The following is a 348,762-nucleotide window of genomic DNA, read 5'->3' as shown; positions in this document are numbered from 1 at the left end:
GCCCCTGAAGGCCTTCGGTCGGTGTCCGTGTCGCTCTGACTCGAAGAAAGTTACGCCTGCGGACCGCTCCATGCAAATCGGCAGGTGTTCCGCGGTCCACGCGGCGTCTGCCCAGGTCAACGCGTATGTCGGGGCCCGCGCCCGCTCACCCTGGAGCGACAGTCCGACTATGACGCCGCTCACATCGGTGGGGATGCCGCGCCGATCTCGTCCAGATCGGGCACCGGGACGGGTTCGCCGACCTGCGTCGTCAACGGGAGGACGCCGGCCCACACTCCCCCGGCGGCGATGTCCCCCTCGTCGTCGTTCGGTCCGCCCGACCGTGCCTTCACCGACGCCTCGTACAGCGGTAGTGCCACCACGCGAGTCGCGGCCAGCTCCTTGCGAGTGTTGGCCCTGACCACATCGGTTCGGCCGGGGACCAGCTTGTTCACGATGAGATCGAGTGCGACGGCGCGCTCGCCCTCGTCGTCCACGACACGGGGCGTCCCCCGCACCACGGCACTCCGGTAGTTCATCGAGTGATGGAACGCGGAGCGCGCCAGCACCAGGCCGTCCAGCACCGTGATGCTCACGCAGACGTCACCGGGAGCGCCCAGGGTCGTCGCGGCCACCGAGCCGTGGAGGTACAACGTCCCTTCGGCATCGGGACCGTCCAGGTCGTAGGCGAACGCAGTCGGGACGACGAGGGGACTTCCCTGCACCACCACTCCGAGGTGACAGAGCTGTGCGGCGTCGAGCACGTCCGTCAGAGCAGCGCGATCCGCCTGGGCGCGAGCTCGGTTGCGTCGCAACGTCGTTCGGGGTGTCGGAGAGAGAGCTGTCGCCGTCGACGAGGTGTCGGGCCGCCGGCCATGGGCATCGTGCATCGTCATGCGAATCAGTGTGCTGAACGAAGTGGTCCGCCGTCACGGTCCACTTCGATACTGTTCGGCTGGACCACTTCGACCAGCGGGAAGGCATCGACGTCATGGCCTCACACGCGCTACCACTTTCCGTGGACCGATCCTCGACGCGTCCACTCCCGTTGCAGATCGCCGACGCACTACGCACCGCCATCGTCGACGGACTTCTGGTCGCCGGCGATCGTCTCCCGTCGACCCGATCGCTGGCCGCAGAGCTGTCGGTCTCCCGCGGCGTCGCCGATCAGGCCTTCGACCAGCTCGCAGCAGAGGGGTGGATCGAGGGCCGCGCCGGATCCGGCACGTTCGTCTCCCCCGACCTCAGGTCGGTCTCGACGTCCACCACCGCCGTGACCGACGCGCGTCCACGCGCAGAGGCGGACAGCGTGCCCCCCACACTCGCGCTCCGACCGGGCATCCCCTGGACACCGCCCTCGGCGACCGCGGCATGGCGGCGGGCGTGGCGCATCGCCGGCGCGGAGCCCGCTCCCCCCGGTTACCCCGATCCGGCGGGGCCCGTCCATCTCCGCCGCAGCGTGTGTTCGCTGCTCGGCCGCGCGCGCGGAATGAGCGTCGATCCCGATCGCGTGGTCGTGACGACGGGTGCCACCCATGGGCTGACTCTGGCACTCGCGGCGATGCACGCGGACCGTCCGGAACCGAGACCTGTTCTGGCGATGGAGGATCCGGGATATCGGACTGCGGCGTCGGCGGCGATCGCGATGGGCTGGGACCTGTACGACGTCCCCGTGGATGCCGGCGGCATGAGGGTCGACACGCTCGTGTCCACGCCCGAGACGACACGCGCCGTGTACGTGACACCGTCTCACCAGTACCCCACCGGCGGAACCCTCGACGTGGGACGTCGTGCCGCTCTCATCGCCCATGCGCAGAGCACCGACACCGTCGTCGTCGAGGACGACTACGACTCCGAGTACCGCTACGACGTCGCGCCGCTCCCCGCCTTGGCGCACCTTGATCCGGATCGCGTCGTCTACCTCGGCACCATCGCCAAGACCCTGGGCGCAGGCGTGCGACTCGGGTGGATGGTGCTGCCGTCGTACCTCGTCCGGCCGGTGCTCGACCACCGCCTGGCCACGGGCGACTTCCCGTCGACACCCCTGTGCTCGGCGATGACGTCACTGCTCGACGATGGCGAGTGGGATCGCACGGTGCGAGCGGCGCGGCGGCGCTACCGCGATCACGATGCAGCAGTACGGGATTCGCTGTCGCCGTTCGGTGAACTCCGTGGCCTGGGCGCGGGTATGCACACGACACTCGTCCTGTCGCCGGGACGAGCGGAGGCGGTCGCCCGCGGCGCAGCACACCGCGGAATCGAGGTACCGACCGTGGCGCTGTCCACTCGATCGCACACCGACGTCGGCGGGTTGGTGATCGGCTACGGCCGACTGACCGACACGGAGCTCCGAACGGCACTCACCGTTCTGGTCGACGAACTCCGACGCCACGGCGACTGACGTGCAGCGACGCGAGCGTCACTGCACGCGTTCGATGTCTCCGCCGAGATCCTGCAGCTGCTCGACGAACCGCGGGTAACCGCGGTCGATGTGATAGACGTCGTGCACCTCGGTGGTGCCGTCGGCCACGAGGCCGGCAAGCACGAGACCAGCGCCGGCGCGGATGTCCGAGGACCAGACCGGTGCACTCGACAGCCGCGACACTCCGCGGACCACCGCGTGGTGGCCGTCCGTTCGCGCGTCGGCACCGAGCCGGATCATCTCCTCGACGAAGCGGAAGCGGGCCTCGAAGACGTTCTCGGTGATCATCGACGTGCCGTTGGCCACCGAGGCGAGGCCGATCGCCATGGGCTGCAGGTCCGTCGGGAACCCGGGGAACGGGAGCGTGGCGAAGTTGACGGCCACCGGTCGTTCCTCCTGCACGACGCGGAATCCGTCCGGGCGCAGGGTGACGGTGCTGCCGGCCGCCTTCAGCTTGTTGAGCACGAGGGTGAGGTGTTTGGGATTGACCCCCGACACCGTGACATCGCCACAGGTCATCGCCGCGGCGATGCCCCACGTCGCGGCCACGATGCGATCACCGATGACGCGGTGTTCGGTGGGCTTCAGGCTGGGGACACCGATGATGGTCAGCGTCGGAGTTCCGGCACCCTCGACGCGAGCACCCATCTTGTTCAGCATCGCGCACAGATCGGCGATGTCCGGCTCGCGGGCAGCGTTGTCGATCACGGTCTCGCCGTCGGCCAGCACCGCCGCCATCAGGATGTTCTCGGTCGCGCCCACGGACGGGAAGGCCAGCCGGATCGTCGCGCCGTGCAGCTTCTCCGCTGTCGCGACCACACACCCGTGCTCGATCTCGCTGTGCGCGCCGAGCAGGCGGAGACCCGACTGGTGCATGTCGAGCGGACGCGAGCCGATGGCGTCGCCGCCGGGCAGTGCCACCACGGCCTTGCGACACCGCGCGACCAGCGGTCCCAGGACGCACACCGACGCACGGAACTGGCGTACCGCCGCGAAGTCGGCGTGATACTTCGGCTCTGCGGGGGTGGTGATGCGCACGGCATCCCCCTCGAGTTCGACGTCGCACCCCAGCCCACGGAGAACGTCGGCCATGAGGGGGACATCGAGAATGTCGGGGCAGTTGGTGAGGGTGGTCGTGCCCTCGGCGAGCAGCGCCGCGGCCATCAACTTCAGCACGCTGTTCTTCGCCCCACCGACCGACACGTCGCCGGAGAGACGACTACCGCCGGTGACCAGGAAACGTTCACTCACGACGTCAACAGTAGAGGCATCGGTCGTCGATCAGAGCATCGGCCGACTGCCAGTAGGGTTGATCCATGGCGGTTCACCTGACCTCGATCTACACCCGTACCGGCGACGACGGGACGACGGGTCTGAGCGACTTCTCCCGCGTCTCGAAGAACGACCCGAGGGTCGTGGCCTACGCGGAGTGCGACGAACTGAACGCTGCTCTCGGACTGGTGTTGGCGGTCGGATCACCGCCCGAGGGCGTGGCGACGGTGTTGCGCCGGATCCAGAACGATCTGTTCGATGCCGGAGCCGACCTGTCGACTCCGATCCAGGAGAACCCGAAGTACCCACCGCTGCGCGTCACGCCGGAGTACGTCACGCGGCTCGAGACGTGGTGCGACGAGTTCAACGACACTCTCGCGCCGCTGACCTCCTTCGTCCTTCCGGGCGGGACGGCTGCTTCCGCGTTTCTGCACCAGGCGCGCACCGTCGCGCGACGGGCGGAGCGGGCAGCGTGGGCCGCTGTCGAGGCACATCCCGAGACGACGGGGCCGCTGCCGGCGACCTATCTCAACCGACTGTCGGATCTGCTGTTCATTCTCGGGCGGGTCACCAACCCGGACGGCGACGTCCTGTGGAAGCCGGGCGGCGAGCGTTCGCGCGACTGACCACGGGCCCGAGCGAGCGACGTGTCAGGCCGGGCCGCTGCCCGGCATGTTGCGCTGCGACCGGTCGGACGGCCTCGACTCGAGCCACGATGTGAATGCAGTGAACGGGCCACGCTCCATGGCGATCTCGTAGCGGCGGTCCCCCGCGTCGAGTTCGACGATCGCGGTCTCGTCACTCATGATGTCGAACTCGGAGCTCTGCGGACTGCGCCGCTCGCCCTGGATCAGAGTCTGGCGGATCATGCGGCGGTCCGGACCCGGACGCAGACTCGACAGCTTGTAGAACACGAGCACGTTCTCGCCGTAACGGACGATGCCGTGACGCCACCCACTTCCCGCTGCGGCGGGAAGACTGCGCAGGATCACGGCAGTGCCCCCGCGGCGGAGAAGCACCAACCGATACAGAAAAGCCGCGGCGAGCCCTCCGAGCAGCACGACCAGAACGACAAGCACTGTCATCCAGGACGTCATCTCTTCGGAACCCGCCGCGGCTTCTTCTCGTGTACCTAGGCCCGCTCGACCGCGCGGACACGCCCGCGTGCGATCGCGAGCGCCTCCTCGTCGTCGGAGCCCTCGGACAGCACGGACCGCGCAGCCTCGACGTCGATGTCCTCCGCGAACTCGGCGGACTCGGCGAGGATGGTGACGGTCCGGCCGGTGACCGACAGGAAACCACCGTGCACGGCGGCGACGCGCCGTTCACCGTCGCCCGTCGTGATGGCTACGGTGCCGCCCTCGATCAACTGACCGAGAACCGGCTCGTGTCCGGCCATGATGCCGATCTCGCCCTCGGTGGTCTGAGCGCTGACCAGCGTGGCCGTTCCCGACCACAGGCGTTCCTCGACTGCGACCAGTTCGACGTCCATCTCAGCCATCTCGGACTACTTTCCGGAGATCTTCTTGGCTGCGGCCTCGACGTCGTCGAGTCCACCGCAGCTGTTGAAGGCCTGCTCGGGAAGGTGGTCGTACTCGCCCTTGGTGACCTTGTCGAACGCCTCGATGGTGTCGGCCAGCGACACGACCGAACCCTCTTCACCGGTGAACTTCTCGGCGACGATGAAGTTCTGGCCGAGGAACTTCTCCAGACGACGGGCACGGGAGACCGTGACCTTGTCCTCCTCGGACAGCTCGTCCATACCGAGGATGGCGATGATGTCCTGCAGCTCCTTGTACTTCTGCAGGATGCGCTTGACCTCGTTGGCGACGCGGAAGTGCTCGTCTCCGACGATCGACGCCTCCAGGATGCGCGAGGTGGACGTCAGCGGATCGACAGCGGGGTAGATGCCCTTCTGCGAGATCGGACGCGACAGCTCGGTGGTGGCATCGAGGTGGGCGAAGGTCGTCGCCGGTGCGGGGTCGGTGTAGTCGTCGGCGGGCACGTAGATCGCCTGCAGAGACGTGATGGAACGACCACGCGTCGAGGTGATGCGCTCCTGGAGCTCACCCATCTCGTCGGCGAGGGTGGGCTGGTAGCCCACGGCGGACGGCATGCGGCCGAGGAGAGTGGAGACCTCGGAGCCTGCCTGCGTGAACCGGAAGATGTTGTCGATGAAGAGCAACACGTCCTGGTTCTGCACGTCGCGGAAGTACTCGGCCATGGTGAGAGCCGAGAGGGCGACGCGCATACGCGTGCCCGGCGGCTCGTCCATCTGACCGAACACCAGGGCGGTGTCCTGCAGAACGCCCATCTCCTCCATCTCGAGGTGGAGGTCGGTGCCCTCACGCGTGCGCTCACCGACGCCGGCGAACACCGACGTGCCGGAGAACTCACGTGCGATACGGGTGATCATCTCCTGGATGAGCACGGTCTTGCCGACGCCTGCGCCGCCGAACAGACCGATCTTTCCGCCCTTGACGTACGGGGTCAGGAGGTCGATGACCTTGATGCCGGTCTCGAGGATCTCGGTCTTGCCCTCGAGCTGATCGAAGGCCGGGGGCTTGCGGTGGATGCCCCACTGCTCGCCGTCACGGCCGAGTCCGGGGCTGTCCAGGCAGTCGCCGAGGGCGTTGAACACGTGGCCCTTGACGACGTCACCGACGGGAACCGAGATCGGCTTGCCGGAGTCGACGACGGGGGTGCCGCGGACGAGGCCGTCGGTGGGCTGCATCGACACGGTGCGCACGAGGTTGTCGCCGAGGTGCTGTGCGACCTCGAGCGTCAGCGTCTTGGCGACGGCCTTCAGCTCGATCTCTGCGTTCAGCGCGTTGAACAGCGCGGGGATGGATCCACGGGGGAACTCGATGTCGACGACGGGACCGATGACGCGCACGACGCGCCCGTTCTCGGACGACTTGGCGCCGGAACCCGTGCTATCGGTTACTGCTGCGGTCATGTTCAGTCTCTTCCTGAGCTCGCGGCAAGCGCGTCGACGCCGCCGACGATCTCGCTGATTTCCTGGGTGATCTGAGCCTGGCGTGCCTGGTTGGCCTGGCGTGACAGGGCATTGACCAGATCGTTGGCATTGTCCGTGGCGGCCTTCATCGCGGTGCGACGAGCGGCCGACTCGGATGCCGCCGCGTCGAGCAGTGCGGCGTAGATGCGGGTGCTCACGTACTTCGGGAGCAGCGCGGACAACAGCGTGTCCGCCTCCGGCTCGAAGTCGTACTGCGCGGTGACCTCCTTCGACGACGGCGAGTCGCTGAGCATGTCTGCACCCAGCTCGATCTCCTCGTCGTCGTAGTCGATCTCCAGAGGAGCCATGCGGCGCACCGTCGGCTTGAGCGACAGCATCGACACGAAGGTGGTGTAGACGATGTGGAGTTCGTCCACACCCTCGACCGTGCCCTCGCCGTTCGGTGCCTCGATCTCCTCGCCGGACCCCGCCATGAACAGCTGGACGAGGTGCTTGGCGGCCTTCGCGGCATCGGTGTACGCCGGCTGCTGCGAGAAGCCCGTCCACGCGCCCTTGACGTCGCGATCACGGAACGTGTAGTACGTCAGGCCCTTTCGGCCCAGAACGTAGATGACCGGCTCCTTGCCCTCGGACTTGAGGAGCTGCTGGAGCTCCTCGGCCTCACGAAGGATGTTGGAGTTGTAGCCACCACACTGACCCGAGTCGCTGGTCACGACGAGCACGGCGGCCCGCTTGGGCTCCGCACGCTCGGTGAGCAGCGGATGGTCCAGCGAACCCGAGGCACTGGCCAACGCCGAGAGCACCTTGGTGATCTCGGTGGCGTACGGCTTCGACGCCTCGACGCGGGCCTGCGCCTTGGTGATGCGCGAGGTCGCGATCAGTTCTTGCGCCTTGGTGATCTTCTTGATCGAGTTGGTCGACCTGATCCGGGAGCGCAGCTCACGAATGCTGGGCATCTGTCACCTCACTCCCTGTTCGACGTGCCACGGGTCCGCTCATCACTTGCTGACAGTCTTGCGAGTGACGGTGACCTTCTCCTGGTCGACGTCGCCCTTGTCGAGCGCGTCGGCCTCTGCCTCGTTGACGATCCGCTCGCCCGAGGACGTCAGGAAGCCCTGCTTGAACTCGTCGGTCGCCTTCGTGATCGCGTCGGCGGCCTCGTCCTTGAGAACCTTGCCGCCGGCGATCGCCTCGTAGGCGCTCGACGCGTTGCGGTGCAGATCCTCGAGGAGCTCGCGGTTGAAGCGACGAACGTCCTCGACCGGGACCGTGTCGTAGTAGCCGGCGTCGACGAGGTAGATCGAGACGATCTGGTCCTCGACGGACACCGGGGTGTACTGGTCCTGCTTGAGCAGCTCGACCCAGCGGGCACCGCGCTCGAGCTGCGCCTTGGACGCGGCGTCGAGGTCGGACGCGAAGGCGGAGAACGCCTCCAGCTCGCGGAACTGAGCCATCTCCAGACGGAGCGAACCGGCAACCTTCTTCAGACCCTTGGTCTGCGCCGCGCCACCGACTCGGGACACCGAGGTACCGACGTTGATGGCGGGACGGACACCCTTGTTGAAGAGGTCCGACTCGAGGAAGACCTGGCCGTCGGTGATGGAGATGACGTTGGTCGGGATGAAGGCCGAGATGTCGTTGGCCTTGGTCTCGATCAGCGGCAGACCCGTCATCGAACCGCCACCGAGCTCGTCGGACAGCTTCGCGCACCGCTCGAGCAGACGGGAGTGCAGGTAGAAGACGTCACCGGGGTACGCCTCGCGGCCCGGCGGGCGACGCAGCAGCAGCGAGATGGTGCGGTATGCCTCGGCCTGCTTGGTCAGGTCGTCGAACACGATGAGGACGTGCTTGCCCTGGTACATCCAGTGCTGGCCGAGGGCCGAACCGGTGTACGGGGCGAGCCACTTGAAGCCGGCCGAGTCGGACGCGGGAGCGGCGACGATGGTCGTGTACTCCATGGCGCCGTGCTCGTCCAGAGCGGACTTGACGCCCGCGATGGTCGAACCCTTCTGGCCGATGGCGACGTAGATGCAGCGCACCTGCTTGTCGGCGTCGCCGGTCTCCCAGTTGGCCTTCTGGTTGATGATGGCGTCGACGCAGACGGCGGTCTTGCCCGTCTTGCGGTCGCCGATGATCAGCTGACGCTGGCCGCGGCCGATGGCCGTCAGGGCATCGATGGCGGTGATGCCGGTCGCGAGGGGCTCCTCGACGGGCTGGCGCTCGAGCACCGATGCCGCCTGGAGCTCCAGGACACGCTGTTCGTTCGACTCGATGTCACCGAGACCGTCGATGGGCTTGCCCAGCGGGTCGATGACGCGTCCGAGGAAGTTGTCGCCGACGGGGACCGAGAGGACCTCGCCGGTGCGCTTGACTTCCTGGCCTTCCTCGATGTGCTCGTAGTCACCGAGGATGACGGCACCGATCTCACGGTCGTCGAGGTTCAGTGCCACGCCGAGGATGCCGCCGGGGAACTCCAGCAGCTCGTTCGACATCGCGGACGGGAGGCCCGTCACGTGAGCGATTCCATCGCTCGTGTCGGACACCAGACCGACCTCTTCACGAGAGGACTCCGGTGCGTAGTTCGCTGTGTAGCTCTCGATCGCGCTACGGATCTCGTCGGAGGAGATCGTCAACTCCGCCATGTTTTCCTGCTCTCACTGTCTGGTGTTTCGTGGCCGGACCGGCTGTGCGGTCGACGTCCGAAACGCGGGGTGGGGCTTGTTACCGAACTGGGCTTGCTACAGAACTCGGGTGCTGCGATGCGTACCGCTCACCGGAGCGACTTCCTCAGGGAGGCGAGACGACCCGCACCACTGCCGTCGATGACCTCGTCGCCGACACGGACCACCAGTCCGCTCAGCAGTTCCCGGTCCACCTCCACGTGGACGGTCACGGACTTGCCGTAGATACCTTCCAGCCTGGACGTGAGCCGAGAGATCTGATCGTCGCTCAGCTCGGTGCTGCTGCGGACGTGAGCGACCTCCTTGTCACGACGAGTGGCCGCGAGTGCGGACAGTTCGCCGAACACGGATGCCGGTGCAGCACCCTTCAGTCGGCCGACGGCCTGGATCGCCAGGGCCTCGGTGATCGCGGTGACCTTGCCGTAGAGCAACGTCGACAGGAGCGATCCCGACGCCTCGGCGGGCTTGCTTCGATCGGACAGCGCCTGCTCGAGGGCAGGATCGCCGGCGATGATGCGGCCGAGACGGAACAGCTCGTCCTCCACGGTGCCCAACTGATCCTGGTCCTGCGCCGCGCGCAGAAGTGCCTCACGGCCCAGGAGTACGAGCGAGTCGGTGAGGTCACGGGCCGACGACCAGTTCTGTGCGACGGCGGCCTGCAGTGCGGCGGTGGCCGCTGCACCGATCTTGCCGTCGAACAGGCGGCCCGCGAGCGCGCGTCGCGCGTCCGGAGCAGCCGACGCGTCCGCGAGTGCGGCGCGCAGTGGACGCTGTCCGTCGAGCACCGACACGACCCCGAAGAGGTCGGATCCGGCGCCGGCGGCAGCCGACGTCGCATCCGACGCCGCATCGAGCTCGGCCGTCAGGACGGTGCGGGCCTCGGCGAGGGCTTCACGACTCGCTGCGTACATGGTGCTCACTTCCCGCTAGCGGAATCTGCGCCGACAGAATCGAGTTCGTCGAGGAAACGATCGATCGTGCCGGCACGCTTGACGTCGTCGGACAGCTGCTCGCCGATGACCTTCTCGGCCAGCTCGACAGCCGTACGGCCCAGATCGGCACGCAGTTCGGTGACGATCTGCTGACGCTGAGCCGCGAGCTGCTGGTGACCGGAGGCCACGATGCGGTCGCTCTCCGCCTGTGCACTGGTCTTCATCTCCGCGAGGATCTGCTGACCCTGGGTGCGTGCGTCTTCACGGATCTTGGCGGCTTCCTGGCGTGCGTCGGCCAACTGGGCGCGGTACTGCTCGAGCGCCTCCTTGGCTTCGGCCTGTGCCTCTTCGGCGCGCTTGATCCCGCCTTCGATCTTCTCGGACCGCTCGGAGAGCACCGTCTGGAATCGCGGGAGCACGAACTTCCAGAAGAAGAACCCGATGACGGCGATGCAGACCGCAGACCAGACGATGTCGTAGGTCGCGGGGAGGAGAGGATTGATGTCCTCTTCCCCCTCCGCTGCTGCGAGGACTGCGAATGTCGACATGGCGATCAGAAAATGAAGCCGGCGACGAGGCCGATCAGCGCGAGGGCCTCGGTGAATGCGATACCGAGGAACATGTTGGTGCGGATCTGGCCGGCGAGCTCGGGCTGACGCGCGATGCCCTCGATGGCCTTACCGACCACGATGCCCACGCCGATGCCGGGGCCGATGGCCGCGAGGCCGTAGCCGATGGCTCCGTAGCCTGCGCCGGTGACTTCCTGTGCTTCCTGCGCGAGGTAGGTGAGGCTCATTGTGATGTGTTCCCTTTCTGTTGCCCACGACCGGTCGGCAGCGGGTCAGGTCTGTCTGGTGGCTGGAGAGTCGGTGGGTGGGTCAGTGCGAGTCGGCGTGCAGGGCGAGGTCGATGTAGACCGCCGTCAGCAGCGCGAACACGTAGGCCTGCAGGAAGATGACCAGCAGCTCGAACAGCGTGAAGCCGAATCCCGCGACGAGCGAGAACAGGCCGAACACCTTCATGCCGGTCGCCGCCTCGAAGAAGAAGAACTGCGTCGCGCTGAAGAACAGCACCAGCATGATGTGGCCGGCGAGCATGTTGGCCATGAGTCGCACGGTCAGCGTGAAGGGCCGCAGGATGAACGTCGAGATGAACTCGATGGGGATCAGCAGCAGGTGCAGCGCGATCGGCACGTTCGGAACAACGATGCTGCTCTTCACGTACTTGAAGAACCCGTACTTCTTGATACCGACGTAGTTGAAGACGACGTACGCGAGGGCTGCCAACACGATCGGCATGCCCACTCGGGCATTCGACGAGATGTTGATGAAGGGGATGACACCCGAGAAGTTGAGGAACAGCACCGCGAAGAAGATGGTCGCGATGACGGGCAGGAAGCGCTTGCCCTGCTCCTTGCCGAGAACCTCGTCTGCGATCTGATCCTTGACGAAGCCCAGTGCGAGCTCACCGAGGTTCTGGATACCGCGGGGCACGATCTTCGGGCTGCGCATCGCGAGGCTGAAGAACGCGAGAAGAACGACCGTCATGATGATGCGGACCAGCATCAGCCGGTCGAGCTCGAACGGGGTGCCCTCGAACAGGATGGCCGGTGGGAAAAAGTCGGACAGTGACGGCGGATGGAACTCCGCGGCCAAGTTGGTGACGCTCAGCGGTCTCTCCCGTGTTCGGCCGCAGGCGAAGGACACCCGCGGTTCGATCGGACATATGGCATTCGGGCACGATCGAGCTAGGACGATCTACAAGTCGACTCGGGTCGGCTCGAGTAGTCGTCAGCCGCGTCGGACCGTGCTCACGGTCCCGCGTCTGTCGGGTGTCGGCGACTTCGTCGACTCGGTGACGCGACGTCTCGAAACGGACGCTTCGTCGCGGTACACACTCTCACATGGCGTGGACTACGAGAAACAGCTTCGGTGACGTCGATCACCTGCAAAGACGGTTCCGGGCGGCGCGATGTGTCCGTTACGCCCGGTAAGCCCTCGCTCGAAAGGAACTTTATCAACACAACACGCTGAGTTGTGTCGGGGGTCGCTCCGCGGACGACACTACTACAAAATGTCGTACTACTGAACGTCCGAGTCGGGGTCGCCCGCGGGAGAATCGACGTACGGAACACGCTGCCGGAAGATGCCGTACATCTCGGCGCCCAGGACGATGACCAGGGATGCGAGCACCACGATGCCCAGTGTCGGGCGGTTGTAGAAGTCCATCCCCCGCAGCAGTCCCAGCACGATCACCGCGATCAGCATCTTCACGATCCACCCGCCCAGCAGGACGGCCCCGACCGCGGTCGGCGGCAACTTGGCCGAGAACAGGACGGATGCGGCGGTGGCGAGGATGAACAGACCACCGACCGCGGACCCGAGCAGCGCGCCCCACAGACCCTCGAGGCCGGCGACGAGCACCGCGATGATCGCGGCGACCACGGCGAGGCCGAGCAGGGCGATGACGCCGTACCGGACGGCGGCGCGGAGCGGTGCGGTGGAGGACGGGATCGGTGCGGGCGAGAAGGTCACGACACGCAGGTTACCGGCGGCCCGGATCCCGGAACGACGGCACCGCGGTGACCACCAGGGCGAAGACGAGTCCGCCGGCGAGCAGCAGCACCACGAGGCGGCGATCGAACAGGGACGCGCCGACCGCCCCGAACGCGAGCACACCGACCCACAAGTAGATGAGCAGCACCACGCGGCGATGCGAGTGACCGATCTGGAGCAGACGGTGATGCAGGTGCATCTTGTCCGGGCTGAAGGGGCTGCGGCCTGCACGCGTGCGACGCACGATCGCGAGCAGCAGGTCGAGGATCGGGATGAACATGATCGCGCCCACCAGCAGCAACGGGGTCAGCAGACCCAGGAGGTCCCGCGTGCCGTAGGCACTGAGCCCGATACGTCCGGATGCACTGGTCGCGACGGTGGCGAGCATGAGGCCGATGACCATGGAACCCGAGTCGCCCATGAAGATGCGCGCCGGCTGGAAGTTGTGCGGCAGGAACCCCAGGCACGCACCGGCGAGGGCCGCGGCGATCATCGCGGGCGGGTAGGCGCTGACGTCACCGCCCTGCTCGTGGAGCAGTCCGACGGAGAACAGACAGATGGCCACCGCGGCGATCAGGCCGACGCCCGCGGCGAGGCCGTCGAGACCGTCGATGAAGTTCATCGCGTTGATCATGACCACGGCGATGAGCACGGTGACGAGACCCGCCTGCAGCTGGTCCAGGATCAGCGTCGACCCCTCGCCCCACGGCAGATACAGCAGGTACCAGCTGACGCCCATCAGCACCAGGACACCGGCCGCGGTGACCTGACCGGCGAACTTGGTCAGCGCGTCCAGGCCCCACCGGTCGTCGACCACACCCACGGCCATGATGATGAACCCGGAGACCAGGGCCGCCTGGACGTCCGTGGTGAATTCGAACCCTCGGGTGAGGGCCGGCAACTTCTGCGCGAAGAGCAGCGCGACGAGCAGCCCCAGGTAGATGCCGATACCCCCGAGCCGGGGAGTGGGGGTGACGTGGACGTCGCGCTCACGCGGTACGGCCACCGCGCCGAAACGCAGAGCGCCGAGCCGGACGGCTCCGGTGACCAGGAACGTCACCACCGCTGCCGTGAGCATGACGAGAAGAAGCTCGCGGATGGGGACACCGGCGCCTCCGTCCGACTGCGCCAGGAGCGCACTCGCGTGCGCGGGCACGGCCGTCACCACGGTGACTCCCGCGGCGGAGCCGAGTGCGGCATTCGTCAGGCGCTTCCGGCGACGAGCGACTCGGCGGTCACGCCGAGGACCTCGGCGATCTCGCTCGTCGAGACTGCGCCGACGCGGAGAATGCGCGGGGTGTCCCCCGTCAGGTCGACGATCGTCGACGCGAGCGCATGCTCGGCCGGACCGCCGTCGAGATACACGGCCGCGGACCCGCCGAGCTGTACGCGGGCGTCCTCCGCCGTGACGGCGGGCGGGCGGCCGGAGATGTTCGCACTCGAGACGGCCAGGGGGCCCACCTCGCGCAGCAGTTCGAGAGCCACCGGATGCAGCGGCATGCGGAGCATGACGGTGCCGCGGGCGTCGCCGAGGTCCCACGCGAGCGACGGCGCCTGGTGCACGACGAGACTCAGCGCTCCGGGCCAGAACGCGCGGATGAGATCGCGCGCCGCCTGCCGCACTCCCAGCACGAGGCCGTCGATCGTGTGCCAGGACCCGACGAGCACCGGCACCGGCATGTCGCGGCCGCGCCCCTTCGCGCGGAGCAGATCCGTGACGGCGCTGCTGTCGAAGGCGTCCGCGGCCAGCCCGTACACGGTGTCGGTGGGCATCACGACCAGTCGGCCGGACGACAGCGCACGCTTGGCGGCATCGAGACCTGCCGCGCGAGAGGCGGAATCGGAGCAGTCGTAGACGGTGGACACCCGGCCCATCTTGCCACTGCGTGCACGGCACGCCTGCGCAGCGGTGGCGCGATCTCGCGTCCTAGGTGATCCGGCGCTGCCGACGAGCGACGACGAAGCGTGGGCGGTCCGCGAGATCCCGATGCTGGGACACGTCTCCGAACACCGCTCGCCCCTCCAGGAGGGCGACCACCCGGTCTCCGTGGGAGTCGTCGTGCTCGATGCCCACTCCCCCGTCGATCCGCAACCACCGCGCGATGTTCGCGATCATCGGCTCGATGACGGACAGCCCGTCCGGGCCACCGAACAGCGCGACGTGCGGATCGTGGTCGATCACCTCGGGATCGAGCCGCGCACTCGTCGGCACGTAGGGCGGGTTCGCCACGACCAGGTCGACGGTGCCGTCGAGCTCCGTGAGCACCGTCCTCTCGGTCACGTCACCGTGATGCAGATGCACGGGAGTGTCGCCGTCCGACGCCCGCAGGTCGGCGTTGCGCCGCGCCCACGCCAACGCGTGCGGATCCTTCTCCACCGCGTGCACCACGGCGTCCGGGCGCGCGTGGGCGATCGCGAGGGCTAGTGCGCCGCTTCCGGTGCACAGGTCGAGGACGACGGGCGGATGCCGCCCGGCGGACTCGAGGAACGCGAGTGCCCAGGCGAGCAACAGTTCCGTCTCCGGGCGGGGGACGAACACCCCGGGGCCCACCTCGACGTCGATCTCCCCCAGTGACGACGTTCCGATGATGTGCTGCAACGGAATTCGCTTCGCACGCTGCGCGACGGTCGCACGGTAGGCCTCGGCTACCTCGGGCTCCACCAACGGGGTCAGGCCGAGCCGCCCGCGGGGAACCGACAGCAGATGCGCGGCGAGCAACTCGGCGTCGACCCGCGGGCTGGGGACGCCGGCCTCGGTCAGGACGCGGGTTGCCTCGACGATGGCCAGACGTAGCGGGACGCGACTCACCGACACAGCTTCGCACTGCCGGTCGGCCCGGCGATCACGCGGAGGTCATTCCGCCTGGAGCCGCGCCTGTCGGTCGGCCGCGGCGAGCGCGTCGAGGAGCGCGTCCATGTCACCGTCGAGAACGGCGTCCAGGTTGTGCGACTTGAAGCCGATGCGGTGGTCGGTGATGCGGTTCTCAGGGAAGTTGTACGTGCGGATGCGCTCGGACCGGTCGACGGTCCGCACCTGGCTCGCACGCCCGGCCGCCGCCTCCTTGTCGGCCGCTTCCTCGGCCGCCGCCTGCAGCCGCGAGGCGAGCACCTGCATCGCCCTCGCCTTGTTCTGCAGCTGGGAGCGTTCGTTCTGACAGGTGACGACGATGCCCGTGGGCAGATGCGTGATGCGCACCGCGGAGTCCGTGGTGTTGACGCCCTGGCCACCCTTGCCGGACGAGCGGTAGACGTCGATGCGCAGATCGGTCTCGTCGATCTGGACGGCTTCGACCTCGTCCTGCTCCGGGTAGATCAGGACGCCGGCCGCCGACGTGTGCACTCGTCCCTGCGATTCGGTGACGGGAACACGCTGCACCCGATGCACGCCGCCCTCGAACTTGAACCGCGACCACACACCGTCGGCGGTGTCGGTGCGCGCCTTGATGGACAGCGTCGCGTCCTTGTACCCACCCAGATCGGAGACGTTCGCGTCGAGGATCTCGACCCGCCAGCCGTGGCGCTCGGCGTACCGGACGTACATCCGAGCGAGATCGGACGCGAACAGGGCGGACTCCTCGCCGCCCTCACCCGACTTGACCTCCAGCACGACGTCGTCGGCGTCGTGAGGATCACGGGGCGCGAGCAGGTCGGTGAGGGTGGTGTCGAGCTCGGCCACGGTCGCCTCGAGCGCCGGGATCTCCGCGGCGAAGCCGGCGTCGTCGGCAGCGAGCTCGCGGGCCGCCTCGAGATCGTCGCGGGCGGCACTGAGCTTGGAGTACACACTCATGATCGGGGCCAGCTGCGCGAACCGCTTCCCGGCGCGGCGAGCCGCCGCCGGATCGTCGTGCAGCGAGGGATCGGACAGGTCGCGCTCGAGTCCGGCGTGCTCGGCGAGGATGTCGTCGATCGCGGACGGTGTCGCGGAGGCGGCCACGGTGTTCTCCCTGTCGAACCGAAGAATGTCAACGAACAATGGTGCAGAAACGACCGACGCCCGCCCCGAGACGAATCTCGGAACGGGCGTCGGCGGAAGAGCTAGCTGTCGGCGTCGGCCTTCTTGCCTGCGCGCTTGCCGTAGCGAGCCTCGAAGCGAGCCACGCGGCCGCCGGTGTCGAGGATCTTCTGCTTGCCCGTGTAGAACGGGTGGCACTGCGAGCAGACCTCGACGTTGATGCGCTCCGCCGAGTTGGTGCTGCGGGTCTCGAAAGTATGTCCGCAACCACACACGACTGTCGTCGCTGTGTAATCGGGGTGGATTCCTGCCTTCATGGTGTCCCTTTCATGGTCGCCGGGTCGCCTCGACTGTCGAGTGCGTGAACCGGAACCGGACTCGGCCGATCAGTATGCCAGAGCAGCTGTCCGCGCTGGTAATCGTCTCAACATCGGTGCCGAGACGTTTGTTCCGTCGATCCTCGGGGGTCAGTCCTCCGGCGAACCGGGCGCCGTCTTGGAGACCGACATGAGGAACTCGATGTTGTTCTTGCTCTTCTTCAGTCGGTCGATCAGCAGATCGATCGCCTGGTGCGAGTCGAGCCCGGAGAGCACCCGACGCAGCTTGTGCAGCACGGCCGCCTCATCGGGACTGAGCAGGAGCTCGTCCTTGCGGGTGCCCGACGGATTGACGTCCACCGCCGGGAACACGCGCCGCTCGGCGATCTTGCGATCGAGCTTGAGCTCGGCGTTGCCCGTGCCCTTGAACTCCTCGAAGATCACCGTGTCACCTGTCGAGCCGGTCTCCACCATCGCCGTGGCGATGATGGTGAGCGATCCACCGTTCTCGATGTTGCGCGCGGCACCGAGGAAGCGCTTGGGCGGGTAGAGCGCCGTGGAGTCGACACCACCGGACAGGATGCGACCCGAGGCCGGCGAGCTGTTGTTGTACGCACGGCCCAGACGCGTGATCGAGTCGAGCAGCACCACCACGTCGCGGCCGTCCTCGACCAGCCGCTTGGCGCGCTCGATCGCCAGCTCGGCGACCGAGGTGTGGTCGCCCGGCGGGCGATCGAAGGTGGAGGCGATGACCTCACCCTTCACGCTGCGCTGCATGTCGGTCACTTCTTCGGGACGCTCGTCCACGAGCACGACCATCAGGTAGCACTCGGGGTTGTTCGTCGCGATGGCGTTCGCGATCGCCTGCAACACGCTGGTCTTACCCGCCTTGGGCGGGCTCACGATGAGCGCACGCTGCCCCTTGCCGATCGGCATGACCAGATCGATCACGCGCGTCGTCAGGATGTTCTGCGTGGTCTCGAGGCGCAGCCGCTGATTCGGGTACAGCGGCGTCAGCTTGTTGAACTCCGGCCGCTTGCGGTTGCCGTCCGGCGGCGCACCGTTGACCGTGTCGAGACGGACCAGCGGGTTGAACTTCTGCCGGGAGTTGTTCTGCTCCCCCTCGCGGGCCACTCGCACGGCACCGGTCAGTGCGTCACCGCGACGGAGGCCGTTGCGGCGCACCATGTTCATGGAGACGTACACGTCGTTCGGTCCCGCGAGGTATCCCGAGGTCCGGACGAACGCGTAGTTGTCGAGCACGTCGAGAATGCCGGCGACGGGCTGCACGACGTCGTCGTCGCGCAGTTCGGGCTCGCGCTCACGATCACGCTGGTTGCCGCCGCCCTCGGGAGCACCGTCACGATCGCGCCCACGGCGACGCTCGCGGAAACGACGTCCCCGCCTGCCGCGGCCCTCGCCGTCCTCGTCGTCGCGGGGACCGTTGTCACGAGGCCCGTTGTTGCGGTCACCCTGGTTGCGGTCGCCCTGGTTGCGATCGTTTCGGTCGCCCTGGTTGCGATCGTTCCGGTCGCCCTGGTTGCGGTCGCCCTGGTTGCGATCGTTGCGGTCGCCCTGGTTGCGATCGTTCCGGTCGCCCTGGTTGCGATCGTTCCGGTCGCCCTGATTGCGCTCGCCCTGGTTGCGATCGTTGCGGTCGCCCTGATTGCGATCGCCCTGGCTGCGGCCCTGGCGCTCGCGGCGCGGCCGGTCCCCGTTCTGACGATCACCCTCGCCCTGGTCGCGGTCGTCGCCACCGTCGGTGCGGGTGGTCTCGGCCGGAGCCGTCGTGGTGGACGCTGCCGCGTCGGTCGACTGGTGCGCGCGGCCGTCCTGCGCAGGCGCAGCGTCGTTCTGCGACTCGGCGGCGGTGTCGGTCGACTCCGCGGCGCCGGCACGGCGGGTCGCTCCGCGACGGTTCCGCGTGCGACGCGGGCCGTCGGGGTTCGCGCCGTCGGACGCTGCACCGGCGGAACCCGAGGTGTCGGCGCTGGGGGTACCGGCGTCGGAGCTGGAGGCGCCGGCGCTCGCACCGTCGGCTCCGGAATCCCGAGGGGCCACGGCGTCGGACACACCGGCGGACGGTGCGTCCGACGTGGCGGCGGGCGCGGACCGGCTCACGCGGGGTGCGCGCGACGGTGCCTCGGTGGCAGCCGCGGACGCGGGCACCTGCTTGGCCTCGATCGCGGACACGAGGTCGCCCTTACGCATCCCGGAGACACCCTTGATGCCGAGTTCGGACGCGAGTCCGCGCAGCTCGGTGAGCACCATCCCGGAGAGTCCGGCACCGCGGCGCGACGTGCGCGGGCGCGTGTCGGACTGGGTCGCCGGAGCAGCGATAGATTCCGTATCGGTCACGGAGGTCCTTTCCTTCCCTCGCGCGCCTGGTGCGCAGATCGAGGGTTCGTTCCGCCGTTCGACTCTCGTGTCGAACTCGGATGCCGCGTACGTTCGCGTCGTGCAGAAGAGCGAAGGCTGTTCCAGGATGCGACTTCCCTGGCGGCCGTGGCGCGCCGATCGACGACGGCGGCACCGCTGGAGCTCGAGGCCGGGAAGTAATGCCCTGGAGAAATCGGCGCGCTGACTGCGCACGATGTACGGACGCGTACCACAATAGCCGTGATGCGAGGTACGGGCAAGAATGTCCGCGTCAGCGCGTCGTGACGCCGTCCGCGATCTCCAGCTCCAGCACCGTCATCCCGTCGTCCCCGGCGCGGTCGGCCAACTCGCGCGCGATGCTCGCCGTTCCGAGCACGAGCACGGTGGGTCCGGCGCCCGAGACCGTCGCGGCGTGCCCGTGTGCGCGCAGGGTCTCGACCCATCGCGACGTCACCGGCAGGGCGGAGGCCCGGTAGGGCTGGTGCAGGCGATCCTCGGTGGACACCATCAACAGATCGGGTCGCGTCGTCAGGGCCACGACCGCGAGCGCGGATCGACTCGCGTTGAACGCGGCGTCGCGGTGCGGAACGAGGTCGGGCAACAGTCCGCGCGTGTGCGCCGTGGACGACCGTTCGGTCGGGATGAGCACCGTCGCACCGATGTCCGGGTGCACGTCGAGACGGGCGGCCGCATAGGCCCGCGGCCCCTCCGGCGGGCCGGACTCGCGGCTCCAGGACACCACGGCGCCGCCGAGCACGCTGGCCGACGCGTTGTCCGGATGACCCTCGAACTCGGCGGCCAGCTGCACCATCTGCTCGGGCGACAACGCGAGAGCCGGATCCAGGGACGCCGCGAGGCAGTTGGCCGCGGCGAGCCCACCGACCACCGCCGACGCCGACGAGCCGAGGCCGCGAGAGTGAGGAATCCTGTTGTGGCAGCGTACTTTCAAGCCGTCCGCCCACACGCCGGCCGACTCGAGACCACGCTCGATCGCTCGCACGACGAGATGCGACGGACCCCACGGAACCTCGCGCGCACCCTCACCGTCGACCTCGATGTCGAGCCCGGACTCCGCCACGGTGACGACGACGTCGTCGAACAGACCCAGGGCGAGCCCCAGTGTGTCGAACCCTGGTCCGAGGTTGGCACTGGAGGCAGGCACGCGGGCGTGCGCCACCGTCCCGGTGGTGAGTGTCCTCGTCACGTCGGCCGGCCCGGCCACTATGCCGACTCGGGAGCAGCCGGGTTCACCGACGACCCTGGCGCCACAGTCGATCCCGCGATCGAGATCCCGATCATTCGGACGTTCCCTCGAGTCGGAGAACACTGGTGACGGCGGTGACGATGTCGAGTTCCTTCAGCGCGTCCACGGTGGCCGCCAGAGCCGAGTCCTTGGCGCGGTGCGTGACGACGACGAGACGGGCATGCTTGCTCGCGCCCTCCTGGCGCACCGTGGAGATGCTGACGTCGTTCTTGGCGAACTCGGCCGCGACGGCGGAGAGCACTCCGGCGCGATCCGCGACCTGCATGTTGACGTGGTACCGCGTGGGGGTGTCCCCCATGGGTGCGACGGGGAGCTTGGCGTACGTCGACTCGCCGGGTCCACGGCCGCCGTAGAACTTGTTGCGCGCCGCCATCACCAGGTCGCCCATGACGGCGGACGCGGTGGGAGCGCCGCCCGCACCCTGGCCGTAGAACATGAGCCGTCCCGCGGCCTCGGCTTCGACCACGACGGCGTTGAAGGCACCCGACACCGAGGCGAGCGGGTGCGACAGCGGTACGAGCGACGGGTAGACGCGGACGGAGATGCGGTCGTTGCCGTCGTCGTCACTCACACGCTCGCACAGCGCGAGAAGCTTGACGGTGCAGTCGAACGCACGCGCGGTGGCGATGTCCGCCGCGGTGATCGAGGAGATCCCTTCGCGGTGTACGTCGGCCGAGGTGACCCGCGTGTGGAACGCGAGCGAGGCCAGGATGGCGGCCTTCGCCGCAGCATCGAAGCCCTCGACGTCGGCCGTCGGATCCGCCTCCGCGTATCCCAGCCGTCCCGCCTCCGCGAGCGTGTCCGCGTAGTCCGCACCCGTCTCGTCCATGGCCGAGAGGATGAAGTTCGTCGTGCCGTTGACGATGCCGATGACACGGTTCACCCGGTCGCCGGCGAGAGACTGCATCAGCGGCCGGACCACCGGAATGGCCCCTGCCACAGCGGCTTCGAAGTACAGGTCGGCGCGGTGGCTCTCGGCGGCGTCGGCCAACTCACCGGTGTACTCGGCGAGGAGTGCCTTGTTGGCCGTGACGACCGACTTGCCGGCGTTGAGCGCGGCGAGGATCAGTTCGCGGGCCGGCTCGATGCCGCCGAGCACCTCGACCACCAGGTCGACGTCGTCGCGCGCGACGAGTGCGCGCACGTCGGTGGTCAGCAGGTCGGGGTCGATGCCGCGGTCCTTGCCGATGTCGCGCACCGCGACTCCCCGCAGCACGAGCGGCGCACCGACGCGGGCGGTGAGATCGGTGGCGTGATCGAGCAGGATGCGCACGACCTCGCTGCCGACGTTCCCCATACCGAGGACGGCGACGCCGATCGGCTTGTCCACGGGACTGACGAAGGCCGCGGCCTCCGACGACACTGACGATTCTGGAGCGGTCACCGGTCTACCTCCAAGCTGAGCAGGTCGTCGAACGTTTCGCGGCGGAGTACCAGCCGCGCTTGCCCGTCCCGCACGGCGACGACGGCCGGACGGGGCAGAAGGTTGTACCGCGACGACATCGAATAGCAGTACGCACCCGTCGCGCCCACGGTGAACAGGTCACCGGGACCGAGATCCTCGGGCTGCCACGTGTCGCGGATGACGATGTCGCCACTCTCGCAGTGCTTTCCGACGATCCGGGCCAGAACGGCCGGAGCCTCCGACGTACGCGACGCGAGGCGGCCGACGTACTCGGCCTGATAGAGCGAGGTCCGGATGTTGTCGCTCATGCCCCCGTCGACGCTGATGTAGCGGCGCGTGTGGGTGCTGTCGACGGTGACGTCCTTGACGGTGCCCACCTCGTACAGCGTCACGGTGCCCGGTCCCGCGATCGCGCGTCCGGGCTCCACTGCCAGTGTCGGAGTAGGGATCCCGGCGGCCGCCGACTCGGACTCGACGATGTGGGCGAGCTTGGCGGCCAGATCCTGCACGGGAGGCGGGTTGTCCCCCGGCACGTAGTGGATGCCCATGCCGCCGCCGAGATCGACCACGGTGATCTGCGAGGTCTTCTCGGTGCCGAACTCGGCCTTGATGTCGCGCAGCAACCCGATCACGCGGTGAGCCGCGAGCTCGAACCCGTCGACCTCGAAGATCTGGGATCCGATGTGCGAGTGCAGGCCGACGAGGCGCAGATTGTCGGTCTCGAACACCCGACTGACGGCCCGGAGCGCGCTGCCGTCGGACAGGCTGAAGCCGAACTTCTGGTCCTCGTGGGCGGTGGCGATGAACTCGTGCGTGTGTGCCTCGACCCCGACGGTGATGCGGATCAGGACGTCCTGCACCGTTTCCGCCGCGGCAGCGACCTCGTCGAGCCGGTCGATCTCGATCATCGAGTCCAGCACGACGTGCTCGACACCGGCGCGCACTCCCGCCTCCAGTTCGGCCCGTGACTTGTTGTTGCCGTGCATCGCGATCCGGTTCGCCGGGAAGCCCGCGTTCAGTGCGATCGCCAGCTCGCCGCCCGAGCACACGTCGAGGGACAGCCCCTCGTCCGCGACCCAGCGAGCGATCTCCCCACACAGGAAGGCCTTGGACGCGTAGTGCACCCGCTCGGGGGCACCGAACGCCTCCGCCATCTCGCGGCAGCGCGACCGAAAATCGTCCTCGTCGATGACGAACAGCGGCGTGCCGTACGTGGCGGCGAGTTCCGTCACCGGAACACCGGCCAGCGTCACGACACCGTCGTCACCACGAGCTGCGTTGCGGGGAAACACCTTCGGATGAAGGTCCGTGAGTGCCGCGCTGTCCGCCGGACGCTCCGGCGTGCCGGGGCCCGACTGCTCGGCGTGCCGCGGCCCGGCGGGATGCGCGCTCACATCTTCTCCGGTGCACTGACACCGAGCATGGCCAGGCCGTTGGCCAGGACCTGCCGGGTGGCGTCGCCCAGGGCGAGCCGCGCTGTGTGGACGGGCATCGGATCCTCGTCTCCTCGGGGAAGTACTCGACACGCTCCGTAGAACCGGTGATAGGCACCCGCCAACTCCTCGAGGTACCGGGCGATCCGGTGGGGTTCGCGCAGCCCCGCCGCACTGACGACGACGCGGGGGAACTCCCCGACGGTACGGACGAGGTCACCTTCCGCGGCATGGGTCAGCAGAGCGAAGTCGGGATCCGCGGCGGAGACGCCCAGCTCCTCGGCACCGCGGGCGAGAGAACACAACCGGGCGTGGGCGTACTGCACGTAGTACACCGGGTTGTCGTTGCTCCGGCTCGCCCACAGCGCGAGATCGATGTCGATCGACGAGTCGACCGACGACCGCACCATCACGTACCGCGCGGCGTCGATCCCGATGGCCTCCACGAGGTCGTCGAGAGAGATCACCGTGCCCGCACGCTTGCTCATCTTCACGGCGACACCGTCGCGGACGAGGTTGACCATCTGACCGATGAGCACCTCGACGGTCGCCGGATCGTCGCCGAAGGCTGCGGCAGCGGCCTTGAGCCGACCGATGTAGCCGTGGTGGTCCGCGCCGAGCATGTAGATGCACAGGTCGAACCCGCGAGATCGCTTGTCCTGGAAGTACGCGATGTCGCCGGCGATGTACGCGGCGTTGCCGTCGCTCTTGACCACGACACGATCCTTGTCGTCGCCGTACTCGGTGCTGCGGAGCCACCAGGCCCCGTCCTTCTCGTACAGGTTGCCCGAGGTTTTCAGCGTCTCCACAGCGCGCTCGACCGCGCCGGACTCGAAGAGCGAGTTCTCGTGAAAGTACACGTCGAAGTCGGTGCCGAACTCGTGCAGGTCCGACTTGATCTTCGTGAACATCGCGTCGACGCCGAGGGCTCGGAACACCTCCTGCCGCTCGTCGTCGGGCAGACCCATCACGTCCGGTCGCTGCGTGACGACGGCCGCGGCGATCTCGGCGATGTACTCGCCCGCGTAGCCGTCCTCCGGAGCGGGCAGACCCAGCGCCGAGGCGACCAGCGAGCGTGCGAACCGATCGATCTGCGCGCCGTGATCGTTGAAGTAGTACTCGCGGGTGACCGCGGCACCCCGCGAGGTGAGGATGCGCCCCAGGGCGTCGCCCACCGCGGCCCAGCGGGCGCCGCCCAGGTGCACGGGACCCGTGGGGTTCGCCGAGACGAACTCCAGGTTGATCGAGGTCCCGGTGAGCTCGTCGGACCAGCCGTAGCGATCGTTCTCGCGCTGCACGCGCTCCACGATGGCGCCCTGAGCGGACTTCGCGAGCCGGATGTTGAGGAATCCGGGACCGGCCACGTCGACGGCCTCGACAGCGTCGGCACCGGCCAGAGCGTCCGCGAGCCAGGTCGCCAGGTCGCGGGGGCTGACGCCCGCCTTCTTGGCCACCTGCATCGCGACGTTGGTCGCGTAGTCGCCGTGCTCGGGGTTGCGCGGGCGGTCCACCGTCACCGTCGCGGGCAACACGGCAGGATCGAGTCCGTGCTCGGTGAGCACGGCCGCTGCGGTGGCATGCAGCAGTTCGGCGAGGTCGGCGGGAGTCACGGGGCCTTATCCTATGGTCTCGCTGCACAGCACCCCGACCGCGGTCACCGGTGGGTCCGACGGGAGCGCTTCAGCGAGGGCTCAGACTCCCTCCGTACAGTGGGGCTGCCTCGAGTAGGCGGCCACTCATCTCCTCGATCGAAAGAGCGCTCCGACCATGCCAAGCGGTTCCGACAAGAAGTCAGCCAAGGCCATCAAGGCTGCCAGCAAGACCGGCACCCGGAACAAGGGTGGTGTCCCCTCCAGCGTGGGATCGGGCAAGCGGCGCCAGATCCCGTGGCTGACGGTGGCGGCATCCGTCGTGGTCATCGCGCTGATCGGCGCCCTGGCCTGGAACCTGGTGCCCAAGTACCAGGACCGCGCCGAGGCGCAGCGCTTCGCTCCCACCGAGGAGAACCAGGACCCGTCGACCGGCATCGACGGCGTGGTCACGCAGGACTATCCCGCTGCGCTGCACGTCACCGGCTCGCAGCGTGTCGCCTACGACCAGTCGCCGCCGTTCGGTGGCCCGCACGACCAGGTGTGGGCCAACTGCATGGGCACGGTCTACCCGGACGGTCTGCGCACCGAGAATGCCGTGCACTCGCTCGAGCACGGCGCCGTCTGGATCGCCTACAACCCGGACGACCTGAGCGAGGACCAGATCTCGACGCTGGCCGCCAAGGTCGAGAACCAGCAGTACATGCTCATGTCCGCCTACCCCGGACTCGACTCCCCGATCTCGCTGCAGTCGTGGGGCCACCAGCTCAAGCTCGACAGTGTCGACGACCCCCGGATCGACCACTTCATCGCCGCACTCCGCCTGAACCGCTACGCCTACCCCGAGGTCGGCGCGAGCTGCTCCACGACGCCGGAGACCTTCGACCAGGACAACCCGCCGCCGTTCGACGGCAGTGCACCGGGCCCCGACGCGGTGCCGATGAGCGGCGAGGGCCTGACCCCCGACGCCTCCGAGACGGGTGCGGGTCAGCTCCCGGGCGGGCTGGGCCTGCCCACCGACGGCCTGCCCACCGACGGCGCGGCAGTGCCCACACCGTGAGCGTGACGACGGAGGAGCGGCCCACGGCGCAGCGGAGTCAGCGGTCGGCGCTGCTGGTCCTGGGCGCGGTGGCCCTGCTCGTCATCGGGTTCGCCGTCGGCTTCCTCGCGCAGACCCCGTTGCGGGACGATCCGGCACCCACACCGGGCGCCGATTCGGCCGACGTCGGGTTCTCGCAGGACATGACCGTGCACCACAACCAGGCGATCGAGATGGCGACCATCGCGCTCAGTGGCGCCTCCGATCCGCTGGTCAAGAATCTCGCGTACGACATCCTCACGACACAGCAGAACCAGGCCGGGCAGATGCAGGGCTGGCTGGCGCTCTGGGACGCCGCTCCGTTGCCGACGGGCGGCTACATGGGCTGGATGACGGAGGACGGCGGACACTCCATGTCCGGCTCGTCGATGTCGTCCATGTCCGGGTCCGGCTCGTCCACCGGTCCCGTGCAGACCATGCCGGGTATGGCGAGCACGCAGGACATGACGGCGCTGCGCGCCGCCACCGGTCCGGCACTGGACGTGCTGTTCCTCCAGTTGATGCTGCGCCACCACGAGGGTGGTCTGCCGATGATGGAGTACGGCGCGGTGCATGCGGAGACGCCCGCGGTGCGCAATCTCGCGCAGACGATGGTGAACACCCAGACCTCGGAGGCTCAGCTGATGACGCAGATGCTCACCGAGAAGGGTGCTGCTCCGCTCTGATCGCGTGATGCGCTACTGTTGGCACCGCCCGAAACGGCACATCGGAGTTCGCTCCGGTGCGCCCCCGTAGCTCAGGGGATAGAGCGTCCGCCTCCGGAGCGGAAGGCCGCAGGTTCGAATCCTGCCGGGGGCACCCCTCACTCGCCCGGTGCGAGCACCGTCAGTCGTTCGCCAGGAGCGCCGTCATCACGGCGTCGGCCGTCAGCCGGGCCGTCGGTTTCCTCGCAGGCGCCAGGTCGTGTCCCGCTGCCTCGATAGTCACGATGGTCACCGCTCCCCCGATCCGCGCCGTGTGCTCGCGCAGTTCGTCGCCGGTGGCGAACGGGTCCCGCGAGCCGTGCACGATCACGGTCGGAGCGGCGATGCCCGGGAAGTGCTCGGTCCGCAGGGTGTCCGGCTTCGTCGGCGGGTGCAGCGGATAGGACAGTGCGAGAAGAGCGTCCGCGATGTCGGGGTCCTCGGCGAGGAGCATCGAGGCCTGACGGCCGCCGTACGAGTGACCCCCGACGATCACCGGTCCCCGCGCATCCAGCGCCCGCACCGCGGCGGCGATACCGGCACGATCCGCGGCGGCGCCCGCTCGGTTCGGAGGGCCCTTGGGCCGAGCCTGACGAAACGGGAGATCGATCCGCGCCGTCAGTACCCCACGGTCCGCGAGCTCGTTGGCGACGGCCACCAGAATCGCTGCGTCGCAGTTGCTTCCCGCACCGTGGGCGAGCACGGCCGTCGCGACGGGTGCGCCGGCAGGTTCGTGGACGACGCCGTGGATCCCGTCGGCTCGCCACTCCCGCGCCGTTCCCTCCGTCATGCCGCGACCGTAACGCAGAACGGGCACCGACCACAGCGGTCGATGCCCGTTCTTCTCGTGCGTCCGGTGTCAGGGAACCTGCGTGAGCCCCACCGTCGGGAAGAACGCGCAGGTCTTGCCGTCGTGCGAGACCTGGCCGAAGATCGCCGACAACACGGTGCCCGAGCCCGTGGCGACGGGTGCCAGGCGCACACCGGCGTTGGGGAACTTCGAGAGGTTGTTCGTCAGCAGGTCGCGTCCGATGGAACGGAACGGCTCACCCAGTGGCTCGATGATCTCCGCGAGGACGACGTCGGTGAGACCACCCATGTCGGCGAAGCCACCCTTCAGCGTGTTGACGTTGAACCACGCCACCTGCATGCCGGACTTGTTCGCACCGTCGTTCACGATGCCGCCGGGCGCCGGAACGAAGGCGTACAGCGTCTCGCCCGGATCGGCGATCGTGGTGTCGATCCCGGGCAGTGTCGGAATGGTGACACCCGGCACCTTCGGCGTGTACGGGCCGGGAGCCGAACCGGCGACCGCGGGCACGATGCCGAGCGGCGCACCCGGGAGCGCGGAGCAGTTGATCGCGGCCGTCGGGTAGAAGAACGGCGTGAGACCGAAGCCGCCGAGCAGTCCGTTCGCAGCGTCCAGCAGCGCCAGCGGGTTCGTACCGGCGGGCTCCGCGACATCGACCGACGGTGCAGCACCCAGCACGGCGCGCGCCGCCTCGAGGGCGACGTCCCCCGGCTCAGCGGATCCCTCGAGAGTGGCCAGCGCCTGCTGGAACGGGTCCGGAGCGGGTGCCGGATCGGCAGAGGCGACGGCCGGCAGCGCGAGCGCTCCGGCGCAGGCGATGGCCAGGGCGGCCACCGTTCGACGAGGCCGACGGAATGTACGCATGCATGCTCCTGAATGGCTCGGGGTCGACGATCTCGGGATCGAGATGCGCGTGCGGTCCCGTGGGAACCGTGTGGTCCGATTCGATCACGGGTTTCGTCAGGTCACGGTCGTCGAGACTGCATTGATACCAAAGTGTCGCATGATGCAGATGTGACGGATGTGGCGATCGACTCGGTCGTGCGCCGAGTCGATCCACCGTGCGAACGTGGGAAGATCGACCCATGTCGTCAGCGCCGAAGCTTCCGCTGGACCCCATCGCGGAAGCTCACCGTCAGTGGATCCGCCACGGATGGTCGGACGCCGCCGACGGCATGGCCGCGGTCACGTCCATCATGCGCGTCCAACAGATCATGATGGCGCGCGTCGAAGAGGTCCTCAAACCCACGGGGCTGACCTTCGCTCGCTACGAGTTGCTCACCCTGCTCACCTTCACGAAGACCGGCGCCCTGCCGATGGCGAAAGCCAGCGCACGCCTGCAGGTCCATCCCACCTCGGTGACCAACGCCGTCGACAGGTTGGAGAAGGCGGACCTGGTCACGCGGGTACCGCACCCCACGGATCGCCGCACCACACTCGTCGAGATCACCGAGGCAGGACGGCAATTGGCGGTCAAGGCGACGGAAGATCTCAACGACCGCGTGTTCGGGCTCCCCGGAGTCGCGGGTGCGGATCTGGACAGACTGGTGTCCATCCTCGCAGGGGTCCGGCGGCGCGCCGGGGACTTCGACGACGAGGACACGTCCGGCTGGTGACAGCAGAGATCCGGTGCCACTCCCCTCGCTCGGGCGAGGAGTGTCGCACCGGATCTCGGTACGGCCGGATCAGCGGTGGCGGAACACCGGCTGACGCTTCTCGGTGAAGGCGGTCATGCCCTCGGTCTGATCGTCGGTGGCGAACGTCGAGTGGAACAAGCGACGTTCGAACCGAACACCCTCCGCCAGAGTCGATTCGAACGCCCGATTCACGGCTTCCTTCGCCATGACAGCGATGGGCAGCGACTTCGCGGCGATCGTCTCGGCCGTCTCCAGCGCATCGGCGAGCAGATCGGCCGCCGGCACGATCCGCGACACGAGCCCTGCTCGCTCCGCCTCCTCGGCGCCCATCTTGCGGCCGGTCAGACACATCTCCATGGCCTTGGCCTTGCCGACGGCACGGGTCAACCGTTGGGAGCCACCGATTCCGGGGATCACCCCCAGAGCGATCTCCGGTTGGCCGAACTGAGCCGTGTCCGCTGCGATCAAGATGTCGCACATCATGGCCAGCTCGCAACCCCCACCGAGGGCGTAACCCGCCACGGCGGCGATGGTCGGTGTGCGCACTGCGGCGAACGCGTCCCACTCGGAGAAGAAGTCCTGCGTGTAGACCTCCATGTAGGTCTTGGACTGCATCTCCTTGATGTCGGCACCGGCCGCGAACGCCTTCTCGGAACCGGTCACCACGATCGCCCCGATCGCCGGATCACGATCGAACGCCACGGCAGCCTCGACCACCTCGGTCATCAGCTGAGAGTTCAACGCGTTCAGCGCCTTCGGCCGGTTCAGCGTGATGACGCCGACGCGGCCCCTGGTCTCGACCGTGATCGTCTCGAATTGCTGCGTCTCCACTTTCGGCGTCCCGACGTCGCTCACGCGGTACCGCCCGAACGCTCACGGATGTCCTGCACGATGCCGGAGAAGTCCCTGTCCCCGTGCTCGGCGGCGTACGCCTCGTACATCGCCGAGGCCAGCATGCCCAGCTGCGCCTCGACACCGTTGGCGCGCACGGCCTCCGACACGAGACCCAGATCCTTGCGCATCAACGCGGCGGCGAATCCCGGCGTGTAGTCGTTGTTCGCGGGACTCGTCGGCACCGGTCCCGGAACGGGACAGTTGGTGGTCAACGCCCAGCACTGTCCCGATGCCGTGCTGGCGACGTCGAACAGTGCCTGATTGGTCAGCCCCAGCTTCTCCCCGAGCACGAAGGCCTCGCTGACGGCGATCATGGAGACCCCGAGAATCATGTTGTTGCACAGCTTGGCCGCCTGGCCGTTGCCGCTCTGTCCGCAGTGCACGATCTTGCGACCCATGATCTCGAGCAGCGGATTCGCCTCGGCGACGGCAGCGTCGTCGCCCCCGACCATGAACGTCAGCGTGCCCGCGGTGGCTCCACCGACGCCGCCCGAGACGGGAGCGTCGACGGCGCGGTGGCCCGCGGCCCGCGCGACGTCGGCCGCCGTACGGGCATCGGCCACGTCGATGGTCGAGGAGTCGATGAACAGCGTGCCGGCGCCGGCAGCGGGGACGACGTCGGCATAGCAGTCGAGGACGTGCTTGCCACTGGGCAACATCGTCACCACCACCGAGGCACCCGCCACGGCATCGGCGGCCGACTCGGCGACCGTGATGCCCTTCTCCCGCGCCTGGTCGAGCGAGGCGGGAACGAGGTCGAAGCCTCGGACGTCGTGGCCGGCCGCGGCCAGGTTGGCCGCCATCGGCCCGCCCATGTGCCCCAGCCCCAGGAAGGCGATCACGGTGCTCACTATTGTGGTCCTTTCGAGACGGAGTCCGCCGCAGCGGACGTCAGACCCAACTCGGCGTCGCCGAGCGGTGCGAAGAAACGATCGACGTCGGAGGTGGTGACGTCGTCGAGATGGGCAGGCCGCCAGCGCGGTCGACGATCCTTGTCCACCACCTGCGCGCGGATGCCCTCGACGAGGTCGGGGCTGTCCAGGCAGGCGATGGACACGCGGTACTCGTCGTCGAGGACCTCGTCCAGCGACGAGGCCGCGGCCGCGCGGCGCAGTGAGCGGAGCGTGACCGCCACCGACGTGGGGGACTTCGCCTCGATCGCGTCGGCCGCAGCGACGGCCTCGTCACGGCCGTCGGCACGTAACCGCGCGACGATGCTCGCCGCGTCGTCGCCCGTGTAGGCCGCGTCGATCCACTCACGCTGCGCCGCCAGAGCCGACTCGGGAACGGGCGAGACGAGCGACAGCGCGGTGTCGACGGTGCCCGTGTGCAGGGCCTCGACGAACGCCGGCAGATCCTCGGTGGGCACGAAGTGGTCGGCGAATCCGGCAGCGACGGCGTCGCCCGCCGTCATGCGCGCGGTGGTCAACGCGAGGTGAGTGCCGATCTCGCCGGGCGTCCGGGCGAGGAGATACGTCCCGCCCACGTCCGGAACGAAGCCGATGCCGACCTCGGGCATCGCGACCTTCGACTTCTCCGTCACTATGCGGACCGTCGCGTGAGCGGAGATTCCCACTCCGCCGCCCATCACCGCACCGTCCATCAGAGCGACGATCGGCTTGCCGTACCGGTTGATCCGCGAGTTCATGACGTACTCGTCCCGCCAGAACTGCGCGGTGGCGGACCCCGTCGGCCAGTTCTCGCCCGCCTTCGCCTTCGCGTCGTCGTGGATCGCGACGATGTCGCCGCCGGCGCACAGTCCGCGCTCCCCGTTGCCGGTGATCAGCACGGCGCGCACCGACGGGTCGTCCTCCCACCGCACGAGAGCCGCGTCGATGTCGCGCACCATCGCGTGGCTGAGCGCGTTGATCGCGCGCGGCCGGTTCAGGGTGACCGTGGCGACCCCGCGGTCGACCGTCAGCAGGACGTCGGAGTTCTCCGCGGCGGTGTCGCTCACGCGGCACCCACCACCGATCGGGCGATGACGATTCGCATGACCTCGTTCGTTCCTTCCAGGATCTGGTGCACTCGGAGATCGCGGACGATCTTCTCCAGACCGTACTCACTGAGATAGCCGTAGCCACCGAGCAACTGGAGCGCGTCGTTGGCCACGGTGAACCCCACGTCGGTGGTGAACTTCTTCGCCATCGCACACAGCTGCACCTTGTCGGGAGCATCGGCGTCGAGAGCACTCGCGGCCCGCAGGAGCAGGACCCGGGCCGCCTCGAGATCTGTCCGCATGTCGGCCAGGCGGAACTGCAGTGCCTGCGCGTCGAGCAGCCGTGATCCGAACGCACGACGGTCGGCGAGGTAGGACACCGCGGCGTCGAACGCCGCCGTCGCGCCGCCCAGCGAGCAGGCCGCGATGTTGATGCGACCGCCGTTGAGACCGTTCATCGCGATGCGGAACCCGTTGCCCTCGCCGCCGAGCAGATTCTCGGCCGGCACCGTGACGTCCTCCAGGATCACCTGGCGGGTGGGCTGCGCGTTCCAGCCCATCTTGGCCTCGTTGGCGCCGAACGACAGTCCCGGCGTGTCCTTCTCGACGACGAACGCGGAGATGCCGGACGGGCCGGGCCCGCCGGTGCGTGCCATGACGACGTAGACGGCGGACTCGCCGGCACCCGAGATGAACTGCTTCACGCCGTTCAGGACGTAGGTGTCCCCGTCGCGCACCGCCTTGGTCGACAGCGCGGCCGCGTCGGATCCGGCGCCCGGTTCTGTGAGGCAGTAGCTGCCCAGGGTCTCCATCGAGCACAGAGCCGGAAGCCACTGTCGCCGTTGATCGTCGGAGCCGTAGGTGTCGATCATCCACGCCACCATGTTGTGAATCGACAGGTACGCGGCGATCGACGGATCACCTGCGGCGAGCTTCTCGAAGATCCGCACGGCGTCGACGCGGCGCAGACCGGAGCCGCCGACGTCCTCGGCGATGTAGATCCCGCCCATACCGAGAGCGGCGGCCTTGCGCAGGACGTCGACCGGGAAGTGCTTGGTCCGGTCCCACTCCACGGCGTTCGGAGCGAGGAACTCCGCGGCGAAATCCGCTGCCGTCTCGCTGATCGCGCGCTCGTCCTCGTCGAGCGCGAAGATGTCCGCCACCGTCAGTCCATCGTCGGGATGACGAAGTGGTTCTGCGCCACAGCTTCCTTGCGGCCGCTGGGCCACCGCTGGGTGACCGTCTTGGTCTTGGTGTAGAACCGCACCGAATCCGGTCCGTGCTGATTGAGGTCGCCGAATCCGGACCGCTTCCAGCCACCGAAGGTGTGGTACGCGATCGGCACCGGAATGGGAACGTTGACGCCGACCATGCCGACATTGACCCGCGCGGTGAAGTCGCGCGCCGTGTCACCGTCGCGCGTGAAGATCGCGACACCGTTGCCGTACTCGTGAGCCGACGGCAGGCGCAGGGCCTCCTCGTAGTCGGCCGCACGCACGATCTGCAGCACCGGTCCGAAGATCTCCTCCTTGTAGATGCGCATGTCCGTCGTCACCTTGTCGAACAGCGTTGCGCCGGTGAAGAACCCGTTCTCGTGGCCGGCGAGGGAGAAGCCTCGGCCGTCGACCACCAGGTCCGCACCCTCGTCGACACCGATCTGCACGTAGTCCGTGACGCGCTGGACGGCCTCGGCCGTGATGAGCGGTCCGAAGTCGCTGCCCGCATCGTCGCTGCGTCCGACGCTGAGCTTCTCGACGCGCTCGACCAGCTTGGCGCGCAGGGCCTCCGCGGTCTCCTCGCCGACGGGCACGGCCACGGAGATGGCCATGCAGCGCTCACCCGCACTGCCGTAGCCGGCACCGATCAGCGCATCGGCCACCTCGTCGAGGTCGGCGTCGGGCATGACGATGGCGTGGTTCTTCGCTCCGCCGAAGCACTGGGCGCGCTTGCCGTGCGCCGCCGCCGTCTCGTAGATGTACTGGGCGATGGGCGTGGAGCCGACGAAGCCCACCGCACTGACGCGCGGGTCGGTCAGGATCGCGTCGACTGCTTCCTTGTCACCGTTGACGACGTTGAAGATTCCGGGAGGGCCACCGGCTTCGAGGAAGAGTTCGGCCAACCGCAGCGGCACGGAGGGGTCCCGCTCGGACGGCTTGAGGATGAACGCGTTGCCGCAGGCGATGGCGGGCGCGGCCTTCCACAGCGGGATCATCGCGGGGAAGTTGAACGGGGTGATGCCGGAGACGACACCGAGAGGCTGACGCATCGAGTACACGTCGATACCCGTTCCGGCACTCGCCGTGAACTCACCCTTGAGCAGATGCGGGATGCCGGTGGCGAACTCGACGACCTCGAGTCCGCGTTGGATGTCGCCCTTGGCATCGGCCACGGTCTTGCCGTGCTCGGACGAGAGCAACTGTGCGAGCGGCTCCATGTTCTCGTTGATCAGGGCCAGGAAGCGCATCAGGACGCGGGCACGCTTCTGCGGATTCTGCAGCGCCCACTCGACCTGCGCCTCCTCGGCGTTCGCCACGGCCGCCTCGACCTCCGCCGTACTGGCGAGCGGAACGCGGGCCTGCACCTCGCCGGTGTTCGGGTCGAAGACGTCGGCGAAACGGCCCGACTCCCCCGCCACGTGCTGTCCACCGATGTAGTGCGTCAGTTCTCGGGTCACGGATCCACCTTCGTCGTCGTTGAGTGAGGTGATCCTATAGTCGGACGTCCACGTATGTCCAGGATCACGCCCCGCCCATCCGCCGATAGAGCGCATCGAGCTCCGCCATCGCGGACCGCACCCCGCGCTCGTCGACGTCCGCAGTCCGCAACGCGATGCGCAGCAACGACGCCTCGAGATCGTCCGACGCCGGCGAGAACAGCGGGTCCGGCAGCGCCGGCAGCGTCGTCGCGTCACCGAAGTGATCGTCCGGATCGACCGTCGCCTCCGCGTCCTCGACGAACCCGACCAGGGCATCGAGGTCGACTCCGCGCAGCGCCAGCAGGCGGGTCGGGTCCTCGTCGATCCGCTCCGCGGCGAGATACGTCAGCGCCGCGGCGTGCTTGCAGGGCCACCCGCTGTCGGGGCAGGTGCAGTCGAAATCGAGCTGCGACGCACTCGACAGCAGCAGCCGCGGCCCCAGCGCCCGCGGAACAGAGCCGGAGGCGAGCTCGGTCAGCATGCCGGGCGACTCCTGCACGTCGGACATCAGCGCGTCCATGTCGAACGGGTCCAGGACAGCGATGCTCACGGACGCCGAGAACGGCTCCACCTGACTGCCCTGGACGTCGCCGTCGATCCGCCCCGGTCGGAGTTCGAGGGAGATCACCTGCCCGCCGCGGGCGTACGTCCGTCCGCGTGAGAGCCGCCCGGCGTCGGCGATCGACTCGATGGTCTCGACGAACTGCTTGCCCCACCACGTGCGACCGAAGGCACCCCGAGAGGTCTTCGCCGCGATGCCGTCCGGGATCCGCCGCCGGGGGCCGAACTGGTCGAACTGCGCCATCAGTCGCCCACCGCGTCCTCGGAGAGCGTGAGCAGATCGCGCAACTCCCCCGTCGACAACTCGGTGATCCAACTCTCGCCGGAGCCCACCGCGAGATCGGCCAGATCCTTCTTCGTGGTGAGCATGGTGTCGATGCGCTCCTCCACGGTGCCGACGCACAACAACTTGCGCACCTGGACGTCCTTGCGCTGGCCGATGCGGAACGCGCGATCCGTCGCCTGGTTCTCCACCGCCGGATTCCACCACCGGTCCAGGTGCACCACGTGATTGGCGGCCGTCAGGTTGAGGCCGGTGCCACCCGCCTTGAGCGAGAGCACCATGATCGGAGGACCGCCGGCGGACTGGAACTCCTCGACCATCGCGTCCCGTCGGCCCTTGCTCACACCACCGTGCAGGAACGGGACGGGAACGCCGAACCGGCGTTCGAGGTACGGCGCCACCATCGAGCCGAACGCCGTGAACTGGGTGAACAACAACGCCTTCTCGCCGTCGCCGAGGACCGAGTCGAGGATGTCGTCCACGAGTGCGAGCTTGCCGGAGCGGTGCTTGCCACGACGTAACACCGTCGACCCGTCGTCGAGGAAGTGCGCCGGGTGGTTGCACACCTGCTTGAGCCGGGTCAGCGCGCCGAGCACCGCACCCTTGCGCGCCATGCCCTCGCTCTCGGCGATCTGTCGCATCATCTCGTCGACGACGGCCTGGTACAGGCTCGCCTGCTCGGCGGTGAGGTTCGAGCGCACGGTCATCTCGAACTTGTCGGGCAGATCCGCGATGACCGTCTTGTCGGTCTTCACCCGTCGCAGTACGAACGGTGACGTGAGGGAGCGCAACCGGGCCACGGCGGTCTCCTCCTTCTCGCGTTCGATCGGGATCGCGAAGCGCGCCCGGAACGTGGCGGGGGTGCCCAGGATTCCGGGGTTGCAGAAGTCGAAGATGGACCGCAGCTCGTCCAGCCGGTTCTCCACGGGCGTGCCCGTCAGCGCGATCCGGTGTGCCGCGGGAATCGCCCGCGCCGCGCGGGCCTGCGCCGTGCTGCTGTTCTTGACGTGCTGGGCCTCGTCGAGCACCACCCGTCGCCACGTCTGCGCAGACAGTTCGCCCACGTCGCGGGCCAGCAGCGCGTACGTCGTGACCACCAGATCGTGCGAGCGCACCGCAGCCGTCAGGTCGTCCCCCGTCGCGCGATCCGGCCCGTGGTGCACCAGCACGCGCAGGGTCGGCACGAACCTCGCCGCCTCGCGCTGCCAGTTGCCCACCACCGACATGGGCGCGACGAGCAACGTCGGTGTCACCGATCGCTCGTGCGCCAGGAGAACCAGCAGCTGCAGCGTCTTTCCCAACCCCATGTCGTCGGCCAGTACCGCCCCGAGGCCGGCCGAACTCATGAAGGCGAGCCACTCCACACCTCGCTGCTGATACGGCCGCAGCGTCGCGTGCACCGAGTCGGGCACCTCCACCGGTTCCGGCCGGCGGTCCGGGTCGAGCAACTTCTGCGCCCAGCCGGTGGCCTCGATCCGCTCGACGGGAACCGGCGGCGGTTTCTCGGCGGACAACTGCCCCAGCACGTCGGCGAGCGGCAGGGCGCGGTCCCGGTTCTGCTTCTTCACGTACTCGATCGCGCGGCTCAGGGCGGTTCCGTCGGCCTGCACCCAGGTGCCGCGCAGGCGCACCAGGTCGCCCTTCGTCGACGCGAGCCGGGCCATCTCCTCCGGCGTCAGTTCCATGTCGCCGATGGCCAGTTGCCAGTCGTACGAGACGATCTCGTCCAACCCCACCGCCCGGTTCTCCGCGGTGGGCGACGGCGGCGAGTCGACCTTCAGCCGCAACGACGCGTCGAGGCGACTCCACGCCCGCGGAAGCAGCACCCCGACCGACACGGCACGCAGCTTCTCGACCCCGTGCAGCACGAAGTCGGTCACCGCCGCCGTGGGCAGCAGCATGTCGAGCGAGCCGGTGTCCGTCGCCATCGAGCGCAGCGGCTCGTACGCGGCCATCGCCTCGCCGAGCTTCGCCACCGCGACCCGGAACAGTTCCGCGTCCCGCACACCCGGCGCTCCGCCACCGTGTGCACCGGGCGCGCCCCCGCGGTGCACCACCACCGGCGTCGGCGCCTCACCGTCCGGACGCAGCAACACCTCGAGCGGCCACAACGGCTCCCGGTCTCCTCGTCGTCGTCCGGTTCGGTGAGCCGCAGGACCAGCTCGGGCTCGTCGCCGCGCAGGCTCGCCCGCCACTGCTCCAGTGCCGCCTCGGAGCGAGCCGATCCCTCCTCGTACGGCTCCTCCTCGACGAGGGACCACAGGAGCGGATGCTCGACCCCGGGGCGTCCGATGACGCGGCGCACGATCGGATCCGTCACCTCGGCGAGCAGGTCGTCGAGGACGGCGCGCGCACCGCCCTCCGCACTCTGCACCGGCGGCATCGCGGCCGCCAGTTCCGCGCGCCACGCGCGCTGTGGCTCCCCTCCGACCAGTCGCCACCGCAGCCACCACTGCGACTCGAACCGCACCTGCACCGGGACCACCCGCGCGGCACGGACCCACCGCTCCACCCCGGCCACCACGAGGGCGAGATAGCGCAGATCCCCGGAGATCGCGGGATGGCGGGGCGGAACGCGCAACAGCAGTTCCGCTGCGTCCGCCGGCGCCAGCGCGATCGACGGCATCGACACCGCCACGTGTCCGCGCGGCGTCGGCAGGGTGACGTCGGCACGGTGCCGCATCCGTCGGGACATCACCTTGGCCAGGTGAGGAGGGAGCTCCGGCGTGTCGGCCGAGTGACGGTCGCCGCTCGGGGCGTCGTCGTCCTCCCACAACATCAGGCCTCGGCCGGGGGTCCAGAGGCCGTGGAGCATGGTGCCATCCAATCACTGCGAGGCCTGTGCAGAACGTCCCGCGTCCTGTCGGACCCACCCGGCATACTCGCTCCTCGTGACCTTCTCCTCGACCCGGCCGACGCGGCGTCTCGCGTTCGCGCTCGTCGCCGCGATGGTCCTGGCCGTCCTCACCGGCTGCTCGACGCTGCTGGGCGCGCCCACTCCCGCACCGGGCAGTCCCCCCGCGACGACGATCGAGTCACTGCTCGCGCAGGTCGCCGTCGTGGACTCCCGGCCCGACGTGCCGGGGTACGAGCGCAGTTGCAAGGCCGGGGACGGATGCGTGTTCGGTCCCGCCTGGACCGACGACTACGACGGTCCGGGCGGACACGACGGCTGCGGCACCCGCGACAACGTGCTGCAGCTCGCGCTCACCGACGTGCAGTTCCGGCCGGGAACCAACGACTGCGTCGTCGTGGCGGGATCGTTGAACGATCCGTTCACGGGATCGGTGCTGCCGTTCAGCAAGCAGAGCGCGGGCGACGTGCAGATCGACCACACCTACCCGCTGGCGGCGGCGTGGGACATGGGCGCCTGGCAGTGGCCGCTCGATCAGCGCATCCGTTTCGCCAACGACATCACGTACAACCTCATGGCCGTCTCGGGTGCGGAGAACCAGTCGAAGAGCGACAAGACCCCCTCGGACTGGATGCCTCCCAACGGCGCGTACCACTGCTACTACGCGGGGCGGTTCCTCACGGTGGCCGTCCGGTACGGGCTTCCCGTCACGGTGGCCGACCGGGACGTGCTGACCACGGTGTCGAACTCCTGCCCCTGACTCCGTCCGAACCCGAGCCGACGCCGGAACCGTTACGCTGCCCGTCATGTCGCGTGTGTTCACCAAAGACACCCAGCTCTGCATGTCGTTGTCGGGGCGGCCCAGCAACATCGGGACCCGGTTCCACAACTACCTCTACGACGAGCTGGATCTGAACTTCGTCTACAAGGCGTTCACCACCACCGACCTCCCCGCGGCCGTCGCCGGAATCCGTGCGCTCGGAATCCGCGGCTGCGGAGTGTCCATGCCGTTCAAGGAGGCCTGCATCGAGCACGTCGACGTCATGCACGACTCGGCGGCCGCGATCGACTCGGTGAACACCATCGTCAACGAGGACGGCGTGCTGCACGCCTACAACACGGACTACCAGGCCGTCGCGGACCTCGTCCGGGAGGCCGGTCTCGACCCGTCGTGGTCGGTCGCGGTCACGGGCAGTGGCGGCATGGCCAAGGCCGTCGTCGCCGCGCTGCGGGACACGGGCTTCACCACGGGAACTGTCGTGGCGCGCAACGAGAGAACCGGACCGGCTCTCGCCGAGAAGTACGGCTACGGTTGGTCGGCCACCGCCGACGACGTCTCGGCCGACGTCCTCGTCAACGTGACACCCGTCGGGATGGCCGGCGGTCCGGACTCCGACGCGCTGCCGTTCGCCACCGAGCAGATCGCCGCCGCTCGCGCCGTCGTCGACGTGGTCGCGGTGCCGTCAGAGACACCGCTGATCGTCGCGGCGCGCGCCGCCGGAAAGCCCGTGATCACCGGTGCGCAGGTGGTGGCACTGCAGGCCGCGGAGCAATTCGCGCTGTACACCGGCGTGCGCCTGCGTACCGAGCAGATCCAGCGGGCCTCCGAGTTCAGTCGGCGCTGAGGTCGTTCGACCAGCCGACTACTCACGGAACATTCTGGCGGTGACCTCGAGGGCGGCGCGCCGTGGGAGCAACCGCACACCGGCCGACTGCAGCTTGTTGTTCACTCCGGACACCACCGAGGCCGGGGGCCGCTTGGCCGCGAGCGCCGCGAACGTCGTGTCCATGACCTGTTCCGACGTCTGCATCTTCCCGAACGCGGCGTCCTTGCTGCCGAGCACCTCGAAGAACTCGGTCTCGGTGGGACCCGGCGAGACCGCCATGACGGTGACACCGGTCCCGCGAGTCTCGACGGCCAGCGCCTCGGTGAAGCTGAGCACGAACGCCTTGCTCGCCGCGTAGACGGCCATTCCCGGGAGCGGTTGGTACGCCGCCGTGCTCGCGAGCGTGACCAGCACACCCGCGCCGTGCTCGATCATGCCCGGCAGGAACGCACGCGAGAGATCGACGACAGCAGCGATGTTCACGGCGATCTCGTTGCCGAGCGTCACCGGATCCTCCTCGACGAACGGCTGGTGCGTCCCGAATCCCGCATTGTTGATCAGCGAGTGCACCGTGATGCCGCGGTGACCGAGAGTCGCCTTCAGCGCCGATCCCGCACCGGGCACGGCGAGGTCCGCGGCGATCGGGGTGGCGGTGACACCGTGCCGGGAGGAGATCTCCGCAGCCAGCTCCTCGAGGCGATCGAGTCGCCGCGCGACGAGCACGACGTCGCACCCGAGGGACGCGAAGCGTCGTGCGAAATCGGCACCCAGGCCCGAGCTCGCGCCGGTGACGAGGACGGTGGATCCGGTGAGACGCGTACGCAGCGTCGACATGGTCATCCGCTCACTGTAGGGACCGGACGTCCGACGATCAGAAGTGCTGCCATGTGGGTTTCTCCGACAACGCGTACCGGTAGTAGTCACTCGACCCCAGCGCCGACGCCGCGCCCTCGTCGACGACCACGGTCACGTGCGGATGCATCTGGATCACCGACGCCGGACAGGACGCGGCCAGCGGCCCCTCCACCGACGCGGCGAGAGCGTCCGCCTTCCCTTCGCCGAGTGCGACGAGGACCAGATGGCGGGCCTCGAGAATCGTGCCCAGACCCTGGGTCACCACGTGATGCGGTACCTCGTCGGCGGAGTGGAAGAAGCGTGCGTTGTCCTCCCGCGTGCGGCGCGTGAGGGTCTTGACCCGCGTGCGGGAGACGAGCGACGACCCCGGTTCGTTGAAGCCGATGTGGCCGTCGGACCCGATGCCCAACAGTTGCACGTCCACACCGCCCGACGCGGCGATCGCGGCGTCGTAGCGAGCGCACTCGGCCGCGACGTCCGCCGCCTCGCCGTTCGGACCGTCGATGGCATCCGGGTCGATGTCGATCTCCGCAGCGAACTCCGTGGCGATCACCGAACGGTACGACTGCGGATGGGCGGCCGGCAGACCCACGTACTCGTCGAGGAGGAACGCCCGGCAGGACGCGAACGACAACGCCTCCTCGCGATGCCGCCGACCGAGCTCCCGGTACGTCCCCAACGGGGTGGACCCCGTCGCCACGCCCAGCACCGCGGCACCCTGCCGAACCCTGCGTTCGACGATGTCCGCCACGGTGCGGTGCACCGCCGCTGCGTCGTCACGGATGACGATCTCCATCCGGCACACCCACTTCCACTCGTCCGCGCCTCACGACGCTCGTCACGGTCAGATCGGCATCGGTGATCACGATGTCCGCGCGCATCCCGGCCGCCAGGCGCCCCACCGTGTCCTGCAGGCCGAGGAACCGAGCCGGTGTGGTCGCCCCCATGCGCACCGCCGACACCAGGTCGACTCCCGACTCGGCCACCGCCCGTCGCACGATGTCGAGGACTGTCGACGTTCCGCCCGCGATGGCTCCCGGCTCGTCGCCGTCCTGCGTCAGGCGCGCCACCCCGTCCGCGACCGTCACGTCGAGCGAGCCCAATCGGTAAGGGCCGTCGCTCATCCCGGCCGCGGCCATGGCGTCGGAGACGAACACGATGCCGTCGGGTCCGACGAGGTCGACCACCATGGCGACCGTCCAGGAATCGAGATGCACTCCGTCACCGATGAGTTCGAGCACCATCTCGCCGCGTCCCGCCGCCGCGAGACACGCGGCCACCGGTCCGGGCGACCGATGGTGCAGCGGCGGCATCCCGTTGAACAGATGGGTGGCGCTCACCGGCCCGGTCAGCCGCGCCAGCGCTGCCGTGACCGTGGCCGCATCGGCGTCGGTGTGGCCCACGCTCGGACGGATGTCGTTCTCGGCCATCACCCGAGCGAGGGCGTCCAGGTTCGCGGTCTCCGGTGCCAGCGTCATCGACCGCACGGCTCCCCCGCCGGCCGTCACCACGGCCTCGAGGAGACGCGGATCACCCGGAACGATCGCCGCCGGATCCTGTGCACCGCAACGGCTACGGGCGAGGAACGGCCCCTCGAGATGAACGCCCGCGATGTCGCCGCGGCGCCACAGATCCGCCAGCAGTGTCGTCCTGTCGACGAGCACCTCGCGCGGGGCGGACACGAGGGAGGCGAGCATGGTCGTCGTCCCGCTGCGCACGTGATGCGCGACAGCGGCATCGACGGCGTCGGCCGTGGCATCGGGAAAGCCTGCTCCCCCGCCGCCGTGGCAGTGCACGTCCACCATGCCCGGCAGAATCGTCGAGGACGACGGCGGGACGGCGATGTCCGTCCGCCCGCGGGCCGGGCCCACCCGGACGATCCGATCGTCCTCGAACTCCACCACCCCGTCCTCGAGCACGCCGTCCACCAGGACGACGCGCCCGCGGAGGAGGGTCACGCCGAGCCGCCGCCGGCCGGCTTGTCCGTCGGCGCGGTCGTGGCGTCCGTCGATGCGGTGGTGGCCGCCGGTGCGCCGGTGGTCACCGCCGCGTCGTCGAGGGTCACGTCGTCCTCACGTCCGGGCGTGCGCAGGTTCCACTTCTTGATGACGAAGCTGAACAGCACGTAGTAGATGACGGCGTAGACCAGGCCGATCGGGATGAGAAGCCATGCCTTGGTGGCGATGCCGTAGTTCAGCAGGTAGTCGATACCGCCCGCGGAGAAGAAGAAGCCGTCGTGGATGCCCAGTGCGTTGGTCAACGCCATCGAGGTACCGGTCAGCACCGCGTGCACGATGTAGAGCGGCCAGGCGACGAACATGAACGAGTACTCGAGCGGCTCGGTGATACCGGTGACGAAGGCCGTGAGACCGGTCGAGAGCATGATGCCGCCGACGAGCTTCTTCTGCGACGGCTTCGCGTTGCGGTAGATCGCGTAGGCAGCGGCGGGCAGCGCGAACATCATGATCGGGAAGAAGCCGGTCATGAACACTCCGGCGCTCGGGTCCCCGGCGAAGAAGCGGTTGAGGTCGCCTCGGACGATCTGGCCGCTCGCGTCCGTGTAGTCACCGACGAGGAACCACACGACGGAGTTGAGGATGTGGTGCAGGCCGGTCGGGATGAGCATGCGATTGGCGAAACCGTAGATACCGCTGCCCACGACGGAGTGATCGGCGACGGTGGTGCCCACCCAGTTCAGGGCGCTGTAGAACAGCGGGTACACGAAGGACATCAGGACGCCGACCACGAGACCGGTGATCGCCGTCAGGATCGGGACGAGGCGTCGGCCGCTGAAGAAGCCCAGGTAGTCGGGCAGCTTCTGACGGTAGAAGCGTTGCCAGAGAACGGCGGAGAGCAGACCGATGATGATGCCGGCCAGCACGCCGTAGTCGATGACGGCAGGGTCGCCGTTCGCGTCGACCTCGCCGTCGAGCACCACCGGCGACATGGCCGTGAAGACGCCGTCGACCACCATGTAACCGACCACCGCGGCCAACGCGGTGGAGCCGTCCGACTTCTTCGCCCAGCCGATCGCGATGCCGACTGCGAAGATGAGGGGAAGCCACGTGAAGACCGACTGCCCCGCGGCCGAGATCACCGATGCGGTGGTCTCGAGCGGGGTGAAGCGTCCGAGCAGATCGGGCTGGCCGATGCGGAGCAGGATGCCTGCGGCGGGGAGCACTGCGATGGGCAGCATGAGACTGCGCCCGAATCGCTGCAACCCGGCGAGTGCGCGGGAGTCCTTCTTCTCGGTGGGCGTCTGTGGTGCGGTGTTCCCGGTGGCAGTCGTGCCGGCCATGGCGACCTTCTTCTCGTGTGTGTTGTGGACCGGTTCCATCACGGGTACTGTCCGGTCATAACCAGTTGTAGTTTGACCAGGTGGCAGCCTGATGTCAAACAGAAAGTGTGAGCACGCCCACCTGCATCGCATCGCGCCGGGGGCGGGTCACCGAGCGGAAGGAGCACCGCATGTCCAAGGCGGACGCCATCGTCGCCGGGCTCGGAGGAGCCGGGAACATCGTCGAGATCGAAGCCTGCATCACGCGGCTCCGCACCGAGGTGCGAGACGGAGCACTCGTGAACGAGGCCGCTCTCAAGGCCGCCGGAGCACACGGGGTCTTCCACAAGGGGACGGCCGTGCAGGTCATCGTCGGGCCCGAGGCGGACACCCTCGCCGAGGACATCGACGACATCCTGTGACCGACACCGCCGTGGGCAGCCCGCTCGCGGGCACCGTCATCGCACTGGCCGACGTCCCCGACCCGGTGTTCTCCTCGCAGATGGTCGGCGCCGGCGTGGCTGTCAGACCCGCTTCGACGACCGGAATGGTGGACGTCCACTCGCCCGTGTCCGGGCGCATCCTCAAGCTGCACCCTCATGCCTTCGTGGTTCTGACGGAGGACAGGAAGGGAGTGCTGGTGCACGTCGGTATCGACACCGTGACGATGAAGGGCGAGGGTTTCGAACTCGTCGCAGCAGAGAAGGACTCGGTGTCGGCTGGAGACGTCGTCGTGCGCTACGACCCGGCCGCCGTCGCCGCCGCCGGATTCGACGACGTGTGCCCCGTCGTCGTGATGGACTCCGCCGCGGACTCCTTCGCGACGCCGTCGGTCGGGTCGTCCGTCACTGCCGGCGAGCCGCTCTTCGTCCTCTGACGGGCCGGGGTCAGGCCAGCCCGACCAGCTTCTCCGACTCTCTCCACAGCCCGTCGACCACGGCGGGATCGTCGACCTGCCCGTTCGTGCGACCGCGAGCCTTGTGGCGGCTGTAGTAGATCCCGGCGACCTCGGCGTCCGGCTTGTCGACGGCCACCGACACCAACGGCTCGGCGCCCGACTCGGCACTGATCGAGGCCACGTACTTCAGCGGAGTCCGGTAGATCACCCGGAACAGGACGTTGGCGTTGCCGAAGTTGCTGCGCACCGCTCCGGGATGGACGGCCACCGACGTGATGCCGCGGTCGGACCACCGCTCCGTGGCGCCGCGGGTGAAGCCGATGTTCATCAGCTTGCTGGTGCAGTAGGCGCGGAACTCGGCCGGCGAGGAACGGTCGTAGGCGATGTCCTGCAGATCGATTCGTCCACCGAGGTTGCCCACGGACGACGTGTTGACGATGCGACTGCCCGCCGTACCGCCGAGTCGGTCGAGCAACAGATGGGTGAGCAGGAACGGCGACAGGTGATTGATCTGGACGTTCGGCTCGCGCCCGTCGGCGGTGCGCTTCGACGGATCGAACGTTCCACCCGCGTTGTTCAACAGGACGTCGATGTGATCGACGGAATCCCGCAGCTCGTCCGCGACCCGTCGTACGTCGTCGAACGAGGCGAAATCGGCCACGAACGCGCGACCACCGATCTCCGAGGCCGCGGCGGCGGTCTTCTCCGGTGAGCGGCCCACGACGAGCACCTCCGCACCGCGTTCCGCCAGGGTGCGCGCCGCGATGCGCCCGATCCCGTCGCTCGCTCCCGTCACGACGATGGTGCGACCGGTGAGCGAACGGGGAGTGGGCACGAAGGAGCCTTTCGATCTGCGGATGGAACGCCTCGACCGAAGTGTACGAGCGGACGGCGTCAGCGACGCTGTCGGCTGTGGACGTCAGCGACGCTGTGGCCGCCGCCCGCCCTGGACCTCCATCGTGAGCTGGTACCGATCGCAGCGGTACCAGCTCTCCGTGTGTTCGATCGGCCGGTCACCGCTGAACGACACCCGGTCGAAGTACAGCACCGGCGCCCCACGCTTCGTCCCCAGCAGCGTCGCGGTGTCGTTGTCGGCCGCCGTCGCGCTGACCGTCTGCTCGGCGCGATCGATGGTCTGCCCGTAGTGGGAGGACACCGCGTCGTAGATGGACTTGCTCAGATCGAGATCGACCAGGCCCGGCAGCACGGCGGCGTCGTACCACCCGTCGTCGACGCTGACGGGCTCTCCGTCCGCCAGTCGCAGCCGCTTGATGTGGTACGCCTTGCCGCCCGCGGCGATGTCCAGCGCACGGATGGTGGCCACCGACGGATCCTCGAGCCGCGCGAAGAGAACGACCGTGGTGGGTTCGAGACCCTGCGCGCGCATCTCCTCCGAGAACGACGCCAGGTGGAGCCTCGACTGGACGGGCCGACTGGCGACGAACGTGCCCTTGCCGCGCACCCGCACCAGGTGGCCCTCGTTGACGAGCTGACCGATGGCCTCGCGCACGGTGATCCGACTGACCCCGTAGTCCTCCATGAGGCGCCGTTCGCTCGGCATCAGATCGCCGGGCTGGAGTTCCTTGGTGCACCGGTGCAGCAGGATCGCGCGGAGCTGCTCGTGCTTGGGTACGGCACTGTCGCGAAGGTGGACGGGCATCACCACGGCGTGTACTCCCGAGAATCGGCGCGACCGGAGCGATCTGTGGCGCGAGCGGTACGGACTGGTCCCGTCCAACTTACTACCGTGGCTTCGCCCCGTGCGCCTTTTGCGCACCCTGGGATACGCGAAAGGCGCACGGGGATGGAATCCTCACCCGCATGACCGAGAGCACCGTCCCGTCCGCAGCCGACTGCCCCGTCCTGTGGCCCGTCGCCACCCGCTGGGAGGACAACGACCACTACGGGCACGTCAACAACGTCACGTACTACTCGTACTTCGACACCGCGGTGAACGGGTGGCTCATGCAGAGCACCGGCCTCGACATCCGCACACTCCCGGCCATCGGCGTGGTGGCCGAGACGTCCTGCAGGTTCCTCAGCCAACTGAGCTTTCCCGACGACCTGCAGGTGGGTATCGCCGTCGAGAGGCTCGGCAACACCTCGATCGTGTACGCGCTGAGCATCTTCCGGGTGGACGGCGAAAACTTGACCCCGGCGGCGGCGGGACGGTTCGTGCACGTCTACGTCGACGCCGAGACCCGCCGCCCGACACCGGTCCCCGACGAGATCCGCGCGGTCGTCGAGGCACTCGGACAGTGACAGCCCCCGGCCGGGTGTCCCTCGCCGTGCCGATCGGCGCGGGGGTGGTCACCGCGCTCGTCGGGTTCACCAGCTCGTTCGCGGTGGTCCTCACCGGCCTCCGATCCGTGGGTGCCAGCGAGGCGCAGGCCGCCTCCGGGCTCTTCGCCATGTCTCTGGTGATGGCGCTGGGGATCACGGGTCTCGCACTGCGCTACCGCATTCCGATCACACTGGCCTGGTCCACACCCGGTGCCGCGTTGCTCGCGGGTACCGGAGCGGTGGTCGGCGGATGGCCGGCGGCCGTGGGGGCGTTCGTGACCGTGGGCATCGCAATCGTGCTCACCGGAGTGTGGTCCGGCCTCGGCCGCGTCATCGCGGCGATCCCGGTGTCGTTGGCACAGGCGATGCTCGCCGGCGTCATCCTGCCACTGTGTCTCGAACCCGTGCGGGCCCTCGCGGACAATCCCGCGGCGGTCGCCCCCGTCGTCGTCACATGGGTCGTGCTGCTGCGCTTCTCCCCGCGCTGGGCGGTACCGGCGGCCTTCGCCGTCGCCGCAGTGGTCATCGGCATCTCGCTCACGACGGGCGACACCGAGATCGGCGCCCGATCGCTGCTCCCGAGCCTCGACCTCGTCGCACCCACCTGGACGTGGCAGGCGCTGATCGGCATCGCACTGCCGCTCTACATCGTGACGATGGCGTCGCAGAACATCCCGGGAACGGCCGTCATGGCCTCCTTCGGCTACGCGGTACCGTGGCGAGCCTCGATGACCGTCACCGGTGTCGGCACAGCGATCACCGCACCCGCCGGCGTTCACGCCGTCAACCTCGCTGCCATCAGCGCAGCGCTCGCGGCCGCCCCGGACGCGCACCCGGACAGGGATCGTCGGTGGATCGCGGCGGTGGCTGCCGGGGCGTCCTACCTGGCCCTCGCGCTCGCCTCGGCGGCGCTGGCGACCCTCGTCGCCCTCGCGCCGGCCGGCATCGTGGAAACCGTTGCCGGACTGGCGTTGCTGGCCACCCTCGCGGCATCGCTGGCCGCCGCGTTGAGCACCGAGGCGGACCGGGTGCCGGCAGCCATCACGTTCGTGGTCGCCGCCTCGGGTGTGGCGATCGCGGGGATCGGCTCGGCCTTCTGGGCGCTCGTGCTCGGTCTCGTCGTCCGACTGGGCCTCACCCGACGCGCCTGAGGACCGGCGCTCCTCGTGCGCCTTTCGCGTATCCAGGGGTACGCGAAAGGCGCACGGGGGCGGAGCCCACTCAGAGGATCCCGGCCTCCTCCGCCGTGGCGACGGCGCGGCCGATGATGCCGTCCACCAGATCCGTCGTCGGCGAACCGTCGCGTGCCCGGTTGCGCTCGTCGTCGATGGCCCGGCGCATGACGCCCTCGGCGATGACGGACAGCTTCCACAGCGCGAGTGCGTGCCAGTACCCCACCGCGGAGACGTCGCGGCCGGTGGCGGCGGCATAGAGCTCGACCAGCTCGTTCCTCGTCGGGAAGCCCGGCAACGTGGAGGACATGAACATGCCCGCGTTGTCGTCGTCGGCCTCCGACCAATAGGCCAGCAACGCACCGACGTCCGCCAGTGGATCGCCGAGCGTGCACAGCTCCCAGTCGACCACCGCGACGATCGCATCGTCGACACTTCCCTCACCGGCTCCGCTGGTGATGATGTTGCTCAGATGGAAGTCGCCGTGCACCAACGAGACCTCGGCCTGCTCCGGAGCCGACGCCGCCAGCGCGGTGGCAAGGCGCTCGATGTCCGGAACGTCCCGCGTCTTCGACTGCGCCCACTGCGACGACCATCGCTTCAGTTGCCTTGCGGCATAGGGCTTGTGGCTGGCGAGATCCACCAGGCCGGTGCTCTCCAGATCCACGGCGTGGATCTTGCCGAGCGTGGCGGGCATGGCCTCACCGATCGTCCGACGACGTGCCTGCGACAGTGTCTCCGCGACAGTCGGGCTGTCGACCACCAACCCGTCGACATGACTCATCAGGACGAGGGGCGCATCGGTGACCGACGGATCGTCCGTCAGTGCGATCGTCGTCGGCACCGGAACGGCGGTGTGCTGCAACGCCGACAGGATGCGGTACTCGCGAGCGACGTCGTGTGCCGACGCCAGCAACGTGCCCAGCGGCGGACGCCGCAGGACCCAGTTGCTGCCCGCGGCGTCGGTCACCGCGAAAGTCAGATTCGACTGCCCGTTACCGATGCGCTCGAAGGTCAGTGGCCCCGAGACCCCGATGTCGAGGCTCTCCATCCACGTCGTGACCGCACCGTCGTCGAGGCCCGGTGTCGTTCCCGTCGTCACTTGTCGATCTTCCGGTAGGGCGCCAGCTCGGTGCGTGCGATGGTCCGCTTGTGCACCTCGTCCGGACCGTCGGCGAGACGCAGGGTCCGCAGGTGGGCGTACATGCTGGCGAGCGGGAAGTCGTCGGAGACACCGCCGCCGCCGTGAACCTGGATGGCGCGGTCGACGATCTTGAGGGCCATCGCGGGCGCGGCGACCTTGATGGCCGCGATCTCCACGCGCGCTTCCTTGTTGCTGAACTCGTCCATCATCCAGGCGGCCTTCAGCGTGAGCAGGCGCGCCATCTCGATGTCGATGCGGGCTTCGGCGATCCAGTCCTGGATGTTGGCCTGCGCCGCGATCGGCTTGCCGAACGCCACGCGGGACGACGCACGGTCACACATGAGTTCCAGTGCGCGCTCGGCCATGCCGATCGCCCGCATGCAGTGGTGGATTCGGCCGGGGCCGAGACGTGCCTGGCCGATCATGAAGCCGGCACCCGGTCCGGCGAGCACGTCCTTGCCGGGGACGCGGACGTTCTCGAACAGGACCTCGGCGTGACCCTCGCGGTCCTGGTACCCGAACACGGGCAGTCCGCGCAGGACGGTGACGCCCGGCGCGTCGATCGGCACGACCATCATCGACTGCTGCTCGTACGTCGACGCCTCGGGCGCGGTCTTGCCCATGACGATCAAGACCTTGCAGTTCTGGTGCAAAGCGTTGGAAGTCCACCACTTCCGACCATTCAGGATCCAGTCCTCGCCGTCGGCCACCATGGACATCGCGATGTTCGTCGCGTCGGAGCTGGCGACATCGGGCTCCGTCATGGCGAAAGCGGAGCGGATGGTGCCCTCGAGCAACGGTGCGAGCCACTTCTCCTTGTGCTCGTCCGTGCCGAAGCGGGTGAACACCTCCATGTTGCCGGTGTCGGGTGCGGCGCAGTTGCAGGCCTCGGGCGCGATCGCGGGGCTGCGGCCCATGATCTCCGCGAGCGGCGCGTACTCGGCGTTGGTCAGACCGGGGCCGTAGGCGGGATCCGGATGGAAGAGGTTCCAGAGGCCGCGCGACTTCGCGTCGGCCTTGAGCTCCTCGAGGATCGGCGGCTGGAAGTGCGGATCACCGGACTCCAGGATCTGCTGGGCGTAGACCGCCTCCGCCGGATAGACCTTCTCGTCCATGAACGCCAGCAGGCGCTGCTGGTAGTCCTTGCACCGATCCGAGTACGCGAAATCCATGTCAGCGATCCTGTCCTGGCCGTGCGGCCGTCTCGAGAGATGTTCGGTACCGACGCATCCCGGCGATCCACCGGTCGTAGTCGGCACTCTTGTGCGAGTAGAACGTGAGCACCTCGGGGTGCGGGAGAACGAGGAACTTCTCGGTCTCCATCGCCTCGAGGACGATGCGAGCGACGTCCTCCGGTTCGAGGACGGTGCCGGCGCCGGTCACGGCGGAGGCCGCCACCGAGGCACCCTCGGCGTCACTGTCGAAGCCCGAGTTCAGGAGCGCCGTGTTGACGCCCATCGGGCACAGGCAGCTCACCGCGATGCCCTTGTCGCCGTAGGTGACCGACAACCATTCGGCGAAGCCGACGGCGGCGTGCTTGGACACCGAGTAGGTGGCCGATCCGATCTGGGTGAGCAGGCCCGCCGCGGACGCGGTGGACAGGAAGTAGCCGTGCGTTCCGCGCTCGATCCATCGCGGGATCACCACGCGCGCAGCGCGCACATGGGCGAGGACGTTGACCGACAGCGCGGTGTCCCAGGCGGCGTCGGTGCTGTCGAGCCCCATCCCTGCCGTCGTCCCGGCATTGGCGATGTAGATGTCGAGTGGCCCGAACGCCTCCTCGACCCGCTCGATCATCTGGGCGATCATCGCGTCGTCGGCGACGTCGCCGCCGACGGCGATGCACCGCTCCCCCAGTCGCGCGGCGACCGCATCGGCGGCCGCCCCGTCGAGATCGGCGACCAGGACCGAGTTCCCGGCCTCGACCAGTGCAGTGGCGAGGGCGGCGCCGATACCGGCGCCACCTCCCGTGACGATGGCGACCTTGTCTGTGACCCGCATCATTCAGATAGTAGGCATGCGCAGTGGGTGACGGGCTTTCAGGGTCAACGAACTCGAGGTCGACCTCGAGTTCAGAAAGTGGTCCGGTGCCGCTCCTGCTCGACGATCTCGTCGATGTCGCCGAGCCGCTCCATCGAACTGACTGCTCGGCGCGTGCGCATGTTCTTAGCCAGCCGCTCGCGGTGCTTGTGCGTGAACGCCCAGTACCCCGCCGTGAACGGACACGCGTCCTCCCCGACCCGCGTCTTGGGGTCGAACGCGCAGCCCTTGCAGTGGTCGGTCATGCGGTCGATGTACGCGCCGCCGGACGTGTAGGGCTTGGTCGCGATCACTCCCCCGTCGGCGTGCTGACTCATGCCGAAGACGTTGACGGGCATGACCCACTCGTACCCGTCGACGAAGTGCTCGGTGAACCACCGGGTGAGCGCCCGCGGGTCGTACCCCCGTTGCAGCGCATGGTTTCCGAGGATCATCAGGCGCGGGATGTGGTGCACCCACCCGCGATCGCGCACGCCGGCGAGGGCGTCGGACAGGCACGCCGCGGTGACCTCCTCCGCGTCGAGGGTCTGGAACCATCCGGGCAGCGGGGTGTCGGCATCGAGGGCATTGGTGCGCATGTAGTCCTCGCCCAGATGCCAGTAGAGGTGCCACACGTACTCGCGCCACCCGAGGATCTGGCGTACGAACCCCTCGACGCTCGCCAGCGGTGCCGTCCCGTCCCGGTAGGCCTGCTCGGCGGCGCGCGCCGCGTCCAACGGGTGCAGCACACCGAGGTTGAACGGCACCGACAGCAGCGAGTGCGACATGGTCCAGTCCGCCGCCATCACGGCGTCCTCGTAGGGACCGAACGTGGCGAGACGGGTGGCCACGAAGGTCTCCAGCGCCGACGCCGCCTCGGCTGCGGTGACGGCGAAGAGACGCGGTCCGTCCTCGCCGGACCAGTCGACGTCCATGGCGTCGAGATCCGCGCGCACACCGGCGTCGATGTCGTCCTCCTCCGGCCACCACGGTTCGGGAACACCGAGTGTCGTCCGCTTCTTGGGCGGCTTCTCCCTGTTCTCCGCGTCGAGGTTCCAGGTGCCGCTCACCGGGTTCTCGCCGTCCATCAGGATGTCGAACCGGCGGCGCTGCTCTCGGTAGAAGTTCTCCATCAGGAACGACTTCTTGCCGCCCGCCCACTCGGCGAAGTCCGCACGGGACAGGGCGAACGTCGGAGTCGGCACGATCTCCTCGACCAGACCCTCGTCGGCCAGCCGACGGACGAAGGCCTCCGCACGCCGCGACGTCGGTTCGTGCACGACGACCGGGCGCCCGACGCGGGCGAGGCCCTCGCGGTAGGTGTCGGCTCGGATGTACGTGGCACGGTCGCCGAGTTCGTCCGCGAGGTGCCGCATGCCGCTGAGCAACAGATGCGCCTTCTGCCGATGACCCCGTCGACGGCCCAACGCACGCGCCGACTCGATGATGACGACGTCGCGGTCCACCATCTCCTCGGACGAGTGGACATGGGGGCCGAGCTGATCGGCGAACACCCAGAGCGGAGCGGGAGAGGACATGCTCTGCTGTTCCCCGTCCTCCGCGGAGCCAACCGGCCGGGCACCGCTACGCGTGACCGTCCGCCACCGCCATCCGATGCCCATCCTGCTCGTTCTGTGCGTGTCGGTGAGGCAATCGCCGAGCGAGTTGCTCACTCTCGTACACATCACTTGCGCAATGCGGTCAGGCGAGCATGCTGTGAGGTGAGCCACACCCGGTTCGTCCACACTGTGCGCCCTCCTCTCACGACGAGGTCCGCGCACCGGCGGAGAGGAAGCCATGACCCGATCGGACACATCACCGCGGGGCGATCGCATCGCGCATCCCGTGCAGCTCGTCCAGCCCGACGGCCGGCGAGTGCACGACCCCGAGCACTGGCGACTCGTCGCCGACGTCGACGCCGCTCACATGCTCGACATGTACCGCGACATGGTGGTCGCTCGCCGCATCGACACCGAGGCGACCGCGCTGCAGCGCCAAGGTGAGCTGGGACTGTGGGCACCGCTGCTGGGTCAGGAAGCAGCCCAGGTGGGCTCGGCTCACGCCGTCACCGCGGACGACTACATCTTCACGAGTTACCGCGAGCACGCGGTGGCGTACTGCCGAGGCGTGCCGGTGGAGAAGCTCACCGCACTGTGGCGCGGCACCGCACACTCCGGCTGGGATCCGGACGAGTACAACATCACCAACCCGGCGATCATCGTCGGAGCGCAGGGTCTGCATGCCACCGGCTACGCCATGGCGGCGCGACTCGACGGTGCCGAGATCGCCACGGTCGCTTACTTCGGTGACGGCGCCACGAGCGAGGGCGACATCTCGGAGGCGTTGTCGTTCTCGGTCTCATTCGGGGCCGGCGTCGTCTTCTTCTGCCAGAACAACCACTGGGCCATCAGCGAGCCCGTCGCGCTGCAGAGTCCGCTGCCGCTCGCCTCCCGTGCCGCCGGCTTCGGCATGCCCGCCCTGCGGGTCGACGGCAACGACGCCCTCGCCGTCCTCGCCGTCACCCGTGCCGCCGCGCATCGAGCCCGCACCGGCGGAGGCCCCACGTTCATCGAGGCCATGACCTACCGCATGGGCCCGCACACCACCTCGGACGATCCGACGCGGTACCGCGCCGACGCCGAGCGCGACGTGTGGGCGGCGCGCGATCCGTTGGACCGCCTCGACAGACTGCTCACCCGCGAGGGCGCCCTGACACCGTCCGTGCGCGAGGGCATTGCCGCGACCGCCGACGACGTCGCCGCCCGGCTCCGCTCCGCCACGATCTCCGCCGTCGATCCGGAGTCGTCCACCCTGCTCGACCACGTCTACGCCGAACCCCACGCTGTGGTGGACCGCCAGAAGGAGACACTGCGATGACCACCGGAACCCTCTCCCGCGCCGGCGCGACCACCGCGTCGTCCGATCTCCACGTCAAGGGCACCCTCGGTGGTGCGATCAACGCAGGTCTCCGCGCCTCCCTCGAGGCCGACGACAAGGTCGTGCTGATGGGCCTCGACATCGGCAAGCTCGGCGGTGTGTTCCGCGTGACCGACAGACTGCAGAAGGACTTCGGCGATCAGCGCGTGCTCGACATGCCCCTCGCCGAGTCCGGCATGGTGGGTACCGCGTTCGGCATGGCGCTGCGCGGCTACCGCCCCGTCGTCGAGATCCAGTTCGACGGGTTCGTCTATCCGGCCTTCGACCAGATCGTGTCCCAGGTGGCCAAGATCCGGTACCGCACCGCCGGTCGCATCGGCGCCCCGATGGTCATCCGCATCCCGTTCGGTGGTGGCATCGGAGCCGTCGAACACCATTCGGAATCTCCCGAGGCGTACTTCGCCCATACGGCCGGCTTGCGGGTGGTCAGCCCGAGCACGCCTCACGACGCCTACTGGATGATCCAGCAGGCCGTGCACTCGGAGGACCCCGTCGTCTTCCTCGAGCCCAAGCGTCGGTACTGGGACAAGGGCGAATGGGCCACCGATGCGCCCGATCTGCCGCTGGACGCCGCTCGCGTGTGCCGCACCGGTACCGACGCGACAGTGGTGGCCTACGGGTCGATGGTGCAGACCGCACTGAAGGCAGCCGAGGTGGCGGAGTCCGAGGGCCACAGCCTCGAGGTCATCGATCTCCGGTCCCTCTCACCGCTGGACACCGACACGGTCTGTCGGTCCGTGCGTCGGACCGGGCGCCTCGTCGTCGTGCACGAGGACACGGGCTACCTCGGCATCGCGGCGGAGGTGGCGGCCCAGGTGTCGCAGGAGTGCTTCTACTCGCTGGAGGCACCCGTCCAGCGGGTCACGGGCTTCCACGTTCCGTACCCGCCGGCACGCCTCGAGCGGCACCACCTCCCGGACGTCGATCGAATTCTCACGGGAGTCGACACGGTTCTCGCAGGCTGACGCGCCGCACGGGAATCACTGCGCCGGGTCACAGGATTCTGCCAGCCTCGTGCGCCATCATGGGGACCCGTGAGTACCACGACGACGCAACAGATCGCGCTTCGCGCCCGACGCACCACCCCTCGGTGGTGGGCACTGACAGGAGTGTCCGCGGCAACACTGTTCGTGCTCTACGCCGTCCTGCCGCTGCTGGGCGTGCGCTACCCACCGGCGTCGGTCGCGCTCGAGGCCCTGTACGCCCCGGCCGACACGGTGCTCGACGTCATCGACGTGACGACCGTGCTGGTGGTGGTCGCCGCGCTGACGGTGGTCGCAGTGGTGCGCAAGTTGCCGTACGGCATCGGCGCGATCCTCATGCTGTGCCTCGGGTCGACCCTGACCGCGGCAGCCGGGTCGGCATGGCTGTCCGATCACATCGCGACGTCGGCACTTCCCGACGGCCGCGTGGTCGCAGCATCCTCGGTGATCGCGTCGGGTGCGCTGGTCGTGCCCGGTCGGCTGCGTCCCGTCGTCCTGGGGCTGGGCTCGGCCCTGGTCGCCGGCGTGGCCCTCGCCGCCGTGGTCACCGCGGGTGCGACAGGCATCGGCATCGTCGGGGCGCTGCTGGTGACCGGGATGTGGTGGGGCGCCGCCGGTGTCGTCATGGCGCACTCCCCCGTCGCCGCTGCCCGCGAGGCGAAGAACCCTCTCGACACCGCGGCCCTGATGCTCCGCCGCCGGTGAGCGGGCGGGGCATCAGGGCCGGGTACACCTAGAGGGCTTTGAGTTCCTCGATGACGGCGTTGACGGATTTCTTCGCGTCGCCGAAGAGCATCGACGTGCGGTCCGCCGTGAACAGCGGATTGTCGATACCTGCGTACCCGGAGCTCATCGACCGCTTGAGCACGATCACCGACCGCGACTCGTCCACGTTCAGGATCGGCATCCCGTGGATCGGCGAACTCGGATCGTTGCGCGCCGCCGGGTTGGTGACGTCGTTCGCGCCGATGACGAGGGTGACATCGGTGCGGGAGAACTCCCCGTTGATGTCGTCCATCTCCTTCATCGCCTCGTACTCCACGTCCGCCTCGGCGAGCAACACGTTCATGTGACCCGGCATGCGCCCGGCCACCGGATGGATCGCGTACTTCACCTCCACGCCCTTGGACTCGAGGATCGACGCCATGTCCTTGACCGCGTGCTGGGCCTGGGCGACCGCGAGACCGTAGCCGGGCACCACGATGACCTGCGAGGCGTACGCCATCTGGATCGCCGCGTCGGCCGCCGAGGTGGACTTCACCGTGCCGCCGGCATCGTCCGGGCCACCGACCGCGGACGCGCCGCCGCCACCGAAGGACCCGAACACGATCGCCGGAATCGACCGGTTCATTGCCGTCGCCATCAGATTCGTGAGGATGGTGCCGGACGCGCCGACGATCATGCCCGCCACGATCATCGCGGTGTTGTTCAGCGCCAACCCCGCCGCCGCAGCCGACAGACCCGTCAACGCGTTCAGCAGCGAGATCACCACCGGCATGTCCGCGCCGCCGATGGGGAACACCACGAACAGGCCCATCAGTGCCGCCGCGACGAGCACCAGCACGATCCACCACTGCGAGGTGCCCTCACCCGGGGTGGCGCGCAGACCGATGTAGACCGACACCGCCACCGCGATGAGCAGCAACACGATGTTGGTGAGCTGGAAGATGCGGGCGTTCTTCACGAACGCCTTCTCGACCTTCTTGTTCAGCAGCTCCTGCAGCTTCAGGAACGCCACCAGCGAACCCCAGAACGACACCGACCCGATGACTGCCGCGAACAGTGACCCGATGACGATGTGCACCGTCGGCTCTTCACCGTGCTGGAACGCGGAGAAACCGTCGGTCTCGATGAACTCCGACCAGGCGATCAATGCGACCGTGCCGCCGCCCACGCCGTTGAACAGCGCCACCAGCTGCGGCATCGCCGTCATCTTCGTGCGCTTGGCCGGCGGGACACCCAGCAGGACACCGATGGCCAGACCGGCGGCGATGAGGATCCAGTTGATCGCCGCCGTGTCGCGGACCTCGATCAGAGTCGCCACCACGGCGATGCCCATACCGACAGCGGCGATCCAGTTGCCGCGCACCGCCGTCTTCGGGCCGGTCAGACCCATCAGGCCGTAGATGAACATCGCGAACGCGACGATGTAGAGGATGTTGACGAGATTGTTCATCAGGAATCAGCACCCTTCTCGCCGGTTGCCGTCGACACAGCAGCGGGCGCCTTCTTGCCCTTGAACATGCCGAGCATGCGGTCGGTGACCAGGAACCCACCGACGACGTTGAGCGTGCCGAAGATCAACGCGACGAACGCGATGATCCGCACACCCCACGGCGCGTCCTCCGGCAACCGGCCCAACACGATGAGGGCGCCGAGCACGACGATGCCGTGGATGGCGTTCGTACCCGACATCAGCGGCGTGTGCAGCGTGTTGGGCACCTTGGAGATGACAGCGAAACCGACGAACCCGGCCAGGACCAGGATCGCGATGTTCGCGAGCAACGGTGTGTACATCAAGCGTCCGCCTTCACGGTGGTGTCGGCCGTGCGCGTCACGCACGACTTCGCGAGGACCTCGTCGGTGAAATCGGGGGCGAGGGCACCGGCATCGTCGAGCATCAGTTCGATCAGTGCCGAGATGTTCTTCGAGTACAGCTCACTCGCGTGCTCGGGCATCGTCGCCGGCAGATTCAGCGGCGAGGCGATGATGACGTCGTTCTTCACCACCGTGCGACCCGGCTCGGTGAGCTCGCAGTTGCCACCGGTCTCCCCCGCGAGGTCCACCACGACACTGCCCGGTCGCATCCCCGCGGCAGCCGCCGCGGTGACCAACTTCGGCGCCGGACGACCCGGCACCAGAGCGGTGGTGATGACGACGTCGAACGTCGAGATCGCCTTCTCCAGCGCCGCCTGCTGCTGGGCACGCTCGTCCTCGGTGAGCTCACGGGCGTAGCCGCCCTCACCGGCGGCGTCGATCCCCAGATCCAGCCACTGCGCGCCGACCGACCGCACCTGATCGGCGACCTCGGGACGCACGTCGTACCCGGTGGCGCGGCCACCGAGACGCTTCGCCGTCGCCAACGCCTGCAGCCCCGCCACACCCACACCGAGTACCAGCACCGTCGCCGGCTTCACGGTGCCCGCCGCGGTGGTGAGCATCGGGAAGAACCGCGTCGACTCCGACGCCGCGAGCAGCACCGCCTTGTAGCCGGCGACGTTGGCCTGCGAGGACAACGCGTCCATGACCTGCGCGCGAGAAATCCGCGGGATTGCTTCCACCGCGAAGGCCTGCACGCCCGCAGCGGTCAACTCCGGAATGATCGTGTCCGCGTTGCGCGGCGCGAGGAAGCCGATGAGCGTCGATCCGCGGCGCAGCTTGCGCACCTCGGCCGACGACGGCGGCGCCACCTTGACCACCACGTCGGCGCTGTACGGATCGCCGATGCTCGCACCGGCGTCGACGTACAGCTGATCGGGGATCAGAGCGCCCAGACCGGCACCCGCCTCCACCACCACGCGCACACCCTTGCCCGTCAGCGCGGCGACCACCTTGGGGACCAGCGCCACCCGGCGCTCCCCCTCGTTCGTCTCACGCACGACGCCGACCAGCGTCCCTGCTTCTCGAGAATCTTCCACCAGCTGTACTTCCTGTGAATGGCGGCACGTCCGCGTCCCGCGGAGCTGCACTGCCGCCGACTGTCGTCGGTTCCGAGAACGACCTCGTCGACGGTGGCTCATGTTCGCCCGCGTGAGAGGTCCTGGAGTCGGCCGGGTGGGCCCACCGCAAGGTAACGCACGACACAGACATACCGAGCGTCGAGGTCGAATGTGAGGCGGAGGTCATAACGGACCGAGTGTGTCGGTGCGACTTGGCACACTCGCTTCATGACCACCGACAGTGCCGACCCCGCATCCGACGTTCCGCAGCCCGTGCTGGAGGCCGTCCGGTCCGCGTCCCGCGTCGCCGTGCTCACCGGGGCCGGGATGTCCGCGCAGTCGGGCGTGCCGACGTTCCGCGACGCGCAGACCGGGCTGTGGGAGCGGTACTCCCCGGAGGAGCTGGCCAGCCCCGACGCGTTCGTCCGCGATCCGGATCTGGTGTGGGCCTGGTACCGCCGACGAGCGCAGCTCGTGGCCGCCTCGAGCCCGAACGCCGGTCATGTGGCCCTCGCGCAGTGGCAGAGGTCCGCACCGCAGCAGACCGTCGAGATCGCCACGCAGAACGTCGACGACCTGCACGAGCGCGCCGGGTCCACCGTGCTGGCCCACGTCCACGGCACTCTGGCCGCGGTGCGGTGCTCGATCTGCGAGGAGCCTTTCGAGGGACCGGTCGACGACGTCGAGGACGGCGCGGAACGCATCGCGCCGCCTGCGTGCGGTCTCTGCGGGAGTCCGGTCCGCCCCGGTGTCGTGTGGTTCGGCGAGCCGCTTCCGGAAGCGGAGTGGGCAGCGGTTGCGGCGTCCGTCGAGGCCGCCGACGCCGTCCTGGTCGTGGGAACGTCCGGCGTGGTCTACCCCTTCGCGGGGCTTCCCGCTCAGGCTCGCAGCGCGGGCGCCGTCGTCATCGAGATCAACCCGGACGAGACCGCGGTCTCCGACATGGCCCACCACGTCTGGCGGGCGACCGCGGCCGACTCCCTGCCTGCACTCGTCGCCGCCGTCACGGAGCAGCAGCGATGACCGAGTGCGTGTTCTGCGACATCGTCGCCCGCCGCGCCCCCGCGACGATCGTCCACGAGACCGACTCGGTGCTCGCGTTCCTCGACATCCGGCCCGTCACCCGCGGGCACACCCTGGTGGTTCCCAAGGTGCACTCCTCGGGGCTCGAGACACTCGACCCGGTCGTGGGTGGGCAGGTCTTCGCCGCCGGCCAGGCCCTGGCCGGCGCGATGCGCCGCAGCACCCTGGCGGCGGACGGGGTCAACCTCGCCATGAACGACGGACGCGCCGCCTTCCAGACCGTGTTCCACTCGCACCTGCATGTCGTACCTCGCCACCACGGCGATCGCATCCGCTTCGTCGCCGGCATGATCACGCGGCGTCAGAGCGAGCCCGAGGCGACCGCCCGGGCAATTCGGGCCGCACTCGCCTCCTGAGGTCCGATGCAGCCGCTCAGGCGGCGGCGAAGAACCAGGAGACCACGAGAGCACCGGGGTCGATGACGCCGCGTGCCGCGTCGCCGATGTAGCTGGCGCGGCCACGCTGGGCGACGGTGTCCGTCGTGGACTCGGCACCGCGCGTCGCAGCCTCGGCAGCCGCGGCGAGGGCCGCCGAGAGCTCGACCGATCCGGCGTCCCCCAGAGCTCGTGACGCCGGGTCCAGCGCGTCCACCATGGTCTTGTCCCCCGGCTGCGCACCGCCGAGATCGGTGATGGCGGCCAGTCCGTCGGCCACTCCCGCGGCGATGCTCGCGGTGCTCGCCCCGGGACCGTCGAGGGCGACCGAGACCCGGTGGAAGAACGCACCGAAGAGAGCGCCGGACGTTCCGCCCGCATTGCCGAGGAATCCACGAGCCAGGATCTCGAACACCGCTGCGGGCGAGGCACTCTCGTCCACCGCGAAGTCGGCCAGACCGATCTCCATGTTGACTCCGAAGTCGCCGTCACCGGCTCGGCGATCGAGGTCGGTGAGCTCGTCGATCGACGACCGGACACGCTCGACGAACGACGAGACCCAGGTGGTGACGAACGGGTCGGCCGCGCCGCCGGGAAGCTCCGACGCCGCTGCCGCGTCCGTGTCGTCCACGGCGTCGTCGTGCAGGTCCTGCGCCGGCGAGCGGGGCCACGCGGGCGCCTCGGTCGGGGCGTCCCACAAGCCGAGGATCTCGTCGTCGCAGCGGACGGCGGTCAACGACACCCCCGCCATGTCGAACGCCGTCACGAGGCTCCCGACGAGCGTGCGTCGGACGGTGATGCCGCGCCCCTCGAGATACCGCAGCGCGGCACCGAAGACGATGTCGAGTTCGAGCGGATGGGTCGCGCCGAGTCCGTTGACGATGAGCACGACGTCCTCGCCGCCGGACAGTCCCAGCGAATCGGCCACGGGTCCGAGCAGCGCCTCGGCGATCTCGGTGGCGGTGAGCGTCGCGACGCGCGCGGTGCCGCGCTCGCCGTGGATACCGACACCGAGTTCGACCTCGTCGTCGCCGAGCTCGAAGGACGGGGACGACGCGCCCGGAACCGTGCACGGACGGAAGGCCACCGCCATGCTGCGAGCGCCCTCGGCGACCCGCCGCCCCAGCGCGGCGACGGAGGCGAGGTCGTCGCCGCGAGCAGCGGCGGCGCCGCAGATCTTCTCGACGGCCACCGTCGCGGCGGTTCCGCGTCGGCCGGGCCCGTCCTCGCTCTCGGACGCGACGTCGTCGGCCACGAGCACCGTCTCGACCGTGATGCCGTCGGCAGCACACAGATCGGCCGCGATGCGGAAGTTGATGACGTCGCCGGTGTAGTTCTTGACCACGTGGATCACGCCGGCGCCGGCCTCGACGGCCCGCGTCGCCGCCTCGATCTGCAGCGCGTTCGGGCTCGTGAACACAGACCCCGGCACCGCCGCGTCCAACATCCCGGCGCCGACGAAGCCGGAGTGGAGCGGTTCGTGGCCGGAACCACCGCCCGACATCACGGCCACGCGCCCGTCCGTCGTGCGGCCGCGGCGCGTGAAGTATCCGGGCCGTTCGACGAAGCGGAGGTCGGCGCTGCGCCGGGCGGCGGCGCGGCAGGCGTCGACGATGACGCGGGACGGATCATCGATCATCTTGTGCAGCGACATGCACCCGACACTAACCACGTCTGCACACCCGACGCGTGCGTACTGACCTACGCTCCCGCCATGCGCCTGTTCCTCGCGTCCTACCGATTCGGGCTCGCCCGTGACCGGTTCCTCGAACTGACCGGACCACCCGGCCGCATCGCCGTCATCGCCAACGCGGCGGACTCCTGGCCCGACGCCGCGCGCGCGTCCGCGGTCACCAGTGAGTTCACCCTCCTGCGCTCGGCGGGTTTCCTCCCTGTCGAGGTCGACCTGCGCGAGTTGATGCCGAGCACGGCGCACGACGTCCTGGCCGCCTTCCCCGCCGTGTGGGTCCGCGGTGGGAACACCTTCGTGCTCCGGCGCAGGATGGCCTCGTCCGGTGCCGACGAGGCGATCGCTCGACTGCTCGCGGAGGATTCCGTCGTGTACGGCGGGTACAGCGCCGGAGCCTGCGTCCTGGGTCCGACACTGCGGGGCGTGGAGTACGCCGACCCGCCTGGCGAGGTGGAGCCGACCACGGGCGAGGACGTGCTGTGGACCGGCCTGGGAATCATCGACCACGTGCTCGTGCCGCACTGGGCGTCGGACACTCTGGATCCCGACGGAGCGTCGGCCGCGATGGCCGCGGCGTGCGACGCGGCGGGAACGCCGTACCGCACGCTCACCGACGACCAGGTCTACGTCGTCGACGGCGGCGATGCCGCGGTGATCTGACTGTCAGCCGCTGTGCGCGATGGGCATCTGAAACGGCGCGAGCCGGTCCATCGCCGACCACGCGAGCCGGCAACGCCGCACGGTCATCTCGTCGGCGTCACGGAGCAACGCATCGAGCAGCAAGCCCGGACGTTCGGACCACTGGGCGGCGAGGGCGTCCATCTCGGCATCGGTGAACAGTCCCGAGCGTCGTAGCGCCGACGTCCACTCGGTCACCTCGCCACGATGGAGCGACTCGAGGGTGTCGTAGTCGACGCCGCCGGAGACGAAGTCGTAGGAGAACAGCGCCGCCGCGCACTCGAACGGGGTGTTCTTTGTCGGTCTGCGCGACGCTGTAGTCGATGGTGCAGATGCCGACCGTGTGATGTCGTGTGACGGTGCCATGAGTGCCTCCTTCTCGCCCCCTCGGTCTCGGCCCACGTGCCGATCTCCGTCATCCGGACGCTAATCCTCCGACGTGCTCTTGTCGGCACCCATCGGGGCACGATCTGGTAACAGAGTTGCTCGTGTGACTGATGTGAACATAGGCCGGATGTCGACCCGGCCACCGTTCGACGCGGTCTCCCACTGTCCCGCACCGTGTCTCGTCATTCCGGCGAGGTCACGGGCGGGGCTGGGGGTAGCGTCGAGACGTAGGACCCGCCGGTCGAGGAAGGTGAGCATCATCGACGATCTCGTGACGTCCCTGACAGACGCGGTCGGAGCCGCCATCGTGGTGACCGATCCGGACATCACCGCCGGCTATCGCCAGGACTGGGCCCGTGATCCGAACGCCGGCACTCCCCTCGCCGTCGTGCGCGCCACCAGCACGGCCGACGTCCGCGCCGTCATGCTGTGGGCCACCGAGCATTCCGTCCCGGTGGTGCCGCGCGGCGCGGGATCCGGTCTGTCCGGTGGTGCGACCGCCGTCGACGGCGGCATCGTGCTGACGACCGAGGCGATGCGCGCCGTCACCGTCGACCCGGTGACGCGGACGGCCGTGGTCCAACCCGGTCTGCTCAACGTCGAGGTCAAGGCCGCTGCGGCCGAACACGGCCTGTGGTACCCACCGGATCCGTCGTCGTTCGAGATGTGTTCGATCGGCGGCAACGCCGCCACCAACGCCGGCGGCCTGTGCTGCGTCAAGTACGGGGTGACCACGGACTACATCCTCGGTCTCGAGGTGGTCCTCGCCGACGGCACCGTCGTGAACCTGGGCGGCCCGCGTCTGAAGGACTCGGCCGGCCTGTCGCTGACCAAACTCTTCGTCGGCAGCGAGGGTGTCCTCGGCATCATCACCGAAGTGACGCTGCGACTGATCCCGGCTCAACCACCCGCGAGCACGGTCGTGGCCACCTTCACCCGCCTGTCCGACGCGACCGACGCCATTCTGGCGATCACCCGCTCGCTGCGGCCCGCCATGCTCGAGTTCATGGACTCCACGTCGATCAACGCCGTGGAGGACGCCATGAAGATGGGCCTCGACCGCACGGCGGCAGCGATGCTCATCGCCCGCTCCGACTCACCCGGCGCGCACCGCACCGAGGAGACCGAGACCATGGCCGCGGCGTGCACGGCCGCCGGCGCCGACGAGGTGTTCGTGACCGACGATCCCGACGAGGGCGAAGCGTTCGCCGCAGCCCGGCGCTTCGCCATCCCCGCCGTCGAACGCACCGGATCCCTCCTGCTCGAGGACGTCGGAGTTCCGCTGCCCGCACTCGCGGACCTGGTGCAGGGAATCGCGAAGATCGCCGATGCCCGCGGCGTCGTCGTCGCCGTCATCGCCCATGCGGGCGACGGGAACACGCACCCGCTGATCGTGTTCGACCCCGAGGACGCGGACATGGAGGAGCGTGCGCACCAGGCATTCGGCGAGATCATGACGCTCGCGATCTCGTTGGGCGGCACCATCACCGGGGAACACGGTGTCGGCCGGCTCAAGAAGGCGTGGTTGCCGGATCAGGTGGGCGAGGACGTCATGGAGCTGACCCGGCGCATCAAGCACGCCCTCGATCCCGCGGGCATCCTGAATCCCGGTGCCGTGCTCTAGTTCCGGGTGTACCCGTCGGCGACCTGGAGCACCTCGTCGAGGATCTCGAGTCCCCGACGGATGTCCTCCTCCGTCGTGACGAGCGGCGGCGCGATCTGCAGCCGATTGCCCGCCACGAACGGCCACAGCCCGCGCTCCTTGGCCGCCTTCGTGACGGCCGCCATGGGAGCTGCGGCGGCGCCGGTGGCGTTGAACGGTGTCAGCGGCTCGCGGGTGCCCTTGTCCGTCACCAGTTCGACGGCCCAGAAGAACCCCATGCCCCGCACGTCACCCACGCTCGGATGCGCCTCACCCAGCTTGGTGAGCCCCGGCCCGAGGACGTCCTCCCCCACGGCGCGGACGTGGCCCAGGATGTCGTCGCGCTCGAACACCCGGATCGACGCGATACCGGCGGCGCAGCCGAGCACGTGGCCCGAGTAGGTCAGACCTCCCGGATACGGCGTGTGGTCGTACCGCTGCGCGATCTCCTCGGAGATCACCACTCCGCCGAGCGGGACGTAGCCGGAGTTCACACCCTTCGCGAACGTGATCAGATCGGGCTCGACGCCCCACGCCTGGCACGCGAACCAGTGCCCGGTCCGGCCGAAGCCCACCATCACCTCGTCGGCGATGTACACGATGCCGTAGCGAGTGCAGAGTTCGCGGACACCGGCCAGATATCCCGGCGGCGGGACCAGTACGCCGTTGGTGCCGACCACCGACTCGAGAATGAGCCCCGCGATGTTCTGCGGTCCCTCCAGCGTGATGACCATCTCGAGGTGGGCCAGCGCCGCGGCCGTCTCCTCCTCGGGGCCGGTCGAATTCCAGGGTGACCGATAGGGATACGGCCCGAAGAACCGGACGACGTCGACGTTGGTCGGCTCGGTTCCCCACCGGCGCGGCTCTCCCGTCAGACCGATGGCCACACCGGTGCCGCCGTGGTACGACCGGTACGCGGCCAGCATCTTGGTCCTCCCGGTGTGCTGGCGAGCAAACCGCACGGCGTGCTCGACGGCCTCGGCCCCGCCCGTGGTGAAGAAGACCCGGTTCAGGTCACCGGGAGCGCGCTCGGCGATCAGTCGAGCGAGTTCGCTGCGCTTGTCGTTCGCGACCGTCGGGGAGATGGTGGTGAGCACACCGGCCTGCTCGACGATCGCCGCCACGATGTCGGGGTGCTGGTGTCCGATGTTGACGTTGACCAGCTGCGAGGAGAAGTCGAGGTACTTCCTGCCCTGGTCGTCCCAGAAGTAGGACCCGGACGCCCCGGTGATGGTGACCGGGTTCAGCTCCGCCTGGGCGGACCAGGAATAGAAGACATGGTCGGTCATGTACCACCTCCGTTATCGGGCGATTCCGGATTCCGTCGCCACCTCTGACGTCATCATGGCAGGAAGAACCGACTCGCCGTAGGCATCCAGCGTCGCGGTCTTCGCATCGTGTTGGAGGTAGACCGCGAACTGGTCCACACCGAGCGACTCGAGCTGCCGGAGTCGCTGCACGTGCTGCTCGGGCGAGCCCAGGATGCAGAACCGGTCGACGATCTCGTCGGGCACGAAGTCGGCGTGCGTGTTGCCGGCTCTGCCGTGTTGGTTGTAGTCGTACCCCTGGCGGCCGGCGATGTAGTCCGTGAGAGCGGCCGGGGCACCGGAGGTCGCTCCGTAGCGGGACACGATGTCCGCCACGTGGTTTCCCACCATGCCGCCGAACCACCGGCACTGATCACGGGCATGCGCGGCGGCGGCCGCGGAACCGTCGGTGACATAGGCGGGGGCGGCGACGCAGATGGTCACGGCATCGGGGTCGCGCCCCGCCTTCTCGGCGGCGTCGCGGACGGTGGCCACGGTCCACTCGACTATGTCGGGATCAGCGAGTTGCAGGATAAACCCGTCGGCGACCTGCCCGGTGAGTTCCAGTGCCCGCGGGCCGTATCCGGCGATCCACACCTCGAGCTCGGACCGCGACGCCCACGGCAGCCGCACGGTGGTCTCGCCGATGCGGGCGGACCGCCCGTTGCCGAGTTCGCGGATGATCTCCACCGACTCGGCGAGCCGCGCGATCGTGGTGGGCTTCCCACCCAGAGTGCGCACCGCGGAGTCGCCGCGGCCGATCCCGCACACGGTGCGGTTGCCGTACATCTCGTTGAGTGTGGCGAACGTCGATGCCGTCACCGTGACGTCCCGCGTCGACGGGTTGGTCACCATCGGTCCGACGACCACCGTGCGGGTGCTCGCGAGGATCTGACTGTGGATGACGTAGGGCTCCTGCCACAGCAGGTGTGAATCGAAGGTCCACACATGGGAGAAGCCGTGCGTCTCGGCGATGCGAGCGAGTTCGACCACCCGCGAACTGGGTGGGGTGCACTGCAGCACCACTCCGAAGTCCATCCCTCACACCAGATTCTGGGACAGGTCGCGGCGCACGAAACGGCCGTGCCCGGCGCGGCCCAGGTACTCGCCGCGGTCGACGACGACGGTTCCGCGGGAGATCACCGTGTCGACATGGCCGTCCACGGTCATGCCCTCGTAGGCGGAATAGTCCATTCTCATGTGGTGTGTCTCGACTCCGATGGTGGTGCGGCCGTTCGGGTCGTAGACCACCAGATCCGCGTCGGCACCGGGCGACACGATGCCCTTGCGCGGGTACATCCCGAACATGCGTGCCGGCGTCGTGCAGCACACCTCGACCCACTTCTCGAGCGTGATCTTCCCCGACACCACACCCTGGTACATCAGGTCCATCCGATGTTCGACCGACCCGATTCCGTTGGGGATCTTGGAGAAGTCGCCGATACCCATCTCCTTCTGATCCTTCATGCAGAAGGGACAGTGATCGGTGCCGACCGTCGAGACGTCCCCTGTGCGGAGGTACCGCCACAACTCGTCCTGGTGCCCCTCGGCACGGGACCGGAGCGGGGTCGAGCACACCCACTTCGCGCCCTCGAAGCCCGGCGCACCGAGTTGCTCCTCGAGCGAGAGGTACAGATACTGCGGACACGTCTCGGCGAAGACGTTCTGCCCCGTGCCTCGTGCCGTCGCGATCTGCTCGAGCGCCTGTTTCGCCGACACGTGGACCACGTACAGCGGCGCTCCCGTCACGTCGGCCAGCATGATCGCGCGATGCGTCGCTTCCTCCTCGAGCTGCCACGGCCGGGACGTGCCGTGGAAGTACGGCGCCGTGTCACCGCGTGCGATCGACTGCTCGACCAGGACGTCGATGGCGATGCCGTTCTCCGCGTGCATCATCAGCAGCGCGCCGGTCGCCGCGGCAGTCTGCATCGCCCGCAGGATCTTCCCGTCGTCCGAGTAGAAGACGCCGGGATAGGCCATGAACAGCTTGAAGCTGGTGACTCCTTCGGAGACCAACTCGCTCATGGCCTTCAACGAGTCGCTGTCGACGTCTCCGATGATCTGGTGGAATCCGTAGTCGACGGCGCACGAACCGGCAGCCTTGTCGTGCCACGTGGCGAGGGTGTCCTGCACGCGCATCCCGGGGTTCTGGATGGCGAAGTCGACGATCGTGGTGGTTCCGCCCCACGCGGCAGCGCGCGTCCCCGTCTCGAACGAGTCGGAGGCGAAGGTGCCGCCGAACGGCATCTCCATGTGGGTGTGGCCGTCGACCCCTCCGGGGATCACGTACTTCCCGGTCGCGTCGACGACGACGTCGCTCGACGAGGCGAGGTCGGCGCCCAGCAGCGTCGAACCCGGTTGCAGCACTGCGACGATCGTCTCACCGTCGATCAGGACGTCCAGGGGCTGCGACCCCGTCGGCGAGACGACGATGCCCCCGTGGACGAACGTGGTCGTCACGGTGTCACCAGGGGACCGTAGGCGTCGGGTCTGCGATCGCGGTAGAAAGCCCACCGATCGCGGACGGTCGCGATGAGCGACAGGTCCAGATCGCGGACGATCACTTCGGCCGCGCTGTCCGAGGCGACCTCGCCGACGAACTTCCCCTCGGGATCGACGAAGTAGCTCGTACCGTAGAAGTCGTTGTCGCCCAACTCCTCGACTCCCACTCGGTTGATCGCGCCGATGTAGTACTCGTTGGCCACGGCCGACGCCGGTTGCTCGAGCTTCCACAGGTAGTTCGACAGGCCTCGCGAGGTGGCGGACGGATTGAACACGATCTCCGCACCGGCCAGTCCGAGTGCGCGCCAGCCCTCCGGGAAATGGCGGTCGTAACAGATGTAGACCCCCACCTTGCCGACGGCGGTGTCGAACACGGGCCAGCCCAGGTTGCCGGGGCGGAAGTAGAACTTCTCCCAGAAGCCGTTCAGGTGCGGAATGTGGTGCTTGCGGTACTTGCCCAGGTACGTGCCGTCCGCGTCCACCACGGCAGCGGTGTTGTACAGAATGCCTGGCTGTTCCTTCTCGTAGACCGGCAGCACCATCACCATGCCGAGTTCCTTCGCGAGAGACTGGAAACGCTCGACGGTGGGTCCGGGAACCGATTCGGCGTAGTCGTAGAAGGACGCGTCCTGCACCTGGCAGAAATAGGGGCCGTAGAACAGTTCCTGAAAACAGATCACCTGCGCGCCCTGCTCGGCTGCCTGGCGGGCGTACTCCTCGTGGGCCTGGATCATCGATTCCTTGTCGCCGGTCCAGGTGGTCTGAACCAGTGCTGCTCGAACGACAGTCATGACATGACACCTCCGCGTCGGCCCCGTACCGGTGATCCTGCACCCGATCGGCCGGGTCGTCCACCGGTGGAAATCAGCCGTTCGCCACTTCGGGAGGCAGCGGATCGAGCATGTCCACCGAGGATCCGTTCCACCGGTAGCGAACGAGTGCCGGACCGCCGGAGGCTTCCGCGGTGGCCTCGTCGCCGACGAGCCACCGGTACGAGATCGTCACGGTGTCGTCGGTCTGCGCATACGGGTCGAGATCCGTGAACGCGTACGGACGGGCGGTCGCCGTTCCGAGATACGCGCCGTCGTGGAAGAACAGCACCGTCGTGGGGCTCGAACCGGTCGCACCGTCGGGCACGGCCATCGCCCAGGCCAGCGTGGCGCACGGATCGCCCTGGCTGTACAGGCTCCAGGCGCTGTCGGAGAAGGTGGGCAGAGAGTCGATCGCGGAGGCGACCACCGAGTCGTCCAGGCACGGATCGGCAGGAGTCTGCCTGTTGCCGTCCACCACCTCCTGCGGCAGGTCGTCCAGCATCACCACGGACGATCCGTTCCAGGTGTAGCGGACTAACCCGGGTCCCCCGGACTGCTGCGAGGTGGACTCACCCTCCCGGAGCCACCCGTACGACACCGTGACCGTGTCGTCGGTCTGCGAGGCGACGTCGGTGAACGAGTACGGCAACGCGGTGGCGGTACCGAGATAGGTGTCGTCGTGGAAGAACAAGACGGTCCACGGACTCGACCCCGTGCCCCCGTCGAGCGCCGCGAGCGCCCACGACAGCGTCGCGCAGGGATCGCCCTGGCGGACGAGCCGCCAACCACTGCCGAAGAACTGGGGCAGCGATTCGATGCCCGCCGCCACGACGGAGTCCTCCACACACGCGGTCGACGGTTCCGGCGCGGCCGACGACGCGGGTTCCGTACCCGGTGCCGGACCCACCGCGGTCGAGGTCGTGGTGGTGGTCGGAGGAGGTGGCGCCGCGGAGCCCTGGCCGGAGTCGGAGCACCCGCTCGCGAACAGCACGGTGACGGCCAGGGTCGCGAGAAGTGTTCGTCTCATGATCGGTCCATCCGAGCGAACAGACCGATCGTTACGTCGTCGACGAATTCGTCATCGATCCGTGACCCGAAAGAATAGGAAACATCATTGTTGTAGAAAGGGTGACCATATCTAGGTCAGCCTGACCTTGCTGGTGGAGACGCTTTTCGCGTATTACCGTCATCGTCATGACTTCCCTCGAAATGCCCCGCGTCAGTGAGTGCAGTGTCAGCGCCTGTTCGTACAACCACGACGGATGCCACGCCTTCGCCATCAATGTCGGAGGCTCGAACGGAACGGCCGATTGCGGCACGTTCATTCCCTTGAGCACCAAGGGCGGTCTCGACACCGTCTCCACCCAGGTCGGTGCGTGCCAGCGCGTCGACTGCTCGTTCAACGACAACCTCGAGTGCAGCGCGGCAGCGGTCCGCATCGGCGCCGGCGAGTCCTCGGACACCGCGAACTGCCTCACCTACAGCAAGGCCTGACGAACCTCAGCTGAAGCCGAGCACCTTCTCGCCCCAGATCTCGCGCAGCTCACGGTCCGGATCCTCGACCAGAGCATCACGCCCGTCGATGACGAGAGTGCGACGACGCTCGTCGTAGGGCGCCCAGTGCTTCGACCCGTCCAGCGCAGCAGGAACCCCGTGCCACGCGAACGCCACCCAGCGTCGCTGAATTCGCCGGGAGACCTGCTGCGCTGCCTTGCGCCCACCCAGCCAGAAGGTCGGGTCCCGGTCGAAGGTCCCGAAATTGCCGAAGACGTACGGCAACTCGGTGGCGTGACCGGCGCCGATACGCGCCGCGCGCAGCACGGGTGTCGCGTGATCGAAGCGGTAGACGAACGTCGGCGCTCGTCGGCAATGGGCCTCCGCGATCCACAGGCTCGGCATCCGGAACCCTGCGTCGCGCGAGAGGGCCAGCGCGCCCGCACTCTTCGGCAGATCCGGGTACGCGGAGAGGATGTCGGCGATACGAGCCGGTGAGAGATCGGGATGATCGACGGCGATCGCCTCGAACATCGTGCTCACCGTGTCCGAGGTGACGGGCATCAACGGTGACTTCATCAGGCGGAACACCGATGCCTCGTCGTGATTCGACCCGATGATGAGCGGGACGTCGTGCGAGAAGCCCTTCTGGAACGCGGCCACCGGATACCGGGGCACCACGTCACCGTCGACGACGGGTGCGAATCCCAATGTGCCGGGCACCTTCTCGGGAACCTCGTAGACCAGCTTCTCGGCTGCGTCGACCAACCTCTCCACCGGCATCGTCCGCAGCTCCTCCGCACGCTCCGCGGGCAGATCGACGAGTTCGAGGAATCGCTGCGCGACGGTGCGCGCGCGTTCCGGGCCGTACACCGAGGTGGCCGGGGAACTCTGGGCGATCGCCTTGTGGAACAGACCTTCCGCGTGCGGTGACGTCATGAGAGTGGTCACCGACGCGCCACCGGACGACTCACCGAAGACGGTGACGTTGGTCGGGTCGCCGCCGAACGCGGCGATGCAGTCGCGCACCCACGTGAGCGCCGCGATCTGGTCGCGGAGCCCGAGATTGGTCTCGAAGACGCTGCCGTCGGTGTCGAACGACGACAGGTCCAACCACCCCAGCGCTCCCACCCGGTAGTTGACGGTCACCACCACCACCTCACCGAGGCGGGACAGGTTGCGCCCGTTGTAGATCCGTTGCGCAGATGATCCCAGGACGTAGGCGCCGCCGTGGATCCACACCATCACCGGACGGGAGATGCCGTCCGGTGTCGGGGCCCAGACGTTGAGAGTCAGGCAGTCCTCGTCCATCGGGATGGACGAGTCCATGGGAATCGGGCCGTCGCGGCCCTGCGGTGCCATCGCACCGAAGGTCCTGCCGTCGCGGACCCCGTCCCACGGCTCCGGTGGGCGTGGTGCGCGGAATCGGTGCTCCGCCAAGGGTGGCGCCGCGAACGGGATGCCCTTCCAACTGACCACGTCGCCGTGCCCGTAGCCGCGGATCTCACCGTCGCGCGACGAGACGACATGGCTGCTCTCGGTTGCCCCCACGAGGACCGACGTTACAGGGAGTGCGGGGATCGGACCCCGATGGTCGTCACGCTGTCACCAGTCGACCGAGCGCGAACAGGGCCGCTGGAGAGTAGCCGAGGACGAGCGGTGCCAGACCGTCCACGACCAACCACGTCGACGAGCCCGACCCCGCGCTGTCGACACCGTGTTCCAGGGTGAGCCCGGCACTCGGAGCGCCGATCCACGCGCGCCACGACCACACCCGTGCGGCCTCGTCCACGGAGTGGACCTCGAAGGACACCCGCACGCCGAGGGGCCCGCGCACCGTGCCGGTCGTGCCGGCGGCGAGACGGTCGGTGGACGCGTCGACCCCCATGATCTGCGGTGCCCACGTCGACCAGAGCGACAGGTCCATGTACCGCTCCCACGCGACGTCGGCGGAGGCGTCGCCGGTGCGTCGCAGAGTCTTCTTCATGACCGGCGGGATTCACCGTTCCGACGCTGCTCAAACTGCCGTCAGGTCGCCGCTCCACAGCGGTCGCGCCGGGCGTAGGGTCCGAACCAAGCGAAACTCCTCCGCCATCGACCGGCGCGGCCGGTGGCCGACATGTAGGTGGACAAGGATGACCACACAGGCATCGGCCAATCACACGGCCAAAGTCATCGGCGTGACCATTGCGGCCGCCGTCGGCGGCTTTCTCTTCGGTTTCGACAGTTCCGTCATCAACGGCGCCGTCGACTCCATCCAGGGCAGATTCGCCCTCGGCGAGTTCCTCACCGGCTTCACCGTCGCGATCGCCCTGCTCGGGTGCGCGGCGGGCGCCTGGTTCGCCGGCGGACTGGCCGACCGGTGGGGACGCAAGAAGGTGATGCTGCTCGGGTCCGCGCTCTTCATCATCTCGTCGGTCGGCTCGGGTCTGGCCTTCAGCGTTCCCGACCTGATGCTGTGGCGTGTGCTCGGCGGTCTCGGCATCGGCATCGCGTCGGTGATCGCCCCCGCGTACATCGCGGAGATCTCGCCGGCCCGGATGCGCGGCAGCCTCGCGTCGCTGCAGCAGCTGGCCATCACCATCGGCATCTTCGCCGCACTGCTCTCGGACGCCGTGCTGGCGGATCGTGCGGACGGTGCGTCCAACGACCTGTGGCTCGGCCTCGAGGCCTGGCGGTGGATGTTCATCGTCGGCGTGATCCCCGCCGTCGTCTACGGCGTCCTCGCGTTGCTCATCCCCGAGTCGCCGCGTTACCTCGTGGGCAAGCACCTCGACGAGGAGGCCGCGCAGATTCTCGCGAACATCACCGGCGAGAAGCACCCCAACGAGCGCATCCACGAGATCCGCCTGACCCTGCGCAAGGAGCAGCGCTCGTCGTTCGCCGACATCCGCGGTCCGCGCTTCGGTCTGCAGCCGCTGGTGTGGGTCGGCATCATCATGGCCGTCCTGCAGCAGTTCGTCGGTATCAACGCGATCTTCTACTACTCCACCACACTGTGGAAGTCGGTGGGCTTCACCGAGAGTCAGTCCTTCACCACGTCGGTCATCACCTCCGTGATCAACGTGGCCATGACGTTCGTGGCCATTCTCTTCGTCGACCGGGTGGGTCGGCGCAACCTGCTCATGGCCGGTTCCATCGGTATGTTCGTCGGTCTCCTCATGGCGGCGATCGCGTTCTCCCAGCAGATCGGCACCGGCGACGAGGTCTCCCTGCCCGATCCCTGGGGCGTCGTGGCGCTGATCGGCGCAAACCTGTTCGTGATCTTCTTCGCGTCGACGTGGGGACCGATCATGTGGGTCCTGCTCGGCGAGATGTTCCCGAACCGTATGCGCGCCATGGCTCTCGGCATCGGTACGGCCGCGAACTGGGTGGCCAACTTCGTCATCTCGCTGCTGTTCCCGTCGCTCACCGAGATGGTCGGACTCTCCATCGTCTACGGCGGCTTCGCACTCTTCGCCGCCCTGTCGTTCTTCTTCGTGAAGTCCAAGATCCCCGAGACCAAGGGCATGGAACTGGAGGACATGAAGTAGCCGCACGACCGCCGGTGCTATGGTCGGCGAGTTCTGACACGGGGTGCTTCGCGTCGCGAGGCTGAGACCACACCCGAGAACCTGATGCAGGTAATTCTGACGAAGGGATGTCACGGCCATGACGCCGTACGACCATGCGGTCGACGCTGCCTCCACCACGGATGCAGCCGACCTCACACGCTTCACCGACCTCCTCTGGGACCGCACGGCAGGCCTGCGGGCCCGGATCGACGACCTCGAGTTCCTCACCCGACTCGGCGACGGCACCCTGCCGACCACGTCGTTCCGGACGTACATCGAGCAGGACGGCCTCTACCTCGAGGGATACGCGAAGGCCTTGGCCCTCCTGTCCTCGCGCGCCGTCGATGCGGAGGCCGGAGCGTTCTGGGCCACGTCGGCGGCCACGGCCGCGACGGTCGAGAAGTCGTTGCACACCAGCCTTCTCGCCGACGTCGCACTCGGCGGTCCGTCGGAGACGCCGGTCGAGCACAGCCAGGCGTGCCTCGGGTACGTCTCGTTCCTCACGGCGACGGCGGCGACCGACTCCTACGCCGTCGGCGCCGCGGCCGCGCTCCCCTGTTTCTGGATCTACGCCGAGGTCGGCCGCGGACTCGCGGCCTCGGCCCGCGCCGTGCTCGACGCCGATCCGGACCACCCGTACGCCCGGTGGGTGACGACGTACGACGCCGAGGACTTCCAGACCTCCGCCGCGCGCGCCCGCGAGCTCGTCGACGCGGCTGCCGAGGTGGCCGGCCCGGCCGAACGACAGCGGATGAGTGACGCGTTCGTCGTGGCGATGCGCTACGAACTGCTGTTCTGGGACACCGCCCTGAACACCGCGCCCTGGCCTGCTTCGGGGTCGGACGCATGAGGGCGCGGCACACGAGGGTCGGGCGCGTCGCGGCTCTGCTCACCGTGTCGCTCGTCGCCGCCGCGGGTCTCGCGGGCTGCGCCACGTCCGATGCCTCCGACGCGAACACGATCCGCTTCGCGCTCGACTGGACACCCAACACGAACCACACGGGCCTGTTCGTCGCCCAGCAGGAGGGCTACTTCGCGGACGCCGGGCTGAACGTCGAGATCCTGCCGTACAACTCGACGTCCCCCGACACGCTGATCGACTCCGGTAACGCCGAGTTCGGGATCAGCTTCCACAGCTCCGCCACCTACGCCCGCGCCGCCGGTGCGAAGGTGACCTCGGTGATGGCGCCGCTGCAGCACTGGGCCACCGGCATCGGCGTCCGCGCCGACCGGCAGGACATCCGGAGCCCTCGCGACCTGGACGGGCGGACCTACGCCGGGTTCGGCGATGCGGGCGAGGAGGCCACCCTCCGCAAGGTGATCGAGAACGACGGTGGCACCGGCGATTTCGAGACCGTGGTGCTCGGGACGTCCGCGTACGAGGCGGTCTACTCCGGTACCGCGGACTTCACCGTCTCCTACTTCGCGTGGGAGGGTCTCGAGGCCGAGCGGGCCGGAACCCCGATGACGTACTTCGACTACACCGACTTCGGCTTCCCCGACTCGTACGCGATCGTCGTCGACGGCGGTGACGAGTGGATGGCCGAGCACCCCGAACAGGCGCGACAGTTCGTGCAGGCCTTGCAGAAGGGTTACCAGAAGGCCGCCGACGATCCCGACGCGGGCGCGCGCGATCTGATCGACGCCAACCCGGGAGCATTTCCCGACGAGGACCTGGTCGTCGAGAGTCAGCGCATGCTGGCGGAGGACTACATGCTCGACGAGAACGGCCGCGTCGGGACGCAGACCCTGGAGCGATGGTCCGGGTACTCGAAGTTCCTGTTCGACGCCGGTGTCCTGGCCGGGCCCGACGGCGCACCGCTGACCACCGAGCCCGACTGGTCGACCTACTTCACCGATGAGTACCTCGATCAGGGCTGAGCGCGGCGGACGGGTGGGGCGGTACGCGCCGGCGCTGCTGCTCGCGGCGGGCCTCGTGGCGGCCTGGCAGGTGTACGTGGTCGTCAGCGGCATCTCGCCGCGCGTACTCCCCTCCCCCGCCCGCGTCGTCGATCAGGGCTGGACGAACCGTGCCGTCATCGCGGGTCACGCATCGTCCACCGTTCAGGTCACTCTGCTCGGTTTCGCCGTCTCCCTGACGATCTCGTGGATCATCGCCACGGCCGTGGACTTCTCGCCGTGGCTGCGCCGCGCCATCGTTCCCCTGCTCGTGGTGTCGCAGACACTGCCGGTCATCGCCGTCGCTCCCCTGATGATCATCTGGTTCGGATTCGGCATCCTCCCCAAGCTCCTGGTGATCGCGCTGGTGACGTTCTTCCCGATGACCCTCGGCCTGATCGAGGGATTCGCCTCCGCGGACAAGGAGTCCGACGCACTGCTGCGCAGCATGGGAGCGTCACGGCGACAACAGTTCCGGTACGTCCGGCTCCCGTCCGCGCTGCCGCGCTTCTTCACCGCGCTCCGCATCGGGATCACCTACGCCGTCGTCGGTGCCGTCTTCTCCGAGTACGTCGGCGCCACGTCGGGTCTGGGCATCTACATGGCGCAGCAGAAGAACGCGTTCCGCACGGATCTCGTCCTGGCCGCGGTCGTGGTCACGGCGGTGTGCAGCATCGCACTCTTCCTCCTCACGTTCGTGGCCGAGCGGCTTCTCGCGCCGTGGGCGCTCGCGGCGAAGGAGGGAACGCGATGACGGATCCTGTTCTGGAGCTGACCTCGGTGCGCAAGTCCTACCCGGGGACACCGGCACTGGACGGGATCGACCTCGCCGTCGAGGGGGGACAGTTCGTGTCGATCGTCGGCCCGAGCGGCTGCGGCAAGAGCACGCTGTTGACCCTCCTCGCCGGTCTCGACACCGCGGACAGCGGCACCGTGGTGACACCGCGCTGCGCGTACATGCCGCAGAAGGATCTGTTGTTCCCGTGGCGTTCGGTTCTCGCGAACACCGCACTCGGGCTGGAGGTGCAGGGGGTTCCGAAGGCGCAGGCGCGGCGCCGGGCCCGCGACCTGTTCCCGATCTTCGGCCTCGACGGCTTCGAGAACGCACGCCCCTCGTCGCTGTCCGGCGGGATGCGGCAGCGGGCCGCACTGCTCCGGACCGTCGTGCAGGGACGCGACGTCCTGCTGCTGGACGAGCCGTTCGGCGCTCTCGACTCGCTGACCAGGACGGCCATGCAGGACTGGTTGCAGGAGGTGTGGCAGCGGTACCGCTGGACGGTCCTGATGATCACCCACGACATCCGGGAGGCGGTGCAGGTGTCGGACCGGGTCGTCGTGCTGTCGCCGCGGCCCGCGCGGGTGGTCGCCGACGTGAGCATCGATCTGCCGCGGCCGCGACGCGCCGAGACCGCCACCACGCGGGAGTTCGCGACCTACGAACGCGCACTACTGGACGCTCTGGGAAGCACAGGCCCTCGTCCCGGCGCGGGCGAGTAGGTTCGGTCCATGGCAGACACAGACGACACCCGCGTGGAGCACCATCCCGATCGTCAGCGTTTCGAGATCCTCGTCGGTGAGGAGGTCGCCGGCTACGCCGAGTATCGGCAGACCGATCCGACTGTCCGGGACTTCGACCACACCGTGACGCTTCCCGAGTTCCGCGGCCGCGGACTCGCGGCCGTCCTGGTGCGTCACGCACTCGACGACACACGCGCCGCGGGGCTGAAGATCGTCCCGTCGTGCTCCTACGTGCACCACTTCGTCGAGACGCACGAGGAGTACGCCGATCTGACCGTGTGAGCCGGGACTCGCGACACCGTGTCGGTGGGCCGCGTTACGGTCGCCCCATGAACGACCTGAACAGTGTCGACCTCTCGCCCGAGGCCGCCTGGAGCCGGTTCCGCACCCTGCTCGCCGATCACCTCGACGGGATGCCGGCGGGACACTCACTGGTGCTCGCGTGCCCGCACGCCGGCTCCGATCCGGTTCCGCCCTGCCTGCAGTTCTACGGATGGGACGACGAGACGGTCCGGTGCGAGGTGCTCGCGGACGAGTACCTCGCCGAGCACCGCCGGTGGACGTCCGAAGGGCGCGCACTGCTGGAGCAGTTCGGGTTCGCCCCGCCGCCGTCGCTCCCTCACACCACGCGCCGCGACGACGAGCCGGTGAACTGGTTCGTCGATCGCCCGCGGCGCTACGCCGACCAACTCGCCGACGCCGCTGTCCGCGTCCTGCACTCGGTGTGGGGTGTCCCGCACCCGTCGTTCCTCGAGCTGGACGGCGACCTGTGCGGCCCCGTGATCGAGGACCGGTTCGGCGCGTCGTCCACGGACCCCGAGGACGCGCCGCCGTCCGACCCTGTCCCGTTCGACCCGCTGCGGCCGGTCCGCACGTCCGGTCCCGAGGCCCGTCTCGAGATCATCGAGCAGACGCTCCTGCACATCCTCGGGTTCGTGCCGCACCCCGACGAGGACGGCGACTACCCGTTCCGTCTCGGGCCGGCCTGGCTCTACCTGTGCCCCACCCCGGAGGCGCCGTTCGTACAGATCCTCGCGCCGCTCGCGGCCGGCGTCACCGACGAGGCGCGAGCACTGTCGGTCGTCAACGACGTCAACCGCCGGTGGCCGCACGTCAAGGTGCTGCTGGACGAGGATCGCATCGTCGCCACCATCGACGTCACGGTGGTGCCGTTCGTCCCGCAGCACGTGGCCGACATGCTGGCCGTCATGGAGAAGTTCGCCGGCGAGGCCGCCGAGCATCTCCGGGCCGGGCTCGGGGCGCGGCCCTACCTCGACGCGTTCGGTGAACCGACCCCCGAGTACGACGCGGGTGACGGGACGGACGAGCACGGCGGTCCGGTGATTCCCGAGGCACTGCGCACGATCGCCGAGGCGGTGTGGGAGCGCGGCGCCGACATCGACGTCGAGGAGGTGCTGAACGCGTGCGGACACGATCGCACGCGCGTCGTCCGCTTCCTGGACGTGGCACGCGAGTGCGAGCTCTCCGCCCTCGATCGCACGCTCGACGACACCGATCCGCGAGTCGCCGCGTCGGCCGGTCTCGATGCGCGGGTCTGGCGCACCACCTCCGCGCTCCTCACCTCCGCGCACCGGCGTCTGGCCGCCGACCGCGTCGACGGACCGACGCGGTCGTCCGGCTCCCAGCTCGACCTGTTCGGGACCGACCTCGCCGGCGGAACCGGTGACAGCCTCTTCGACTGACGAGAAGGGTGCTGCCGATAGCCTTCGATGTGTGGTGACCACTCCGCGCTACGGCGGCGACAGCCTGTCCGATCTTCTGCCGTCGGTGCTCGGCGCACTCGGCGTCCCCGGTGAGTCCGACACCGTCGGGCTGGGGTTGTCCGGGGTCCGGCGGGTCTGCGTACTGCTGATCGACGGCCTCGGAGCTCGACAGTTGGCGGCGCACGCCTCGGCAGCGCCGACACTCTCCTCGCTCACCGAGCGGGTCGTCACCGCCACGTTCCCGTCCACCACCGCGACGTCGTTGGCGTCACTGGGCACCGGACGCACGCCCGGTGAGCACGGCATCGTCGGCTACCTCACCGCCGTGCCCGGCTTCGACCGTCCGATGAATCCGCTGCACTGGCGTCTGCACGGTCAGGGACCCCGCGTCGATCTGCTCGCCGAGCTCGTTCCTGAACAGTTCCAACCTCGCGACACCGTGTTCGAGCGCGCCGCGGCGGACGGGGTGTCCGTCACTCGCATCGCGCCGTCCTACCAGCGCGAGTCCGGGCTCACCCGCGCCGTGCTGCGCGGCGGGGACTTCTCCGCGTCGGTGTCCGCGGGCGACCTCGTCGCCGAGACCTCGCGCGCGCTGCGGCGCGGCCGGCGGTCCCTCGTCTACTCGTACTGGTCCGAACTCGACCTCACCGGCCACGTGCGCGGGCCGGACTCCGACGCGTGGCGCCACGAGCTGACTCAGGTCGACACCATCGTCGCCGGCATCCTCGGCGAGTTGCCCTCCGACGCAGCGCTGATCGTCACCGCCGATCACGGGATGGTGCAGATCGGCACCCGCGTGGACATCGACGCGACGCCCGCGCTCACCGCCGACGTCCGGATGATCTGCGGCGAACCCCGCGCGCGCCACGTCTTCGCCGACGCCGGCGCCGCTGCCACGGTGCTCGATGCCTGGCGGGAGACCCTGGGTCCGGACCACCTGGTGGTGGGCCGCGACGATGCGGTCTCCCGGGGCTGGTTCGGGCCGTCGGTGCGCCCCGACGTCGCGGCGTGCATCGGTGACGTCCTGGCTCTGGCTCTCGGCGACGGCGCCCTGATCCGCCGCGGGGCCGAACCGAACCAGTCGGCGCTGCCCGGCCATCACGGCTCCCTGACCGACGTCGAGATGACCGTTCCTCTCCTCGTGGCACGGGGCTGACACGCCAAGAATCGCCCTGATTCCAACGCTTCGCGGGGCGCCGCGACGGTCCTACGGTGGGACGAGTGACCCTCGACAACTCTTCTCTCGCCCTGCACTGGTTCCTTCCCACCTACGGCGACAGCAGGGCGATCGTCGGCGGCGGACACGGCACGCGAGTCGGCGCCGCAGGCGGAGATCGTCGCGCGAGCATCGGGTACCTGTCGTCCATCGGCCGCGCGGCCGAGGAGTTCGGCTTCACCGGTGCACTCACCCCGGCCGGCGCGTGGTGCGAGGACGCGTGGCTCACCACGGCGATGCTCGCCCGCGAGACCGAGAAGCTCGCATTCCTCATCGCCTTCCGACCGGGTCTGATCAGCCCGACCCTCGCGGCGCAGATGTCGGCGACGTTCAGCAACCATGCGCCCGGCCGACTCCTGCTCAACGTCGTCACCGGGGGCGAGGCTCACGAGCAGCGTCAGTACGGCGATCACCTGTCCAAGGACGAGCGGTACGCCCGCACGGACGAGTTCCTCACCATCGTCCGCGGCCTCTGGCGCGGCGAGTCGGTGACGCACCAGGGCACGCACATCCAGGTCGAGGACGCGTCGCTGCCGTTCCTCCCCGACCCCACGCCTCCGCTGTACTTCGGCGGCTCCTCTCCCGCTGCGGGCCCGGTGGCGGCGGACCACTCCGACGTCTATCTCACGTGGGGTGAGCCGACCACGGCCGTGGCGAAGAAGATCGAGTGGATCCGCGGACTCGCGGCCGAGCGCGGACGCACCGTGCGCTTCGGCATCCGCCTGCACGTGATCACCCGCGACACGTCCGAGGAGGCATGGAAACAGGCTGGCGCGCTCGTCGAGGCGCTCGGCGAGGACGCCGTCGCGACGGCGCAGTCCAACCTGGCGCGGAGCGAGTCGGTGGGCCAGCGCGCGATGCTCGCCCTGCACGAGGAGAGCCGCAGGACCGGGTCCTGGAAGGACCCGCGCGCACTCGAGATCTCCCCCAACCTGTGGGCCGGTGTCGGCCTGGTGCGCGGCGGAGCCGGAACGGCCCTCGTCGGGAGCCACACCGAGGTGGCCGATCGCATCGCGGAGTACGCGGCCGTCGGCATCGACGAGTTCGTTCTCTCCGGTTATCCACACCTCGAGGAGCTGTACTGGTTCGGCGAGGGTGTCATCCCCCAGCTGCGCAGCCGCGGATTGTTCTCCGGCGGCGCCGCGGCACGCGCCACCGGCCACACCCCGTTCCTCCCCGCCCGATGACCACCGAACCCGGCCCGAAGACCCTGCCGCCAGTGCTCGACGACGACGCTGCGCTGGCCGTCGCCACCGCGCTCGGGGCGAAGATCGCCCCGTCCGCGATCGAACGTGACCGCGATCGACGGCTGCCCGGCCCGGAACTGGACCTGCTGTCCGCGTCGGGCCTGCTGGGCATCACCGTGCCCGCGGAGTTCGGCGGCAGGCCGGTCTCGGCGCGCACCCTCGCCTCGGTGTTCCTCTCGCTCGCTCGCGGGGACGCCAGCATCGCGCAGATACCGCAGAGCCACATGACCTTCCTCGACGCGCTGCGGCGACAGGGATCGACGGAGCAACAGCGACGCTTCTTCGCCGAGGCCCTCGCCGGTCGCCGCTTCGCCAACGCCCAGAGCGAGCGCGGCACACCCTCCATCGCGGTCGACCGGACCACGGTGACGTCCCGTCCGGACGGCACCTCGTCGCTGAACGGCACCAAGTACTACTCGACGGGCGCGCTCTTCGCACACTGGTTGGTGGTCCGCGGCGTGCAGGCGGGCCCCGGCGAGCAGGGTGATCAGAGCCGAAAGGTGCTGGCCTACATCCCGGCGGACGCGCCCGGAGTGCTCGTCGAGGACGACTGGGACGGGCTCGGGCAGCGCACGACGGCCAGCGGCACCGTGACCCTGACGGACGTCGTGGTGCCCGCCGACTCCCTCGTGCCGTACTCCGCCCTCTTCGACGACGCGACCACCTACGGGGCGCGCGCTCAGCTGCTGCACGCCGCCATCGATGCCGGCATCGCCCGCGCCGCCGTCGACACCGCTCGCGACGTCGTGGTCGTCGCTCGCCCTCCGGTGGACGCCGACGTGGCGACGGCCGACCGGGATCCGTTGCTGCTGCAGCAGTTCGGCGAGGTGGAGATCGGGGTGCGCGGGGCCGAGGCGCTCGTGCGCGAGGCCGGCGAGGCGATCGACGTGGCCGAGCGCGAGCTCACACCGGACAGCGCCGCGGCGGCCTCCATCGCGACAGCAGCGGCCAAGGTAGCCTCGGCGCGTGCGTCCCTCGACGCCACCACGGCACTGTTCGACGCGGGCGGAACTCGCAGTGCCGCAGCCTCTCTACGGCTGGACAGGCTGTGGCGCGACGCGAGGACCCACACGCTCCACGACCCTGTGCGATGGAAGACTCAACACGTCGGCCGGTACGCGCTCACCGGGGCGCACCCGCCGCGCCACGGACTGATCTAGTCGCGTACCGGTGTCGCGGCGTAGGGACGCCCGAACTGCGTTCGCACACCGTCGGAATACAGCACGGAGTCCGGCGGGCGGGCGGCCAGGTCCCCCACGCCCGCCGCGGCCATGAGCTGGTCGTCGCAGCGCACCAGGGTCGCCGCGCGCAGCGGCCACCGGCGGTGGGTGTTGGGGACGTAGACGGGTCGGCCCGCGACGGACGTGTGCATCCCCCACCGAGCGGTGAGGAACACCGACAGCGGATCGTCGGACATGTCGGTGTCGCCGGGGGACACGGTGAAGTCGGTCGTCGCACCACGGTGCGGCGGTGCCAGTCGCCGAGAGCGGTAGCCGACGACCCGGTTCCGAGGATCACCGTCGTCGACGATGTCGATGTGCGACCAGCGATACGGCACCCCCGCCGCGTTCGTGGCCAGCACCACTGCGGCACGGGTGGCGTCGAGAGAACGGAACACGACCCCTCGGCGATCGTCACCGTCGCGGCTGTAGAGCCGCACGTTGATCTCGCCGAAGGTTCCGAGTCGCGGTACCGGTCGGCCGTACCCCAACCCGGCCCCCACCATCTCGAAGCCGATCAGTCCGACATAGGTGTACCCGTCCATCGTGTCGGGGACGATGCCGCGAGGCAGCAACGGCGCGACGACGTCCGGGGCGACACGCCAGTGCAGGAACACGAGGCGTTCCCACCGCTGGTCCATGATCACGGGGCGCGGCAGCACAGGCGGGCGAGGCCAGAGATCTACGCTCCGATCACGCACCGAAGAGGTTCTTGGCCTTGAGGATCAGCTCGTAGACACCCCAGGCGAAGGGAACCCCGACCCACAGCCAGGACACCACCACGACGGGCACACGCGCGCCCTGCTTCGTCTCGCTCATACCGTCGCCTCGTTCTTGTCGTTCGTACCCTCGTCGGTCGCAGTGCCCGGCGTCGTCGCCTCCGGGTCCGGCTCCGAGTACTTCGGATCCACGGGCTTGATCAGTTCGTTCGCGACGAAGCCGATGGACAGCAGGACGATCATCGTCACGAACGCGGGAACGTACCGTCCGGTGGTTCCCTCCTCGCCGAGGTCGGCGATCGCGTTGACGATCAGTGGTCCGAGCACGCCCGCGACCGACCAGGCCGTCAACAGTCGTCCGTGGATGGCACCGACCTGATAGGTGCCGAACAGGTCACGCAGGTAGGCGGGCGCCGTGGCGAAGCCTGCACCGTAGAACGACAGGATCACCATCGCGCTGACGAGGAACAAGACCTTGTTCGTGTTCGTGAAGAGCGAGATGTACAGGTAGAGAAGCGCGCCCACACCGAGGTAGAGACGATAGATGTTCTTGCGACCCACCAGGTCGGACACCGACGACCACACGAACCGGCCGAGCATGTTCGTCAGCGAGAGGAACGCGACGAAGCCAGCGGCCGCTGCCACCACGGATTCCGGGGCGGTGGGGTCGGGAAAGAAGTCGGTGTAGATGCCCGCGGCGCGCTCGAGGATGCCGATGCCGGCGGTGACGTTGAAGCACAACACGATCCACAGCAACCAGAACTGCGGGGTCTTGACGGCGTTCGCCGCGGACACGCGTGCGGTGTGCTGACCCGCCGGGGTCTGCGGTGGCGTCCACCCGGCCGGCTTCCAGTCGTCGGCGGGAACCCGGATCAGCACGACGCCGAGCGCCATGAAGACGGCGTAGCCGAGGCCGAGCGTGAGGAACGTCGTGGCGATCGAGGCATCGGTGTTGCCGCCGTACGCGGACAGGAGTTTGGTGGTCAGGGGCGAGGCCACCAGGGCGCCGCCGCCGAATCCCATGATCGCGATACCCGTCGCCATGCCCGGGCGATCGGGGAACCACTTGATCAGCGTGGAGACCGGGGAGATGTACCCGATGCCGAGGCCGATGCCGCCGACGAGTCCGTATCCGACGATCACCAACCAGAACTGGTCGAGGCTCATGCCGAGGGCGGAGATGAGCAGCCCGGAGCAGAAGAAGAGGAGCGACATCGTCATGGCCCACCGCGGACCGTGCGTCTCCACCTTCGTCCCGAGCACGGCTGCGGAGAGGCCGAGCATGACGATGGCCAGCTGGAACGGGATCGCGGTCATCGTCCCGCTCAGTCCCATGGCGGTGTCGGAGGAGATGGCGGCCTTGAACACGCTCCACGCGTAGGCCTGGCCGATCGCGAGATGAATCGCGAGGGCGGCCGGCGGAATGAGCCAGCGGCTCCATCCCGGTGGCGCGACGATACGGGCGCGTTCGAGTACTGCTGGCATGGAGGTCGTCCTTCCGGCGCGGGTCACGCGCTCAGAGGTCGACCGCGTACTACCGTGCTTTCACCGATCCGACTCGTTCCAAACAGGACGAAGGCACGGGCGCACGTCAGAGCGTGTCCCGCGAGATCTGATCGGACACCGAATGGGTGTTGTCGGCCGAGATCTCCCGCGTACCGGACCGGGAGATGAGATCGTCGATGCGCTGGTCGAGGCCCACGGTGCGCTGCACGGCGTCCAGGCTCCGGTGCTCGATCTCCGCCACCGCGATCTCGTCGACCACGCGTGACAACGCTGCGACCCGGTCGATCACCTGATCCCACACCGGGATGAGATCGGCTCGGCGCACGAGCACCTCGCGTCGACCCTCCTCGTCCACCGTGTCCCCCTGCGCCTCGAAGGCCGCGGTGAGTTCCGCGTCCAACTGGGCGAGTGCGACCACGTCCACCGCGATCTGCACCAGTTCGGTTCCCGGGTCGAGCTGCGCCCGGGCCACCGCGAACAGGTCCGAGCGCCAGATCCGCGAGGAGAGGATCCGGTCGTGGTACATCCCGGCGAGGAACAGCAGGGTGTCGTAGCGATCGGCGAACCGATCCGCGTCCGTGCCCGCCAGGGTGCGGACGACGTCGGCGCCCCGCGCGTGCAGCGTGTCGAGGCGCTCCGCCGCGGCGCCGCCGAGGATCCCTCGGGCTCGCGAGAGTGGACCCGGTCCGACACCGAGCGGAGTCGGCGTGTGCCGCAACGCCTCGAAGAGGGCGGTGCGCTGGTCGACGTCGAGGTGGATGCCCTCGCGCCGCTCCCGGCGGATCGCGCGGACCCCCGACGCGTAGTGACCGGAACTCATCACGAACCGCGTGCGGTACGACCCCAGTCGACGTTCGAGCAGCACGTGCCGTTGCAGCAGAGCCAGGCGCGTGGGCCCGGTGCGCAGTACGGCCGTGCGACCGTCGATCCAGTGCAGCTCCTCCGTGATCAGCCGCAGGGTGCCGAATCCGCCCAGTGCGGGGAACTTCCGGCCGGCGCGCAGGCGCGCGAGCGCGATGCCGCGCGTCTCCTCGTCGAGACGACCCAGCGCGACGAGCAGCGCGGCGCGGTCGGACAGCGGCTCGTGAGCGCGTCCGGACCGGTCCGACTCGATGCGCGTCGACTCGGCGATGGTCCGCACGGTGTCCGCTCGACGGGCACGCACGTCCGCGGGGTCACTCGTCACCGTTCTCCACCTCCCCCACCGATTCTGCAGGTGCCACCAGTGTTCCAGATCGAGTCGGGACACGGTTCTCACGTCCGCGGCCACCCCCGCGCGGCACTACCATCGAAGCGTGACGAACATCGAACGACTACGCCACCTCGCCGGGCTCCACGGCGTCGCCACGTCGTACGAGGGGTGGGACAAGGCCCGCCGCGACGTCGGTGAATCCACCCTCCGCTCGGTCCTGACGGCGCTCGACGTGCCCGTCGACAGCGACGACGACATCGAGACCGCGATCGTCGATCACGACGAGGCACCCTGGCGGCGCACCGTGCCGGCGGTCGTCGTGGTCACGTCCGGCAAGGACCACCACGTTCCCGTCCACGTGCCGCACGGGACGTCCGTGACGGTCACCGTCGAGCTCGAGGACGGCGGCACGCGCGAGGCGGCTCAGCAGGACGTCTGGGTCGATCCCCGCGCGATCGACGGCGCCCTCGTCGGCCGAGCCACGTTCGCCGTCCCGGTCGATCTCCCGCTCGGATGGCACATGCTGCGCGCGGAGGGGGACGACGGTCTCGAGGCGTCGTGCACGCTGGTCGTCACGCCGGCCCGTCTGTCCACCGCCGAGGCACTGTCCGATCGTCAACGATGGGGCGTGCTGGCGCAGCTCTACTCCATCCGGTCCGCACAGTCGTGGGGCATCGGCGATCTGGCCGATCTGGCCGACATGGCGGCGATCCTGGGCGGCGAGCACGGAGCGGACTACGTCCTGGTCAATCCGTTGCACGCCGCGGCGCCGCGGCCACCGATCGAGGCCTCGCCCTATCTGCCGACCACCCGTCGATTCTTCAATCCGCTCTACATCCGCGTCGAGAACATCCGCGAGACAGCGATGCTGCCGCGCGACAGGTATGCCCGCATCCGCGACACCGCGCGCCGACTGCACCGCGCCGACGGTCGCACGGACGATCTGGACAGGGACAAGTCTCTGCGCGCGAAACTCCGTGCGCTCGAAGCGATCTTCCTCGTTCCGCGGAGCGCGTCCCGCCAGGCCGCGTTCGACGAGTTCCGCGCCGCGGAGGGCGTGGGCCTGCACAACTTCGCCACGTGGTGCGCACTGACGGAGAAGCTGTCGCCGGACGACACGCGATGGCAGACGAAGGCCGCCGCCCCCGGCACGCCGTGGGTCCAGCGGCAGCAGGCGAAACTCGCGCATCGCATCGAGTTCCACAGCTGGCTCCAGTGGATCTGCGACGAGCAACTGGCCGAGGCCCAGGCCACCGCGCACCGGGCCGGAATGGCCATCGGTGTCGTGCACGATCTGGCTGTGGGAGTGCAGCTCTCGGGTGCCGACGCCTGGTCCCTGGGTTCCGCACTGGCCGAGGGCGTGACCGTCGGCGCTCCCCCGGACGACTTCAATCAGTTAGGGCAGCAGTGGAACCAGCCACCCTGGCGGCCCGACCGGCTGGCCGAACTCGGGTACGCACCGTATCGCGACATGCTGCGCACCGTGCTCAAGCACGCGGGCGGGCTGCGGGTCGACCACATCCTCGGACTGTTCCGGCTCTGGTGGATCCCCACCGATGCCGAGACTCCCGCGGGCGGCACCTATGTCACGTACGACCACGAGGCGCTCATCGGCATCCTCGCGCTCGAGGCGGAACTGGCCGGCGCCGTGGTCATCGGTGAGGACCTCGGCGTCTTCGAACCCGTCGTTCAGGACTACCTGGCCGAGCGGGGCGTGCTGGGCACGTCCATCCTGTGGTTCGAGCGGGACGACGACGGCCCCATCGCCCCGGAGAAGTACCGCGAGCTGTGCCTGACCTCGGTGACCACCCACGACCTGCCGCCCACCGCCGGGTACCTGGCGGGTGAGCACATCGATCTGCGATCGCGGCTCGGCCTCCTCGAGAGAGCCGTCGACGAGGAGCGTGCGCAGGACGAGAAACAGCGTGAGTCCGTACTGGACCTCGCGCGCGAGCGTGGCCTGCTCGCGGACGGTGCGTCCACCGGGGAGACGGTCGCGGCGCTGTACCGGCTGATCCAGCGCAGCCCGTCCCTGCTGATCGGAGTGGCACTGGTGGACATGGTCGGCGAGCACCGCATCCAGAACCAGCCGGGAACCGACGAGACCCAGTATCGGAACTGGCGCGTTCCCCTCGCCGACGCCGCGGGCCGCGCGGTCTCGGTGGAGGACCTGCGGCGCGCGGACCCGTTGGTGCAGTACTGAGACGCCCTCACCCCGCCGACGCGGCGGGGTGAGGGGTGGTCGTCAGATCGCGCCGAGCAGGGACTCGTCGTCGCGCTTCTCGCCGCTCTTCAGCATCTCGCGCGCGGTGTCGAGTCCTTCCCACACGTTCCACATCAGCACACCGCGCAGCACGGAATCGTCGTCGAGGTAGTACACGACGCCCTCCTTGCCCGGCGTCTTCCAGTCCTCGACCGTCCTGAGGTCGGTGCTCATCGTGCCCACCGCCTGGTAACCGTTGTCGAACACGTCGGAGTAGAAGTACGGCGTGTACGTGTACGGCTCGGTGGAGCCGGCCATGATCTTGCCGACCGTCTTTCCCATGCTGTTGGCGTTGTCCACGTGCTCGATGCGACGACGGCCCAGGATCGCGTCGGGGTAGTTGGCGACGTCGCCCGCGGCGTAGACGTGCTCGTCCGCCGTGCGCAGGAACTCGTCGACCACGATGCCGTTGTCGACGTCGAGCCCCGACTTCTCCGCGAGGTCGGTGTTCGGCGTCACGCCGAGCCCGAAGACCACCGCGTCGGCATCGATCGTGGAACCGTCGCTGAGGGTCAGCGACACCGCATTGCCCTGCTGCGCACCGGAGTCGACCTTCACACCCGTGCGGACCGTGACGCCGTGATCCTCGAAGTCCTGCTGGAACACCGACGCGAGGTCCGCGGGGAACATGTGGCCGCCCACCACGTCGTCACTGCTCACCAGGGTGACGGTGACTTTGTTCTGCGCGAGCGCCGCGGCGATCTCGGTGCCGATGTAACCACCGCCCACCACGACGATGTGGGTGCCCTCCGTCGCCAGCGCCCGCAGGCGCCGGTAGTCCGCGAAGGTGCGGAAGTAGACGACCCGCTCGGACGGACGCAGGTCCAGCGTCGTCGGGGTCGCCCCGGTCGCCAGCAACAGCGATCCGTAGTGGTGGGTGTCCCCCTTGTCGGTGGTCACCGTGCGGGCGTCGCGATCGATCGACGTGACCGTCGTCGACAGCACCAGCGTCGCACCCGTCTCCTCGGTGCCCAACGGCACCTCGTCGGTGGTGAACTCCGCGTCGGTCCACAGCTTCTTGCTCAGCGCGGGGCGGGTGTAGGGACCGTCGACGTCGGAGCCGACGACGAGGATGCTGCCGTTCTCGTCGTGCTCGCGGATCCCCTTGGCGGCGTTGTCGGCCACCATTCCTCCACCGACGATGACGTAGTCGTACTCGGACACGTTGTACCCCTCTTCATGAGCCGTGCGCGCCGACCGAGTCGGGCCGCGCGTCACCTGCACAGGGAGTAGCCGATGCGGACTCCGCGGAAACCCGACCGTGTCGTACCTGCGTGCTGTGATGAGTTCCGACGCTCGGCCGAGTCACATCCGACGGGCGCATCGTCGTGTCACGTCCGGAAGGGAAGTCTCATGGCCTCACGCAGTTCGGGTGCCACCGCCATCAGCGCGGTCGGCCTCGTCAAACGGTACGGGGGCGTCGACGCACTCGACGGTCTCGATCTCGAGGTGCCCGAGGGCACGGTCATGGCACTGCTCGGGCCCAACGGAGCCGGGAAGACCACCACCATCCGCGTGCTCACCACACTGCTGCGGGCCGACGCCGGCACCGCACGGGTGGCGGGCCTCGACGTCGTCGCCGACGCGGCGGAACTCCGCTCACGCATCGGCGTCTCGGGGCAGTACTCCGCGGTGGACGAGTATCTGACGGGCTTCGAGAACCTCGACATGGTCGGTCGGCTGTACCACCTCGGGAAGAAGCGCAGCCGTGATCGGGCACGTGAACTGCTCGAACGGTTCGACCTCGTCGAGGCGGCCGACCGGCCGGTCAAGGGCTACTCGGGTGGGATGCGCCGACGCCTGGACCTGGCGGGCGCCCTCGTCGCCGATCCACCGGTCCTCTTCCTCGACGAGCCCACCACCGGGCTCGATCCTCGTGCCCGCCTCGAGCTGTGGTCGGTGATCGAGGAACTGGTGCAGGGCGGGACGACCCTGCTCCTCACCACCCAGTACCTCGAGGAAGCGGATCAGCTGGCCGACGAGATCGCGGTGATCGATCGTGGTCGCGTCATCGAGCGCGGCACCGCCGACGAACTGAAGTCGCGAGTGGGCGGAGCCAGGCTGGAGTTCGCCTTCGACACGGACGGCGATCTGACGACGGCGCAGGGCGTCATGGAGCGTTTCGCACCGGGTCAGGTCACCTCCGATGCCGCGTCCCGGCGGCTCACGGTCGGTGCGGACGACGGGACCACCACGTTCGTCGACGCGCTGGTCCTGCTCCGCGAGAACGGCGTCACCCCTGCCGACGCCTCGCTGGGCAAGCCCAGCCTCGACGACGTCTTCCTCACTCTCACCGGCCAGACGTCGACCCGGCCCGACGCGGCCGATCAGCAGCCCAGCGGACAGGAGACGGCCCGATGAACTCACCCACCACGGCGCTGAGCGACGGCGCGACCATCGCCCGACGCAACCTCATCAAGATCAAGCGCGTCCCCGACCTCATCGTCTTCACGCTGCTGTCGCCGATCATGTTCGTCCTGGTCTTCGCGTACATCTTCGGGTCGGCCATCGAGATCCCCGGCATGTCCTACCGCGAGTTCCTCATCGCCGGCATCTTCGCGCAGACCGTCATCTTCGGGTCCACGTGGACCGGCCTCGGGCTCGCGGAGGACATGCAGAAGGGCATCATCGACCGCTTCCGCTCCCTGCCCATGGCTCCGTCCGCGGTGCTCGTCGGACGGACCAGCAGCGACATCGTCATCAACGTCATCAGCCTGGTCGTGATGTCCCTGACCGGTCTGCTGGTCGGCTGGCGCATCCGGTCGTCGTTCTGGGAGGCCGCGGCAGGATTCGGTCTGCTGCTGCTCTTCGCCTACGCACTGTCCTGGGTGATGGCGGTGATCGGGCTGTGGATCCGGACGCCCGAGGTGTTCAACAACGCCAGCTTCATCGTCATCTTCCCGCTGACGTTCATCGCCAACACGTTCGTGCAGAGTCAGGATCTGCCCGGGATCCTGCAACCCATCGCCGAGTGGAATCCTGTCTCCGCCATCACGCAGGCGAGCCGGGTGCTGTTCGGGAACACGAACCCGACGATGCCGCCTCCGGACGCGTGGCCACTCCAGCACCCGGTGCTCGCGACGGTGGGATGGTCGATCCTCATCCTGATCGTCTTCGTACCGTTCGCCATCCACCGCTACACCAAGGCGGTGAGCCGCTGACGTGCTGAGCCGGGGCGGCCGCACCTCGCGTTCACAGCCTGATCACACGAAGTTCGTGTAGAAATTATCTCCTGTGACGGCAACCAGACCTTCTGCGGAGACTGCAGCGGCCGCCCCGTCCGGCGGGGCGCGCCGACCGCAGGAGATGCTGCGTCGCGCCCGCCGCGCGGACATCGCGGTCCCGGCGATCGCCTTCCTCCTTCTCGCCCCGCTCTACAGCGCACTGTCCGTGGTCGGTCAGCACCAGCTGCGCACCTCCGGTTTCGACCTCGGCATCTTCGTGCAACAGATCGCCTCGTACGCACGCCTCGACGCGCCGACGTCGGATCTGCTGGGCACGGGCTACAACACGCTCGGTGATCACTTCTCTCCGATCACCGCACTGCTCGCGCCCTTCTACCGACTCGCCCCTGTCCCCGAGACCCTGCTGATCGCCCAGGGCGTCCTGTTCGCCGTGGGTGTCGTGCCCCTCTCCCGGTGGGCGTGCCGCAGCCTCGGCACCGTCGCGGGCATCGTGGTGGCCCTCGGCTACGGACTGTCGTGGGGCCTGCAGTCGGCACTGAACTTCGACTTCCACGAGATCGCCTTCGGCGTCCCGATGCTGGCCTTCGCCATGGCAGCGCTCGGCCAGGGGCACTGGCGTGCCGCGGTGGCGTGGACGCTCCCGCTCGTCTTCGTCAAGGAGGACATGGGGCTGACCGTCATCGTGATCGGCGCCCTGATCGCCTGGTGGACCACGGGTCGCACACGGATTCTGGGCCTGGCGACGGCCGCGTGGGGCGCGGCGTGGATCGTGCTGGCCATCACGGTGGTCATACCGCTGCTGAGCGCCGACGACGCCTACGGTCAGGGCTCGAAACTTCCGCCCCTCGGTGAGGGCATCGCCGACACCACACACGGTCTCGTCAGCGGGGACTCGCGCGCCGCGACCGTGCTGCTGCTGTTGGCCGTCACCGGCTTCGCAGCACTGCGGTCACCGTTGACGCTGGTGGCAGTACCCACCGTCGCATGGCGGTTCCTCAGCGACAACACCAATTTCTGGAAGCCGATCTTCCATTACAACGCGATCCTGATGCCGATCCTGTTCGCCGCGTTGATCGATGCACTCATCCGCGGTCGGCGTGACATGCACCTGTCACCGCGTGCCCAGAGAGTGGTGCTCGCCGCCGTCGCCGCCGTCGCTCTGGTCGCGCTGCCCTTCCAGCCGCTGGCTCGGCTCGCCGACGCCGACGGGTGGCGCGTCGACCCGCAGGTGACCACCGCGAGAGCCGTGTCGGCATCCATACCGCCAGGGGACCGCGTGTCGGCCTCCAACAACCTGGTCCCGCAGTTCGTGTCCGACCACCCCGTCTCGGTGTTCCCGCAGCGGGAGACCGATTCCACGACACCGGACTGGATCGTCGTGAACATCGGCCGGCCCGCCGGGTGGCCCAAGGACGAGTCGGGCGACAACACGGCGATCAGTGCAGCTCTCGCGGACGGTTACTCGGTCGTCTCCGACGTGAACGGCATTCTCGTACTTCGTCGGTGACGGGTCAGCGTCCGGGAACGGGATTCGTCCAGCCCGGGTCGGGTGCCGCGTGCCGACCTTCTCCGGACGGCTGCACCGACTGCGGCGCGGTGTCGCTCGCCGACGGCGGAGCCGGGTTGCTCACCGACGGCGGAGCCGGGTTGCTCATCGTCGCAGCTCTCGGCGACGGCTGACGGGGCTCGTCGTCGTCACCGGGAGGCGGCGACGGAGGATCGATCGGGTCGCGATCCGGATCGGGGCCGGTGTGCGGCCCATGACCACCGGACTGCACCTGGGGAGTGGCGGGGAGCGGCGCGGGGCCGGGACCCGGTGTCGGGTCGGGGCGCGACGGTGCGGGGTCCGGCTCGGGAACCGGTGCCGGCGCGGCAGGTGCCGTGACGGCCGGCGTCGGCGCGGGAGCCTCCTCGACCTCGACGACGTCGGCGACGTCGTCCACCACCGGAGCCGGGGCCGTCCCGGGGGGCGGCGGTGCCGTGTCGACCGGCGGCGCGACCGGCTCGGGTGCCGTGACCGCCGGGGCGGGCGGCGTGACGCCGGGGATCTCGAACGGAAGCGGCGGAAGCTGGAAGACGAACGGCGCCGGCGCCGGCGCGGTGCCGTTCTGCACGGCTGCGGCCTGGTCCTCTCGCCGCTCCCTCCGCTCGTCGGCTTCCTGCGCCGCGAGGTCGTCGGCTGCCTGCTTCGCTTCCTTCTCCTGGCGTTCGCGTTCCGCGTCCTCTGCCGCACGCTCCTTCTGCGACAACTCGTCGCGACGCCTGCTCTCGGCGACCTTCTCCGCCGCCGTGTTCGGTTCGTCGTTCACCGATGTCGGGGCAGCGGACGCCGCGGGAGCGACGAGGACGGACGCGCAGGTCACCAGCCCCCAGGCACCCACGGCCATCGCACTCGCGGCGAGACCGGATCCCACTGTGCGTCGGCGGCGTACGGGCGCGCGGTGCGTCATCGTGTGTCTCTCTCGAGTCGTGGCGGGAGGAGGGCCGGAAGACGGATCACGGAGCGGGACAGACGCCGGTGCAGTCGATCTTGCGGACGATGGCGAAGCCGTCGTCGTCCTCCCGCACCGTGAACTGCTGGTCGTACCGGAACTCCCGGCCGTCCGGAACCGTGAGTGTCAGGACGGCGTCGAAGACGAGCGGGTCGGAGGTGGACGCCACGTCGATGCGGTGCCGTATCGCCGGGTCCACCGCGTCGATGGATCGCTGCAGATCGGCCACCGTGGCGTCCACACCGGCCGTGTCGGACAGATCCCAGAGCGCTGCGGCCGCTGCGGCGTCGCGATCTCGGTAGTACAGATCGTCGTAGCGCACGATCACTGCGGGACCACTCGCGCGGGCCGCATCGATCGGCGGCGCCGCCGACGCGGTCTGATCGGCCGCGTCCGCACCGACACCCGCGGTGGCGACCGGCACCGGTGCGGAATCCGCGGGGGCGCGCTGCATCATGACGGCGGTGCCGAGTCCTCCCGCGACGAGAAGGGCACCGAGGGCGGCGAGGGCGGGAAGTCGCCCGCTGCGACGACTCGGCCGGGTGTCGGCAGAGCGCGCGCGCAGTGTCGCCGTCGTGCTGTCGAAGGAGGGTGTGTGGTCGTCGGCGTGCAGACCCGGGTGCGCGTCGGGAACGATCGGGCGTACCGGCCCGCGCGTCCGCATCACGACGGCGGCGACGTGCGACCAGGCGCGGCGAACGTCCGCATCGGAGTCCGACGTGGACGGCACGTCCAGCACGGTGCGGACGCCCGCATCCCCGAGCACGCGTCGCAGATCCGTGGAGCCGGACCGCGAACCGGCATGTACCGCATCGTGTTTGACGACGACGATGCGATCCGACCAGGAGTCGCGGCCGCTGCCGCGGAGCGAGTCCATCAGTGCCACGACGCTCAGTGCGGCGGCCTCGGAATGGGGAATCGGGACGACGATCGAGTCCGCGTCGTCGATCATCGCGACGAAGTACGGCTCGTCGCTGCGGGCGTGCACGACGACGGTCTGCCGGTGGTGCGTCAGGACGGTCAGAACGGCCTCGATGGCGTGCGGGTCCTGCAGCGACGCATCCGCTCCGAGAGCATCGTGCCCTTCGGGCCGGGTGTCGACGTAGTGGGACAGTGCTCGCGGATCGCACTCGGGTGCCACCAGGGCCTCGACGTCCTCGGCGATCTGCGCGGCGGCACCGTGCCCGGTGGCCTCACCGGCCAGATCCCAGGCGATCACGCCCCCCGGCCGACGCTCGCCGACCGCTGCGGACATCCCGGCCAACGCATCGGTGCCGAGATCCTCGCCGAGACCGATGTCGGCGATCACGATGCGGTGTCGGACGGGGAGAGCGCCGGACAGGACCCGCCGATCCTCGCTCTCGGTGGTCCCGGGGTGCGAGCCGAACAACCCGCGGCGGTGCGGTCGCGGTTCGTGTTCGACGCCCGGGGTGAGGAATGTGGACACTAGGCGAGCTCGTCGCGGCTCGGTGCCGAGGTGGACCGGACGACGGGCAGGTGGTGACGACTCCTCATACCCTGTCCCCCGTCCTGTTTTCACCGCCTGTAACGGTCCCCCCGACCGCAGTCGAGGAGAATATAGCGCACACGCACGACGTGCGGGCAGTGCTCGGACAACCGACTGCCACGAGACGCCGCGCGCGCGGTGGATCAGGAGTGACCGAAGGGCACCGGCGAGTCGCGACGTAGTCCGCTGGCCCGCAGCACCCGGCGACGGACACCGGCGCGCACCGACTCCTCGCTGCCGATGATGCGCACGGTGCGGCGGGCGCGCGTGATGGCCGTGTACAGCAGTTCCCTCGTCAACAGCGACGACGTCTCGTCCGGGATGACCACCGAGACGGTGTCGTACTGACTTCCCTGACTGCGGTGAATCGTCATGGCGTACACCGTCTGCACGGCCGACAGCCTGCTGGGATGAACGAGGAACGGAGTCGACCCGCGCGCGAACGCGGCGACCACGCCGCCGTGTCCGTCGTCGACGACCACGCCGGTGTCGCCGTTGTAGATACGGTTGTCGTGGTCGTTCGTCGTCACCAGGAGCGGTTGCCCGAGATACCACTGTGCGGAGTCGAGGAAGGTCGAGGTGTCGGCGCCCACGCGGTCCATCGCCCACCGTGCCCAGTGATCCACGCCGGAGGGGCCCTCACGGTGCGCGCACAACAGGCGGTGCCGCTCGAGAGCGGCGAGGGCCGCGGCCGCATCACCGGACGCGGCGGCCGCGGTCACGGCCCGGGCAGTGGAGACCACATCGCGTTCGAGCGACGACACGTCGGACCGCGCACCGAACTCGAGGGCGGGATCGCCCGAGTTCAGCAGGCGCACCACCTCGTCCTCGTCGCCGTCACGCACAGCGACGGCGAGATCGGCGATGACACCGCCGAACCGACGCCCGCGGCTCAGTCGCACGGTTCCCGCGGCGAGTCGGCGCACCTCGCCCGTCGAGAGACTCTTCTCCGACGAGTCCCCCGCCGCCGGGACGGACCCGAGGTCGGCGCCCACCAGGGCGGTGACCACCTCCGGCAACGCCGCCGTCACCGGCCGCGCGACCAGATCGGCCAACACCGCGCCCGCGTCCACCGAGGTCAGCTGGTCGGGATCGCCGACCAGTACGAGCCTGGTGTCGGCGCGGACCGCCTCCATGAGTCGGCTCATCAGCGTGGACGACACCATGGACGTCTCGTCGACGACGACCACGTCGTATGGGAGCCTGTTGTGTGCGTCGTGGCGGAACCGACTGCGGCTGCCGGGCTGCCAGCCCAGCAGCCGATGCACCGTCATCGCCGGGATGTCGTCTCGCAGTCCGAGTTCCGGTGCCTGCTCGGCCACCGACTCCTGCAGTCGCGCAGCCGCTTTCCCGGTCGGCGCGGCGAGCCCGATCCGTAGACCGGGGCCGTGCACGGCGGTGAGCAGAGCGAGAATGCGCGCGACCGTGTGCGTCTTGCCCGTTCCGGGGCCGCCCGCGATGACGGTGGTCCACCCGGTCACCGCGAGTGCCGCCGCGATGCGCTGCCTGTCGGGCACCTCGGTGCTCGGGAAGTAGGTGGCCAGTCCCTGCCGCACCGCCTCCACGTCGACGGCCGGCGCGTCGAGTGCGCGCGCCGCCAGCACGTCCCGGATCACTTTCTCCTGCAGGTAGTACCGCTGCAGGTAGAGCAACGGGCCGTCCGCGGTGTCCACCACGAGCACCGGTCGCAGCGGACCGCTCTCCCCGCCCAGGACGAGTGGGCTCGCCCGGAGGGCGGCCACGACCGCCGCGTCGTCCGGCCACGGCAGAGCGTCCGTGTCGACCCCGTCGTCGGCCGTGACGTCGCGCAGGCGGGTCAGGTCCAGGCACACCGAGCCGACGCGCACCGCGCGCACGGCGAGTGCCACGGCGAACAGCGCCAGTTCGTCCCGTTCCCCGCCGAGCGCGCCGAGTCGGAGGGCGACGTGCACGTCGGCCGCGGTGAGGACGCCGACGTCGTTGAACGCGCGCAGCACTCCCTTGCCGCGCTGCGCGACAGCGCCCGGGTACACCGCGGTCACGACCGGACTCCTGCGAGCAGATCGGACAGCGCCGTCACGAGATCGGGGGACGGCGCCCAGGAGAAGACCCCGCGCCCGGGCGGAGTGTCCGGGCCGATCATGCCTCGGACGAAGTGGTACTGCACTCCTCCGAGGTGTACCCGGGGGTCGTATCCCGGTCGACGCCACCGCAGATAGCGATGCAGCGCAACGGAATAGAGCAGTGCCTGCAGCGGATAGTGCGACTCCATCATCTCGCCGGCCATGTCCTCGACCGTGAAGTCGTCGACGGTGAGGTCGCCACTTCTGATGCGATTGGTCTTGTAGTCCACCACCACGTAGCGGGAATCGTCGGACGACCCGACACGCAGGACCGTGTCGACACTGCCGGTGAGGTAGCCCCGGAGCGTCCGGTCGTCGAGTCGGCGCATCCGCTGCGGATAGGCCGCGAGCACGTCGTCCGAAGCGAGGTGGTGCGCCACGAGATCGGCGACGGCGTGCACGGTCACGTGCGCCGTCGCGGCGTGGTCACCGCCCGACAACGGGATCTCGAAGTCCATCTCGGCGAGCCTGTTCGACGGGTGGACCTCGGCGAGCGTGCCGGTGCCCGCCGCGCCGAAGTCCAGGGGCGTGCGCAGGACGGCCGTCAGCGCCCGAGAGAGATGATCCGCGTCGATGTCGGCACCGTGTGCCGAGACGGCCTCGACACACCGGCGCTGCACCTCTGCAGGCAGATCGTCGACGGAGGTGTCGACGTACTCGAGAATCTCGTGCACCAGGGTGCCGAACGCGGCTCCCGCGGGCAGACCGTTCATGAGCGAGGGGGCCCCCGCGCCCACACCTGCCGCGAACGGGTCCTCCACCGGTTCGTCGCCGAGTATCGGGTCCTCGGATTCGACGACCTCGACCGGCTGATCGTGCGCGCCCGCGGTCAGCGCGGAGTAGGACGTTCGCCGCCACGCGGTGTCCAGCCTCCGGTCGAAGTGCGCGACGGCCAGTGCGCCACCGCTTCTCTCGGACGTCCGCGCGGGCCGGGCCACCACCGTCACGTCCTGCACCGCCTCGACGCCGATCGCGCTGCCGCAGCGCGACTGCAGGGTCGTCGCCGCGGAGGCATCGTCCTGCAGGCGCACCGTCGACTCCGGTTCCGCGATGCCGGGCACTCTGCCGAAGAGCAGTCGATGCAACGGGGACGCCGCCGTGATCGCCGTCGGTGCCCACCACAGCACCAGACGGCACTGCGCGCGGGTCAGAGCGACGTAGAGGAGGCGCATCTCCTCGCCCGCCGCCTCCTCGTCGTGGCGCTGCTTGCGTTCGCGGTACCCCGGAGTGGAGGACCCACCGACGTCGCGCACACGCGCACCCTCGTCGTCGTGGAAGAGCAGGGTGTCCGGATCGAACGATCCGGCGGCACCCCACGCGAACGGGACGTACACGATCGGGAACTCCAACCCCTTCATCGCGTGCACCGTGGCCACCTGCACGGCCTCGGCATCGCTGTCGAGCCGTCGGCTGCGGTCGGCCACAGCGCCGCTCGTGGGGTCCTGGATCCGGTCGGCCAGCCAGCGGGTCAACGAGGTCACCCCGTGTCCGCCCTCGAGCGACTCGCGCTGGACGAGTTGCGCGACGTGCCGCAGGTCCGTCAGATCGCGTTCACCGGATTCGGTTGCCAGCAGACGTTTCTGGAGCTCGGTGGATCCGGTGAGATTCTCGACCATTGCCGCGAAGCCCACCCCCGTGACGAGCGCGGACCACTCGCGGCAGCGCGCACTCAGTGCGGAGGTCGCGGCGTCGCCACCCTCGTCGAGGCTGCGAGCAGACCATCCGAGCAACGGTGTGAGCGCGGCGCGCCGCACGACGTCGGCACGGTGCGGTTGCTCCAGTGCCTGCAGGAGCAGCAGCCAGTGCACCGCGGACTCGGTGGCGAACACCGACGAGCCGCCGTACAGCACGGACGGCACGCCGGCGCGCTCGAGAGCGGACCGCACCTGCTCGGCCTGTCTGCCCGACCGGACGAGCACGGCGATGTCTCCGGGAGCGACAGGCCTCGGCGACGCGCCGTCGACCGTCAGCGTCGCGTCGCCGTCGAGAAGCGCGACGATGTCCTGCGCGACGTCGTCGGCGATACGCAGTCGAACCTTCTCGGTGGCCGGGAGGCCCTTGTTGTTCAGCGGACCGGAGCCCGTTCGACCGAACACGCGCAGGCGCACTGGAAGCAGCGGGTCCCGCGTCGTGGCGGCCAGCAGACGAGGTTCCCGGTGCGATGCCGTCACCGGAGTGACGACGATGTCGGGATGTCCCAGTGCGGCACCCTCGTACAGGTGCGCGAGCGAGCCGATCACGGCCGCGTCGCTCCGCCAGTTGGTGGTGAGTGCCAGATGCCGGTCCGCCACCGCGACCGCGTCGAGGTAGCTGAGCACCTCGGCGCCGCGGAACGCATAGATGGCCTGCTTGGGATCACCGACGAGAACCAGGGTGCAGTGCCCGTGGAACGCCCTCCGCAGGATGGACCACTGCAGCGGGTCGGTGTCCTGGAACTCGTCGACGAGCACCACCGTGAACTTCTCGCGGACACGCGCGCACGCGGCCGGGCCGTGCGTCTCGTCCGACAGCACGCCGTGCAGGAGTTCGAGGAGGTCGTCGAAGTCACGGACCCCGAGCCGCCGCTTCCGGCGCTCGGTCTCCTCCCGCGCCTCGCGGGCCACCGCGACCCGCTGACCGGCCGCCGTGTCGCCGGGAGCGTCGGGACTGAGCACGGCCCGCCGGTCCGAGACCGCGGCCCGGGCCACCGTGCGCGCCTGCGCGACGGTCAGTGGCGGCGAACCGACCTCTGCGCTGTACCGACGCAGATACAGGTCGTCGACCACGTCGTCGACGAGATCGTCCACGGACTCGACGAAGGTCGCGTCCGGTTCCCGCTCACCCGCGATCCCGAGTCCGTCGAGCATGCGTTGGCAGAAGCTGTGCGTCGTGGCGATCGTCCCGGCGTCGAACTCCGACAGCGCCGTCAGCAGCCGAGTGCGCCGCAGCGCCACCTCGTCGTCGCCGACGTCGGCGAGCAGTGCGATCAGCTCGTCACCGCCCGTACGGGCCGCCGACGGATCCGCCAGGGCGGCCGCGACCTCGGCGAAGCGTGCACGCGTGCGTTCGCGAAGCTCGCGCGTCGCGCCCTTGCTGAACGTCACCAGCAGTACGCCCGCGATGTCGGTGACGCCCTCGGCGACGTAGCGGGCGGCGAGGCCCACGATGGCGTAGGTCTTGCCCGTGCCGGCGCTCGCCTCGAGCACGGTGGTGCCCAGCGGGAGCGGCCCGGTCAGATCGAACGTGCTCATCGCTGCTCCATACCTTCGAGAGCGCTCATCGCTGCTCCATACCTTCGGGAGCGCTCATCGCTGCTCCACACCTTCGGGAGCGCTCATCGCTGCTCCATGCTCTCGTGGGTGAGCAACGGCTGCCACACTCGTCGCGCGAGCACACCGAAGCGCGTGCCGTCGGCCGACCACTTCGCCTCGTCGGCGGCCGGAGGAATCGCTGTCCACTGCCCGAAGTCGACTCCGCTTCCGTGCACCAGAAGTACCGCCGGCTCCGTGACGTCGCCGAACCGATCCGAGAACTGCTGAGCTGCCGCCGCGAGGGCCATCTCCTCGCTGCTTCCCCGAACGACTCTGGCGGCGTACGCCTCCCCGGACTTCAGCGCCAGGGGCAGTGGCTCGCGCAGACCGCGGTCGCGCAGGTCCGCCAGCTCTGCCAGAACCGCGCGGGCGTCCTCGGGTGTCGTGAGGGTCGACCGCGACACGGGCCGTGAGGACCGACCCCGCGCGGTGGTGACCGCCGTCCACCCGTCCGAGCCGCTCTGCGCCGCGACCGCCAGCAGGTGGATCCAGGCCTCCAGTCGCCGCTTCGGGGCCATCCTCGAATAGGACGTACGCGCCACGGTGGTGCCGTGCACCCCGGGAACGGTGCCCGTGAGCCGCCGCCCCCCGTCCAGATCCACGACGACGTCCACACTCTCCGGAGGCCCGACGTGAATCTCGGCCGCCGCGTCGGCGATGGGCACCACGTCGTTCTCGATCTGCTCGAGCAGGCGCGCACCCTGCGCGAAGGGCGGCAGCGTTCCGCGGCGCCACTCCGCGGCCCGGAAGTCGGCCAGTTCCACACCGGTCAGGAGCGCCGACAGCATGCGCTCTCCGATGTCCCAGGCCGACAGCGCGTCCAGCTCCACGGCGAGGGCGTCGACGACGTCGTCGTCCCGCCCCGACAGACCCACCTTCAGTCGCTGCCGCACGAACGCGGTGACGGGGCTCTGCACGAACGCCACCAGCTCCGCCAACGCCACGTCCGCGGAGTCTCGCGCTGGAAGCGGACCATCGAGGAACGGCTGCCGCGGAACGAAGGGAGCGCTCGCCGCCACCGCGCCCGCGAGCGCGGCACTGTCGAACCCGGCGGGAGCGCTGCCGTCGAAGATCGACGGATCGAACGGCTGCAGCGGGTGCCGCGTGACCGCGCGGTTGTTCTCGACCCCCGCCGTGGCCGCCACGACCTCGATGACCTCGGACAACGGGATGGCGGGAGGTTCGTGGGCACCCGACACCGGATTCGCCCCGGTGTGGAAGAGAACCAATTTCTCGCCGGCCGACATGAGGGCGTCGAGCAGCAGCTGACGGTCCTCGCTGCGGATGTCACGCTCGCCGATCAGCGCACCGCGTGCGAGGACGTCGTCGCCGTCGAGGTGGCCGGCGCGTGGGAAGACGTCGTCGTCGAGCCCGAGCAACACCACCACCCTGTGCGGCACCGACCGCATCGGGACCATGGTGCACACCGTCAGTTCTCCGGTGCGGAAGTTCGATCGCGTCGGGCGCCCGGCCAGGCGATCGCGCAACATCGACCGGATGTCGGCGAGCTGCAGGGAGATGTCGTCACCGTGTTCCAGCGCGGCGGACAGTTCCCGCAGCGCGTCGACCCGATGTCGGACGTCGGCCGGCCCGACCTCGGTGAGCAGGTCGATCGCTCGGATCAGGCTCGCGCGCCACGTCCGGACCGGATGCTCGCCCCGCATACCGCGCAACACGACAGAGACCCGGTCGACCAGTTCTGCGTACCGACCGGCGAGATCGATGTCGTTCCCGTCGACGTCGTCCACGGGAAGGGCCAGGCCCAGCCAGTCCCCCGTGGTCTCGTCGGCAGCGGCGCCCAGCAGCAGTCGGTCCATGGCCGCGGTGAATGTGTTCTGACGAAAGTCGCCCAGACCGAACAACTCTCGCTGCACAGAGTCGATGCCCCATCGCGCACCGGACACCCGTGTCCACTCGGCGAGCCGTTCGAGATCGTCGTCGGAGAAGCGGAACCGGGTCCGCACAGCCTCGGACGCAGCGAGATCGAGCATCTGCGACGCGGTGACGCGGTCCCCTGCCATCTCGATCATCGCCGCGATCACGTCGAGCACGGGATTGGTGCGCCGGAGCCCCCGATCCGCCAGCCGCACGCGGAGTCCGTGCGCCGGGTGCGCCGAGGGATCGCCCACCGCGCCCTCGTTCCCGAAGGCCGCTCGCACGAGCGGAGCGAAGGTGTCCACGTCCGGGCACATGATCAGGACGTCGCGCGGTTCGAGCGTCGGATCGTCCTGGAAGAGATGCAGCAAGGTGTCGCGCAGCACGTCGACCTGCCGGGCGGGGCCGTGGCAGGCGTGGATCTGCACGCTGTCGTCCATCCCCGGGACGTCGGGCGCGGCCGGGGCGCGGTCGACCACGATGTCGTTCTGCATCCGCCTCAGGACCGTCGTCGACGCCTCGACACGCCGCGCGTCGGACCGCTCCGGATCGGGGAGATGGCGGTCCGCATCGGCCGTCGGTTCGAGAAGCGGTTGCAACTCGCGCACGTCGCGGCCGAGGCTCACCAGCAGGGGATGACCCGCCGTCGACACCGGCGGCGCGTCGACACGCCGCACCGACCCGGCGCCCGCACGCCGGGACGTCGCAGCCCACGAGACCGGGCTGGGGTGTGGCAGCCACAGATGGACGTCGCGGTGATCGGCCACCGCCCGCAGCACGCGTCGCTGCAGGGTGGTGAGACGGGTCGCCCCGAACAGGGACAGGCGCGACGGAAGATCGAGCATCGACCCGTCCTCGGCGAGGGCGTCGCAGACCGGGTCCAGTCTCTCCGCGGGGCCGGGCACCCCGATGCGCTCCCGCACCCGGCGCCACAGCTCCGCCTGCCACAGGAGATCCGGCGCGAGCGGGGCACCGGCGCCGTCCGTTTCGGCACCGGCCGCCCAGTCGACGATCATCGAGGGCCGTTGTGCGGCATACGAACGGAAGAGCCCGGACACGTGGGACGCGGTGGACCAGCGTCGACCACGGCGGTGATCGTCGGGCGCCGCCGCCGCACCGCCGATGCTCCGGGAGAGAACTGAGCACCAGGGTTCGGTCGAACACTCGTCGATCACGCGTAGGACAGTCCACAGCAACGGGCCCGCGGCCCACGGATCCGAGTCGGCGTCCACGCCCGTCACCACGGCCAGGACGTCGTCGACCAGGCGGCCGGGCGACGGGAAGTCGATGTTCGCCGCGATGCCGTCCGACACTCCTGCCGCCCCCAACGAGAGGGAGAGCCGTTGTCGGAGCCACCGCTCCACGCCCTTCGCCGGGACCGCGACGACGTCTGCGGCGAAGGCGTCCGCGAGGGGCTCGGCGAGCAGCGTCGCGAGACCGGTGGCCAACGTGCTCGCGCGTTCGGCGCGGTGGAGCTCGAGCACGTGGCCCTCCTGGAACGTCGTGGTGTCCCACCGACCGTGAGGTCCGGTGTCGACCCGACCGTAGCGCCCGGCTCCGACAGATCACCGTTGACATCCACTGTGCCGTGGTTCACACTCAACCTGTCAGACAGCCTGACAGCAAGCGAAGGAGAACGCCGTGGCCGCCACCCGTACCGAGCACGACCTGCTGGGAGAGCGCGAGGTGCCCGCCGACGTGCTGTGGGGCATCCACACTCTGCGCGCCACCGAGAACTTCCCCATCACCGGACGACCGATCTCGTCGAACACCAAGCTGATCCGCGCGCTCGCCGCCGTGAAGTACGCGGCCGCGGCGGCCAACATCGAACTGGGTCTTCTCGACGAGGTGCGCGGCGACGCGATCCTGCAGGCCGCCCGCGAGATCCTGGACGGCCGGTGGCACGACCAGTTCGTCGTCGACGTGATCCAGGGCGGCGCCGGCACGTCGACCAACATGAACGCCAACGAGGTCATCGCCAACCGCGCGCTGGTGCTGCTCGGCCACCGTCCCGGCGAGTACGCGCACCTGCACCCCAACGAGCACGTCAACCTCGGCCAGTCGACCAACGACGTCTACCCCACCGCCTGCAACATCGCGACGATCCTCGCGGTGGCCGACCTGTCCGAGTCGATGCGCATCCTGCAGGACGCCTTCCGCGCGAAGGCAGAGGAGTTCCGCGCCATCGTCAAGATGGGCAGGACCCAGTTGCAGGACGCCGTGCCGATGACACTGGGCCAGGAGTTCGGCACGTTCGCCGTCATGATCGACGAGGACCGCGCCCGCCTCGAGGAGGCGTCACTGTTGGTGCACGAGATCAACATCGGCGCCACCGCGATCGGTACCGGACTCAACGCCGCCCCCGGCTACCGCGAGGCAGCGGTCCGGCACCTCCGCGAGATCACCGCACTCCCCCTCGTCAGCGCGACGGATCTCGTCGAGGCCACGCAGGACGTCGGTCAGTTCGTGCATCTCTCGGGAGTACTCAAGCGGTGCGCCGTGAAGCTGTCGAAGGTGTGCAACGACCTCCGCCTCCTCTCCTCGGGACCGCGTGCAGGGTTCGGCGAGATCGACCTGCCCGCAGTACAGGCGGGCTCGTCGATCATGCCCGGCAAGGTCAACCCCGTCATCCCCGAGGTGCTCAACCAGGTGGCCTTCCAGGTCATCGGCCAGGACGTCACCATCACGATGGCGGCCGAGGCAGGTCAGCTGCAGCTCAACGCCTTCGAGCCCATCATCATGGAGTCGCTCACCTCCGGCATGACGCACCTGGGTGCGGCCTGCCGGACGCTCGCGGACAAGTGCGTCGTGGGGATCACCGCGCACGAGGCCCACCTGCGAGACAGCGTCGAACACTCCATCGGACTGGTCACGGCACTCAACCCGCACATCGGATACCAGGCCGCCACCGAGATCGCCAAGGAGGCACTCGAGAGCGGACGAGGAGTCGCGGAGCTGGTGCTCGAACGCGGCCTCCTGACAGCGACACGTCTCGAAGAACTGCTCCGCCCCGAACATCTCGCGAACCTCCAGAACTGAGGACCCGATGACCACGACCACCGATCAGCACGGCGCCGACGACGCCCTCCACGCCGCCGAGAACGACGGCTATCACAAAGGCCTGAAAACGCGGCAGGTCCAGATGATCGCCATCGGCGGCGCCATCGGAACCGGCCTCTTCATGGGTGCAGGCGGACGTCTGGCGCAGGCCGGCCCGGCACTCGTCATCGCGTACGCGGTATGCGGGTTCTTCGCTTTCCTCATCCTTCGGGCGCTCGGCGAACTGGTGCTGCACCGGCCCACGTCCGGGTCCTTCGTGTCCTACGCTCGCGAGTTCTTCGGGGAGAAGGCCGCCTTCGTCTCCGGGTGGCTGTACTGGCTCAACTGGTCGATGACCGCCGTCGTCGACGTGACCGCCGTGGCGCTCTACATGAACTTCTTCGGCCGCTACTGGGACCCGATCGCGTCGGTACCGCAGTGGGTCTTCGCCCTCGCCGCACTGCTGCTGGTTCTGTCGCTGAACCTGGTGTCGGTCAAGGTCTTCGGCGAGCTGGAGTTCTGGTTCGCCCTGATCAAGGTGCTCGCCCTGGTGGCGTTCCTGTGCATCGGCCTCTACCTCCTCGTCAGGGGGACACCGAACCAGGAGCAGGGCCTGTCGATGATCGCCGACAACGGCGGGCTGATCCCCAACGGTCTGCTGCCCGCCGTCGTCATCATCCAGGGCGTCGTGTTCGCCTACGCCTCCATCGAGCTGGTCGGTACCGCCGCGGGCGAGACGCCGAACCCCGAGAAGGTCATCCCGAAGGCGATCAACACCGTCATCATCCGCATCGCGGTCTTCTACGTCGGGTCCGTGCTGCTGCTGTCGCTCCTGCTGCCCTACTCCGCCTACCGCGCGGGTGAGAGCCCGTTCGTCACGTTCTTCGGCTCGATCGGAGTCGAGGGCGCGGACACCGCCATGAACCTCATCGTCCTGACGGCGGCGCTGTCCTCGCTCAATGCCGGGCTCTACTCGACCGGTCGCATCCTCCGATCGATGGCCGCGGCGGGCAGCGCGCCGCGCTTCGCGATGAAGATGAGCAAGGCCGGCGTGCCCTACGGCGGGATCCTGCTCACGGCAGCGGTTACCCTGCTCGGAGTGGTGCTGAACGCGGTGGTGCCCGAGCAGGCGTTCGAGATCGTGCTCAATCTCGCCGCGCTCGGCATCGTCAGCGCCTGGGCCATGATCGTGTTGTGCCAGCTCAAGCTCTGGCACCTGTCGAAGGAGGGCGTGGTGACGCGGCCGTCCTTCCGGTTGTTCGGCGCCCCGTACACCGGCATCGCCACCCTCGTCTTCCTGGTGGTCGTCCTGGTCCTGATGGGCTTCGACTACCCGATCGGCACCTGGACGCTCGCCTCCCTCCTGGTCATCGTTCCCGCGCTGGTCATCGGCTGGCGCGCAGCGCGCCCGGGCATCGAGCGGCTCGCCCGCGAGCGCGCCCGTGCGGGAGGGGGAACGGTCGCCCGATGAGTTCACCCGCACTGCCGACGGTCGTCGTCCTGACCACCGGCGGAACCATCGCCAGCCGCGTCGGCCCCGACGGTGTCAGCACCACGGGCCGTCACGCCCACGACGTCCTGGTGGATGCCGGACTCCGCGTGGGAGTCCGGGTCCGAGTCACCGACGTCCTGTGCGTCGACAGTGCCGCGATGTCGCTCCTCGACATGGACACCGTCCGCGGCGCCGTCACCGCGGCGCTGCGTGACGACGCGGTGAGCGGTGTCGTCGTCCTGCACGGCACCGACTCCCTCGAGGAGACGGCGATGCTGATCGATCTCTCCCACACCGACGTTCGCCCCGTCGTGATCACCGGCGCCCAACGCACCGCGGACCACGTCGAGAGCGACGGCCCGCACAACGTCGAGTCGGCGCTCCGCGTGGCCGCCGATCCCGAGCGACGGGGCCACGGTGTACTCGTCGCCTTCGGCCCGCGAATTCTCCGGGCCCGCGGGGTACGGAAATCGCACACGACCGCGCTCGATGCCTACTCCGGAACGCCGGCGGTGGACCCGGTTCCGCGGGAGACGCTGCCGGACAGTTCGATCGACGGGATCCGGGTCGACGTGGTCGCGCTCTACCCGGGTGTCGACGGACTCGTCATCGACGCCCTGCGGTCCGCCCGCACCGACGGGATCGTGCTGCAGGCGATGGGCGCGGGCAATGCGAACGCCGCCGTCGTCGACGCTGTGCACCGGTGTACCGATGCCGGTGTCCCGGTGATGTTGTCGACGCGGGTGCCGTCCGGCGGTGTCGTCACCACCTACGGCGGCGGCGGAGGGGGCGCCGACCTGGTACGTGCCGGCGCGGTGTCCGCGGGCGACCTCAGTCCCGCCCAGGCGCGAATCCTGCTGTGCGCGTTGCTGAGCAACCGCCTGCCGGTCACAGCGGATCTGGCCTCGATCAGTACTGCTCGGTGACCATCACCGCAGTCGTCCCGTTCTCGAGTGCCTCGAACACGTGGGGCACGTCGCCGGGGTACGACAGGTAGTCCCCCGGCCCCAGCTCCTCGGTCGCGTCCACCGGCCCGCACACCGCCCGGCCGGACGACACCACCACGTGTTCGATCACCCCGTGCATGTGCGGATCGGACAGCCGGGGCGTCCCCACCTCGGCGGCGAGCAGGTACAGGTCGCGGCGGGCGGTCGGTGGGCAGGACGACAGCAGTGTCGCGGTGTAGTCCGACGACTCCGCGGCGATCGACGGACCCTCACCGCGTCGTACCAGGCGGACCTCCTGCCGCGGCGGTTCCACCAGGCGCGCGAAGGGCACGTTCAGCGTCACGCTCAGAGCCCACAGCGTCTCGACGCTGGGATTGCCCGTTCCCGACTCGAGCTGGGAGAGGGTCGACTTCGCGATACCCGCGCGCCGGGCCACCTCGGCGAGAGACAGGCCCGTACGTCGACGCTCCCGGACGAGCGACGCGGCGATCGCGGCGATGGGTGCGCTGTCGGACATGACTGCATGATGCCACAGTGTTCTTCTCACACTCCCCTCGTTCGCCTTGACGAACGGCACCGCGACCGTTCACCATGAGCACCATGCGTTCGATATGGCGAACACCCCTGTGGCTCACGCTCCGGGACGACCCCGACGTGGCGGTGCGGGACATTGCCGTGGTGTGCCTGGCCGACACCCTGGTCGGTGCCTCGCTCGGTGCGATCGCCGTCGCCTCCGATCTGCCGTGGTGGCTCCCCTGCCTCCTGTCGATCGCGGTCTTCGCGGGCGCCTCGCAGTTCGTCTTCGTCGGAGTACTCACCGGCGGCGGCAGCGTTGTGGCCGCGGTGTCCAGCGCGCTCCTCATCAACGGCAGACTGCTTCCGCTCAGCTTCTCGGTGGCACCGCTGCTCGGTGACCGACTTGCCGCACGACTGCTCGGGGCCCATCTGGTCACCGACGAGTCGGTCGCCTTCTCGATGGCCTCGACCACCAGGCGGGGCAGGACCCTCTCGTTCTGGTTCTGCGGCGCGTTCCTCTTCCTCGCGTGGAATCTGGGCGTGCTGGCCGGTGTGGGCCTCGGCGCCGGCGTGGAGAGCGCGGAGTCGCTCGGACTCGACGCCGCCTTTCCTGCCGTCCTGCTCGCACTCGTGATGCCCTCCCTGCGCGATCGCGTGACACGCATCGCCGCGGGTGTCGGCGCCGTGGTCGCCGTCGCCGCTGGGGTCGTGGTGCCCGCCGGCGTCTCCGTGGTGCTCGCCCTGATCGCCGTCATGCCGTTCGTGCTCCGACACGGGCGTAGGAACGACGCCTCGTGAGCACCGGGGCCATTCTCGCGGGTGTCGCCGCACTCGCCGTCGGCACGTTCGCGTTCCGCCTGATCGGGATCACGCTGCGCGGGCGCCGGGAACTGTCCGCGCCGGCCGAGAAGTCGATGACCACGGCGGTCGCCGTCGTGTTCGTCGCCCTCGTCGCGACCTCGACGTTTCCCCGTGACGCGGGCCTCGCACTCCCCGCCGGGGTCCTCGTCGCCGCTGTTCTCGCCTGGCGCAGAGCGCCTTTCGTGCTCGTGGTCGTCGCCGCAGCGGCAGTCACCGCGGGCCTGCGCTGGCTCGGCGTCAGCTGACCCGGGCACGGGCGTAGCATCGTCCGAGTGCCCTTGCTCCTGACCTCGCGTCGCTACGTCGACCTTCGCCTGCAGGCCAGCGCCATCTGTCGATAGACCGTGTTCCTCCCCGGTCCACTCGTCCACCGCGCACCCTTTTTCTCGGCCGTTGTTCTCGGCCGCCCCAGCATTCTCGGAAGGCACCACCATGTCCGCGCCCAGCGCTGCCCCCACCCGTCGACTGCCGCACTGGCTCACGTCGTTCGGGCCCCAGATCGTCGCCGGGTTGATCCTCGGCGTCATCGTCGGACTGATCGCCCGATCCATGCCCGACGCCGCCGACGGCAACCCCAACTGGCTCGTCGAGACGGTGTCGACCATCGGATCGAGCTACGTCAAACTGCTCACCGTCGCCGTGGTGCCCCTCGTGTTCACGGCCATCGTCAGCTCCATCGCCAACCTGCGCGCCGTCACCAACGCGGCACGCCTGGCGGGCCAGACCCTGCTCTGGTTCGCGATCACCGCGTTCATCGCCGTGATCGTCGGCATCATCATCGGGCTTGTCGCGCAACCGGGTTCGCGCACCGGCGTCTCGCCAGATCTCGGGAAGGAACCGTCGAGCACAGGGTCGTGGTGGTCGTTCCTCACCGGCCTCGTCCCCAACAACTTCCTGGCGCTCGGCGCCCGCACCAGCGAGACCGAGGGTGCGCTGAGCACCACACTGAACTTCAACATCCTGCAGCTGCTCGTCGTCGCCGCGGCGATCGGTATCGCCGCGCTGAAGGTGGGCAAGGCGGCCGAGCCGTTCCTGACGTTCAACGCCTCTCTGCTCGCGATCGTGCAGAAGGTGCTGTGGTGGATCATCCGGTTGGCCCCCATCGGTACGGCGGCGCTCATCGCCAACGCCGTCGCCACGTACGGCTGGGACGCGATCGGCTCACTGGGCGTCTTCACGGTCTCGGTGTACGTCGGACTCGCCATCGTGTTCTTCGTCGTCTACCCGATCATCGTTCGGGCGCACGGTCTCTCGATCCGCAACTTCTACTCGGGCGTGTGGCCCGCGACGCAGCTCGGCTTCGTCTCCCGCTCGTCCATCGGCACCCTGCCGCTGACCCAGCGCGTCACCGAGCGCAATCTCGGTGTGCCCCGCGAGTACGCGTCGTTCGCGGTTCCGCTCGGCGCCACCACCAAGATGGACGGTTGCGCGGCCATCTACCCGGCCATCGCCGCGATCTTCGTCGCCCAGTTCTACGGCGTCGACCTCACGATCACCGACTACCTGCTCATCGTGGTCGTCTCCGTGATCGGCTCCGCGGCGACGGCGGGCACCACCGGTGCCACGGTCATGCTGACCCTGACGCTGTCCACGCTCGGCCTGCCGCTCGCCGGTGTCGGCCTGCTGCTCGCCGTCGAGCCGATCGTCGACATGGGTCGCACCGCCGTCAACGTCACCGGCCAGGCGCTGATCCCGGCCATCGTCGCCAAGCGCGAAGGCATCCTGGACCAGGAGCGGTTCGACGCCCCGCGCAACGGCGACCCGTTCGTCGACGACGTGGAGCTCGCGCGCTAACTCACGAACAGCGGCCCGCGCACGAAACCCACGATCAACACCAGTAGTCCGCCGATCTCGGTGGCCGCGAGCGCATACATGAACGCATGCGTTCCCGGCACCGGGCGGACGAACTGGTTGTCGGTGTCGCGCAGGAATCCGTGCACCACGTAGCTGACGATCGCAGCGACGAAGAAGAAGACGACAGCCCCCGACGCGACCAGATTCACCCACGTCGGCCACGCGCCGAAGTGCACCAGCGGCACCAGGACCAGAGTCGCGAACGAGTACATCAGCGCCGCCCGGTGAGCGATGTCCACGTACGGATGCGCCTGCCCGTTCTCGGACGTCGCCATCTGGCGGAATTTCCAGACGCCGAGGATCAACGCGGCCAACAGGATCAGTGCGGACGCCAGGATCAGGAGCGTCGCGTCCCAGTCGACCACGCGTGCGGGAAGGCCGGAGGCCGGTCGGGTCGGGCCGCTACGGAGCGTCACGCGAGCATTGGACCATGGTGGGGCAGAATCTCCACCATGCGCCCCACGTCGTCCCCACCCTCACCGTCAGGGCTGCACAGCTCCGTCGAGGAGTACCGCGCGCGGTGGGATCACTTCGCCGCGGCCACGGCAGCGCTGTCGGCCGCCGTCGAGACGTTCGTCTCCGAGGCGGACATCGACATCGACGCCGTCGAGGCACGTACCAAGTCCGTGGAGTCCGCTGCCGGCAAGTTCGCCCGCCTCCGTGAGGACGGGTCGCTCGAGTTCACCGATCCGCTCGCCGAGGTCACCGATCTCGTCGGAATCCGCGTCATCACATATCTGACGTCGGACATCGACCGCGTCGCGGACGCCATCTCGAAGCACTTCGTGCTGCTCAAAACCATCGACAAGTCGTCCCTCGCCCAGGAGTCCGGCGTGTTCGGCTATGCCGGACGGCACCTCATCCTCAGTGCGGACGGCGACCGCGTCCCGGCGGGATGCGAGCAGTTCACCGGCCTCGGCTTCGAGGTGCAGATCCGTACCGTGCTGCAGCACGCCTGGGCGGAGATCGAACACGACATCCGGTTCAAGAACTCCCGCACGCAGGGTTCGCCCACCATCGACCGGGCGTTCACGCTCGCGGCGGGGCTGATCGAACTCGCGGACGCCCAGTTCGAACTCGCCGATCGGCACCACAAGGAGAAGATCACGGAACTGCGCGCGGCAGATGCCGCACGCGGGATGGATCTCCAGCTCACCGCCGATCAGCTGCGCACCATCGTCACCGACCTCCTTCCCGACTACACCCCCAGTCGGAGCGGTCACTACGAGTGGCTGCTGACTCTCGTCAACGCGAACGGGATCACGACGGGCGCGGAACTCGAGGAGGCCCTCGACCCCGCACGAGTCGAGTACGTGACGGCGGCCATGGACTACCAGTACCGCCCAGGTCAGGTGCGGATGGTGGACGACCTCCTGCTGGACCGCTTCGGCGAGGCCCACATCGCGCGCACCTCCTCGCTCACCACCGAGCGTGACCGTCCGGGCAAGTTGCGCTACCGACTGAGCAAGTTGCAGGGCCAGTCCGGCTGACGGGTGTCCGCTCGGTCTGGTATCCCTACGGCGTGACGACGCCACCGAACGACGCTCTGTCCACCATCACCGTGCGCGGCGCGCGGGAGAACAATCTGCGTGACATCGACATCGATCTCCCCAAACGGTCGCTGATCGTGTTCGCCGGGGTGTCGGGGTCCGGCAAGAGCTCGCTCGTGTTCGACACGATAGCCGCGGAGGCGCAGCGGCAGATCAACTCCACGTTCAGCGCATTCGCCCAGACCTTCCTGCCGTCCTACGGTCGGCCGGACGCCGATCTCATCGCCAACCTGTCGGCCGTCGTCATCGTCGACCAGAAGCGCCTCTTCGGCAGCCCTCGCTCCACCGTCGGCACCATCACCGACATCGGCGACTGGCTCCGCATGCTGTGGTCGCGCGGAGTCACCCCGTCCATCGGCTATGCCAACGCGTTCTCGTTCAACGATCCTGCCGGCATGTGTCCCGAGTGCGAGGGGTTGGGCGAGGCGAAGGTCATCGACATCGACGAGTTGGTGGATCAGTCGAAGTCGTTGCGTGAGGGCCCCGTGAAGCACCCGGACTTCCTGCCCGGCAAGTGGCCCTACCGGCTGTACGCGGACTCGGGACTGTTCGATCTCGACGTTCCCCTCGAGCAGTACTCCCCGCGCGAGCGGCACCTGTTCTTCGACGCGTCGCCCGGCGAGGTCGAGATGGTCAACCCGGACGCCGTGTTCAAGACGTACGAGGGGCTGCTCTCCCGGTTCCGTCGAAGCTATCTCTCCAAGGATGCCGACGCGTTGAAGGGCAAGTCGAAGGAGGCGTACGACCGTATCGTCACGCGGGGAGTGTGCCCGTCCTGCAGGGGAACTCGACTCAACGAGACGGTGCACGCCGCGACGCTCGAGGGACTCTCGATCCCCGACGCGTTCGCGATGCAGGTCTCCGACCTCGCCGACGTCATGGACACGTGGGCGCTCGGCGACCTGGACGGCCCACGCCGCGAGGTGGTGACACAGCTCCGTCGACTGGTCGATCTCGGACTCGGGTACCTGAGCCTCGATCGTGCGACGTCCTCGCTGTCGGGCGGCGAGTCCCAGCGCATCAAGATGGTGCGCCACCTCGGCGCCACCCTCAACGACATGCTGTACGTCTTCGACGAGCCCACCACCGGGCTGCACCCGCGCGACGTGCACCGGCTGAACGACATGCTGCTCGCGTTGCGCGACAAGGGGAACACCGTGCTCGTCGTCGAACACGACGCGGAGGTGATGGCCATCGCCGACCGCATCGTCGAGATCGGCCCAGGCGCCGGAAAGCACGGCGGCACGGTGGTCTTCGAGGGCACCTGGCCCGAACTGCGGCAGTCCGAGACGCGTACCGGGACGGCGCTGCGTCGAGACGGTCGATCGCGGCGCACCCCGCGCACTCCGAACGGGTGGATGCGCATAGAGAACGCCGACAGCCACAATCTGAAGAACGTGTCGGTGGACATCCCGCTCGGCGTTCTCGTGGCGGTCACCGGTGTCGCGGGCTCGGGCAAGTCGAGTCTGATCCACGGCCACCTCCGCGACGTCCGGCCCGACGCGGTGGTCAACGACCAGGCACCCATCCGCGGTTCGCGCCGCTCCTCCCCCGCCACCTACACCGGACTGCTCTATCCGATCCGTGCACACTTCGCCAAGCGAACGGGACAACCCGCAGCGCTGTTCTCGCCGAACTCGGACGGAGCCTGCCCCGACTGTCAGGGCACCGGCATGATCTTCACCGACCTCGGCTTCACCGACCCGGTGTCGAGTACGTGCGAGACCTGCCAGGGTCGACGCTTCCGCTCCGGCGCGATCAAGCACACCGTCGACGGCGTCTCGATCGCCGACGTCTTCGACATGTCCGTCGACGAGGCCCGCGAATTCTTCACCGTGAAGAAGGTGCGCGACGTACTCCGGCGGTGCAGTGATGTCGGTCTCGGTTATCTGTCCCTGGGCCAGAACCTGACGTCCCTGTCCGGCGGCGAGCGTCAGCGCCTCAAGCTCGCGACGGAACTCGTGGGCAACTCCCCGGTCCTGGTGCTCGACGAGCCCACCACCGGACTGCACTCGTCCGACGTGGACAACCTGGTCGGACTGCTGTCCGGCATGGTCGACGAGGGTCGATCGGTCATCGTGATCGAGCACAACATGGACGTCGTCGCGGCCGCCGACTGGGTCGTGGACCTCGGTCCCGACGGGGGTCACGACGGCGGCGAGGTGGTGTTCACGGGCACCGTCGACGAGCTCGTTCTGACCCGGACGCACACCGGCACCCACCTCGCGCGGGCTCTCGCGGAGTAAACCCCCGGTAAAGTGCGGGCATGAGCGACACCGTCACCGCTGCCGCCAGTACGGAACTGGGTGGAATCGCAGGCTGGGCCGTCAGCCTGATGGAGAGCATCGGCGGGCCGGGCGCCGGCATCGCCGTGGCCGCCGAGAACTTCTTCCCACCGCTGCCCAGCGAGATCATCCTCCCGCTGGCCGGGTTCACCGCGTCGCAGGGTGGCTTCTCCCTCGCGAGCGCACTGTTCTGGACCACGCTCGGATCGGTGCTCGGCGCTCTCGGCCTCTACTGGCTGGGCAAGAAGCTGGGCCGCGACCGGATGTACGCCGCCGTGGACAGGATGCCGTTCGTCAGCACGGACGATCTGACCAAGGCCGACGAATGGTTCGTGCGCCACGGCCGCTCCGCCGTGTTCTTCGGTCGGATGATTCCGCTCGTGCGATCCGGCATCTCGGTGCCCGCAGGCGTGTCCGAGATGCCGGTCCTGCAGTTCCTGCTCTACACGACGCTCGGCAGCCTCCTGTGGAACACGATCTTCGTGCTCGCGGGCTACTTCCTCGGGGAGAACTGGCACTACGTCGAGGATTACGCCTCGGTGTTCCAGTACGTCGTCATCGGGCTCATCGCGGTGGCGGTGGTGGTGCTGGTGACCAAGCGAGTCCGACGGCGCCGACGGTCGGACGCCTGACCGCACCCGTCACCGGCCCCCGCACCGCCGCCTCGCCCGACCCCCCCGCGAGTACGCCGATATTGTCGTTGTGCGGCCCGCAATCACGACAGTTCGGACGTACTCGCGAGGGTGTGACTGCCCTACTGCGCGAGCGTCGCCGCAGCCTGGGCCCACAGAAAATACTTGTTGGTGCCGAGATCGCGCACCGTGGTGATGTTGAAGGCGGCCTTCAACTTCTCCGCGTCGCCGTCGCTGACGCCCTTCAGAGCCGCGACCGGCGCGTCGGCCAGTTCCTCGATGGACTTGTCCGCGTATGCCTTGTCGAACTTGTCGGCGATGCCTGCCATGACGTCCTCCTGTCGACCGATGCGCGCTCTGCGCACCCCGGTCGACAGTACGTTTCTCGACGGCTCGTGACCTGAGAGTGCGCTGAAAACACCGGCCGCACCATCATTTACGACGAATCGGACGTTCCGCGGAATCAGCGAGACCCGGTAGCGTCTGCGTCATGACCCTCCACACGGCGGTGTTGCCGGGCGAACGTCGTCGAGCCACCGTGTTCCTTCACGGTCTCGGGTCGGCGGGTGTCGCTGCCTTCGGGACCGTGGCCGCGGGACTGGACGACCGCCTGCGGTTGCTCCCGGATCTGCTCGGTTTCGGCGACAGCGCCGACGTGCCGACCGACGGCTACACCCTGGTCGATCACGCGCTCGCCGTCGCCCGGATGCTGGATCAGCACGGACTCGTCGGCCTCGACGTCGTCGGACACAGTATGGGTGGATCCATGGCCATCGTCCTGTCGCGGGCACGACCCGACCTCGTACGACGACTGACCGTGCTCGAGCCGAACCTTCTCCCCTTCGACGGCGACGCGAGTGTCGAGATCGCGGGACAGTCGGAAGAGGACTTCGCGACACAGGGGGTGACGTCACTCATCGGTCGGGCCGACGCCGAGTGGGCCGAGACGCTGCGGCGGGCCGATCCGGTCGCACTTCACCGCAGCGCTGTCGGCCTCTGCGTGGGGCCACCGGACACCACCGTTCTCGACATCCTGCTGGCGTCCTACCTGCCGCGAACACTGGTGTACGGATCGAGGACAGGAGAACCCGCCCAGTCCTGCCGGCTTCGTCGGGCCGGTGTCGAGGTCGTCGAGATACCGAACGCCGGGCACATGATGATGGCGGACGATCCCGCTGCTGTCATCGAGGTGCTCAGGTGATCTATGTGCCGGAGCGAGGTCAGGCGAAGGCCGCGCGCACGGATTCCAGGTCGGCAGCGACGGCGGCGCAGTCCCGCTCGAACTCCTCGTCGGTCATCCCCAGTTGCCGGACCGTGAACACCACCTCGGCGCCGTCCGGGTGAGCGAGCACGCGCAGCGGGTTGTTGACGACGGTGCCGTCGGGCAGCGTCACGTCGTGGTCCAGCACCCCGAAGTCGTTACGCGGGACGAACCGCACCCGGACGGTACCCATCGGTGACTCGGCCAGCAGGTCGTCACCGTCGCGAGTGAAGCCCGATGCGAGCCCGGCAGCCCAGGCGGTCAGGTTGTCCACATCGGCCAGGTAGTCGTACACCGCCTCGGGCGGCGCCGCGATCACTGCACTCACGTGTCGACTGATCATCGTGCGAGCGTAGCCACGCCACCGGCTGTCCGCGAGTACGTCCAGAGTGTCGTGATCAGCGGCGATGCGACGACACTATCGACGTACTCGCGGCGGTGGGAAGGCCATGGCCGCTGGGAAAGCCCGGAGTGGTTGGTCAGGCCAGGTCGGCGCGCGTCCACGTGTTCACGAAGCCCACACCGCTGCGCACGAACAGCTGCGTCACGGGGCAGCGACGCTCGACCTCCGCGACGAAGTGATCGAACGCATCACCGGTCGCGTCGGTCTCCACCGTCGCCTCGACGGTGACGGTGTCGAAGTTCGAGTTGCCGTCGGCGCCCTTGACCAGAACGTTGGTGTCCAGATCACCCTGCACACGGAAGCTGAACTTTCCCAGCATGATGCCGAGGTCCTTGGCGACGAGGGTGGCGGTGACCTGGTTGCACGAGGTCAGCGCACCGAGTGCGTAGAACAACGGACTCGGCGCCTCGTCCTTGCCGCCGAAGGCCGGGTACGCGTCGGCGTCGAACTCGTGCCCCGCCGTGCCCTCGACGACGAGGTGCTGGGCGACGCCGGTACCGGACGCCTCCACGACGAAGGGAACGACGGAGGTGCGAATGGTGGAAGTCATGCACCCCACGGTCGAGCACCGCCCGCGCTCTCACCAGTGTTGCGATCACGCAGATTCTCAGACCATCCGGTCATGACACCACGCCGACGTGTCCAGGGCGCGCAGCCCGTATGCGACGTTTCGGCGTTGCGCGTGCCTGCACCGGACCGGGCAGACTGGGATGACCACAACCCCACCTGAACAGGAGCCACACCGTGCCCTCAGTCGACCGGGACGTCGCCATCGTCGGAGCCGGGCCCTCGGGTCTCGCCGCCGCCACCGCGCTGCGGAAGGCCGGCCTCACCGTGGCCGTCCTGGAGGCACGCGACCGGGTGGGTGGCCGGACCTGGACCAAGGAGATCGACGGCGCCGTGCTCGAGCTCGGCGGCCAGTGGGTCTCGCCCGACCAGACGGCCTTGATCGACCTGCTCGGCGAGTTGGGGCTCGAGACGTTCGACCGGTACCGCGAGGGCGAGTCCGTCTACGTCGACACCGCGGGTGTCGCCACGCGCTACACCGGCGAGGACTTCCCCGTCGCCGAGTCGACGGTGAAGGAGATCGACCGTCTCATCGCGATGCTCGACAAACTCGCCGCGGAGATCGGGCCCGAGGAGCCCTGGGCGCACCCGCTGGCACGCGAGCTCGACACGGTGTCCTTCGAGGGATGGCTCGCGCAGCAGTCCGACGACGCCGAAGCCACCGCGAACATCGGCATGTTCATCGCGGGCGGGATGCTCACCAAGCCCGCCCATGCATTCTCTGCGCTGCAGGCCGTGCTCATGGCCGCGTCGGCAGGCTCGTTCTCGAACCTCGTCGACGACAGCTTCATTCTCGACAAGCGCGTCGTGCAGGGCATGCAGCAGGTGTCGGTCGCCATGGCCGAGCGCCTCGGTGACGACGTGCACCTGAACGCGCCGGTGCGGACGATCCGCTGGACCGACGACGGCGTCACCGTTCTCGCGGACGGGGAGCTCGAGGTGACGGCGCGCCGGGTGATCGTCGCCGTGCCGCCGAATCTGTACACGCGGATCTCGTACGACCCGCCCCTCCCTCGCCGTCAGCACCAGATGCATCAGCACCAGTCCCTCGGTCTCGTCATCAAGGTGCATGCGGTGTACGACAGTCCGTTCTGGCGGGAGGAAGGGTTGTCGGGCACAGGTTTCGGCGCCACCCAGATCGCCCAGGAGGTGTACGACAACACCAACCACGAGGACTCCCGTGGCACCCTCGTCGCCTTCGTCTCCGACGAGAAGGCGGACGCGATGTTCGAACTCGGCGCCGCGGAGCGCAAGCGCACGATCCTCGAGTCGATCGCCACGTATCTCGGACCGAAGGCGCTCGATCCGGTCGTCTACTACGAGTCCGACTGGGGCACCGAGGAATGGACGCGCGGCGCGTACGCGGCCAGCTTCGATCTCGGCGGTCTTCACCGCTACGGACGCGACGTCCGCACCCCGGTCGGCCCGATCCACTTCTCCTGCTCCGACATCGCGGCCGAGGGGTATCAGCACGTCGACGGAGCCGTGCGCATGGGCCACCGCACCGCCGAGGTGATCGTGAGCGCGCTTCGAGGCTGACCGTCAGGTCCCGCGTGCGATGAGGGCGAGCAGCAGCTCGGCGCGCACGCGGGCATCGTCGAGGGAGCACGGCACCGTCGCCTCGATGCGCGAGACCCTGCTGCGCAACGTGTGTCGATGCACCCCGAGGGCCGAGGCCGCCGACTCCCAGTGGCCGTTCGCCTCGAGGAACGCACGCAGGGACGCCACCAGGTCGGTCCCGTTGGCGGCGTCGTACTTCTCGAGGGGCGCGATGGTCGCGTCACCGACGGTCGCGAGGGCCTGACGCGTCGAGGCGTGCGCCAACAGCACACCGCCGACCAACGAGCCGAACTCCACGGGATCGGCGCCCGCCGCGGCGGACGACGCCGCCAGCCGACTCTCCTCCACCGCCTGCGCGAGCTGCGGAACAGGATGCGACGCACTGATTCCCACCCGGAGCCGCCGACGTTCCGAGATCTCCAGACCGGCGATCGTCGATGCCGCGAACGTCGAATCGTCCGTTCCGCGCACCACCAGGGTCACCCGCGACGACCATCGTCGAGCGAACAGCTGACGGCCCGCCGCTGCGCTGTGGGTCGCCATCGCGGCCTCGACACGCTGGGCTCGCGAGGGCGTGTCGGCATCGACGGTCACGGCGCGCACGGTGCCGTCGGCCCCCGCGGCCAGGTCGATCTGCGCCCACACGGGTGCCAGGCCGTCGAGATCGGACAGCACGAGGCTCAGTGCCACGGAGTTGAGCTTGTCCTGCGCCGACTGCACCCGCGCCGGCTTCTCGAAGTCGAGCGCCAGGAGTGACGCCGCGTGACCCACGAGAATGTGGTCGACGTTCCCCAGCACCGGCCCCACCACCGCCACGTGGCCGTGCGTCGCCGAGCCGATGGCGATGCGCTGCACACTGATCGAGACGCCCGCCGGGGTCACCGAGACCCGGCTGGACACGGTTCCGCGTTCGGCTGCGAGGGTGCGGATCTCGTCCAGCACACCGGAACCGCCACCGCGCGGATGCTGTTCGAGCACCCGTCCGGTGTCGTCGAGGAGCACCACCGCGGACGACGTGGCCGTCGCCAGCTCCCGGACGATCGCGGCGGCGCCCCCGGCGACCACGGCGCGGGTCATCCGCGGCTGCGCACGGGACGCACGCACGACGGCGTCGTACTGCTGCTCCGCCAATCGGTTCATCACGAGAGTCACCACCGCCGCGAACGGCGTGGGCAGGGGGACCTCGAGGACGGGCAGACCCAGCCGATCAGCGGCCTCGACGAGGTCGGACGGCACCTCCGCGAAGGAGAGGCCCGTGCCGAACCCCACCGCCGCCACACCGGCGTCGTGCAGTCCCTCGAGGTACGCCACCCGCTCCGGTGTCGTCACCGGCAGCCTCAACCCCGTGGTGAGCAGCAGTTCTCCGCCGGAGAGCCACCGGAACGGTTCCGACAGTTCCGTGGTGTGCACGAATGACACCTCGCGGTCCAGCCCGCCCGCGCCGGCTCGCAGTTCGAGGGCGAGCGCCTTCTGCGCCAGAACCCAGCGCACCGACACCGTCACGACGTACCCCTCTCCGGTCGGGAAGCTCCCGACGCAAGGGAACACCCCCGCTACCGCACTGGACAAGTCGGAGTGACCCACCCCCGGACGATCATCGTTTTGTCCGCTGCCGTTTCGCAGCGTCAAGCGCACACTGATCGAACCACCCAGCCGCCCCGACGGAGAGGTACCTCGTGTCGCACGACGTGCTCCGCAACTACATCGACGGCGAGTTCGTCGCCAGTTCGTCCACCCTGACTCTCGACCTGATCAGTCCGGTCACCGAGGAGATCGTGGGCGTCTCCCCCATCTCCACCGAGGCCGACGTGAACGACGCCGTGGCCGCCGCGGAGCGCGCCTTCGCCACGTGGGGCAAGACGACTCCGAAGACCCGGCAGACCGCCCTGCTGAAGCTCGCCGACGCCCTCGAGGCCCACTCGGACGAGCTCGTCGAGGCGCAGAGCCGCAACACCGGCCAGCTGAAGCAGGTCATCGCCGACGAGGAGGTGACCGTCGGAGCCGACCAGCTGCGGTTCTTCGCGGGTGCAGCCCGCATGCTCGAGGGGAAGTCCGCTGGCGAGTACATGGAGGGTTTCACCTCCTACGTCCGCCGCGAGCCCATCGGTGTCGTCGGCCAGGTGACGCCCTGGAACTACCCACTCATGATGGCCATCTGGAAGATCGGGCCGGCGCTCGCGGCCGGCAACACGATCGTTCTCAAGCCGAGCGACACCACGCCCGAGAGCACTCTGGTGCTCGCGAAGCTGTCCAAGGGAATCCTTCCCGACGGAGTGCTCAACGTGGTGCTCGGTGACGGCGGGACCGGCGCGACACTCGTCGGGCATCGGTCGCTGGGCCTGGTGTCCATCACCGGGTCCGTTCGTGCGGGCATCGAGGTCGCCGTGGCCGCCGCCCGCCAGCTCAAGCGCGCCCATCTCGAGCTCGGCGGCAAGGCTCCGGCCATCGTCTTCGGCGACGTCGACATCGCCTCGGCCGCGAGCGGTATCGCCGAGGCGGCCTTCTTCAACGCCGGTCAGGACTGCACCGCGGCGACCCGCGTGCTGGTGCACGAGTCGATTCACGATCAACTCGTCGACGCGCTCGCGGCCAAGGCCCGCGAGCTGACACCGGGCAGCCCGGACGACGCGGACGCGTTCTACGGACCGCTGAACAACAGTCGTCACTACGCGACCGTCACCGACAAGCTCGCGAACCTCCCGGCCTCCGCGACCATCGTCACGGGTGGCAACCGAGTGGGAGACAAGGGCTTCTACCTCGAGCCCACCGTGATCACCGGAGTCGACCAGCGGGACGACATCGTCCAGGAGGAGACGTTCGGACCGGTGCTGACGGTGCAACCGTTCGCCGACGAGGCCGAGGCGATCGAGAAGGCCAACGACGTACGGTTCGGGCTGGCCTCGAGCATCTGGACCAAGGACCACGGCGTCACCCAACGCGTCAGTGCGGCGCTGGACTTCGGCGCCGTCTGGATCAACTGCCACATCCCACTCGTCGCCGAGATGCCGCACGGCGGCTTCAAGTACTCCGGCTACGGCAAGGACCTCTCGGCCTACGGCGTCGAGGACTACACCCGCCTCAAGCACGTCATGAGCTCCCACGACTGACATTCCCTGCTCTGCGAAGGACTTCACCATGGACATCAGCTACCGCCTTCCTCAGAAGCGCGCTCTCCTCACCGAACTTCCCGGACCGCGTTCACAGGAACTGACGGCCCGACGACGCGCCACCGTCGCCGCCGGCGTCGGTTCCAGCGTTCCCGTCTACGCGGCCGATGCCGATGGCGGCGTGATCGTCGACGTCGACGGCAACTCGATGATCGACCTCGGCGCCGGCATCGCCGTCACGAGTGTCGGCGCCTCCGATCCCGCTGTCGCGGAGGCCGTCCGGGAGCAGGTCGGCCACTTCACGCACACCTGTTTCATGGTGACGCCGTACGAGGGCTACATCGCCGTCGCGGAGAAGCTCGCCGAGCTGACCCCGGGTGACCACGAGAAGCGCAGCGTCCTGTTCAACTCGGGCGCAGAAGCTGTCGAGAACGCGATCAAGGTCGCGCGACTGGCGACCGGCCGCGACGCCGTCGTGGCCTTCGACCACGCGTACCACGGCCGGACGAACCTCACGATGGCACTGACGGCGAAGACCATGCCGTACAAGACGAACTTCGGGCCCTTCGCACCGGAGATCTACCGGATGCCGATGTCGTACCCCTACCGCGACCAGCCGGGGCTGACCGGTGAGCAGGCCGCGCTGGCGTCGATCGACCGCATGGAGAAGCAGATCGGCGCCGACGCGGTGGCCGCCGTCATCATCGAGCCCATTCAAGGCGAGGGCGGGTTCATCGTTCCCGCACCCGGATTCCTGCCGACTCTGCAAGCCTGGGCGCGGGAGAACGGCGTCGTGTTCATCGCCGACGAGGTACAGACCGGGTTCTGTCGAACCGGGTCGTGGTTCGCGAGCGACGACGAGGGAATCGTCCCCGACATCATCACGATGGCGAAGGGAATGGCAGGCGGAATGCCGTTGTCGGCCATCACCGGTCGCGCGGATCTCCTCGACCTCGTCCACGCGGGCGGGCTCGGCGGAACGTACGGAGGCAACCCGGTGGCCTGCGCGGCTGCCCTCGCCGCCATCGAGACCATGACCGCACTCGACCTGTCCGGACGCGCCCGCCACATCGAGTCCCTCGCCATGCCGCGCCTGCGCGCCCTCGCCGAGGAGACCTCGGTGATCGGCGACGTCCGCGGACGCGGTGCGATGCTCGCCATCGAGCTCGTCCAGCCGGGCACCGACATCCCGGATCCCGTCATCACCAAGGCCATCGCGGCGCATGCTCTCGCGGAGGGTGTCGTACTGCTCACCTGCGGGACGTACGGCAACGTCATCCGGTTGCTGCCTCCCCTCGTGATCAGTGACGAGCTTCTCGACGACGCGATGACGGTGCTGGAGAACACGGTTCGAACGCTGGCGGCACAGTGACCGACTCTGCTTCCCTGCTCGCCTCCGTCCCCACCGGTCTGTGGATCGACGGCGCGTTCGTCGACGCCGCGGACGGCGGCACGTTCGCGGTGCACGATCCCGCCACCGGTGACGTGCTGGCCCGCGTCGCCGATGCCGGTGAGAAGGACGCACTGCGGGCGCTCGACAGCGCCGTCGCCGTGCAGGACGAGTGGGCGGCGACCGCACCTCGGACACGGTCGACGATCCTGCGCGCAGCGTGGGAAGCGGTGATCGAGCGCACGGAGGATCTCGCGCTCCTCATGACTCTCGAGATGGGCAAGGCCCTCCCGGAGAGCCGCGGCGAGGTGACGTACGGCGCCGAGTTCCTCCGCTGGTTCAGCGAGGAGGCGGTGCGCATCCAGGGCCGCTACACGCAATCTCCGTCCGGCGCGGGCCGCATCCTCGTCACGAAGGTTCCGGTGGGTCCCGTTCTCGCGGTGACTCCGTGGAACTTCCCGCTGGCCATGGGAACCCGCAAGATCGGCCCCGCCCTGGCGGCCGGGTGCACGGTACTGGTGAAGCCGGCCGAGGACACGCCGCTGACGATGCTGCTGCTCGCCGAGATCATGGCGGGCGCCGGGTTGCCGGCCGGGGTCCTGTCGGTACTTCCCGCGTCGAACGCTCCCGCGGTCACCGAGCCCCTGCTCGCCGACGGGCGACTCCGCAAGGTCACCTTCACCGGTTCCACGCGGGTGGGCAAGATCCTCATCGAGCAGTCGGCGCGCAACGTTCTGCGTACGTCGATGGAACTCGGTGGTAACGCACCGTTCGTAGTCTTCGACGATGCCGACATCGATGCCGCCGTCGACGGCGCCATGGCGGCGAAGATGCGCAACGGCGGAGAGGCCTGCACGGCTGCCAACCGCCTCATCGTCGCCGAGAGCGTCCGCGAGGAGTTCACGGAGAAGCTCACCGCACGGATCGCGGCGCTCACCGTCGGGCCCGGCTCGAGCGACGGGACGAACGTGGGGCCGCTGGTGAACGAGAAGCAGCGCACCAACGTCCGATCCCTCGTCGACGATGCGGTCGCCGCCGGCGCCCGCGTGCGCACGGGTGGTCACGTCATCGACGGCCCGGGCTGGTTCTTCGAACCCACCGTGCTCGACGAGGTTCCGCCGTCCGCACGCATCGTGCGCGAGGAGATCTTCGGACCCGTCGCGGCCATCACGAGTTTCGTGGACGAGCAGGACGCCGTCGATGCCGCCAACGACACAGAGTTCGGACTCGCCGCATACATCTACACCCGCGATCTCGATCGGGCACTGCGTGTCTCGGACAGGATCGCGAGCGGCATGGTCGGTGTGAACCGGGGCGTCGTGTCCGATGTCGCAGCCCCGTTCGGCGGAGTCAAGCAGTCCGGTCTCGGCAGTGAGGGTGGCACCGAGGGCATCGACGAGTACCTCGACACGAAGTACGTGGCTTTCCAGTAGGTCCGGTTCCACCGAAGCTTCCCGAAGGGACGCACCATGCGGTTGATCGTCGGTTATCTCGCCACTCCCACAGGAGAGGACGGGCTCGTCCTGGGTGTGCAGCTGGCCCGCAGTCTGGGTGCGGCGTTGGACATCTGCATGGTGGTGCCGCCCGACCGCGCCGTCCCGGCCGAGGCCAGGTTCGCCGAACTGCTCGCCCAGCGCGGCCGGGCGTGGCTCGACCAGGCAGCCGCGTCGGTGCCCGACGACATCGAGACCGCGGTGCATCTGAGCTTCTCGGAGTCGTTCTCGTCCGGCCTCATGGACGAGGCGGCGCGGCTCGGGTCGGACGCCATCGTCGTCGGTGGCGCCAAGGACGGCCTGCTCGGACGCCACACTCTGGGCACCGTGTCGACCGAGCTGCTGCACTCCGCCCCGATCCCGTTGGCCCTGGCGCCGTTCGGGTATCGCACGTCGACAGCCGACCGGATCCGCGAGGTGACGTGTGCCATGGGCACCCGCACGGGCGCCGACCTCGTGCTGCGCACCGCGGTCCGGTCGTGCGAGCGGATGCACACGTCGCTGCGACTGCTCTCGCTCGTTCCGCTCGACGACACCTCCGACGTCGAGTCCCTGCGCGACCCGGACCGAGAGGCGCGCGCCATCGACCACGCACAGCAGATGCTCGACGCCGCCCGGTCCGGTCTGCCCGAGAGTCTGACGGTGACGTCCTCGGTTGCCGACGGCTCGACGGTCGAGGCCGCGGTGTCCGGTCTGACGTGGGAGGACGGCGACGTGGTCGTCGTCGGGTCCAGCCGACTGGCACAACCGCGCCGCCTGTTCCTCGGCTCGACCGCGTCGAAGATGTTGCGGGCACTGCCCGTTCCCATGGTGGTGGTGCCCAGCACCGAGTTCCGTTCCGACATGCCCAGCAGCACCGATCCGACGGAGGCTTCCCGATGAGCAGTGAACTCACGTCGTCCAAGGGACTGGCCGTCGGACGGATCGGCACGTTGTCCGGCGCCGTTCTCGGCATCTCCTCCGTCGCACCCGGATACACGCTCACCGCCAGCATCGGGTTGATCGTCGCCGCGGTGGGCCTGAAGATGCCGGCCATCTTCATCGCCGGGTTCATCCCCATGTTCCTCACCGCCTACGCGTACCGGGAGTTGAACTCCGACTCCCCCGACTGCGGCGCCTCGTTCACCTGGTCCACCAAGGCCTTCGGGCCCTACGTGGGCTGGATGTGCGGCTGGGGCATGGTCATCGCGACCATCATCGTGCTCTCCAACCTCGCGGCCATCGCCGTGCAGTTCTTCTATCTGTTCATCGCGAAGCTGTTCGACACTCCCTCCATCGCCGACCTGCCGGGCAACAAACTGGTCAACGTCGGTACGACGGTCGTGTTCATCGCTCTCGCCACGTGGGTGGCCAGCCGGGGGATCACGACGAGCGAGAAGCTCCAGTTCGCGCTCGTCGGCTTCCAGATGGTGCTGTTGATCGCGTTCGCCGTCGTCGCGCTGGTCCACGTCGGCGCGGGGGACGCACCGGCCGGGTTGTCGTTCGACGTCGGCTGGTTCGATCCGTTCAGCGGACTCACCATGGGCGCCTTCGTCATCGGCGTCACCGGCTCGATCTTCGCGTTCTGGGGATGGGACACGTGCCTGACGCTGGGCGAGGAGTCCAAGAACCCCACGAAGACACCGGGGCGCGCGGGGCTGCTGTGCGTCGCGACCATCCTGCTGACCTACCTGCTCGTCGCGGTCGCGGCGATGATGTACGCCGGTGTCGGCGAGGAGGGCCTGGGGCTCGGCAATCCCGACAACGCGGAGAACGTCTTCGGTGCCCTGGCCGATCCGGTACTCGGCAGCTGGGGCGGCATGCTGCTCTACCTCGCGGTCTTCGTCTCCTCGATCGCCAGCCTGCAGACCACGTTCCTGCCGGCGGCGCGGACGTCGCTCGCGATGGCGGCCTATGGCGCCTTCCCCAAGAAGCTCGCCGAGGTGAGCCCGCGGTTCCTCGTCCCCTCCGCCGCCACCGTCGCGGCCGGTGTGATCACCGCGGTCTTCTACACGGCGGTGACCTTCCTGTCGGAGAACACCCTGATCGACACCATCGCGGCACTGGGCATCATGATCTGCTGGTACTACGGCATCACCGCATTCGCCTGCGTGTGGCACTTCCGTCGAACTCTTTTCGCCAGCGTTCGGAACACGGTGTTCCGGTTGATCTTCCCGTTGCTCGGTGGCCTGGTCCTGTTGGCGGTGTTCGTCGTCTCGGTCGAGGAGAGCATGGACCCGGAGAACGGCAGCGGCGCCGAGATCGGCGGCATCGGACTGGTGTTCTTCCTGGGCTTCGGCATCCTCATCGTGGGTGCGGTTCTCATGATGGTCATGCGCTTCGTGACGCCGGCGTTCTTCCGCGGCGAGACGCTCACCGTCGACACCGAGGCTCTGAAGGACGAAGCCGACCTGGTGGGGTGAGAGGCTCGTCAGCTGAGAGGCTCGTCAGCTGCGGGGCGAGCGTGCCTGCAGCCCCGCGATGAGCACTGCGAGCCCAAACTCGAACGCCGCGTCCGCGCGGTCGGCGCCCGAGGTTTTCAGCGCCGCGCGCATGGCGTCGTTCGCTTCGTCGGCCGAGGCCCAGACCTGTTCGGGCGCTGCGAGATCGAGCGCTGACCCCAGGACGAAACTGTCGACGGCGGTGATCGCGTGCAGCACCTCGGCGGGCGCGAAGCCGCCGTCGGACAGGGCCGTCGCCAACGCGTTGTACATGTCGAACGCCACGGCGGAGCGCACCGTGTGCGCCGTGAACAGCGGGATGGCGCGCGGATGTCGGGCGTAGTGGCGGCGGTACTCCTGCGCGATGCGGGAGACCGCCTCACTCCAGTCGCGGGAGTCGGCCGGGATCTCGATGCCCGCCATCATGCGCGTACGCATCAACTCCACGATCTCGGCCCGCCCCGCCACGTGGTTGTACAACGACGACGGCCGCACCGCCAGCCGCTCGGCGAGTCCCGGCATCGTGAAGTCGCCGTGCCGATCGACCAGCGCGAGTGCGGTATCGGTGATCAGGTCGGTGGACAGCAACCGTGTCGACGGACGCGGCATCGCCGGCTCCTTCCTCTTGCGTTCGGGCCGTAGTCACACCATACTTAACGAATCACATTCGTTTTACGGACGAGGACACCCGATGCTGACCATCACCGCCACCACCCCTCCGCCGTCGCCCGCCCGCACGCGCGAGACCGGCCGCCCACCGGTACGAGTGGCGCTGGTGCAGCATCGGTGGCACGAGGATCCGAGCGTGGTGCGCGCCGAACTGGAGGACGGGATCGCCACTGCGGCAGGGGAAGGCGCTCGCATCGTCTTCCTCCCGGAGCTGACCCTCAGCCGCTATCCGGCGTTCGTGCCGGGCGGCGAGAACCCCGCCCGCAGCGCGGAGGACCTGGCCACCGGGCCGACGGTCACCTTCGCCGCCGAGGTCGCCGCGCGTCACGGCATCGTCGTGCACGCGTCGCTGTACGAACGCGACGACACCGTCGGCGACGGCCTCGGGTACAACACCGCCGTCCTGGTCTCGCCCGACGGCGAGGTGACGGCCCGGACTCGGAAACTGCACATTCCCGTCACCGCCGGCTACCACGAGGACACGTACTTCCGCCCCGGACCTGCCGACGACCCGTACCCCGTGCACCGTGCGGCGGACCTCGCACTGGGAATGCCGACGTGCTGGGACGAGTGGTTCCCCGAGGTCGCGCGGGCCTACTCGGTGGCCGGCGCGGAGGTCCTGGTCTATCCGACGGCCATCGGCTCGGAGCCGGATCATCCCGACTTCGACACCCAACCTCTCTGGCAGCAGGTCATCGTCGGCAACGGCATCGCGAACGGCACGTTCATGGTGGTACCCAACCGCCACGGTGACGAGGGCGCCATCACGTTCTACGGTTCCTCGTTCATCTCCGACCCGTACGGCCGCGTTCTCGTGTCGGCTCCCCGCGACCGCTCGGCCGTCCTGGTCGCCGATCTCGACCTCGACCAGCGTGGCGACTGGCTGACGCTGTTCCCGTTCCTCGACACCCGACGTCCGGACACGTACGGCACCCTCACCCAGCCCGTGGCGGGTACCCGGTGACGTGGCGCATGCCCGCCGAGGGCGAACCGCACGAGCGCACCTGGATGGCGTTCCCCAGCCCTGGTTACTCGCTCGGCGACACCGAGGAGGAGCGCCACGAGGCTCGCACGACGTGGGCCGCCGTCGCCCGCGCAGTGGCCGAGTTCGAGCCGGTGACCGTCGTGGTGGATCCCCGTGAGGCCCGCATCGCCGCGGAGTACCTGGGATCGGGCATCACGATCCTCGAGGCACCTCTCGACGACGCGTGGATGCGCGACATCGGGCCGACCTTCGTGGTCTCGGACGACGGAACCGTCGGCGCGGTGGACTGGGTCTTCAACGGGTGGGGCGCGCAGGAGTGGGCGACGTGGGAGAACGACGCCCGGATCGGTGCACTGGTGGCGCGGGCGGCCGGCGTTCCGGTCGTCGCGTCCGACATGGTCAACGAGGGCGGCGGCATCCAGGTCGACGGCGCCGGAACCGTCCTCCTCACCGACACGGTGCAGCTCGACAGCGGACGCAACCCCACCTGGTCGAAGCAGGACGTCGAGGCGGAGCTGTCCCGCACTCTCGGTGTCGACCGCACGATCTGGCTGCCGCGCGGCCTGACTCGGGACTCCGAGACCTACGGCACCCGCGGCCACGTGGACATCGTCGCCGCGATGCCGACGCCGGGCGTCGCCCTCGTGCACGATCAGCGCGACCCCGCGCATCCGGACCGCGAGATCAGCCGCGACGTCATGGATCTCCTCACCCGGGAGGGACTCCGTGTCGTTCCGGTTCCCGCACCGACCGTGCTGCGGGACGACGAGGGCGTCGTCGACTACAGCTACATCAACCATTACGTGGTCAACGGCGGGGTCATCGCCTGCAGCTTCGACGATCCGAACGACGACGAGGCGGTGCACATCCTGTCCGAGGCCTATCCCGGCCGACGCGTCGTGAGCGTCGACGCCCGGCCGCTGTTCGCCCGGGGCGGCGGCATCCACTGCATCACTCAACATCAGCCGGCGCCTGTCGTACCCCTCCCCTAGCGTGACGCCACCGACAACGGGGGGACGGACATGGGCGGACATCGCCGGGGGCAGCGCAGACGCAGCGAGCAGAGGACGGTGCGCGAGGTCGCCGCACTCGTCGCGGAGCCGGGGTCGCAGTACGGCAGCCGCTGGAACGCGGAGCCGTACAGGTTCTGCGACTGCGACGACGAGGAGTGCGTCGGCGGCGCCGTCTACTGCGAGAACAGGGTCTACGCGCACGAGGAGCTGGGCCGCGTTCTCGGCCGACCGGACCGGCAGCGCGGCGCCTCGTAGGGTGGCAGGCATGACCACGCGCCCCGCCCCTGCGACCGTGCCTCGTATCGTCGGGCGTCTCGTCCTCGGCGCGTTCCTGGTGTTCGCCGGACTGAGCCACCTGTTCTGGGCCCGGCAGGAGTTCGCCGCGCAGGTACCGACGTGGATGCCGCTCGACACCGATCTCGTGGTGGTCGCATCGGGTGTCGTCGAGGTGGTGCTGGGCCTGGCTCTCGTCGCCCTGACGCGGTACCGGGTGGCGGTGGGGTGGGTCACGGCACTGTTCTTCGTCGCCGTGTTCCCGGGCAACATCTCTCAGTTCGTGACGCACACAGACGCTTTCGGGCTGGACACCGATCGGGCACGAGGTATCCGCCTGCTGTTCCAGCCATTGCTGGTGATCTGGGCTCTGTGGGCCACCGGCGCCTGGTCGGTGTGGCGAGCACGTCGGCGATGACCGGTCAGCCGACGGCCCGCGTCGTCATGCGGTGCACCTCGGCCGAGTAGGCCACCAGGGTCACGAGATCCACGGACACGGGCGCCGACGTCACCGCGCGCACCTGTTCGGCGACCGCAAGCTCCACCGGCCATCCGTACGCACCGCCCGAGATGAGCGGGAACGCGATCGAGGATGCTCCGAGCGAGTGAGCCAGGAGAAGGGAGCGCTCGTACGCTGCGCGCAGGATCGGCGAGCGGTCCTCGCGCGCCGAGTACCGCGGCCCCACGGTGTGGACGACCCACCTCGCCGGCAGGCGGCCTGCGGGCGTCGCGACGGCGGCACCCGTGTCGAGTCCGTTCGGAAGGGTCGTCGCCCGCAGAATCTTGCAGGCGTCGAGGATCTCTCGTCCGCCTGCGCGGTGGATGGCGCCGTCCACCCCGCCTCCACCGAGGAGGGTCGAGTTGGCGGCATTGACGATCACGTCCGCGCGCACGGTGGTGATGTCTCCGGTGACCACATCGATGACACTCATGCTGCTGCTCCTTCTGCGAGGCGACGTCCCAGATCCGCGAGGTCCGCGGCTCGTCGTCCGGGGTACCCGTGCAGGATCGTTGTCCACGCCTCGGGGATCACCGAGGCGCCCCAGCGTGCGCCGAGGAGCCCACCGGCTATGGCTGCGGTGGTGTCGGTGTCGCCGCCCGCGCGGACACACGCCTCCAGCGCCGCTGTCAGCTGGTCCCCGTTCTCCTCGGTGGTCGTGATGGCCGACCAGGCCGTCTGGAGCGCGTGCACCACCCACCCGTTCCTGTCGAAGTCCGACGGGCGCCCCTTCTCCGCGGCGTCGAGCAACGGCGCCCAGGTGTCGCGCACCGACGGCTCCGCCGCGTCGAGGTACAGCGAGATGCCGTCGTAGGTGCCGTGCAGGACGGCGTGCCGGATGCCGGCACTCCAGATCTGGCATGCCTCCCCCGCCTGCGGATCACTGTGCGTCAGGGCGCTGATCTGCGCAGCGGCCACCGAGAGCTGATCCGGGTCGTCGAGATACGCCAGCGCCACCGGGGCAGTTCTCATCAGCGAACCGTTGCCACCTGTCCTGCCGGACAGTCCTGCGGCGACGGCGGTCATCTCGGTAGCCGACCTGCTGCGCCGGGACAACACCGTGCGCGTCTGGATACCGACGTCCGCCGGGTTCGTGTCGATCCAGGCCACGAAGTTCGCCGCGACGCCGTCGAGTCCCCGGCCCTCCACCAGCGCCTCGGCGATACAGAGAGCCATCGACGTGTCGTCCGTCCACTCGCCGGGCGCCCAGTCGAAGGTGCCGCCGCCGATCATGTCGATCACCGTCTCGGGCGTCGGGTAGCCGAACTCGTATCCGGCACCCAGTGCGTCACCGGCTGCGGTGCCGAGCACGACGCCCTCGGCGCGGTTCTTCTGTTCGTCGGTCAGCTTCATGTCGTCCCCTTTGCTCGTTTGTGCGCTAACCATAACGCACCACTGCGCTAAGCTGCAACCCATGCCCTCCGATCTGACGTCGTACCCACGACCGTCCGTCGCTGTCGACGTCGCCGTTCTCACCGTCCACGGCGGAACGCTGAACGTGGTGACGGTGGAATCACCCTGGGGAGCTGCACTTCCCGGCACATTCCTGCATCCGGGCGAGACGCTCGCCGATGCGGCGAGGCGCGCGTTGAGCACCAAGGCCGGCATCGACGGCGTCGAGTTCCATCAGATCCGGATGTTCGACGCTCCCGACCGCGACGATCGAGGATGGGTCCTGTCGATGGCGCACTGCGCGGAGGCGCCCACCGACTCCCTGCCTTCCGGCACCGATCTCCTGGCCGTCGAGGCGGATCGGCCTGTGGAACCGATGGCCTTCGACCATGCCGACATGGTGTCGGCCGCCGTGGGCGACCTGCGGTCTCGCTACCTCACCCGTCCTGATCCGTCGCACCTGCTGGGGACCACCTTCACACTGCTCGACCTGCGCACCCTGTACGAGACCGTGTTCGACCGCCCGCTGCGCAAGGACACCTTCCGCCGTCATGTGATCGGGGCGCTGGTCGGTACGGGCGCCACCACGTCGGCTGCGGGCGGACGCCCCGCCGAGCTCTACGAACGCAGGCCCGACGAGACGTTTCCCGGGTCCATCGCCGCGCTGCTCGTGTGAGTCAGTTGGGGGTCGGGCGCCGTGACGCCGGGATCCACCACGCCAGCGCAGAACCCGCCTGCACCACCACCAACGGCCACACCATCGGAGAGTGCACCAGCGCCACCGCCCACACGAGGGCCACTGCCGTCACGACGACGCGTGCCGAACGTCGGCGTTGCACGATCATCGTCGCGAGCACCCCGTGCCCCACCGCAGCGACGACGAGAACGAACGCCCACGCATCGGCGAGTGAGCCCACGAACATCGCGCCGGGCGACTCGTCCGCACTCGCGAAGGCAGCGAGGGCACTGACGACGACGGCGCCGAATCCCGCGATCGCGCCGACACACGCCACCGCACACTGGGTCGCGAACGCGACGAGCACCGCCAATGATGTTGCGTTGGTCAGACTTCCGAGACCGCTGGAAGGAACGGGCAGAGTGGTCGAGTGCATGGTGAAGGCCTTCCGATCGTCCGCCGTGGCGCGGTACAGCCTTCGACGCCGCAACCACCCGCTCGGTTCCCGGCGCGCACTTCTGCACACAGAACGGTTCCGGATGGTCGGATGTGCCCGTGGGGACACCGTTGTGTGCAGTGGGAGCACGGAACCGCAGGAGCGGAGCGTGCGTCCAACGACGTGTGCGCAGGAACTGTGGGGTACTCGCTGTCGCGGCAGTCGTCGCGTCACTCACCGGGTGCGGTGGGGTGAGCGGCACCGCCGAGCCGGTCGCGATGGAACTCTTCGACCCCTGCACCGTGGTACCCGACGAGGCCATCCGGGCGGCGGGGGCAGATCCGGCGAGCCTTGAGCAGGGACCCTCTACAGAGTCGGGCAAGTGGAAACACTGCACATGGACGGCGCCTGACTACTACCTCAACATTTCTGTCACGACGCGGAGGATCGGCGAATTGGAAAGCAATCCGAACTACGTGGACGTGGTCGGGACGGAAGTACCCGGCAGGCGTGGGTCGCTGGAGTACAGCATCGCGCCGGATTCGCGTGAGCAGATGTGCGTAGTCGCGTCACCGTGGTCGGGCGGCTCCATCACCGTGATGATCAATAGAAAACAGTCTGCAGCCGCTACCCGACAACCGTGTCTGCTGGCTGGGCAAGCTGCGCGCATCGTCTCACCGACGCTGCCGAACTGAGGAGGCAGATATGTCGGATGATCGTTCAACGCAGAGTCCGCTGCGCGTCGACCACGAGCACGCGAGAGCGTGCGCCGATGCATGTCAGATCTTTATCGATGGGATCCAGTCGACGAAGAACATGGTGGCGGCGATCAGAATGGAATCCGGCTTCGGAACACTGCCCTCCGGACTTGCGTTGGAGCGCAAGTACTCCGACCTCACCCACGGCCCGGAGGGTTCACTGAGCTCCGTGCTCGCGGCCCACATCACCGCCGTCACCAACCTCCGCGAGGCCTTCCTCGAAGCGGGTCGCGGGTATCGGGAAACGGAGGACGACTCGACGTCCCGCATCGCCAACACCGGCCCTCGCTGACCGACCCGCACTACTTCCAGCCGCCCACACCCCGCTCCGCCGGCTGGAAGGGGTGTGCGCACCACGCAACCCGTGCACACCACCGCCACGAGCCGCCAACCACCGGCAAACACCACCCGGCCGACCGACCCGCACTACTTCCAGCCACCTTCACCCCGCTCCGCCGGCGGAAAGGGGTGTGCGCGCCACGCAACCCGCGCACACCACCGCCACGAGCCGCCAACCACCGGCAAGCACCACCCAGCCGACCGACCCGCACTACTTCCAGCCACCCACACCCAACTCAGCCGGCGGAAAGGGGTGTGCGCACCACGCAACCCGCGCACACCACCGCCACGAGCCGCCAACCACCGACCGCACCTCACGCAACCAGCGCACACCCCAAGCCCAACCCCTACCGCTCAGGCACACCGACCACGGTGAAGGGCTCCACCGGAGTGCCCCCACGCTTGTCGAACTGGCTGTTGACCACCAGCAGCTGATCGTCGACGTCGGCGACGGTGGTGGGGTAGGCGAAGCTGGGGTCGGTGATCTCACCGGTCACCCGCCCACGGTTGCCGTCGTCGTCGAGATCGACTGTGGCGATGAGGCTGTCGCGGTTGCGAACCACGTAGAGCGTGTCGTCCTCCATCTCCATGCCATCGCCGTTCTGAAGTGTCGCGCCGCCGAGGTCCACCTGCGTGACGGCCTTGGAGTCGCGGGCCACGCGGTACAGGTTGCCGGTGCTGGACTGCACGATCACCAATGCGTTGTCGTCGTCCGCCTCGACGATGCCGTTGGCGTTGAAGCCCTCGCCGTACGCGAACGGGGATCCGGTGAAGTCGACGAACGGCTCCAACTGGCCCTCACCGGTGGCGTTCGCCGGGATGCGCCACAGCGTGGGGTTGCGCGAGTCGGTGATGAAGGCGTCGCCGTTGTCGGCGATGACGACGTCGTTGAGGAAGGTGGCGTCCTGCCCGAGCCCGTTGGTGAACTTACCGCGCAGTGCGCCGGACTCGGCGTCGTAGATCCAGACGGTGCCGGTCGCACCGCCCGCCACGACGAGGGTGTTCTCGTCGTCGTCCCCGTCGACGTCCAGTCCCGCCGCGCCGGTGCGACCGTCCTGTCCACCGGGCAGGAACGGTTCGACGGTGGTGTTGCCGACCGTGCCGCGGAAGATGGCGCCGTCGGAGGTCGACGAGACGTAGAAGGTGTCATCGTCGGCGGTGATGCCCTCGGGGAACACGCCGGTTCCCGGCAACGTGTAGACGGTGGCGTTCGAGGCGGCGCCCGAGGACGTACTCGCCGCCGACGACGACGGAGCAGTGCTGGAGGACGCCGGAGCAGCGCTGGAGGACGCCGGCGTCGCCTGCCCCTCCTCGCTCGACGACGAGCAACTGGTCAGAACGAGGGCGGTGGCGCCGGCGAGGGCGACAGCGGCGGACAGTCTGGTGCGGTTCATGACTCCACCATGCCCCATTGGTCCGAAAAGCGAGGTCAGGCTGTGTGACGGTCCGAACGAGAGGTGTTGTCGATGGCGACCTCGAGGTACTCGCCGAGCTGCTCCTGCAGGTTGCGGTCGAGTGTGCGGCCGAGCAACGAATGCACGGAATCGACTGCGAGAGTGCGCATGATCTGCAACATCTCGGTGGCCCGGAGGACGTCGTCACCCTCGGGAATCCAACCCTCGCCGTAGCGGTCGACGATGTGACTCTTCACAGTCGAGATCATGTCCTTGGACATTCCGTCGACGGCCGCATGGAGCCGTTCGTGGATGTCCATGACCTCGCGGATTCCGAAGCCGTAGGTCGCGAGGGAGGTGAAGCCCTGCAACAGCTTCGGATCGGTGAACGTACATCGGTCGCCGTCGATGCGGGCGAGTCCGTACTCCACGAGCCTGGACAGCTGGACGCCGTCGGGGTCGCCGAGCATCTCCCGCGCCTCGTCGACGGAGACCGACTGCACCTCGCCGGTCGTCGACCACGGCTCGGTGAGGGCGCGCTGCAGACCGAGAACCTCGGTGAGGTCCTTGCCGCTCTCCCAGCCGTCGATGAAGTCGCTGATGTGTGTGGTCGTGTAGCCGCGCTGGAGCAGGATGTCGATCAGTCGCAGCCGGGCGAGGTGCGAGTCGTCGTAGATGCCGACCCGCCCCCGCTTGCGCGGGGGCGGGAGCAGTCCACGTTCACGGTAGGCCCGGACGTTGCGCGAGGTCGTGCCCGCGGCATGAGCCAGTTCGTCGATGCGGTACTCGGTCATCGACTCACTCCTCCACTCGGCCGGACCTCCAGACTAACGCTCGGTCACACCGCGGCGACGACCTCGTCGACCGGTGCCGTCGCTGCCGCCGTCACCGAGTAGTCCGGCAACAGCACCGTCTCGAGCTGCTTGACGTACTGCGTGGCGAAGCCCGGGAACATCGTGGCGTTGAAACCGTCCTCGGTCAGGTACCAGCTCGAGCACCCCGAGTTCCACGTCGTCTTGGTCAGCCGCTGCTGCAGGTCCGCGTTGTACTCGGCCTGCACCGAGGCGCGGACGTCGAGCACGAAGTTCTGGTTCACGGCGGTGGCGATGGCATCGACCAGGTAGTCGATCTGCGCCTCCATGTAGACCAGGGCGGAGCTGTGGCCGGGTCCGGAGTTGGGCCCGAACGTGAAGTACATGTTCGGGTACCCGGACACCGCGATCGACTTGTAGGCGTGCGCTCCGCGGCTCCACTCGTCGGCGAGGACGCGCCCGTCGCGCCCGGTGATGGGGATCGGCGACCCGGTCTTGGAGACGTCGAACCCGGTGGCGAAGACGATTGCGTCGAACTGATGCTCGACTCCCTCGACCGTGCGGATTCCCTTCTCGGAGATCTGTGCGATGGGCCAGGTGACGAGCGTGCAGTTGTCCTTCTGCAGCGCCGGGTAGTACTTGCTGGTCATCAGCAGGCGCTTGCACCCGGCACGGAACTCCGGCGTGAGCTGGCGCCGCAGCCACGGATCCGGAACCTGACTGCGTAGGTGCAGCTTCGACACTCCCTCCACCACGCGGGTGAGCGGCGAGTTCCAGACGACCCCGAGTGCGACCGACTCGTGGCCCCAGAACCAGGCCTTGCGCGCGACGCTCTGGCTGAAGGGCACGCGGCGGTAGATCTCGCGAGTCAGTCCGCGGGTGCGGAAGTTGGTGCGGGGCAGCACCCATCCCGGCGTGCGCTGGAAGACCTTGACCGACTCGGCGACCTTCACCAGCTCGGGAACGATCTGCACGCCGCTGGCTCCGGTGCCGACGACGGCGACCTTCTTGCCTGCGAAGTCGTAGTCGTGGTCCCACCGGGCGCTGTGGATCTTCGCTCCCGCGAAGGTCTCGACGCCGCGGATCTTGGGCAGGCTGACGTTCGCCAGCGGTCCCGACGCCATCACGACGGTGCGGGCGAGGACGGGTTCCCGGTCCTGGACCGAGATCTCCCAGAGCGACCGGGACTCGTGCCAGGTGACGTCCACGACGGTGTGACCGAACCGCAGGTAGCGGCTCAGCTCGAACTTCTCGACCATCGAGTCGATGTAGCCCAGGATCTCCGCACTCCCGGAGTAGGTGTGCGACCAGTCCGGATTGGGGGCGAAGCTGTACGAGTACAGGCGGGACGGAATGTCGCAGGCTGCACCGGGATACGTGTTGTCACGCCAGGTCCCACCGGCACGTGTGCCGCGTTCGAGGATGGCGATGTCGCGAATCCCCCGTTGCTGAAGCCGGATCGCGGCACCGATGCCGGCAAATCCGCCTCCGATGACGGCGGTGGAGAGAATCTCGGTCATGCGACGGGCTCGTACGTGAGTTCCTTGGACCACGTGGGCTGCGGGCGCAGCAGCCGCTTCGGGTACTTGGCCGTCAGCGTCACCATCGAGTCGGCGAACTTGTGGTACGGGTGGTCGCGGTTGATGACGACGCTCCCGTGCCAGCTGATGAAGCGGTACATCGGCAGACGCTTCGGAAACTCGCTGCGTTCGCCCACCTTCTTGAAGCGCTTCATCGCGGTGTAGAGGCGCTCCTCGTCGACACCCATCTCGACGATGTTGTCCCGCATCTTGTTCAGCAGTGGGATGTACCGCAGGGTGCCGATGATGAGCGACGGATGCATCCAGGCGCCGATCGTCTCGACGAGAATGCGGCGCATCTTCGCGTGCCCCAGCAGATCGATGACCTCGAAGTCGACGGCGAGGTGCCGCGACTCGTCGGCGTTGATGCGCTTGAACACTTCCTGGCAGACCGGGTCGTCGATCTCGTCGACGATGAACTTGACCAGCGCACCGTCGAGCGCGACCTCGAGCATCGGGATGACGGTGCCCAGCACGGCGAGCGGCGTCTGATCCGAGTACTTGTCGAGCCAGTCGATGATCAGCTTGACGTTGACGTTCGGCTGCGGGATCTCGTCGTTCTCGAGCATGCCCCACCGACGCATCAGTGCCAGTTCGGCATTCGCGTGCTTCTGCTCCTCCGCGTGGAAGTAACGGTAGATCTCGCGCAGCGTCTCGGTGGGCGCCTTGCGTGCCATCGCGGCGAATCCGCGCGCACCGACGTTCTCGATCCACATGAGGTCGGACAGGAACGGCTTGAGCTTGGCATGCTGCTCGGGCGGGATCATCTCGGCGCCGGGGGCGTCCCAGTCGATGTCCGCGAGGGACCACTGGCGGTCCTTGATCTTGTCCAGCATGGCGTCGAAGTCGAAGGCCATCGTCATACTCCTGTCGAGGCGGAAACAGCGGGAAGGGACTGTGGGGCGGGCTCGCCGGGGAGCAGGCGGTCGAGCAGCCCTGCTCCGCGGGTGTAGAGGGTGGGGAGGAGCCGTTTCGTCAGCCAGATGGCTTTCGCGTCGAGCTGGGGCACGACGTAGAGGCGGTTCCTGTCGTGCGCGTCGAGCGTGGTGACGGCGATCCGCTCGGGTGAGAAGCCGGTCCACCGCATCAACTTCTGCGCGAGTTCCGTGGAGCGCTCGGTGATGCGACCGTCGACCGCGACGTTGGTCTTGACGAAGGTCGGGCACAGCACGGTCACGTGGACACCCGACCCGGACAGTTCCGCCGCGAGAGTCTCGGACAGTGACATGACGCCCGCCTTGCCGACGTTGTAGGGCCCCATCGTCGGTGCCGCCGCGAATCCCGCGGCGGAAGCCACGTTGATGATGCCGCCGCGACCCGCGGTACGGAGCAGCGGAACGAACGTCTCGCAGCCGTGGACCACTCCCCACAGGTTGATGCCGAGCGCCCAGTTCCAGTCCTCGAACCCGATGTCGCCCACCGGCTTGCCACCGATGCCGACGCCGGCGTTGTTGATCACGAGCGTCGGCGCGCCACCGAACTCGAGCTCGGCGAACAGCGCGAGATCCTCGACCTGCGACTGCACGGCGACGTCGCACTGGACGGCAAAGCCGGGGCCGTCGAGCATCCGCACCGTCTCCTCGGCGCGTTCGAGTGAGATGTCCGCGCAGACGACGCGGCCACCGCGGCGGGCGATCTCGAGTGCGAAGGCGCGGCCGATGCCACTGCCGGCGCCGGTGACCACGGCGTCCGCCCCGTGGGTGAGGCGTGGTCTGGGTCGAGAGAACATCAGTGTCTCGTCTCTGTTCGATGGAGAGCTGTCAGGGCGTGCGCGGCGCGGGCGAGTGCCCGGTCCGCTTCCGGGCTGATGCGCGGCAGAGCCTGGAACACGTGCATCTGGTCGGGCCAGATCTCGAGCGAGCAGGTGCCACCGGCATCGACCACCAGATCGCGCAGGTGCTCGGCGTCGGCGACGAGCATCTCCGCACCGCCGGCCTGAACCACGAAGTGCGGCAGTGCCGTTCCCGCCTCGACCGCCAGTCGTAGGCGCCGCCCGTCGGGATCCTCGCCGCGTGTGTAGAGCGCGGTGAGTGCCCGCGCCGCCGCTGCGGAGATCATCGGGTCGCGACGGATGCGCTCCCGGTTCTGCGCGAGGGTGAAGGTCAGATCGATCAACGGCGAGAACAGGAGGACCGCACCAGGCTGCGGAACCGATCGTCGGGCGTTGTCCAGCACCAGGTCCAGCGCGAGGTGACCGCCCGCCGAGTCACCGGCCACGACGACCGACTCGGGTGCGTGGCCGCTCGACAGCAGCCAGCGGTACGCCCGCTCGACGTCGTCGGCTGCGGCGGGGAAAGGGAACTCGGGGGCGAGTCGGTAGTCGACCACGAAGACCGGACGCTGCGTCGCGCGGGAGAGACGCGACGCCAAGCCGCGGTGCGTCCGTGCGGAACAGATCGCGTACGCGCTGCCGTGCAGATAGAGGATCGGGTCGGCGGTGTCCACGGAACCGTCCCCACCCTCGACCGGCCTCCGGCCTGCCCCATCTTCGACCGGCCTCCGGCCTGCCCCATCTTCGACCGGCCTCCGGCCTGCCCGCGCGTCGACCCACTCCCCGACCACACCGTCCTCGCGCACGGTGCGGACGACCGTGCCGGGTGCGATTCCGCCGCAGGCACGCATGGCCACCTCGACGAGGACGCGGGCGACGCGTTCGCCGCCGCGTCCGAACGGCAGTCGGGACGCGATGGGTCGCAACGTCGACTGCGTGGCTCGGGCCGCGGCGCGGGACCGCAGGGACCCCCGCTCGGGGATCGGACGCGTCGATGTCATGCCGGAAGCGTCACGGATGACTGTGCCATTTGTCAATGGCCTATAGTTCAATGAAACAATCTTCGGTGTAGTCCGGAGTGCCGGACACACCCGGCCGACGAGGGGAAGACATCGTGGCGATCGACTCCGCGGACACCGCCGTCCGCACACTCCGACTTCAGGTCGACGAGGTGATCCGCGAGACGGCGGACGCGGTGACGTTGGTCCTGTCCACCGCCGACGGCGAGGCCCTGCGCTACCGCCCGGGCCAGTTCCTCACGGTCGAGATTCCTCTGAGCGACGGCGGTTCCGCCGCTCGGTGCTACTCGTTGTCGAGCAGTCCCGACACCGGCGAGCGCCCCGCGATCTCCGTCAAGCGCACCGCGGGCGGCCTCGGGTCGAACTGGCTGTGCGACACCGCGGCGACAGGATCCGCACTGACGACGCTGGCTCCCGCGGGCACCTTCGTTCCCGCGCGATGGGATCGCCCGCTCGTCCTGGTCGCCGCCGGCAGCGGCATCACGCCCGTGCTGTCCATCCTCAAGACCGCGTTGGCGTCGCACGACTTGCAGGTCGTGTTGTTCTACGCGAACAGAGACCCGGACTCGGTCATGTTCGCCGCCACCCTCGACGATCTGCAGCAGCGGCATCCGGACCGCCTCACGGTGCGGCACTGGCACGAGTCGGCGTCGGGCCTGCCCACTGCCACCGGTCTCACCGACGCCGTCTCCGGCATCGCCGACGCCGACGCGTACCTCTGCGGGCCGGGGCCGTTCATGGACGTGGCGCAGCAGGGGCTCCTCGCGGCGGGGGTGTCGCCCGAGAACATCCACCGTGAGGTGTTCACGTCGATCACCAGCGACCCGTTCCACACCACCCTCGTCGAGACGTCCTCGGCCACGGGCGTTCCCGTGTCCGCGGAGGTCGAGGGCGACGATCACTCGTTCCACTGCGCACCCGACACCGTGCTGCTCGACGCCATGCTCGCCGAGGGAATCGACGCCCCGTTCGTGTGCCGCGAGGGCAACTGCGGCGCCTGCGCGTTCACTCTCGTCAGCGGTGACGTGCACATGCGCGTCAACGACACACTGGATCAGTACGAGCTCGACCGGGGAGTGCGCCTGGCCTGCCAGTCGGTGCCCGTGTCCGACGCTCTCACCATCCGCATCGACTGACCGACCGAATCCCTGACACCACAGCCGCACCAGGAGACCTCATGCCCGTCATCACCAAGCACGTCGAGATCGCCGCACCGGCGTCGGCGACCTTCGACTACCTGTCCTCGTACGAGAACGTGCCGGACTGGATGTTCGGCGTCACCTCGTTCGTCCCCGTCGGACCGGTGTCGCGCGGCACCGGCGATCGCTTCGACGCCGAGATGAAGCTCGGACCCAAGGCTCTGCACTCCACGGTGGACATCGTCGAGTGGGTCGACGGTTCCGTCATCGCGTTGTCGTCGGTGAAGGGTTTCGAGACCAGTTCTCGCTGGGTGGTCACCCCCGTGGACGACGGACACTGCGTCGCCGACGTCGAGTTCCGCTACGAGTTCCCCGGCGGGTTCACGGGCAAGGCACTCGCGAAGGTGGTCGAACCCTTCATCAACCAGGGGATCTCCGTCACCGATCGGACCCTGCGCTCCCGGTTGGAGTCGCCGCGCAGCACCTAGACTCACCCGGTGACCACGAAGGACCAGCGAGGACGCATCGCCACCGCACTGTGGCGGTGGTGTTCCCGCTTCGAGCCGATCGGCCTCGTCGTCGGACTGGTCTTCTACTGCTGGTCGATGTCCCCGTCGCTTCTCCCCCGACCGTGGTACCTGCAGGCCGTCGCCACGGGCCTCTCGGTCGCATGCGGTTACGGCGTCGGCGTCCTGGTGGTGTGGGGTGTCCGCCGGATGGAGCTCACGCGTGAGTGGCCGGATCGCCTGAAGCGCTGGGGGTGGTACGCGATCGCCCTCGCCGCCGTGATCGTGCTGCCCCTGTTCCTCGTGCTGGGAGCGTGGTGGCAGAACATCTCCCGCGAACTCGTGGGCATCGAACCGAGCCAGTCGTGGGACTACGCCGGAGTCTTCGTCGTCGCCGCGTTCGTCGTCGTCCTGGTTATCACGCTGGCGCGCGGAATCCGCCGCGTCACAGACGTTCTCATCGCACTGATCGGTCGCGTTCTCCCGCCGCCCGTCTCGCGCGGTCTCGCCGTCGTCGCCGTCGGTGTGGTGCTGGTGTTCGCCGTCGAGGGGCTCCTTGCCACCGGGATCTCACGCATCTCCAACGGGTCCGCCGCTGCGGCCGACACCGGGAGCGCCGAGGGCGTGGAACGGCCGTCGGCGCCCGAACGGTCGGGCTCGCCCGAGTCGAACGAGGAGTGGGACACCCTGGGCCGCGAGGGGCGCACCTTCGTCGCGGGCGGCCCGACGTCGGACGAGATCGCATCCGTGACGGGACGGCCCGCCCTCACCCCGATCCGGGTCTATGCGGGACGCAAGTCCGTCGACGCCGACGGGCTCGGCCTCGGCCGGGACACCGTCGACTCGCTCGCCGACCGACTCGTCGCCGAACTGGACCGAACCGGCGCCTTCGATCGCGAGTACCTGGCGATCGCGACGACCACCGGTCGAGGGTGGGTCAACGCGTCCGTCGCGTCCTCACTCGAGTACCTCGCCGGCGGCGACACGGCGATCGCGGCGGTCCAGTACTCGTACCTGCCCAGTCCGTTGGCGTTCCTCGCTGATCGGGACACCCCGCTCATCGCGGGCCGCGCCGTCTTCGAGGCCGTCTACCAGCGCGTGCAGGACCGTCCCGAGAGCGATCGCCCGAAGCTCCTCACCTTCGGCGAATCGCTCGGGTCGTACGGCGGCCAGGACGCCTTCTCCGGGATACAGGACATGCTGGCTCGCACCGACGGCGCGCTGTGGGTGGGGACGCCCAACTTCTCCGAGCAGTGGTCCCGTGTCACCGACTCACGAGACCCGGGCAGCCCCGAGATCCTGCCCGTGATCTACGGCGGGCAGAACGTCCGCTTCGCCGCGGAGCCGTCCGATCTCGACGCACCCGGTCTGGTGGACTGGGAGAGCCCGCGCATCGTGTACTGGCAGCACCCCAGCGATCCGATCGTCTGGTGGTCGTTCGACCTGCTGTTCGGCAAGCCGGACTGGCTCCGGGAGCCTCGCGGCGTCGACGTCGACAAGGGCATGACCTGGATTCCCCTGGTCACGTTCTGGCAGGTGACGCTCGACATGGCGCTCGCCGCCGAGGTGCCGGAAGGCCACGGTCACGCCTACGGTCCCGATGCCGCCTCGATGTGGGCGTCCGTCCTCGGCGTCGCGGATTCTGCGCTGGTGGAGCGGGTCACCGACGAACTCCGATAGGCACTCGCCCGCACCCACCACGCCACCGAGATCAGGGCGATCACCTCGACGACCACCAGTAGTCGTTCGACGTACCCGAGCGTGACGACGCGGTACCACGGCGTGGTCGTCGTCATGCCGATCAGCAGCGCGTACGCGATGGGCAGGACAGCCGCCACGGACAGCAGGCCGAGCGTCATCGTCCGACGTGCGTGGCGTCGCCACTGCGGTGATCGGATCCACGGAGCGGCGAAGGCGATCACTGCCACCGGAATGCTGACGAACGCGACCGCGGCGCCCGCGCGGTGCACCGCGCCGCCGAGTCCGAGCGTCGCGTCGTTGCTCCAGTCCTGCTTGGGAACCGCGACCACGGCGACGAGTCCCACCGTCCACAGTGTCATCGCCACCGCGGCGACCGACGACGCGCGCAGCAACGACTGCCGGACGGCCGCGATCAGAACGGCGCCGGATCCGACGGCGAGGAGCAGCACCCCGGCCGTGAACACCCACTGCTGCGCGCCCAACCCGTACTCGCTGATGGTGCGGCGCAGATGCGACGGCGACCCGAGCGCGGTGACGACATCGAGGACGACGACCGTCGCGGCGCCGAGCAGGATGGAGAGAAGCCCGAGAGAGGCGAGGCGGGTCTGCACAGGGTCCTTTCGGCAGCGGATCTACGACTCCACTGTGCCTGACGGTGAGCCGGACACGGCGACCGTACGGAGACGCCCACGCGCGCGGTCGATCTGGTCGAGGCAGGAATCCCGCCCAGCCGGATCCGTCATCTCCCGTCGGCACGCCTCGTCGAGGAGGTCGAGGTGGTACCGGACGCGGTCGATCGACGCGGTGTCGGTCGCTGCCGCACCGAGCCGCTCCGCCATCCGGATACCGGCAGCGACCACCATGGGGCTCGCCATCGCGTAGATCCGTACCGCGCCGAGTGCGTGGTCGATCAGGTCGACCACGGGCACCCGACGCAGAACGATCCGTACCGTCCGGGCATCGTCGGTCCGGGCACCGCACGGCGGCGGACGACCGACGAGAGTGGCCATCCCGACCGACAGATCGTCCAAGGCGTTGCGAGCGGTGTACGGATCGTTCGTACCCGAGGACAGAGCCCGCACCGCCATCTCGGCCAGCTGCTCGACGGCGAACTCGATGTCGTGCTGCGGAGTCCGTTCGTCGCCGATCTCGACCGCGGACTCGATCTCGCGCAGGTGTGACGCGGAGGCGGATCCGCTCCACCGTCGTGACTCCGCGATGGCGTCTCCCTCGATCACGTGCTCGCCCGGTCTGCAGAGCAGCACCACGACGGCATCGGCGTCGACGGCCGAGGACAACGCCGCGTCCTCATCCACGTCGACGACGACTCCGGAGCGCGGAGCACGCACCGTGTCGACGTGGTCGGGCAGCGTCACCTCGGAATCCGACGCCGCGTCGGCCGGCGGCTCCGTCGGGTAGAGCTCGTCGACGGCTGCGGAGAGTTCGTCCCGCACGCGCGAGGACAGCGTCGCCACCTGGATCGACTGGGCGATGTGGTGGATGAAGTACACCAGGACGCCCACGTCGAGCACCGCGAGGAGCACGGCGACGTTCACCGCGATGTCGGGTACGAAGACGTCGCCGTCCGCGTCGAGCGACCGGATCGAGCGCAGCACCATCAGTGCGTAGAGGAAGGTCGCCCCGAAGATGCCGAGCACCACCTGGTTCCCGCGGTCCGCCATGAAGTTGCGCACCAGTCGTGGGCCGTAGGTCGAACTGGCCGTCGCGAGAACGGAGATGGTGATGGAGAAGGACGTCGCCGCCACGCCGAGCATCGACCCGCCGATGGCGCCGAGGATGTCCCGGCTGCCACTCGCGCCCACGTGATAGAGCAGCGACCCGCCGATCCCGATGCCCCGATCGAGGAGCCACCGGTCCAGAGCGACCAGGAGTTGAGCCAGGACGACGGCGACGACGCCCAGGACCGCAGGAACGAACCAGAACGTGCCCTGCAGCCGTACCCACCGTCGTCTCATGGGTTCATGGTGCCCTGACGGTGGGTCGACGTGTCAGACCACCGCGATCGCGTCGATCTCGACGAGCATCTCCTCGCGCGGCAGTCCGGTGAACACCGTTGTGCGAGAGGGCAGGACGTCACCCTTCGTGTGTTCGAGGACGAAGGCGCCGTACGCCTCGTTCATGACGGCGAAGTCCTCACGCTTCGTCAGGTACACCCGCAGCATCACGACGTCGTCGAACGTTGCACCGCTCGCCTCGACGATGGCCTTGACGTTGGTCAGCGTTCGCGTGGTCTGCGCCGCGACGTCGCCGGGGTACAGGTACTCGTTGGTCGCCGGGTCGACGGGTCCCTGCCCGGACACCTGAACGAACGGGCCCTTGCGCACGCCCTGCGAGAAGGTGTGGGCGGGTGCAGGCGCATCGGTCGTGAGGACGGCGATCTTGTCGGTCATGCGGGTTCCTTCGTCGGGGTCGGACTCCAGCCGAGTTCGGCGGAGATGGTCTCGGCCACCGCGCGCACCTGCGGCAGGGTGCCGAGGACGCGGGCGTGGTCGAGCAGCATGTCGGGCACGGACATCGACACCGCGGCCACGATCGAGCCGGTCCCGTCGCGCACCGGCACGCCGATGCAGTTGACGAACGACTCGTGTTCCTCGTGGTCCTCGGCGTATCCCTGACGGGTCACGAGGGCCAGTTCCTCGAGGTAGCGCTCGGGCGTGTCGATGGTGCGGTCGGTGAAGCGGGTGTACTCGATGCGATGGGCGACGCGGACCTGCTCGTCCGCAGGCAGTCCCGAGATCAGGATCTTGCCGACGGCGGTGCAGTGCAACGGTGCCGGGCGTCCGACACGCGAGTACATCCGCACGCTCTGGGTGGCGTCGAACTTGTCGATGTAGACGGCTTCCCCGGACTCGTAGGTGGCGAGATGGATCGTCTGCTTGGTCTCTGCGTTCAGTGTCGCGAGGTACGGCCGCGCCAACGTCCGGATGTCGCGCTGCTCCAACGAGCGATTGGACAGTTCGAACAGTGTCGATCCCAGGCGATACCGGTGTTCGTGGTCGTGCTGGACGAACCGCTCCGCCTCCATCGCGCGCAGCAGTCGCAGAACAGTGGTCTTGTGCACGTCGAGGTGGGCGGCCAACTCGTCCAACGATCGCGGACCGTCGGCCAGCACCCGGAGCAGGCTGAGCGCGCGGGACACACTCTGACTCATACGGCGATTCCCCTCTCGGCGTCGTAGTCGATGCTCGACCACTCCTCGTCCGAGGATGTCACCAGTGCATCGAGACGGTGCAGCGGAAGCAGATGGGCGGCGTCGCCGTGCGCGGTGAGGGCGCCGGCGGCGCACAGGTGCCCCAGCCTGATCGCACGCTGCTGGTCGTCGCCGCGGAGGACACCGGCCAGGTAGCCACCGGCGAACGCGTCTCCCGCACCGATCTTCTCGACCACCGACAACCGCAGGGCCGGGACGTCGACACGCTCGGCGCCGTCGAATCCCACGACCACGTGGGCGTCGTTCTTGATCACCAGGCGGCGCGGCTCGGGGAACAGGCCACGCAGCGCGTCGGGGTCTCCGGTGCCGAACACCGCGTGTGCTTCGTCGGCGCCCATCAGCACGATGTCACTGTGTCGGACCTGCTCTGCAAGAACCACATCGGCGCTCTCGGCGGTCCACAGTCGGGGACGGTGGTTGAGGTCGAAACTCAGCAGACCGGGCGACGACGCCAGCGCGGCCGCAGCGTCGCGCGCGGTGTCCGACAGGGCGAGCGTGATGCCGCTGACGTGCACGAGGTCGGCCGCTGCGAGCATCTGCGTCGCACCGACGACATCGTCGACACACAGCGCACTGGCGGCGGAACCGCTGCGGAAGTAGGTCATTCGGCTCTCCCCGGCGGGTAGGTCGGACGCGTGACCGCTGCCCGAACCACGCTCCTTGACGTACATCCCGGTGGTGCGGGTCTGGTCGACGATCACCGCCGACGTGTCCACCCCACTCGCGCGCAGCGTTTCCGTCAGGTAGCGGCCGAAGCCGTCGTCACCGACGCGCGAGAGCCAGGACGCCTCGACGTCCAACTGGGCGAGGACTCGCGCGACGTTGGCCTCGGCTCCTCCGGCCGACCGCTCGAACGTGTCCGAGTGTTCGAGCGGGCCGGGCTGAGCGACCATGACCACGAGCCCCTCGCCGACACACACCACCCGTGGAGTCGCCGCGCCGGGTGATCTCACATCAATTCCCTTCGATGTCTTGCGAGTTGTCCCTGTTCGTTGCAGACTAACGACACCGAACACAGTTTGCAATCAGCGTTGCAACATACGCAACGCTACAGCGCCGCATCCGGCGCAGGAGGATTCGATGATCGACAAGGCCGCCGTCGAGGCGCTGCACGACCGCACTCTCGGCCCCGAGTACAAGTCCGTCCCACCCGCCGCGTGGGGCCTCACCGTGCGCGACTATCTGGCGACGGCGCCCACTCTCGCCGAGTTCGCGACCCCGGTCGTCACGCTGGACCGCCGACACCTCACGTCGAACATCGATGTGATGGCGCGGTGGGCCGATGCGGCCGGCATGCGTCTGGCACCGCACGGCAAGACCACGATGGCGCCGCAGCTCTGGGCCGAGCAGCTCGAGGCGGGCAGCTGGGGAATCACCCTCGCCACCGGGTGGCAGGTGCAGCTGGCGCGCGCGTTCGGAGTGCAGCGCATCCTTCTCGCCAATGCACTGATCGACCCCGTGACGCTCCGCTGGATCTCGGCGGACCTCGACGCCCACGACGACGTCGAGTTCGTCTGCTGGGCAGACAGTGTCGACACCGTGGCGCGCATGACGGAGATCCTGGGCGCCGTGACACGACCGATCCCGGTGATCGTCGAACTCGGTGGGCCGCACGGCCGCACCGGGGCACGCAGCGTGGACGAGGCACGACGCGTCGCGGCCGCGATCTCCTCGTCGCCGTCGGTGACCCTCGCCGGCGTGGGCGGATACGAAGGCGCGCTGGCCCACGACCGCACACCCGCAGGACTGGACGCCGTGCGCGCCTACCTCGACGAGGTCGCCGCCCTGCACGCCGGTCTCGCCGCCGACGGCCTGTACGAGGGACGGGCGATCGTCACCGCGGGTGGGAGCGCGTACCAGGACCTGGTGGTCGAGCGGCTCTCGTCGGTCGTCGACGAGGACACGGCCGTCGTGCTGCGCTCGGGCGCCTACGTGGTGCACGACGACGGCTTCTACGCCGACATCTCCCCGCTCATCGCCTCCCGCGTCGGCGAGCAGCACCTGTCCTCCGCGATGCACGGCTGGGCGCGGGTGGTGTCGCGTCCGGAACCCGAACTCGCACTGCTCGATGCGGGCAAGCGTGACTTCCCGTTCGACGAGGGGCTGCCGACACCGCAGCGCATCGGCGACCGGGACGCGGAGGCGGGGCACCACATCTCGGCGCTCAACGATCAGCACGCCTTCCTCCGGACGCCGGGCACGGCCCGCGACGACGTTCCCGTCGGGACGGTCGCACGGCTCGGCCTGTCGCATCCCTGCACGGCGTTCGACAAATGGCGCCTGCTTCCGGTCGTCGACGACGCCGACGCGGCGAACCCGCGCATCGTCGACCTGATCCACACCTTCTTCTGATCATGGCGGACATCCTCTTTCGCGGCGGTGACGTCGTCGACGGCACCGGATCCGACCGAGTCCGCGCCGACGTTCTCGTCGACGACGGACGCATCACGCGGGTCGCGGCACCGGGCACTGTCGCCGACGCGCAGACCGTCGTCGACGTGCCACGGGGCCACGTCGTCGCACCGGGTTTCATCGACATGCACGCCCACTCCGACCTCGGCCTGCTGACCGCACCTGGACACGTTCCGAAGATCACCCAGGGCGTCACCACCGAGGTGCTCGGTCAGGACGGCCTCTCCTACGCACCCGTCTCCGACGAGACGCTCGCGGTGATCCGCCGTCAGATCTCCGGGTGGAACGGCAATCCCACCGATCTCGACATCACGTGGCGCTCGGTCGCCGAGTATCTGGACCGGCTCGACCGGGGCATCACCCCGAACGCCGCGTACCTGGTGCCGCAGGGAACGTTGCGCTATCTGGCCGTCGGAGCGGATCAGCGTCCTGCCACCGCCGCCGAGATCGAGCACATGCGAGAGCTGGTGGGACAAGGCATGTCCGAGGGCGCCGTCGGCATGTCCAGCGGACTGACCTACACGCCCGGGATGTACGCCGAAACGGGCGAACTGCGCGCGCTGTGCGAGGTCGTCGCCGAGTTCGGCGGCTTCTACGCTCCGCACACTCGCTCCTACGGCAAGAACGCTCTCGGCGCGTACCGGGAGATGATCGACCTCTCGCGTGAGACCGGCTGCGCCCTGCACCTGACCCACGCCACCATGAACTTCGGCGAGAACAAGGGCCGCGCCGGCGAGTTCCTCGACATGGTCGACGCCGCGATCGCCGACGGGTGCGACATCACGCTCGACACCTATCCGTACCTGCCCGGCGCCACCACCCTGTCCGCGCTGCTGCCCAGCTGGGCGATGTCCGGCGGACCCGATGCAGCACTGGGCCGTCTCGACGATCCCGACGTGCGGCGCCGCATCACCGACGACGTGAATCGCTACGGCTCGGACGGCTGCCACGGCGTCACGGTGGAATGGGAGACGATCCAGCTCAGCGGCGTCGCGAACGCGGATCTCGACCGCTACGTCGGGAAGACCGTCCTCGACATCGCGACCGAGGAGGACCGCGCTCCCGTCGACGTGTTCTTCGACGTGCTCCAGCGAGATGCGTTGAGCACCACCATCCTGCAGCACGTCGGGCACGAGGAGAACGTGCGCGCCATCATGGTGCATCCCCACCACATGGGCGGCAGCGACGCCATCCTGGTGGGCGAGCGTCCGCATCCGCGGGCCTGGGGGACGTTCCCCCGCTACCTCGGCCACTACGTGCGGGACGAGGGCCTGATGTCCTTGGAGGACTGCGTCCATCACCTCACGGGTCGGCCCAGTGCACGACTCGGTCTCACCGATCGTGGTCTCGTCCGCGAGGGCCACGCTGCGGATCTCGTGGTCTTCGATCCGGCCACCGTCCGGGACACCGCCACTTTCGACCACCCCAAGCAGCAGGCCGTCGGCATCGCGCACGTTCTCGTCAACGGCTCCTTCGCCGTGCGCGACGGCGTCCCCACCGGGACACTCGCCGGCCGTTCCCTCCGCCGCACCTCTCACGGAAGAACCTCATGACGACCCGTTTCGATGACGCACTTGCGACGATTCTCGAGGACCGCGCGCTGGTGGTGGTCCGCGCCCCGTCCATTCCCGACCCCGCCGCATTGGCCGACGCCCTCGTCGCCGGCGGACTGCGCGCAGTCGAACTGACCTTCACCACACCGAACGTGCTGGACTGCCTGCGCGCCGCGTCGTCGTCCGGTGCCGTGATGGGTGCGGGCACCGTGATGACGGGCGATCAGGCACGCGCCGCGATCGACGCGGGTGCACGCTTCCTCGTCACTCCCGGCCTGCGTCCCGACGTCGCCGCGGTGGCGCACGAACGGGGCGTGCCCGTCATGATGGGCGCGCTCACGCCCACCGAGATCATGGCAGCGCTCGATCTGGGTGCCGCCGCGGTGAAGGTGTTCCCCGCGAAGCTGTTCGGCCCCAGCTACTTCGGCGATCTCCGCGGACCGTTTCCCGACGTCCCCCTCGTTCCGTCCGGCGGCGTCAATGCCGACAATGCCGCCGACTACCTCGCCCGCGGCGCCGTCGCCGTCACCGCGGGCACCGACGTCGTTCCACCGGCCGCGGTCGCGGCCGGGCTCTGGGACGACATCACCGCTCGCGCCACCTCGTTCGTCCACTCACTCTCCCGCTGACTCTCCACATACTTCGAAAGGCAACCTCATGGGTTCCGTCGTCGACTGGTTGAGGACGTCCACTCCCGGACTCCTCGTTCTGTGCGGTATCGCGATCGCGGTCCTGCTCGTCGTCATCATCAAGGTCAAGCTCGAACCGTTCATCGCCCTCCTCATCGTCGGCCTGGGACTCGCTGTCGCAGCAGGACTCCCGGTGTCGCAGATCGTGGGTACCGCCATCAAGAGCGGCGACTCGATTCTCGAGACGGGCTTCGGCGGCATCCTCGGCCACATCGCCGTCATCATCGGACTGGGCACCGTTCTCGGTGCCATCCTCGAGAGGTCCGGTGGTGCGCAGGCACTCACCGCCAAGCTTCTCGGCGTCTTCGGTGATCGCGGCGCACCCATCGCGATGGGTCTGCTCGGCCTCATCTTCGGCATCCCCGTCTTCTTCGACATCGGCATCTTCGTTCTCGCTCCGCTCGTCTACGTCGCGGCGCGACAGGGCGGGAAGTCACTGGTGCTGTATGCACTTCCCATGCTCGCGGGCCTGTCGATGACGCACGCGTTCCTCCCGCCGCACCCCGGCCCCGTCGCACTGGGCGGCCTGCTCGAGGTCAACCTGGGCTGGCTCATCCTCATGGGCTTCATCTGCGGAATCCCCGGCTTCATCGCGGCCGGCCTCGTGTGGGGCAGCTACATCGGCAAGCGCATCATCGTCGAGGTGCCCGAGGACTTCGTCAACGATGCCGACGACGACGGCCCGCACACGTCGGGTGGCACCGCCGTCGAGACGAAGCGTCCCGTGGTCACCACTCCCCCGTCCGTCGCGACCATCGGCGCCATCATCGCGGTGCCCCTGGTGCTCATCCTCGGCGCCACGTTCGGCACCATTCTGCTCGACGAGGGCAACCTGCTCCAGGTCCTCACGTTCTTCGGCACCCCCGCGGTCGCTCTGCTCATCGCGGTGCTCATCGCGTTCTACGTCCTGGGCATCCGCCGCGGTTCGACGGTGCAGGAGTTGTCCACTCTCACCGGCGAATCGCTCCGCCCGGTCGGCATGCTGCTCCTCGTCGTCGGGGCCGGCGCGTTCTTCGGCAAGGTCATCTCGGCCACCGGCATCGGCACCGCACTCGCGGACACCATGTCCGCGGCGGGACTGCCGATCATCGTGCTCGCCTACATCATCAGTTGCGCTTTGCGCATCGCGCAGGGGTCGGCCACGGTCGCCATCGTCACGACCGGTGGCATCGTCGGACCGCTCGTCGCGGCGCAGGACTACTCGCAGATGTCGGTCGCGCTCATCGCCATGGCCATCGCTGCCGGCTCCATCATCCTGAGCCACGTCAACGACGGCGGGTTCTGGATCATCGCCAAGTTCTTCAACCTCACCGTCAAGCAGACGCTGCAGACGTGGACCGTGTTGGAGACCGTGCTGTCGGTGGTCAGCTTCGCCGTGGCAGGGGTGTTGTTCGCGATCGTAAGCTGACGATCATGCCCACTTTCGTGACGGACGACGACGTGACCCTGAGCTACCTCGACGAGGGCAGCGGTCCCGTCGTCGTCCTGGTCGCCGGGTTCGGCGCTTCGGCGACCACGTGGGTGTTCCAACAGGATGCGTTCGTGCGGGCCGGGTATCGCGTGCTCGCGCTCGACCGGCGCGGCCACGGCGACTCCGAGGCACCCGATCACGGCGCCACCATGGCGCGGCACGGCCGGGACCTCGACAACTTCCTCACCGCGGTGGGCGTCGAGACTGCCGTGCTGATGGGTGGCTCCATGGGCGCGAGCACCGTCTGGTCCTACATCCGTACGACCGGGACGTCGAGGGTCCGCGGTGTCGTCTCCGTCGATCAGACGCCGAAGATGATCAACGACGCGTCGTGGCCGCACGGCTTCTACGGTCTGACCGACGACACCGTCGACGGGTTCTTCGCGAAGGGCATTCCCGCCACGGGACACGGACCCTCGACATTCGCCTCACTCCTCCCCGTCGCGAAACTGATTCTGCGCCTGCGGTCGATGCCCAGAATGGTGTCGTCCGAGACACCGCCCATGAGAGCACTTCTCGACGATCACGCCCGCCAGGACTGGCGCGCGGACATCCGGGCCGCGGACGTACCGATCCTCATGATCGCGGGACGGAACAGTCAGTTCTGGCCCTCGGATCACGCAGTGGTCACCGCGCGCGACACCGCGCAGGGTCAGGTCGCGCTGATCGACAGCGGCCACGCCGCGAACATGGACCGTCCACGTGAGGTGAACGAGGCCGTGCTGACCTTCCTGCGCGGCATCGGGTACTGACTGTCGTCTGCGCGACGGACAGTGGAGATGCCCGTCGTCTGATTGCATGGACCGGTCACAGTCCGCAGATGGTGAGCTCTGCGAAGCATGCCCCCGACGTCGGGGTCCCCCGAAGTCGTGGCTACCGAGCTGCCCGGAACAAAACGTACGGTCCTCCCAGAACAGCAGCGCAGCGCTGCTGCGTCGAGCAGGGGGACCGATACAGATGCAGGCAATGATGACCGACGACGACATCGTGAGACCGGCCCTCAGCGTGCGGGAGGTGGAGGTCCTGCGGGCGTGGATCATCAGCGACTCGAAGGGCACCGTCGCACGGTCGCTCTTCATCTCCCCCGCCACGGTCAACACCCACATCGCGCGCATTCGCGAGAAGTACGAGGCGGTAGGCCGCTCGGCCGGGTCCAAGGCCTCGCTGGTCGCCCGAGCACTGCAGGACGGTCACGTGGGGTTGGACGAGCTGTAATCCGCTGGTGCTTTCGCTCCGCTCACGCCACCTATCGGCGGGATCCCGCGCGACAGGGCGCCGAGAGGAGCAGAAACTCCACCGGTCACACCACGACGACGATGAACCCGGCATCGCGGAAGGGTTGCACCTGCTCCTCGGTCGCGCCGGCATCCGTGACCAGGGTGACGCCCTCGGGGAGGGGCGCCCAGGCGTGGAACGGACGCTGACCCAGCTTCGCCGCGTGCGCGAGCACGTAGACCGTGCCGGCGCGTTCGATCATCAACTCCTTGAGCCGCGTCTGCTCCAGCTCGGCCTCGCAGATGCCGCGGTCGGCGGTGACCGCGTCCGCACCGAGGAAGGCGCGGTCGAAGGACACGCGAGCCAACGACGCCTCCGCGAGCGGTCCTACGAAGCCCTGCGACAGGTGACGCAACGTACCGCCCAGGCACTCGACGCGCACGTCGTCGGCATCCGCCAGCGCCTCGAGCGCGGTGAGACCCGCGGCGATGACCGTGAGGCCCGTCGAGTCACGGAGGTACTCCCCCATGGCACCGACGGTGGTGCCGGCGTCGAGAAGCACCGTCTCCCCCGGGCGCACCTCTCCCGCAGCCCACTTCGCGATCGAACGCTTGGCGTCGAAGCCCTCGACGGCACGCTGGCGCAGCGACGACTCGGGGTGTGGGTCGAGCGCGATCGCGCCGCCGTACGTGCGCGCGAGAAGTCCCTCGGCGGTCAGCTGCGACAGATCCCGACGAATGGTCGAGGCCGTCACGCCGAACTGCACGGACAGGTCCTCCACACTCGCCAGACCACTGGTCTTGGCCAGGCGGACGATCTCCGCGCGACGCGCCTGTGACTCCCTGAGCGCCATACCCGAAACCTAGCCGACGTCGGCGGTGCTGGTCGCCAGTTCGGCGGCCTGTCGCAGGGCTTCCACCATGCTGCCGGCCTCGGCGATGCCCTTGCCCGCGATGTCGAACGCGGTGCCGTGATCCACGGAGGTACGGATGACGGGGAGTCCCACGGTGATGTTCACGCCGGCCTCGATGCCGAGAACCTTGACCGGTCCGTGGCCCTGGTCGTGGTACATCGCGACGATGAGGTCGTAGTCACCGCGACCCGCGAGGAAGAAGGCGGTGTCCGCGGGCAGCGGACCGACGGCGTCGATTCCGTCGGCCTGCAGCTTCTCGACGGCCGGGACGATCTTCTGATCCTCCTCGCCGTACCCGAACAGGCCGTTCTCGCCGGCATGCGGGTTGATACCGCACAGGCCGATCTTCGGGTTGCTGTTGCCCGATCGCACCAGCGCCTCGTACCCGCGGCGGACGGTCCGCTCGACGAGACCCGGCTCGATCTTCGCGACGGCGTCGAGCAGTCCGATGTGGGTGGTCACGTGGATGACCTTGAGCTTGGGCGTCGAGAGCATCATCGACACCTCCTCGGTACCGGTGAGGTGCGCGAGCAGCTCGGTGTGACCGGGGAAGATGTGTCCGGCGGCGTGCAGCGCCTCCTTGTTGAGCGGCGCGGTGCAGATCGCCTGGACGTCACCGGCGACGGCCAGTTCGGCTGCGACACGGATGTATTCGTAGGCAGCATGTCCCGCCACTGCGGACAGCTCGCCCCAGGCCAGATCCGCGGGCAGCAACCCGAGGTCGATGACGTTGATGCGCCCGCTGGTGAACTCGGCATCGGCGATGCGCTCGATCGAGACGATGTCGCACTGCACACCCAGCACGTCGGCCGCGAGTCGCAGACGCGCGGCGTCACCGATGACGACGGGCTTGCACCACCCCGCCACCTTCGCGTCGAGCACGGCGGGGACGATGACCTCGGGGCCGATGCCCGCGCCGTCGCCCATCGTCAGGGCCACGACGGGCAGGTCGAGGGTCTGGAGATCGGTCGATGTCATGGCTGTGTCCTTCGGTCGGAGCGTGGTGTCCGGCGAGCCGCCGGTGAGGTAGGAGTGGATGGCGGACAGGCTCTCTCGGTCTCCGAAACTGCCCGGCCGCGTGACGACGCGTCGGCCCCGCGGGTCGACGGACACGACAGCGCCGTAGTGCACGTGTCCTAGCGGGCGCAGGGTGTCGATACCGAGCGCGGTGATGACGGCCCGTGCCGTCTCACCGCCGGTGAGGGCGAGGTCGACCGACAGTCCGTCGGCCCCCGCTCGGACGTACTCGGCCAGGGCGACGGACAGGTCACGGGTACGCGCGACGTCCACGGACCCGGTCACGGTGAGCGCGACGGAGCCGTCTGTCAGGGCGGACGAGAGTGCACGGACATCGGACCGGCCGGAGAGGACGTCGTCCGCGTCCACGGTGAGCAGCCGCACCCCGTCCTCGGCGAGACGACGAACCTGCTCGACGGCGACCGAGGAGGCGGTGCCCACGACGACGAGGACGGGATCGCCTGTGCAAGCAACGGTCCGAGGCTCGGCCGACCCGTCGAGACCGCGGGCGACGGCGGCAGCGAGGGCCGAGGTACCCACCAGGGTCACCTCGGGGCGGTCGGCCACTGCCGCCACCACCGCGTCGAGATCAGCGTCGGACTCGATGTCGCACACGACGACCCCGGTCGCGACCGAGAGCGCGTCGATGGTGACGAGCGGAGCATCGAGCATGAGCGGCAACGACTCCGGCGGCGCCTCGGATTCGGCATGCCAGAGATCGGTATCGGCGAGCGGACGACCGTCGACGTGGAGCACGCCGCCACGGACGACGCGGTCCAGCAGTGGCAGACCGCCCGCGACGACCACCGGCCCGCGGGCCGACAACGCGCGCACCGTGGCGGCGACGTTCCCGCGCAGAAGCGAGTCGATCTTCGCGAGCACGCGTGCGCCTGCGGGTACGGAACGCAGTGCGGAGGACACCAACGATTCCGCCTGCTCGGCAGCCAACGCTCGGGTATCGAGGTCCACGACAGACACTGTGGCGGAACCGATCACGGCATCTAGAGTCAGTGACACGTCGGGCGTACGGTCGAGGAACACCCCGGCGACCTCCGCGGCGCCCGAGAGGTCGTCGGCCAGTACGACGAGTGAGGTCATCCTCGTACCGCCCTTCCCCTTGTTGCGCGAACCACGCATACAACTGTAGCCCAGTTGCGTGTTTCGCGCAGATATTTCACAACGACGCTCCCGCGCACTGCACGATCGCCTGGCCGGTGATGTTGCGGCCGAGAGGGCCGAGCAGGAAGCGGATGAGCCCCGCGACCTCCGACGGGTCGATGAAGGCTCCGAGAGGCGGGAGCTTGGGCGGAGTGTGCGCGCGCGACGGATCCCCCAGCATGGCGGTGTCCGTGGGCCCGGGCGCAACGACGTTGACGGTGATGCCGCGGGACACCAGTTCCATGGCCCACGACCGTGCCATGCCCGTCAGCGCGGACTTCGTGGCGACGTACTGGCTCTTGCCGGCATTGCCGGTCATGGTGCGACTTCCGACGAGAACGACTCGGGCACCGGGTTCCAGAGCGTCGACCACGCCGTTCACCAGGACCTCGGCCGCGGCGACATGGACCTGCCACATGTCGCGGAGGTCGTCGACGTTCAGCGACCCGAGCGGAGCCGAACGCTGCAGTCCCGCAGCGTGAACGACGGCGTCGACCGCGGACAGACCCGACGCGATCTCCGCCACCGAGTCCAGATCACCCAGGTCGGACTCGACCCACGTCAGGTTCTCGTGCTCGATCTCCGGTTTCCGACGACTCAGCCCGGTGACACGCCACCCGTCGTCGAGAAGCGAGGTTGCCGTGGCCGCACCGATTCCGGAGCTGACGCCCGTGACGACGGCGTGCTTCACGACAGCAACTCCGGCTGCACCTCGCAGTACTCGATGGCCTGACGAAAGCGCGTGAAGGCCACGTGCAGCGTCGCGCCGTCGGCCACGATGGACGGGTACGAGAACTCGCGGTTCAATCCGTCGCGGGAGTTGTTCGACAGGCAGTACCCGTCGCCCTCCTCCAGGTTTCGGCGCACCGGCCAGGTGACACCGCGATCGGATGAGATCGCCAGGGCCATCGGCGCTCGGGGTGCGCCCCAGAAGGCGTGCCGCGGGTCGCCGTCGTCCAGAGGCGAGTCTTCCTCGACCGTTTCCTGCTTGTCCGCGATGCCGTGATCGTCGATCTCGTCGTACAGCGACAGTCGGCGCGCCGTGGCGTCCTCACGACTGGACTCGTTGTACACCAGGGCGAGTCGATCGTCGGCCAGCACGACGAACTGCACCGACGAATTGTTGTTGGGCAGCTCGGTGGGGACGGGAGCGCTCCACGTGTCACCGTCGTCGTCGGAGACGGAACGGTAGACGTGGTCCGCCCACCGGCTGCGGTAGAGCGCGACGAGCTGGCCGTCGGACAGGCGGCCGATGTTCATGTGGACGCAGCCGATGCTGTCGGGAACGACCACCTCGCGCCACGTGGCACCGTCGTCGTCGGACACCATGACGCCGGAGTAGTCGCGGTCGCCCACCCACTTGCGGCCTTCGATGCGGACGCAGTGGAACACAGGCAACAGGATCCGGCCGGAGGGCAGCGTGACCATGGGCTGGCGCACGAACACGCCACCGGCCTCGGTCTCCGGGATGAGGACGTCGGTGTCACCCCAGGTGCGCCCGCCGTCGGGCGAGATCCGCCGCAGCACCCGTGCGGTGTCCTGGTTGCCGGCGTGTTGCGAGGTCCACAGCAGCCAGATCTCGCCGGACTCACGCACGTTCAGCACGGGATTCTGCTCCGACCGCGTCCCGTCGTCCGACAGACGAATCGGCTGCGACCACTCGTCGCCGTCCCGTCGGGAGAACCACACGCTGATGTCCGGAACGCCTTCCTGTGTGCCGGCGAACCAGACGCACGCAAGCGAACCGTCCGGCAGTACAGCCAGATTGGCCGCGTGGTTCTGCACCTCGGGCGGGGTCAACAGCGCATCACGGCGCCCGGGCTCGGCGGTGGGGCGGACGATGCCGTCGGCATCCAGGGTGGTGGTCACGGGGATCTCCTCGATCAACTGACGAGTGTCGCGGCGGACAGGTTGTAGGAGTTGGTGGGACGCAGGGTCACATCCTGGATGCGTTCGCGACGCGCCATCACCGACTTGGGAACGAAGGACCACAGGCAGGGCACGGTGTCCCAGATCTGGCGCTGCGCGTCTGCGAGAAGCTGAGTGCGTCGGGTCTCGTCGACCTCCTCGGACGCACGCGCGATGGCCGCGGCGATGTCGGGGAACATGTACCCGTGGTACGTGTCTCGGGTCTGTTCCTTCTCCGGGGTGCCGGCGTACATGCCCTGCATGATGGTGATCGCCAGTCCGGTCGGACTCGGGAATCCGTTACCCAGGATGTCCCAGTCGCCCGCCTTGCCCTGACGCCACTGCATGATGTCGCCGCCCGGCTCGAACTGCTGCAACGTGGTGCGGACGCCGATCGCCGAGAACATCTGGACGACCGACTCCATGATGTCGGTGTCGGCAGCGAACTCGCCCGACTCCCAGATGATCTTGAGTTCCAGATCGGAGATGCCGAGAGCGTCGAGCTCGCCACGCGCCCGCGCCGGGTCGTACGTGTACTCGCCGGTCTCGATGGCGCCGTCGAGGATCGCGGGGATGACGCCCTTGGACGCTGTCGCCGATCCCTGCATCACCTGGTCGATCAGCGCCGGCCCGTTGATGGCGTACGTCAGCGCTCGGCGCACCCGAGCATCGGCGAGCGGATGGTCGGCGGGCTTGCGGAAGTTGTAGAAGAGCTGATTGAGCCGCACGCCGTCGACACGATCGACCACGACGTTCGACAGGCCCTCAAGCTGGTCCGCCGCGTCGGGCGTGATGGAGTCGATGACGTCCACCTCGCCGCTGCGCAGCGTGACGACGCGCGAGGACTCCTCGGGGACGAAGCGCACGCGCACCGTCTCGATGTTCGGCGCAGTGCCCCAGTACTTCGTGTTGCGTTCGAGCGTGTAGTTGCCGGTACCGCGATCGGCCGACGTCACGACGTACGGGCCGGAGCCGAGACCGGTCTGCAGTTCCTCGGGCTTGTTGTCGGACGCCGGCGTGATGAGGATGTTGGACATCAAGTAGTCGAGCACCGGAACGGGCTTGGTGGTCAGCAACGAGAAGCTGGTGTCGTCCATCTGCTCGACCGTCGGCCATTCGGGAAAGAAGCCGCCGACGAACGAACCGTCGACCTCGCTGTACATCCGGATGGCCGTCGCGACGTCCTGCACCTGAACGGGCGAGCCGTCTGAGTACACGGCGCCCTGACGCAGGTGCACGAACCAGCGGGTGGGCTCGACCAGATCGAAGCGGTCGGCGAGGACGAGCTGCGGCTTCAGGTTCGCGTCGATCTCGGTGAGGGCCTGACGCACACCGCGCTGCACGGTGAGGGCGGCGTCGAACTGGTTGAGCTTGTTGTCCAGGCTCACCAGCGACCGGTTGAGCGCCAGGCTCACCGTGGTCTGGCCCGGTGTGCCGGTAGGCGTGGCGCACGCACTGGCACCCGCGCCCAACACCACGCCACCACCGAGCAGCATCCCGCCGCGCAGGAGATTGCGGCGGGAGAACTGCTGGTTGAACGGCGATCTGGTCATCGTCGACCTCTCTTCGAACTTCGAGCGTCATGAGGGGCTGCGGGTCAGGAGCGGAGCTGCACTGTGACCGCAAGCACACCTGGACTGTACGCAGGTCTGCACACAACACGCAACTATGAATTGCTACTTGCGTGATTCGCGCACAAGTGCCATTGTGAGCTGAGTTACATCGAAGCCCGCGCTCGTGACCAGCCAGCGCAGAGGCATCTCCCGAAAGGTCGTTCGATGCACACCACGAACACATGCGCAGTCCGACGGACGGTGACCCGGTGACCGCCGGCATGATCACGCCCGCCGACGCGCCGGCCGCCGAACCCGCGAAGACGAAGTCGAAGTCCGCGGGCACTGCGCGCTACATCGTCAAGCGGCTCGGTCAGAGCGCGCTCGCGATCTTCCTGACGCTCACCACGGTGTTCGTGCTGATCCGTCTCGCACCCGGCGATCCCGCCTACGCGATGGCGGGCCCGCTGGCCTCCAGCGAGGACATCGAGCGGATCCGCCAGAGCATGGGTCTGGACCAGTCGATCATCACGCAGTACCTGAAGTACCTGCAGGGACTGCTGCAGCTCGATCTCGGAACGTCGTACTCGTTCCAGGCGCCCGCCTTCGACGTGGTGCTCGATCGCCTCCCCTACACACTGACGCTCACAGTTGCCTCGATCGGACTGACGACACTGCTCGCCATCCCGCTCGGTGTCTGGATGGCACGCCGTGCGGACACCCGCCGCGAACTGGGCGCCAACGTCGTCACGATCGCAGGACAGTCGATGCCCGACTTCTGGACGGGCCTGATGCTCATCACCATCTTCGCCGTGGTGATCCCGATCTTCCCGGCCGCCGGCTTCGCCACGTGGTCGTCGCTCGTCCTGCCCATGGTCACCGTCGCAATCCTGCAGATCGCATTGATCTCCCGCATGGTGCGTCGAGAGATGGTCGGCGCCTTCGGGTCCCAGTACGCGACGGTGGCTCGCGCACGCGGGGTGTCGGAGCGGAAACTCATCTGGCGCTACGCATTGCGCAATTCGTCCATCCCCGTTCTCACTGCCCTCGGCACACGCTTCGCGTCGATGCTCAACGGTGTCGTGGTGGTCGAGGTCGTGTTCGCCTGGCCCGGTGTCGGATCGCTCGTCGTCCGCGCACTCGAGACCCGCGACTACCCCCTCATCCAGGCCACCGTGCTCGTCACCGCGGTGCTCGCCGTCCTCGTCCAGCTCCTCGTCGACCTCTGCTACCCGCTTCTGGACCCCCGCGTCCGCCTGGGGAAGGGAACGTCCTAGATGACAACAACACTCGAGCCCCCGCAGGCGGAGCGCCCGTCGGCGGTCACCGCGAAGGACATCGCCAAGGCAGGCTCCACTCGGCGCGCCCGCGACAGCCGACTGAAGATCTGGGTGGGCAGCGTCTGCGCACTCGTCGTGATCCTCCCCGTCGCGTTCGCTCGTGTTCTGCCGCTGCAGGATCCGGACGCCACCGATCTCGGTGCCCGCCGTCTCGCACCGCTCACCGACGGCCACCTCTTCGGAACCGACCAGCTCGGACGCGACCTTCTCGCCCGCGTTCTGTACGGCGGCCAGGTGTCACTGCTCGTCGGCATCCTCGCCGTGCTGGTCTCCGGACTCATCGGCCTGACCCTCGGCTCCATGGCCGGCTACTTCGGCGGCTGGGTCGACACCGTCATCAGCCGGTTGCTCGAAGCGCAGCTGTCCCTGCCGCTGCTCATGATGCTGCTCCTCGTCGTCGCCCTCTTCGGGCCGTCCATCCCGGTCATCACGTTCGTCATCGCGATCGCCCAGTGGCCCGAAATCGCTCGCCTGACACGCTCTCTGGTGCTCGTGGAGCGCGAGAAGCCCTACGTCGCCGCGTCGCGGGTACTCGGACTCGGCAAGGTCGCCATCCTCACCCGCCACATCATCCCGAACGTCATCAAGCAGACCTCGCTGGTGGTGCTGCTCCTCCTCGCCCAGGCGGTGCTCCTGGAGTCCGCCCTGAGCTACCTGGGCGCCGGACCGCAGCGGCCGTTCGCCACGTGGGGCCGCATCATCTCCGACGGACAGGACTACATCACGACGTCGTGGTGGCTGGTCACCCTGCCGGGCCTCGTCATCGTGCTCCTCGTCATCGGCGTCAACCTCCTCGGCGACGGTCTGCGCGACCGTCCCGCCGGCTCGGGCCTGAAGGCTCTGCTGGGGCGCTTCGCCATCTCGGGAAAGAAGGCCTGACATGACCGAGTCACTGCTCACCGTCGACGAACTGCAGATCGAGCTGGTCACCGACAACCGCATCGTCCGCGCCGTCGACGGGGTCTCCTTCGACATCGCGCCGGGCGAGACCGTCTGCATCATCGGCGAGTCCGGCTCCGGCAAGTCGACCACCGCGATGGGGATCCTCGGGCTGCTGCCCGACGATCTCGCGGTCCTCTCCGGCCGCGCACGCTGGAAGGGCACCGACATCCTCGGCGACGACAAGGCGCTGCGGAAGATTCGGGGCGCGGACATCGCCCTCATTCCCCAGGACCCGATGACGGCCCTCTCCCCCGTTCACACGGTGGGGTCGCAGCTGCGAGAGGCCATCCACCACAGCGGCGTTCGCGGCAAGTCCGCGCAGACCACCCGTGCCGTCGAACTGCTCGATCAGGTCCACATCGTCAACCCGGCGGACCAGCTGAACAGGTACCCGCACCAGTTGTCGGGCGGCATGTTGCAGCGTGTCCTCATCGCATGCGCCCTGGCTGCAGATCCCGACCTCATCGTCGCCGACGAGCCCACCAGCGCACTCGACGTCACCGTGCAGGCCAGCATCCTGGATCTCATGCTCGAACTGCAGGAGCGCACCGGCATCGGCATGCTGCTCATCACCCACGACCTGGGTGTGGCCCGGCTGATGTCCGACCGGATCCACGTCATGAAGTCGGGCCGGTTCGTCGAGAGCGGCGACGCCCAGTCGATGGTCCGCAATCCCCAGAACGCCTACACCAAGAAGCTTCTCGACGCGGTCCCCCAGCTGGGCACCTGGTCGGGCGCACCCGCCGATCAAGGAGTCCCGGCATGAGCCTGTTGACCGTCGACGACCTGGTCGTCGAGTATCCCGTCGCCACCGGCACCTTCCGCGCCGTCGACGGTGTCAGCTTCAGCGTCGACAAGGGCGAGACCCTCGCGATCGTCGGCGAGTCCGGCTGCGGGAAGTCGACCATCGCCAAGTCGATCGTCCGGCTGCTGACACCGACGTCGGGGCGGATCCTCGTCGACGGGGTCGACATCGCCCGGATGAAGGAGCGGGCCCTCAAGCCCTTCCGCTCGCGCGTGCAGATGGTCTTCCAGGATCCGTACGGTTCGCTGGATCCGCATCTCACGGCCGTCGACATCGTCGGTGAGCCGCTGCGCCTCAAAGGTGTTCGCTCCAAGGCAGACCGGGCCCGACGTGCCGCCGAGCTGATCGACCAGGTCCAGCTGCCGGCGTCGTCCCTGCACCGCCGACCGGGCGAGTTCTCGGGGGGCCAGCGTCAGCGCATCGGCATCGCGCGTGCCCTGGCGTCCGAACCCGAGATCCTCGTGTGCGACGAGGCCACCAGTGCGCTCGACGTGTCGGTGCAGGCGCAGGTGCTCGACCTGCTGCGCACCATCCAGCACGACACCGGCATCACGTACGTCTTCATCTCGCACAACCTCGGCGTGGTGCGGGAGATCAGCGACAACGTCGTCGTCATGCGCAAGGGCGGCGTCGTCGAGAGCGGCCCCACCACAGACGTTCTGACCAACCCGCAGCACCCGTACACGGCGGCACTGCGCGCCGCGGCGCTCGACCCCTCCACGATGGAGGGCGTCAAGCCGCGCTACGTTCTGTCGGGTCGACCGGCACCTACCTCTGGAGTACCCGCATGATGTTCGGCTCCCTGTCTTTCGGCCCGATGGTGCTGGGCACCATGACCTTCGGTGACACAGTCGACCTCGAGGGTTCCCGCGCTCTGCTCGACACCGCACTCGACGCCGGCATCACCCACATCGACACGGCCAACGGATACGCGGGCGGCGAGTCCGAACGCATCCTGGCGCAGTTGCTCGCTGGTCGACGTGACGAGGTCACCCTCGCCACCAAGGGCGGCATGTTCCTCGGTGACGCCGACGACCACTCGCCCCTGTCGCCCGAGGGGCTGCGGCTCGGACTCGAGGCCAGCCTGCGCCGGCTCGGCACCGACCACGTCGACCTCTTCTACCTGCACCAGCCCGACCGCGCGTCGTCGCTCGAGGACACCCTCGGGACCGTCGCCAAGCTCGTGGCCGAGGGCAAGGTGGGCGCACTGGGCGTCTCGAACTTCGCTGCCTGGCAGATCGCCGAGGTGAACCGCGTGTGCGACGAGGTGGGTGCGCCGAGGCCCGTCGTCGCGCAGCAGCTCTACAACCTCCTGGCTCGCCGCGTCGAGGAGGAGTACGCCGAGTTCGCCGCCGTCAGCGGCATCACCACGATGGTCTACAACCCGTTGGGCGGGGGCCTCCTCACCGGCAAGCACTCGTTCGACGAAGCTCCCGGCGAGGGACGGTTCGGCGATTCGCGGCTGGCCGAGATGTACCGCGAGCGGTACTGGAACACCCAGATCTTCGACGCGATCACGCGCTTGTCCGCGGTGGCGTCGGACGCCGGCATGCCGCTCACCGAGCTCGCCCTGCGCTGGTTGCGATCGAAGCCCCTCACCGGACCGATTCTGTTGGGCGGCTCCAAGACCAGCCACCTGCAGGCCAACATCGACGCACTGGGCCGCGGTCCGCTCTCCGACGACGTCGTCGCCGCGTGCGACGAGGTCGGTGCGGCACTGCGCGGTCCGATGCCTGCCTACAACCGATAGGAAACCTTTCATGTCTGCCGCCGATTTCGCCCGTCGCATCCGTTCCCGTGAACGGGCACTGGGCTACTGGTCCGTCATCAACTCACCCGTCTCCACCGAGTGGCTCGCCCACGTCGGGTGGGACTACATCTGCCTCGATCTGCAGCACGGCCTCATCGGTTACGACGGGATGCTGCGCGGCCTCACCGCCATCGACGCGGCTCAGGGCCCGGCCGGACTCGTGCGGGTCGAGTCCAACGACCAGACCTACATCGGCAAAGCACTCGACGCCGGTGCGCGCGGCGTCATCGTGCCGCTGATCGACACCGCCGAGGACGCCGCCCGCGCCGTCTCCTACGTGCGCTATCCCCCTGCCGGCGTGCGCTCGTACGGTCCGATGCGCTCACAGCTGCGCGTCGGACCGCTTCCCGCCGACGCGAACGACAGTGTCGTCGTGCTCGCGATGATCGAGACCCCCGACGGCCTCGAGAACGTCGAGGCCATCTGCGCCGTGCCCGGACTCGACGGCGTGTACGTCGGGCCGTCGGACCTGCGCATCGCCGTCGGTGGCGCCTCCCCCTCGGACAGCTCCGTGGACGACGTGTTCGACGCTGCTGTGGTGCGAGTGCAGGAAGCAGCCGCCGCGGCAGGGATCGCGGCCGGCATCCACACCCCCTCCGGCGAGGTCGCGGCGAAGCGCCTGGCGCAGGGCTACACCTTCGCGACCGTGGCCTCGGACCTCACCCACCTCAAGGCTGTGTCCGAGGGGCACCTGAAGGCTGCGCGGGGGTAGGGGTTCCGGTCGAGCGATCCGCGCCGAGAGGAGCGCGAGTGGGCCTGGTGTTCCACTCGTGAGCCGTGCGGGCGGGATCCCGCGCGCAGGACACGCACGTGGAACACCACGACCAGAGCTGCACCGCCTGTCGTACCGCCGCGTTACCTTCCTCCTCCGCATCGACTTCCGGGGGGAAACTATGTGCAGAGGGTGCGTCTCAGTGCCGGACATCAAGAGGAAGATCGCGCGCCACGGGTGGGCGGTGACCGCCGTGGCCGGGTCGGATCACGAGGTACCCGACGTCGCGTACACGACGGGCCTCACCAGCAGGTCGTTGCCCGAACTGATCGTCTACGGACTGCCGTTCCATCTGTCGGGGAGCCTGCTCCACGACATGGCGTCGCAGATGGTCGCCGGTCTCGCACTGTCGTCCGGGATCACGATCCGCAGTGCGACCGGCGACGAACCGGACATCGTGGTCATTCAGGCCGTCAATACCGCGGACATGGTGGTCACCGGTGCGCTGTACTCGGACTTCACTGCGCTGCAACTGGTGTGGCCGGACGTCGACGGCCACTTCCCGTGGGAGCCCGAGTACTCCATCTGTGCCCACCACCAGCCACTGATGGGCGTGGGGTGGGTATGACGGTTCGGGCCTGACCCGGGCGTGGTGTTCCACTGTCCGCCCTGTCGAGCGGGTTCCCGCGTCCGACATCGGAGGAATGGGACACCACGCCCAGCGCGCAAGAACAACGAAATGGTCACAAACCATTCGGCAGAGTAACGAGTAGCCCGGAGATGCAGACACACTGAGGACACCAGACCACCCGAGAGGATCCTCATGCGCTCGCTCACGAAGCTCGCCGGAGCCGCGTTCGTCGGCATCACTGCCGCGACGATGTCCGTCGTCGGTGCCGGCACCGCGTCCGCGGTCGACTACCCCGCACCGGTGCCCGTCGATCCGGCGGCCTTCCTGCAGGGCGATGTCGCGTACTTCTCCACCGGCGCCGCCAACTGTTCCATTACCCCGGCGGGGGTCGTGGGTTGCGATCTTCCGGGCGGCGAGTACCTCACCCAGATCCCCTTCGCCCCCGTGGTCTACGACGTGGCGATCGACGTGCCGTGGTTCCCGGCTCACCCGACCTTCGGGATCGGCGGCCCGCGTGGGCGTGCCGGGAGCACTCCCCTCGGTGGCTCGCTCAGCTACGGCGGGGCCACCTGCTACATCGGCTTCAAGGGATCGCTGAACTGTTCCTCGATGGGTCACTCGTTCACGGTGTGGACGCCGTACATGACGTTGAGCTGACCTGAACGCAGCGAGTCACTTCGGATCGGAGCCGCCGTACTGCTGTGATCGCGCAGTGGACGGAGGAGCAGCCATGGAACCGAGTGCCGAGATCGACGGCCTGATCGCCCGACACCCCGACTGGCGCGGTGACGCCCTGGCGGAAGCACGACGGGTGATTTCTCGATGGACGACTGCATCGTCGAGGGCTGGAAGTACATAGGCTCCCCCGCCCGGGATCTCGACGGGCCGCTCATCGTCGGCGACACCTTCAAAGCGAAAGTGAAGCTCGGCTTCCAGTACGGGGCGGCGCTGGACGACCCGAAGGGCATCTTCAACGGTGAGCTCGGCGGGAAGCAGCGGCGCTCGTACGAACTCTTCGAAGGTGACATCGTCGACACGGAGGCATTAGCCGGACTGGTCCGTGCGGCGATCGAGCGGAATCGGAACACGAAGGCTGAGTCGCGCACGAAGTAGCTCGGCCGCGATCGAGCATGCCTGGCACCAACGCCGAGTCGTGGGCATCTCGGTGCGCGCAGGTGCCCGAAACGTGTCGGTGCCCTGCTGTAAACAGTGAGTAGGCAGACGGATGATTCCTGCCACCGACGCTCGGTTCTCCGACGTCGAGCTAGCTGTTCGCACAGAATCGAGAACCCATGGACCACGACAGTCGCGGCTTGGGCGGTATCCCCGCCGGCAATCCCGGATTCACCGTCGCCGTCGAGATCGACCGGCCCTTCGACCAGATCGAACCGGACGAGTACCTCCGGCTGCTGCACCTGGTCGGTGACGACGCGGCCAGGATCGACCGTTCACTGCTCGGTCATGCACGCGTCGTCCTCGACGTACCCGGCAGCGGCTGGTGGGTCTCCGGACAGGCCGCCCTCCACGCCGTCGACAGGCTGGCAGAGGAGTGGACCGTCCTCGGCGTCGAGACGAGCCGATCGGACCTCTGGTCCACCAGCCCTCACATGGCTGACAGTCGCCTCCCTCGCACTCGCCGACTGCCGGCGAGTGAGGGCACGCGGTACACCGTCATCATCGAAATCGAGCCGTACGACGAGCTCGTCGATGACGTGGAGCTGTCCGACTACTTCCGGTCCAGGGAACGCGCGGACGTCGTCGTCGCCGACAACGGGCGTCGGCACATCATCGTGTCGAGGCGCGACTGGGACGTCTCCTGGGCCTGCCAACTCACCGCCAAATCCCTCCATGTCATCAGCAACGCGTGGTCCATCACACGCATCAGGACGGTCGAGACCGCGGTATGGAAACGAGAGCACTCTCGTCCGCGCGCCGACAATCGGCCGACGGCAATCCCGGAGTGGCAGTACGCACTCCGCATCGACGGCACCAGATGCGTCGTCGTCACCGACAAGGATGTCGACCTGGACAACTGGTACGCGAAGTACACCAACTCGGACGGCATGTCGGGCGTCGAGCAGTTCTTCCACGGCCCCGCCTGGTTGACCGACGACGGCGTTGCGAACCTTCGGAGGAACGGCGACGCCATCGACGCATGGATCGCTCCCCTGCCCCGCGGTGGACTCCTCGACAACATCACCGACGGATACGGCCGAGTTCTGCCCGTCGACGACTCCGAGGGCACCGCAGCATGGTTGATGGAATCGATGTTCGACAAGCCCGCCGGCCTGATCATCGAACTCGGTCCCAGCGACTACGACCCCGACGACGAGAGGGACGTGTTCAACGCGCAGATCCACGTCCTCGACGACGGCGTGTACATGGTGCGCCGATCGCGAGCCGTTCTCCAGCGACTCCGACTGGCCGACCATGGTGTCGAGGGGTTGGAGCTGGATCACTGGCATCACGACGACCACTTCGACGACTGCACGGACGGCTATCTGTTCAGCCGCGACACCCAGCTCATCGCCAACGCGTGCGTCGCATGGTTCCGGCAGAACGGCGTGACCGACGAGCGCAGTGCGCTGGGCTGCTCGTACGAGTTCGTCGACGAACTCCCCCGCACCTCCTGACAGTCCCACGAGAGGACCCCATGACATCGACGCCCGACGCCCTCACCCGCGCACTGAATGACGTGCCGTTGAAGGAGATGGACCCGTCACTGCTCGCCCACGCCATCCAGTACGAGGCGCGCGGTCGAGGACTCGAGACCTCACCGCTCGAGGATGCTCTCGCCGTGGCGTCCTACGCCCATCTGATGCAGCGCCGCACCACTCGCGGCGATCAGATCAACGATCCGTACATCACGCACCCATCTCGAAACGTGCTGCGTCTCATGAGGTACGGATGTGCTGATCTCGACGTACTCGTGGCCACGGCCCTGCACGACACCGTCGAGGATCAGTCCGACCGCATCGTCGATCTACTTGGCGGGAGCCAGGCTCTCGGCGCACTCGAGGCACACTTCGGTGCGGAGGTCGCACGCCTCGTCGCGGCTGTCACCACCCCGCCGCGCACCGGCGAGGACCGTGTCGCGCAGTACGTCGAACACGTGACGGCGGTGATCCGCGATCCAAAGGTGTTTCTGGTGAAGGTGTCCGACTTCGTCGACAACGCCGGCAGCCTGAAGTATCTGGTCGACGAAGCCAAGCGGACGAAGCTGCTTCGCAAGTACGCACCCCTCGTGACCATCTTCGAGGCGGCCGCCACCGAGCACGGCGAGGCGCTCGGACTGACGGCGGACGGGATGGCGAATCTGCGCGGACACCTGGCGTCGATCAGGGGGCAGACCAGGGGCTGATGATCACGCGTCGACGAGAAACCCGGCGACAGATTCGCACAGAGTACGCACCTCTGTAACGGTGGGCGACAACTCGTAGGCGTGGTGGTGGCACGCCTGAGACAGACGGCCCCAGGCATAGTCGAGTGTGCGTACCGACTCGTCGTTCGGCGCGAGCGCATACAACACGATCAGCCTTACTTTCATGCTGGCGTGAACGACACCCTCGCCGACCGCTGCGCAGCGCGCCTCGACCACCGACTCGAGTGCCTGCCGGGCGAGTACGGCTGCGAGACGGGCATTCTGGCCGGTCACCGGTTCCTCCTCGAGAAGTCGCCGGGCGTATCCGAGCAACTCCGCGGGCGTCGTCACGGCGCCGCCAAGAGTTCGTCGACAAGTTTGTTCAGATCGCTCGCGTGAGACTTGGTCGGGATGGAGCCGGCACCGTGCACACCCTTGTTGGCGTAGTTCAGCGAGCCGCCTCTCCATTCTCGATAGGACAACCACGCGCCGATCTCCTGGTCGGACTTTCCCATTGCCAGCGCGATCCGGGCCCTGGTCCTCTGAGACTCGGACCACGTGCGCTCCAGGTCGACCCATGCCGTGCCGTCTGCAGTCCGGGTCCGGACGTAGCGATCCCAGGCTGCTGCTTCGATCGCCAAGCGGAAGATCGCTTGCACTGCCCGACGCTTGACCTCGTCGGGTAGGAGCTCGTCTCGCACCGTGGCATGAACGTCGGTGACGTAACGCTGAGCAGGCGTGTCGGCCTCGGCCAGCCGAACCGAGGATCCAGCCTCGCGCGTCACCTCGACGAGTCGGGCTCCGATGGACCGTCGGCGCAGTGCGGCCGGCAGTCGATCGTCGTGCGAGAAGACCACGACCTGTCGGGTGGCTGCGAGATCGACGAGAACGTCGACGAATCCGTCGATCTTGGCCGGGTCCATCGCCTGGATGGGATCGTCGAGAACCAGGAATCGGAACGGGCTTCCCTCGGTGGTCGCACGCGGAATGAACAGCGCCAATGTCAGTGCGTGCAGCTCGCCCTGACTCATCACGGACAGGGCCCCCGTCGGCTGACCGTCGACCGACGCTTCGATGCTGGCTTTACGGCGAGTCGCGCGGCCCTCCAGAGTGATTCGACCGATGTCGACGTTGGACTCCTGCCTCAGCATCGACCAGATGCGACGGGCCTGGTCACCGATGGGCGCCAACCGCTCGTCGCGCAGGACATCGATGTGCCCGGAAAGCCACGTCCGCGCGGCGTCGACGCGGGTGAGCTGTTCCTCGACCGCTCGCGCCTCGCGTTCGAGGTCGACCCATCGGGCGAGCTGTTCCGCGAGTGGCGTCCACTCGGTCTCCAACTGGGCGAGTGCCTGCGCTGCCTGCTCTCGCACTCCGGCTGCGGCTTCGATGAGCACCGGCAGCGATGCTGTGACGTGGTCGCCCAGAGACATCGTGTCCGAGGGCACGGCCCGCGCTGTGTCACGAGCGGCCCGGTAGACCTCGAGGTCCAGTCCACCGGTGTCATCGACGGCAAGCGGTGCTGAGAGAGCGAGGTCTCGCAGGGAGCGCGCTGCCGCATCGAACTCCGACTTCGCGTCGCGGTAGCGCTGGGTGTCCGTTCGACCCGCCTCGAGCGCGAGTCGCGAACGTTCGGCCCAGACGTCGTCCAAGATCCCCTCACCACACACGGGGCACGGTCGACCGTCACCGCCGGAATGCAGTTCCAGAGCGCTGGCCAACAGGTCGAGCAACCGTTCCTGTTCGTCTGCCACCACGCCGGTCACAGCTGACAGAGCGTCTCGGGCGCGTTCGAACCGCGACACCGTCCGGTCAATGTCGCTGATCTCAGCCGTCCGCAGTGTGGCCAGACGCCGCAGGGCCGCCACGACCGTCGACGACGCCGCCTCGGCACCTGTCGCGATGCCCGCGACGACGTCGAGGTCGGGCTTGTGCTTGCGGAGCTGTTGGAATGCCGCAGCGGCACGTTGATCGCTCGACGCTTCGACTGCCGCCTTGACCGACTTCTTCGACTGGGTCGCTGCGGTGCGCGGCTTCTTCAGCTCGCCGTGCCTCTCGGCCAAGCGCTTCTCTGCAGCCGCCACCGCGTCGAGACCCAGTAGTTTCGCAATGGCGTCGTAGAGGGCCGACGGTTCTTGTTCGAACATCCGGCCGACCTCGTCGTACGACAGAATCGGTCGATGGGAATCGAGTGCGTCGCGCCACCCCAGGGTGTCCGTTCCGGTCGACCTCGCCGCCTTCTTCTCCTGAACCCAGAATGCGGCATCGTCGAGCTCCGCCCCAGCGGACCAGTCGACACCGACCGTGGTCTCGGGTCGCCCGTCGATGGTCAGCCCCACACGGATCGACGCCTCGCCGTCGTAGTGCATGTTGCGCCAGGACGACGCCCACACGACGCTCTTCTTGTTCGCACTCCAGCGGTACGACTTGCTGGTGAGAGCGAACTCCAGTGCTTCCGCGAAACTCGACTTGCCGGATCCGTTCCGTCCCGACACCACCGTGATGCCAGGCCCGGGTACCAGGGACAATCTCGACGTCGGACCGATGCCCCTGAACCCGGTCACCTCGATGGAGGACACGAATGCCCCGACGGGACCGTCCTGGGACGCGGGTGAGTCCGGCTGCAGCGCCTCGTGTTCCACGGTTCCGTGAAGTTCGCTGGCGAGCTCGGCGTCGCCCTCCAGCGCCGCGAGAACGACATACGCGATCTCGTCGGTGACAGACGCGTCGTCCGTCAGGGCCTGAGTCACTGTGTTGATCAGTTCTGTGTCCGTCACGGTCACGATCTGTGGCACTCCCTCGTACGTTCGACGCCGCCGGTCGAGCGCGACGAATCAGAACGTACCTGCCGGTTCCGACAGCGCGAGTCGTTTCCGATCGGACGGGCCGGGACGTGCCGAGGCCGCTCCTCAGTTGTCCGGCGCAGCCGTGCTCGCTCGGGTGACCAGGCTGGGGGCGATGCTGAAGCGTCGGGTGCTCGACTTCCCGGACTCGATCTGCTCGAGCAGGATCTCGACGCTCCGGACGCCCACCTCGCTGAATTCCTGGCGGATCGTGGTGAGCGGCGGTGAGTAGAACTCGGCGTCGGGGACATCGTCGAAACCGACCAGGCTGATGTCCTCGGGAACCCGCCGCCCGTGGGCGTCGAGCGCGCGCAGCACTCCGAGCGCCATGGAGTCGTTTCCTGCGAACACGGCGGTGACACCTTTGATCTGCGCGAGGACGGTGCCGGCCGCGTAGCCCGACCGGGCGGTCCAGTCCCCGTTCATCATCGGCGGCGGATCGATCCCCCGCTCCTCGTGCACCGACCGCCACCCGCTCACCCGGTCCGCGGCCTCGTACCACCCCAGAGGCCCGGCCACGTGCCACACCTCTCGGTGCCCGAGTTCCAGGAGATGCGACGTGGCGTCCCTCGCTCCGAGGACCTGGTCGACGGACACCACCGCGAGATCTCCGGCGGGCGATCCCTCGACCGCGACGAGCTGCAGTTCGCCGGCCAGCCCCGCGATGTCGCCGTTGTCGGTACGCAGTGGCGCGACCACGACCACCCCGTCGACACCCTGCTTGTGCAGACTCCGAACGCACGCGTTGATGGCGTCCTCCTCCAGCGAGGTCGGAACCCCCACCAGCACCGAGTAGCCGGCGTGCCGGGCGGCCCGCTCGACGCTGTACAGCGTCGAGACCGGTCCGTGCAGAGCAACTCCCGTCGCGACGATGCCGATGGTGCGGTTGCTTCCGGTGACCAGAGCCCGAGCCGCGGTGTTGGGCCGATAGCCCAGCTGGGTGATGGCCTGCGTGACCCGCGCCCTGGTCGCGTCGGTGACGTGGGGATGACCGTTGATCACCCGCGAGACGGTCTGGTGGGACACCCCGGCAAGTTTGGCCACGTCAGTCATGGCCGGCCCTCGAATCGGCGTCACAGTCCCCCCCAGTTCACTCGTCCGTCGTCCAGGATCGCAGGTTCTGCCCCGCCGCGCCGATCTACCTCGACACGGGCGGCGACGCGGTGGCTGCGGGGGCAGCTTTCGTGTCGGTGGAACCGCCCAACATCTCGGCCGGAACCGGGAGACCCATGTAAGTGGACGGTGCCGGTTTCTCGGCCTTGTCGGGTCCACCTCCGCGTCCGCTGGCGGCTCGGCGCTTCGTCCAGATGTCGAAGGCGACGGCCGCGAGAAGGACGAGACCCTTCACCAACTGGACTCGCTCGCTGGGTGATCCGATGAGGGACATTCCGCTGTTGATGACGGCGATGATCAGTCCGCCGGTCAGAGCGCCGACGATGCGACCGACACCGCCCTGCACCGCTGCACCACCGATGAAGGCGGCCGCGATGGCGTCGAGCTCGAATCCGTTACCCGCAGTGGGGCCGGCCTGGTTGAGTCGCCCGGCGAAGATGATGCCCGCCAGGGCGGACAGCACACCCATGTTGACGAAGAGCCAGAACGTGACCGGCTTGACCTTGATGCCCGACAGCGACGCGGCGTGGATGTTGCCGCCGATGGCGTAGACGTGGCGACCGAACACCGTCCGGCCGGCGAGCGTGGAGTACCCCATGACGAGCACCGCGAGGAGGATCAAGACGTACGGCAGGTTCTTGAAGCGCGCCAGCTGAACAGCAATGGCGAGCACGAGAAGTCCGGCGAACGTGACCTTGGCGATGAACAGCGGCAGCGCATCGACGACTTGGCCGTACTTCTGCCGTCCCGTGCGGGTCCGCCACTGGCTGAATACGATTCCGGCGATGGCAGCGATGGCGACCAGCAGCGTGAAGATGTCTGCGCCGCCCAGGGGTCCGAGGCCGACGTTGCCCAGGAATCCGGGGAGGAAGCCGTTGGACAGTGTCCGCACCGGTCCGGGGAACGGCCCGATGCCCTGGTTGCCCAGCACGATGAGGGTGACGGCGCGGAAGACGAGCATGCCGGCCAGCGTGACGATGAACGCGGGGATGCCGAAGTACGCGACCCAGTAGCCCTGCCACGCTCCGATCAGTCCGCCCACGACCAGCGTGATCAGCACTGCCAGCGGCCATGGCACGTTCTGTTGAACCATGAGGACACCCGCGATGGCGCCGGTGGCCGCGACCACCGATCCCACGGACAGGTCGATGTGGCCGGCGATGATGATCACGACCATGCCGATGGCCAGGATCAGGATGTAGGAGTTCTGCACCACCATGTTGCTGATGTTCTGCGGCACCAGAAGTTGTCCACCGGTGAGCGCGGTGAAGAGCAGGATGATCAACGCGAAGGCGATGAAGATTCCGCTCTGGCGGAGGTTTCGCGTGAGCAGCCCCCGGACGGTCGACAGCTGATTCATCGAAGTACTCCTGTTCCACGGGTCATGAGATGCATGAGAGATTCCTGCGTCGCGTCCTCCCGAGTCACCTCACCGGTGATGCGGCCTGCGGAGAGCGCGTAGATCCGATCGCACAGCCCCAACAGTTCGGGCAGCTCGGACGAGATCACGAGAACGGCCTTGCCTGCATCGGCGAGGCTGTTGATGATCGAATAGATTTCGAACTTGGCGCCGACGTCGATTCCTCGCGTCGGCTCGTCGAGAATGAGCACGTCCGGATCACTGAAGATCCACTTGCTCAACACGACCTTCTGCTGGTTGCCGCCGGACAGCTTGCCGACGACGGCCTCCACGTTCGGAGCCTTGATGTTCATGCTCTTGCGGAAGCCCTCGGCAACCTCGTACTCGTGGTTGTCGTCGACGAATCCGTGTGCGACCAACTTGTCCAGGGCCGCGGTGGAGATGTTGCGCTTGATGTCGTCGATCAGATTGAGGCCGTAACGCTTGCGATCTTCGGTCGCGTACGCGAGTCCGTGCTCGATCGCGTCGTTGACGGACTTGACGTGAATCTCTTTGCCGTACTTGTACAACCGTCCGGAAATGTCCGTGCCGTAGCTGCGCCCGAAGACGCTCATGGCCAGTTCCGTGCGGCCGGCACCCATCAGCCCGGCGAGACCGACGATCTCCCCGCGACGGAGCGTCAGATTCGCCTTGTCCACGACGGTCCGACCGTGCTGGGTAGGGCTGTGCACGGTCCAGTCCTCGATCCGCAGCACCTCCTCTCCCACCGTGGATTCGTGCGGCGGGAAGCGGTGCTCGAGATCGCGGCCGACCATGAGCGAGATGATGCGATCCTCGGTGACATCCGGGTTGCGCATGTCCAGCGTCTCGATGGTCCGACCGTCCCGGATGATCGTGGTCCGGTCGGCGATGGCCGCGATCTCGTTGAGCTTGTGCGAGATGATCACGCACGTGATGCCCTCGTCCCGCAGACCGCGCAGCAATTCGAGGAGGTGGGTGGAATCCGAATCGTTCAGTGCTGCGGTCGGTTCGTCGAGAATCAGCAGCGTCACGTCCTTGGACAGTGCCTTCGCGATCTCCACGAGTTGCTGCTTTCCGACACCGAGGTCGTTGACGACGGTGACCGGGTTCTCCCGCAGCCCTACACGGTTCAGTAGGGCTGCGGCCTCGGAGTTGGTGCGGTTCCAGTCGATGAACCCACGCTTGGACCGCTCGTTGCCGAGGAAGATGTTCTCGGCGATCGACAGATACGGACTGAGCGCGAGTTCCTGGTGGATGATGACGATGCCCTTGGCTTCGCTGCTCCGGATGTCGGAGAACTCGCAGGCCTGACCGTCGAACACGATGTCGCCGTCGAATGTGTCGTGGGGATACACACCCGACAGAACCTTCATGAGCGTGGACTTTCCCGCGCCGTTCTCGCCGCAGATCGCGTGTATCTCGCCGCGCTCCACCGTCAAGGTGACATCCTGCAGTGCTTTCACGCCCGGGAACGTCTTGGTGATCCCGCGCATTTCCAAGATCTGACTCGTCATCGCCGAACTCACTTCAATTGATCCTCGGTGTAGTAGCCGCCGTCGACGAGGAGCTTCTCGTAGTTGTCCTTGTAAACGATCTCGGGCTGCAGCAGGTAGGCGGGAACGACCTTCTCACCGTTGTCGTAATCGGTCGTGTTGTTGGTCTCGGGGGTCTGGCCCTCGAGAACTGCCTGCGCCATCTGGATGGTGACCGCCGCCAACTCGCGGGTGTCCTTGTAGATGGTGGCGTACTGCTCACCGGCGATGATCGACTTGACCGACGGAACCTCGGCGTCCTGACCGGTGACGATCGGGTAAGGCTGGCCGGCGGTTCCGTATCCGTTGCTCTTGAGCGCGGACAGGATTCCGATCGACAGGCCGTCGTACGGGGACAGCACGCCCTGCACCTTCTGGCCCGACGAGTACGTCTTGGTCAGCAGGTCCTCCATACGCTTCTGCGCGGTGGCCGGGTCCCAGCGAAGGGTCGCGGCCGTCTCGAAGTCGGACTCGCCGCTGCCGATCTTCAGGGTTCCCTTGTCCAGGTACGGCTTCAGGGTCTCCATGGCACCGTCGAAGAAGAAGGTGGCGTTGTTGTCGTCGGGCGAACCGGCGAAGACCTCGATGTTGAACGGGCCGGCGGGGGCGTCGGCCTTGTCGGTGCCGTCCTCGTTCTTCAGGCCGAGGCCGACCAGCAGGGACGTGGCCTGGTCGACGCCGACCTTGTAGTTGTCGAAGGTGGCGTAGTAGTCGACGTTCGGCGAGTTGCGGATCAGGCGGTCGTACGCGATGACGCCGATGCCGTTGTCCTTGGCTTCCTGCAGCTGCGTGGTGATGGCGGTGCCGTCGACGGACGCCACGATCAGCAGCTTCGCGCCCTGGGTGATCTGGTTCTCGATCTGGTTGACCTGGGTGGGAATGTCGTTCTCCGCGTACTGCAGGTCGACCTTGTAGCCCTTCGACTCCAGCGCGCTCTTGAGGTTGTCGCCGTCGGCGATCCACCGGGCGGACGACTTCGTCGGCATCGTGACGCCGATCAGAGCGCCGGCCGTGTCGCCTCCCGCCGAGGGGGCGACGTCGGCAGTCTTCGTGCTGGACCCGCACGCGGTCACCGTGATCGCTATCGCCACCGCGGCCGCAGCCACCGGTAGGTGTCGGAACTTCATCGTGTCTCCTCGGGTGGTGGCTGGTCGGCAGGGCCGGCATTCGATTCGCCGTGCTGCGGATCATGCTGCTGTCGAGTGGTGTGAATCACACCGCCCAGCGAGTGTGAGCGATAACATCGACGATGTCAACGGGTCCTCCGAACTGGACTTTGCGACGTGTTAGCGCTAACAGAGTCCGCCAGTCGATCCGCGGTGTCACCACCCCACTCAGACCACCGTTATGCTTCGGTGCATACAACTACCGAATCAGGACGACTCATGACTCACCCCGGATCGCACGCCTTCGACGACGGCCTCACCCTCGAGCCTCTGGGCGACGGTCGCTACCGCGGCCGGACCTCCGCGCCGTACAACAACATGGTCGGCCCCTTCGGCGGGCTCACCGCCGCGACGCTGGTCCGGGCCGTCGAGCTTCATCCCGATCGACTGGGCGACCCGGTGACGCTGACCGTGAACTTCGCGGGGCCCATCGCCGAGGGCGAGTTCGAGATCTCCACTCGCGCCGTGCGGACGAATCGCAGCAACCAGCACTGGTACCTGGAGCTGAGCCAGGACGGCACGGTCGCCACCACCGCGACCGCGGTCTTCGGTACGCGTCGCACCACCTGGGACGCCCTCGAGTCGTCGCCGCCCGCGATGCCCGACCCCGCGGACGTCGACACGGTCGACTTCCCCGAGTTCATCGCCTGGGCGAACAACTACGAGATGCGGTTCACCGCCGGTGCATTGACCGAGACGGAGTCCGCCGATTCCGTTGCGACGCTGTGGGTCCGGGACTCTCCCCCGCGCCCGATGGACTTCGCGTCCCTGACGTCGATGAGCGACATCTTCTACCCGCGGGTCTTTCAGCGGCGCGGGAAGTACGTCGCCGCCGGAACCATCTCGCTCACCGTGCACTACTTCGCGACGGCGGAGGATCTGGCGGCGCAGTCCGACGGGTACGTCCTCGGGACCGCGCACGCACGACGATTCCATCAGGGCTACTTCGACCAGACCGCCGAGCTGTGGAGCACCAGCGGCACTCTCCTCGCCACCGGACACCAGGTCGTCTACTACAAGGACTGATATCGGGTCCCTGCCGAGCCGCAGTGTGCACAATGTGACACAGGGCACGTAGGTCGTGCGCCTCGCGGATCGACCGGCAGGAGAGTCATGAAGAGCACCATGCAGGACGCCCCGTTGTCCATCGGCCAGCTCGTTCGATACGGCACGTCGATGCACGCGTCGGCGACGATCACCACGTGGAGCGAGGCGGGGCCGTCGAACATCACCTTCGCCGAGCTCGGTCGACGCGCCGCCAAACTCGCCCACGGTCTCCGAGCGCTCGGGATCGACGGGGACCAGCGCGTCGCCACCTTCATGTGGAACAACTCGCAGCACATGGAGGCCTACATGGCCGTGCCGGCCATGGGTGCCGTGCTGCACACGCTGAACATCCGCCTGTTCCCCGAGCAGCTCACGTACATCGTCGAGCACGCCGAGGACAGCGTCATCATCGCCGACGCCAGCCTGCTCCCCCTGCTGACGCCGCTCCTGCCGACCATGACGACCGTGCGGCACCTCGTCGTCGTGGGTGCCGACCCCGCACAGGTGCAGGCACCGGACCACATCGAGGTGCTGGGCTACGAGGACGTGCTCGCAGGCCACCCCGACGAGTACGACTGGCCCGAGCTCGACGAACGATCCGCTGCAGCAATGTGTTACACCTCTGGTACGACCGGCGACCCGAAGGGCGTCGTCTACTCGCACCGGTCGATTTGGCTGCACTCGATGCAGGTCTGCATGACCGATGCCATGGCGCTCGCGCAGTCGGACACCGTGCTCGCCATCGTGCCGATGTTCCACGCCATGTCCTGGGGACTGCCGTACGCCGCGCTGATGGTGGGGGCGTCGCTCATCATGCCGGATCGCTTCCTGCAACCGGCGCCTCTGGCAGAGATGATGACGACGCTTCGACCCACCGCGGCCGCCGCTGTCCCCACCATCTGGCAGGCACTGCTCGCCCACCTCGAGGACCACCCGGCTGACCTGTCGAGCCTGCGCGACGTCACCGTGGGCGGCAGCGCGTGCCCGCCGAGCCTGATGCGGGCGTTCCACGAGAAGTACGGCGTTCCCATCTCCCAGGCGTGGGGCATGACGGAGACGTCGCCGCTCGGCACGTCCGGGCGCCCCGACGTCGGACTGTCTCCGGAAGACGAGTTCGACTTGCGTTGCACTCAGGGACGTTTCGTGTCCGCTGTCCGTGCTCGCCTGGTCGACGATTCGGGCACCGTCCTGCCGTGGGACGGCACGCACGTCGGCGAACTCGAGGTGCGCGGGCCGTGGATCACGGGCAGCTACTACCGCAGCGACGCGTCCGACAAGTTCGACGACGGGTGGCTGCGGACCGGCGATGTCGGCACCATCTCCGAGGGTGGGTACCTCACGTTGACGGACCGGTCCAAGGACATCATCAAGTCCGGTGGGGAATGGATCTCGTCCGTCGAGCTCGAGAACCACGTCATGGAGCATTCCGCTGTGCGCGAGGCCGCGGTCATCGGTGTGCCCGATGAGAAGTGGGACGAGCGACCACTCGTCGCCGTCGTCGTGCGCGAGGGTCAGACCGTGACCGCGGAGGAGCTCCGCGACTTCCTCGACGGCCGAGTTGCGCACTGGCAGTTGCCGGAACGCTGGACCTTCATCGACGAGGTGCCGAAGACGAGTGTCGGCAAGTTCGACAAGAAGCGGCTGCGCGGGTCGCATGCAGACGGTGCGTTGGAGGTCGTCGAGGTCGGCTGATGCGAATGTCAGACGCGGGAGACCAAAAGCTCCGTGTACCCCTCGAAGGCACTGCCCGGTAGAGCTGCGGGTGGGGCGTAGTTGAAGCGGTACCTGGTCGGCTCACTCAGTCGAGTGCGCGCCCACTCTTCTGTCAGAGGCTGGACGGGGAAGGTCGAGACTATCCGGGCCGTCGAACTCGTCACCAGTCCGTACACGACTGCGGTCGAACCGCTTCGGGGATCGGCGACGTAGACGGTGCGCATCGCGTTGGTGGTGTCGACCACCTCGTCGAAGGCGAGGACGACGCGTGTGGTTCCGACCGGGTCGCTGAGCGCGGGCAGGACCGTGGATGCGACGCGCTCCATCAGAGGGGTCTCGGATGCCGTCGGCTGAAGGTGAGTGGGCTCCTTGCCGAAGGCGACGGCCAGGTCGCTCGTGAGCCACCTCTGACGTTTCAGTCCGTACGGGGTGACCACTGTCGACAGCAGATAGCCGTACGTGTGCATCAGTCCCGCATGACCGATGGGGAAGTCGTAGACATCGGTCAGCCCTCTGTGGAGCCAGGCGAAGGTCGCTTCGTCGAACACCGGTGCCTGCACGTTGTCGTCGATCACCGTCGACGACGTCCAGTGGGCCAACTGCTCGTCATCGCGCTGCGATGCAAGGACCTGCCTCACCAGCCAGGGGGCCGGTGCGCTCGGCTCGTCGAGGTCGCCCGTCGAGGTCAGAAGTTCAGCAGTCGCCGACAGGCCCGTCGATAAGTCGTCCACGTCGCTCACTCTCCACTCATGCAGCTGACCCGGCACACACCGGCGAGCGTACGGCGGCGACACGGGGCCACGCCGGCGAAGAGTCGCCGTGACACTCCACATCACCCGTGGGTACGTAGCGGGCCCTCGACAGAACGACACTACGATCCGCTGTATGCACCGACCACCGACTGATGGTTCACACGCAGCGCCGACAGAAGGCCGACGCGACGGCGGGTCCGACGGACACGTGTTCGTGGTCAAAGGGACCCTGGAATCGGTGGCCTCCGATGTCCTGATCGTCCCGGCGAGCAGCCGATTCGTCCCGAGGCATACGTGGTGGCGCGCCCTCGGTATCGACACAGAACCGCCGGTCGCAGCGGGAACGGGCCGTGCCCGTAGGTTCACCGACGAGGTGGGCTTCGATCGGCCGGCATGGATTCTCAACGTCGCTCATGACGGACGACCATCGGTTCCCTGGCTGATCGACGGGTTGGCCGATGCCCTGCGGAAGATCAGTGCTGACCATCCTCCGACGGGGGACGGCCGGGTGAGGCCCTTGATCGCGATGCCCACTCTCGGGGTCGGCCTCGGTGGGTACGACGGCGTCCGCGGCGCGGTCATCAAGGCCCTGCTCGAGCGGACCGCCGAGTTCGTCCGCTCGTCGGCCTTCGACATCGTGATCGTCGCTGAGAACGCTGCAGACTATGCAGCCTTCCAATCCATGAGGCGCGAGGGACCGCCGCCCCCGCACTGGAGTCAGGCGGCCGAAGACTTGGCATCCGCCGTACGTCGAGATGACGTCGCGTTGCTACTAGGCGCCGGAGTGAGCGTTCCGGCCGGACTACCCACCTGGGACCAATTGCTGTCTCAACTCAAGAGCGACACGCTACCCGACTTGGACGACACCAAGTTCGCAGAACTGAACGTCCTGGATCGGGCGCAACTACTGTCAAAAGCAAGCGGTGCAACCACTTTGGGGGCCCGCACTGCCCGGGCAATCGGCGCCGTAACACAGAAGTCGCCGACTCTGGCCCACTGTCTACTGGCATCGTTGGGCGTGGAAAGGGCTGTGACCACTAATTACGACACATTGTACGAAGATGCATACGAGTCCGCTCACGGATCCGATTCGATCTCTGTCCTGCCACGGCAGGAGGTGCATGGCGACCGTTCCTGGCTCCTGAAGTTGCACGGCGACGTGGCGGCCCCCGACAGCATCGTCCTGAGCCGCCGCGACTTCGTCCGGTACGACTCCGAGCGTCGACCGCTCGCCTCCATCGTGCAGTCGTTGATGGCCACGAACCACGTCGTCGTGATCGGCGCGTCGATGACAGATGACAACGTCCTCCGACTCGCACATGAAGTTTTGGCCATGAACGCCGTGAACAAGCACGAACGTCCTCTGGGTACGGTCGTGACGTTGCGGCCGGATCCAGTTCGAGCCGCACTGTGGGAGGGCGACTTCCGATTCGTGTCTGCGTCGGACTCACCGGACGATGCCGTCGCTGCCCGTGACTTGGAAATCATGCTGGACCGCGTCGCCATGTATGCGAGCGACCACACGCCCTTCCTTGTCGACAGCCGATACGGCGAGCTTTTGGATACCGAGGAAAAGCAGCTGGCTCAGGATCTACGGGACATCGCCGACAGAGTCCGAGCACTCGATTCAACGAAGCGAGATCGCTGGGCGCCTTTGGGAAAAACACTGAAGTCGATGGGTGACGCTGAGCCGATGACCTGAGTCAGCTTCGAGTGCCCGACGGTGAATCGAAGCGATCACGCTCTCGGTAGCAGATATTTCGTGACATCGGCCCAGGTCTTGAAGTCGTCCGAGCCGAAAGGGATCAGCTCGCCCTCGAATTTGTCTGCACCGTTGGCACCTCGATCGTCCACCAGGAAATCACCCCGGTTGAGGTTTTTGTGGTGAGAAAGGATGAGGCGCTTGTAGGCCACCGATCCCGTCTCGTACCCCAGGTGCCACTGCACCCACTTGACCTTGTCGTGCCACGCCTGGGCGTTCTTCCACGGGGCAGTGGACAAAATATAGGTATCAAAATGTTTCGCGAGCAAGGCGTATGCGTCCAACGCACCCTTGATCGGATCCATGAGCGAGAAGATGCGCGGAACCTCGTCCAAGTCTTTCTCGAAGCCGACGATCTCCGACGGGTGTAGTCGCTCGATACCGGATTGAAAATCGACCAGCGTGTTGTCAAGATCGACGTACAAAATCTTCTTTTCAGGCATGCGTCTCCCGGTGAGAAAAATGAGGTGGTTGCCGTCCGAGTGGAGGCAACTTCAACATAGCAGAGCACGCTGACACACCACGTTCCCGAAAGCAGGTGAACTCACCTGTGCACTAATTGACTAATTGCATCGACTGTCAGACGCCGAAGAAGCGGGGCCGGGGTCTGGAGGCGATGCATCGACTCGTGGCCGAGCGTCGTAAAGAGTACGAGTGGTATGAATGGGCGTCCATCACACAGCCGAGTGAGAAACGAGCCATGGACGAGAAGACGCCGCCGCGCCACGACACGCTGATGTCCACCTTCGTCGTCGTGTCCATCGTGGCGCTCGGTGTTGTCGTCGCCGGCCTGACTGCGCCTCCGGAGGAACCCGCCTTGACGGTGCAACCAGTGACTCCGGTCGAGACCACACCGCCGCCGCCTGCTCCCGAGTACGACATCGTGACACCCGAGGTTGCCTACCCCACCACCATTCCGGGCTGCGAGACGGTCAATCCTCCCGTGGAGAGCAGTTATTTCGGAGTGGCCGGCATCAGCGAGTCGTCATACGACAATCCCGATGCGCCGTGGCTCACCGGGCCGAAAGCGCACCTCATGTCGCAGGCACTCGTTCGCGCGTTCCCTGCCGACATCATGTTCACACAAGGCATGCTCCCGTATTTCGATCCGATACCGGTGTACGAGAACCTCCCCGAGGAGGACCAGTTCGACAGTACGTCGGCATTGGTTGATGTCACTCGGGGTGATCGGTCCGGATTCATCAGCATCGGTGTCTCGCAGCAGACTGACGGTGTGCCGCCCTGTGTCGCCGGGGTGCTCGACAGCCGCGAGTCGATGAGCGACGGCACTGTGGTCGACAGGCAGGACACGTGGCGGGAAGTCGACGGCGCTCGGACATCGACCCGGAGCGCCACCGCGTATCGCACCGACGGATCGCAGATCAGTGCTTACGCGTCAGCGACCGGTGGCGAGGACCGACTGCCGTTCTCGATGCCCGAACTAGTCCGCATAGCGACCGACCCGGCGTTCGTGACGTCCACACCCGCACCCCCGGGGACGCCGGGCAACATCTCCGAGTGCACGTCGTACCCGGGTACGGACGGAGTCGCAACAGAATTCACCGCGCCCGTCGTGGACTCACTGAACGCGGCGCTGGCCCGGGCGGACTCCGGAGCTCTCGCCCCGGTTCCACCCCTGGGAGCGTTACGTTCCAGTCCTTACGGAGACGGAGTCTGTCAGGTCGTGAACAGCGCTGCCGGCCGACTGACCGTCACCGTCGGGAGCCCGGTTCGGCCGGAGCTACTTCAGGAAGAACCGCAGGTGCTCAGTCCCGTCCCGATCGAGACCGGAACGGTGGTGTCGATCACCACCGCGTCGGGCCTGGGCATCACAATCGCCACCGAGAACCCCTGGGACACCACGGAGCTCGAGCGCATCGCCCGCACGCCGGAGTTGATCTCCCAGTGATGCAGACACGCTTGATCGTCGCGGCAACCGTTGCTGCAGTCTCGGTCGCCGCTGCCGTCGTGGTGGTCACCCAGGACCGAACGACGACCGTCAAGCGCATCACTGACGCGTCACCCTCGGCGCCGGGAGTTGCGTGGACCGTGGATGCGGCGGACAGCGGTCTGGACGGTGCGCGCTTCGCCGACCCACGAGCGGGGTCGATGTATCCGTACGCCGCGGGGTCGATCCGAATCGACGACCACCTAGTTACCATCGCCGCCGTCGTGGACTCGGACGGTCCCTCGACGGAGGCCCGACTGATGTCGATCGACACAGGGTCGGGCGCAGTCGAGTGGTCGGTGCCGGCGACGGACCTGCAGTCGTGTGCGGATCAGCCCATCGATAACCAGTTGGTCTGCATCACACCGAGTTACGCCGACGACCCGACGCTTCGCACTTTTGATCTCGCGACTGGCGAGTCCGCGACGCACGGGGAGACATCGGACACGTTCGCCATGACAGTCTCGGACGGTCACGTCTATACGACCAGCGGAAACTTGGAAGACGCGGACGTCACCTTGCATCGCGGAACGGTGGACGATCTCTCCGCCGATTGGACGGCTCCCCTGCAGGCGTGGGCCGGTTGGGAGGACCAGTATGCGGATCAGCTCACGGTCGCCGACGGGACCGGGCACTTCGACGTCGGCGGTGGCTTCTCGACATTCGATCCTGAGACGGGCGAGCAGATCTGGGCCTCCGACGTCCTCGACGATTGCCTCTCCGGCAGCTATCGGACGCTCGGCGATGTCTCGGTCGGGTCTCGGCTGGACTGCGATTCCTACGAGCCACTGGGCGGTATCGCCTACTCGCGCACAGGAGAGATTCTTGCTCAGTCGGCGAGCGACGTGTCGACCTACTTGATTATCGACGAGCCGACGGACGCATCCGTGCCGTTTGTTCTCGGCGACACCGCCTACGACCGGACGACCGGCGAGAAGCGTTGGAGCAGCGACCAGCTCATCATCGACCGTCCCGCAGACGAATACAACGAAGCAAGCACGTACGGCGCCTTGCAATCGGTGATCGGAGATGTCGGAGTGCTGTCCGGCGAGCGGTCCATGGTCGGACTCGACATGCTCACCGGTGACCAGCTGTGGGATGCAGAGTCCTTCTCGCCGGTCGGAACGGACGGTGACGTGATGATCGCAGTGCGCGAGAGCGATCTCGTGGCCGTCGATCTGCACTCGGGTGACGATGTCTGGACCGCGCCTCTGGAGAACGTCAAGGAGGGCGAGCGTCTGAGCCCCGAAACTCTCGTCGGTGGAGAGGGCGGCGCTCAGATCCTGCAGTCAGGATCGGAGATCGTCAGTCTGGCCCCTCTTCCGAGCTGACTCGGCTCGCCGGCAGCGATTCGGCCATATCCAACCTTATGGCCACAAGGTTGGATATGGCACGGTCGTATCCAACCTTGGCGACGGTGTCGGACGTCGATGCAACTCTTGGCCGTGCCCGGTTCCTACGGCACCGGATCCCACTTCGGCGAACGACCCTTGTCGTGGCCATCAGTTGCGATCGGAGAGGATGTTCCCGATGCCACCACGTAGACGCTCCACCACCACTCGCACCGTGAAGGCCGGTCAGAGCAGCGCAGCCCGGAAGTTCGCCGGAACTGCGAAGAAGCCGACCAAGCGCCGCGCACCGGCGAAGAAGACCGCAGCTCCCGACCTGCGCGTGCCCGACACCGGCGAGCGTGTGTGGGTGCTGGATGTTCCCTTCGAGGACCGCTCCGCAGCCAGCGCTGCGGGGGCGCGCTGGTACCCCGGCCCACGAGTGTTCGCGTACTACGGCACCGAGTTGCCCGAGTACCTGCAGCCGTACGAGTCGATGCCGTACAGCCTGCAGCGGTGGCTCGAGGACGACGCCAACGAGACCTGGCGCCCCGAGACAGTGCATGCCCGTTCGCTGCTGCCCCGCGAAACCCAGCTCGAATCGGTGCATCGGCAGCTCACCGCCCTCGAGGAGGGCTTCCCCTACTTCGCGCAGATGGATTCCACCGGCTTGGGCAAGACCCTGTCGGTGTGCGAGGCGGTGCGGCAGATGTCTGCTGCCGAGATCGGCACCGTCCTGGTCGTAGCACCGAAGGGAGCGCTGCCGGGATGGCGTCGGACGATCGCGGACAGTGAGGCCGATATCGAGCCCTCCGACCGCAAGCGCTGGCTTCTGGTCACATACCAGTCGACGAAGAAGCTGCTATCCGTCCCACCGGACACCGATCTGGGGAAACGCAAACGGACACAGAACAAGCGAACCATCACGCTCGGCGAACTGCGATTCGAGATCGACGTGGTTATCGCCGACGAGTGCCATGCGTTGATGAACATCGAATCGCAGCAGTCGCAGATCGTGTGGCGCTATCAGGAAGCCGCGCGGTCGGTGGTGTGGATGTCCGCGACCCCCGGTTACCAGCCGCTGCACTTCGCGTACATGGCGCGCGCGATCGAGCAGTCACGCGGCGTCGAAATCGTGGGCGACGACGACCAGCTCGGTTACGCCCTCACCGTGAAGTGGGCCAACTTCCTCGAAGAGTCCGGCTTCGCGATCAAGGCCGGCAAGGCGTCGACAGGGCTGGCCACGTGGCGCTGGGAGCCGGAGGATGCTGCCCGTCGCGAGCGCGATATCGCCGCCGTGCACGGGTGGTTGTCGGGAGGTGCTGTGCCGTGGTCGATCTCGCGGCCGTCCCCGCCCACACCACGTGAACCGCTCGGGCAAGAACTGACCGCCGCGCAGAAGCGGCTGTACAACTCTGCATGGGTCGACTATCGCAAGGAGGTCGGTCTGCCGATGTGGAAGGTGTCCGGCGGCAAACGGGTGCTGCAGAAGAATCCGAGTGTGCGTGCCGCGACACTGCGGTTCCGTCAGAAGTGTTCGTATCTCCGCATTCCCGCGTCCGCGGACCAAGTGCGCACGTGGGTCAAGGCCGGCAACCAGGTGTTCGTGTCGATGTTCTACCGCGAGTCCGTCGCCGCCCTCGCCGACGACCTGCGCGAGGGCGGGCTTGCCGTTGCAGTAGTCGACGGCAGCATGAGCAGTCCGGAGCAGGAGGCCGAGATCCGGCGCTTTCAGACGGGTGACGCCACCGTCATCGTGTCCACCACAACGAGTGCCATCAACCTGCACACCAACGAAATGCTGCTGCCCGAAGGCACGACGTCCACTCTCGCGCCGCGGGTGACGCTGATCCACGACCCTCGGTGGACACCCATCGACATCCGTCAGATCGAGGGCCGCGCCAACCGCATCGACAAGGACCACAACCACACGACCTCCACCTGCTATTACGGCTACGCCGAGGGGACCGTCGAGGAAGAGATGGTGCTGACCGGAGTGGAGCGAATCGCCGACCTGGGATCGATCGTCGGGCAGGCTGATCTGATCGATCCGGAAGCGTTCCTGGCTGCTCGGGTCACTGCTGACAGCTAGTCATCATCCGGCAGTACATAGCTGTGGCAGATTGCTACACTAGGTGCACGACAACGAACGGAGCATCTCATGGGTACGACGTCATCGCTACGGGTCGACGATGAACTGTATGCATCGGCGAAGCTGGTCGGCAGTGAGTCGAGCCGGAGCGCAGCCCAACAAATTGCACACTGGGCACTGGTCGGGCGTGAGATCGAGGCCTCACATCACATAGCCTCACGCGACATCGCCGGGGTATTGGCAGGTCGGCAGAACTACGACGCGCTCACCCCGCGAGAGCAGGCAGTCGTACGCGCGGAATGGTCCGAGCGAATCGACGCGATGTCAGAAGGCCTGGATCTGCGCAGCGAATTCGAGGCAGAAGGACGGGCCTTCGTCGAATGCGACGAAGACGGCGCTGTGATCGAGCATCGTCCCTGACGGAATGACCCGCGACCCGGTTCTGCACCTGCTTGCCGGCCCGAACGCCGCCGGCAAGAGCACCTTCTTTGCTCGGGTGCTGGCGCCCGTCACTCATCTTCCCTTCGTCAACGCCGACGAGATCGCTACCGAGAACTGGCCCGGTGACGAACAAGCGCACGCGTACGACGCATCGAGGTTGGCCGCCGAACAGCGGGTGGACTTACTCGCACAGGCCGCGTCGTTCGTCACCGAGACAGTCTTCTCGCATCCGTCGAAGCTCGATCTGATCGAGACGGCGAACGAGGCCGGGTACCTCGTCACACTTCATATCGTCGCCATTCCGGTCGACCTGGCCGTAGCCCGCGTCGTCAACCGCGTCGAGATCGGCGGTCATTCGGTGCCCGAGGCAAAGGTCCGTGAGCGATACGTGCGCCTGTGGCCCTTGGTTCGATCCGCGATCGATGTCGTTGAAAATGCCCGCGTCTACGACAATACCAACGCAAGCAACCCCTTTCGCGTTATCGCTCGTTACGACCATGGTCGACTGGTTGGGGACCCGTCATGGCCGTCGTGGGCTCCCGCCGCACTGATGACCTGACACCTCAGCCACGCAGCGACACGTGCAGACCATGCTCGGATGACGTGTGGATCGGATAGGCGTTGTCCGGGTGCGTCGTGTCCACCGCGGCGTCCGGGTACGCCTGAAGGAAGTCGTGCACGAACACCGCGATCATCGACGACGCGAACGACTTGCCAGGGCACGATCTCGGACCCTTGCCGAAGGGGATCACCAGCGGGGCGACGTGATCCGTCGCGTGGGCGTTCAGTATCCGGTTCGGATCGAATGTCGGACCGTGAACCGCGTGCGCGGCATGAATGTTCGGCATCACCAGCGTATTACGGTGCAGATCGACACTGCCGTCACCGAGCGCGATGCGGCAGTCTTCGATCACCCGCCCGTTGAACACGGACCCGGGGGTGTCGATGCGCAACGCTTCCATCACGCACGCACGAACCACTGCAGAATCACCCAGCGACTCGACGGGCACAGCTGAGAAGGCGTCCTTCCACTGCGTGTTGGCGGGACCGAGCAGATGCTTCAGCGTGGCGAGAATGGCCGTGCGCGTCGTGTCGACGCCGGCGATGAAGGACGTCGTGGTGTCGTCACGGACCATGTTCGACGAGAACCCCGAGATGGCGTGCAACCGCCTGATGTGGCCGGCAATGGTGTCGTCGAGCGGCATATCCGCCAGAACCGAGGCGTGCCGCACCAGCGTCCGAGTGTTGATTCGCATCCACCGCTGCTCCCGCGAAAACGTCCACCGTTGCAGCCGTGGCTCGACTCTCATGGCGTAGGTGTTCGCACAGCGTCGAAGGCGTAAGAAGTTGTCGTACATCGCATCTGCGAACGGCAGCGTCTTGTGGGCGCCGCTCTCGTCGACGTAGTCGATCACTGTCGTCGCCGCGTCACCCCACACTGCCTCTGCCACAGCAGCGCGGACGCACTCGGTGACGATCGGCCGCAGGTCGATGCTGTCGTCGTCCGCACGAACATGCGCCGGCAGTGCGCGCGTCATCGCTGCACGGGCGGACCCCGCGCTCGTCGCCACGATCATGTTGCGTTTGCGGTCACGGAAACGAGGCTGTTGCGCCGACGAGAACGTCAGCGCATCGGGGCTCAACTGACCGAACGAATACTGCGCGGCGGTGTCACGATCGATGTGCACACCGGCGATCTTCGGGTTGACGATCGCTTCGATGGCCCGGCGCGACACCGCGTACAGCTGCACTCGACTGCCACGCCAGGTACCGATGAAGTCGGACTCTCGATCGTCGACGAACAGGTAGTCGCGCGACAACTTCTTGCCGAACGCGTCGGACACCCTCCGCTCCGATGACAACGGCAACGGTCCGCCGACGAAACGGATCCCCTGCCGTTGGTAGCTGGCGCGCTGAGCGAATACCGACGCCACGCCACCACGCTCCTCGACAGGGCCGGCTCTGCCACGAACCGCACTCAGCGTGACAGTAGTGCCCAGCAGGTCACCGCGCTTGGGATGGTTCACAACGAGCGGCGGTCAAACTCACGGGACTATCAGAAGACCAAGCCCTGGAAACAGTGTTTCGGAGAACGGCGCGGGGAACTGGCGGCTCTGCGTCACCACGACGGCGACCTGACCGGGTCCGGTATCCGCGACGACGTCGAGCGGGAGTCCTCGGGCGCCGGCGTTCGGATCGACAGCCGAGAGATCCTCGGAGGCCCAGTGGCGGAAGTCGACGGCGCCGGCCGCTCCCGTCGAGAGATTGCGCCACTGCACCGTCATCCACCGGTAGTTGTACTGGTAGTAGTACGGCTTGATGTCGGCGGCAGAGAACCGGACCGAGCCCGGCCTCTCTCCCACCGTCGCCTCGATCGGCGTGGTTTGGATAAGCCCGCCGGGCACGCTGACCGGGCCGATCTCCAGCCCCGTCACGACGGGCACCTGCAAGATCGACGTCTGGGGTGCGGCGGATGCCGTTCCTGCGCCCACCCCCAGGAACACCGGGATCGCGAGTGCCAGGGCCACTGCCGCTCGAAGCGTTGTCTGTCGCATGGTCATCACTCTGGCACTCTCAGGCAGAAAAAGACCGATCGTTCTGTGACTGTTACCGAGTCTTGATGGCTCATCCCAATCGGGGGTGTACGAGTTGGGGTCTGAAGCCGCCGGTCTCGAGCAGGCTTCGGGCGATGTAGTTGGTCAGGTTGCGGAACCCGAGTGCGGAGCCGCGCAGGTGTTCGAGCCGTCCGTTGAGCGCCTCGGTCGGCCCGTTGCTGGTGCCGGGTCGTTCGAAGTAGGCGAGCACGTCGGCGGCTCGCTTCTTCAGGGTCCGGCCCAGGGTGGTGAGCTCGGTGAGCACCTTGGGGACGCCGGCGCTGAGGTCGGTGATCAGCTTCTCCATGAGCTCGCGGCCACGTTGCCGGTCCTCGTGGCGATAGGCGGCGATCATGCGCTGGTAGACACCCCAGGTCGCCTCGACCTCGACGTGAGCGTCATCAACGAACAGCGCGCGTAGCCTGTCGCTCTGCTTGTCGGTAAGCAGGTCCGCGCCGGTGTGCAGCGTGCGCCGCGACTTGTAGAGCGGGTCGTCCCTGAACCCACGGTGCCCGTGGATCGCGAGTTGGACCCGGCGCCGACACCTGTCGAGGGTGTCACCGGCCAGGCGCACGACGTGGAAGGGATCCATCATCGTGACCGCGTCCGGGATCTCCTCTGGCCTCCTCGTGATCGGCCCGTCGGGGATCGTCAACGTGGTGCGGGTGTCGAGGCGATCGGGTCCGACGGCTCGGCGGGGCGCGATCGTCTCGTGTGTTGGCGGACTACGGGAGCTTGGACGCGAGGACGTCGGCCGCCAGGATCTCGGGTGCTGCGCCGAGGAGGTGCTGGTTGGCCATCAGGGCTGCGACGATGGCGCCGTTGGCGTGGGCGTCGCGAGCGGCCTCGTCGGGGAATGCATCGAAGATCCAGAAGGTGTCGGCGTGGGTCCTAGCCGCGAACCAGACAATCGTTCCTACTTCTTCGTTGGCGAGTGCGACAGCGCCGGCGAGCAGATCGGCGAGCGCGTCGTGCTGTCCATCGGCCGCGACGATCTTGGCGACGAAGGCATACGGAAGTGATGCGGGTGTGGACATGAGGGGTTCTCCTTGAAGTCGGGGTTCTTCGTGGGGCGAGTTCAGCGTATGACGAGCGAGGGCCGGTGGGGAGTGGCGTATACGACAGGATTGCTATTGTTCGCGCCATGCGTATCGGACTGATCGCGATCGACGGCTGCTTCGGTTCGGCTGTCGCGTCGGTCATCGACATCGTGCGGGTGGCCGACGGAGCCCGCGGCGATGTCGACCCGCGGATCGACCCGATCGAACTCGCCATCCTCGGACCGAAACGGCGAGTGACCACGACGGCATCGATGACCCTGTCGGTAGACCACCCGCTGTCGGAGTCCGGAGAGTTCGACGTGGTCGTCGTCCCTGCGCTTGGAACCCTCACGGCCGCCGCTACCAACGACGCCCTCCAGAGCCGAGATGCACGTTCGGTCATCGCCTCACTCGGGCGCCTCGACGACGCGACCACCCGGATCGCCGCGGCGTGCACCGGCGTGTTCGCCGTCGCCGAGACTGGACGGATGCATCATCGGCGGGCGACGACCAGCTGGTTCCTGGGGCCGGAGTTCCTGAAGCGCTATCCGACCGTCGCCCTCGATCTCGACACCATGGTCGTGGTCGACGGGAACCTCGTCACCGCCGGCGCCGCGTTCGCCCACATCGACCTCGCGCTCTCACTCGTGCGATCGATCAGCCCCGACCTGGCCCAACATGTCGCCAAGCTCCTCATCATCGACGAGCGTCCGTCGCAGGCGGCCTTCGTCGCCTACGAACATCTCCGGCACGAGGACCCGATCGTCGTCGAGTTCGAACGCTTCGTGCGCGCCCGCCTGGACGAACCGTTCAACGTCGCCTTCGTCGCGCAGTCGCTCGGCACCAGCCGGCGCACCCTCGAACGACGAGTCCGTGCGGCGCTCAACCTCACTCCGCTCGGCTTCGTCCAACGGCTTCGCATCGAACGAGCTCGGCACCTCTCAGCAACCACGGACCTCACCTCCGCCGAGATCGCGCTACGGGTCGGCTACGCGAACGCCGAGACTCTGCGCTCCCTCCTGCGCAGTGAGCGACGCCGTTCCTGACCTATCGCCATGCCTGTAGCCGGTGTCCTAGCGCTCGGTTGGAACCACCTCTCAGCACGTCGCGTCGACGCTCCTGCGTCGCCCCTGGACGACCCACTCGACACGCCCGCAGCACAGGCCATGTGACGTGCCCCGGCTTCCCGGACGGTCGGGGTTGGGTGGCTGTGACGTCGCTGCGTTCTCGTCGAGGGGGTCAGCAGACCCGATCAGGGTCGATTGGGATGAGCCGCGAAGGCGGTCAGGTCAGGGCGGCCGAAGCCGGCCGGCGGGGTAGCGTCGGACACGTCGAGGTCTTTCGGATGGATGGCGTAGGAACCTCCATCGTCGGGAGACCTCGACGTCTATCTGCGGACCGACGCGCCCGGCCGACCTACACCGTCATCTGGGAAGAGCCGTCTTGATGTCTGCCGACCGCTTGCGGGCGACTGCTTGGATTGGAGTTCCCTGATGAAACAGCAGCGTCCACCCAGCATCTACCCTGCGCCACCACGAGCTTCGGCGCGCGTGACGACCCTCATGCCAGGTCTCGTAGGTCACGTGAACTATGTCGTCGGCGATCCTCCGGCCGTTGAAGTTCGCGCTCTTGATGGGCTCGGACTCGGGCGCGTCGATCAGCGCCGCAATCATCTCGCGCCGCGTCCACAGCCGACCCGACGCGCCGATCTCCTCGAACGACGGGTCGAGCAGTCGGTCGAGTTCAGTTTGCGATGAGCGCGTCGCCGGATCGAGTAGTGCCTTCTCCAGACCGATCACGTGCTCGATCGCCATGTCTCTCATCACATGATCGTGGACTATCGACCCCGGTTTCCGGGGGCAGATTTCCACTGTCAGGTCCTGTCGTACGCCGGCCCTACTCTCCGAGCACACGATCCTGGGGGGACCTGATGAGCAAGAGTCAACGCAGGGCCAAGGCCGAGAAGCGCACCGCGCGGAGACGGCCTGCATTGTGCTGGCACGACGTGCTGAAACAATTTGCGGAGTGGTTGGTGCGCTCAGGCTGCACCACAGACCCGTTGGCGGCATATTCGACGGCGATGGCGGTCGACCGATCCAGGCGCGAACACGACATCCTGGTCGCGGGATCCGACATACCACTGGAGTTGTTCGACACAGACGTGTACGCCGACGACTGCGGACACACACCGTGGTCACCCGACGACACTGTCTATGCGCTCGATCTCTTCGCGATATTCATTGTCGCAGAACGTGTTTCGCCGACACAGACAAACGACCTCGCGGAGATGGTGGGGTTTCCCCGCAACGCACGGCACCGGTCCCGCGACATCGCTCGGCACCCCTCGGTCCGACCACCCTGACGTCTCACGTCCGGCGGGTTGCTGCCTGGTGCGAAGACAACGGCAGCGTTCCCGACCCCTGCTTCGCACACCCGCGCTCGAGCAGGCAGCTTCGAGACGCCCTCGGCCCGACCGGTGAAGGCGACACCCTCAGCGAACTGCTGTCGACGGTGACGTACCAGGTGGTTATCGCGACCGCGTTGGGAGTGGGCGTCCTGCGCAACGAGGATCGAACACTTCGAGCAGGAGACGCATTCGATCACTGGCTCTCGGCACCGAGCGAGGAGTGGCGACGCAGAAGTCTCGTCGAGGCCTACATCGCGTGCTTGGAACCCGTTGTCGCACTGAACGCCTCGCCGCAGCGGGAGATAGCCGCAGCCTGCGCGGCGCTGTGGTTCATCCTCGTCCGCTCCCTGGTCGACGACCCAGCCCATGACGGCGAAGCTTTCGACGCGGGCATCGACACCGACATCGAGAAAGTCAGCGCGTGGGTGTTCATGCGACTGGCAACCATGGTCGACCTCGGACTGATCGTCCCGGTGAACGGACAGTTCTGTGTTCCGGACTCTCACGCGCCGGCACTTATCGAGGCGCTCGATCGTCGTCGTCTCGACACGTCGACGCCGGCGGATCTCTAGCGTCGATCCTGATCGTGGACTTCGGACCCCGCTTTCCGGGGTCCATAGTCCACAGACAACTCTGGCCCATGCACGACGCGCGTGCATGGGCCAGAGGGCCGTGAACTACTTGGTCGCAGACTCCAGAGCCTGATTGAACGTCTTGCTCGGACGCATGATCGACGTCGCCTTCTCGGGATCCGGGTAGTAGTACCCGCCGATGTCGACGGGCTCACCCTGCGCGTCGCCGAGCTCCTTGACGATGGCCTCTTCCTGATCGGCCAGTGCCTTGGCGAGCGGCGCGAAGTGCTTCGCCAGCTCCTCGTCCTCGGTCTGGTTCGCGAGCTCCTGCGCCCAGAACTTGGCCAGGTAGAACTGGCTGCCGCGGTTGTCGAGCTCGCCGGTGGTGCGCGACGGGCCCTTGTTCTCCTCGAGCAGCTTGCCGGTCGCGGCGTCGAGGGCCTTGCCCAGGACGTTCGCCTTGCCGCCGGTCTTCTTGCCCAGGTCCTCGAGGCTCACGGCCAGCGCGAGGAATTCGCCGAGCGAGTCCCAGCGGAGGTGATTCTCTTCGATGAGCTGCTTGACGTGCTTCGGCGCGGAACCGCCGGCGCCCGTCTCGTACAGTCCGCCGCCGGCCATCAAGGGAACGATGGACAGCATCTTGGCGCTGGTGCCGAGCTCGAGGATCGGGAACAGGTCCGTGAGGTAATCACGGAGGATGTTGCCGGTCGCGGAGATGGTGTCCAGGCCGCGGACAACGCGCTCGAGCGTGTACCGCATCGCGCGGACCTGCGACATGATCTGAATGTCGAGGCCCTCGGTGTCGTGATCCTTCAGGTACGTGCGCACCTTCTTGATCAGCTCGTTCTCGTGGGGGCGGTACGGGTCGAGCCAGAAGAGCACTGGCATTCCCGAGTCGCGCGCACGGTTCACGGCGAGCTTGACCCAGTCCTGGATCGGCGCGTCCTTGACGATGCAGAGGCGCCAGATGTCGCCCTTCTCCACGTTCTGCGTGAGCATGACCTCGCCGGTCGCCACGTCGACGATGTTCGCGACGGCGTCCTCTTCGATCTCGAAGGTCTTGTCGTGCGAGCCGTACTCCTCGGCCTTCTGCGCCATGAGGCCGACGTTGGGAACGGTGCCCATGGTCGTCGGGTCGAACTGGCCGTTCGTCTTACAGAAGTTCACCATCTCCTGGTAGATGCGGGAGAAGGTCGACTCCGGGTTGACGGCCTTGGTGTCCTTGGGACGACCGTCGGCTCCCCACATCTTGCCGCCGGCGCGAATCATCGCGGGCATGGAGGCGTCGACGATGACGTCGCTGGGCGAGTGGAAGTTGGAGATGCCGCGTGCCGAGTCGACCATGGCCAGCTCGGGCCGGTGCTCGTGGCACTTGTGCAGGTCCTCGACGATCTCGTCGCGCTTCGACGCCGGGAGGGTGTCGATCTTGCTGTAGAGATCGGAGAGGCCGTTGTTGACGTTGACGCCGAGCTCCTCGAAGAGCTCGTTGTGCTTGGCGAAGGCGTCCTTGTAGAAGACGCGCACCGCGTGACCGAAGACGATGGGGTGCGAGACCCGCATCATCGTGGCCTTGACGTGCAGGGAGAACATGACGCCGGTCTCGTAGGCGTCCTGCATCTGCTCTTCGTAGAACTTGTCCAGCGCCTTGGCGCTCATGAACATGCTGTCGATGACGTCTCCGTCGGTCAGCGAGACCTTCGGCTTGAGGACGACCGTCTTGCCGCTCTTCGTCTCGAGCTCCATCTTGACCTCGCGGTCGCCCTGGACGGTCATCGACTTCTCACCGTGGTAGAAATCGCCCTCGCGCATGTGCGCAACATGCGTGCGCGACGCCGGCGACCACTCGGTCATGCTGTGGGGGTGCTTGCGCGCGTACTCCTTGACGGCCTTCGGCGCGCGGCGGTCGGAGTTGCCCTCACGGAGGACGGGGTTGACGGCGCTACCGAGGCATTTGGTGTAGCGGTCGCGGATCTCCCGCTCCTCGTCCGTCTTCGGGTTGCCCGGGAAGTCGGGGATCTTGTAGCCCTTGTCCTGCAGTTCCTTGATCGCGGCGTGCAGCTGCGGTACCGAGGCACTGATGTTGGGGAGCTTGATGATGTTCGTGTCGGGCAGCTGAGTCAGCTTGCCCAGCTCGGCCAAGTTGTCCGGCACCCGCTGGTCCTCGTCCAGGTAGTCGGGGAACTCGGCGAGGATGCGACTGGCAACGGAGATGTCGCTCGACTCCACCTCGATCCCGGCTGCGCTGGCGAAAGTGCGGATGACCGGCAGGAACGCGTGAGTCGCCAGCATGGGCGCCTCGTCGGTCAGGGTGTAGATGATGGTCGGCTTTTTCTCAGTCATTGCAGGTCTTGCCTCGTTTTCCGTCTGCTCGACGTCGTCTGTCCTTGTGGGCTCGGAGACAACTTTAGTCGTGCAGGGCTGTGTTGTGGCGACCCCGGTCCAGCGGGGTCGATGTGTCTCGAGACATAACCTGACCTGCGCCGACGATCTTCCACCGGCGGTCCGGGAGGCTACCGGTGAGTAACCTGCCGTGACCGGCGGCGGAGGTCGGGCGCCGGTGACTCACAGCATTCGACTCAGGAACTGCTTCGTGCGCTCGTTGCGCGGATTGTCGAAGAATTCGTTCGGCGCCGCATCCTCGACGATGCGCCCGTCGCTCATGAACACCACACGATCGGCGGCCGCTCGCGCGAACCCCATCTCGTGACTCACCACGACCATCGTCATCCCCTCGTCGCGCAGTCGCAGCATGACGTCGAGGACCTCCTTGACCATCTCGGGATCCAGCGCCGAGGTCGGCTCGTCGAACAGCATGACCTCGGGCTTCATCGCCAGCGCTCGCGCGATCGCCACCCGCTGCTGTTGACCGCCGGAGAGCTGCGACGGGTAGTTCTCACTCTTGTCACCGAGTCCGACGAGCGTGAGCAACTCCTGAGCTTGCGCTCGCGCCTTGTCCTTGGGCGTTCCGAGCACGTGCCGTGGTCCGGCGGCGACGTTGTCGAGTGCCGTCATCATCGGGAAGAGGTTGAAGTTCTGGAACACCATCCCCGTGTAGTGGCGCTGCCGGGCGATGTTCGCCTCGGACAGTGGTGTCCGCTTGCCGTCGTCGGAGAACCCCATCAGTTCCCCGCACACCCGGACCGTCCCCGACTCGATGGTCTCGAGGCAGTTGAGCGTGCGGAGCAACGTGCTCTTCCCGCTTCCCGACGGCCCGAGGAGGAGCACCACCTCGCCCTTGGCGACTCGGAAGTCGATGCCGTCGAGCACCACGAGATCGTTGAACGCCTTGGTCATGTCCTGAACGTCGATCATCGTCAGGTTCGCGATCGCCTGGTCGGTCATCGGTTCACCGCCTCCGCGTCGATGACACTGTCGTCGAGCGCTGCCATGTCGGTTCTCCCTTTGCGACGGTAGTTCCTGTCGTATCCACGTCCAGCTCGTACTTCCAGACGCTTCTGGATCAGACCCCAGAGGGTGGTGAGCAGGAGGAAGTAGAGCGCTGCTGCGCACAGACCCTCGAGCACCCTGAAGTTCACCTGAACCAGGAACTGCGTGCGGCGCAACAACTCCTGGACGGAGATCACCGAGACCAGCGTCGTCGTCTTCAGCAGGCCGTTGAAGCTGTTGCCGAGCGGAGGGATCATGACGCGCAGCGCCTGGGGCAGCACGACGACGCGGAACACCTTGGTCGGCGACATCCCCAGCGCACGTGCCGCTTCCGTCTGCCCCGTGGGGACGGACAGCAGTCCGGATCGCACGATCTCGGACAGGTAAGCGGCCTCGTTCAGCACCAGTCCGAGCAGCGCCGCCTCGATGACGCCGAGCTTGATGCCGACCTGGGGCAGCCCGGTGTAGATGATGACGAGCTGCACGAGCAGCGGGGTTCCTCGCATCAGCCAGACATAGAACCCCGACACCGCGCGAAACGGCAGGAACTTCGACGACCGGGCGACCGCGACGACCACCGCCAACACGAGCCCCAAGATCATGCTGACCACGGTGAGCCAGACGGTCACCCAGGCGCCCTCCAGCAGCTGGGTACTGGTGAGGATGGAGAAGAACGCGTCCCACGACCACATGTCGGAGCCTCTCAGCTCTCGAGCGGGCCGGTGCTGACGGCGATGTCACCCTCGTACCCGCTGACGTCGTACTGCTCGAACAGGTCCGGCAGATAGCCGTCGTCGCGCATCTCGGACAGGACGCGAGCGACCTCACCGGCGGACTTGCTGCCCTTCGCGAAGCCCATGGCGAGGGGCGCCTCGTTGATGCCGCCGATGGCGGTCTCGAAGCGGCCGTCCTCCTGGTAGAACGAGGTGACCGACTCGACGATCGATGTTCCGTCGAGCTGCCCTGCCGAGAGTGCCTGATAGGCATCGGCATTCGTCTTGAACGTCTGCACGGTCAGCGGTGCCTTGCCCTCTGTCGCGAACTGTTCGGACAGCGCGGTGAGAGTGTCGAATTCGTATCCGGGCGCTTCCACACCGACCGTCTTGCCGGCGAGATCGTCCACCGTGCTGATGCCCTCGGGATTGCCCGACGGAACCGAGATCGACACGGCCTGAACCTCGTACGGCACCAGATCGATGGTTTCGGCGCGCTCGGGTGTGTAGAACATGCCGGTGTCGATCATGTCCCACCGACCACTCTGCACACCGGGGATCTGGGCCTCGAACTCGATGTTGACGAACTTCGGTGTCAGGCAGAGCCGCTTGGCGATTTCTTTGCCCAGGTCGACCCGCATGCCGATCACGTCTCCGTCGGCGTCGACGTACTGCATGGGCGGGAGGGTGGCATTCGTGGCCATGGTCAGCGAGCCCTCCTCGGCGAGATCGGCTGCGCCGAGAGTCGGCGTGCAGTCCGTCGGCGCGGCATCTTGCTCCGACGAGGAGCCGCACCCGACGAGGCCGAGGGTCAGGACGCCGGCAGCGGCAATTCCGATGAGCGTGCGCATAGGAGAGACCTTTCGGTGTCGACTGCGGTCTGCAGCGACTGTCTGGATCGGGGATGGTCGACCTCGATGGGATCGATTGCATGTACCATCGCAGAGTCCCGGCGGACACGTCAACGTGGTTAACACGGACGACACGTGTTTCAACGAAAGTTAACGTCGGCCCTCGTGAATCACGGGTTGCCGACGGGCGCGCACGACGCGCGCTCGACCAATCGGGCGCCGATCCGGTAGGTGCGGCCGTCCGGTTTCGACGGCTCACTCATCTGCTGGAACAGGAGATCCATCGCGACGTTGGCGAGCTGTGAGGCACCGTTGTCGACGACGGTCACGGCCGGGTGCCACAACGAGAGCCACGGCATGTCCTCGTGGCAGATCAGCGACAGGTCGCTAGGCACCGACACCCCTCGTCCGACGAGTGTCGGCAGAATCCCGAACACGGCCTCGTGGTTCGCCGCATAGAGCGCAGTCATGCCGGACGGTTCGTCGAGCAGCGAATCGACTGCTGTGACACCGAATTCGGTGGTGAACGGCCCTTTCCGGATCAGCGACGGGTCGACCTCGATGCCGTGGTCCGCCAGTGCCGAGCGGTAGCCCTCGAACCGCTCCCGGCCGGAGGTGGCGTCCTCCAGGCCGCCGATGTAACCGATGCGTCGGTGACCGAGGTCGAGGAGATGCGCCGTCGCATCGCGCGCACCGTCCAGGTCGTCGGCGAGGACGGTGGGTGCGGCGCTCCCTCGAACCGACCTGATCACGTTGACAACAGCCCGGCCTTGGGCCAGCAGAGCATTGGATTCGACTGCGCTGCGACCACTCCCGATGACGATGGTCCCATCGACTCCGTGGTCTCCCAGCATCGCGAGCACATCTCGCTCGCGGGACGGGTCCGCATCGGTGATGCACAACAGAACCTGAAAGCCATTGTCGGAGCATCTCTTGTGGACGACCTCGGCCACGGTGTGGAACGTCGCATTGAGGAGGTTGTTCATCACGAGACCGACCAGATGCGACTTGTTGGAGCGCAGCGCACTCGCGGCCCTGTTGGGCCGGTACCCCAGCGTTCGGGCCGCCTCCTCGACGGTCCGCCGGGTATCGGCCGAGATCAGCGTCGACCCGCTCAACGCCCGGGAAGCCGTGCTGCGCGAGACACCCGCGGCAGCAGCCACGTCAGCCAGTGTGACCGTCATCGACCCCCACCTCCCCTCGTCGCCGATCGTGCACAGACTCTCCCACGCCGAGCCTCGCTCGTTACAAGTGCGTTTCCGGCTTGACGATGTGTCTTCACCGACGGCAGTCTATGCAATCGATCCCATCGAATCGACCCAGTCCGGCTTCCACGCCGCACGAAAGGTATTCATGAACCGCGATGACGTCGCCTGGTCCGGCTACTGGCCTGCTGCACCCACCCCGTTCACCGCCGCCGGCGCAGTCGACACGGATGCCCTGGCCTCTCTCATGAACCTGTACGCCGACCACGAGGTGGACGGCGTTCTCGTCAACGGCAGCACCGGTGAGTGGTTCAGCCAGAGTGACTCCGAGCGGCGCACCGTCGCCGAGGTCGCCATCGACGCGGTCCGCGGACGCTTCCCCGTCGTCATCGGCGTCAGCGCGTACACCGCACGCGACTCCGCAGCACTCGCGCGGCATGCCGAGTCGTCAGGCGCCGACGGCGTGCTGGCCACACCTCCGCCCTACGTTCATCCGTCGAAGGACGAGCTGCTCACCTTCTACCGATCCGTGAGCACCGCAACGGCATTGCCGTTCATGGTCTACAACTGGCCGCGTGGCGTCGCTGTCGACATGGGCACTCTCCCCGGGCTGTTCACCGAGCTCGCAGCCCTCGACAACGTGGTGGCCGTCAAGGACAGCACCGGCAACTGGCTCTCCATGCTCGACACCGTCGAAGCGGTGGCGGGCACGGTCCGAGTCTTCGGCAGCTTCCTTCACCACCGCGGACTCGCAGCGTTGCTGGATCTGGGTGGCGACGGGAACATCGACGGCGGCGGAGTGGGCGCACCCTTCGCCGTGCCGTTCTACCGTGCCGTCGCTGCGCGCGACGCGGCCGCCGCGCGGTCCTGGGCCGACAGGTACCGCGCGCTGTCCGGACGTCTGATCAACCCCGACTACAGCGGCGTCTACGCCTCTCCCATTCCCCAGCTCAAAGCCGTCATGAACCTTCTCGGACAACCCGGCGGGAGCGTGCGCGAACCGCTGTTGCCCGTGACGGACCAGACGACGCTGGACCACCTGGCGCGGATCGTCGAGAACTCGGGAATCGCCGAGGCATCCCGGACGGCAGGAGTGGGCAGTGCAGTCTGACTTCGACGTGGTCGTCGTCGGAGCCGGCATCGTCGGCGCTGCGACGGCCCTGGCACTGACGAGGTCCGGCGCTCGCGTCGTCGTGCTCGACCGATCCGCACCCAACACCGGTGGCTCCGGGACCACGGCGGGCAACCTCCACATCCAGACGATTCACACTCGCCGCCCCGGCCAAGGCGCGGCCGTGGACGTCCGACGACTCCTCCCGCTGCAGCACCGCACCAGCTCGCTGTGGAACGACCTTGCCGACAGCGTTCCCGGTCTCGGCCTCAACCGCTGCGGTGGATACATGGTCGCCGAGACGGAGGACCAGGTGCAGACACTCGGGACCAAACACGACTGGGAACGCGCGGCGGGAATCCCCACCGAGGTGCTGACCGGATCCGAGGCACGCCGGGCGCTGCCGGCGCTGGGACCCAGCGTCGAAGCCGCGACCTGGTGTCCCCTCGACGGATTCGCGGAGCCTGACCTCGCGGGGCCCGCAACTCTGCGTCAGGCCGAGGCCGAGGGTGCCGTCCTGCGGTCACACTCTCCCGTCACGGGTGTGGAACGAGTCGGCGACCTGTGGACGGTGACCACTCCCGACTCCACGTGGGTCGCACCCACCGTGATCGACGTCGCCGGTCCGTGGATGGCCGGTATCGCGTCGATGGCCGGCATCTCGTTGGACCTTCGGCCGACGTCACTGCAGATGCACGCACTCGCCGCACCCCCGCACACCCTCGACGTCCTCGTGCAGCACGTCGGAGAAGGCATGTCGATCAAGCAGGATAGGCGGAGTCGCCTCGTGCTCGGCGGTGGATGGCCGGCCGGCACGTTCCACGACACGGACGCTGCGTCGTCCCTGCCCGAGAGCACCACCGGAAATCTCGCACAGGTCGAGCGACTGCTCCCCTCCCTCGCCTTGCTCCCCCTCGTCGACACGTGGACCGGCCCCGTACTGACGACGCCCGACGAGATGCCGGTCATCGGTGCCGTCGACGGGTCACCTGGGTTCTACGTTGCCGGCGGCACCTACTCGTTCACCTTCGCGCCGCTCTGGGCGCAGCTACTCACCTCGATGGTGCACGGACGAGTGCCGGGCATCGACGTCAGCGAGTTCTCACCGGCTCGACTCACCCCGTTCGCAGAACACGGAAGGTAGGCACCCATGGCACTGGTCACGATGTTCGTCAACGGACAGGCGATGTCCGGCGGAACGCTCAACGACGCCCTTCACCGAGCGCGACTGCTCGGCCCGGCGGTCACCGCACCGAAGTACCAGTTCTTCTCCGTACGAGACGAATTCCCCGGATTGCACCCCGTGTCCTCCGGTGGCCACGCCGTACCCGGTGAGCTGTACGAGGTGGAGTACGACGTCCTCCGAGAAGAGCTTCTTCCTCGCGAACCCGAGGAATTGGAGCTCGGCGTCATCGAGCTCGCCGACGGGGGTGGCTCCCTCTCGATGCGCATGCGCCGTGAGGTGCTCGACAGCTCCGATGTCACCGACATCAGTGAGCTCGGCGGGTGGCTCGCATACCGGGCGACGCTGCGATGAAGGTGATCAGAGGAGGAACCCTCGTCGAGTCGAATTGGCACGGGCCCGCCGATCTCCTGATCGAGGACGGCACGATCATCGCCGTTCTCGCTCCCGGCGCCGACGTGGACCGTGCAGCGGAGGTCGTCGACGCCACCGGGAAGCTGGTCATGCCCGGAGGCGTCGACCCGCATTGCCACGTCGGCTTCACGTCGGGCGAGTTCACGTCGCTGGACTCGTACCGCGAGTGCACGACGGCGGCCGTGTTCGGCGGCACCACGACGATCGTCGATTTCGCGATTCCCCGGCCCGGTCAGTCCCCACTCGATGCCGCAGAGCAACAGCGGCAAAAGGCGACCGATGGCCTGTGCGATTCGGCCCTGCACGCGTGCGTCGTCGACTGGGACGACACGACCGCGGACCAGTTGGCCACGATGGCGCAGGACGGCATTCGCACCGTGAAGATGTTCACGACCTACGCCGGCGAGACCATGGCGAACGAGCACACCATTCTCAAGACCATGCAGACCACTCGCGATCTCGGTGGGATGGTAATCATTCACTGCGAGTCGGACGCCATCGTCACCGATTCGCAGACGACGGCGGCCGCCACCGAGGGCATCGACGCGGCCCACATGTCGATGACGCGACCCGAGATCGCCGAGACGGCAGCCGTTGCCGCCATTCTGGCGATCGCCGAGTCTCAGGACGCGCCCGTCTACTTCGTGCACCAGTCCACGGCGGCGGCAGTCGAGCTGGTGGCGGATGCGCGCACCCGCGGACTCGTCGCCTTCACGGAGTCGGTGGCGCACCACCTGATCCTGGACGACAGCGCCTACGGCGGCGAGAACCCCGAACGGTTCGTGTGCTGTCCACCGCTCAGGGCGGCCGACGCAGTCGAGGAATTGGGGCAGCACCTGTTCACCGGTCACATCACGACCATCGGATCCGACCACTGCTGCTACGACACAGCGCAGAAGGAGGTCCACAGCCACGATGTCCGCCACATGCCCAACGGGCTACCGGGAGTGGAGACCAGGCTGCCGGTCATCTTCTCGCGCTACGTGCGTGACTCGAACCTGACCGCCAGCAGGTTCGTCGAGCTCACGTCGACGAATCCGGCCAAGACCAACGGACTCTTCCCTCGCAAGGGAACGCTGATGCCGGGCGCCGACGCGGACATCGCACTGTGGGGTCCGGACGTCGAATGGACCGTCGACGTCGACGCGCTCCACATGGCCACCGACTACACGCCGTATCAAGGGATGACGCTTCGAGGTAAGCCCGTCACCGTGCTCGTCGGAGGGACCATCGTCGTCCAGGACGGAGAGCTCGTCGACGGGACGCCGAGGGGTCGGCACCTGCAGGCTGCCCCGCTCGACTTCGAGGGCGGGCGGCGGACGCAGGTCTGACTTCCCGGTCTCGATGTCCCCGGCGCAGTGGGGTGAGGAAGCAGGACGCCGGTGAATGCGCCAGACTTCCACCGTGTCGACGACCGACAAAGCACGCGTCCCCCGTTCCGGCATCGTCGGCGGCACGTTCGCCTTACTCGGCGCCCTCTATTTCGCCCAGGGGTTGCCCTTCGGCTTCTTCACCCAGGCCCTGCCCGTGGTGTTGCGGCGGTCCGGCTACTCCCTGATCGCGATCAGCGCGAGCGGAGTGCTGTTCGCGCCATGGGCACTGAAATTCCTGTGGGCGCCCTATGTCGACAGGTACGGGAGCCGCCGACGGTGGCTTCTCTCCCTCCAACTCGGCGCGGCGGCAGTCGCCCTGGTGCTCGCTTGCCTCGACCTCACGTCCGGCCTGCAGTGGCTGTTCGTCGGCATCGCAGTGGTGAACGTTCTGTCAGCGACGCAGGACATCGTCACCGACGGGCTCGCCGTGCGACTGCTCGACGCACGCCACCGAGGTGTGGGCAATGGGATCCAACTCGGGGCCTACCGCATCGGCATGATCGTCGGCGGCGGCGTTCTGCTGTGGCTGTTCTCGTTCGCGGGATGGCGAGCGCTGTTCGTCGCAATGGCCGTGTTGATCGTGGCGTCTACGATCCCAGTCCTCCTGCTTCGCACTCAGCTCGACAGAGCAGATGTGCGGCCGGCGGAATCGACGACCGCCGTCCGCCTCGCAGGGACCTGGTGGGTTCGACTGCGCCGACCGGGTGTTCTGGCGTTCATCGGCCTGATTGCCGCCTACAAGTTCGGCAACTCGATGGGGTCGGCCCTCGTCGGTCCGTTCCTCTCGGACCTCGGACTCTCCCTGGGTCAGATCGCGCTCCTCGAAGGCGGAGTCGCGTCCGGCTCTGCACTCGCAGGTGCGGCGCTCGGCGCCTGGTACGCGACGCGCTTTGGTCGACGGCGCGCCCTGCTCGTCGCCGGTATCACCCAGACCCTCGCGCTCGGCTTCTATGTCGCCGCTGCACTCGACATCGGCGGGCTCACACTCGTGGTGACCGCCAGCGTCAGCGAGCACGTCTTCGGCGGCGCCGCGACCGTCGTCTTGTTCGCCCTCATGATGGATGCCTCTGAACGTGTTTACGCCGGAACCGATTACACCCTTCTCGCCTGCGCCGTCGTCTTCTCCCAGGGCATCGCCGGACTAGCGGCGGGCGTGGTGGGCCAGGCCTTCGGTTACGCCGCCATGTTCGGGACGGGCCTCGTCCTGTCCGGGCTGGGATGCGCGCTCCTGCTCTCGGCGCTGAAGAGAGGCATCGGACCGGTGCAGTTGGGCGAGTCGGGCGTCGTGGCCACCGATCAGACCCGACCTCGGCAGCCGTAGTGTCGAACCATGGCGGTGCGCGCGGGTGTGGTGGTCACGGGTAGCGAAGTTCTGGCCGGGCGGGTCAGCGACCGCAACGGCCCCTGGGTGGCGCGGCAACTCCTGCAGATGGGAGTCGACGTCGCCCATCTGACGGTGTGCGGTGACCGGCCGGCCGATCTGACCGCCCAGGTCCAGTTCCTCGCCGACCAGCACGTGGACCTCATCATCACGACTGGAGGCCTCGGCCCGACTGCGGACGACCTCACCGTCGAGACCGTCGCCGCGCTCTACCGGCGCGAGATGCACCTCGACGTCGAACTCGAAGGCCGCATCACGGCCATCGTCGAGCGCTGGCGCAGTCGGCTCGGCAGCGTCGCCGACTCCGAACCACTGCGAGCCGGCGTACGCAAGCAGGCAATGGTTCCCGCCGGAGCGCACTCGATCTCGCCGACAGGCACGGCACCGGGCGTGGCGATGGCCGACGACTCGGGCACCTTCCCCACGGTCCTCATCCTTCCGGGCCCGCCCTCCGAACTGCAGTCGATGTGGCCGGAAGCGATCGAGAGCGCACCCGTCGCCGCAGTGCTCGCGCGGAGGACGTCGGTCACCGAAAACACCATCCGGGCCTACGGATTGTCGGAGGCCGACCTCGCCGCGACCTTGCGCACCGCAGAGAGCTCGATTGCCGGGTTCGGCGATCTGGCGATCACGACCTGCCTGTCGCGCGGTGAGCTCGAGATGGTCACCCGCTACGAGGAGTCCGCGGCCGCCGCCTACTCCGACGTGCTGGCACTCATCGAAGAACACCATGGCGCGCAGATCTTCTCGACCGACGGTTCCACCATCGACGACATCGTGGCGACTCGATCCGGTGGCCGCCGCATCGCGACCGCGGAATCATGCACCGGCGGCATGATCGCCGCCCGGCTCACCGATCGGGCCGGCTCGTCGGCCTACGTGGTCGGCGGCGTGGTGTCGTACGCCAACGAGGTGAAAATCGGATCACTCGACGTCCCCGCCGCCATGATCGAGGAGCACGGCGCCGTCAGTGAACCCGTCGCCGCCCGCATGGCCGAAGGAGCACTGCACCGCGTCGGCGCCGATGTCGCCGTCTCGACCAGCGGTGTCGCAGGGCCTGGGGGCGGCACGGAGAGCAAGCCCGTCGGCACGGTGTGTTTCGGCATCGCTGTCACGGGCCGACCGACCGTCACGCGGACGCTGCGGCTCCCCGGTGATCGTGCGAGTGTCCGGGCGCTCTCGGTCACTGTCGCGATGCACATGCTCGCGGACGCACTGAGCGACGCCTGAGAGTCGATGGACACCACCCCTGCACTCCCCCGCTGGCAGTTCGCGTCGGATGATCTCCTCACGCGATACGTCGTGGTCACCGACGAGGACATGCGCGGCTGGTCCATCCACACCCACCATGTTGACGGCACTCCCGACACCTCTGAGTTCACCCGGCACCGGGCTCTGATCGACGACACCGGTCGGGTGTTCTTTCACGACGACGGGCCGACACAAGTGTGGGCCGCCGTCATCGATGCCGCAGCTTTGCTGATCAGTCTCGAAACGCCGACGGGCATCCTGCTCGAGGTCGACCAGTGGGACGCGATGACCGCGTGGCTCGTCGAGTCGATGGAGGACGAACCTGCCGGGCTCGTCATCGATCTCGGACCCAACACCGACATTCCCGCCGATGAGCTCGACGACATCGAGCTCGTCACCGCGCAGTTGCACCGCCTCGACGACGGGGTGGTGATGGTCCGCCGGTCGCGCCGCATCCTGCACACGCTCCGCTTCGCGGATCATTCCGTGCAGGGACTGGTTCTCGACAGATGGCACCACGACGCGCACTTCGACGACTGCACCGACGGGTACCTGTTCAGCCGCGATCTCGCACTCGCGGCCGGTGCGTGCGTTGCCTGGGTGCGCGACGCGGGTGGTGTGGAGGCCGCCGATCGGCTCGGGTGTTCGTTCGACTTCGCAGACGAGCTACCTCGACAGGCATGATGCCCTGCGGTCGACGCCTATCCATCTCTGCGCGCAGTCGAGGACCTGACGCTGACCGCGAGTCATCCACGTCCTGTGATGCGCAGTCCCCGCCACCCAGCCGCAGCGGACGCCAGGGCCCCGGCTGCTCCCCCGATCACCGGATAACTCCACCAGGGAACCGGGAGCGCGTTCCACCATCCAGAGCCGGCGTGGTCGAGCGTCAGGGTGGTCGAGTAGCTCCTCGTCATCTCGACACCGCGCAACGGCACGTAGGCGCCGTCGTAGATCACCTCGCTCTGATCACGATAAAGTGCGAACCCTTCGACACCCAGGAACACCAAGCCGATCACGACGCCCGCAAGGGTGACCCACAGAATGAGAATGCGCACGCAGCACCCTAACCGGCGTCACGCCGTGCGCGGCTTCTCTACGCCGCAGCGGTCGTACCTCGACAGTAGGAACGGCTCGAGTCAGCCCATGTGAACCGGGGTGTCGCCGGCCGGCAGGTCGGTCTTGCGCGCACGAACCAACACCAGCACGATCGGCGTGATCAGGATGACCATGACCGCCGCTGCCGCGAACGCGTGCGCGTATCCGGAGACCTCCGCGGAGAACATGTAGTCGATCGTGGAGTTGATGAAATTGCGGATCGGTTCGGGCAGGGCAGCGAGCTCGGAATCGGACGGCAGGGTCTGCGACGCCAGGGCCTCCGGGGGCACTCCGGCGGGCGGCACGGGCGCGATGTTCGACGACAGGTAGGACGACTTGGCGGACGTGTAGATCGTGGTGAAGACGGCGGTTCCCAAGGCGCCACCGATCTGCAGGGCCGCGTTGACGAGTGCGCTGGCAGCGCCCGCGTCGTGATCGGCGACCCCGATGAGTGCCACGTTCTGCATCGGCACCATGAGCAGACCCAACCCGAGCCCGAGGAGCATCACTCCGGGCAGCACGTGCGTCCAGTACGAGGTGTCGACGCCGATCTGCGTGAGCAGGACCAGACCGATGGCCGAGATGACGGGCCCAGCAGCCATCAACGGCTTCGGTCCCACGCGAGGCATCAATGCGGACGCTGCGGCAGCGGTGATCATGATGCCGCCGGTCATGGGGAGGGAGGCGACTCCGGCCACGACGGGGCTGAATCCGAGCACGATCTGGAAGTAGAAGGTCAGGTACAAGGTGCCGCCGAGAAGGGCGGCGCCGATGATGGCAGAACCGAGGTAGGCGGACCCACGGTCTCGATCCAGCAGGACGCCCAGCGGCAGAAGCGGATTGGCAGACCGGGACTCGACGACGACGAACGCGGCCAGTAGAACGATGCCCAGCGCGATGAAGCTAAGGGTTGAGACGTTGGACCAGCCGTCTTCAGCCTCGGTGAACCCGTAGACGAGTGAGCCGAGCCCGAGGGCGACCAGAATCGCGCCGGGAACGTCGTACCGCGTGTCGCCCTCTGCCTTGCTCTCCTTGACCAAAGGGATAGCGGCGGCGGCCGCGAAGATCGCGACGGGAACATTGACCAGCAGGCACCAGCGCCAGTTGGCGTACTCGGTGAGCACGCCGCCGAGCAGCAGGCCTACGGCAGCGCCACCACCGGCGATGGCACCGAAGACACCGAACGCCTTGGCTCGTTCCTTCTCGTCGGTGAACGTGGTGGTCAGGATGGCCAGCGCAGCGGGGGCGAGCAGGGCGGCGAAGACGCCCTGTCCGGCGCGGGCGATGAAGAGCTGGTAGCCCTCCTGTGCAAGTCCGCCGATGGCCGAGGCGATCGCGAATCCCGCCATGCCGACAAGGAAGGACCGCTTGCGGCCCCAGTAGTCGGCGATGCGGCCACCGAGCAGCAGCAACGCACCGAACGCGAGCGCGTATGCGGTGATGACCCACGCGCGGCTGCTGTCGCTGATGCCCAGGTCTTCCTGCGCCTGCGGCAGAGCGATGTTGACGATGGTCGCGTCCAGCACGATCGTCAGCTGAGTGATGGCGACGATGCACAGCACGAGCCAACGACGCTCGTAGTTCGGATTGGCGTCGTTCTCTGACGACACGATGTCGGGCGTGCTGGTCACGGGCGTGCCTCGGTCCTGGGAAAAGGTAAGCGGTGGAATGTCTGTTCGACGATTCGAAAATGTACCGTCGCGGTCCGACACGGTCAAACGAACTAGTTGGTTGGCGTAGGATTCGGCCTGTGAAGTCGGACACCCCCATCTCCCCCGCCGCCTCTGACACGCGTGAACGAATCCTCGATGCCGCACGCCGCGAGTTCGCCGAGCACGGCCTCGCCGGCGCTCGCGTCGACCGGATCGCACTGGCGTCTCGCTCCAGCAAAGAGCGCCTATACGCGTACTACGGCGACAAGGAGCGGCTGTTCGGCGCGGTACTGGACCTTGGTTTCCGGCGGTTCGTCGAGTCCGTGCACTTCACCCCACGCGATCTACCCGGGTACTCCATGGATGCCTTCACCCGCCTCGCGAGTGAGAAGGACGAGCACCGGATGCTGCTCTGGGCGCAGTTGCAGGGCCATCTCCCCGCGAGCGAACACTCCGAGGTGATGAGTGAGCGTGTTCGCGAGGTCGAGCAGGCTCAGCGCGACGGATTCGTCGACTCCCATTGGAGTGCAACCGATTTGATGACGCTGATTTTCGGTGTGCTGTTCAGCTGGTTCACCACACCGGACCTCGACCAGCGAGCCCATCGGCGGTGGGACGACGACGAAATCGCGCGGCATCGTCTCGTCGTCGGCGAGGCGGTCAGGAGATTGGCGGAGCCGCGGGTAGAACGATGATCACCCGATTGAAGGAGCCCCGTGACCGCGTCCGAGGAACGCCGCCTGATAGCTATTGCCGCAGTAGCCGGTGTCGCTCAAAACGCCATCGCGATCCCCTACGTCCGAGAGCACGGCACTCGCTCGGTGGCAGACTTCTTCGTCGGCAAGATCTGGTCGACGGTGCCCGGAAAGTTCGCGATGGTCGATCTGATTCTCGTCGTCGTCGCGTTCCACGCGTGGGCGCTGCCGGAGTAGGGGTCGACTCGGGATCCGCCGATGGTGTTGGTGGGCAACGCTACTCATGACCTTCGCCGTGGGGATAGGCACCGCGATCCCCTTCTCCCTCGCTGCACGGGCTCAGGCGTTGCGACTGGCGACCTGACGGGGTTCCCGCGCGGGAAGACCGTGCCCCCACTGCACAGAATTCCGCGTAGAGACTTGTTCTCGACAGCCGACACCAGCGACCCGCGTATCGACGACTGCATTGACGTTCGGTCACCTGGATCCGACATTCGACAGCCTCACCCGGTCCGGATACCGGTAAGGCATCGCGGGCGACCGGGGCGGATCACGTTCGGAGTGACCAGGCTGCTTCTACTGAGGATGTGATCCGTGGGGGCGGAACCGTCGTCACCGGCCGGTGGATGAGTATGTAGAGCCTTCCGGTCGAGCGGGATACCTGTCGTACCCCTCGGGTAGACAGAGAGTGAGCGATGACATGGTCTCGCTCGTCGTGGCCCCAGCACGCGGGCCGTAGGAGAATCACATGAGCACATCCCCTTTCGGTCCGTACGGCATCCCCGACGGTGATCCCGGCTTCACTGTGTCGGTCGAGATCGACACAGTGCTGGACGATCTCACCGAGGACGACTGCGCACGACTGCTGGCGAGCGCCGGCGTCCCCCGAGCCCGCATCGACGAGTCCGCGCTGCTGCAGGCGCGCGTGGTGTTCGAACTCCCTCACACCGGCTGGATCGTCTCCGCACAGGAGGCACTCGACACCGCGGAACGCGTCGCTCGGGAGTTCGTCGTCGTGGGAGCGGAAACCTGTCGAACCGATCTGTGGGCCCGCGAACCGTGGTTTCCGACGCAGCCCGACAACGCCGAGTTCCGGTACGAGGAGCCCGAGACGCCCGCCTTCACGGTGACCGTCGAGATCGAGACGACCGCGCCGAACACCGACCGGGGGCTGGGCGAGACCATCTTCTCGTGCTTCGACGAATACCTCTCGGTCCGCAGAACTCCCTCACCGGCGGGCAGACAGCATCTCGTGGTGGACCCGCGCTCAGCCCACCTCGACGGCGCCGCCCAACGATGCCTGAAAGCGTTGTGGTGCTTGAGTGGCAGCTGGTCCATCACTCGCCTGCGTGTGGTCGCTGACGATGTCTATCGCCTCGAATGCAGCGATCGTCTGACCCGAGTGTCCGAGACGTTGCCGGAGTGGCAGTACGCCGCCACGGACGACGGTAATCGTGTCGTCGCGGTGCCGGATCTGCAGACGGATCTCACCGGGTGGTCGATCGAGGCGTTGTCGCAGGACGGGCATGCGCATCCTGCACCGTTCGTCCTCGGCCGGGTGTGGCAGGACGACGACGGCATCGTGAATCTGCGGGGCGTGGGTCGGCGCTGCCCGGCCTGGACCGCGACGATCGAACACGGCCACCATCTCGACTGCGTCATCACGACTCGCGGAACCACTTTCCCGGTGGACGCGTGGGATGCCACTGCGAACTGGCTCGTCGAATCGCTGATCGGCAACCCGGTGGGTCTGATCGTCGATCTGGGCCCCAGCAACTACGACCCGGATGTTGACGACGAGGTGATCAACGCCCAACTCCACAAACTCGACGAGGGGTTGTGATGGTGCGGCGCTCCCGCACGGTGCTGGAACAGCGGCGCCTGCTCGACCATTCGGTCGGCGGCCTCACACTCGACACCTGGCACCACGACGACCTGTTCGATGACTGCACCGACGGGTACCTGTTCACCGCGGATCTGCGATTGGCCGCGCAGGCCTGTACGGCGTGGTTCCGCGACCACGGTGGAGTGAACAGCCTCGATCACCTGGGCTGCTCCTACTCGATGCCCGACACCTTGCCCAATATTCGCTGACCGGAAGGGCACGTAACCGACGGCATCCTCGGCCACGGGTCGAAGACGCTGCTGTTGTTCACGACCAACGAGCGGATCGATCGCCTCCACCCCGCTCTCACCCGACCGGGCCGGTGCATGGCGAATGTCGAATTCACCGCGTTCGGAAGCGACGAAGCGTCGCGTTGGCTGTCAGGCGGTACCGACGCGCCGTCGGGACCATTGACACTCGCCGAGCTTCCTGAACTGTTAGGTGGTTCGTCCACCATCGGCACCCAAGCTCCACCTCCTGAGATTTCCGGCGTACCTGTGACATCCTCGGGCCCGGCCAGCCGCGTATGGGCACACGGTGGGAGCACCGCCGGAAGGTTGCGCTTCGGTGTCGCTGGCGCGGTGCGCGGTGCGCGGTGCGCGGTGCGCGGTGCGCGGTGCGCGGTGCGCGGACCAGCGGAGGCACATTACACAGGAGCTGAGCTCCGCCGAACCGTTCATGGCAACAGGGCGACACCCCTAGACGACGCGTTCGATGCAATGCTGTTCGACGTGCTCGCGCAGGGCTTGGTGCAGACCCATTCCCCAGCCGCTGGCGCGCTCGAAGATCGCCTCGTCGAGCTCCTGTTTGGTGTCGAACAGCTCGCCTGCGTGGGTGATGAGCATCTGAAGCATCCCCCCGAGCTCGACCGCAAGGTTCCATTGTTCGGCGTAATTACGATGAACCTCGCCGTACAAGTAGGCGCGGCCGAACTGCGACTGCGGCATCAGTTCCTCGTAAGCATCCAGACGAATGAGATAGCGGCGCGGCGGCATCCCGCAATCATTCCATGACGGCGGCTGACGAACAGACGCGTACGCCGGAGAATTATGCCTGCTGGCCAGGTCGAGGTCCCCACTGGTGGACAGATGAGTCCCCACACCGTGTTCGTCGTGTCGATCAGGAACTCGTGGTCCGAGCGGTGACAGCGATGGATCCGTCCCACGCTGTAGCCCTCAAGGGGCCGAAGCGCCCCCGTAGTGGGCTGCACCCTTTCCTCGGCATGGTGCCGGCTTTGCGCGCGACCAGACGAATGCCACGACAGCGATGGACAACCTGCTTCGATAGTGCCAACCGATCACTACGCAGAGCTACCTCGTTCACGACTGATCACCGTCGCGCCTTCGGTTCGACAAAAAATGAGTTCGAGCCGACACACCGCCCTGCCCGCAGCCTTGCTCGAGCAACACCGCGAAGATGGCGAGCTGAATCCATACAGTTGGATCGTCTGGTCGCTGACACAGAGGTCCGTCTTGTAGTCGGCGATGACGAAGTCACCAGGGCTATCGCGGTAGACGAGGTCCGCAATGCCGTCGACAACCGTCTCTTTATCCGGCGCAACACCGACGAGCGGCATCTCGCGCCAATGATCGGTCGCTGCAGCACGACGTACCGGTTCCGACTCGACTCTGACGACCGCAGCGTAACTAGTGGTGTCTAGGACAATTAGGCCTGTCGAACTTCGCTGCGGCGGCGGCATGTTCTCAGCAAAAGGGCCATCTCGATTTCGAGCTTTGTGCCCGCATCCTGGGCAAATGAGACGCTGAACGCTGGCTGGACAGAAACGACAATCGGCGGAGAACCCTGTGCGCGAACTCCGCCGGGCCAATGAGCTAACCGCGGCGGGTAAGACAGACGGGAAGATTGTCGCGCCTTGTAAGCTCGGTGCTGTCATCCCACCAACCGAAGTACTGCTACGAGGCGACGAACCTCAGTGAAGGCCCGCTCCGACACGATGTGGTCCGAATACCGGCGACCTGCCCACACAGGGCCGGCCACTGCCAACTCACTCTCCAAGGAGCATCCGTGCCAAAGAATGCCACAGGAACCGACCATCTCAATGAGTCGCACTACGCCGAGCCAGAAGAGCGCCTCCGAGTTCAGCGTGATCGCTCTGAGGTTCAAAATTTTGTCAAGCAGTTGAGCGGCGACGACATCAAATCTGGCGGTTGGTTCACGAAGCTGTTGGCTCACTCACTTCGCGCGTACTCCGAAAAAGTGGACTGGCAGTACTTCCAGACCAAGTACAAAGGCGTGCCCGCCGATGGGATTGTCGATCAGCGCATCAAGATGGCCTCACGCTATGCAGCAATCGAGGGCGGCCTGTCTGCCAGTGCCTACACAGCAACGATAGCCGCGACTATCGGGACTCTTGGTGGGGCATCCCCAGCAACGGTGCCAGCTGCAATCGCAACCGTGATGGTCGACGTTGTCTACATCACGCAACTGCAACTGCACCTTGCTTACGACGTAGCTGTCCTTTATCGCGTGCCGCTCGATTTGAACGACCCAGATGACCTTTGGAAGCTCATTCGGGTGGCCTTTACCATCAAAGGTGGAGAAGTGGCGCGCGAGGGCGTCGTCAAGATTGTGCCGATCGCGATCCGACCCCTTGTCAGACGTTTTTACGCGAAAGGCGTGCTGAATGCCGCTAGGGGCTTGCCATTCGTTGGCAAGTTTCTCCTACAGCGCAATGTCATCAAGATCGGCATCCCGCTGGTCGGGGTACCGCTGTCTGTCGTCCTGAACCGGTATACGACGCAGGTTGCTGGACGCCATGCACGAGCCGTCTTCCGCAACGAGGCCCGGGTACTCGAGATTGCAAATCGTCTCTCCGCGCGTTCGAAACATCCCCGCTTGGCCTTGTGGGTCGCGTGGTTAGTTATCAAGGCCGATGGGAAGATCTCTGACGACGAGGCCCTTCTGATGCGGCACCTTGTCTCAATCGTGGGGGATCAACACCAGGTCGTCGACGATCAGTTGGCGCAGTTGGTTGAAATCACCGAGGGTGAGGTCTGGGAACAGTTCGTCTCGGAGACTGGAGGTTTCGCCGATATTGTCGAACTCGCGAATGAGGTGGCAAGCGTTGACGGACCCCCAAACCGCGCGGAGCGCGCGGTCATATCTCAAATTGAGGCCCTTCGAGTCCGCCGCGAAGATGAGACACCAATCGAATGATTGTCAGTTCTTGCGCAACCCGTGGCGACGGTCGGAGCAATTGACGACCTCCCTTATCCGAGAGGTGGTGTTTACCACGCGTGCTTGACCACACATTGATGCCGCGGCGCCCGATCGTCCAGCTCGGTGGTGACCGTGCGCCGGCGACCGCGAATGTTCCCGACGGCCCCGGTAGATGCTCATCAGCCGCCCGACCTGATCGCGGCCGAGATCGTGTCCAGATGTTTCATCGCATGCCACATCTTGCGGACTCCGCAGAGGCACCGGTTGGTCACGTACACGGTGTGGACGGTGTTCGCGGCGTACGCCTCGGCGAGGGCAGCCGAGGAGACGTTGCCCCGCTTCTTGGCGGCGTAGTAGGTGGACGGGGCGATCTTCATTCCGTGCTCGGTGAGCACTCGGCAGATCGGGTCGACCCCGTAGAGGTGCCGGTGAACGTCCATGTAATCGACGATGACCGCAGTCGGCGGTTGACCTCCGCCGCTGCGAGAAACGCTGACGCTGTCTCGAGAATGTCGTTGGCTCTTCGTAATTCGGCATCCTCACGGCGCAATGCCTCCAGCTCCGCATCACGCTCAGCCCCCTGATCCTCCATCGGGTTCGTCAGCGGCGCCGGTCTCCTCGACCCAGTTCCACAGCGTCGCCGGATTCACATCCAACAAGCCACCGACGTGCTTTCGGGCGGCGAGCTTGGTGTCACCGTGCTCGGGAATCCGCTCCCGATACATCCTCACCGCACGCTGGAGAGTCTCCTCGTCGAACTTCCTCGGTGCGGCCATACCGGCACTCTCCTGATGAGATCACAGTCTCCACCACACCCAGGACGGTTCACACCGAATCCGCTCGTTAATACGCTATTCGTCACCACTCTCGAGGACGGGCCCGCCACTACCTTGCGGTCTCGATACCGCGCACCGCGCGCGCAGACCTAGTATCGGTCTTATGATGAAGTTACCCCTCGGCAGCGGTTTGAAGCATCCCCATCTACCAAACGCCGAAACGCGCGTGGCCGGTCACGTCTTCGTTGTGAAGGGCCGGCTGGAAGCGGTTGCGTCCGATGTTCTCATCGTCCCGACGAGCTCGAATTTTGTTCCGCGTCGGACCTGGTGGCCTGCCCTTGAACTCAATGAGGAGCCGTCAGCTGCAATTGGAACGGGACGCGCCCGTCAGCTTCCATCCCGTTCGACCGCTCACCGGCCGGCATGGATTCTGAACGTCGCACACGACGGACGGCAGTCCGTCCCGTGGCTGATGGCAGGTCTAGACGAGGCGCTCGAGGAGATCAAGGCGAACGCGCCCAGACTAGGAGACGGCCGGGTGAGGCCTTTGATTGCAATGCCGACGCTCGGTGTCGGACTGGGCGGCTACGACGGTGTGCGGGGTGATGTAATCAAGTCCCTGCTCGACCACACCACTAGGTTCGTGGAGGATTCGGAATTTGACATCGTAATCGTGGTGGAAAATGCGGCAGACTATGCAGCCCTCCAGTCGATCAGGCGGGAGCGGCACCAACCAACCGCCCGGAGCGCAGCGGCCGAGAAATTGGCTACAAGGATTAGGGGCGGTGACGTCGCGCTGCTACTCGGCGCGGGCGTGAGCGTGTCCGCCGGTCTGCCGAATTGGGACCAACTGCTAAAGCTGATCAAGCTAGACACTCTGCCGATGCTCGACGATGATGCTTTCGCCGCAATGAACGTGCTTGATCGGGCGCAGTTGCTGTCCAGGTCCAGCGGACGGAGTCTGGGTGCCAGGGCGGCCGAAGCTACAGGATCCGGCGCATCCCACATGCCCACCCTCGCGCACTGCCTGCTCGCGTCACTGGGTGTCGACAAGGCAGTAACTACAAACTACGACACCCTCTACGAGGACGCATGCAAGTCGGCCAACGGGCCCAAGTCGATCTCAGTACTCCCTCGCGAAGAAGTAACCAACAAACAATCGTGGTTGTTGAAGATGCACGGTGACGTTGCTGATCCGGATAGCATCATTCTCAGTCGTAGTGACTTCGTTCAATATGATTCCGAGCGGCGTCCGCTTGCGTCTATTGTCCAATCTCTCATGGCAACAAGCCACCTGATCGTCATTGGTGCGTCTATGACGGACGACAACGTGCTGAGGCTTGCGCACGAGGTTCTAGCGATGAATGCATCCAACAACCAGCGACGACTGTTAGGAACGGTTGTTACCTTGCAACCGGACTCCCTGCGGGCAGCGCTGTGGGATGGCGACTTCGAATACGTCGCCGCGTCCCAGTCGTCGAGCATGAAGGTTGCTGCACGCGATCTGGAGATCCTCCTCGATGGCGTCGCCATGCACGCCAGCGACCGACTGCCGTATCTGCTCGACGCAAGGTACGGCGAGCTTCTCGACGAAGAAGAATACGAAGTGGCCGAGTACCTCCGAAGGGTCGCGAAGCGAATCCGCAGATTCGGGTCTGCTGACCGACGACACCGTTGGCTTCCGCTACTGGAGACCCTTGAAGCAATGGGCGAGAGGGTTAACCCTTGACATGTTTATGGCCACCCCCCCCTGTTGTGGTGGGCATCCTGCCCCGCACAGGTCGACTGAGAGCCAGGGCCGCGCTGAGGTTCCCCCAAGACGGCGGACACAGAGCTAGCGAGATTTTGGTTCCGCTGGCAGGATGTCGTCATGGCGCGAAACCATCGGTCGTCCACGACCGTGTACAACGTCGAGGCTGCGCATCGAGCGATCGATCCCGGTAGCAGTATCGCCGAGATGGCCCTGGTGTGTTCCTCGTGAACGGGGCCATCTTGTTTTAGAATCTTGTTGCTCGTGACTGGTCAGTGAGAACACTCTGCTATCGCAGTCTCCGCACGCTCCCTACTGATCACTGTCGCCCCGCCTGGCCGGCAGAAGATCAACTCGAGCCGGCACACCTCGTCACCAACAGCTTTGCCCAACAACGACGCATAGATTGCGAGCTGCACCCAATACTCCGCAATCGTCAGGTCAGTAACACCCACATCCGTCTTGTAGTCGGCGATCACGAGACCCCCCGAAGCGTCGCGATAGACCAGGTCAGCGATACCGTCGACCACGGTACGACCATCCGGCGCCAGGCCGATCAGCGGCATTTCCCGCCAGTGCTCCGACTCCGCGGCTCGACGTACCGGTTCCGACTCCAGGGCCGACTGCGCCAGCAGCACAAAGCGATCAGGGTCCTCGAGACCGGCCAGCGACGCCGCCGCCCGCGCCTTCACTTCGTAATCGGGGTCTGTCAGCTCGACGGCTTCCATCAGTGCGTGCAAAGCAACGCCGAGTTCCGCGCCGTGATCGACAGCCCCCACCGACGGTGGCACTATCTCTGCTGAAGTACGAACGGTGAAACTGTGATCGCGATAACCGGCCAGCACTTCGCGCGCGACGTCGGTGGCAGCGTGCGCGATTGTAGTCGGCGACATCGACGCCACTATCGACGACGTCTCTTTGACACGAGCGCTGATGGCCTGCCACTGATCCCACGCCTCCGACTCTCCCGTCTCAGAACTACCTCGATCTTCGATTCGAACCACATCGAGCAGTGCAGGCGCTCCGGAATCAGCGATGTCGAGAACCTTGCCCCAGGCCCGACCCGTCGGTGCGTAGCCCGAGAACGCTAGGAGGCTCTCGGCGCGCGTGCAGGCCACATACAGCAGACGGATTCGCTCAGCCTCGGTGTGCTTCTTCTCGACGACGTTGGCTGCCGAGAAGCCCACTGTCTGGGTGGCCGCGCCGATATTGGCGTGCAGCTCACCATCGTCGTCCCAGATCACCGCCTCAGATCCTTGGCGGAAGCCACCGCTCATTCCGGCGACGATCACGAACGGAAACTGCAGCCCCTTGGCTGCGTGGATGGTCATGATCCGCACCGCGTTGACACCGATCTCCGGCAGCACCGCCTCGGCGACACGTGCGTCCTCCTCACTCTGCGTCGCCGCCCAATCGAGATAGTCCCGCAGATTGCCGCGGTCGTCGTCGTACCACGCGTGCGCCTGGTCGATGACGAACCGCAGGCGGCGCCACACATCTCGGTGCCGAGGTGAATCCATCGACACTTCGAACACCCGGCGATCAGTCGCCAAACGGCTGAGCAACGCACCGGGGTTCATGGTGCCGAGGTCGAACCACACTGCTTGGAAATACGCGAGAGCGTGGGCAACCGGCGACTCCTCCAGACCCGCGGGCGCATCACCGAACCAGTTCCACCTGCCGTCGGCGCTTTTCCACCTCAGCAGATCGTCGTCACCGCAACCGAACAGCGGAGTCCGCAAGGCCGCAACCAGTGCTGCTTCGTCCGCTGTGTTCGCGAGAGCTCGACACGCCAGCAGCAAATCGTGCACTTCCTGCGTCGAGTACACCAATGACGATGCTTCGGAGCGGAATTCGATACCCGCGTTGTCCAAGGACTTTTCGAGGTACGGCAGCACCCCACGTGACGGGATCAGAATGCAGATGTCGCGCAACATGATCGGCTCGTGGATGTACGCACCGTAGCCGCCAACTTCCTTCTGCCAACCTTCCGTCGTCGCGGTGTAGATGATCTTGGCTACGTCGCGCGCTTCCCGTGCCCGCAGTGCGTTGGACTTCGTCATCAATTCTTCGCCGTCGACCGGCGTGGTCGGGTCCATGAACACGAACGGCTTCGGGCCGGTATCTGAAGTCCATGCAGGGCGCCCGGGCGCGGGGTCGAGCGCTGTATAGCTTGGCTGCACATGGCCGTCGGCGACGATGGCGCGACCGAACACCTCGTTGATCCAGTCGAGCACAGCTTTTGTCGAGCGAAAGTTGGTCGACAACGTGGCGATGCCGTCGCCGGCGAGTTCGCGTGCAGCCATGTAGGCCGCAATATCGGCGCGGCGAAAACGGTAGATGGACTGCTTGGGGTCACCGACGGTGAACAGTCGGCCTGGTTTGCCGTCGACGATCAGTCGGGCCAGCTCGAGCTGCAACGGGTCGGTGTCCTGGAACTCGTCGAGCATGACACGTTGATACCTGGCATGCACGGCTGCTTGCACATCCGAGTGTCCGAGCACGTCACGGGCATACACCAGAAGGTCGTGGAACTCGAGACGGCCTTCGCGGCGGCGGTGAGCAGCCTCGTCGACGATGACGATCGCGAGGTAGTGCAGCAACACCTCGATGGCGCTGGACACGTAGCGAGTCCGCACCTCGGAAGCGGACGCCTTCAGGTCGTTGATCAGATCTTTGACCTTCTGCATCCCTCCGCCCCAACTGCCGGCTCTGCCTCCACGTCCCGAGCTGGGACACAACAACGCGACGGCGAGCCACGCGGCACTCCCCCTGCTGTCGGCCAGGTCTTTGCGCCACGCCGCGACCTTGTCGAGGTGGAGAAAGAGTTTGTCTTCGGGATCGGAGCACGCCGACTTGTTGTCGACCACTAGATCAGCCTGACGCAGCAGATCATCGATATCGGGAATGACCATGACAGGAACAACCTCTGCGACGACAAGCCGATCCCAGCTTCGGTCCAGAGCATCGGCGAACGTGCGAACCTGGTCGAGCGAAGCACCGGACGCGACGATCACTTTCATCGCATCGGCCAGCTCCGCGGGCGTGGTCGAGGAGTCGCCGAACAGGTGCGACTGAATCCGGCGCCAGCGACGCTCGAACGACAGTTGCGAGCCCATTGCGTCGACCACTTGAAGTCGCGGCGGTACCCCCGCTTCGAGGGGATGCTCACTGACGATGCGGGCGGCGAAAGCGTGCAACGTGCCGATCGCAGCGGTGTCGACCTGCAGCAATGCGCGTTCAGCCAGACCGCCTGCGTGCTTCGCCAGCTCGACACGAACCCGCTCTCGCAATTCGGCAGCGGCTTTCTCGGTGAAGGTGATGGCGGCAATGCGATCGAGTTCGATGCCGTCCTCGAGCACGAGGTGACAGATGCGTCGGACCAGTGAGTGCGTCTTGCCGCTACCAGCGCCCGCTTCAACGAACAGCGTTGCTGCAGTATCGCTTTCGATACGGTCGCGTTCCGTCGAGTCGACCAATTCTTGGGATGTCATGAACGCTCGTATTTCCGCCGGTAGCTGTCGATTTCGGGCACGTCCTCAAGGCTCGCCCAGGCACGTTCGAGACCGCGTTTTCCGACTAGAGCAAGCAGATCGTCGGTGAGATACGACTCGGTCGTGCGGGGCGGAAAGTAACCGGAGGTTATCGCGGTGTGAATCAGGGAGACATCGTCGATCAGGACGTCGAGCACCCCGTCGGTCAGCGGGTATCCGACCTCATCGAACTGACCTTTGCTGGTGATGAACCAGTAGCGGGTAACGACGTCGGTGCCGAGAGTCCGCGCGAACAGTCCGTAGACGGGCAGCTGGAACTTGACGCCACTATCGGTCGGCGAACTACTGGTGAGTTTGCTGAAGTACTTGGCCTGTCCCGACTTGTAGTCGGTGACGCGAACACGGCCATCACTGTGGATGTCTACGCGGTCGATCGATCCGTTGAACTTGACCACTCCCCCGTCAACAGTGATGACCGCGTCGCTGTCCGCGAACGTCTTCTCGACCATCAAAGGCGACCATCCATTGGCGTGATCGGCGGCATCGTGCGCGAACCACACCGTGAGATCGTCGCGGATCAGTGCGCGGTCCTTGTCCCACAGCTGTGGCAACCATCCCGGGGCGCTTTCCTGTGCTGTGACCAGCTCCCGGTCGGCTATGGTGAGGAGACGGTCGAGAGACGGCTCCTCACCGTCGATCACGGTCCGGATGTAATGCTCGAGAATTGCGTGGATCAGCGTTCCCTTAGCGAGTGCATCGATCTGCGCGGACGCATCCGGATCAACCAGTGCCCGAACTTTCAGCACATGGGAAAGAAAGAACTTGTACGGGCTCGCGACCCACGCTTCCAGACCGGTGGGCGCCACTGAACCATCGAAGTAGCGCAGCAGCTCTCGCACACTCGAAACGTTTCCATTGAACCGCGTGAAACGGCCCTCGAGTCGGTCGCTGCGTAGGGCCATGCCGTTGGTGATGACGGGGTCAATCAATACGCTCTGTCGGCCACGAGCATCCACAGCCGCTAGGGCACGTTGGCGCCATTCGGTAGCCGACCCAGAGCTCACTCCGATGCGGCTGTCCACCTTCTGAATTGCCGAGTCGAACGACTCGATGGTGACAATGCCGGGTGCGCTGACCGTGTCCTTCTGCCAATCAACAACACCCACTGGTTTCCCAGCGAGATACTCCATCGTCGGTAGGAGCCAACGTGACGGAACCTTCTCAGCGCCGCCGCGGAGACTGCCGCGCGGGAACGTGGCGATGCGATGGGAGCGGCCCGCGGCCAGTGCCAGGTTCCATAGCCGACGGTCGTGCGCGATGTCATCGGCGGTGGTTCTGCCTGTGAGTTGGGACGGCAGTAGCGGATCGCCGCGCCGACGGGCAGGAATGATGCCTTCGGCGGCACCGACGATGATCGACACCTCCAAATCGCGGCCGGCTGCTGCCGACAGCGGGCCGACGGTGACCGCAGCGGCGGCGTCTCCCACGGTGCGGTTGATGGCGTCGATGCGGCTGGCAAGCGCGTCGGCGATGCGGTTGCTCGAGGGCTTCGGCGCGATGCCGTCGAGATAGGCCATGTCACGGACGATGCTGCTGATCAGCGAATTGTCGGCGCTCGCCTGCTCAGAGGTCGGTGCGGCGAAATAGTCATCGATCAGGGCCTCGATTGCCGTCGATGCATCCGCCCACGTTGTCGATGATGCGATGGCAGAGAGGGTCTGACGCAATGTCACCACGAAACCGTGCATGGCGATGGCTGCGTCGTGGAACTTTGCATCGGGTTCCACGCCTGCGAGGCGGTCCCAGTCGGTGCCGCTGACGATCGGCACCTGCTTGCGGGTCAGGTGCTCCAGCTTCGACTGCGAGATCGGCGCGTCGTTCAGCATTGGTCGTTTCACCGCACGCCCCGCCAGCGCAGCCAGCAGGTCACGCCGAGGGACTTCTGCGGGATCCAGCTCGAGCAACGCGATCAGTGATCGAGCAAGAGGACGGTCGGCGAGACCGTGACACTCCGGTGCGGTGAAGGCAATGTCGCCGGTGGCGAAGTGTTCGTGCAGCAGCCGCAGGTAAGGATCACGAGAGCCGTAGAAGACGCCGATCCGATGACCAGGTATCCCGTCTGCGAGGTGGGCCCGGACGATGCGCGCGAGGGCCCGCACTTCGTCGTCGGCGTCGGAGGCGTGAACGACCAGCGAACCGTGGACAGTGTCGGTGGCATCGACGGTGATTCCCCGCTTCTGCATCACGTCGAGGAGGTGCGCAGACGCTGCGTCGACCGGGGTGGGCAGGTAGACCATGATCGCGCCGAGTTCATCGAGGTTGGCGAGCGCAGCCGCATACGCCTCGTGGCGCAAGTAATAGGAATCGCTGTGCAGGGCGACCGCGAGACGGTGGATGCGCAGCATCTCGTCGACGAGTGTGGTCGACTCAGCCTGCGGGTTGGCGTATCCGGTCAGGACAAATGACGCGGTGGCCAAGGCTTGGGCGGTGATCGGTTGGTCCGCAACGTGGTCGAATCGACCCGGCTCGGCGTCGAGGATTCGCTCGATGGACGCTTCGAGGAGCGGATACGACAGTGGGAGTCGCGGTGTCAACGCTGGCGCTGCGAGGACATCGACAGCAGCATCGAGGGTCACGACGCGGGTGTTGGCAGATCCGCCGCTGAGCGCTAGTGCTCGGGTGACGTCTCGCCGGGCGGCGGGGCTGGGTACGACTACCGTCAGCGCGCGCAGTGGGTCAGCAGACTTCGACGCCACCACTGCCGCGACGAGCCGCGTTGCTGCTGATTCGTCCACAGTCACCACCATGCCTCAACTGCGCGACATTCGTAGAAAATTGGTCACGGCCCGGACTGTTGGTAGCCCAATTGCACGGGTACTTTCGGTGCGGTATCAGCGTGACTTTCGGCCGGGTTGCGGTCCAGCTCAGAGTGTCTTGTCACCGGCGGGAAAGTCGCGCCGAGTCGCGAACTTTCGGTGACACGACGTGGTCGCAGCTCGGCGTGAGGGAATTAAGAACGCAAAGATGGTGCGAAGCGAAGCGGGGCAGATGCGCGGCTCGTCGTGAGGGCGACCAAGTTTGCCTCGACCTAGTTGCGGGATGCGTCGACCAAATCCCGATACCTCTCCACCATCGTCCCGATCACCTGATCCCCATCCGCAGCCCAGATCGCCGCGTTGAAGATCTCCACCTCGACGTCACCGCGGTAGCCGGCCTCCTCGACCCACTGCCCGATTATCGCGAAGTCGATCACCCCGTCGCCCATCATCCCGCGGGATAGGAGGGGGTCGGCTTCCATCGGCACCAACCAGTCGCACACCTGGTACGAGCTGATCCGGCCACGCTTCCCCGCCGTCTTGATCTGCGCCTCGAGGTCAGGATCCCACCACACATGGAACGTGTCGACGACGACGCCCACCGCCTCCACCGGATGCGGCTCCGCCATGGCCAGTGCCTGACCCAAGGTCGAGATCACCGCCCGATCGGCCACGAACATCGGATGCAGCGGCTCCAACGCGATTCGCACACCTCGCTCCAGCGCGTAGGGCACCAGTTCGGCGAGCCTCTCGGACACCCGTGCCCGCGCACCGATGAGGTCTCGATCCGGGATACCGCCCATCACCATCACCAGCTCGGGAGCCCCGAGCTCGGCTGCCTCGTCGAGTGCGCGACGGTTGTCATCGAGCCCGTCGTCGTCGATGGCCGTGAGGAAGCCGCCGCGGCACAGGGTCGATACCCGCAGCCCGGCATCGGAGATCATCTTCGCCGACTCCGTGACGCCCGCTTCTTGCACACGGTCACGCCACGGCCCGATCGCGCCGAGCCCTGCCCGCACCGCACCCTCGACGGCCTCCTTCAGCGTCCAGTTGTTCACCGTCTTGGTGTTGAGAGACAGACGTTCGAGACTCATGCCGACACCCCGTTCAGCTCCAGGTACAGGCCCATCCGATGCGCAGCCAAGGCCGGGTCTGCCAGCAGCCCAGCACGATCCGCCAAGACGAACAGCTGGGTCAGATGCTCCACGCTGCGGCCCGACGCCAACCCGCCGACCATCGAGAAGCCCGGCTGCTTCCCGTTCAACCATGACAGGAACGCGATGCCCGTCTTGTAGTAGTAGGTGGGCGCCGCGAAGATGTGTCGGCCCAGTTCCTGAGTCGACCGCAGGATCTCCTCGGCCCGGGCCGTGTCGCCGCGATCGATCTCCTGCAAAGCCGTGGACGCCGCGGGGTAGATGCCGGCGAAGATGCCGAGCAGCGCATCCGAGTGATGCTCACCGTCGCCCATGATGAGCTCCGGGTAGTTGAAGTCGTCCCCGGTGTAGAGACGCACTCCGTCGGGCAGAGCTGCGCGCAGGGCGATCTCGTGCTGAGCGTCCAGCAGCGACACCTTCACACCGTCGACCTTGGCGGCGTGCGCGTTGATCAGTCCACGGAACGTTTCGGTCGCCTCGTCCACGGACGCGCTCCCCCAATAACCCTCGAGCGCAGGGTCGAACATCGTTCCGAGCCAGTGCAACACGACGGGCTCGTCGACCTCGTCGAGCAACGTCGAGTAGACGGACAGGTAGTCGTCGGGTGACGACGCCACCCGCGCCAGCGCACGCGAGGCCATGATGATGACCTTGGCGCCGGACTCCTGCACCACGGCGATCTGCTCACGATAAGCGTCGAGGACACGGGCGAGACCCTCCCGGCCCGACGGCAGCTCGGTCAGGTCTAGCTGGTCCGTTCCGGCCCCGCAGGCGAGCAGGCCGCCGACCCGCGCGGCCTCGGCACCCGATCGTCGGATCAGCTCGGCGGTGGCCGCCCAGTCGAGGCCCATGCCGCGCTGCGCGGTGTCCATGGCGTCGGCGACACCGAGACCGTAGGACCACAGCTCGTGCCGGTAGGCAAGGGTGGCGTCCCAGTCGATGTCGGCCGGTGCGCCGGGGGTGTTGTCGCCCGTCGTACGCGGAATGACATGTGCCGCTGCGTAGGCGATGCGCGACGTGATTGGGGAGGTGGGCTTCGTCCACTCACCGGGCTCCCCGAGCTGATACGAGCCGTGACCCGGCAGCGCGACGGTGAGGCGCGAGTCGACGGCGGTCACAGCGAGATCTCCGGCACGTCGAGGCGGCGGCCCTCCGCGGAACTGCGCAGGCCGAGCTCCGCCAGCTGGACACCGCGCGCGGCAGACAACAGCCCGTAGCGGTGGGGGCGCTCGGCGATGACGTCCCGCAGGAACTCCTCCCACTGCAGCTTGAAGCCGTTGTCCAGGTCGGCGTTGGCCGGGACGTCGAGCCACTGGTCGCGGAAGGGTTCGGTGACGGGCAGGTCGGGATTCCACACCGGCTTGGGGGTGTGCGAGCGGTGTTGGGCGACGCAGTTGCGCAGTCCCGCCACCGCGGAGCCGTGTGTGCCGTCCACCTGGAACTCGACCAGTTCGTCGCGGAACACTCGCACGGCCCACGACGAGTTGATCTGCGCGACAACACCGTTCTGCATCTCGAAGATGCCGTACGCGGCGTCGTCGGCGGTGGCGGCGTATTCGTTGCCCTGCTCGTCCCATCGCGTCGGGATGTGGGTGGTGGCCTTGGCGGTGACGGTCTCGACCTTGCCGAGAATGCCCTCGAGTACGTAGTTCCAGTGGCAGAACATGTCGACGACGATGCCGCCACCGTCCTCGGCGCGGTAGTTCCAGCTGGGCCGCTGCGCGGGCTGACCGTCACCCTCGAAGACCCAGTAGCCGAACTCGCCACGCAGGGAGAGGATGCGTCCGAAGAAGCCCTCGTCGACCAGTCGCTTCAGCTTCACCAGTCCGGGGAGGTAGAGCTTGTCGTGGACGACGCCGGCCGTGACGCCCGCGTTCTGCCCGATACGCGCCAGCTCGATGGCCTGCGTCAGCGTCTCGGCAGTCGGCTTCTCGGTGAAGATGTGCTTGCCGGCCTTCATCGCCGACGACAGTGCCTCCGCGCGACGCGAGGTCACCTGGGCGTCGAAGTAGATGTCGATCGACGCATCGTCGATGACCGACTGGGCGTCGGTGGTGTACTCGGCGATGCCGTGCTGAGCGCAGAGTTCCTGCAGCTTGGCCTCGTTGCGGCCGACGAGCACCGGCTCGACCTGGACACGCGAGCCGTCCGCGAGCAGCAATCCGCCGGCGTCGCGGATCGGGAGGATGGAACGCAGAAGATGCTGACGGTAGCCCATGCGACCGGTGACGCCGTTCATGGCGATGCGCAGGGTTCGGGTGAGGTGAGACATCGAGTGGCCTTTCTGACTGCTCGGCAGCCAGGTCTGAAGAGTGCACGACCGAGAGGATCGAGGCGCGCGAGGGCCTCGGGAGACGGTGCGGCGGAAAGTCCTGCACGCGTCGAGGGGCAAGTCAGCTTCGGAATGCGCTTTCCAAGCTATGCTGTCGAGGTCGATCGGTCAACAGGCACCGACAGACCGCAACGATTTCGTGGGGGTGGCGAGCATGGCGGCAGTGCGATTGCGTGACGTGGCAGCAGCGGCCGGCGTCTCCCAGGCCACGGCATCACGGGTGCTCAACGGATCGTCGCGGGTGCCCGGCGAGGGCGTCGCCGACCGAGTACGCGCCGCCGCAGCCGATCTCGGCTACATCGCGAATGCCCAGGCACAGGCTTTGGCGCGGTCGTCGACGGGGCTGATCGGCCTCGTCGTGCACGATGTCGCCGACCCGTACTTCTCCTCCATCGTCCGCGGTGTGCAGAACGAGGCACGTGACGCCGGGAAGCTCGTGCTGCTCGCGAGCACGGAGCGCGACTTCGCCATCGAGCGGCAGTCGGTGAGCACGTTCATCTCTCACCGTGCCGACGCCATCATTCTTGCCGGATCGCGGCAGAGCGGCGACCTCGACCGCGCCCTGGAACGCGAGTTCGAGGCGTATCGAGACAACGGGGGTCGCGTCGTCGTCATCGGCCAGCCCATGCCGTTCGGCGCGGCCGTCGAGCCCGAAAACCATTCGGCATCAGCAGCATTGGCCGAAGCGCTGTACGAGCACGGCCATCGGCGCTTCGCGATCATCGGCGGCCCGGGCAACATCCGCACGTCCGCGGACCGTCGCAACGGATTCGTCGACGCGCTGTGCCGCCACGGCATCACTCCGGAGATCGAGGTGGCCGGCGACTTCTCCCGCGACGGCGGGTACAGCGCAGCTCGACGCCTCGCGGCAGCCTTGGAACTCACGCCCGGACACGGCACTCCCCCGTGCGTTTTCGCTGTCACCGACGTCATGGCCATCGGAGCCATCGCCGCGTGGCGTGAGCTGGGCCTGAGCGTTCCCGACGACGTCTGCGTCGCGGGTTTCGATGACATCCCCACCCTACGAGACCATGTCCCGAGCTTGTCGACGGTCGCGTTGTCTCTCGTCGACATCGGCGAGCGTGCCGTGCAGCTCGCGCTCGACCCGTCCGACCGCGCCCTCGACGCGCACGAGTACGCACCGGGAACGGTCGTCCTGCGCGCGAGCAGCGCCCTGAACAGGTAGTTGTCCGTTTTCCTTGACACTGTGGGCGCGATCACATTAGATTCGGCCGCAGCTTCGGAAAGCGCATTCCAGCGGGAGTAGTCGGACCCGCACCACTACTAGCTTTAGGACTCCTCATGGCGGTAACAACGTCGGTCGAGGCCCCAGTCGCTGCACCGTCGGCACCGCATCCCGCGCCGACGCGTCGTCGACGGTTTCCCTCGTTCCGCAACACCTGGTCCGGCTTGTGGCGGCCCCTCGCTCTCGTGGCTGCGCTCGTCGTCGCGTGGTGGGCGGTCACGACCACCGAACTGGTTGCGCCCTACATCCTTCCGTCTCCCGGTGACACCTGGTCGACGATGGTGGACAACGCGTCCTACCTCGCCGGCCACACCTGGGTGACCACCTACGAGACCATCGCGGGCTTCGTCATCGCGGGCCTGGTCGGCATCGCCGTCGCGGTAGTGATGATCTACTCGTCGTCGATCGAGAAGACGATGTACCCGCTGATCCTCTTCGCCCAGGTCATCCCGAAGATCGCTATCGCACCACTGTTCGTCGTGTGGCTCGGCTTCGGCGCCAGCCCCAAGATCCTGGTCGCAGTCCTCATGGCCTTCTTCCCCATCGTCATCGCCGGCATGGCGGGCCTGCGGTCCGTCGACCCGGAGATCCTCGAACTCACATCCACGATGGGTGCGAGCAAGTGGAGGACGTTCTGCAAGGTGCGCTTTCCCGCCTCGCTCCCGCAGCTGATGTCCGGCCTCAAGATCGCGGCCACACTCGCCGTGACCGGTGCGGTGGTCGGTGAGTTCGTCGGCGCCAACGAAGGACTCGGCTACGTGATTCTCCAGGCGAACGGAAACATCGACACCGCAATGCTGTTCGCCGCCCTCATCATCATGTCTCTGCTCGGCATCCTGCTGTTCCTCGTCATCGAGATCGCCGAGAAGTTCCTCATCCCCTGGCATGCATCGCGCCGCTCCACTGCGTCCGTCGGCGCAGTGTGACCAGGCTGCCTCACCCACACCCCCTCGAAAGAAGACTTCCATGAAGCTCAAGACTGTCCTCGTGGCTGCGGTAGCCGCGTCGCTCGCTCTCGCCGGATGTGGCGGCGGCGGTGGCGGTGCGGAGAAGGCTCCCGGCGCCGACGGTGAGACCACCGCGACGTCCCTGATGCTCAACTGGTACCCCTACGGCGAGCACGCACCGTTCTACTACGGCGTGCAGGAGGGGATCTTCGCCAAGCACGGCATCGACCTCACCATCACCGCCGGCCAGGGCTCGACCAAGACCGCGCAGGCCGCCGGCTCGAACCAGACCGACTTCGGCTGGGCCGACTCCGCCGCCGTCATGTCGAACATCGACAAGGGCGTGAAGGTGAAGAGCCTGGGCGTCTTCCTGCAGACGACGCCGTCCGCCGTTCAGGTCTACGCCGACGGTCCCATCCAGACCACGGCCGATCTCGCCGGCAAGACCATCGCCGTCTCGGCCGGTGACGCACCGACCACGACGTTCCCGATCTTCCTAGACCGCGCCGGCGTCCCCGAGGACCAGGTGCAGCAGCAAAGCCTCGACTCCGCGGGCAAGATCGCCGCGATGCTGTCCGGTCAGGTCGACGGGCTCATCGGCTTCGCGCACGACCAGGGACCGAACATCGCGAACAAGTCGGGCCGGGAGATGCGCTACCTGCGCTACTCCGACGAGGGCCTGAACTTCTTCAGCAACGGCCTCATTGCCAACACCTCGACCATCGAGAGCTCCCCGGAACTGGTGCAGGCCATGGTCGACGCCACCACCGAGTCGTTCGAGGCCGCCATCGCCAACCCCGAAGCGGCCGTGAAGGCCATGGTGGGCAAGGACCCGCAGACTCCGCCGGAATCGGTGCTGCTGCAGCAGTGGCAGGAGACCATTCCGCTGCTCACCACCGCCAACACCGAGGGTCAGGCACCGGGCGTCAACGCCGAGGCGGACTGGACCAACACCATCTCCATCCTCGGTGACGCCGGGCTCACCGAGGTCGCAGCCGAGCCGTCGAAGTACTGGGACTCCTCCTTCACCTCCAGCAAGGAATGAGCGACGACATGAGCGCCATCACCCACGAACGCCCCACCACCGTCACCGACACCGCCGTCTCGGTCGACAACCTCACGGTCCAGTTCTCGTCCAAGCGTGGCGACGTCACCGCCTTGTCCGACGTCGACCTGAAGGTCGGCAGGGGCGAGTTCGTCTCCATCGCCGGCCCGTCGGGTTGCGGCAAGTCCACACTGCTCAAGGTGGTCGCGGGTCTGACCGGTGCGTCCCGCGGCTCCGTCGAGCTGGCCGGCCGCGAGGTGAAGGGACCCCAGCGCAACATCGGCTACGTCTTCCAGCGTGCCGCGCTGCTGGAATGGCGGACCGTCCGCAAGAACATTCTCCTCCAGGGAGAGATGCGCGGCATGAACAAGAAGGATGCCGCGGCGAAGGCCGACCAGCTGATCGAAATGACGGGCCTGACAGGTTTCGAGGGAGCACTCCCCCACGAGCTGTCCGGCGGCATGCAACAACGCGTCTCCCTCTGCCGCGCTCTACTGCACGAGCCCGAGGTGCTGCTGATGGACGAGCCCTTCGGCGCCCTCGACGCCCTCACCCGCGAGAAGATGAACGTCGAACTGCACCGCATCTGGCGGGAGACCGGCACCACGGTCATGCTGGTCACCCACTCCGTCGCCGAAGCCGTCTACCTAGCCAACCGGGTGGTCGTCATGAGCCCGAGGCCGGGAAGGATCGTGGACGTCCTCGACGTCGACCTCCCGGCGCACCGGGAGTACAGCGCGACGATGGAGAAGCCGGAGTTCATCACCGTCGCCAACACGGTGAGGGATCTGCTGGGGGCTACCACGGGAGCAGATTGAGCGTCTCAGCCGCCGCAGACCAGGACGGGGTGCGGGACGGTGCTACCCACGCTATCGACACCCTCGGTAGCCGCCACGTCGTGGCAGGGCGAAGAACGAGCCTCCAGCTGTTCGTGCAAAATGGTGGTATGAGTGACATAGTTCCGGCCATCCAGGACCCGAATCACACGGTGTTCGTGTCAGAAGACGAATTCGGCACCGTGGTGGCTGGGCAAAAGACAGCCGTCGCAGAATTTGTCGCAGAATGGCGTCGTGACTCTTCCATCACGCACCGCGAGACTGCGCTGTCCCCGTCGGTACTCGACAGGATTCGATCGGCTTGTGCAGGTGTCGTCCAATCACCGGAATTTGCGTCCTATCTAGTCCGCGGTGTTCCGCAGTCCCGCGGACCGGTGGAGAGCGTCAGCTATCGGCGTGTCACGAGATCTCTGGAGACCGGACGCTTCACAAGCAATACACCTATTTCGCCGGCGTCCATGGCCGGCGGCCCGCACATCGCGCTCGCAACCGCCACTTTGATCTCCGCTCTCGAGTCGATGATCGAACCTCTGCAGGCAAGCCTCGACAGAATCGAGGACACCACGGCCGACATTCTTAGGCTTGCCGACGCTCAGCGAACTGGCGACGTGTTCGGTCACAGACGAGTACTGCGTCGACTCACCGGCGAGTTGGACAATGGGTCGGTATTGACCGAGACCGATTGGTCCAGCGTGGCTGCGCTCGGACCAGACCTCGAAATCGGTGTCGAGCGTTTACGAAATTACAGCACACGGCTTCTTCTCGACTTACGGGCTGACGTGGCAGCGGACGATCGCGCCGATCTGCTCGAAAAGGCGGTCCGGAAAGACCGGCTAGGAGAAACCCTTCAGCTTCTGTTGATTGCTCAGGAATCATTGTTCCTCTGGCAGCGAATCAGGCTCGAACGCGTCGAACTTCGCGAACACGATCATCTCCCACAGGTTCTGGAGAGCGCAAAAGCCACACTGAGAGAACATATTGCGGCAGACACCGCGCTGGTTTCGAGTCTACGAACCACGCTCGACACATACGGAACACTGCGACTCTCGGAGTTCCATCGGAAACTCTCCGCTCGACGCTTGAAAAAGAATCTTGCGCCGTTGCGTTCCGACATTGACTTGTTTGTCACAAGCCGAGCACTTCAGATCGCCGGATGGAACGAGCCCAAAAATCCGGGCGTTCTCGACGTCTTGCGTGCCATGAAGGCCGTTGGTGACGGTGCAGTCGAGGCAAGTGTTCAGACAGTCGGTAAGGCAGCTGAAGCAGTTTACCGTGGTAGCGAGTCGTGGGTCGACCGTCGGACGCGCATGTCGAAAGAGCAGGGTCCAGCGGATGACCTGGAAGTCGAGCAATGAAGACTCAGGGGCGCTCGGCACAGCCAAAATCGAGTGACATCCGAGTGACACGACGAAAAAGCCGTCGTGTCACTTCGGAGGGTGACATTTCGGCCCAGAAGAGACGCCAATCTACGGGTTCCGACGTGGTTGCGGTAAACCTGGCTGCACGCGTAGGCATGGCGGGAATTCGGATAAGTCAGTAACCGCGTGTGCGCATCGAGGGCGAACACGAGTGTGACGCGGTCCCTCATTTTGTGACGCTATCAACGACCATCCCGCGCAGTATCGTGCCCGGTTCGAAATTGATCTCGCAAAACGGCGAGACATGTCGACCAAAACGGGCTTCTCCCGCGGTACATCGTGGTCACCGAAGGCATGCGTCAAGAATTGGCCGTGTACAAGGCATCGACCGCCGACCTCACCAGAAACAGGGAACTCGTCGACACTCCAGAGTGGTCCAGAGCCAGCTGGCCCGGAAAACCTTAGATTCCGCTGCATCTGCTCACCCGGTAGTGGACTAACCGGATCGCCGGCGCGTGCTCCGGGACGGACCCACACCACGTTCTCCGACAACCACGGCCTGCTCCCGGATAAACCGATGCCTACGGCGTTCAACTTCGTCGGCATCGACATCGACATCGACATCGACATCGACGGATACAACCACAACAAGCGCCGCACCGACGGCTCTGCCGGCGACCACCCCGAATCTGCCGGGCGCGTCCGCTCGTACCGCGTCGGTCTCGACGTCCGCAACGTCCTCGCCACAGTGTTCTGTGGTAACTCCGGGTCGCGGGCAATGTTAATCTGCAAACCCCTTCGGAGCCGTGCATTCGACGAATGTGCGCCTAGCCCTCCCAAATAGCCACGCCACAATCGTCGAGACGAGTGCTCGGATCTCGACCGGAGCCGACTAGTAGTTCTGACCCGTTGTCGAACCGCTCGCTTGGTCAAGCGGGATCGTCAGTTCACACACCAGTCTGAAAAGCCCTCCCAGATGCCGATCTCCAGATCGCATGATCCAAGTCTGTCGCGCTGACATCCATCTGCTTGGCCGCATCTCGAACAAGCTTCGCGGCAGACTCCGGCGTCACGTCATTTCGACCGGTGGCCTCGGCCACGAACCGAAGCACCATTCGATCAGCTTTGACACCCGGTAGACCCGCAAGCATGAGCGCGTACTCCCAGGTGATGCCGGATCGCTGCGCCTCGATCGAAGTCCATAACTTTTTCGTCGATGCTCGGCGCCCCTCGTTGCCCGGCTCGAGGGACGCATGCTCACGGAGATCGTGCGTCGTTCTTATACCGGCATCGTGCAGCGCCCTAGCGACTCGTTCGACGATGGCGGCCTTGAGGGGTGCGCCGGCCTTCGTCGAGGCAGGTTTGCGATTGCCTATCGACGCCGCCCACCCGTCCGCACCGCCGTGCTCTTCGAAGGTCCTGAGCAGTTCCGCGGTGCCATCGGTCTTGGCGGCATCACCGCGTTCGGCTCGGTACCTATTCACGATATTCACGACACTCGCGTAGTGCGCACCAGTGGATTGGATCGAGTCGATAATGCACAGCGCCAAACCGTCCGGGTAACGCAGTGGTCGGAACCACAAGGCGGGGTCACCCAACTTCAGACACGCCGACATCAACGCTGCGACGTCAGACACGGGACTGGCCGACAGCGTTCGGAAGGACCCGTCACCGCGTTTCACGACGCATCGAACTTCGTGCGAATTAAGTAGTTCTACGAGGTCCGAGGTCGGAGGCTCCGGCAACAACATGGCGAGAGATGGCTCGGTCGGGAACCACCTCCGATAGTCGAGCAACTGCCCCAATGCCATACGCACCGCTTCGCGCGACGACGACGCTTTCGCTTCGTACAGGGTGTTGGTGGTCTCATCGAACGTGTCTGCGAACAACGGCCTCGAGGCGGACGACGGTTACATTCGATAGCCGAGTACGTGTGATCCACCCGCCTGGAGGTGTGCGACGAACTCGTCGACCAAATCGGCTTCTGCGCGCACTGCTTCATAGGAAGCGAACCCGGCGACGTTGTAAGTGTGGACGGTGTCCCGCTGCAGCGGAACGGGCCCGGACGTCCGTCCCATGGTCGAAGTTCGTCCACCGAGCCAGGGGTTCTTCTGAGATTTCGCAATGGTTTCGACGTGGTCCTCCCACATGGTTCGCAGAGTGGACGCGGACGGTTCGTGAACACGCCGGCCAGACCCAAGAACCGGAAACTTGAAATCTTCGAGGCCATTCATCAGAACCTCTGTGGACAGTCGCTGATCGTCGTCCAGCATGAGATCCCAGTCCACTCCGACGTAGGACGCAGTGCCCGACCCTGACCAGTGAGCCTCCGACCAGGGGGCTTCGGACGTTATTGTGCCGCTCGCGACCACGCCGCGAACCCGGCCCGTCTGAAGTAGGTATACCGTGTCGCCAAGGGTGGGCTCGCCGTACCCCCTACCGAAACTCCACGTCATGGAATAGGTGTTGCCCTGGGCAGTGGACTCGATCCACCGTTCTCGATCATCGCGCGTCAGCCCGTCTTCGGTCCCGTTCCACAGTACGAAGAAACTTTTGTGATCGATGTCCATACGAGTTCTTCGCCACAGAGTTGCGTTGCGATTGCTGATAAACGCAGTCGAGTCGACCAACAGTGGGTCACATGGAGGCTGATTTCGCGCCGCGTCAGATCTCCACGGTGATCAAGCCAGCAACGGCCAGGGTGTCGACCACTCCGTCCACCTCGTTTACCGATTGATGACCAAAAACCCCGGGTCGGGCGGAACGTGGACACCCTGGACGTCGACCCGCCGGCGCTCCGGGTGCAGCGTGTCGACGAGGAAACCGGGCTTCACAGGACAGCGATCACGCCAATGTCGGGCCGCGACCAACGCCCATCGATACACGGTATCGGTCTTTCACTAATACAACATTACCCTGAGCCCCAAGCTTCGACCGACTCAGACGTGACGCCGTGCTGGCAGTCGCGCGTGAAAACCTGCCGTACCCCTTGGGTAACCATGGGGTGAGCGATCAAGTGGTCGCTCGTCATGGCTTTTGTCGCAAGCGGGCCGTCGGGGTAGTCACATGAATGAGTCCCCTCTCGGCGCGTACGGCATCCCCGGACGACGACCCCGGCTTCACAGCCTGTCGAGATCGACACGTTGCTCGACGACCTCACCCAGGACGGGCGCGCATTGATGCTCATCAGCGCGAGTGTCCGCTGGACGCACATCGACGAGACCGCGCTGCTCCGGGCACGCGGGGTGTTCGAACTCCCCCATACCGGCTGGATCGCTTCCGCACGGGCAGCTCCGTACGCCGCCAAACGTGTAGCTCGGCCTTCGTCGTCGTGGGTGCGGAGACATGCCGATCCGACTTATGGGCACGCGAACCGTGGTTCCCGACACTGCCGGACACGCCGACTTCCGATACGACGAACTCGACAAACAATCCTTCGCGGTCACCATCGACATCGACATCACCGAGCCGAACATTAGCCGCGGTCGGGGCGAAACTTTGTTCTCTTCCTTCGACCAGCACTTCCCGGTGGGTAAATTCCCCCGCCCCAGCGGGCCGCCAGTATCTCGTTATCAAACCTGACCGATCAGACCTCGACGGTGCAGCCCAACGATGCCGACACACTGAGAAACACGGATGGACAGTATCATCCAGCGTGCCCGAGTAGTCTAGAACACCGTGGCCGCCTATATCTTCTGCCTTGCGTACAGCGACCAAAGAAATTGGGACATCTGTAGACATAGAAAAATGCTTGGGGTCCGGTCGAGCACGGGGGGCCAGAAAGCCGCGAGATCAGTAGTGCCAGGGGACACCGTCTTCGTGTGGCGCGGCGGTGGAAAAAGGCCGGGCTCTGGACTAATCGCAGTGGCTACCGCGACGGGCGTTGCGAAGCCAGCGACGGATGTACCATGGCCTGAGCCGCATCTATTTACCTACACGTTTACAATTCAGGTCGACCAAGAACTCGACCATGCGATTCCAGACAACTTTCCGGGCAACCGCCGAGGTATCCGATTCGGGTTCTTGAACTCGGACCTGCAGAGGGGTCTGGCTCCTATAGATCCGCTGACAGAGACCGCACTGCAAGAATGCTTCGATTCCCCGGTATCAGCAAGTGGACCGATGAAGCCGCTGCCATCGTTGGGCGACGGTATTTCTTCATCTCCTTCATCCTGGACATTCGTTGAGCCATCTGGCTCGGGCAGCCAAAGTTGAGCCCCGTGGTACAAAACCCGTTTGACCCCTTAGCCTTCACCCAACGCCTGGTTGAACTAATTGAATCCGGTAGGCGCGGTTCCACGTACAAACTTGCCGTTCTTGTCGCGCTTATCGACATCTCCGTCGAAAATGATCAAGCTGAAGACGGAACCCTTACCGTGCCGATAGGCGAGCTTGCACATCACGTTGTAGCGTACTACTGGCCACAAATTCGACCATATCAGAATGGCAAATCGCTTCGTCAGGCATATTCGAACGGGAAATCCATACCGCAAATCATCGAGAAGTTTGTCTCAAGTCATCCAAAGCTGTCTTCCGCAGAGTCTGCTAAGGAATCTGGACATCTTGAGTACTTGAACATGATCCGCAGGTTTGAACTATTGCTTGCCCAACAACCGCTCGCGCATTTTCATACCGTTGCGGGGCGCAAGACCGCGTTTCAAGAAAATTTCCTGTTCGACGCGCAATATTTTCGGAAGAAAATGACACGTAGGGAGTTGGATCAACACCGATTTGTTGTTCTCCGACCCGAATGCGCCGCTACGCTGCGTCACAATGCAATCTTGCTGAAGTCCTACCTGACTTCCGTCTGGTTAGCGGACGTCCGGGCGATGAACAAGACGCAGCTTGACGCGGATGACCTCTCTGATTTTCTATTCGGTGCAACCAGGGCAAACCTGCTGAAGACGGTCACGCCGCTCCGTCTCATGCAGCAAAATCGTTGCTTCTACTGTTCCAGGGAGCTCACGGGCAAGGTACATGTTGACCACGTCATCCCTTGGTCTCGCGTGCCGATCGACGGCCTCTACAACTTGGTTCTGTCGGATCAGCAATGCAATCTAGACAAGTCCGCGAGCTTGCCCATCAGAGGGCACCTTGACCGAGCGCTACACCGCGACGGAGCCGATTTGGCGATTGTTGCTGCGGCAAGTCGGCTCCCCTTGTTGCATAAACGGACGATGGGCGCTGCCATGGGAATTTACCGCTCACTACCGGACGGCTTCCCTTTGTGGTCGCAGGCGCGGATGTTTGAGCCCTACCAGCTCGCCGATGACTGAGCAACCACTACGCGACCAGGCCCGTGACGTCTGCACTCACGCTAAATACCCATCTGACGTCGGCTCCCGTTGACTCCCGGTGGAGGGGAAGCCTCAGCGCTCACCGGTCGCAGGTTTCAGACCGACAAGAATTAAATCATGATGTTTCAATTGTTGCCAGAAAGTTGGTAACCGATTTTCGTTCTAAGCTGCGCGGTGGTTGCTGGGGCGTTTCCTGAGTCGACCCAAGAGATAGCATGCATCGATCTCCCCGACGAGAAACGGATACATCAGCAAAAGTTCTCACGATCGCGGTCACGATCTCTCCACCAAGCTGTGGCCTTGTATGCTGACCCCGCACCTCTTCAGCTCCGCTTCCCATCCGTCTTCGAGACCGATCTGATTCGGATTGGAATACAAACCTGCTCGAACCTCCGCTGACGTCAGCCGCTTCAGGTCCGGTACTTGCTCGTGATCGGGTGACAAAAACTCTTCTTTACGGTGCAAGAGGGGCCGATTCGACCGTGAACCAAACTCTTGCCGGCGCGACTCGAGGGTATGCATATCGACACCAAAGGTCCAGTCCAAGGTCGGATGCGGATCGGAGTCGAACGCGGGGTAGCTAGACCAGGAGACTCGTCGTCCCCTGTGGTCCAACTTTAAGATATTCCAATTAGCAGGTCTTCCCGCCGCAACGAAACCACAATGCTCATACAGCTTTAATACAACGGGCATGCCTGACACTGCGGTCTCGTGCACATAGAGCGCCGATGCGGTCATCTTGCCCACCGAGTTCTTCATCGCCCCCCGGACGTATGCATCGTCTCGTATTTTGAGGAGGAGGCGATCGGCCCTCATGCATGCGGATCGATACGTCCCGAAGCAATGCTTGATATCGGCTTGCACCGCCGCCGGCATGTCCTGCTGCTTCGGTCGGCCGCTGAACAAAGATGTGCCAAGATATAAGAGTGTATTCAAAGTTGCGTTTCGCTTGCCAAGCTCCACTGCTCCAGGCTTAGCCCCTTCGAGCACCAGACGACGAAGAGCCAGCATCGACGTTGTTGCATAGAACGGCTTTACCGACTCTGGAACCTCTTCGAAAAGCGGCATCCTCCCCCTACCTTCAGTGAAGGCAACTATCTCCCGCATAGCCGATGCACGATCGTGGTCCTCGGCCCATGCGAACTCGGAGAAAGCGCCGCGCGCGAGGTACGCTAGTTTGGTCTCTTCGCGGCGGAACGCGTAAACGACCCCCGGAGTGGGAGATATGCAAAATGCGCCTGTCAGATTTTCGACGAGCGCACGTAGTTCCTTCGTCTTGAAAAAGTGTTGAAACGTTTGTTTGGTTGTCATCACACCATCGCCTGCAGTGCGACCGCGGACACTGTTGCGCTCCCAGTCCAACCGGCAGCTGACCACCAGAACTTTTGTCGCAAGACCCCAGGCGCGAGAAAGCGTGGACTCTCTCTCTGCGGCGGTTTCGATCACGTTAAGGACATAGGTCAACATCACCACGTCGTGCGGTACAAGTGGAACGTCTGGTGAGTAATACGGATCCCAACCGGATGCCTTCACTGACATCTGCGCCAGCCTGCTGACGTCCTGACCGCGACCGCACCCGAAATCCAACACGGCTTCGCCCCTCGCGAGGAGTCCGTCACCCAACGTACGACGAAGCGGCATGGAGAGACCCGAACGCCCAATCGCCGTACGTTGCCGCTCGCTCGACCACACATCACCAGTGTGCATCAACACCACCCCTCAGAAGGCGACCCCGTAGGACCAACCGTACCCACCAAGCGGGGTTGACTTCGACTCGACTAAGCGGCCGCCTCCTGCCCCAAGTCGCAGCGTGCTCGCTACGCGGTTCAGCCCCATCGACGCACACTTGCCCGAACAGGCATCCAGCATCCTGGTTCTCTCGCCATGCCGGAGCGAAGGCAGGCTCCATGTTTGACGAACCGGAGTCGACCGCGGGGCACCGCAGGTGCGTTACCCCGTCGCTGCGTTCGCACCGGCGTCTGATTGACTTGGTCCATCACACCACGCCAGTAGGGATCTGAAAAATGCCCACAGAAGCAAAAGATATTTTCGAAGCCCACAGCCGAAGTCTTCGGGAGCTTCTTAGCGAGAATGGTCTCGGTTTTTACCTTCCCCCATATCAGCGCCCTTACGGCTGGAGCAAGGACAAGGTCGAGAAACTGATTGATGACACCCTTCACGGCCTTGCAAACCTAGGCAAAACATCCGATAGTTTTACATTCCTCGGAACCGTAATCACCATTCACGACGTCAATCACACCACCGTGCAGCCCGTAGTCAAGACAGAGGTCCCTGCGAAGGTACTGACAGTCATAGACGGCCAGCAACGGATTTCAAGTTTACTTATGCTGATCGTATGCTTACATAACATGATCCGGCAAAGTCACTGGATGGTTTTCAAAGGCTCTGATCCGGCCGCGGACAATGAGGCACTTACTAACCTTCACGAAGAGACCATTGTCCTCTTGAAGTCTCTGGGTTCTGCATTCTATGAAAAGCACCAAATCGGCGATTCGCCGTTATATCCTCGTTTGATTCGGGCCTTCGACGATCAGTGGGCCAAAAAGGTTAGCAAACGCGAATATAATTCACCGATCGCGCACCTTCTTTTCTCTTACAGCGTTCTCGCCGACGGAGAGATCGGATCCAGCGCTCAGCCGACTGATTTTCGCCCGAAGGCGCGTACAGGCGTTGGTGAGGGCGAGGCAGACTTGACGCGCCGATTCAGCGAAATGCGGAGCATTCTTTCCGACTTGGCCAAGAACAAAGAAATGGACGACTTCGAAGCGCTGCCGCCGATGAAGGTACTCGCAGACAACACTGAATTTCAAAAAGCGCTTTTCAGTCATGAACTCGAGGACAACTTCTGTCGATATCTGAAGACGCTCGACGAGGGCCCGGAAATCGAACTGGTTCGGCTCGTCACGATCGGATCCTATGTATTGAATAGAATTGCAATCACTGTAGTCAAAGGCAAAGACGAAGACTACGCGTTCACGATATTCGAGTCACTGAACACTACCGGCGAGCCGCTCACAGCCTTCGAAACGTTTCTGCCACGCGTTGTCATGGCTGAAGGACTCGGTGAATATCAGAACTCTGCAGCCCACCTCCATATTAGCGCCGTGCAAACGTATCTGTCTCAATTTGCGGTCGGTGACAGACTTCAAACCGCCACCCGTGATCTGCTTGTGACATTCGCGCTGGCGGAGTCCGGAGCGAAACTCTCTAAACGGCTCGCAGACCAACGTGGGTACATGAAGGATTCTTTCGAACATACCAAGGGTGTCGCGGAGAACCGGCGGGCATTTTTACGGCATCTTAGGGATACCTCAGTCTTCATGCAGAAAACTTGGTCGCCCGACGACGCGGATCGAGAGCTCGCTGAGCTCGGTACGGCCGCGATGACCAACGATGTGAGATTGTGCTTGTCGTTCTTGAAGGCACTTAATCACACCATCGCGATTGCGCCCCTTGTAAGGTTTTACTCGACAGCAATTCAGGCACAGGGTGCTGAGGGCGTCGCAATGACTAAAGAATTCGAGAACGCACTCAAAGCCATCACTGCGTTCACTGTCTACTGGCGGTCATCCCGCCGTGGAACGGCGAACATCGACCGCGAGTATCGAGAGATCATGGCCGGCGTCAACGCTGCTTCCGGTATGCCGCCGCTTGCGCGTTGCCCGGATCAAACTTCAACGACGTCCACTTCGACGACGACTCCCAGCGTCAAGTTGTTGAAATCGGAACTGGCGGCGCGACTGATGTCCTCCGACCACGGAGACATCCCGAGCCTGGACGCGTGGATCACAGCCTCTTCGTCAGTTCCCATATACAAAGTGAATAAGGATCTCACGAGATTTCTCTTGCTTGCCGCCTATCACGACACCGTCGTAGATAAAGACAGCCCTGGGCTTATCCGGGCCGGCCGAGATGGCGCATCACCGTGTCTGAATATAGACGGTTGGAACGACACGGTTCACATGACCATCGAGCACATCGCACCGCAGGCTAACCAGCATGGTTGGTCTGTCGACTTGTACACCGAAAAAGACACTATTCATCAAATTGGCAACTTAGTACTTTCACCTGGAGGCGCCAACAGTTCGTTGAGTTCAAGGCCTTGGAGCGAGAAACGTGTTCTTTACGCGGCCCTGGGCGCCCCCTCGCAAGCCGACGCGACAAAACTTCTGGACTCGGCAAGCCAGGAAGGAGTCACCTTCGGCGTAACTACGAACACGTTGGTCAACATGTCTCGCCACACACCACACCTAAGCTCCCTGGGTATGCGGACCACTGAGTGGGACTCTGATTTCCTGGCGGACCGATCGCGCTGCCTGCTGGAGCTCGTCAACGCGCGCCTTGTAGGCTGGCTCGGCCTCGATTGGCCCGATGCGGCTCCGACGCCAACATCAGGAACCAACTGACCACACGATCGGGAGGTCGGGAGGTCAGGACTGTGCGTGAGCTTCGTCTGAACCCGCCTGACTAGGGTCCGCACCACGTGTCAGAGCTCTGTGTAAAAGTGCACATGTCCCCAAGGCGCGTCACGCACGCGCCCCTTGGGTGGGAGCACTACCATTGGAGCGACATGATTTACCTTGACTACAACGCATCGACGCCGGTCGACCCTCGGGTCACGGCTGCCATGGATGGTGCAGACGAGCTGTTCGCAAATCCGGCAAGCGTTCAGCATCTCCCAGGTCAAGCCGCCGCGGAGGCTGTCGAACACGCTAGGCATCGCGTAGCGAGCCTGGTTTCGCGCCCAGCCCGCGACGTAGTCTTCACCAGCGGCGCCTCTGAAGCTGCCACGATCGGCCTACTGGGTGCGATGTTGGCCGACCCACTGCGCCCCAACGTGGTCGTCACGGACACGGAACACAAAGCTGTTCTGGCGGCGGCGTCACTCGGAGCACGCCTCACGGGGGGCTCAGTTCGGAGCGTCCGGGTCAGGGGCGACGGAACTGTCGACGTCGACCATCTACGAGACTTGATCGACTCGTCCGTCTCTGTCGTAGCGGTGATGGCCGCGAATAACGAGACCGGGGTGTTAGGGCCCAAGGCCGAGGTGGTCTCAACGGCCGCCCATGAGAACGGCGCTCTGCACTTTTCGGACCTGACGCAGCTCGTTGGCAAGGCCGACGTGAAGTCGGACTGCGGCGACATCGATATCATGGTCCTGAGCAGCCACAAGATATACGGCCCAAAGGGCGGTGGGGCCTTAATTGCGTCCCGCCACGTGCAGAAAGTCCTCACCCCGGTCGTCGGGGGCGGCGGGCAAGAACACGGGTTGCGCGGCGGAACGCACAACACGCAAGGGATTATCGGACTGGGTGTGGCCGCTGAGTTGGCGTCAGAGGAGACGGCTAATGATCGCATCCGAATCACCGCTCTGAAGGACCGACTGTTGACAGGAATCCTGGAGCAAGTGGACGACGTTACCGTGAACTCCAAGACCGCCGAATGTCTGAGCAACACTCTGAATTTGCATTTCGCTGGAGCCGATGCTGAATCCGTCATGGCGGTTGTGCCCGAGGTAGCCATGTCGGCGGGAAGCGCTTGCCAGTCGGCCGTGCCTACGCCTTCACACGTATTGATCGCCATGGGGCTGAGCCACCAAGAGGCGGCTGAGTCCGTTCGGATTTCACTCGGACGACCCACCACCCAAGCAGAGGTTGATGAGGCAGTCGATCTGATCGCTGACGCGGTGGCAAAAGTCCGCCGAATATCAGCAAGGACGGGACACTAAATGTCTATCGAGCTCGCGGCGGCCCCGTCCTTCGCTAATCACCAAACGTTTCATCCGCGGTTTGGTTGGATCAAGAAGGGCTTTGATGCGGCTCTGGCCAATCCCAATGTCTTTAATGCACCTGAGTCTCCCGTTACGCTCGGGGTGGGTAAGAACATGGTTGAGGCTATCCGGTTCTGGACCCTGAGTGTCAAGGTCATAACCCGGGAGCCACATCCTGATAGCCCTCGGCAATCAATCTACGTGCCCACGAAACTCGGTAGCGCTCTGTTCGATGACTCGGTGGGCCTCGACCCCTACTCTGAAGATCTTAGTACCCTCTGGATCCTTCACTGGCACGCGGTTTCCGCAAGGTCCAATCTTCCAATTTGGCGCCTCACGTTCAACGATTTTTCCGCCATTGATTTTTCCGACAAGGAACTAACGGCTTACGTAGCTGACGAGGTCGCCGCAACGACCTGGAACCAACCGAAGCTGAGTAGTATTCAGAAGGACGTTGACTGCTTGTTGCGAATGTATAGCCGAAGAGAACTACGCGGCCGACAGACAATCGACGAACTGATTGACTCACCCTTCAGAGAACTGCAATTGATTCAGTCTTCTCCGGGTCGTGGCGGACGCTACCGCTTCGTGCGGGGCGAGAAAGCGGGACTTCCGCACGAAGCAATCACGTACTGCTGCTTGGACTACATGAGCCGCGAGGCCAATGGGAGTCGGACCACGTCGATCAACCGCCTAGCCACGGACCCAGGGTCTCCCGGTCGTCTGCTCAAGATCTCGGAGGACCAAATCCGTGCAGCAATCGAGTCGACCGCGAAGGCCGTTCCTTCGATAAGGCTTGCTAGGCCCGCCGGTGCGAGTCAGCTCGCTGTTGACATGGAGCCCGAATACGCGGCTCTCGCTGTGTTACTAGCGCGCCATAGCGCCCGCCGGCCCGATCTCCTAATGCTTGAGAATTTGGAGGTTGCGGGACATCGTGCCATGGAGCCCGCCCTGTCGGGTCGCGAAGTGAGGCGCAAGCTCGGCGCCGTTGCTAACAAAACTACTGCCGGAAAGAAGGGTAGTGCAGCGTGACCGTTCTTGCCGATTTCGTAGAGACCCGAGCCAGATTCGCCCGTTCAGCAAATATCGAGCGTGACTATGGCTCCGGGGCAACTGCGGGCTACATGCCGACAGGACGAGCAATCGACGTCGTGGCCCGAATTGCACGCGGACTGTCCAACCCAGCATCCGGGAGGACGTTCTCGATAACCGGGCCACATGGAGGCGGAAAGTCATCCTTGGCGGTCTTCCTCGACGGCCTGCTTTCCCCTAGCCGTACGGAGGAGTTCGAACAAGCACATACAACCCTCAGGTCCGCAGACGCCGAAGTACACCGTCTGCTGGAGGCAGGGGTATCCGCTATAGGAGATGCTGGCGAGGGCTTCGTGCGAGCGTTCGCGACTGCGCGCGCCGAACCGGTGAGTGCAACGATAGCGAGGGCACTTCATTCGGGTGCCGTAAGGTCCTTCGGCGCTGACCAAACAGTCGTACCAAATTACTTCTCTGCCGTTTCGACGGAGACGCCGAGTCCTGAGGAGGTCCGCTCGGCAGTAGTCAACCTGTGTGCGATCCGCCCAGTCATTCTCGTCGTGGACGAGTTCGGCAAGAACTTGGAGGCCTATGCGGCGTCGGGCGGATCCGGCGATCCCTTCTTGCTTCAAGAGCTCGCGGAGGCTACTCAGGGTACTAGAGCGCTACCGCTGATCGTTTTAACTATGCAACATCTCGCTTTCGATGAGTACGTTCAGGAGACCAGCAGCACACGGCGCCGTGAGTGGGCCAAAGTGCAAGGTCGGTTCCAAGACATCCCGTATGTCGAAACACCCGCTCAGTCTCGACAATTGGTTTCCGCGTGCTTTCAACAGAAATCCGCGCAATTTGCAACAGCTGCATCGAAATGGGTCGACAAAAACCGAATCGTGATCGACGGTCTCGGATTAAGGGACCTATCCGCCGAAGCGGCAGCGGCCTTCCCGTTGCACCCGCTCGCCCTCGCCGTACTTCCCGACCTGTGCACACGATACGGCCAGAACGAGCGCACCTTGTTCTCGTTCGTAGCCGGCTCGGAGCCTCTCGCCGTGCCACGGTTCCTTGAGTCCCAGGAATGGAAACCATCCTCAACTATCCCTCTACTCGGCCTCGGCAGAATATACGACTACTTCCTAGACTCAGCTTCTAACATGGTCGGGGTTTCAGAGGGCGCGAGTCGTTGGATGGAAATCGAGACTCGAATTCGGGACACCTCTGGCTTGAACGAACTCGAGCTTGAAGCGGTGAAGTCTATTGGTCTTCTCAACCTCATCTCTAGCGGAGGTGCCATCCGTGCGTCAAAGTCGCTTCTTGCTTTCGCGTTGATCACTGGGCGACCTGGAGCCAAAACCCTGGGCGACGTTCAGAAGGTTTTGAACCGCCTTGAGGAGCACGGACTCATTGTATACCGCGATTTTTCCGATGAATACAGAATCTGGCAAGGCTCCGATTACAACCTGCGATACTCGATTGAGCGCGGCAAGCGCGAATGCGCTGATAAGAGTTTGAGCGATCTATTGAACGCGGCAACTCCTCTTGAACCAGCAGTTGCCGGTCGGCACAGCCAACGGACAGGAATCCTCAGAATCTTCGAGCGGAGGTTCGCGGATGCTGAACTTCTCGCTGACGAGAACCTCGGACCTGAATGGGATGGCGTCGTCCGGTACTGCACCGAGACGGGGGTCAATGGAACGACCGAGCGAGCCGACGGACGTCCCATTATCAATGTCGTACCCATTAACGTTAACAACATCCGTGCGGCTGCTATCGAATCTGCTGGCTTGCAGGTAGCTCTGAAAAACGCCGAGACCGAGAACGCGGACTGGGTCGCTCAGAGGGAACTTTCGGAGAGGACCGCAGCTGCGACGCAAGCACTTCGGACAGAAGTAGAGCGCACATGGGACAGCAGTGCAGCGTGGGTGCAAGTGGGCGGAACGCAAACTCTTGAGCCCAGGACTGGTCTCTCGTCGATGCTGTCTGCAGTGGCCGACAACGTCTACTCAGGCAGCCCGCGGGTGGCTAACGAGATGATTGCACGCCGCGAACTGACAAGCCAGGGCGCGAAGGCTCGTCGAGTGCTTATCGAAGCAATGCTGCAAAATGCGGGCGTGGAGACGTTCGGCCTGACAGGCTACGGACCAGAACGAGCCATTTACGAAGCTCTATTCCGCTCGACCGGCATTCACCGGGTCGCCACGCCGGACAACGACTGGCAAATTCAGGCACCTTATTCAGGCCCATGGCGCAAGGCATGGCTGACCGCGGAAGAAGTGCTCGCAGCGCCTGCGACACAGCGTCGAAGCCTCACCTCAGTCTTTGACCTGCTCAAAGCTCCGCCTATTGGGCTCAAGGATGGCGTCATACCCATATTTGTCCTAACCTTGTTGATCAAACACGCGGATCAAGTCGCACTGTACGAGCATGGAAGTCTGGTGTTGGCACTAGACGACGCCATTGCCGAGCGACTAACACGGAACCCTAACCACTTCACTTTCAAATACTCGAACACGCGTTCGGGGAGCCGCAGGATTGTGCTCGATGCACTGTCTGAGCGGTTGAAGATCAAAGGTGGCACCGCGGGTCCCACCTTCCTGAATGTAGCAACCGCCCTGTACAGGGAGCTGCGCTTGCTTCCCCCCTATGCTCAGAAGACAAAGAGAAATTTATCCCAACAGGCAATAGAGGTTCGTAACGCGTTTAAGCTCGCATCCGAACCCGACGTGCTTGTTTTCGAATCACTTCCGCGGATCTTCGATGTCGAACTTGATGTCGGGACCGCGACGCAGAACCACGTTGCGGCTCAGAAGTACGCAGACCATCTTGCTGATGTGATCCTGGAGTTAAGAGCGATCTACTCACGACTTCTCGACGAAGTAGAAGAACATCTCGCGCTTGCGACTGCCACCAATGGGTCGCTAACTGAGGTCCGTCACCGCCTAACTGGTCAAGCTACTAACCTCGATGGTCGAGTTCTTGAGCCAAAACTGCGTGCCTTTATCGGTGCGCTCGCACGCCCCTTGGACGATCAACGGTGGCTTGAGAACGTCGCGATGGTCGTGTCAGAAGGACATGCTCCACGGGTGTGGACCGACGACATCGCGTTCAGGTTTCCCCTCGCCGTCGCCGAGGTCGGCGGATCGATGCGTCGAACTCAGGCACTGCTGTACGAGCGCATCGCATCCACAGGCGAGCTCGACGGCTACGCGACAAGCAGACTGACGATCACCAAGGCGGATGGGTCCGAGACCACCGAAATCGTCTCGATTACTGCACGAGAGTCGTCCGCGGTAGACGAGTTTTTGGACCCCCTGCTTGAGCAACTGACCCAGCTGTGGGGATCTAGGACCACCGCGTGTCGGATGCTCATGGCAAGGTTGGTGGTGGGAGACGACCGAGAGGTCGCTCCCGAGAACGTGGCACCCGATCGAAAGGACGTGCAGCATGGCTAGCACCGAACGCCACATCTGTGGAATCAGTGGCGGAAAAGACTCCAGCGCTCTGGCTATGTACCTGCGTGACCGCGTACCCAATATGGAGTACTTCTTCTGTGATACCGGCGCCGAGCTCCCCGAAACCTATGAGTACCTCGACAAACTTGAAACAGCTCTTGGCAAGCCCATCGCCCGCTTGAACCCTCGCAAGGGGTTCGATCATTGGTTTGAGGTGTACCGTGGCGCGCTACCTTCACCGCAGATGCGTTGGTGCACCAAAAAGATGAAGATCGAACCACTCGAGGAGTGGATCGGCGAAGATGCTGCCGTCTCGTATGTAGCTATCAGAGCGGATGAAGCAAGCCGTAAAGGTTACGTCAGTACCAAGCCAAACATCAGAACCGTCCTACCCTTCGTAGAAGACAACATTGACCACGATGGTGTACTCAGAATCCTTGATGAAGCGGGCATCGGCTTGCCCAAGTATTACGAGTGGCGAACTCGCTCGGGCTGCTACTTCTGCTTCTACCAGCGAAAAGCAGAGTGGGTTGGGTTGTCTGAGAGGCATCCCGAACTTTTGGAGCGCGCTATTGCGATTGAATCGAAGGTACGGCAAGACGCCGGTGCCGATGGCGACGCGTCGTTTGGCGAGTTCGCTATGAAGGGTAGGCAGTACACGTGGTCGGGAGGAGAGTCCCTTCCCGACTTGATTGCTAGACGCGAGGAGATCATTGAGAGACATGCTGCGTCCGTAGAATCTGCAGAGAAGCGAAAGAAGAATAGGACAGTATGGGACGTGCTTGGTGATGCGCTTGACGACGATGACGATACGGATCAATGTACCGTCTGTGCGTTATAGGCAATGCCAACACTTTCCCAACTAATAAACAGGCTCGATGAGGAGAGCCTGCAGGAGATACTGGGCACGAAAACCGTGCGCCTTTTGAACCTCCTGGATGAGGGGATGACAACACCCTCTAAGTTGAAGCTCGTCCTTCAGGCTGTGCACGACGAGCGAACGCTTGTTCGAGACGCCGAGTTGCGGTCTTTCCTTACCGACACGCTTTCGCGAAGTGAAGCCAAAGAGATGGTGTCACGTCTTGGAATAAAATCGAACGACCCCTACGAGAGTCTACGTCGATTGAAGCCCCGTAAAGGCTCAGCAGTTGAGGACCTACTGTTCTTATTGTTGAATGTGGAGCTAGAAGCGGGCGACCGAGAGTCTGAAGTTGTCCAGCCGAACATTGAAGTTGCAAATGCTGACTACGCACTGTTCAAGCATCAGCGCACAGCAGTTCGGCAATGCGCTGACATACTGTCCCAATCGCAGGGCAGAGTGTTGCTCCATATGCCGACAGGATCCGGCAAGACGCGTACCGCGATGCACTTAGTGGCGCAATATCTCGCGGCAAACGAGCCCTCAGTTGTTACGTGGCTTGCTTCATCGGAGGAACTTTGTTCCCAGGCTGCAGAAGAATTTGAGCGCGCCTGGAAGAGCTTAGGGAATAGGCGCGTCAACGTGTACCGACACTGGGCACACTTCAATGCCCCTCTCGACTCGATCTCCGACGGTTTCGTTGTGGCTGGCTTACCGAAGTTGTACGCAGGAGCGCGCGGTGATACTCGGTTCATTACTGGGTTGTCCGACAGGAGTAGATTTGTCATCATCGACGAAGCTCATCAATCGATTGCAGAAACCTACCGATTCGTAATCGAGATGCTCGTTGAACGTGATTCCGACACGCGCCTACTCGGACTGTCTGCCACACCGGGGCGAACTTGGAACGATGTGGATGAAGACTCTAAACTTGCAGAATTCTTCAACCATCGAAAAGTGGCTTTGCAGATTGACGGCTTTTCTTCGCCCGTCGAATACCTGCACCGCGAGGGATATTTAGCCAGACCCAATTTCGAAAGGCTTGTGTTCAGCGGCGGTCCGTTGCTCGACAGTACTCAAACCGCCGACCTGTCGCGTCGACTTGACCTGAGCGAGAGGATGCTTGCGCAGCTTGCCGAAAACGATCAACGTAATCTGTTGATTCTAGACAGGGCTGAACAATTGCTCAGGGTGCACCGAAGAGTGATTGTATTCAGTGCGTCGCTCCAACATGCTCGGCTACTTGCCGCTGTTCTCGTTGCGCGTGGACACGACGCGGCGGCAGTTTACGGGACAAGCACCGCATATGACCGACGTGCTATCATCGAGCGGTACAAGTCTGATGAGCGACGTCCGATGGTACTCGTGAACTATGGGGTCCTCACTACTGGATTCGACGCTCCGGCGACAAGCGCGGCCTTAATCTGTCGACCTACCCGGTCGTTGGTGTTGTACAGCCAAATGGTTGGACGCGCTATTCGTGGTCCGAAGGCAGGTGGTAACGAAGAAGCCACAATCGTCACGGTTGTCGATACAAATCTTCCCGGTTTTGGAACAATTGCTGAAGCGTTCGAGAACTGGGAGGATGTATGGCAATGATGGGTGACCACACGACGCACGAGCTCGTTCCAGCCAAATTGGCGATCCAGGCGATGCGCGACAACGGATACCGGAACGCCGCATACGCACTTGCGGAGTTGATCGATAACGCGGTTCAAGCCGGAGCGACGGTAGTGGACCTTCTTTGCCTGGAAAAGACGGGCATGGTCGAGCAGCGAAACCGGCGAAACATCGCCGCGATCGGCGTTCTGGACAACGGAAGTGGAATGGAGCCAGGCGTCCTCCGTCTAGCTCTGCAATTTGGTAATGGAACGCATCTGGATGACCGTTCCGGAATGGGTCGCTTCGGTATGGGATTGCCAAGCGCGTCTATCAGCCAGTGCCGATACGTCGGGGTGTGGTCGTGGACAGACGGGCCATCGAGTGCGCATTTTAGTTATATTGACTTGTTGAAAGTCATGTCGGGAGAGGTGCACGACGTCCCAGAACCAGTTGCACGCGAGGTACCGTCTGAGTGGCGCGACATCTCAAGAAACTTTGCAAGCACGGGCACGCTCGTGGTCTGGCAAGACCTCGACAAGTGCATGTGGCGAACTAGCAACACAATTATCAGAAACAGCGAGTTCGTAATTGCTAGAATGTATCGAAATTTTTTGTCGAATAACGATTTAACTATACGCATGGCATCTTTTGACGAAGAGAATCTAAAAGAGCCAACTATCGAAAAGTTTGCAAGAGCGAACGATCCGAACTACTTGATGGTGCCTTCTTCCACACCTGAGCCGTACGGCGATCTTCCAATGTTCGAACGCGATGGAAATAATTGGGAAGTTACACGAAAGATCCAATTGCGGGGTGAGACGCATGAAATGAAAATTAAATTCACTATTGCCTCCGACGCAGCGCGCTCACCTGCCAATGCTGGCAGTCTCCCGTACGGGAAACACGCTGCTCAGAACATTGGCGTGTCGCTAGTGCGAGCTGGGCGTGAACTCAACCTAGACCAGTCGCTGACGATTAAGTACGACCCCCGTGAACGCTGGTGGGGTATCGAGATCGATTTCCCTCCGGCGTTAGATGAATTATTTGGTGTCACGAATAACAAACAATCTGCGCGAAATTTCAGCGATGTTGCCGAATCTTATGAGAGTAGTAAGGCAGCGGCCGGGTGGAAGGAGTATCGCCAGAGTCTAGAGGACGACGACGATCCTATGGTGCCCCTCCTGGACATTGTCGAACTAATTGACAAACGGCTGAAGTTAACGCGTAAGGTTATTGAAATTCAAAAAAAGGGTTCAGGTAAATCGCGTCACGATAGGGACGCATCGAGTGCTGAGATAATTGGCACAGAAGCCACTCGTGCGCGTCAACAATTGGGTCAACAAGGCAGTAGTGATCACGGCGAACTGCGACCTGCGATTGAACGTGAACAAGAGCTATCTGCTGAATTAGTGGACACTGGCTTAAGCAAGGAAGCAGCCGACACTATAGCTGCAAAGACTATCGACATGGGAATAAAATATACGTTCGCCGATACTCCGTTGGAGGGTCGGTCGTTCTTCACGGTCAAAGCTGTCGCAGGTGAAATCATGATCAAACTAAACGTAAATCATCCGGCATACAAGAATCTGTATGAAGTCCTGGATCGCGAGCTTGAATCCGATACGAACCTCGATGCGCTACGAGCCAGACTAACCAAAGCTTCGACTGGTCTCAAATTGCTCCTGATGGCATGGGCACGACTTGAGGATGAAGAGGAAAACGACACGTTGCTGGCCGAACTACAAGATTATCGAAGCAAATGGGGTGCAGTGGCTTACAAGTTCCTTCAGACCGAATGACATCCGGTGACCTGTGGGGACGGGTTGAGTTCGTCGTGTCACAGGCAGAGTCTCAACTGATCCTTGTTTCACCGTTCGTCAAGTTGGGCGCTCTGACGAGGATTTTGCGGAACATCAAGCCTACGGTGTCGGTTTCGCTTACTACCCGCTGGCGGATAGATGAATTCATCGCGGGTATTTCCGATCTTGAAGCTTTCACACTTATGCAGTCGCTTCCAAATGCGCAGCTATTCTTAGTGCAAAACCTGCATGCAAAGCTTTACCTGAACGAGTCGGTCGGCCTTATAGGTTCGGCAAATATCACTCATGCTGGTCTTAACGGGCCGGATTCCGGAAACCTTGAAATCCTGCATGACGTTAATCGTACGGACACCGGTGTCGATGAGGTCGTCAAAAAAATAGACCAAAGCAAGACGCTCGCGACTCACAAAATGTACCTCGAAATGCTCGCGGTGCTCCGGTGTTCGCTCGACCCTCCTCCCTTAGAGCAGGCAGAGTCAGGACGATCTTGGTTTCCACTGACCCGAGATCCATCAATGCTGTGGCTTACGCTGCATTCGGGTGTGGTCGACTCAGTTCGGTCAGATGAGCTGAAGCGTGCGGAGCTTGATGCAACCGCTCTGGGTGTGCCATACACGCAAGACCGCGCAATCTTCGAGAAGCGGGTAGCGCTCGCGCTAACTCTCAACGATTCCGTAACAGCCTTGCGGCAATTCTTGCGAAAAGATCGTTATTTTGGGGAGCTGCGTGAATGGGTAGGAACGCGAGCGCGAGCGGACAGAAACCCGACCATGGCCACCCAGTGCCTGATCAGGTGGCTCATCTACTTTCTCCCCGACACTTACACATACCGGCGCCCAGGCCACTCCGAAATAATCGGCGTAAGGTAATTCGCACGCTCAGGCGATGGAGGCATTCTCGGTCTCACAGAAATCCGTGATGGCAGTCCAATCTGCGACAGACGTCCAGTTTGCCTCAAGGACAGGAACTATCTTTTACTGCAGTCCTGCGAATTGGGATTGCGGTTGACTGGCGGTCTGTACGCTTTTCGAATGTATTACCGCGGAGGCAACAAGTCGCGGCCGGTACATCAGTAGCTGACTCATAATGTTTCTTCTTCTCGACGTGGTAATCATAAGATGTGTCGGTACGCTACGTGCTGCGGTTGTCTAAGATCAACTCAACCGGACTGATGCCGCGGACTAGTGCACTCGACAGTTCCACGGGATGAACGAATTTCTATATTTATCGGATTCTACAAGTTTGCTGGTTAGGCTCTAAGCCTCCGCGTTAGGTCCGGCCCGCCCACCTCCGGATGAACTCCGTATTCCCCGCTAACCACATCAGTGTGCTCGCAGGATCGAGTGTTTGGCCAGCAAGCCATCCTTGGCTCGCCCGTATTGATTCTTGGGAAAGCCCAGACGTGTTCGGGCGGAGACATTCCCGATGGCCGAACCATCGTCGGGCGTGATGGTGAACAGCCGATACTCGTCGTGGGTGAGTTGAAGTTGCGTCATGCGCCCTGCTTTCGTGTGATGTTCTGCGGTCCTGTGGTCACGAGAGCTCGAACACGCTCGATCGCTGCTTGCCGCATCGTGATAATTTCCTCGAAGGCCACGCCCTCCATCCGAGCGACCTCGGCTATTGAGCGAGGGGGTCTGCCTCCCAGTCCGAGTACGTCGATCACGACCCGCGCGTGCTTCGCGGGCAACGTAGCTGCGTATCGCAACATCATGTCGTATCCACCCGGAATCTCGCCGACGGTCTGCGTTGTCGCGTCTGTGCCGTGTCTCGATTCGGCAGGTGCGGTGACTGCCGGCGTGGGTTCGATGAACGAAGGCAAGTCGACTGGTCGTCGGGCAGGCTGAGCCGGCTTCTCGATCGGCCGCGTCAACCACTCGGTCAGCCTCCCAGCAGCTTGCTGGAGAGGTATGTCGACCTGCTCCTCGGCGATGTCGAGCAGTTGCTCGAGAAATGCCTCGTGGGCACCCAAGGCAGGATCTTCCGCAGTTCCCGGCACATACAGGATGACGAACGCCGCTGCCCGGTCGCCCGGCTTCGGCCTCAGAACCCGCCCCATGCGCTGGATCATCTGACGACGAGAACTACTGCTCGCGATGATGACACCGACATCGACGGCCGGTACATCGATTCCCTCGTCGAGAACCCGCGGGGCGACCAGGTTCGTCAGCGCACCTGTGCGGAATTGCTGCAACACGCGAGTTCGCGCGAGGCGGTCCAGTCCGCTCGAGTACGCACTCGACTTCACTCCGTGGTCACGGAGCACCGCAGAACCCGTCTCTGCGGACTGCTTCGTTTCCGAGAATACGATGGACCTGTCCGATGACGCCAACGCCGGGGCCAGCGTCCCCAGCGCGGCGATCTTGCCCGAGCAGTCCGCCAGCAGTGCACGGCGTTTGCTGAATGCCGACAGATACCTGCTCGCGAGTCGCCCCTCGGGGAGGTCCCGTTGGTCGGCCAATGCAGTGACGTCCTTCATGAATTCACCGAACGGGGCAGCCACGCAACCGAACTTACTGATGAGGTTTTTGCGGGCGTCTCGCGCGACAGCATCGTGCTCGTCGAACTTCTTCCGTTCGTCGGGCGTGAAGTCGATGGCCACAGTCATCACACGAACGGGAGCAAGCACGTTGTCGCGCCGACCGCGGGTGAAGTCGCAGCCGGGGACAACTGTCTCGAAGTACGGCCGTATGTAGGTGTCGACACCCTCGTCCTGCCGCTCCAGGGTTGCCGTCAGACCGAGTCGGTGGTCGAACCTGTCGCTGAAGACTCGCGCGAATCCGTCTGTGCCGTAACGGTGAACCTCATCGGCGATCAGCAGCGCGCCGGGTCGTGGCTGCGAGGCGCCCGCCATGATCGCCGACTGGACAGTGGTGATCAAGACGCTGCTGTGCCGAAAGTCGTCTCGATGTCCGTTTCCTCGACGACCCACGGACACCGAAGGAAGCAACAACTTGACCTCGGTGTACCACTGTTCGAGGAGATCTATCGTCGGGACGACCACCAGGACCTGCTGGTTCATACTTCTCGCCGCCACCATCGCGGCGATACCGACGCGTGTCTTGCCCGTCCCGGTCACGGCCTCGACGATGGCGCGGTGACCGACGGCCCGCCAAGCGTCGAACGCTTCCTTCTGCCATGCCCGCAATTCGGTCATGAGGCTGCATCCTCTGGTCGTACCCATTCCGCGACACCGTCCGGCCGTTGCCGACGAACCAGCTTCTTGGCCAGCTCCAGGTCTGCCAACAGCTGCCCGGCGACGATCGGTGTCATACCGGTGACCAGAGCACATCGCCGCACTGTCAGTGGCGCGTCGGGGCGCGCCGCAGCGAGAGCGATCACACGACCGGTAGACAGCCCCGCGGCGGGGAGGGATGCGAGTGCTGCTTGGACTGCAGCGGGCAGCATCTCGATCCCTACGCCCGATTTCCGCACTGCAGGTGAAGCCGGCGGGGCGACTTTCTCGTTTACAACGGCACGTTTCGGCATGCTGGCGGGCGAGGCAAGGGTGCGCCGGGTCGGAACGGGGCTGCGAGACACCGGGGTCCGCTTGACCGGAGCTGATCGCTGACGCGGTGCGTAACGAGAATCGACACGGATCTCACTCGTACCGTCGAATCGCGGTGGGCGGGTCTCCCCCGGTTCGAGCTCCGTTTCCGCCGCGGGACTACGCGCCACCCGGTTGCGATCCTCGACCACAACGGGCAGAGGAGCGACGGGGGCTTCGATTGTCTGCACGGGAACAGTCGAGAAGTCGTCCGGATCTGCCTCGTCATTCGGGTCGACGGACAGGACGACTGGGTTCCAGCGCAAGTCGTGGCCATCGGCGAGGATGTCCACTTCGCCGGGCAAAATACCGAGTGCGTCCAGCGTCTCGACCACGGGCTTCAGCGCGGCGTCGATATCGACGACGACATCGGACGCGCGGAGTCGGGCGATTGCCCACCCGGCCCGCCGCAAGTCCATCTCGCGGCGTAGTCGGGCCAGGACGTGCTCAGAGAACGACTCCCGATCGTCGTCGCATTCGATAGCGAGTTTGGTCGCCGCACCTGTCACGACGAGGTCGAGCACCACCTCGTTGATCGTGATCGACGAGTTGACGTGGTAGCCGCGATCGCGCAGCGCGATGAGCACTCGTTGCGCTGTCATCGACGCCAGGTCGGGGTGCAGCGTCGAGGTATCGACCACGCGTGGCATCGCCGGCACCGGAACCGTGGGCGCGGCGCGGACGTAGGACAGCAGTGACGCGCGTAAGTCGACTGTCGAAAGTTGTTCTACGGTCACGGAGTGGAACAGCCAGAGCTGATTCTTCGCGCGGGTTGCCGCAACATTGAAGCGGCGCTGCCACAATTCGCTGGTCAGCGCGACGGTGGACGACTCGGGACCTACGACCATCGACACGAACATGACGTCCCGCTCGTCACCTTGGAATTCCGGCGCGGTGCCGACCCGAAGACGAAGATGGTCACGCTGTTCGGCAGGAATCCGCTCTGCGATCAATGCCCGAATCAGCTCCGTGTGCGCACGGCTCTGCAGAACCACGACCCCGAAATCCATGCTGTCGTAGTCAGGGTCCGCGATGCAATCGCAGAGCTGGTCGACCAACCGCCGAGCTTCGGCCTGATTGACCAGTGTGGCGCTGGATCCTGATGTCATTCCGTCGGCGACATAGGTCGACCGCAGTGGCGGCAGCCGATCCGCGCCGAACTGTCGCACAGGTACCAGCGGGGAGTCCTGGTAGAACTGCCTCGACGACCATTCGATGATCTCCGGCATCGACCGGAAGTGCTCTCGGAGTCGCACGCGCTGGTCGTACCTACTGCGCAACAACGAGAACAGACTCGACCGCGGCGTGAAGTTGTTCCGGACGTGCATCGGCAGATCACCCAGGAAGGTGTCCACTCGCTCGTACAGAACATCGTCCGAGATCTTCTGCACTCGATCCGGTGCACACTGCTTGTCGTCACCGACCACGATGACCCGTGGAGCGAGCCACATCAGAAACAGACTGCTGATGTTCGCTTGACTTGCTTCGTCGACGATCACCACGTCGAAAACGTTCTGCCCAGGGGGTATGGACGACAGCACCTGACCGATCGGCATAATCCATGCCGGTACCGCACTCTGAGCCTCCTGCATGGCCGTACGTGCGGCGGCTCGGTAGCGCTGCGCCGCGCGGGTACGGCCGGCACCCACATTGCGCACACTGTCCTGGTAGGTGCGCAGCGCCTGCATCTCACGTGACGTCATGCGATCGAGGCATGCCCGCCACGCTGATTCCGCGGCCAATGACGCTGTCAAACGAAGGATTTCGTCATCGACTGCGTCGTACTCTTCATCGAGATCGGGATCGGTGGGACGAGTGAGATGCTGTTCGAGTTGCTGACGCGCCCACCTCCATTCCCATGCACTCGCGAAGTCGCCGGAGACAGCGACCCAGTCAGTTTCTCGCTCCTCGACGATCAGCTGCGCCAAGCTGGGCGCAGCCGCATCGAGATCTCGAAGTATGCGATCCATCGACACTTGCTCATGGTGTTCGTCGGACGCACTCAGGTAGGCACGGACAGCGGACTCGAAGGACACTATGTCCGCCGTGCGAAGGGCATCGGACAACGCCAGCGATTCCGGGCTGTCAGAGCTGCCAGTCGCCGAGTCCAGACCGTCCGCCGCATTGCCGAGTTGATCCATCGACACCCGTGAGTCGGACCCCGCCAATGTGGTGTCGATCTCCCGAGCGAGGGACGCAACGTCGACGAGGTCTCGCACAGCGACTCGCCCGCCCAGTTCGTCGGCAAGCCCTGCGATCCGCTCCGCCAGGTCGCCCACCACTGTCACCGTTCGCAGCGCTGTCGCGAGCGAGTTGATTCGTGACGCGCGGGTGCCTCGGACTACGACTTCGATACCGATATCGGCCAGCATGGCAGCGGCCTGGTCCACGGTACGGATCACCCGAATATGTTCCGCAACAACTTGATAGGCATCTCCTCCGCGGGCGGGGAGGCCATCGACAGTGGCGTTGGCACCGAGGGAATCGACGGCTGATTGCTCCTTCGGAGTTCTCAGCCACCTGAGGGTGTCGAACCGCCCTTCGCTGTACAAGCGCGCAGCAGCGTCGAACACCGACAGCGCCTCCGCGTCGGTTCGGTCCACATCGACGTCAGCCGTCCCCACGACCGCGTCCGCCGCCGTCGCCGTATCGAGCAGTGCAGGGACTGTCCGTGCACGCGTCCACAGATAGCCCAAGGCACCGGACACGACGCCATCGAGGACCGCACGTGTCACATCGTCGAGTTGTTCTGCACGCGCGAGTATCTGTCGAGTCAGCGCGGCGTACCTACGCAGATCCGATATGGAGATGTCGACCAATGCAGTCTGGACGGTGCGCGCATTCGCGCTTTCGCACAGCCGTGCGATCACTGCCTTCGACGGCAGGATCGTCGAGAGGTCAGCAAATGTCTGCTGACGACGATCAGCCTGGTGCATTTCGCTGGCCACGAGCAGGCGTGCCAACTCGCCGAAGCGGGCTGACGACAGCGGCGGCTGCTCCGAATACACCGGACCAGGAAGCCACGACAAGGAATCGGCCGTTGTTTCGAGCTTCGACGCGATGGCGGACAACGTCCCCGTGTAGTGCGCGCCGAACGTGTGAATGACGGACTCAGCTGCTCTGGACGAGACCAACTCGCCTTCGAGCGTGTACTTCTTGTTGATCGCGCCGTATCTCGCCGCCGCAGTTCGCGCGATCGTCCTGTCTGCGGTCGGGAGATCGAACTCGGCACGCCGCCGAGCTATGACCGAGATACTGTGGTCGAGTTCCTCCGACCCGCCTTTGGCCAGATCGGTGATCGAGACGCACAAGTCCTGCAGCTCGACGGGTAGCTTGTCTCGGAGCACCCGTAACGCCTGCGACTTCTCGCTGGTGACGAGGACACGTTGACCGCGGGCAAGCAGAGCAGACATCAAGTTTGCGATCGTGTGCGTCTTCCCCGTGCCGGGAGGCCCTTCCACCACCACCCCGGTATCGAGCGAAAGCTTCTCCATGATGCTGGCCTGCGCACGATTTGCTGGGAGCGGGAACAATGCCTCAGTGGTCGGCTCATCAGACGGTGTGCCCAGCCATTCGAGCCTGGCCGTCGAATCGATGCTCTCGACGAGCTGTTGAAGTCCCAGTGGTACCGCTGCGCCGGACTCCAACGCCGCGATCATGGCGTCGTAGTAGGACACGAGCGCATAGCCGGTACGTCGGCGAAGCACCAGCGCCGGTGACTCGCGCAGCGTTCCCCGACGCGCCGCGGGAGGGACGTTATGGTCAGCGATGTATCGCACTCCGCGGAACGCAGATTTCGACCACTCGGCGAGGATCGCCGACACCGCATCGTCCAACGGCGAGGCAGCCGTATCGGCCAGCTTCTTCCCGAGCGCAGCCGAGGACGCCGAAACGAGCCCCTCGAGCCCGAGAAGAAGTTGCCGATCCTCGAGCCGTGGGCTGCTGCCCGCCGTTTCTCTGACCAGAAGGTCGCCGGTGTCGTCGTCGCGGACGATCTCCACCGGCTGGGTGATCAGGTGGGAATCGACGGGTGTTCCCGCCACCACCGCTGACAGCAGCCCTGCAGCTAGGACGACTTCGACCGTCTCCGGCTGCGCATGCGACTCCTCACGCATGCGATCAACGGAGAGGAACAACTCGGCGAGGGGCCGGCGCCGGCGGTCCTCTTGCGCCCACTCACGCCACGTCGGCAACCATGCGTCGAATTCTCGGCGTACAGCTACGGAGGCTCCTGACGACAGCGTCGGTGCCTCGGTAGCGACGTCGATGGCACCGGACACATGACCTTCGAGTTCTGCTGACAGGACCGGTGGCGGTTCGACGCTGACTCGTTCGATACGCACCACGACGTCGCCTGATGCAGCGGTCGTGTCGATATCGAGGGGTCGGTCCTTCCGGTACAACCACTCGAGCCTGGTCTTGCGCCCGTACTCCCGGTCAGGTTTCGACTGCGACGACACAGACTCGCGTAAGAACTCGAGTAGACGAAGTACACGCCCTCGAACCTCGGCGTCGTCCTGATCAGCCACTGCACTCCTCTACCCATGTTGTCCACACAATCTAGCGGGCGATCCCGACAAACGTGATGGGTGGTTGGGTTCACGATCCAGTCTTCGGAAGCGGAACGAGCCATGCGGCTCGGGCTGTCGCAGCACCTGAAGCGATTCCTACGATCACGCCACATCGTCGACGCCCGTCCGTGCACAATCGGACCATGGTCGTCAACATCAGGCTCAGTGATCGGCGGGATCTGACTGCCCTGGAAACCGAGCAGGATTCACTCAAAAGACCGTGGGTCGGGTACGACCCGACTGCGACGTCCCAGGAAATTTGGGACAACAACCGCGGCCGTTACGTCGTCAGCGAGAAGCGACTCCATGACCAGCACTACGTCACCTTCTCTCGACGCGGCGTAGTCGTATCGGTAGCCGAGCTGCACAACCACGAACGCGTATCGGACCCGGGACCGCGATCCGAGAAAATCGCCTTCATCGGGCGGCCCTTGGCACCGGGCGACACAGCATACGACCACTTGATCGGAATGTCGGTTCCCAGCGCAGGACAGAATCCCGTGCAGTACATCGCTATCGAGCCTCCGGACGGTACGGGTGGTGCACCGGTTCTAGCGGAGGGCAATACGGTGCTTCTCACCTGGAATCCGGCGCACTCCGACTTCTACGCAGACGGAACAGAACCCGGTCCGGAAAATTGGTCTACGGGCGGTCGCCGATCTGGCATCTCCCCAGGTGACCGCGTTTTCATGCTTCAACAAGGCGTGGGCGCGCGCGGGTTGGTAGCGAGTGGGTACGCCACCAGCGAAATCTACTCCGGTGCCCACTGGGAAACGCGTTCCAAGACAGCGAACTACGTCAATGTTCAGTGGGACACGATCCTCGACAATCCGGATGTCCTCGCCATCGAGACGCTGTCAGTGGCGATTCCCGGTCAACATTGGACTCCACAATCCAGCGGAACGTTCATCAAGCCCGAGTTGGTCGGCCACCTGGAGGATTTATGGAGAGACTTCACAACCGGTGGCGTCGGCGAGCCACCGCCGCGCGGTGGCGCCGGTCGACAAAACGACCCCGTACGGCGAAAAAAGGTCGAAGACGCTGCGCAACAACGTTTGATGACGTACTACGACGCTCTAGATTGGGTCGTGGAGGATACTCACCTCACCTGCCCCTACGACGCTGTAGCAACGAAGGGACGAAAGATGCTGTATCTCGAGGCGAAGGGCACAGAGGGCTCCGGCTCAGTCGTCCGTGTTACGCGTAACGAGGTCGACCATGCTCGAGAAAATCCGACCACATCCTTCATCGGCATCTGGTCCGACATTCGTTTCGGTGACGACGACGAGGTCGATCAGCAGTCCGGTACGTTCACTGTCCGGCCGTTCGCACCGAAGAAATCCGAGCTCAAAGTTGTCGATTACGAGTGGAGGCCGAGCAAACCGCAGAAGTAATCGACTTCTGTGAACAAGGTACGTGGACACGAAGCACAGCGTGCAGCTCGTTTGCCTGTCCGTGGTTCGCCCGAACTCCGTCGGATAACGCCTCGATTGTCGTTCACACTGCGACGAAGTGCGACAAGATCCCCTGCACCTCGTAGATGTCGACCGACTTGTTGAACTGCTTCTCGATGGGTGCAGGATTACCGGAGATCCAGATCTTCAATTCGGCGTCCAGATCGAACGTGCCCGCAGTCTCCACGGAGAAGTGGGTGATCGCGCGATAGAGGACGCTGTGGTATTCCACCTTCCGCCCGGTGATGCCCTGCTTGTCCACCATGATGAGACGACGGTTGGTGAACAGGAACGCGTCTCGGATCAACAGGTAGGCCGCGTGGATCTGTTCTCCGTTGCCGAGCAGCCGGCCGTACTCGGCGTGAGCCGCCTGCGGGTCGATACGTCCAGCATTGCCCATCATGCCGTCGAACAGTCCCATGATCCGCTCCATCAATCTCGCCAGTCTCAGAGTCTCGGACGGTACCGGATAATGCTCACGTCGAACGGTATTCGGCGCACAAGCGGTTGAACATCTACAGCCCTGCCCGCCGCCGATCACTGTCCGAGAACCCGTCCACTTGCTGTATCCCGTGCACGCGCTTCCGATCCTGGTAGTCCACGACCGCCGAGAACGCCGCGCTCACACCCACGGACGAGGCGTCGTATGTCAGCGACTTATCCGCCTTGAAGCCCATCTGCGAACCGGTATCCACCGCGTCCATGTTTGCTCCCAGGAACACGAAGTCCCACCCGTACTGCGATTCCTGCTGCTCGATCAGCTCGCGAACCGCCTGGTTCGACCACTCCCGGCTCGAGTTCTCCTGTCCGTCGGTCATCACCAGCACGGTGACCGATCCCGGCCGTTCTTCCTCGGGTAGGGCCGCAAGCGACGAGCCGATCTCGGTGACGAACTTTCCCACCGCGTCGTACAACGCCGTCATTCCGCGTGGTACGAGATACAGCGGAGGGACCTGGTCGATCGGTATTGAGTCGTAGACCATCGCGTACTGGTCATCGAACTGCGCCAACGTCACGACGGTGGTGTCGTCGTGACCACGCTCGGCCTCGATGAAGGTGTCGAATCCTCCGCGGGTGTCGTCGGCAATGGACGACATCGAACCGGAACGGTCGAGTAGGGCTGCAACGAGGGACAAAGAAGGATCTGGCATGAAAACTCCTGACGTGGGAACGGATAGATAAAGATCAGGCGACGGAGACGGTGACGCCGCCGGAGAACAAGGAGTCGTGAAGCTCGATCTCCGACGGTGCGGTGCCCGCCGGCACGTCGTAGACGAGTGTCGCCACGAGCGAGTTGCCCGGATTGATCTGCGAGAAGCCGAGATTCGGGTCGTTGGTCACCGTCGCGAGTGTGTCGGTCGAGTACTCGCGCCCCTGCCCGTCGAGTAGCTTCTGCGACGATGTGTCGAACAGCTGCTGCTCGTTGCCGATGTTCGCGACATTCAGGGTGACCAGCACGTACTCGCCCTGCGGCGTCTGCGACGTGTACTGATCCCCCACACTGGCGACGCCACGCTCGACGTTCTGCACGGTGAACTCGAACTTGCCGTCCCTCACCGCAGCACCGATTCCCGGTGCCGACTCTTCGGCCGGCGCACTGCTGCCCTCCGTTGCAGCCTGCGAGGAGGACGTGGTGCCACTCGTGGACGAGTCCTGTCCTCCGCTCGCCAGATTGACGCCAACAGCGATGACGACGACCGCACCGATCGCCGTGAGGATCTTGTGCCGCAGGAACCAGTTCTTCTTGGTCGGCGGCTGCTGTGGCTGCGCGTACGGGTTCTGGGGAGGCTGAGTCATGGCGAGTCCTTTCGGTGGTGCCGGCACCGGTCGGTGCGTCCCACCAAGAACACCGCAGTGACCCCGTCGGGCACCTCGTCGATTCGGCCGGTCTCACTCCTCCTTTCGGTCGGCATTCGCGACCGAAGAACGGAGGCTCATGTCGGACCATGGCCGTACCGTCTTCTCTGTGACCACTACTGCAGCTACGGTTCGGCGTCGCGCCTGGACCGTCGGCGCAGTGACGCTCAGCTTGTTCTGCACCTTCATTGCTGCCGGTCTCGCGGGCACATCGGGAACACCGGTGTGGAACGTGGCGCTCGGCGTCGTCCTCAATATGGCCGCCGCGATAGCGTTGATCTGGCGACACGACAAACCGTGGATCGTCCTCGCGATGGCCGTCGTCGGTCCGCTCTTCTTCGCCACCGACGCAACGGCCGCGCTGACAGCTCTCTACGCGGTGGGCGTCTTCGCTCGAGGTCGTACTCTCGCCGGTGCTGCAGTCGCGGTCTACCTGGCCTGCGCGATATCCCTCGCGTACGACGCAGGGCGCCGCCGCGATTATTCGGTCCTGACGATCGGAGTCAAGCACGTCGAGGGCACTCCCCCGCCGACGTGGCCGCTTCCCTGGTGGCTTCCCTGGCTCGTTGCGGCTGTCCTCGTCGCCGTCGTTCTGGCGCTCTCTCAACTTCGCCGTACGAAGTCCGATCTCGTGGTGGCCGTGCAGTCCCGCGATCAGGCGACCGCGCAGTCGCAGCGCCTGCACGAGGACATGCTGATACAGCAGGAACGCTCCCGCATTGCGCGCGACATGCACGACACCCTGGCCGCCGGACTCAGTCGAATATCGTTACTGGCAGGCGGTTTACAGGTCGGGAGTAACGACGGACCGGAGAAGATCTCCAACACGTCGGCCCTGATTCGTTCCTCGGCTCACGAGTCGCTGGATGAGCTCAAACGCATCATCGGCGTTCTCCGCGGGTCCGACACCGGCGGCGAGGATGCTGGACGGCGCAGCATCGCGGGCATCGGAGACCTCGTCGACGCGGCGCGTTCTGCCGGGTGTCGGGTGACGCTGGTTCAGGACATTCATCCCGGTGTCGTCGGCGATCTGACCAGTCATACCGCGTACCGCATCGTGCAGGAAGCTCTGACCAACAGTCAGAAGCATGCCCCGAGCTCCCCCCTTCACATCACGGTGAGTGGGGCGGACACGGACGGCATCAGTCTGACCGTGCGCAACCACATGTCGACGACAGCGCAACCTGGCCAGGGTTCGCGAACCGGGTTGGCCGGCCTCGCAGAGCAAGCACACAACGCCGGCGGGTGGGTGCGGTGGACCGCCATGGGTGGCGAGTTCATCGTGACGGCCTGGCTCCCCTGGTACTCCTGACGCGTCAGTCCTTCACCAATCCGCCGTCGACGACCAGGTTCTGCCCCGTCACCGCTCTCGACCACGGCGACGCGAAGAACAGCACGGCATCCGCGAACTCGGCCGGCGTCGTCACCCGGCGCAGCGGGGTGCTCTCGGCGATCATGTCGAACACCGCAGATGGGGTCGCGGAACTGGCATCCGTGGTCCTCAACAGACCACCGGAGACCATGTTGACGGTGATGCCGTCGGGCCCGAGGTCCGCCGAGAAGGTCCTCGTCAGCGCCAACAGGGCAGCCTTCGCCGCTGTGTAGTCGTGATACGGAACGACGGGGTTCTGCACGAGGTTCGTGCCGATCGTGATGATCCGCCCGAACCCCGCCGCACGCATGCCCGGCACAGCTGCCTGCGTGGTGTGCAGAGCGCCGGCAACGCTGCCGCGGAACTGCGAGTCGAACGCCGACCACTCGATCTCGTCGGCCTTGGCACGGTCGTCACCGTTGAACGAGAAGTCGATCAAAGCGTTGTTGACGACAGCGGTGACAGTCGACCCGAAATGCTCACGTGCCCTGTCGAACAGCGCGTCGACCTGGTGCCGGTCCGTGACGTCGGCCTGCACCGCGACAACGCGGTCAGGACCGAACTCGGATGCCAGAGCGTCGGCTGCGGCTTTACTGCGGTGGTAGTTGACCACCACGCGAGAACCCTGCTGCAGGAACGCGCGCGTGATCGCAGCACCAAGTCCGCGAGCACCGCCCGTCACGAGCACGATCTGTTCGCCCAGCGGCAATGTGCGCATGTCGACATCCCTTCGCCAGCATGACCTGGTCAGGTTCGACGGGTGTGTTCTCAGCCGGTTCGGTTCGGCACCCCGTGTCCGACTCCATAGAACACCTCGTCCGCTGTGGCCTGTCGGCGCGACCCGATACGGTCGACCCATCATGGACTCCGATGCGGTCATCACCGTTCTCGTCGTGGACGACGACGCATTCGTTCGTCGCGGCGTGGCGGACATCTTCGCCGCCACCACGGATATCGTGGTGGTCGAATCGGTCTCGGACGGTGACGAGGTACCCGCCGCAGTCGCTGCTCATCGGCCCGACGTCGTCCTGATGGATTTGAAGATGCGCCGAGTGGACGGACTCGACGCCACCCGAGCATTGATGGCATCGGCGCACCCACCGAAGGTCGTCGCGATGACGGCGATGGACGTGGACGATCTGGTGGTCCAGGCCATCGAGGCCGGAGCCCACAGCTTCCTCAGCAAGTCCGAGGCACCGGAGACGTTCCACCAGTCGATCCGCGCAGTCGCTGCCGGCAACACTCTGTTCTCCGAAGAGTCACTCCGGCGGATCGTCGCGTCTACTCGTGCACCGCGGCCTACAACAATGCTGGATTCGCTCACCGAGCGAGAGCGAGAAGTGCTGTCGGTCATGGCCACCGGTGCGTCGAATCCAGATATCGCACGACGCCTGTTCATGTCGGAGACGACGGTCAAGTCGCACCTCTCTGCGGTGAACCACAAGCTCCAGGTGTCCAACCGAGTCGAAGCGGCGTTGGCGGCATTCCGCGCTGGGTTGATCGAGTAGCGAGCACACGCGGACAGGCCAGCTGCTGCACCCTCCCGTTCACGCCCGTTCGAGCACTGCCTCAGCAATGCGGTCGAGATGGGAGTCCATGGATCCGAACAGCATCTCGACGCTCTTCGCGCGTCGGAAATAGTGATGCAGCGGATGCTCCCACGTGAATCCGATACCACCGTGAACCTGTATGGATTCCTCTGCGGCGAACGACGCCGCTCGCGATGCCAACACCCGTGCGATGGACACGGCCGTGAACATCGAGGCCTCGTCGCGGTCGACCGCCGCGTTCGCTGCGTCCAGAACAGCCGCTTCAGCCAACTCGACGGCAATGGACATATCGACGAGCCGATGCTTGATTGCCTGAAAAGAACCGATCGGCCGGCCGAACTGCTTTCTGGTCTTGGCATAGACGACGGACATGTCCAGACAGGCGCGAGCGCTGCCCACCTGTTCAGCTGCCAGTACGGTCCACATCGCGGCCGTGGCTCGGTCGACCGCCCCGGTTCCCTCCACGGGAACCCACTCGGTCGGGCGAACACCGTCGAACGTCACGGACGCCATAGGTCTCGTCAGATCCAACGTCGTCATCGCCGTCCGCTCGACACCGTTGTCGGTCGCATCGACTGTCGCCACGAGGCGACCCCTGTCGGACGTCGCAATGACCAGCACGGTGTCAGCGTCCATCCCGCCCATGACGAAATTAGTGTGCCCGCTGAGCACCACGCCTTCGTCATCGTCCGACCAGACGACTCCATCACGTGCACCCTGGTTTCCAGCCACAGCTACACGTGTGGATCCCGTCGCCAGTCGGGCGAGCGTGATGCCCATCTGGTTGTCAGGCGCGGGGGCCAGTTCGGACAGGAGCAATCCGGCCAGGACTGCAGACGCGAAGAACGGGCCGGGATCGAGTGCCCTACCCAGTTCGAGAGCGACCGCGCACAGGTCTTTGAGCGTTCCTCCTGCGCCGCCGTACTGTTCCGGAACACCGATCTCGGTGCAACCCATCGTCGTCAGTGCACTCCAGGAGTCGCCGTCGGCCGCATCGGACAGCGCGCGCCGAACCGCATCCATGATGTCGCGTTGCTCGACGGTCCATTCCATGGTCATGTCGTGCTCACCTCGGTTCCCGCGGTAGGCCGAGCCCTCGTTCTCCGATGATGTTTCGTTGAATCTCGTCGGATCCCCCAGCTATGCGGTAGCCGGGGGCTCCGAGGAGGTGCTCCGACCAGGCGAACGTGTCGGCTTCGCCTGTGTCCGCCGCAAGGCGCGGACCGAGCACTCGTGCCGCTGCTTCTCCGATACGGGTCAGGTTCTGGGTCCAGACAATTTTGCCGATCGACCCCTCGACACCGGGGGCGGCGCCATCCTCGCGTCGCTCGGCGTACCGGGCGACGAGAAGCGCGGATGCGCGCTCGTAGACAGCTACTTCGGCCACGCGCTGCCGTGTCAGGGGGTCTGCTGGAGCACCGACCTGCCGCACGAGTCGAGCCAGGTCGCGGACGTTTCCTCCGGCATCGACGATGCCGGCGCTCGAGTTGCGTTCGAAACCTAATGTCGTCAGTGCAACCTTCCAACCGTCGCCGACATCGCCGAGCCGCAGCGTGTCCGGAAGTAAGACGCCGTCCAGGAACACCTCGTTGAACGTGGAGCCACCGGACATCTGTCGGATAGGTCGGATGTCGATACCGTCCGAATCCATGGGGACCATGAAAGCCGTCATTCCGCGATGCTTGGGGGCAGTGGAATCGGTTCGTGCGATCAGCAGTCCCCACTCTGCGAACTGCGCACCCGAGCTCCACACTTTCTGACCGTTGACGATCCAGGAGTCCCCGTCACGCGTCGCTCGGGTGGTCAACCCAGCCAGATCAGACCCAGCCCCCGGTTCCGAAAACAGCTGACAGCAGAGCAGATCGGCGCGCAGAAAGGAGCGGACGAACTGTCGTCGCTGATTCTCGGTCCCGAGAAGGTGGACCGTCGGCGCGACGAGATCGACAGTGACCAGCACGATCTCATGACGATCGGGGACTGCGAACTCCAGTTCGTGCTCGACGTAGTTCCGCTCGTGACTCGCCGACAGGCCGGGTCCGCCCCACACCGGATCCCACGTGATCGCACCGAACCCCGCATCAACCCGCTCTGCCTGCCATCGACGGGCAGCATCGATGAGCGCACGCTCCTCTGCGGCGTCGTGATTGTGGAAGATCGCGTAGCGCCGCTCGACATCGGCCGCGCTCGATCGGCGTGGAACCCGAGTCTCGAGAAACGCGACACAGTCCCGACCGAATTGATCGAGAGTCGCCTGTTCGTACTGCACATCTGTCGTCACGACCGATCCTTTCGTGCAAGTTGCTCGATGCGGGCATCGACCGCGGCCTTGGCATGCGGGTTGTCCGCCAGCCGGACGGTGAAGCTCTGCTCGAGCTCGTAGCCCCTCTTCAGATCGAGAGATTCGCACCCGTTCAGGGACTGCTTGGCGAGCGTCACGGCGTATCGGTTCTTGGCTGCGATAGACCGTGCTCGCATCATTGCCACGTTCAGCAATTCCGATTCCGGGACCACTTCGATGGGAGCACCCCAGTCACGCATGGTCGCTGCGCCGACCGGCTCCGCCGTGAAGAACAGTCGCCGCACAGCCTGTTGCGGCAACATGCGCGCGGCGAATCGCCCACCTCCGAGAACGCCGACATTCATTTCCGGTAGGCCGAACACCGCACGGTCGGAGGCGACGACGACGTCGCATACGGCGGTCAGTCCCAAGCCACTTCCGAGGGCTGCCCCATTGACGGCAGCGACCACGGGCACAGCGCAATCCATCACGGAGAAGAGCCCACGGCGTATCTCTCGCATCCGCCGGTCGCCGTTCTCCGCGGACATGCTCTGGAATTCGTGGAGATCGTTTCCACCACAGAAGTTCTTGCCCTTACCGGTCAGAACTGCGACCGTGGTGTCCTCCCGGTCTGACAATTCTTCGAACACGTCGGCCAGTTCTCTGTACATCGCGCTGTCGAGTGCGTTCACCTTGCCGCGAGACAGTTCGACGAGGGCGACGCCGGACTCGGGGTGGCTGACAGCGATGCTCGCGGTCACCGGTCGACCTCGTACGACGCAGCAATGGTGATGCCTGCCATGTGACGGGGAACCTCGGCTCTGTCGCGAGTCCATTCCCGCAGAGCGAACTTCTGAATCTTCCCACTAGGCGTCTTGGGCAGTGAATCCACGACGAAGACGCTCTCCGGAAATCGCTGACGAGCGATCTTGTGGGACTCGAGAAATGCCTGGACCTCGGCGAGATCGATGCTCGTGCCGGCCTCGGGAACCACGAAGGCACAACCGCGCTCTCCCGTCACGGGGTCGGGTCCGGCAACGATCGCCACCTCCGACACGTGCGGATGCTGCGAGAGCAGGGATTCCACGGAGTACGCGCTGATCTTCTCCCCGGACCGATTGATGATGTCCTTGATACGTCCGACGACGTGGAGGTACCCGTCGTCGTCGAAGCGCCCCAAGTCACCCGTACGGAAGAACCCGTCCAGAGTGAACGCAGCCTCGTTCAGAGACGCGTCCAAGTACCCCAGGAACGTGTCGGGTCCGCGCCAAACGATCTCGCCGACCGAGGACGACCGATCGGTCCCGTCCACCAGAACGTCGGTCGGAGCTATGGGACGACCGTCGCTCCGCGTGCGGGCATGCAGGGAATCGGACGATGTGGAACAAGTGGCAGACGGGCCCTCCGTTGCGCCGAACATCCGGACAGTCGTACCGAGCGTGTCCGTCGCAGCTGTAGCGAGCGAGTCGGGAATGTCGGCGCCACCGCACACGACATATCGAACTGACGGAGTCGAGGTGTTCGCCCGTGTCGCGGCATTCACCAGACCTCTCAGAAACGGGGTAGAGAAGATCATGAACGAGGCGCGCTCCGCGAGAATTCGGGCGAGCGCGACATCGGAATCCCACCGATCCTGCAGTACGACAGGGATTCCGAGCAGGAACGGCAGGGTAAGGGCGCAATTGATACCGGTCACATGCGTCACCGGCGAGGGATTGAAGACGACGTCGTCGGGGCCGAGTCCGAACCAGTCGACCATCGACCGGTTCTCGAAGACCAGAGTGTTGTGGCTGTGCAAGACACCCTTGGGCTCGGCGGTGGTTCCCGATGTGTACAACAGCAGGCACACGTCGTCGGGGTCGACGCCCACGTCCTCCACCTCCACCTCGACGTCGGTCACCGTGATCATGTCGTTCCAGCGCGCCGAACCCACGACGACCACATCGACGGCGGCGAAGATCGGCGACGAGTACATGGACTCGACGTCGCGGTTGCCACGAGAGTCCATCACGAAGACGACTGCTGCCCCCGACTGGTCGAGGATGAAGCTCACCTCTTGTTCGCGATAGATCGGAACGATCGGATTCGCCACTGCACCGAGTTTCATCACGGCATGGAAGACGATTACCGCCTCGACACAGTTCGGCAGCTGGAAGGACACCACGGAGTCACGGCTGACCCCGAGCCGCTTCAACGACAGGGCGAGACGGGACGCGTCACGCTCGATGTCGCCGAAGGTCGACCGCCGGTCACCGTCCACTACCGCGAGAGCGTCGGGGCGGTCGGCCGCGCACCGGGTCAGGAGACTGCCGACCGTGTCGTCGCTCCAGTACCCGCGAGCTCGATACTCACGCACCAGCTCGTCGGCCGGGAGCCGTGTCGGTTGCATGGTGGACCTCCGTAGTCGGGCAGTGCGGTTACTCCAGACGCTAACCCCATCCCACTAAACATGTACAGCAATTGATACTTTGCGCTCACGTATCGTGATCGCATGAGTTCATGCGACCTCTGTCGCCCACATGGCATCGCGCAGTGACCGACGACCAGGGTGACCGCGTACCTAGAAGAACTCCTGCGGCCAGACCCAGGAAGATGTCCGAGCGGGTCGCGAACGTGATCGCCGACCAGATTCTCGGCGGCGGTATCGACGAGGGGCAACGCCTGCCGACAGAGAAAGAGATGATGGCGGAGTACGGCGTGGCGCGGACAACTGTCCGTGAGGCACTGCGACTGCTCGAGAGCCGAGACCTCATCACCATCAAGCCCGGTGTCGGGGGTGGGCCCACGGCGGCGCGACCTCGGTACGACTCGCTGGGCAACACATTCAAGCTGTTCCTTCAGCTCGAAGGAGCGACGATCTCCGACGTCATCGACGTTCGCCTCACATTGGAACCTCTCGTGGCCCGGCAAGCTGCGGAGAACGCCTCGCCCTCCCAGCTCGACGAGATGCAGCAAGCCCTCGACAGCATGCGAGCCGATCCCGGCGACTACGAGAACTTCCAGGAGCAGAACGCGCTGTTCCAGACCACGCTGTACAAAGCGGCCGGCAACGCGGCATTTCGCATCGTGATGGAAACGCTGTGGCTGCTCGTACGGGATGCCGAGCCCACCGAGCACCCGCTCGCAACACGACGCGCGGCCATCGACGCCCAGCAGATCATCCTCGATGCCCTGGCCCTGGGCGATCCCGACGCGGCCGGGCGGGCGATGAGTACGTTCGTGACCGATTCGGCCCGGTACTACAGGCGCTGGTTGAGCCGTGTGATCGCGCAGCCCGTTCACTGGCAGCTCTGACTGACGATTCCAGCCCAAAAGCTGTACATGTTTCGATGTGCAGTCGTATGGTTCGAGGGCGCGCACATACCGGTCTCCCCGCGGCCGATCGCCCAGTGACAGCGCGCCCGCACAGAACCGGAGTCGGATGTGGCCAGTCCCCGCACCATCGATCGGACTCGACGTCGAGGCGTCATCGCTGCAGCAGCAGGCACGATCGTCGAGTACTACGACCTCACCGTCTATGCCTATCTCGCCGTGGTGGTCAGCCCACTGTTCTTTCCCGGCGACGACCCCACCGCGTCGCTACTGGCCAGCCTGGCGGTGTTCGCATCCGCCTACTTGATGAGGCCGATCGGCGGACTGTTCTTCGGCCGTCTCGGCGACCGACACGGACGCAAACGAGCGCTCGTCGTCTCGGTCGTCCTGATGGGTATCGGCACTGCCTTGATGGCTCTACTCCCGACCTACGAGACGGCGGGTGTCCTCGCCCCGGCACTCCTGGTCGTTGCACGTCTCGTGCAGGGCTTCTCGGCCGGAGGTGAACTGGGAGGCGCCCTCACCTACGTCTACGAAACCGTCGGCCCGAAGCGGAAGGGTCTGGGAGCGTCGTTCGTCGCCCTCGGCAGCAACAGCGGATTCGCTCTCGCTGCGGTCGCAGTGGCCACGACGTCGGCGTTGACGTCGACTGAACAGATGACCAGTTGGGGTTGGCGCATCCCATTCCTCCTCGGCCTACCGCTGTTGCTCATCTGCCTCTGGCTGCGTAGCCGAATCGAGGACACACCTGAATTCGAGCGCTCGGCCGCGCGCGATGACATCTCCAAAGCTCCACTCAGCGAACTGATGCGAAGCCACCCCCGTCAGGTCCTGCAGGTCTTCGGGCTCGGTGTCGCACAGAACGCCACCGGCTACATGGTCCTGACGTATGTCGGAATCCACCTCGTTCGAGAAGGGGGATTCAGTCAGACGGCAGTGACCTGGACTGCCGCGCTCGTGATCGTTCTGGTCGCCCTGTCGATGCCGGTATCCGGCCTGCTCGTCGACCGGTTCGGCAGCAAGAAGATTCTCCTGGCGGGCCTGGTCGCGTCGGCGGTACTGGCATACCCCGCCATGTCCATGATGAGCGGACACGGGCTGGTGGTGGCTGCCATCGCATTCGGGTTCTTCGCCGTGGGCACACCGCTCATCCAGACCTCGACGGCGCCACTCTTCCCGTCCTTGTTCACCTCGCGTGTCCGACTCACCGGCGTCGCACTGGGTTTCAACATCGCTACCATCGCCACCGGTGGAACAGCGGCCTACATTGCAACGTGGCTGATCGACCGGACCGGAAACGCTGTATCTCCCGCGTTCTTCGTGATCGGGGCTGCGCTCGTCGGCTTGGTGACCTTGGCAACCATCCGACAAGAGACGTACCGGGGTGCGAAATACGCTGCCGCCGAGTCGATCGACGTCGAGGCCGACGACCTCGACACGGTGAAGGCGCGCCAGGGGTGATCGGAGATCACGGCACCTCTTCCGGCCACCAACCAGCGGTAGTCGGCACACGCGGTTGACCTTCATGTAGGTCGAAGCTGCATGCTGTCGGGGTGTCAGATGCCGAGTTGATGTCCATCGGGTCGTTCGCGCAGCGGTGCGGCCTGACGGCAAGCGCCCTGCGCTTCTACGCAGATTCAGGATCGCTGCTGCCGGCAGAGGTGGACCCCGTCACCGGGTATCGCTTCTACCGCGAGGACCAGCTCGCGAAGGCGGTCCTGCTGAGGCGACTCCGCGAGATCGGCATGTCCCTTCCGTCTGTGAACTCTGCGCTCGGCGCGGACGTCGTCGACGTGATTCGCTCGGTCGATGATCACGTCACCACGGTGATGCGCGAGGCCGAATCGGTGCGGCAGCAGGCAGCCTCCATCACGACCACCCTGGCTGAGCGAACCAGGCTGCAGACCGCCCGACTGAGCGGGCCGGTCTTGGCCTCCGCGATCGAACAGATCCTCACCGCCACCACCGACGATCCGGACATCGCAGTCCTCGGTGGCGTCCATGTCGAAGCTGGGCCCGGGGTCTTGACGCTGACCGCCAGCGACCGCTACCGCCTGTCGACAAGAACACTGGTCAGCAATGTCGACAGTGCTGCGGCGTGGGCCGCAACAGTGAACGGCGACGACCTCCGACAGAGCCTCGGCGATCTGCGCCGTACGTCGTCCGTCAGCGTCGACGTCACCAATCACGGTATGAACCTGCGCCTGATTGGCCGCGGTGATCATCACTGCAGGTTCGTGTCCGAGCCCTTCCCCGACTACCGATCGATGCTCGACACTCTGCCGGCGGTGACCAGTCGGGTCGAGGTCCCCACTGCGACGCTTCTGCATGCCCTCGAACAACGATCTGCTGATCGGATCTGGTTGTGCAGCAACGACAAGTATCTCGTCGTTCGTGATGTCCACGGCGATCGCTCCTCGGACATCGAGCTGCCGGCCCGTGTGAACGGGCCGACGATCGACGTCTGGTTCGAGATGACCACTCTCTACCCAGCCATCAGCACCGCCGTCGGCGCTGAAGTTCTACTCGATTTCCGCGGGCCCGAACAACCCGCCACTGTGCGCTCTGCAGACCGAGGCGACTTGACCACTCTGGTCATGCCCATCGCAGCACCGTGTGGCACCACGACGACAGAACACACGCCATGACAGGAAGTCCCGCAAGCGACCCGACGATGGACGCGATCGCCGCGGCCGTCACCGAGGGCAGAAGTGGAAACGTCGACGAGGCACGTCGACAACTCTTTGCACTGTGGCAGGACATCGGTGTCGACGGTGATCCCCTTCACCGGTGCAGCCTCGCGCACTACCTCGCCGACCTCTACGATGGTCCCGCGCAGGCGCTCACGTGGGATGTTCGAGCACTCGACGCGGCACATGCCTTCAGCGAGAAACGAACTCAGGATCATCACGCGGAACTTCACATCGCCGGCTTCTTTCCGTCGCTGCATCTCAACCTCGCGGACAACTACTGCAAGCTCGGGTCTTTCGAAGCAGCTCGCGAGCACATCGACGCTGCGAAGGAGTGCTCCTCGACGCTCACGGACGATCCCTACGGGGATCTCATCCGCGACGCGATCGGAAGGGTTGACGCGGCCATTTCGGCGGGGAGCGGTACGGATCGGACTACGACCTCCCCTTAAGCCTGCTTTGACAAGCGCAATAGAAGCGTCGAGGCTGCGTGTGGATCTGAGGCACCTTACGCTTGCTGTCGAAGGCTTAAGGCCCTAGCGCATGCGACTGCTGGGATGTACCGTGTCTTAAGTCGGTTCCCGCAAGCATTGGATCGGAATGGCCGTCCCTCGGAAGTCACGCCGCACTCAGGCCAGCCGCCTGGCGCGGTCCTTCACCGCGCGCCGACACGAGCTGGGAATGACGCAGGCCGAGCTGGCTTTACTGGCCGGGGTCGGCCGATCCACTGTGCAATCTATCGAGGGCGGCAAAGAGACGTCGCAACTCGATGGCGTTCGCGCCGTTGCAGATGCGTTGGGGTGCGATCTGTCGCTCATCACTCGCGCCGGCATCGTCGTCGAACCGGATCGCGAGTGAGCACTCGGCTCGATCTGCGCCAGGTCGACGACGCTGACGTCTACAAGGGAAATATCCGTGCAGGCCGTTTGACGAGGTCAGGCGACACCGTCCGCTTCCAGTACCCCGATGACTACATCAGCCCCGGCGCCCAGCCCGTCGCCTGGTCTCTAGCGATGGGAGTAGGCGGTATTACAGCCACGGCAGGAAGTGTGCCGCCGTTCTTCGCCGGACTGCTTCCCGAAGGGGTGCGCCTGTCCGGTGTGGTCGCCGGAACCAAGACGTCGGAGGATGACCACCTGGCCATCCTCTTGGCAGTCGGGGCGGACACGATCGGCGATGTGCGGGTGATCCCCGCGAGACTCGAACCCGAGGCATCCGCGCCCGCGTTCGACCCGGACGTGCCGACGCCGAGTTTGCGTGCGTTGTTCGACAGCGTGGCCGGCCCACAGTCGATGGACGTCGACGTGGCAGGCCTGCCCGGAGTTCAGGGCAAGGTATCGGCTGAGATGTACTCGTCGCCGGTGACGACGACGCGAGGTGCAGCGATTCTCAAACTGGCTCCGCCCAACCGTTTCCCGCGCCTGGTGGCGAACGAGAATTTTTTCATGTCGGTGGCAGAAGCCTGCGGACTCGTCATACCTCGGCGTCACGTGATCACAGACGCGAACGAAGTCTCGGGTCTTCTCGTCGAACGTTTCGACCGAGATGGTGGCCGCAGGTTGGCCCAGGAGGATGCATGTCAGGTCAACGCGCTGTATCCCTCGTCCAAGTACCGCATCAAAACCGAGACAGTGCTCACCTCGCTGGCAGCGGCCGTAGAACGAGGAGGGGGTTCCGCACGCCAGGCGGCGCTCGAACTGATACGGCTCACCGTCTACTCCTATGCCATCGGTAACGGTGACCTGCACGGCAAGAACTATTCGATTCATCAAGGCAAGCACGGTTTATGGGGTGTCACTCCCGCATACGATCTTCTGTGCACCCAGCCCTACATGTCGTGGAACGACCCCATGGCCCTGACGTTCTACGGCCGCAACAACAGGTGGACGCGTGAGCACGTCCTCGACGGCTCGGTACGTCACACGCTTCCCCGAAAGGCAGTGATCCGCGTGCTGGACGACGTCTGCGCCGGCGTTCGAGCTGCCGCCGAGGACGTGGGTCATATCGGTTTCGACGACAAGACGACGGCGAGACTACAAGCTTTTCTGAGGGACCGTTGTGCCGAACTGACACGGTGAACAGTGTGGCACGATGCGAACCATGGCCGAGCCCAGCACGAAGCCGACCGACGCCGACGTCGCAGACTTCCTCGCAGCCGCGACACCCGCACGCCGCCGGGAAGACGGTGTCCGTCTCGCGGAGATCTTCGCCGAGGTGACCGGGGCCGAGCCCGTGATGTGGGGCCCGTCGATGGTGGGTTACGGCAGTTATTGCTATGTCTCACCTAAAAACCCACGCACTCGCGGCGAGTGGCCCAAGGTCGCGTTCTCGCCGAGAAAAGCGCGGCTGTCGCTGTACGGGCTGAAGGATCTACCCGAGAGCGCCGCCCTGCTGCCCTCGCTCGGCACTTACACCGAGGGCGCAGGGTGCGTCTATGTGCGCAGACTGGACCAGATCGACCTCGATGTACTGCGGCGCTTCATCGCCATCGCCTGGGCACGTGAGGATGACGAGTAGACCGGTCGCCTCGGGCGAGTCAGTACGTCAGGTTCGCCCCGCGCGACATGAGGACTGCATTGCTCCCGGCGAGCAGACAGGAAATCCCGTCCTCTCGCGAGACGCACATTGCGCCACCGACGGTGAGGGTCTCGCCGTACTGCAGCACAGCCGCATCGGATGCCGTGTAGATCCCCTGCGTGGTGCAGGTGTGAACGGCACCTGTCGCTTCGATGCGGACGGCGTACTTGTCGTTGTCCGCATTGCTGCACACCGGACCGTCCACGGGCGCGACGCTGGTCACCGCCTGACAACCGACCGGCCCCGCCGATGACGGCGCAGGATAAATCGCGCTAGCGATATTCCCCGTCGGTGACGTGAAGAAGTAACCGTCCCCGTCTGCGCCGGTATTGGCGAACGGTTCCAGGTCGACTGCGACTTCCTCCGAACCAGGCCGCGCCGGATACATACTTCCGTCGGGCCCGAGCGTCATGCCCGGCTGCTGTGTGTCCTCGATGGACGGGGTCTGCTGAGAGGTGGACACGTCCGACGGCCCCGGTGTGAGGGTTGTCGATGGCGTGGACGGGGCACTGGTGGACGTCCCCACCGTTTCGGTGGAGTCGACTCCGATGGTGCATGCCCCGACAGTCGCGGTCACCACGCTCACGATCAGAACGGCAAGAACGGGACGGGTCGACATGAGCACCTTCCTCGCCGTTGCTACGTCACGCACAGGACTCGATCACGCGGGAACCCGCACCTCGACAGACGGGCCGGCGACGAAGTGCAGCGACTCGGTCGTGACGCTGAGAACGACACGGCCAGGCTTGGTGTCGACTGCAATCTGATTGCCCGTCGTGATCGGGGGAGGAAGAGGCCCGCGGCCGGTCGTGGTCACGCGGCTGGACACCATGCCGCGCTCGTTCGTGTCGAGGTTGTGCCAGTTCACCTGAGCGACTACCGAACACGGGGTGCTGACGTACGCGACCCACGCTGTCGTCACCAGAGCCGTGCCGGGCCGGTAGTGCGGAGTTCGGGCATTCGATGTCAGTTGTCCCGCACACTCGATACCGTTGAACTCCCCGAGCGTGAACGTCTGGCCGGGGAACATCGTGAAGTCCTGGCGGTCTGCCGACGCCGTTCCCAGGGTCGTTCCGACGGCGACTGCTGTGGACATGGCGACCACCGCTCCTCGCGCCGCCCATCGCCGTGAAGCATCGCTCCGTGGTGTCGCCATGAACCGACCTTCCGTTCAGGTATACGTCCTCACGGACCGTAACAACGGTGATGGCCATTACTCATAAACATCCCATAACGATCGTTTCGGGTATGAATGGTCGACTGGAACACGTGGCGAAGGCCTTTGACGGACGTCTTCACGTCCAGCGACACTCGATGGGCACTCGAGTACTACTTCATGTCTGTGCCAGCTCGCAGACGACCCCGGAGTGATCGCTCAGACGCAGGTCACCCGTCGTTCCCGGCCACGTTCGCACTGCGACACAGTCCACATTCGACGCGACGTGATCGATGAGCTGGCCGTCATCGGTCGTCCCAGCCGTGTGGCACGTCCACCGCGTCATCACTTCGGCGAGCCGGTCCGCAGCCAGAATGGGCTGCCTCGCACGCGGGATCTTCTGATTGAAGTCACCGGCAACGATGACCGGTACAGACGCCTCGAAACCGTTGACCAGATCCTCGATCTGGTCCAGACACGCAAGGTGTTCGGACCACGGCGCGGCGTCGCGGCGCCCGGTGCTGACGTGAGCGCGAGACCAGGGAATGCACACCGCGAGCAACCGGACCGCCCCGATGGGTGTGTCCGTCAATGCGGTCACCACACGTCCCGCGCCGCCACCGCTCTCGACCCGAACCACGTCCGAGAATGGCTGCCGGGAGTACACCAATACTTTGCGACGGTCCGCTTCGATCGCGTATGCCCAGTCGCCGCCGCCATCGAGGGTGTACCCGTCGTCCGGGAGGAGACCACGGCGCCCCTCCGTCACGACGAGAATGTCGGCGGCCAATCTCGCCAGACGGTCGCGAACCTCTGCACCTCGTCGACCGCGCGCGGTCGCCCACTCGACGTTCCACGTGGCGACAGTGGCTCGGGCAGCGCTCACGCTGTGCACCTCGAGGGAAACGTCTGGCAATCACACTCCGAGACGGCGAGCCAGCTCATCGCCACCCACCTTCCGCAAGAATTCTAAGTTCCCGCACACAACCAGTTGATCGCGCGCTCTCGACAATCCGACGTACAGCCGCTCCCTGGAACGCTCTCGACTCTCGGTCTCGTTGACCGCCAGTACCACCGCTCGACGCTCCAGCCCCTTGAAACCCAGGACGTGACCGTAGAACACCTGCTCGGTGTCCCAGAAGCTGTCCCAGTACGCCTTGTGTCCCTCGCGCTGCCGGGCTACCTGCTCGGGGTGGCGACTCCCCGTCGTCAACATCGCCAGATCTTCCGGCCGCCACCCCGCATCGAGCAGGACGTCGATCTGATCGTCCGCGCATTCGAGAGCGTGCTCGGCTGTGCACGGCACCATCGTCACCTCCGGCCCCTCTCCACCGAGCAGACGCATCCGCTGGCCGGCGAGAGAGGTGAAGCACGAAGCGATCTGCCGGGTGTTGCGCAGATTGTGGTCGAGGACGATCGGAACGAGCTGGAGCGGAGGCGCGCCCTGCCGGTCGAAGACACGTTGCGCCTCGTCGCTGAATACGTAGATCCCGCCGGACTCGGTGTCACGTAGCGATTCCACCACCGGCTGCCACCACGCGTCGGCAAAATCCTGGGCCTCGTCGACGACCACGGAGTCGAACCGAGTGCGCCGCTCCAGGTCGTGGGCGAGCCGCGCCATCTGATCGGGTAGATCCTGCTCCCAGAACTGCACACTTGCCGCCGTCCGCACCGATTCGTCGGGTCCGCGGGCTGCACCCCACTCGATTCCCAACGCGTGGAACTCCCCCACGTACGCAGGCCGCTCCTTCCGCGACCACGTCGAGGTGAGCCGACGCAAATACGACGCGAGACCGTGCGAATAGCAGAGCAGCGCAACCCGTTCACCGGACTTCGACAGCCGTCGAGCCTGCTCGACCGCGAGGAAGGTCTTGCCGCTCCCGGCCCCGCCGCGTACCTCGACGCGGTTCAGCAACCGGATCGCGTCGAGAATGATCGACTGCTGGCTGGTCAGTGCGTCCACTTCGTCCTCGTTGGCGATCGCCCGCGCCAACACACTCGCCTGCGGCAACCCCCGACCACTCAAGGCCGCAGCGAGTTGAGCGACACCGGCGGAACCCATCGGCCGGTCGGACTGCTTGCTGTTCAAGACCTCACGCAGGAGCGGCACAATCGTGCTCAGCTGAGTCCGGTCGATCACCCGCCACCGCGGGCAGTCGGGACGCGCGAAATCGTCCGGCAGTTCGGTGTTCGGGAAGACGACCAGGTGATCCCAGCGCACCCGACCCTGCGTCCAGCGCGGATCACTCTCGACGTAGGTGCGCAGCGCGTAGCTCGCGCCGAGGACCTGGTGTACCGGATCGATGGGTACGTCCTCGCCTCGGCGCCGCTGCCTCCACGTGCTCCCGTCGTGCGAGATCTGCCCACCCTTGACCTCGAGACACACCACGCCCAGACCATCGAGACCGACGACGAAGTCGATCTCGTGATCCTTGGAGCGGTCGGTGACGCGCTGATTCGCCGCAAGGCAGTCGTTCTCGCCCAACTGTGCGATGAGCGCATCCCAGACGATGCGCTCCGCATCGTTGACGAGATTGGGGTTCTCGGGGTGGCAAAGCGGCATCGATACACAGTGCCATAGCGATCCAATATCCGCCTGGAATAGCAAATCGGGTCGGGCGGGATACTTCGTCAAGACTGTAGCGAGGAGCTTTTCTTCATTGGTATGTTGCTGTTTCAGATCGGAGGACGTACTCGATTAGCGAGGCTGCTGTGGCGCAATACTTCACCGTGACCGGTGGACAAGCTTTCCCTCTGGACCCGACAACCATGACCGCGGAGAGTCTTCGCGAAGTCGACCATCTCGAACGGTGGATCGTCGACAACCCCTCGGTACTCGGCGACGACGTCATGATCGTGTCGACGCAGTTCGACCGCTGGCATTCGGCGGCCGGGGATGTGGCCTCGGAGCGGTTGGACATACTCGGTCTAGATTCTCAGGGACGACCCGTCGTCGTCGAACTCAAGCGAGGTGCGGACAAGAAAGTTCATCTGCAAGCCCTCACCTATGCGGCACTGGTGGCTCGATTCGGGGCCCACGAGCTCGGCGCAGCCCACGCAGCGCACCTCACCCGCGGCGGCGTTCCGACATCCGCGGAGGAAGGTTTCCACATCCTGCGCGACCACGTAGATAGTGAATGGGACGCCAAAATGCTCTCCCGGCCGCGTGTTGTCCTGGTCGCCGAACACTTCCCACCTCAGGTAATCACCACGGTGTCATGGCTGCAGGACGTTTCAGGCGGGTTGCTTGCAGTCGAATGCATCGAGTACTCCCTGTTCGCAGACCAACACCGTTCTCTGTCGGTCGGCTTCTCGAAGATCTGGCCCGTCGCAGATCTCGACGACCGCCTGCTCGGACCGAAGATCGCCGAGGAACGCGACGCTCGCCAGGACATTGCCGAGCGAAGCCGCGGACCGCGAGTCGCAGCCGTCGCGGTTCGAAACGAACTTATTCCTAACGGAGCTCGGTTGACCCTCGACATCTCGAAGACCGTCAGCCGCGACGTCGTGGATGCGGTCGAACGGTGGCTCGACAGCAATCCGGACACCGGATACGCGACCTGGGGCACCGATCCGGCGAGACCGTTGTCGTGGCCTGGCGATACGACGGCGACGTTCTCTCTGACACGGCTTGCCAAGATCATCATCGCCCGCGCGACGGACGCTCCCGAACCTGCGTCCATTCCAGGAGGCGACGTCTGGGTCTACGACGGGCTCACCGTGTCGCGTATTGCAGCACGGTTCACCAATGGCGTCGAGGAACCGTGACGCCATTGGTGACAACCGGGGGCTGGCAGCTATCGGGCGGTACGCAGTGCCTCGGTGTGCAGCATCGGCGAGTGGTACTTCCCGTATGGTGACCGAGTACCTCGAAGAGAATCGACCAGGACTGCCGATGCTGTCGACCACGTCTCCTCGACGGTGGTTCCGAGAGCCCAGCTCAGCGAAATATCGTCACCCGCAGCAGCCCGGTATCCGATCGTTCTGAACCTGACTGCAGGATTTCTCGCAGCCAAGTCGTAGAGGGGGACGCCGGCTTCGTTTTCGAGTGTCGATCGCGAAACTACGGTGGTAGCAATGAGTTTTACAGACGATTCGGTGGAGTCGCGGACTACGTAAGCCACTTCCATGGCGCCGACGTTGACAGTGAACAATCGACGACGCCCCGGCCCCGACTTCGTCGACGGGAGGCACGTCACACCCCAATTCGCGCCCGCGTCGGCGGAAGAATCAGGAATAGACGACGCAACCAATTCGCGGAGCCATCGGAGGGCCTGACCGTCGACGTCGAGTTTGCAGAACGTTTCGAACTTCTTCCTGTCGGACGACGACCCGCCCGCCTCTGCGTTCGAACCGCGTTCATCGTTAATGTCGACGATGTCGTCGTCGATCACGGCGTCGTCGGCCTCGTCTGCGGGAGACATGTCAGCCTTCTGCGTGGAAGGCCGGTCCGGCCTGACTGGCGAAGACGCGCCGGCGGCCGCTGCGAGCTGTGGACAATGTGACGGCTTGTACCCGGACTGCCGTTTACGCATCACGGCCAGCGCGTGATGCGCGGCTGCATCTGCGACGCCGGGAAGCTCCAACGCCGAGGCGAAGTCGGTGACGTCGTCGATTCTGATGGTTCGTTCGTTGATGCCCGCTGACTTGTGAGCTGCCGGCCCCAGCCATACCCCGCGTCCCAACTTGCGCCATGGCTTACGACTTGCGAACAGCCGCTTCGGAATTCGGCTCCCATCGACGAACATGCGGACTTCGAGCTTGCCCGATTTTGGAGGCGACCAGATGTAGAACATCTCCAGCATCGCCATGGAGATGCAGGTGATTCGGTGAGCAGACGATCCCGGGAAGCAGCTCACCGTCCAGAACGTGCCTTCTGTTCGCGCGGGGAAAGGAACACAGGCGCTCAAGTAGGCAGCCACCGCGTTCACGATCTCACTGCCGCGAGGGTGCTGCTGCAAGCGATCGAAGGACGAGGTGTGTGCTGCAAGTTGTCCGGACGAGTACTCAGGGCCAACCACCACATCGGTGGCATTCAGCGCCCTCGGATCCCGTAGCCACTCTGCCTGCTCCTCCGGTGTCACGACTGCGTCGATGACGCTCTCCCCCGAGAGCGTCATCGCATGCTCACGGTTGCGGAGCGTGAATCCGGCCTTCTGCGCGCTATGTACCAATGACCGCTCGATCGATCGAAGTTCCAGCGGTGCGGCGTCGACCTCTCGCAGCCTGAAGGCGGCGATGTCCATGTGCCGCTGCGCATGTTGCTTCAACCGAGAGCGCAGGTCGGTGGAGATCCCGATATATGCCTCGTGGTTCTCTGCTTCGAACAAGTACAACCCGCGAGTCTTTGGGCGGATCGCATCGAGCTCGTCCGGGGTGTATACCCGAGCCTCCCCGAAACCGTTCGCTGCCGACCATCGAGCCAAGGCGGTGCTACCAGAGGACATCACGAACCTTTCCACGTACGAGTGTGGTGCGAATCTAACCGATACCTCCGACAGATCCATTGTTCGCCGACCACAATGGGCGCTGAACGCGGTGTGAACTGCCCATTCATCGGTTATCGACACGGTCAGGCCGCCGTTGCGGTCCTATAGATTTCGCATTCCCGAACTTGGTTCGCTTCCAGTGGGCCACAGGGATCACGAAGATCGTGACCCGCATGTACTGTTTCTGCGCTGCTACTGGGTGGTGTTACGACACCGCGCAACGGTAGGGGGTGTAGCCGTCACTGAGGGGTTTGCTCCTGGCGCCATCACCGACGAAAGAGAGAATCGCCCTATCGTCGATGCGCCCGACCAAGGAACCGGGCGGCGATGTCACCCCACGATCAATACATCCAACCGCCGAGGCCCGTGAACCCCTTCCACCCTGTTCAGCTCGATGTCACTGGTTGCACTCGGCCCACTGATGAACGTCAGCGGCCGCGCCGCATCGAGCACCGCGAACGCCTGCGGCACCGTGTCCACCACCTGCTCCGCCCTGACGATGCAGATGTGGTGATCGGGCACCAGCGTCAACGCCCGGCGCCCCTGCGCTTCGCCCGCGTCGAGCACGATGGTTCCCGTCGCCGCGATGCCCACCCTGCAGCCGGTGATGACAGCGTCGACGGCATCGAGTTCCTCCACCGACAGACCATCGTCGGGCACGGTCACGATCCCGTCCACCCACGCTGGCGGCACGTCCACTGGGATCACCGCGCGCGCATCGTCGGCCAGCAATCCGCGAATCGTCGCCGCGATCTCCGACTCCGCCACCCGATACACCTGCGCCCGGTAGTCGTCGACCGTCTCGGCGAAGCGGTCCACGTTCCCCGGCCCGACCAGAGCAGCTCGGTCGTAGTCGCGTGGAACCTCGACACCCACCGCACCACCCTCGGTGGCCGATCGGATGCGTCGCAGAATCTCGGCCTTGGCACTCATGCGTCGTCCTCGTGTGTACGCGCCCACCACTGGCGGAACGTCTCCTTCGGAGGCGCCGGCATGTCACGGCTGGTGGTCCACAACGATCCTGGGAAGGGAAGCGACTCGATGTGCCCCTTCTTTCCCGCCAGCAGGCGTCCGACCCCCGCAGCCTTCTCGGCCATCCCGAACCGCTTCGGCGAGTTCATCGCCCACCCCGCAGCTCGCATCGCGATCTCCTGGCCGCCGGGGATGCCGCCGCGTTCGGAGTCGACCTGCTCCGCCCGTAGGTGCACCAGAATCTCCGGGATGTTGATACGTACCGGGCACGCATCGAAACACGCGCCGCACAGTGACGACGCATACGGCAGTGACGCATTGGGGTCGTCGTGGCCGGTAGTGCCGGTCAGCTGCGGCGACAGGATCGCGCCGATCGGCCCCGGGTACACGGAACCGTAGGCGTGGCCTCCGGTCCGCTCGTACACAGGACAGACGTTGAGGCACGCGCTGCATCGGATGCAGTTGAGTGCGGCGCGGCCCACCTCGTCGGCAAGCACGTTGGTTCTGCCGTTGTCGATGAGCACCAGGTGGAAGTTCTGGGGTCCGTCGCCTTCGTGCACCCCGGTCCACATCGACGTGTACGGATTCATGCGTTCGGCGGTCGACGACCGCGGCAGCAACTGCATGAATACTTCGAGGTCCGCGAAGGTGGGGACCAGCTTCTCGATGCCCATCAACGTGATGAGGGTGTCGGGCAGCGTCAGACACATGCGCCCGTTGCCTTCGGATTCGACGACGGCAAGCGTCCCCGTTTCGGCGACACCGAAGTTGGCGCCACTGATGGCCACCTTTGCCGACAGGAACTTCCGTCGTAGGTGCTCCCGTGCCGCCATGGCCAGTTCGCGCGGCTCATCGGTGATGGCAGCGTCGACACCGGGCATGCGCCGCAGGAAGATCTCGCGAATCTCCGCGCGGTTCCGGTGGATTGCGGGGACCAGGATATGACTGGGCTTGTCGTCACCCAGCTGGACGATGAGCTCGGCCAGGTCGGTCTCGATCGCGGCGATGCCCTCGGCTTCGAGGTACTCGTTCAGGCCGGTCTCCTGAGTGGCCATGGACTTCACCTTGACCACCTCGTCACTGCCCGTGGCCTTGACCAAGTCCGTGATGATGCGATTGGCCTCGTCGGCGTCGCGTGCCCAGTGCACTACTCCCCCGCGGGCGGTGACGTTGGCTTCGAGTTGCTGCAGCAGCTCGGGCAGCCTCGACATCACGTCGGTCTTGAGGGCACTCCCGGCGAGGCGCAACTCCTCCCAGTCATCGCACTCCGCAACAGCTCCCAGTCGCTTCTCACGGATGGTCTTGGTCGCAGCCCCGACGTTGCGCCGCATCTGAGTGTCCTGCAGCGCCCGCTTCGCGGCCTTCGGAAAGCTCTCCTCCCCGCGAATGTTACCGATGCCGGGCGAACCCAAGAAGGTGGTCATGCTGCCTCCGTCGACGCAAGGATCTCGGCGAGGTGCACGGTCTTGACGCCGGTGCGCAGGCGGGACAGTCCGCCGCCGATGTGCATCAGGCACGACGAATCCCCGGCGCTGCACACCTCGGCCCCGGTGGACAGCACGTTGGCCATCTTGTCCGACAGCATCGCCGTCGAGGTCTCCGAGTTCTTCAACGCGAACGTTCCGCCGAAGCCGCAGCACGACTCGGCCTGGGGCAGCTCGACCAACGTCATGCCGCGTACGTTGCGCAGCAGTTCGAGGGGCTTGTCGCCGACGCGCAACATCCTCAGCGAATGGCACGTGGGGTGGTAGGTGACGCGGTGCGGGTAGTAGGCGCCGACGTTGGTGACGCCTAGGACGTCGACGAGGAGTTCGGACAGCTCGTAGGTGCGGCCGGCGATGTCCTCGGCGCGGGTGGCCAGGTCCTCGTCGCCGGCGCGGCGCGCGACCATCGCATGCTGGTGCCGGACCGATCCGACACAGGAACCGGATGGTGCAACGGCGACGTCCCACGACGACTTCTCGAAGACCTCGACGTGGTGACGCACCAGGGGTGCGGCCTCCTTGAGGTAGCCGGTGTTGACGTGCATCTGGCCGCAGCACGTCTGATCCGACGGGAAGACGACGGTGTGACCGAGCCGTTCGAGCAGTGAGACAGTCGCTTTCGCTGACTCGGGGAAGAGTGCGTCCGCCAGACAGGTGGCGAACAGGGCGATCCGCATGGAGCCTCCAGAGCGTGTGGTCTGACCACAGTAACCCCTGTGGTCAGACCACACCAGCTATTCTCCGACAATGCGCGCACACGAGGTGGTTCTCCACCGCATCGAACAGGACCTGGCGGCGGCGCGACTCCGTGTCGGCGATCGACTGCCGGCTGAGCGCGCACTTGCGGAGGAGCTCGGCGTCAGCCGCAGCTCGGTTCGCGAGGCCATCCGCGTCCTGGAGGCGATGGGCGTCGTGAAGACGTCGGTCGGGTCGGGCCCCGACGCGGGCGCAATCGTGGTGGCGGACCCCGCCACGTCGATCGGCTCAGCACTGCGACTGCACATGGCCACCCAGTTCCTGCCCATCGCGGACGTGGTGCAGACGCGCGTACTCCTCGAGTCGTGGGCGTTGCGCGAAGCCGCGGCGCGCACCCCCGACCTCACCGCCATCGACGAGTTACTCGACCGAATGGACGACAAGAGTCTGGCACCCGATCAGTTCCATCGCCTCGACGCCGAGCTCCATGTTCGATTCGCAGGGCTTGCCGGCAACGTGCTGATCGAGGCCATGATGACCTCGCTCCGCGACTCGATCCACGGCTACGTCATGGACGCGGTACCCATGCTCGACGACTGGTCGGCCGTCGCCGTGAACCTCCGGTGCGAGCATCGCGGCATCGTCGACGCGTTGCGCCGAGGCCACGGCGCCAAGGCTGCCACGCTCGCGCGCGAGCACATCGAGGGGTTCTACGGGTTGATGCGGCTCGACTAGTGAGGGGATAACCCTCCTAAAGTTGGCGTCTCCAACATCAGCGACACGTGAGACGAGTGGGTTTCGCCCGGATTGTCTGAAACCGCAGACAGAAGTCCACGCTTGCCCGATTTGCCCCGTCTACGCAGACCTTCATGCCAGAATCTCGCGTGTGGGTAACCCATCGAACCGACGAGTGTCGCTGACAACGGGCCGAATGAACAGAGCCTCCGTACGACTGACACAGAACGGTTCTCGCTCGCGCAGAGGCAAAGCGACCGTCACAAGACGCCCGCCGTCACCGGTGGTTATCCGCGACATCGATGGGAAAGACGAGGAAGGCACAGTTCACTGCGTCGTGTGTGCGGTAAACATCGGACCGCCGGCGACGGGCTCACGAGCTGATTGCTGCCGCGAATGCCGCAAACTCATGCTGTCAATGACCGAGCTCGCGGGCTTGATTCCCGTCAATCATGTGTGTGTCGCGCGGCCACAGCGTGGAAGATGCGACGTGCTGGAGCACCGAAAGCTCGTAAGCATCGCGGTTGCACTGGCACGCCGGTCTGTACGGGGCCAGCAACTGGATGTCGACACGTTGATTCAACGCGCGCACAGCAGGTTAGCGGAGCAGTCCACGCGGGAAGTTCGCATCAAATCAACTGCTCAGAATCAACGTTGATTCGAGGCGGTCGAACCGTTCACTACGGGACACCCGCATCTGAGTGCCGTGGATCAGGTAGGCGAACATGTTTGTCGGACCCCCGTGCCAGCATCCCTCCACACACAACGAGGGCCGCGGGCCCGGGCAAGGGGTTCACCATGGCAATGCACGTCGTCGACGACCGTATCGAGGTCCAGTGCCCCGAGGTCCATCCCGACGCCCGGATGTCGTTCTCGTTCCAGCGGACTCTCCGCGTTCCCGACGACGGAACCACGTACGACCTCCCTCCGGGCCTCGGAAGACTGCAGGTGACGGAGTCCGGCCAGGACGACGACGGGGTGACTCGCTTCGCCATGCCGATGTGGCAGTCCGAGGCATGCTGGATCAACTTCGATGCCGGCTATCCGTTCCTCGTGACGATGAGCAGCGGCACCGTCAACGTCCTGACGGGTGAGCCGTGGTCGCCCGTTCCCGACTTCGAGGCCGAGGACTACCTGGAAGTTCCGGACCAGCCGTGGCTCGATGGGTTCACTGTCGAGAAGGGAACGGTGCGCCAGTTCGTCGCTGCCCCGCTGGGCGCCGACTACACGGTGGAGGAGCAGCTGTCTTCGGAGCCGGCGCGCGGTGGGATCCAGGTGGCCGTCTACCCGCTGTTGGCGAGCAAGTACTCAGAGCTGGACCACCTCCCGACCATCATTTGCTTCTCCGTGCCCCCAAACGACGCGATGGGCCTCGGTGCCGGTGGATCCATCAGACAAGCAGTGACGACGCCAGTGGTCCCGCACGACTCGTGGGACCTCGACCACGGCCGGCGATTCACCATTGACATCGTCAACAGTGCTGTGTTGCGACAACTCACAGGATCGGAACCCGCCTCGGTTCCTCTGAGCGCCGCTGATTACACGCGGTTCGGGATGCCGTGGTTCGCCTGGTACGACGAGCTGGTGGTGGCCCGCGAGGGAGCAGCGTCGCTGCGCGGCGTGAGGACAGTCGCTGACGTCGATGCCGGCGCGGACGAGCCGATCCTGCCGGAGAACGAGAGCTTCGAGAAGCCGGTACCGGTGTACGTCAGCTGACAGGCGCGCGTCAGCGCACCGTGGCCGGCTCCGGCAGCGCCATCCCCCGCTCCCCCATCACCTCGCGCAGGCGGTCGGGGTAGTCGGTGATGATGCCGTCCACGCCCATGTCCATCAGTGCCGCCATCGTCGCGGGGTCGTCCACCGTCCACGGCACGACACGGATCCCGGCGGCATGCGCGGACGCCACCATCTTGGGTGTCACGTAGAGCTCGAAGTCCGGATCGCCCACGGCTCCCTTCTGCGGGGTGCCCTGGACGGGCGAGAGGGCGTGGGCGCCGAACGACTGCACCGCCGCCACAGGGTCACCGTCGAAGTCCTCGATGTCGAGACCACCCAGCCATGGGGACGCTCCAGGTTCCCCGACTTCGAGGAAGTCGGGCTCCGTGAGCGCCACCAGACGGACCGACGGGTCGACCATCTGCACCGCGAGGAGAGCGCCCCAGTCGAAACTCTGAATGGTGGTGCGATCGAGCAGTCCCGCCGCCCCGACCGAGGCGAGCACCACGTCGGCGAACTGCTCACGGGACGCCGTTTCGGTGGGCGCCGCCGCCTCCACCTTGGTCTCGATGTTCAGCTGCACCGTGGAGTCGTACGAGTTCACCAGCGCGAGCACCTCGTCGAGGGTCGGGATTCCGGCGTCTGTCGCCACTCGCTGTTCCGGGTAGCCGTCGAGCTGCGCCACACCACAATTCAGGGTCCGCACCTGTGCCAGCGTCAGGGTGTTCACGTACTTCCCGACGTAGGGAAACTCGGGATCGTTGTCGGTCGCGGGCCGGGTGTCGCGGCACTTCACATCCGACACCTTCCGGTCGTGCGTGACGACGGCGACGCCGTCCTCGGTGATCTGCGTGTCCATCTCGAGGGTGGTGACGCCGAGCTCGAGGGCGTTGGTGAACGAGGCGATCGTGCTCTCGGTGACCAGTCCGAGGCCGCCGCGGTGCGCCTGCAGGTCGAAGCCGTCGATCGGCTGCGCGGTCTCGGTCTCCTGCGTGGAGCAGGCCGCCAACGCCACGCACATCGAGACGGTCAGCAGCACTCGTCGCATCGCCATGACGCCCACGCTAAGCCGGAAAGGTGAACGCCCGATGGATCAGCGCGCGCGCCACCCCTGATCGGTCGACCCTCGCACCACCAACGACGGCTCGAAGGTGAGCTGCCGGAACTCGTGAGCTCCCGACGCCGAGACCTGCTCCAGCAGCAGTTCGGCTGCAGCCTTGCCCAATTCGGCTCGGGGCTGCGAGATGGACGTGAGGGGAACTGCGGCACCCGCGGCGTAGTCGATGTCGTCGTACCCGACGATCGCCAGGTCCTCCGGTACACGCACCCCGCGGTGCACACATTCCTGCAGCACACCCAGCGCGAGCAGGTCGTTCGCGCACACGACCCCGGTCGGCGGGTCGTCCGTCATGTCGAAGATCCGGGCTGCAGCTCGTGCGCCGGCCTCGATGGACAACGACGTCGACCACACCGTCGACATGCGGGTACTGGCCGATTCGGCGACAGCCGTGAGGGCACCGGAGCGGCGGTCGCGCACCTGCCGAATGCTGTCCGGGCCGCCGACGTAGACCAGGGTGCGGTGTCCCAGATCCATGAGATGCCGCGCAGCCAAACGCCCTCCGAGAACGTCGTCGACCGCGACCGACGATCTGCCGGGGGCGTGCGACCCGCGATCGAGCAACACCACCGGGGTGCCCTGGCGGTCGAGGTTGTCGAGCATCGGAACGTTCTCGCCCACGGGACTGAGCAGGATGCCCTGCACGCGCTGCTCCATGAGCAGGCGAAGCTGACGGTTCTCGCGCTCCTCTGACTCGCCGCTGCCGACGATCACGGTCAACAGATCGTTCACGTCCGCCACGGATTCGGCACCGGCTGCCACGTCGAGGAAGAACGGGTTCCGGGCGTCGAGGACCACGACGGCGAGCATGCGGGACTGCCCGGCTCGAAGTTGGCGGGCCGCGTCGTTACGCACGAATCCGAGCTGCGCGATGGCCGCCTCGACGCGCTCACGGGTGGCGGCGGAGACCATGTCGGGCTTGTTCAGGACATTGCTGATGGTGCCCATGGACACTCCCGCGAGAGCGGCGACCTCACGCATGCTCGCTGCCATGATCGCCCCCCTTCGATGCCGTTACGGTCGCTATTGAATCGGTTTACCGGCGTCGGCGCAACCGAACGGCGTTCTCGAACCCACCGAGGCGCCCCACGGCGCACAAACTCGTGACCGATCCTCATCGTTGCTGCTCAACACTTGATACATCACGGTTCGGTAACGCTCTGTCGTGATCCGGGTCACGGGGTTGACCAGTGGCCCCCGTCACTTCTATGTTCACGGGGCTGAATGAACCGATTCAATTCGAGCCGGTTCGGTCCGACGGAGGTCCCATCCATGAGCGTCCCCAGCGCGACGACGCCCACCGCAGTTCCCCTGCTCGAAGTCCGTGACGTCACCAAGTCGTTCGGAAGCGTCGCCGCCGTCTCCGGGGTGTCCTTTCCGCTCTACGGCGGTGAAGCGCACGCACTCGTGGGCGAGAACGGTGCCGGCAAGTCCACCATCGTCAAGATGCTGGCCGGTGTGCACAAGCCGGACACCGGCACGCTGCTCGCGGGCAGCACCCCGATCACTCTCGACTCCCCCGCCGCCGCGAAGGCCGAGGGCATCGCCGTCATCTACCAGGAGCCGACGCTGTTTCCGGACCTGACCATCGCCGAGAACATCTACATCGGTGCCCAGCCCACCTCGCGCGGGCGGATGATCGACCGCGGCGCCATGAACACCGCCGCCGAAGCCCTGTTCACTCGCCTGGGTGTTCCGATGGATCCGAACCGGCTCGCGAGCGGACTGTCCATCGCCGACCAGCAGCTCGTCGAGATCGCCAAAGCGCTGTCCACCAAGGCGTCCGTCATCGTGATGGACGAACCCACCGCCGCGCTGTCGGGTAACGAGGTCGCCCGCCTCTTCAAGGTCGCGCGCTCCCTGTGCGCCGACGGAGCTGCCGTGCTGTTCATCTCGCACCGCTTCGAAGAGATCTTCGACCTCTGCCAGCGCGTCACCGTCATGCGCGACGGCAAGCACATCTCCACCGCACCGCTGGCCGGACTCACCGTCGACGACCTGATCAAGCAGATGGTCGGCCGCGAACTCGGCGCCCTGTTTCCCAAGCTCGACGTCGTGCCCGGTGCCGTCATCCTCGAGGTCGAGAACCTCACGCGTGCCGGGGTGTTCACCGACGTCAGCTTCCAGGTGCGTGCCGGTGAGATCGTGGCGCTCGCCGGCCTGGTCGGCGCCGGACGCTCCGAGGTCATGCAGGCCGTGTTCGGAGTCGACCCTCGTGACTCCGGCAGCGTGAAGGTCCGCGGCAAGGAGCTCAAGCCGGGCAATCCCAAGGCCGCCATGCGCGCCGGCATCGCCCTTGTTCCCGAGGACCGTCGCCAGCAGGGCCTCATCCCCGAGATGTCGATCGAGCGCAACGCGACGCTCACGCGCTCACAGGCGTTGTCGCGCTTCGGGTTCCTCGTCGGTGGTGGCGAGCGCCGCTCGGCCCAGGAATGGACGAAGAAGCTCCAGACCAAGTTCTCGCGCATCACCGACCCTGTCGGCACCCTGTCCGGCGGCAACCAGCAGAAGGTGGTGCTGGCCAAGTGGCTAGCCACCGACCCGATCGTCCTCATAGTCGACGAGCCCACCCGCGGCATCGACGTCGGCACCAAAGCCGAAGTCCACAAGATCATCTCGCGTCTCGCCAGTGAAGGAGTCGCCGTCGTCATGATCTCCTCGGAACTGCCGGAGGTCCTCGGTATGGCCGACCGCGTGCTCGTCATGCGCGAAGGCCGCATCGCCGCGGAGATCGATCGCGATCATGCCACCGAGGAATCGGTCATGTTCGCCGCCATGGGATCGGAGTCCGCAGCATGACCGTCACCACCCAGACCGCCCCGGCGGCCGACCCGCTCAAGCCTGTCACCAAGGACGGGAGCTCGCTGGTCGAGAAGATCCTGAGAATGCGCTCGCTGGGCATCCTCGGCGCGCTCGTCGTCCTCATCGCCGTGACCGCGGCGACCAACAGCTCGTTCCTGTCCGGTCAGAGCATCCGCGACCTGCTGCTCGCCGCGTCGATCATCGCCGTGCTGGCCGTCGGTCAGACCGTCGTCATGATCACCAAGAACATCGACCTCTCCGTCGGTTCGGTGCTGGGCCTCTCCGCGTTCGCCGCAGGATCGGTCATGAAGGCCGGCTCGCCCATCGTGCTCGGCATCCTCGCGGGCATCGTCGTCGGCACGCTGTGCGGAGTCTTCAACGCGCTGCTCGTCCGCTACGGCGGCGTTCCCGCCCTGGTGGTCACGCTCGGCACCATGTACATCTTCCGCGGCATCGCCTTCTTCTGGGCGGGCGGCGAGCAGATCACCGCCGACGAAATGCCCGGCTCCTTCCTCGATCTCGGCACGGCCGGCGTTCTCGGACTCCCCGTCCTGGTGATCGTCGCCGTCATCGCACTCGTGGGAGCGGGCATCTACCTCGGCCGATACCGCAGCGGCCGCGACCTCTACGCCATCGGATCCAACGGTCATGCCGCCGAACTCGCCGGCATCTCCGTCGGTAAGCGCACGCTGGCGGCCTTCGCCTTCTCCGGCGCCATGGCCGGTATCGCCGGAGTCATGTTCGCCGCCCGTTTCGGCACCGTCGACGCGGCGGCCGGCACCGGCTACGAACTCAACGTCATCGCAGCCTGCGTCGTCGGCGGTGTGGCCGTCGTCGGCGGTGTCGGCACCGTGTGGGGAGCCGCCCTCGGCGCCCTGCTGCTGACCACCATCAACAGCTCGCTCCCGGTCCTGCAGATCGATCAGTTCTGGCAGCAGGCCATCGTCGGCGCGCTCATCCTCATCGCCATCGCGGCGGATCGCATCGCGGCCGTGCGTGCCGCCCAGCAACTTCGGAAGAGGAGCGCTCATGTCGAGTGATCTCGCCACCCGTCCCGACGCCCCCGCACCGACCGTGCAGCAGGGCAGTCGCATCCGGGAGCTGCTGGCCAGCTGGGACACCGCAGTCATCTTCCTGACCATCGTCGTCGTGCTCGGCGCGTCGGTGATGAACCCCGACTTCGGTAGCGCCACCAACTTCACCTTCCTGGTACTCGACCTCGCCCCGATCTTCCTCATCGCCCTGCCGATGACGCTGATCATCGTCACCGGCGAGATCGACCTCTCCGTCGCCAGCACCCTCGGTCTGAGCGGCGCGGCGATGGGCTGGATGTGGAACAACGGCTTCACCATCGAGGCCATCGTCCCCATGTGCATCCTGCTCGGTGCACTGCTCGGCGCGCTCAACGGATTCCTCGTCGCCACGCTGGGTCTACCGTCCCTCGCCGTCACGATCGGCACGCTCGCGCTCTTCCGCGGACTCGCCTTCGTCCTGTTGGGCGACACCGCCGTGTCCAACTTCCCGCGGGCCTACACCTCGTGGGTCACCGGCACACTGGGAGATTCGTCGGTTCCCAATCTCGCTGTGCCACTGATCATCCTCGCGGTAGTGTTCGGCGCGGTCCTGCAGTTCACCTCGCTCGGCCGCAACATCTACGCCACCGGCGCCAGTGCCACGGCCGCGAAGTTCGCCGGCATCAACGGCAACCGCATCAAGTTCTGGCTCTACGTCGTCGCCGGAGCGGTCGCCGCCCTGGCCGGTGTCCTGTGGAACCTGCGCTACTCGAGTGCTCGCGCCGACAACGGTGCCGGCCTCGAACTGTCCGTCGTCGCCGCAGTCCTTCTCGGTGGCGTCTCGATCTTCGGAGGCAAGGGCCGGCTCGTCGGCGTTCTCGCCGCCGTCGTCCTCCTCGCGGCACTGCAGAACGCACTGCGTCTCGAGGACATCTCCAACGAAGCACTCACCGTCGTCACCGGCGTCCTGCTCATCGTCGCCGTCCTCCTGCCCAACCTCATCAAGGCAGTCCGCACCTCGTCGGACCGTCGCAAAGCCGTCGCACGACTCTGATCCACCCCCTTCCCGAAAGGTCCACCATGTCCCGCACCTCCCGGCGCCTCGCGCTGGCGCCGCTGGCCGGCATCGCCGCCCTGTCTCTCGTCCTCACCGCCTGCGGTGGCACGACGCAGGAGTCGGCCTCCGAGTCCTCCGACAGCGGAAGCCGCGTCACCGGCACCGCCAACCCCGACGCCGAGATCCAGGACGGCCTCAAGATCGGCTTCCTGCCCAAGCAGCTCAACAACCCGTACTCCGACATCGAGGTCGCCGGTGGCGAGAAGGCAGTCGGCGAGTTCGGGGGCGAGTACAAGCTGGTCGGCCCCAACGACGCCAGCGCATCGTCGCAGGTGTCCTACATCAACACCCTGATCCAGCAGAACCAGAACGTCATCGCGATCGCAGCGAACGATCCCAACGCGGTGTGCCCCTCGCTGAACCAAGCGCGTGACGCCGGCGTCAAGGTCGTCACCTTCGACTCCGACGCCGACAAGAGCTGCCGCGACCTGTTCATCAACCAGGCCACCACCGAGGGTGTCGGCGAGTCGCTGGCGAAGATGACGAGCGACCAGATCGGCGGATCCGGCAAGATCGCCATTCTGTCCGCAACTCCCAACGCCACCAACCAGAATGCGTGGATCGAGGTGCTGAAGGAGCAGCTCGCCTCCAACCCGGAGTACAAGGACATCGAGCTCGTCACCACCGTCTACGGCAACGACGACGACCAGAAGTCCTTCCAGGAGACCCAGGGTCTGCTGCAGACCTACCCGGACCTGAAGGCCATCGTCTCCCCCACCACCGTCGGCATTTCCGCTGCCGCCCGCTACATTTCGGGCTCGTCGTACAAGGACAAGATCGTCCTCACCGGACTCGGCACGCCGAACCAGATGCGTGAGTACGTCAAGAACGGCACCGTGAAGCAGTTCGCGCTGTGGGATCCCACCGACATCGGCTACCTCGCCGCCTACGCCGGTGCAGCCTTGTCGTCCGGTCAGATCACCGGCGCCGAAGGTGAGAAGTTCACCGCGGGCGAGCTCGGCGAATACACCATCGGTGTCGACGGCGAACTGGTCCTCGGACCGCCCACGGTCTTCGACTCCGCCAATATCGACCAGTACAACTTCTGACATGAACCGGTACTGCTTCACGCTGCAGCTCAGGCCGGAATCGGTCCCCGAGTACTCCCGTCGTCACGCCGAGGTGTGGCCCGAGATGCTCGAGGCCCTGAAAGTGAACGGCTGGAACAACTATTCCCTGCACATCCGTGACGACGGCCTGATCGTCGGCTACGTCGAAAGCCCCGACTTGGGCGCGGCGCAGGCAGCGATGAGCAGTACCGACGTCAACGCACGGTGGCAGGCCCAGATGGCTCCGTTCTTCACGGGCCTCGGGTCTGCCACCCCCGACGAAGGATTCGTGCTGCTGCGCGAGCTCTTCCACCTCGAGACTCAACTCCGCGAAGGTCACCCATCATGAGCACCACAGCAGTTCAGGACATCTCGGCCCTCGCCGACTTCGGTATCGAGGTGCCCAGCTGGGCCTACGGAAACTCCGGAACCCGCTTCAAGGTCTTCTCCACCGCCGGCGTGCCCCGCACTCCTTTCGAGAAGGTAGCCGACGCCGCCGAGGTCAACCGCGTCACCGGCGCAGCTCCCCGCGTCTCGCTGCACATTCCGTGGGACAAGGTCGACGACTACTCCGCGCTCGCCTCGTTTGCCGCCGAGAACGGCGTCGCATTGGGAGCCGTGAACTCGAACGTCTTCCAGGACGACGACTACAAGCTCGGGTCATTGACCAACGCCGATAAGCGGATTCGCGCCAAGGCCGTCGCCCACCACCTCGAGTGCGTCGACGTCATGCGGGCCACCGGCTCGAAAACACTCAAGCTGTGGCTTCCCGACGGCACCAACTACGCCGGGCAGGACTCCATCCGTGCGCGCCAGGATCGTCTCGCCGAGTCGCTGCAGGAGATCTACGCCGGCCTCGACGACGACCACACACTGCTCATCGAATACAAGTTCTTCGAGCCGTACTTCTACACCACCGACATCCCCGACTGGGGCACGTCGCTGCTGCACTGCCTCGCCCTCGGAGACAAGGCGAAGGTGGTCCTCGACACCGGGCACCACGCGCCGGGCACCAACATCGAATTCATCGTCACGCAGCTCATCCGACAGAACAAGCTGGGCGCCTTCGACTTCAACTCCCGCAATTATGCCGACGACGACCTCATCGTCGGTGCCGCGGACCCGTTCCAGCTGTTCCGCATCATGCACGAAATCGTCGCCTCCGATGCCCACCTCCCCTCGTCGGGCATCAACTTCATGCTCGACCAGTGCCACAACATCGAGCCGAAGATCCCCGGTCAGATCCGCTCGATCATGAACGTGCAGGAAGCCACCGCGAAAGCGTTGCTCATCGATGCGTCGGCTCTCGAGAAGGCGCAGATCGACGGCGACATCCTCGGTGCCCACGCGGTGCTCATGGACGCCTACAACACCGATGTCCGTGGGCTGCTGGGCGATCTGCGGGAGTCCCGCGGCATCGACCGTGACCCCGTCGCCGCCTTCGCCCGCTCCGGGTACATGGAACGCGTCGAAGCCGAGCGCGTCGGCGGACAGCAAGCGAGCTGGGGAGCCTGATGGGCCTGGAGCGGACGGTTCCGAGGAAGACCCGCCTAGGTCTGGTGTCGGGCGGACTGGGTGCCTACTGGCCCCAGTTCCCCGGTCTCCTGGAGACGTTGCAGCAGTCCGCTCGCTACGTCACCGAGCGGTTCGAGAAGCAGGACTGCGTCGTGGTCGATGCCGGCTTCGTCGCCGATGCAACGGAATCCGCCGCGGCGGCCGAGAAGTTGCGAGTTGCCGATTGCGACCTCGTCGTCGTGTTCCTGACGACGTATCTCACGTCGTCGATGGTGCTGCCCATCGCGCAACGAGTCGATGCCCCGGTGTTGTTGATCGATCTGCAACCCACCGAGGCCATGGACCACGCCACTACGGGGACCGGCGAATGGCTCGCGTACTGCGGCCAGTGCCCGCTCCCCGAGGTGGCGAACGTGTTCCGTCGCAGCGGTATCGACTTCCGCTCCGTCTCGGGCTATCTCCACGACGAGAACGCGTGGTCCCGCATCGAGGCATGGGTAGGAGCCGCGTCGGCGCGCGCTGCGCTGCGACACTCCCGGCTCGGCTTGATGGGCCATCTGTATCCGGGCATGCTGGACATCTCGACCGACATGACCCTGCTGTCGTCGCAGTTCGGCGCCCACGTCGAGGTACTGGAATTCGACGACCTACGGGTGCGTGTCCAGAGCGTCACCGACGCACAGGTGGACGAGCGACTCGAACTCGCGCGCAGCGTCTTCCACCTCGACGACTCCGTCGTGAACGACGACTTCGCTTGGGGCGCTCGCGTATCGGTCGGCCTCGATGCCCTCGTGGACGACTTCGGACTCGACGCCATGGCGTACTACCACCGCGGACTCGACGGCGAACTGCACGAACGTCTCGGCGCCGGCATGATTCTGGGCGCCTCGCTGCTCACAGCCCGCGGAATTCCGTTGGCCGGCGAATACGACATCCGAACCGCCGTCGCCATGCTGATCGCGGACCGCCTGGGCGCCGGTGGGTCTTTCACCGAGCTTCAAGCACTGAACTTCCGAGACGGTGTCGTCGAGATGGGGCACGACGGGCCCGCCCACCTCCAGGTGTCGGCCGGCGAGCCTATGCTCCGCGGACTCGGCGTCTATCACGGGAAGCGTGGATACGGCGTCAGCGTCGAGTTCGACGTACAGCCCGGGCCCGTGACGACATTCGCCATCGGACAGAACCGTGACGGCTCGTTCACGTTCATCACCTCCGAGGGCACCGTTGTCCCCGGGCCTCTGCTGCAGATCGGCAACACCACGTCTCGCGTCGACTTCGGACGCGATCCCGGCGAGTGGACGGACGAGTGGAGTGCCACCGGCACCGGCCACCACTGGGCACTGTGCGTCGGGCACCGCGCCAAGGACATCAAGGCCGCAGCAGAGCTGCTCGGCATTTCCTATACCAGCGTCTAGACCTACTCAGGAGAACCACTGTGACGACGATCGACGATCTGATCGCCCGGTCCAACAGACTCGGCGCCGATGCGCGCAACACCAACTACGCGGGCGGCAACACCTCCGCGAAGGGAACCGAGACCGACCCGGTCACCGGTGAGGACGTGGAACTGCTGTGGGTCAAGGGATCCGGCGGTGACCTGGGCACGCTGAAGCCCGCCGGGCTCGCCGCGTTGCGACTCGACCGCGTCCGCGCACTGAAAGACGTCTACCCCGGCGTCGACCGCGAAGACGAGATGGTCGCCGCCTTCGACTACTGCATGCACGGCAAGGGCGGTGCGGCACCGTCCATCGACACCGCGATGCACGGACTGGTCGAGGCGGCTCACGTCGACCATCTGCACCCCGACTCGGGCATCGCCCTCGCGACCGCGGCCGACGGGGAAGAGCTGACCCGCAAGTGCTTCGGCGACCGTGTGGTGTGGGTGCCGTGGCGTCGCCCGGGCTTCCAGCTCGGCCTGGACATCGCCGAGATCGCCGAGAAGAACCCGCAGGCCATCGGGTGCATCCTCGGTGGACACGGGATCACTGCCTGGGGCGCGACCAGCTCCGAGAGCGAGGAGCGGTCTCTCGAGATCATTCGGACCGCCGAGCAGTTCCTTGCCGACAACGGTCGCTCGGAGCCCTTCGGATCCCCGCTGACGGGTTTCGAGGCACTGCCGGAGGACGATCGACGCACCCGCGCCGCGGCCCTGTTCCCGCTGATCCGCGGGCTCGCGTCGACCGACCGACCGCAGGTGGGTCATTTCGACGACAGCGACGCCGTCCTCGACTTCCTCGCCTCGTCCGAGCACCCGCGCCTCGCCGCACTCGGAACGTCGTGCCCCGATCACTTCCTGCGCACCAAGGTGCGCCCGATGGTGCTCGACCTCCCGACGACCGCATCGTTGGAGGATGTGTCAGCTCGGCTCCGTGAGCTCCACGTTGCGTACCGCGAGGACTACGCCCGCTACTACACCGAGCACGCCGAGGCCGACAGTCCCGCGATGCGCGGCGCCGATCCCGCCATCGTGCTGATCCCCGGAGTCGGCATGTTCTCCTTCGGCGCCAACAAGCAGACCGCCCGCGTCGCCGGCGAGTTCTACATCAACGCCATCAACGTGATGCGCGGTGCTGAATCCGTCTCGACCTACGCCCCCATCGACGAGCGCGAGAAGTTCCGCATCGAGTACTGGGCACTCGAGGAGGCGAAGCTCGCCCGGATGCCCGCACCCAAGCCGCTGGCCACCCGGATCGCACTGGTGACCGGCGCCGCGTCGGGCATCGGCAAGGCCATCGCGCAGCGTCTGGCAGCCGAGGGCGCGTGCGTGGTGATCGCCGACCTCGACGCGTCGAAGGCCGCAGCAGCCGCCGCCGAGATCGGTGGTGCCGACGTGGCCGTAGGCATCGCTGCCGACGTCACCGACGAAGGACAGATCGCAGCCGGGTTCGCCGACGCCGTACTGGCCTTCGGCGGCGTCGACCTCGTCGTCAACAACGCCGGACTGTCCATCTCCAAGCCGCTGCTCGAGACCACCGTCAAGGACTGGGATCTGCAGCACGACGTCATGGCACGCGGGTCCTTCCTCGTCTCCCGCGAGGCGGCCCGCATCATGATCGAGCAAGGCCTGGGCGGCGACATCGTCTACATCTCGTCGAAGAACTCTGTGTTCGCGGGACCGAACAACATCGCGTACTCGGCGACGAAAGCCGATCAGGCACATCAGGTTCGGCTGCTGGCCGCCGAGCTCGGCGATTACGGGATCCGCGTCAACGGCATCAACCCCGACGGCGTGGTCCGCGGTTCGGGCATCTTCGCGGGCGGCTGGGGCGCCAAGCGTGCCGCGGTCTACGGCGTCGAGGAGGAGAAGCTGGGCGAGTACTACGCGCAGCGCACGCTGCTCAAGCGCGAAGTGCTTCCCGAGCACGTCGCCAACGCCGTTTTCGCCTTGACCGGTGGAGAACTGACCCACACGACCGGGTTGCACATCCCGGTCGATGCGGGTGTCGCAGCCGCGTTCCTGCGCTGATGGGGGCATTCGCGGCGGTGGACCTGGGGGCGTCGAGTGGTCGTGTGATGCTGGGGCGCGTGGTCGACGGTCGGGTGGATCTGACGGAGATCGCGCGGTTCGAGAACCGGCCTGTGCGTCTCGGTGGATCGCTACACTGGAACATCCTCGCGCTGTATCAGGGTGTGCTCGACGGATTGCGGTCGCTGGTCGACCGGTTGGACGGCGAGCCGTTGACGTCCATCGGCATCGACACGTGGGCGGTCGATTACGCCCTTCTCGATGCCGACGGGCGCATGCTCGGCGTCCCGTTCCACTACCGCGACTCCCGCACCGACGGCGAGCACGAGGACCTGTTCTCTCGCAGCGGTATTGCTCAACTGCCGTTCAACACGGTGTACCAGCTGCTGGCCGAGTCGCCCGACATTCTGGGCGTCGCCAGGCGCTTGCTCATGGTTCCGGACCTGTTGGCGTACTGGCTCACCGGCGTCGCTCGAGGCGAGGTGACCAATGCGTCGACAACCGGGCTCCTCGACCCACATACCCGCGCATGGGACCGCTCCTCGATCGCTTCGCTGGGCCTGAAGGCCGACCTGCTCCCTGAGCTGGTCGCTCCAGGGATGCCCATCGGACCGCTCACCGCCGACGTCGCCGCCGTGGTGGGCACCGAGTCGTCGGTGGTCGCGGTGGGAACTCACGACACCGCGTCGGCCATCGTGGCGGTTCCGGCTGCGACACCGAACTTCGCGTACATCGCGTCGGGCACCTGGTCGCTGGTGGGAGTCGAGACGCAGGAGCCTGTGGTGACGTCGGCGGCCCGAGACGGGGGGTTCACCAACGAGGCCGGTGTCGACGGCACCGTGCGACTGCTCCGCAACGTCATGGGTATGTGGCTGGTGCAGGAGTCGTTGCGGCAGTGGGAGCGTGACGGTCTCGAGCTGTCGCTCGGCGCACTGCTCGTCGAGGCTGCCGGTCTGCCCGCGTCGTCGGTCATCGATCCCGACCTCCCCGTATTCCTGCCACCGGGCGACATGCCGGCGCGCATTGCCGCTGAGTGCCTCGCAGCCGCGGTGCCGGTTCCGACGACACCCGCGTCGTTCGTGCGCTGCATCGTGGACAGCCTCGCGGCGGCATACGCCCGCTCGGTGGCGCTGGCCGGGGAGCTCGCAGGCATCGACGTCGAGGTGGTGCACATCGTCGGCGGCGGTTCGCAGAACGCGCTGCTGTGTCAGCTGACCGCTGATGCCACCGGACTGCCGGTGGTCGCTGGACCGGTCGAGGGATCCGCCCTGGGCAACGTGCTGGCGCAGGCCCGGGCTGCCGGTGTGGTGAGCGGTGGTCTCGCCGATCTGCGGCGGGTGGTGCGGAACTCGTTCGAGTTGGTGGAGTACCTGCCGACGCGGTGATCGTGTGCAGCGATCCGCGCTGTCCGCGGATTACTGCACAGGATCCGTGGTGCGGAACTCGTTCGAGTTGGTGGAGTACTTGCCGCGGTAGAACGTCGGTTCTCCCTGTCAGGGAGTATCGGCCGAGGTTGCGGCGTCGATCCAGACCTGCAGGTCGTCGTCGGACTCCAGAACTGACGCGTTCACCGAGATCCACCCCTGTCCCATCGACCTGCCCGCGCCCATCTGCGCACGCCGAGCTCCCGGGCGTCCGACATAGTCGTCGTCGCGTTCGCGCGCTACTCGGACCAACAAGGCGCCGCCGCCGTTGCCGACGGACACGACCATCTTCCCGTCGACCATGAACGCAAGACCGCCGAACATCGCCCTCTCGGTCACGGTGGACCTGGCGGACAACGCAGCGCGAACCCGGTCCTCGAGGTCGGCGTCGCGTGCCATGGGGAAACTGTACGACGCCTCCCGACGCGTCGGAAGGTGCGCGGAGCCGCGGATTGCGCGGGTAAACGCACCGTCGCGACGTGTTCGGTGCAGAAATCTTCGGCCAGCGATGATTTCTGCACCGGATCTCACACCAGTCCGCTGGAACCTTCGAACGTGAACCCGCGCGCTTCGAGTTCGGCGAGGCGCCGCTCGCCCTTCTCTGTGATGCACGCCCGAATGACCTCTGAATCCATCAGTGCCGTTCGATCCGGCGCAGACAGGTAGCCGACTTCGCCGTCGTATCCGTCGGCGATGCGGCGCATGGCCTCGTCCAGATCGACGTCCCATTCCTCCCACCCGACGTCGTTCGATGCTAGCGCGCCGAGTGTCATCAACCCTGACTCGACGAGCGACCTGATGACGGTCGCCGTCTGCTCGGCTGTCGTCGACGGCCCCCTGGACTGGATCGTGTAGTACATGAACTCCCATAACGTGATCCAGTCGTCGTCCAACTGGACCAAGAGGTTGAATTCGAGTTGTTCGTCGTTCATCGCACATGCACCTTGATCACCCGTCCGTTTGCTCTCGCCCTCACGTCAATGGTCAATCCACCGGATTTGCTGTCGTCGCGCAACTGGATCCTCGTCCCGTCGGGTAATTCGTACCTTTCGAGGATCTTCGGGCTCACTCCCACGTCGACTGCGCGTCCCTCATCAACGAGTCGCCTGTAGAGCGCACGCACGTCGTCGTCGGTGCCGACCTGGCGATTTGGACTGTTCCGACCAGGTTCAGTCGCCTCCTTCAACACGTCGTCGACACTTGCCGCATCGACCGGCCCCGCATCCTGGAAGAAGCTGTCCGGCAGCGCGTCGTGGATCGCATCCCACGCATCCGTCCCGAACCGGTCGACCAGTGCGAAGGCCATCGCGCCGACGGACAGCACGCCGGCCGCGATCATCGCGTGCACGGCTGCCTCCACCGCCCAAGCCAGGCCGATCGCGAGGGGAACGAAGCGCCGTGGTTCGCCGTCGAGAAGCGCAGCGGACGCGTCGTCGATGGACCGGGCGGCGGACTCGTCCGCATCGATCAGCGCCTGCACATGCGCCGCGATGACCGCCGTGTGGGAGACACCGTTGCTGACCACCGACCAGTCCGGTGCGACGAGGCAACCGTCCGCCTCGGCCACGACGACAGCGTCGAGGAGCGCCTCGCGAGCGACGGCGATGGCAGATGCACCGTCGCGAACTGCGCGCTCCAGCACCCGAAGCTGAACTGTCCGACGTTGCGCTGCAGCAAGATCCCGACCAAGACGATCTACCGCAGCATCGCCGGCCGCACCCTGCCACGCCTCGCGCAGATCGACGCGGCTCCTGTCGATTGCCGCCGCCCGAGAGTCGAGAACCGAGGCGCCGTCACCGATCCACGTCGCGTCGATCCGGACGGCGTCGGGATCCCACGACGCCACCACCTCACGACGCGGCGCGAGCTCAGCGACCTCCATGCCCGACCCCCTCGAGCCGAGCGGCGTTCGCCGAGTCCGCGTCGGCGTACCCGACGGCAGCGACATCCAGCGATCGCGCTGTCGCAGAGAAGCCCGCGACGAGATCGTTGAGTGCCGAGACGGCTCGCTCTTCCGCTCGAGCAAGTGCGGCCGCGGTCGACGCTCCGGGGAGCGCGACCACACCTCGCGGCGCCACACCGATCTGCTCCACCTCACCGAGCACAGCTCGGCTCGCGGCCCGCACGGCCCCCACATCAGCGACGACGAACATCGTTCCCACCCCCTCGCGGGGTAGGACGCGTCAGTCGCGCAGCCCGTTCCACTGTCAGCGTTTGCGCTGTTCACGCTGCATCAGGCGTAGTGTTCGCCGTATCGGAGCCATCTGGTTCCCTTGATCAAGGGGCTGACACCATGGCTGACAAGTCTCCGCGCAACTCGATGACGCAGAAATCGGGCAAGTCGCTGAAGGAAAAGCGACTCGACAAGAAGACAAAGGCCGCGGGGAACATCGCTGCCGACGACGCCTCCGCCGCGGTGAACAAGAAGAAGCGCTGATTTCTCGATCGTGGACGTTCACCCCTTCCCAGCGGGGGTGAACGTCCACGATCGTCTGGTGGCAGCCCGTGCGGGGTACACCGAGAGATGAGCGAAGAAGCGCGCCGTAACGACGGCGACAATGACGGTCCCGTCGAAGAGGAGCTCGAAGAGAGCTTCGACTCGGTGGTCACCGAGGGTGCCGAGCGTCTGCACCGCACCGTCCGAGCCGTGATCGTCACCGGACTGTTCGGCGGACTCGAGGTGGCGCTGGGGGTGATGGCCTACCTCGCGGTGCTGGACGAGACGGGCAGCCATCTTCTCGCCGGGCTCGCGTTCGGGATCGGGCTCGTCGCAATCTATCTCGCGCACAGCGAGCTCTTCACCGAGGACTTCCTCATGCCCATCGCCGCGGTGGTCTCGAAGGACGGTACCCCGGCACAACTCGCGAAGCTCTGGATCGGCACTCTTCTGGCCAACCTGGTCGGCGGGTGGGCGGTGATGTGGCTGGTCGCGCAGGCGTTCCCGCAGTGGCTGATGGTGCTGTCCGAATCGGCACACCACTTCGTCGACGCGCCCTTGAACACACAGTCGATCTGTCTGGCGATACTCGGCGGCAGCACCATGACGCTACTGACCAGGATGCAGCAGGGAACCACCTCGGACGTCGCCCGCATCATCGCGGCCATGGCGGCCGGCTTCCTGTTGGCGGGGCTGCAGCTGTTCCACTCGATCCTCGACTCGCTGTTGATCTTCGGCGCGATTCACGCCGGCGCGGACGTGGACTACCTGCAGTGGATCGAGTGGTTCGGATACACGGTCGGTTTCAACATCATCGGTGGAGTGATGCTCGTGACGGTTCTTCGCCTGGTCCGTACCAAGGAGCTGGTGAAGGAGGAACGGCGGTCGTGAACCGTCAGGTGAGCTCACTGAAGCGCTCGGTGTCGCGCACCTGACCGGAGACGATCACCATGTCGTCGGCCTCGATCACGGTGTCGGCCGTGGCATAGGTGAAGCCTTCGCCCGGCCTCTTCACAGCCACGACGGTCACCTTGTACTTGGTACGCACGGCAGTGTCTCCGAGCCGATGGCCGACGAGGAACCGAGCGGGAGTCGTCTTGACCATCGCGAACCCGTCATCGAACTCGATGTAGTCCATCATCCGTCCACGCACGAGATGTGCGACGCGCTTGCCCATGTCGTGCTCGGGCCGCACCACGTGGTGGACACCGATCTGGGTCAGGATCTTGGCATGCGCGTTGCTGATCGCCTTCGCCCAGACATTGCCCACGGACAGGTTGATCAGGGCAGAGGCGGTGAGAAGACTTGCCTCGAGATCGGATCCGATACCGACGACTGCGCGGTCGTATTCGTGTACCGACAATTGCCGTAGCGCTTCCTCGTCGGTGGTGTCCGCGACGGCGGCATGGGTGAGACGATCGGAGACCCGCTGCACGACGGCCTCGTCCGAATCGATGCCGAGCACCTCGGCACCCTGCGCCATCAGTTCGAGAGCCAGGGACTTGCCGAAGCGCCCGAGGCCGAGGACCACGACGACGTCGGAGGACGGCTTCTTAGCCAATGAACGGCCTCTCTGTGGGGAAGGTGTATCGCCGATCGCGTTCGCGCGCCGCCAGCGCACTCACCAGTGTGATGGAGCCGATACGGCCCAGGTACATGAGGACGACGAGTATCAGTTGCCCACACCCCGGCAGCTGCGCGGTGATGCCTGTCGACAGTCCCACGGTGGCGAAGGCGGACACCACCTCGAACAACAGGACGTCCAGGTCGAACGGGGTCGCGGCGAGAAGCACCACGACCGGCACCATCACCAGCGCCACGCCGACCAGGGCGACGGTCAAGGACTGACGCTGCACCCGCGAGTCGATGCGTCGGTCGAAGACCGTGACCGAGCGATCGCCGCGTACCTCGGCGATGATGACGAACAGCAGAATGGCGAAGGTGGTGACCTTGATTCCGCCCGCGGTACCGCCACTACCGCCGCCGATGAACATCAGCACGTCGGTGACGAGCAACGTCGCGTTGTCGGCGTCGGCGTAGTCGATGCTGTTGAAACCGGCGGTTCGCGGCATGATGCCCTGGAACGCGGCCACCAGCAGCTTGCCGCCGACTCCGCGCTCGGACAAAGTGTTCGACCATTCCAGTACGAGTACCAATGCGGGGCCGAGCACAAGCAGGACCGCTGTGACCGTGACCGTCAGCCGCGTGTGCAGCGTCCATCGTCGACGAGTGCGTCCCCGAACATGTCGGGCCACCTCGAAGAGGACGGGGAAGCCGATGCCGCCCAGGACCACGGCGACGAGGAGCGGCACACAGATCCACGGATCGGTGGCGAAGCTGATCATGTTGTCGCTGAACAACGCGAAGCCGGCGTTGTTGAACGCGGACACGGAGTGGAAGATGCCGAGCCACACGGCCCGTCCGAGCGGCTCGTCGTAGCCGACGGCGAAACGGCCCGCCAGACACGCCGCGACCGCCGTCTCGATGAGAAGGCTGGTTCTCACGACACCCACCACGACGCTGCGCACGTCGCCGAGTCCGGACGTGCGGAGCTCAGCCGCCGCATTGAGCCGTCCGCGAAGACCGATGCGGTCGGCAAGGACGAGACCCACCAGCGACGCCATCGTCATGATGCCGAAGCCGCCGATCTGGATGAGCGCGAGAATGACGCCTTGACCGGCGCCGGACCAGTGCGTGGGAGTGTCCACCACGATCAACCCGGTCAGACACATCGCGGACGTCGCGGTGAACAGGGCGCCCAGCAGATCCGTGCTCTTGCCGACCTGCGTCGCCGCGGGCAGCAGCAAGAGAACAGTGCCCACTGCGATGGCGGCGGCGAAACCCAACGCCACCAGGCGCAGCGGGGTCAGCACGGCCTTCGCGGCCCGACGAGGTGCCGGGCCCGAGCTCATCGTCACCGGAGGCACGTTACTGCAGCGCTGCGCGCACCCGCTGCAGACTGCAGCGGGTGCGCACCTCGGCTCTCAGCCGCCGACGCCCACGCGGACGTCGGGAGCCCCGAGCCGTGCGGCATCGGCGGTCTCGTCGTCCGGCTGCGCCTGCGATTCACGCTCTGCCGCAACGCGCTTGCGGTAGTGCTCGATCTCGTCGGACACGTGCTGCTCGTCCCACCCGAGGATGGGTGCGACCAGTCCGGCGACCTCGGCTGCGGCAGCTTCGCCGCGGTCGGCCAACTCGATCGACACGCGGATGCGCCGCGTCAGGATGTCGTCGAGGTGCTGCGCACCCTCGTGGCTCGCAGCGTAGACGGCCTCGGCCTTGAGGTAGTCGGGTGCATTCTCCAGCGGCTTGCCGAGCTCCGGGTTCTGATCGATCAGGTCGAGGACCTCACCGACCAGGGTGCCGTAGCGACCGAGCAGGTGCTCCATGCGTCCGACGCGCATCCCTGCGCGGTCGGCCGCGAGTTGGCGCGCGTTCCAGGCGCCGTAGTACCCGTCGGCACCCACGAGCGGGATCTTCTCCGTGACGCACTCCGGAACCTTGCGCTCCATGTTGTGCACCGCGGAGTCGACCGCGTCCTTCGCCATGACCCGGTACGTCGTGTACTTGCCGCCGGCGATGACGGTGAGGCCACGTACGGGGCTGGAGACGGCATGCTCGCGGGACAGCGTGCTGGTGGAGTCGGACTCGCCGTACAGCAACGGACGCAGACCGGCGTAGACACCGACGACGTCCTTGTGGTCCAGAGGATCCTGCAGCAGCTTGTTGACGTGCCCGAGGATGTAGTCGATATCGCTCTTGCTGGCCGCGGGATGCGCCAGGTCGAGCTTCCAGTCGGTGTCGGTGGTGCCGATGATCCAGTGGCTCCCCCACGGGATCACGAACAGCAGCGACTTCTCGGTGCGGGTGATGATGCCCGTCGAACTGTTGATGCGGTTACGGGGCACCACCAGGTGCACGCCCTTGGACGCGCGAACCTGGAACTGCCCGCGACCGCCGACCATCTCCTGGATCTCGTCGGTCCACACACCGGCAGCGTTGATGACCTGCTTGGCGTGGATCTCGAACGACTCCCCCGACTCGAGGTCCGTCGCGACGACGCCGATCACGCGGTCGTCCTCACGCAGGAAGCCGGTGACGCGAGTGCTGTTGGCGCACAACGCTCCGTAGGCCGCGGCGGTGCGGGCGATCATCATGGTGTGGCGGGCGTCGTCGACCTGGCCCTCGTAGAAGCGCACGGCACCGCGGATGGCGGAGCGCTTGCCCGAGGGGAAGGATTCCAGCGTCTTCTTCTTGCCCAGGTGCTTGTGGTGCGAGGGCACACCGCGGCCGGCACCCATCACGTCGTAGACGCCGATACCGAGGCCGACGTACGGCCGGTCGATCAGCTTCTCGAGGGGGTAGATGAACGGCACGGGGCGGGCGAGGTGCGGGCACAGGTCGTTGAGGACCAGCGACCGCTCCTTGAGCGCCTCGAAGACCAGCGCGAAGTTGAACTGCTCGAGGTAGCGCAGGCCACCGTGGAACAGCTTGCTGGACCTGCTGGACGTCCCGGCGGCGTAGTCACGCGCCTCGACCAGACCGACCTTGAGGCCACGGGTGACCGCGTCGAGGGCAGCTCCGGTACCGACGACACCGCCGCCGATGACCAGAACGTCCATCTCCTCCGTGGCGAGACGACGGAGTGCTTCCTTGCGTGCTTCGGGGCTGAGAGCTGTTGTGGTGGAATTCATTCGGCATCGACCCAATCGAGTGTTCGTGTGACGGCTTTCTTCCAACCGGCGTAGAGCTTGTCTCGCTCCGCGTCATCCATGGACGGTGTCCATGTCTTGTCCTCGGCCCAGTTCTCGCGGATCTCGTCCTCGCTCGCCCAGAAACCGACGGCCAGGCCCGCTGCGTACGCCGCGCCCAGTGCGGTGGTCTCGGCGACCACCGGCCGGACGACATCCACGTTCAGAATGTCGGACTGGAACTGCATCAGCAGCTCGTTCACCACCATACCGCCGTCGACCTTGAGCACCTCGAGGTCGACGCCCGAATCGGCGTTCATGGCCTCGATGACCTCGCGCGTCTGGTAGGCGGTGGCCTCGAGCACGGCCCGCGCCAGGTGGCCCTTGTTGACGAAACGGGTGAGTCCGACGATGGCGCCGCGGGCGTCGGAGCGCCAGTGCGGGGCGAACAGACCGGAGAACGCGGGCACGAAGTAGGCGCCGCCGTTGTCGTCGACGGAGCGAGCGTCGGTCTCGATATCTGCTGCGGTGGAGATCATTCCGAGGTTGTCACGCAGCCACTGCACGAGCGATCCGGTGACGGCGATGGAACCCTCGAGGGCGTACACCGTCGGCTGGTCGCCGATCTTGTAGCAAACCGTGGTGAGCAGTCCGTTCTTGCTCATCACCTTGTCGGTGCCTGTGTTCAACAGCACGAAGTTGCCTGTGCCATAAGTGTTCTTTGCCTCACCGGGCGACAGGCACGCCTGACCGAACGTGGCGGCCTGCTGGTCGCCCAGGATGCCGGCGATGGGGACACCGCTGAGCGAACCGCGCTCGCGGACGTTGCCGTACACCTCGGAGGAGCTGCGGATCTCGGGGAGCATCGACATCGGGATGCCCATGTCCGCACAGATGCCCTCGTCCCAGGACAGGGTGTCGAGATCCATCAGCAGCGTGCGCGAGGCATTGGTGGGATCGGTGTAGTGCAGACCGCCGTCGACACCGCCCGTCATGTTCCAGAGGACCCAGGTGTCCATGTTGCCGAAGCACAGCTCGCCGGCGTCGGCCTTCTCCTGCGCGCCCTCGACGTTGTCGAGGATCCACTTGACCTTGGGGCCCGAGAAGTAGGTCGCGAGCGGCAGGCCGGTCTTCGCGGTGTACTTGGTGGCGTCGCCCCCGCCGAGCTTGGTGACGATGCGGTCGGTGCGAGTGTCCTGCCAGACGATGGCGTTGTAGACGGGCTTGCCGGTGGCGCGCTCCCACACCAGCGCGGTCTCGCGCTGGTTGGTGATGCCCACGGCCGCGATGTCCGAGGGGGTGAGGTCGGCCGCGGCGAGTGCGCCGGCGGAGACGCTGCGAACGTTGTTCCAGATCTCCACGGCGTCGTGCTCGACCCATCCGGCCTGCGGGAAGATCTGCTTGTGCTCGCGCTGATCGGCGGCGACGACGGTGCCCTTGTGATCGAAGATCATGCACCGAGTCGAGGTGGTGCCCTGATCGATCGCTGCGACGTAACGGGTTTCGGTCATGAGTGGTTCCCCTGGGTAGTGGAGTGGACGATCATGCGGACTTCTCGGGCAGACGGCTGGGCTCTTGCTCGTCGTCGCCGTCGGGATCGGCCGGCAGGAACCGACCCACCAGGTTGTCGTACAGCAGGACGCCGATGGGGCCGCCGATGATGGGCCCGAGGATCGGCACCCAGAAGTAGAGGCTGCCGTACTGATCTCGCCATGCCCCACCGTATCCCGTGATGAACGACGCCAGGCGGGGTCCGAAGTCACGAGCCGGGTTGATCGCGTAGCCGGCGTTGGTGCCCCATGCGAAGCCGATGGCCACGACGATGAGTCCGACGATCAACGGGGCCATGTTGGACAGCGGCGGGCTGTTACGCGAGTCGGACACGGCGACGATGAGGAAGAGCAGGATCGCGGTACCGATGATCTGGTCGATCAGCGCGGAGCCGAGGCTGACGGGCAGCGTGCCGTTGCCGGGCAGCGTCGAGAAGATCGTCTGCGTCGCGGTGGTGTGCTCGGGATCGATCGCGTTCAGCATGTCGTTGTAGTTCCACCGCACCAGCAGCGCGGCGACGAAGGCACCGAGAGTCTGCGCGAGCGCGTACGGCGCGACCTTCGACCACGCGAAGCCCCGGAACAACGCGAACGACAGCGTCACAGCCGGATTGAGGTGCGCACCGGTGGCGCGGCCGGCGACGTAGATGCCGAACATGACACCCAGGCCCCAGGCCCAGGCGATCGAGTCGTGGTCCCCGAGGCTCCCGGACTCACCGCCGGAGACCACCTGCGCCACGACGCCGGCACCGAACAGAATCAGAATCATCGTTCCCGCGAACTCGGCTGCCATCTCTGCGGGCAGCCCCCACTTCGCGCGTTTGTCCGTCACGCCATCTCCCTCGTGTTTGTGATCCAGGCCATAAAGAGCAACTGGAAGCCATGCTAGGTGACATGCACGTTGTCGCAAACCGCGTGCACATATGTGCAACTCGGACCGGATCGCGATACCGCGGCGGTCCAGATGTGGTTTAGCGTGGGCTCATGTCGGAGCTGCAGATCTATGGGGAACACCTGCTCCCCGACGCGACGGATCCGCGCACGATCGACGCGGTGCAGGCGGCGCGGCTCTACTACTTCCAGGACTTGACGATGGCCGCGATCGGCCGCGAGATGGGCGTCTCCCGCAGCACGGTGTCGCGGCTGATCACCTTCGCCCGCACGTCGGGACTCGTGGAGATCAAGATCAGCACCGCTCTCGGCCAGGCACCCGGGCTCGAGCGCGCCTTCGCCGATCGGTACGGCGTCCGTGCCCACGTCGTGCCTGTTCCGGAGACCGTCAGCGACGTCGATCGCCTGGACCGGGTCGCCATGTTCGCGGGCCGCCTGCTGACGACGTTCTTCGCCTCCGACATGGTCATGGGCGTCGCGTGGGGCACGACGGTGAGCGCGGTCAGTCGACACCTCGCCCCGAAGCGCACCCACAACTCGCACGTGGTTCAACTCAACGGCGCAGCCAACACGCGCACCACCGGGGTGTCCTACGCGACGGACATCGTCCGCACTGTCGCCGACGCGTACGGCGCTCTCCCCCAGGGCTTTCCGGTTCCCGCGTTCTTCGACTACCCGGAGACTCGGCAGATGCTGTGGCGCGAACGCAGCATCAAACGCGTGCTCGACCTGCAGGACCGGATGGACCTCGCCGTGTTCAGCATCGGCGTGCACGGCGGCGCTGTACCGAGCCACGTCTACAGCGCGGGTTACCTGGAGAAGTCGGATCTCGAGGAACTCGACCGGGACGGCGTCGTCGGCGACATCGCCACCGTCTTCCTCCGCTCCGACGGCAGCTACGACCGCATCGCGCTGAACGAACGTGCAAGCGGCCCACGCCTGGACCGACTCAAAGCCGTGCCGCGACGCGTGTGCATCGTCGCCGGCGAGTACAAGCTCACCGCGCTGCGAGCGGCCCTCGCCGGAAAGATCGTCACCGATCTCGTGATCGACGACCTCAGCGCGGCGACCCTGCTGCAGGCGTAGGTCAGCCCTTCTTCTTCGTTCCCGGCAGGATGCCCGCGGAGATCACGGCCTTGACGTAGGGGCGCGCGGAGGAGATGAGCTCCTCCGCGTCGTCGACACCGCACCACGCGGCGGCGGCCATCGCATCGGTGCGGTCCTCGATGTGGCGGTCGAGTGCGACACCGTCGTCCGTCAGAGTCTCGACGCCGTCGGCCGTCGTGACGAGACCGCGCGCGGCGAGACGCTCGGCCGCCGAGTCCCACTGCTCGTCCGACCACTCGCGCGTCAGCTGGGTGATGCGACGCCCCAGCACCCGACGAGCACCGGGCTCGGGGTGCTGGGCCTCGTGGAAGACACCGGCCTCCGTCGGATCGAGGTCTGCGTCGAGGAGAGCCGCGAGGTGGCCGTCGCCGCGCCATTCCCGCAGAACCGCGATGGCGTGCCACAACTGCAGGTGCGGGACGTCGGGCGCCGACGACTGATGCCATGCTGCGGACAGTGGGCGGCCGGCGAAGGTGAGCGTGTCGCCGATGCCGTGCAGGCGGTCGGCCAGCGACGTGAGGCCCGGGTCGGACACCGACTCACCCAGCGCACCTCCGAGGACGGTGTCCAGCGCGTCCCATCGGCGCCGAGCCACGGTGTCGAGGCCGGCGGCGATCGCCGCGGGCCAGGAGCGCTCGATCAGCGTGGTGTTGAAGCTGTAGAACGCGGCGGCGACCACCCCGGCGGCACACGGCCCCATCGGCTCGGCGCGCGAGCCCACGTACCAGGCGTGTCCGTCGAGACCCGTGTCCCGGCCCGCCGCTCCGAGTTCGGGATTGAAGTACGCCGAGATGTGGAAGGGCTCGAACGTGCGGTACGCGGCGCGGGCATGGGCGGCTGCCGTGGAGTCGGTCATGGGTCGAACCTACTGGCTTCGAGCACTCACGGACTGCGATCTCCTACCGGAGTAGGAGACCATCCTCCCACCCGAGGGTGGCGGAGGACATGACCTCCTCCGTTCGGCGTCCCGGAAATACGTCCGTCGCACGACGACGTGAGTCGCTCCAGCGAGCACAGTGGTTGCCATGCCGATGACACGAGAGAACGAGACGACGGTCGCACTCGATCCGCGAGGTCGTTCCTTCGTCGTGGTCCTCCCCGACGATCCCCGTTCGGACGCAGTCGCCGCTGCTGTCGGTCCCGTTGCGACGCACGAGGTCCGACACCCTAGCGGCCGTCCCCTGCTGCTCGCTCACACCACGACCGACCGTATCGTCGAGGGACGCACACATGACGGAGCCCTCGCCGTCGTCGGCCGGTCCGACGCGACGGTCGGCGCTCTGCAGCGAATCCTGTTCGGTGCCACCAGGCCCGAGGACCTGGCCGCCGCGTCGAGCGCATTCCACGGCAGCCATCTCACCATCGGGTCCATGAACGGCGAGATCTATGCGTCGGGCACCGCGATGGAGACGCGGCGGCTCCACTCCGCCGTCGTCGGTGGCATCACGATCGTGTGCGACCGCGCCGATGTGCTCGCCGAGATCGGCCGATTCGACCTCGACGACGACTCGCTGATCCTCGCGCTGGCCGGCACCCTGCCACACCCGTGGAATCGGTACTCGATGTGGACGGGCGTGACTCCTCTTCCGGGAGACCAGTGCGTGATCGTGGACGCGACCGGACGGGCGCGCCGGGGAACATGGTGGCATGCTCCGGACGCGGTACTCGACCGCGAGGAGGGGGCACGACAGCTCCGTACGGCGCTGCGGGACAGTGTGTCCGCACACATGACCGGAGCTGAGGGAACCGCGGTCGATCTGTCCGGAGGTCTCGACTCGACACCGTTGTGCTGGTTCGCCTCCCGCGAACCAGGAGGTGTGCTCGCCCGCACGATGTACAACGACGATCCCGGAGGCACAGAGGACCTGCAGTGGGCGCGGAAGGCATTGGCCACCATGCCCGGCGTGCACACACACCTGACACTGTCGACCGACGACCTCCAGGACTTCTACGAGGGAATCGACCGGATCGACGCCCCGCTCGACGACGTCACCCAGGCGGCGACGGCCGGGCCGCGGATCGTCGCTCTGCTGCAGGACGATCGCGCCCGCGGGCTGACCACTCACCTCACCGGGCTCGGTGGTGATCACATCCTGCGTGGGCTGCCCTGCTGGGACCACACACTCGCACGCACCCGCCCGTGGGCAGCCTGGCGGCGAGCGCGGTCCGAACACGTTCCCGCCGGTGTCTCTCCCCTGACGACGTTGCGCGAGCTGCTCGATCGGCGGTCGTACGACCGCTGGCTCAGGGACTCGCTCGCCGCGGCACTGGACCGTTCGAGCACGAGAAGCGCACCGGGTCTGAACGACTGGTCCGCTCCGGCGTCGCTCCCACCGTGGTTCAGCGACGACGGCCGCGCCCGTCTCCGCGAGCTTCTCGCGCATTCGCCCGCACCACTGGGCGCCACGAGGGCGGACCACGCCGACCTGTTCTACGTCCGCGACGCGGCCCGCCTGACACGGGGAACCGCTCAACTGGGACAGCCACTCGGCGTCGCCTACGAATCACCACTGCTGGACGATCATGTCGTCGAGGCGACGCTGGCCGTGCGCCGAGACGAGCGTGACACTCCGCTGGAGTGGAAGCCGCTCATGAAGGCCGCGATGCGCGAACTTCTCCCCGACGAATACCTCCTGCGTACCAACAAGGTCGGCGGCGGACCGCAATCGGTTCGCGGGTATGCAGCGCACCACCATGCCCTGGTCGCGCTCGTCGAGGATGCCCACCTCCTCGACACCGGGATCATCGACAGTGCCTCGTTCAGGGGCACGAGCGCACCGAGCGAGCGAGAGGCGCCGCCGCCGCACATCCATCCTGCTCTCAATCTCTCGGTCTTTCTTCGCAACCGAACGGCGACGCTCGAGCGCGTCACCGTCTGACACCCCGTTCCGCACACCGACGAGTAGGAGTTACGACGATGCTTCGCACCCGACGACCGTCCGTGACGGCCGTTCCCACCGAGTTCGGCCAGGTCCTCCTCGACCGGCGCAAGGGTCGGTACTTTCACCTGAACGGCACGGCGACCACCATCGCGGACAGCCTGCGCGGCGGAGTCGGCATCGAGGACACGGCTCGCGAGATCTCGCGGCGATACGAGATCGACGACGCCACGGCGCGAACCGATGTCGAGACCGTCGACGCGCAGCTCCGAGAGGCGGGCCTGCTGTGAGTGACGTACTCCCCCGCACACCTGCCGATCTCCACCTCCTCGAGCGAGTCGCCGTCGGGACCGCGGTGGCGCTCGCCCGGATGCTGGCACACGCATCGCCGGACACGACGCGGCGCGTCCTCACTGCGACGGCCCGGGGCGCGCGCCCCGCGTCGTACGAGGATGCACGCGACGCCCGAGACGCCGTTCTGACGGTCAGCGCATTCTGTCGTGGCGGTTCGTCCTGCCTGCCGCGCTCGCTCGCCACCGCGCTCGTGTGCCGCACTCGCGGGACGTGGCCGGACTGGTGTGTCGGAGTCCTGACGGCGCCGCCGTTCACCGCCCACGCGTGGATCGAAGCGGACGGCCGCATCGTCGACGAACCCATGTCCGGTGCAGATTTCGCGACGTTCTTCCGCGTCCGATCCGGCCGTACCGAGCCGGACCACCCCACTGTTCCGAGGGCCTCACAGCTGGCCGCGTAGGAACCCACAGACTCGGTGGCGGAACCGATACCGCCATCGGACGTGGTGAGCCACCGCGGTTCACCATGCACGATCGAACACCCCGGAAAGGAGATTCACCATGACCGACCGTTACGAGACCCCCACGATCGTCGATCTCGGCGAGTTCCGCACCGAGACCGGATACGGAATCGGCGGCCAGGCCGAGGGATGGAACCCGATCGCCGATCGCAAGAACTGACCACACGCTCACACCGATCCAGCACACGAGAAGGAGACACTCATGATCGAGACCTACCAGGCACCCGTCGTCGCAGACCTCGGCCGCTTCCAGGACGAGACCGGCGAGTTCATCGGCCCGAACACCGAGGCCATCCTTCCGTTCGAGGACCACTCCAAGGAGTGACCACGTTCGAGCGGACCCCTGACGGGGTCGTGTAGCACGGGTCGGGAATCCGGATGCCGTCCGGATTCCCGACCCGCTTCCCCTCTCCGGATCGACGGAAGGCCCAGCGATGACCCACCCGACCGCGCTTGCACTCGCTCGTGACGAACGGCTCCCGCTGACACCCGACACTCGCGAGCCGGCTGTGCTGACCCGCGACCTCCGCATGCGCTACGGCGACACGGACGTGCTGCGCGGAGTCGACCTCCGCATCGAGGCCGGTGAGGTCACCGCACTGCTCGGACCGAACGGTGCAGGGAAGACCACCACCATCGAGATCCTCGAAGGAATCCGACGCCGGTCGAGTGGCGACGTCCGCGTGCTCGGCATCGATCCCGACGACGCCACGGAAGAGTGGCAATCGCGTATCGGCGTGGTACTCCAGTCCTGGCGCGATCATCGACGCTGGCGCGCGGGCGATCTCCTCACACACATCGCGTCGTACTACCGACCCTTCGCACGCCGGGACCGCGCCACGCCGTTCGAGCCGGACGAGCTCCTCGACGCCGTCGGCCTCACGGACAAGGCGACCACGCGAGTCGGGCGCCTGAGTGGCGGCCAGCGGCGCCGACTCGACGTCGCCATCGGCTTGGTGGGGAACCCGGAACTTCTGTTCCTCGACGAGCCGACCGTGGGCTTCGATCCCGAAGCGAGACAGGAGTTTCACGCGCTGCTCCAGTCGATCGCCCGCACACGGGACACGGCCGTAATACTCACGACGCACGATCTCGCGGAGGCGGAGCTCCTGTCCGATTCGGTGGCGATCCTGGTGGGCGGGCGGATCGTCGCGCGCGGCAGCACCGCAGACATCGCCCGCGAACACGCACGTGGAACGAGGGTGACCCACAGAGTCTGCGGTGACCTCCGATCCACCGTCGTCGACGGGGACGCGACCGACCACGTCCGCACCCTGCTGCGCGACTCCCGCATCACCGACCTGGCGGTACGACCCCGGTCACTCGAGGACGCGTACCTGCAGATGATCGACGCACTGGACGAGAAAGGATCGCCGGCATGATCATGTCTGTCGCACGCATCGGCTTCGACCGTGGCCGCGAGGAGTTCCGTCAGGGTCTGCCTCTCGTCTTCAACTACGTGTTCTTCCCATCGGTGGCGCTGGTGGTGATGTTCTTCCTGCGGGGTGTCAGGCTGGGCGACTCCGGTGCGTCGTTGAGCACCTACGCGATACCCGGGATCCTTGCGATCAACGTGGTGTTCAGCGGTCTCATGGGACTGGCCACCATCCTCATCACCGAACGCGAGGACGGCACCCTGCTGCGCGCACGGTCCCTGCCCTACGGCATCCACGCCTACCTGATCGGGAAGCTGGTGTCACAGACAGCGATCACGCTCGTGACGGTCGCGGTGATCATCGCGGAGGCAACACTGCTGTTCGGCGGGTTCGTCGCCACAGATCTGTCGAATCTCGCTCACCTCCTGTGGATCCTGCCGCTCGGGCTGGCCGCGACCCTGCCCTTCGGTGCCGCGCTGGGGGCGGCCGTGAAGAACCCGCGAAACCTCAGCTTCGTCTCACTGTCGCTCATGGGTGTGGTCAGCGTGTCGGGTGTGCTGTATCCGCTCGGGCAGCAGGCGCTCTGGATGCAGTGGCTCGGACAGGCCACCCCGCTGTACTGGCTGGGACTCGCGTTCCGCGGCGGACTTCTGGGCGACGGCGCCGCCTCGGCGGAAATCGGCGGAACCTGGCGGTTGGCGGAAACCGCTGCGGTGCTCGGAGTTTGGAGCATCGTGGGAACGGGCACGGCGGTACTGGTGCTGCGACGTACCTCGCGCCGACGGGGCGGCAGTCGAACGAGCAGGCCGCGTCACTCCTCGCCTGCCATCACCCCGGCCTCGTAAGCGAACACGACACATCGGATGCGGTCTCGGACCTCCAGTTTGCGGAGGATGTGGCCGACGTGAGTCTTGACCGTCACCTCGGCGATGACCAGCTCGGCGGCAATCTCCGCGTTGTTCATACCCCGCCCGATCAGGGTGAGGACGTCCCTCTCCCGTTCGGTCAGCGAGTCGAGCTTCGCAGAGCGCGCCGCCGACGCGGACGGTGTCGCCCGCGGCGTCTGCGATGCGAGCAGTCGGCGCGTCATCTGGGGCGAGACCACCGCTGTGCCGGCATGGGTGGAGACAATGGCGGCGAGTAACGACTCCGGTGGGGTGTCCTTGAGAAGAAAGCCGCTCGCACCTGCCATGATCGCGTCGTAGACGTAGGTCTCGACTGCGAAGGTGGTGACGATCAGCACTTTCGGTGCATTCTCCATCTCGACGATCTTGCGGGTGGCGTCGATACCGTTCATCCCGGGCATGTCGATGTCCATCAGGACGACGTCGACCTCGCCGGGCATGTCACGGACGACGGCCACCGCGTCGCCACCCGCGGACGCCTCCGCCACCACCGTGGTGTCCGTCCCCGAATCCACGATCATGCGCAGACCCGCCCGCACGAGCTCACTGTCGTCGACGACGACCGTGCGGATCATCGGGCCGCTCCGGCCGCCACGGCACCGCAGGACGGCAGAACCACACGCAGTGCGAAACCGCCGGTGCCGGAACGGGCGACGGCGACGGTACCGCCGAGGGACGAGACCCGCTCACGCATCCCGCGCAGGCCGTAGCCTCCGGTCTGTGTGGACGACGCCCCGCACCCGTCGTCCTCGACCGTCACCGCCAGCGTCTCGTCGCCGCTCACGACGGCGACTGCGACCTCGCTGACATGGTCTCCCGCGTGCTTGTGAATGTTGGTCAGCGCTTCCTGCACCACCCGAAACGTGGTCTCTTGCACATCGACCGGCACGGTTCGCGGATCTGCGGCCAGATCCAGGGTCACGGTCAACCCCGATGCGCGCGCCCGCTCGACGAGCGATGCCACATCACAGAGCCGCGGCGCGCTTCCCGCGCACCCGTCGTCCCTCAGCATCGTCAAGACGGTGCGGAACTCGTCGAGTGACGTTCGGCAGTGCTCGGCGATGGCGCGTACCGCGCGGCGATGCACCGGGGAGAGGTCGCCGGCCCGTCCCATTCCCTCGGCCAGTGTCAGCACACCGGCGAGACTGTGCGACACGACGTCGTGCATGTCCCGAGCGATGCGTTCGCGCTCCTCGGCGGCAGCGAGTCGGGCGAGGTGGACCTTCTCCCGCTCGAGTTGTGCGGCGCGGTCCGCCAGGGTGTCGCGGTAGGCCCGGTCCACCGCCGCGCTCCTACCCCACGTGTACGCGGCGCACGTCGCCGCGCCGACGGCGGCGAGCGGGACGATCACGTCACGTACCGAATCGCCCCACACGATGCCGCCGATCACGGCCCCGACGAGGACACACCCGGCGCTGACGAGTGCGGATCGCTGCGACGCGTACAGGGCGACGGCATGGACACCGGCGAGCAGCACGAGATCGGCCGGCACCGGCCCGCTCAGGAAAGCCAGCTGAGCCGCGCCGGCCGAGGCCATGATCGCGAAAGTCGTGCGTGGCCGGACGTGGGACCAGATCCAGGGAAGACACAGGCCGACGGTCACAGCGAGGGCGACCACGGTTCGATACCCGTTCCAGATCGTGCCGACCGACACTGCCGACGAGTACAGACACAGCAGCACCGCCACCGTTGCCCGCGCGCCCGTGTGGTCGCGATCATGGACATGGCTGCGGCCCTGCAGTGGTCCCCCGGTCACTCAGGAAGTATAAGAAACCTTTCGGTCGGCTGCTACCCGAGCGTGTGTCGGGCCGTCACTCGCGGGTCAGGAGAGGAGCCCGTCGACGAGACGTCGCAGATCGGAATTCTGCGTGATGGCCGGGTCGACGACCATGACAGTCCAGAACACCGCCGCGACAATGCACACCGCGGTCACCACGAGGGCGACGACGAAACCGGTCGCCGTCGCCCCACGCCCCGGGTCACCGGGCACGGTCTCGTGCAGGCCACGCCATCCCGCGACGATCCCGACGACACCCACTGCGGCCGAGACGAAGCCGCCCAGGGGGACGAACACGAGAACGGGCAACGACACGAGGGCGATCGCGGCGCAGACGAGCGCTCTGGTGGCGCGGGCACGCGCGGCCGGTGCTGTCCGATCGGTATCGGGTGCGTTCCGTGTGTACATGACGTCTCCTTCGTGTCGATGAATCGGTGTGTGTCGAGTCAGGTCATCGCGTGTGCACGTCGCGGCGATCGAGCAATCGGGTCGTGGCCGCCACCACGACCCCCGTGAGCAGAACGGCGGCAGTGACCACTGCGGTGGCTGCGCCGGTCGTCAGCGCCCCGGGGTCACCGAAGGCGCCCGACGCGAGCTGGCTCGCCCGCGTGGTCACGGCGTAGGGAAACACGAACACGGCAGCGTGCCACTCGGCCGTCATCGCGACGACGGCAACACCTGCACCCACCATCGCCACCGCGATGGGAGCGGCGAAGGACCGCATCGTCATCGACAACGTCGACTGCAGTGCAGCGAGTGGGATCACGGCGATCGCGGTCAGTGCACCGACCGCGACGTACTGCGTCGGCAGCATGCCCGGCAGCCCGAACACCAGCTTGCCGAGAATCACGACGGCCACCAGTTCCACTGCCAGCATCGCAATTCCGAGCAGTGCCACCGCGACGGTCTTGGCCACCACGATGCGTCCAGTCGGTGTCGCACTCGCCATCAGCGCGTTCCAGTTGCCACCTCGGTGTTCCGGTCGCCACACCAGCGATGCCAGCACGGCGACTCCGAGCGCGACGGGGAAGAGTCCGAAGAAGACGGTGGTCCGGAGCCACAACGTGTTCCAGCCGTCCTCGAGACCGGCGCCGGACGCCGCGGTGTTCACGACGCCGAGTGCCGCCATGACGAGTGGGAGGACGACCACCACCGCCCACACCTGGGAACGCCTGAGCTTGAGCACTTCTGCCCCCAGAATCTCTGCATAGCGCATGATCTTCATCCCTCCTGCCGGTCGAGCCGACGAGTCGCAAGTGTGAACACCACCGATGCGAGTACCGCGAGGACAGCGACGCTGCCGTAGGACGGCGTGAGCGTGACCACCGCGTCGCCCTGGTAGTCCGCGGACGCGATGAGCGACCAGTACCCCCACGGGGTCAGGTGCGCCGCCCACACAGGCAGCCCGAACGAGCACAGCGCGACGACGGTGCCGACGATGCCGTTCCCCAGCGCGACGAGTTGATTGTCGAAGCGCGCCGAGACCAGCACCTGCAGGGCCAGCACCGCCAGCGCGACGACGAGAGCGGACACGGTCTGACCGAGCCACAGTCCGGCGGGCGGTGTGTCCGAGATGCCGCCGAGAACTCCGAGTGCGAGAGCGCCGATGCTTCCGAGGGAGGTCGCGACGACCACGTGCACCGCCGTGCACCAGAACTTGGCGCGGCACAGTCGCCCGGGTGTCACACCCGACGTCCGCGCGAGCAACCACCCGTTTCCCTGATGCTCGATCTCCACTGCGCGGCTGGCGATCACCGCGATGAGCAGAGGAGACGCGAGGGGAAGTGCCAGCGACAGTCCTGCAAGGGGAAGGCCCCATGTCAGCGGTTCCCCCTCACCCTGTGGGGCGCCGCCGAGCATGCCCACCATCGTCAGGGCAATGATTCCCAGCGCGAGCGCGGCACTGACTACGCCCAGGCGCAGGTGGCGATACTTCGCGAACTCGTTGCGCACCGACGACGTGCCGGACGTCGTCGACGGTGACAGTGTCGTGGTCACAGCCGACCCCCGCTCGTCAGGTTCATGAAGACGTCCTCGAGGGACTGCTCGTCACGGCGCACGCCGTACACGCCGGCCCCCGCCCCGACCAGGTCCTCCACGACACGCGCCGTCGTGCGATCGTCGATACCCGTCACCCGAACGGTGTGGCCGTCGACACGGGTCGGAAGCTTCTCTCGCAGAACCGCTCCGGCACGATCCGGGTCGACGGTGTCGATCAGCACGTCCGGTGTGGCCGCGCTCGTCAGATCGGAACGCGATCCCTGGAAGATCATGCGCCCGCCACTGAGAATCCCGAGTACGTCGGCGGTCCGGTCGATCTCACCGAGTAGATGACTCGACACCATGACAGTCACTCCGTGTGACGCCAGATGACGCAGGAGCTCACGGATCTCCTCGATTCCTGCGGGGTCCAGTCCGTTCGTCGGTTCGTCGAGGACCAGCAGGCGCGGTTCGCGTGCGAGCGCCATGGCGATACCGAGGCGTTGCTTCATGCCCAGGGAGTAGTTGCGGACCTTCTTGTCGAGCTGGTCCTGCAAGCGCACCGTCCGGACAGCCCGGTCGATCTGGTCCGCGCGCAGTCCGAGACTGCGCTGGACGACGCGCAGATTCTCCGCACCCGTCAGGTGCCCGTATCCCGGCGGTGCCTCGATCAACGAACCGACCTGCGCGAGCTGGTCGCGTCGCGTCTCCCGCGTGAGAGGGCGGCCGAAGAGTGATATCTGACCCGACGAGGGCGTCACCAGCGACAACAACATCTTCATCGTCGTCGACTTACCCGAACCGTTGGGCCCGAGGAAGCCGTAGACGCAACCCTCGGGAATCCGCAGGTTCAGGTCGTCGACGACGGTGGTCGATCCGTACCGCTTGCCGAGGCCCTGTGTGTTGACGATGTCCATGACCCACACTCTGCCGACGGTGGGCGCGAAAATCGTCAGTCCGGGGGCGGATATTCGGAGGTATACCTGAGTAGGAGATCAGGCCGGACAGTGCATCGGCCAGGGCGTCGCATCAGCGGGGGCGCTGCATCAGTCCGGCCTCGTACGCGACGATCACCGCCTGCGTCCGATCGCGCAACCCAAGCTTGGCGAGGATCCGTCCCACGTGTGCCTTGACGGTCACCTCGGAGACCCCCAGCGACGCGCCGATCTCGGCGTTCGACAGCCCGGAGGCGATCGCGTACAGCACCTCGGTCTCCCGCGCGGTCAACTTCTCGAGGTCGGCCGACCTGGTGAACGACGGCGCCGACCCTCGGGTCACGTGTTCCACCAGGCGCCGCGTGGTCGACGGTGCCACGACCGCGTCGCCGTCCCGGACGTGGCCGAGCGCGGCGACGAGTTCGTCGACCGGGCCGTCCTTGAGCAGGAAGCCGCTCGCGCCGCACCGCAGCGCCTCGAAGGCGTACTCGTCGAGGTCGAACGTGGTCAGTATCAACACCTTCGGAGAACCGTGATTCTGGCAGAGTGCACGCGTGGCGGCGACACCGTCCATGACGGGCATGCGCACGTCCATCACGACGACGTCCGGCTTCGCCGAGCGTGCGACCTCCAGGGCTTCCCGACCGTTCGACGCCTCGCCGACCACCTCGACTCCTCGGGACTGCAGAACCATGCGCAGGCCCGTCCGGACGAGTTCCTGGTCGTCGACGAGGACGACACGCATGGTGGTCACCTCGGCACCGGCAGACGCGCGTGGACGCCGAACCCGGAGTCCGTGGGGCCGACCTCGAGGTCCCCTCCCTGAGCCTCGACTCGTTCGCGCATCCCGATCAATCCGAGTCCCCAGGTTCCGGTTCCGCTCTTCCCGTCGTCCACCACGCGAATGTCGACTCCGTCGTCGTTCCAACACAGCGACACACGAACATCGTGCACCTCGCCGGCGTGCTTTCGGACGTTGGTGAGTGCTTCCTGGATCACACGGTAGACGACCGCGGCGGCACCCGCACCGAGCTCGCGCGGTGTCCCTTCGTCCACCCGTACGACCGGGATGCCCACGGCGCGTGATTCGTCGAGCAGCGCGTCGATTCGATCGAGACCCGGTTGCGGGCCGACGGGGTCGTCGTCGGATCTCAGCACGGTCAGCATGGACCGCATCTCACTCATCGCACCGCGGCTGGTGTCGCGCACCGAGCGCATCGCCTCGGCCGCACGGTCCGGATCCGCGTGAGCGATCGATGCCGCACCCTCCGACAGCAGCACGATCGCACTGAGACTGTGCGAGACGACGTCGTGCAGTTCTCGTGCGATGCGGGTGCGCTCACCCAGAACGGCCATGCGGGTGCCGGTCTCGCGCTCGCGCTCGGCCTGCGCCGCACGCTCCTCCAGAGACTGCACGTACAGGCGCCGGGTTCGGGCCAACGTGCCGATGAGCCACGCGACGGCCATGGTTGCGACCAACAGTCCGACGTCTCCCGGCGACAGGTCGTTCGCCTCTCGGTCCGGCAGCGTCACGAGAAGAGTCCACCCGGCAGCGACGACTGCCGCCGGTAGCGAGATCTGCCAGGCGCGAGCGGACGCGACGGCGAACAGGGAGAACACCACCATCACGTCCGCCACCAGGGGCCCGAGGCCGAGGAGTACCTGCAGGTGAGCTGCGGCGATCACGACGGCGAAAGAGCCGACAGGATGGCGACGACGCCACACGAACGGCAGACACAGCCCCACCGGCACGATCAGCTCGAGGGGACTCGATGTGCCCTGAACCGGCAGGTTGTAGGCGAACACCGCCGCGGCGATCGCGATGTCGGTCGCGCGCCGTCGTCGTCCGGATGTCGTCTCCGTCGCCATCGGTCTCGACACTACGACATGGGCACTCACGACGAACGCCGTGCGCCCCTACCGAGGTGCACGGCGTTCGTCAGCGTCGAGTGCTCAGGACGCCGAGGCCTCCAGTGTCGTCTGTCCGCCGGTGTTCTCGGACTGCGCGATGCTGATCTTGCGCGGGGCGGCACGCTCCGACAGCGGGATGTGCACGGAGAGAACACCGTTGTCGTACGACGCGGTGATGCGCTCGGTGTCGATGCCGTCACCCAGCGCGAGCTGGCGACGGTAGGTGCCCGTGAAGCGCTCCGAGGTGAGCCACTGCCGGGAGTCGCCGCTCGGCGCCGAACGGTGGGCCGTCACCGTGAGGGTTCCACGGTCGACGTCGAGGTCGATCGAGCCCGGATCCACACCGGGGAGATCCGCGTCGAGGACGTAATGGTCGTCGACCTTGTACAGATCCATCGGCATGAACCGCGGCGAACGGTCGGTGCCCGACCCGGCTCCCAGCAAGCTCGAGGTCACGGCGTCGAGGTCACGGAAAGGATCGAAGCGAAGCACAGCAACACACCTCCTGTATCTCGTGGACACCGAGCCCGTCATGCTCGGCTCCTCTGTGCGTGACACCGAATTTAGCACTCTCCACCCGAGAGTGCCAAGTACCTTCCAGAAAATTTTCTGGCCGAAGTTGCTCTCGCAGTGCAGGACTGGTCGAGGGTAGGTGCGGCCCGCTCACGGCGACTACGCTGAGGGAAGTGCGCGAAACGGACACCGCCGTTTCCGGAAGAAAGGCCTCCCACCCATGGCGATCGACTACACCAAAAGGCCGTCCACCCCCGCCCCGGCAGCGGGCGGCGTCAATCTGAGCAAGGTGACGCTGTCGAAGGCCGCGCCGACGGTGAATCTGGCCAAGAAAGGCGAGAGCCAGGGCGCGATGCGCGTCAACCTCAACTGGTCGCAGGGCGCGGCCGCACCCGAGCCGAAGAAGAAGGGCTTCCTCGCGAAGCTCGCCGCCGCGTCGTACGGCACCGGCGGCGTCGACCTCGACCTCGGCTGCCTGTACGAGCTGGCCGACGGGTCGAAGGGCGTCATCCAGGCACTGGGCAAGAGCTTCGGCGCGCTGGAGAGCGCACCGTTCATCCAGCTCGACGGCGACGACCGCTCCGGATCCGTCACGGGCGGCGAGAACATGCACATCAACCTGGCGCGGCCCGACGCCTTCAAGCGCATCCTCATCTTCGCGATGATCTACGACGGCGCCCCGAACTGGGCCGCGGTCGACGGCGTCGTCACGCTGTTCCCCACCAGCGGCCCGCAGGTGGAGGTGCGTCTGGACTCCGACAACAACTCCGCCCGCATCTGCTCCATCGCGCTGATCCAGAACACCGGCCAGGGCATCACGGTCACGCGCGAGGTCGAGTACATCCAGGGCAGCCAGGCGGACCTGGACAAGAAGTACGGCTGGGGCATGCGCTGGGCGGCCGGGCGCAAGTAGCCGGTCACGCGGTCAGGCACCGCACGAAGTTCTTCACGCTCGCCGTCTCGTGTCGGCCCTCGACCCGCACGAGCGAGATGGTCCGCTCGACGGTCGGTGACAACGGGGCGTGACGCAGCCCCGCGAACTCCATCATGGGCAGGACCAACTGCGGAACGGCGGTGACACCGAGACCCGCCGCGACCAGACCGGCGACCGCACCGACGTTCTGCGCGTGCATCACCGGCCCCGTGCGGACGTCGGCGTCGCCGAGCGCACGGGCGACGGGTCCGGCGATGCTGCTCTGGGACCCGAACGCGATGAACGGCTCGCCGGCCAGTTCCGCCCAGTCGATGTGCTCCCGGCCGTCGAAGGGGTGGCCGGCTGCGAACGCACAGTGAAACGAGTCCGCGGTGAGAGTTCGGTGGACCAGTCCAGGTTCGGTCGTCGGCGCCGAGACGAGTGCCATGTCCACGGTGCCGGTCAGCAGGGCGGTCAGCGCTTCCTGACGCAGCCCGTCACGGATCTCGAGTAGAACATCCGGGTGGTCGCGGCGGAACTGCACCACATAGGGCGGAAGGAAGGTGGCGGCGAGCGAGGGCAGGCAGGCGACTGACACGGTGCCGCGATCCCCAGTGACGAAACGGCCGATCTGCGCGAGCCCCTCGTCGAAGTCCTGCACCATCTTCCGGGCGTATTGCGTCACGGCGACACCGTCGGGTGTCACGACGACCCTGCGCGTCGTGCGCTCGAACAGCGTGACGTCCAGTCGGCGCTCCGCCTCTGCGACCGAACTGCTGAGCGAAGACTGCACCATGCCCAGTGCCGACGCTGCGGCCGTGAAGCTCTCGTGGTCGGCAATCGCGACGATGCAACGAAGGTGCGTCATCCCCAGGTTGAGGTTCACCCGCCAAGTCTATGCATGGGCGCCATCAATGCATCGGCAATTGATATTGGACTTGCAATTGTGATGTGAGCAACATGTGACGAAGTCCTTGGAGGAGGTCACATGGTTGCCGCGCTCGGCTTCGCCACGATCATCACGTTTCTGGCCTTGACATTCACCCGCCGGGTGTCGGTGTTGGTCGCACTCGTGCTGGTACCCATCGGTTTCGCGCTGGTCGGCGGCTTCGGCGCCGACCTGGGCGACATGATCGCGGAGGGGCTGATCAAGGTCGCGCCGGTCGCGATAATGATCGCCTTCGCGGTGCTGTATTTCAGCCTGATGGTCGACCAGGGGCTTTTCGATCCCGCGATCCGCCGCGTCGTGAGGTGGGCCGGAGGCAGCCCCACCAAGATCGCTGTCGGCACCGCGGTGCTCACCCTCATGGTCGCTCTCGACGGCGACGGCACCTCGACCTTTCTCATCATGGTGTCCGCGATGCTGCCGATCTATCAGCGCATCGGCATGCGGCCGCTCGCACTCACCGGCATCATCGCCCTGTCCGCCGGCATCATGAACATCATCCCGTGGGGCGGCCCGACGGTGCGCGCCATGGCGGCCCTCGACGCGACGAGCGCCGACATCTTCACGCCCGTCATCCCGGCCATGGCCGCGGGCATCGTGTGGGTGCTGTTCTCCGCGTTCATGATCGGCCGCATGGAGAGCAAGCGGATCGGCGCCCTGACGGAGACCGCCACGCCCGTGAAAGCCGGCCCCGGTACGCCCCATGTCGACGACTTGCCGGTCCGCGCCACAGTGCATCCCGCCGTCATGGCATTCAACGTCGTGCTGACACTGGTGCTGCTGGTCATCCTCCTGTTCCAGTTGGCCCCGCTGCAGGTGGCGTTCGCCATCGCCTTCGCCCTGGCGGTCCTGGTCAACAAGCCGAGGTGGTCGGCGCAGCAGGAAGTGTTCGCCAAGCACGGCGGCAACGTCACGATGGTGGTCGTCATGATCCTCGCTGCGGGCGTGCTCACCGGAGTCCTCAACGGCACCGGCATGATCACCGCGATGGCGGAAACCTTCGTGTCCTGGATCCCCGACTCCTTCGGTTCCTCCATCCCCGTCATCACCGCGATCACATCGATGCCGCTGAGCCTGGTCTTCACGCCCGACGCCTACTACTTCGGTGTGCTCCCGGTTCTCGCCGAGACCACGGCCTCGTTCGGCGGCGACCCGATGGAGACCGGCCGCGCCGCCATCCTCGGCCAGATGACCACCGGCTTCCCGCTCAGTCCGCTGACCGCCGCGACGTTCGTGCTGATCGGCATGACGAAGGTGGAACTGGGCAAGCACCAGCGCTTCATCTTCGGGTGGGCGTTCGGCACCACCATCGTCATGACCGTGGTGGCCCTCCTGACAGGAGCGATCTCGCTGTGAAAAAGACGATTCGCCTCGGCGCCGGTTCCGGCTTCTCCGGCGACCGCATCGACCCGGCCGTGACCCTCGCCGATCGCGCTGACCTCGACTACCTCGTCTTCGAGTGCCTCGGGGAACGCACCGTCGCCGCGGGCAACGCGAGACGGCTCGCCGATCCCGACACCGGGTACGACCCCCTCCTGCTCGCCCGCATCAGAGCGGTGTTGCCGCACGTGCTTCGCCGCGGAACCACAGTGGTGACCAACGGTGGCGCAGCACATCCCCTCGCAGCGGCGCGGCGCATCGCGGACCTCGTCGGCGGTCGGGCTCGAGTCGCCGCCGTGACCGGCGACGACGTCCTCGACGCCGTCCGCACACTCGATCCCCTCGTGTGGGAGACCGGCAAGGCCCTCTCCGCTCATCCCGAGAAGTTGGTGTCCGCCAACGCCTACATCGGAGCGGACGCGGTGCTTCCGGCACTGAGCGCCGGTGCCGACATCGTCGTGACGGGCCGACTCGCCGACCCGTCGCTGTACGTCGCGCCGCTCGTCCACGAGTTCGGCTGGGACCTCGACGACGCCCGCACCATCGGTGCCGCGACCGCGGTGGGGCACTTGCTCGAGTGCGCCGGTCAACTGACGGGCGGCTACTACGCCGACCCCGTCACCAAACCGGTTCCCGGCATGGCCGACCTCGGCTTCCCGTATGCGGACGTGTCCGCCGACGCGGACGCCGTCTTCGGCAAGGTGGACGGCACGGGCGGGACCCTCACCACGCGCACGGCCACCGAGCAGCTGCTCTACGAGGTCGGCGACCCCACCACGTACCTCACACCCGACGTCACGGCCGACTTCGGGGCGGTGACCTTCGAGCAGGTCGGCCCCGACAGGGTGTCCCTCACCGGCGCCACCGGTCGCACCCGACCGGACGAGCTCAAGGTGACGCTCGGCTTCCTCGACGGGTGGATCGGCGAGGGCCAGATCAGCTACGCGGGACCTCGCGCGTACGAGCGCGCCCGACTCGCCGCGGACATCGTCACGCAGCGCCTCGCCGACGTCCACGGACTCGACCCCGACGGTGTGACCGTCGAATTGATCGGTGCCGGAGCGGCTTTCCGTGGCCTCGCCACCGACACCGCACCGACCGAGGTGCGGCTCCGCGTCACCGGGCGGGCGGGGTCACGGGAGGATGCCGACGTGGTCGGGTGGGAGGTGGAGAGTCTGTACACCAACGGTCCTGCCGGTGGAGGCGGTGCACGACGATCTCATGCGGAGGTCCTGTGCATCCGATCGACATCGCTTCCACGGCACCTCGTACACACCGAGGTTCACCTGATGGAGGGCACACGATGATCGTCGACGACCTGGCCGACGTCCGCACCGGGGACAAAGGCGACACCCTCATCCTCTCGGTCTTCGCACGGGACCGAGCGGCCTTCGAGACGCTCGAACGTGAGCTCACCCTCGATGTGGTGGTCGCGCACTACGGCGATCGCACCACCCGTGCGCCGCGGCGCACGGCACTGGACAGCGTCTTGGCACTCGTGTTCGAGCTGCCAGGCCAGCTGGGCGGTGGGGTCACAGGATCGGCGGAGCTGGACGGGCACGGCAAGGCGCTGAGTTACCACCTGTTGAGCCTGAAGATCTGATCGCGCGGTCAGGGCGCCGGCAGCACCTGCGTGAAGAGAACCGCCCCGGTACCGTCGCACAGGTTCACCGTCAGCGACCTCGAGTCCTTGTCGATCAGCACCTCCCCGAAGTGCTGGAAGGTATCGAGCGGTGAGGCATTCGGCTCCGGCGGCGCGTGCACGAACACCGCCTCCGGGCCGAACGTGGGGTCGAGGTCGTTCGGCCCGAACGCACCCGCATTCAACGGCCCGCTCACGAACTCCCAGAACTCGCGGAACTCCTGGTAGGCGGCGCGCTCGGGTGAATACCGATGCGCCGCCGTGTAATGCACGTCGGCGGTGAGCCACACGGTGCCGGTGACGTCGTTCCGGTCGATCGCGGTGAGTACCTGCGCGATGTCGGTCTCCCGCCCGAGCGGGGCACCCGGATCCCCGTTGCCGACGCCCTCCTGCGCGGTCTTCCCGTCCGGCACCACGAGCCCCAGCGGGAGGTCGTTGGCAATGACCTTCCAGGTGGCGGTCGAGCGGGACAACTCGTCGATCAGCCACCGCCGCTGACTATCTCCGAGGATGTCCCCGGTCGCGGCGGTGTTGGCACTGTTCGCGTCCTTGTAGCTCCGCATGTCCAGGACGAAGACGTCGAGCAGCGGACCGTACGCGATCTTCCGGTACACCCGCCCGTCGACGGCCTCGGCGGGAGCGACGGGAAGCCACTCGTGAAATGCCTGCAAAGCCCGCTGCGACAACAGGTTCACATCTTTCACGGTGTACTGCTCGAGGTCGAGAATCTCACCGGGATACCAGTTGTTGACGGTCTCGTGATCGTCCCACTGCACCACCTGCGCGACAGAGGAGTTGAAGCGTCGGTAGTTGTCGTCGGTGAGGTTGTACGCGTACTGCCCGCGATACTCGTCGAGGGTCTCCGCAACCTTCGACTTGGCCTCGGACATCGTGTTCCGCCACACCCGGCCGTCGGGCAGCGTGACACTCTCCTCGAGCGGACCGTCGGCGTAGACGACATCGCCGCTGTGCAGGAACAAGTCCGGTTCCCGGTCGGCCATGGCACCGAAGATGGTCATGCCGCCGATGTCGGGGTTGATCCCGTAGCCCTGCCCGACCGTGTCACCGCCCCACAGGAGGCGGATGCTCGACGGGCCGTCCGGAGCCGTGGAGAACACCCCGGTGACGGGCTCCGACGTGGCGCCGTCCTCGCCCTCCAGTGTCACGCGATAGTGCACTCGCTGTCCCGCCGGCAGACCCGTGAGGCGCAGCACGCCGGTACCGTCGGACTGCGGTGTGAGGAGAGGTCCCCGCGTCGTCGTGACGGAGGAGAACGCGTCGGTGGCCGACGTGTCGACGATCATCGTCGCGGGCGTGTCCGACCGTGCCCAGACGAGCGCACCATCGGCACGGACGTCGCCGCTCGCGACGCCGTGGGTCAGCGACGGGCGCGCCCGCACCAGGGTGGGCCCGGTGCTGCAGGCGAGCAACGGCGTGGCCGCGGCACCGAGCGCGGCGTAGCGGAACAGGGAGCGTCGCGAGAGCTGCATGCTCCGCACCGTGCCGCACGGACTTGAACGGGGCATGACTCTCAGGAGGACAGCCGGGTGCCCGATCGGTCGAACTCGGCCCGGTGCGTTCCGTCCGCTCCTGTGACCAGGATGGACGCCGCCGAGTCCCGGTCCTGCGGAAGAAGACGCACCGTCACCGCGCTGGTGGAGTCGCTCTCGAGGGCGGTGATCACCGAGGTCACGATGTCGCGATCGACCACGCCGGTCACGTCCGCGCCGCGGTCGTCGAGCAGGACCACGTCGACTCCCCGACTCCGCGCTGCCCGCGCCGCACTGCTCACCTCGGAGTCGGCCAGTCCGGCGGCACGCAGGGTGTCCCGCAGATGGAACTCAAGAAGACGGCAGGACAGTCGCTCGTCGTCGGACAGCGGCTCGCCCGAGGCGATCCTGGTGAGGAGGGGGCGGGCCAGCTCGTCGAGCCGGGTCAGTTGAAGGTCCCGCTCGTGCAGTGCCGCGGCGGCCGCGGCTTCCTCCGCTGCCTGTCTCGTGGACTCCTCCCGTAACCGGAAGATGTCCGTGACGGGCGAACGCAGCGCGAACGCGAAGAACGTGCCCATCAACACCAGCGCGCCGCTGGGCAGCACGTACAGCACGGCGTCGACCGCGCTCTGCTCGGTCAGCAGGCACCAGACGAGCGTGACGACGAAGATGCCGAGGAACCCGGCCCACGCCCACCACGTGCGCCCACGGACACAGAGGAAGGTGTAGATCCCGGCCGCCGTCCCGATCGGCCACATCTGCAGAGGGCTCCCGATCGGCACCGGAAGCGCGGCGAGGACGATCGCACACGACAGCGGGCCGGTGAGCGTGACGGCTGCCGTCGCGCCGAAAGGGATCGGATCGCCCGGGACGCGGAGGAGTGCCGCGACGGACACGGCATGCAGGACGACCGCCACCGCGACGAGCGCCGGCTCGGTGACGCCCTCGAGTGTCGAGGCGGCGGCCAGAACGACACCGGCGACGTTGAAGGCGACCACCACGAAGGCTGCACGCGTGTGCATGCCCAGCAGAGTCGTGACATCGTTCGTTCTGCTCACTGTGCCTCCCACCGCAGTTCGACGACTGTGCCCCGACCCACCGCAGTGCGGAGCGCGGCGGAGCCGCCCGGAAGCCGGTGCATGCGGTCGAGAATGCTGACCCGGACGCCCAGGCGATGTGCCGGTATCGACGACAGATCGAAGCCGGGGCCGTCGTCCGTCACCGTCACCCGGAGTCCGAGTGGGGAGAGCGCAGCCACGACCGACCGGTGGGCATCGGGGCCCGCGTGCCGCAGGCTGTTCCGCATCGCCTCGGCCATGGCGGCGCCCACGGTGCGGACTGTCTCGGCCGGCACAGTCCGTTCCGCCGCATCGGCCTCGAACCGGAAGCTCAGTGTCGCCGATGCGTCCACTGCCGCGGCCGCGGCACGAAGGTGCGCGACCACGTCCTGCACCTCGAAGTCCGCGGCCGGCAGCGTGTTCCGTCGCAACGTGTCGAGCTCCGCCAACGCGACGCTCGCCTGGTCGACGAGACGCTGATCCATCGGACCGCGCGATGCGGCGAGGAGCGTGGACATGACGTTGTCGTGGATCAACCCGTCGAACCGTCGACGTTCGACCGTCCGCGCCTGCACGGCGGCAGAACTGGCGGCCTGCGCGTAGGTGGACTCGCGGGTGCGATCGAGAAGGAAGCCCGTGCGCGACGCCGTGATCGACGCGGCGACGAAGATGAGGCTGAAGCCGAAGCTGTAGACGATGTCTGCCACCAACGGACTCCGGTCACCGGCGTCACGCAGATAGTGGTTGACCAGTTGGACACCCGTGACGGCCACCGCGAGATGGAGGAACGCCCAGCGCGGCCTCATCGACACCGCAGCCCCCAGAGAGGCCAGGGCAGGGAAGAGGGAGAACCAGGCAGCCTTCCCGTCCGGCAGGGTCTCGCCCGTCCATCCGAGCGGCCACGTGAGCAACCCGAGCAGGAAGACCACGGCGCAGGCCGCCGCCAGTGGCCGGAGCGCACGCTGACCCCGCCGGCCGAACGACGCGGCGCCCAACGCCAGTCCGGGTCCGAAGAACAGGACGAGCCCGACCGGAGTCCACCAGGACGCCGACACCCCCTCCAGATCGCGGATGAGCGGAATCGACACGAGCAGGTAGAAGACGTAGCCCACGCCGATGAAGCGGCCGAACATCGTGAGGATCTGATCGGCCGCGCTGCGCTCCGCCGTCGTCACGACTTCCTGCGTCGACGAGGAAACGGCAACCACCCGTCCTCCAGTGCCCGTTTGTAGAGATCGGTCTTGGTCGGGGCGGGCCTGCCGGCGTCCGCGTACTTGAGCCGGATACGACCGAGATAGTCGTTCACCGTCTCGGGCGAGATACCCATGGTCGACGCCACCCGCGTGGCGGTCTCCCCGGCCGCGTAGAGCGTGAGCAGTCGTCGATGCTGCGGGCTCAGATCCACCGCGGCGAGCTCGGGATCCCCGTCGATGGCTGCCGCCCAGTCGATGGTGGGCACCATCTCGCCCCGGGCTGCACTCCGCACGGCGTCCACCACCGACTCGATCGGCTGGGACTTGCGCACGACGCCGAGCACGCCGGCGCGGGCGGCCGAGCGGACCAGGAACGGATCCTCGCCCGACGTGAGAACCAGCACGTCGAGCCCCCGGGCGCGGATGGCCTCGACGTTGGCCACCGGCGAGGACCCGTCGCGCAGTCGCAGGTCGAGGATGACCAGATCGAGGTTCGTGGTGACGTCGAACAGTTCGGAGACCGTGGGGGCGCTCGCGACGAACTCGAGATCGGGATGATCGGCGAAGGAATCCCGCAGACCACGGACGATCAGTTCGTGATCGTCGACCATTCCGATTCGCGCACGTTCGACCCCCACCGGACCCCCTCAGCCACAAAGTCGTCAGAGCATAACCATCTGACCGGTCGTGTTGTAGTGCCAGGTGTCAGCGCCGGAGCTCTCCGGCGATCGCGAGAACGCCGATGCGCACCTCCTCGAAGCTGGTGCTGAGCGGGCTCAGGCCGAGCCTGATGCCGCTCGGGGCCCGGAAGTCGGGGATGACACCGCGCTTCCACAGCCGCGCCGTGACCTCGCGGAAATCGGGGTGATCGAGCGTGACGTGTCCCCCGCGCTCGTCCGCGTTCTCCGGCGAGGCGATCTCCACGCCCAGTGGCACCAGGTCCGAGCGCACCAGCTCGAGCGCGTACTCGGTGAGAGCGACCGACTTCGCGCGGATCGCGTCCATGCCGACCTCGCCGATCATGGCGAGCGTGTCCTGCATCGCGATCATGCCGAGCACCGGCGGGGTGCCGCTGATGACGCGTCGCACGCCCTCGGCCGGGACGTATCCCTGCTCCATGGCGAAGGCGTCGGCACGCCCCATCCATCCCCATACGGGCTGCCGAAACTCGGGCAGATGCTCCGCGCGGACGTATGCGAACGCGGGCGAGCCGGGACCACCGTTCAGGTACTTGTAGGTGCAGCCGACGGCGAGATCGACACCCCACTCGTCGAGACGGAGCGGCACGGATCCCACCGAGTGCGACAGGTCGAGCACCACCAGGGCGCCGACGTCGTGCGCGACACGGGCCGCCGCGGACGCGTCCGCGAGAAAGCCCGAGCGGTAGGCGACATGACTGAGAAGCACGAAAGCTGTTCGCTCGGTGACGACATCGGCGATGTCCGCAGTCCGTACGCCCGACCGCCGGTCCGAGTCGATCCACACCAGCGTCAGGCCGAGTTCGGACGCGATGGACTCGAGGACGTAGCGATCGGTCGGGAAATTGTCGCGATCGAGGACGATCTCGGTCCGGCCCGGCCTCAGCGCCGCCGCCCCGCGCGCGATCTTGTAGAGCAGGACGGTGGTGGAGTCACCGATGACGGTCTGCCCGGGTGCTGCACCCAGGGCCACCCGACCGAGCGTGTCGCCCAACGTGATGGGCAGCTCGAACCATTCCTCGTCCCACCCGCGGATCAGCCGGCCACCCCAGGCCTGCGCCATGAACGTCGAGACACGCTCGATGCTCGCCGTCGTGGGCCGACCGAGCGAATTGCCGTCGAGATAGGACACGACGGGATCGGCGTCGTCGGTGTGGAAGCGAGAGCGGTACTCGCGCAGGGAGTCCCGTGCGTCGAGGTCTGCTGCGGTCATGGCTGTCCGATCTCGGTGCGGGCGGCGAACAACTCGGGGAAGAACGTCAACTCGAGGGCGCGCTGGAGGAAGCCGACACCACTGGAGCCACCGGTGCCGCTCTTGTGCCCGATCGTCCGGAGCACCGTGCGCATGTGCCGGAACCGCCAGAGCTGAAAGTTCTCCTCCAGGTCGACGAATTCCTCGAACGCCTCGTACGCGGCCCAGTTCTCGGTGGGGTTCTCGTAGACGTGCGTGATCAGTGGCATCAGATCGTCGTTGCGCGCGTACGGCGCGGTGACATCTCGCCGCAGCGCACTCTCCGGAACGTCGAGTCCTGCGCGGGCCAGGCACCGCCACAGGGCGTCGTACACACTCGGCTCGCCGTGCACCCGCGTCAGCAGTTCGGTTGCCACCGAGTCGGATTCGAACACCGTCAGCATCGCCGCGTTCTTGTTGCCCAGCACGAACTCCACCGCGCGGTACTGCGCGGACTGGAACCCCGACGAGTTTCCCAGGAACCCGCGGAACTGCGCGTACTCGGTGGGCGTGAGTGTCGCGAGCACCGACCACTGCTCGGTCAGCGTCTTCTGAATGTGCTTGACACGAGCGACGCACTTCAGCGCGAACCCGAGGTCGTCCGCGTCGAACGCGTCGCGTGCGGCGAGCAGTTCGTGCAGCACGAGCTTGAACCACAGCTCGGTGGTCTGGTGCTGGATGATGAACAGCAACTCGTCGTGATGCTCCGGGACACTCACCGGCTTCTGCGCACTGAGCAGAGTGTCGAGATCCAGGTACGCCCCGTAACTCATCCGCTCGCGGAAATCGGTGACGATGTCCTTCTCGATGGCGCGCTCGTCCATTGCTCCTCTTCCGTCGATTCCCCCGAGCCTAGGACGTAGATTCGAGGGATGAGCGAGTCCTCGGAACGAATCGACGTCGTCCTGCACCCGGACGCCGTTCGAGACCTCGGCACGGTGACCGACCTGGTGCAGTCCGCGCTCGCTGCGCGCGGCGCCACCGGGGAAGTGCACGTGTCCGACGATCCGTCGGTCGCATCGGGCGACGTCATCGTGGTGCCTGCGCCCGGAGGACACGTCGACGCGCTGTCCGACGACCGCTGTGTGGTGCGTGTCGACTACGGCTACGTGGCCGCGGACCTCTCGGCGGGCCTGCACGCCCACATTCGCGGACGGGGACTCGGCGGGCTCCGCTACGCCGTCGATCGGATCGTGCATCACCGACTGCACCCGGCGACCGTCGAGTCGTATGGGGCGCACCCCGAACAGTTCGCCGAGGTGCGTGGGACGAGCGGGCCGGTCGTCGCCCTGATCCACGGCGGCTATTGGCGGGCACCGTGGCGACTCGACTCGCTCGACGCCGCGGCCATCGATCTGGCCGACCGCGGCTACGTCACGTGGAACGTCGAGTACCGCAGCCCCGACGAGCACGGGTGGGAGACGACGACGGCGGATGTCGCCGCGGCCCTGAAGCACGCTGGTGCGCAGGCCGTCCTCGGCCATTCGGCAGGAGGACAGCTCGCGATGCGCTGGGCCGCGGATGCCCGTCCCGCACTGGCCGTGAGTCTCGCCGGAGTCCTCGACCTGAAGATCGCCGACGACCGCGGCCTGGGTGACGGCGCGGTGCGTGCAGCCCTGGGCTCGCGGTACACGGATGCTCACGCGGAGTCGTCCCCCCGAGCGCGACTGCCACTCGGGGTTCCGCAGATCGTCGTGGTCGCGGCATCGGACGATCCGAACCTGAACGACATCGGCCGCGAGTACGTCACCGCAGCATCGGCCGCAGGTGACGATGTCACGCTTGTCGAAGGCCCCGGAGACCACTTCAGTGTCGTCGATCCACGGTCGGAGATCTGGCCTGCCATCGTGGAGCGGATCGAGGGACGTCTCCCCCGCTGATCGTCACTCGTGCGCGGTGTACTCCGCGTCGGCGACGGGGTCCATCCACACGACGACGTCGTGCTCGTCGTCGCCCTCGTTGATGGCGAGATGCACCATCAGACGATCCGGTGCGGCGCCGTGCCAGTGCACCTAGTCGGCCTCGAACAGCACGCGGTCGCCGGGACGGATGACCTCGACCGGCCCACCCTGCCGCTGGCACAGACCGACGCCCTCGGTGACGAACACCGTCTGGCTCAGCGAGTGGCGGTGCCAGTGCGTACGCGCCCCCGGCATGAAGTGGACCAGGTTGGCCGAGACCCGCGACGGGGTCGGAGCTGCGGCAACGGCGTCGATGTAGACGTCGCCGGTGAACCAGTCGGCCGGACCCTTGGTGGTCGCGATCGAGCTTCGGGTGATCTGCATGCGCGGTTCCTCTCGTCGGTGGTGCTGGTGTCCAGCATTCGCGGTGCCGGTCCACGGGGGAAGTCCCTGCCGAGGAGCGCCCCGGCAGGGCACCCCGGTCGTCTAGGTGAACAGGGCGTCGACGATCGCAGCCTTGTCGGCAGCGCTCTGCGGATGCGTCAGCATGCCCTCGACGGCGAACACCACGACCTTGGTCCGCGCGGCGATCCGCTCCTCGGCGACGCCGACGTGGCGCAGTTCCTCCGCGACCAGCGCATCGGCCATGGCATGGAACCCGTTGTGCCACTCGTCGATCGGTGCCGACACCGCAGCGCGGGCATGCACGGTGTCCACCAACCGGTGATAGCGCTCGAGTTCGGTCACCACCCACGTCAGCCGTTCCTGCGGTGACGTCACCTCCAGCTCCGCGAAGCGCGTCAACGCCGTCGCCGTGATCTCGGTGAGGGCGGCGACGAGCAGTTCGTCCTTGTCGGAGAAGTACCAGTAGATGGTGTTGGGCGTGACGCCGGCGCTCTGCGCTATCCGGCTCAGCGGGGTGCCGTCGAATCCGGCCTCGACGAACAGGGCCGTCGCGGCGTCGACGATCTCGGCCCGTTTCTCTTCCCGATCCTGCGGACGTCTGTTCCGAGGCATGCGGTCACCCTATCTTGATGCTTGATCAAGACGCTGCTACGTTCTCTTGAACGTCAATCAAGAGGAGCCCGCATGCCTGACACCGTTCGCGACGACCTGTGGTTCGACTCCGGTTCCGATCGCTGCGCGATCTCGGTCCTCCGACCTGCCGGGCTCGACGGTTCCGCGCCGATCATCGTCATGGCCCACGGCTTCGGATCGGTGCGCGCGTTGCGTCTCCCCGCCTACGCGGACCAGTTCGTCCAGGCGGGCTACGTCGTCGCGCTGTTCGACTACCGGTACTTCGGCGACAGCGAAGGAACCCCACGGCAGCTCCTGGACGTGCGCATGCAGCTCGAGGACTGGCGCAACGCGCTGGCGTTCGCCCGGCGGCTCGACGGCGTCGACCCCGACCGCGTCGTCGCATGGGGCACCTCGTTCGGCGGGGGCCACGTCCTCACCCTGGCGGGCACGGGCGAACGACTGGCCGCGATCATCGCGCAGGTCCCGCACGTGGACGGCATCGCCGCCGTGCGCTCCGCCGGCCTCCGCCAGACCCTGCGTCTCGCACCGGCCGCGATCTCGGACCAGATCCGGGCTCTGCTCGGCCGCGAGCCCCGCTACATCGACTCGATCGGCGAACCCGGTGCCCTCGCCGCCATGGTCTCGCCCGATGCCACCGTCGGACGTGACCGTCTACTCGACGCGTCGGGACTGCGGACCGGTGACTACCCCGAGACCGTCGCCGCGCGCATCCTGCTCCACATCGGCCTGTACTCGCCGGGGAAGACCGCCGCGAAGATTACGTGCCCCGCCCTCGTCCAGATCGCCACGAACGACGCCATCACCCCGACGGACATTGCGCTGCGCACAGCACGGAAGATCCCGCGCGCCACCGTGGTGACGTACGAGGGTGGTCACTTCGACCCGTACGTCGAGCCGCTCTTCCCCCGGATCATCGCCGACCAGCTGGCGTTTCTTCGCGACGTCGTGCCGGTCGCCACGTGAGCAGAAGCGCCAGCGCCAGAAGCAGTTCGGCGATGTCGCCGCCGTAGTACATCAGCTCGCCGGCGCCCTGGCGCTGATCGGCGGGAACCGGAATCTGCACGAGGAGTCCCGCGTACATCAGCTGCGACAGGACAGCATGACCGAGGATCGCCGCCCCGAGTATCCAGAGTCGGGTGGGTACCGAAGGCCGATGCGGTGCCGGGTCGGGGCCGGCGACGACCCACGCGAACAGGTAGCCCGCCACGAAGAAGTGCACGTGCACCACCAGGTGCAGCGCCGTGCTGTGTGTCGTCGCCACGTAGAGCGGGGTGAAGTACAGCAGCGCGAGACCACCGAGGTTCAGGGCCAGCGCGACGACCGGATTCGCGATCACGTGCACCGGCCGCGAGCGCAGGACACGTCCGATGGCGCGGCCGGTCGACGACGACACCGAACGCAGCACCAGCGTCATCGGGGCACCGAGTACCAGCGCCAACGGCGCGTACATGCTGAGTAGCAGGTGCTGGTGCATGTGGCCGCGGAAGTCGCCGTCCGGGTACGGAGACAGTGCGGGGACCACGGCGAGGACGAGGAGCCCGATGCCGACGAGGAAGCTCACCGTGCGCCACGGGTTCCATCCCCGCGGCTGATGCCTGCAGCGCTCCGCCGCAACGACATACACGGCTGCCACCACGACGAGGATCACGACCGGTCCGAGACCACCGCTGCCGTGATGGGTGTCGTGCGCGAGCTTCATCGCGATCGACGTGCGCTGCGCTGCAGGAGCCGGCCGCCGGCGATCAGGAGGACACCGAGGGCGAGGAAGCCGAGGTCCCACCACAGTTGGTGCGGACCGCTGCGGACATGGTGAATGCCCAGCAGATGGTGATCGACGATGCCCTCGACAAGGTTGAACAGGCCCCACCCGACCAGGACCCACCCCCACAGCACTCGCGACGCCCACACCCGCCCGCGCGATCCGGTGACACGCGAGTACAGCATTCCGAGACCCAGTAGGACGGCGAGCCAGGTGACCGTGTGGAAGACGCCGTCCCACAGCGTGTTGATCTGGAGGCCGTGGACGGTGTCGACGGGATAAGGCTGCAGGCCGATGTTGTCGTCGCCCGAACTGCTCAGCAGATGGTGCCACTGCAGAATCTGGTGCAGCAGTATCCCGTCGACGAAACCGCCCAGGCCCACACCGAGCACGATGCCGGGCAGGGCGATTCCGCGGTCGGGCACGACGCCTTGTGGGCGTTTCGAGGTGACCATGCGCAGGGCAGTACCCGACGCACGGTCCTCGAAACGGTCGGGTTACTTCCGGCTGGGCGGCTGCAGGAACTTCATGGCACCCCGCAGCACGGGCTCGGGAACCTTGTCCTTCGCCGCCATCGCCTTGTCCATGACCTTGGTCCGTGTCTCGGTGCCACGGCCGAACGCCTTGTTCAGCGCCGACCCTTCGGCATCCATCTGCACGTGCAGCGGCGGCGCACCGTCCTGCTGCGCGATCGCGTTGCTGATGACGACGCGCTGGATCTCACTGGTCCCCTCGAAGATGGTGTACAGCTTGGCGTCGCGGTACCACTTCTCCACCGGGTGGTCGGTGATGTAGCCCCACCCGCCCATCGTCTGGATCGCCCGCTCGGTGGAGGCCACCGCGACTTCCGTGGCGGCGAGCTTGGCCATCGACCCCTCGCCGCGCTCGAAGGCGACACCCGTGGCCGCCATCCAACTGGCGCGCCACGTCAACAGGCGCGCCGCGTCGATCCGCATCGCGAGATCCGCCAGCGGGAAGGCGATGCCCTGGTTGTCGATGATCGGTGACCCGAACGCCTCACGCTCGTTGGCGTACTTCGTCGCGTACTCCAAGGAGGCACGGGCGATTCCGAGGGCCTGAGCGGCCAC

Annotated in this window: 322 protein-coding genes, 1 tRNA gene, 4 pseudogenes, 2 riboswitches and 1 other annotated feature (1 of these 330 cut by a window edge); of the genes and pseudogenes, 155 read left to right on the top strand and 172 right to left on the bottom strand. The window is 66.4% G+C overall.

What is annotated here, in order from left to right; genetic code table 11:
- Window positions 1-179: 179 nt before the first annotated feature.
- The gene (locus QRN16_RS04020) at window positions 180-875 is read right to left on the bottom strand and encodes a pyridoxamine 5'-phosphate oxidase family protein (protein WP_285184670.1); all 696 of its coding nucleotides are present in this window, start codon (window positions 873-875) and stop codon (window positions 180-182) included.
- 95 nt (window positions 876-970) lie between these two features.
- Between QRN16_RS04020 and pdxR the strand changes: the two genes are divergently transcribed.
- Window positions 971-2,380, top strand: a complete 1,410-nt coding sequence (pdxR, locus tag QRN16_RS04015; protein ID WP_285184669.1) for a MocR-like pyridoxine biosynthesis transcription factor PdxR — start codon at window positions 971-973, stop codon at window positions 2,378-2,380.
- A gap of 18 nt (window positions 2,381-2,398) precedes the next feature.
- Here pdxR and murA read toward each other — a convergent pair whose 3' ends face one another.
- Window positions 2,399-3,652 (bottom strand): UDP-N-acetylglucosamine 1-carboxyvinyltransferase, encoded by a 1,254-nt coding sequence (gene murA, locus QRN16_RS04010; protein WP_027507211.1) that lies wholly within the window; start codon window positions 3,650-3,652, stop codon window positions 2,399-2,401.
- A 65-nt stretch (window positions 3,653-3,717) separates the two neighbouring features.
- On the opposite strand from murA, the gene QRN16_RS04005 reads away from it, so the two are divergent.
- A complete protein-coding gene (locus QRN16_RS04005) occupies window positions 3,718-4,299 on the top strand; it encodes a cob(I)yrinic acid a,c-diamide adenosyltransferase (RefSeq protein WP_027507212.1) in 582 nt (193 codons plus the stop codon).
- A 24-nt stretch (window positions 4,300-4,323) separates the two neighbouring features.
- On the opposite strand, the gene QRN16_RS04000 is transcribed toward QRN16_RS04005, so the two are convergent.
- The 20 genes from QRN16_RS04000 to argS form a co-directional block, all read right to left on the bottom strand.
- The gene (locus tag QRN16_RS04000) at window positions 4,324-4,758 is read right to left on the bottom strand and encodes a DUF2550 domain-containing protein (protein WP_231476479.1); all 435 of its coding nucleotides are present in this window, start codon (window positions 4,756-4,758) and stop codon (window positions 4,324-4,326) included.
- Between the two features lie 47 nt (window positions 4,759-4,805).
- Window positions 4,806-5,174, bottom strand: coding sequence for a F0F1 ATP synthase subunit epsilon (locus QRN16_RS03995; RefSeq protein ID WP_027507214.1), 369 nt, complete (start codon window positions 5,172-5,174; stop codon window positions 4,806-4,808).
- A 6-nt stretch (window positions 5,175-5,180) separates the two neighbouring features.
- The gene (gene atpD / locus QRN16_RS03990) at window positions 5,181-6,632 is read right to left on the bottom strand and encodes a F0F1 ATP synthase subunit beta (RefSeq protein ID WP_027507215.1); all 1,452 of its coding nucleotides are present in this window, start codon (window positions 6,630-6,632) and stop codon (window positions 5,181-5,183) included.
- A gap of 2 nt (window positions 6,633-6,634) precedes the next feature.
- On the bottom strand, window positions 6,635-7,609 hold the full coding sequence (locus QRN16_RS03985; protein ID WP_027507216.1) for a F0F1 ATP synthase subunit gamma: 975 nt from the start codon (window positions 7,607-7,609) through the stop codon (window positions 6,635-6,637).
- Between the two features lie 42 nt (window positions 7,610-7,651).
- Window positions 7,652-9,295, bottom strand: coding sequence for a F0F1 ATP synthase subunit alpha (atpA, locus tag QRN16_RS03980; RefSeq protein WP_027507217.1), 1,644 nt, complete (start codon window positions 9,293-9,295; stop codon window positions 7,652-7,654).
- A gap of 128 nt (window positions 9,296-9,423) precedes the next feature.
- Window positions 9,424-10,254 (bottom strand): F0F1 ATP synthase subunit delta, encoded by an 831-nt coding sequence (locus QRN16_RS03975; protein WP_200933823.1) that lies wholly within the window; start codon window positions 10,252-10,254, stop codon window positions 9,424-9,426.
- Window positions 10,251-10,814 carry a F0F1 ATP synthase subunit B gene (locus QRN16_RS03970; RefSeq protein ID WP_027507219.1) on the bottom strand — a complete coding sequence of 188 codons (564 nt, stop codon included), beginning with the start codon at window positions 10,812-10,814 and terminating at the stop codon, window positions 10,251-10,253. The genes QRN16_RS03975 and QRN16_RS03970 overlap by 4 nt, the downstream gene beginning before the upstream one ends.
- A gap of 5 nt (window positions 10,815-10,819) precedes the next feature.
- Complete coding sequence (locus QRN16_RS03965; RefSeq protein ID WP_027507220.1) at window positions 10,820-11,062, bottom strand: ATP synthase F0 subunit C; 243 nt, start codon at window positions 11,060-11,062, stop codon at window positions 10,820-10,822.
- A gap of 82 nt (window positions 11,063-11,144) precedes the next feature.
- A complete protein-coding gene (gene atpB, locus QRN16_RS03960; protein WP_502943973.1) occupies window positions 11,145-11,972 on the bottom strand; it encodes a F0F1 ATP synthase subunit A in 828 nt (275 codons plus the stop codon).
- Window positions 11,973-12,347: 375 nt separating this feature from the next.
- A complete protein-coding gene (locus tag QRN16_RS03955; RefSeq protein WP_197027871.1) occupies window positions 12,348-12,809 on the bottom strand; it encodes a Cg1360 family ATP-synthase-associated protein in 462 nt (153 codons plus the stop codon).
- 1 nt (window position 12,810) lies between these two features.
- Window positions 12,811-13,899 (bottom strand): glycosyltransferase family 4 protein, encoded by a 1,089-nt coding sequence (locus QRN16_RS03950; RefSeq protein ID WP_081821490.1) that lies wholly within the window; start codon window positions 13,897-13,899, stop codon window positions 12,811-12,813.
- Between the two features lie 125 nt (window positions 13,900-14,024).
- Window positions 14,025-14,687: an L-threonylcarbamoyladenylate synthase gene (locus QRN16_RS03945; RefSeq protein ID WP_027507224.1), complete on the bottom strand. Its 663-nt coding sequence runs from the start codon at window positions 14,685-14,687 to the stop codon at window positions 14,025-14,027.
- A 61-nt stretch (window positions 14,688-14,748) separates the two neighbouring features.
- Window positions 14,749-15,630 carry a peptide chain release factor N(5)-glutamine methyltransferase gene (gene prmC, locus QRN16_RS03940; RefSeq protein WP_056448594.1) on the bottom strand — a complete coding sequence of 294 codons (882 nt, stop codon included), beginning with the start codon at window positions 15,628-15,630 and terminating at the stop codon, window positions 14,749-14,751.
- Between the two features lie 45 nt (window positions 15,631-15,675).
- A complete protein-coding gene (gene prfA, locus QRN16_RS03935; RefSeq protein ID WP_056448490.1) occupies window positions 15,676-16,755 on the bottom strand; it encodes a peptide chain release factor 1 in 1,080 nt (359 codons plus the stop codon).
- Window positions 16,756-16,856: 101 nt separating this feature from the next.
- Entirely contained in the window at window positions 16,857-17,090 is a 234-nt protein-coding gene (gene rpmE, locus QRN16_RS03930) for a 50S ribosomal protein L31 (RefSeq protein WP_027507227.1), read from the bottom strand.
- Between the two features lie 150 nt (window positions 17,091-17,240).
- Window positions 17,241-19,448 carry a transcription termination factor Rho gene (rho, locus tag QRN16_RS03925; protein ID WP_285184667.1) on the bottom strand — a complete coding sequence of 736 codons (2,208 nt, stop codon included), beginning with the start codon at window positions 19,446-19,448 and terminating at the stop codon, window positions 17,241-17,243.
- Between the two features lie 292 nt (window positions 19,449-19,740).
- Window positions 19,741-20,673 (bottom strand): homoserine kinase, encoded by a 933-nt coding sequence (gene thrB, locus QRN16_RS03920; RefSeq protein ID WP_056448591.1) that lies wholly within the window; start codon window positions 20,671-20,673, stop codon window positions 19,741-19,743.
- A gap of 91 nt (window positions 20,674-20,764) precedes the next feature.
- Window positions 20,765-22,117: a homoserine dehydrogenase gene (locus QRN16_RS03915; RefSeq protein ID WP_155957165.1), complete on the bottom strand. Its 1,353-nt coding sequence runs from the start codon at window positions 22,115-22,117 to the stop codon at window positions 20,765-20,767.
- On the bottom strand, window positions 22,114-23,532 hold the full coding sequence (gene lysA, locus QRN16_RS03910) for a diaminopimelate decarboxylase (protein ID WP_285184666.1): 1,419 nt from the start codon (window positions 23,530-23,532) through the stop codon (window positions 22,114-22,116). Before lysA ends, QRN16_RS03915 begins: the two co-directional genes overlap by 4 nt.
- Window positions 23,529-25,181 (bottom strand): arginine--tRNA ligase, encoded by a 1,653-nt coding sequence (gene argS, locus QRN16_RS03905; RefSeq protein WP_285184665.1) that lies wholly within the window; start codon window positions 25,179-25,181, stop codon window positions 23,529-23,531. The genes lysA and argS overlap by 4 nt, the downstream gene beginning before the upstream one ends.
- Before the next feature lie 157 nt (window positions 25,182-25,338).
- Here argS and QRN16_RS03900 point away from each other — a divergent pair, with 157 nt between their 5' ends.
- From QRN16_RS03900 to QRN16_RS03890, 3 genes are all read left to right on the top strand, one after another.
- A complete protein-coding gene (locus QRN16_RS03900; protein ID WP_027507233.1) occupies window positions 25,339-26,220 on the top strand; it encodes a thioredoxin-like domain-containing protein in 882 nt (293 codons plus the stop codon).
- Window positions 26,221-26,222: 2 nt separating this feature from the next.
- On the top strand, window positions 26,223-26,924 hold the full coding sequence (locus QRN16_RS03895) for a DUF305 domain-containing protein (protein WP_502943977.1): 702 nt from the start codon (window positions 26,223-26,225) through the stop codon (window positions 26,922-26,924).
- Window positions 26,925-26,984: 60 nt separating this feature from the next.
- Window positions 26,985-27,057 (top strand) — tRNA-Arg (locus QRN16_RS03890).
- A gap of 27 nt (window positions 27,058-27,084) precedes the next feature.
- Here the strand turns inward: QRN16_RS03890 and QRN16_RS03885 are convergent.
- A complete protein-coding gene (locus QRN16_RS03885) occupies window positions 27,085-27,732 on the bottom strand; it encodes an alpha/beta hydrolase family protein (protein WP_285184663.1) in 648 nt (215 codons plus the stop codon).
- A 69-nt stretch (window positions 27,733-27,801) separates the two neighbouring features.
- Window positions 27,802-28,617: a hypothetical protein gene (locus QRN16_RS03880; protein ID WP_056448478.1), complete on the bottom strand. Its 816-nt coding sequence runs from the start codon at window positions 28,615-28,617 to the stop codon at window positions 27,802-27,804.
- 221 nt (window positions 28,618-28,838) lie between these two features.
- Between QRN16_RS03880 and QRN16_RS03875 the strand changes: the two genes are divergently transcribed.
- A complete protein-coding gene (locus QRN16_RS03875; protein ID WP_027507237.1) occupies window positions 28,839-29,369 on the top strand; it encodes a MarR family winged helix-turn-helix transcriptional regulator in 531 nt (176 codons plus the stop codon).
- Between the two features lie 69 nt (window positions 29,370-29,438).
- Here the strand turns inward: QRN16_RS03875 and QRN16_RS03870 are convergent, their stop codons facing one another.
- The 7 genes and pseudogenes from QRN16_RS03870 to QRN16_RS03840 all read right to left on the bottom strand — a co-directional run bounded on the left by QRN16_RS03870 (window position 29,439) and on the right by QRN16_RS03840 (window position 38,577).
- Window positions 29,439-30,221: an enoyl-CoA hydratase gene (locus tag QRN16_RS03870; RefSeq protein WP_027507238.1), complete on the bottom strand. Its 783-nt coding sequence runs from the start codon at window positions 30,219-30,221 to the stop codon at window positions 29,439-29,441.
- Between the two features lie 20 nt (window positions 30,222-30,241).
- Complete coding sequence (gene mmsB, locus QRN16_RS03865; RefSeq protein WP_056448476.1) at window positions 30,242-31,135, bottom strand: 3-hydroxyisobutyrate dehydrogenase; 894 nt, start codon at window positions 31,133-31,135, stop codon at window positions 30,242-30,244.
- Window positions 31,135-32,241: an enoyl-CoA hydratase/isomerase family protein gene (locus tag QRN16_RS03860; RefSeq protein ID WP_285184662.1), complete on the bottom strand. Its 1,107-nt coding sequence runs from the start codon at window positions 32,239-32,241 to the stop codon at window positions 31,135-31,137. The genes mmsB (QRN16_RS03865) and QRN16_RS03860 overlap by 1 nt, the downstream gene beginning before the upstream one ends.
- Window positions 32,238-33,377, bottom strand: coding sequence for an acyl-CoA dehydrogenase family protein (locus QRN16_RS03855; RefSeq protein WP_027507241.1), 1,140 nt, complete (start codon window positions 33,375-33,377; stop codon window positions 32,238-32,240). The genes QRN16_RS03860 and QRN16_RS03855 overlap by 4 nt, the downstream gene beginning before the upstream one ends.
- An 11-nt stretch (window positions 33,378-33,388) precedes the next feature.
- Window positions 33,389-34,897 carry a CoA-acylating methylmalonate-semialdehyde dehydrogenase gene (locus tag QRN16_RS03850; protein WP_027507242.1) on the bottom strand — a complete coding sequence of 503 codons (1,509 nt, stop codon included), beginning with the start codon at window positions 34,895-34,897 and terminating at the stop codon, window positions 33,389-33,391.
- A gap of 64 nt (window positions 34,898-34,961) precedes the next feature.
- Window positions 34,962-35,723, bottom strand: a complete 762-nt coding sequence (locus QRN16_RS03845; protein WP_037187418.1) for an SWIM zinc finger family protein — start codon at window positions 35,721-35,723, stop codon at window positions 34,962-34,964.
- Window positions 35,723-38,577, bottom strand: a pseudogene (locus QRN16_RS03840) (DEAD/DEAH box helicase). Before QRN16_RS03840 ends, QRN16_RS03845 begins: the two are co-directional and overlap by 1 nt.
- Before the next feature lie 133 nt (window positions 38,578-38,710).
- Between QRN16_RS03840 and QRN16_RS03835 the strand changes: the two are divergent.
- A complete protein-coding gene (locus tag QRN16_RS03835; protein WP_056448586.1) occupies window positions 38,711-39,376 on the top strand; it encodes an HNH endonuclease family protein in 666 nt (221 codons plus the stop codon).
- A 46-nt stretch (window positions 39,377-39,422) separates the two neighbouring features.
- Complete coding sequence (locus tag QRN16_RS03830; RefSeq protein ID WP_285184661.1) at window positions 39,423-40,241, top strand: shikimate 5-dehydrogenase; 819 nt, start codon at window positions 39,423-39,425, stop codon at window positions 40,239-40,241.
- A gap of 18 nt (window positions 40,242-40,259) precedes the next feature.
- Here the strand turns inward: QRN16_RS03830 and QRN16_RS03825 are convergent, their stop codons facing one another.
- From QRN16_RS03825 to QRN16_RS03810, 4 genes are read right to left on the bottom strand one after another with little or no spacing between them, the layout of a single operon-like run.
- Complete coding sequence (locus QRN16_RS03825) at window positions 40,260-41,063, bottom strand: SDR family NAD(P)-dependent oxidoreductase (RefSeq protein ID WP_027507247.1); 804 nt, start codon at window positions 41,061-41,063, stop codon at window positions 40,260-40,262.
- 31 nt (window positions 41,064-41,094) lie between these two features.
- Entirely contained in the window at window positions 41,095-41,874 is a 780-nt protein-coding gene (nagB, locus tag QRN16_RS03820; RefSeq protein WP_222632735.1) for a glucosamine-6-phosphate deaminase, read from the bottom strand.
- Window positions 41,855-43,036 (bottom strand): N-acetylglucosamine-6-phosphate deacetylase, encoded by a 1,182-nt coding sequence (locus QRN16_RS03815; protein ID WP_285184660.1) that lies wholly within the window; start codon window positions 43,034-43,036, stop codon window positions 41,855-41,857. The genes nagB and QRN16_RS03815 overlap by 20 nt, the downstream gene beginning before the upstream one ends.
- Window positions 43,033-44,274 carry a PTS transporter subunit EIIC gene (locus tag QRN16_RS03810; protein ID WP_502943976.1) on the bottom strand — a complete coding sequence of 414 codons (1,242 nt, stop codon included), beginning with the start codon at window positions 44,272-44,274 and terminating at the stop codon, window positions 43,033-43,035. The genes QRN16_RS03815 and QRN16_RS03810 overlap by 4 nt, the downstream gene beginning before the upstream one ends.
- A 272-nt stretch (window positions 44,275-44,546) precedes the next feature.
- Between QRN16_RS03810 and QRN16_RS03805 the strand changes: the two genes are divergently transcribed.
- Entirely contained in the window at window positions 44,547-44,777 is a 231-nt protein-coding gene (locus QRN16_RS03805; RefSeq protein WP_027507251.1) for a PTS sugar transporter subunit IIB, read from the top strand.
- Entirely contained in the window at window positions 44,774-45,232 is a 459-nt protein-coding gene (locus QRN16_RS03800) for a PTS sugar transporter subunit IIA (protein ID WP_056448462.1), read from the top strand. Before QRN16_RS03805 ends, QRN16_RS03800 begins: the two co-directional genes overlap by 4 nt.
- Before the next feature lie 10 nt (window positions 45,233-45,242).
- On the opposite strand, the gene QRN16_RS03795 is transcribed toward QRN16_RS03800, so the two are convergent.
- Window positions 45,243-46,088, bottom strand: a complete 846-nt coding sequence (locus QRN16_RS03795) for an SDR family NAD(P)-dependent oxidoreductase (RefSeq protein WP_222632736.1) — start codon at window positions 46,086-46,088, stop codon at window positions 45,243-45,245.
- An 84-nt stretch (window positions 46,089-46,172) separates the two neighbouring features.
- On the bottom strand, window positions 46,173-46,916 hold the full coding sequence (locus tag QRN16_RS03790) for a GntR family transcriptional regulator (protein ID WP_056448583.1): 744 nt from the start codon (window positions 46,914-46,916) through the stop codon (window positions 46,173-46,175).
- A gap of 158 nt (window positions 46,917-47,074) precedes the next feature.
- Between QRN16_RS03790 and QRN16_RS03785 the strand changes: the two genes are divergently transcribed.
- The gene (locus QRN16_RS03785) at window positions 47,075-47,515 is read left to right on the top strand and encodes an acyl-CoA thioesterase (RefSeq protein WP_027507255.1); all 441 of its coding nucleotides are present in this window, start codon (window positions 47,075-47,077) and stop codon (window positions 47,513-47,515) included.
- The gene (locus QRN16_RS03780) at window positions 47,512-48,687 is read left to right on the top strand and encodes a benzoate/H(+) symporter BenE family transporter (RefSeq protein WP_285184658.1); all 1,176 of its coding nucleotides are present in this window, start codon (window positions 47,512-47,514) and stop codon (window positions 48,685-48,687) included. Before QRN16_RS03785 ends, QRN16_RS03780 begins: the two co-directional genes overlap by 4 nt.
- A 70-nt stretch (window positions 48,688-48,757) precedes the next feature.
- Here the strand turns inward: QRN16_RS03780 and QRN16_RS03775 are convergent, their stop codons facing one another.
- From QRN16_RS03775 to QRN16_RS03760, 4 genes are all read right to left on the bottom strand, one after another.
- Window positions 48,758-49,759 (bottom strand): phosphotransferase family protein, encoded by a 1,002-nt coding sequence (locus QRN16_RS03775; protein WP_285184691.1) that lies wholly within the window; start codon window positions 49,757-49,759, stop codon window positions 48,758-48,760.
- Between the two features lie 47 nt (window positions 49,760-49,806).
- The gene (locus QRN16_RS03770) at window positions 49,807-51,024 is read right to left on the bottom strand and encodes an acyl-CoA dehydrogenase family protein (protein ID WP_027507258.1); all 1,218 of its coding nucleotides are present in this window, start codon (window positions 51,022-51,024) and stop codon (window positions 49,807-49,809) included.
- Window position 51,025: 1 nt separating this feature from the next.
- The gene (locus QRN16_RS03765; RefSeq protein ID WP_285184657.1) at window positions 51,026-51,853 is read right to left on the bottom strand and encodes an SDR family oxidoreductase; all 828 of its coding nucleotides are present in this window, start codon (window positions 51,851-51,853) and stop codon (window positions 51,026-51,028) included.
- Window positions 51,854-51,924: 71 nt separating this feature from the next.
- Window positions 51,925-53,409: a cryptochrome/photolyase family protein gene (locus QRN16_RS03760; RefSeq protein WP_285184656.1), complete on the bottom strand. Its 1,485-nt coding sequence runs from the start codon at window positions 53,407-53,409 to the stop codon at window positions 51,925-51,927.
- 259 nt (window positions 53,410-53,668) lie between these two features.
- On the opposite strand from QRN16_RS03760, the gene pdhA reads away from it, so the two are divergent.
- The 3 genes from pdhA to QRN16_RS03745 all read left to right on the top strand — a co-directional run bounded on the left by pdhA (window position 53,669) and on the right by QRN16_RS03745 (window position 56,496).
- Window positions 53,669-54,748 (top strand): pyruvate dehydrogenase (acetyl-transferring) E1 component subunit alpha, encoded by a 1,080-nt coding sequence (gene pdhA / locus QRN16_RS03755; protein WP_222651183.1) that lies wholly within the window; start codon window positions 53,669-53,671, stop codon window positions 54,746-54,748.
- Window positions 54,745-55,773 carry an alpha-ketoacid dehydrogenase subunit beta gene (locus QRN16_RS03750; RefSeq protein WP_082544673.1) on the top strand — a complete coding sequence of 343 codons (1,029 nt, stop codon included), beginning with the start codon at window positions 54,745-54,747 and terminating at the stop codon, window positions 55,771-55,773. Before pdhA ends, QRN16_RS03750 begins: the two co-directional genes overlap by 4 nt.
- A 69-nt stretch (window positions 55,774-55,842) precedes the next feature.
- Window positions 55,843-56,496, top strand: coding sequence for a hypothetical protein (locus QRN16_RS03745; RefSeq protein ID WP_285184655.1), 654 nt, complete (start codon window positions 55,843-55,845; stop codon window positions 56,494-56,496).
- A 28-nt stretch (window positions 56,497-56,524) separates the two neighbouring features.
- On the opposite strand, the gene QRN16_RS03740 is transcribed toward QRN16_RS03745, so the two are convergent.
- Genes QRN16_RS03740 through QRN16_RS03730 form a run of 3 tightly spaced genes read right to left on the bottom strand, consistent with a single transcriptional unit; the run spans window position 56,525 to window position 59,432 of the window.
- Entirely contained in the window at window positions 56,525-57,967 is a 1,443-nt protein-coding gene (locus QRN16_RS03740) for an NAD(P)(+) transhydrogenase (Re/Si-specific) subunit beta (RefSeq protein ID WP_222639167.1), read from the bottom strand.
- Window positions 57,967-58,308: an NAD(P) transhydrogenase subunit alpha part 2 gene (locus QRN16_RS03735; RefSeq protein ID WP_056448442.1), complete on the bottom strand. Its 342-nt coding sequence runs from the start codon at window positions 58,306-58,308 to the stop codon at window positions 57,967-57,969. The genes QRN16_RS03740 and QRN16_RS03735 overlap by 1 nt, the downstream gene beginning before the upstream one ends.
- A complete protein-coding gene (locus tag QRN16_RS03730) occupies window positions 58,308-59,432 on the bottom strand; it encodes an NAD(P) transhydrogenase subunit alpha (RefSeq protein WP_261775823.1) in 1,125 nt (374 codons plus the stop codon). Before QRN16_RS03730 ends, QRN16_RS03735 begins: the two co-directional genes overlap by 1 nt.
- A gap of 246 nt (window positions 59,433-59,678) precedes the next feature.
- On the opposite strand from QRN16_RS03730, the gene QRN16_RS03725 reads away from it, so the two are divergent.
- Together QRN16_RS03725 and QRN16_RS03720 are read left to right on the top strand one after the other, a co-directional pair.
- Window positions 59,679-60,473, top strand: coding sequence for an SIR2 family NAD-dependent protein deacylase (locus QRN16_RS03725; protein WP_027504970.1), 795 nt, complete (start codon window positions 59,679-59,681; stop codon window positions 60,471-60,473).
- Window positions 60,470-60,889 carry an HIT family protein gene (locus tag QRN16_RS03720; RefSeq protein WP_027504969.1) on the top strand — a complete coding sequence of 140 codons (420 nt, stop codon included), beginning with the start codon at window positions 60,470-60,472 and terminating at the stop codon, window positions 60,887-60,889. The genes QRN16_RS03725 and QRN16_RS03720 overlap by 4 nt, the downstream gene beginning before the upstream one ends.
- A gap of 16 nt (window positions 60,890-60,905) precedes the next feature.
- Here the strand turns inward: QRN16_RS03720 and dhaL are convergent, their stop codons facing one another.
- Window positions 60,906-62,561, bottom strand: a complete 1,656-nt coding sequence (gene dhaL, locus QRN16_RS03715; RefSeq protein ID WP_285184653.1) for a dihydroxyacetone kinase subunit DhaL — start codon at window positions 62,559-62,561, stop codon at window positions 60,906-60,908.
- A 60-nt stretch (window positions 62,562-62,621) separates the two neighbouring features.
- Here dhaL and QRN16_RS03710 point away from each other — a divergent pair, with 60 nt between their 5' ends.
- Window positions 62,622-63,257, top strand: a complete 636-nt coding sequence (locus QRN16_RS03710; protein ID WP_285184652.1) for a Type 1 glutamine amidotransferase-like domain-containing protein — start codon at window positions 62,622-62,624, stop codon at window positions 63,255-63,257.
- A 3-nt stretch (window positions 63,258-63,260) separates the two neighbouring features.
- On the opposite strand, the gene QRN16_RS03705 is transcribed toward QRN16_RS03710, so the two are convergent.
- Window positions 63,261-63,641, bottom strand: a complete 381-nt coding sequence (locus QRN16_RS03705; protein WP_231476246.1) for a hypothetical protein — start codon at window positions 63,639-63,641, stop codon at window positions 63,261-63,263.
- A gap of 271 nt (window positions 63,642-63,912) precedes the next feature.
- Here QRN16_RS03705 and QRN16_RS03700 point away from each other — a divergent pair, with 271 nt between their 5' ends.
- Window positions 63,913-65,286, top strand: a complete 1,374-nt coding sequence (locus tag QRN16_RS03700) for an FAD-binding oxidoreductase (RefSeq protein ID WP_204868670.1) — start codon at window positions 63,913-63,915, stop codon at window positions 65,284-65,286.
- Here the strand turns inward: QRN16_RS03700 and QRN16_RS03695 are convergent.
- The 5 genes from QRN16_RS03695 to QRN16_RS03675 form a co-directional block, all read right to left on the bottom strand.
- The gene (locus QRN16_RS03695) at window positions 65,283-66,593 is read right to left on the bottom strand and encodes an aspartate aminotransferase family protein (protein ID WP_285184651.1); all 1,311 of its coding nucleotides are present in this window, start codon (window positions 66,591-66,593) and stop codon (window positions 65,283-65,285) included. The two genes, QRN16_RS03700 and QRN16_RS03695, sit on opposite strands and share 4 nt — an antisense overlap.
- A gap of 12 nt (window positions 66,594-66,605) precedes the next feature.
- On the bottom strand, window positions 66,606-67,649 hold the full coding sequence (locus QRN16_RS03690; protein ID WP_222632750.1) for a TIGR03842 family LLM class F420-dependent oxidoreductase: 1,044 nt from the start codon (window positions 67,647-67,649) through the stop codon (window positions 66,606-66,608).
- Between the two features lie 3 nt (window positions 67,650-67,652).
- Window positions 67,653-69,071 carry a dihydropyrimidinase gene (gene hydA, locus QRN16_RS03685; protein WP_285184650.1) on the bottom strand — a complete coding sequence of 473 codons (1,419 nt, stop codon included), beginning with the start codon at window positions 69,069-69,071 and terminating at the stop codon, window positions 67,653-67,655.
- Window positions 69,068-69,904: a nitrilase-related carbon-nitrogen hydrolase gene (locus QRN16_RS03680; RefSeq protein ID WP_222639161.1), complete on the bottom strand. Its 837-nt coding sequence runs from the start codon at window positions 69,902-69,904 to the stop codon at window positions 69,068-69,070. The genes hydA (QRN16_RS03685) and QRN16_RS03680 overlap by 4 nt, the downstream gene beginning before the upstream one ends.
- Before the next feature lie 73 nt (window positions 69,905-69,977).
- Complete coding sequence (locus QRN16_RS03675) at window positions 69,978-70,952, bottom strand: LppP/LprE family lipoprotein (protein WP_222651197.1); 975 nt, start codon at window positions 70,950-70,952, stop codon at window positions 69,978-69,980.
- 167 nt (window positions 70,953-71,119) lie between these two features.
- On the opposite strand from QRN16_RS03675, the gene QRN16_RS03670 reads away from it, so the two are divergent.
- The gene (locus QRN16_RS03670; protein ID WP_027504961.1) at window positions 71,120-71,419 is read left to right on the top strand and encodes a DUF1540 domain-containing protein; all 300 of its coding nucleotides are present in this window, start codon (window positions 71,120-71,122) and stop codon (window positions 71,417-71,419) included.
- A gap of 6 nt (window positions 71,420-71,425) precedes the next feature.
- Here the strand turns inward: QRN16_RS03670 and QRN16_RS03665 are convergent, their stop codons facing one another.
- Window positions 71,426-72,970 (bottom strand): carboxylesterase/lipase family protein, encoded by a 1,545-nt coding sequence (locus QRN16_RS03665; RefSeq protein WP_285184649.1) that lies wholly within the window; start codon window positions 72,968-72,970, stop codon window positions 71,426-71,428.
- Between the two features lie 46 nt (window positions 72,971-73,016).
- Window positions 73,017-73,406 carry an SRPBCC family protein gene (locus tag QRN16_RS03660; RefSeq protein ID WP_222632754.1) on the bottom strand — a complete coding sequence of 130 codons (390 nt, stop codon included), beginning with the start codon at window positions 73,404-73,406 and terminating at the stop codon, window positions 73,017-73,019.
- 148 nt (window positions 73,407-73,554) lie between these two features.
- Between QRN16_RS03660 and QRN16_RS03655 the strand changes: the two genes are divergently transcribed.
- The 10 genes from QRN16_RS03655 to QRN16_RS03610 all read left to right on the top strand — a co-directional run bounded on the left by QRN16_RS03655 (window position 73,555) and on the right by QRN16_RS03610 (window position 83,737).
- A complete protein-coding gene (locus QRN16_RS03655; protein WP_027504958.1) occupies window positions 73,555-74,952 on the top strand; it encodes a sugar porter family MFS transporter in 1,398 nt (465 codons plus the stop codon).
- Between the two features lie 29 nt (window positions 74,953-74,981).
- Window positions 74,982-75,077: riboswitch (TPP riboswitch) on the top strand.
- Window positions 75,071-75,823, top strand: a complete 753-nt coding sequence (locus QRN16_RS03650) for a TenA family protein (RefSeq protein ID WP_285184648.1) — start codon at window positions 75,071-75,073, stop codon at window positions 75,821-75,823. (Overlaps the previous riboswitch by 7 nt.)
- Window positions 75,820-76,854 carry an ABC transporter substrate-binding protein gene (locus QRN16_RS03645; RefSeq protein WP_056448409.1) on the top strand — a complete coding sequence of 345 codons (1,035 nt, stop codon included), beginning with the start codon at window positions 75,820-75,822 and terminating at the stop codon, window positions 76,852-76,854. The genes QRN16_RS03650 and QRN16_RS03645 overlap by 4 nt, the downstream gene beginning before the upstream one ends.
- Window positions 76,832-77,626 (top strand): ABC transporter permease, encoded by a 795-nt coding sequence (locus tag QRN16_RS03640; RefSeq protein WP_285184647.1) that lies wholly within the window; start codon window positions 76,832-76,834, stop codon window positions 77,624-77,626. Before QRN16_RS03645 ends, QRN16_RS03640 begins: the two co-directional genes overlap by 23 nt.
- The gene (locus QRN16_RS03635; protein ID WP_285184646.1) at window positions 77,623-78,369 is read left to right on the top strand and encodes an ABC transporter ATP-binding protein; all 747 of its coding nucleotides are present in this window, start codon (window positions 77,623-77,625) and stop codon (window positions 78,367-78,369) included. Before QRN16_RS03640 ends, QRN16_RS03635 begins: the two co-directional genes overlap by 4 nt.
- A gap of 9 nt (window positions 78,370-78,378) precedes the next feature.
- Window positions 78,379-78,672 (top strand): GNAT family N-acetyltransferase, encoded by a 294-nt coding sequence (locus tag QRN16_RS03630; RefSeq protein ID WP_027504953.1) that lies wholly within the window; start codon window positions 78,379-78,381, stop codon window positions 78,670-78,672.
- Between the two features lie 47 nt (window positions 78,673-78,719).
- Complete coding sequence (locus QRN16_RS03625) at window positions 78,720-80,093, top strand: TY-Chap domain-containing protein (protein WP_222651204.1); 1,374 nt, start codon at window positions 78,720-78,722, stop codon at window positions 80,091-80,093.
- A 31-nt stretch (window positions 80,094-80,124) separates the two neighbouring features.
- Window positions 80,125-81,270 carry an alkaline phosphatase family protein gene (locus tag QRN16_RS03620; RefSeq protein WP_222651206.1) on the top strand — a complete coding sequence of 382 codons (1,146 nt, stop codon included), beginning with the start codon at window positions 80,125-80,127 and terminating at the stop codon, window positions 81,268-81,270.
- 65 nt (window positions 81,271-81,335) lie between these two features.
- A complete protein-coding gene (locus QRN16_RS03615; RefSeq protein ID WP_285184645.1) occupies window positions 81,336-82,517 on the top strand; it encodes an LLM class flavin-dependent oxidoreductase in 1,182 nt (393 codons plus the stop codon).
- Window positions 82,514-83,737: an SfnB family sulfur acquisition oxidoreductase gene (locus QRN16_RS03610; RefSeq protein ID WP_285184644.1), complete on the top strand. Its 1,224-nt coding sequence runs from the start codon at window positions 82,514-82,516 to the stop codon at window positions 83,735-83,737. The genes QRN16_RS03615 and QRN16_RS03610 overlap by 4 nt, the downstream gene beginning before the upstream one ends.
- Here QRN16_RS03610 and QRN16_RS03605 read toward each other — a convergent pair.
- The 4 genes from QRN16_RS03605 to QRN16_RS03590 form a co-directional block, all read right to left on the bottom strand.
- Complete coding sequence (locus QRN16_RS03605) at window positions 83,734-84,438, bottom strand: YqjF family protein (protein ID WP_056448558.1); 705 nt, start codon at window positions 84,436-84,438, stop codon at window positions 83,734-83,736. The genes QRN16_RS03610 and QRN16_RS03605 overlap by 4 nt on opposite strands.
- A gap of 52 nt (window positions 84,439-84,490) precedes the next feature.
- Entirely contained in the window at window positions 84,491-84,616 is a 126-nt protein-coding gene (locus QRN16_RS03600; protein WP_261770158.1) for an MFS transporter small subunit, read from the bottom strand.
- On the bottom strand, window positions 84,613-86,001 hold the full coding sequence (locus QRN16_RS03595; RefSeq protein WP_051613185.1) for an OFA family MFS transporter: 1,389 nt from the start codon (window positions 85,999-86,001) through the stop codon (window positions 84,613-84,615). The genes QRN16_RS03600 and QRN16_RS03595 overlap by 4 nt, the downstream gene beginning before the upstream one ends.
- Window positions 86,002-86,107: 106 nt before the next feature.
- Window positions 86,108-87,208 (bottom strand): hypothetical protein, encoded by a 1,101-nt coding sequence (locus tag QRN16_RS03590; RefSeq protein ID WP_222632761.1) that lies wholly within the window; start codon window positions 87,206-87,208, stop codon window positions 86,108-86,110.
- A gap of 109 nt (window positions 87,209-87,317) precedes the next feature.
- Between QRN16_RS03590 and malQ the strand changes: the two genes are divergently transcribed.
- Window positions 87,318-89,417: a 4-alpha-glucanotransferase gene (malQ, locus tag QRN16_RS03585; protein ID WP_285184643.1), complete on the top strand. Its 2,100-nt coding sequence runs from the start codon at window positions 87,318-87,320 to the stop codon at window positions 89,415-89,417.
- 42 nt (window positions 89,418-89,459) lie between these two features.
- Here malQ and QRN16_RS03580 read toward each other — a convergent pair whose 3' ends face one another.
- Entirely contained in the window at window positions 89,460-90,641 is a 1,182-nt protein-coding gene (locus tag QRN16_RS03580; protein ID WP_285184642.1) for an NAD(P)/FAD-dependent oxidoreductase, read from the bottom strand.
- Between the two features lie 189 nt (window positions 90,642-90,830).
- Between QRN16_RS03580 and QRN16_RS03575 the strand changes: the two genes are divergently transcribed.
- The 3 genes from QRN16_RS03575 (at window position 90,831) to QRN16_RS03565 (ending at window position 94,169) form a co-directional block, all read left to right on the top strand.
- On the top strand, window positions 90,831-91,838 hold the full coding sequence (locus tag QRN16_RS03575) for a daunorubicin resistance protein DrrA family ABC transporter ATP-binding protein (protein ID WP_027504945.1): 1,008 nt from the start codon (window positions 90,831-90,833) through the stop codon (window positions 91,836-91,838).
- Window positions 91,835-92,638 carry an ABC transporter permease gene (locus QRN16_RS03570; RefSeq protein WP_027504944.1) on the top strand — a complete coding sequence of 268 codons (804 nt, stop codon included), beginning with the start codon at window positions 91,835-91,837 and terminating at the stop codon, window positions 92,636-92,638. The genes QRN16_RS03575 and QRN16_RS03570 overlap by 4 nt, the downstream gene beginning before the upstream one ends.
- Before the next feature lie 73 nt (window positions 92,639-92,711).
- Window positions 92,712-94,169 carry a DUF2079 domain-containing protein gene (locus QRN16_RS03565; protein ID WP_222632764.1) on the top strand — a complete coding sequence of 486 codons (1,458 nt, stop codon included), beginning with the start codon at window positions 92,712-92,714 and terminating at the stop codon, window positions 94,167-94,169.
- Window positions 94,170-94,173: 4 nt separating this feature from the next.
- Here the strand turns inward: QRN16_RS03565 and QRN16_RS03560 are convergent, their stop codons facing one another.
- From QRN16_RS03560 to recC, 5 genes are all read right to left on the bottom strand, one after another.
- A complete protein-coding gene (locus QRN16_RS03560) occupies window positions 94,174-95,112 on the bottom strand; it encodes a hypothetical protein (RefSeq protein ID WP_285184641.1) in 939 nt (312 codons plus the stop codon).
- Window positions 95,113-95,158: 46 nt separating this feature from the next.
- The gene (locus tag QRN16_RS03555; RefSeq protein ID WP_285184640.1) at window positions 95,159-96,601 is read right to left on the bottom strand and encodes a DUF8176 domain-containing protein; all 1,443 of its coding nucleotides are present in this window, start codon (window positions 96,599-96,601) and stop codon (window positions 95,159-95,161) included.
- Between the two features lie 203 nt (window positions 96,602-96,804).
- A complete protein-coding gene (recD, locus tag QRN16_RS03550; protein ID WP_285184690.1) occupies window positions 96,805-98,673 on the bottom strand; it encodes an exodeoxyribonuclease V subunit alpha in 1,869 nt (622 codons plus the stop codon).
- A 5-nt stretch (window positions 98,674-98,678) separates the two neighbouring features.
- Complete coding sequence (locus tag QRN16_RS03545) at window positions 98,679-101,993, bottom strand: UvrD-helicase domain-containing protein (RefSeq protein ID WP_285184639.1); 3,315 nt, start codon at window positions 101,991-101,993, stop codon at window positions 98,679-98,681.
- 83 nt (window positions 101,994-102,076) lie between these two features.
- Window positions 102,077-105,412: an exodeoxyribonuclease V subunit gamma gene (gene recC, locus QRN16_RS03540; RefSeq protein WP_285184638.1), complete on the bottom strand. Its 3,336-nt coding sequence runs from the start codon at window positions 105,410-105,412 to the stop codon at window positions 102,077-102,079.
- 157 nt (window positions 105,413-105,569) lie between these two features.
- Between recC and QRN16_RS03535 the strand changes: the two genes are divergently transcribed.
- The 3 genes from QRN16_RS03535 to QRN16_RS03525 are packed head-to-tail and all read left to right on the top strand — an operon-like array spanning window position 105,570 to window position 109,385.
- Window positions 105,570-106,967 (top strand): aspartate ammonia-lyase, encoded by a 1,398-nt coding sequence (locus tag QRN16_RS03535; protein WP_027504938.1) that lies wholly within the window; start codon window positions 105,570-105,572, stop codon window positions 106,965-106,967.
- A gap of 7 nt (window positions 106,968-106,974) precedes the next feature.
- On the top strand, window positions 106,975-108,438 hold the full coding sequence (locus QRN16_RS03530; RefSeq protein WP_222632769.1) for an amino acid permease: 1,464 nt from the start codon (window positions 106,975-106,977) through the stop codon (window positions 108,436-108,438).
- Window positions 108,435-109,385, top strand: a complete 951-nt coding sequence (locus QRN16_RS03525; protein ID WP_285184637.1) for an asparaginase — start codon at window positions 108,435-108,437, stop codon at window positions 109,383-109,385. Before QRN16_RS03530 ends, QRN16_RS03525 begins: the two co-directional genes overlap by 4 nt.
- Here QRN16_RS03525 and QRN16_RS03520 read toward each other — a convergent pair.
- Entirely contained in the window at window positions 109,369-109,923 is a 555-nt protein-coding gene (locus QRN16_RS03520; RefSeq protein WP_056448549.1) for a helix-turn-helix domain-containing protein, read from the bottom strand. The two genes, QRN16_RS03525 and QRN16_RS03520, sit on opposite strands and share 17 nt — an antisense overlap.
- A gap of 74 nt (window positions 109,924-109,997) precedes the next feature.
- Between QRN16_RS03520 and QRN16_RS03515 the strand changes: the two genes are divergently transcribed.
- From QRN16_RS03515 to QRN16_RS03505, 3 genes are all read left to right on the top strand, one after another.
- The gene (locus tag QRN16_RS03515; RefSeq protein WP_285184636.1) at window positions 109,998-110,720 is read left to right on the top strand and encodes an AzlC family ABC transporter permease; all 723 of its coding nucleotides are present in this window, start codon (window positions 109,998-110,000) and stop codon (window positions 110,718-110,720) included.
- The gene (locus QRN16_RS03510; RefSeq protein ID WP_285184635.1) at window positions 110,717-111,028 is read left to right on the top strand and encodes an AzlD domain-containing protein; all 312 of its coding nucleotides are present in this window, start codon (window positions 110,717-110,719) and stop codon (window positions 111,026-111,028) included. Before QRN16_RS03515 ends, QRN16_RS03510 begins: the two co-directional genes overlap by 4 nt.
- A 187-nt stretch (window positions 111,029-111,215) precedes the next feature.
- Window positions 111,216-112,577 (top strand): dicarboxylate/amino acid:cation symporter, encoded by a 1,362-nt coding sequence (locus QRN16_RS03505; RefSeq protein WP_056448351.1) that lies wholly within the window; start codon window positions 111,216-111,218, stop codon window positions 112,575-112,577.
- Here the strand turns inward: QRN16_RS03505 and QRN16_RS03500 are convergent.
- Window positions 112,574-113,002, bottom strand: coding sequence for a hypothetical protein (locus QRN16_RS03500; protein ID WP_222632980.1), 429 nt, complete (start codon window positions 113,000-113,002; stop codon window positions 112,574-112,576). The genes QRN16_RS03505 and QRN16_RS03500 overlap by 4 nt on opposite strands.
- Before the next feature lie 87 nt (window positions 113,003-113,089).
- On the opposite strand from QRN16_RS03500, the gene QRN16_RS03495 reads away from it, so the two are divergent.
- Genes QRN16_RS03495 through QRN16_RS03485 form a run of 3 tightly spaced genes read left to right on the top strand, consistent with a single transcriptional unit; the run spans window position 113,090 to window position 117,104 of the window.
- Window positions 113,090-114,127: a GTP pyrophosphokinase gene (locus tag QRN16_RS03495; RefSeq protein WP_056448346.1), complete on the top strand. Its 1,038-nt coding sequence runs from the start codon at window positions 113,090-113,092 to the stop codon at window positions 114,125-114,127.
- A 32-nt stretch (window positions 114,128-114,159) separates the two neighbouring features.
- The gene (locus QRN16_RS03490; RefSeq protein WP_285184634.1) at window positions 114,160-116,433 is read left to right on the top strand and encodes an ATP-binding cassette domain-containing protein; all 2,274 of its coding nucleotides are present in this window, start codon (window positions 114,160-114,162) and stop codon (window positions 116,431-116,433) included.
- Between the two features lie 20 nt (window positions 116,434-116,453).
- A complete protein-coding gene (locus tag QRN16_RS03485; protein WP_285184633.1) occupies window positions 116,454-117,104 on the top strand; it encodes a DedA family protein in 651 nt (216 codons plus the stop codon).
- A 122-nt stretch (window positions 117,105-117,226) separates the two neighbouring features.
- Here the strand turns inward: QRN16_RS03485 and QRN16_RS03480 are convergent, their stop codons facing one another.
- On the bottom strand, window positions 117,227-117,433 hold the full coding sequence (locus QRN16_RS03480; RefSeq protein WP_204868713.1) for a hypothetical protein: 207 nt from the start codon (window positions 117,431-117,433) through the stop codon (window positions 117,227-117,229).
- A 161-nt stretch (window positions 117,434-117,594) separates the two neighbouring features.
- Here QRN16_RS03480 and QRN16_RS03475 point away from each other — a divergent pair, with 161 nt between their 5' ends.
- Window positions 117,595-118,305 (top strand): alpha/beta fold hydrolase, encoded by a 711-nt coding sequence (locus QRN16_RS03475; protein ID WP_285184632.1) that lies wholly within the window; start codon window positions 117,595-117,597, stop codon window positions 118,303-118,305.
- Window positions 118,306-118,324: 19 nt separating this feature from the next.
- Here QRN16_RS03475 and QRN16_RS03470 read toward each other — a convergent pair whose 3' ends face one another.
- The gene (locus tag QRN16_RS03470; RefSeq protein ID WP_222632774.1) at window positions 118,325-118,708 is read right to left on the bottom strand and encodes an SRPBCC family protein; all 384 of its coding nucleotides are present in this window, start codon (window positions 118,706-118,708) and stop codon (window positions 118,325-118,327) included.
- Window positions 118,709-118,844: 136 nt separating this feature from the next.
- Window positions 118,845-119,318 (bottom strand): OsmC family protein, encoded by a 474-nt coding sequence (locus tag QRN16_RS03465; protein ID WP_285184631.1) that lies wholly within the window; start codon window positions 119,316-119,318, stop codon window positions 118,845-118,847.
- A 194-nt stretch (window positions 119,319-119,512) separates the two neighbouring features.
- On the opposite strand from QRN16_RS03465, the gene QRN16_RS03460 reads away from it, so the two are divergent.
- Window positions 119,513-120,874 carry a flavin monoamine oxidase family protein gene (locus QRN16_RS03460; protein WP_285184630.1) on the top strand — a complete coding sequence of 454 codons (1,362 nt, stop codon included), beginning with the start codon at window positions 119,513-119,515 and terminating at the stop codon, window positions 120,872-120,874.
- 3 nt (window positions 120,875-120,877) lie between these two features.
- Here QRN16_RS03460 and QRN16_RS03455 read toward each other — a convergent pair whose 3' ends face one another.
- The gene (locus QRN16_RS03455; RefSeq protein WP_285184629.1) at window positions 120,878-122,398 is read right to left on the bottom strand and encodes a PucR family transcriptional regulator; all 1,521 of its coding nucleotides are present in this window, start codon (window positions 122,396-122,398) and stop codon (window positions 120,878-120,880) included.
- A 173-nt stretch (window positions 122,399-122,571) separates the two neighbouring features.
- Between QRN16_RS03455 and QRN16_RS03450 the strand changes: the two genes are divergently transcribed.
- Genes QRN16_RS03450 through QRN16_RS03430 form a run of 5 tightly spaced genes read left to right on the top strand, consistent with a single transcriptional unit; the run spans window position 122,572 to window position 129,287 of the window.
- Entirely contained in the window at window positions 122,572-124,002 is a 1,431-nt protein-coding gene (locus QRN16_RS03450; protein WP_027504923.1) for a gamma-aminobutyraldehyde dehydrogenase, read from the top strand.
- A 28-nt stretch (window positions 124,003-124,030) separates the two neighbouring features.
- Window positions 124,031-125,374 (top strand): 4-aminobutyrate--2-oxoglutarate transaminase, encoded by a 1,344-nt coding sequence (gene gabT, locus QRN16_RS03445; RefSeq protein WP_222645861.1) that lies wholly within the window; start codon window positions 124,031-124,033, stop codon window positions 125,372-125,374.
- A complete protein-coding gene (locus QRN16_RS03440) occupies window positions 125,371-126,825 on the top strand; it encodes an NAD-dependent succinate-semialdehyde dehydrogenase (RefSeq protein WP_285184628.1) in 1,455 nt (484 codons plus the stop codon). The genes gabT and QRN16_RS03440 overlap by 4 nt, the downstream gene beginning before the upstream one ends.
- Before the next feature lie 36 nt (window positions 126,826-126,861).
- Complete coding sequence (locus QRN16_RS03435; RefSeq protein ID WP_222639134.1) at window positions 126,862-127,767, top strand: universal stress protein; 906 nt, start codon at window positions 126,862-126,864, stop codon at window positions 127,765-127,767.
- Window positions 127,764-129,287: an APC family permease gene (locus QRN16_RS03430; protein WP_027504919.1), complete on the top strand. Its 1,524-nt coding sequence runs from the start codon at window positions 127,764-127,766 to the stop codon at window positions 129,285-129,287. Before QRN16_RS03435 ends, QRN16_RS03430 begins: the two co-directional genes overlap by 4 nt.
- 24 nt (window positions 129,288-129,311) lie before the next feature.
- On the opposite strand, the gene QRN16_RS03425 is transcribed toward QRN16_RS03430, so the two are convergent.
- A complete protein-coding gene (locus QRN16_RS03425) occupies window positions 129,312-129,914 on the bottom strand; it encodes a TetR/AcrR family transcriptional regulator (protein WP_285184627.1) in 603 nt (200 codons plus the stop codon).
- 82 nt (window positions 129,915-129,996) lie between these two features.
- On the opposite strand from QRN16_RS03425, the gene QRN16_RS03420 reads away from it, so the two are divergent.
- The 4 genes from QRN16_RS03420 to QRN16_RS03405 are packed head-to-tail and all read left to right on the top strand — an operon-like array spanning window position 129,997 to window position 132,663.
- Window positions 129,997-130,938 carry a nitrilase-related carbon-nitrogen hydrolase gene (locus QRN16_RS03420; protein ID WP_027504917.1) on the top strand — a complete coding sequence of 314 codons (942 nt, stop codon included), beginning with the start codon at window positions 129,997-129,999 and terminating at the stop codon, window positions 130,936-130,938.
- A complete protein-coding gene (locus QRN16_RS03415) occupies window positions 130,935-131,951 on the top strand; it encodes an agmatine deiminase family protein (protein WP_285184626.1) in 1,017 nt (338 codons plus the stop codon). Before QRN16_RS03420 ends, QRN16_RS03415 begins: the two co-directional genes overlap by 4 nt.
- Before the next feature lie 30 nt (window positions 131,952-131,981).
- On the top strand, window positions 131,982-132,227 hold the full coding sequence (locus QRN16_RS03410; RefSeq protein WP_027504915.1) for a hypothetical protein: 246 nt from the start codon (window positions 131,982-131,984) through the stop codon (window positions 132,225-132,227).
- Window positions 132,228-132,237: 10 nt separating this feature from the next.
- Window positions 132,238-132,663 (top strand): DoxX family protein, encoded by a 426-nt coding sequence (locus QRN16_RS03405; RefSeq protein ID WP_285184625.1) that lies wholly within the window; start codon window positions 132,238-132,240, stop codon window positions 132,661-132,663.
- Between the two features lie 4 nt (window positions 132,664-132,667).
- Here QRN16_RS03405 and QRN16_RS03400 read toward each other — a convergent pair whose 3' ends face one another.
- A complete protein-coding gene (locus tag QRN16_RS03400) occupies window positions 132,668-133,177 on the bottom strand; it encodes an O-acetyl-ADP-ribose deacetylase (RefSeq protein ID WP_056448287.1) in 510 nt (169 codons plus the stop codon).
- Window positions 133,174-134,097 carry an ADP-ribosylglycohydrolase family protein gene (locus tag QRN16_RS03395; protein WP_222645852.1) on the bottom strand — a complete coding sequence of 308 codons (924 nt, stop codon included), beginning with the start codon at window positions 134,095-134,097 and terminating at the stop codon, window positions 133,174-133,176. Before QRN16_RS03395 ends, QRN16_RS03400 begins: the two co-directional genes overlap by 4 nt.
- Window positions 134,098-134,158: 61 nt before the next feature.
- Here QRN16_RS03395 and QRN16_RS03390 point away from each other — a divergent pair, with 61 nt between their 5' ends.
- The gene (locus QRN16_RS03390; RefSeq protein WP_222649559.1) at window positions 134,159-134,812 is read left to right on the top strand and encodes an NUDIX hydrolase; all 654 of its coding nucleotides are present in this window, start codon (window positions 134,159-134,161) and stop codon (window positions 134,810-134,812) included.
- Between the two features lies 1 nt (window position 134,813).
- On the opposite strand, the gene QRN16_RS03385 is transcribed toward QRN16_RS03390, so the two are convergent.
- On the bottom strand, window positions 134,814-135,248 hold the full coding sequence (locus tag QRN16_RS03385) for a hypothetical protein (RefSeq protein WP_285184624.1): 435 nt from the start codon (window positions 135,246-135,248) through the stop codon (window positions 134,814-134,816).
- Between the two features lie 251 nt (window positions 135,249-135,499).
- Between QRN16_RS03385 and QRN16_RS03380 the strand changes: the two genes are divergently transcribed.
- A complete protein-coding gene (locus tag QRN16_RS03380; RefSeq protein ID WP_285184623.1) occupies window positions 135,500-135,943 on the top strand; it encodes a DUF3558 domain-containing protein in 444 nt (147 codons plus the stop codon).
- 139 nt (window positions 135,944-136,082) lie between these two features.
- Window positions 136,083-136,298, top strand: coding sequence for a hypothetical protein (locus tag QRN16_RS03375; protein WP_285184622.1), 216 nt, complete (start codon window positions 136,083-136,085; stop codon window positions 136,296-136,298).
- A 394-nt stretch (window positions 136,299-136,692) separates the two neighbouring features.
- Here the strand turns inward: QRN16_RS03375 and QRN16_RS03370 are convergent, their stop codons facing one another.
- From QRN16_RS03370 to QRN16_RS03345, 6 genes are read right to left on the bottom strand one after another with little or no spacing between them, the layout of a single operon-like run.
- A complete protein-coding gene (locus QRN16_RS03370; RefSeq protein ID WP_222639122.1) occupies window positions 136,693-137,739 on the bottom strand; it encodes an SMP-30/gluconolactonase/LRE family protein in 1,047 nt (348 codons plus the stop codon).
- Between the two features lie 35 nt (window positions 137,740-137,774).
- Window positions 137,775-138,533: a MerR family transcriptional regulator gene (locus QRN16_RS03365; protein ID WP_027504907.1), complete on the bottom strand. Its 759-nt coding sequence runs from the start codon at window positions 138,531-138,533 to the stop codon at window positions 137,775-137,777.
- A 44-nt stretch (window positions 138,534-138,577) separates the two neighbouring features.
- On the bottom strand, window positions 138,578-140,071 hold the full coding sequence (locus tag QRN16_RS03360; RefSeq protein WP_027504906.1) for a flavin-containing monooxygenase: 1,494 nt from the start codon (window positions 140,069-140,071) through the stop codon (window positions 138,578-138,580).
- Window positions 140,068-140,988 carry a hypothetical protein gene (locus tag QRN16_RS03355; RefSeq protein ID WP_027504905.1) on the bottom strand — a complete coding sequence of 307 codons (921 nt, stop codon included), beginning with the start codon at window positions 140,986-140,988 and terminating at the stop codon, window positions 140,068-140,070. The genes QRN16_RS03360 and QRN16_RS03355 overlap by 4 nt, the downstream gene beginning before the upstream one ends.
- 2 nt (window positions 140,989-140,990) lie before the next feature.
- Entirely contained in the window at window positions 140,991-141,860 is an 870-nt protein-coding gene (locus QRN16_RS03350; protein ID WP_222632789.1) for an SDR family NAD(P)-dependent oxidoreductase, read from the bottom strand.
- Window positions 141,860-142,903 carry an alpha/beta hydrolase fold domain-containing protein gene (locus QRN16_RS03345; protein WP_285184621.1) on the bottom strand — a complete coding sequence of 348 codons (1,044 nt, stop codon included), beginning with the start codon at window positions 142,901-142,903 and terminating at the stop codon, window positions 141,860-141,862. The genes QRN16_RS03350 and QRN16_RS03345 overlap by 1 nt, the downstream gene beginning before the upstream one ends.
- A gap of 113 nt (window positions 142,904-143,016) precedes the next feature.
- Between QRN16_RS03345 and QRN16_RS03340 the strand changes: the two genes are divergently transcribed.
- From QRN16_RS03340 to QRN16_RS03330, 3 genes are all read left to right on the top strand, one after another.
- On the top strand, window positions 143,017-144,057 hold the full coding sequence (locus QRN16_RS03340) for a ferredoxin--NADP reductase (protein WP_285184620.1): 1,041 nt from the start codon (window positions 143,017-143,019) through the stop codon (window positions 144,055-144,057).
- Window positions 144,058-144,098: 41 nt separating this feature from the next.
- Window positions 144,099-144,548: an SRPBCC family protein gene (locus QRN16_RS03335; protein ID WP_051613146.1), complete on the top strand. Its 450-nt coding sequence runs from the start codon at window positions 144,099-144,101 to the stop codon at window positions 144,546-144,548.
- Between the two features lie 117 nt (window positions 144,549-144,665).
- A complete protein-coding gene (locus QRN16_RS03330; protein ID WP_502943975.1) occupies window positions 144,666-146,246 on the top strand; it encodes an alpha/beta hydrolase in 1,581 nt (526 codons plus the stop codon).
- Here QRN16_RS03330 and QRN16_RS03325 read toward each other — a convergent pair.
- Genes QRN16_RS03325 through QRN16_RS03305 form a run of 5 tightly spaced genes read right to left on the bottom strand, consistent with a single transcriptional unit; the run spans window position 146,156 to window position 150,452 of the window.
- Window positions 146,156-146,878 carry a DUF998 domain-containing protein gene (locus tag QRN16_RS03325; RefSeq protein WP_285184618.1) on the bottom strand — a complete coding sequence of 241 codons (723 nt, stop codon included), beginning with the start codon at window positions 146,876-146,878 and terminating at the stop codon, window positions 146,156-146,158. The genes QRN16_RS03330 and QRN16_RS03325 overlap by 91 nt on opposite strands.
- Window positions 146,879-146,899: 21 nt before the next feature.
- Complete coding sequence (locus tag QRN16_RS03320) at window positions 146,900-148,243, bottom strand: DUF2254 domain-containing protein (protein WP_285184617.1); 1,344 nt, start codon at window positions 148,241-148,243, stop codon at window positions 146,900-146,902.
- Between the two features lie 33 nt (window positions 148,244-148,276).
- On the bottom strand, window positions 148,277-148,678 hold the full coding sequence (locus QRN16_RS03315; RefSeq protein WP_027504901.1) for a RidA family protein: 402 nt from the start codon (window positions 148,676-148,678) through the stop codon (window positions 148,277-148,279).
- Entirely contained in the window at window positions 148,675-149,439 is a 765-nt protein-coding gene (locus tag QRN16_RS03310; protein WP_222632793.1) for an IclR family transcriptional regulator, read from the bottom strand. The genes QRN16_RS03315 and QRN16_RS03310 overlap by 4 nt, the downstream gene beginning before the upstream one ends.
- Window positions 149,436-150,452: a sugar kinase gene (locus QRN16_RS03305; protein WP_285184616.1), complete on the bottom strand. Its 1,017-nt coding sequence runs from the start codon at window positions 150,450-150,452 to the stop codon at window positions 149,436-149,438. Before QRN16_RS03305 ends, QRN16_RS03310 begins: the two co-directional genes overlap by 4 nt.
- 127 nt (window positions 150,453-150,579) lie before the next feature.
- Here QRN16_RS03305 and QRN16_RS03300 point away from each other — a divergent pair, with 127 nt between their 5' ends.
- The 6 genes from QRN16_RS03300 (at window position 150,580) to QRN16_RS03275 (ending at window position 156,839) form a co-directional block, all read left to right on the top strand.
- A complete protein-coding gene (locus tag QRN16_RS03300; protein WP_285184615.1) occupies window positions 150,580-151,851 on the top strand; it encodes a type III PLP-dependent enzyme domain-containing protein in 1,272 nt (423 codons plus the stop codon).
- 2 nt (window positions 151,852-151,853) lie between these two features.
- Window positions 151,854-153,464 carry an N-acyl-D-amino-acid deacylase family protein gene (locus tag QRN16_RS03295; RefSeq protein ID WP_285184614.1) on the top strand — a complete coding sequence of 537 codons (1,611 nt, stop codon included), beginning with the start codon at window positions 151,854-151,856 and terminating at the stop codon, window positions 153,462-153,464.
- The gene (locus QRN16_RS03290; RefSeq protein WP_285184613.1) at window positions 153,461-154,093 is read left to right on the top strand and encodes a bifunctional 4-hydroxy-2-oxoglutarate aldolase/2-dehydro-3-deoxy-phosphogluconate aldolase; all 633 of its coding nucleotides are present in this window, start codon (window positions 153,461-153,463) and stop codon (window positions 154,091-154,093) included. Before QRN16_RS03295 ends, QRN16_RS03290 begins: the two co-directional genes overlap by 4 nt.
- Window positions 154,094-154,121: 28 nt before the next feature.
- A complete protein-coding gene (locus tag QRN16_RS03285) occupies window positions 154,122-155,561 on the top strand; it encodes a GntP family permease (RefSeq protein WP_027504896.1) in 1,440 nt (479 codons plus the stop codon).
- 5 nt (window positions 155,562-155,566) lie between these two features.
- The gene (locus tag QRN16_RS03280; protein ID WP_285184612.1) at window positions 155,567-156,376 is read left to right on the top strand and encodes an alpha/beta fold hydrolase; all 810 of its coding nucleotides are present in this window, start codon (window positions 155,567-155,569) and stop codon (window positions 156,374-156,376) included.
- A gap of 214 nt (window positions 156,377-156,590) precedes the next feature.
- Window positions 156,591-156,839: a LuxR C-terminal-related transcriptional regulator gene (locus tag QRN16_RS03275; RefSeq protein ID WP_027504894.1), complete on the top strand. Its 249-nt coding sequence runs from the start codon at window positions 156,591-156,593 to the stop codon at window positions 156,837-156,839.
- Between the two features lie 85 nt (window positions 156,840-156,924).
- On the opposite strand, the gene QRN16_RS03270 is transcribed toward QRN16_RS03275, so the two are convergent.
- The 5 genes from QRN16_RS03270 to QRN16_RS03250 form a co-directional block, all read right to left on the bottom strand.
- Entirely contained in the window at window positions 156,925-157,692 is a 768-nt protein-coding gene (locus QRN16_RS03270) for a DeoR/GlpR family DNA-binding transcription regulator (protein ID WP_285184611.1), read from the bottom strand.
- Between the two features lie 9 nt (window positions 157,693-157,701).
- A complete protein-coding gene (gene pdxA / locus QRN16_RS03265; RefSeq protein WP_285184610.1) occupies window positions 157,702-159,867 on the bottom strand; it encodes a 4-hydroxythreonine-4-phosphate dehydrogenase PdxA in 2,166 nt (721 codons plus the stop codon).
- 76 nt (window positions 159,868-159,943) lie between these two features.
- A complete protein-coding gene (locus QRN16_RS03260; RefSeq protein ID WP_285184609.1) occupies window positions 159,944-160,618 on the bottom strand; it encodes an SDR family NAD(P)-dependent oxidoreductase in 675 nt (224 codons plus the stop codon).
- A complete protein-coding gene (locus QRN16_RS03255) occupies window positions 160,615-161,796 on the bottom strand; it encodes a sialidase family protein (RefSeq protein WP_285184608.1) in 1,182 nt (393 codons plus the stop codon). The genes QRN16_RS03260 and QRN16_RS03255 overlap by 4 nt, the downstream gene beginning before the upstream one ends.
- A gap of 14 nt (window positions 161,797-161,810) precedes the next feature.
- Window positions 161,811-163,388: an ABC transporter substrate-binding protein gene (locus QRN16_RS03250; RefSeq protein ID WP_285184607.1), complete on the bottom strand. Its 1,578-nt coding sequence runs from the start codon at window positions 163,386-163,388 to the stop codon at window positions 161,811-161,813.
- A 242-nt stretch (window positions 163,389-163,630) separates the two neighbouring features.
- Here QRN16_RS03250 and QRN16_RS03245 point away from each other — a divergent pair, with 242 nt between their 5' ends.
- The 11 genes from QRN16_RS03245 to QRN16_RS03195 all read left to right on the top strand — a co-directional run bounded on the left by QRN16_RS03245 (window position 163,631) and on the right by QRN16_RS03195 (window position 172,989).
- Complete coding sequence (locus QRN16_RS03245; RefSeq protein WP_235579565.1) at window positions 163,631-164,665, top strand: ABC transporter permease; 1,035 nt, start codon at window positions 163,631-163,633, stop codon at window positions 164,663-164,665.
- Window positions 164,666-165,607, top strand: coding sequence for an ABC transporter permease (locus QRN16_RS03240; RefSeq protein ID WP_042575606.1), 942 nt, complete (start codon window positions 164,666-164,668; stop codon window positions 165,605-165,607).
- Window position 165,608: 1 nt separating this feature from the next.
- The gene (locus QRN16_RS03235) at window positions 165,609-166,436 is read left to right on the top strand and encodes an ABC transporter ATP-binding protein (protein WP_285184604.1); all 828 of its coding nucleotides are present in this window, start codon (window positions 165,609-165,611) and stop codon (window positions 166,434-166,436) included.
- The gene (locus QRN16_RS03230; RefSeq protein ID WP_285184603.1) at window positions 166,433-167,266 is read left to right on the top strand and encodes an ATP-binding cassette domain-containing protein; all 834 of its coding nucleotides are present in this window, start codon (window positions 166,433-166,435) and stop codon (window positions 167,264-167,266) included. Before QRN16_RS03235 ends, QRN16_RS03230 begins: the two co-directional genes overlap by 4 nt.
- Window positions 167,263-168,225 (top strand): aldo/keto reductase, encoded by a 963-nt coding sequence (locus tag QRN16_RS03225; protein WP_285184602.1) that lies wholly within the window; start codon window positions 167,263-167,265, stop codon window positions 168,223-168,225. The genes QRN16_RS03230 and QRN16_RS03225 overlap by 4 nt, the downstream gene beginning before the upstream one ends.
- Before the next feature lie 10 nt (window positions 168,226-168,235).
- On the top strand, window positions 168,236-168,997 hold the full coding sequence (locus QRN16_RS03220; protein ID WP_285184601.1) for an HpcH/HpaI aldolase family protein: 762 nt from the start codon (window positions 168,236-168,238) through the stop codon (window positions 168,995-168,997).
- A 202-nt stretch (window positions 168,998-169,199) separates the two neighbouring features.
- Window positions 169,200-169,625, top strand: a complete 426-nt coding sequence (locus tag QRN16_RS03215; protein WP_056695792.1) for a DUF4262 domain-containing protein — start codon at window positions 169,200-169,202, stop codon at window positions 169,623-169,625.
- Window positions 169,626-169,820: 195 nt separating this feature from the next.
- Window positions 169,821-170,285 (top strand): hypothetical protein, encoded by a 465-nt coding sequence (locus QRN16_RS03210; protein WP_027504884.1) that lies wholly within the window; start codon window positions 169,821-169,823, stop codon window positions 170,283-170,285.
- 165 nt (window positions 170,286-170,450) lie between these two features.
- Window positions 170,451-170,741, top strand: a complete 291-nt coding sequence (locus QRN16_RS03205) for a DUF1801 domain-containing protein (protein WP_285184599.1) — start codon at window positions 170,451-170,453, stop codon at window positions 170,739-170,741.
- A 179-nt stretch (window positions 170,742-170,920) separates the two neighbouring features.
- Window positions 170,921-172,261, top strand: a complete 1,341-nt coding sequence (locus tag QRN16_RS21795; RefSeq protein ID WP_350310201.1) for a hypothetical protein — start codon at window positions 170,921-170,923, stop codon at window positions 172,259-172,261.
- A 20-nt stretch (window positions 172,262-172,281) separates the two neighbouring features.
- Window positions 172,282-172,989: an HD domain-containing protein gene (locus tag QRN16_RS03195; RefSeq protein WP_285184598.1), complete on the top strand. Its 708-nt coding sequence runs from the start codon at window positions 172,282-172,284 to the stop codon at window positions 172,987-172,989.
- A gap of 3 nt (window positions 172,990-172,992) precedes the next feature.
- Here QRN16_RS03195 and QRN16_RS03190 read toward each other — a convergent pair whose 3' ends face one another.
- From QRN16_RS03190 to chvE, 6 genes are all read right to left on the bottom strand, one after another.
- On the bottom strand, window positions 172,993-173,340 hold the full coding sequence (locus QRN16_RS03190) for a hypothetical protein (RefSeq protein ID WP_285184597.1): 348 nt from the start codon (window positions 173,338-173,340) through the stop codon (window positions 172,993-172,995).
- Window positions 173,337-175,766, bottom strand: a complete 2,430-nt coding sequence (locus QRN16_RS03185; protein WP_285184596.1) for an AAA family ATPase — start codon at window positions 175,764-175,766, stop codon at window positions 173,337-173,339. The genes QRN16_RS03190 and QRN16_RS03185 overlap by 4 nt, the downstream gene beginning before the upstream one ends.
- A gap of 132 nt (window positions 175,767-175,898) precedes the next feature.
- Window positions 175,899-176,885, bottom strand: a complete 987-nt coding sequence (locus QRN16_RS03180) for a LacI family DNA-binding transcriptional regulator (protein ID WP_285184595.1) — start codon at window positions 176,883-176,885, stop codon at window positions 175,899-175,901.
- An 85-nt stretch (window positions 176,886-176,970) separates the two neighbouring features.
- The gene (mmsB, locus tag QRN16_RS03175; RefSeq protein ID WP_285184594.1) at window positions 176,971-178,305 is read right to left on the bottom strand and encodes a multiple monosaccharide ABC transporter permease; all 1,335 of its coding nucleotides are present in this window, start codon (window positions 178,303-178,305) and stop codon (window positions 176,971-176,973) included.
- Window positions 178,302-179,840, bottom strand: a complete 1,539-nt coding sequence (gene mmsA / locus QRN16_RS03170; RefSeq protein ID WP_285184593.1) for a multiple monosaccharide ABC transporter ATP-binding protein — start codon at window positions 179,838-179,840, stop codon at window positions 178,302-178,304. The genes mmsB (QRN16_RS03175) and mmsA overlap by 4 nt, the downstream gene beginning before the upstream one ends.
- Window positions 179,841-179,848: 8 nt before the next feature.
- Entirely contained in the window at window positions 179,849-180,985 is a 1,137-nt protein-coding gene (chvE, locus tag QRN16_RS03165; protein ID WP_056448189.1) for a multiple monosaccharide ABC transporter substrate-binding protein, read from the bottom strand.
- Window positions 180,986-181,243: 258 nt separating this feature from the next.
- Here chvE and QRN16_RS03160 point away from each other — a divergent pair, with 258 nt between their 5' ends.
- The gene (locus QRN16_RS03160) at window positions 181,244-182,050 is read left to right on the top strand and encodes an acyl-CoA thioesterase (RefSeq protein ID WP_222630734.1); all 807 of its coding nucleotides are present in this window, start codon (window positions 181,244-181,246) and stop codon (window positions 182,048-182,050) included.
- Window positions 182,051-182,137: 87 nt separating this feature from the next.
- Window positions 182,138-183,763, top strand: a complete 1,626-nt coding sequence (locus QRN16_RS03155) for a long-chain fatty acid--CoA ligase (protein ID WP_285184592.1) — start codon at window positions 182,138-182,140, stop codon at window positions 183,761-183,763.
- An 8-nt stretch (window positions 183,764-183,771) separates the two neighbouring features.
- On the opposite strand, the gene QRN16_RS03150 is transcribed toward QRN16_RS03155, so the two are convergent.
- Window positions 183,772-184,515: a hypothetical protein gene (locus QRN16_RS03150; RefSeq protein WP_285184591.1), complete on the bottom strand. Its 744-nt coding sequence runs from the start codon at window positions 184,513-184,515 to the stop codon at window positions 183,772-183,774.
- Window positions 184,516-184,774: 259 nt separating this feature from the next.
- On the opposite strand from QRN16_RS03150, the gene QRN16_RS03145 reads away from it, so the two are divergent.
- Window positions 184,775-186,238, top strand: coding sequence for an SIR2 family protein (locus QRN16_RS03145; protein ID WP_285184590.1), 1,464 nt, complete (start codon window positions 184,775-184,777; stop codon window positions 186,236-186,238).
- 35 nt (window positions 186,239-186,273) lie between these two features.
- On the opposite strand, the gene QRN16_RS03140 is transcribed toward QRN16_RS03145, so the two are convergent.
- Window positions 186,274-186,741: a 5' nucleotidase, NT5C type gene (locus QRN16_RS03140; protein WP_285184589.1), complete on the bottom strand. Its 468-nt coding sequence runs from the start codon at window positions 186,739-186,741 to the stop codon at window positions 186,274-186,276.
- Window positions 186,742-186,998: 257 nt separating this feature from the next.
- Between QRN16_RS03140 and QRN16_RS03135 the strand changes: the two genes are divergently transcribed.
- The 5 genes from QRN16_RS03135 (at window position 186,999) to QRN16_RS03115 (ending at window position 192,666) form a co-directional block, all read left to right on the top strand.
- Window positions 186,999-188,207 (top strand): hypothetical protein, encoded by a 1,209-nt coding sequence (locus QRN16_RS03135; RefSeq protein WP_285184588.1) that lies wholly within the window; start codon window positions 186,999-187,001, stop codon window positions 188,205-188,207.
- Window positions 188,207-189,577, top strand: a complete 1,371-nt coding sequence (locus QRN16_RS03130) for an outer membrane protein assembly factor BamB family protein (RefSeq protein ID WP_285184587.1) — start codon at window positions 188,207-188,209, stop codon at window positions 189,575-189,577. The genes QRN16_RS03135 and QRN16_RS03130 overlap by 1 nt, the downstream gene beginning before the upstream one ends.
- A gap of 199 nt (window positions 189,578-189,776) precedes the next feature.
- Window positions 189,777-191,666 carry a helicase-related protein gene (locus QRN16_RS03125; RefSeq protein ID WP_285184586.1) on the top strand — a complete coding sequence of 630 codons (1,890 nt, stop codon included), beginning with the start codon at window positions 189,777-189,779 and terminating at the stop codon, window positions 191,664-191,666.
- A 69-nt stretch (window positions 191,667-191,735) separates the two neighbouring features.
- Complete coding sequence (locus QRN16_RS03120) at window positions 191,736-192,086, top strand: TA system antitoxin ParD family protein (RefSeq protein WP_285184585.1); 351 nt, start codon at window positions 191,736-191,738, stop codon at window positions 192,084-192,086.
- Window positions 192,087-192,090: 4 nt separating this feature from the next.
- Window positions 192,091-192,666, top strand: coding sequence for an ATPase (locus QRN16_RS03115; RefSeq protein ID WP_285184584.1), 576 nt, complete (start codon window positions 192,091-192,093; stop codon window positions 192,664-192,666).
- Window positions 192,667-192,670: 4 nt separating this feature from the next.
- Here the strand turns inward: QRN16_RS03115 and QRN16_RS03110 are convergent, their stop codons facing one another.
- The 4 genes and pseudogenes from QRN16_RS03110 to QRN16_RS03095 all read right to left on the bottom strand — a co-directional run bounded on the left by QRN16_RS03110 (window position 192,671) and on the right by QRN16_RS03095 (window position 195,738).
- Complete coding sequence (locus tag QRN16_RS03110) at window positions 192,671-194,041, bottom strand: cytochrome P450 (RefSeq protein WP_285184583.1); 1,371 nt, start codon at window positions 194,039-194,041, stop codon at window positions 192,671-192,673.
- A gap of 111 nt (window positions 194,042-194,152) precedes the next feature.
- Entirely contained in the window at window positions 194,153-194,635 is a 483-nt protein-coding gene (locus QRN16_RS03105; protein ID WP_285184582.1) for a hypothetical protein, read from the bottom strand.
- A gap of 97 nt (window positions 194,636-194,732) precedes the next feature.
- Window positions 194,733-195,332, bottom strand: a pseudogene (locus QRN16_RS03100) (transposase); the annotation flags it as partial.
- 94 nt (window positions 195,333-195,426) lie between these two features.
- Window positions 195,427-195,738, bottom strand: a complete 312-nt coding sequence (locus tag QRN16_RS03095; RefSeq protein WP_006247389.1) for a putative quinol monooxygenase — start codon at window positions 195,736-195,738, stop codon at window positions 195,427-195,429.
- A 107-nt stretch (window positions 195,739-195,845) separates the two neighbouring features.
- Here QRN16_RS03095 and QRN16_RS03090 point away from each other — a divergent pair, with 107 nt between their 5' ends.
- Window positions 195,846-196,787 (top strand): GlxA family transcriptional regulator, encoded by a 942-nt coding sequence (locus QRN16_RS03090; protein WP_285184579.1) that lies wholly within the window; start codon window positions 195,846-195,848, stop codon window positions 196,785-196,787.
- Between the two features lie 378 nt (window positions 196,788-197,165).
- Here QRN16_RS03090 and QRN16_RS03085 read toward each other — a convergent pair whose 3' ends face one another.
- On the bottom strand, window positions 197,166-197,555 hold the full coding sequence (locus QRN16_RS03085) for a nuclear transport factor 2 family protein (RefSeq protein ID WP_200933818.1): 390 nt from the start codon (window positions 197,553-197,555) through the stop codon (window positions 197,166-197,168).
- Window positions 197,556-197,671: 116 nt separating this feature from the next.
- Here QRN16_RS03085 and QRN16_RS03080 point away from each other — a divergent pair, with 116 nt between their 5' ends.
- Both QRN16_RS03080 and QRN16_RS03075 read left to right on the top strand, forming a co-directional pair.
- A complete protein-coding gene (locus QRN16_RS03080; protein ID WP_285184578.1) occupies window positions 197,672-198,103 on the top strand; it encodes a hypothetical protein in 432 nt (143 codons plus the stop codon).
- 161 nt (window positions 198,104-198,264) lie between these two features.
- On the top strand, window positions 198,265-198,720 hold the full coding sequence (locus QRN16_RS03075) for a hypothetical protein (protein ID WP_285184577.1): 456 nt from the start codon (window positions 198,265-198,267) through the stop codon (window positions 198,718-198,720).
- 105 nt (window positions 198,721-198,825) lie between these two features.
- Here the strand turns inward: QRN16_RS03075 and QRN16_RS03070 are convergent, their stop codons facing one another.
- The 5 genes from QRN16_RS03070 to QRN16_RS03050 all read right to left on the bottom strand — a co-directional run bounded on the left by QRN16_RS03070 (window position 198,826) and on the right by QRN16_RS03050 (window position 204,855).
- Window positions 198,826-201,060, bottom strand: coding sequence for an NADP-dependent isocitrate dehydrogenase (locus QRN16_RS03070; protein ID WP_285184576.1), 2,235 nt, complete (start codon window positions 201,058-201,060; stop codon window positions 198,826-198,828).
- A 222-nt stretch (window positions 201,061-201,282) separates the two neighbouring features.
- The gene (locus QRN16_RS03065) at window positions 201,283-202,032 is read right to left on the bottom strand and encodes an amino acid ABC transporter ATP-binding protein (RefSeq protein WP_285184689.1); all 750 of its coding nucleotides are present in this window, start codon (window positions 202,030-202,032) and stop codon (window positions 201,283-201,285) included.
- Window positions 202,033-202,058: 26 nt separating this feature from the next.
- Entirely contained in the window at window positions 202,059-202,799 is a 741-nt protein-coding gene (locus tag QRN16_RS03060; protein WP_285184575.1) for an amino acid ABC transporter permease, read from the bottom strand.
- Between the two features lie 11 nt (window positions 202,800-202,810).
- On the bottom strand, window positions 202,811-203,671 hold the full coding sequence (locus tag QRN16_RS03055) for an ABC transporter substrate-binding protein (protein WP_285184574.1): 861 nt from the start codon (window positions 203,669-203,671) through the stop codon (window positions 202,811-202,813).
- Window positions 203,672-203,841: 170 nt separating this feature from the next.
- Complete coding sequence (locus tag QRN16_RS03050; RefSeq protein WP_285184573.1) at window positions 203,842-204,855, bottom strand: LacI family DNA-binding transcriptional regulator; 1,014 nt, start codon at window positions 204,853-204,855, stop codon at window positions 203,842-203,844.
- A gap of 169 nt (window positions 204,856-205,024) precedes the next feature.
- On the opposite strand from QRN16_RS03050, the gene QRN16_RS03045 reads away from it, so the two are divergent.
- From QRN16_RS03045 to QRN16_RS21790, 7 genes are read left to right on the top strand one after another with little or no spacing between them, the layout of a single operon-like run.
- Window positions 205,025-205,987, top strand: a complete 963-nt coding sequence (locus QRN16_RS03045; protein ID WP_285184571.1) for a dihydrodipicolinate synthase family protein — start codon at window positions 205,025-205,027, stop codon at window positions 205,985-205,987.
- Window positions 205,977-207,131 (top strand): NAD(P)/FAD-dependent oxidoreductase, encoded by a 1,155-nt coding sequence (locus QRN16_RS03040; RefSeq protein WP_285184570.1) that lies wholly within the window; start codon window positions 205,977-205,979, stop codon window positions 207,129-207,131. The genes QRN16_RS03045 and QRN16_RS03040 overlap by 11 nt, the downstream gene beginning before the upstream one ends.
- Window positions 207,132-207,137: 6 nt before the next feature.
- Window positions 207,138-207,524, top strand: coding sequence for an allophanate hydrolase-related protein (locus QRN16_RS03035; protein ID WP_285184569.1), 387 nt, complete (start codon window positions 207,138-207,140; stop codon window positions 207,522-207,524).
- A complete protein-coding gene (gene hydA / locus QRN16_RS03030; protein ID WP_285184568.1) occupies window positions 207,521-208,915 on the top strand; it encodes a dihydropyrimidinase in 1,395 nt (464 codons plus the stop codon). Before QRN16_RS03035 ends, hydA (QRN16_RS03030) begins: the two co-directional genes overlap by 4 nt.
- A gap of 55 nt (window positions 208,916-208,970) precedes the next feature.
- A complete protein-coding gene (locus QRN16_RS03025) occupies window positions 208,971-210,278 on the top strand; it encodes an MFS transporter (protein ID WP_502943972.1) in 1,308 nt (435 codons plus the stop codon).
- Between the two features lie 9 nt (window positions 210,279-210,287).
- Window positions 210,288-211,568 (top strand): competence/damage-inducible protein A, encoded by a 1,281-nt coding sequence (locus tag QRN16_RS03020; RefSeq protein WP_285184566.1) that lies wholly within the window; start codon window positions 210,288-210,290, stop codon window positions 211,566-211,568.
- Between the two features lie 6 nt (window positions 211,569-211,574).
- Window positions 211,575-212,273: a hypothetical protein gene (locus QRN16_RS21790; RefSeq protein WP_350310200.1), complete on the top strand. Its 699-nt coding sequence runs from the start codon at window positions 211,575-211,577 to the stop codon at window positions 212,271-212,273.
- Between the two features lie 62 nt (window positions 212,274-212,335).
- Here the strand turns inward: QRN16_RS21790 and QRN16_RS03010 are convergent, their stop codons facing one another.
- The gene (locus QRN16_RS03010; protein ID WP_285184565.1) at window positions 212,336-212,644 is read right to left on the bottom strand and encodes a hypothetical protein; all 309 of its coding nucleotides are present in this window, start codon (window positions 212,642-212,644) and stop codon (window positions 212,336-212,338) included.
- An 81-nt stretch (window positions 212,645-212,725) separates the two neighbouring features.
- A complete protein-coding gene (locus tag QRN16_RS03005) occupies window positions 212,726-214,315 on the bottom strand; it encodes an MFS transporter (RefSeq protein WP_285184564.1) in 1,590 nt (529 codons plus the stop codon).
- A gap of 119 nt (window positions 214,316-214,434) precedes the next feature.
- Here QRN16_RS03005 and QRN16_RS03000 point away from each other — a divergent pair, with 119 nt between their 5' ends.
- The 4 genes from QRN16_RS03000 to QRN16_RS02985 all read left to right on the top strand — a co-directional run bounded on the left by QRN16_RS03000 (window position 214,435) and on the right by QRN16_RS02985 (window position 217,125).
- Entirely contained in the window at window positions 214,435-215,031 is a 597-nt protein-coding gene (locus QRN16_RS03000; RefSeq protein WP_285184563.1) for a TetR/AcrR family transcriptional regulator, read from the top strand.
- Between the two features lie 21 nt (window positions 215,032-215,052).
- A complete protein-coding gene (locus tag QRN16_RS21785) occupies window positions 215,053-215,268 on the top strand; it encodes a DUF2834 domain-containing protein (protein ID WP_350310199.1) in 216 nt (71 codons plus the stop codon).
- A gap of 511 nt (window positions 215,269-215,779) precedes the next feature.
- Window positions 215,780-216,874: a hypothetical protein gene (locus tag QRN16_RS02990; RefSeq protein ID WP_285184562.1), complete on the top strand. Its 1,095-nt coding sequence runs from the start codon at window positions 215,780-215,782 to the stop codon at window positions 216,872-216,874.
- A complete protein-coding gene (locus tag QRN16_RS02985) occupies window positions 216,874-217,125 on the top strand; it encodes a hypothetical protein (RefSeq protein WP_285184561.1) in 252 nt (83 codons plus the stop codon). The genes QRN16_RS02990 and QRN16_RS02985 overlap by 1 nt, the downstream gene beginning before the upstream one ends.
- Before the next feature lie 489 nt (window positions 217,126-217,614).
- Here QRN16_RS02985 and QRN16_RS02980 read toward each other — a convergent pair whose 3' ends face one another.
- A complete protein-coding gene (locus QRN16_RS02980; protein ID WP_285184560.1) occupies window positions 217,615-217,911 on the bottom strand; it encodes a hypothetical protein in 297 nt (98 codons plus the stop codon).
- Window positions 217,912-218,941: 1,030 nt separating this feature from the next.
- Here QRN16_RS02980 and QRN16_RS02975 point away from each other — a divergent pair.
- Complete coding sequence (locus tag QRN16_RS02975) at window positions 218,942-220,093, top strand: tellurite resistance TerB family protein (RefSeq protein WP_285184559.1); 1,152 nt, start codon at window positions 218,942-218,944, stop codon at window positions 220,091-220,093.
- A 74-nt stretch (window positions 220,094-220,167) separates the two neighbouring features.
- Here QRN16_RS02975 and QRN16_RS02970 read toward each other — a convergent pair.
- Window positions 220,168-220,872: pseudogene (locus tag QRN16_RS02970) on the bottom strand (IS3 family transposase); the annotation flags it as partial.
- Window positions 220,459-220,590, bottom strand: a sequence feature (AL1L pseudoknot). (Overlaps the previous pseudogene by 132 nt.)
- 163 nt (window positions 220,873-221,035) lie before the next feature.
- Between QRN16_RS02970 and QRN16_RS02965 the strand changes: the two are divergent.
- Entirely contained in the window at window positions 221,036-222,601 is a 1,566-nt protein-coding gene (locus tag QRN16_RS02965) for an SIR2 family protein (RefSeq protein WP_285184558.1), read from the top strand.
- A gap of 293 nt (window positions 222,602-222,894) precedes the next feature.
- On the opposite strand, the gene QRN16_RS02960 is transcribed toward QRN16_RS02965, so the two are convergent.
- From QRN16_RS02960 to QRN16_RS02940, 5 genes are all read right to left on the bottom strand, one after another.
- On the bottom strand, window positions 222,895-226,116 hold the full coding sequence (locus QRN16_RS02960; RefSeq protein ID WP_285184557.1) for a UvrD-helicase domain-containing protein: 3,222 nt from the start codon (window positions 226,114-226,116) through the stop codon (window positions 222,895-222,897).
- Window positions 226,113-228,911 (bottom strand): PD-(D/E)XK nuclease family protein, encoded by a 2,799-nt coding sequence (locus QRN16_RS02955; protein WP_285184556.1) that lies wholly within the window; start codon window positions 228,909-228,911, stop codon window positions 226,113-226,115. Before QRN16_RS02955 ends, QRN16_RS02960 begins: the two co-directional genes overlap by 4 nt.
- A gap of 293 nt (window positions 228,912-229,204) precedes the next feature.
- Window positions 229,205-230,026 (bottom strand): sugar phosphate isomerase/epimerase family protein, encoded by an 822-nt coding sequence (locus QRN16_RS02950; protein ID WP_285184555.1) that lies wholly within the window; start codon window positions 230,024-230,026, stop codon window positions 229,205-229,207.
- Entirely contained in the window at window positions 230,023-231,204 is a 1,182-nt protein-coding gene (locus QRN16_RS02945; protein WP_285184554.1) for a dihydrodipicolinate synthase family protein, read from the bottom strand. The genes QRN16_RS02950 and QRN16_RS02945 overlap by 4 nt, the downstream gene beginning before the upstream one ends.
- A complete protein-coding gene (locus QRN16_RS02940) occupies window positions 231,201-232,358 on the bottom strand; it encodes a Gfo/Idh/MocA family protein (protein ID WP_285184553.1) in 1,158 nt (385 codons plus the stop codon). Before QRN16_RS02940 ends, QRN16_RS02945 begins: the two co-directional genes overlap by 4 nt.
- Before the next feature lie 214 nt (window positions 232,359-232,572).
- Between QRN16_RS02940 and QRN16_RS02935 the strand changes: the two genes are divergently transcribed.
- The 6 genes from QRN16_RS02935 to QRN16_RS02910 all read left to right on the top strand — a co-directional run bounded on the left by QRN16_RS02935 (window position 232,573) and on the right by QRN16_RS02910 (window position 238,694).
- Entirely contained in the window at window positions 232,573-233,604 is a 1,032-nt protein-coding gene (locus QRN16_RS02935; RefSeq protein ID WP_285184552.1) for a LacI family DNA-binding transcriptional regulator, read from the top strand.
- Between the two features lie 116 nt (window positions 233,605-233,720).
- The gene (locus tag QRN16_RS02930; RefSeq protein WP_285184551.1) at window positions 233,721-234,590 is read left to right on the top strand and encodes an ABC transporter permease; all 870 of its coding nucleotides are present in this window, start codon (window positions 233,721-233,723) and stop codon (window positions 234,588-234,590) included.
- 40 nt (window positions 234,591-234,630) lie between these two features.
- The gene (locus QRN16_RS02925; protein ID WP_285184550.1) at window positions 234,631-235,656 is read left to right on the top strand and encodes an ABC transporter substrate-binding protein; all 1,026 of its coding nucleotides are present in this window, start codon (window positions 234,631-234,633) and stop codon (window positions 235,654-235,656) included.
- Between the two features lie 8 nt (window positions 235,657-235,664).
- Window positions 235,665-236,474 carry an ABC transporter ATP-binding protein gene (locus QRN16_RS02920; RefSeq protein WP_285184549.1) on the top strand — a complete coding sequence of 270 codons (810 nt, stop codon included), beginning with the start codon at window positions 235,665-235,667 and terminating at the stop codon, window positions 236,472-236,474.
- Between the two features lie 128 nt (window positions 236,475-236,602).
- Window positions 236,603-237,847, top strand: a complete 1,245-nt coding sequence (locus tag QRN16_RS02915) for a hypothetical protein (RefSeq protein ID WP_285184548.1) — start codon at window positions 236,603-236,605, stop codon at window positions 237,845-237,847.
- 580 nt (window positions 237,848-238,427) lie between these two features.
- Entirely contained in the window at window positions 238,428-238,694 is a 267-nt protein-coding gene (locus tag QRN16_RS02910; RefSeq protein ID WP_285184547.1) for a hypothetical protein, read from the top strand.
- 103 nt (window positions 238,695-238,797) lie between these two features.
- On the opposite strand, the gene QRN16_RS02905 is transcribed toward QRN16_RS02910, so the two are convergent.
- Both QRN16_RS02905 and QRN16_RS02900 read right to left on the bottom strand, forming a co-directional pair.
- On the bottom strand, window positions 238,798-239,739 hold the full coding sequence (locus tag QRN16_RS02905; protein ID WP_285184546.1) for a DUF8548 family protein: 942 nt from the start codon (window positions 239,737-239,739) through the stop codon (window positions 238,798-238,800).
- 21 nt (window positions 239,740-239,760) lie between these two features.
- Entirely contained in the window at window positions 239,761-240,420 is a 660-nt protein-coding gene (locus QRN16_RS02900) for a hypothetical protein (RefSeq protein ID WP_285184545.1), read from the bottom strand.
- Window positions 240,421-241,225: 805 nt separating this feature from the next.
- Here QRN16_RS02900 and QRN16_RS02895 point away from each other — a divergent pair.
- Complete coding sequence (locus tag QRN16_RS02895) at window positions 241,226-241,432, top strand: hypothetical protein (protein WP_285184544.1); 207 nt, start codon at window positions 241,226-241,228, stop codon at window positions 241,430-241,432.
- Between the two features lie 638 nt (window positions 241,433-242,070).
- A complete protein-coding gene (locus QRN16_RS02890) occupies window positions 242,071-243,126 on the top strand; it encodes an HNH endonuclease (protein WP_285184543.1) in 1,056 nt (351 codons plus the stop codon).
- A 294-nt stretch (window positions 243,127-243,420) separates the two neighbouring features.
- On the opposite strand, the gene QRN16_RS02885 is transcribed toward QRN16_RS02890, so the two are convergent.
- The gene (locus tag QRN16_RS02885) at window positions 243,421-244,854 is read right to left on the bottom strand and encodes a DNA phosphorothioation-associated putative methyltransferase (RefSeq protein WP_285184687.1); all 1,434 of its coding nucleotides are present in this window, start codon (window positions 244,852-244,854) and stop codon (window positions 243,421-243,423) included.
- 317 nt (window positions 244,855-245,171) lie between these two features.
- Between QRN16_RS02885 and QRN16_RS02880 the strand changes: the two genes are divergently transcribed.
- The 8 genes from QRN16_RS02880 (at window position 245,172) to QRN16_RS02845 (ending at window position 258,566) form a co-directional block, all read left to right on the top strand.
- On the top strand, window positions 245,172-247,574 hold the full coding sequence (locus QRN16_RS02880; protein WP_285184542.1) for a DUF262 domain-containing protein: 2,403 nt from the start codon (window positions 245,172-245,174) through the stop codon (window positions 247,572-247,574).
- A gap of 164 nt (window positions 247,575-247,738) precedes the next feature.
- Entirely contained in the window at window positions 247,739-248,896 is a 1,158-nt protein-coding gene (locus QRN16_RS02875; protein ID WP_285184541.1) for a cysteine desulfurase family protein, read from the top strand.
- Complete coding sequence (locus tag QRN16_RS02870; RefSeq protein WP_285184540.1) at window positions 248,897-249,970, top strand: DUF4007 family protein; 1,074 nt, start codon at window positions 248,897-248,899, stop codon at window positions 249,968-249,970.
- Window positions 249,967-253,416, top strand: coding sequence for a hypothetical protein (locus tag QRN16_RS02865; protein ID WP_285184539.1), 3,450 nt, complete (start codon window positions 249,967-249,969; stop codon window positions 253,414-253,416). The genes QRN16_RS02870 and QRN16_RS02865 overlap by 4 nt, the downstream gene beginning before the upstream one ends.
- Window positions 253,409-254,257 (top strand): phosphoadenosine phosphosulfate reductase family protein, encoded by an 849-nt coding sequence (locus QRN16_RS02860; protein ID WP_285184538.1) that lies wholly within the window; start codon window positions 253,409-253,411, stop codon window positions 254,255-254,257. The genes QRN16_RS02865 and QRN16_RS02860 overlap by 8 nt, the downstream gene beginning before the upstream one ends.
- Window positions 254,258-254,260: 3 nt before the next feature.
- Entirely contained in the window at window positions 254,261-255,874 is a 1,614-nt protein-coding gene (locus tag QRN16_RS02855) for a DEAD/DEAH box helicase (protein WP_285184537.1), read from the top strand.
- Window positions 255,865-257,676 (top strand): ATP-binding protein, encoded by a 1,812-nt coding sequence (locus tag QRN16_RS02850; RefSeq protein ID WP_285184536.1) that lies wholly within the window; start codon window positions 255,865-255,867, stop codon window positions 257,674-257,676. The genes QRN16_RS02855 and QRN16_RS02850 overlap by 10 nt, the downstream gene beginning before the upstream one ends.
- A gap of 35 nt (window positions 257,677-257,711) precedes the next feature.
- Window positions 257,712-258,566 (top strand): phospholipase D family protein, encoded by an 855-nt coding sequence (locus QRN16_RS02845; RefSeq protein WP_285184535.1) that lies wholly within the window; start codon window positions 257,712-257,714, stop codon window positions 258,564-258,566.
- A gap of 453 nt (window positions 258,567-259,019) precedes the next feature.
- On the opposite strand, the gene QRN16_RS02840 is transcribed toward QRN16_RS02845, so the two are convergent.
- The 3 genes from QRN16_RS02840 to QRN16_RS02830 are packed head-to-tail and all read right to left on the bottom strand — an operon-like array spanning window position 259,020 to window position 265,773.
- Window positions 259,020-259,193 carry a hypothetical protein gene (locus tag QRN16_RS02840; protein WP_285184534.1) on the bottom strand — a complete coding sequence of 58 codons (174 nt, stop codon included), beginning with the start codon at window positions 259,191-259,193 and terminating at the stop codon, window positions 259,020-259,022.
- Window positions 259,190-260,854 (bottom strand): DEAD/DEAH box helicase, encoded by a 1,665-nt coding sequence (locus QRN16_RS02835; RefSeq protein WP_285184533.1) that lies wholly within the window; start codon window positions 260,852-260,854, stop codon window positions 259,190-259,192. The genes QRN16_RS02840 and QRN16_RS02835 overlap by 4 nt, the downstream gene beginning before the upstream one ends.
- A complete protein-coding gene (locus QRN16_RS02830; RefSeq protein ID WP_285184532.1) occupies window positions 260,851-265,773 on the bottom strand; it encodes an AAA domain-containing protein in 4,923 nt (1,640 codons plus the stop codon). Before QRN16_RS02830 ends, QRN16_RS02835 begins: the two co-directional genes overlap by 4 nt.
- Window positions 265,774-265,958: 185 nt before the next feature.
- Between QRN16_RS02830 and QRN16_RS02825 the strand changes: the two genes are divergently transcribed.
- A complete protein-coding gene (locus tag QRN16_RS02825; RefSeq protein ID WP_285184531.1) occupies window positions 265,959-267,209 on the top strand; it encodes a protein NO VEIN domain-containing protein in 1,251 nt (416 codons plus the stop codon).
- A gap of 103 nt (window positions 267,210-267,312) precedes the next feature.
- Here the strand turns inward: QRN16_RS02825 and QRN16_RS02820 are convergent, their stop codons facing one another.
- From QRN16_RS02820 to QRN16_RS02810, 3 genes are all read right to left on the bottom strand, one after another.
- The gene (locus QRN16_RS02820) at window positions 267,313-267,690 is read right to left on the bottom strand and encodes a PH domain-containing protein (RefSeq protein WP_222630673.1); all 378 of its coding nucleotides are present in this window, start codon (window positions 267,688-267,690) and stop codon (window positions 267,313-267,315) included.
- 94 nt (window positions 267,691-267,784) lie between these two features.
- The gene (locus QRN16_RS02815) at window positions 267,785-268,420 is read right to left on the bottom strand and encodes a vWA domain-containing protein (protein WP_285184530.1); all 636 of its coding nucleotides are present in this window, start codon (window positions 268,418-268,420) and stop codon (window positions 267,785-267,787) included.
- A gap of 34 nt (window positions 268,421-268,454) precedes the next feature.
- On the bottom strand, window positions 268,455-269,066 hold the full coding sequence (locus tag QRN16_RS02810) for a DUF4352 domain-containing protein (RefSeq protein ID WP_285184529.1): 612 nt from the start codon (window positions 269,064-269,066) through the stop codon (window positions 268,455-268,457).
- A gap of 220 nt (window positions 269,067-269,286) precedes the next feature.
- Between QRN16_RS02810 and QRN16_RS02805 the strand changes: the two genes are divergently transcribed.
- On the top strand, window positions 269,287-270,438 hold the full coding sequence (locus QRN16_RS02805) for a sensor histidine kinase (RefSeq protein ID WP_285184528.1): 1,152 nt from the start codon (window positions 269,287-269,289) through the stop codon (window positions 270,436-270,438).
- Window positions 270,439-270,442: 4 nt separating this feature from the next.
- On the opposite strand, the gene QRN16_RS02800 is transcribed toward QRN16_RS02805, so the two are convergent.
- Window positions 270,443-271,207 carry a 3-oxoacyl-ACP reductase gene (locus QRN16_RS02800; protein WP_502943974.1) on the bottom strand — a complete coding sequence of 255 codons (765 nt, stop codon included), beginning with the start codon at window positions 271,205-271,207 and terminating at the stop codon, window positions 270,443-270,445.
- Window positions 271,207-271,301, bottom strand: a riboswitch (TPP riboswitch). It overlaps the preceding gene by 1 nt.
- 57 nt (window positions 271,302-271,358) lie before the next feature.
- On the opposite strand from QRN16_RS02800, the gene QRN16_RS02795 reads away from it, so the two are divergent.
- A complete protein-coding gene (locus QRN16_RS02795; RefSeq protein ID WP_285184526.1) occupies window positions 271,359-272,006 on the top strand; it encodes a response regulator in 648 nt (215 codons plus the stop codon).
- A gap of 39 nt (window positions 272,007-272,045) precedes the next feature.
- On the opposite strand, the gene QRN16_RS02790 is transcribed toward QRN16_RS02795, so the two are convergent.
- The 5 genes and pseudogenes from QRN16_RS02790 to QRN16_RS02770 form a co-directional block, all read right to left on the bottom strand.
- Window positions 272,046-272,828, bottom strand: coding sequence for an acyl-CoA dehydrogenase family protein (locus QRN16_RS02790; RefSeq protein ID WP_285184686.1), 783 nt, complete (start codon window positions 272,826-272,828; stop codon window positions 272,046-272,048).
- Window positions 272,829-272,912: 84 nt separating this feature from the next.
- Window positions 272,913-273,071: pseudogene (locus QRN16_RS02785) on the bottom strand (acyl-CoA dehydrogenase family protein); the annotation flags it as partial.
- A 43-nt stretch (window positions 273,072-273,114) separates the two neighbouring features.
- Window positions 273,115-274,326 (bottom strand): acyl-CoA dehydrogenase family protein, encoded by a 1,212-nt coding sequence (locus QRN16_RS02780; RefSeq protein WP_285184525.1) that lies wholly within the window; start codon window positions 274,324-274,326, stop codon window positions 273,115-273,117.
- Window positions 274,323-275,087 carry an enoyl-CoA hydratase-related protein gene (locus QRN16_RS02775; protein WP_285184524.1) on the bottom strand — a complete coding sequence of 255 codons (765 nt, stop codon included), beginning with the start codon at window positions 275,085-275,087 and terminating at the stop codon, window positions 274,323-274,325. Before QRN16_RS02775 ends, QRN16_RS02780 begins: the two co-directional genes overlap by 4 nt.
- The gene (locus QRN16_RS02770; protein WP_285184523.1) at window positions 275,084-276,715 is read right to left on the bottom strand and encodes an AMP-binding protein; all 1,632 of its coding nucleotides are present in this window, start codon (window positions 276,713-276,715) and stop codon (window positions 275,084-275,086) included. Before QRN16_RS02770 ends, QRN16_RS02775 begins: the two co-directional genes overlap by 4 nt.
- Window positions 276,716-276,918: 203 nt before the next feature.
- On the opposite strand from QRN16_RS02770, the gene QRN16_RS02765 reads away from it, so the two are divergent.
- From QRN16_RS02765 to QRN16_RS02735, 7 genes are all read left to right on the top strand, one after another.
- On the top strand, window positions 276,919-277,620 hold the full coding sequence (locus QRN16_RS02765) for a FadR/GntR family transcriptional regulator (protein WP_285184521.1): 702 nt from the start codon (window positions 276,919-276,921) through the stop codon (window positions 277,618-277,620).
- A gap of 129 nt (window positions 277,621-277,749) precedes the next feature.
- Complete coding sequence (locus QRN16_RS02760) at window positions 277,750-279,099, top strand: MFS transporter (RefSeq protein ID WP_285184520.1); 1,350 nt, start codon at window positions 277,750-277,752, stop codon at window positions 279,097-279,099.
- A gap of 92 nt (window positions 279,100-279,191) precedes the next feature.
- Complete coding sequence (locus tag QRN16_RS02755) at window positions 279,192-280,286, top strand: MerR family transcriptional regulator (RefSeq protein ID WP_285184519.1); 1,095 nt, start codon at window positions 279,192-279,194, stop codon at window positions 280,284-280,286.
- Window positions 280,283-280,780 (top strand): hypothetical protein, encoded by a 498-nt coding sequence (locus tag QRN16_RS02750; protein WP_285184518.1) that lies wholly within the window; start codon window positions 280,283-280,285, stop codon window positions 280,778-280,780. Before QRN16_RS02755 ends, QRN16_RS02750 begins: the two co-directional genes overlap by 4 nt.
- 148 nt (window positions 280,781-280,928) lie before the next feature.
- Window positions 280,929-281,186: a helix-turn-helix domain-containing protein gene (locus QRN16_RS02745; RefSeq protein WP_285184517.1), complete on the top strand. Its 258-nt coding sequence runs from the start codon at window positions 280,929-280,931 to the stop codon at window positions 281,184-281,186.
- Window positions 281,183-282,406, top strand: a complete 1,224-nt coding sequence (locus QRN16_RS02740; protein WP_285184516.1) for a type II toxin-antitoxin system HipA family toxin — start codon at window positions 281,183-281,185, stop codon at window positions 282,404-282,406. Before QRN16_RS02745 ends, QRN16_RS02740 begins: the two co-directional genes overlap by 4 nt.
- 22 nt (window positions 282,407-282,428) lie before the next feature.
- Complete coding sequence (locus tag QRN16_RS02735; RefSeq protein WP_285184515.1) at window positions 282,429-282,845, top strand: DUF1801 domain-containing protein; 417 nt, start codon at window positions 282,429-282,431, stop codon at window positions 282,843-282,845.
- Window positions 282,846-282,864: 19 nt separating this feature from the next.
- On the opposite strand, the gene QRN16_RS02730 is transcribed toward QRN16_RS02735, so the two are convergent.
- The 4 genes from QRN16_RS02730 to QRN16_RS02715 form a co-directional block, all read right to left on the bottom strand.
- Window positions 282,865-283,524 carry a hypothetical protein gene (locus tag QRN16_RS02730; protein WP_285184514.1) on the bottom strand — a complete coding sequence of 220 codons (660 nt, stop codon included), beginning with the start codon at window positions 283,522-283,524 and terminating at the stop codon, window positions 282,865-282,867.
- 42 nt (window positions 283,525-283,566) lie between these two features.
- Window positions 283,567-284,001 (bottom strand): hypothetical protein, encoded by a 435-nt coding sequence (locus tag QRN16_RS02725; protein ID WP_285184513.1) that lies wholly within the window; start codon window positions 283,999-284,001, stop codon window positions 283,567-283,569.
- Between the two features lie 238 nt (window positions 284,002-284,239).
- The gene (locus QRN16_RS02720) at window positions 284,240-284,947 is read right to left on the bottom strand and encodes an endonuclease/exonuclease/phosphatase family protein (protein ID WP_285184511.1); all 708 of its coding nucleotides are present in this window, start codon (window positions 284,945-284,947) and stop codon (window positions 284,240-284,242) included.
- Window positions 284,948-284,977: 30 nt separating this feature from the next.
- A complete protein-coding gene (locus QRN16_RS02715; RefSeq protein WP_285184510.1) occupies window positions 284,978-286,624 on the bottom strand; it encodes an ATP-binding domain-containing protein in 1,647 nt (548 codons plus the stop codon).
- 287 nt (window positions 286,625-286,911) lie between these two features.
- On the opposite strand from QRN16_RS02715, the gene QRN16_RS02710 reads away from it, so the two are divergent.
- Window positions 286,912-287,829, top strand: coding sequence for a PDDEXK family nuclease (locus tag QRN16_RS02710; RefSeq protein WP_285184509.1), 918 nt, complete (start codon window positions 286,912-286,914; stop codon window positions 287,827-287,829).
- A 29-nt stretch (window positions 287,830-287,858) separates the two neighbouring features.
- On the opposite strand, the gene QRN16_RS02705 is transcribed toward QRN16_RS02710, so the two are convergent.
- The 4 genes from QRN16_RS02705 to QRN16_RS02690 form a co-directional block, all read right to left on the bottom strand.
- Entirely contained in the window at window positions 287,859-289,397 is a 1,539-nt protein-coding gene (locus tag QRN16_RS02705) for a GIY-YIG nuclease family protein (RefSeq protein ID WP_285184508.1), read from the bottom strand.
- 483 nt (window positions 289,398-289,880) lie between these two features.
- A complete protein-coding gene (locus QRN16_RS02700; protein ID WP_285184506.1) occupies window positions 289,881-290,483 on the bottom strand; it encodes a LutC/YkgG family protein in 603 nt (200 codons plus the stop codon).
- A complete protein-coding gene (locus tag QRN16_RS02695) occupies window positions 290,480-291,946 on the bottom strand; it encodes a LutB/LldF family L-lactate oxidation iron-sulfur protein (RefSeq protein ID WP_285184505.1) in 1,467 nt (488 codons plus the stop codon). Before QRN16_RS02695 ends, QRN16_RS02700 begins: the two co-directional genes overlap by 4 nt.
- Entirely contained in the window at window positions 291,943-292,683 is a 741-nt protein-coding gene (locus QRN16_RS02690) for a (Fe-S)-binding protein (protein ID WP_222639029.1), read from the bottom strand. Before QRN16_RS02690 ends, QRN16_RS02695 begins: the two co-directional genes overlap by 4 nt.
- A 70-nt stretch (window positions 292,684-292,753) precedes the next feature.
- Between QRN16_RS02690 and QRN16_RS02685 the strand changes: the two genes are divergently transcribed.
- Window positions 292,754-293,437, top strand: a complete 684-nt coding sequence (locus tag QRN16_RS02685) for a FadR/GntR family transcriptional regulator (protein WP_222639028.1) — start codon at window positions 292,754-292,756, stop codon at window positions 293,435-293,437.
- A 798-nt stretch (window positions 293,438-294,235) separates the two neighbouring features.
- On the top strand, window positions 294,236-295,153 hold the full coding sequence (locus QRN16_RS02680) for a hypothetical protein (RefSeq protein WP_285184504.1): 918 nt from the start codon (window positions 294,236-294,238) through the stop codon (window positions 295,151-295,153).
- A 10-nt stretch (window positions 295,154-295,163) separates the two neighbouring features.
- Here the strand turns inward: QRN16_RS02680 and QRN16_RS02675 are convergent, their stop codons facing one another.
- Entirely contained in the window at window positions 295,164-296,207 is a 1,044-nt protein-coding gene (locus QRN16_RS02675) for a glycerophosphodiester phosphodiesterase family protein (RefSeq protein ID WP_502943971.1), read from the bottom strand.
- Between the two features lie 39 nt (window positions 296,208-296,246).
- On the bottom strand, window positions 296,247-297,263 hold the full coding sequence (locus QRN16_RS02670) for a LacI family DNA-binding transcriptional regulator (RefSeq protein WP_285184502.1): 1,017 nt from the start codon (window positions 297,261-297,263) through the stop codon (window positions 296,247-296,249).
- A gap of 279 nt (window positions 297,264-297,542) precedes the next feature.
- Between QRN16_RS02670 and QRN16_RS02665 the strand changes: the two genes are divergently transcribed.
- The 9 genes from QRN16_RS02665 to QRN16_RS02625 are packed head-to-tail and all read left to right on the top strand — an operon-like array spanning window position 297,543 to window position 308,617.
- Window positions 297,543-299,069 (top strand): sugar ABC transporter ATP-binding protein, encoded by a 1,527-nt coding sequence (locus QRN16_RS02665; protein WP_042573771.1) that lies wholly within the window; start codon window positions 297,543-297,545, stop codon window positions 299,067-299,069.
- Window positions 299,066-300,112 carry an ABC transporter permease gene (locus QRN16_RS02660; protein ID WP_222630638.1) on the top strand — a complete coding sequence of 349 codons (1,047 nt, stop codon included), beginning with the start codon at window positions 299,066-299,068 and terminating at the stop codon, window positions 300,110-300,112. The genes QRN16_RS02665 and QRN16_RS02660 overlap by 4 nt, the downstream gene beginning before the upstream one ends.
- Entirely contained in the window at window positions 300,102-301,139 is a 1,038-nt protein-coding gene (locus QRN16_RS02655) for an ABC transporter permease (RefSeq protein WP_285184500.1), read from the top strand. The genes QRN16_RS02660 and QRN16_RS02655 overlap by 11 nt, the downstream gene beginning before the upstream one ends.
- Window positions 301,140-301,165: 26 nt before the next feature.
- Complete coding sequence (rhaS, locus tag QRN16_RS02650) at window positions 301,166-302,251, top strand: rhamnose ABC transporter substrate-binding protein (protein WP_042573774.1); 1,086 nt, start codon at window positions 301,166-301,168, stop codon at window positions 302,249-302,251.
- 1 nt (window position 302,252) lies between these two features.
- Window positions 302,253-302,600: an L-rhamnose mutarotase gene (locus tag QRN16_RS02645; protein ID WP_285184499.1), complete on the top strand. Its 348-nt coding sequence runs from the start codon at window positions 302,253-302,255 to the stop codon at window positions 302,598-302,600.
- Window positions 302,597-303,766, top strand: a complete 1,170-nt coding sequence (rhaI, locus tag QRN16_RS02640; protein ID WP_042573776.1) for an L-rhamnose isomerase — start codon at window positions 302,597-302,599, stop codon at window positions 303,764-303,766. The genes QRN16_RS02645 and rhaI overlap by 4 nt, the downstream gene beginning before the upstream one ends.
- On the top strand, window positions 303,766-305,181 hold the full coding sequence (locus tag QRN16_RS02635) for an L-fucose/L-arabinose isomerase family protein (protein WP_285184498.1): 1,416 nt from the start codon (window positions 303,766-303,768) through the stop codon (window positions 305,179-305,181). The genes rhaI and QRN16_RS02635 overlap by 1 nt, the downstream gene beginning before the upstream one ends.
- Before the next feature lie 20 nt (window positions 305,182-305,201).
- A complete protein-coding gene (locus QRN16_RS02630) occupies window positions 305,202-307,232 on the top strand; it encodes a bifunctional aldolase/short-chain dehydrogenase (protein ID WP_285184497.1) in 2,031 nt (676 codons plus the stop codon).
- Entirely contained in the window at window positions 307,232-308,617 is a 1,386-nt protein-coding gene (locus QRN16_RS02625; protein ID WP_285184496.1) for a rhamnulokinase, read from the top strand. Before QRN16_RS02630 ends, QRN16_RS02625 begins: the two co-directional genes overlap by 1 nt.
- A gap of 108 nt (window positions 308,618-308,725) precedes the next feature.
- Here the strand turns inward: QRN16_RS02625 and QRN16_RS02620 are convergent, their stop codons facing one another.
- From QRN16_RS02620 to QRN16_RS02605, 4 genes are all read right to left on the bottom strand, one after another.
- Window positions 308,726-309,055, bottom strand: coding sequence for a TfoX/Sxy family protein (locus QRN16_RS02620; RefSeq protein WP_285184495.1), 330 nt, complete (start codon window positions 309,053-309,055; stop codon window positions 308,726-308,728).
- A 128-nt stretch (window positions 309,056-309,183) separates the two neighbouring features.
- Window positions 309,184-309,588: a hypothetical protein gene (locus tag QRN16_RS02615; RefSeq protein ID WP_285184494.1), complete on the bottom strand. Its 405-nt coding sequence runs from the start codon at window positions 309,586-309,588 to the stop codon at window positions 309,184-309,186.
- Window positions 309,585-310,538, bottom strand: a complete 954-nt coding sequence (locus QRN16_RS02610) for a hypothetical protein (protein ID WP_285184493.1) — start codon at window positions 310,536-310,538, stop codon at window positions 309,585-309,587. The genes QRN16_RS02615 and QRN16_RS02610 overlap by 4 nt, the downstream gene beginning before the upstream one ends.
- Complete coding sequence (locus QRN16_RS02605; protein WP_155956952.1) at window positions 310,525-310,809, bottom strand: hypothetical protein; 285 nt, start codon at window positions 310,807-310,809, stop codon at window positions 310,525-310,527. Before QRN16_RS02605 ends, QRN16_RS02610 begins: the two co-directional genes overlap by 14 nt.
- Window positions 310,810-310,949: 140 nt before the next feature.
- On the opposite strand from QRN16_RS02605, the gene QRN16_RS02600 reads away from it, so the two are divergent.
- Both QRN16_RS02600 and QRN16_RS02595 read left to right on the top strand, forming a co-directional pair.
- Entirely contained in the window at window positions 310,950-311,093 is a 144-nt protein-coding gene (locus QRN16_RS02600) for a hypothetical protein (RefSeq protein ID WP_197027742.1), read from the top strand.
- 87 nt (window positions 311,094-311,180) lie between these two features.
- Window positions 311,181-311,984: a formate/nitrite transporter family protein gene (locus QRN16_RS02595; protein ID WP_222639016.1), complete on the top strand. Its 804-nt coding sequence runs from the start codon at window positions 311,181-311,183 to the stop codon at window positions 311,982-311,984.
- Window positions 311,985-311,988: 4 nt separating this feature from the next.
- Here the strand turns inward: QRN16_RS02595 and QRN16_RS02590 are convergent, their stop codons facing one another.
- The 5 genes from QRN16_RS02590 to QRN16_RS02570 form a co-directional block, all read right to left on the bottom strand.
- Window positions 311,989-312,654 (bottom strand): potassium channel family protein, encoded by a 666-nt coding sequence (locus QRN16_RS02590; protein ID WP_222639015.1) that lies wholly within the window; start codon window positions 312,652-312,654, stop codon window positions 311,989-311,991.
- Window positions 312,647-314,005 (bottom strand): TrkH family potassium uptake protein, encoded by a 1,359-nt coding sequence (locus QRN16_RS02585; RefSeq protein WP_285184684.1) that lies wholly within the window; start codon window positions 314,003-314,005, stop codon window positions 312,647-312,649. The genes QRN16_RS02590 and QRN16_RS02585 overlap by 8 nt, the downstream gene beginning before the upstream one ends.
- A gap of 72 nt (window positions 314,006-314,077) precedes the next feature.
- The gene (locus QRN16_RS02580; RefSeq protein ID WP_027504787.1) at window positions 314,078-315,787 is read right to left on the bottom strand and encodes a glycerol-3-phosphate dehydrogenase/oxidase; all 1,710 of its coding nucleotides are present in this window, start codon (window positions 315,785-315,787) and stop codon (window positions 314,078-314,080) included.
- Window positions 315,784-317,295 (bottom strand): glycerol kinase GlpK, encoded by a 1,512-nt coding sequence (gene glpK, locus QRN16_RS02575; protein ID WP_222632903.1) that lies wholly within the window; start codon window positions 317,293-317,295, stop codon window positions 315,784-315,786. The genes QRN16_RS02580 and glpK overlap by 4 nt, the downstream gene beginning before the upstream one ends.
- A gap of 31 nt (window positions 317,296-317,326) precedes the next feature.
- Entirely contained in the window at window positions 317,327-318,127 is an 801-nt protein-coding gene (locus QRN16_RS02570) for an MIP/aquaporin family protein (RefSeq protein WP_051613174.1), read from the bottom strand.
- A gap of 191 nt (window positions 318,128-318,318) precedes the next feature.
- Here QRN16_RS02570 and QRN16_RS02565 point away from each other — a divergent pair, with 191 nt between their 5' ends.
- A complete protein-coding gene (locus QRN16_RS02565; protein ID WP_051613126.1) occupies window positions 318,319-319,311 on the top strand; it encodes a sugar-binding transcriptional regulator in 993 nt (330 codons plus the stop codon).
- Window position 319,312: 1 nt separating this feature from the next.
- Here QRN16_RS02565 and QRN16_RS02560 read toward each other — a convergent pair whose 3' ends face one another.
- Window positions 319,313-320,188 (bottom strand): SCO6745 family protein, encoded by an 876-nt coding sequence (locus QRN16_RS02560; RefSeq protein ID WP_285184492.1) that lies wholly within the window; start codon window positions 320,186-320,188, stop codon window positions 319,313-319,315.
- 169 nt (window positions 320,189-320,357) lie between these two features.
- Between QRN16_RS02560 and QRN16_RS02555 the strand changes: the two genes are divergently transcribed.
- From QRN16_RS02555 to QRN16_RS02525, 7 genes are all read left to right on the top strand, one after another.
- Window positions 320,358-322,211, top strand: coding sequence for an asparagine synthase-related protein (locus tag QRN16_RS02555; protein WP_285184491.1), 1,854 nt, complete (start codon window positions 320,358-320,360; stop codon window positions 322,209-322,211).
- A 62-nt stretch (window positions 322,212-322,273) separates the two neighbouring features.
- Window positions 322,274-322,501, top strand: coding sequence for a lasso peptide biosynthesis PqqD family chaperone (locus QRN16_RS02550; protein WP_285184490.1), 228 nt, complete (start codon window positions 322,274-322,276; stop codon window positions 322,499-322,501).
- Window positions 322,498-322,965 carry a lasso peptide biosynthesis B2 protein gene (locus QRN16_RS02545; RefSeq protein WP_285184489.1) on the top strand — a complete coding sequence of 156 codons (468 nt, stop codon included), beginning with the start codon at window positions 322,498-322,500 and terminating at the stop codon, window positions 322,963-322,965. Before QRN16_RS02550 ends, QRN16_RS02545 begins: the two co-directional genes overlap by 4 nt.
- Before the next feature lie 100 nt (window positions 322,966-323,065).
- A complete protein-coding gene (locus QRN16_RS02540) occupies window positions 323,066-323,185 on the top strand; it encodes a keywimysin-related RiPP (RefSeq protein WP_222632908.1) in 120 nt (39 codons plus the stop codon).
- Between the two features lie 42 nt (window positions 323,186-323,227).
- The gene (locus QRN16_RS02535) at window positions 323,228-323,350 is read left to right on the top strand and encodes a hypothetical protein (RefSeq protein ID WP_261775737.1); all 123 of its coding nucleotides are present in this window, start codon (window positions 323,228-323,230) and stop codon (window positions 323,348-323,350) included.
- Between the two features lie 109 nt (window positions 323,351-323,459).
- On the top strand, window positions 323,460-324,407 hold the full coding sequence (locus QRN16_RS02530; RefSeq protein ID WP_222632909.1) for an ABC transporter ATP-binding protein: 948 nt from the start codon (window positions 323,460-323,462) through the stop codon (window positions 324,405-324,407).
- Window positions 324,404-325,246: an ABC transporter permease gene (locus QRN16_RS02525; protein ID WP_222632910.1), complete on the top strand. Its 843-nt coding sequence runs from the start codon at window positions 324,404-324,406 to the stop codon at window positions 325,244-325,246. The genes QRN16_RS02530 and QRN16_RS02525 overlap by 4 nt, the downstream gene beginning before the upstream one ends.
- On the opposite strand, the gene QRN16_RS02520 is transcribed toward QRN16_RS02525, so the two are convergent.
- The 9 genes from QRN16_RS02520 to QRN16_RS02480 form a co-directional block, all read right to left on the bottom strand.
- Window positions 325,213-325,881 carry a response regulator gene (locus QRN16_RS02520; protein ID WP_285184488.1) on the bottom strand — a complete coding sequence of 223 codons (669 nt, stop codon included), beginning with the start codon at window positions 325,879-325,881 and terminating at the stop codon, window positions 325,213-325,215. The two genes, QRN16_RS02525 and QRN16_RS02520, sit on opposite strands and share 34 nt — an antisense overlap.
- A complete protein-coding gene (locus QRN16_RS02515; protein ID WP_285184487.1) occupies window positions 325,878-327,062 on the bottom strand; it encodes a sensor histidine kinase in 1,185 nt (394 codons plus the stop codon). The genes QRN16_RS02520 and QRN16_RS02515 overlap by 4 nt, the downstream gene beginning before the upstream one ends.
- A 66-nt stretch (window positions 327,063-327,128) precedes the next feature.
- Window positions 327,129-327,491 carry a hypothetical protein gene (locus QRN16_RS02510; RefSeq protein WP_285184486.1) on the bottom strand — a complete coding sequence of 121 codons (363 nt, stop codon included), beginning with the start codon at window positions 327,489-327,491 and terminating at the stop codon, window positions 327,129-327,131.
- 43 nt (window positions 327,492-327,534) lie between these two features.
- Entirely contained in the window at window positions 327,535-328,299 is a 765-nt protein-coding gene (locus QRN16_RS02505) for an ABC transporter permease (protein ID WP_285184485.1), read from the bottom strand.
- Between the two features lie 5 nt (window positions 328,300-328,304).
- Window positions 328,305-329,081 carry an ABC transporter permease gene (locus QRN16_RS02500; protein ID WP_285184484.1) on the bottom strand — a complete coding sequence of 259 codons (777 nt, stop codon included), beginning with the start codon at window positions 329,079-329,081 and terminating at the stop codon, window positions 328,305-328,307.
- On the bottom strand, window positions 329,078-329,980 hold the full coding sequence (locus QRN16_RS02495) for an ABC transporter ATP-binding protein (protein ID WP_056442941.1): 903 nt from the start codon (window positions 329,978-329,980) through the stop codon (window positions 329,078-329,080). Before QRN16_RS02495 ends, QRN16_RS02500 begins: the two co-directional genes overlap by 4 nt.
- Before the next feature lie 112 nt (window positions 329,981-330,092).
- Window positions 330,093-330,743 carry a response regulator transcription factor gene (locus QRN16_RS02490; RefSeq protein WP_222633000.1) on the bottom strand — a complete coding sequence of 217 codons (651 nt, stop codon included), beginning with the start codon at window positions 330,741-330,743 and terminating at the stop codon, window positions 330,093-330,095.
- Window positions 330,744-330,748: 5 nt separating this feature from the next.
- Entirely contained in the window at window positions 330,749-331,867 is a 1,119-nt protein-coding gene (locus tag QRN16_RS02485; RefSeq protein WP_285184483.1) for a sensor histidine kinase, read from the bottom strand.
- A gap of 84 nt (window positions 331,868-331,951) precedes the next feature.
- On the bottom strand, window positions 331,952-332,401 hold the full coding sequence (locus QRN16_RS02480) for an Hsp20/alpha crystallin family protein (RefSeq protein ID WP_056442946.1): 450 nt from the start codon (window positions 332,399-332,401) through the stop codon (window positions 331,952-331,954).
- Between the two features lie 241 nt (window positions 332,402-332,642).
- On the opposite strand from QRN16_RS02480, the gene QRN16_RS02475 reads away from it, so the two are divergent.
- Entirely contained in the window at window positions 332,643-333,335 is a 693-nt protein-coding gene (locus QRN16_RS02475) for a TerD family protein (protein ID WP_056442948.1), read from the top strand.
- 4 nt (window positions 333,336-333,339) lie between these two features.
- Here QRN16_RS02475 and QRN16_RS02470 read toward each other — a convergent pair whose 3' ends face one another.
- On the bottom strand, window positions 333,340-334,221 hold the full coding sequence (locus QRN16_RS02470; RefSeq protein WP_285184482.1) for a LysR family transcriptional regulator: 882 nt from the start codon (window positions 334,219-334,221) through the stop codon (window positions 333,340-333,342).
- A gap of 102 nt (window positions 334,222-334,323) precedes the next feature.
- Here QRN16_RS02470 and QRN16_RS02465 point away from each other — a divergent pair, with 102 nt between their 5' ends.
- The 3 genes from QRN16_RS02465 to QRN16_RS02455 are packed head-to-tail and all read left to right on the top strand — an operon-like array spanning window position 334,324 to window position 337,264.
- The gene (locus tag QRN16_RS02465; RefSeq protein WP_222632917.1) at window positions 334,324-335,637 is read left to right on the top strand and encodes a CitMHS family transporter; all 1,314 of its coding nucleotides are present in this window, start codon (window positions 334,324-334,326) and stop codon (window positions 335,635-335,637) included.
- A complete protein-coding gene (locus QRN16_RS02460; protein ID WP_285184481.1) occupies window positions 335,634-336,968 on the top strand; it encodes an acyclic terpene utilization AtuA family protein in 1,335 nt (444 codons plus the stop codon). The genes QRN16_RS02465 and QRN16_RS02460 overlap by 4 nt, the downstream gene beginning before the upstream one ends.
- Window positions 336,965-337,264: an AtuA-related protein gene (locus QRN16_RS02455; protein ID WP_285184480.1), complete on the top strand. Its 300-nt coding sequence runs from the start codon at window positions 336,965-336,967 to the stop codon at window positions 337,262-337,264. The genes QRN16_RS02460 and QRN16_RS02455 overlap by 4 nt, the downstream gene beginning before the upstream one ends.
- An 8-nt stretch (window positions 337,265-337,272) precedes the next feature.
- Here QRN16_RS02455 and QRN16_RS02450 read toward each other — a convergent pair whose 3' ends face one another.
- The 6 genes from QRN16_RS02450 to QRN16_RS02425 form a co-directional block, all read right to left on the bottom strand.
- A complete protein-coding gene (locus QRN16_RS02450) occupies window positions 337,273-338,793 on the bottom strand; it encodes an alkaline phosphatase D family protein (protein WP_285184479.1) in 1,521 nt (506 codons plus the stop codon).
- 41 nt (window positions 338,794-338,834) lie between these two features.
- A complete protein-coding gene (locus QRN16_RS02445) occupies window positions 338,835-339,851 on the bottom strand; it encodes a DUF8320 family protein (RefSeq protein WP_285184478.1) in 1,017 nt (338 codons plus the stop codon).
- Window positions 339,848-341,026, bottom strand: coding sequence for a sensor histidine kinase (locus QRN16_RS02440; RefSeq protein WP_285184477.1), 1,179 nt, complete (start codon window positions 341,024-341,026; stop codon window positions 339,848-339,850). Before QRN16_RS02440 ends, QRN16_RS02445 begins: the two co-directional genes overlap by 4 nt.
- Window positions 341,023-341,655 carry a response regulator gene (locus tag QRN16_RS02435; RefSeq protein WP_285184476.1) on the bottom strand — a complete coding sequence of 211 codons (633 nt, stop codon included), beginning with the start codon at window positions 341,653-341,655 and terminating at the stop codon, window positions 341,023-341,025. Before QRN16_RS02435 ends, QRN16_RS02440 begins: the two co-directional genes overlap by 4 nt.
- A gap of 94 nt (window positions 341,656-341,749) precedes the next feature.
- Window positions 341,750-342,955 carry a kynureninase gene (gene kynU, locus QRN16_RS02430; RefSeq protein WP_285184475.1) on the bottom strand — a complete coding sequence of 402 codons (1,206 nt, stop codon included), beginning with the start codon at window positions 342,953-342,955 and terminating at the stop codon, window positions 341,750-341,752.
- Window positions 342,952-343,797 (bottom strand): tryptophan 2,3-dioxygenase, encoded by an 846-nt coding sequence (locus QRN16_RS02425; RefSeq protein ID WP_222639007.1) that lies wholly within the window; start codon window positions 343,795-343,797, stop codon window positions 342,952-342,954. Before QRN16_RS02425 ends, kynU begins: the two co-directional genes overlap by 4 nt.
- Before the next feature lie 48 nt (window positions 343,798-343,845).
- Here QRN16_RS02425 and QRN16_RS02420 point away from each other — a divergent pair, with 48 nt between their 5' ends.
- A complete protein-coding gene (locus QRN16_RS02420; RefSeq protein WP_285184474.1) occupies window positions 343,846-344,853 on the top strand; it encodes an alpha/beta hydrolase in 1,008 nt (335 codons plus the stop codon).
- A gap of 132 nt (window positions 344,854-344,985) precedes the next feature.
- On the opposite strand, the gene QRN16_RS02415 is transcribed toward QRN16_RS02420, so the two are convergent.
- Both QRN16_RS02415 and QRN16_RS02410 read right to left on the bottom strand, forming a co-directional pair.
- Window positions 344,986-345,258 carry a cupin domain-containing protein gene (locus tag QRN16_RS02415; RefSeq protein ID WP_285184473.1) on the bottom strand — a complete coding sequence of 91 codons (273 nt, stop codon included), beginning with the start codon at window positions 345,256-345,258 and terminating at the stop codon, window positions 344,986-344,988.
- A gap of 102 nt (window positions 345,259-345,360) precedes the next feature.
- Window positions 345,361-345,891, bottom strand: a complete 531-nt coding sequence (locus tag QRN16_RS02410; protein WP_285184472.1) for a TetR/AcrR family transcriptional regulator — start codon at window positions 345,889-345,891, stop codon at window positions 345,361-345,363.
- A gap of 72 nt (window positions 345,892-345,963) precedes the next feature.
- On the opposite strand from QRN16_RS02410, the gene QRN16_RS02405 reads away from it, so the two are divergent.
- Window positions 345,964-346,878 (top strand): alpha/beta hydrolase, encoded by a 915-nt coding sequence (locus QRN16_RS02405; RefSeq protein ID WP_285184471.1) that lies wholly within the window; start codon window positions 345,964-345,966, stop codon window positions 346,876-346,878.
- Here QRN16_RS02405 and QRN16_RS02400 read toward each other — a convergent pair.
- The 3 genes in view from QRN16_RS02400 to QRN16_RS02390 are tightly spaced (at most 42 nt apart) and all read right to left on the bottom strand, a layout consistent with a single transcriptional unit that may run on beyond the window.
- A complete protein-coding gene (locus tag QRN16_RS02400) occupies window positions 346,826-347,614 on the bottom strand; it encodes a cytochrome c oxidase assembly protein (protein WP_285184470.1) in 789 nt (262 codons plus the stop codon). The genes QRN16_RS02405 and QRN16_RS02400 overlap by 53 nt on opposite strands.
- Window positions 347,611-348,129 (bottom strand): DUF2243 domain-containing protein, encoded by a 519-nt coding sequence (locus QRN16_RS02395; protein ID WP_285184469.1) that lies wholly within the window; start codon window positions 348,127-348,129, stop codon window positions 347,611-347,613. Before QRN16_RS02395 ends, QRN16_RS02400 begins: the two co-directional genes overlap by 4 nt.
- A gap of 42 nt (window positions 348,130-348,171) precedes the next feature.
- A protein-coding gene (locus QRN16_RS02390; RefSeq protein WP_222632930.1) for an acyl-CoA dehydrogenase family protein crosses the window boundary here: on the bottom strand, window positions 348,172-348,762 show its 3' portion. It continues 795 nt past the right edge of the window; 591 of the gene's 1,386 nt are visible here — the last part of the coding sequence; its start codon lies beyond the right edge, outside the window — the gene reads right to left on this strand; the stop codon is at window positions 348,172-348,174.

It is taken from the genome of Rhodococcus sp. MEB041 (assembly GCF_030208955.1).
GTDB lineage: Bacteria > Actinomycetota > Actinomycetes > Mycobacteriales > Mycobacteriaceae > Rhodococcoides.
This window is presented reverse-complemented; position numbering and strand designations above follow the sequence as displayed.

Coding starts and splice junctions, on each gene's coding strand:
- QRN16_RS04020 (WP_285184670.1), bottom strand. CDS start 875: ATGACGATGCACGATGCCCATGGCCGGCGGCCCGACACCTCGTCGACG.
- pdxR (WP_285184669.1), top strand. CDS start 971: ATGGCCTCACACGCGCTACCACTTTCCGTGGACCGATCCTCGACGCGT.
- QRN16_RS04005 (WP_027507212.1), top strand. CDS start 3,718: ATGGCGGTTCACCTGACCTCGATCTACACCCGTACCGGCGACGACGGG.
- QRN16_RS04000 (WP_231476479.1), bottom strand. CDS start 4,758: ATGACAGTGCTTGTCGTTCTGGTCGTGCTGCTCGGAGGGCTCGCCGCG.
- QRN16_RS03995 (WP_027507214.1), bottom strand. CDS start 5,174: ATGGCTGAGATGGACGTCGAACTGGTCGCAGTCGAGGAACGCCTGTGG.
- atpD (WP_027507215.1), bottom strand. CDS start 6,632: ATGACCGCAGCAGTAACCGATAGCACGGGTTCCGGCGCCAAGTCGTCC.
- QRN16_RS03985 (WP_027507216.1), bottom strand. CDS start 7,609: ATGCCCAGCATTCGTGAGCTGCGCTCCCGGATCAGGTCGACCAACTCG.
- atpA (WP_027507217.1), bottom strand. CDS start 9,295: ATGGCGGAGTTGACGATCTCCTCCGACGAGATCCGTAGCGCGATCGAG.
- QRN16_RS03970 (WP_027507219.1), bottom strand. CDS start 10,814: ATGTCGACATTCGCAGTCCTCGCAGCAGCGGAGGGGGAAGAGGACATC.
- QRN16_RS03965 (WP_027507220.1), bottom strand. CDS start 11,062: ATGAGCCTCACCTACCTCGCGCAGGAAGCACAGGAAGTCACCGGCGCA.
- QRN16_RS03950 (WP_081821490.1), bottom strand. CDS start 13,899: ATGCTCACGGCAGCGGTGGTGACGTTCCTGGTCACCGGAGCCGTCCGG.
- rpmE (WP_027507227.1), bottom strand. CDS start 17,090: ATGAAGGCAGGAATCCACCCCGATTACACAGCGACGACAGTCGTGTGT.
- QRN16_RS03900 (WP_027507233.1), top strand. CDS start 25,339: ATGCCAAGCGGTTCCGACAAGAAGTCAGCCAAGGCCATCAAGGCTGCC.
- QRN16_RS03885 (WP_285184663.1), bottom strand. CDS start 27,732: ATGACGGAGGGAACGGCGCGGGAGTGGCGAGCCGACGGGATCCACGGC.
- QRN16_RS03880 (WP_056448478.1), bottom strand. CDS start 28,617: ATGCGTACATTCCGTCGGCCTCGTCGAACGGTGGCCGCCCTGGCCATC.
- QRN16_RS03875 (WP_027507237.1), top strand. CDS start 28,839: ATGTCGTCAGCGCCGAAGCTTCCGCTGGACCCCATCGCGGAAGCTCAC.
- QRN16_RS03845 (WP_037187418.1), bottom strand. CDS start 35,723: ATGGCGCAGTTCGACCAGTTCGGCCCCCGGCGGCGGATCCCGGACGGC.
- QRN16_RS03835 (WP_056448586.1), top strand. CDS start 38,711: ATGGTCCTGGCCGTCCTCACCGGCTGCTCGACGCTGCTGGGCGCGCCC.
- QRN16_RS03830 (WP_285184661.1), top strand. CDS start 39,423: ATGTCGCGTGTGTTCACCAAAGACACCCAGCTCTGCATGTCGTTGTCG.
- QRN16_RS03825 (WP_027507247.1), bottom strand. CDS start 41,063: ATGACCATGTCGACGCTGCGTACGCGTCTCACCGGATCCACCGTCCTC.
- nagB (WP_222632735.1), bottom strand. CDS start 41,874: ATGGAGATCGTCATCCGTGACGACGCAGCGGCGGTGCACCGCACCGTG.
- QRN16_RS03810 (WP_502943976.1), bottom strand. CDS start 44,274: ATGCTGCCCATCGCAGTGCTCCCCGCCGCAGGCATCCTGCTCCGCATC.
- QRN16_RS03805 (WP_027507251.1), top strand. CDS start 44,547: ATGTCCAAGGCGGACGCCATCGTCGCCGGGCTCGGAGGAGCCGGGAAC.
- QRN16_RS03785 (WP_027507255.1), top strand. CDS start 47,075: ATGACCGAGAGCACCGTCCCGTCCGCAGCCGACTGCCCCGTCCTGTGG.
- QRN16_RS03775 (WP_285184691.1), bottom strand. CDS start 49,759: ATGGAGAGCCTCGACATCGGGGTCTCGGGGCCACTGACCTTCGAGCGC.
- QRN16_RS03770 (WP_027507258.1), bottom strand. CDS start 51,024: ATGGATTTCGCGTACTCGGATCGGTGCAAGGACTACCAGCAGCGCCTG.
- QRN16_RS03765 (WP_285184657.1), bottom strand. CDS start 51,853: ATGCGGGTCACAGACAAGGTCGCCATCGTCACGGGAGGTGGCGCCGGT.
- QRN16_RS03760 (WP_285184656.1), bottom strand. CDS start 53,409: ATGTCCTCTCCCGCTCCGCTCTGGGTGTTCGCCGATCAGCTCGGCCCC.
- pdhA (WP_222651183.1), top strand. CDS start 53,669: ATGACCCGATCGGACACATCACCGCGGGGCGATCGCATCGCGCATCCC.
- QRN16_RS03750 (WP_082544673.1), top strand. CDS start 54,745: ATGACCACCGGAACCCTCTCCCGCGCCGGCGCGACCACCGCGTCGTCC.
- QRN16_RS03740 (WP_222639167.1), bottom strand. CDS start 57,967: ATGAACAATCTCGTCAACATCCTCTACATCGTCGCGTTCGCGATGTTC.
- QRN16_RS03735 (WP_056448442.1), bottom strand. CDS start 58,308: ATGTACACACCGTTGCTCGCGAACATCGCGATCCTGGTCCTGGCCGGG.
- QRN16_RS03725 (WP_027504970.1), top strand. CDS start 59,679: ATGACCACCGACAGTGCCGACCCCGCATCCGACGTTCCGCAGCCCGTG.
- QRN16_RS03720 (WP_027504969.1), top strand. CDS start 60,470: ATGACCGAGTGCGTGTTCTGCGACATCGTCGCCCGCCGCGCCCCCGCG.
- dhaL (WP_285184653.1), bottom strand. CDS start 62,561: ATGTCGCTGCACAAGATGATCGATGATCCGTCCCGCGTCATCGTCGAC.
- QRN16_RS03710 (WP_285184652.1), top strand. CDS start 62,622: ATGCGCCTGTTCCTCGCGTCCTACCGATTCGGGCTCGCCCGTGACCGG.
- QRN16_RS03705 (WP_231476246.1), bottom strand. CDS start 63,641: ATGGCACCGTCACACGACATCACACGGTCGGCATCTGCACCATCGACT.
- QRN16_RS03695 (WP_285184651.1), bottom strand. CDS start 66,593: ATGACCGACCATGTCTTCTATTCCTGGTCCGCCCAGGCGGAGCTGAAC.
- QRN16_RS03690 (WP_222632750.1), bottom strand. CDS start 67,649: ATGGACTTCGGAGTGGTGCTGCAGTGCACCCCACCCAGTTCGCGGGTG.
- QRN16_RS03680 (WP_222639161.1), bottom strand. CDS start 69,904: ATGACTGTCGTTCGAGCAGCACTGGTTCAGACCACCTGGACCGGCGAC.
- QRN16_RS03675 (WP_222651197.1), bottom strand. CDS start 70,952: ATGAGACGAACACTTCTCGCGACCCTGGCCGTCACCGTGCTGTTCGCG.
- QRN16_RS03670 (WP_027504961.1), top strand. CDS start 71,120: ATGACTTCCCTCGAAATGCCCCGCGTCAGTGAGTGCAGTGTCAGCGCC.
- QRN16_RS03660 (WP_222632754.1), bottom strand. CDS start 73,406: ATGAAGAAGACTCTGCGACGCACCGGCGACGCCTCCGCCGACGTCGCG.
- QRN16_RS03655 (WP_027504958.1), top strand. CDS start 73,555: ATGACCACACAGGCATCGGCCAATCACACGGCCAAAGTCATCGGCGTG.
- QRN16_RS03650 (WP_285184648.1), top strand. CDS start 75,071: ATGACGCCGTACGACCATGCGGTCGACGCTGCCTCCACCACGGATGCA.
- QRN16_RS03645 (WP_056448409.1), top strand. CDS start 75,820: ATGAGGGCGCGGCACACGAGGGTCGGGCGCGTCGCGGCTCTGCTCACC.
- QRN16_RS03640 (WP_285184647.1), top strand. CDS start 76,832: ATGAGTACCTCGATCAGGGCTGAGCGCGGCGGACGGGTGGGGCGGTAC.
- QRN16_RS03635 (WP_285184646.1), top strand. CDS start 77,623: ATGACGGATCCTGTTCTGGAGCTGACCTCGGTGCGCAAGTCCTACCCG.
- QRN16_RS03630 (WP_027504953.1), top strand. CDS start 78,379: ATGGCAGACACAGACGACACCCGCGTGGAGCACCATCCCGATCGTCAG.
- QRN16_RS03625 (WP_222651204.1), top strand. CDS start 78,720: ATGAACGACCTGAACAGTGTCGACCTCTCGCCCGAGGCCGCCTGGAGC.
- QRN16_RS03610 (WP_285184644.1), top strand. CDS start 82,514: ATGACCACCGAACCCGGCCCGAAGACCCTGCCGCCAGTGCTCGACGAC.
- QRN16_RS03605 (WP_056448558.1), bottom strand. CDS start 84,438: ATGGACCAGCGGTGGGAACGCCTCGTGTTCCTGCACTGGCGTGTCGCC.
- QRN16_RS03600 (WP_261770158.1), bottom strand. CDS start 84,616: ATGAGCGAGACGAAGCAGGGCGCGCGTGTGCCCGTCGTGGTGGTGTCC.
- QRN16_RS03595 (WP_051613185.1), bottom strand. CDS start 86,001: ATGCCAGCAGTACTCGAACGCGCCCGTATCGTCGCGCCACCGGGATGG.
- QRN16_RS03575 (WP_027504945.1), top strand. CDS start 90,831: ATGGCCTCACGCAGTTCGGGTGCCACCGCCATCAGCGCGGTCGGCCTC.
- QRN16_RS03570 (WP_027504944.1), top strand. CDS start 91,835: ATGAACTCACCCACCACGGCGCTGAGCGACGGCGCGACCATCGCCCGA.
- QRN16_RS03560 (WP_285184641.1), bottom strand. CDS start 95,112: ATGACGCACCGCGCGCCCGTACGCCGCCGACGCACAGTGGGATCCGGT.
- QRN16_RS03545 (WP_285184639.1), bottom strand. CDS start 101,993: ATGAGCACGTTCGATCTGACCGGGCCGCTCCCGCTGGGCACCACCGTG.
- QRN16_RS03530 (WP_222632769.1), top strand. CDS start 106,975: ATGACCACGACCACCGATCAGCACGGCGCCGACGACGCCCTCCACGCC.
- QRN16_RS03525 (WP_285184637.1), top strand. CDS start 108,435: ATGAGTTCACCCGCACTGCCGACGGTCGTCGTCCTGACCACCGGCGGA.
- QRN16_RS03520 (WP_056448549.1), bottom strand. CDS start 109,923: ATGTCCGACAGCGCACCCATCGCCGCGATCGCCGCGTCGCTCGTCCGG.
- QRN16_RS03515 (WP_285184636.1), top strand. CDS start 109,998: ATGAGCACCATGCGTTCGATATGGCGAACACCCCTGTGGCTCACGCTC.
- QRN16_RS03505 (WP_056448351.1), top strand. CDS start 111,216: ATGTCCGCGCCCAGCGCTGCCCCCACCCGTCGACTGCCGCACTGGCTC.
- QRN16_RS03495 (WP_056448346.1), top strand. CDS start 113,090: ATGCGCCCCACGTCGTCCCCACCCTCACCGTCAGGGCTGCACAGCTCC.
- QRN16_RS03485 (WP_285184633.1), top strand. CDS start 116,454: ATGAGCGACACCGTCACCGCTGCCGCCAGTACGGAACTGGGTGGAATC.
- QRN16_RS03480 (WP_204868713.1), bottom strand. CDS start 117,433: ATGGCAGGCATCGCCGACAAGTTCGACAAGGCATACGCGGACAAGTCC.
- QRN16_RS03475 (WP_285184632.1), top strand. CDS start 117,595: ATGACCCTCCACACGGCGGTGTTGCCGGGCGAACGTCGTCGAGCCACC.
- QRN16_RS03470 (WP_222632774.1), bottom strand. CDS start 118,708: ATGATCAGTCGACACGTGAGTGCAGTGATCGCGGCGCCGCCCGAGGCG.
- QRN16_RS03465 (WP_285184631.1), bottom strand. CDS start 119,318: ATGACTTCCACCATTCGCACCTCCGTCGTTCCCTTCGTCGTGGAGGCG.
- gabT (WP_222645861.1), top strand. CDS start 124,031: ATGGACATCAGCTACCGCCTTCCTCAGAAGCGCGCTCTCCTCACCGAA.
- QRN16_RS03435 (WP_222639134.1), top strand. CDS start 126,862: ATGCGGTTGATCGTCGGTTATCTCGCCACTCCCACAGGAGAGGACGGG.
- QRN16_RS03430 (WP_027504919.1), top strand. CDS start 127,764: ATGAGCAGTGAACTCACGTCGTCCAAGGGACTGGCCGTCGGACGGATC.
- QRN16_RS03425 (WP_285184627.1), bottom strand. CDS start 129,914: ATGCCGCGTCCGTCGACACGGTTGCTGTCCACCGACCTGATCACCGAT.
- QRN16_RS03420 (WP_027504917.1), top strand. CDS start 129,997: ATGCTGACCATCACCGCCACCACCCCTCCGCCGTCGCCCGCCCGCACG.
- QRN16_RS03410 (WP_027504915.1), top strand. CDS start 131,982: ATGGGCGGACATCGCCGGGGGCAGCGCAGACGCAGCGAGCAGAGGACG.
- QRN16_RS03405 (WP_285184625.1), top strand. CDS start 132,238: ATGACCACGCGCCCCGCCCCTGCGACCGTGCCTCGTATCGTCGGGCGT.
- QRN16_RS03400 (WP_056448287.1), bottom strand. CDS start 133,177: ATGAGTGTCATCGATGTGGTCACCGGAGACATCACCACCGTGCGCGCG.
- QRN16_RS03395 (WP_222645852.1), bottom strand. CDS start 134,097: ATGAAGCTGACCGACGAACAGAAGAACCGCGCCGAGGGCGTCGTGCTC.
- QRN16_RS03390 (WP_222649559.1), top strand. CDS start 134,159: ATGCCCTCCGATCTGACGTCGTACCCACGACCGTCCGTCGCTGTCGAC.
- QRN16_RS03385 (WP_285184624.1), bottom strand. CDS start 135,248: ATGCACTCGACCACTCTGCCCGTTCCTTCCAGCGGTCTCGGAAGTCTG.
- QRN16_RS03375 (WP_285184622.1), top strand. CDS start 136,083: ATGGAATCCGGCTTCGGAACACTGCCCTCCGGACTTGCGTTGGAGCGC.
- QRN16_RS03370 (WP_222639122.1), bottom strand. CDS start 137,739: ATGAACCGCACCAGACTGTCCGCCGCTGTCGCCCTCGCCGGCGCCACC.
- QRN16_RS03365 (WP_027504907.1), bottom strand. CDS start 138,533: ATGACCGAGTACCGCATCGACGAACTGGCTCATGCCGCGGGCACGACC.
- QRN16_RS03360 (WP_027504906.1), bottom strand. CDS start 140,071: ATGACCGAGATTCTCTCCACCGCCGTCATCGGAGGCGGATTTGCCGGC.
- QRN16_RS03355 (WP_027504905.1), bottom strand. CDS start 140,988: ATGGCCTTCGACTTCGACGCCATGCTGGACAAGATCAAGGACCGCCAG.
- QRN16_RS03350 (WP_222632789.1), bottom strand. CDS start 141,860: ATGTTCTCTCGACCCAGACCACGCCTCACCCACGGGGCGGACGCCGTG.
- QRN16_RS03345 (WP_285184621.1), bottom strand. CDS start 142,903: ATGACATCGACGCGTCCGATCCCCGAGCGGGGGTCCCTGCGGTCCCGC.
- QRN16_RS03335 (WP_051613146.1), top strand. CDS start 144,099: ATGCCCGTCATCACCAAGCACGTCGAGATCGCCGCACCGGCGTCGGCG.
- QRN16_RS03330 (WP_502943975.1), top strand. CDS start 144,666: ATGTCCCCGTCGCTTCTCCCCCGACCGTGGTACCTGCAGGCCGTCGCC.
- QRN16_RS03320 (WP_285184617.1), bottom strand. CDS start 148,243: ATGAGACGACGGTGGGTACGGCTGCAGGGCACGTTCTGGTTCGTTCCT.
- QRN16_RS03315 (WP_027504901.1), bottom strand. CDS start 148,678: ATGACCGACAAGATCGCCGTCCTCACGACCGATGCGCCTGCACCCGCC.
- QRN16_RS03310 (WP_222632793.1), bottom strand. CDS start 149,439: ATGAGTCAGAGTGTGTCCCGCGCGCTCAGCCTGCTCCGGGTGCTGGCC.
- QRN16_RS03300 (WP_285184615.1), top strand. CDS start 150,580: ATGATCGACAAGGCCGCCGTCGAGGCGCTGCACGACCGCACTCTCGGC.
- QRN16_RS03295 (WP_285184614.1), top strand. CDS start 151,854: ATGGCGGACATCCTCTTTCGCGGCGGTGACGTCGTCGACGGCACCGGA.
- QRN16_RS03290 (WP_285184613.1), top strand. CDS start 153,461: ATGACGACCCGTTTCGATGACGCACTTGCGACGATTCTCGAGGACCGC.
- QRN16_RS03285 (WP_027504896.1), top strand. CDS start 154,122: ATGGGTTCCGTCGTCGACTGGTTGAGGACGTCCACTCCCGGACTCCTC.
- QRN16_RS03280 (WP_285184612.1), top strand. CDS start 155,567: ATGCCCACTTTCGTGACGGACGACGACGTGACCCTGAGCTACCTCGAC.
- QRN16_RS03275 (WP_027504894.1), top strand. CDS start 156,591: ATGATGACCGACGACGACATCGTGAGACCGGCCCTCAGCGTGCGGGAG.
- QRN16_RS03270 (WP_285184611.1), bottom strand. CDS start 157,692: ATGGCGCTCAGGGAGTCACAGGCGCGTCGCGCGGAGATCGTCCGCCTG.
- pdxA (WP_285184610.1), bottom strand. CDS start 159,867: ATGACCTCACTCGTCGTACTGGCCGACGACCTCTCGGGCGCCGCGGAG.
- QRN16_RS03250 (WP_285184607.1), bottom strand. CDS start 163,388: ATGACCAGATCGCCGTTCAACCAGCAGTTCTCCCGCCGCAATCTCCTG.
- QRN16_RS03245 (WP_235579565.1), top strand. CDS start 163,631: ATGCGCAGTCCGACGGACGGTGACCCGGTGACCGCCGGCATGATCACG.
- QRN16_RS03240 (WP_042575606.1), top strand. CDS start 164,666: ATGACAACAACACTCGAGCCCCCGCAGGCGGAGCGCCCGTCGGCGGTC.
- QRN16_RS03235 (WP_285184604.1), top strand. CDS start 165,609: ATGACCGAGTCACTGCTCACCGTCGACGAACTGCAGATCGAGCTGGTC.
- QRN16_RS03230 (WP_285184603.1), top strand. CDS start 166,433: ATGAGCCTGTTGACCGTCGACGACCTGGTCGTCGAGTATCCCGTCGCC.
- QRN16_RS03225 (WP_285184602.1), top strand. CDS start 167,263: ATGATGTTCGGCTCCCTGTCTTTCGGCCCGATGGTGCTGGGCACCATG.
- QRN16_RS03220 (WP_285184601.1), top strand. CDS start 168,236: ATGTCTGCCGCCGATTTCGCCCGTCGCATCCGTTCCCGTGAACGGGCA.
- QRN16_RS03210 (WP_027504884.1), top strand. CDS start 169,821: ATGCGCTCGCTCACGAAGCTCGCCGGAGCCGCGTTCGTCGGCATCACT.
- QRN16_RS03205 (WP_285184599.1), top strand. CDS start 170,451: ATGGACGACTGCATCGTCGAGGGCTGGAAGTACATAGGCTCCCCCGCC.
- QRN16_RS21795 (WP_350310201.1), top strand. CDS start 170,921: ATGGACCACGACAGTCGCGGCTTGGGCGGTATCCCCGCCGGCAATCCC.
- QRN16_RS03195 (WP_285184598.1), top strand. CDS start 172,282: ATGACATCGACGCCCGACGCCCTCACCCGCGCACTGAATGACGTGCCG.
- QRN16_RS03180 (WP_285184595.1), bottom strand. CDS start 176,885: ATGACTGACGTGGCCAAACTTGCCGGGGTGTCCCACCAGACCGTCTCG.
- mmsB (WP_285184594.1), bottom strand. CDS start 178,305: ATGAATCAGCTGTCGACCGTCCGGGGGCTGCTCACGCGAAACCTCCGC.
- mmsA (WP_285184593.1), bottom strand. CDS start 179,840: ATGACGAGTCAGATCTTGGAAATGCGCGGGATCACCAAGACGTTCCCG.
- chvE (WP_056448189.1), bottom strand. CDS start 180,985: ATGAAGTTCCGACACCTACCGGTGGCTGCGGCCGCGGTGGCGATAGCG.
- QRN16_RS03160 (WP_222630734.1), top strand. CDS start 181,244: ATGACTCACCCCGGATCGCACGCCTTCGACGACGGCCTCACCCTCGAG.
- QRN16_RS03155 (WP_285184592.1), top strand. CDS start 182,138: ATGAAGAGCACCATGCAGGACGCCCCGTTGTCCATCGGCCAGCTCGTT.
- QRN16_RS03140 (WP_285184589.1), bottom strand. CDS start 186,741: ATGCCTGAAAAGAAGATTTTGTACGTCGATCTTGACAACACGCTGGTC.
- QRN16_RS03135 (WP_285184588.1), top strand. CDS start 186,999: ATGGACGAGAAGACGCCGCCGCGCCACGACACGCTGATGTCCACCTTC.
- QRN16_RS03130 (WP_285184587.1), top strand. CDS start 188,207: ATGCAGACACGCTTGATCGTCGCGGCAACCGTTGCTGCAGTCTCGGTC.
- QRN16_RS03125 (WP_285184586.1), top strand. CDS start 189,777: ATGCCACCACGTAGACGCTCCACCACCACTCGCACCGTGAAGGCCGGT.
- QRN16_RS03120 (WP_285184585.1), top strand. CDS start 191,736: ATGGGTACGACGTCATCGCTACGGGTCGACGATGAACTGTATGCATCG.
- QRN16_RS03115 (WP_285184584.1), top strand. CDS start 192,091: ATGACCCGCGACCCGGTTCTGCACCTGCTTGCCGGCCCGAACGCCGCC.
- QRN16_RS03095 (WP_006247389.1), bottom strand. CDS start 195,738: ATGTCCACACCCGCATCACTTCCGTATGCCTTCGTCGCCAAGATCGTC.
- QRN16_RS03090 (WP_285184579.1), top strand. CDS start 195,846: ATGCGTATCGGACTGATCGCGATCGACGGCTGCTTCGGTTCGGCTGTC.
- QRN16_RS03085 (WP_200933818.1), bottom strand. CDS start 197,555: ATGGCGATCGAGCACGTGATCGGTCTGGAGAAGGCACTACTCGATCCG.
- QRN16_RS03080 (WP_285184578.1), top strand. CDS start 197,672: ATGAGCAAGAGTCAACGCAGGGCCAAGGCCGAGAAGCGCACCGCGCGG.
- QRN16_RS03070 (WP_285184576.1), bottom strand. CDS start 201,060: ATGACTGAGAAAAAGCCGACCATCATCTACACCCTGACCGACGAGGCG.
- QRN16_RS03065 (WP_285184689.1), bottom strand. CDS start 202,032: ATGATCGACGTTCAGGACATGACCAAGGCGTTCAACGATCTCGTGGTG.
- QRN16_RS03060 (WP_285184575.1), bottom strand. CDS start 202,799: ATGTGGTCGTGGGACGCGTTCTTCTCCATCCTCACCAGTACCCAGCTG.
- QRN16_RS03055 (WP_285184574.1), bottom strand. CDS start 203,671: ATGCGCACGCTCATCGGAATTGCCGCTGCCGGCGTCCTGACCCTCGGC.
- QRN16_RS03050 (WP_285184573.1), bottom strand. CDS start 204,855: ATGACGGTCACACTGGCTGACGTGGCTGCTGCCGCGGGTGTCTCGCGC.
- QRN16_RS03045 (WP_285184571.1), top strand. CDS start 205,025: ATGAACCGCGATGACGTCGCCTGGTCCGGCTACTGGCCTGCTGCACCC.
- QRN16_RS03035 (WP_285184569.1), top strand. CDS start 207,138: ATGGCACTGGTCACGATGTTCGTCAACGGACAGGCGATGTCCGGCGGA.
- hydA (WP_285184568.1), top strand. CDS start 207,521: ATGAAGGTGATCAGAGGAGGAACCCTCGTCGAGTCGAATTGGCACGGG.
- QRN16_RS03025 (WP_502943972.1), top strand. CDS start 208,971: ATGCGCCAGACTTCCACCGTGTCGACGACCGACAAAGCACGCGTCCCC.
- QRN16_RS03020 (WP_285184566.1), top strand. CDS start 210,288: ATGGCGGTGCGCGCGGGTGTGGTGGTCACGGGTAGCGAAGTTCTGGCC.
- QRN16_RS21790 (WP_350310200.1), top strand. CDS start 211,575: ATGGACACCACCCCTGCACTCCCCCGCTGGCAGTTCGCGTCGGATGAT.
- QRN16_RS02990 (WP_285184562.1), top strand. CDS start 215,780: ATGAGCACATCCCCTTTCGGTCCGTACGGCATCCCCGACGGTGATCCC.
- QRN16_RS02985 (WP_285184561.1), top strand. CDS start 216,874: ATGGTGCGGCGCTCCCGCACGGTGCTGGAACAGCGGCGCCTGCTCGAC.
- QRN16_RS02980 (WP_285184560.1), bottom strand. CDS start 217,911: ATGCCGCCGCGCCGCTATCTCATTCGTCTGGATGCTTACGAGGAACTG.
- QRN16_RS02965 (WP_285184558.1), top strand. CDS start 221,036: ATGATGAAGTTACCCCTCGGCAGCGGTTTGAAGCATCCCCATCTACCA.
- QRN16_RS02960 (WP_285184557.1), bottom strand. CDS start 226,116: ATGACATCCCAAGAATTGGTCGACTCGACGGAACGCGACCGTATCGAA.
- QRN16_RS02950 (WP_285184555.1), bottom strand. CDS start 230,026: ATGAGTCTCGAACGTCTGTCTCTCAACACCAAGACGGTGAACAACTGG.
- QRN16_RS02940 (WP_285184553.1), bottom strand. CDS start 232,358: ATGTCTCACCTCACCCGAACCCTGCGCATCGCCATGAACGGCGTCACC.
- QRN16_RS02935 (WP_285184552.1), top strand. CDS start 232,573: ATGGCGGCAGTGCGATTGCGTGACGTGGCAGCAGCGGCCGGCGTCTCC.
- QRN16_RS02930 (WP_285184551.1), top strand. CDS start 233,721: ATGGCGGTAACAACGTCGGTCGAGGCCCCAGTCGCTGCACCGTCGGCA.
- QRN16_RS02925 (WP_285184550.1), top strand. CDS start 234,631: ATGAAGCTCAAGACTGTCCTCGTGGCTGCGGTAGCCGCGTCGCTCGCT.
- QRN16_RS02920 (WP_285184549.1), top strand. CDS start 235,665: ATGAGCGCCATCACCCACGAACGCCCCACCACCGTCACCGACACCGCC.
- QRN16_RS02915 (WP_285184548.1), top strand. CDS start 236,603: ATGAGTGACATAGTTCCGGCCATCCAGGACCCGAATCACACGGTGTTC.
- QRN16_RS02910 (WP_285184547.1), top strand. CDS start 238,428: ATGCCTACGGCGTTCAACTTCGTCGGCATCGACATCGACATCGACATC.
- QRN16_RS02900 (WP_285184545.1), bottom strand. CDS start 240,420: ATGGACATCGATCACAAAAGTTTCTTCGTACTGTGGAACGGGACCGAA.
- QRN16_RS02885 (WP_285184687.1), bottom strand. CDS start 244,854: ATGCACACTGGTGATGTGTGGTCGAGCGAGCGGCAACGTACGGCGATT.
- QRN16_RS02880 (WP_285184542.1), top strand. CDS start 245,172: ATGCCCACAGAAGCAAAAGATATTTTCGAAGCCCACAGCCGAAGTCTT.
- QRN16_RS02875 (WP_285184541.1), top strand. CDS start 247,739: ATGATTTACCTTGACTACAACGCATCGACGCCGGTCGACCCTCGGGTC.
- QRN16_RS02870 (WP_285184540.1), top strand. CDS start 248,897: ATGTCTATCGAGCTCGCGGCGGCCCCGTCCTTCGCTAATCACCAAACG.
- QRN16_RS02860 (WP_285184538.1), top strand. CDS start 253,409: ATGGCTAGCACCGAACGCCACATCTGTGGAATCAGTGGCGGAAAAGAC.
- QRN16_RS02855 (WP_285184537.1), top strand. CDS start 254,261: ATGCCAACACTTTCCCAACTAATAAACAGGCTCGATGAGGAGAGCCTG.
- QRN16_RS02850 (WP_285184536.1), top strand. CDS start 255,865: ATGGCAATGATGGGTGACCACACGACGCACGAGCTCGTTCCAGCCAAA.
- QRN16_RS02840 (WP_285184534.1), bottom strand. CDS start 259,193: ATGACGCAACTTCAACTCACCCACGACGAGTATCGGCTGTTCACCATC.
- QRN16_RS02835 (WP_285184533.1), bottom strand. CDS start 260,854: ATGACCGAATTGCGGGCATGGCAGAAGGAAGCGTTCGACGCTTGGCGG.
- QRN16_RS02825 (WP_285184531.1), top strand. CDS start 265,959: ATGGTCGTCAACATCAGGCTCAGTGATCGGCGGGATCTGACTGCCCTG.
- QRN16_RS02820 (WP_222630673.1), bottom strand. CDS start 267,690: ATGGGACTGTTCGACGGCATGATGGGCAATGCTGGACGTATCGACCCG.
- QRN16_RS02815 (WP_285184530.1), bottom strand. CDS start 268,420: ATGCCAGATCCTTCTTTGTCCCTCGTTGCAGCCCTACTCGACCGTTCC.
- QRN16_RS02810 (WP_285184529.1), bottom strand. CDS start 269,066: ATGACTCAGCCTCCCCAGAACCCGTACGCGCAGCCACAGCAGCCGCCG.
- QRN16_RS02795 (WP_285184526.1), top strand. CDS start 271,359: ATGGACTCCGATGCGGTCATCACCGTTCTCGTCGTGGACGACGACGCA.
- QRN16_RS02790 (WP_285184686.1), bottom strand. CDS start 272,828: ATGGGCATCACGCTCGCCCGACTGGCGACGGGATCCACACGTGTAGCT.
- QRN16_RS02770 (WP_285184523.1), bottom strand. CDS start 276,715: ATGCAACCGACACGGCTCCCGGCCGACGAGCTGGTGCGTGAGTATCGA.
- QRN16_RS02765 (WP_285184521.1), top strand. CDS start 276,919: ATGTCCGAGCGGGTCGCGAACGTGATCGCCGACCAGATTCTCGGCGGC.
- QRN16_RS02750 (WP_285184518.1), top strand. CDS start 280,283: ATGACAGGAAGTCCCGCAAGCGACCCGACGATGGACGCGATCGCCGCG.
- QRN16_RS02745 (WP_285184517.1), top strand. CDS start 280,929: ATGGCCGTCCCTCGGAAGTCACGCCGCACTCAGGCCAGCCGCCTGGCG.
- QRN16_RS02735 (WP_285184515.1), top strand. CDS start 282,429: ATGGCCGAGCCCAGCACGAAGCCGACCGACGCCGACGTCGCAGACTTC.
- QRN16_RS02730 (WP_285184514.1), bottom strand. CDS start 283,524: ATGTCGACCCGTCCCGTTCTTGCCGTTCTGATCGTGAGCGTGGTGACC.
- QRN16_RS02725 (WP_285184513.1), bottom strand. CDS start 284,001: ATGTCCACAGCAGTCGCCGTCGGAACGACCCTGGGAACGGCGTCGGCA.
- QRN16_RS02715 (WP_285184510.1), bottom strand. CDS start 286,624: ATGCCGCTTTGCCACCCCGAGAACCCCAATCTCGTCAACGATGCGGAG.
- QRN16_RS02710 (WP_285184509.1), top strand. CDS start 286,912: ATGATCGTGTCGACGCAGTTCGACCGCTGGCATTCGGCGGCCGGGGAT.
- QRN16_RS02700 (WP_285184506.1), bottom strand. CDS start 290,483: ATGAGTGCCAAGGCCGAGATTCTGCGACGCATCCGATCGGCCACCGAG.
- QRN16_RS02695 (WP_285184505.1), bottom strand. CDS start 291,946: ATGACCACCTTCTTGGGTTCGCCCGGCATCGGTAACATTCGCGGGGAG.
- QRN16_RS02690 (WP_222639029.1), bottom strand. CDS start 292,683: ATGCGGATCGCCCTGTTCGCCACCTGTCTGGCGGACGCACTCTTCCCC.
- QRN16_RS02685 (WP_222639028.1), top strand. CDS start 292,754: ATGCGCGCACACGAGGTGGTTCTCCACCGCATCGAACAGGACCTGGCG.
- QRN16_RS02680 (WP_285184504.1), top strand. CDS start 294,236: ATGGCAATGCACGTCGTCGACGACCGTATCGAGGTCCAGTGCCCCGAG.
- QRN16_RS02675 (WP_502943971.1), bottom strand. CDS start 296,207: ATGGCGATGCGACGAGTGCTGCTGACCGTCTCGATGTGCGTGGCGTTG.
- QRN16_RS02670 (WP_285184502.1), bottom strand. CDS start 297,263: ATGGCAGCGAGCATGCGTGAGGTCGCCGCTCTCGCGGGAGTGTCCATG.
- QRN16_RS02665 (WP_042573771.1), top strand. CDS start 297,543: ATGAGCGTCCCCAGCGCGACGACGCCCACCGCAGTTCCCCTGCTCGAA.
- QRN16_RS02660 (WP_222630638.1), top strand. CDS start 299,066: ATGACCGTCACCACCCAGACCGCCCCGGCGGCCGACCCGCTCAAGCCT.
- QRN16_RS02655 (WP_285184500.1), top strand. CDS start 300,102: ATGTCGAGTGATCTCGCCACCCGTCCCGACGCCCCCGCACCGACCGTG.
- rhaS (WP_042573774.1), top strand. CDS start 301,166: ATGTCCCGCACCTCCCGGCGCCTCGCGCTGGCGCCGCTGGCCGGCATC.
- QRN16_RS02645 (WP_285184499.1), top strand. CDS start 302,253: ATGAACCGGTACTGCTTCACGCTGCAGCTCAGGCCGGAATCGGTCCCC.
- rhaI (WP_042573776.1), top strand. CDS start 302,597: ATGAGCACCACAGCAGTTCAGGACATCTCGGCCCTCGCCGACTTCGGT.
- QRN16_RS02635 (WP_285184498.1), top strand. CDS start 303,766: ATGGGCCTGGAGCGGACGGTTCCGAGGAAGACCCGCCTAGGTCTGGTG.
- QRN16_RS02625 (WP_285184496.1), top strand. CDS start 307,232: ATGGGGGCATTCGCGGCGGTGGACCTGGGGGCGTCGAGTGGTCGTGTG.
- QRN16_RS02620 (WP_285184495.1), bottom strand. CDS start 309,055: ATGGCACGCGACGCCGACCTCGAGGACCGGGTTCGCGCTGCGTTGTCC.
- QRN16_RS02615 (WP_285184494.1), bottom strand. CDS start 309,588: ATGAACGACGAACAACTCGAATTCAACCTCTTGGTCCAGTTGGACGAC.
- QRN16_RS02610 (WP_285184493.1), bottom strand. CDS start 310,538: ATGGAGGTCGCTGAGCTCGCGCCGCGTCGTGAGGTGGTGGCGTCGTGG.
- QRN16_RS02605 (WP_155956952.1), bottom strand. CDS start 310,809: ATGTTCGTCGTCGCTGATGTGGGGGCCGTGCGGGCCGCGAGCCGAGCT.
- QRN16_RS02600 (WP_197027742.1), top strand. CDS start 310,950: ATGGCTGACAAGTCTCCGCGCAACTCGATGACGCAGAAATCGGGCAAG.
- QRN16_RS02595 (WP_222639016.1), top strand. CDS start 311,181: ATGAGCGAAGAAGCGCGCCGTAACGACGGCGACAATGACGGTCCCGTC.
- QRN16_RS02585 (WP_285184684.1), bottom strand. CDS start 314,005: ATGAGCTCGGGCCCGGCACCTCGTCGGGCCGCGAAGGCCGTGCTGACC.
- QRN16_RS02580 (WP_027504787.1), bottom strand. CDS start 315,787: ATGAATTCCACCACAACAGCTCTCAGCCCCGAAGCACGCAAGGAAGCA.
- glpK (WP_222632903.1), bottom strand. CDS start 317,295: ATGACCGAAACCCGTTACGTCGCAGCGATCGATCAGGGCACCACCTCG.
- QRN16_RS02570 (WP_051613174.1), bottom strand. CDS start 318,127: ATGGCAGCCGAGTTCGCGGGAACGATGATTCTGATTCTGTTCGGTGCC.
- QRN16_RS02565 (WP_051613126.1), top strand. CDS start 318,319: ATGTCGGAGCTGCAGATCTATGGGGAACACCTGCTCCCCGACGCGACG.
- QRN16_RS02560 (WP_285184492.1), bottom strand. CDS start 320,188: ATGACCGACTCCACGGCAGCCGCCCATGCCCGCGCCGCGTACCGCACG.
- QRN16_RS02555 (WP_285184491.1), top strand. CDS start 320,358: ATGCCGATGACACGAGAGAACGAGACGACGGTCGCACTCGATCCGCGA.
- QRN16_RS02540 (WP_222632908.1), top strand. CDS start 323,066: ATGACCGACCGTTACGAGACCCCCACGATCGTCGATCTCGGCGAGTTC.
- QRN16_RS02535 (WP_261775737.1), top strand. CDS start 323,228: ATGATCGAGACCTACCAGGCACCCGTCGTCGCAGACCTCGGCCGCTTC.
- QRN16_RS02530 (WP_222632909.1), top strand. CDS start 323,460: ATGACCCACCCGACCGCGCTTGCACTCGCTCGTGACGAACGGCTCCCG.
- QRN16_RS02525 (WP_222632910.1), top strand. CDS start 324,404: ATGATCATGTCTGTCGCACGCATCGGCTTCGACCGTGGCCGCGAGGAG.
- QRN16_RS02520 (WP_285184488.1), bottom strand. CDS start 325,881: ATGATCCGCACGGTCGTCGTCGACGACAGTGAGCTCGTGCGGGCGGGT.
- QRN16_RS02510 (WP_285184486.1), bottom strand. CDS start 327,491: ATGTACACACGGAACGCACCCGATACCGATCGGACAGCACCGGCCGCG.
- QRN16_RS02505 (WP_285184485.1), bottom strand. CDS start 328,299: ATGCGCTATGCAGAGATTCTGGGGGCAGAAGTGCTCAAGCTCAGGCGT.
- QRN16_RS02495 (WP_056442941.1), bottom strand. CDS start 329,980: ATGGACATCGTCAACACACAGGGCCTCGGCAAGCGGTACGGATCGACC.
- QRN16_RS02490 (WP_222633000.1), bottom strand. CDS start 330,743: ATGCGTGTCGTCCTCGTCGACGACCAGGAACTCGTCCGGACGGGCCTG.
- QRN16_RS02485 (WP_285184483.1), bottom strand. CDS start 331,867: ATGGCGACGGAGACGACATCCGGACGACGACGGCGCGCGACCGACATC.
- QRN16_RS02475 (WP_056442948.1), top strand. CDS start 332,643: ATGGCGATCGACTACACCAAAAGGCCGTCCACCCCCGCCCCGGCAGCG.
- QRN16_RS02465 (WP_222632917.1), top strand. CDS start 334,324: ATGGTTGCCGCGCTCGGCTTCGCCACGATCATCACGTTTCTGGCCTTG.
- QRN16_RS02455 (WP_285184480.1), top strand. CDS start 336,965: ATGATCGTCGACGACCTGGCCGACGTCCGCACCGGGGACAAAGGCGAC.
- QRN16_RS02450 (WP_285184479.1), bottom strand. CDS start 338,793: ATGCAGCTCTCGCGACGCTCCCTGTTCCGCTACGCCGCGCTCGGTGCC.
- QRN16_RS02435 (WP_285184476.1), bottom strand. CDS start 341,655: ATGGTCGACGATCACGAACTGATCGTCCGTGGTCTGCGGGATTCCTTC.
- kynU (WP_285184475.1), bottom strand. CDS start 342,955: ATGACCGCAGCAGACCTCGACGCACGGGACTCCCTGCGCGAGTACCGC.
- QRN16_RS02425 (WP_222639007.1), bottom strand. CDS start 343,797: ATGGACGAGCGCGCCATCGAGAAGGACATCGTCACCGATTTCCGCGAG.
- QRN16_RS02420 (WP_285184474.1), top strand. CDS start 343,846: ATGAGCGAGTCCTCGGAACGAATCGACGTCGTCCTGCACCCGGACGCC.
- QRN16_RS02415 (WP_285184473.1), bottom strand. CDS start 345,258: ATGCAGATCACCCGAAGCTCGATCGCGACCACCAAGGGTCCGGCCGAC.
- QRN16_RS02410 (WP_285184472.1), bottom strand. CDS start 345,891: ATGCCTCGGAACAGACGTCCGCAGGATCGGGAAGAGAAACGGGCCGAG.
- QRN16_RS02405 (WP_285184471.1), top strand. CDS start 345,964: ATGCCTGACACCGTTCGCGACGACCTGTGGTTCGACTCCGGTTCCGAT.
- QRN16_RS02400 (WP_285184470.1), bottom strand. CDS start 347,614: ATGAAGCTCGCGCACGACACCCATCACGGCAGCGGTGGTCTCGGACCG.
- QRN16_RS02395 (WP_285184469.1), bottom strand. CDS start 348,129: ATGGTCACCTCGAAACGCCCACAAGGCGTCGTGCCCGACCGCGGAATC.